The sequence below is a fragment of the Peribacillus sp. NPDC097225 genome (assembly GCF_044761955.1).
In the GTDB taxonomy this organism is placed as follows: Bacteria; Bacillota; Bacilli; order Bacillales; family DSM-1321; genus Peribacillus.
This window is the reverse complement of the sequence record NZ_JBIWDJ010000002.1, coordinates 403,701-850,293: the sequence shown is the minus strand read 5'-3', so window position 1 is coordinate 850,293 and position 446,593 is coordinate 403,701. Positions and strand designations below refer to the sequence as shown.

General features: G+C 40.1%; 435 protein-coding genes, 5 pseudogenes and 3 other annotated features (1 of these 443 running past the window's edge). Of the genes and pseudogenes, 373 read left to right on the top strand and 67 right to left on the bottom strand.

Annotated elements, in window-relative coordinates; genetic code table 11:
• Positions 1–123 precede the first annotated feature (123 nt).
• Entirely contained in the window at positions 124–357 is a 234-nt protein-coding gene (locus ACIQXH_RS09995; RefSeq protein WP_402868022.1) for a glutaredoxin family protein, read from the bottom strand.
• Between the two features lie 53 nt (positions 358–410).
• Positions 411–1,388: an MBL fold metallo-hydrolase gene (locus ACIQXH_RS09990; protein ID WP_402987720.1), complete on the bottom strand. Its 978-nt coding sequence runs from the start codon at positions 1,386–1,388 to the stop codon at positions 411–413.
• Positions 1,389–1,571: 183 nt separating this feature from the next.
• On the opposite strand from ACIQXH_RS09990, the gene ACIQXH_RS09985 reads away from it, so the two are divergent.
• The 8 genes from ACIQXH_RS09985 to ACIQXH_RS09950 all read left to right on the top strand — a co-directional run bounded on the left by ACIQXH_RS09985 (position 1,572) and on the right by ACIQXH_RS09950 (position 8,260).
• Positions 1,572–1,811 carry a YkuJ family protein gene (locus tag ACIQXH_RS09985; RefSeq protein WP_402868027.1) on the top strand — a complete coding sequence of 80 codons (240 nt, stop codon included), beginning with the start codon at positions 1,572–1,574 and terminating at the stop codon, positions 1,809–1,811.
• A gap of 131 nt (positions 1,812–1,942) precedes the next feature.
• Positions 1,943–2,089: a hypothetical protein gene (locus ACIQXH_RS09980; protein ID WP_402868029.1), complete on the top strand. Its 147-nt coding sequence runs from the start codon at positions 1,943–1,945 to the stop codon at positions 2,087–2,089.
• Between the two features lie 124 nt (positions 2,090–2,213).
• Positions 2,214–2,654, top strand: a complete 441-nt coding sequence (cbpB, locus tag ACIQXH_RS09975; protein WP_402868031.1) for a cyclic-di-AMP-binding protein CbpB — start codon at positions 2,214–2,216, stop codon at positions 2,652–2,654.
• Between the two features lie 91 nt (positions 2,655–2,745).
• Positions 2,746–4,290 (top strand): MDR family MFS transporter, encoded by a 1,545-nt coding sequence (locus ACIQXH_RS09970; RefSeq protein ID WP_402868559.1) that lies wholly within the window; start codon positions 2,746–2,748, stop codon positions 4,288–4,290.
• A gap of 314 nt (positions 4,291–4,604) precedes the next feature.
• A complete protein-coding gene (locus tag ACIQXH_RS09965; protein WP_402868033.1) occupies positions 4,605–5,489 on the top strand; it encodes a transcriptional regulator CcpC in 885 nt (294 codons plus the stop codon).
• 127 nt (positions 5,490–5,616) lie between these two features.
• Complete coding sequence (gene dapD / locus ACIQXH_RS09960; protein ID WP_402868035.1) at positions 5,617–6,327, top strand: 2,3,4,5-tetrahydropyridine-2,6-dicarboxylate N-acetyltransferase; 711 nt, start codon at positions 5,617–5,619, stop codon at positions 6,325–6,327.
• A gap of 70 nt (positions 6,328–6,397) precedes the next feature.
• Positions 6,398–7,528 (top strand): N-acetyldiaminopimelate deacetylase, encoded by a 1,131-nt coding sequence (locus ACIQXH_RS09955; RefSeq protein WP_403080064.1) that lies wholly within the window; start codon positions 6,398–6,400, stop codon positions 7,526–7,528.
• Positions 7,529–7,600: 72 nt separating this feature from the next.
• Positions 7,601–8,260 carry a potassium channel family protein gene (locus ACIQXH_RS09950; RefSeq protein WP_402868561.1) on the top strand — a complete coding sequence of 220 codons (660 nt, stop codon included), beginning with the start codon at positions 7,601–7,603 and terminating at the stop codon, positions 8,258–8,260.
• An 84-nt stretch (positions 8,261–8,344) separates the two neighbouring features.
• Here the strand turns inward: ACIQXH_RS09950 and rnjA are convergent, their stop codons facing one another.
• Positions 8,345–10,015, bottom strand: a complete 1,671-nt coding sequence (gene rnjA, locus ACIQXH_RS09945) for a ribonuclease J1 (RefSeq protein WP_402868038.1) — start codon at positions 10,013–10,015, stop codon at positions 8,345–8,347.
• Between the two features lie 3 nt (positions 10,016–10,018).
• Positions 10,019–10,231: a DNA-dependent RNA polymerase subunit epsilon gene (locus ACIQXH_RS09940; protein WP_402868040.1), complete on the bottom strand. Its 213-nt coding sequence runs from the start codon at positions 10,229–10,231 to the stop codon at positions 10,019–10,021.
• Positions 10,232–11,125: 894 nt separating this feature from the next.
• On the opposite strand from ACIQXH_RS09940, the gene ACIQXH_RS09935 reads away from it, so the two are divergent.
• A complete protein-coding gene (locus ACIQXH_RS09935; RefSeq protein WP_403123243.1) occupies positions 11,126–11,893 on the top strand; it encodes a Cof-type HAD-IIB family hydrolase in 768 nt (255 codons plus the stop codon).
• A 71-nt stretch (positions 11,894–11,964) separates the two neighbouring features.
• On the opposite strand, the gene def (ACIQXH_RS09930) is transcribed toward ACIQXH_RS09935, so the two are convergent.
• Positions 11,965–12,519, bottom strand: coding sequence for a peptide deformylase (def, locus tag ACIQXH_RS09930; RefSeq protein ID WP_402868043.1), 555 nt, complete (start codon positions 12,517–12,519; stop codon positions 11,965–11,967).
• Between the two features lie 223 nt (positions 12,520–12,742).
• Complete coding sequence (locus ACIQXH_RS09925; protein WP_402987726.1) at positions 12,743–12,910, bottom strand: YjcZ family sporulation protein; 168 nt, start codon at positions 12,908–12,910, stop codon at positions 12,743–12,745.
• 216 nt (positions 12,911–13,126) lie between these two features.
• On the opposite strand from ACIQXH_RS09925, the gene ACIQXH_RS09920 reads away from it, so the two are divergent.
• The 8 genes from ACIQXH_RS09920 (at position 13,127) to ACIQXH_RS09885 (ending at position 21,260) form a co-directional block, all read left to right on the top strand.
• Positions 13,127–13,792: a YkyA family protein gene (locus ACIQXH_RS09920; RefSeq protein WP_403080063.1), complete on the top strand. Its 666-nt coding sequence runs from the start codon at positions 13,127–13,129 to the stop codon at positions 13,790–13,792.
• A 633-nt stretch (positions 13,793–14,425) separates the two neighbouring features.
• The gene (pdhA, locus tag ACIQXH_RS09915) at positions 14,426–15,541 is read left to right on the top strand and encodes a pyruvate dehydrogenase (acetyl-transferring) E1 component subunit alpha (RefSeq protein WP_402868047.1); all 1,116 of its coding nucleotides are present in this window, start codon (positions 14,426–14,428) and stop codon (positions 15,539–15,541) included.
• 3 nt (positions 15,542–15,544) lie between these two features.
• On the top strand, positions 15,545–16,522 hold the full coding sequence (locus ACIQXH_RS09910; protein ID WP_402868049.1) for an alpha-ketoacid dehydrogenase subunit beta: 978 nt from the start codon (positions 15,545–15,547) through the stop codon (positions 16,520–16,522).
• A 121-nt stretch (positions 16,523–16,643) separates the two neighbouring features.
• Positions 16,644–18,026, top strand: coding sequence for a dihydrolipoamide acetyltransferase family protein (locus tag ACIQXH_RS09905; protein WP_403123240.1), 1,383 nt, complete (start codon positions 16,644–16,646; stop codon positions 18,024–18,026).
• A 3-nt stretch (positions 18,027–18,029) separates the two neighbouring features.
• Positions 18,030–19,442, top strand: a complete 1,413-nt coding sequence (gene lpdA / locus ACIQXH_RS09900) for a dihydrolipoyl dehydrogenase (protein ID WP_402987728.1) — start codon at positions 18,030–18,032, stop codon at positions 19,440–19,442.
• A 246-nt stretch (positions 19,443–19,688) separates the two neighbouring features.
• Positions 19,689–19,946 carry a hypothetical protein gene (locus ACIQXH_RS09895; RefSeq protein WP_402868055.1) on the top strand — a complete coding sequence of 86 codons (258 nt, stop codon included), beginning with the start codon at positions 19,689–19,691 and terminating at the stop codon, positions 19,944–19,946.
• A 43-nt stretch (positions 19,947–19,989) separates the two neighbouring features.
• Positions 19,990–20,823, top strand: coding sequence for a polysaccharide deacetylase family protein (locus ACIQXH_RS09890; protein ID WP_403080061.1), 834 nt, complete (start codon positions 19,990–19,992; stop codon positions 20,821–20,823).
• A 194-nt stretch (positions 20,824–21,017) separates the two neighbouring features.
• On the top strand, positions 21,018–21,260 hold the full coding sequence (locus ACIQXH_RS09885; RefSeq protein WP_402868059.1) for a hypothetical protein: 243 nt from the start codon (positions 21,018–21,020) through the stop codon (positions 21,258–21,260).
• A gap of 266 nt (positions 21,261–21,526) precedes the next feature.
• Here the strand turns inward: ACIQXH_RS09885 and ACIQXH_RS09880 are convergent, their stop codons facing one another.
• Positions 21,527–21,961 carry a DUF1885 family protein gene (locus tag ACIQXH_RS09880; protein ID WP_402956145.1) on the bottom strand — a complete coding sequence of 145 codons (435 nt, stop codon included), beginning with the start codon at positions 21,959–21,961 and terminating at the stop codon, positions 21,527–21,529.
• A gap of 324 nt (positions 21,962–22,285) precedes the next feature.
• On the opposite strand from ACIQXH_RS09880, the gene hutH reads away from it, so the two are divergent.
• The 5 genes from hutH to ACIQXH_RS09855 all read left to right on the top strand — a co-directional run bounded on the left by hutH (position 22,286) and on the right by ACIQXH_RS09855 (position 28,067).
• Positions 22,286–23,788, top strand: a complete 1,503-nt coding sequence (gene hutH / locus ACIQXH_RS09875) for a histidine ammonia-lyase (protein ID WP_402956147.1) — start codon at positions 22,286–22,288, stop codon at positions 23,786–23,788.
• Positions 23,789–23,804: 16 nt separating this feature from the next.
• Positions 23,805–25,472, top strand: a complete 1,668-nt coding sequence (gene hutU, locus ACIQXH_RS09870) for a urocanate hydratase (RefSeq protein WP_402868065.1) — start codon at positions 23,805–23,807, stop codon at positions 25,470–25,472.
• Complete coding sequence (gene hutI / locus ACIQXH_RS09865) at positions 25,473–26,750, top strand: imidazolonepropionase (protein ID WP_402956149.1); 1,278 nt, start codon at positions 25,473–25,475, stop codon at positions 26,748–26,750. It abuts the gene before it with no gap.
• Positions 26,743–27,738, top strand: a complete 996-nt coding sequence (locus ACIQXH_RS09860) for an agmatinase family protein (RefSeq protein WP_403123237.1) — start codon at positions 26,743–26,745, stop codon at positions 27,736–27,738. Before hutI ends, ACIQXH_RS09860 begins: the two co-directional genes overlap by 8 nt.
• Positions 27,739–27,941: 203 nt before the next feature.
• Positions 27,942–28,067: a GapA-binding peptide SR1P gene (locus ACIQXH_RS09855; protein ID WP_402868072.1), complete on the top strand. Its 126-nt coding sequence runs from the start codon at positions 27,942–27,944 to the stop codon at positions 28,065–28,067.
• 163 nt (positions 28,068–28,230) lie between these two features.
• Here the strand turns inward: ACIQXH_RS09855 and ACIQXH_RS09850 are convergent, their stop codons facing one another.
• A complete protein-coding gene (locus ACIQXH_RS09850; RefSeq protein WP_402956153.1) occupies positions 28,231–29,688 on the bottom strand; it encodes an aminotransferase class I/II-fold pyridoxal phosphate-dependent enzyme in 1,458 nt (485 codons plus the stop codon).
• Between the two features lie 338 nt (positions 29,689–30,026).
• Between ACIQXH_RS09850 and ACIQXH_RS09845 the strand changes: the two genes are divergently transcribed.
• From ACIQXH_RS09845 to trpA, 9 genes are all read left to right on the top strand, one after another.
• Entirely contained in the window at positions 30,027–30,986 is a 960-nt protein-coding gene (locus ACIQXH_RS09845) for an NAD(P)H-dependent flavin oxidoreductase (RefSeq protein WP_403080057.1), read from the top strand.
• 46 nt (positions 30,987–31,032) lie between these two features.
• Positions 31,033–31,305 (top strand): UPF0223 family protein, encoded by a 273-nt coding sequence (locus ACIQXH_RS09840; RefSeq protein WP_402868078.1) that lies wholly within the window; start codon positions 31,033–31,035, stop codon positions 31,303–31,305.
• 69 nt (positions 31,306–31,374) lie between these two features.
• Positions 31,375–31,612, top strand: a binding site (T-box leader).
• Positions 31,613–31,647: 35 nt separating this feature from the next.
• Positions 31,648–31,881: a binding site (T-box leader), on the top strand.
• Positions 31,882–32,036: 155 nt separating this feature from the next.
• Positions 32,037–33,431: an anthranilate synthase component I gene (gene trpE / locus ACIQXH_RS09835; RefSeq protein WP_403080056.1), complete on the top strand. Its 1,395-nt coding sequence runs from the start codon at positions 32,037–32,039 to the stop codon at positions 33,429–33,431.
• Positions 33,428–34,033, top strand: a complete 606-nt coding sequence (locus tag ACIQXH_RS09830; RefSeq protein WP_402868082.1) for an anthranilate synthase component II — start codon at positions 33,428–33,430, stop codon at positions 34,031–34,033. Before trpE ends, ACIQXH_RS09830 begins: the two co-directional genes overlap by 4 nt.
• Before the next feature lie 26 nt (positions 34,034–34,059).
• Complete coding sequence (gene trpD / locus ACIQXH_RS09825) at positions 34,060–35,082, top strand: anthranilate phosphoribosyltransferase (RefSeq protein ID WP_402868083.1); 1,023 nt, start codon at positions 34,060–34,062, stop codon at positions 35,080–35,082.
• On the top strand, positions 35,083–35,862 hold the full coding sequence (gene trpC / locus ACIQXH_RS09820) for an indole-3-glycerol phosphate synthase TrpC (protein ID WP_402956161.1): 780 nt from the start codon (positions 35,083–35,085) through the stop codon (positions 35,860–35,862). It begins immediately after the preceding gene.
• A 17-nt stretch (positions 35,863–35,879) separates the two neighbouring features.
• Positions 35,880–36,497: a phosphoribosylanthranilate isomerase gene (locus ACIQXH_RS09815; RefSeq protein ID WP_402868087.1), complete on the top strand. Its 618-nt coding sequence runs from the start codon at positions 35,880–35,882 to the stop codon at positions 36,495–36,497.
• Positions 36,498–37,703: a tryptophan synthase subunit beta gene (gene trpB / locus ACIQXH_RS09810; protein WP_403080055.1), complete on the top strand. Its 1,206-nt coding sequence runs from the start codon at positions 36,498–36,500 to the stop codon at positions 37,701–37,703.
• A complete protein-coding gene (gene trpA, locus ACIQXH_RS09805) occupies positions 37,696–38,475 on the top strand; it encodes a tryptophan synthase subunit alpha (protein ID WP_403080053.1) in 780 nt (259 codons plus the stop codon). Before trpB ends, trpA begins: the two co-directional genes overlap by 8 nt.
• A gap of 88 nt (positions 38,476–38,563) precedes the next feature.
• Here trpA and ACIQXH_RS09800 read toward each other — a convergent pair whose 3' ends face one another.
• Positions 38,564–39,184, bottom strand: coding sequence for a YktB family protein (locus ACIQXH_RS09800; RefSeq protein ID WP_402956495.1), 621 nt, complete (start codon positions 39,182–39,184; stop codon positions 38,564–38,566).
• Between the two features lie 202 nt (positions 39,185–39,386).
• Here ACIQXH_RS09800 and ACIQXH_RS09795 point away from each other — a divergent pair, with 202 nt between their 5' ends.
• On the top strand, positions 39,387–39,584 hold the full coding sequence (locus ACIQXH_RS09795) for a hypothetical protein (protein ID WP_402868093.1): 198 nt from the start codon (positions 39,387–39,389) through the stop codon (positions 39,582–39,584).
• A 333-nt stretch (positions 39,585–39,917) separates the two neighbouring features.
• Positions 39,918–40,721: an inositol monophosphatase family protein gene (locus tag ACIQXH_RS09790; RefSeq protein WP_402868095.1), complete on the top strand. Its 804-nt coding sequence runs from the start codon at positions 39,918–39,920 to the stop codon at positions 40,719–40,721.
• A 96-nt stretch (positions 40,722–40,817) separates the two neighbouring features.
• Here the strand turns inward: ACIQXH_RS09790 and ACIQXH_RS09785 are convergent, their stop codons facing one another.
• Positions 40,818–41,000 (bottom strand): YlaF family protein, encoded by a 183-nt coding sequence (locus ACIQXH_RS09785; protein ID WP_402868097.1) that lies wholly within the window; start codon positions 40,998–41,000, stop codon positions 40,818–40,820.
• Positions 41,001–41,125: 125 nt separating this feature from the next.
• Between ACIQXH_RS09785 and typA the strand changes: the two genes are divergently transcribed.
• Genes typA through ACIQXH_RS09770 form a run of 3 tightly spaced genes read left to right on the top strand, consistent with a single transcriptional unit; the run spans position 41,126 to position 43,596 of the window.
• Positions 41,126–42,973: a translational GTPase TypA gene (typA, locus tag ACIQXH_RS09780; RefSeq protein WP_402868099.1), complete on the top strand. Its 1,848-nt coding sequence runs from the start codon at positions 41,126–41,128 to the stop codon at positions 42,971–42,973.
• Between the two features lie 22 nt (positions 42,974–42,995).
• A complete protein-coding gene (locus ACIQXH_RS09775; RefSeq protein WP_402868100.1) occupies positions 42,996–43,304 on the top strand; it encodes a YlaH-like family protein in 309 nt (102 codons plus the stop codon).
• Between the two features lie 7 nt (positions 43,305–43,311).
• Positions 43,312–43,596, top strand: a complete 285-nt coding sequence (locus tag ACIQXH_RS09770; protein ID WP_403080051.1) for a hypothetical protein — start codon at positions 43,312–43,314, stop codon at positions 43,594–43,596.
• Positions 43,597–43,627: 31 nt separating this feature from the next.
• Here ACIQXH_RS09770 and ACIQXH_RS09765 read toward each other — a convergent pair whose 3' ends face one another.
• From ACIQXH_RS09765 to ACIQXH_RS09755, 3 genes are all read right to left on the bottom strand, one after another.
• The gene (locus tag ACIQXH_RS09765; RefSeq protein ID WP_402868103.1) at positions 43,628–44,050 is read right to left on the bottom strand and encodes a hypothetical protein; all 423 of its coding nucleotides are present in this window, start codon (positions 44,048–44,050) and stop codon (positions 43,628–43,630) included.
• The gene (locus tag ACIQXH_RS09760; RefSeq protein WP_402868104.1) at positions 44,040–44,240 is read right to left on the bottom strand and encodes a YlaI family protein; all 201 of its coding nucleotides are present in this window, start codon (positions 44,238–44,240) and stop codon (positions 44,040–44,042) included. Before ACIQXH_RS09760 ends, ACIQXH_RS09765 begins: the two co-directional genes overlap by 11 nt.
• A gap of 147 nt (positions 44,241–44,387) precedes the next feature.
• Positions 44,388–44,987, bottom strand: a complete 600-nt coding sequence (locus ACIQXH_RS09755) for a YhcN/YlaJ family sporulation lipoprotein (RefSeq protein ID WP_402868105.1) — start codon at positions 44,985–44,987, stop codon at positions 44,388–44,390.
• 211 nt (positions 44,988–45,198) lie between these two features.
• Here ACIQXH_RS09755 and ACIQXH_RS09750 point away from each other — a divergent pair, with 211 nt between their 5' ends.
• Positions 45,199–46,527: a PhoH family protein gene (locus tag ACIQXH_RS09750; protein WP_402868106.1), complete on the top strand. Its 1,329-nt coding sequence runs from the start codon at positions 45,199–45,201 to the stop codon at positions 46,525–46,527.
• 60 nt (positions 46,528–46,587) lie between these two features.
• On the opposite strand, the gene ACIQXH_RS09745 is transcribed toward ACIQXH_RS09750, so the two are convergent.
• Positions 46,588–47,091 (bottom strand): molybdopterin-binding protein, encoded by a 504-nt coding sequence (locus tag ACIQXH_RS09745; RefSeq protein WP_402868563.1) that lies wholly within the window; start codon positions 47,089–47,091, stop codon positions 46,588–46,590.
• Between the two features lie 199 nt (positions 47,092–47,290).
• On the opposite strand from ACIQXH_RS09745, the gene ACIQXH_RS09740 reads away from it, so the two are divergent.
• Both ACIQXH_RS09740 and pyc read left to right on the top strand, forming a co-directional pair.
• On the top strand, positions 47,291–47,572 hold the full coding sequence (locus ACIQXH_RS09740) for an Fpa/YlaN family protein (RefSeq protein ID WP_402868108.1): 282 nt from the start codon (positions 47,291–47,293) through the stop codon (positions 47,570–47,572).
• A 533-nt stretch (positions 47,573–48,105) separates the two neighbouring features.
• Entirely contained in the window at positions 48,106–51,543 is a 3,438-nt protein-coding gene (pyc, locus tag ACIQXH_RS09735) for a pyruvate carboxylase (protein WP_402868110.1), read from the top strand.
• A gap of 157 nt (positions 51,544–51,700) precedes the next feature.
• Here pyc and ACIQXH_RS09730 read toward each other — a convergent pair whose 3' ends face one another.
• Positions 51,701–52,684, bottom strand: coding sequence for a COX15/CtaA family protein (locus tag ACIQXH_RS09730; RefSeq protein WP_402868112.1), 984 nt, complete (start codon positions 52,682–52,684; stop codon positions 51,701–51,703).
• Positions 52,685–53,320: 636 nt separating this feature from the next.
• Here ACIQXH_RS09730 and cyoE (ACIQXH_RS09725) point away from each other — a divergent pair.
• The 7 genes from cyoE (ACIQXH_RS09725) (at position 53,321) to ACIQXH_RS09695 (ending at position 60,218) form a co-directional block, all read left to right on the top strand.
• Positions 53,321–54,259: a heme o synthase gene (gene cyoE, locus ACIQXH_RS09725; protein ID WP_403080050.1), complete on the top strand. Its 939-nt coding sequence runs from the start codon at positions 53,321–53,323 to the stop codon at positions 54,257–54,259.
• Positions 54,260–54,518: 259 nt separating this feature from the next.
• Positions 54,519–55,601 (top strand): cytochrome c oxidase subunit II, encoded by a 1,083-nt coding sequence (coxB, locus tag ACIQXH_RS09720; protein ID WP_403080048.1) that lies wholly within the window; start codon positions 54,519–54,521, stop codon positions 55,599–55,601.
• A gap of 24 nt (positions 55,602–55,625) precedes the next feature.
• Positions 55,626–57,497, top strand: a complete 1,872-nt coding sequence (gene ctaD / locus ACIQXH_RS09715; protein ID WP_402868116.1) for a cytochrome c oxidase subunit I — start codon at positions 55,626–55,628, stop codon at positions 57,495–57,497.
• Positions 57,497–58,126 carry a cytochrome (ubi)quinol oxidase subunit III gene (locus ACIQXH_RS09710; RefSeq protein WP_402868118.1) on the top strand — a complete coding sequence of 210 codons (630 nt, stop codon included), beginning with the start codon at positions 57,497–57,499 and terminating at the stop codon, positions 58,124–58,126. Before ctaD ends, ACIQXH_RS09710 begins: the two co-directional genes overlap by 1 nt.
• A gap of 3 nt (positions 58,127–58,129) precedes the next feature.
• Positions 58,130–58,465 carry a cytochrome c oxidase subunit IVB gene (gene ctaF / locus ACIQXH_RS09705; protein ID WP_402868119.1) on the top strand — a complete coding sequence of 112 codons (336 nt, stop codon included), beginning with the start codon at positions 58,130–58,132 and terminating at the stop codon, positions 58,463–58,465.
• A gap of 149 nt (positions 58,466–58,614) precedes the next feature.
• Complete coding sequence (ctaG, locus tag ACIQXH_RS09700; protein WP_402868121.1) at positions 58,615–59,517, top strand: cytochrome c oxidase assembly factor CtaG; 903 nt, start codon at positions 58,615–58,617, stop codon at positions 59,515–59,517.
• A 239-nt stretch (positions 59,518–59,756) separates the two neighbouring features.
• A complete protein-coding gene (locus ACIQXH_RS09695) occupies positions 59,757–60,218 on the top strand; it encodes a DUF420 domain-containing protein (RefSeq protein ID WP_402868122.1) in 462 nt (153 codons plus the stop codon).
• Between the two features lie 104 nt (positions 60,219–60,322).
• Here ACIQXH_RS09695 and ACIQXH_RS09690 read toward each other — a convergent pair whose 3' ends face one another.
• Positions 60,323–60,685 (bottom strand): YugN family protein, encoded by a 363-nt coding sequence (locus ACIQXH_RS09690; RefSeq protein ID WP_402868123.1) that lies wholly within the window; start codon positions 60,683–60,685, stop codon positions 60,323–60,325.
• Between the two features lie 332 nt (positions 60,686–61,017).
• On the opposite strand from ACIQXH_RS09690, the gene ACIQXH_RS09685 reads away from it, so the two are divergent.
• On the top strand, positions 61,018–62,055 hold the full coding sequence (locus ACIQXH_RS09685) for a CAP domain-containing protein (RefSeq protein ID WP_402868125.1): 1,038 nt from the start codon (positions 61,018–61,020) through the stop codon (positions 62,053–62,055).
• A 22-nt stretch (positions 62,056–62,077) separates the two neighbouring features.
• Here ACIQXH_RS09685 and ACIQXH_RS09680 read toward each other — a convergent pair whose 3' ends face one another.
• Positions 62,078–62,578 (bottom strand): PaaI family thioesterase, encoded by a 501-nt coding sequence (locus ACIQXH_RS09680; RefSeq protein ID WP_402868126.1) that lies wholly within the window; start codon positions 62,576–62,578, stop codon positions 62,078–62,080.
• 125 nt (positions 62,579–62,703) lie between these two features.
• On the opposite strand from ACIQXH_RS09680, the gene ACIQXH_RS09675 reads away from it, so the two are divergent.
• The 5 genes from ACIQXH_RS09675 to ACIQXH_RS09655 all read left to right on the top strand — a co-directional run bounded on the left by ACIQXH_RS09675 (position 62,704) and on the right by ACIQXH_RS09655 (position 64,920).
• The gene (locus ACIQXH_RS09675) at positions 62,704–63,138 is read left to right on the top strand and encodes a YlbD family protein (protein ID WP_402868128.1); all 435 of its coding nucleotides are present in this window, start codon (positions 62,704–62,706) and stop codon (positions 63,136–63,138) included.
• Between the two features lie 24 nt (positions 63,139–63,162).
• Entirely contained in the window at positions 63,163–63,405 is a 243-nt protein-coding gene (locus ACIQXH_RS09670) for a YlbE-like family protein (RefSeq protein WP_402868130.1), read from the top strand.
• 60 nt (positions 63,406–63,465) lie between these two features.
• Positions 63,466–63,885 (top strand): hypothetical protein, encoded by a 420-nt coding sequence (locus ACIQXH_RS09665; RefSeq protein ID WP_402868132.1) that lies wholly within the window; start codon positions 63,466–63,468, stop codon positions 63,883–63,885.
• Positions 63,886–63,945: 60 nt separating this feature from the next.
• Positions 63,946–64,395 carry a YlbF/YmcA family competence regulator gene (locus ACIQXH_RS09660; RefSeq protein ID WP_402868134.1) on the top strand — a complete coding sequence of 150 codons (450 nt, stop codon included), beginning with the start codon at positions 63,946–63,948 and terminating at the stop codon, positions 64,393–64,395.
• Positions 64,396–64,644: 249 nt separating this feature from the next.
• Positions 64,645–64,920 (top strand): YlbG family protein, encoded by a 276-nt coding sequence (locus ACIQXH_RS09655; RefSeq protein WP_402868136.1) that lies wholly within the window; start codon positions 64,645–64,647, stop codon positions 64,918–64,920.
• Positions 64,921–64,960: 40 nt separating this feature from the next.
• Here the strand turns inward: ACIQXH_RS09655 and ACIQXH_RS09650 are convergent, their stop codons facing one another.
• Complete coding sequence (locus ACIQXH_RS09650) at positions 64,961–65,350, bottom strand: DUF7147 family protein (protein ID WP_402868138.1); 390 nt, start codon at positions 65,348–65,350, stop codon at positions 64,961–64,963.
• Positions 65,351–65,818: 468 nt separating this feature from the next.
• On the opposite strand from ACIQXH_RS09650, the gene rsmD reads away from it, so the two are divergent.
• Both rsmD and coaD read left to right on the top strand, forming a co-directional pair.
• A complete protein-coding gene (rsmD, locus tag ACIQXH_RS09645) occupies positions 65,819–66,382 on the top strand; it encodes a 16S rRNA (guanine(966)-N(2))-methyltransferase RsmD (protein ID WP_402868565.1) in 564 nt (187 codons plus the stop codon).
• Between the two features lie 12 nt (positions 66,383–66,394).
• Entirely contained in the window at positions 66,395–66,886 is a 492-nt protein-coding gene (gene coaD, locus ACIQXH_RS09640; protein ID WP_402868140.1) for a pantetheine-phosphate adenylyltransferase, read from the top strand.
• Positions 66,887–66,925: 39 nt separating this feature from the next.
• Here the strand turns inward: coaD and ylbJ are convergent, their stop codons facing one another.
• Positions 66,926–68,155, bottom strand: coding sequence for a sporulation integral membrane protein YlbJ (gene ylbJ, locus ACIQXH_RS09635; RefSeq protein WP_402868142.1), 1,230 nt, complete (start codon positions 68,153–68,155; stop codon positions 66,926–66,928).
• Between the two features lie 243 nt (positions 68,156–68,398).
• On the opposite strand from ylbJ, the gene ACIQXH_RS09630 reads away from it, so the two are divergent.
• Together ACIQXH_RS09630 and ACIQXH_RS09625 are read left to right on the top strand one after the other, a co-directional pair.
• On the top strand, positions 68,399–69,196 hold the full coding sequence (locus ACIQXH_RS09630; protein ID WP_402868144.1) for a patatin-like phospholipase family protein: 798 nt from the start codon (positions 68,399–68,401) through the stop codon (positions 69,194–69,196).
• Positions 69,186–70,211 carry a SepM family pheromone-processing serine protease gene (locus ACIQXH_RS09625; protein WP_402868146.1) on the top strand — a complete coding sequence of 342 codons (1,026 nt, stop codon included), beginning with the start codon at positions 69,186–69,188 and terminating at the stop codon, positions 70,209–70,211. The genes ACIQXH_RS09630 and ACIQXH_RS09625 overlap by 11 nt, the downstream gene beginning before the upstream one ends.
• Before the next feature lie 63 nt (positions 70,212–70,274).
• On the opposite strand, the gene ACIQXH_RS09620 is transcribed toward ACIQXH_RS09625, so the two are convergent.
• Complete coding sequence (locus ACIQXH_RS09620; protein WP_402868148.1) at positions 70,275–71,498, bottom strand: nucleotidyltransferase; 1,224 nt, start codon at positions 71,496–71,498, stop codon at positions 70,275–70,277.
• Positions 71,499–71,715: 217 nt separating this feature from the next.
• On the opposite strand from ACIQXH_RS09620, the gene ACIQXH_RS09615 reads away from it, so the two are divergent.
• The 4 genes from ACIQXH_RS09615 (at position 71,716) to ACIQXH_RS09600 (ending at position 74,087) form a co-directional block, all read left to right on the top strand.
• Complete coding sequence (locus tag ACIQXH_RS09615; RefSeq protein ID WP_402868149.1) at positions 71,716–72,237, top strand: YceD family protein; 522 nt, start codon at positions 71,716–71,718, stop codon at positions 72,235–72,237.
• Positions 72,238–72,302: 65 nt separating this feature from the next.
• Positions 72,303–72,476, top strand: coding sequence for a 50S ribosomal protein L32 (gene rpmF / locus ACIQXH_RS09610; RefSeq protein ID WP_402868151.1), 174 nt, complete (start codon positions 72,303–72,305; stop codon positions 72,474–72,476).
• A gap of 140 nt (positions 72,477–72,616) precedes the next feature.
• Positions 72,617–73,375, top strand: a complete 759-nt coding sequence (locus ACIQXH_RS09605; protein WP_403123233.1) for an enoyl-CoA hydratase/isomerase family protein — start codon at positions 72,617–72,619, stop codon at positions 73,373–73,375.
• Positions 73,376–73,454: 79 nt separating this feature from the next.
• Positions 73,455–74,087, top strand: coding sequence for an RsfA family transcriptional regulator (locus ACIQXH_RS09600; protein WP_402868155.1), 633 nt, complete (start codon positions 73,455–73,457; stop codon positions 74,085–74,087).
• 37 nt (positions 74,088–74,124) lie between these two features.
• On the opposite strand, the gene ACIQXH_RS09595 is transcribed toward ACIQXH_RS09600, so the two are convergent.
• A complete protein-coding gene (locus tag ACIQXH_RS09595) occupies positions 74,125–74,610 on the bottom strand; it encodes an N-acetyltransferase (RefSeq protein ID WP_403123230.1) in 486 nt (161 codons plus the stop codon).
• Positions 74,611–75,054: 444 nt separating this feature from the next.
• Here ACIQXH_RS09595 and ACIQXH_RS09590 point away from each other — a divergent pair, with 444 nt between their 5' ends.
• The 40 genes from ACIQXH_RS09590 to pyrE all read left to right on the top strand — a co-directional run bounded on the left by ACIQXH_RS09590 (position 75,055) and on the right by pyrE (position 119,286).
• Complete coding sequence (locus ACIQXH_RS09590; protein WP_402868157.1) at positions 75,055–75,936, top strand: 2-dehydropantoate 2-reductase; 882 nt, start codon at positions 75,055–75,057, stop codon at positions 75,934–75,936.
• A gap of 4 nt (positions 75,937–75,940) precedes the next feature.
• Positions 75,941–76,333: a DUF3397 domain-containing protein gene (locus tag ACIQXH_RS09585; RefSeq protein ID WP_403123227.1), complete on the top strand. Its 393-nt coding sequence runs from the start codon at positions 75,941–75,943 to the stop codon at positions 76,331–76,333.
• Between the two features lie 109 nt (positions 76,334–76,442).
• Positions 76,443–78,071, top strand: coding sequence for a bacillithiol biosynthesis cysteine-adding enzyme BshC (gene bshC, locus ACIQXH_RS09580; RefSeq protein ID WP_402868161.1), 1,629 nt, complete (start codon positions 76,443–76,445; stop codon positions 78,069–78,071).
• 277 nt (positions 78,072–78,348) lie between these two features.
• Positions 78,349–78,780 (top strand): division/cell wall cluster transcriptional repressor MraZ, encoded by a 432-nt coding sequence (gene mraZ, locus ACIQXH_RS09575; RefSeq protein ID WP_402868162.1) that lies wholly within the window; start codon positions 78,349–78,351, stop codon positions 78,778–78,780.
• Between the two features lie 50 nt (positions 78,781–78,830).
• Positions 78,831–79,763, top strand: coding sequence for a 16S rRNA (cytosine(1402)-N(4))-methyltransferase RsmH (rsmH, locus tag ACIQXH_RS09570; protein ID WP_402868164.1), 933 nt, complete (start codon positions 78,831–78,833; stop codon positions 79,761–79,763).
• A gap of 32 nt (positions 79,764–79,795) precedes the next feature.
• Positions 79,796–80,152, top strand: coding sequence for a cell division protein FtsL (gene ftsL / locus ACIQXH_RS09565; RefSeq protein ID WP_402868166.1), 357 nt, complete (start codon positions 79,796–79,798; stop codon positions 80,150–80,152).
• Positions 80,152–82,311, top strand: coding sequence for a penicillin-binding protein (locus ACIQXH_RS09560; RefSeq protein WP_403080041.1), 2,160 nt, complete (start codon positions 80,152–80,154; stop codon positions 82,309–82,311). The genes ftsL and ACIQXH_RS09560 overlap by 1 nt, the downstream gene beginning before the upstream one ends.
• A gap of 120 nt (positions 82,312–82,431) precedes the next feature.
• Positions 82,432–84,354 (top strand): stage V sporulation protein D, encoded by a 1,923-nt coding sequence (locus ACIQXH_RS09555; RefSeq protein WP_402868170.1) that lies wholly within the window; start codon positions 82,432–82,434, stop codon positions 84,352–84,354.
• A gap of 153 nt (positions 84,355–84,507) precedes the next feature.
• Positions 84,508–85,980 carry a UDP-N-acetylmuramoyl-L-alanyl-D-glutamate--2,6-diaminopimelate ligase gene (locus tag ACIQXH_RS09550; protein WP_403080039.1) on the top strand — a complete coding sequence of 491 codons (1,473 nt, stop codon included), beginning with the start codon at positions 84,508–84,510 and terminating at the stop codon, positions 85,978–85,980.
• Between the two features lie 75 nt (positions 85,981–86,055).
• Positions 86,056–87,033, top strand: coding sequence for a phospho-N-acetylmuramoyl-pentapeptide-transferase (gene mraY / locus ACIQXH_RS09545; RefSeq protein ID WP_402868174.1), 978 nt, complete (start codon positions 86,056–86,058; stop codon positions 87,031–87,033).
• Position 87,034: 1 nt separating this feature from the next.
• Positions 87,035–88,387 carry a UDP-N-acetylmuramoyl-L-alanine--D-glutamate ligase gene (gene murD, locus ACIQXH_RS09540; protein WP_403080037.1) on the top strand — a complete coding sequence of 451 codons (1,353 nt, stop codon included), beginning with the start codon at positions 87,035–87,037 and terminating at the stop codon, positions 88,385–88,387.
• 168 nt (positions 88,388–88,555) lie between these two features.
• Positions 88,556–89,656: a stage V sporulation protein E gene (gene spoVE / locus ACIQXH_RS09535; RefSeq protein ID WP_403080035.1), complete on the top strand. Its 1,101-nt coding sequence runs from the start codon at positions 88,556–88,558 to the stop codon at positions 89,654–89,656.
• A gap of 362 nt (positions 89,657–90,018) precedes the next feature.
• A complete protein-coding gene (gene murB, locus ACIQXH_RS09530; RefSeq protein WP_402956204.1) occupies positions 90,019–90,930 on the top strand; it encodes a UDP-N-acetylmuramate dehydrogenase in 912 nt (303 codons plus the stop codon).
• A 113-nt stretch (positions 90,931–91,043) separates the two neighbouring features.
• A complete protein-coding gene (locus tag ACIQXH_RS09525) occupies positions 91,044–91,820 on the top strand; it encodes a cell division protein FtsQ/DivIB (RefSeq protein WP_403080034.1) in 777 nt (258 codons plus the stop codon).
• A 376-nt stretch (positions 91,821–92,196) separates the two neighbouring features.
• Positions 92,197–92,430, top strand: coding sequence for a DUF1290 domain-containing protein (locus ACIQXH_RS09520; protein WP_402868183.1), 234 nt, complete (start codon positions 92,197–92,199; stop codon positions 92,428–92,430).
• A 225-nt stretch (positions 92,431–92,655) separates the two neighbouring features.
• Positions 92,656–93,954 carry a cell division protein FtsA gene (ftsA, locus tag ACIQXH_RS09515; protein WP_402868185.1) on the top strand — a complete coding sequence of 433 codons (1,299 nt, stop codon included), beginning with the start codon at positions 92,656–92,658 and terminating at the stop codon, positions 93,952–93,954.
• Positions 93,955–93,995: 41 nt separating this feature from the next.
• Entirely contained in the window at positions 93,996–95,159 is a 1,164-nt protein-coding gene (ftsZ, locus tag ACIQXH_RS09510) for a cell division protein FtsZ (protein ID WP_402868187.1), read from the top strand.
• A 491-nt stretch (positions 95,160–95,650) separates the two neighbouring features.
• Positions 95,651–96,577 (top strand): sigma-E processing peptidase SpoIIGA, encoded by a 927-nt coding sequence (gene spoIIGA, locus ACIQXH_RS09505; RefSeq protein WP_403080033.1) that lies wholly within the window; start codon positions 95,651–95,653, stop codon positions 96,575–96,577.
• 57 nt (positions 96,578–96,634) lie between these two features.
• Positions 96,635–97,354, top strand: coding sequence for an RNA polymerase sporulation sigma factor SigE (gene sigE, locus ACIQXH_RS09500; RefSeq protein WP_230158218.1), 720 nt, complete (start codon positions 96,635–96,637; stop codon positions 97,352–97,354).
• A gap of 109 nt (positions 97,355–97,463) precedes the next feature.
• Positions 97,464–98,285, top strand: coding sequence for an RNA polymerase sporulation sigma factor SigG (gene sigG, locus ACIQXH_RS09495; protein ID WP_402868568.1), 822 nt, complete (start codon positions 97,464–97,466; stop codon positions 98,283–98,285).
• Between the two features lie 216 nt (positions 98,286–98,501).
• Positions 98,502–98,771 carry a YlmC/YmxH family sporulation protein gene (locus ACIQXH_RS09490; protein ID WP_402868193.1) on the top strand — a complete coding sequence of 90 codons (270 nt, stop codon included), beginning with the start codon at positions 98,502–98,504 and terminating at the stop codon, positions 98,769–98,771.
• A 69-nt stretch (positions 98,772–98,840) separates the two neighbouring features.
• Complete coding sequence (pgeF, locus tag ACIQXH_RS09485) at positions 98,841–99,674, top strand: peptidoglycan editing factor PgeF (RefSeq protein WP_403123224.1); 834 nt, start codon at positions 98,841–98,843, stop codon at positions 99,672–99,674.
• Positions 99,671–100,348: a YggS family pyridoxal phosphate-dependent enzyme gene (locus ACIQXH_RS09480; RefSeq protein ID WP_402868195.1), complete on the top strand. Its 678-nt coding sequence runs from the start codon at positions 99,671–99,673 to the stop codon at positions 100,346–100,348. The genes pgeF and ACIQXH_RS09480 overlap by 4 nt, the downstream gene beginning before the upstream one ends.
• A 15-nt stretch (positions 100,349–100,363) precedes the next feature.
• A complete protein-coding gene (locus ACIQXH_RS09475; RefSeq protein ID WP_402956212.1) occupies positions 100,364–100,831 on the top strand; it encodes a cell division protein SepF in 468 nt (155 codons plus the stop codon).
• Positions 100,832–100,837: 6 nt separating this feature from the next.
• Entirely contained in the window at positions 100,838–101,104 is a 267-nt protein-coding gene (locus ACIQXH_RS09470) for a YggT family protein (RefSeq protein WP_402868199.1), read from the top strand.
• Between the two features lie 152 nt (positions 101,105–101,256).
• Positions 101,257–102,030, top strand: a complete 774-nt coding sequence (locus ACIQXH_RS09465) for a YlmH family RNA-binding protein (RefSeq protein WP_402956214.1) — start codon at positions 101,257–101,259, stop codon at positions 102,028–102,030.
• An 85-nt stretch (positions 102,031–102,115) separates the two neighbouring features.
• Positions 102,116–102,631: a DivIVA domain-containing protein gene (locus ACIQXH_RS09460; protein ID WP_402868201.1), complete on the top strand. Its 516-nt coding sequence runs from the start codon at positions 102,116–102,118 to the stop codon at positions 102,629–102,631.
• A 63-nt stretch (positions 102,632–102,694) separates the two neighbouring features.
• Positions 102,695–102,942: a binding site (T-box leader), on the top strand.
• An 89-nt stretch (positions 102,943–103,031) separates the two neighbouring features.
• Positions 103,032–105,797, top strand: a complete 2,766-nt coding sequence (ileS, locus tag ACIQXH_RS09455) for an isoleucine--tRNA ligase (RefSeq protein WP_403080027.1) — start codon at positions 103,032–103,034, stop codon at positions 105,795–105,797.
• A 208-nt stretch (positions 105,798–106,005) separates the two neighbouring features.
• The gene (gene lspA, locus ACIQXH_RS09450; RefSeq protein ID WP_402868205.1) at positions 106,006–106,476 is read left to right on the top strand and encodes a signal peptidase II; all 471 of its coding nucleotides are present in this window, start codon (positions 106,006–106,008) and stop codon (positions 106,474–106,476) included.
• Complete coding sequence (locus tag ACIQXH_RS09445) at positions 106,469–107,386, top strand: RluA family pseudouridine synthase (protein WP_402868207.1); 918 nt, start codon at positions 106,469–106,471, stop codon at positions 107,384–107,386. Before lspA ends, ACIQXH_RS09445 begins: the two co-directional genes overlap by 8 nt.
• A 195-nt stretch (positions 107,387–107,581) precedes the next feature.
• Positions 107,582–108,124, top strand: a complete 543-nt coding sequence (pyrR, locus tag ACIQXH_RS09440) for a bifunctional pyr operon transcriptional regulator/uracil phosphoribosyltransferase PyrR (protein ID WP_402868570.1) — start codon at positions 107,582–107,584, stop codon at positions 108,122–108,124.
• 155 nt (positions 108,125–108,279) lie between these two features.
• Complete coding sequence (locus ACIQXH_RS09435) at positions 108,280–109,590, top strand: solute carrier family 23 protein (RefSeq protein ID WP_402868208.1); 1,311 nt, start codon at positions 108,280–108,282, stop codon at positions 109,588–109,590.
• A 192-nt stretch (positions 109,591–109,782) separates the two neighbouring features.
• The gene (locus ACIQXH_RS09430) at positions 109,783–110,718 is read left to right on the top strand and encodes an aspartate carbamoyltransferase catalytic subunit (RefSeq protein WP_402868210.1); all 936 of its coding nucleotides are present in this window, start codon (positions 109,783–109,785) and stop codon (positions 110,716–110,718) included.
• Complete coding sequence (locus ACIQXH_RS09425) at positions 110,681–111,967, top strand: dihydroorotase (RefSeq protein WP_403080026.1); 1,287 nt, start codon at positions 110,681–110,683, stop codon at positions 111,965–111,967. Before ACIQXH_RS09430 ends, ACIQXH_RS09425 begins: the two co-directional genes overlap by 38 nt.
• Complete coding sequence (locus ACIQXH_RS09420; RefSeq protein ID WP_402868214.1) at positions 111,964–113,070, top strand: carbamoyl phosphate synthase small subunit; 1,107 nt, start codon at positions 111,964–111,966, stop codon at positions 113,068–113,070. The genes ACIQXH_RS09425 and ACIQXH_RS09420 overlap by 4 nt, the downstream gene beginning before the upstream one ends.
• On the top strand, positions 113,049–116,255 hold the full coding sequence (gene carB / locus ACIQXH_RS09415) for a carbamoyl-phosphate synthase large subunit (protein ID WP_403080025.1): 3,207 nt from the start codon (positions 113,049–113,051) through the stop codon (positions 116,253–116,255). The genes ACIQXH_RS09420 and carB overlap by 22 nt, the downstream gene beginning before the upstream one ends.
• The gene (locus tag ACIQXH_RS09410) at positions 116,252–117,031 is read left to right on the top strand and encodes a dihydroorotate dehydrogenase electron transfer subunit (protein WP_402868217.1); all 780 of its coding nucleotides are present in this window, start codon (positions 116,252–116,254) and stop codon (positions 117,029–117,031) included. The genes carB and ACIQXH_RS09410 overlap by 4 nt, the downstream gene beginning before the upstream one ends.
• Positions 117,028–117,969 (top strand): dihydroorotate dehydrogenase, encoded by a 942-nt coding sequence (locus tag ACIQXH_RS09405; protein WP_402868219.1) that lies wholly within the window; start codon positions 117,028–117,030, stop codon positions 117,967–117,969. The genes ACIQXH_RS09410 and ACIQXH_RS09405 overlap by 4 nt, the downstream gene beginning before the upstream one ends.
• The gene (gene pyrF, locus ACIQXH_RS09400; RefSeq protein ID WP_402868220.1) at positions 117,941–118,657 is read left to right on the top strand and encodes an orotidine-5'-phosphate decarboxylase; all 717 of its coding nucleotides are present in this window, start codon (positions 117,941–117,943) and stop codon (positions 118,655–118,657) included. The genes ACIQXH_RS09405 and pyrF overlap by 29 nt, the downstream gene beginning before the upstream one ends.
• On the top strand, positions 118,651–119,286 hold the full coding sequence (gene pyrE, locus ACIQXH_RS09395; RefSeq protein ID WP_402868221.1) for an orotate phosphoribosyltransferase: 636 nt from the start codon (positions 118,651–118,653) through the stop codon (positions 119,284–119,286). Before pyrF ends, pyrE begins: the two co-directional genes overlap by 7 nt.
• A 283-nt stretch (positions 119,287–119,569) precedes the next feature.
• Here the strand turns inward: pyrE and ACIQXH_RS09390 are convergent, their stop codons facing one another.
• Both ACIQXH_RS09390 and ACIQXH_RS09385 read right to left on the bottom strand, forming a co-directional pair.
• Complete coding sequence (locus ACIQXH_RS09390; RefSeq protein WP_403123221.1) at positions 119,570–120,319, bottom strand: hypothetical protein; 750 nt, start codon at positions 120,317–120,319, stop codon at positions 119,570–119,572.
• A gap of 384 nt (positions 120,320–120,703) precedes the next feature.
• Positions 120,704–122,431: an Rqc2 family fibronectin-binding protein gene (locus ACIQXH_RS09385; protein ID WP_402868224.1), complete on the bottom strand. Its 1,728-nt coding sequence runs from the start codon at positions 122,429–122,431 to the stop codon at positions 120,704–120,706.
• Between the two features lie 323 nt (positions 122,432–122,754).
• Here ACIQXH_RS09385 and ACIQXH_RS09380 point away from each other — a divergent pair, with 323 nt between their 5' ends.
• The 17 genes from ACIQXH_RS09380 (at position 122,755) to spoVM (ending at position 140,747) form a co-directional block, all read left to right on the top strand.
• Positions 122,755–125,433 carry a calcium-translocating P-type ATPase, SERCA-type gene (locus tag ACIQXH_RS09380; RefSeq protein WP_402868226.1) on the top strand — a complete coding sequence of 893 codons (2,679 nt, stop codon included), beginning with the start codon at positions 122,755–122,757 and terminating at the stop codon, positions 125,431–125,433.
• 152 nt (positions 125,434–125,585) lie between these two features.
• On the top strand, positions 125,586–126,461 hold the full coding sequence (locus ACIQXH_RS09375; protein ID WP_402868228.1) for a YicC/YloC family endoribonuclease: 876 nt from the start codon (positions 125,586–125,588) through the stop codon (positions 126,459–126,461).
• 54 nt (positions 126,462–126,515) lie between these two features.
• Positions 126,516–126,779 carry an extracellular matrix/biofilm regulator RemA gene (gene remA, locus ACIQXH_RS09370; protein WP_034313813.1) on the top strand — a complete coding sequence of 88 codons (264 nt, stop codon included), beginning with the start codon at positions 126,516–126,518 and terminating at the stop codon, positions 126,777–126,779.
• Positions 126,780–126,789: 10 nt separating this feature from the next.
• Positions 126,790–127,404 carry a guanylate kinase gene (gmk, locus tag ACIQXH_RS09365; RefSeq protein ID WP_402868230.1) on the top strand — a complete coding sequence of 205 codons (615 nt, stop codon included), beginning with the start codon at positions 126,790–126,792 and terminating at the stop codon, positions 127,402–127,404.
• A 3-nt stretch (positions 127,405–127,407) separates the two neighbouring features.
• Positions 127,408–127,614, top strand: coding sequence for a DNA-directed RNA polymerase subunit omega (gene rpoZ / locus ACIQXH_RS09360; RefSeq protein ID WP_402868232.1), 207 nt, complete (start codon positions 127,408–127,410; stop codon positions 127,612–127,614).
• A 264-nt stretch (positions 127,615–127,878) separates the two neighbouring features.
• Positions 127,879–129,081, top strand: a complete 1,203-nt coding sequence (coaBC, locus tag ACIQXH_RS09355) for a bifunctional phosphopantothenoylcysteine decarboxylase/phosphopantothenate--cysteine ligase CoaBC (RefSeq protein ID WP_402868234.1) — start codon at positions 127,879–127,881, stop codon at positions 129,079–129,081.
• 6 nt (positions 129,082–129,087) lie between these two features.
• Positions 129,088–131,499, top strand: coding sequence for a primosomal protein N' (gene priA, locus ACIQXH_RS09350; RefSeq protein WP_402868236.1), 2,412 nt, complete (start codon positions 129,088–129,090; stop codon positions 131,497–131,499).
• Positions 131,500–131,582: 83 nt separating this feature from the next.
• Positions 131,583–132,068, top strand: coding sequence for a peptide deformylase (gene def, locus ACIQXH_RS09345; protein WP_402868238.1), 486 nt, complete (start codon positions 131,583–131,585; stop codon positions 132,066–132,068).
• Complete coding sequence (gene fmt / locus ACIQXH_RS09340; protein WP_403080022.1) at positions 132,065–133,024, top strand: methionyl-tRNA formyltransferase; 960 nt, start codon at positions 132,065–132,067, stop codon at positions 133,022–133,024. The genes def (ACIQXH_RS09345) and fmt overlap by 4 nt, the downstream gene beginning before the upstream one ends.
• Positions 133,011–134,363 (top strand): 16S rRNA (cytosine(967)-C(5))-methyltransferase RsmB, encoded by a 1,353-nt coding sequence (rsmB, locus tag ACIQXH_RS09335; RefSeq protein ID WP_403080020.1) that lies wholly within the window; start codon positions 133,011–133,013, stop codon positions 134,361–134,363. Before fmt ends, rsmB begins: the two co-directional genes overlap by 14 nt.
• Positions 134,363–135,457: a dual-specificity RNA methyltransferase RlmN gene (gene rlmN / locus ACIQXH_RS09330; protein WP_402868244.1), complete on the top strand. Its 1,095-nt coding sequence runs from the start codon at positions 134,363–134,365 to the stop codon at positions 135,455–135,457. Before rsmB ends, rlmN begins: the two co-directional genes overlap by 1 nt.
• A gap of 4 nt (positions 135,458–135,461) precedes the next feature.
• Complete coding sequence (locus ACIQXH_RS09325) at positions 135,462–136,211, top strand: Stp1/IreP family PP2C-type Ser/Thr phosphatase (RefSeq protein WP_402868245.1); 750 nt, start codon at positions 135,462–135,464, stop codon at positions 136,209–136,211.
• 5 nt (positions 136,212–136,216) lie between these two features.
• Positions 136,217–138,235 carry a Stk1 family PASTA domain-containing Ser/Thr kinase gene (pknB, locus tag ACIQXH_RS09320; protein WP_403123219.1) on the top strand — a complete coding sequence of 673 codons (2,019 nt, stop codon included), beginning with the start codon at positions 136,217–136,219 and terminating at the stop codon, positions 138,233–138,235.
• Between the two features lie 25 nt (positions 138,236–138,260).
• Complete coding sequence (gene rsgA, locus ACIQXH_RS09315; RefSeq protein ID WP_403123216.1) at positions 138,261–139,142, top strand: ribosome small subunit-dependent GTPase A; 882 nt, start codon at positions 138,261–138,263, stop codon at positions 139,140–139,142.
• A gap of 1 nt (position 139,143) precedes the next feature.
• The gene (gene rpe, locus ACIQXH_RS09310) at positions 139,144–139,791 is read left to right on the top strand and encodes a ribulose-phosphate 3-epimerase (RefSeq protein WP_402868248.1); all 648 of its coding nucleotides are present in this window, start codon (positions 139,144–139,146) and stop codon (positions 139,789–139,791) included.
• Between the two features lie 101 nt (positions 139,792–139,892).
• Complete coding sequence (locus ACIQXH_RS09305; protein WP_402868249.1) at positions 139,893–140,546, top strand: thiamine diphosphokinase; 654 nt, start codon at positions 139,893–139,895, stop codon at positions 140,544–140,546.
• Between the two features lie 120 nt (positions 140,547–140,666).
• Positions 140,667–140,747 (top strand): stage V sporulation protein SpoVM, encoded by an 81-nt coding sequence (gene spoVM / locus ACIQXH_RS09300; RefSeq protein ID WP_034313769.1) that lies wholly within the window; start codon positions 140,667–140,669, stop codon positions 140,745–140,747.
• Positions 140,748–140,948: 201 nt separating this feature from the next.
• Here the strand turns inward: spoVM and rpmB are convergent, their stop codons facing one another.
• Positions 140,949–141,137, bottom strand: coding sequence for a 50S ribosomal protein L28 (gene rpmB, locus ACIQXH_RS09295; RefSeq protein WP_402868250.1), 189 nt, complete (start codon positions 141,135–141,137; stop codon positions 140,949–140,951).
• Positions 141,138–141,388: 251 nt separating this feature from the next.
• On the opposite strand from rpmB, the gene ACIQXH_RS09290 reads away from it, so the two are divergent.
• The 110 genes from ACIQXH_RS09290 (at position 141,389) to ACIQXH_RS08745 (ending at position 257,917) form a co-directional block, all read left to right on the top strand.
• Entirely contained in the window at positions 141,389–141,751 is a 363-nt protein-coding gene (locus ACIQXH_RS09290) for an Asp23/Gls24 family envelope stress response protein (RefSeq protein ID WP_402868253.1), read from the top strand.
• 18 nt (positions 141,752–141,769) lie between these two features.
• Positions 141,770–143,440, top strand: coding sequence for a DAK2 domain-containing protein (locus ACIQXH_RS09285; protein ID WP_403123213.1), 1,671 nt, complete (start codon positions 141,770–141,772; stop codon positions 143,438–143,440).
• Between the two features lie 238 nt (positions 143,441–143,678).
• The gene (gene sdaAB, locus ACIQXH_RS09280) at positions 143,679–144,341 is read left to right on the top strand and encodes an L-serine ammonia-lyase, iron-sulfur-dependent subunit beta (RefSeq protein ID WP_402868255.1); all 663 of its coding nucleotides are present in this window, start codon (positions 143,679–143,681) and stop codon (positions 144,339–144,341) included.
• A 42-nt stretch (positions 144,342–144,383) separates the two neighbouring features.
• Positions 144,384–145,268, top strand: a complete 885-nt coding sequence (sdaAA, locus tag ACIQXH_RS09275) for an L-serine ammonia-lyase, iron-sulfur-dependent, subunit alpha (protein WP_402868257.1) — start codon at positions 144,384–144,386, stop codon at positions 145,266–145,268.
• Positions 145,265–147,316: an ATP-dependent DNA helicase RecG gene (recG, locus tag ACIQXH_RS09270; protein ID WP_403123210.1), complete on the top strand. Its 2,052-nt coding sequence runs from the start codon at positions 145,265–145,267 to the stop codon at positions 147,314–147,316. The genes sdaAA and recG overlap by 4 nt, the downstream gene beginning before the upstream one ends.
• Before the next feature lie 125 nt (positions 147,317–147,441).
• Positions 147,442–147,999 carry a transcription factor FapR gene (gene fapR, locus ACIQXH_RS09265; RefSeq protein WP_402868260.1) on the top strand — a complete coding sequence of 186 codons (558 nt, stop codon included), beginning with the start codon at positions 147,442–147,444 and terminating at the stop codon, positions 147,997–147,999.
• A 25-nt stretch (positions 148,000–148,024) separates the two neighbouring features.
• Positions 148,025–149,014, top strand: a complete 990-nt coding sequence (gene plsX / locus ACIQXH_RS09260) for a phosphate acyltransferase PlsX (protein WP_402956261.1) — start codon at positions 148,025–148,027, stop codon at positions 149,012–149,014.
• A 23-nt stretch (positions 149,015–149,037) separates the two neighbouring features.
• A complete protein-coding gene (gene fabD, locus ACIQXH_RS09255; protein ID WP_402868263.1) occupies positions 149,038–149,985 on the top strand; it encodes an ACP S-malonyltransferase in 948 nt (315 codons plus the stop codon).
• Positions 149,982–150,725: a 3-oxoacyl-[acyl-carrier-protein] reductase gene (fabG, locus tag ACIQXH_RS09250; RefSeq protein ID WP_403123208.1), complete on the top strand. Its 744-nt coding sequence runs from the start codon at positions 149,982–149,984 to the stop codon at positions 150,723–150,725. Before fabD ends, fabG begins: the two co-directional genes overlap by 4 nt.
• A gap of 58 nt (positions 150,726–150,783) precedes the next feature.
• Entirely contained in the window at positions 150,784–151,017 is a 234-nt protein-coding gene (locus ACIQXH_RS09245; protein ID WP_053345291.1) for an acyl carrier protein, read from the top strand.
• A gap of 251 nt (positions 151,018–151,268) precedes the next feature.
• Positions 151,269–152,012 carry a ribonuclease III gene (gene rnc, locus ACIQXH_RS09240; RefSeq protein WP_402868266.1) on the top strand — a complete coding sequence of 248 codons (744 nt, stop codon included), beginning with the start codon at positions 151,269–151,271 and terminating at the stop codon, positions 152,010–152,012.
• A gap of 20 nt (positions 152,013–152,032) precedes the next feature.
• On the top strand, positions 152,033–155,596 hold the full coding sequence (gene smc, locus ACIQXH_RS09235; protein ID WP_403123204.1) for a chromosome segregation protein SMC: 3,564 nt from the start codon (positions 152,033–152,035) through the stop codon (positions 155,594–155,596).
• A 26-nt stretch (positions 155,597–155,622) separates the two neighbouring features.
• Complete coding sequence (gene ftsY, locus ACIQXH_RS09230; RefSeq protein ID WP_403123202.1) at positions 155,623–156,675, top strand: signal recognition particle-docking protein FtsY; 1,053 nt, start codon at positions 155,623–155,625, stop codon at positions 156,673–156,675.
• A gap of 133 nt (positions 156,676–156,808) precedes the next feature.
• Entirely contained in the window at positions 156,809–159,190 is a 2,382-nt protein-coding gene (locus ACIQXH_RS09225) for a hypothetical protein (protein WP_403123200.1), read from the top strand.
• A complete protein-coding gene (locus ACIQXH_RS09220; RefSeq protein WP_402868272.1) occupies positions 159,187–160,122 on the top strand; it encodes an ABC transporter ATP-binding protein in 936 nt (311 codons plus the stop codon). Before ACIQXH_RS09225 ends, ACIQXH_RS09220 begins: the two co-directional genes overlap by 4 nt.
• Positions 160,119–160,970 (top strand): ABC transporter permease, encoded by an 852-nt coding sequence (locus tag ACIQXH_RS09215; protein WP_402868274.1) that lies wholly within the window; start codon positions 160,119–160,121, stop codon positions 160,968–160,970. The genes ACIQXH_RS09220 and ACIQXH_RS09215 overlap by 4 nt, the downstream gene beginning before the upstream one ends.
• Positions 160,967–162,529 (top strand): hypothetical protein, encoded by a 1,563-nt coding sequence (locus ACIQXH_RS09210; RefSeq protein ID WP_403123197.1) that lies wholly within the window; start codon positions 160,967–160,969, stop codon positions 162,527–162,529. Before ACIQXH_RS09215 ends, ACIQXH_RS09210 begins: the two co-directional genes overlap by 4 nt.
• Positions 162,530–162,536: 7 nt before the next feature.
• A complete protein-coding gene (locus tag ACIQXH_RS09205) occupies positions 162,537–163,541 on the top strand; it encodes an AAA family ATPase (protein ID WP_402868277.1) in 1,005 nt (334 codons plus the stop codon).
• 68 nt (positions 163,542–163,609) lie between these two features.
• Positions 163,610–164,404 carry a DUF58 domain-containing protein gene (locus ACIQXH_RS09200; protein ID WP_402868279.1) on the top strand — a complete coding sequence of 265 codons (795 nt, stop codon included), beginning with the start codon at positions 163,610–163,612 and terminating at the stop codon, positions 164,402–164,404.
• Between the two features lie 9 nt (positions 164,405–164,413).
• Entirely contained in the window at positions 164,414–166,180 is a 1,767-nt protein-coding gene (locus ACIQXH_RS09195) for a vWA domain-containing protein (RefSeq protein ID WP_403123194.1), read from the top strand.
• Positions 166,170–168,956: a VWA domain-containing protein gene (locus ACIQXH_RS09190; RefSeq protein ID WP_403123191.1), complete on the top strand. Its 2,787-nt coding sequence runs from the start codon at positions 166,170–166,172 to the stop codon at positions 168,954–168,956. The genes ACIQXH_RS09195 and ACIQXH_RS09190 overlap by 11 nt, the downstream gene beginning before the upstream one ends.
• A gap of 106 nt (positions 168,957–169,062) precedes the next feature.
• On the top strand, positions 169,063–169,395 hold the full coding sequence (locus tag ACIQXH_RS09185) for a putative DNA-binding protein (RefSeq protein ID WP_402868284.1): 333 nt from the start codon (positions 169,063–169,065) through the stop codon (positions 169,393–169,395).
• An 11-nt stretch (positions 169,396–169,406) separates the two neighbouring features.
• Complete coding sequence (gene ffh, locus ACIQXH_RS09180) at positions 169,407–170,747, top strand: signal recognition particle protein (protein ID WP_402868286.1); 1,341 nt, start codon at positions 169,407–169,409, stop codon at positions 170,745–170,747.
• A 150-nt stretch (positions 170,748–170,897) separates the two neighbouring features.
• Positions 170,898–171,170 (top strand): 30S ribosomal protein S16, encoded by a 273-nt coding sequence (gene rpsP, locus ACIQXH_RS09175; RefSeq protein ID WP_053345299.1) that lies wholly within the window; start codon positions 170,898–170,900, stop codon positions 171,168–171,170.
• Positions 171,171–171,183: 13 nt separating this feature from the next.
• Positions 171,184–171,414 carry a KH domain-containing protein gene (locus ACIQXH_RS09170; protein ID WP_402868288.1) on the top strand — a complete coding sequence of 77 codons (231 nt, stop codon included), beginning with the start codon at positions 171,184–171,186 and terminating at the stop codon, positions 171,412–171,414.
• A gap of 221 nt (positions 171,415–171,635) precedes the next feature.
• Positions 171,636–172,022, top strand: a complete 387-nt coding sequence (locus ACIQXH_RS09165) for a YlqD family protein (protein ID WP_402868290.1) — start codon at positions 171,636–171,638, stop codon at positions 172,020–172,022.
• A gap of 10 nt (positions 172,023–172,032) precedes the next feature.
• The gene (gene rimM / locus ACIQXH_RS09160) at positions 172,033–172,551 is read left to right on the top strand and encodes a ribosome maturation factor RimM (protein ID WP_402868292.1); all 519 of its coding nucleotides are present in this window, start codon (positions 172,033–172,035) and stop codon (positions 172,549–172,551) included.
• The gene (gene trmD, locus ACIQXH_RS09155) at positions 172,551–173,285 is read left to right on the top strand and encodes a tRNA (guanosine(37)-N1)-methyltransferase TrmD (RefSeq protein WP_402868294.1); all 735 of its coding nucleotides are present in this window, start codon (positions 172,551–172,553) and stop codon (positions 173,283–173,285) included. Before rimM ends, trmD begins: the two co-directional genes overlap by 1 nt.
• Positions 173,286–173,416: 131 nt before the next feature.
• On the top strand, positions 173,417–173,764 hold the full coding sequence (gene rplS, locus ACIQXH_RS09150) for a 50S ribosomal protein L19 (protein ID WP_402868296.1): 348 nt from the start codon (positions 173,417–173,419) through the stop codon (positions 173,762–173,764).
• 210 nt (positions 173,765–173,974) lie between these two features.
• A complete protein-coding gene (gene lepB / locus ACIQXH_RS09145) occupies positions 173,975–174,529 on the top strand; it encodes a signal peptidase I (RefSeq protein WP_402868298.1) in 555 nt (184 codons plus the stop codon).
• 17 nt (positions 174,530–174,546) lie between these two features.
• Positions 174,547–175,419: a ribosome biogenesis GTPase YlqF gene (gene ylqF / locus ACIQXH_RS09140; RefSeq protein ID WP_402868300.1), complete on the top strand. Its 873-nt coding sequence runs from the start codon at positions 174,547–174,549 to the stop codon at positions 175,417–175,419.
• Positions 175,420–175,593: 174 nt separating this feature from the next.
• On the top strand, positions 175,594–176,361 hold the full coding sequence (locus ACIQXH_RS09135) for a ribonuclease HII (protein ID WP_403123272.1): 768 nt from the start codon (positions 175,594–175,596) through the stop codon (positions 176,359–176,361).
• A 21-nt stretch (positions 176,362–176,382) separates the two neighbouring features.
• Positions 176,383–178,509 (top strand): hypothetical protein, encoded by a 2,127-nt coding sequence (locus ACIQXH_RS09130; protein ID WP_403123189.1) that lies wholly within the window; start codon positions 176,383–176,385, stop codon positions 178,507–178,509.
• Positions 178,506–178,778, top strand: coding sequence for an EscU/YscU/HrcU family type III secretion system export apparatus switch protein (locus tag ACIQXH_RS09125; RefSeq protein WP_403123188.1), 273 nt, complete (start codon positions 178,506–178,508; stop codon positions 178,776–178,778). The genes ACIQXH_RS09130 and ACIQXH_RS09125 overlap by 4 nt, the downstream gene beginning before the upstream one ends.
• 450 nt (positions 178,779–179,228) lie before the next feature.
• The gene (gene sucC / locus ACIQXH_RS09120) at positions 179,229–180,389 is read left to right on the top strand and encodes an ADP-forming succinate--CoA ligase subunit beta (protein WP_403123185.1); all 1,161 of its coding nucleotides are present in this window, start codon (positions 179,229–179,231) and stop codon (positions 180,387–180,389) included.
• A gap of 18 nt (positions 180,390–180,407) precedes the next feature.
• Positions 180,408–181,310 (top strand): succinate--CoA ligase subunit alpha, encoded by a 903-nt coding sequence (gene sucD / locus ACIQXH_RS09115; RefSeq protein WP_402868308.1) that lies wholly within the window; start codon positions 180,408–180,410, stop codon positions 181,308–181,310.
• A gap of 144 nt (positions 181,311–181,454) precedes the next feature.
• On the top strand, positions 181,455–182,321 hold the full coding sequence (dprA, locus tag ACIQXH_RS09110) for a DNA-processing protein DprA (RefSeq protein ID WP_402956290.1): 867 nt from the start codon (positions 181,455–181,457) through the stop codon (positions 182,319–182,321).
• A gap of 265 nt (positions 182,322–182,586) precedes the next feature.
• Positions 182,587–184,662 (top strand): type I DNA topoisomerase, encoded by a 2,076-nt coding sequence (gene topA / locus ACIQXH_RS09105; protein WP_402868312.1) that lies wholly within the window; start codon positions 182,587–182,589, stop codon positions 184,660–184,662.
• A 399-nt stretch (positions 184,663–185,061) separates the two neighbouring features.
• Entirely contained in the window at positions 185,062–186,384 is a 1,323-nt protein-coding gene (trmFO, locus tag ACIQXH_RS09100; RefSeq protein WP_402868313.1) for an FADH(2)-oxidizing methylenetetrahydrofolate--tRNA-(uracil(54)-C(5))-methyltransferase TrmFO, read from the top strand.
• 60 nt (positions 186,385–186,444) lie between these two features.
• The gene (xerC, locus tag ACIQXH_RS09095; RefSeq protein ID WP_403123181.1) at positions 186,445–187,347 is read left to right on the top strand and encodes a tyrosine recombinase XerC; all 903 of its coding nucleotides are present in this window, start codon (positions 186,445–186,447) and stop codon (positions 187,345–187,347) included.
• Positions 187,348–187,367: 20 nt separating this feature from the next.
• Positions 187,368–187,895, top strand: coding sequence for an HslVU peptidase proteolytic subunit (hslV, locus tag ACIQXH_RS09090; protein ID WP_402868317.1), 528 nt, complete (start codon positions 187,368–187,370; stop codon positions 187,893–187,895).
• Positions 187,896–187,908: 13 nt separating this feature from the next.
• The gene (gene hslU / locus ACIQXH_RS09085) at positions 187,909–189,318 is read left to right on the top strand and encodes an ATP-dependent protease ATPase subunit HslU (protein ID WP_402868319.1); all 1,410 of its coding nucleotides are present in this window, start codon (positions 187,909–187,911) and stop codon (positions 189,316–189,318) included.
• Positions 189,319–189,425: 107 nt separating this feature from the next.
• A complete protein-coding gene (codY, locus tag ACIQXH_RS09080) occupies positions 189,426–190,205 on the top strand; it encodes a GTP-sensing pleiotropic transcriptional regulator CodY (protein WP_402868321.1) in 780 nt (259 codons plus the stop codon).
• A gap of 980 nt (positions 190,206–191,185) precedes the next feature.
• Positions 191,186–191,581 carry a flagellar basal body rod protein FlgB gene (gene flgB / locus ACIQXH_RS09075; RefSeq protein WP_402868323.1) on the top strand — a complete coding sequence of 132 codons (396 nt, stop codon included), beginning with the start codon at positions 191,186–191,188 and terminating at the stop codon, positions 191,579–191,581.
• Positions 191,581–192,039, top strand: coding sequence for a flagellar basal body rod protein FlgC (flgC, locus tag ACIQXH_RS09070; protein ID WP_403123178.1), 459 nt, complete (start codon positions 191,581–191,583; stop codon positions 192,037–192,039). Before flgB ends, flgC begins: the two co-directional genes overlap by 1 nt.
• Before the next feature lie 23 nt (positions 192,040–192,062).
• Positions 192,063–192,371 (top strand): flagellar hook-basal body complex protein FliE, encoded by a 309-nt coding sequence (gene fliE / locus ACIQXH_RS09065; RefSeq protein WP_402868326.1) that lies wholly within the window; start codon positions 192,063–192,065, stop codon positions 192,369–192,371.
• Positions 192,372–192,465: 94 nt separating this feature from the next.
• Positions 192,466–194,067 carry a flagellar basal-body MS-ring/collar protein FliF gene (fliF, locus tag ACIQXH_RS09060; protein WP_403123176.1) on the top strand — a complete coding sequence of 534 codons (1,602 nt, stop codon included), beginning with the start codon at positions 192,466–192,468 and terminating at the stop codon, positions 194,065–194,067.
• A gap of 12 nt (positions 194,068–194,079) precedes the next feature.
• A complete protein-coding gene (gene fliG / locus ACIQXH_RS09055) occupies positions 194,080–195,099 on the top strand; it encodes a flagellar motor switch protein FliG (protein ID WP_402868329.1) in 1,020 nt (339 codons plus the stop codon).
• On the top strand, positions 195,092–195,853 hold the full coding sequence (gene fliH / locus ACIQXH_RS09050; protein WP_402868330.1) for a flagellar assembly protein FliH: 762 nt from the start codon (positions 195,092–195,094) through the stop codon (positions 195,851–195,853). The genes fliG and fliH overlap by 8 nt, the downstream gene beginning before the upstream one ends.
• 2 nt (positions 195,854–195,855) lie before the next feature.
• Positions 195,856–197,175 (top strand): flagellar protein export ATPase FliI, encoded by a 1,320-nt coding sequence (fliI, locus tag ACIQXH_RS09045; protein ID WP_402868332.1) that lies wholly within the window; start codon positions 195,856–195,858, stop codon positions 197,173–197,175.
• Positions 197,176–197,177: 2 nt separating this feature from the next.
• Entirely contained in the window at positions 197,178–197,621 is a 444-nt protein-coding gene (fliJ, locus tag ACIQXH_RS09040) for a flagellar export protein FliJ (RefSeq protein ID WP_403123173.1), read from the top strand.
• Between the two features lie 8 nt (positions 197,622–197,629).
• On the top strand, positions 197,630–198,247 hold the full coding sequence (locus tag ACIQXH_RS09035; RefSeq protein ID WP_403123171.1) for a MotE family protein: 618 nt from the start codon (positions 197,630–197,632) through the stop codon (positions 198,245–198,247).
• 23 nt (positions 198,248–198,270) lie between these two features.
• Positions 198,271–199,938: a flagellar hook-length control protein FliK gene (locus tag ACIQXH_RS09030; RefSeq protein WP_403123168.1), complete on the top strand. Its 1,668-nt coding sequence runs from the start codon at positions 198,271–198,273 to the stop codon at positions 199,936–199,938.
• 8 nt (positions 199,939–199,946) lie between these two features.
• The gene (gene flgD, locus ACIQXH_RS09025; protein ID WP_403123166.1) at positions 199,947–200,594 is read left to right on the top strand and encodes a flagellar hook assembly protein FlgD; all 648 of its coding nucleotides are present in this window, start codon (positions 199,947–199,949) and stop codon (positions 200,592–200,594) included.
• 11 nt (positions 200,595–200,605) lie between these two features.
• Positions 200,606–200,989: a TIGR02530 family flagellar biosynthesis protein gene (locus ACIQXH_RS09020; RefSeq protein WP_403123163.1), complete on the top strand. Its 384-nt coding sequence runs from the start codon at positions 200,606–200,608 to the stop codon at positions 200,987–200,989.
• 75 nt (positions 200,990–201,064) lie between these two features.
• The gene (flgG, locus tag ACIQXH_RS09015) at positions 201,065–201,856 is read left to right on the top strand and encodes a flagellar basal body rod protein FlgG (RefSeq protein ID WP_403123161.1); all 792 of its coding nucleotides are present in this window, start codon (positions 201,065–201,067) and stop codon (positions 201,854–201,856) included.
• A gap of 45 nt (positions 201,857–201,901) precedes the next feature.
• Positions 201,902–202,117, top strand: coding sequence for a flagellar FlbD family protein (locus ACIQXH_RS09010; protein WP_403123270.1), 216 nt, complete (start codon positions 201,902–201,904; stop codon positions 202,115–202,117).
• Complete coding sequence (gene fliL / locus ACIQXH_RS09005) at positions 202,114–202,542, top strand: flagellar basal body-associated protein FliL (RefSeq protein WP_403123159.1); 429 nt, start codon at positions 202,114–202,116, stop codon at positions 202,540–202,542. The genes ACIQXH_RS09010 and fliL overlap by 4 nt, the downstream gene beginning before the upstream one ends.
• Before the next feature lie 52 nt (positions 202,543–202,594).
• Entirely contained in the window at positions 202,595–203,593 is a 999-nt protein-coding gene (fliM, locus tag ACIQXH_RS09000) for a flagellar motor switch protein FliM (RefSeq protein ID WP_403123157.1), read from the top strand.
• Complete coding sequence (gene fliY, locus ACIQXH_RS08995) at positions 203,583–204,809, top strand: flagellar motor switch phosphatase FliY (protein ID WP_403123155.1); 1,227 nt, start codon at positions 203,583–203,585, stop codon at positions 204,807–204,809. Before fliM ends, fliY begins: the two co-directional genes overlap by 11 nt.
• 20 nt (positions 204,810–204,829) lie before the next feature.
• A complete protein-coding gene (gene cheY / locus ACIQXH_RS08990; RefSeq protein ID WP_063231856.1) occupies positions 204,830–205,192 on the top strand; it encodes a chemotaxis protein CheY in 363 nt (120 codons plus the stop codon).
• Positions 205,193–205,211: 19 nt separating this feature from the next.
• Positions 205,212–205,886, top strand: a complete 675-nt coding sequence (locus ACIQXH_RS08985) for a flagellar biosynthetic protein FliO (RefSeq protein WP_403123153.1) — start codon at positions 205,212–205,214, stop codon at positions 205,884–205,886.
• The gene (gene fliP / locus ACIQXH_RS08980; RefSeq protein WP_403123151.1) at positions 205,883–206,548 is read left to right on the top strand and encodes a flagellar type III secretion system pore protein FliP; all 666 of its coding nucleotides are present in this window, start codon (positions 205,883–205,885) and stop codon (positions 206,546–206,548) included. Before ACIQXH_RS08985 ends, fliP begins: the two co-directional genes overlap by 4 nt.
• 14 nt (positions 206,549–206,562) lie before the next feature.
• Positions 206,563–206,832 carry a flagellar biosynthesis protein FliQ gene (gene fliQ / locus ACIQXH_RS08975; protein WP_402868351.1) on the top strand — a complete coding sequence of 90 codons (270 nt, stop codon included), beginning with the start codon at positions 206,563–206,565 and terminating at the stop codon, positions 206,830–206,832.
• Positions 206,833–206,835: 3 nt separating this feature from the next.
• Positions 206,836–207,612, top strand: coding sequence for a flagellar biosynthetic protein FliR (gene fliR / locus ACIQXH_RS08970; protein ID WP_403123148.1), 777 nt, complete (start codon positions 206,836–206,838; stop codon positions 207,610–207,612).
• Positions 207,613–207,614: 2 nt separating this feature from the next.
• The gene (flhB, locus tag ACIQXH_RS08965; RefSeq protein ID WP_402868355.1) at positions 207,615–208,697 is read left to right on the top strand and encodes a flagellar biosynthesis protein FlhB; all 1,083 of its coding nucleotides are present in this window, start codon (positions 207,615–207,617) and stop codon (positions 208,695–208,697) included.
• A gap of 37 nt (positions 208,698–208,734) precedes the next feature.
• Complete coding sequence (gene flhA, locus ACIQXH_RS08960) at positions 208,735–210,771, top strand: flagellar biosynthesis protein FlhA (RefSeq protein WP_402956325.1); 2,037 nt, start codon at positions 208,735–208,737, stop codon at positions 210,769–210,771.
• Entirely contained in the window at positions 210,768–211,940 is a 1,173-nt protein-coding gene (gene flhF / locus ACIQXH_RS08955; protein WP_402956327.1) for a flagellar biosynthesis GTPase FlhF, read from the top strand. The genes flhA and flhF overlap by 4 nt, the downstream gene beginning before the upstream one ends.
• Positions 211,924–212,790, top strand: a complete 867-nt coding sequence (locus ACIQXH_RS08950; protein WP_402956329.1) for a MinD/ParA family protein — start codon at positions 211,924–211,926, stop codon at positions 212,788–212,790. Before flhF ends, ACIQXH_RS08950 begins: the two co-directional genes overlap by 17 nt.
• 10 nt (positions 212,791–212,800) lie before the next feature.
• Positions 212,801–213,898, top strand: a complete 1,098-nt coding sequence (locus ACIQXH_RS08945) for a protein-glutamate methylesterase/protein-glutamine glutaminase (protein ID WP_402956331.1) — start codon at positions 212,801–212,803, stop codon at positions 213,896–213,898.
• 20 nt (positions 213,899–213,918) lie between these two features.
• On the top strand, positions 213,919–215,964 hold the full coding sequence (locus ACIQXH_RS08940; protein WP_402956333.1) for a chemotaxis protein CheW: 2,046 nt from the start codon (positions 213,919–213,921) through the stop codon (positions 215,962–215,964).
• 124 nt (positions 215,965–216,088) lie between these two features.
• Complete coding sequence (locus ACIQXH_RS08935) at positions 216,089–216,559, top strand: chemotaxis protein CheW (RefSeq protein ID WP_402956335.1); 471 nt, start codon at positions 216,089–216,091, stop codon at positions 216,557–216,559.
• Positions 216,560–216,563: 4 nt separating this feature from the next.
• Positions 216,564–217,202: a chemotaxis protein CheC gene (locus tag ACIQXH_RS08930; protein ID WP_402868368.1), complete on the top strand. Its 639-nt coding sequence runs from the start codon at positions 216,564–216,566 to the stop codon at positions 217,200–217,202.
• The gene (locus ACIQXH_RS08925; protein WP_403123145.1) at positions 217,195–217,698 is read left to right on the top strand and encodes a chemotaxis protein CheD; all 504 of its coding nucleotides are present in this window, start codon (positions 217,195–217,197) and stop codon (positions 217,696–217,698) included. The genes ACIQXH_RS08930 and ACIQXH_RS08925 overlap by 8 nt, the downstream gene beginning before the upstream one ends.
• A 124-nt stretch (positions 217,699–217,822) precedes the next feature.
• The gene (locus ACIQXH_RS08920) at positions 217,823–218,590 is read left to right on the top strand and encodes a FliA/WhiG family RNA polymerase sigma factor (protein ID WP_402868372.1); all 768 of its coding nucleotides are present in this window, start codon (positions 217,823–217,825) and stop codon (positions 218,588–218,590) included.
• 166 nt (positions 218,591–218,756) lie between these two features.
• Positions 218,757–219,074, top strand: a complete 318-nt coding sequence (locus tag ACIQXH_RS08915) for a hypothetical protein (protein ID WP_403123142.1) — start codon at positions 218,757–218,759, stop codon at positions 219,072–219,074.
• 11 nt (positions 219,075–219,085) lie between these two features.
• Entirely contained in the window at positions 219,086–219,721 is a 636-nt protein-coding gene (locus ACIQXH_RS08910; RefSeq protein ID WP_403123140.1) for a hypothetical protein, read from the top strand.
• A gap of 151 nt (positions 219,722–219,872) precedes the next feature.
• Positions 219,873–220,586: a 30S ribosomal protein S2 gene (rpsB, locus tag ACIQXH_RS08905; protein ID WP_402868377.1), complete on the top strand. Its 714-nt coding sequence runs from the start codon at positions 219,873–219,875 to the stop codon at positions 220,584–220,586.
• Positions 220,587–220,868: 282 nt separating this feature from the next.
• Positions 220,869–221,753, top strand: a complete 885-nt coding sequence (gene tsf / locus ACIQXH_RS08900) for a translation elongation factor Ts (protein WP_402868378.1) — start codon at positions 220,869–220,871, stop codon at positions 221,751–221,753.
• 130 nt (positions 221,754–221,883) lie between these two features.
• The gene (gene pyrH / locus ACIQXH_RS08895) at positions 221,884–222,600 is read left to right on the top strand and encodes a UMP kinase (protein WP_402868380.1); all 717 of its coding nucleotides are present in this window, start codon (positions 221,884–221,886) and stop codon (positions 222,598–222,600) included.
• Positions 222,601–222,603: 3 nt separating this feature from the next.
• Positions 222,604–223,161 (top strand): ribosome recycling factor, encoded by a 558-nt coding sequence (gene frr / locus ACIQXH_RS08890; protein ID WP_402868382.1) that lies wholly within the window; start codon positions 222,604–222,606, stop codon positions 223,159–223,161.
• 369 nt (positions 223,162–223,530) lie between these two features.
• The gene (locus ACIQXH_RS08885; protein ID WP_402868383.1) at positions 223,531–224,304 is read left to right on the top strand and encodes an undecaprenyl pyrophosphate synthase; all 774 of its coding nucleotides are present in this window, start codon (positions 223,531–223,533) and stop codon (positions 224,302–224,304) included.
• 25 nt (positions 224,305–224,329) lie between these two features.
• Positions 224,330–225,127 (top strand): phosphatidate cytidylyltransferase, encoded by a 798-nt coding sequence (locus ACIQXH_RS08880; protein WP_402868385.1) that lies wholly within the window; start codon positions 224,330–224,332, stop codon positions 225,125–225,127.
• A gap of 40 nt (positions 225,128–225,167) precedes the next feature.
• Positions 225,168–226,328 carry a 1-deoxy-D-xylulose-5-phosphate reductoisomerase gene (gene dxr, locus ACIQXH_RS08875; protein WP_402956342.1) on the top strand — a complete coding sequence of 387 codons (1,161 nt, stop codon included), beginning with the start codon at positions 225,168–225,170 and terminating at the stop codon, positions 226,326–226,328.
• A gap of 7 nt (positions 226,329–226,335) precedes the next feature.
• Positions 226,336–227,604 (top strand): RIP metalloprotease RseP, encoded by a 1,269-nt coding sequence (gene rseP / locus ACIQXH_RS08870; protein ID WP_402868389.1) that lies wholly within the window; start codon positions 226,336–226,338, stop codon positions 227,602–227,604.
• Positions 227,605–227,848: 244 nt separating this feature from the next.
• On the top strand, positions 227,849–229,549 hold the full coding sequence (locus ACIQXH_RS08865) for a proline--tRNA ligase (RefSeq protein ID WP_402868390.1): 1,701 nt from the start codon (positions 227,849–227,851) through the stop codon (positions 229,547–229,549).
• Between the two features lie 168 nt (positions 229,550–229,717).
• A complete protein-coding gene (locus ACIQXH_RS08860) occupies positions 229,718–234,037 on the top strand; it encodes a PolC-type DNA polymerase III (RefSeq protein ID WP_402868392.1) in 4,320 nt (1,439 codons plus the stop codon).
• 193 nt (positions 234,038–234,230) lie between these two features.
• Entirely contained in the window at positions 234,231–234,704 is a 474-nt protein-coding gene (gene rimP, locus ACIQXH_RS08855) for a ribosome maturation factor RimP (RefSeq protein ID WP_402868394.1), read from the top strand.
• A gap of 40 nt (positions 234,705–234,744) precedes the next feature.
• Positions 234,745–235,875 carry a transcription termination factor NusA gene (nusA, locus tag ACIQXH_RS08850; protein ID WP_402868396.1) on the top strand — a complete coding sequence of 377 codons (1,131 nt, stop codon included), beginning with the start codon at positions 234,745–234,747 and terminating at the stop codon, positions 235,873–235,875.
• A 17-nt stretch (positions 235,876–235,892) separates the two neighbouring features.
• Entirely contained in the window at positions 235,893–236,168 is a 276-nt protein-coding gene (gene rnpM / locus ACIQXH_RS08845; RefSeq protein WP_402868398.1) for an RNase P modulator RnpM, read from the top strand.
• A gap of 4 nt (positions 236,169–236,172) precedes the next feature.
• Positions 236,173–236,478 carry a YlxQ family RNA-binding protein gene (locus tag ACIQXH_RS08840; RefSeq protein WP_402868399.1) on the top strand — a complete coding sequence of 102 codons (306 nt, stop codon included), beginning with the start codon at positions 236,173–236,175 and terminating at the stop codon, positions 236,476–236,478.
• A 19-nt stretch (positions 236,479–236,497) separates the two neighbouring features.
• Positions 236,498–238,657 (top strand): translation initiation factor IF-2, encoded by a 2,160-nt coding sequence (infB, locus tag ACIQXH_RS08835; RefSeq protein WP_402868401.1) that lies wholly within the window; start codon positions 236,498–236,500, stop codon positions 238,655–238,657.
• Positions 238,654–238,935, top strand: a complete 282-nt coding sequence (locus ACIQXH_RS08830; protein ID WP_402868403.1) for a DUF503 domain-containing protein — start codon at positions 238,654–238,656, stop codon at positions 238,933–238,935. The genes infB and ACIQXH_RS08830 overlap by 4 nt, the downstream gene beginning before the upstream one ends.
• Positions 238,936–238,952: 17 nt before the next feature.
• The gene (gene rbfA / locus ACIQXH_RS08825; protein WP_402868404.1) at positions 238,953–239,321 is read left to right on the top strand and encodes a 30S ribosome-binding factor RbfA; all 369 of its coding nucleotides are present in this window, start codon (positions 238,953–238,955) and stop codon (positions 239,319–239,321) included.
• A 93-nt stretch (positions 239,322–239,414) separates the two neighbouring features.
• A complete protein-coding gene (gene truB, locus ACIQXH_RS08820) occupies positions 239,415–240,335 on the top strand; it encodes a tRNA pseudouridine(55) synthase TruB (RefSeq protein ID WP_402868405.1) in 921 nt (306 codons plus the stop codon).
• 34 nt (positions 240,336–240,369) lie between these two features.
• Positions 240,370–241,320 carry a bifunctional riboflavin kinase/FAD synthetase gene (gene ribF / locus ACIQXH_RS08815; RefSeq protein WP_402868407.1) on the top strand — a complete coding sequence of 317 codons (951 nt, stop codon included), beginning with the start codon at positions 240,370–240,372 and terminating at the stop codon, positions 241,318–241,320.
• A gap of 159 nt (positions 241,321–241,479) precedes the next feature.
• A complete protein-coding gene (gene rpsO, locus ACIQXH_RS08810; protein ID WP_402868411.1) occupies positions 241,480–241,749 on the top strand; it encodes a 30S ribosomal protein S15 in 270 nt (89 codons plus the stop codon).
• A 323-nt stretch (positions 241,750–242,072) separates the two neighbouring features.
• Entirely contained in the window at positions 242,073–244,190 is a 2,118-nt protein-coding gene (gene pnp / locus ACIQXH_RS08805; RefSeq protein WP_402868413.1) for a polyribonucleotide nucleotidyltransferase, read from the top strand.
• A 158-nt stretch (positions 244,191–244,348) separates the two neighbouring features.
• Positions 244,349–245,308: a polysaccharide deacetylase family protein gene (locus tag ACIQXH_RS08800; protein ID WP_402868415.1), complete on the top strand. Its 960-nt coding sequence runs from the start codon at positions 244,349–244,351 to the stop codon at positions 245,306–245,308.
• Positions 245,309–245,354: 46 nt separating this feature from the next.
• Positions 245,355–246,581, top strand: a complete 1,227-nt coding sequence (locus ACIQXH_RS08795) for a M16 family metallopeptidase (protein WP_402868417.1) — start codon at positions 245,355–245,357, stop codon at positions 246,579–246,581.
• A gap of 140 nt (positions 246,582–246,721) precedes the next feature.
• Positions 246,722–247,000: a YlmC/YmxH family sporulation protein gene (locus ACIQXH_RS08790; RefSeq protein WP_402868419.1), complete on the top strand. Its 279-nt coding sequence runs from the start codon at positions 246,722–246,724 to the stop codon at positions 246,998–247,000.
• Positions 247,001–247,195: 195 nt separating this feature from the next.
• Complete coding sequence (gene dpaA, locus ACIQXH_RS08785) at positions 247,196–248,098, top strand: dipicolinic acid synthetase subunit A (RefSeq protein WP_402956345.1); 903 nt, start codon at positions 247,196–247,198, stop codon at positions 248,096–248,098.
• On the top strand, positions 248,095–248,697 hold the full coding sequence (locus ACIQXH_RS08780) for a dipicolinate synthase subunit B (protein ID WP_402956346.1): 603 nt from the start codon (positions 248,095–248,097) through the stop codon (positions 248,695–248,697). Before dpaA ends, ACIQXH_RS08780 begins: the two co-directional genes overlap by 4 nt.
• Positions 248,698–248,921: 224 nt before the next feature.
• Positions 248,922–249,977: an aspartate-semialdehyde dehydrogenase gene (gene asd / locus ACIQXH_RS08775; protein WP_402868424.1), complete on the top strand. Its 1,056-nt coding sequence runs from the start codon at positions 248,922–248,924 to the stop codon at positions 249,975–249,977.
• Positions 249,978–250,071: 94 nt separating this feature from the next.
• Positions 250,072–251,298 carry an aspartate kinase gene (dapG, locus tag ACIQXH_RS08770; protein WP_403123137.1) on the top strand — a complete coding sequence of 409 codons (1,227 nt, stop codon included), beginning with the start codon at positions 250,072–250,074 and terminating at the stop codon, positions 251,296–251,298.
• A gap of 43 nt (positions 251,299–251,341) precedes the next feature.
• Positions 251,342–252,211: a 4-hydroxy-tetrahydrodipicolinate synthase gene (dapA, locus tag ACIQXH_RS08765; protein WP_402956501.1), complete on the top strand. Its 870-nt coding sequence runs from the start codon at positions 251,342–251,344 to the stop codon at positions 252,209–252,211.
• A 296-nt stretch (positions 252,212–252,507) separates the two neighbouring features.
• Positions 252,508–254,178, top strand: coding sequence for a ribonuclease J (locus tag ACIQXH_RS08760; RefSeq protein ID WP_402868428.1), 1,671 nt, complete (start codon positions 252,508–252,510; stop codon positions 254,176–254,178).
• Between the two features lie 219 nt (positions 254,179–254,397).
• The gene (locus tag ACIQXH_RS08755) at positions 254,398–255,135 is read left to right on the top strand and encodes a ClpP family protease (RefSeq protein WP_402868430.1); all 738 of its coding nucleotides are present in this window, start codon (positions 254,398–254,400) and stop codon (positions 255,133–255,135) included.
• On the top strand, positions 255,132–255,359 hold the full coding sequence (locus ACIQXH_RS08750; RefSeq protein WP_402868431.1) for a YlzJ-like family protein: 228 nt from the start codon (positions 255,132–255,134) through the stop codon (positions 255,357–255,359). The genes ACIQXH_RS08755 and ACIQXH_RS08750 overlap by 4 nt, the downstream gene beginning before the upstream one ends.
• Before the next feature lie 224 nt (positions 255,360–255,583).
• Positions 255,584–257,917, top strand: a complete 2,334-nt coding sequence (locus tag ACIQXH_RS08745) for a DNA translocase FtsK (RefSeq protein ID WP_483878326.1) — start codon at positions 255,584–255,586, stop codon at positions 257,915–257,917.
• A gap of 35 nt (positions 257,918–257,952) precedes the next feature.
• Here ACIQXH_RS08745 and ACIQXH_RS08740 read toward each other — a convergent pair whose 3' ends face one another.
• A complete protein-coding gene (locus ACIQXH_RS08740) occupies positions 257,953–258,252 on the bottom strand; it encodes a DUF6509 family protein (protein WP_402868433.1) in 300 nt (99 codons plus the stop codon).
• 313 nt (positions 258,253–258,565) lie between these two features.
• On the opposite strand from ACIQXH_RS08740, the gene ACIQXH_RS08735 reads away from it, so the two are divergent.
• The 20 genes from ACIQXH_RS08735 (at position 258,566) to ACIQXH_RS08640 (ending at position 280,698) form a co-directional block, all read left to right on the top strand.
• Positions 258,566–259,291 (top strand): GntR family transcriptional regulator, encoded by a 726-nt coding sequence (locus tag ACIQXH_RS08735; RefSeq protein ID WP_402868435.1) that lies wholly within the window; start codon positions 258,566–258,568, stop codon positions 259,289–259,291.
• Positions 259,292–259,444: 153 nt separating this feature from the next.
• On the top strand, positions 259,445–260,542 hold the full coding sequence (locus ACIQXH_RS08730; protein WP_402868437.1) for a BMP family lipoprotein: 1,098 nt from the start codon (positions 259,445–259,447) through the stop codon (positions 260,540–260,542).
• 188 nt (positions 260,543–260,730) lie between these two features.
• Positions 260,731–262,266 carry an ABC transporter ATP-binding protein gene (locus ACIQXH_RS08725; protein WP_402868439.1) on the top strand — a complete coding sequence of 512 codons (1,536 nt, stop codon included), beginning with the start codon at positions 260,731–260,733 and terminating at the stop codon, positions 262,264–262,266.
• Complete coding sequence (locus ACIQXH_RS08720) at positions 262,259–263,329, top strand: ABC transporter permease (protein ID WP_402868441.1); 1,071 nt, start codon at positions 262,259–262,261, stop codon at positions 263,327–263,329. Before ACIQXH_RS08725 ends, ACIQXH_RS08720 begins: the two co-directional genes overlap by 8 nt.
• On the top strand, positions 263,330–264,289 hold the full coding sequence (locus ACIQXH_RS08715) for an ABC transporter permease (protein ID WP_402868443.1): 960 nt from the start codon (positions 263,330–263,332) through the stop codon (positions 264,287–264,289).
• A gap of 212 nt (positions 264,290–264,501) precedes the next feature.
• Positions 264,502–265,782 carry an EF-P 5-aminopentanol modification-associated protein YfmF gene (gene yfmF / locus ACIQXH_RS08710; RefSeq protein WP_402868445.1) on the top strand — a complete coding sequence of 427 codons (1,281 nt, stop codon included), beginning with the start codon at positions 264,502–264,504 and terminating at the stop codon, positions 265,780–265,782.
• Positions 265,782–267,068, top strand: coding sequence for an EF-P 5-aminopentanol modification-associated protein YfmH (yfmH, locus tag ACIQXH_RS08705; RefSeq protein WP_402956349.1), 1,287 nt, complete (start codon positions 265,782–265,784; stop codon positions 267,066–267,068). The genes yfmF and yfmH overlap by 1 nt, the downstream gene beginning before the upstream one ends.
• Positions 267,069–267,088: 20 nt before the next feature.
• Positions 267,089–267,814 carry an elongation factor P 5-aminopentanone reductase gene (gene ymfI, locus ACIQXH_RS08700; protein ID WP_403080009.1) on the top strand — a complete coding sequence of 242 codons (726 nt, stop codon included), beginning with the start codon at positions 267,089–267,091 and terminating at the stop codon, positions 267,812–267,814.
• Between the two features lie 82 nt (positions 267,815–267,896).
• Positions 267,897–268,154: a DUF3243 domain-containing protein gene (locus ACIQXH_RS08695; RefSeq protein WP_402868451.1), complete on the top strand. Its 258-nt coding sequence runs from the start codon at positions 267,897–267,899 to the stop codon at positions 268,152–268,154.
• A gap of 244 nt (positions 268,155–268,398) precedes the next feature.
• Positions 268,399–269,190 carry a DUF3388 domain-containing protein gene (locus ACIQXH_RS08690; RefSeq protein WP_402868453.1) on the top strand — a complete coding sequence of 264 codons (792 nt, stop codon included), beginning with the start codon at positions 268,399–268,401 and terminating at the stop codon, positions 269,188–269,190.
• Positions 269,191–269,198: 8 nt separating this feature from the next.
• A complete protein-coding gene (locus tag ACIQXH_RS08685; RefSeq protein ID WP_403123134.1) occupies positions 269,199–270,113 on the top strand; it encodes a helix-turn-helix domain-containing protein in 915 nt (304 codons plus the stop codon).
• 174 nt (positions 270,114–270,287) lie between these two features.
• Positions 270,288–270,872 carry a CDP-diacylglycerol--glycerol-3-phosphate 3-phosphatidyltransferase gene (pgsA, locus tag ACIQXH_RS08680; RefSeq protein ID WP_402956357.1) on the top strand — a complete coding sequence of 195 codons (585 nt, stop codon included), beginning with the start codon at positions 270,288–270,290 and terminating at the stop codon, positions 270,870–270,872.
• A 16-nt stretch (positions 270,873–270,888) separates the two neighbouring features.
• Positions 270,889–272,121, top strand: coding sequence for a competence/damage-inducible protein A (locus tag ACIQXH_RS08675; RefSeq protein WP_402956359.1), 1,233 nt, complete (start codon positions 270,889–270,891; stop codon positions 272,119–272,121).
• 349 nt (positions 272,122–272,470) lie between these two features.
• The gene (recA, locus tag ACIQXH_RS08670) at positions 272,471–273,514 is read left to right on the top strand and encodes a recombinase RecA (RefSeq protein WP_402868461.1); all 1,044 of its coding nucleotides are present in this window, start codon (positions 272,471–272,473) and stop codon (positions 273,512–273,514) included.
• 343 nt (positions 273,515–273,857) lie between these two features.
• Positions 273,858–275,417: a ribonuclease Y gene (gene rny, locus ACIQXH_RS08665; protein ID WP_402868463.1), complete on the top strand. Its 1,560-nt coding sequence runs from the start codon at positions 273,858–273,860 to the stop codon at positions 275,415–275,417.
• A gap of 127 nt (positions 275,418–275,544) precedes the next feature.
• Positions 275,545–276,342 (top strand): TIGR00282 family metallophosphoesterase, encoded by a 798-nt coding sequence (locus ACIQXH_RS08660; RefSeq protein ID WP_402956361.1) that lies wholly within the window; start codon positions 275,545–275,547, stop codon positions 276,340–276,342.
• Positions 276,343–276,587: 245 nt separating this feature from the next.
• Positions 276,588–276,848, top strand: coding sequence for a stage V sporulation protein SpoVS (spoVS, locus tag ACIQXH_RS08655; protein WP_191095538.1), 261 nt, complete (start codon positions 276,588–276,590; stop codon positions 276,846–276,848).
• Positions 276,849–276,934: 86 nt separating this feature from the next.
• Positions 276,935–277,855, top strand: a complete 921-nt coding sequence (locus ACIQXH_RS08650; protein WP_402956363.1) for a dipeptidase — start codon at positions 276,935–276,937, stop codon at positions 277,853–277,855.
• A gap of 232 nt (positions 277,856–278,087) precedes the next feature.
• Entirely contained in the window at positions 278,088–279,845 is a 1,758-nt protein-coding gene (locus ACIQXH_RS08645) for a 2-oxoacid:acceptor oxidoreductase subunit alpha (RefSeq protein ID WP_402956365.1), read from the top strand.
• Positions 279,832–280,698 (top strand): 2-oxoacid:ferredoxin oxidoreductase subunit beta, encoded by an 867-nt coding sequence (locus tag ACIQXH_RS08640; protein WP_403123133.1) that lies wholly within the window; start codon positions 279,832–279,834, stop codon positions 280,696–280,698. Before ACIQXH_RS08645 ends, ACIQXH_RS08640 begins: the two co-directional genes overlap by 14 nt.
• A gap of 80 nt (positions 280,699–280,778) precedes the next feature.
• Here the strand turns inward: ACIQXH_RS08640 and ACIQXH_RS08635 are convergent, their stop codons facing one another.
• Positions 280,779–280,985, bottom strand: coding sequence for a hypothetical protein (locus ACIQXH_RS08635; protein WP_402868472.1), 207 nt, complete (start codon positions 280,983–280,985; stop codon positions 280,779–280,781).
• Between the two features lie 500 nt (positions 280,986–281,485).
• On the opposite strand from ACIQXH_RS08635, the gene miaB reads away from it, so the two are divergent.
• The 6 genes from miaB (at position 281,486) to ACIQXH_RS08605 (ending at position 289,642) form a co-directional block, all read left to right on the top strand.
• A complete protein-coding gene (gene miaB, locus ACIQXH_RS08630; protein ID WP_402868474.1) occupies positions 281,486–283,030 on the top strand; it encodes a tRNA (N6-isopentenyl adenosine(37)-C2)-methylthiotransferase MiaB in 1,545 nt (514 codons plus the stop codon).
• A gap of 1 nt (position 283,031) precedes the next feature.
• Complete coding sequence (locus ACIQXH_RS08625; protein ID WP_402868476.1) at positions 283,032–283,460, top strand: YlbF/YmcA family competence regulator; 429 nt, start codon at positions 283,032–283,034, stop codon at positions 283,458–283,460.
• 213 nt (positions 283,461–283,673) lie between these two features.
• Entirely contained in the window at positions 283,674–284,213 is a 540-nt protein-coding gene (locus ACIQXH_RS08620; RefSeq protein WP_402868478.1) for an outer spore coat protein CotE, read from the top strand.
• A gap of 260 nt (positions 284,214–284,473) precedes the next feature.
• A complete protein-coding gene (gene mutS / locus ACIQXH_RS08615) occupies positions 284,474–287,113 on the top strand; it encodes a DNA mismatch repair protein MutS (protein WP_402956373.1) in 2,640 nt (879 codons plus the stop codon).
• A gap of 23 nt (positions 287,114–287,136) precedes the next feature.
• Positions 287,137–289,086: a DNA mismatch repair endonuclease MutL gene (gene mutL / locus ACIQXH_RS08610; protein ID WP_402956375.1), complete on the top strand. Its 1,950-nt coding sequence runs from the start codon at positions 287,137–287,139 to the stop codon at positions 289,084–289,086.
• Between the two features lie 91 nt (positions 289,087–289,177).
• Positions 289,178–289,642, top strand: a complete 465-nt coding sequence (locus tag ACIQXH_RS08605; RefSeq protein ID WP_403123131.1) for a GNAT family N-acetyltransferase — start codon at positions 289,178–289,180, stop codon at positions 289,640–289,642.
• Between the two features lie 111 nt (positions 289,643–289,753).
• Here the strand turns inward: ACIQXH_RS08605 and ACIQXH_RS08600 are convergent, their stop codons facing one another.
• From ACIQXH_RS08600 to ACIQXH_RS08590, 3 genes are all read right to left on the bottom strand, one after another.
• On the bottom strand, positions 289,754–289,972 hold the full coding sequence (locus ACIQXH_RS08600) for a DUF3006 domain-containing protein (protein WP_403123129.1): 219 nt from the start codon (positions 289,970–289,972) through the stop codon (positions 289,754–289,756).
• Positions 289,973–290,812 (bottom strand): ComEC/Rec2 family competence protein, encoded by an 840-nt coding sequence (locus ACIQXH_RS08595; protein WP_402990814.1) that lies wholly within the window; start codon positions 290,810–290,812, stop codon positions 289,973–289,975.
• Positions 290,813–291,013: 201 nt separating this feature from the next.
• Positions 291,014–291,634 (bottom strand): cupin domain-containing protein, encoded by a 621-nt coding sequence (locus tag ACIQXH_RS08590; RefSeq protein WP_402868490.1) that lies wholly within the window; start codon positions 291,632–291,634, stop codon positions 291,014–291,016.
• A 259-nt stretch (positions 291,635–291,893) separates the two neighbouring features.
• Between ACIQXH_RS08590 and ACIQXH_RS08585 the strand changes: the two genes are divergently transcribed.
• The gene (locus ACIQXH_RS08585) at positions 291,894–293,786 is read left to right on the top strand and encodes an OPT family oligopeptide transporter (protein ID WP_402868492.1); all 1,893 of its coding nucleotides are present in this window, start codon (positions 291,894–291,896) and stop codon (positions 293,784–293,786) included.
• Complete coding sequence (locus ACIQXH_RS08580; protein WP_402868494.1) at positions 293,776–294,138, top strand: PqqD family protein; 363 nt, start codon at positions 293,776–293,778, stop codon at positions 294,136–294,138. The genes ACIQXH_RS08585 and ACIQXH_RS08580 overlap by 11 nt, the downstream gene beginning before the upstream one ends.
• 474 nt (positions 294,139–294,612) lie before the next feature.
• Here the strand turns inward: ACIQXH_RS08580 and ACIQXH_RS08575 are convergent, their stop codons facing one another.
• Both ACIQXH_RS08575 and ACIQXH_RS08570 read right to left on the bottom strand, forming a co-directional pair.
• Positions 294,613–295,794, bottom strand: a complete 1,182-nt coding sequence (locus ACIQXH_RS08575) for an NAD(P)/FAD-dependent oxidoreductase (RefSeq protein ID WP_403123127.1) — start codon at positions 295,792–295,794, stop codon at positions 294,613–294,615.
• Between the two features lie 43 nt (positions 295,795–295,837).
• Positions 295,838–296,281, bottom strand: a complete 444-nt coding sequence (locus tag ACIQXH_RS08570; RefSeq protein ID WP_402875259.1) for a DUF1641 domain-containing protein — start codon at positions 296,279–296,281, stop codon at positions 295,838–295,840.
• Positions 296,282–297,427: 1,146 nt separating this feature from the next.
• On the opposite strand from ACIQXH_RS08570, the gene ACIQXH_RS08565 reads away from it, so the two are divergent.
• The 8 genes from ACIQXH_RS08565 (at position 297,428) to spoVK (ending at position 306,980) form a co-directional block, all read left to right on the top strand.
• A complete protein-coding gene (locus ACIQXH_RS08565; protein ID WP_403123125.1) occupies positions 297,428–299,044 on the top strand; it encodes a thiamine pyrophosphate-binding protein in 1,617 nt (538 codons plus the stop codon).
• Between the two features lie 270 nt (positions 299,045–299,314).
• Entirely contained in the window at positions 299,315–301,075 is a 1,761-nt protein-coding gene (locus tag ACIQXH_RS08560; RefSeq protein ID WP_403123122.1) for a SulP family inorganic anion transporter, read from the top strand.
• A 24-nt stretch (positions 301,076–301,099) separates the two neighbouring features.
• The gene (locus tag ACIQXH_RS08555; protein WP_402875268.1) at positions 301,100–301,450 is read left to right on the top strand and encodes an ArsR/SmtB family transcription factor; all 351 of its coding nucleotides are present in this window, start codon (positions 301,100–301,102) and stop codon (positions 301,448–301,450) included.
• Between the two features lie 411 nt (positions 301,451–301,861).
• The gene (locus ACIQXH_RS08550; protein ID WP_402875271.1) at positions 301,862–302,317 is read left to right on the top strand and encodes an SMI1/KNR4 family protein; all 456 of its coding nucleotides are present in this window, start codon (positions 301,862–301,864) and stop codon (positions 302,315–302,317) included.
• A 532-nt stretch (positions 302,318–302,849) separates the two neighbouring features.
• Entirely contained in the window at positions 302,850–304,160 is a 1,311-nt protein-coding gene (locus tag ACIQXH_RS08545) for a sensor histidine kinase (RefSeq protein ID WP_402875274.1), read from the top strand.
• A gap of 274 nt (positions 304,161–304,434) precedes the next feature.
• The gene (gene miaA, locus ACIQXH_RS08540) at positions 304,435–305,418 is read left to right on the top strand and encodes a tRNA (adenosine(37)-N6)-dimethylallyltransferase MiaA (RefSeq protein WP_402875277.1); all 984 of its coding nucleotides are present in this window, start codon (positions 304,435–304,437) and stop codon (positions 305,416–305,418) included.
• A gap of 3 nt (positions 305,419–305,421) precedes the next feature.
• Complete coding sequence (hfq, locus tag ACIQXH_RS08535; RefSeq protein ID WP_034313436.1) at positions 305,422–305,655, top strand: RNA chaperone Hfq; 234 nt, start codon at positions 305,422–305,424, stop codon at positions 305,653–305,655.
• A 368-nt stretch (positions 305,656–306,023) separates the two neighbouring features.
• Entirely contained in the window at positions 306,024–306,980 is a 957-nt protein-coding gene (gene spoVK / locus ACIQXH_RS08530; RefSeq protein ID WP_402875280.1) for a stage V sporulation protein K, read from the top strand.
• A 42-nt stretch (positions 306,981–307,022) separates the two neighbouring features.
• Here spoVK and ACIQXH_RS08525 read toward each other — a convergent pair whose 3' ends face one another.
• Positions 307,023–307,631, bottom strand: a complete 609-nt coding sequence (locus tag ACIQXH_RS08525) for a trimeric intracellular cation channel family protein (RefSeq protein WP_402875283.1) — start codon at positions 307,629–307,631, stop codon at positions 307,023–307,025.
• A 163-nt stretch (positions 307,632–307,794) separates the two neighbouring features.
• On the opposite strand from ACIQXH_RS08525, the gene hflX reads away from it, so the two are divergent.
• From hflX to ACIQXH_RS08495, 6 genes are all read left to right on the top strand, one after another.
• Positions 307,795–309,048: a GTPase HflX gene (hflX, locus tag ACIQXH_RS08520; RefSeq protein ID WP_403123120.1), complete on the top strand. Its 1,254-nt coding sequence runs from the start codon at positions 307,795–307,797 to the stop codon at positions 309,046–309,048.
• Positions 309,049–309,061: 13 nt separating this feature from the next.
• Positions 309,062–310,330 (top strand): methionine gamma-lyase family protein, encoded by a 1,269-nt coding sequence (locus tag ACIQXH_RS08515; RefSeq protein ID WP_402875288.1) that lies wholly within the window; start codon positions 309,062–309,064, stop codon positions 310,328–310,330.
• Between the two features lie 210 nt (positions 310,331–310,540).
• The gene (locus ACIQXH_RS08510; protein WP_402875291.1) at positions 310,541–310,945 is read left to right on the top strand and encodes a MerR family transcriptional regulator; all 405 of its coding nucleotides are present in this window, start codon (positions 310,541–310,543) and stop codon (positions 310,943–310,945) included.
• A gap of 37 nt (positions 310,946–310,982) precedes the next feature.
• Positions 310,983–312,317 carry a type I glutamate--ammonia ligase gene (gene glnA, locus ACIQXH_RS08505; protein WP_403123118.1) on the top strand — a complete coding sequence of 445 codons (1,335 nt, stop codon included), beginning with the start codon at positions 310,983–310,985 and terminating at the stop codon, positions 312,315–312,317.
• 671 nt (positions 312,318–312,988) lie between these two features.
• Complete coding sequence (locus ACIQXH_RS08500) at positions 312,989–313,477, top strand: GNAT family N-acetyltransferase (protein ID WP_403123113.1); 489 nt, start codon at positions 312,989–312,991, stop codon at positions 313,475–313,477.
• Positions 313,478–313,879: 402 nt separating this feature from the next.
• A complete protein-coding gene (locus ACIQXH_RS08495; RefSeq protein ID WP_403123111.1) occupies positions 313,880–314,326 on the top strand; it encodes a hypothetical protein in 447 nt (148 codons plus the stop codon).
• A gap of 312 nt (positions 314,327–314,638) precedes the next feature.
• On the opposite strand, the gene ACIQXH_RS08490 is transcribed toward ACIQXH_RS08495, so the two are convergent.
• Complete coding sequence (locus ACIQXH_RS08490) at positions 314,639–315,016, bottom strand: PH domain-containing protein (protein ID WP_402990991.1); 378 nt, start codon at positions 315,014–315,016, stop codon at positions 314,639–314,641.
• A gap of 370 nt (positions 315,017–315,386) precedes the next feature.
• Here ACIQXH_RS08490 and ACIQXH_RS08485 point away from each other — a divergent pair, with 370 nt between their 5' ends.
• On the top strand, positions 315,387–315,653 hold the full coding sequence (locus ACIQXH_RS08485) for a CotD family spore coat protein (RefSeq protein ID WP_402875342.1): 267 nt from the start codon (positions 315,387–315,389) through the stop codon (positions 315,651–315,653).
• Positions 315,654–315,907: 254 nt separating this feature from the next.
• A pseudogene (locus ACIQXH_RS08480) lies at positions 315,908–316,599 on the top strand (N-acetylmuramoyl-L-alanine amidase).
• Positions 316,600–316,825: 226 nt separating this feature from the next.
• On the opposite strand, the gene ACIQXH_RS08475 reads toward ACIQXH_RS08480, so the two are convergent.
• Positions 316,826–317,101 carry a YqhV family protein gene (locus ACIQXH_RS08475; protein WP_403123109.1) on the bottom strand — a complete coding sequence of 92 codons (276 nt, stop codon included), beginning with the start codon at positions 317,099–317,101 and terminating at the stop codon, positions 316,826–316,828.
• A 368-nt stretch (positions 317,102–317,469) separates the two neighbouring features.
• Here ACIQXH_RS08475 and ACIQXH_RS08470 point away from each other — a divergent pair, with 368 nt between their 5' ends.
• Positions 317,470–318,078 carry a VanZ family protein gene (locus tag ACIQXH_RS08470; protein WP_403123107.1) on the top strand — a complete coding sequence of 203 codons (609 nt, stop codon included), beginning with the start codon at positions 317,470–317,472 and terminating at the stop codon, positions 318,076–318,078.
• A gap of 92 nt (positions 318,079–318,170) precedes the next feature.
• On the opposite strand, the gene ACIQXH_RS08465 is transcribed toward ACIQXH_RS08470, so the two are convergent.
• Complete coding sequence (locus tag ACIQXH_RS08465; protein WP_403123105.1) at positions 318,171–319,667, bottom strand: peptide MFS transporter; 1,497 nt, start codon at positions 319,665–319,667, stop codon at positions 318,171–318,173.
• 759 nt (positions 319,668–320,426) lie between these two features.
• Here ACIQXH_RS08465 and ACIQXH_RS08460 point away from each other — a divergent pair.
• Positions 320,427–320,663 (top strand): GlsB/YeaQ/YmgE family stress response membrane protein, encoded by a 237-nt coding sequence (locus tag ACIQXH_RS08460; protein WP_402875429.1) that lies wholly within the window; start codon positions 320,427–320,429, stop codon positions 320,661–320,663.
• A gap of 171 nt (positions 320,664–320,834) precedes the next feature.
• Here ACIQXH_RS08460 and ACIQXH_RS08455 read toward each other — a convergent pair whose 3' ends face one another.
• On the bottom strand, positions 320,835–321,122 hold the full coding sequence (locus ACIQXH_RS08455) for a hypothetical protein (RefSeq protein ID WP_403123102.1): 288 nt from the start codon (positions 321,120–321,122) through the stop codon (positions 320,835–320,837).
• A gap of 266 nt (positions 321,123–321,388) precedes the next feature.
• The gene (lexA, locus tag ACIQXH_RS08450) at positions 321,389–322,012 is read right to left on the bottom strand and encodes a transcriptional repressor LexA (RefSeq protein WP_402875352.1); all 624 of its coding nucleotides are present in this window, start codon (positions 322,010–322,012) and stop codon (positions 321,389–321,391) included.
• Positions 322,013–322,171: 159 nt separating this feature from the next.
• On the opposite strand from lexA, the gene yneA reads away from it, so the two are divergent.
• The 6 genes from yneA to ACIQXH_RS08420 all read left to right on the top strand — a co-directional run bounded on the left by yneA (position 322,172) and on the right by ACIQXH_RS08420 (position 326,699).
• The gene (yneA, locus tag ACIQXH_RS08445; protein WP_403123099.1) at positions 322,172–322,483 is read left to right on the top strand and encodes a cell division suppressor protein YneA; all 312 of its coding nucleotides are present in this window, start codon (positions 322,172–322,174) and stop codon (positions 322,481–322,483) included.
• Between the two features lie 12 nt (positions 322,484–322,495).
• Positions 322,496–323,152, top strand: coding sequence for a YneB family resolvase-like protein (locus ACIQXH_RS08440; RefSeq protein WP_403123097.1), 657 nt, complete (start codon positions 322,496–322,498; stop codon positions 323,150–323,152).
• Between the two features lie 64 nt (positions 323,153–323,216).
• Positions 323,217–323,450: a DUF896 domain-containing protein gene (locus ACIQXH_RS08435; protein WP_402875358.1), complete on the top strand. Its 234-nt coding sequence runs from the start codon at positions 323,217–323,219 to the stop codon at positions 323,448–323,450.
• A gap of 231 nt (positions 323,451–323,681) precedes the next feature.
• Entirely contained in the window at positions 323,682–325,688 is a 2,007-nt protein-coding gene (gene tkt / locus ACIQXH_RS08430) for a transketolase (RefSeq protein ID WP_403123094.1), read from the top strand.
• 270 nt (positions 325,689–325,958) lie between these two features.
• Positions 325,959–326,399 (top strand): sporulation inhibitor of replication protein SirA, encoded by a 441-nt coding sequence (gene sirA, locus ACIQXH_RS08425; protein ID WP_402956413.1) that lies wholly within the window; start codon positions 325,959–325,961, stop codon positions 326,397–326,399.
• Between the two features lie 84 nt (positions 326,400–326,483).
• Complete coding sequence (locus tag ACIQXH_RS08420; RefSeq protein WP_402875361.1) at positions 326,484–326,699, top strand: YneF family protein; 216 nt, start codon at positions 326,484–326,486, stop codon at positions 326,697–326,699.
• A 346-nt stretch (positions 326,700–327,045) separates the two neighbouring features.
• Here ACIQXH_RS08420 and ACIQXH_RS08415 read toward each other — a convergent pair whose 3' ends face one another.
• Positions 327,046–327,780, bottom strand: coding sequence for a glucose 1-dehydrogenase (locus ACIQXH_RS08415; protein WP_403123091.1), 735 nt, complete (start codon positions 327,778–327,780; stop codon positions 327,046–327,048).
• A gap of 111 nt (positions 327,781–327,891) precedes the next feature.
• Between ACIQXH_RS08415 and ACIQXH_RS08410 the strand changes: the two genes are divergently transcribed.
• Positions 327,892–328,527 carry a TetR/AcrR family transcriptional regulator gene (locus tag ACIQXH_RS08410; protein ID WP_402956417.1) on the top strand — a complete coding sequence of 212 codons (636 nt, stop codon included), beginning with the start codon at positions 327,892–327,894 and terminating at the stop codon, positions 328,525–328,527.
• Positions 328,528–328,627: 100 nt separating this feature from the next.
• Here ACIQXH_RS08410 and ACIQXH_RS08405 read toward each other — a convergent pair whose 3' ends face one another.
• Positions 328,628–329,383, bottom strand: coding sequence for a polysaccharide deacetylase family protein (locus ACIQXH_RS08405; RefSeq protein WP_403123267.1), 756 nt, complete (start codon positions 329,381–329,383; stop codon positions 328,628–328,630).
• 158 nt (positions 329,384–329,541) lie between these two features.
• Positions 329,542–329,709 (bottom strand): Spo0E family sporulation regulatory protein-aspartic acid phosphatase, encoded by a 168-nt coding sequence (locus ACIQXH_RS08400; protein WP_402875367.1) that lies wholly within the window; start codon positions 329,707–329,709, stop codon positions 329,542–329,544.
• Between the two features lie 238 nt (positions 329,710–329,947).
• On the opposite strand from ACIQXH_RS08400, the gene ACIQXH_RS08395 reads away from it, so the two are divergent.
• The 9 genes from ACIQXH_RS08395 (at position 329,948) to ACIQXH_RS08355 (ending at position 338,641) form a co-directional block, all read left to right on the top strand.
• Positions 329,948–330,655, top strand: coding sequence for a cytochrome c biogenesis CcdA family protein (locus ACIQXH_RS08395; RefSeq protein WP_402875369.1), 708 nt, complete (start codon positions 329,948–329,950; stop codon positions 330,653–330,655).
• Between the two features lie 189 nt (positions 330,656–330,844).
• Entirely contained in the window at positions 330,845–331,204 is a 360-nt protein-coding gene (locus tag ACIQXH_RS08390) for a response regulator (RefSeq protein WP_402875372.1), read from the top strand.
• A 113-nt stretch (positions 331,205–331,317) separates the two neighbouring features.
• On the top strand, positions 331,318–331,794 hold the full coding sequence (locus ACIQXH_RS08385; protein WP_402875374.1) for a CcdC family protein: 477 nt from the start codon (positions 331,318–331,320) through the stop codon (positions 331,792–331,794).
• Between the two features lie 174 nt (positions 331,795–331,968).
• On the top strand, positions 331,969–333,021 hold the full coding sequence (locus tag ACIQXH_RS08380; RefSeq protein WP_402956419.1) for a YeeE/YedE thiosulfate transporter family protein: 1,053 nt from the start codon (positions 331,969–331,971) through the stop codon (positions 333,019–333,021).
• A 33-nt stretch (positions 333,022–333,054) separates the two neighbouring features.
• Positions 333,055–333,282, top strand: coding sequence for a sulfurtransferase TusA family protein (locus ACIQXH_RS08375; protein WP_402991956.1), 228 nt, complete (start codon positions 333,055–333,057; stop codon positions 333,280–333,282).
• A gap of 123 nt (positions 333,283–333,405) precedes the next feature.
• The gene (locus ACIQXH_RS08370) at positions 333,406–333,711 is read left to right on the top strand and encodes a DUF3219 family protein (RefSeq protein WP_403123088.1); all 306 of its coding nucleotides are present in this window, start codon (positions 333,406–333,408) and stop codon (positions 333,709–333,711) included.
• An 84-nt stretch (positions 333,712–333,795) separates the two neighbouring features.
• A complete protein-coding gene (locus tag ACIQXH_RS08365) occupies positions 333,796–334,224 on the top strand; it encodes a DUF2621 domain-containing protein (RefSeq protein WP_403123086.1) in 429 nt (142 codons plus the stop codon).
• A gap of 140 nt (positions 334,225–334,364) precedes the next feature.
• The gene (locus ACIQXH_RS08360) at positions 334,365–335,510 is read left to right on the top strand and encodes an exonuclease SbcCD subunit D (protein WP_403123083.1); all 1,146 of its coding nucleotides are present in this window, start codon (positions 334,365–334,367) and stop codon (positions 335,508–335,510) included.
• A complete protein-coding gene (locus ACIQXH_RS08355; RefSeq protein WP_403123081.1) occupies positions 335,507–338,641 on the top strand; it encodes an AAA family ATPase in 3,135 nt (1,044 codons plus the stop codon). Before ACIQXH_RS08360 ends, ACIQXH_RS08355 begins: the two co-directional genes overlap by 4 nt.
• 58 nt (positions 338,642–338,699) lie before the next feature.
• Here the strand turns inward: ACIQXH_RS08355 and ACIQXH_RS08350 are convergent, their stop codons facing one another.
• A complete protein-coding gene (locus ACIQXH_RS08350; RefSeq protein WP_402875388.1) occupies positions 338,700–339,119 on the bottom strand; it encodes an Hsp20/alpha crystallin family protein in 420 nt (139 codons plus the stop codon).
• Positions 339,120–339,476: 357 nt separating this feature from the next.
• Between ACIQXH_RS08350 and ACIQXH_RS08345 the strand changes: the two genes are divergently transcribed.
• On the top strand, positions 339,477–340,658 hold the full coding sequence (locus ACIQXH_RS08345; protein ID WP_403123079.1) for a thiolase family protein: 1,182 nt from the start codon (positions 339,477–339,479) through the stop codon (positions 340,656–340,658).
• Between the two features lie 345 nt (positions 340,659–341,003).
• Entirely contained in the window at positions 341,004–342,614 is a 1,611-nt protein-coding gene (locus tag ACIQXH_RS08340; RefSeq protein WP_403123076.1) for a long-chain-fatty-acid--CoA ligase, read from the top strand.
• A 7-nt stretch (positions 342,615–342,621) separates the two neighbouring features.
• Here ACIQXH_RS08340 and ACIQXH_RS08335 read toward each other — a convergent pair whose 3' ends face one another.
• Positions 342,622–342,804, bottom strand: a complete 183-nt coding sequence (locus ACIQXH_RS08335) for a hypothetical protein (protein WP_403123073.1) — start codon at positions 342,802–342,804, stop codon at positions 342,622–342,624.
• A gap of 60 nt (positions 342,805–342,864) precedes the next feature.
• Between ACIQXH_RS08335 and ACIQXH_RS08330 the strand changes: the two genes are divergently transcribed.
• The 15 genes from ACIQXH_RS08330 (at position 342,865) to ACIQXH_RS08260 (ending at position 355,030) form a co-directional block, all read left to right on the top strand.
• On the top strand, positions 342,865–344,142 hold the full coding sequence (locus ACIQXH_RS08330) for an MFS transporter (protein WP_403123070.1): 1,278 nt from the start codon (positions 342,865–342,867) through the stop codon (positions 344,140–344,142).
• A 57-nt stretch (positions 344,143–344,199) separates the two neighbouring features.
• Positions 344,200–345,372, top strand: coding sequence for a thiolase family protein (locus tag ACIQXH_RS08325; protein WP_403123265.1), 1,173 nt, complete (start codon positions 344,200–344,202; stop codon positions 345,370–345,372).
• A 105-nt stretch (positions 345,373–345,477) separates the two neighbouring features.
• On the top strand, positions 345,478–346,626 hold the full coding sequence (locus ACIQXH_RS08320) for an acyl-CoA dehydrogenase family protein (RefSeq protein WP_403123067.1): 1,149 nt from the start codon (positions 345,478–345,480) through the stop codon (positions 346,624–346,626).
• A 164-nt stretch (positions 346,627–346,790) separates the two neighbouring features.
• Positions 346,791–347,195: a PaaI family thioesterase gene (locus ACIQXH_RS08315; RefSeq protein ID WP_403123064.1), complete on the top strand. Its 405-nt coding sequence runs from the start codon at positions 346,791–346,793 to the stop codon at positions 347,193–347,195.
• A gap of 42 nt (positions 347,196–347,237) precedes the next feature.
• Positions 347,238–348,851: a long-chain-fatty-acid--CoA ligase gene (locus ACIQXH_RS08310; RefSeq protein WP_403123061.1), complete on the top strand. Its 1,614-nt coding sequence runs from the start codon at positions 347,238–347,240 to the stop codon at positions 348,849–348,851.
• A gap of 287 nt (positions 348,852–349,138) precedes the next feature.
• Positions 349,139–349,885 (top strand): CDP-diacylglycerol--serine O-phosphatidyltransferase, encoded by a 747-nt coding sequence (gene pssA, locus ACIQXH_RS08305; RefSeq protein WP_402991926.1) that lies wholly within the window; start codon positions 349,139–349,141, stop codon positions 349,883–349,885.
• 208 nt (positions 349,886–350,093) lie between these two features.
• Positions 350,094–350,354, top strand: a complete 261-nt coding sequence (locus tag ACIQXH_RS08300; RefSeq protein WP_402875404.1) for a metal-sensitive transcriptional regulator — start codon at positions 350,094–350,096, stop codon at positions 350,352–350,354.
• Between the two features lie 162 nt (positions 350,355–350,516).
• A complete protein-coding gene (locus ACIQXH_RS08295; RefSeq protein WP_402991923.1) occupies positions 350,517–350,996 on the top strand; it encodes a DsrE/DsrF/DrsH-like family protein in 480 nt (159 codons plus the stop codon).
• 20 nt (positions 350,997–351,016) lie between these two features.
• Positions 351,017–351,382 carry a rhodanese-like domain-containing protein gene (locus tag ACIQXH_RS08290; RefSeq protein ID WP_402875435.1) on the top strand — a complete coding sequence of 122 codons (366 nt, stop codon included), beginning with the start codon at positions 351,017–351,019 and terminating at the stop codon, positions 351,380–351,382.
• 19 nt (positions 351,383–351,401) lie between these two features.
• On the top strand, positions 351,402–351,698 hold the full coding sequence (locus ACIQXH_RS08285; protein ID WP_402875408.1) for a rhodanese-like domain-containing protein: 297 nt from the start codon (positions 351,402–351,404) through the stop codon (positions 351,696–351,698).
• Positions 351,699–351,751: 53 nt separating this feature from the next.
• A complete protein-coding gene (locus tag ACIQXH_RS08280) occupies positions 351,752–352,321 on the top strand; it encodes a sulfurtransferase TusA family protein (RefSeq protein WP_403123057.1) in 570 nt (189 codons plus the stop codon).
• A 33-nt stretch (positions 352,322–352,354) separates the two neighbouring features.
• Positions 352,355–352,750 carry a DsrE/DsrF/DrsH-like family protein gene (locus ACIQXH_RS08275; RefSeq protein WP_402991914.1) on the top strand — a complete coding sequence of 132 codons (396 nt, stop codon included), beginning with the start codon at positions 352,355–352,357 and terminating at the stop codon, positions 352,748–352,750.
• A gap of 55 nt (positions 352,751–352,805) precedes the next feature.
• The gene (locus tag ACIQXH_RS08270) at positions 352,806–353,933 is read left to right on the top strand and encodes an MBL fold metallo-hydrolase (RefSeq protein WP_403123055.1); all 1,128 of its coding nucleotides are present in this window, start codon (positions 352,806–352,808) and stop codon (positions 353,931–353,933) included.
• 39 nt (positions 353,934–353,972) lie between these two features.
• Positions 353,973–354,200, top strand: coding sequence for a sulfurtransferase TusA family protein (locus ACIQXH_RS08265; protein WP_403123263.1), 228 nt, complete (start codon positions 353,973–353,975; stop codon positions 354,198–354,200).
• Between the two features lie 50 nt (positions 354,201–354,250).
• Positions 354,251–355,030, top strand: coding sequence for a sulfite exporter TauE/SafE family protein (locus ACIQXH_RS08260; protein WP_403123052.1), 780 nt, complete (start codon positions 354,251–354,253; stop codon positions 355,028–355,030).
• Between the two features lie 141 nt (positions 355,031–355,171).
• Here the strand turns inward: ACIQXH_RS08260 and ACIQXH_RS08255 are convergent, their stop codons facing one another.
• Positions 355,172–355,930: a tyrosine-type recombinase/integrase gene (locus tag ACIQXH_RS08255; protein ID WP_403123049.1), complete on the bottom strand. Its 759-nt coding sequence runs from the start codon at positions 355,928–355,930 to the stop codon at positions 355,172–355,174.
• 301 nt (positions 355,931–356,231) lie between these two features.
• Positions 356,232–357,491: a hypothetical protein gene (locus ACIQXH_RS08250; protein WP_403123045.1), complete on the bottom strand. Its 1,260-nt coding sequence runs from the start codon at positions 357,489–357,491 to the stop codon at positions 356,232–356,234.
• 408 nt (positions 357,492–357,899) lie between these two features.
• Here ACIQXH_RS08250 and ACIQXH_RS08245 point away from each other — a divergent pair, with 408 nt between their 5' ends.
• From ACIQXH_RS08245 to ACIQXH_RS08225, 5 genes and pseudogenes are all read left to right on the top strand, one after another.
• Positions 357,900–358,133: a zinc-ribbon domain-containing protein gene (locus tag ACIQXH_RS08245; RefSeq protein WP_403123260.1), complete on the top strand. Its 234-nt coding sequence runs from the start codon at positions 357,900–357,902 to the stop codon at positions 358,131–358,133.
• A 44-nt stretch (positions 358,134–358,177) separates the two neighbouring features.
• Positions 358,178–358,456, top strand: a complete 279-nt coding sequence (locus ACIQXH_RS08240) for a DUF559 domain-containing protein (RefSeq protein WP_403123042.1) — start codon at positions 358,178–358,180, stop codon at positions 358,454–358,456.
• A 98-nt stretch (positions 358,457–358,554) separates the two neighbouring features.
• Positions 358,555–358,647 (top strand): annotated as a pseudogene (locus tag ACIQXH_RS08235) (zinc-ribbon domain-containing protein); the annotation flags it as partial.
• Positions 358,648–358,662: 15 nt separating this feature from the next.
• Positions 358,663–358,911, top strand: a complete 249-nt coding sequence (locus ACIQXH_RS08230) for a hypothetical protein (RefSeq protein WP_403123039.1) — start codon at positions 358,663–358,665, stop codon at positions 358,909–358,911.
• Positions 358,912–359,201: 290 nt separating this feature from the next.
• On the top strand, positions 359,202–360,215 hold the full coding sequence (locus ACIQXH_RS08225; RefSeq protein ID WP_403123036.1) for an HNH endonuclease: 1,014 nt from the start codon (positions 359,202–359,204) through the stop codon (positions 360,213–360,215).
• Positions 360,216–360,794: 579 nt separating this feature from the next.
• Here ACIQXH_RS08225 and ACIQXH_RS08220 read toward each other — a convergent pair.
• Together ACIQXH_RS08220 and ACIQXH_RS08215 are read right to left on the bottom strand one after the other, a co-directional pair.
• Positions 360,795–361,178: a hypothetical protein gene (locus ACIQXH_RS08220; protein ID WP_403123033.1), complete on the bottom strand. Its 384-nt coding sequence runs from the start codon at positions 361,176–361,178 to the stop codon at positions 360,795–360,797.
• Between the two features lie 48 nt (positions 361,179–361,226).
• Positions 361,227–361,601, bottom strand: coding sequence for a hypothetical protein (locus tag ACIQXH_RS08215; RefSeq protein WP_403123031.1), 375 nt, complete (start codon positions 361,599–361,601; stop codon positions 361,227–361,229).
• A gap of 112 nt (positions 361,602–361,713) precedes the next feature.
• Here ACIQXH_RS08215 and ACIQXH_RS08210 point away from each other — a divergent pair, with 112 nt between their 5' ends.
• The 3 genes from ACIQXH_RS08210 (at position 361,714) to ACIQXH_RS08200 (ending at position 363,287) form a co-directional block, all read left to right on the top strand.
• Positions 361,714–362,073, top strand: a complete 360-nt coding sequence (locus tag ACIQXH_RS08210; protein WP_403123028.1) for a hypothetical protein — start codon at positions 361,714–361,716, stop codon at positions 362,071–362,073.
• A 39-nt stretch (positions 362,074–362,112) separates the two neighbouring features.
• On the top strand, positions 362,113–362,937 hold the full coding sequence (locus ACIQXH_RS08205) for a hypothetical protein (RefSeq protein ID WP_403123025.1): 825 nt from the start codon (positions 362,113–362,115) through the stop codon (positions 362,935–362,937).
• A gap of 98 nt (positions 362,938–363,035) precedes the next feature.
• Entirely contained in the window at positions 363,036–363,287 is a 252-nt protein-coding gene (locus tag ACIQXH_RS08200) for a hypothetical protein (protein WP_403123022.1), read from the top strand.
• A gap of 499 nt (positions 363,288–363,786) precedes the next feature.
• Here the strand turns inward: ACIQXH_RS08200 and ACIQXH_RS20445 are convergent.
• Positions 363,787–364,202: pseudogene (locus ACIQXH_RS20445) on the bottom strand (tyrosine-type recombinase/integrase); the annotation flags it as partial.
• Between ACIQXH_RS20445 and ACIQXH_RS08190 the strand changes: the two are divergent.
• Complete coding sequence (locus tag ACIQXH_RS08190; RefSeq protein ID WP_403123018.1) at positions 364,107–364,373, top strand: MazG-like family protein; 267 nt, start codon at positions 364,107–364,109, stop codon at positions 364,371–364,373. The pseudogene ACIQXH_RS20445 and the gene ACIQXH_RS08190 overlap by 96 nt on opposite strands.
• A gap of 169 nt (positions 364,374–364,542) precedes the next feature.
• Here ACIQXH_RS08190 and ACIQXH_RS08185 read toward each other — a convergent pair whose 3' ends face one another.
• Complete coding sequence (locus ACIQXH_RS08185) at positions 364,543–365,409, bottom strand: AraC family transcriptional regulator (RefSeq protein WP_403123015.1); 867 nt, start codon at positions 365,407–365,409, stop codon at positions 364,543–364,545.
• Positions 365,410–365,663: 254 nt separating this feature from the next.
• Here ACIQXH_RS08185 and ACIQXH_RS08180 point away from each other — a divergent pair, with 254 nt between their 5' ends.
• The 15 genes and pseudogenes from ACIQXH_RS08180 (at position 365,664) to ACIQXH_RS08110 (ending at position 381,340) form a co-directional block, all read left to right on the top strand.
• Positions 365,664–366,674: a zinc-binding alcohol dehydrogenase family protein gene (locus tag ACIQXH_RS08180; RefSeq protein ID WP_403123013.1), complete on the top strand. Its 1,011-nt coding sequence runs from the start codon at positions 365,664–365,666 to the stop codon at positions 366,672–366,674.
• Between the two features lie 185 nt (positions 366,675–366,859).
• Positions 366,860–368,356 (top strand): UxaA family hydrolase, encoded by a 1,497-nt coding sequence (locus ACIQXH_RS08175; RefSeq protein WP_403123011.1) that lies wholly within the window; start codon positions 366,860–366,862, stop codon positions 368,354–368,356.
• A 16-nt stretch (positions 368,357–368,372) separates the two neighbouring features.
• The gene (locus ACIQXH_RS08170; RefSeq protein ID WP_403123008.1) at positions 368,373–369,920 is read left to right on the top strand and encodes a tagaturonate reductase; all 1,548 of its coding nucleotides are present in this window, start codon (positions 368,373–368,375) and stop codon (positions 369,918–369,920) included.
• A 17-nt stretch (positions 369,921–369,937) separates the two neighbouring features.
• Positions 369,938–370,891, top strand: coding sequence for a sugar kinase (locus tag ACIQXH_RS08165; protein WP_403123005.1), 954 nt, complete (start codon positions 369,938–369,940; stop codon positions 370,889–370,891).
• 43 nt (positions 370,892–370,934) lie between these two features.
• A complete protein-coding gene (locus ACIQXH_RS08160) occupies positions 370,935–371,579 on the top strand; it encodes a bifunctional 4-hydroxy-2-oxoglutarate aldolase/2-dehydro-3-deoxy-phosphogluconate aldolase (protein WP_403123001.1) in 645 nt (214 codons plus the stop codon).
• 258 nt (positions 371,580–371,837) lie between these two features.
• On the top strand, positions 371,838–372,854 hold the full coding sequence (locus ACIQXH_RS08155; RefSeq protein ID WP_403122998.1) for a LacI family DNA-binding transcriptional regulator: 1,017 nt from the start codon (positions 371,838–371,840) through the stop codon (positions 372,852–372,854).
• A gap of 303 nt (positions 372,855–373,157) precedes the next feature.
• Positions 373,158–373,988, top strand: coding sequence for an amidohydrolase family protein (locus ACIQXH_RS08150; protein ID WP_403122995.1), 831 nt, complete (start codon positions 373,158–373,160; stop codon positions 373,986–373,988).
• A gap of 16 nt (positions 373,989–374,004) precedes the next feature.
• Positions 374,005–374,940 (top strand): aldo/keto reductase, encoded by a 936-nt coding sequence (locus ACIQXH_RS08145; RefSeq protein WP_403122993.1) that lies wholly within the window; start codon positions 374,005–374,007, stop codon positions 374,938–374,940.
• Positions 374,941–375,094: 154 nt separating this feature from the next.
• The gene (locus ACIQXH_RS08140; protein WP_403122990.1) at positions 375,095–376,594 is read left to right on the top strand and encodes a sugar ABC transporter ATP-binding protein; all 1,500 of its coding nucleotides are present in this window, start codon (positions 375,095–375,097) and stop codon (positions 376,592–376,594) included.
• A gap of 13 nt (positions 376,595–376,607) precedes the next feature.
• Positions 376,608–377,603, top strand: a complete 996-nt coding sequence (locus ACIQXH_RS08135) for an ABC transporter permease (protein ID WP_403122987.1) — start codon at positions 376,608–376,610, stop codon at positions 377,601–377,603.
• Between the two features lie 23 nt (positions 377,604–377,626).
• The gene (locus tag ACIQXH_RS08130) at positions 377,627–378,619 is read left to right on the top strand and encodes an ABC transporter substrate-binding protein (protein WP_403122984.1); all 993 of its coding nucleotides are present in this window, start codon (positions 377,627–377,629) and stop codon (positions 378,617–378,619) included.
• 96 nt (positions 378,620–378,715) lie between these two features.
• Positions 378,716–378,907 (top strand): hypothetical protein, encoded by a 192-nt coding sequence (locus ACIQXH_RS08125; RefSeq protein ID WP_403122981.1) that lies wholly within the window; start codon positions 378,716–378,718, stop codon positions 378,905–378,907.
• Positions 378,908–378,912: 5 nt separating this feature from the next.
• Positions 378,913–379,299, top strand: a complete 387-nt coding sequence (rbsD, locus tag ACIQXH_RS08120) for a D-ribose pyranase (RefSeq protein ID WP_403122979.1) — start codon at positions 378,913–378,915, stop codon at positions 379,297–379,299.
• A gap of 601 nt (positions 379,300–379,900) precedes the next feature.
• Positions 379,901–381,156: pseudogene (locus ACIQXH_RS08115) on the top strand (McrC family protein).
• 25 nt (positions 381,157–381,181) lie between these two features.
• Positions 381,182–381,340, top strand: coding sequence for a hypothetical protein (locus tag ACIQXH_RS08110; protein ID WP_403122976.1), 159 nt, complete (start codon positions 381,182–381,184; stop codon positions 381,338–381,340).
• Positions 381,341–382,135: 795 nt separating this feature from the next.
• On the opposite strand, the gene ACIQXH_RS08105 is transcribed toward ACIQXH_RS08110, so the two are convergent.
• Positions 382,136–382,261: a hypothetical protein gene (locus ACIQXH_RS08105; protein WP_403122973.1), complete on the bottom strand. Its 126-nt coding sequence runs from the start codon at positions 382,259–382,261 to the stop codon at positions 382,136–382,138.
• Entirely contained in the window at positions 382,261–382,629 is a 369-nt protein-coding gene (locus tag ACIQXH_RS08100) for a tyrosine-type recombinase/integrase (protein ID WP_403122970.1), read from the bottom strand. The genes ACIQXH_RS08105 and ACIQXH_RS08100 overlap by 1 nt, the downstream gene beginning before the upstream one ends.
• Positions 382,630–382,939: 310 nt before the next feature.
• On the opposite strand from ACIQXH_RS08100, the gene ACIQXH_RS08095 reads away from it, so the two are divergent.
• The 3 genes from ACIQXH_RS08095 (at position 382,940) to ACIQXH_RS08085 (ending at position 384,460) form a co-directional block, all read left to right on the top strand.
• Positions 382,940–383,698: an SDR family oxidoreductase gene (locus ACIQXH_RS08095; RefSeq protein ID WP_403122967.1), complete on the top strand. Its 759-nt coding sequence runs from the start codon at positions 382,940–382,942 to the stop codon at positions 383,696–383,698.
• Between the two features lie 100 nt (positions 383,699–383,798).
• A complete protein-coding gene (locus ACIQXH_RS08090) occupies positions 383,799–384,002 on the top strand; it encodes a hypothetical protein (protein WP_403122964.1) in 204 nt (67 codons plus the stop codon).
• A 134-nt stretch (positions 384,003–384,136) separates the two neighbouring features.
• Positions 384,137–384,460, top strand: a complete 324-nt coding sequence (locus tag ACIQXH_RS08085; RefSeq protein WP_403122962.1) for an MDR/zinc-dependent alcohol dehydrogenase-like family protein — start codon at positions 384,137–384,139, stop codon at positions 384,458–384,460.
• Positions 384,461–384,729: 269 nt separating this feature from the next.
• On the opposite strand, the gene ACIQXH_RS08080 is transcribed toward ACIQXH_RS08085, so the two are convergent.
• The 4 genes and pseudogenes from ACIQXH_RS08080 to ACIQXH_RS08070 form a co-directional block, all read right to left on the bottom strand.
• Positions 384,730–385,698, bottom strand: a complete 969-nt coding sequence (locus tag ACIQXH_RS08080; RefSeq protein WP_403122959.1) for an NAD(P)-dependent alcohol dehydrogenase — start codon at positions 385,696–385,698, stop codon at positions 384,730–384,732.
• A gap of 217 nt (positions 385,699–385,915) precedes the next feature.
• Complete coding sequence (locus ACIQXH_RS08075) at positions 385,916–386,500, bottom strand: Crp/Fnr family transcriptional regulator (protein WP_403122956.1); 585 nt, start codon at positions 386,498–386,500, stop codon at positions 385,916–385,918.
• A gap of 596 nt (positions 386,501–387,096) precedes the next feature.
• Positions 387,097–387,220, bottom strand: a pseudogene (locus ACIQXH_RS20440) (transposase zinc-binding domain-containing protein); the annotation flags it as partial.
• Positions 387,221–387,261: 41 nt separating this feature from the next.
• Positions 387,262–388,695 carry an MFS transporter gene (locus tag ACIQXH_RS08070; RefSeq protein ID WP_403122953.1) on the bottom strand — a complete coding sequence of 478 codons (1,434 nt, stop codon included), beginning with the start codon at positions 388,693–388,695 and terminating at the stop codon, positions 387,262–387,264.
• A gap of 261 nt (positions 388,696–388,956) precedes the next feature.
• On the opposite strand from ACIQXH_RS08070, the gene ACIQXH_RS08065 reads away from it, so the two are divergent.
• From ACIQXH_RS08065 to ACIQXH_RS08055, 3 genes are read left to right on the top strand one after another with little or no spacing between them, the layout of a single operon-like run.
• Positions 388,957–389,859, top strand: a complete 903-nt coding sequence (locus ACIQXH_RS08065) for a substrate-binding domain-containing protein (protein ID WP_403122951.1) — start codon at positions 388,957–388,959, stop codon at positions 389,857–389,859.
• Positions 389,843–391,261, top strand: a complete 1,419-nt coding sequence (locus ACIQXH_RS08060; RefSeq protein ID WP_403122946.1) for a HAMP domain-containing sensor histidine kinase — start codon at positions 389,843–389,845, stop codon at positions 391,259–391,261. Before ACIQXH_RS08065 ends, ACIQXH_RS08060 begins: the two co-directional genes overlap by 17 nt.
• 48 nt (positions 391,262–391,309) lie before the next feature.
• Positions 391,310–391,936 (top strand): response regulator, encoded by a 627-nt coding sequence (locus ACIQXH_RS08055; protein ID WP_403122943.1) that lies wholly within the window; start codon positions 391,310–391,312, stop codon positions 391,934–391,936.
• Between the two features lie 254 nt (positions 391,937–392,190).
• Here the strand turns inward: ACIQXH_RS08055 and ACIQXH_RS08050 are convergent, their stop codons facing one another.
• The 3 genes from ACIQXH_RS08050 to ACIQXH_RS08040 form a co-directional block, all read right to left on the bottom strand.
• The gene (locus ACIQXH_RS08050) at positions 392,191–392,418 is read right to left on the bottom strand and encodes an IS3 family transposase (RefSeq protein ID WP_403122941.1); all 228 of its coding nucleotides are present in this window, start codon (positions 392,416–392,418) and stop codon (positions 392,191–392,193) included.
• A 363-nt stretch (positions 392,419–392,781) separates the two neighbouring features.
• Positions 392,782–393,210 carry a MarR family winged helix-turn-helix transcriptional regulator gene (locus ACIQXH_RS08045; RefSeq protein WP_402876086.1) on the bottom strand — a complete coding sequence of 143 codons (429 nt, stop codon included), beginning with the start codon at positions 393,208–393,210 and terminating at the stop codon, positions 392,782–392,784.
• A 280-nt stretch (positions 393,211–393,490) separates the two neighbouring features.
• The gene (locus ACIQXH_RS08040) at positions 393,491–394,120 is read right to left on the bottom strand and encodes a nitroreductase family protein (protein WP_403122938.1); all 630 of its coding nucleotides are present in this window, start codon (positions 394,118–394,120) and stop codon (positions 393,491–393,493) included.
• Between the two features lie 606 nt (positions 394,121–394,726).
• Here ACIQXH_RS08040 and ACIQXH_RS08035 point away from each other — a divergent pair.
• Entirely contained in the window at positions 394,727–395,644 is a 918-nt protein-coding gene (locus ACIQXH_RS08035) for a DNA/RNA non-specific endonuclease (protein WP_402876095.1), read from the top strand.
• A 172-nt stretch (positions 395,645–395,816) separates the two neighbouring features.
• On the opposite strand, the gene cyoE (ACIQXH_RS08030) is transcribed toward ACIQXH_RS08035, so the two are convergent.
• Entirely contained in the window at positions 395,817–396,713 is an 897-nt protein-coding gene (gene cyoE / locus ACIQXH_RS08030; protein ID WP_402876089.1) for a heme o synthase, read from the bottom strand.
• Between the two features lie 438 nt (positions 396,714–397,151).
• On the opposite strand from cyoE (ACIQXH_RS08030), the gene ACIQXH_RS08025 reads away from it, so the two are divergent.
• Entirely contained in the window at positions 397,152–397,895 is a 744-nt protein-coding gene (locus tag ACIQXH_RS08025) for an SDR family NAD(P)-dependent oxidoreductase (protein WP_403122936.1), read from the top strand.
• Positions 397,896–398,522: 627 nt separating this feature from the next.
• Here the strand turns inward: ACIQXH_RS08025 and ACIQXH_RS08020 are convergent.
• The 4 genes from ACIQXH_RS08020 to ACIQXH_RS08005 form a co-directional block, all read right to left on the bottom strand.
• Positions 398,523–398,801: an RNA polymerase sigma factor gene (locus ACIQXH_RS08020; protein ID WP_403122933.1), complete on the bottom strand. Its 279-nt coding sequence runs from the start codon at positions 398,799–398,801 to the stop codon at positions 398,523–398,525.
• A 560-nt stretch (positions 398,802–399,361) separates the two neighbouring features.
• Complete coding sequence (locus ACIQXH_RS08015) at positions 399,362–400,324, bottom strand: fumarylacetoacetate hydrolase family protein (protein ID WP_403122931.1); 963 nt, start codon at positions 400,322–400,324, stop codon at positions 399,362–399,364.
• A gap of 297 nt (positions 400,325–400,621) precedes the next feature.
• Positions 400,622–401,842: an MFS transporter gene (locus tag ACIQXH_RS08010; protein WP_403122928.1), complete on the bottom strand. Its 1,221-nt coding sequence runs from the start codon at positions 401,840–401,842 to the stop codon at positions 400,622–400,624.
• A 284-nt stretch (positions 401,843–402,126) separates the two neighbouring features.
• Positions 402,127–403,953, bottom strand: coding sequence for a helix-turn-helix domain-containing protein (locus ACIQXH_RS08005; RefSeq protein WP_403122925.1), 1,827 nt, complete (start codon positions 403,951–403,953; stop codon positions 402,127–402,129).
• Between the two features lie 320 nt (positions 403,954–404,273).
• On the opposite strand from ACIQXH_RS08005, the gene ACIQXH_RS08000 reads away from it, so the two are divergent.
• The 22 genes from ACIQXH_RS08000 to truA all read left to right on the top strand — a co-directional run bounded on the left by ACIQXH_RS08000 (position 404,274) and on the right by truA (position 426,869).
• Positions 404,274–405,473 carry an acyl-CoA dehydrogenase family protein gene (locus ACIQXH_RS08000; protein ID WP_402872375.1) on the top strand — a complete coding sequence of 400 codons (1,200 nt, stop codon included), beginning with the start codon at positions 404,274–404,276 and terminating at the stop codon, positions 405,471–405,473.
• Between the two features lie 88 nt (positions 405,474–405,561).
• Positions 405,562–406,512: a VOC family protein gene (locus ACIQXH_RS07995; RefSeq protein WP_402872378.1), complete on the top strand. Its 951-nt coding sequence runs from the start codon at positions 405,562–405,564 to the stop codon at positions 406,510–406,512.
• A gap of 20 nt (positions 406,513–406,532) precedes the next feature.
• Positions 406,533–407,384, top strand: a complete 852-nt coding sequence (locus ACIQXH_RS07990) for an alpha/beta fold hydrolase (protein WP_402873160.1) — start codon at positions 406,533–406,535, stop codon at positions 407,382–407,384.
• Positions 407,385–407,433: 49 nt separating this feature from the next.
• Positions 407,434–408,927: an FAD-dependent tricarballylate dehydrogenase TcuA gene (tcuA, locus tag ACIQXH_RS07985; protein WP_402872381.1), complete on the top strand. Its 1,494-nt coding sequence runs from the start codon at positions 407,434–407,436 to the stop codon at positions 408,925–408,927.
• Positions 408,928–408,938: 11 nt separating this feature from the next.
• Complete coding sequence (locus ACIQXH_RS07980) at positions 408,939–409,796, top strand: alpha/beta fold hydrolase (RefSeq protein WP_402872384.1); 858 nt, start codon at positions 408,939–408,941, stop codon at positions 409,794–409,796.
• Positions 409,797–409,818: 22 nt separating this feature from the next.
• Positions 409,819–411,027, top strand: coding sequence for an acyl-CoA dehydrogenase family protein (locus ACIQXH_RS07975; protein WP_402872387.1), 1,209 nt, complete (start codon positions 409,819–409,821; stop codon positions 411,025–411,027).
• 21 nt (positions 411,028–411,048) lie between these two features.
• On the top strand, positions 411,049–412,002 hold the full coding sequence (locus ACIQXH_RS07970) for a VOC family protein (protein WP_402872389.1): 954 nt from the start codon (positions 411,049–411,051) through the stop codon (positions 412,000–412,002).
• Positions 412,003–412,017: 15 nt separating this feature from the next.
• Positions 412,018–412,485 (top strand): flavin reductase family protein, encoded by a 468-nt coding sequence (locus ACIQXH_RS07965; RefSeq protein WP_402872394.1) that lies wholly within the window; start codon positions 412,018–412,020, stop codon positions 412,483–412,485.
• 9 nt (positions 412,486–412,494) lie between these two features.
• Positions 412,495–413,265, top strand: coding sequence for a 2-keto-4-pentenoate hydratase (locus tag ACIQXH_RS07960; protein ID WP_402872397.1), 771 nt, complete (start codon positions 412,495–412,497; stop codon positions 413,263–413,265).
• Between the two features lie 9 nt (positions 413,266–413,274).
• Complete coding sequence (locus tag ACIQXH_RS07955) at positions 413,275–414,162, top strand: acetaldehyde dehydrogenase (acetylating) (RefSeq protein WP_402872402.1); 888 nt, start codon at positions 413,275–413,277, stop codon at positions 414,160–414,162.
• Positions 414,159–415,160, top strand: coding sequence for a 4-hydroxy-2-oxovalerate aldolase (dmpG, locus tag ACIQXH_RS07950; RefSeq protein WP_402872405.1), 1,002 nt, complete (start codon positions 414,159–414,161; stop codon positions 415,158–415,160). Before ACIQXH_RS07955 ends, dmpG begins: the two co-directional genes overlap by 4 nt.
• Before the next feature lie 166 nt (positions 415,161–415,326).
• Positions 415,327–416,292, top strand: a complete 966-nt coding sequence (locus ACIQXH_RS07945; protein WP_402872408.1) for an SMP-30/gluconolactonase/LRE family protein — start codon at positions 415,327–415,329, stop codon at positions 416,290–416,292.
• A 115-nt stretch (positions 416,293–416,407) separates the two neighbouring features.
• Complete coding sequence (locus ACIQXH_RS07940; RefSeq protein ID WP_402872411.1) at positions 416,408–417,358, top strand: VOC family protein; 951 nt, start codon at positions 416,408–416,410, stop codon at positions 417,356–417,358.
• 23 nt (positions 417,359–417,381) lie between these two features.
• The gene (locus ACIQXH_RS07935) at positions 417,382–418,164 is read left to right on the top strand and encodes an FAD synthase (protein WP_402873163.1); all 783 of its coding nucleotides are present in this window, start codon (positions 417,382–417,384) and stop codon (positions 418,162–418,164) included.
• Positions 418,165–418,176: 12 nt separating this feature from the next.
• The gene (locus ACIQXH_RS07930; protein ID WP_402872414.1) at positions 418,177–419,046 is read left to right on the top strand and encodes an isocitrate lyase/PEP mutase family protein; all 870 of its coding nucleotides are present in this window, start codon (positions 418,177–418,179) and stop codon (positions 419,044–419,046) included.
• A gap of 17 nt (positions 419,047–419,063) precedes the next feature.
• Positions 419,064–420,476, top strand: coding sequence for an FAD-dependent oxidoreductase (locus ACIQXH_RS07925; protein WP_402872417.1), 1,413 nt, complete (start codon positions 419,064–419,066; stop codon positions 420,474–420,476).
• 18 nt (positions 420,477–420,494) lie between these two features.
• Complete coding sequence (locus ACIQXH_RS07920) at positions 420,495–421,229, top strand: SDR family NAD(P)-dependent oxidoreductase (protein WP_402872420.1); 735 nt, start codon at positions 420,495–420,497, stop codon at positions 421,227–421,229.
• A gap of 19 nt (positions 421,230–421,248) precedes the next feature.
• Positions 421,249–421,695 carry a GlcG/HbpS family heme-binding protein gene (locus tag ACIQXH_RS07915; protein ID WP_402872423.1) on the top strand — a complete coding sequence of 149 codons (447 nt, stop codon included), beginning with the start codon at positions 421,249–421,251 and terminating at the stop codon, positions 421,693–421,695.
• A 4-nt stretch (positions 421,696–421,699) separates the two neighbouring features.
• Positions 421,700–423,079 (top strand): FAD-dependent oxidoreductase, encoded by a 1,380-nt coding sequence (locus ACIQXH_RS07910; RefSeq protein WP_402872426.1) that lies wholly within the window; start codon positions 421,700–421,702, stop codon positions 423,077–423,079.
• Between the two features lie 140 nt (positions 423,080–423,219).
• Complete coding sequence (locus tag ACIQXH_RS07905) at positions 423,220–424,527, top strand: MFS transporter (RefSeq protein WP_403122921.1); 1,308 nt, start codon at positions 423,220–423,222, stop codon at positions 424,525–424,527.
• Positions 424,528–424,623: 96 nt separating this feature from the next.
• The gene (locus tag ACIQXH_RS07900; protein ID WP_402872432.1) at positions 424,624–425,481 is read left to right on the top strand and encodes an aspartate/glutamate racemase family protein; all 858 of its coding nucleotides are present in this window, start codon (positions 424,624–424,626) and stop codon (positions 425,479–425,481) included.
• Between the two features lie 650 nt (positions 425,482–426,131).
• Entirely contained in the window at positions 426,132–426,869 is a 738-nt protein-coding gene (truA, locus tag ACIQXH_RS07895; protein WP_402872435.1) for a tRNA pseudouridine(38-40) synthase TruA, read from the top strand.
• Positions 426,870–426,938: 69 nt separating this feature from the next.
• Here truA and ACIQXH_RS07890 read toward each other — a convergent pair whose 3' ends face one another.
• On the bottom strand, positions 426,939–427,256 hold the full coding sequence (locus tag ACIQXH_RS07890) for an iron-sulfur cluster biosynthesis family protein (RefSeq protein WP_402872438.1): 318 nt from the start codon (positions 427,254–427,256) through the stop codon (positions 426,939–426,941).
• A 441-nt stretch (positions 427,257–427,697) separates the two neighbouring features.
• Here ACIQXH_RS07890 and ACIQXH_RS07885 point away from each other — a divergent pair, with 441 nt between their 5' ends.
• The gene (locus tag ACIQXH_RS07885) at positions 427,698–427,907 is read left to right on the top strand and encodes a hypothetical protein (RefSeq protein WP_402872441.1); all 210 of its coding nucleotides are present in this window, start codon (positions 427,698–427,700) and stop codon (positions 427,905–427,907) included.
• Positions 427,908–428,201: 294 nt separating this feature from the next.
• On the top strand, positions 428,202–429,032 hold the full coding sequence (locus ACIQXH_RS07880; protein WP_403122919.1) for a DUF2935 domain-containing protein: 831 nt from the start codon (positions 428,202–428,204) through the stop codon (positions 429,030–429,032).
• Between the two features lie 516 nt (positions 429,033–429,548).
• Here the strand turns inward: ACIQXH_RS07880 and ACIQXH_RS07875 are convergent.
• Both ACIQXH_RS07875 and ACIQXH_RS07870 read right to left on the bottom strand, forming a co-directional pair.
• Entirely contained in the window at positions 429,549–430,976 is a 1,428-nt protein-coding gene (locus tag ACIQXH_RS07875) for an aldehyde dehydrogenase family protein (RefSeq protein WP_402872447.1), read from the bottom strand.
• 266 nt (positions 430,977–431,242) lie between these two features.
• Positions 431,243–431,587: a DUF6176 family protein gene (locus ACIQXH_RS07870; protein WP_402872450.1), complete on the bottom strand. Its 345-nt coding sequence runs from the start codon at positions 431,585–431,587 to the stop codon at positions 431,243–431,245.
• Between the two features lie 323 nt (positions 431,588–431,910).
• Here ACIQXH_RS07870 and ACIQXH_RS07865 point away from each other — a divergent pair, with 323 nt between their 5' ends.
• The 11 genes from ACIQXH_RS07865 (at position 431,911) to ACIQXH_RS07815 (ending at position 444,010) form a co-directional block, all read left to right on the top strand.
• On the top strand, positions 431,911–433,380 hold the full coding sequence (locus ACIQXH_RS07865) for an MFS transporter (protein WP_402872453.1): 1,470 nt from the start codon (positions 431,911–431,913) through the stop codon (positions 433,378–433,380).
• 137 nt (positions 433,381–433,517) lie between these two features.
• Positions 433,518–433,910: a large conductance mechanosensitive channel protein MscL gene (gene mscL, locus ACIQXH_RS07860; protein WP_402872456.1), complete on the top strand. Its 393-nt coding sequence runs from the start codon at positions 433,518–433,520 to the stop codon at positions 433,908–433,910.
• Positions 433,911–434,530: 620 nt separating this feature from the next.
• Positions 434,531–435,289, top strand: a complete 759-nt coding sequence (gene pxpA, locus ACIQXH_RS07855; protein WP_402873165.1) for a 5-oxoprolinase subunit PxpA — start codon at positions 434,531–434,533, stop codon at positions 435,287–435,289.
• Positions 435,290–435,403: 114 nt separating this feature from the next.
• Positions 435,404–436,543 carry an NRAMP family divalent metal transporter gene (locus ACIQXH_RS07850; RefSeq protein WP_402873167.1) on the top strand — a complete coding sequence of 380 codons (1,140 nt, stop codon included), beginning with the start codon at positions 435,404–435,406 and terminating at the stop codon, positions 436,541–436,543.
• 47 nt (positions 436,544–436,590) lie between these two features.
• Positions 436,591–437,382, top strand: a complete 792-nt coding sequence (locus ACIQXH_RS07845) for a putative hydro-lyase (RefSeq protein WP_402872459.1) — start codon at positions 436,591–436,593, stop codon at positions 437,380–437,382.
• Positions 437,383–437,404: 22 nt separating this feature from the next.
• Entirely contained in the window at positions 437,405–438,163 is a 759-nt protein-coding gene (pxpB, locus tag ACIQXH_RS07840; protein ID WP_402872462.1) for a 5-oxoprolinase subunit PxpB, read from the top strand.
• Positions 438,160–439,146: a 5-oxoprolinase subunit C family protein gene (locus ACIQXH_RS07835; RefSeq protein ID WP_402872465.1), complete on the top strand. Its 987-nt coding sequence runs from the start codon at positions 438,160–438,162 to the stop codon at positions 439,144–439,146. Before pxpB ends, ACIQXH_RS07835 begins: the two co-directional genes overlap by 4 nt.
• A 168-nt stretch (positions 439,147–439,314) precedes the next feature.
• Entirely contained in the window at positions 439,315–440,070 is a 756-nt protein-coding gene (locus ACIQXH_RS07830) for an IclR family transcriptional regulator (protein WP_402872468.1), read from the top strand.
• 38 nt (positions 440,071–440,108) lie between these two features.
• Entirely contained in the window at positions 440,109–441,017 is a 909-nt protein-coding gene (locus ACIQXH_RS07825) for a DMT family transporter (RefSeq protein ID WP_402872471.1), read from the top strand.
• Positions 441,018–441,552: 535 nt separating this feature from the next.
• Positions 441,553–443,091: a class I adenylate-forming enzyme family protein gene (locus ACIQXH_RS07820; RefSeq protein ID WP_402872473.1), complete on the top strand. Its 1,539-nt coding sequence runs from the start codon at positions 441,553–441,555 to the stop codon at positions 443,089–443,091.
• Between the two features lie 28 nt (positions 443,092–443,119).
• Positions 443,120–444,010, top strand: a complete 891-nt coding sequence (locus tag ACIQXH_RS07815) for a R2-like ligand-binding oxidase (protein ID WP_402872476.1) — start codon at positions 443,120–443,122, stop codon at positions 444,008–444,010.
• A 347-nt stretch (positions 444,011–444,357) separates the two neighbouring features.
• Here ACIQXH_RS07815 and ACIQXH_RS07810 read toward each other — a convergent pair whose 3' ends face one another.
• On the bottom strand, positions 444,358–445,278 hold the full coding sequence (locus ACIQXH_RS07810) for an HNH endonuclease (RefSeq protein WP_402872479.1): 921 nt from the start codon (positions 445,276–445,278) through the stop codon (positions 444,358–444,360).
• A 302-nt stretch (positions 445,279–445,580) separates the two neighbouring features.
• Positions 445,581–446,593, bottom strand: partial view of a C40 family peptidase gene (locus ACIQXH_RS07805; RefSeq protein ID WP_402872482.1) — the 3' portion only. Its footprint extends 172 nt past the window's final position; the window shows 1,013 of its 1,185 coding nt (coding positions 173–1,185); its start codon lies off the right edge, out of view; it ends in the stop codon at positions 445,581–445,583.

Here is a 446,593-nt window from a genome sequence, read left to right as displayed (position 1 = left end):
TGTGATGTATCTCCAATCCTATCTTTTCTTTATACAAATAAAAGTACCCTATAGAGAGACTTTTTTAAAGTGTCTACTCTATAGGGTACATTTTAAGATGATCTTCTTTAGACTTTTTTAAAATTAAAGATTCAATTCCTTTTCAATGGCATCGATATTAAAACCAATGATGGCTTTTCCATCGATGACTACTGTAGGTGTGGAATATGATCCATATTTATTAGTCAATTCTTTGCGGGCATGCCCATCTGCTTTAATATCTTTTTCCTTATATTCGATATTGTTATCATCCAGAAACAATTTCGTTATCTTGCAGGGAGGGCATTCGGGTTGTGTATATAGGGTAATGTCTTTCATGATTTCCTCCAAATAATCTTTAATTGAGTTCTTATTCATTATAAAGAATGGCATTACTTTTGGATAGGATTATATCCTGGGTTATCACGTTTGACCAAATAGTCGATTAACCCCATGGAACAGACTTCCAGGTCCATCCTAATAATTTCGAACACGGGATGGTCCCCCGTTATGCCCATTGATGCAAGGTGGGTGGTGACTTTATCGAAAATCATTTCTATAGTTGCATCTACTTGTTCCTTGAACGTCTTGTATTCGTTGAAGGCAGTTTCAGCTGTTTGAACGAAAATGGGCAACCAGTAGCGCAATTGTTTATATACTTCCGTTGGATTATCCGAAACGCCGTAATGGCCAAAATATATCCGATTCACATCCAAACTTTCATACAAATCCGCTGCGGCAAGCATCGCTATGGGATTAAATTGATTAGGTGATGTAGAAGGTAAATATAATTCGATGCCATCTGGTTCAAGTTCACGATAGTACACACCGACCGTATCACCGGAAAACATACCTTTTGAAACTGAATCGTATATGCTGAGATGGTGGTTTGCGTGGCCTGGGGTATCATAAAAGGTCAAGGTACAGTTGTCGCTCGTTTCAAGGGATTCCTTGTTTCCCTTAATAATGATTTTTTCGTGCGGAACTGGAAGGATGGGGTTGAAAAGTTTGTCGAAATCCGCACCGTAGACCTCTTTTGCCCCTGCAACCAATCGCGTTGGATCTTCAAGATGGCGCGCACCTTTTGGATGGACAACCACTTTTGCGTTCGGGCAATGCTGTAAAAAAAGGCCAACCCCCCCTGCATGGTCCAAATGAATATGGGTTAGAATGATATATGTAATGTCTTCTAAAGCTATCCCCAGCGCTTGCAACCCCTTGAGTACATGAGGGATGGAGGGGCTGGCGGATGTCTCAACTAAAGTAATGACCCTATCGGCCATTACATACGTACCAGTTCGGTTCTCCCTACCTAGATCAAAACCGTCAATGAGAGAAACACGATAACCGAGATCACTAACCTTAACCAATAAAATGCACCTCCGGAAAATTTTTTGTGTACAAAATTCATTCCTTATTTTATTCTGATAATAGTAGCATGTAAAGAATGAAGGTTTTAATTATTCTGAATTTATTTCAGCGTGGCTACTGTATAGAAAAGTATGGTATAGTGAAACCTATCGAAAAGGTTTTATTCAGAAAGGAGAGGGAGTATGTCTCAATTACAGGGCATTCTTACCAGATTGAAAAGTCTTCAAGAGCAAGCAAAGGAATCTGAATCTGCTCAGCGTTTTTTTGAAATAGATGGTGTGAAAAAATGCCAGGTTACATATTTCAGCAAAACAGAAATGTTCGAGCTTGAAGTATACAGTGATAAAGGGAAATCATCAAAATATCAATTCGATAATGTTGATATGATTACCATTGAAATCTTTGATCTTCTTCAATCTTAATTTAATTTGTAAAAGCTGCATTCCATTAGGAAAGCAGCTTTTTTATTTTGTTTATTAGTGTGATTTAGGGAGCCAGGTGGTTTGAATGAATACAATGACTTTATGACACATTATAAAGAGGAGGGATGAAGATGAAAAAACCAAAAGCGATATGCCCTGTTTGTTCCGATGAGAGGATATTAGAGGATGTTTTAACCGCCCAGTCCAATCAAAATGTTATTTATCGATGCCCTGAATGTGGTTATGAAAAAGGTGATATCAAAACAAGCAAGGGGTAATCGACCTTTTAAAAGGTCCCTTTTTTTGGAATTGAAGGGGTGTTTGATTGGGCCTTTTCTGCGTGTTTATGTTAAACTAGAATAAGGGATATATATATAAAAACATATGGTAAGGGGTTTTAACATGATCGGTACTCATGATGGGGATTTATTGGAATCCAGCGTGAAAGACTTAATGATTTCTTCTGAACGCGTGGCCCACGTGCAGGTAACCAATAATTTAGAACATGCGCTATTGGTATTAACGAAGAGCGGTTATACGGCCATTCCTGTGTTAGATCCAATGTACAAACTGCATGGCTTAATCAGCACACCAGTCATTCTCGACTCTATCTTGGGACTTGAGAGAATTGAATTTGATAATCTGGAGAATAAAAAAGTTTCCGAAATTATGAATATAGATATACCTCGTCTGAATATAGACGATCCATTGATAAAAGGGGTAGAAATGTTAATTGATCATCCATTTGTCTGTGTTGAGAATGACGAACATCTATTTGAAGGCATTCTTACGAGAAGGGCGATTTTGAAGAAAGTCTTTAAAGAACAATTGTTGCCTGAATGAGGAAATATCCATAGTAAATGAACAGTTTACCTCAGACTCGCCAAGTGGCGAGTTTTCTTATTCTACATAAATCACTAAAAATGGGTTAACCATAGATATCATATTAGTTGAGAGGATGCGTAACTTGGTACAAGCAATAAATACTTCGAACGGTCAAAACTTAAAATTAAAGCGGCCATTCATCCTTGCGGCGATCATGATGGCGATGTTCATGAATGCAATTGAAGGTACCATTGTGTCGACGGCCATGCCTGCCATTGTCAGTGACCTGGGTGGCTTTTCATTATATAGCTGGGTTTTTTCCGGCTATTTACTTATGAATGCCGTGACGGTCTTGATATATGGAAAGTTATCCGACATAGTCGGTCGAAAGCCTGTTCTTTTATTTGGCATTATCGTCTTCCTGATTGGTTCGGTTCTATGTGGCTTTGCTGACTCGATGACGGAGCTCATATTTTATCGATTTCTGCAGGGGTTTGGTGCCGGGGCGGTCGCTCCAGTAGCCTCAACCATTGTCGGGGACATTTATAAGAATGAAGAGAGGGCCCGCATCCAAGGATACCTCTCAAGCGTATGGGGTATTTCTGCTGTCATGGGACCGGCATTGGGCGGGTTGATTGTCGAGTCTCTTTCTTGGAGACTTGTATTCTGGATCAACATTCCCTTGGGTTTACTATCATTTGTTGGAATCTGGATGTTCCTTCATGAAAATATTGAAAAGAAAAAACGTGATATTGACTATATAGGGGCGGCGTTGCTGACTTTATCGATATCCACCTTGATGGTGGTCCTTGTCCAAGGTGGAGTAAAATGGTCCTGGGCTTCTACTCCAGCCATTTCACTTGTTGGAATTGCCGTCGTTTCGTTTGTTTTATTCATCGTTCAGGAAAAAAGGGCTTCCGAGCCGATGATGCCATTTGAAATATGGAAAGAGCGCTCAATTTTAATAGCAAACCTTGTTTCGCTGACAACAGGGGTGATGATGATTGGATTGTCGAGTTTCCTTCCAACGTTTGTTCAAGGGGTAATGGAACGCTCACCGACAGTTGCAGGTTTTACACTGACTGCCATGTCCATTGGTTGGCCAATTGCTTCGGTTTTTGCTGGTAGACTCTTGTTAAAAATAGGGTTTAAGGCTACATCACTCCTTGGTGGGGTTTCTTTGATTCTTGGAAGCGCGATTTTAGTTTTGATGAAGCCAGAAGCTGGTCCACTTATTGCAGCAATGGGATCTTTCTTTGTTGGGGTGGGGATGGGTTTGACATCGACATCTTTCATCGTCGTCATACAAAAGACGGTCAGTTGGGAACGCCGGGGGATTGCAACTGCCTCGAATATGTTCATGCGGAATCTTGGGAATACTGTGGGAGCCGCTTTACTCGGGGGAGTCATGAATACAAGGCTGCAAGCCTATTTGAATGAACATGCAGCAGTTGATTCAAAAGTGACGATCGACACAGCCAATAAATTATTGGATAGTGAAGAGCGTGCTATGCTGCCTAAAGATGTAGTAGAGGTATTACAGGAAGGACTTACGACGTCCCTGCACACCATTTATCTTATCGTCCTACTTTTTGCCGTTATCAGTCTAGTGACTCTGACAAGACTAAAGAAAAGGGAAAAGCGAACTGAATAGTTAGAAAGAAGAGGCAATCTACACATGGGTTGCCTCTTTTTTGGATGCTCAAATCTTGCCTACACGAGTGCCAAGATGAATCAATGAGGCGTTGGCCATGTAAAATAAATTTGAACTGTTGGGTGGGGGGGGTTCTTTCGAGAATTTAGATCATGGCACTCTAGACGCCGCAAACCCGATGATGAGCAATAAAACATCTTCATGAGTATCATTCCATTTCTTTTCTCTTGTAATATAGGTGATCTTTGTTGATAATTAAATTTATATAAAATGAATCAATGTGATAAGAATTAATTATCAAGAGGTTGGTGTGTATGTCTTTTTCAGAATATCATTTATTATCCGTTTTGGCCCAGGAGATGAATATGAGGAAAGCTGCGGAGCGTTTATTCGTTTCCCAGCCTGCGCTTTCACAACGTCTGCAAACAATAGAGAAGGATTGGGGATCAAAGTTGTTCCTGCGTTCGCAAAAAGGGCTTTCCTTGACACCTGCTGGTGAAGCGGTCATTCGATTGGCTAATGATATATTGGCCAAGGAAGAAACGGTGAGGGAAAGTATCCAGGCAATGGATCATGAAGTATATGGTACCTTGAAAATTGCTTGTGCTTCAATAGTCGGACAGAACTGGTTACCACAAGTTTTGAAAAAGTTCGTACAAAAATATCCCTATGCCAAAATTTCTTTAATCACTGGCTGGAGCAGTGAAATTTTAAAGTCCTTATATGAGGGGCAGGTACATATCGGCATCATCCGCGGGGCACCAGATTGGAAAGGCGTAAAACAGCATTTGTTTACGGATATGCTTTACCTGGTGGACACAGAGATGAAGGAACTGGACCAGGTATTCGAAACGGATCGCCCTTTTATCCAGTTTAAAAGTGATTCGAATTATTATCAGGAAATACAGGATTGGTGGCATCGTCAATTCAAGACCACCCCTAAAAATACGATAGTCGTCGATCAAATTGAAACATGTAAGCAAATGGTATTCAATGGAATTGGCTATGCGATCCTACCTGCCATCACTTTACATGATAAAGACACGAATATCTTTAAGATTCCCCTCTTGGATGGACAAAACCATTCAATCGAACGGGATACATGGCTTTGTGGATATGAATCTGCTTTTCAGCTTAAACAGGTACAAGCCTTCACGGAAGTGGTCAAAGAACATATACGTGATCAAGGCATGTTGTGAGTCTTCGAAAGATGGTGTCACGCTAGTAAAAACCATTTATAAAAAGATATTCATTCCTTGTCTTGTAAGCTGTTGTCTGTTAAATTTAAAACGAGTAACGATACATAATTAGGAGGTTTTACCGAGCATGAACAAAATGGATGCAAATGAAATTATTTCTTTTATCTCCAATAGTAAAAAGTCAACACCAGTAAAGGTATATGTCAAAGGTGAATTAGATGGCGTAGATTTTGGCCCTGCTGCTAAAACTTTCATTACAGGCAACACCGGCGTTGTATTCGGTGAGTGGTCTGAAATTGAAACGGCTATCGAAACAGCTGGATCGAAGATTGAAGATTATGTGATTGAAAATGATCGTCGCAATTCTGCTATACCACTATTAGATTTAAAAGGCATCAAGGCCCGCATCGAGCCAGGTGCAGTGATTCGTGACCAAGTTTCAATTGGTGACAATGCGGTTATCATGATGGGAGCATCAATCAATATCGGTTCTGTTATTGGTGAAGGTACAATGATCGACATGAATGCAACTCTTGGAGGACGTGCAACAGTGGGCAAAAACTGTCATGTGGGGGCTGGAGCTGTCCTTGCTGGTGTCATTGAGCCACCTTCAGCAAAACCTGTCGTGTTGGAAGATGATGTGTTAATTGGTGCTAACGCAGTCGTTCTGGAAGGCGTTACAATCGGGAAAGGTTCAGTTGTGGCGGCAGGAGCCATCGTCACGAAAGATGTCCCTCCATACTCAGTGGCTGCTGGTATACCGGCTAAAGTCATTAAACAAATAGATGAAAAAACAAAATCAAAAACTGAAATCATGCAAGAGCTTCGTCAACTTTAATTCCAACCTGAAATATGTTCAAGAGCGTGGATACCTATATCCACGCTTTCTGTATAGGGAGTGAAAAAATATGGAACAGAGCCCGTTTGTTACGATACGGCGCGATTTACATCAAATACCGGAAATAGGTTTTCAAGAATTCAAGACGCAACAATATTTGCTTACATACATAATGAACTTGGCTTCAGAACGAATGGAAGTCGAAACTTGGAAAACAGGGATCTTCGTGAAAATCAAAGGAAATAATCCCAATAAGGTAATTGGCTACCGAGCTGATATCGATGGTTTGCCAATTATAGAAGAGACAGGATTGCCATTTGCCTCTACACATGACGACTATATGCATGCGTGTGGACATGATTTCCACATGAGCATAGGCCTCGGTCTACTGACACATTTTGTTGAATATCCAATCGATGATGACTTAGTATTCATTTTTCAACCGGCTGAGGAAGGGCCTGGCGGGGCTGAACCGATGTTGAAATCCGAGACTATGAAAAAATGGAAGCCTGACATGATTCTTGCTCTCCATGTGGCACCTGAATACCCGGTTGGGACGATTGCGGTTAAAGAGGGGCTTTTATTTGCAAATACATCTGAACTATTCATCGATCTGGAAGGCAAGGGTGGACATGCAGCCTATCCGCACAATACTAATGATATGGTCATCACTGCCTGTTCACTTGTGGGACAATTGCAAACCATTGTTTCCCGTAATGTGAACCCATTGGATTCAGCGGTCATCACCATTGGAAAGATTACGGGAGGAACCGTTCAAAATATCATTGCGGAGAAGGCTCGTTTAGAAGGCACTATAAGGACCCTGGACCCTGAAACGATGGTTAAGGTTAAGTCACGAATCGAAGCCCTTGTAGGGGGCATTGAAGTGGGATATGAGTGTAAAGCGACAATAGACTATGGCTGCATGTATCATCAAGTATATAATGATGAGAAGTTGACCAGTGAATTCATGGATTTCACCGAACAATCATCAGAGGTTCAATTGCATCGCTGTACAGAAGCGATGACGGGGGAAGACTTCGGTTATATGTTGAAGGAGATTCCGGGCTTCATGTTCTGGCTTGGTGTAGCATCCGATTATGGGTTGCATCATGCCAAGTTAATGCCCGATGAGAAAGCCATTCAACTTGCCATTGATCATTTAGCAAAGTATATAACGTATAAAGGTAAAAGAGCATAACAGTAGAGGGTATGACCATGGTAAATGATGATATATCCTGTAAGACGAATGGAAGAGTTTGGAGGGCTTACTGTGAAAAAGGAATTTGCAGTGATAGGGCTTGGCCGTTTTGGCGGCAGTATTGTTAGGACCTTGGCAGAAGAGGGAATGGGTGTGCTGGCCATCGATGTGGATGAAGACCGCGTTAATGAATATGCCAGAATAGCTTCGCATGCCGTCGTTGGAGATACGACTGATGAAAACGTACTTAGAAATATCGGTATCCGGAATTTTGAACACGTCATTGTCGCTATTGGGGAAAATATTCAGGCAAGCATTTTAACGACCCTCATGCTTAAAGAACTGGGTGTCAGCAATGTTACGGTCAAGGCCCAGAATGACTATCATGAGAAGGTGCTCCGAAAGATTGGAGCGGATTTCGTGGTTCATCCAGAACGGGATATGGGAAGGCGTATTGCCCATAACATCGGTTCTAATAACATCCTGGATTATCTTGAGCTTTCCGATGAACATTCCATTGTGGAAATCGTGGCAAGCCAAAAGATGAACGGAAAATCGATATTCGATCTAGACATCCGGGCCCACTACGGGTTGAATATTGTCGGGATTAAAAGAGAAAATGAAATTAATGTTTCGCCCCAGGCCAATGATTTGATCCATAAAGGGGATATCTTGATAGTCATTGGAGCCGATTCTGACATCAATCGGTTTGAAAAGAAAATCGTCGATTAAAAAAAGGAGGACCTGCCGATTTCTGCAGGTCCTCCTTTCCTTTAAACTAAAAAAAACCCCAGCCATTCGGCTGGGGTTTCTTAATTATTGTACCTCCATGATGATCGGAAGGATCATCGGGCGGCGTTTTGTTTTTTCATATAAGAATGGTGATAGAGTATCTGTAATCTCATTTTTGATTTCAGACCATTGAGTGGTCTTGCGCTCCATCACTTTATTCAGGTGCTTGGTGATGAGGGACTGAGCATCATTGATCAGGTCTCCAGATTCTCTCATGTAAACGAAACCACGTGAAATGATATCCGGACCGGAAGCGATTTTGAATTCCTTCATATTGATGCTGACAACGACAACAACAAGTCCTTCTTCGGAAAGGATTCTACGGTCACGTAAAACGATGTTCCCGATATCGCCGATGCCGCTTCCATCGATATAAACCGATCCAGAAGGGATTTTCCCGGCGATTTGAGCCGTATTTTCACTTAATGAAAGTACCTCACCATTATCCATGATAAAGCAATTTTCCTCAGGTACACCGCAATCCATTGCATGACCTGCATGAAGTTTTTGCATACGGTATTCACCATGAATCGGCATGAAGAATTTTGGCTTGATTAAACGAAGCATTAACTTTTGTTCCTGTTGACCGCCATGACCGGAAGTATGAATATTATTCAATGGACCGGAAATGACATCTGCGCCCGCACGATATAATTGGTTAATGGTTCTTGATACGCTGATCGTGTTACCTGGAATTGGTGAAGAAGAGAAAACGACAGTATCTCCAGGTATAATTTGAATTTGACGGTGAGTTCCGTTTGCAATTCTTGAAAGAGCTGCCATTGGTTCACCTTGGCTACCTGTACAAAGGATGGTCACCTTGTTTGCAGGCATCCGGTTCAATTGCTGTACATCGATAAATGTATCTTTAGGTGCAACGATATAACCAAGTTCTTGACCGATAGCGATAGCTGAATCCATACTACGTCCAAAGACGGCAATTTTACGGCCATTTTCAACAGCTGCTTCAACGACTTGTTGAAGGCGATGGATATTGGATGCAAAGGTTGCAAAGATGATTCGACCATCTACTTTACGGAAGATATCTTGAATCGTATCGCCTACGCGGCTCTCTGACATCGTAAAGTTCTGCACTTCACTATTCGTGCTGTCGGATAGTAAGCACAATACGCCTTCTTTTCCGATTTCGGCCATTTTTGTCAAATTGGCCGGTTCTCCTACAGGTGTAAAGTCGAATTTGAAATCACCAGTATGGACAATTTGTCCAGGAGGAGTTTTAACCACGATTCCGTAAGAATCCGGGATACTGTGAGTCGTACGGAAGAAAGAGACAGAAGTCTTCCGGAATTTGATGACTTCATCTTCACTGATTTCAATCATCGTTGTCTGGCGTAATAGACCATGTTCTTCCAATTTATTGCGAAGTAGTCCAAGTGCCAGCTTGCCGCCGTATACAGGGACATTCACTTTTCTTAGTAAATATGGAATTCCGCCAATGTGATCTTCATGACCATGTGTGATGAAGACACCTTTAATTTTATCTACATTTTTTTCTAAATAGCTGTAATCTGGTATCACATAGTCTATTCCGAGGAGTTCGTCTTCCGGGAATTTAATTCCCGCATCGATGACGATGATCTCATCTTGGAATTGAACAGCATATGTGTTCTTACCGATTTCGCCTAAACCGCCCAAGGCGAATACAGCAGTTTGATCGTTTTTCACAAATTTCATAAATTATCCTAGCTCCAATACTTTAAAATCTTCACTTTGTTTTTCGTATTCCAAATATGCGCCAGCTACTGGTGCTACTAACTCTACGTTATAAGGTTTTTCCTTTAGCTTTAAACGGACGTCGCGGACGGATTCACCTTCCACATACATCGTTTGCGTATTCTCCCTGATGGGAACCTCAGATATGGTTACTTGATAGTATACCTTAAAAACCATTTTAATCTCTCCTCACTTGTTTACATTGCTTTTTTCATTATATATAAAAACAACAATTTTTACATGTTTTTCAACATCATGGAAAAACAAACCCAACTTACCTTTTGGAAGAGGGGTTTTTATTTAACTTATTATACCAATACGGAATAGTATATAAAAATAAATAGCTGAATTCGTAGTTTAACCGACCTCTATCCTTTATCCTTTCCGTTTTTACTACATGTAAAACTTAATTGGATAAAGAAATGTTCCGGAATGGGCCTCTTTAAAAGGAACATCTATGTATTTAAAAAATAATCCTTCAATCAATGCTTGGTGAAATCGGTTTCTTGCTAAAAGAAAGGGGATCACCGATGTGTGAACCTGTGCAAAGATATGGATATTATAGTATGTACATGTAATCTTTCAAAGTAGGCTTAATAAGAACTGTACAACAAGGAAGAAGCCCTCCGCAAGTTTTTGAAGGGCTGTACAAAAAAATCTCGCAAATGGATGACGGCCATTGGCAGAATGAAAATGGCATCATGCGATTGATTTTTTTCTTAGAAGATCATTCCATTGTTTTACAAGCTTTTTACGAAGCTTCTTTAACATGGCGATCACGCTCCCTTAGTTATTATTGTATAGGATTATTCAATAAAGTAAATACGTCTTTACAGGTAAAAGGCTTATTTATGAAAAAAAGGCCGTCATTTCTACCATATGCTTGGTTATCTTGGGAGAGGGCGAAGGGGGATTTAGATGTCTCATATATAATATATGCTGAACCACGAATGAAAAACCTGGATAAATGTGGTGTTTTGAAAAGGAGTTACTTGACTTATTTTAATGACAATTATTAAATGGGTACATATTAAAAAAAGGTAAACTGAATGAATTGGAAGTGAATAGTCAGTGAAAATCGTATTCTTTGATATTGATGGAACATTACTGGATCATGAAAAAAAATTACCGGCTTCAACAAAGAAAGCAGTGAAGCAACTGCAGGATAGCGGAGTCTTCGTAGCCATTGCGACGGGACGTGCACCATTCATGTTTGAAGACTTAAGAGAAGAACTTGGTATCGATACATTCGTTAGTTTTAATGGACAATATGTCGTTTTTGAAGGGGAAGTCATCTATAAGAACCCGTTGAATCTATCTGAAATCAGAAGGCTGCATAAGGCTGCGGAGGAAAATGAAGTGCCTATCGTATTCATGAATGAGGAAACGATGCAATCAAGCGTTCCGTATCATAATCGGATTGAAGAAGCCTTGAGCACTCTAAAATTCCCACATCCGGGGCATCGGGCGGATTTTTATAAAAATAATGACATTTATCAAGCCTTATTATTCTGCTCTGAGGATGAAGAATCGGAGTACGTGGGTATGTACGATAAATTTAACTTTATTAGATGGCATACCTATTCAACGGATGTTTTGCCTTTTGGGGGTTCAAAGGCTGAAGGGATAAAGACTTTGATGAAAAAGGTCGGATTTGACCTTGAGGATGTATATGCATTTGGAGATGGCTTAAATGATATAGAAATGCTTAAAGCTGTGGGGTATGGAGTGGCTATGGGCAACGCAGGACAGCTCGTCAAACAGGAAGCTGATTACGTGACAACGGACGTCGATAAGGACGGCATCCTCCATGGGCTAAAAGAACTTGAATTGATTTAATGTAAGGCAGGCAGCAAGACCCCCACTTATATAAACGGTGGGGGTCTTTGCTGCCTTTACTGGGATGAAACTCATCTTTCAATTGGAATGTAACTTTCTGGGACGTTGAAAGGATCGTCATGATTGATGTGATCATAAAACATAATGCCATTTAAATGATCGATTTCATGTTGGAAGCAGATGGAGGCCAAACCTTTTAACCGGAGCTGAACATCTTCTCCTTCTATGTTTGTACCGGATACCTTTATACGGGCATAACGAGGTACATAACCAGAAATGGGCCGATTAACGGAGAGGCAGCCTTCGCCGGCGGTAAGATAGGACCTTTCAACGGAATGGCTTACGAGTTTTGGGTTGAATAGAGCATAGCTAATTAATTCGCCTTTTTCATTTTTAAGATGTACGGCGATCATGCGTTTGGATATATTCACCTGTGGTGCGGCCAAACCAATTCCTGCCCTCAAACCATATTTCAAAGCGATTTCAGTATCCTGGCTATTTTGTACATACTCCATTAAGTCGGCCAAGACCTTTTTGTCCTCTTCAGAAGCAGGTAATGGAACTTCTTCAGCCACTTTCCTTAATATTGGATTGTCTTCTTCAACAAAATCATCCATTGTAAACAAGTTCTTTCACCCCACTAAGTTTCATAAATATATGTATGGGATTATTTTAACAAAAATATGCTCGGAAGTTAATATAAGAGACAATGATAGGGAAGAAGGACCATCCCTATCATTATAGTATTTACGGCATTATAGGCTGTTTAATTTTCATTTTCATTTATAATTTTCTTTAATAAGGGTAGTTACATGATATTTTGGGTAAAGGGAGAGGGTGATTATCTGTTTAGCATAAGCATGCGCCGACAATGATCAGTAGTATGAATAAGACTACGATTAAAGCGAAGCCGCCGCCGAAACCACAACCGCCGCCACCGCCATAACCTCCATAACCATAACTTGGTGCAGCGGATACTGGATAACAACAATCTTGGGTGTAACCTCCATAATACATAATTATACCTCCGTTTTATATTTTGGGATTCAACCATCTTGATTTGAAATGGTTTAATACAGCCTATGCGGTAGGGGTTGAATCGTGTAGGCTCTAACCCAGACTTGAAAAATATCCTGTTTTCGGTAGTGGAACGCGTGTAGTGACTGCTATTAAATTCAGATGTGGGAATTTCTTAAAAACATCCTAATAGAAGGATCAGAGGGAGTGTTAGTTTTGAAGCTTTATCGTCTATACGTCGTTTTGTTTGTTTCTGTCATAATGATGACCGGATGTATGAATAGCGGTTCACCTGAGGAAAGAGTCGTTAAAATTCTAGACAAGACAGTTGAGAAAGAAAGTAATTTTACAGAGAAACAAGAGCCTTTAAATGATTTGGAAAAAGAAGAAAAAGAAATATATGAAAAAATCATCAAACTCGGGATGAAAGAGTATGACCAAATCGTGGAACTTTCCGACGAAGCATTAAAAAATATCGAAAAACGAGAAGAGTTAATCGAAAAAGAAAAAGAGAGTATGGATGCCTCGAAAAAGCAATTCGACAAAATGGAAGGGCAAACTGATAAAATTGAAGATCAAAAGGTAAAAAAAGAAGCTGTCAAAATGGAAAAGACAATGAATGAACGATATGAAAAATATGAGGACGTATACAAAACCTATCAACAAAGCTTAGCGAACGATAAGCAACTATATGAACTATTCAAAAAAGAGGATCTAAAAATGGATGAACTCCAAAGTCAAATTGATAAAATTAATACAACATATGAAAAAGTTGTGAAAGCCAATGAGAAATTCAATGCCGTAACAACAAAATATAATCAAGAAAAAGATAGCTTTTATGAAACGGCAGGCATAAAAAAAACGGACTCTGACAAAAATTAAAGAAGAGGGATAAGGCTATGGGCATTGCTCATAGCCTTATGTGCGTTTGGGTAAGAAAATAAAATGCCCGGATTTCCGTTGAAAAGTGAAAAAACTCAACGGAAATATTTACTGACCTGTACTAAGGAAAAATAAATAAAGAAATTCTAACAGTTGAGACGATTGAAAGTATATAAAGTTTTTTTACAATACTATTCAAAAGTTGAGAATGCCTTTAGATAAAGGTCATGATTGATTCTTTAGGAATAGGAGTTGAAGCGAAATACTATCCTTTGGCACCTTACGGAAGCTAAAAGTGGCAAAGTTTATAGTACAGATATATAATGAAAACTATAACAGAGGGTCAACTAGTGGAAAATAAAACAAATAAAATTTTGAATATGGGGAAGTATAAGTGATTGACTTGATGTTAATTCATCTTGTACACTAAATTTACCAAAGTTCTTGTATCATATTTCTTGATTATTTTATTGGTACAGCTTAAGATTAAGACATAAATATGATTCCCTTGTTTGAGAGATTATGCTTAAGGGGAAAATAAAACAATAAGTACTTGAAGAAACTATAAGACAAATCATTTTGCTTTATAGAATAATAATTACTAACCTTTTTAATGAAAGGATGAGGTGCCAAATGGCTCAGAAAACTAAACAGGCTAAAATTAATGTTCAAGATCAGCTGAAAAAAGTTGAAGAACAATTTGAAATGTTTCAAATCTTAAATGAAGAGGGAGAAGTCGTGAACGAAGCGGCAATGCCTGACTTAAGTAATGAACAATTACAGGAATTGATGCGCCGTATGGTATATACACGGATACTGGATCAACGTTCTATTTCCCTTAACAGACAAGGAAGATTAGGTTTTTATGCACCTACCGCAGGGCAGGAAGCCTCTCAGATAGCTTCTCAATTTGCTTTGGAGAAAGAGGATTTCATTCTTCCAGGGTATCGTGATGTTCCACAAATCGTTTGGCATGGCCTGCCACTTTGGCAAGCTTTCTTATTCTCAAGAGGACATTTTAAAGGGAATCAAATACCGGAAGATGTGAATGTCCTTTCACCACAGATCATTATCGGCGCCCAATATATTCAAGCTGCCGGCGTAGCACTTGGTCTTAAGAAACGTGGTAAAAAAGCTGTCGCGATAACATATACGGGCGATGGAGGAACTTCACAAGGGGATTTCTATGAAGGAATCAACTTTGCCGGAGCATTTAAAGCGCCAGCTATATTCATTGTACAAAATAATAGGTTTGCAATCTCAACACCTGTCGATAAGCAGTCTGCAGCTAAAACATTGGCCCAAAAAGGGGTGGCTGCTGGTATTCCAGGCATTCAGGTAGACGGCATGGACGCATTAGCGGTTTATACTGCAGTGAAAGAAGCACGTGAGCGCGCCATAAATGGTGAAGGCCCAACACTGATTGAAACCTTGACTTACCGTTATGGACCTCACACTATGGCTGGGGATGATCCAACTCGTTACCGGACAACGGATTTAGATAATGAGTGGGAACAAAAGGATCCACTTGTTAGACTTCGTAAGTTCTTGGAAAATAAAGAGCTTTGGAATGAAGACTTAGAGAATGAAACGATAGAGAAAGCAAAAGAAGATATAAAAGAAGCAATCAAAAAGGCTGACGCAGAACCAAAACAAAAAGTGACAGACCTTATTTCAATCATGTTTGAAGAAATGCCTTACAATCTAAAAGAACAATATGAAATTTATAAAGAAAAGGAGTCGAAGTAAGCCATGGCTCAAATGACGATGATTCAAGCAATTACAGATGCATTACGTACAGAACTTAAAAATGATGAGAACGTACTCGTTTTTGGAGAAGATGTCGGCGTTAATGGAGGAGTGTTCCGGGCGACTGAAAATCTTCAAAAAGAGTTCGGTGAAGAACGTGTTTTCGATACACCCCTTGCAGAATCAGGCATCGGTGGATTGACAGTCGGTCTTTCATTACAAGGTTTCCGTCCTGTTCCTGAATTACAATTCTTTGGATTCATTTATGAAGTAATGGATTCAGTCAGTGGACAGCTTGCTCGTATGCGTTACCGTTCAGGCGGTCGCTACAATGCACCGGTTACCATTCGCTCTCCATTTGGCGGTGGTGTTCATACTCCTGAAATGCATGCGGATAGTCTAGAAGGATTAATGGCCCAGCAACCTGGATTAAAGGTAGTTATTCCTTCCACTCCATACGATGCAAAAGGTTTGTTGATTTCAGCCATTCGCGACAACGATCCTGTCATTTTCCTTGAACATATGAAATTATATCGCTCTTTCCGCCAGGAAGTTCCTGAGGAAGAATATACGATTCCATTAGGAAAAGCAGATGTAAAACGAGAAGGAACGGACTTATCCATTATTACGTATGGTGCGATGGTACAGGAATCCATCAAGGCTGCGGAAGAATTGGCTAAAGAAGGACATTCGGTAGAAGTGGTCGACCTTCGTACTGTTTCTCCATTGGATATTGATACGATTATTGCCTCTGTTGAAAAAACGGGACGGGCCATCGTCGTTCAAGAAGCACAAAAACAAGCTGGTGTAGCAGCACATGTTGTAGCAGAAATAAACGAACGTGCTATTTTAAGTCTGGATGCTCCCGTTTTACGAGTGACGGCTGCCGATACAGTTTTCCCATTTTCTCAGGCTGAAACGGTATGGCTTCCAAATTATAAAGATATTATCGAAACAGCGACAAAAGTGTTGAAATTCTAATTACTTTTAATGAGAAGAATGAAAGTAAAGGCTTTGGAGAGTCTTTCTCATTAGTAGAAATACATGACAAAGGGCTTTATTCAAAGCCCTAAGTATGATTTAATATAGGAGGTTGAATTCAGTGGCATTCCAATTTAGACTCCCTGATATCGGAGAAGGTATACACGAAGGTGAAATAGTAAAATGGTTTGTTAAACCAGGAGATACGATTCAAGAAGATGACGTACTTTGTGAAGTTCAGAACGATAAAGCTGTAGTCGAAATTCCATCACCGGTGAAAGGTACCGTTGAAGAAATTCTTGTTCAAGAAGGAACGGTGGCTGTAGTCGGAGATGTACTTGTCACTTTTGATGCTCCTGGGTATGAAGATCTTCAGTTTAAAGGGGATCATGGGGAAGAAGCGAAAGCAGAAGGTGATAAAGATACTGAAGCTCAGGTTCAAGCTACTGCTGAAGGCGGACAGAAAGTCAATAAAGAAGCTGCACCGGTTCAGGGAAATAGTGAAGAAACGGGCGCAGGAGCTCAACCAAAGGCGGGATCTCAGCCACAGGTTGAAGCAGATCCTACACGACGTATCATTGCCATGCCTTCTGTTAGAAAGTATGCACGGGAACAAGGGGTAAATATTCGCGAGATTACTGGCTCAGGAGATAATGGCCGCGTCATGAAAGAAGATATAGATGCTTTCAAAAATGGCACATCCGCTTCAAAAGAACCAGCTCGTCAAAGTGATGATGCTTCACAACAAATAGATTCGGATACGAAAGAAAATAATGCGAAAGTGGCAATTCCAGAAGGGCAATACCCTGAAACACGCGAAAAAATGAGCGGCATGAGAAAAGCGATTGCCAAGGCAATGGTTAAGTCGAAACAGACGGCTCCTCATGTTACATTAATGGATGAAATTGATGTGACGATGCTAGTTGCCCATCGTAAGAAATTCAAGGATATTGCTGCAGAAAAAGGAATCAAGCTTACATTCCTACCTTATGTTGTTAAAGCCTTAACTAGTGCATTACGTGAATTTCCTATGCTTAATACATCATTTGATGATGAAACAAGTGAGATTATCCATAAACACTATTACAATATCGGAATTGCGGCAGATACAGAAAAAGGTCTGTTAGTTCCAGTTGTAAAAGATGCAGATCGAAAATCAACTTTTGCTATTTCACAAGAAATTAATGAATTAGCTGCGAAAGCTCGTGATGGTAAGTTGGCTTCCAATGAAATGAAAGGCGCTTCTTGCTCCATCACGAATATCGGTTCCGCAGGCGGTCAATGGTTCACACCTGTAATCAATCATCCAGAAGTTGCCATTCTAGGGATTGGACGCATTGCCGAAAAAGCAATTGTTCGCGACGGGGAAATTATCGCCGCTCCAGTTCTGGCATTATCACTTAGCTTTGATCACCGTATTATTGACGGGGCCACTGCTCAGCATGCATTAAATCACATCAAAAAGTTATTGAACGACCCAGAATTATTGTTAATGGAGGCGTAAACAATGGTAGTAGGAGATTTTCCGATCGAAACAGATACATTAGTAATAGGTTCAGGACCTGGGGGGTATGTTGCCGCAATTCGCGCAGCACAGCTTGGACAAAAAGTAACAGTTGTTGAAAAAGGATCAATTGGCGGAGTTTGTTTGAACGTAGGTTGTATCCCTTCAAAAGCGATGATCTCAGCAGGTCACCGTTTCCATAATGCTCAGCATTCAGAAGATATGGGGATCTTTGCGGAAAAGGTTTCTGTTGACTTTTCTAAAGTGCAAGCATGGAAACAATCTGTTGTAAATAAATTGACAGGTGGCGTAAGTAGCCTATTAAAAGGAAATAAAGTTGAGGTCGTGTCAGGAGAAGCTTACTTCGTAGATGAAAATAGCATCCGTGTCATGAATGAAGACTCAGCTCAAACATATACATTTAAAAACGCGATTATCGCAACTGGTTCTACACCAATCGAAATCCCGTCATTTAAATATACTAAACGTGTACTTAATTCTACTGGTGCTCTTGCTTTGGAAGAATTACCAGGTTCAATCGTCGTTATCGGCGGAGGGTACATTGGTACAGAGCTTAGCGGCGCATTAGCAAGCTTTGGAACGAAAGTAACGATCCTTGAAGGTACAGAAGAAATTCTTTCTGCAGGTTTTGAAAAACAAATGGCAGCCCTAGTTAAAAAGAACCTTAAAAACAAAGGTGCTGAAATTGTTACAAAAGCTCTTGCTAAAGGCGTGGAAGAAACTGAAACTGGCGTTACGGTTACTTATGAAGTAAAAGGCGAAGAGAAAAAAGTTGAAGCGGATTATGTGTTAGTGACAGTAGGTCGCCGTCCGAATACATCTGAAATCGGTCTTGAACAAGTCGGCATCAAAATGACGGACAGAGGCTTGATTGAAATTGATAAACAATGTCGTACAAATGTGAAAAACATTTACGCGATTGGTGATATCGTTTCTGGACCTCAATTAGCACATAAAGCTTCTTATGAAGGAAAAATCGCAGCGGAAGCTATCGCTGGCGAGTCTTCTGAAATTGACTACCTAGCGATTCCGGCTGTGGCATTCACTGAACCGGAACTTGCTTCTGTAGGTTATAATGAAAAAGACGCGAAAGAAGCAGGAATCGAAGCATTAGCTTCTAAATTCCCATTCGCTGCAAATGGACGTGCTCTTTCATTGAACAGCACGGACGGTTTTGTGAAGCTTATTACCCGTAAAGAAGACGGATTGGTAATTGGAGCACAAATCGCAGGACCAAACGCTTCTGATATGATTGCAGAACTTGGTTTAGCTATCGAGGCAGGAATGACTGCTGAAGATATCGCGATGACAATTCATGCGCATCCAACTTTAGGGGAAATCACAATGGAAGCTGCTGAAGTAGCCCTTGGAACTCCTATCCATATCATCAAATAATTGTTTTCCCAAAAAGCATACTGCCCTTCCTGGGCAGTGTGCTTTTTTTTCGTTATAAGTTAATGTTACCGATCCGAAATACTTAATGAAATGTGAAGACGGGCATATATTTAAAAGAACATGATCCGTTTTAAAAGGGAAAAAGGTTTGAAATTTGTAGAATAGGATAAAAAAATAGCAGGAGCGGTGTGACTTGAGAACAAGTTTGCCGAAATAAAGCAACGGCCAATTGTTCATATAAATGGGGTGGATCACTTGAAAGATTATCTTGTCATCCTTTTTCAACTAATTGTTTGGAGTGGATATACGGTGGTTGAATGGCTGTCGGTCAATGATCGTTTTGTTTTTAAAGTATTCATGTTTTTGGTCTTTTCTTATTTAGCCATTTATATCGGAAAAATGATACTGAAATCCAATAGAAGGACGTTGCTGGTCACCGTTATCAGTTTACTCTGTTATGGTGTATTGCAAATCCTTTTAGAAACATTAGTACCTGTTTATTGAATGAGGTTTACGCCGTGATGCGACTTATACCAATGGAGGAATTATGCTTAACAGACCCTTGTGCATGTTTGCGATGATATCACTTGTATTGATGGGGTGTAATGGAATGGATGTTACCCCTGTAAAAAATCAAAAAAACGTCGAAACATCGAGCAATATCAAAAATGAACAAAAAGAAGTAGAGCTGAGTGAGAAACAGGAGAAACCAATTGAAAAAGGGAAGGCAGAAGAGGAGAAGGTTCAAGTCCAATATCGTTTGAATGAGGCAAATTGGTCATTTGAACCAATTAAAGATGCTGATCCGAAAGTTGTCCTTTTGACATTTGATGATGCACCTGATAAATATTCACTAGACATTGCAAAAACGCTCCATGAGCTTCAAGTGCCAGCTATATTTTTTGTGAATGGCCATTTTATTGAAGATGATGAAAAGAAAAAAATATTGAAGGAAATCCATGATATGGGCTTCCTAATTGGGAACCATACATATTCTCACGTTAACTTGAAGGAACAGACTGATGTGGTTCAAAAAAAAGAAATCGTTAAATTAAATGATTTGGTAGAAGAAATCGTTGGGGAGCGGCCCAAATTCATCCGGGCTCCGTTCGGGACGAATACCGAATATTCCAAAGGAATTGCGAAAAAAGAAAAAATGTTGGTTATGAACTGGACCTATGGCTATGATTGGGAAAAAGAGTATCAAAATGATAAGGCTTTAACGAATATCATGTTAAATAGTCCATATTTATCGAATGGAGCGAACTTATTGATGCATGATCGGAAATGGACGCATGACGCGATTGAAGATATCGTAAATGGTTTTCAAAAGAAAGGCTACACATTCCTTGATCCCAGATTAATAGAAACCCCTGCATAAAGTATCTATTAATCATTCGAAATCGGTCTCATTGATTATTACTTTGCGATTAAAAAGGCACTCGGGAAATATTCCGAATGCCTTTTATGATGAACAACCAGTTCACCGGACTTTGCTTTTATAGAATCTTATTCGCTTGTCTATAGCTGTCAATCATTGCACATATTATCACAATAGGGGCAAGAATGAACCCTATGGAAACGAACGCAAGTAAGCAAGACACTAAATATGCCAAAGCAAAAAATATACCTCTTTTAAATAGCTTTCTGTCTCTTGATGCCCATTCCCAACTAGGATGTAAGCTTAAGAATAGATGCCCAGCACCAGGAACCCAAAAAGATATTATGAGTGTGATTAGTTTCTTCAAACCATTTCCTCCTAATAATACAAATAATACATCCATCAACATTAAGTTAATTCACTTGATAGGTCAATAATCATGACTCATTATTATTGTAACCAAAAGAAAAAAGCATTCAAGGAGAATGCTTTTGGTTCCTTTTTCGAATAATCTACCCGTTTTGATAAGTTGAGATTCGAAATAATGCTCATAAATTATTATTTCAGAAGTATAACCATCCATTAAATAATGATTCTTTCACGTACCTTACCAAAGAAAAAATGATTGGAAATTGTGACTATTTTAGACTTATCCTTAATATAGATGTCTATATCCTTATACGAATGCCTTAAGTGGTGTTCATTACTTTCTGGGATAATAATACATGATTCGTTTATTAAAGAGGTGGAGTTGGCCTTGCAATTTTTTTGCGAGGAATTTACATAATTCATTAGCTTTGCCTTTATCCCCGAATGTAGCTGTTTCAGGAAGAGTGAATTGGATATATGATTGAATCCGTTCCATGCCGTCCTCATCTTGAATGATTTCTTGGTCGACCCCAATTAATATCATATGATAACGGTCGACATTGGACTGTAAATAAATCATGTTCCCCTTCATTTCATCCGGCTCTTTCATATCATAAGGAAAGGCTTTTTTATCATAGTCCCAATCCAGTTGCTTTCCTGTTTTTGAGGTGACCATTTGGTAATAGGTGAGTAATTCCTTCACGTCCTCAATCGTGACATTGGTTTTCACAGACTCCGGGACTAGTTTGATATAGGCATTTTCAATCATTATTCAGCCTCCTTTTCCCTGTTTTCTTTATAATAGATTAACATTAAATGGATATTTTATATACCTATCTATATGTAACTGTAATTGGGATAATTCCTTCCTCACATTCTCAAACCAGATACATGTTTATGGTAAAAAATGTAATAATAGGTTGACAAACAGCTTTTTTTATTTGTAAAATTTAAACAATTAATACTCTTCCAGGAGTGAGATGAATATGACTATACATGGTATCGATTCAATTGTAGTTGCTACAAAAAAAGGGGCTGTATCGCTTTATTTAAAGTGATGCAGCCCCTTTACTATGTTAAAGGGGTGTAGGGCATGATTCTTACTGGTGAGGATTTAACGGTAAATCTATCAAAAAAGGTCATATTTGAGAAGGAAAAGGTCACCCTCTCCCAAAATGCTCTGGAAAATGTTTTGAATAGCAGGAAAGCAGTCGAAAAAATTGTCTTGGATAAACGCATAATATACGGGATTACGACTGGGTTTGGGAAATTCAGTGATGTATTTATCGATACCGAAGATGTAAAACAACTACAATATAACCTCATCCAATCTCATGCCTGTGGAGTAGGAAGCCCATTTCCCGAAAGTGTTTCCAGAGCTATGCTACTACTTCGGGCAAATGCTCTGGCTAAAGGCTTTTCAGGCGTGAGACTTGAAGTCATCTCTACTTTATTGGCCCTTTTACATGCAGAGATACATCCGGTTATCCCACAGCAGGGATCTCTTGGTGCAAGTGGGGATTTAGCTCCACTTTCACATTTAGCGCTTGCATTAGTGGGGGAGGGAGAGGTCTTTTATAAAGGAGAGATTGTGAATGCTTCCGTGGCCATGAAACTGGAAAGCATTTCACCAATCGAGTTGGAAGCCAAAGAAGGGCTCGCACTAATCAATGGTACGCAGGCCATGACGGCGATGGGGGTGGTGGCCTTTCTGGAAGCGGAAAAAATCGGATGGTTGTCTGAAGCGATTGCCGCGATGACTGTCGAAGCATTAAATGGGATTATAGACACGTTTGATGAAAGGATTCACCTTGCAAGAGGATACCCGGAACAGATCGCTGTTGCCAAGAGAATGAGGAAGTGGCTCGAAGGAAGCAGGCTTACTTCCAGGCAAGGGGAAGTTCGGGTGCAAGATGCATACTCGCTCCGGTGCATCCCCCAGGTCCTAGGGGCCTCCTGGCAGGTATTCGGATATGTAAAAGAAAAATTGCAAATTGAAATGAATGCAGCCACCGATAATCCGCTGATTTTTGATGAAGGTGACCATGTAATATCCGGGGGGAACTTTCATGGACAGCCGATTGCCTTTGCCATGGATTTCTTAAAGTTAGGGGTTGCGGAAGTTGCAAGCATATCGGAAAGAAGGATTGAGCGGCTCGTTAATCCCCAATTGAATGATCTCCCTCCCTTTTTAAGTGCCAGACCTGGACTGGAGTCAGGTGCGATGATCATGCAATATTGTGCAGCATCACTCGTCTCTGAAAACAAGACGCTAGCTCATCCTGCGAGTGTCGATTCCATTCCCTCATCAGCTAATCAAGAGGACCATGTGAGCATGGGGACCATCGCTGCTAGACATGCTTATGCAATAATCCAGAATACATGGAGGGTCTTGGCGATTGAATGCATTACGGCGATGCAAGGCGTTGAATATAGGGGTACAGAATATATGAGTCCGAAGACTTTTCAATTTTATGAAAAGGCCAGGGAAATTGTACCGACCATTAAGTCTGACCGAATGTTTTCCACTGATATTGAAGCCTGTACCACGTGGTTGAAAACGTATGACTTTACGGAATGGATGCATGACTTTTAGATAAGGGGTGAAAAACATGGGAGCTAAGGAACAAAGGGAAATTGTGAACTACAAAGGCTCTACTCTTCATGCGAAGGGATGGATTCAAGAAGCGGCGATAAGGATGCTGATGAACAATCTTGACCCTCAAGTAGCTGAAAATCCAGAAGAACTGGTTGTATACGGAGGGATAGGCAAAGCAGCTCGAAATTGGGAAAGCTATGACAAAATCATGAAAACGCTACATGAATTGGAGACGGATGAAACCTTATTGGTTCAATCAGGGAAACCTGTGGCCGTTTTCAGAACACACCCGGATGCGCCTCGAGTTTTGTTAGCTAATTCCAACCTCGTGCCGGCCTGGGCCAATTGGGATCACTTTCATGAACTCGATAAAAAAGGATTGATGATGTATGGACAAATGACTGCTGGCAGCTGGATTTATATTGGTAGCCAAGGAATCATTCAGGGGACGTATGAAACATTCTCGGAGCTTGCCAGGCAACATTTCCAAGGGTCATTAAAACATACCATCACCTTGACTTCCGGCCTTGGTGGAATGGGAGGAGCGCAGCCGTTAGCGGTTACCATGAATCAGGGGGTCTGTCTCGCCATTGAAGTGGATGAAACCAAAATCGACCGGAGAATAAAAAATGGTTACCTCGATCGTAAAACATCCGATATGGATGAGGCGATTGCCATTGTGAAAAAAGCAAGGCAGGCGGGTGAACCTTTATCCATCGGTCTGCTTGGAAATGCAGCAGATATTTTGCCACTTCTGATTGAACGTGGATTCATCCCTGACGTATTGACGGACCAAACATCCGCCCATGACCCGTTACATGGCTATATCCCTTCAGGAATGACGGTAGCACAAGCCAGACGTTTTCGACAAGATAATCCGAAGGCATATGTTGTTGCCTCTAAACAAACGATAGCCAGCCATGTTAGATCCATGTTGAGTATGCAGGAAAAGGGGGCCATCACCTTTGATTATGGAAACAACATTCGTCAGATGGCAAAAGATGAAGGCGTGGATCAGGCATTTAGTTTTCCAGGCTTTGTTCCGGCTTATATTCGTCCGCTTTTTTGCGAAGGGAAGGGCCCATTCAGGTGGGCTGCCTTATCGGGAGATCCCGAGGATATTTATAAAATTGATGCAGTCTTGCTCGAAGAATTCAAAGAAAACCAGAATCTATGCAATTGGATAAAACTGGCGCAGGAGAAAATTCCCTTTCAAGGCCTTCCAGCCCGAATTTGTTGGCTTGGATATGGAGACAGGGCCAGGCTCGGGAAAATGATTAATGACCTGGTCAAAGCTGGGGAATTGAAAGCGCCGATTGTGATAGGAAGGGATCATTTGGATGCAGGTTCTGTTGCTTCGCCTAATCGTGAAACAGAAGCGATGATGGATGGCAGTGATGCCGTTTCCGACTGGCCAATCTTAAATGCATTAATCAATGCTGTTGGCGGGGCAAGTTGGGTCTCGGTTCATCATGGAGGCGGTGTCGGTATGGGCTATTCGATTCATGCTGGCATGGTGATAGTGGCGGACGGTACGAAGGAAGCGGAAGCAAGGCTTGAGCGGGTACTTACATCAGATCCTGGAATGGGTGTGGTGCGCCATGCTGATGCCGGTTACGAACTGGCGATTATGACAGCCAAGGAAAAGGGAATTCATATGCCGATGTTGGGAGAGAAGTAGATGAGTAGACCCATTTTCATAAAAAACGCGGCCCAATTGATCACACTCGACGGAAAGATGAAAGCCCCCAGGATTAAGGCAGAAATGTCAGACTTGCAAATCATCGAAAATGGAAGCGTCTGGCTCGAAGCCGGAATCGTTCAAGCGGTAGGCAGAACGAGTGATTTACTGGAAAAGTACACGCATCGTCTAGCTCAAGCCGAGACCCTAGATGCAACGGGCAAGTTGGTTACGCCTGGTTTGGTAGATCCACATACCCATTTAGTATTTGCCGGAAGCAGGGAAAAGGAGTTTAATCAACGCCTGGAAGGTGCCACTTACATGGATATCATGAATCATGGCGGGGGCATATATGCGACGACCGAGGCTGTGAAAAAAGCGAGTCACACCCAGTTGCTTGAAGAGAGCTTGGAACGCATGAACGGATTTCTTCTACAAGGGGTGACGACAGTCGAGGCGAAAAGTGGCTATGGCTTGGATTGGAACACGGAGAGAAAACAGCTTGAAGTGGCAAAGTTACTTCATGAACAACATCCAATTGATGTTGTTTCAACCTTTATGGGTGCCCATGCCGTCCCCCTACATTTTAAAGAAAACCCTGAAGTTTTTGTTGATTTAATCATTAATGAAATGATCCCTGCAGTTGCACAAGCTAAATTGGCGGAGTTTAACGATGTATTTTGCGAAGAAGGCGTATTCACCCCCGAACAGGCAAAGAAAATCTTGGAGGCCGGAAAGAAATTCGGACTGAAGGCTAAAATTCATGCGGATGAAATCGAGCCGTATGAAGGAGCGGAGCTTGCGGCTGAATTAGGGGCCATTTCAGCAGATCATTTGCTAGAAGCATCGATTACGGGGATGAAGAAGATGGCAAAAGCGGGGGTGGTTGGTGTTTTACTACCGGGAACAGCCTATTTCTTAATGAAAAAATTCGCCGATGCCAGAAAGATGATTGATCTGGGTGTACCGGTCGCCCTTTCCACGGATTGTAATCCGGGTTCTTCGCCGACGGTATCTCTACCTTTCATGATGAATCTTGCTTGTATGAAGATGGGGATGAGTCCTGCTGAAGCGATAACGGCCGTCACAATCAATGCAGCCCATGCCATTGATCGTGCTGAGGAAATCGGGAGCATCGAAGTCGGCAAAAAGGCGGACATCACGATTTTTGACGTAGATCACTTTGCGAAACTTCAGTATTTTTATGGAGTCAATCACACAGATACCGTCATAAAAAAAGGAAGAGTCGTTGTGAAAGGGGGAGCGCTTGTTGAGTGACGTTCATCTTCAACCGGCAACTTTTACTTGGAGGAAGGAAGCATTCCCGGCAGCCCACCCAGCAAAGGTCCACCAGTGGATTCGGACAATTGATGAGCAGAGAATGGCAGGAGATATGGATGAACCGGATTGTGTCTTTTTTGGGGCCCCACTATCCAGGTCATCCATCAGCCCATCGGGAGCATCGGAGTTCCCTGATTATTTTCGTCGTTCATGGAAAGGCTTTTCTACCTATAACATGGATTATGATGTGGATTTCTCTGGGATGCAGGTATGGGATTTAGGTGATGCACCCATGCATGGAACGGATATCAGCCTTTGTCATCAGTCGATTAGGGAGACATCCGCTGCTGTTCACGATATGTACCGGAATTCCTTGATTGGTGGAATTGGCGGTGATCATTCTACAACAGCCATGCTGGTGAAAGGAATGAAGCAAATCTATCCTGATAGTAAAATAGGTATCCTGCAATTCGATACGCATCTTGATTTGCGGGATCCTTCAGAAAACGGTCCTACTAATGGTACACCCATGCGTCAGTTGATTGAAGCGGGCATTGTCGAGGGAAAGCATATCCACAATATTGGCTTGCATGGGTTTTATAACAACAGGGATTTAATTGACTATGCAAAGAAGAAAGGAGTCAGGTATGTCCCTTTACGATTAGCCAGGAAGCAAGGTCTTGAACAGGTGATAAAAGAGGCATTAGCTCATTTAAATGATCAAGTGGATATGATTTACGTGACGATTGATATGGATGTTCTCGACATGGCGTTTGCTCCTGGTGTTCCAGCAGCGACTACTGGTGGGATGCATCCGGAGGAATTGCTGGAAGCTGTATTTCTTGCCGGAAGCCATGACAAGGTGAGGGCTTTTGATATCGTATGTTTGGACCCGCTCAGGGATACGCTGAACCAGGCAACGGTACAGATGGGTACTTCTGTTTTTCTGACGATGATATGCGGTCTACAAATCAGGGGGGAATAGCAACGCTAATCAGGACTTGTTTTCCTGAAGCCAATGAAAACAATGGGGAATTTCTAATATTGGAATTTATGAAATAACGAATTGGAAAAATCTATATATGACATACTTTATAGCTTGAAATATTAAATGTGCTATATTATAATGAAATAAAGCGGTTACATTAATCGTTTCATGCATACAATATAGAGGAAGGGGTTGTAAAAATGGGAACTATCGTTTGTCAAACTTGCAACAGCACGATTGATCATTTTGAAGATGAAAAAGTAAGTGTACTTTATACACATAATCACAACTGCCACAGCTGTGATACAGCTGCCTCTAAGGAATAGGACATACAACATTGACTGATAATAGATTTTGAGGGTGTTCCAGGAAATATAACCTGGACGCCCTTTTTCCATGAGGGAAGACCCAATTAAGGAACGATTATGATTGTAAACGACGAGTAAAAACCAGAGCGTATGTCTGATTGCTCTGGTTTTTACCGTTTCTTTAATGTTTAATGATCCGTAAGTATTTAATTTCTGGATCCTCAGGACCTTGGACGGGAAGGCCCACCTCGATATTTTTCTGGATATAGGCAATGTTGTCCTCGGTGATCAGTTCGCCCGGTATGAAAATCGGGATCCCAGGGGGATAGACCATAATAAATTCTGCACTGATCTTTCCTACGGATTCCTCGATAGGCACCACCTCGGTTTCCGCATAGAAGGCCTCTCTTGGCGATAGGGCAAGTGGCGGAGTATCGGGAAGCAGGACTTCGATTCTTCCATGATCGGCAGCCCACTCCTTAAATTCTTCCGATAAGTCTTTAAGGGCATTGATTAATATATCCACTTCCGTTATGGAATCCCCTGGGGTGATCAAACAAAGGATATTATATAAATCAGAGAGCTCCACCTCGATATTATGTTTCTCACGCAACCACTTCTCCACGTCATATCCGGTAATGTCCAATTCTTTAATAGAAATGATTAATTTTGTCGGATCATAACTAAAGGCAGCTTTACTCGCCAATATTTCTTTCCCTACACAATATAAATAAGGAATTTCATTGATTGCGTTCCTTGCATATTCAGCAAGCCTTATTGCACCATCGATCATTTCCCTTCCGTTCGTTGCTAGTTGCCTTCTGGCTGTATCAAGTGATGCAAGAAGGATATAGGATGTCGAGGTCGTTGTGAGCATGCTTAAAATTGCCTGGACCCGATTTGCGGAAACCAGTCCGTCCTTTACATTTAAAACGGAACTGCCCGTCATCGAACCTCCAAGTTTATGAACACTCGTAGCTGCCATATCGGCTCCAGCTTGCATGGCGGATAGTGGCAGTTCTTCATGAAAATGAATATGGACCCCATGTGCTTCGTCAACGAGCACCGGCATATGGTAAGTATGTGCCAACTCCACTATACTCTGCAAGTCTGCCGAAATGCCGAAGTAAGTCGGGTTGATTACCAAAAGTCCTTTGGCATCGCTGTGTTCCTTTAGTGTTTTTTCAACGGCTTCTATAGTTATTCCATGGGAGATTCCCAGGTCTTTATCGATTTCAGGATTAATGAAAATGGGAACGGCACCGGAAAATACGATGGCTGACATAACGGATTTATGTACGTTCCTCGGAACGATGATTTTATCTCCGGGTCCGCAGACCGACATGACCATCGTCATGATTGCACCGCTTGTTCCTTGTACCGAAAAGAATGTATGGTCAGCCCCGAAAGCCTCAGCTGCTAGGTCTTGAGCTTTTTTGATTATTCCTTTTGGCTGATGGAGGTCATCAAGTGGGGCAATATTGATCAAATCTATCGATAAGGCATTTTCCCCGATGAAATCACGAAAATCGGGATCCATCCCTTTCCCCTTTTTATGACCTGGAATATGGAATTGAACAGGATTCTTTTTTGAGTGCTGTAACAAAGCAGTATATAAGGGTGTTTCATTCTGTGACAAATTCTTGTAGCCCCTTTTCAATATAATATATAAAAATACTCCATTTACTGCAGTATATTATTCTGCGTGTCAGCCTCTATTAAATCGGGCTGCGAATTATGGGTAGACATAAAACAAAAGAATTATAGCATGTCTAACAATAAATGCCTAGTTATACTTTTAAACCCTAAAATAGCAAGCTAAGGCGAAAGAATCTATGAAACTAGGCAAATGAAATGTATTAGCGATTGTTGAATGAACTTCCTGATATAGGTGAGTTTATGATTTGAATAAATAAACAGTATTTGCCATAATGATTCGTGTAGAGTATTAAAGAATGGACAAGGGGGAAGATGTTCTTGAAATGGAAAACTCGCGTGACTGATTTATTGGGGATACAGTATCCAATTGTGCAAGGGGGATTGGCACACCTTGCCTATGCGGAATTGGCTGCAGCGGTTTCGAATGCTGGGGGTTTGGGACAGGTAACGGCCATGTCGTTGAATGACCCGGATCAATTGGTTCAGGAAATCCGAAAGACAAAAGCTATGACGGATAAGCCTTTTGGCGTCAATTTCGCCATTGGTCAGCATGGCAGGCCCTATGAACATATGCTTGAGGCAGCGATGAAAGAAGGAATTGCCATTGTCTCGGTAACTGGTGGCAACCCTGCTCCATTTCTAGAATTTCTTAAAGATACGCCTGTAAAGAAGCTTGTGCTAGTTGCCGCAAAGAGGCAGGCCGTTAAAGCCGAACAATTGGGTGCGGATGCTGTGATGGTGGTCGGGCAGGAAGGCGGAGGTCATTTAGGAAGGGATGATATCGGTACATCCGTATTGATACCGCAAGTGGTTGACTCCGTGCGCATTCCCGTAATCGCTTCAGGTGGATTCGGGGATGGACGTGGGTTAATGGCTGCATTGGCCCTTGGAGCCGAAGGTATCGAGATGGGTACAAGATTCATTGCTGTCGAGGAATGCGTCCATGCCCATGAATTATATAAAAATGCCTTGGTTTCCGGAACAGAAAATGATACCGTTGTCATTAAGCGTTCAATTGGTGCTCCTGCCCGCGTCATTTCTAATAGCTGGACGGATAAGATTCTTGAAATTGAAAAAGAAAACGGTGGATACGAGCAATTGAAGGATTACATAAGCGGAGAAGCAAACCAAAAGTATATTCATGATGGAATCGAGGACGAAGGCTACGCTTGGGCAGGACAGGTCATGGGGATGATCCATGATGTACCAACGACGGCCCAGCTATTCAAACGTATCATCAGTGAGGCGGAGGCCATTCGCTCAAAGTGGGCTGAGTGAGAAAGTTACCCATTCAACAGGATTTAACTAGAAGGAGTGAATAAGTATGGATTATCAATATCCTATGGATCTTGATTGGTCAACGGAAGAAATCGTCGACGTCATTAAATTTTTTGAAGCAGTAGAGAAAGCTTATGAAAGTAAAATTGAAAAAGAAGCATTCATGAATGCCTATCGCCGTTTTAAGGTGATTGTCCCCGGTAAGGCGGATGAAAAGAGGTATACGGACGAATTCGAATCGGCCAGCACGTATTCTGCCTATCATGTTATTAAGAAAGCGAAAGCTCTTGCAGATGGTGATTGGATTAAAATGAAATAAAATTTTCAATTATTAGAAAACTTTATTGACTTCCTGAAAATTATGTTTTAACATAATAAACAAGAAAAGATAAAGGCAGTGACGAAGAATAGTACCTTAATATTGTTCTGTAGAGAGCCAGTGGTTGCTGAAAACTGGTGAACAAGTTTAAGCGAATGGACTTCCGAGCCCCAAACCGAAACGGATGACGGAGTAGGCTTTGGCGATTATCTCATCGTTAATGGAGACAGGCATGTAATGTTTTTTGTGCCGTAAAGTGAGCTATTATAGCTAATTAAGGTGGTACCACGGGTTCCTCGTCCTTTGGATGAGGGGCTTTTTTGCGTTTTTTTAAAAAGGATAATTAAATCTTTGATTAAGAGTAGTAATCTTTCTTTAGCATCGTCACAGAGAGCCGGATCAGCTGAAAACCGGTACGAAGTAGGAAGATGAATGGACTTATGAGTGGTTTCTTGAAATGAAGTAGGGAAACTCGGTTGCCTCCGTTAAAGGGTGTGCAGGATTATATCCTGCTGTAAGAGGGAAAAAGAGTGATTTTTCCAACTTGAGGTGGCACCGCGGTATTCCGTCCTCTGCAAGCACAATATTTGTGTTTGTAGGGGATTTTTTTATATGTTCCATTTCTGACGATGTTATGACGAAGGATTAAAAAGATAAGCTCCACCTCCTATTCTGACGGCGGGAGAAAAAATAAACGTATAACGTAATTGACATAAAGGGAGGGATTGTTCATGAATTCTTTGAATGAGAAAAAGAAACTTCATTTTAAAATGGAAACAATAGAAGGGGATATTCACACACCAATCTCCATATTTCGCAAATTAAATGATAAGAAAAAATTCCTGCTCGAAAGCTCAAATTCACATCATGATAATGGTCGCTATTCCTATCTAGGGTCCAATCCTTATTTGGAGGTCACTTCATTAGCCAATCAAGTTCACGTCAAGGATTCTGTATCCGGGGAAGAGGAAGTGAAGGAAGCGAACATCATCGAGTTCCTGAAGGATCAACTGTTGGTTGAACTTGAGGGTATCCCGGTGAATATTCCCCCATTTAATGGGGGTGCAGTCGGGTACCTGGGGTATGATGTTATTCGTTTATTTGAAAAGATTGGTGATGTACCCCCTGATCCACTTCAGATGCCAGATGCCCATTTTCTATTCTTTAAGGAATTGTACATATTCGACCATGTCCTGCAAAAGATTCATCTTTTGACTGCCGAAGACGATGGAAAAAAAAGTTTAGCGGATATGAAGGAGAAAATCAATCAACCGAGTAAACCGTCACAAGAATTATCGTCGGAATTTTTGGAATTCGATTCGAACTTCAGTCAGGTGGAGTTCGAGAAAATGGTGCTTGAAGCGAAGGAAGCGATTGTAGCGGGTGAAGTGTTCCAAATCGTGTTATCACAAAGATTCCAGTCTGACTTTGATGGAGAGCCGTTCGATGCATATCGACGACTTCGCTTAGCCAATCCATCACCATACATGTTCTATATTGAGTTTGGAGAATACACCGTTCTGGGTTCTTCGCCGGAAAGCTTAATCAGTGTTTCAGCCGGTATGGTGCATGTGAATCCCATCGCGGGTACACGACCTAGGGGAAAAACGGTTGAGGAAGATAAGGGGTTAGAAAAAAGCTTACTGATGGACGAGAAGGAATTGGCTGAACATAGGATGCTTGTAGACTTGGGAAGAAACGATCTCGGGCGGGTTTGTGAAATTGGTTCGATTCATCTTACGGAAGAAATGGAAATTCAGAGATTTCAGCATGTGATGCATATTGCCTCCAAGATTAGCGGCAAGCTTAGGGAGGAATTTACGAGTTTAGATGCTTTAACGGTCTGTCAGCCTGCTGGGACTGTATCTGGTGCCCCAAAAATCAGGGCCATGGAATTGATCAACGGACTTGAAAACTGTAAGCGAGGCGTCTATTCAGGATCAATTGGATTTATTGGTTTCGGAGGTGACCTGGATATGGCCCTTGCCATACGGACGATGATTATCAAGGAGGGGCATGCCTACGTACAGGCCGGAGCGGGAATTGTATATGACTCGGATCCGAAAACCGAATATGAGGAAACACAGAATAAAGCTCGGGCGTTGATGGAGGTAAATAAAAAATGATTTTGTTGCTTGATAACTATGATTCATTTACTTACAACTTGTATCAATATTTAGGAGAAGTCGAGAAAGATTTGATTGTGAAAAGGAACGATGAAATCACCATTGCTGAAATTGAGGACATGAACCCAACGGCAATCATCATCTCCCCAGGTCCAGGACGACCTGAAGATGCGGGAATGAGTATGGAAATCATTCGTTCCTTTTATAAGAAGCTTCCTATCTTGGGAATCTGTCTTGGTCATCAGGCGATTGGCGCAACTTTTGGTGCGAAAGTGGTTGGAGCACAAGTAATCATGCATGGAAAGACATCGGTTATTGAGCATGATGGGACGGGGGTTTTTGTTAATCAGGAACATCAATTCCCAGTGATGCGTTACCATTCCTTGGTAGTTGAGAGGGAAAGCGTGCCTCCTGAGTTACTAGTTACGGCGAATGCGTTGGACGATGGAGAGATCATGGCATTGAAACACCGGGATTATCCGCTGTATGGTCTCCAATTTCACCCTGAATCAATTGGAACAAAGATTGGCAAAGAACTGTTACATGAATTTTATAAGATTGCGGATGCATATCAATTAGAGAAGGAACAATCCATTTTATAATTTTAAAACGAGTGGGGGAGTCAGTTGTGAAGGAGTATTTAGTGAAGTTAGCAGAGCGTCAAACATTGACGGAAGATGAGATGAGTAGAGCAGCCCAAGCGTTATTTTCTACAGATATTACAGAAAGCGAGATGGCGGCTTTTCTTATAGCATTAAAAGCAAAAGGAGAAACGGCGGGAGAAATCGCCAGTCTGGTCAGGGTCATGCGAAAAAAAGCAAGAAGTGTACATTCGACTAGTTTAAACGTGATGGATAATTGCGGGACAGGTGGAGATGGCTCACAAAGCTTCAACATCAGTACCACTTCTGCATTTGTTCTGGCCGGTGCCGGAGTAAAGGTTGCCAAACATGGAAATCGTAGCATTTCGAGTAAGACGGGAAGTGCGGATGTTTTGGAAGAGCTAGGGGTCAATTTATACCTTGAACCTGGAATGGTGAAAGAACTGCTGGAGGAAAACGGCATCACTTTCTTGTTTGCGCCGTCACTCCATCCAAACAGCGCCCGGATTATGAAAGTGAGAAAAGAATTGAAGATCCCAACTGTCTTTAATTATTTAGGTCCATTAACAAATCCAGTGCAACTCGAAACGCAACTATTGGGAATTAACCGTCGGGATATGCTTGAGCTATTTGCCGAGGTGCTCCACAAATTAGGCAGAAAACGTGCGGTTGTCATCCATGGAGCAGGTTCTATGGATGAAGCAAGTCTACAGGGAGAAAATTCTCTCGTCCTTTTGGAAGAAGGGGACATCATCCCCTTTACCCTGAATCCGGAAGAAGTGGATTTGCCCATCTACGGAAATGAGGAAATTCGTGGAGGAGACGCTAAGGAAAATGCTGATATTATGCTACGTGTCTTAAAAGGAGAGAAAGGGGCTTACCGGGATACCGTTTTGTTGAACGCAGGGCTGGGATTATTCGCCCATGGAACGGCGCCCACAATTAAAAAGGGCATTTCTCTGGCCAAAGATAGCCTAGACAGCGGTTCAGCTCTTGCGAAATTAGAAAATTTAATTGCCTATGGCAACCGTAATAAGGTGGTAATGTAAATGGAAAATATTTTAACGAAAATCATCGAAAGGAAAAAAGTGGAGGTTGCCCATTATAAAGAAGGAAGCGGCTTTCCACAGTCGGAGGCGGTCCGTTCAACAAGGCCATCGCTAGTGGAATCTTTGAAAACAGCCGCCTCCATTTCGGTTATAGCAGAAATAAAACGTGCTTCTCCGTCAAAGGGTAAGATAAACATGGATGTTGACCCCAACAATCAAGCCCTATCTTATGAAAAAGGGGGAGCTGCTGCCATATCCGTTTTGACTGACGAGTCTTTCTTTAAAGGAACGATCGATGATTTACGAAACGTGAGCCAACTTGTCAAAATCCCTAGACTCTGTAAGGACTTCATCATTGATGAAATCCAGATTGACCGGGCCTACCATGCAGGTGCGACCATTATTCTTTTAATTGTGGCAGCTCTTTCGAAAGAGCGCCTACATGAGTTGTATCAATATGCAAAAAGTAAAGGGCTCGAAGTATTAACTGAAGTCCATGATGAATCAGAGCTAAAACAGGCGGTGGACCTCGGAGCAGAATTGATTGGGATCAACAATAGAAATTTAAAAACATTCGAAGTGGACCTGGCTGTAACGGAACGGCTTGCGAAACTGCTTGATCCGAACATTCATATGATTATCAGTGAAAGTGGAATCAAAACGAAAGCAGATGTCCTGCGTGTGAAAAAAGCGGGTGCCAGGGGGATTTTAGTGGGTGAAACCTTGATGACTTCCACCAACCTTTCGGATACGATGAATGAACTTCAAGTGAACTTTTAAGAGGTAAGGAGAAAAATATGTTCGTCAAAATTTGTGGATTGAAAACATTGGAGGATGTCCAATCGGCTGTAGGGGCAGGTGCTGATTTCATCGGGTTCATTTTTGCAGAAAGCAGCCGGAAAGTCCAACCTGAGGTGGTGCGTGAAATTGGACGAAACCTTCCTGGACATGTGAAAAAAGTAGGGGTGTTTTCTAATCAGGCCGAACGGGATGTGATTAGGACGGCTGGCATCGCTGGATTGGATTATATTCAGCTGCACGGAAACGAGTCTACTAGTTTTGCCGAAAGGATGCCGCTACCTGTCATTAAGGCATTCGCCATACATTCAGAAGAGGACCTTGAAAACCTTAACGATTATCCCGCTGAGTATCTTCTGGTCGATTTGCCGAAAGGTTCCTCGGGAAAAGGAATGACATTAGATTGGGATATGCTCCAAAAAGCCAAGCTTCCACTGGACAAGGTTATTCTTGCAGGTGGCTTAAATCCGGATAATGTGGATAAAGCGATTTTGGCCGTATCCCCATTCGGGGTTGATGTCGCTAGTGGTGTGGAGATTGATGGGGTGAAGGACGCAACAAAAATAAAGGCATTTATAAGGAAGGCAAAAAATATACAGGAGAAGAGGAATGAATAGATGAGTACGTATACACAACCTGACCAAACTGGACACTTCGGGGCATATGGTGGCCGTTTTGTCCCTGAAACCTTGATGGCTGCAATCACTGAACTTGAAGAGGTCTATGAACAATCAAAAAATGATCCGGATTTCCAAAAGCAGCTATCCTATTACCTGACTCAATACGTTGGTCGGGAAACACCTCTTTATTTTGCTGAGAACCTGACGAAACTTGCAGGTGGTGCCGATATCTACCTGAAACGTGAGGATTTGAACCATACAGGTGCCCACAAAATAAATAATACGATAGGCCAGGCTTTATTGACTCAAAAAATGGGCAAGAAAAAGGTCATAGCCGAAACAGGTGCAGGACAGCATGGCGTAGCGACGGCGACAGTCTGTGCTTTATTGAAGCTCGAATGCATCATCTTCATGGGTGCAGAAGATATCAGAAGGCAGAAATTGAACGTATTCAGAATGGAATTGTTAGGGGCAAAGGTTGTTTCCGTTACACAAGGGAGCTCCACTTTGAAGGATGCAGTAAATGAAGCATTACGATACTGGGTTGCAAATGTAGAGGACACTCACTACATTATGGGTTCTGTCCTCGGTCCACATCCGTTTCCCGTCATTGTTCGCGATTATCAAAGCGTCATTGGCAATGAAACAAAGCGCCAGTATTCAGACTTGGTAAATGGGCTTCCTGATGCAGTGGTCGCTTGTATTGGGGGTGGCAGTAATGCAATGGGCATGTTTTACCCTTTCATAGAGGATGAAACGGTGAAGTTATATGGAGTGGAAGCTGCAGGTCATGGTCTCCATACACCATTACATGCTTCAAGTTTGACTAAGGGAAGGCCCGGCGTGCTTCACGGGGCATTCATGTATGTCTTGCAAAACGAAGACGGCCAAATCCAGGAGGCCCATTCGGTCTCAGCGGGGTTGGATTATCCCGGAGTAGGACCGGAACACAGTTACCTAAAGGATACGAATCGGGTCACATATACTTCCGTTACTGATCAGGAAGCCTTGGATGCCCTTGTATTGCTTTCAAGGGAAGAAGGGATTATTCCAGCTTTAGAAAGCTCTCATGCCCTTTCTTATGGGTTAAAACTGGCAAAAGAAATGGAAAAAGGGACAGGGTTGGTCATTTGCCTCTCTGGTCGTGGTGATAAGGATGTTGAACAAGTCCAATCCATTTTAGGGGGCAGCGATCATGAATAAGTTAACGAAAGTGATGCAAGATTGTGTGAACAAGGGAGAAAAGGCGTTCATCCCCTATATCATGGCAGGCGATGGAGGTTTGGATCGATTAAAAGGCCAGCTGATGTTCCTAGAAAAAAACGGGGCAACCGCTGTTGAATTGGGCATACCATTTTCTGATCCAGTTGCTGATGGGCCGGTTATTCAACAGGCCGGGATTCGTTCTTTGGAGAAGGGCACGACTTTGAAGGATATTTTGAAAAAGGTAACGGAAATCAAAAACGATGTGAATATCCCGATTATACTAATGGGGTACACCAATTCCATCATGGCATATGGTCTAAAGGAGTTTATAGAGGATTGCCTTCATGCTGGAATTGCAGGATGTATCATTCCTGATTTGCCGATTGAAGAAGAAACGGTGTTTTCATCCATCAAAACAGCGGGGATCACACTGATTCGACTTGTGACCCTCACGTCTTCAAGGGATCGAATCACGGAGATTACAGCAGGAGCTGAAGGCTTTATCTACGCAGTTACGGTAAAGGGTATCACGGGTACCCGTGATACCTTCGGGGGCGATGTCGGTGAATATCTTAAACAGGTAAAAGAACTGAGCCCTGTCCCGGTTCTTGCCGGGTTTGGCATCTCAACGCCCGAGCATGTAAGGAATGCGATTCAATCCTGTGATGGGGTCATCGTCGGAAGCAAGGTCATAGAATGCTTTGAAACGGGAAAAGAGGAGCACATCACCGAGCTCATCAGCGCAAGTAAAATATTGGTTCAAAAATAAAAGCACGGAGGTACCTATAAAGGCACCTCCGTGCTTCCATCGTTTTGTCTATATTTTGTAGATATACGTCATATTACGACATAAGCGTTTATTTTAATTGATATAGGGGTAAAAGATGTTCAAACGCATCTTGAATGATTTGGATGAATTCATCTTCTTTTAATTGAATGGCCTCTTCGCGGGGGATTTGTATTCCGCAAAGGATCTCGGCCTTCTTGACCGTTTGCAAACGGGAAAACATGGAGTGTAAATCTTCACTAGAAAGCCCTTCATGTGGAATGACTTCAGGCTTTGTGTGGTCCATTGACCAAACGTAGTCAGAAGGGATATTTTCTTTTAACCGGTTAATGTTTTTCTCAAGATGCTGTCCTATTTCTACCTTATTGGGGGCCTCATAAATGACGGCGTACCATATGAACAAATGTGTCTCCCATAAACCTATCTGAAAATGGGGCATCATTTTATAGCCCCGGCTATTTGCGGCAAAAGCAACCCATGTATCGTTAGGAGGGTTCACTTTCCGTCTGGCATGCCTTGCTACATGAGGAAACATTTCTTCACCAGTCATGATAGATAGCTGATGTGAAAAATGTTCGCCCAATGCATGAAGCTTAGGTTGTATCTTTTCTTTTAAAGCTTCCATTCGCGGTTCTAATCCATCAATTTTAAATACGTTAAAATCATCAGAAGTGAAACTTAATAATTTCATCATTTATCTCTCCTACCGTAAATATCTGCACATATTGTAGCATAAGTATAAGGTAATTTCGAAAATAGCGTTTTGTAACTTGATTTCAAATAAATTGATGGGTAAGAACACAAATTAGTTGCTATTTGTTGGTGGAAGACATATGATAAAATAAAATTAAATTCTGAAAATTAAGTTTATTGATGAAGGGAGAATGTTAATTATGAAACAAGTCATGAACCAAGCATTAAAAGCTAAAGAAGTAGAAAGACATAGAGCTGCAGTGTTAAGAATGGAAATGGACTATGAATTAGCAACCCTTTTTGAAGCGATCAGTGAAGAAAACGATCAGATGAGGTCACTATGCAAGCAAAGATTAGAGCGTATCCGTTTGGAGTTGCTAAAGCTTAAGGCTTTGTAAATGAATAGTTGTAAAGATCAATAAGGAGCATATGAATTAAATGGATAATGAAATCTATAATAGTTGAACGGACACTTATTTTTTTAGAAAATAATGTGTCCGTTTTTCATTATATACCTGAAGTGTTCCCAATAGCGGATTTGAATATTTCTATTGAGGAATAAAGGAAAGAAGTCTTGATGTGGTGGACTGTTCATTTAAGTGGATTGAATTTTAAATTTTTAAAAAGCTTAAAATATGAAGATGTTAAAAACTTGAAGTCATGGTATATTTGCATTACTCTTTAGAATATCTATTTAATGTAGTTTTGATGACAAAGGACGGGATATTATGATGGCATCGGTTAAAGAAATGGATACATATGCGAAGGTATGGATGAGGGAAGCGGGGGTCAAGCTTCGGGCGTCCTTTGAAACCAAGCTGAATATCGAGGAAAAAACGAATCCTAATGATTTGGTAACGAATATGGATAAGGCAATAGAAAAATTCTTTGTTGAACATATAAATGAAACATTTCCTGACCATCGTATTTTTGGAGAAGAGGGTATGGGGAATCAGATAAAGGATTTAAAGGGGACGGTGTGGATTATTGATCCCATCGATGGTACATTGAACTTTATCCACCAACAGCGGAATTTTGCCATTTCTCTCGGTGTATACCAGGATGGCATCGGGAAAATCGGCATGGTCTATGATGTTGTGCATGATGAATTATACCATGCTGTTAAAGGGCAGGGAGCTTTTATGAATGAACAAAGGCTTGCCCCGTTAGAGGAAGGTTCTGTCAGTACATCCATTCTATCGATGAATGCGAGTTGGGTAACGGAAAACCGCCGAATCGATCCAAACCTCCTTGCCCCGCTTGTCCGTGATGTCAGGGGAACACGATCATACGGATCAGCTGCACTGGAACTTGCTTTCGTAGCTGCTGGACGCCTGGATGCTTATATAACGATGCGCCTTATGCCATGGGACTTTGCTGGAGGGGCGTTACTTATTGAAGAGGTTGGTGGGGAAGTGACCAACATTAAAGGGGAGGAATTGAACTTCCTATCAGGAGATTCTCTTTTTGTTTCTAAACCTGGTCTACATAAGGAAGTATTCGAACGATACTTGTCGGATAATTCAAGAAAGTAGTGAACGATATGCAGGAAAAACCTTTAATGGAAAATAAATTTTCGGAGTATAAAGTTATAAATAAAAAAACTCGCTATCAGCAGCGAGTTTTTTTATTTATAACTTTCCTGCTTCACGCAGTTTTTTCTTTTGAGAGAAGCCATACCCCATTATTCCGCATAGCACAACGATTGCAGCTACTATTCCGAGTATGCTCTTTATCGCGATAAAGATGCCAATGGAGCCAATACTTGCTGTAGCCAGTATCGCTAAAATTAAGAAATTCCATTTAATATTCATTAAAATCACCCCTAATAATTCTATTGTACATAATTTCGTTATTTGTTTCTACCATGTTTGTGATATAATATGTAAGTTAATACTAGTGATACGTTAAACACCAAATTTTTTTAGGAGTGAATTTTTTGAAATTAAGAGAAAATATTCGTAATATAGCCATCATTGCCCACGTCGATCATGGTAAAACAACTTTAGTGGATCAGTTGCTTAAGCAATCTGGTACTTTCCGTGAAAACGAACACGTTGAAGAACGTGCGATGGATTCTAATGCTATTGAAAAAGAACGCGGAATTACGATTCTTGCGAAAAATACAGCAGTTCAATATCAAGACACAAGAATTAATATCTTGGATACACCTGGTCATGCTGACTTTGGTGGTGAAGTAGAACGGATCATGAAAATGGTCGATGGCGTTTTACTTGTTGTCGATGCTTATGAAGGTTGTATGCCTCAAACACGTTTCGTGTTGAAAAAAGCTTTGGAACAAAAAATCACGCCTATCGTTGTCGTGAATAAAATTGATAAAGACTCTGCTCGTCCAGATGAAGTTGTCGACGAAGTTATCGACTTGTTCATCGAACTTGGCGCTGAAGAAGAACAATTAGACTTCCCAGTAGTCTTCACTTCAGGTATTGCTGGAACAGCAAGCTTGGATTCAGATCCTACTAAACAAGAAAAAGACATGACTCCATTATTCGAAACAATTATCGAAACGATTCCTGCTCCAGTCGATAACTCAGAAGAACCACTGCAATTCCAAGTGGCTTTACTTGATTACAACGACTATGTAGGACGTATCGGTGTTGGTCGTGTATTCCGCGGAAAAATGCACGTGGGACAACAAGTTTCATTGATGAAGCTTGATGGATCAGTTAAGCAATTCCGTGTAACGAAAATCTTTGGTTATATCGGCTTGAAAAAAGTTGAAATCCAGGAAGCTGTTGCTGGTGACCTAATCGCCGTTTCCGGTATGGAAGATATCAACGTCGGTGAAACGGTTTGCCCAGTAGAGCATCCTGATGCGCTTCCAATCCTACGTATCGATGAGCCAACATTACAAATGACTTTCCTTGTAAACAACAGCCCATTCGCAGGACGTGAAGGTAAATTCGTAACGGCTCGTAAAATCGAAGAGCGTTTGAAAAGCCAATTGCAAACAGATGTAAGCTTAAGAGTAGAAAATACTGATTCTCCGGACGTATGGATTGTTTCTGGTCGTGGAGAGCTTCACCTTTCTATCCTGATTGAAAACATGAGACGTGAAGGCTATGAGCTTCAAGTTTCGAAACCGGAAGTTATCGTTCGTCTTATTGATGGCGTACGTTGCGAGCCAGTTGAACGTGTTCAAATCGATGTTCCAGAAGAGCATACTGGTGCTATCATGGAATCCATGGGTGCACGTAAAGGCGAATTGTTAGACATGGTCAATAGCGGAAGCGGTCAAGTTCGTTTACTATTCACGATTCCAGCCCGTGGACTTATCGGTTATTCTACTGAGTTCTTAACAATCACTCGTGGTTACGGTATCATGAACCATTCATTTGACAGCTACCAACCAATGGCACAAGGCCAAGTTGGCGGAAGACGTCAAGGTGTATTAGTATCTATGGAATCAGGAAAAACAACACAATACGGTACTATGCAAGTAGAAGACCGTGGTGTCATTTTTGTTGAACCAGGTACTGACATTTATGAAGGTATGATTGTCGGCGAACATAATCGTGATGCAGATTTAACAGTTAATATCGTTAAAGCAAAACAAATGACAAACATGCGTTCAGCAAATAAGGATCAAACTTCTTCAATGAAGAAACCAAGAATCATGTCTCTTGAAGAAGCACTTGAGTATTTGAACGATGATGAGTATTGTGAAGTAACTCCTGAATCAATCCGTCTTCGTAAGAAAATTCTTGATAAAAACGAACGTGAAAGAGCAGCTAAAAGAAAAAAAGTGGCTGTTGAAGAAAAATAATTAGCTAGAGGAGGAGTAAAGATTGGATATCCAAGAGCGATTATCATTTTTTGCAGCGTTGTACAGAGTGGATGAGAACCCTGAAGCGGGAATGTGGTATTTGTATTTAACAATCTTTGGATTATGCATCCTTGTCTATCAGCTAGGTTTCGCCAAAAAGCTACCTTTGCTCAAAAATGTGATTATCTATGCGGTAATGGCACTTGGATGTACCCTTCTTTCTTTCTTCGCTGTGTTTCTCCCAATGGGGGAAGCGTTAGTCATAGCATCTCTTGTCCTTGGAATTTATAAGATTCGTCTTCATAATTCGAAAAAAGAAGAACAGGCTTGAGTGAGCTATGAAATCATTACAAGATGCTTTATACAATTGGCTGACGATAAGAGTTGTTTGTGATGAAATGCCCGATGATACAGCCGCACGAGAAACAGAAATGTTTTTTATGCAGATGCTTCAGAACGACCACCAGGTGAGGATTGATTCCGTTACAAAAACAGAACCTTTTTATTTTGTTGAATATAAAGTAGGAGACGAAATGAAAAAGCAACGTTTCCCGATTGAATTAATTGATATCATGTTGGATCAGATACAACTTGAGCCAGATAAGTATAAAAATATCGAGTAATACAAAAATGACCGTGCGGTTTTCCGCACGGTCATTTTTGTATGGACAATGGAAGGAACAGAGAATAAATAAAATGTGCAAGTGCCCACAATAAGAATGTGAACAAGTCAAAAGAAGGAATAACCATGGTTTTAGAAAGGAAAGCCAATGGAAAATAAAGCAGGATGGCAGGAATGATGAATAAATTAGCAAAGGCAAATCGCTTCACAATCTTTCTTTTTTGAATAATATAGGCATAGCCATAAGTAAGGAAGATTGATATAAATAAATGAAAAGAAAATAGCCATGCTTCATTCCAAGGGATTTCCCCAAAAATAGGAATGAAATCCACGTTCAATAAAAGCTGATACACTTTTATTCCTGAGGACACTTCAATCCATTTCGTTATAAAGCCAAGTAATAATCCATTGAACAGACCAATCAGGAGTATCCGATTGAACGATTTACCATTCATCTTCTTTTTTTATCGTGCGGTAGAGATGAAAATTGCCTGTGGCAATCCGTTCATTCGTACGTTCTTCAATGCGTTGTTTACATATATCGCACATGTAGGTATGTATAGGACGGTTACGTAGCTTCTTAGCTTCTGGACTATCATCTGGTATGTCTTCGATTTGATCGCATATTACGCATTTTACCTTCATAATTATTGAACCTCACTTCGATTTCAGTATGTGTTTAAGTATACCAATAATTTCATGCCAAAACGAGGATAAAGTACAAGTCTCCCGTGTGGGATTTGCAATTGTACATAAGAAAAAACCCGAAGAAGATTCCACGGGGTGAAAAGGTTAATCTTTATGATGATTGGACTGTTCGTTTTGTTCTTTTTCTAATTGTTTTCTGTCATCTTGATTATGGGGCGAGTTCCCTTGATCATCCGTAACCTTTGCAGGGGTAGGTGTCAAGGTGTCACCAGGTACCTCAGGTATGACTCTGCTTGTGATATCTGCCAACTCATTTAATATCCCCCTTACTGGTTCGCCATTTTTAATGTCTGCTGCAACTTCTTTGATTCGTGCATTTAAATCTGGATCGGCTACGACAATCGCATAGGCACCATGAGGATCATTCTTTAATGTCTCTCCAACCGAGTATTTAACGGTTCCGACTTGTGAGCGTTCGATGTCCGCGTCGATATCAATCCCCACCAGGGCGTATTTCCCAATTACAACTGCGGTGGCATCATTCACTTCAGGTACTGATTGAGCCAGATTCGTTAGCCTTTTGGATGTTTCTTGTCCGGTCCTGCGATCGCTTTCCTGAATGGTCGAGTTATGAACTTGGGTTAAGCCGTTTTTAGCCTGGTCTTTTGAATCGTCACTTGCATGATCCGTCGAACAACCTGACATCAGTAAGAGTGCAGCCAATGAAAAAATTTGTTTGCGCAAGAGTTCCGTCTCCTTTTTACTCGTAGAATTCATTGATCATATTGTGTATTTGGCATCTTTATATCAAGGAAGATTTCTTTATAGTCTGTAATTGTTCTTCTATCTTTATACAAAGGAACATATATTTTATCAACAGTCTCGTCCGCTACATAACTGCTAAGAGCAGTCATTGTTAGGTATATCCGATAAAGAGCAGGCAGGAGGCGTCATATTGGACAAAATCTATGTTTTAGATACGAATGTCCTGTTGCAGGATCCGTATTCTATTTATTCATTCGGGGTTAATGAAATCGTCATTCCAGCAGTTGTATTAGAAGAATTGGATTCTAAGAAAAGGTATATGGATGAAATCGGAAGGAATGCAAGGCAGGTTTCGAAATTAATTGATCATTTTCGGGAAAAAGGGAAACTACACCAGAGTATCCCGCTTCATAATGGAGGAAGTTTACGAATAGAACTTAATCATCGTTCTTTTCATGAACTACAGGAAATTTTTGTCGAGAAAACAAATGATAATCGAATATTGGCGGTTGCTAAAAATTTGTCATTGGAAGAAGAGACGAAGGAAGAGGGGAAGACGGTCATCCTCGTTAGCAAAGATACACTAGTGCGTGTAAAGGCAGATGCTATCGGACTTGAGGCAGAAGACTTTTTAAATGACCGTGTCGTTGAATTGGACCATGTCTATGGTGGATATAAAGAGATATTTGTTTCAATTGACAACCTAAATAAATTTTATGAAAAAAGTTATTTAGAACTTGAAGAGTTGTCAGAAGATCAATACTATCCCAATCAATTTCTCCTCATGAAGGATACATTAGGAAGCTCAGCCTCGGCGATTGGGATCATCAATGAAAACTGTAAGACTGTTAAGAAGTTGATGTATGAAGGGGAACATATATGGGGAATTAAGCCTAGGAATGTTCAACAAACGATGGCTTTGGATTTGTTGCTTCGTTCAGATGTACAGCTTGTGACACTAATTGGTAAGGCGGGCACTGGGAAAACGTTACTTGCTTTGGCAACAGGCTTGTTGCAAACAGAGGATTTAGCCCATTATAAGAAGCTTCTTGTCGCAAGGCCAATTGTACCGGTCGGTAAAGATATTGGTTATCTGCCTGGAGAAAAGGAAGAAAAATTGAAGCCGTGGATGCAGCCTATATTCGATAATCTGCAATACTTGTTCAATACCAAGAAACCAGGAGAATTGGATGCCATTCTAGCAGGGATGAGTTCGATTGAAGTAGAAGCCCTGACGTATATCAGGGGAAGGAGCATACCGGATCAATTCATCATCATTGATGAAGCACAGAATCTGACGAAACATGAGGTAAAGACTATCTTAACAAGGGTAGGGGAACGAAGCAAAATCGTGTTGATGGGAGATCCAGAACAAATTGATCATCCATATTTAGATGAATATAATAATGGCTTGACGTATGTAGTCGAAAAATTCAAGACGGAACGGATTGCTGGGCATGTCAAGCTGATAAAAGGGGAAAGATCTACATTGGCACAGCTTGCTGCAACGCTTTTATAAATAAAAAAATGGCACGGGGAAAATCCCCTGCCATTTTCTAGAGTATTGCTATTGGCGAGCTTATTTGACTGTAAAAGACGTGACATACTTGATTGGATTATTGATATTACTTCCATCACCAAAATAAATTTCCATGGGACCACCTTCAGACACTTTAAGTGGTTGTCCATCCTTTGAAAACCCGATGAAAAATTTCATGGCATCTTCTAGCGGAAACGCCAATTCTTTGCCTTCTGAAGTAACGATAACTTCGGTTGCATCATCAGCGGGTTCGGCATTTTTTAAAAAAGGTTCAAACAGAATGCCAAAAGAACCTTCAAGCAATCGTTGTTTCTCAAATTTCCGTTCTGTTTTTATTGTAGGGGGTAGAACCGCTCCCTCTTGAATTTCTTTTTGCCAATGTCTAGAAGCTTTCTTAGTATAATCTTCTAGTTCATTGATCTGTACTCTTTCTTCACTGAAATATGTATCAATCTCAATTTTACGGTCATCGAAGATCCATACTCCAGGGTCTATTGTAAGAGGATATTTCACATTTCCGTTAATAAACACGATGGATTCCAAATATCTCATTCCTTCCTTTGCTCACATACATGTACAATTATAATCAATTACAGGAGAATTGTCACATTATCGAGCATGCATCGGCACAATTCTTCCAGGTTTCGTTATTCATTTAGTTTGTCAATATCCTTGCTTTTTAAGACAACTAAAGGTAGAATTTAAAGATAAGATTTAATCGCTCTGAGCGGGGGGATTTAACATGGCATCTGAAATGCTTGTCAATCATCGAGAAAAAGCTTTTGCTTTATTAAAGGCAGATGCTGACAAGATTCTAAAATTGATAAAAGTTCAAATGGAGAATCTCACTATGCCTCAATGTCCTTTATATGAAGAGGTACTGGATACTCAAATGTTTGGTCTATCACGGGAAATTGATTTTGCTGTACGATTAGACCTAATAGAGGAATTGGAAGGCAAATCTCTTTTAGAGACACTCGAAAGGGAATTGTCAGTATTACATGAAGCATCATTAAAAAAATAATATATAGCACATACTAACTCAAACAAATCTCGATGATTGTTTGAGTTTTTTATTTGTATACATAATCAAATGAATAGGTTATACTTATTTTAAAAGTGTTATACTAATAGGACGGAACATTCTTTGTTTAGTCCTTTTTATGTTTTTATATTAGTAATGATGTATCAAATTCATTCACAACATTTAATATTATACAAAACTTGAATACGGTTGCTGATCCAATGGCACTAAGACAAAAAGTGGATTGAAAAATACTTTTAAATATAAACGAAAGAATTTTTTATTTTTTTATTGTATTCAGTTTATTTTAGTATTATGGTTATATTAATTACTTATTAAAGTGAAAAGTACGAAAAGTTGGTATATCATAATAATAGTAATTATTTAAAAATTTTGCTTTATTCTTTTTCATTATTCACTTAATGAAATGGACGTTTAAGTTATCTCTATTAATGGAGAATGAAAAGTTGTGATATCTCTCACACTTTTTTTCTATATATTTATAAAAATACATATTGATTAGGGTGGTAGCAATGGTTAAACGTATAGAAAAGGTACTTGCGGCAAATCGCGGGGAAATTGCGATTCGAATTTTTCGGGCATGTACGGAATTAGACATTTGTACAGTTGCAATCTATTCCAAGGAAGATTACGGATCCTATCACCGCTATAAGGCTGATGAAGCATATCTGGTTGGTGAAGGTAAAAAGCCAATCGATGCATATTTGGATATTGAAGGGATTATTTCAATTGCCAAAATGAGTGGAGTTGACGCTATTCATCCTGGTTATGGCTTCCTTTCAGAAAATATAGATTTTGCTAAACGTTGCGAAGAAGAGGGAATTATCTTCATCGGACCTGAATCAAGGCATTTAGATATGTTTGGGGACAAGGTAAAAGCTAGAACACAAGCTGAACTGGCTGGTATTCCGGTCATTCCAGGCAGTGATGGACCAGTAACAAGCGTGGAAGAAGTAAAAGAATTCGGTAAGAAGTATGGCTTCCCCATTATTATAAAAGCCTCACTTGGTGGAGGCGGACGCGGCATGCGTATTGTCGAAAAACTTGAAGAAACCGAAGAAGCATACAATCGCTGTAAATCTGAAGCGAAAGCAGCCTTTGGGAATGATGAAGTATACGTAGAGAGATACATTAAAAATCCAAAGCATATCGAAGTTCAAATCTTGGCAGATTCTCATGGTAATACCGTTCATTTATATGAACGTGACTGCTCGGTGCAAAGACGTCATCAAAAAGTCGTTGAAGTTGCTCCTTCAGTTTCGCTTCCGGAGAGCCTTAGAGAAGAGATTTGCGAGGCTGCCGTCAAATTGGCCAAAAATATCGACTATGTCAATGCTGGGACAGTGGAGTTCCTTGTGGCAAATGGTGAATTTTATTTCATTGAAGTCAATCCAAGGGTTCAGGTAGAGCATACCATTACCGAAATGATTACAGGAATCGATATTGTCCAATCGCAAATCATGATTGCCGAAGGCCATGAACTACATGGTAAAAAGATCGCCATTCCAGAACAAGCGGGCATTAAAACAAATGGGTATGCAATCCAATCAAGGGTAACAACCGAAGATCCGTTGAATAATTTTATGCCTGACACTGGAAAAATGATGGTTTACCGTTCGGGTGGAGGATTTGGCGTACGTCTGGATGCAGGTAATGGATTCCAAGGTGCAGTGATTACCCCATATTATGATTCCTTGCTAGTCAAGCTTTCAACACATGCACTATCATTTGAGCAGGCTGCTTCCAAAATGGTGCGTAACCTGAAGGAATTTAGGATTCGAGGAATTAAAACAAACATCCCATTCCTTGAGAATGTTGTCAAACATAAGAATTTCATTACGGGCGAGTACGATACTTCATTTATCGATTCAACGCCTGAATTGTTTAACTTCCCAGTCAGAAAAGACCGTGGAACAAAAATGCTTTCATATATCGGCAATGTAACGGTGAATGGTTTTCCAGGTGTGGAAACGAAGAAAAAACCGGTCTTTGACCCAGCACCGATTCCGGATGTCAAGAATCTGCCGCTTACTCCAGGTACGAAGAATATTCTAGACGAACGAGGAGCAGAAGGCCTGGTTAACTGGATTAAGGAACAGAAAGAAGTATTAATTACGGATACGACTTTCCGTGATGCACATCAATCATTATTGGCTACAAGAATTAGATCAAAGGATATACTGGACATTGCAGAGCCTACAGCAAAATTACTTCCAAACCTATTTTCCATGGAAATGTGGGGCGGGGCAACGTTTGATGTAGCCTATCGCTTCTTGAAAGAAGATCCATGGGAGCGTTTGTTAAGTTTCAGGAAAAAAGCGCCTAATGTCCTGTTACAAATGCTTTTAAGAGCTTCCAATGCAGTGGGTTATAAAAACTATCCCGACAATGTCATACAGGAATTCGTTGAGAAATCAGCGGCGGCGGGTATTGATGTCTTCCGGATCTTCGACAGCTTAAACTGGGTAAAAGGGATGGAAGTGGCTATTGATGCTGTCCGCCAATCTGGTAAAATTGCCGAAGCGGCCATTTGTTACACAGGTGATTTGAATGATTCATCGCGCAGCAAATATAATATAGAATACTATAAAAACATGGCGAAGGAATTGGAGCATGCAGGTGCTCATATTCTAGCTATCAAAGATATGGCAGGTCTTTTGAAACCGGATGCGGCTTACCGTCTTGTATCGGAATTGAAGGAAACGACTTCTCTACCTATTCATTTGCATTCGCATGATACGAGCGGAAATGGTATCTTTACGTACTCAAAAGCCATTGAAGCAGGAGTGGATATTGTGGATACGGCGATTGGCTCGCTTGCAGGCTTAACTTCGCAGCCAAGTATTCAAACCCTTCATTATGCACTGGAGGGATCGGGTAGACAGCCTAAACTTGAAGTGGATTCACTTGAACGTCTAGGAGAGTATTGGGGAGAGGTACGGAAGTTCTATAAAGACTTCGAAAGTGGCATGAATGCACCCCACACGGAAGTTTATAAGCATGAAATGCCAGGTGGACAGTATAGTAATCTACAACAGCAGGCTAAAGCAGTAGGTCTTGGAGATCGTTGGCATGAAGTGAAGGAAATGTATCGACGCGTCAATGTCATGTTCGGAGATATCGTTAAAGTGACACCATCTTCAAAAGTTGTAGGCGACATGGCCTTATTCATGGTACAAAATAGCCTTTCGGAAGAGGATGTTCTTACAAAGGGTCAAGCCATTGATTTTCCTGATTCCGTTATTGAATTATTCGAGGGGTACTTGGGACAACCAACAGGAGGTTTTCCAAAGGAACTTCAGGAAGTTATCCTGAAAGGGAAAAAACCGATTACAGTTAGACCAGGTGAACTACTGGAAGCTGTAGATTTTGATGCATTAAGAGAAGAGTTGTTCCGAGAAGTGGGACGTCCTGTCACAGACTTCGATGTGCTTGCATATGCCCTATATCCTAAAGTATTCTTGGATTATAATAAAACGAAAGAGTTATTCGGCGATGTATCCAACCTAGACACAGCCACTTTCTTATATGGCATGAGATTAGGAGAAGAAATCGAAGTCGAAATAGAAAAGGGGAAAACCCTTATCGTTAAATTAGTGTCAATTGGACAGCCATTGCCTGATGGCACACGGGTTGTGTATTTTGAATTGAATGGTCAATCTCGTGAAGTCATCATCAAGGATGAGAATATTAAATCGTCCGTGCAAACCAAAATCAAGGCTGACACCAAAAATAAAGAACATATTGGGGCTACGATGCCTGGTACGGTCATCCGCGTTGTCGTCGAAAAAGGCGATCAAGTCAAGCAGGGTGATCACCTGATCATTACAGAAGCCATGAAAATGGAAACAACTGTACAAGCACCTTTCTCTGGTACAATTAAAGACATTTATGTTAAAGACGGAGAAGCCATCAGTACAGGTGATCTATTGATTGAAATAACTAAGTAACTCTAAGAGAGTCAGAGACTAGCTTTGAAAGAGGGCGCACGGATGGGATAACATCTGGAGTGCCCTCTTTCAGGCTATCCTTTTAACAGGTATACAAAAAGCCATCATTTTGAATGATGGCTTTTTGTATACCTGCTATTGTTTGAAAAGTCAGACGTCATCTGGCAGGAATGGTCGGTGATACAATTCCCTCATCTCGTTCATTAATAGAAGAAACTTGATTCTCCTTTTCAATAAGTAATGCGTTTTTCTTGCTTCTTGTAGTGAGAAGAAGCAAATAGCTCATCACCCCGAAAAAACAGGCTATAAATAAAGCATGTGCCAATGCAATATATAGATTTTGTTTAGAAAAGATAATGAAAGCTCCGGCGGTTACTTGTAAAAAGACTAAAATGAATGCTGCATTCCAACCACCATATATGACCCGTTGATGTTTATAGTGTTTATGTGCCAAAAAGGTAGCGTAGGAAACCCATAAGAAAATCATCCCTGCTATCGCCCTATGACCCATTTGTATCCATTCATAGGTGTTAGTAGGTAGGAAGGTTCCATTCCCACATAGAGGCCAATCTTTACATATAAGACTAGATTCAGTATGTCTTACGAGAGCACCGGTATATACGACCAGTAAACAAAAAATCAAAATGCCGGTAATGTGAAATCCCATTCTTTTGTCAACAATCAGTTTATCAGCCTCAAACTTCTTGTCCACTTCGAAAATCAATAGGGTTAATAAAAATACGGAAGCAAAGGATATAAGGGAAATACCAAAGTGGAGAGCCAAAACAAAATCAGATTGAGACCAAAGAACTGCAGCAGCTCCTATTAATCCTTGAAGAACTAGGAAGCCGAATGAAAGAATCGATAGAAAGCGGGCTTCGCGAATATGACCTATTTTTCGCCAAGACATAACTGATAAAAGCAGCACCATGAATCCGCCTACACCTGAGACAACCCGATGGGAGAGTTCAATAACCAATGCGAACGTAATTTTTTCGGGGATTAATTGACCATTACATAATGGCCATGATCTACCACAGCCCATGCCGGAATCGGTCTTTGTGACTAAGGCTCCCCCTATTAAGATAAAGAGCATTACAATCGTAGTTAAAACAGCAAACCATTTAAGTGACGATTTCACCAGTAGTCCCACCTTTTTCTTGGAGTCATATTAGTTAGTTTTATTAAATCCATACCATATTATCATATCATAATGTAATTGATAAATATTTGTAGAACCTCCTCGATATTACACAAAATAGTATGATTTTACAAGTTCGAAAAAAAGTGCATCCCTAAATGCTACCATCAATATGGATTGAAACTCAGAAGGGAATTTGATAAAAATTGAAGAAGTGGGGATGGTAAAAAAGAGTGAAATGGGGGAATATGTAGGATATTTCCAAAATGATCGCCACATGGCGATTTAAGTGAAATTCATGATGTTTACAGTATTTTCATCGAAAAATAACTCGACACAATTTGGTCAAAAATTATTCGAAAAAATTTCACAAAAGCTTCCAAAAATGTGTTTTAATATATTGAAGAAATGATTTTACTAATTTTTACTGTTATGGATGAACACTATATAGTATAGTTGCTTTGAATGGTTTCTTAAATTGTCAATGATATAGGCAAAAAGTAAATTATTTACTTTTTGTTTGCGCTTCCTTGGTTACAAATATAGAAAAGTATGAAATAATGATTTATAGTTATGTACTAAGTGTGCTACCTTTTACTTTTGCATGTTTTTGAGTGATTCAAAGGAGGAAAACAAATGTCAGAAACAAGGGGTATGTCAGAAGCTGTCTTGAAGGACAGTAAAGCCACCCTTCAATCGGATATACCAAAAACTACAGCCTGGAAAGACTTTCTGGCACTTATTAAAGTGGGGATTGTCAATTCAAATATAATCACGGCTTTTACTGGGGTGTGGTTAGCGATTCACTTTGCAGGACTTAGCTTTTTTAGTAATCTTGATGTGGTGTTCTATACTCTTGCAGGCTCGGCTCTTATCATGGCTGGATCTTGCAGTTTTAATAATTACTATGATCGGGATATCGATCATTTGATGGAACGAACAAAAAACCGTCCTACTGTAACTGGAAAAGCACAACCTTCCAGGGTGTTGTTCCTAAGTTTTGGCTTGATTATTACAGGACTTATTTTACTTGCCTTGACTAATATGACGACGCTATTGATTGGGGCGTTTGGCGTATTCGCCTATGTGGTTCTTTATACGATGATTTTCAAAAGAAGATTTGTTTCGAATACCATAATAGGCAGTATCTCGGGAGCGGTCCCACCCCTGATTGGATGGGCAGCGATCGATCCAAACCTTGATGCGATTGCGTGGGTTTTATTCGCTATCATGTTCCTTTGGCAGCCCCCACATTTTTACGCCCTTGCAATGAGGCGGGTTGAGGAATATCGGGCAGCTGGGGTTCCAATGCTTCCTGTTGTAAAAGGCTTTAAAAGGGCAAAAAAATCAATTATAGTATGGATCATTGCTTTAATGTTCATTCCATTCTTTTTAACTCCCTTAGGCACTCCATTAGTTGTCTTGGCCGCACTATTAAGTACCGGCTGGCTTATTTTGGGATTGAAGGGGTATAAAAAGAAAGATGATATTAAGTGGGCAACTTCCATGTTTGTATATTCGCTTAATTATATGACTATATTATTTGTAGCGATGGTTATCGTTACACTTATTTAAACTTAGTATATATCATAGGGTTGTAGCCCGTTTGTTAATGGGCTGCACCTTACTTGATAATAAATTGGACACTGACCGCTATACATATTATTCAGAAAAACATCATGAGATTCCATCCTTAGAGCGGTTTGATTCACTAGAGTAATCCTTAGTTTAGGGATTCTTTCTTTTAAAGAAATTGACATAGAGAGAATATTCGCAATAGCGCCCATTTTGAATTTTGTGAGAAAATTTTGATGAAAGAGGGGTTTCTGAAGCTATGAAAAAAAGGCTGCACAAATGGCGCCTAATTGCTTTGCTGGGTATAGTAGGACTTGTCCTTTCGGGCTGCGGTGAACCATTCCTATCCACGCTGAAGCCAGCTGGCGATGTTGCGCAAACACAGTTTGATTTACTGGTATTGAGCACATTAATCATGGTACTGGTGATTATTGTAGTAATCATTTTATTCGTTGTAGTTTTATTCCGCTTCCGCCGAAAGAAAGGCGACGAGACAATACCGAAACAAATTGAAGGAAGTCACAAACTCGAAATTATTTGGACTGTTATTCCTATCCTTCTTTTGATTGTTCTGGCTGTTCCGACTGTCGTTACCACTTTTGACTTAGCTGACACTAGTGCAATGGATAAGAAAGATAAAGATGGAAAAACGAAGGATGCTTTGGTGGTCAACGTTAGGGCAAACCTTTATTGGTGGGAATTTGAATATCCAGACCTAGGTGTAATTACCAGTCAGGATTTGGTCGTTCCGACTGATCAGAAAGTTTATTTCAATTTGACAGCTTCAGATGTTAAACATTCATTTTGGATTCCGGCTGCCGGAGGGAAAATGGATACGAACACTGATGGAGTCAATTCATTTTTCTTAGAATTCGATAGCGAAAAGGCAGAAAATTCTAACGATTTATTCTATGGGAAATGTGCTGAGCTTTGCGGGCCATCCCATGCATTGATGGATTTTAAGGTCGTTACGAAATCAAAAGCTGACTTCGAAGCTTGGACTAAAGATATGAAGACTGCAAAAGCAACTGTGGCAAAAGGGGATGTTGCTAAGCAAGGGGAAGAGGTCTTCAATAAAAGCTGTATCGGATGTCATGCGGTTACCCCAAATGACAGTAGACCTGAAGCAGCCCGTCAAGCTCCAAACCTGGCTACATTCGGCGAACGTGAACGAGTGGCGGGAGTATTGGATCACACGGAAGAAAACGTGAAAAAATGGATCAAAAATCCTGAAAAGTATAAACCGGGTAACACAATGACCGGTACTTACGGCGAGCTTTCTGATTCAGAAATTAATGCACTGACAGCTTACCTTTTAGAGCTCAAGGTGGAAGAAAAATAGAACATTGATTAAGGAGGTTAAATCGTGAGTACGCACGCTAATAAAAAAGGTTTTGGCGCTACGATTTGGGATTACCTAACAACGGTAGACCATAAGAAAATCGCCATTTTATATCTAATTGCAGGCGGATTATTCTTTGTGATCGGCGGTTTGGAAGCAATGTTCATCCGTATCCAGCTGGCAATCCCGAATAATGATTTTGTAAGTGCCGGGTTTTATAACGAAATATTGACCATGCACGGCACGACGATGATTTTCCTGGCGGCCATGCCGTTGGTATTTGCGGTAATGAATGCAGTTGTGCCGCTACAAATTGGGGCACGTGATGTTGCGTTCCCATTTTTAAACTCATTAGGTTTCTGGTTGTTTTTCTTCGGGGGTATCTTTTTAAATCTTTCATGGTTTTTAGGTGGAGCCCCTGATGCAGGCTGGACATCTTATGCATCTTTATCCCTTCACTCTGAAGGGCATGGTATTGATTTTTATGTACTGGGACTACAGATTTCCGGTTTGGGAACCTTAATTGCAGGGATTAACTTCCTTGTGACCATAATCAATATGCGTACGCCAGGAATGACCTATATGCGTATGCCACTATTTACATGGTCAACATTTGTTGTTTCTGCATTAATATTATTTGCCTTCCCACCACTTACTGTCGGGCTAGTATTAATGATGTTTGACAGGATGTTCGGAGCCAACTTCTTCGATGTCGCAGCCGGGGGTAATACGATTATTTGGGAGCATTTATTCTGGATATTCGGTCACCCGGAAGTGTATATCTTGATCTTGCCTGCTTTCGGTATATTCTCTGAAATCTTTGCAACTTTTTCGAGAAAAAGATTATTCGGTTATTCATCCATGGTGTTTGCAACCGTCTTAATTGGTTTCTTAGGTTTCATGGTATGGGCACATCATATGTTCACCACTGGTTTAGGACCTATTGCAAATGCAATCTTTGCCGTTGCCACTATGGCAATTGCGGTACCTACCGGTATTAAGATTTTCAACTGGATCTTCACGATGTGGGGCGGAAGTGTGAAATTCACGGTTCCAATGCTTTATGCCGTCGCCTTTATCCCTTCCTTCACAATGGGTGGCGTGACAGGTATCATGAATGCAGCTGCACCAGCTGATTACCAGTTTCATGATAGTTATTTCGTCGTTGCCCATTTCCACTATGTAATCGTCGGTGGGGTTGTATTGGGTTTATTGGCGGGGATTACGTTCTATTGGCCGAAAATGTTTGGAACGATGTTAAATGAAGGCTTAGGGAAAATCACTTTTTGGACTTTCTTGATTGGTTTCCATTTAACATTCTTTATTCAACATTTCCTTGGTCTAATGGGGATGCCACGTCGTGTATTCACATTCTTGGATAACCAAGGACTTAATACAGGAAATATGATTAGTACAGTAGGGGCTTTCCTAATGGCATTTGCTGTCATCGTTTTAGTCATAAATGTTATCATTACGTCTGTTAAAAACGTCAAGGTCGGCAATGATCCTTGGGGAGATGGCCGTACTCTTGAATGGGCCATCCCATCACCGCCGCCATTCTACAATTTCAAGCAACTTCCGCTTGTCCGCGGGTTAGATCCATATTGGGTCGAGAAAATGGAAGGTAAAAAGGAAATGACGCCAGCAGAGCCACTTGGTGATATTCATATGCCTAATAATTCTATCCTTCCTGTAGTAATTTCATTCGGTTTATTTGTAGCCGCATTTGGTGCTTTATATAATATGGATGATAAAAATTGGACCTTGCCTGTAATCATAATCGGGCTTTTGATTACATTTGGTTCCATGTTCATACGTTCTGTCAAAGACGACCATGGATATCATATTCATAAAGAAGACCTTATGGACGATGATGATAAGGAGGTTAAGGCATAATGCAAGCAGATGAAAAATTCACGGATGCTACTTGGCCTGCTTCTCCTGAGAAAGCGACTTTAGAAGGTAAAAATAAATATTTAGGATTCTGGTTGTTTCTTGGTGGAGAGACGGTATTATTCGCTTCACTTTTTGCTACGTATCTTGCATTAAAGGATAAAGTTCCTAATGAAAATGCAGCACTGGCAAAAGATCTATTCGAATTACCTCTTACGTTTGTTGCGACCATGCTTTTGCTGACTAGTTCATTAACAAGCGTGTACGCAATGTATCACATGAAAAATAATCATTTTAAACAAATGCAAGCTTGGATCGTTATCACTGTGGCATTAGGTTTTGGTTTCCTCGGTCTTGAGATTTATGAATTTAACCACTATGTTCATGAATTTAAGCATACTTTTACTAGTAGTGCATTCGGTTCGGCGTTCTATACGTTAGTCGGATTTCATGGAGGACACGTTGCCTTCGGTTTAATGTGGTTCATATCCCTGATGCTCCGAAATGCGAAAAGGGGATTGAATTTATATAATGCCCCTAAATTTTATGTGGCAAGTCTTTACTGGCATTTCATTGACGTTGTTTGGGTATTTATCTTTACAGTCGTATATTTAATGGGAATGGTGGGATAACTGATGGCGAATGAACAGTCAAATTCAGCAAACCCGAATGTCGATTTAAAATATCGTCGTAAGAAAAATGCTGAAGAGATGAAGCATCAAGTAATTACTTTTAGTCTTATGATTTTCTTAACTTTAGTGGCATTTGCCGCTGTAGGAATAGAAGGTTTTTCACATTGGTTCATTAAGCCAGTCATTTTATTGCTGGCAGTTATACAAGTCATTTTCCAGCTTTATTATTTTATGCATATGAAGCATAAAGGTCATGGCACTATTACATTGTTTCTCTTTTCCGGCCTTGCAGTCGGATTGATTACAGTGCTAGCTTTTATCACGATTGTCTGGATATGATAGATAGGGACCGGCTATTTTTAAAATAGCCGGTTTTCTTATAATTATCGCCCAGTAAAATCCAGGTTTATCTATATTTGTTACTGTGGTTTATTTTAGGTATAATAGAAGGATAGTAATGGAAAAAAGTTTACGAACGAGGTGATTTTATGTCTATTGATATTTTTGGCTTTCGTGCTTTATGGAGTCCATTTTACTTTGCCGCCCTCGTACTTATTACCATTGGCTATTTTTTGATGGTGACAAAGTACAGGAATAGATTTGAGGATAGTTCACCGGTTCCCTTGAAACAGGTAGTCTATTTCTTAATGGCCATGATTCTTCTTTATGTGGTCAAGGGGTCGCCTATCGATTTGCTCAGTCATATCATGTTCAGTGCACATATGTTTCAAATGGCACTGCTTTACTTGGTGATACCTCCCTTATTTATCATTGCGATACCCACATGGGTGTGGAGATCTTTAATAGATATAAGGGGAATGAAGTCGCTGTTTCGCTTCTTCACGAAGCCTCTCTTTGCACTTATGCTATTTAATGTTCTTTTTTCGCTGTATCATATCCCATTGGTATTCGATTTCATCAAAACTGGCATGTTGGTCCATGCAGGCTATACGGTGATTTTATTTGTGGCAGCTGTTTTGATGTGGTTTCCTTTGGTTAATCAGCTTCCTGAATATGAAAGCCTTTCGGGGGTTAAAAAAGTAGCATATATTTTTGGTAGTGGCATTTTAATGACCCCTGCGTGTGCATTGATCATTTTTGCCGATTATCCAATGTATGATACGTTCACTAATGCTGAATCTTGGGCTAGTGCCATGGAACTGTGCGTGCCTGCATCGGCATTGTCAGGCCTGACGCTCAGTGGTCCAGAAATGTTTAATGGGCTGCCTTTGCTTGAAGACCAACAGCTAGGTGGAGTATTGATGAAGGTCATTCAAGAAATCGTTTTAGGATATGTTCTAGGTGTCATTTTCTTTGCTTGGTTCAAGAAGGAGAATGGCGGTGAAAGCGAAATTGACCCTATTCCTACAGATTTCCAGACTGTAGAATGATCATTTCGTGAAAGACTTGTCTACTGAGTGGACAAGTCTTTCATTTGCCTTGTTAGGGGTTTCCGGTAGTCTTACTTCAAAATATAGGCTAAACATGAAACCCAAGGAAAGGCTAGTTATTTGACTTGGTTTTTTGATAAAAGTGAGCATTGTGTTAAGTTTGCTTGCTTTTATTGAATTTTATGAATACCTCTTATAGAATAATAGATGATTAATAAATATAGAGAGGACTACATCTTATGTCTTTACCGATTCTTCCAACAATTAGCACAGCTTTCATTGTATTAAGTTCAATCACGGTTGCAATAGGCTGGTACCAAATTAAACAGCGCAGAACAGAGACACATAAAAAGACCATGATAGTGGCCGCGATTTTTGCGATAATTTTCTTCACTATCTACCTTTCTCGTACGATTTTCGTTGGTAATACATCTTTCGGAGGACCGGATGATATTAAAATTTATTACACGATCTTTTTGATTTTCCATATCACACTTGCGACTACCGGGGCAGTACTTGGAATCATTATGCTGACAACAGGTTTAAAAGGTAAGTATGCGATTCATAGAAAAATCGGTCCTACGACTAGCATTATTTGGTTTTTCACTGGAATCACTGGTTTGGCCGTTTATCTTTTACTATATGTCATTTATCACGGTGGAGAGACAACATCACTGATTAAAGCGATTCTTGGATCATAAAACTAAAAAAGGCCTGATGTGTAAAAACATCAGGCCTTTTTGATACAAGAAAAGAGGGATGTTCAGAGATTCCTCTCTTCTGTTTGTTCAGTTTCCAGTCACTTTTACAGTCCATTAAATTGTGTAAGTTCCTCTTTAACCTGAGCCAGGATTTTTTCACACTGTTTCACTAATGAAGGGGGGAAGAACTCTCCTTCTCCATATTCAATGCCATGTGGATAATAGTGTTTTCCTAAAAGTGGAACCATTAGTTTCATTGTGGCCCTATGAGCCCCCACATCACCTTCGACGGCATAGCCTAGTATACGCAGATAAAAAGTGCCTTCTCTCAATTCGAATTTACGGTCATAACTTACTCTCTCATAGTCCCATTGTTCGGCACGTATTAAACCGTATTCCGGCATTAGGTCATCTAATCGGTTTAAGTCGGCTGTGATGTTCTCAATTCCAAAGCTTTCAAATTTCACGAGTAGTACCTCCTATTTTTGCATTTGGGAATTAAAATGACATACAAGGAAAATATTATGTAGTGAAAGTAACGAAAATTCCCCAAGCATATTTATAATATACCATTTTATCCTATATTTTATAATAGTATGAAATGATGGAAGTTGCAATGAACTCGACATTGTATTTTTATGATTCACAAAAGTTCCATTTTTGCAAAATTAAAAAATGATGTAATCTATCGTTAAATAGAAAATTATGATGGAACAATGTTATAATCAGGAAAGAAAGCTAGTATTAGATACATAAGCATAGAGAGAGGGTGTGTCCTCTGCGCAGGTTCGGAAAGGTGATGCTGTTAAGTATTGTTTTTTTCATAATCGGCATTTATACGAATATCGGTCTGGAGGAAAAGCTGAATCCTCTCATAGATGGAAACAAAGATGTTAATCCTAACGATACGATAAATGAAAAGAATCCGCATATGGAGAAAGATGAAGTAATGGCTAAAGAAGGATTAGCGATTACAATTGGGAAGAATATAAAAGAGGTCAAAAAGGAATTCGGTGAACCGGATCGAATTGATATGTCCGCATATGGATATGATTGGTGGATATATAATAAAGATTATAATGACTATTTTCAATTGGCCATGGAAAATGGGAAAGTCGTTTCTGCATACGGAATTGGGGACAATGTGAATATTTCCCCTTTTAAAATCGGCCAATCCATTGATGCTATCTATTCTAGCTTATATATAGAACCAACGGTTGATATAGAGGCTGGCGATAGCGTCTACCGTTTCGAATTGTCTGAAGAGGATATGAATATGAGACCATTGATAGAACTTGGGGATATTCATGTTCAGTTGTATTTAGATAAGTTTTCTGGAACCGTTTCGAGTGTCCGGTTTTTGGATGATTCCACTCTTTTAAAACAGCAGCCATATGAGCTGACCTATCATGGTTCGCTAGTGCCTGTTAAGGATCTTTCCGAAGAGGAATGGACTAATGTGAGAGTAGGGAATGAACGGCAAATATTTGATATTGCGAATATCATGCGTAGTAGGTTTGATTTGAAGCCATTAAATTGGAATGATTCAATTGCAAAGATTGCTTACCTTAATAGCCAAGAGATGAAAGGCACTCAGGAAGAAACACAAGTCTCTGAAACCAAAGGGGATTTAGCTGACCGATTAAAAGCGGGGAATATCCAGTATAGTGCGGCAGGCGAAAATATTGCAGCAAATTATGTGGATGCAGCGGCTGTTATGGAAGGCTGGCTGAATAGCGAGGGTCATCGGGAAACGATGTTGAGTGAAGAGTTTACCGATTTAGGTGTAGGGGTTTATAAAAAGTATTACACACAGAACTTTATTGCGAAGAAATAAACGGATCCTTCTGGGATCCGTTTTATTGTCCTTTCATATTCACGATGAAAAAACTACCAGTGGAAACGGCACAAAGTAATCCGTCATCTCGATAAACCTTTCCTTCAAGAATGATGGTTTTATTGCCTGTATGCATAATGTTACACGTACAAGTCAACTGTTCACCGATAGCAGGTTTTACATATCGTACCTGAATGTCCGTTGTCAAAGTAGCATAACCCTCTGGGACTGTCGAGCCGGCAAGAGTGCCCATTGCTGAGTCAATTAGTGTGGCGATGATTCCTCCGTGAGTGATGTTCAATTCATTATGGGATAAAGGGGTGATAGGCATCACCATCGAAAGAGATGTGCCGTCGTGGCTAACCTGTTTGTTAAGCTTAAGGAGATTGGAGATATAGGAGTATTTATCATTTTTTCTTTTCTCCTTCAGGCTGGAGATGATTCCTGATAATACGCGTAGATCTGCTTCATCGGCCGTGATTGCCAAGTTCTTGAAATCCTCGACAAGTGCTTCTATACTCATAAAAAACATCCTTTTTTCCAATATTATACTATATGTAGCCGGATGAATGAATAAGATCCATGCACTTTTTCATACATAGAGGCATATCGTAAAATAGGCGATGTCTTAGTGTGAGGTGAAGAGTAATGGCAAAAAAAAAACGCCCCTCCATTGATGGATTTAGGGAGTTTGTCAAGGTGCATCCATATTTAGTGAATGAAGTGAGAAATAAGCAAGCAACATGGCAGGAGCTTTTTGAAGAATGGTACCTACTCGGTGAAGATCATCCACGCTGGCAGGCTGAGGACAGTGTGCAAGCTTCTGTAGGAAAGACTGAACCGGTGGTAACCGCCACAGAAAAGGGAGAGCAGAGCTCTGAGTTACTGGGTACGGTCATGAGTGCCGTTAAAAACATGGATATCGGACAAATACAACAATATATTTCAAGTGCCAACCAAGCAATTGGAGCCATTCAAGGTGTGCTATCGGCTTTCCAGGGAAATAAATCGGGCGGGGACTCCACTCCTCCGCCAAAAGCACCTGAGCAGAGAAGTAATCCATTTTTATTTAACAAGGATTAAGTAGCGGGAGGGAGGAAGGATTCCATGCGTCAAAATGTGTATGACTTCATCCAGACTAATGAGGATATGAAAAAGTATTTAAGGATTCAGCCTGCTTGGTATAAAAGGTTAATGCGTAATCCCCATGAGTTGGATAAATTTGAAACAGAAGCAAAGTACTTTTTTGAAAAATCAATTCCCCATCGAATCTCTAAATTCTCCGATAGTGTTCAGGTTGCTTCGATGATGCTCCATATGTTCCAAGCGATGAATGTACCAAGCGAATGAAGAAAAAAAGAGTAAATTACTCCTTTTGGCAAATAATATTGACAAAAGGGGGACGATGTCATGAAGAGAATGATTATAGTTCTAACAGTGCTGATGGCAGCAACAGGTTGTGGAAAGAAAATCCCTGAACCCAAAAATGTCTCGGCTGCTAGTGTTTCTGACCTTAAGGCTGCCACCACTGTACAAAGCGCCCAAACGATGGATGAGGATTTTAAAGTGAAGACTTTTGTCAAAGGAAACTCTGTATATGTGGAATGTTACCTGAACGACTATAGTTTTTCAGGAGATACTTCAAAACAGTTGGCCACTGTTTCTGTCCTTTTAGATGATAAAAAGAGAATCAATAAGCATACGGCAGCCTTTATCCTAAAAGATATTCCACATGGCGCGCATAAGATCAGGCTGGAGATATTGAATGACTCGGGTCAAAAAACGGGTCTGAATAAAGAGATCGAAGTACATATCACGTCCACTATGTAATCATAGCAATGGCATATGAAAAGAATAAATGGTAAAATGATGGTGGAGGTGAGCTTATTTATGCTTGCTACTATGGAAATTGTTGATATTTTACAACATGCAGACGGATTAGCAGAAACGATCCTTCATTCTGATATAGGGGAAAATTATCTTCTTAGTTTATATAAATTACAAAGCGATAAAGAGGCGCAAACAAAAATCTCCAAGTTTACTTCTCTAAAGGATCTTTTTGAAGATGTACAAAGGTTCGGTAAGTATCATCCGGACTATAAGCGCATCAATATGGAGACCCGAGAGGCAAAACGGGATATGGATATGCACCCTACCATTGCTGAGTTCAAGATGGCAGAAACGGAATTGCAGAGTATCCTAGATGAAATTAGTGGCTTAATCGGCCATGCTGTTTCGGAACAAGTGAAAACACCTGCAGGAAATCCATTTTTCGTATCTTCAGGCGGCTGCTCGTCAGGAAGTTGCGGAACAGGTGGAAGCTGTGGTTGTTCTGCATAAGATGATGAAAGCCTGGACATTTCACCAGGCTTTTTTTTTCGGCAAATGTTCATTTCACTCACGAGCAAGATACAGTCTGGACAATCATTACTTCTTAGTCACTCAATGGTTTTCATCCCCTTTTACTCATGACCCCGAAATGATTCATAATAGTAAGAGAATTTTGTTTATAATCATTTTTCTTGGTTGAAAGAAAGGATTCTGCTATGCTAAAATTAGTTAAAGCCTTTATAAAAGGGAGTTATTGATATGCTTGGAGCAAGACAAGGAATTATCGTCTATTTACATACATTAAAACAAGCCAAAATGCTTAGGAAGTTTGGAAATATCCATTACGTTTCAAAGAAGCTGAAATATGTCGTCCTTTATACGAACATGGATGAAGTTGAACCATTGGTTGAAAAGCTGAATAATTACTCCTTTGTCAAAAAGGTTGATCTTTCTTATAAACCTTTCCTTAAAATGGAATTCGAAAATTCTAAACCGGATAAGGCTAAGGAATACGATTATAAAATGGGTATCTAAAAAGTGCTGACTCGAGGAGTCAGCACTTTTTTTCATCTCTTCAGCCCAATGGCGGTAGGTATCTATTCATACGCAAAATACCTATCAAGTGCTGATAGTACAATTCTATTTCGGCGAAAAGTTTTGAAGACTTCACATCTATTTCTATAATTGGTCTGTCTAGTTCTTTAGCCAGATCTTCAAATAGTTGATATCGTTTATTGGCGGTAAAATGAGGGTTTGGGATCCCCTCACGGCAAATATATAGAGGTTGGAATTTTCCCGGATCTGTTGGTTGCATGACGATAACCAATGAAGTTACCTTTTTATCATCAAGCGTAGTATGCATGGCCAGCATCCTAGCTACACGGTGTTGCTGATTGCGCCCTACCTCGATCAGTTCATATATATCTGAATAACCTTGTCCAAGTTCTATAAAACGTTGAATCAATTAAACCTCTCCTCACTAACTTATCTTTCATTACTTTATCATTTTATCCCGTAAAAGAGAAGAGCCAACTTAAAGCTGAATCGGTTCTAAAAAGCCCATGATAACGGCAGTTTCATAAAAAAAACCCTGCACTTTCATGCAGGGTCCTTCTATGTCTAATTAAGGACCAGAAGGCAAAGGGAGAGGAGAAACCGGAGGAAGACTTATGGGGAAACGTAAGCCTTCTCCGCGGTTGGCAACAACACTTAATAAGTCATGTTGTTATTTTCATTATGACCAAAATCAGCTTATCTATTCAAACTATTAGAGATTTTAATGAGGAGGATATGCCCTTTTTATTTAAAGGGGGAATGTATTTAAATTGTTCTCGCTTAAACGGGTGTATTTGGCTTTTGTTATTGGCTAGTAATTTCTAATATGTTAGGATAGGAAAGTAACAGAAATTTGTCATAAAATGTGGTGAGAATGATGAGGGTCGTTTCCGGAAGTTGCAAAGGAAGACCACTTAAGGCTGTACCGGGTACAGGAACCCGGCCGACTACGGATAAAGTCAAGGAATCCATTTTTAACATGATTGGTCCTTATTTTGAGGGCGGGATTGTTTTAGACTTGTTTGCCGGCAGTGGTGGATTGGGAATCGAGTCCTTGAGCAGGGGGATGGATCGAGCTATCTTTGTAGACCGCGATTTTAAAGCTAACCAAACTGTCAAGGCGAACTTGGAACTATGTAAATTCACGGACTGTGCTGAGGTTTATAAAAATGATTCAGAACGTGCATTAAAGGCGTTGGTGAAAAGAGAAATGATCTTTGATTTGATTTTTCTTGATCCACCTTATAAAAAGCAAAAGCTCGTGGATTTATTGGAAGAGATACATAAAAACCGCTTGCTCAGCGATATGGGGTATATTGTTTGTGAGCATGGCGATGATGTTTCGTTGCCAGAACAAATTGGCGACTTTACAATCAAGAGAAAAGAAGTATATGGGAGTATTGCGGTAACGATTTATCAGTGGGGGAACGTACACGAATAGGGGGAACGATGAATGTCGAAAATAGCGATTTGTCCGGGAAGTTTTGATCCGATTACTTTTGGCCATCTTGATATCATTCAAAGGGGAGCTAACGTATTTGATGAGGTCTATGTAGTTGTTGTGAACAATTCAGCAAAACATTCACTGTTTACTGTAGAAGAGAGATTGAAGTTAATCACTGAAGCAACGGCTCATATGCCGAATGTTAAGGTGGATTCCTACCAGGGATTGACGGTCGATTATGCTGAAAGCGTTTCCGCCAATGCAATTATCAGGGGCTTGAGGGCGACTTCAGATTTTGAATATGAGATGCAAGGAACCTCGATGAATAGATTTTTGAACAACAATATTGAGTCATTTTTCATCATGACGAAAAATCAATATTCATTCTTAAGTTCCAGTATCGTAAAAGAGGTAGCGAAATATGGTGGGGATATAACAGAATTAGTACCGCCTGTTGTTCAGAAAGCTTTGACACAAAAGTACGAAGAACAAAAAGCATAGGAAAGAGAGCATGGCCCGCTTCGTGGACTGTGCTCTTTTTTATTTATGAAAGTCGCTGATGAGACGTTTAGCGAATAAGATGATGTAAATCATGAGAAAAGCGAGTGTGAGAAGCGGACCAAAATCCAACATGTATTGGTAAAGAGAATGTGCACGTTCTCCTGTAAATCCATTGACCGGGAAATCATTAATTACATTTCCATTGTAATCAGTGCCTCTATAGAAGGGTTCCCAGAGTATAACGGTAATAATGGCGGCAAAGAAGCCATGTGCAATTCTGGCCAGGAAAAATGGCATAAAACGAATATCGGTCGTTGCGATGATACTGGCCACTTGGGCTTGAATACTAAATCCATTGAAAGCAAGGATGAAACTAGTCATGATTGTCTGTTGCAGGAGGGTCGCATTTTCTATCTTGCTGGTTAATTTAGATCCAAGTGTCATTTCAAACATGCCTGAGATGAATGGAAGGCTTAAAGAATCGGGAAATTTCATGAGATGCAATATCCCTCCGATTCCTGTCGCAAGCAGGCTGGTTATATTCATATGAAATAAAAGTCGATTGACAACAGAAAATAGGATGATGAATCCACCTATCATAAGGAGCGTTTGAATGGAGGATAGAACGGCATCACCAAGCAACGTTCCAAACGGCCGGGTTTCTTTTAAGCGTGTGCGGTGCATTTGACTAAAGGCTTGTCTGATGGAAGGCAGTTTAGCTGTGCTTTTGGGCTGGAGTTTCCCCTTTTCCTCTTTTCTCCGATAAAAGCGCATCAAAATCCCTACACACAGATTGCCTAAATAATGGGCAAGTGCCAGGATGATGCCCAAGTGGGGATTGTGGAAAAATCCTACGGCAACTGCAACGAATAGGAACAGAGGGTTGGATGAATTAGTGAAGCAAACGAGTCTTTCCGCTTCAATTTGGCTGACTTGTTTCTCTTGACGGAGCCTTACCGTGAATTTGGCTCCTGCCGGAAAACCTGATGCAAGCCCCATAGCCCATACAAACCCTCCAACACCGGGTACGCGGAATAAGGGTCGCATGAAAGGTTCGAGTATCACACCGATGAACTTGACTACGCCAAAGCTAATTAATAACTCCGAAAAAATCAAGAAAGGAAGGAGGGAGGGAAAAACAATTTTCCACCACATATTTAATCCACCTTTAGAAGCGTCAAAGGATTCCTGGGGGAAGATGACTAAGCCAACTGCCATCATGGTAACCGTGATGGCTAATACTATTGTTTTAGATTTTGATTTAAGCAAGTTCTGAGCCTCCTCCTAAAAGGGTTACGAATAGCGTAGGGTCTACTGGTAAAACATGATAAAATGTAGATAATAGATACAGTGAAAGGCTATATGCTTCGGAAAGTTATCTGAATCTTCTGTTGTTTGGCTTGTTTTACTGTCAATATAAACAATATGCTTCTATAAAACTGTTTAAGACCATAACTTTGTATGAGTACGATTTTGAAAAGAATTGAACTTTTATAGTGAGGGGAGATTTTTATGCCGCATCCAAAGATCGGGTTAGCACTCGGGTCGGGGGGAGCGAGAGGTTTTGCACATATTGGAGTAATTAAGGTGTTGCAAAAAGAAGGCATTCCAATAGATATGATCGCCGGAAGCAGTATGGGAGCGATGGTGGCTACCTTTTATGGCGCGGGTTCAGATATTGAGAGGCTTTATACACTTTCGCGAGCATTTAAACGTAAATATTACTTGGATTTTACGATACCAAAAATGGGCTTTATTTCAGGTAAACGAACGAAGGATTTAATCCGGGTTTTCACATACGGCAAGAATCTTGAAGATTTGGATATACCGGTGGCTGTTGTTGCCACGGATATCAGGACGGGGGAAAAGGTCGTATTTCGTGAAGGACCGCTAGCCCCTGCGGTAAGAGCCAGTATCTCGGTCCCGGGAATTTTCGTTCCTGAGAAAATTGGAGATCGACTCCTTGTCGATGGAGGGGTAATAGATAGGGTCCCGGTTTCGGTCGTAAAGGAAATGGGAGCGGATATTATCATTGCTGTGGATGTTGCACATGTGAAACAGGACGTAGAAATAAATTCGATATATGACGTTATCATGCAAAGTCTCGACATCTTGCAAATGGAATTGGTGGAAAGTAGAGTAGTTGCCTCGGATGTCATCATCCGACCAAGAGTGGAAAAATACAGTTCAAAGGCATTTACAAATATACAGGAAATAATTAGTATTGGAGAAGATGCTGCTAGGGATAAGGTAGATCAGATTAAGCAAAGTATCAGTGCTTGGAAGGAGTCTTATGTAGATGAATCGTAAAATGTTTGTACGCACTATCCTGGTGGCCGCTATACTCCTTATAGCCTCGGCGTTATATTCTCTCCCATATTATGTGACGAAACCAGGAATGGCTAAAGAATTGGAGCCGATTATTCAAGTATCGGGTGCGGACGAAGAGCAAGGGAGCTTCATGTTGACTACCGTAAGGATGGGGAAGGCGAATATTTACTCCTATTTATTAGCTAAGTGGAGTAAGTACCAGGAAATTTATCCGGAGACCTCGATTCGTAGTCAAGATGAAACAGACGAAGAATATAATGTCAGGCAGTTGCATTTAATGGACGGGTCTAAAAATAACGCAATTAAGATTGCTTATGATAAAGCGGGCAAAGAGGTAGATTATCAATACTTAGGTGTATATGTTCTGGATGTACTCGAAGAAATGCCGGCAGCGAAGGAATTGAAGGCGGGAGATCAGATTATACAAGTCGATCGTGTGAGATTCAAGTCAGCCCAAGAGTTCATGGACTATATCAATGGTAAGAAAGCTGGAGACGAGATTGATTTGGTGTTTAAAAGGGAAGGTGAAGAGAAAAAGGTCACGATTCCTTTAAAAACATTCAAGGATGATTCCAGTAGGGTAGGAATAGGCATCTCCCTTGATGATTATCGTAAGGTTATCACGAAGCCGACCGTTACGATCGATACGGATCAAATTGGTGGGCCCTCAGCTGGATTGATGTTCTCCCTTGAAATTTACAACCAATTAACAGAGGGGGATATTACAAAAGGCTACGATATAGCGGGGACAGGAACCATAACGGATGATGGGACAGTTGGTCCAATCGGCGGAATCCAGCAGAAGATTGTCGCAGCTGATAATTCCGGAGCCGAAATCTTTTTTGCCCCTAATGAAAATGGCGCGTCAGGGTCGAACTATGAAGAGGCGATGATAGCAGCGAAGGACATTAAAACGAAAATGAAAATCATCCCCGTGGATAGTTTTGATGACGCATTAGAGTATTTATCCAAGATCAAGGAAACGAAAAAATGAAAAAAAGCGCAAGCAGTCTAACTGTTTTGCGCTTTTTTGTGTGATAGGGAGAGGATCTGCCTTTCATGTGTCCAACGAATTGGTTTTTATGATTGGAGCTTCAAACTCCCTCTTCATTAACGCCGTTTGATAAGGTTCGCGTAGCCCCATTGCATATACCTGTGCAGCTCGCATGTCCGTATCGATATGACGATCTTGATAGGCTGAAAGCCTGGATATGAGCGGGACCGGCAACTCTTTTTTTACTTTCCGAAGGTAAGCTTGCCCCCTATGATTCATGCCAAGCAACCTGATATAAGAAGGTTCCTCGGCATGAATCATATCTTCTTTTAACGTATTGGTCAAAATATGGACACACATCCGTTGAATTCGGGTCCAGGTATAGCGTTTTGTTTTCATGGCGGTCATGAAGTCATGAAAGTTCATAGCTTCCTTTGCCATTTCCTTCATCCGATACTCGATTCCTTCCTCTATTTCATAGATGTCGGCCAACTCTGTCAGGGAGGATGCGAGAATCCGATACTTCAATAAAGGCCAATACATATTCCATTCATGTAAAGCATGATAGGTGGCTAGGTAATGTTGAAGCCCATGCAAGGTTGAAGGGGGGATATAAGTCCCCACTGCCTCTAATTCCTGTTTTTGTTCTAGTAGCGCCTTGCGGATCCCTGTTGCGCTCGCGATGGGGCTTGAAGATAGCTGGACATCATGGTAGCCAGCGGCCACCCGTTGTATCGTATAGGGTTCAATCGAGAATCCATTGGATAGGGCCGTACTAACATACTCTTTACCAAGGATATTATTTGGCTTTGTTAAATCCAACATCTCCGTGTTCTTGCTTATCGCTTGGAATGCCTTTGATGCACTTGCAGGGTAACTGTTTCCCTTTTCCATCAAAGATTTAAGAGTTTCGTTATATGTTTCGGCATTTTCAGATAGAATGCCATGGGCCTCGATGAAGGGTTCGATTCGGCCATCTTCACTGCCGAAACAGAAGGAGTCACAGCCCAAATATTCGAGAAGGGATATGGAACCTTTCGCGAATAGTTCCGCTTTTTGGACAGCAAAGGGATAGGGAAGTTCAATGACAAGGTCAATGCCACCCAGTAGGGCCATTTCCGTTCGTGACCACTTACTGACAAGCGCCGGTTCACCTCGCTGTAAAAACGGTCCGCTCATCACAGCAACCACTATATCCGACTCTGTCTTTTGTCTGCTTTCTCTGGCATGGAGTGCATGGCCATTATGAAATGGATTATATTCGACTACTAAACCGCAAGATTTCATTCAATCACCTCAGAGAAAAACTTTGTATTTTTCCAACTTAGTGCTAAAATAGTATTTCAAGTAAGAGAACTAGAATGTTTCGTCCTGATTTTTTGTTTGAAATGATTTTAAACTTGGCAAATCAGTTAGGATGACTACATTATAGTGTAAAGAAAAAATATTGACAAACTTATAATTGAAAGCTATAATTATTTTTGTTGCCTTGAGGTGATTTCATATGAAATGGACAATTAGTCAACTTCAAAAAATTCGGGACAAAAATTTGCAGTTAGATGAATTGGTGGATGTCTTAGACATTAAGGAAAGAGACAAGCAAATACGCGACGTTTCTCCAATTAGAGTAACAGGAAGAGCTGATATCAACTCGACCGAGATTACTTTTCACTTACATCTTACAGGTGAATTAACATTACCTTGTTCCCGTACACTGGTAGACGTGAAATATCCGATTGATATTGATACAAAGGAAACCTTTCTTTTAAAAGCAGATGGCGATCATTTCTACGGAGAAGACGTTACTGTGGTGGAAGGCGATGTTGTAGATCTTATACCGGTAATTAAAGAAAATTTATTGCTAGAAATTCCGATGCAGGTTTTTTGTGAGGATGTCGATCCTAATGAAGCTGCTCCTCAATCCGGGAAAGACTGGGCTGTTATTTCTGAAGAAGAAACTAAACATAAGGTTGATCCTAGATTTGCAAAGCTTGCCGACTTTTTTGACAACAATAAAGAATCTTAATTGGAACGAAAAATCGCTAATCCGATTTTTCCAGCTTTTTTATATTTTTTAAGGAGGTGGGAATAATGGCTGTACCTTTTAGAAGAACGTCGAAAACTGCAAAAAGAAAACGTCGTACGCACTTCAAGCTTCAAGTACCTGGTATGGTAGAATGCCCGAGCTGTGGTGGAATGACTCTTTCACATCACGTGTGTAAAGAATGTGGAACATATAAAGGAAAAGAAGTTGTCGCAAAATAATTTCTTGACCTACTCGAAAGCATTGCTTTCTTGATTATGCAACACGCTAATCAAAGCGCAGAGATAAATCTCTGCGCTTTTTTTACAAATTAATTTAATTGAATATTTAGAATAAATAGAGACATGGAGAAGGTGTTCACGTGTATAACACATTAATCGTTGAAAAGAATGCAAAAGGATACTTGAAGATTTCATTTAATAGACCTGAGAAAAGAAATGCGGTTAATTTTCAGTTGATGGATGAACTAGGAATAGCTTTATCACAAGCGGCTAGTGATAAGGATGTCAAAGTATTACTCTTGACGGGAGAGGGCTCCCAGGCTTTCTGCTCGGGGGGCGATTTAAGTGAATTTCAAAATCTTTATACAGAGGGAGAGGCTTTTGCCATGCTATCGAGGATGGGGAAAATCCTGTATGAACTGGCGATCTTTCCGAAACCTACAATTGCCCTACTCAACGGAAGCGCTGTCGGAGGCGGGTGTGAAATTGCCACGGCTTGTGATTTCAGATTGGCGAAAAAGGGGATAAAGTTAGGGTTTGTTCAGGGAACGCTAGGGATAACAACAGGCTGGGGGGCAGCGTCACTCTTGTTTGAAAAAATTCCGGAACAAAAAGCGATGAAGTTACTGCTTGATGCTAAAGTACATAGCTCCGAGGATGCAAAGGAATTTGGTTTCATAGACGAGATAATTGATATGGAAGACTGGGAAGGATTTCCCCAACATTTCCTACGCCATGAACCCGGGGTTTTAATGGCTTATAAAAAAATACTGGTTAAGAAATGGGAAGATGGAGGCCTGAAAGAAAGAATGGATGCGGAAATCCGTGAATGTTCCAAACTATGGGCAACGGAAGCCCATCATGACGCAGTCAGCCGTTTTTTAAATAAAAAAAAATAAATCTTTATCGCTTCTATATTCCGTCTATCTTTCCTATCAAGTGCATATCATGAAGTAAAACTTGCTTGGAGGTAGAGAGATGACGATTGCGAGACAAGATGCATGGACACAGGACGAGGATTTATTGTTGGCTGAAGTGGTGCTAAGGCATATTAGGGAAGGCAGTACGCAACTGAAGGCATTTGAAGAGGTGGGGAAACAGTTAACAAGAACGTCTGCAGCCTGCGGTTTTCGTTGGAATTCTTTTGTCAGAAAGCAATATAAGTCAGGAATTGAGTTGGCTAAAAAGCAGAGAAAAGAACAGGCCATGCGGGATAATGGTTTCGAAGGGGAAGCTGTTGAGAATGAAGAAGTCCCGAACGAACAAGAGGTAGCAGCTGAGTGGAAAAGGGAATTGCCATCATCGCCATCTACTCCTCTCCAAGACGTTATTTCATATTTAACGAAGGTGGATGAAACCTTTAAAATTGATAGGGAAGAAATGGAAAGGAATGCCCGGCATTCTTATAATCTTGAACAGGAAAATGAAAGGCTGCGGGAAGAGAATGAGTTATTACGGGATAATTTAAGAGTAGTGGAAGAAGATTATCGGGCTCTCATGCAAATTATGGAGCGGGCTAGAAAACTCAGTGTCCTAGAAGATGAAAAGTTAAATCCAAAGGTGAGTTTTCAAATGGATAAGAACGGTAACTTGGAAAGGGTAAATAAATGAAAAATGCGGGTGGAAAAAATCCGCCCGCATTTTTCATTTATTCTTGTATATCTATGATTTCATCTTGTTTTTCAATGGGGGTCCAAATCAAAGGATTTTCTCCGTAGTCACGATCCATTTCATAGGATGCGGGAGAGAAGCCCATCTTTTCCCAGAAAGCTTGGGAGTGTACCCTGGAATTCGTTTTGATTGGCATATTAAAGCTTTTGGCGAAGTCGACTAAAGCTTTGCCGTACCCTTTGTTTTGGTAGTTGGGAAGAACTTCGAGCTTCCAGAGGACAAGAAAGTCTTTTGTTTTATCAAAATATCGGTCGAATTTAGCATCTTTTTTGTATAGGCTCATTCTAGCAACCAACATGTCACCATAAAAGATGCCGTAGAAAGGCGATTGACTGTCGTTCTCAATGATATTCCCCTCTAAATCATCGAGCATGGATAATTCTTGCATCCCATATTCCTTGAACTTCTTGAACTCCTCAAGCGTCTTAAAATTCACAAGTAACCGTTCCACCTTGTATTCCATATAAAACTCCCCCTCATTTTGATAAACTACTCCCGTCATGCTTTTAAATCAACAAGTAACCCTAACTACAGTCACCATTAAAACCTTTCCTCACTAAATCGAGTCTAACAAGCCGTTTGATCATTATCCCTTTCCTTTTCTTTATATCGATCATCAAAGAATAAAGATAGGGTATCATTCGTTCATGTTTAAAAACTTTAAGGAATCCACGACTTTTCATATATAATATACCATTAATTTAGCTCGTGAAGAAGGAGTTATACCCATGGCTGGCGTATTTATACTTCTCTATGTTTTTGTGCAATTAGCTGTTGAAAGACGGAAATGTGATAACGATTTGTTTGTAGCATTTTGTTGGTCCACCTTGATATGGAAAAAGCAAGGTAGTGAAAAAAGAATATGTGTTAAAATAGTCAGTATATGAGAAAAGTTAGGAAGGGTAATATGAAAATCGGCGTAATTGGAGGCGGCTCCGTCGGATTGTTATTCGCCTCTTATTTAAGTGAGAGGCACATTGTAACGATTTATACACGTACAGAGGAACAGGCATCATGTATTAATAGTGAGGGTCTCCGTTGCATCGTGAATGGAGTGACCAGGAAAAGAAATATAACATCCAACGCAATCGAAAGTGGAATAAGGGGAGAAGAGATAATCCTAGTCGCGGTTAAACAGTATCATATACCGCAAGTCCTGCCAGTGATCGAGGGGATGGATGTACCTTTGTTGTTTTTGCAGAACGGCTATGGGCACATTTCTTATTTAAAGGAGTTGAAGTCAGCGACCGTTTGTGTTGGTGTGGTGGAACATGGGGCGTTGAAGCTCGACCCGAATACAGTGGAACATACCGGGTTTGGTATAACCAGAGTTGCGTCTTTCAGGGGGGACTTGAATGTACTTCCATTTCTGGATGCGAACAACGACTACTTTCCATTCCGTAAGTGTGAGGACTACCATGCCATGCTAATGGACAAGTTAATCGTTAACGCTGTAATCAACCCTCTGACCGCGTTATTGGAAGTGGAAAATGGGCGTTTGATCAGTAATCCGTTTTATTACCGATTATTCCAGGAACTATTTGTTGAAATATCGTCTGTACTGGAATTACCAGATGCAGAGGAATCTTTTAACCACGTAAAATCCGTGTGTTCGAAGACCTCAGAAAATAGATCTTCCATGCTGAAAGATATTGAACTTGGAAGAAAAACGGAAATCGACGCAATCTTAGGTTATATCATTTCGGAGGCAATACGAAAAGAGAAAAAGGCATGTTTAACGTCTTCTCTTTATGCAATGATCAAAGGAAAAGAGTTCCAAGGGGGATGAGGGTATGCCAAACTTTGTTTCAAGTCTTGCCGCGATTTTCATTACACTTCCATTTATAGGTTATGTCATATTTTTTATTAGTGCCAAGCAATTCACAAGGAACCATAAGCGTTCCGTTCAATTTGCCATGGATATGAGTACTTTGTTTTTTGTATTATCGGTCCATTATTTAATAGTGACAATTTGGGACATACATATTTTTTGGGTGATCATGCTCATCATGATAGCCAATGCATTCGTTGTTGTTCTTGTCCATTATCAAGTTAAAGGAGAAATCATTTTTCAAAAAGTATTGAAAGGATTTTGGAGAGTGAACTTCGCATTCTTTTTTTGCGCGTACCTTCTTTTATTTTCTATAGGATTTTTTACGAGAATTACTAGAATCTTTACTGCATAATGAATGGCAAAGCATCAATTTTCTGCTCCTGGGCAACATTTTTTGTTTTCTTAAAACAGAATGTTATACTCTAAAAAGAATTGTAGTTGCAGAGAAAGGGAGAACATACATGGAGATGAAAGATCTCGCGTTACCATCATTAAACCGTTTCGCATCGGACTATTTACAGGGCGAGCTTGAAACGGAAGATTATTTTCACTATGACTTGTCCAACCCGGACATCTATCGCAATAGATATCAAGAGCTGATGAACAGGACTTTTTCACGAGAAGCATTATCGAATTACATACAGACATATATGTCTCGTTTTTCAAGCAGTGAGGCTGTTAATAAAAACATTGAAGAATTACGACGTGATGATTCGGTCGTTGTCGTTGGAGGACAGCAGGCGGGCTTGTTGTCTGGTCCCCTTTATACGATACATAAAGTGATTTCAATCATCAAGCTTGCACTAGAACAAAGGAAGTCACTGGGAAAACCGGTCATTCCTGTGTTTTGGATAGCTGGAGAAGATCATGACCTAGCTGAGGTCAACCATGTGTATGTCATGAAAAATGGTAAACCGGATAAAAAATCTTATCCTTCATATCAGCCTTTCAAGACCATGATCACAGATATAGAAATCGATGAAAAAAAGATGGAGCAATGGTTCGAAGAAATCATTGAAACATATGGGGAAACCGCCTTTACGAATAAACTCCTTATTGATATGAAGGAAACCGTTAAGCAATCGAATACATTCGTCGACTTTTTTGCTCGTTTGATTCACGAATGGTTCCAAGAATATGGCCTCTTGCTTGTTGACGCAGGTGATCCAGCCCTTAGAAAATTAGAAACAGGCTTTTTTGAGTCGTTGATAGGAAAAAGCGAAAAGATTGCGGAAGAGGTTGGAAAGCAACAAACTTTCATGCAAGAACAAGGTTATTCCAAAATGATTGAAATGGGAGAACAGCCAGCCAATCTGTTTTATTACGATACTGCCAAAAAAGATCGCTGCTTACTTAAACGGTCGGAGGGCAGGTTCACTGCCAGAAATGGTGAGCTCTCTTTCTCGGAGCAGGAACTCTTGCAAATGGCGAAAACCCATCCAGAGCAATTAAGTAATAATGTCGTTACGCGCCCACTCATGCAGGAAATGCTCTTTCCCGTTCTAGCCTTCATTTCTGGACCGGGTGAAATTGCCTATTGGGCAGAATTGAAACGAGCATTTGAACTATTTGCTATGAAGATGCCACCCATCATCCCAAGATTGAATATAACAATCGTTGAGCGGGGTATCCAGACTGACTTAGATGAAACGGAAATAACGTTGAAGACAGTGCTGACCGAAGGGACGGCAAAAACCGTACAGCGTTATCTCGATTCTGTGAAAGATGAAACGGTCGATCACTTATTCCAGACGATGAAATCCCAACTTGAAGAGAACCATCAAAAGTTATCGATGCATGCTGTTTCATTGGATAAGGGGCTTGAACCGATTCTAAATAAAAATATAGAATTCATCCAGAAACAATTGGCATTCATGAACGGTAAGATTGGGGAACGGACAAAAGAACGTCACTCGTTCGTCTTGAAAAAATACGAACGTATCGCCAATTCATTATATCCTTTGGAATCTCCCCAAGAGAGAACCTGGAATGTTTTTTATTACTTGAATCAATATGGACCCGATTTTATAAAGGAAATCATGAAACTGGACTATCAGTTTAATAACCAGCATAAACTGATTTACTTGTAAGGTCTCCGCGGTGGAGAAAAGTGGAGGATATAAAGAAGATTAAAGACAGGTGATTCGCCTGTCTTCTTTTTGTTTTCCGAAAACTTTCGACAGGAAAAGAGGAACACTCTCTTAGTTTGTGCCCATTCGAGAAGAAGAGAGGTTTTCGATAAGAATATTGGCTAAATAAACTTCTATGTAAAAGAAGGGGATTTTTACAATAAAGGCGAAAGTAAAAACAAGTGGAGAAAGGTGGGGGAATGTGGTACATTGAGATTAGAATGTGGGGGTAGTGGGTATGTTCATGGGAGAGTACCATCATAACATCGATATAAAAGGCCGTCTGATTGTCCCGGTGAAATTCAGGGACAACCTAGGGGAACAATTTGTGCTTACCCGCGGACTCGATCAATGCCTATTTGGTTATCCTATGAATGAGTGGAAGCTATTGGAAGAGAAGCTGAAAGCCCTGCCCATAACCAAAAAAGACGCTCGTGCCTTTACCCGTTTTTTCTTTTCCGCTGCAACAGAATGCGAAATTGATAAGCAAGGGCGAATTAATATTCCCACGCCGCTTACTTCATATGGCCAATTGGAAAAAGAATGTGTAATTCTTGGTGTTACCAATCGAATTGAGATTTGGAGCAAATCCCTTTGGGAAAACTATTTTTCAGCTTCAGAGGATTCTTTCGCTGAGATAGCAGAAAATATGATTGGCTTTGAAATTTAAGGCTGCCCTCGAATAGAGTGACTCAATTACCGATTGGAAGGATGTCTAACATGTTTCAACATACAACAGTGTTATTAAAAGAGACGGTTGATGGCTTGAACATCAAACCTGATGGAATTTATGTAGATTGTACTTTAGGAGGAGCAGGTCACAGCGAATACTTGCTGTCACAGCTCTCTGACAAAGGCAGATTGTATGCTTTTGATCAGGATGAAACGGCGATTCAGAATGCTAAAGCTAAATTAGAAAGCTATGGGGACCGTGTCGTACTTGTTCCTAATAATTTTAAATATCTTCAAGAAGAGTTGAATGCTCGTGGAGTCAATAAGGTAGATGGGATCCTTTATGATTTAGGTGTGTCCTCTCCACAACTAGATACACCTGAACGTGGATTCAGCTACAATCACGATGCTCCACTGGATATGAGGATGGATCAAAGTGCGGCGACTTCAGCTTATGATGTGGTGAATTCATGGTCTTACCATGACTTGCTCAGGATTTTCTTCCAGTATGGGGAAGAGAAATTCTCCAAGCAAATTGCCCGGAAAATAGAAGCGGCCCGTGAAATAAAACCGATTGAAACGACATTTGAGTTAGTGGAATTAATTAAAGAAGGAATTCCTGCCCCGGCCCGACGTAAAGGTGGACACCCTGCAAAACGAGTATTCCAGGCAATCAGAATCGCTGTAAATGATGAATTGGGCGTATTTGAGGATTCCCTTGAACAAGCGATATCCCTGTTGAATCCCGAGGGAAGAATATCTGTCATCACTTTCCATTCATTGGAAGATCGGATATGTAAGACGGTATTTAAAAAAGCCAGCGCCCTACCAGATCTTCCGCATGGCCTACCGATCATCCCTGATGAATTCAAACCGACTCTGAAATTAATTACAAGAAAACCGATTTTACCTTCGGAAGAAGAGCTGGAAGGTAATAACCGATCACGCTCGGCGAAATTAAGGATTGCCGAAAAACAGTAAACTACAGAAAAAAACAGTAAGGGGGAGCATGAATGAGTGCCATAGCAAAAAAAATACAAGAAAAGCAATATGAAGATCAACAGCAACAATCCCAGCAAACTGTTGTCATCCGTAAAGCGAAAATATCGATTGGTGAAGTGTTATTACTATGCGCCATTGCTATCATGATTACCTTTGCGTGTGTGAAGATAGTTTCCAATCAAGCTGCCATTTATGAAACGAATAAAGAAATCCAGCAGGTTGAAGCGACCATTGAAGAACAAGGTAAATTGAATGATGATTTAATGGTGCAGGTCGACGAACTTAGTAGATATGAGCGCATTTGGGCAATCGCTGCCAAATTAGGCCTTGGATTGGATGATAATAACGTGAAGGTTGTGCAGAACTGATGCAGAAACAAAAAAATATGAAGCTTGGAGCAGCTGGATTATTCTTCGTATTCAGCCTGCTCTTCTTTGTATTAATCTGCCGCTTTTTATATATTGGTGTGACGGGTACAGCCGGGGGAGAGGTACTTGCTTCAAAAATCGATAAGAAATATGAGAAAGAGCAGGTTATTGAAGCGAAACGTGGCAGTATTCTAGATACTAAGGGAGACGTCATCGCTGTGGATACTTCCTCCTATATCTTACGTGCCATCTTGAGCGAAAAAGAAAGCGAACGGGTGAAAGACCCAGAAATGACCGCGAGTAAGCTTGCTAAATATATAGATATGGATGAACAGGCCATTTATGAACGCCTATCAAAAAAAGGGGCGTATCAAGTGGAGTTTGGGAGTGCTGGAAAAGACTTGACGCAGGACACCAAACAGAAAATCGAAAAATTAGAGTTGCCAGGAATCACGTTTGGAAGAACGAACAAACGCTTCTATCCAAATGGGGTCTTTGCTTCTCATTTGATTGGATATGTAGAAAAGGATGAAGAAACAGAAGAGATGACAGGGAAATTCGGTATCGAAAAGTACCTTAATAAAGAATTGCAGGAAACGGATGGAAAGCTGACCTATGAAAGTGACTTTTGGGGATTGATCTTGCCAGGGGCGGAGGAAAAGGTATCAGCTCCCCATAATGGGAATAATGTTTCGCTGACAATCGATAAGAAAATACAAACATTCCTGGAAGATTCCATGAATAAAGTCCAGGGGAAATATAAACCGGAACAAATCATCGCCATCGTTTCCAATCCTAAAACAGGCGAAATATTGGCGATGGGCCAAAGGCCGACATTCCATCCGACGACGAAGGAAGGGCTTACGGATACTTGGCGCAACCTGGCCATTGAAGAAACCTATGAACCCGGATCCACCTTTAAAACATTTACTCTAGCAGCGGCTGTAGAAGAAGGGGTCTTTAATCCCAATGATAGTTTTACAACAGGTAGATACAAGGCTGCAACAGGTTCCATAGGCGACCATAGCGGGATCGAGCCAGGCAAGACCATGTCCTTTCTTGAAGGGGTTCAACGGTCTTCCAATGTCGCTTTTGCAACCTTAGCCATGGATAAAATAGGTGCGGATACATTCCGCGACTATTTGACGAAGTTTGGCTTTGATAAAAAGACGGGAATAGACCTGCCGAATGAGATTACAGGCAAGATTCAATATAAGTATAAAATGGAAAAAGTCACTACCGCGTTTGGGCAAGGGACAACGGTGACACCAATCCAACAGATACAAGCGGCTTCAGCGGTAGCTAATGACGGAAAGATGATGCAACCCTATGTCATTAAAAGCATTTCCAATCAAGATACCGGAAAAGTGTTGAAAACGACCAAACCGAAAGTGGCGGGGGAACCGATTTCGGCAGAGACGGCAAAACAAGTTCGTAAATATTTAGAAACGGTCGTCTCGGCAAAAAAAGGAACGGGCAAGAAGTACGCGATCGATGGGTATGACGTAGCCGGAAAAACGGGGACTGCGCAGATTCCTGGGCCGACTGGTCGATATCTTGAAGGTAAGGACAACTATTTCTTTTCCTTCTTGGGAATGGCTCCAGCCGATGACCCGCAACTTGTCGTATATGTGGCTGTCAAACAACCGAAATTAGGTGTTTCCTATGTAGGAGCTGATCCTCTTTCTGAAATATTTAACCCGGTCATGCAAAACAGCCTCATGTATTTAAACATAAAGCCATCCGATTTGAAAAAGCAGGAAACTAACAAGATTGAAGACTATACGGATCAACCTATTAATTCGTCCGTTAAAGAACTCGAGGAGTTAGGATATGAAGTGGAAGTAATCGGAACGGGACGGAAAGTTCTCGACCAATCCCCTAAATCGGGTAGTTCCCTTCTTCAAGGGGAAAAAATTATTCTCCGTCCTGAAGGGGCAATGAAGGTTCCGGACATGGCTGGTTGGTCACTGCGTGATGTTATGAAGGTAGCTAGCATTGCCAAGCTTAATCTGAATACGTCAGGCACAGGATATGTGGGTAAACAGAGTCCTAAAGGTGGCACAAAGGTTAAAGAAGGAGACTCTTTCAAAGTCGAATTAAGGCAGCCGGAAAAGCCACCGAAGGATTCGCCAACAAAAGAGACGACTGTAGAGTAAAATAAGCATGCAAGAAAAAGAGTGGCTCATATGGGTCACTCTTTTTCTTGCATGTTTTTATTCTACCACCAAGTAGACAAGCATATATATTGAGCATGTATGAAATGGAGGTGCCTGTTTTTGCGTGTTTCAAATGTTACCGTCCGAAAACGGCTCGCAATCGCATTGGCAATAGGATTAGTCGTCTTTTTTATCATTGACATTCGCCTAGGGATCGTTCAGTTTTATCTAGGAAATGATTTGACAAGCTTAGCTAAGGATTCGTGGAGTAGGAATATCCCCTTTGAAGCCAAACGTGGTGAAATATTGGATCGAAATGGAGTCGAGTTGGCAACGAACATCTCAGCACCGACAGTATATGTCATCCCACGACAAATAGAGAATCCAAGTGAAACCTCGGAACAGCTAGCTTCCATATTGAATATCACGAAGGAGAAAGCCTTTGAATGGTTAACCAAACCGGCGATGAGCGCCAGGATTCCCGAGGGGAGGAAAATTTCTCATGAAAAGGCAAAGGAAATCAAGGCCCTCGGCATAAAAGGTATATATATCGCGGAAGACTCCAAGCGGCATTACCCATTCGGTGAGTACTTATCACATGTACTGGGGTTCACAGGCTCGGATAACCAGGGATTGATGGGAATCGAACTATCGTATGATAAGGAACTTAATGGAGAAAGAGGGTTCGTGAAATTTTATTCGGATGCAAAAGGGAAAAGACTTGAGAATATGGCGGATGATTTCAAGGCTCCAGTAGACGGAGATAATTTGAAACTGACGATTGATAGCCGAATTCAGACCATTGTGGAACGGGAACTGGATAATGCGGAGGCCACTTATGATCCAGATGGACTCATAGCCATTGCAATGGATCCGAAGACGGGCGAAATACTGGCCATGTCAAGCAGGCCCACCTTCGATCCAGCGAAATTCCAAGATGTACCTGCAGAAGTATATAACCGTAACTTGCCGGTATGGAGCATTTATGAGCCAGGTTCAACTTTTAAAATCATCACCCTTGCCGCTGCTCTAGAGGAAGGAAAGGTGAATCTACAAAACGACCATTTTTATGATCCCGGCCATGTGGAGGTTGCAGGTTCTACATTGCATTGCTGGAAAAGCGGAGGTCATGGTGACCAAACTTTTCTGGAAGTCGTAGAAAACTCATGCAACCCGGGTTTCGTTGAGCTAGGGAACCGGCTTGGTAAAGATAAATTGTTCCAATATATAAATGATTTTGGTTTCGGTCAAAAAACGGGCATTGATTTATCTGGGGAAGGTAGGGGGATCATGTTCAATATGGATCGTGTTGGTCCCGTTGAACAGGCAACCACGGCTTTTGGACAAGGTGTTGCCGTCACGCCCATCCAGCAGGTCACGGCTGTATCGGCAGCTGTGAATGGAGGGACACTATATACCCCTTATATTGCAAAAGAATTGGTCGACCCGAAAACGGGGGAAGTGGTCATGCGGAAAACCCCACAGGCGAAAAAAAAGGTGATTTCTGAAGAAACCTCGAAGAAAGTTCGGGAAGCACTTGAATCCGTTGTGGCAAAAGGAAGCGGTAAGGGAGCTTTCGTGGAATCGTATCGGGTCGGGGGGAAAACAGGAACAGCCCAAAAAGCCGAGAATGGGAGATATTTAGACAATAATTATATACTCTCATTTATTGGTGTCGCCCCAGCGGATGATCCCCAAATCGTCGTGTATATCGCTGTGGATAATCCGAAAGGGACCGTTCAATTTGGTGGTGTGGTCGCTGCCCCGATTGTTGGGAACATCATGGAGGATTCACTAAGGGCGATGGGTGTCAAACCAAGGAAAAACCAGATTGAAAAAGAAAAAGTCTGGACCGATCCGGTGATGATCGAGGTACCAAATGTTGTTGGAATGAGCAAAAAAGAGTTACAAACCCAACTTCTGGACCTTAAGATAGACATGGCCGGTAAGGGGGATAAAGTCATAAAACAAGCTCCGGATGCAGGAGTGAAATTAAAAGAAGGTTCAACAATTAGAATTTATCTTGGCGAACAAACAGAATAAGTATAAAATAAGAATAGTGAAAAGCGGCTGAAAAAAATCAGCCGCTTTGTTTACGGAGTCGATTAAACCCCGTATAATAAAAGCTGGTTTCTCGACAAGCCAAAATTAATCACATATAATTAATCCTCAAATTAAGTTGAGAGGGATGGAAAAATGAAGCTTCACGCATTACTAACTTATTTACACTCCTTGGATGCGCATGAAGGAGAAAATCCGGAGATTACCTCCATTGAAAATGATAACCGTAAAGTTAAAGACGGAAGTTTATTCGTTTGCATAAAAGGTTATACAGTGGATGGTCATGATTTTGCCCAATCAGCCGTAGAAAATGGGGCTGCAGCTGTCATTGCTGAACGACAGCTTAACTTAAATGTACCTGTGATTGTTGTCCGTGACTCAAGTAGGGCCATGGCCGTTCTCGCTGATGCATTTTACGGTCACCCAACCCAAAGGATGAACCTGATAGGAATCACCGGTACGAACGGAAAAACGACCACAAGCCATTTGCTTGAAAAGATTTACGAAGATCAAAAGAAAAAAACGGGCTTGATCGGTACGATGTATACAAAAATCGTCGATAAAGTATTTGAAACGAAGAATACGACGCCAGACAGTGTCACGCTTCAGAAGGCTTTTCATGATATGGCTGAAGCTGGTGTCTCAACGGCCATCATGGAGGTCTCTTCGCATGCTCTTGAACTTGGCCGTGTTCATGGATGTGACTATGATATAGCAGTATTCACTAACTTAACGCAAGATCATTTAGATTTCCATAAAACGATGGAGCGATATAAACATGCGAAATCATTGTTATTTTCCCAGCTGGGCAATGCGCAATTGGAAAATCGCCCTAAATATGCAGTCCTAAATGCGGATGATGAAGCAACAGCCGATTTTATTAAGGCGACTGCCGCTACAGTTGTTACATACGGAATTGATAAAGATGCTGACATTAGGGCGAGTGATATACAGATTGGCGCTCAAGGCACTACTTTCACTCTAAAAGCTGGCAAGGATACGCGTAACGTTAAGTTGCAGTTAATTGGGAAATTCAGCGTTTATAACGTCCTTGCTGCCATTGGCGCGGCTTTATGCGGGGGAATTAACCTAGATGAGACCATAGCATCAATTGAATCAATAAAGGGTGTTACCGGTCGTTTTGAGCTTATTATGGCGAATCAGGATTTCCCCGTCATAGTTGATTATGCGCATACACCAGATAGTCTTGAAAATGTCTTGAAGACCGTAGCGGAGTTTGCAAAAAGTAAAATTTTTGTGATTGTAGGTTGTGGTGGAGATCGGGATAAGACAAAACGGCCCATCATGGCAGCGATTGCCTGCAGATTGGCAACTGACCCAATTTTCACTTCCGACAATCCGCGCAGCGAGGATGCACTGCAAATCCTTCGTGATATGGAAGCGGGAGTTGAAGGAGAAGAATATACGGTGATAGTGGACCGAAGAGAAGCGATTGAGTATGCCGTTTCAAAAGCCGAAGCGGGAGACGTCATTTTAATTGCAGGAAAAGGGCATGAAACTTACCAATTGGTCGGAGATGCCATCCTTCACTTTGATGATCGTGAAGAAGCAGAAAAAGCAATTCAAACAAAATTGGGTGCAAATTAATTCACGCCCGACAAACAAAGAAATAGCAACAATGATAATGTATATTTGAATTGTGTTAGGAATGAGGGAGTAGGAATGTTGGAACAAGTAATTTTTTATACAATTTTGATGGCATTTTTAGTAACGGTTCTTCTATCACCAATCTTCATACCGTTTTTAAGAAGGCTGAAATTTGGGCAAAGTATCAGGGAGGAAGGCCCACAATCCCATCTAAAGAAGACAGGAACGCCTACTATGGGCGGTTTGGTGATTCTATTATCAGTCACCATCGCCACATTAGTTATGACATTTAAATTTTCAGAACCATCCACTGAAACGTACTTATTATTATTCGTTACCTTAGGATTTGGTTTACTAGGGTTCTTGGATGATTTTATCAAAGTCGTCATGAAACGGAACCTAGGCTTGACTTCAAAGCAAAAACTTCTAGGCCAAATCGTGATATCCGTCATTTTTTACTTCGTTTTCAAACAGACTGACGGCTTTAACCCTGAATTGACGATTCCAGGTACTGATTTTTCCATTAATTTTGGTTGGGCGTACCTAATTATCGTGATTTTCTGGTTGGTAGGTTTTTCTAATGCCGTCAATTTGACTGATGGATTGGATGGTCTCGTTTCAGGAACGTCCGCGATTGCTTTCGGTGCTTTTGCCATACTTGCTTGGAGCCAGTCACAATACGATGTGGCGATATTCTCAGTGGCAATCGTCGGCGCAGTCTTAGGCTTTCTAGTTTTTAATGCCCACCCAGCAAAGGTGTTTATGGGGGATACAGGATCGCTAGCCTTAGGGGGAGCGATTGCTACGATTGCTCTATTAACCAAACTTGAATTGCTGTTGGTCATTATTGGTGGAGTCTTCGTCATTGAAACTCTATCCGTCATTTTACAAGTAGGATCGTTTAAGCTTAGAGGTAAGCGTATATTTAAAATGAGCCCGCTTCATCATCATTATGAGCTTTCTGGCTGGTCTGAATGGCGCGTGGTCGTGACGTTTTGGACAGTTGGATTATTGTGTGCGGTACTCGGAATCTATTTAGAGGTGTGGATATAAATTGAAAGAGACAGAAAAATATTCAGAGAAAAAAGTATTGGTATTAGGTTTGGCAAAAAGCGGAGTCACGGCAGCTTCGCTTCTACATAAATTAGGTGCGTTCGTAACAGTCAATGATATGAAGCCACTATCGGAAAATCCGGAAGCACAAGGGCTTCTTGAACAAGGGATAAAAGTCATTTGTGGCAGCCACCCGATTGAGCTATTGGATGAGGGATTCGAATTCATTGTGAAGAACCCAGGCATTCCTTATAGCAACCCGCTTGTTAAGGGTGCATTGGAGAAAGGCATTCCGGTCATCACAGAGGTAGAACTCGCTTACCAAATAAGTGAAGCACCATTTTTGGGAATCACGGGTACAAATGGGAAAACGACCACTACTACGTTAATATTCGAAATGATGCAAGCTGGTAAGAAGTCACCACTTATTGCTGGAAATATTGGAACGGTAGCATCCGGTGTTGCTGAAAAGGCAACAGCTGCAGATACGATCGTCATTGAATTGTCATCCTTCCAATTGATGGGAATTGAAGAATTCCGGCCAGAAATCTCAATCGTGACGAATTTGTATGATGCCCATTTGGATTATCATAGTTCCAAACAAGAATATGCTGAGGCAAAAGCGGCGATTGCAAGAAATCAAACGGCTTCTGATTTCATGATTTTCAATGCAGATCAAGTGGATGTTAAAAACATGACCAAGAAGACGAAGGCAGAACTTGTACCATTTTCTACAGAAGTGAAGCATGAGAATGGGGCCTATGTAGAAGACGGAGCGGTGTATTTTCGCGGTGAAAAAGTGATTGCCGTTTCGGATATTGCCCTCCCGGGAAAACACAACTTGGAAAATGTGCTGGCTGCTATTTCTGCAGTGAAATTGAAAGGTGTGTCTAATGAGGCCATTCATACCGTTTTGACGACTTTCGGCGGTGTGGAGCACCGTCTGCAATATGTTGCAACGATTGAAAAACGTAAATTTTATAATGATTCCAAAGCGACGAATATCCTTGCAGCATCCAAGGCGCTTACTTCATTCACTGAACCGGTTATTTTGTTGGCTGGCGGATTGGACCGAGGTAATGAATTCGACGAGTTGAAACCGGCTATGAAACACGTCAAAGCGGTCATCACATTTGGTGAAACGGCAGAGAAAATTGAACGGATAGCTAAAGAATTAGGAATAACCCATATAAAACGTGTCGATAATGTAGTAAAGGCCGTACCTGTTGCTTTTGATTTATCGAATGAAGGCGACTGCATCCTCCTCTCTCCTGCTTGTGCAAGCTGGGATCAATATAAAACTTTTGAACAAAGAGGAGACATGTTTATGGAGGCTGTGCATAAACTTAAGTAAGAGCTTTCGCAGAAGGAAGTGAACCTGCTTCTACGTTGACACCTTGAAAAAAAAGCGATAATGAGCCGTTATCGCTTTTTTTTGACTTAAGTGCCACTAAAAAAGTGGCATATCAGGTAGTGTTTTATATTCGTACAGGCTCGAAAAACTTCCTAGAGGTGGATGTCCGTGCCATTAAAAAAATCCAATCCTGATCTTATTCTCATTATCGTCACCTTAAGCCTTTTGACAATTGGTTTAGTTATGGTTTACAGCGCCAGTGCAATTTGGGCAGACTATAAATTCGATGACTCCTTTTATTTTGCTAAAAGACAGTTGCTGTTTGCCTGTGTAGGTGTCGTAGCCATGTTTTTTATCATGAATGTCGATTACTGGACATGGCGCACTTGGGCCAAATTGCTAATTATTATCTGCTTCATCTTACTGTTGGCCGTTTTGGTACCAGGTATCGGGATGGCAAGAAACGGGTCCCGGAGTTGGATTGGCGTGGGAGCTTTCTCCGTACAGCCGTCCGAATTCATGAAGTTAGCGATGATTGCTTTTTTAGCTAAATTCTTATCGGAAAGACAAAAACTGATCACTTCCTTTAAAAAAGGGATGATGCCATCGTTGGGCATTGTATTTTTAGCATTTGGGCTTATCATGTTACAGCCTGATCTCGGTACAGGAACAGTGATGGTTGGAACATGTATCGTGATGATTTTTATTTCAGGTGCGAGAATCAGTCATTTTGTTGGCCTAGCCCTACTCGGAGTAGCTGGTTTTGTCGGCCTTATTTTATCGGCCCCATATAGGATAAAACGGATTACCTCCTTCCTCGATCCTTGGGAAGACCCGCTCGGAAGTGGATTTCAAATGATCCAATCATTTTATGCAATCGGCCCCGGTGGGTTGTTCGGCCTCGGATTAGGACAAAGTCGTCAAAAGTTTTTCTATTTACCAGAACCGCAAACCGACTTTATATTCGCGATACTATCTGAAGAATTAGGGTTCATTGGAGGTTCACTTGTGATTTTATTATTCGCTCTCATGCTATGGCGTGGAATACGGATCGCCCTTGGTGCGCCAGACTTATATGGTAGCCTGGTAGCGGTCGGGATCATTGCAATGGTAGCTATTCAAGTCATGATCAATATTGGCGTGGTCACTGGTTTAATGCCGGTTACAGGTATCACCTTGCCGCTATTAAGTTATGGTGGCTCCTCCCTGACACTCATGTTGATGGCCATTGGCGTACTGCTGAATATCAGTCGGTATTCAAGGTTTTAAAGCAAGATGATATACATTTCTTAAAGAGGAAGCCCGTCATAAAATCGGGCTTCTTTTTTGGTGGAATGGATGGATTGGAATGGTTGCCGGTGATTTGCCAGGCCCCGTATGAGAAGATTTTGAAAAAAATGAAATGGTGCTTAAATATTACCAAAGAGGAATGTGGGGATATCTACAATAAATATTGGCAATACGGCCTTGTTTAGACTATAGTATAAGAGGGTTCGACCGAAGAGGCGCTTACTCTTGCTCATTTTCAAGTTAAACAAATAGTGTTTTTGATATTGCATAATTAGAGGCCTCATTACGGTGGGGAAATGAAACTTATAATGTTAAAATCTAGGTGCACAAGGAGGTTAATCATGGATAAAGCGATACAACAATTAACCGACATGCAAATCGGCAAGATACTGGAACATGAGCCACTTGCTAATCATACGACAATGAAAATTGGTGGACCCGCGGATCTATTCATCGAGCCATCCTCCATTGAAAATATTGAAAAAGCGATGAAGGTCATCAAAGATAATAATTTGCCATGGAGAGCAATAGGAAGAGGTTCAAACCTCCTTGTCAGCGATGATGGAATCGAAGGTGTGGTACTGAAGTTAGGTAAAGGTCTGGATCATCTTGAAATCAATGGGACGGAAGTGAAGGCTGGAGCTGGTGTTTCCCTTGTAAGTTTATCAGTGAAGATTAGTAAAAAGGGATATGCCGGGCTGGAGTTTGCCAGTGGAATTCCAGGTTCCGTTGGTGGTGCTGTGTATATGAATGCAGGTGCACACGATTCGGATATGAGTGCCATCCTTAAGCAAGTGCATGTCCTATTTGAAGATGGAACCTTGGCTTGGCTTTCTAAGGAGGAAATGGAGTTTTCGTATCGAACATCTCTCCTTCAAAAGAAAAAACCTGGTATCGTGCTGGAGGCCATCTTTCAATTAGAAGAGGGTAACCGAAGTGAAATCGTCGAGAGAATGCAGAATAACAAAAACTATCGTAAAGATACCCAACCATATAACTTGCCATGTGCTGGAAGCATTTTCAGGAATCCACTGCCAAGACATGCAGGAAGGTTAGTGGAGGATGCTGGCCTTAAGGGGCATTCGATAGGCGGGGCCCAAATTTCCCCTATGCATGGAAACTTCATCGTCAACACTGGTAATGGAAGTGCGGCAGACGTGGAAGCTCTGATTCAACACGCGAAGGATACGGTATATAGCAAGTATGAAATTGAATTGGAAACAGAAGTAGAAATCATCGGGAGAAAACAATAGGATATTCATTCTTCATATCCAAATATTGTGGTATAATGTGTTACTTGAAAAATTCTATTTCTTATTTTTTGGTGAGTGTCACCAATCATCCATTTTAGGAAGAGGTGAAATAGGTGGAAAAGGGGAAAATCGTTTCCATTGAGGACCGCATTCCTAAGCTAAAGCAAATTAGAAAGAGCAAAGCAAATAGACGACTTGTTCTATTGCTTTCCCTTTTCTTCATTTTGGTTGCTTGTGTATTATATTTTTTATCCCCGCTAAGCTATGTGAAGTCCATAAAGGTAGAGGGAAACCAGTATATTACTTCCAAGCAAATTATTAAATTAAGTAACATCAAGAAAGACCGAAGCATCTGGAAAGTTGACACGGGAGAGACTGCCGCCAACATAAAAAAAAATCCGGATATAAAAAGTGCCAGTGTTGTACCTGTTTTTCCTAATTCCGTTAAAATAATGGTTTCTGAGCATACTAGAATTGCCTATTTATCCATGAATGGTAAATTCGCTCCGATATTGGAAAACGGTGACATCCTAAAAGAGTTAGAGAGTGGTGAAAATCCAGTATTTGCCCCTGTTTTAATTGGTTTCAAAGAGGGTAAAGCATTAAAGTTACTTTTGGAGGAACTGGACAAGCTTCCTGTGGCCATACAAAATGCTATTTCCGAAATTCACCATGACCCGACTAAAACGGATAAATACCATATTGTTATGTACATGAATGATGGATTTGAAGTTAGTGCGACAAGTCGTACTCTATCTGAGAAAATGATACACTATCCATCCATTATCAGCCAATTGGATCCCGAGGTAAAGGGAGTCATCGATCTAGAGGTCGGTTCCTACTTTAAAGCCTTTGATGAGTCTGAACAAAAGGAAGACGGGCCGGAGTGAATCCGTTGCTTTAACAACAATGATTGAACTAAAGTTAGCGTACATTTTCGGAAAAGAATAAGTGTTTGACCAACATAGAAAAGGCAAGTACAGGATGACCGAATGTAATCCGTTTTTAGCTAAAAATGGAAGTGAGTAATGTGGGTCTGCAGTGATTTTGCTGATAGTGCCAGTAAAAATGAGACTCCAAGAACTATACATATATGGGGCCTTCTCCGCCTTTAATGGGATAGGGGACCATGCCCCAACTGGTTGATTCTCTTGAGTGCTAAAATCCATGGATTTTAGTTGGACCTGATATTCATTTTGTAGTCTTTGTTGCATGCGGAATTTTTAATGTGGGGAGTTGCGGGGACGTTTCAAACTTTCCGTGAAGATGTGGTATTGGCCGTTGTATTCTTATTTAATAATAGTTTTATCTGCAAGTTTGACTTTTCTAGGTGTACATCTTGGTGTAGACTTGTATTTAGCTGGAATCTTTGTATTTACGTGTGAAACTTTCAAAATACGGGTGAAATTCAAAGGGCACAGTTGGATAAGAGATTTTTTTCTGAAAAAAATGGAAAAAATCTATATTATTAGAGGGAATTGCGGTATAAATGCCGAATAGATTAAGTCAGTATTAAGTTTAGGTAAGACATTTAGATACCAAGAGACGAACGATAACTATTATAAAGATTGTAAACCTACGAGTTTTCTCTTAATAATACGAGATGACACTTTATTATAATATTAGCGAGTTGTAATTAGGTCTGTTATTCTAAAATGAATAGGTCTTTTGATAGGATAATGCTATTCTACTAATATATGTATAAACTGAAGGAGGTGCCATGGAATGAACAGCAACGAAATCTACGTAAGTCTTGACATCGGTACATCCAGTGTAAAAGTAATCATTGGGGAAATGGTCAATGACACATTAAATATCATAGGCGTAGGAAATGTAAAATCAGAAGGGCTAAAGAAAGGCTCCATCGTCGATATAGATGAAACAGTCCAATCCATTCAAAAGGCCGTAGAGCAAGCTGAACGAATGATAGGAATGGAAATCAAAAAAGTGATCGTCGGTATCAGCGGGAACCACGTAACGCTTCAGCCTTGCCATGGGGTAGTAGCCGTATCTAGTGAAAATAAAGAGATTAATGAACACGATGTATTCCGTGTTAGAGAAGCCGCTGAGTTAATTACCATACCATCGGACCGGGAAATTATCGATGTGGTGCCGATTCATTATAAAGTTGATGAGTTGGATGAAATTAGCGATCCAAGGGGCATGATTGGCGTCCGTCTGGAAATGAGAGGCATATTAATAACAGGTCTGCGGACAATTTTACATAATTCCTTGCGGTGTGTGGAACGAGCAGGGTTAGAAATAACGGATATTGCCCTTCAGCCATTGGCAGCAGGTGGGCTGGTTTTATCGAAGGATGAAAAGGAACTTGGAGTAGCGCTTGTCGATATTGGGGGAGGTTCTACCACTCTAGCGATTTTCGAGCAAGGCTATCTACAATATACTTCCGTGATTCCTATAGGCGGGGAGACGCTTACAAAGGATCTCTCCATTGTACTAAGGACTACCATGGAGGAAGCTGAAAAAATTAAAATTAAGCATGGCCATGCCTTTTATGATGATGCGTCAGAAGACGAAGTATTCCAGATACCAATCATCGGCAGCGACCAGCAACAACCATGTAACCAGCTGATGCTCTCAGATATAATTGAGGCGAGGTTGACCGAAATTTTCGAGTTAATACAAGATGATTTGAGAAGACTTGGTTTTCAGGAAGTACCGGGAGGGTTCGTATTGACCGGTGGGGCCGTTAAGATGCCAGGAGTACTGGAACTTGCTCAGTATGTATTCCAAAATCGTGTCAGGACAGCCGAACCAAATTATATTGGTGTCAGAGAACCGCAATATACGACAGCTGTCGGTCTAATTAAACATGCGTGCAAGAAAGAGAGAATGCAAAAGAACACCACAAATAAAACTCCTGTACCAGCTGGTCAGGCACAAGAGAATAATGACCAGCGGAGCCAGAAGTCCTCTCAGAAACATAAAGAGAACACGGCTAAAAAACAAGGTGAAAAAGGTGAATCGAAATTCAAAAAAATCTTGGGTTACTTTTTTGAATAAAAACAAAAAATCGGGAATTTCGTCAAAATAGGAGGATTGTCATGTTGGAGTTTGATTCTAATTTAGAACAATTAGCAACGATAAAGGTTATAGGTGTTGGCGGCGGCGGTAACAATGCGGTAAACAGAATGATCGAACATGGTGTACAAGGTGTCGAATTTATTTCTGTCAATACTGATGCGCAGGCACTTAATTTATCAAAAGCAGAAGTTAAAATGCAAATCGGCGGTAAGCTTACTAGAGGATTGGGTGCTGGTGCGAATCCTGAGGTAGGTAAAAAAGCGGCGGAAGAAAGTAAAGAACAAATCGAAGAAGCGCTAAAAGGCGCTGATATGGTTTTCGTAACGGCTGGAATGGGCGGCGGAACTGGTACGGGTGCTGCCCCAGTTATCGCGGGTATCGCTAAAGATCTTGGTGCACTGACAGTTGGTGTCGTTACACGTCCTTTCACGTTTGAAGGACGCAAACGTGCAACCCAGGCGCAAGGTGGCATTGCCTCCATGAAAGAATCGGTCGATACGCTTATCGTCATTCCGAATGACCGACTTCTTGAAATTGTTGATAAAAGCACACCTATGCTTGAAGCATTCCGGGAAGCGGATAATGTCCTTCGTCAAGGGGTACAGGGGATTTCAGATTTGATCGCTGTTCCTGGTCTTATTAATTTGGATTTTGCCGATGTTAAGACCATCATGTCAAATCGTGGATCGGCCCTGATGGGTATCGGGATCTCCTCTGGAGAAAACCGCGCCGCTGAAGCAGCTAAAAAAGCGATTTCCAGTCCGTTGCTTGAAACGTCCATCGATGGGGCTCAAGGGGTTCTATTGAACATTACTGGTGGAACGAACCTAAGTTTATTCGAGGTCCAAGAGGCAGCCGATATTGTGGCCACCGCTTCTGATCAAGAGGTAAATATGATTTTCGGTTCTGTCATCAATGAAAACTTAAAGGACGAAATTGTTGTTACAGTTATTGCGACGGGCTTTACCGAAGCTGAAACGTCCATGCGAGCTCCGGGTCGTTCAACACTTGGACAGCAACAACAGCAAACGAGACCTCAAACACAAGCGCCTACACCTAGTGTAAATCGTGAAGTGAAGAGAGAAGAAGTGAACGAACAGCCTACAAGGAATAATAATCAAGGACAAGGTGAGGAAGCTTTGGATATTCCAACCTTCCTACGCAATCGTAATAGAAGGCGTTAATTTGAAAGAGAAAAGGTCGTTCCCTATGGGAGCGGCCCTTTTTTTGCTTTTTTCGGAAAGATGTTTCGATTGATTATTACTGGTTAATCGCCATATGGACTTTTAAGGCCCTAAGAGCTGCTCTCCACCTGTTTGAACAGTTGGGCTATGCCCTGATCCATAAAATTCATGAAAGGACGTAAAGGCGGCTGGAATGGATAATGGATTTCCAACTTGAATTTGGAGAAGGTCCTTTATAACAATGGAACTCTGAGAAGAGAAGCTGAAAGAAATTCTATCTTCTACAACCCATAAATCGACAGCTTTAAATGAGGGAGCGTAACTGGTATGAAGCAGTATTGAAAAAATCAATAGCTGTTTTTCTACAAAAAGGCTAAAAAAGACTGAAAAACTCTTAAGTTTCCTGTACAAAAAGTGACACACTTTCTATTATCAGGTGCGTTATACTTTTTGCTAGTGGAAGGTTAGATTCTAAAAGGAGGGGTGAGTGTTTGACCTTATATTTAGATGTGATTTGGTTATTGAATTGGTTATTTGACTGCCTCCTCTTATATTGGACTGCAATCATTCTCAAACGGCGAGTCGCCCTTTGGCGGGTTTGTGCGGGCGGGCTGATAGGTTCTCTAATCATCGTATTGGCATTTACCCCTTTTTACGCAATGGCTGACCAATTTTATATAAAAATCGCATTTTCTCTTTTTATGGTCCTGGCCACCTTTGGGTTCATCAGATTCAACCATTTCCTGAAGTCATTAGCCACTTTATACTTTGTCACGTTTTTATCAGGTGGGATCCTCCTTGGCCTTCACTATCTATTCGAATATCAAATCGTTTCCAAAAACCCTGGTCAATATGCCGGAATCAATCGTTTTGGTGACCCCGTCAGCTGGATTTTTGTGATGGTTGGCTTCCCGCTTGCCTGGCAATTTTCCAAGCGTACTCTAGAAGGAATGGAGATGACAAAACTAACGCATGAGCAACTGGTGTCAGTCACGGTGAAAGTATCAGAGTTTGAAGGGACTTTTCAGGGGCTTGTGGACAGTGGGAATCAATTATATGATCCAATAACCCGTTCGCCTGTTATGATCATTTCACTTTCTGGAGATGAAGCTGGAATCCCTTCGGATATGGTTGAATTGTTCAAGAATCCGGACATCCTGGTCCGACAGGAAGAACAGCCTGAATATACATGGACGGGCCGTATGCGCGTAATTCCATATAAAGTGGTGGGGCATGAACATCAATTGCTAACGGCCATCAAGCCGGACTTCATTAAAATATCCCAAGGGGAAAACGAGTATCAAGTCAAGCAGGGCCTTGTGTCGTTTACCTTTCAGCAACTTTCTGCGGACAATAGCTATCAATCTATCGTCCATCCAAAAATGTTAACCGGGATTCCGGTGAAAAATGCCTCATAACATTTTGCTCTTTCAATTTTGCTCCACAATTCGTCTATTTTAGAAGGGAGAATTATTTTGAAGAAATTTATTCTTCGGCTCACCTATTTTTGGTACAAACTCTTGTTCAAGCTCGGATTGAAGACGGACGAAATATTTTATATAGGAGGAAGTGAGGCGCTCCCGCCCCCACTTTCAAAAGAAGAAGAGGCAATATTGATCAATAAGTTACCAAAAGGCGATGAAGCTGCCCGCTCTATCTTAATCGAGAGGAATCTAAGGCTTGTCGTCTATATTGCAAGGAAATTTGAGAATACGGGAATCAATATCGAAGATTTAATTAGCATTGGGACCATTGGCTTGATTAAGGCAGTCAATACATTCAATCCCGAGAAAAAAATCAAACTTGCTACATATGCTTCGAGATGCATCGAGAATGAAATATTAATGTATTTAAGGAGAAATAATAAAATCCGTTCGGAAGTTTCTTTTGATGAGCCCTTGAATATCGATTGGGATGGAAATGAACTCCTGCTCTCAGATGTTCTGGGGACTGATGATGACATCATCACTAAGGATCTAGAGGCGAATGTGGATCGGAAGCTACTAACGAAAGCCCTGACGCAGCTCTCTGATCGTGAAAAACAAATAATGGAACTTCGATTTGGACTTGCTGGCGGAGAAGAAAAGACGCAAAAGGATGTTGCGGATATGCTCGGGATTTCCCAATCCTATATTTCAAGGTTGGAGAAAAGAATTATTAAACGGCTAAGAAAAGAATTTAATAAAATGGTGTAAAAAAATATTTCGAGTATAAAGCTTTTGAGACCGTACTTTCTTGTGCTTGGATGAAGAGATGTTTTGATTTTTCAAAAATACCCTATGCATATTTTTCCCTCCCGCGGAAATACTGTTTTTTGTACAGCACTCCTGTGAGGAGGGAAGAATTTTGTCTCGTAACAAGGTTGAAATCTGCGGTGTGGATACATCGAAATTACCGGTTTTGAAAAATGATGAAATGAGAAAACTCTTTAAAGAATTGCAAGGTGGCGAGCTTTCAGCAAGAGAGAAACTGGTAAACGGGAATCTTCGACTCGTTTTGAGCGTCATTCAACGCTTTAACAATCGAGGAGAATATGTAGATGATCTATTTCAGGTAGGCTGTATAGGGTTGATGAAATCGATAGATAATTTTGACTTGGGTCAGAACGTAAAGTTTTCAACGTATGCTGTACCAATGATTATTGGAGAAATCAGAAGGTATCTTCGTGATAATAATCCAATACGTGTTTCCCGGTCTTTAAGGGACATTGCTTATAAAGCATTGCAGGTTAAGGAAAAACTTATCAGCCAGACTCTACGTGAGCCCACAGCTGAAGAAATCGCCAAAGTGTTAGGATTACCGCACGAAGAAATTGTTTTCGCGTTAGATGCAATCCAAGATCCAGTATCCCTTTTCGAACCGATTTATAATGATGGCGGGGATCCGATTTATGTACTCGACCAATTAAGTGATGAAAAAAATAAGGATAGTACCTGGATTGATGAGATAGCCATAAACGAAGGGATGAGACGGTTGAATGACCGTGAAAAAATGATCCTTCGTAAACGATTTTTCCAAGGGAAGACCCAAATGGAGGTAGCCGAGGAAATCGGCATTTCACAAGCTCAAGTCTCCCGCTTGGAAAAAGCGGCAATCAAGCAAATGAATAAAAACATTCAACAGTAAAAGCTGAGCACGAGTAACAGTTGACTGAAGCGGGTAAGGGATGATTCTCATGCCCGCCAATCAGCAACCTAGCCGTAGCGGCTTTTTTTTAGTTTGCTCAAGCCACTGCATAAAGACCTTTATTTCCCGATTCCTTCATTCTTGAACAAAACCAGTCATATACATAAAAAAAGGTTTTTTATCTGGAGAAACACATTTCAGGAGGAGCTGAATGGCGTGACTAGAATTTCTGAATTTCAAATTAAGGATATCGTCAATATAGCAGATGGAAAGAAATTGGGGAATATGACAGACTTAGAAATCAATACGGGGACGGGAATGATTGAAGCAATCATTGTTTCGAATAGTACCAGGCTAATGGGCTTTTTTGGGAGGGAGCAAGATATCGTGATTCCTTGGCGAAAAATAAAAAAAATTGGGGCGGATGTCATCCTTGTCGAACATCAGACGATATTTCAAACAGAGCTGAAAGATGAACGGTTATAGGGGTACCTTTAGAGGGTATTAGAAGGATATTTATGATACACTAAACTAAAAATAAAGAGGAATGAAAGCATGAAAGAACCTTTTGTTTTAGTCGAAGATCAATATTTGCTTGTTGATAGCTGGAGACAACAAAATCTCCAGCTTGTGGCGGGCTTTACAACGAAAAACGGAGGAGTCAGTTCTGGCTGCTTTACATCATTGAATACCGGCTTTCATGTTGGGGACAAGATAGGGGATGTACAGGCAAACCGCCGATTTCTTGCTGAAAAACTATCTTTTCCGCTTAATCATTGGGTAGGGGCCGAGCAGACTCATGAAACTCATATCCAGCAAGTAACGACTCGGGATTGTGGGAAAGGCGCCACTGACTATCCTTCTGGTTTTAGGGCGACAGACGGTTTTTATACGAGAGATAAAAATGTCCTACTGACCCTTTGTTATGCGGATTGTGTGCCTTTATATTTTTATGCTCCTACACATGGAATGGTTGGGGTGGCACATGCCGGCTGGAAGGGAACCGTTAATGGCATTGCGCACAATATGGTAGAGGCGTGGATACATGAAGGTATAAAACCATCAGAAATATTTGCCGTAGTTGGGCCCTCTATTTGTTCGAAATGTTATGTTGTAGATGATAAAGTCATAGATTTAGTGCGGAATTTGCTGGAAGAAAATGACGAGAAGCCCTATAATTTAATTAGTGAAGGACAATATCAACTAGATCTTAAAGAACTGAACGCCATGATCATGGATAAATCTGGAATCCCGAGGGAGCAGATTGCTGTGACTTCATATTGTACAAGCTGTGATGAGGATTTATTTTTTTCCCATCGCCGGGATAATGGGAAAAGTGGTAGGTTGATGAGCTTTATTGGTTGGAAGGAGGATCTTGAAAAGCGATGAAAGTTGCAGAAAATCTAAAAAACATCGAAGAAAAAATAAATGAAGCGTGTAAAAATAGTGGCAGGCATCGGGAAGATGTCAAATTAATCGGGGTTACAAAATATGTTTCCATCGAGAGGGCAAAAGAGGCATTGGAAGCCGGTGTCACTGATTTAGGTGAAAATCGCGATCAAGGTTTATTGAATAAATATGAAGTGTTGAAGGATACACCGAACTGGCATTATATCGGTTCCATGCAGACACGTAAGGTTAAGAATGTCATTGATAAAGTTGCTTATATTCATTCTTTGGATCGTATATCGTTGGCAGAAGAAATACAAAAACGTTCAAAAGAGCCGATAAACTGTTTAGTGCAGGTCAATGTTTCTGGTGAAGAGTCTAAACACGGTCTGAATCCAGAGTCGACGCTTGAATTTATTAAAGAACTAGGGGCTTTTGACAAGGTGAAGGTCGTTGGGTTGATGACAATGGCACCTTTTACAGAGGACGAACAGGTACTCCGAGGTTGCTTCCGTACATTAAAAAACCTCCAACTGGAAATTCAAAAAGCGGAATTGACTCATGCTCCATGCTCGGAATTATCCATGGGGATGTCCAATGATTTTATGATTGCCATCGAGGAAGGTTCTACCATGATTCGGATTGGTACTGCACTGGTAGGCGAAGAATTATAAGGAGGTACGTAAAAGATGTCATTCGTATCAAAGTTTAAATCCTATTTCGCGCTGGATGATGAGTATGAATATAAGGACGAAGTGGTGGAGGAAGAGGAGATGGAGCGTAAAGCGGTAAAGCCTGCAAAACAGCAGACCCCACCTGCTTCTACAGGAAATAATCCAAATCAAAATATAGTAAGTTTGCAAAGCGTGCAAAAATCTTCTAAAGTAGTATTATTGGAGCCTCGTGCTTATGCAGAAGCTCAGGATGTCGCTGACCATTTGAAAAACCGTCGTGCAGTCGTTGTAAATCTTCAGCGAATCCCGCATGACCAAGGAAAGCGGATTATCGACTTTTTAAGCGGCACTGTATATGCAATCAGTGGGGATATCCAAAAAATCGGTACAGACATATTCTTGTGTACTCCGGATAACGTTGATGTTTCCGGTAATATTACCGGTTTTGAAGTGGATAAGGAGTACGAAGAAGCGAGGTGGTAATGGTTAATGGCTCTAGTGCTTCAAGGTTTATATTATTTAGTTGAAATTTATTCAATGGCATTAATTGTTTACATATTAATGTCTTGGTTCCCTAATGCCCGGGAAACATCGATTGGCCAATTCCTGGTAAAGATTTGCGAACCATATTTAGAACCGTTCAGAAAATTCATCCCACCACTCGGCATGATCGACATATCACCACTTGTAGCCTTGTTGGTTTTAAATTTTGCGAAGAATTATGGGATTTTTTATCTACAAAGCTTATTCGGATGATTTGTAGTTCATACTAAAGACGTAAAATAATAGAATGGCCAGTAACTACACAGCTAGGTGAATTCTTGGCTGTGTAGTAGTAACGAAGGTGTATGTTACGATTCATTCTTGTGTACAACCATTTATCCATATGTAAGGAGCATGCATTCTACATGAGTATATATCAACATTTCAGGCCGGAGGAAAAGGAATTTATCGACCAGGCAATGAATTGGATTGACCAGGTTAGAGATTCTTATGCTCCTAAACTTTCTGACTTTCTGGATCCGCGTCAGCAGGAAATCCTCACATCCCTATTAGGAAACAAACAGGATGTGCTACTGCAATTTCACGGCGGGAGTGATTTCGTTGAACGGAAACGTGCCCTCATTTATCCTGATTACTACTCTCCTGAATCATCTGATTTCAATATCTCCTTATATGATATCTCCTATCCAAAAAAATTTGTTACACTTGAACACAGGCAAATACTTGGAACCTTGATGTCACTGGGGGTAAAACGTGAAAAATTCGGTGATATTATAGTGACAGAGGAGCAAGTCCAATTTATTGCAACAGGGGAAATGGATTCATACCTTACGGGAAACCTGGATAAGATAGGCAATGCTTCCGTAACCATTAAAAGGATTCCGATTGAGGATATCCTTGTGGTGAAGGACAACTGGGAAGAGCAGGTCAGTACCGTTAGCTCATTAAGGCTTGATAGCGTACTTTCTGCTGTTTTGAATATTTCCCGGCAAAAAGCCCAGACGTTGATATCGTCGGGGAAAACCAAGGTTAATTTCAAGCAAACGGAGAGCGTTTCTGAAGAATGCCGTGAGGGGGATACTCTATCCATCAGGGGTTTCGGTCGATGTAAAATCACTTCAATCGATGGGAAAACGAAAAAGGATAAGTGGAGAATCTCATTAGGTAGGAAAAAATAATTTAGTTGTTAGCAGGATTCACATATTTTTTGTCGAATATAGAGTTTTAATGTAATAGAGTAGAAATTGTTCTGGAGGTGCAACAATGCCCTTAACCCCGATAGATATACATAACAAGGAATTTAGTAAAGTATTTCGAGGGTATGATGAAGATGAGGTTAACGAATTTCTAGACCAAGTCATTAAAGATTATGAATTGATTCTAAGAGAAAAGAAAGAAATGGAAGAAAAATTGAACGAGACGTTCGATCGTTTAGGTCATTTCACGACTATCGAGGGCACGCTTAATAAGTCTATCATTGTCGCGCAGGAAGCTGCAGAAGAATTAAAGCGCAATGCCCAAAAAGAAGCCAAACTGATCATCAAGGAAGCAGAAAAGAATGCTGACCGGATTGTCAATGAGTCGCTTGTGAAAGCAAGAAAAATAGCGATGGATATAGAAGACTTGAAAAAACAATCGAAGGTTTTCCGTACTCGCTTTAAAATGCTTGTCGGAGCACAGCTCGATTTGTTGGATAATGACGACTGGGATCATCTGCTTGAATACGAAGTGGATGCATCTGAAATAGAATTAAATGATGGAGTAGATGAGGAAAATTAAACGTTTCCTTGACTTCAAGCACTTTTTTCGCATATAATTTTTTAACAATACTATTCATGATGACATTAGACGATGACAGGGACAGTAAATTCCTCATAACCTTATATGTAGCGACCCGGGGACGGTGTAAGCCCGGGATAAGAGAAGGAATTGAACATCACCCTTGAGTTCTGAATTGAACCTGCTTATGCAGCAAGTAAACGATGCGTATCATTCACGTTACGAATGCTCGAGAGGAAAGGATTCAGCCGTTTTGTGAATCTTTCTAACCAGGGTGGTACCGCGGGAAGCAAAGCTTTCTCGTCCCTTTTTCAGGGATGAGAAGGCTTTTTATTTTGTCTGCGAATCGGGTCAATCAACTCAAATGAAGTTATGGATAGATGGATGGAGGAATTTTATAATGGAATATAAAGATACTTTATTAATGCCTAAAACTGAATTTCCAATGAGGGGCAACCTTCCGAAGCGCGAGCCTGAAATTCAGGAAAAGTGGAAAGAGATGGACATCTATAAAAAAGTGCAAGAGCACACTGAAGGGCGACCGTTATTCATTTTACATGATGGACCTCCATATGCAAACGGTGATATCCATATGGGTCATGCCTTGAATAAAGTTTTAAAAGATTTCATCGTCCGTTTTAAGTCCATGAGCGGTTACCATGCACCGTATGTTCCAGGCTGGGATACGCACGGTCTCCCAATTGAAACGGCTTTGACTAAAAAAGGCGTGAACCGTAAAGAAATGAGCGTCGCTGAATTCAGAAAGCTATGTGAAGAATATGCATACGTACAGATTAACAATCAACGTGAGCAATTCAAGCGGATTGGTGTTCGCGGGGATTGGGATAATCCTTATATTACGTTAAAGCCTGAATATGAAGCACAACAGATCAAGGTTTTTGGTGAAATGGCGAAAAAAGGCTATATCTATAAAGGGAAGAAACCTGTTTACTGGTCCCCTTCGAGTGAATCGGCTCTTGCTGAAGCGGAGATTGAATACCAAGATAAACGTTCGGCTTCAATCTATGTAGCATTTGAAGTGACTGATGGTAAAGGTGTCATTGATGAAGGTGTAAAAATCATCATTTGGACGACAACACCATGGACGATTCCGGCCAACCTTGGAATTTCCCTACATCCACAATTGAATTATGTGGTTGTTGCAGTGGAAAATGAAAAATACTTAGTGGCAGAAGCCTTATTGGAATCTGTTAAAGAAACGCTTGGATGGGAAAACCCAACTATCGTGAAAACGGTAAAAGGCAGTGAGTTGGATCGTGCTGTAGCGAAGCATCCTCTATATGATCGTGAATCACTAGTGATGTTAGGTGAGCATGTAACGACTGAAGCTGGAACAGGTTGTGTTCATACAGCTCCAGGACACGGGGAAGATGACTTTATCATCGGTCAGAAATATGGCTTGGATGTTCTTTGCCCAGTCGATGAAAAAGGTGTCATGACTGAAGAAGCAGGGGAGTTTGCTGGATTATTCTATGATAAAGCAAATAAAGCGATTTCCGAAAAATTAACTGAAGTGGGAGCCCTGTTGAATCTTACATTCATCACACATTCATTCCCACATGACTGGCGGACGAAGAAGCCGACGATCTTCCGTGCAACTGCACAGTGGTTCGCTTCAATCAAGGACTTCCGTGATGATTTGCTGAAGGCAGTCGAAGAAACGAAATGGGTACCGGCATGGGGTGAAACACGCCTATTCAATATGGTCCGTGACCGAGGAGATTGGTGTATCTCCCGACAACGTGCATGGGGTGTGCCAATTCCAGTATTTTACGCAGAAAATGGCGAACCAATCATCACGGACGAAACAATCAATCATATTTCAGAATTATTCCGTGAGCACGGTTCAAATATCTGGTTTGAAAAAGAAGCAAAAGATCTTCTACCACAAGGCTTTACACATGAAGGAAGTCCAAACGGTATCTTCACTAAAGAAACGGATATCATGGATGTATGGTTCGACTCCGGTTCTTCCCATCAAGCGGTTCTTGAAGAAAGAGAAGAACTTCAACGTCCGGCTGACCTTTATCTTGAAGGGTCCGATCAATATCGCGGTTGGTTCAACTCATCACTTTCAACAGGTGTTGCCGTGACAGGAAAAGCACCATATAAAGGTGTACTTAGCCATGGGTTCGCATTAGACGGCGAAGGACGTAAAATGAGTAAATCTATTGGTAACGTGGTCCTTCCATCTAAAGTTATGAACCAGCTTGGTGCTGATATTTTACGTCTTTGGGTTGCTTCTGTTGATTATCAATCTGACGTTCGGGTTTCAGATCCTATCTTAAAACAAGTTTCCGAAGTGTATCGTAAAATCCGTAATACATTCCGCTTCCTACTAGGAAATCTGGATGGCTTTAATCCGGAAACGGATAAAGTGGCGGTAGAAGATTTGCGTGAAGTGGATCAATATATGCTAGTAAGATTGAATAAGCTGATCACTCAATCAAAACAAGGCTATGAAAATTATGAATTTGCTACCATTTATAATATGGTCAACAATTTCTGTACGCAGGATTTAAGTTCGTTCTATCTTGATTATGCTAAAGACATTCTTTATTGTGAAGCGCCAAACGGGAAAGACCGTTTAGCAATCCAAACTGTCCTTTATGAGTCCTTAATCAGCTTAACGAAATTAGTGTCTCCAATCCTGTCTCATACTGCGGATGAAGTATGGACGTTCATTCCGGGTGTAACGGAAGAGAGTGTACAGTTGACATTGATGCCTGAGGAAATCTCTGTGGATAATGACGAAGCGATTGAGGAAAAATGGACGGCATTCATGCATGTTCGTGATAATGTCCTGAAAGCATTGGAAGAAGCACGTAACCAAAAAGTAATCGGGAAATCACTGAACGCAAAAGTGACCGTTTATGTAAACGAAGAGACAAGGAATCTTCTTGATAGTATCGAGGAGAGCTTTGAACAGTTATTCATCGTATCCGAATTTGATATCGCGGGCGATGTGGCCAGTGCCCCATCCGAAGCTGTCAAACTTGAGGATATGGCCATCCTGGTAACTAAAGCAGAAGGAGAAACTTGTGAACGTTGCTGGAATGTTTCTCAAGATGTAGGTCAAGTGGAAGAACATCCAACACTTTGCCCACGCTGTGCAACAGTCGTGAAAGAGCATTATACGAATTAATCATTTTAGAACGACCGGTTCCCAGTTAATATGGGAGCCGGTTTTTTATTTGAAATGAGAGCGTATTTGAATAAAGACCGGAATAAAGTTCCTTTCTATTCTAATATTCTTCACCAACTGCTAGATGTAATGCTTTTGGTATTAGTCATTATTTCTAGTTTATGCTACAATTCAAAAGTGAAGATTTGATTAGTTTGGGGGAAGAAATGTGTTTTATTACTTAATTGCCCTTTTGGTCATAGCTTTCGATCAGCTGACAAAATGGATGATTGTGAAAAAAATGGAGTACGGAGAAAGCATTGAAATTATTGAAAACCTTCTATATATTACCTCGCATCGTAACCGTGGGGCAGCATGGGGAATTCTACAAGGTCAAATGTGGTTTTTCTACATCATCACCATCGCTGTCATTATTGGAGTCGTCTATTATATTCAGAAAATGGCGAAGAACAGCCGTCTGCTTGGAGTTTCCCTAGGTCTTATGCTAGGTGGGGCAATAGGAAACTTCATTGACCGTGTTGCTCGCCAGGAAGTAGTCGACTTTGTCCATACTTATATTTTCAGCTATAGTTTCCCGGTATTTAATATTGCCGATGCCGCCCTTTCGATTGGTGTCGTGCTGCTCGTGATTCACATGTTCTTGGAAGAAAAAAACGCTAAGGAGAAAGATAATGGATAAAAAGCTATACAGCATCGACGAAACACTAAAAGGTACAAGGATTGACAAGGCTCTATCTACTTTAAATGAGGAATGGTCACGCACTCAAGTTGCACAATGGATCAAAGATGATCATGTGTTAGTGAACGGGGCTGCCATTAAGTCCAATTATAAATGTAGCATAGGTGACGAAATTGAAGTGCTGATTCCGGAACTTGTGGAATTGGATGCAGTCGCAGAAGAAATGGATTTGGATATCTATTACGAAGATGAAGACGTACTGGTTGTCAATAAACCGAGTGGTATGGTTGTCCACCCTGCACCGGGGCATGTAACAGGTACTCTTGTTAATGGGTTGATGGCCCATTGTAAGGATCTTTCTGGAATCAATGGCGTTATGCGTCCAGGTATTGTCCACCGTATTGATAAGGATACATCAGGTTTATTGATGGTTGCGAAAAATGACATGGCACACGAGAAACTTGTTCAGCAACTTGTTGATAAAACAGTAACCCGTAAGTATCAAGCTGTGGTCCATGGAGTGATTCCCCATGATTTTGGAACGGTTGATGCCCCGATAGGCCGTGATAAAAAAGACCGTCAGAGCATGACGGTTACGGATTCAAACTCTAAAAATGCGGTAACTCATTTCCGTGTGGTTGAACGTTTCACCGCGTTTACATTAGTAGAGTGTCAGCTTGAAACAGGACGGACCCATCAAATCCGTGTTCATATGAAATATATCGGATTCCCTCTTGCGGGAGATCCTAAATATGGTCCTAAAAAGACGTTGAAATTGGACGGACAAGCGTTACACGCAGGTCTTCTTGGTTTTGTTCATCCACGGACGAATGAATATATGGAGTTTGAAGCGCCAGCTCCTAAAGAATTTACGGAGCTAATCGAACAACTACGTAGAAGTAGTATTTGACAAGACCATTTTTATGAGATAGTATTATATTAACTTAATGAGAACCTTTAACACAGTCCAGAGAGACTGAGAAGGAAACGGATAGCAAAAGGGGAACATATACCCTTTTGTAGGAAAATCCTCACACCTTCTTGGTGTGAGGATTTTTTGTTGAAGGAGAGCTCTCACAGTTCAAAAGAAATTGAGGTGGTCCATTTGAATGAGAAAGCAATCGTGCTCGATGAAAAGGCCATCAGCAGAGCCTTGACGAGAATTGCACATGAGATTATTGAAAAGAATAAAGGGATTGAGGATTGTGTCTTAATCGGGATTAGGACCCGGGGGATCTTCCTTGCTGATCGACTTGCCAAGCGCATCGGTGAAATAGAAAATAAAGTAATTCAATTAGGTGAATTAGACATAACGCTTTATCGTGATGATTTATCGAAAAAGACGAACGATGGTGAACCGGTTGTAAAAGGCTCGGACATTCCGGTCCCAATAACTGATAAGAAAATCATCTTAGTGGACGATGTACTATTTACGGGAAGAACCGTAAGAGCTGCTATGGATGCTTTGGTGGATATGGGAAGACCTTCGCAAATCCAACTTGCTGTATTAGTTGATAGAGGCCATAGGGAACTTCCAATCCGTGCCGATTATGTCGGTAAAAATATTCCAACTTCACAATCCGAGAAGATTACGGTCACTTTAACGGAAGTTGACGAGCTCGATCAAGTCACCATACTAGCGAAATGATAAATTAAATATTGCCCTTTTAAAAACGGTCCAGAGAGGCCGGCAAAGGGAGTGAAATGGAAAGGGACCTTAGCCTGACAGGTATAGGGCAGGCCCATCCGTGAAACCCTCTTTGTATATGCTGCAAAGAGGTTTTTTTTTGTGGCTTAGATGCAATGTTCATAGGGGGAAAAGAAATGGAAGACGAAAGAAAAGACATCATCCTCGACGTGGAAGACGTACCAAGGTTTGGTCAATGGGTGACATTAAGCATCCAGCACTTGTTTGCGATGTTTGGTTCAACGGTGCTAGTGCCATTCCTGGTCGGTCTGAGCCCTGCAGTAGCATTGGTTTCCAGTGGGGTAGGGACATTATCATACTTATTGATTACGAGAGGCCAAATCCCTGCTTATCTTGGTTCATCATTTGCTTTCATAGCACCCATAATCGCGGCCAAGTCACTTGGTGGACCGGAAGCGGCCATGATCGGCTGTTTTGTAGCAGGACTCATATATGGAATAGTGGCGTTGGTCATTCATAAAGTCGGTTTACGCTGGTTGATGGTTCTATTGCCACCGGTGGTCGTCGGTCCCGTCATCATAGTAATCGGGCTGAGCCTCGCTGGGACAGCAGTTGACATGGCCATGTATGATCCGCAAGACAAGTACAGCGTTACTTACATCATCATAGCACTCATCACCCTGGCAGCTACGATTATCTGTAACGTGTTTTTTAAAGGCTTCCTTAACCTGATTCCAATATTGATGGGGATCATAGTCGGATATGGCTGCTCGGCAATTGCAGGCATTATCGATTATGGACCGATTGAAACGGCAAAATGGTGGGAAATGCCGGAATTCATGATTCCTGGAATAACCTATACACCCACCTTTTCATGGGAAGTCATCGCCATCATGGTCCCGGTCGCCATCGTCACCTTATCTGAACATATCGGACACCAAATGGTATTAAGTAAAGTGGTAGGTAGAAACTTTTTGGAAAAGCCGGGTTTACATCGATCCATCCTTGGTGACGGCGCAGGCATCATGATCGGTTCCATTATCGGGGGACCGCCACTTACATCGTATGGAGAAAATATCGGGGTCCTGACGATGACAAAGGCATTTAGCGTCTACATCATCGGTGGTGCGGCTTTGACTGCTATGATCTTCGGTTTCAACGGGAAGATTTCAGCGGTGATCGGATCAATACCAACGGCCGTCATGGGGGGGATTTCCATTCTTCTCTTTGGTATCATCGCTTCAAGCGGTTTAAGGATGTTGATTGATAATAAAGTGGATTTTGATAAAAAACGTAATTTGATGATTGCTTCGGTCATCTTAGTAATTGGGATTGGTGGAGCATTCGTACAATTATCCGCAAATGTTTCTTTATCCGGAATGGCGCTATCAGCAATAGTGGGGATTGTACTTAACTTGGTATTGCCGGACAGAGAAAAAGTGACCGGAAACATCTTTGAAAAATAAACATTAAATAAATCACCTTTTAAAAGAAGTCCAGAGAGACTTAGAAGGGTGTTGCAGTAAAGACGGAAGAGGAAAGGAAAGGGGGAATTTCCCGAGTACTCCAAGTCTTTATGACCTTCACCCTGTCCTTAAATGACGGGGCTTTTTTTATGCCCCGCATCACAAAAAAAGATTGTGAAAGGAGCAGGAATGATGAAAAAATTATTGACGATGAATGAGCTATCTTTAACTGAAATCGAAACGATCTTATACGAGGCAGAGGGGTTTGCCAATGGAACGAGCTGGATGCCTATGCAGCAGACGATGGTCGCCAATCTGTTCTTTGAGCCAAGCACGCGAACCAAATCAAGTTTTGAAATGGCTGAAAGGAAATTAGGACTTGAGGTCATTCCTTTTGATGCGGGGACATCATCCGTGTTAAAAGGAGAAACCTTATACGACACAGCGAAAACATTTGAATCGATTGGAGTCAAAGCTCTCATCATCCGTCATGAGCAGGACAACTATTTTGATGAGTTGAGAGGCAAATTACATATCCCCATCATCAATGCGGGTGATGGTTGCGGAAATCATCCGACACAGTCTCTGCTCGATTTATTGACGATAAAGCAAGAGTTTACTAGTTTTAAAGGTCTGAAAATTTCGATTATTGGAGATGTGAGGCATAGCCGTGTGGCTAAATCCAATGCAGACGCACTCACCCGCCTAGGTGCAGAAGTTGTATTCTCAGGTCCTCCCGAATGGTTTGACGTAAACAATGGATTGGCGAAATACGAAGATATCGATCAAGCTGTAGCGACAGCGGATGTGGTCATGTTGCTCCGAATCCAACATGAAAGGCATAGTGATAAATATGACGTGGAAAATGGGGAGTATTTGAAAAGGTTTGGCTTGAATAAGATTCGTGAAAAAACGATGAAACCATGTGCCATCATCATGCATCCAGCCCCCATTAACCGCGGAGTTGAGATTGACAGTGATTTGGTCGAATGCAGCCGCTCAAGAATCTTCAAACAAATGCAAAATGGCGTTTTTATCAGAATGGCTGTGTTAAAAAATGTGCTTGAAAAAAATAAGGGAGGAAACACTCATGAAAACTGTCATCAAAAATGGAGTATTGCTAGATAATCAAAATCAATTCAAGAAAGCAGATATAGAAATAGAGGGAAGGTTCATCACGAAAATAGGGGAGAACCTGGCTACGGAAGATAGTAAAGTAGTAGATGCTGATGGGCTGCTTGTTACAGCAGGATTCATAGATCTACATGTACATTTACGTGAGCCGGGGGGAGAACATAAAGAAACCATTGAAACGGGAACCTTGGCGGCGGCCAGAGGTGGCTTTACGACAGTAGCAGCCATGCCCAATACAAGACCTGTACCTGATACTGTGGAGCACCTTGGGGCGTTGAATAAAAAAATTGAAGAAACGGCACATGTTCGCGTGTTGCCCTATGCTTCGATCACGATTAGAGAAGCTGGCAAGGAGCTGACTGATTTTTCAGCACTGAAGAAGACAGGGGCATTCGCCTTTACGGATGATGGTGTTGGCATTCAAGAGGCAGGAATGATGCTTGAAGCGATGAAGCGGGCAGCTGCCATTGATATGGCTGTGGTCGCCCATTGTGAAGATAATAGCTTAATCAATAAAGGCTCCGTTCATGAGGGGAGATTCTCCAAAGAAAATGGAATCAATGGAATTCCTTCTGTATGCGAAGCTGTACATATTGCCCGTGACATATTGCTTGCGGAAGCGGCAGGCTGCCATTACCACGTCTGCCATATATCAACGAAAGAATCGGTAAGAACCGTAAGAGACGCTAAACGTGCCGGTATCAAAGTCACTGCGGAAGTGACCCCACATCATCTATTACTTTCAGAAGATGATATACCAGGGCTTGATACGAATTATAAAATGAACCCTCCTTTAAGGGGACGCGAAGATCGTGATGCTTTAATCGAAGGCTTGCTTGATGGAACCATCGATTTTATCGCAACAGACCATGCCCCTCATAGCGTTGAGGAAAAAGAGCAAAGCATGCAGCTTGCTCCATTCGGAATTGTAGGTCTAGAAACGGCCTTCCCGCTGCTTTATACGGAATTGGTCAAAAAAGAAATCATCACTCTGAAACAGTTGGTAGACTTCCTGACCATCAAACCAGCTGATTGCTTCTCGCTTCCATTCGGCCAGCTAAAAGAAGGGGTTGTGGCGGATATCACGTTAATCGATTTGAATGCAAAACAGGCGATCAATAAAGAAGAATTCGCTTCAAAGGGAAAAAACACACCTTTCCATGACAAGAAATGTCAGGGGTGGCCGGTCATGACGATTTCAGAAGGAAAGTTATCTTGGGAAAAAGGACGTGTTCAGGGATGAAAAGACAGCTTATTTTAGAAGATGGTACGGTTTTCATTGGCGAAGCATTCGGTGGAGACGTGGAGAAAATCGGGGAAGTCGTATTTAACACAGGGATGACAGGCTATCAAGAAATTTTATCTGATCCATCTTATTGTGGTCAAATTGTTACTTTGACATATCCGCTAATTGGGAACTATGGAATCAACCGAGACGATTTTGAATCGATCAATCCAGCCATAGCGGGATTCGTCGTGAAGGAAACTGCAGAATTTCCTTCTAACTGGCGCAACCAATTATCACTTGATGACTATTTGAAAATGAAGAATATCCCTGGAATCTCCGGGATTGACACGAGAAAGCTGACAAGGATCATCAGAAAGACAGGTGCTCTTAAAGGGGCGCTCTGTAATATGAATAAGAAGGCCGATGAGGTTATTGCCCAGCTTAAAGCAACGGTACTCCCGACCACTCAAGTGAAACAGGTATCTACTAAAACGGCCTACTCAAGTCCAGGTAGGGGACCGCGAGTGGTTCTAGTCGATTACGGAATGAAGCATGGTATTTTACGAGAGTTGACGAAACGTGGGTGTGACGTCGTGGTCGTTCCTTATAACATCACGGCACAGGAGATCATGAACTATCATCCGGATGGAGTGATGCTGTCCAATGGACCTGGAGACCCAAAAAGCGTTCGGGAAACGTTAGAAATGATTCGGACAATCCAAAAAGAAGTCCCACTATTCGGAATTTGCCTGGGCCATCAGCTGTTCGCGCTTGCAAACGGGGCAGATACAGACAAACTAAAATTCGGTCATCGCGGATCCAACCATCCAGTAAAGGATCTTCGTACGGGAAAAGTGTCCATTACTTCGCAAAATCACGGTTACACAGTCGAAACGGATTCAATCGAACATACCGACCTTACCGTTACACATACTGCCTTGAATGATGATACCATCGAAGGTTTACGCCATAAACATTACCCGGCCTTTACGGTTCAGTACCATCCGGAGGCGTCACCAGGACCGGAAGACGCCAATTATCTTTTCGATGAATTTTTACGGAACATTGAAGTTGCCACTACAAAGGGGGAAGAAACATGCCAAAACGCACAGATATAAAAAGCATCTTAGTTATTGGTTCTGGTCCAATCGTAATCGGCCAGGCCGCTGAGTTCGATTATGCAGGAACTCAAGCATGCATCGCATTAAAAGAAGAGGGCTACCGGGTAATTCTGATCAACTCAAACCCCGCGACGATCATGACCGACAGTGAAATGGCTGATGCGGTTTATATCGAACCGATCACCCTGGAATTTGTTAGTAAAATCATCCGCAAAGAGCGTCCGGATGCCTTGCTTCCGACTTTGGGCGGACAGACGGGATTGAATATGGCCGTAGAATTGGCCAATGCGGGGATATTGGAAGAATGCAACGTCCAGATTCTGGGCACGAAACTTTCTGCCATCCAACAAGCGGAAGATAGGGATTTGTTCCGCACGTTAATGAATGAACTCGATGAGCCGGTTCCGGATAGCGACATTATACATAATTTGGATGAGGCCTATGCGTTCGTGGAACGAGTCGGCTATCCAGTCATCGTTCGTCCCGCGTTCACATTGGGGGGGACAGGAGGCGGGATCTGTGAAGACGAAGAGCAATTGATTGAGATTGTTGAAGGCGGCTTGAAAAGCAGCCCTGTCCATCAATGCCTTCTTGAGAAAAGCATTGCCGGTTTTAAAGAAGTGGAATATGAAGTGATGCGAGACTCCAATGATAATGCGATAGTCGTATGTAATATGGAGAACTTCGATCCAGTCGGTGTACATACAGGTGATTCGATTGTTGCGGCACCAAGTCAAACGCTAAGTGACCGAGAGTACCAAATGCTTAGGAACACTTCATTGAAAATCATTCGTGCCTTGAAAATCGAGGGTGGTTGTAATGTTCAGCTGGCCCTTGACCCAGATAGCTACCAATACTATGTGATTGAAGTCAATCCACGGGTAAGCCGTTCATCGGCACTCGCATCGAAAGCGACAGGATACCCGATAGCCAAACTTGCGGCTAAGATTGCAGTCGGTTTGACGCTAGATGAAATGATGAACCCGGTTACGGGCAAAACGTATGCGAGCTTCGAACCGGCGCTAGATTATGTCGTCACGAAAATCCCTCGGTGGCCGTTCGATAAATTTGAAAGTGCCAACCGTAGACTCGGCACGCAAATGAAGGCAACTGGAGAAGTCATGGCGATTGGCCGAACATTCGAGGAATCGATACTTAAAGCTGTTCGTTCCCTTGAAGCCGGGGTATATCACCTCGAGTTGAGTGAGAATTTCAATGATGAATTAATTGAAAAAAGAATCCGGAAAGCGGGAGATGAACGGTTATTCTATATCGGTGAGGCATTAAGAAGAGGAAAAACGATAGAAACCATTCACGAATGGAGTCAAATCGATTTATTCTTCCTTCATAAACTGAAGAAAATCATCGACTTTGAACAAGAGTTACGTACTCATATTTATGACACGGAAGTCCTGCAGAAGGCTAAAGAGCTTGGCTTTTCCGACAAAACCATTTCGGAAATCTGGGAAGTCGCTGAAATCAATGTATATGAATATCGAAAACAGCATGGAATCATACCAGTTTATAAAATGGTTGATACGTGTGCCGCAGAATTCGAATCAGAAACGCCGTATTTTTACGGAACGTATGAAGAGGAAAACGAATCGGTGGTAACGGATAAAAAAAGCGTCATCGTACTGGGGTCTGGTCCGATCCGAATTGGTCAAGGTGTTGAATTCGACTATGCGACCGTACATTCCGTGTGGGCCATTAAGGAAGCGGGCTATGAAGCAATCATCATCAATAATAATCCTGAAACGGTATCAACAGATTTCAGTATTTCCGATAAGCTTTACTTCGAGCCGTTGACACTTGAAGATGTGATGCATGTCATCGACTTGGAGAAACCAGAAGGGGTCATCGTCCAATTTGGCGGGCAGACCGCCATCAATCTTGCAGAGGGGTTAGTTCATCGGGGTGTGAAAATACTCGGTACCTCTTTAGAAGACCTGGACCGTGCGGAAAATCGAAACAAATTCGAGACAGCTCTCCAAGAAATGGGCATTCCACAGCCTAAAGGGAAAACGGCCACGTCCGTCGAAGAAGCGATCATCATTGCTGAAGATATCGGATACCCGGTTTTAGTAAGGCCTTCCTATGTACTCGGAGGAAGGGCGATGGAAATTGTCTACAAACAAGAAGAGTTGCTTCATTACATGAAAAATGCGGTGAAAATCAATCCGGAACACCCGGTACTGATTGATCGGTATCTAACGGGTAAAGAAGTGGAGGTCGACGGCATTTCGGATGGCAAGACCGTGGTCATCCCTGGAATCATGGAACACATCGAACGGGCAGGGGTTCACTCGGGCGATTCGATTGCCGTCTATCCGCCCCAAAGCCTGACGGATAAGCAAAAAGAAGTGATCATCGATTACACCACCAGATTGGCAAAAGGATTGAAAATCATTGGTTTGCTGAACATCCAATATGTCATCAGTAATGACGAAGTGTATGTCATTGAAGTGAATCCACGTTCAAGTCGTACGGTTCCATTCTTAAGTAAAATTACAAATGTACCCATGGCGAACCTCGCAACAAAGGTGATTCTGGGACAAAGCCTTGAAAGTCATGGGTATCAGTCAGGAATGGTTCCCGAACAAACCGGGGTCTATGTAAAAGTGCCTGTCTTCTCTTTTGCTAAATTGAGAGGAGTGGACATATCACTCGGGCCTGAAATGAAATCGACTGGGGAAGTCATGGGGAAAGATAGCACACTTGAAAAGGCCCTATACAAAGGACTTGTCGCTTCCGGCTTCACCATACAAAGCCATGGAACGGTCTTGTTAACCATATCGGATAAAGATAAGCAGGAAGCACTTCAATTAGCCAGACGCTTCCATAACATCGGCTTCAAGCTAATTGCCACAAGTGGAACGGCGAATATGCTGGAAGAGTCGGGCATCCCAACTGCTGTCGTAGGAAAAATCGGAGAAGAAGGCAGGAATCTGTTGGATGTCATCCGTCATGGCGAAGCCCAGTTCGTCATCAATACATTGACAAAAGGGAAGCAACCGGAGCGGGATGGGTTCAGGATTCGACGTGAATCGGTTGAAAATGGAGTTACCTGCTTGACATCATTGGATACAGCAGAAGCCATTTTAAGAGTGATCGAATCCATGACATTCTCGACGGAAGCCATGGGAAAGACGAAAAAAAGTCGTGAGGTGAGCTATACATGATCAAGAAGGAAACAATGAAGGTGTTGACACATAAAGAGCTGGCTCCATCTATCTTTGAGCTAACCCTACAAGGTGAGTTAGTTTCTGAAATGAAGCAGCCGGGGCAATTTGTCCAAATTAAACCGACGGAAGGTACCGAGCCGCTGCTAAGACGCCCGATTTCGATTTCTTCTTACAATAAAAGCAAAAAGGAATTCACGATGATTTACCGGGCTGAAGGGAAGGGAACAACATTATTGTCCCAGCGGAAGCAGATGGAAGGGGTAGATATTCTCGGCCCACTTGGCAACGGCTTTCCGGTTGATGAAGCGAAAGCTGGGGAGATTGCATTGTTGGTCGGTGGGGGGATAGGCGTCCCTCCCCTGTTCCAGCTCTCAAAAATGCTGGTTGCCAGAGGCGTTCGGGTTATTCATGTGCTTGGTTTCCAAACGATGGCTGCCGTTTTTTATGAAGAAGAGTTTAGTGAATTAGGAGATACATATATTGCAACGGTGGATGGATCATATGGGACAAAAGGATTCGTTACGACGGTAATCGAGAAGCTGGGTGCGGAATTTGAAACGGTCTTTTCCTGCGGGCCAACGCCGATGTTGAAGGCGCTGGAAGCGGGGTATAGCGACAAGAAGCTTTATCTATCGCTAGAGGAAAGGATGGGGTGTGGCATCGGTGCTTGTTTTGCCTGCGTATGTCACACTGCAGACGATCCGGAAGGCTTTAGTTATAAGAAGGTATGCAGTGACGGACCCGTATTTCGTTCAGGAGAGGTGGTACTATGAGCAGATTATCGGTAGAACTACCCGGTTTACACTTAAAAAATCCGGTCATGCCAGCTTCGGGCTGTTTTGGATTCGGGCGTGAATACAGCCAGTTCTTTGATTTGGATATATTGGGAGCCATCATGATTAAAGCGACCACACCAGAGCCTCGTTTTGGCAATCCGACACCGCGTGTCGCCGAAACCTCCTCAGGGATGCTGAATGCAATCGGATTGCAAAACCCGGGTCTGGATAAAGTCATCAATGAAGAATTGGCGTGGCTCGATAAATATGATGTGCCGATCATCGCAAACATTGCCGGATCCCATATAGCCGATTATGTGAAAGTTGCCCGGGACATAAGCAAGGCAGAGAATGTTGTGGCACTTGAATTGAATATCTCCTGCCCGAATGTGAAAGAAGGCGGCATCGCTTTTGGGACGATTCCCGAAGTTGCAAAGGAAGTAACTAAGGCAGTAAAGGAAGTTTCCTCGGTCCCTGTTTATGTGAAGCTTTCTCCCAATGTCAGCGATATTGTAGCCATGGCCAAAGCGGTTGAAGAGGGAGGGGCCGACGGTCTGACAATGATCAATACGCTAGTCGGCATGCGGTTGGATTTAAAAACGGGTCAGCCGATCCTTTCAAACAAGACTGGTGGATTGTCTGGTCCTGCCATTAAACCAGTCGCACTTAGGATGATTTATGAAGTGAGTCAGCAAGTTTCGATTCCAATCATTGGTATGGGCGGCATCTCTTCTGCGGAGGATGTCATTGAATTTTTCTATGCAGGTGCAAGCGCAGTTGCGGTGGGAACAGCAAACTTTGTGGATCCCTTTGTGTGCCCGACGATTATTGAAGAATTGCCCAAATTATTGGATGAGTTAGGATTTGAGCATATTTCGCAATGTACCGGAAGGAGTTGGAAGCAGAATGAAGCAATCGTTAATAATCGCGCTTGATTTTCCTAGCCTGATTCAAACGAAGCAATTTTTACAACATTTTCAATCGGAGAAACTAGCAGTTAAAGTCGGGATGGAGTTGTTTTATCAGAACGGACCGGGAATCATTTCATTTGTAAAAGAACAAGGGCATGATATTTTTCTGGATTTGAAGCTTCATGATATCCCTAATACGGTCAAAATGGCAATGAGGGGGCTTGCTACATTGAATGTGGATATGGTGAATGTCCATGCGGCCGGCGGAAGCAGAATGATGGAAGCGGCACTTGAAGGCCTTGATAGTGGAACGGCTACCGGAAAAAAACGCCCATTATGCATAGGGGTGACCCAACTGACAAGTACGTCACAGGAACAAATGAATCTCGAACAAAACATCAACGGAACACTTGAAGATGCAGTACTGCACTATGCAAAGCTCTCAGGCCAGGCCGGCCTTGATGGTGTTGTCTGCTCGACGCATGAAGTTAGAAGGATCCATGAACATATCAGCGACCAATTTATGACGGTTACGCCAGGTATCCGTAATGCAGGTGGACCAACACATGATCAACACAGAATAGCAACTCCTGAGCAGGCAAGGATCATAGGGTCCGATGCAATCGTGGTAGGTAGAGCAATCACATCTGCAAAAGATCCATTACAAACATATTTAGACATGAAGGCATCTTGGGAGGGAATTCGATGTTAAACCAATTAATTGCAGAACGACTTTTAGAAATCAAAGCGGTATTCCTACAGCCAAATGAACCATTCACGTGGGCATCTGGAATCAAGTCACCCATTTATTGCGATAATCGTTTAACCCTTTCCTATCCAGCGGTTCGGAATGAAATCGCCGAGGGATTGAAAGGATTGATTGAACAGAACTTCCCGGATACTGAGCTAATCGCTGGCACCGCCACGGCTGGAATACCGCATGCCGCTTGGGTGAGTGATAAAATGGATTTGTCGATGTGTTATGTCCGCTCGAAAGCGAAGGAACACGGAAAGGGCAATCAAATTGAGGGGCGTGCTTTGTCAGGTCAAAAAGTGGTTGTCGTTGAAGATTTAATATCTACAGGCGGTAGCGTCATCACGGCAGTAGACGCTCTTAGAAAAGCAGGATGCGAGGTCCTTGGGGTCGTTTCCATCTTTACATACGAATTAGAAAAGGGAAAAGAAAAGTTTACTGCTGAAAACATTACGAACTACTCCTTAAGTGATTATTCCTCATTGATTAAAGTGGCTAATGAAAAAGGCTATATTACTGCAGGGGAACTGGAAAAGCTAAAAAAATGGCGTGAAAATCCCGAAGACTCCGCCTGGATTTCTGCATAAATAGAGCTAATGGGTTGATGTTTGATAGGTACGCTTAAACAGCACCACGTATTCTCTACTGAATATGGGGTGTTGTTTATACTTTTTTGGTACCGTACCCCCATGACACATATACTATGCCATTGCAGTTTTGGCTATGGTGGAAGTAAAAAGGAGGGTGATCAGGGTTCGTATTAACATAAAAAAGCACACCACTAATACAAGCGGTGTACCAAAGTTTGTTTCATGTGGAAACATTCTAGTTATCACTTTTTAAAAAAAATACCTTTTTTATACTATTAAATTACCACTTCCAACTGTAAGCAACAGTTTTTACTTCTTTCGCTTTTCCTTTGACGGTAGGTGGAAGTTCTGGATAGTTCAGTTCGAATGCCGTTTTTCCACCTGAATTCAACCCAATATCTAATGAACCATTCAATACGCCTACCAATTTCCCTTCTCCATCATATAAACCAGATGCCAAACGAATGTCATCCGCTTTTTCATCCCCGTCATTTATCACATTCCCTGTGACAGAATAAGGATTATCTGAAAAATCACCGCTCAAAGCGTTCAACTTAACATTTTCCGTTTTTAAATAGGCTGGTTCCTCATCTGTTGTATCGAAATCTATATTAGAATACGCTTTATTGACCAATTTAGGGTCTTTCACAGAATCTAAAATAGTGGATTCACCAATATACGCCGTTTCACCTGGCATGATGACATCAGGTGTAGCCGTTATCATACTGGCCGTACCAAGGACGCTTCCGTCTTCCCCTTCAAAATTAATTTGGATATCACTTAACGAAGCAGGGGCATTTCCGGTATTTTTCACTTCGGCAGAATAGTTCACCCAAACAGAATCAATAGAATCTTTCCAAGCACCGAATGTTTCTTGCATTATTTCTACTTTCGCTTCTTTTTTATCTTTTTGTTCAGCTTTTGTATTGGTAGAAGAACCTTTCTCAGTTGAAACAGTTTGTTCCTCACCTGAACAGGCAGTCAATAGTAAAACCACCAACAAAAGACTCATACTCCATATTTTTTTCATTGAAATAATTCCTCCCTTTTACAACAGGAACTATATTACCATAGTTTTTAAGGATTTGGTTGAAAAAATCAAACCTTCAGTGCTTTACAAATGATGGACTAGAGAAGCATAGATCTTTGAATAGGTATTTATTCTATCTTGATTTCTAAAATATGTATTTATTTTTTTGTTTTACTATTTAACAAGACTTTCGACCTGGTGACATTCAAGGCATCGTTTTTTCATGAGACAAAAGGGCCCTTCTCTTTACGATTTCTATTAGTATATTATTCACTTTTACCATCTCTAAGATGATGCTTCAACCAAAATAAAAACTGCACCCCGCTTGTTAGGTCATGTCTAACAAGCGGGGTGCAGTTCACAGGGTATTGTTTTTATTAATACTTATCCTTTTACGTGTGTCACTTCTTTTAAAGAAATGACCGTATCGGCATCAGGGGTAACATAAACGGTTTGCTGTTGTTCATAGATGACAAACCCAGGTTTCGATCCATTTGGTTTCTTCACATGGCGAACTTGGGTGAAATCGACAGGCACCGAGCTTGATTGCTTGGCTTTGCTGAAGAATGCAGCTAAAGCGGCCGCTTCCTTTATCGTATTTTCACTTGGTGATTCATTCCGAATCACGACATGTGAGCCGGGAATATCCTTCGTATGAAGCCAGATTTCATCACGACGGGCAAATTTATTCGTCAAGTAATCATTTTGCTTATTATTTTTCCCGACAAATATGAGGTCTCCATCACTACTGTAATAAGTCTCAAGCTGCGGTTTGGCATTGGCAGGTTTTTTCATGCCCTTTTTCTTTTTCTGGCGGATGTACCCTTCTTCTTGTAGTTCTTCGCGTATTTCCTCGATATCTTTTGGTGAGGCAGACTGCAATTGCTGATGCAAGGCTTCAAAGTAAGCCAATTCCAGTTGGGCTTTTTCGATTTGCTCTTGGACGACAACGACCGCATTTTTGGACTTTTGATACTTTGAAAAGTACTTCTGTGCATTATCAGATGGGTTTTTTAATGGATTAAGCGGGATAACGACAGTCTCTTGATCTTCATTGTAATAATTGATGACCTCGATTTCCTTCATGCCTTTTTTCATTTGATATAAGTTGGCTGTCAGCAATTCACCGAACAGTTGGTATTGTTCCCCGCGTTCCGTTTCCTTTAGCGTACGTTCCAATTTGCCGATTTTTTTTGAGTTTTTTTCTATTTCATTCGTAATGAAGCGTTCTATATCCTGGCCCTTTTGCTTGACGCGGTCCCGTTCGGCTTTCCCAAAGTAATAGCGGTCAAGCATCTCGCTTAAGGATGGAAATGACCTTTCTTTACCCGTCAGGTGATTCAGGGAAAGCATATAGAAAACTTCTTTACTGCCATCTTGTTTGATGGTCGGGACATACTCTCGATCTGCAATCTCTTTTATGAGGCTAGAGAAAGCAGGTGGAAGTGTCGAACTGTTCGCCAAACCAGCACGGTAAACGGCCTCTTTAGCCGCTAGGGGTGAAACTCCTGAGAAATGGGCTACTAGCTGACGGTCAAGCTTTCCAGCATTAAAGTCCAGCGATTTCCTTATATCATCGTCAGTGGAGTCAAATGGATTTTGCTTCTCCTGTTCTGGGGGGAGAATGTATTCCTGGCCAGGTAATATCGCCCGGTGGCTGTTCACAGCGTGTGATACATGTTTGATGCTGTCTAAAATCATATTCCGCTCTTTATCAACTAAGATGATATTGCTGTGACGACCCATAATTTCGATGATTAGCTGTTTCTGGGAAACATCGCCCAGTTCATTTCTACCTTTCACTTCGAGGATGATCATCCGATCTAGCTCATGTTGATAGATGTCCTCGATTGTATATCCTTCCAGATGCTTCCTGAGCAGCATGCAGAACATTGGTGCCTCTTTCGGATTTTCATAGCTTTCTTCTGTCAGCTGTACCCTTGAATAGCTCGGGTGTGCAGATAATAGTAGCTTTTGATTTTTACCTCCAGCCCGAACCACCAGTATGATTTCGTTTTTATAGGGCTGATGCACTTTATTGATGCGCCCGCCTTTTAATAAAGAAGCGATTTCTTCCGTTATCGCTTTCGTGAATAATCCATCGAATGACATTCATTTTACTTCCTTTACATAAGATTTTCTATAAGGCTCTTTCAATAGCCGTTTTAAAATGGTTGCCTATATTACTGGAATAAACATGGGAATGAGTCTATTCCTGACATTCATTAATCCATCGGTAGGTCGGATAATCCGTTTGTGCAATTTCAGATTAATTATAGCATTTTTTTGGACGAGTCTGAATAATCATGGAAGAAGAGCAGTTGTTTTATGTAGTTTAGTATGCAGGCGGATGAGGGTGAGCAACGCTAAGTGCCTGTTTTGAGCATGTATACTGGGGCCTATTTCATTCTATTCAAAGGGATGTGTGATACTCGATGGAGTTCAAGGAAATGAATAAGCAAGAAATGGAGAAGGCGCTTCAAACGGACGTGAAAGCTGGTTTGAATGAGAAAGAAGTAAAGGACAGGCTGAACAAGCAAGGATTCAATGAACTGAAAGAAGGGGAAAAGCAATCTGCCATTTTACTGTTCTTCGCTCAATTTAAAGATTTTATGGTCATTGTCTTGCTTGCGGCAACCTTGGTCTCTGGCATCTTGGGTGAATATATCGATGCGATTGCCATCATTGCCATTGTTTTTTTAAATGGGGTACTTGGGTTTTTTCAAGAACGTAAGGCTGAAAAATCATTGGATGCCTTAAAGGAAATGACAGCCCCACAGGTTCAGGCATTAAGGAACGGGCAATGGCTGAAGATCCCTTCAAGGGAAGTGGTAGTAGGGGATATCTTGAAATTTGCAAGCGGGGACCGAATAGGGGCAGATTTACGGATCGTCGACCATTCCAGCCTTGAAATTGAAGAATCAGCTCTAACTGGCGAGTCCATTCCAGCCGTGAAATGCTCCGATCCATTAATGGGCGAGGCGGAAAGCATCGGGGATCAGGAAAATATGGCGTTCATGGGAACGATGGTCACTAGAGGAAATGGTATTGGAATTGTTGTCGCGACAGGAATGAACACAGCAATGGGGAAGATAGCGGACCTTCTTCAAACAGCAGAAACCAAGGAAACGCCACTACAACGACGATTGGAACAATTGGGAAAAATCTTAATCATTACCGCGTTGATCTTAACTGGAGTCGTCGTATTAACGGGTGTCCTTCAAGGGCATGATCTTTATACCATGTTTTTAGCCGGTGTTTCCTTGGCTGTTGCGGCCATCCCGGAAGGCTTGCCTGCCATTGTGACAGTAGCCTTGTCTCTTGGCGTTCAACGGATGATTAAACAAAAGGCCATTGTTAGGAAGTTGCCTGCGGTTGAAACGCTTGGATGTGCCACAGTGATATGTTCCGACAAAACTGGAACATTGACCCAGAATAAAATGACGGTTACGAAAATTTGGAGTGGCGGGAAGACATGGGATGTAAGTGGGACAGGATATCATCCGACTGGGGAGTTTTCTTCAGGAGGAGTTTCGGTCGCTCCAAAAAATGAAAAGGCTCTCCTCCAAATGGTGACATTTGGGATTCTTTGCAACAAAGCCGAGGTAAATGAGAGAGGAAAAGGATATGTCCTTGACGGAGATCCGACAGAAGGCGCGATGGTAGTAGCGGCGATGAAGGCGGGTTTGACGAGGGAGCATTTGTCAAACCAGTTCACGATCGTGAGGGAGTTTCCATTCGATTCTGAAAGGAAGATGATGAGTGTTGTAGTCAAGGATGATAAAGAAAACCATTTTGTCGTAGTAAAAGGGGCACCAGATGTTTTGCTAGCCCAGAGTGATACGATTTTAGTGGACGGTAGAACGGACCCGCTAAATCGGGAAAACAAGGAACGGGTTCAACTGAAAATGAATGAGCTTGCATCAAGTGCACTTCGGATGATTGCAGTGGGTTACAAACCACTTTCAAAGGGAACCATTCTACTCCATGAGACAGAGGCCGAACGGAATTTGACCTTCATGGGGCTGCAGGGCATGATAGACCCACCTCGTCCTGAAGTGAAACAAGCAGTTAAGGAATGCCGGGATGCGGGAATTAAAACGGTCATGATAACGGGCGACCATGTTATAACAGCCAGGGCTATTGCTAAAGATCTTGGTATTTTAAGAGGGAAAGACCGTGTACTCGAAGGTCATCAATTATCGGCGATGGAAGTTGACGAGCTCGAAGAAATCGTTGAAGGAGTGTCTGTGTTCGCCCGTGTTTCCCCGGAACATAAGTTGAAAATCGTGAAGGCTTTACAGAATAAAGGACATGTTGTTGCGATGACGGGAGATGGCGTCAATGACGCTCCGGCAATAAAGTCGGCCGATATCGGTATATCAATGGGCATCACGGGTACAGACGTCGCAAAGGAGGCTTCTTCCTTGATTTTGGTCGATGATAATTTCGCCACGATTAAATCGGCTATTAAAGAAGGAAGGAACATCTATGAAAACATTCGGAAGTTTATCCGGTATTTGTTGGCATCGAATGTTGGTGAAATTCTTGTCATGTTTTTCGCCATGCTTTGTGCCTTGCCTTTACCATTGATTCCCATTCAAATCCTATTCGTCAACTTGGTGACGGACGGACTCCCGGCGATGGCTTTGGGTCTCGATGATCCTGAAGAAGATGTGATGAAAAGGAATCCGAGAAATGCTAATGAAGGGGTTTTTGGGAGGGGACTAGGCTGGAAAATCCTCTCACGTGGTTTTTTAATTGGGATCTCGACGTTAATTGCCTTTTATGTGGTATATCGTGCGAATCCTGATAATCTTGCATATGCACAGACCATCGCATTTGCGACCCTTGTACTTGCCCAGTTGATCCATGTTTTTGACTGTCGGAGTGAAAAGTCCATTTTCTCAAGAAATCCGTTTGGCAATCTGTATTTAGTGGGAGCAGTGCTCTCTTCCCTGTTGTTAATGCTTGCTGTCATGTATGTACAGCCGCTACAGGCAATCTTTCACACCGTTCCGATTTCGGGCAGGGATTGGCTATTAGTGGTAGGAATGTCATCAATCCCAACTTTTTTACTGGCGGGAACCTTTTTAGCAAGAAAAGCACAATAAAATATGATATAATCTTTTAGGTGATAGAGTCTTTCTCTATTACCTTTTTATTTTTAGAACCTTTTATTTATACTGATCATGACGTGAAAATGCTGATATAGATTGAATGAACATACCAAGTTACTACATTATGTTTGATTGGAAGTGGAGACATGGTTACCAGTATGACGGGCTATGGAAGAGGAGAATCACAAAACGAACAGGTCAAGGTCTTTGCAGAAATCAAGACCGTCAACCATCGTTTCTGCGAATATACGATTCGAATGCCGCGCCAGCTGTTGGTTCTGGAAGAAAAAGTGAAAAAAATGGCGAGTGAATACATAAGAAGGGGACGGGTGGAACTCTTCATAACGGTCGAAGGGAAAAGCCTGGTTTCTAAAAATGTTGATATCGATTGGAATCTTGCAGATCAATATGTAAGCCTGATGGATGCAGTGAAGGGGAAATATAACCTTGGCGGTTCCATTTCGCTTCAAGATATACTGCAACTCGAATCGATTTTCTTGATGGAAGAAGTAGCGACCGTTCCTAGTGATTTGGAAAAGTTGCTTATGGAATCAGTAAAGGGTGCCCTAGAAAACCTGAAACAAATGCGTGTTCAGGAAGGACAGGGGCTGGCCAGTGATTTGCAAAGTCAGTTAAAGAAGTTTGCTGAGATTGTAGCGGGGGTCAAAACCTATGCGCCTTCTGTTGTAAAGCAATATAAGGATCGACTGACAATAAAGCTTTCCGAGTTGACTGATGGCATGATTGAAGATAGTCGCATTGTCACAGAGGCGGCCATATTTGCGGATAAATGTGATATAAATGAAGAATTGACTAGGCTCGATAGCCATGTGCAACAGTTTTCGGATACCCTTAAGCAAGGCCAACCGATTGGGAGGAAATTGGATTTTCTCGTTCAAGAGATGAACAGGGAAGTCAATACGATCGGTTCAAAGGCAAATGACTCAGCCATTACAAAAGAAGTGGTTGAAATGAAAAGCCTGCTTGAAAAATTGAAGGAACAGGTTCAAAATATCGAATAATCGGTTTATGATAACCCTGTCAAGGCGACAATAGAATATGAATGGGGGACAAAAATGTCAATTAAGCTCATTAATATTGGTTTTGGTAATATCGTTTCCGCAAATCGGATCGTATCCATTGTAAGTCCTGAATCTGCTCCAATAAAAAGGATTATCCAGGATGCCCGTGATCGCGGATCATTAATAGATGCTACATACGGCAGAAGAACAAGGGCCGTTATTATTACAGACAGCGACCATGTCATCTTATCCGCCGTTCAACCGGAAACGGTTGCAGCAAGGCTTCAAGATCGAGATGATAGCGTAGAAGAGGGGTAACTGAAAGATTATGAGAGAAAAAGGTTTATTAATTGTTTTGTCCGGCCCATCAGGTGTGGGTAAGGGTACCGTAAGAAAGGCAATCTTTTCTCAGCCGGGTACGGCATTCGAGTATTCAATTTCGATGACGACACGACTTCCACGGCAAGGTGAGGTGGATGGGGTAGATTATTTCTTTAAAAAGCGTGAGGATTTCGAAGCGTTGATTGAAGAAGGAAAGCTCCTGGAATATGCGGAGTTCGTCGGCAATTATTATGGAACACCTGTTGATTATGTCCGAGAAACGATTGATTCCGGAAAAGATGTTTTTCTTGAAATCGAAGTACAAGGAGCTAGGCAGGTTCGGGAAAAGTTTCCTGAAGGCCTATTCATTTTCCTTGCCCCGCCAAGCTTGAGTGAACTTGAAAGTCGGATCGTAACCCGTGGTACCGAGACGGAGGAAGCGATCAAAGGGCGCATGAAGGTGGCTAAAGAGGAAATAGAGCTTATGGATCTGTATGATTACGTCGTTGAAAATGACCATGTAGATGCTGCTTGTGCTAGAATTAATGCAATTGTAATTGCCGAACATTGCCGTCGGGAAAGAGTTGCTGTTCTTTATAAAAAAATGTTGGAGGCGGAATAAACTATGTTATATCCATCTATTGATTCATTATTACTGAAAATCGATTCAAAATACTCACTTGTATCTGTGGCAGCCAAGCGTGCTAGAGAAATGCAAATTAAAGATAACTGCATGATTGCTAAACCAGTTTCTCACAAATCAGTCGGTCGTGCCCTTGAAGAAATCTATTCTGGTAAATTATCATATGATAATTCATCTGAAGTAAAATAATTGAACACTTAAGCTTGACCTATCGGGCCTGACACCCTAACAGCAAACAGGATGCGTTACTTTTGGAACTTGCTTCCTTCCTGCGGCAAAGGTGTGTCAGGCCTGTTTGTTTTGATTTTGGATAGGAGCAAACAAACAGCAATCCAAAAAGCGGTTATGGACTTTATTGACACTTACCAAGGTTCTTGCGCATATATAATGAAATTTTACCTGTAAACCTTCATAATTAGTTAATAATAGAATGTATAGTTAGGGGAAATTTGCATGCTAATCGATAAAAAGGTTCTACTTTGTGTCACTGGCGGAATTGCTGTATATAAGGCTGCAGCCCTGACCAGTAAACTGACGCAGGCAGGGGCTCACGTTAAGGTGATCATGAGTGCCTCGGCGCGCCAATTCGTGACGCCTCTTACCTTTCAGGCACTTTCAAGACATGATGTTTATACCGATACATTTGATGAAAAAGATTCCTCGGTCATTGCCCATATCGACCTTGCTGATTGGGCGGATATTGTCCTGGTGGCGCCTGCCACAGCGAATGTTATTGGCAAGATAGCCAATGGCATCGCGGATGATATGATCACGACCACGTTGCTTGCAACGGAGGCCCCTGTTTGGGTAGCTCCGGCTATGAATGTCCATATGTACGCTCATCCGGCTGTGCAGAAGAATATGGAGACGCTTCGTACGTTTGGTTATCAATTCATAGAGCCCGGTGAAGGGTATTTGGCTTGCGGCTATGTAGGAAAGGGAAGACTGGAAGAACCGGAAACGATTGTACAACATCTACAAGAATACTTTGGGGAAGTTGGCTTGAAACCACTTAAGGGTAAGAAATTCTTAATCACGGCGGGGCCTACCCGTGAAGCAATCGATCCTGTACGCTTCGTGACGAACCATTCTAGTGGCAAGATGGGCTATGCCATTGCCGAGCAGGCAGCCAATCAGGGAGCCGATGTGACCTTGGTCACCGGGCCCGTGAGTTTGGCTCCGCCTTCGAAGGTGAAGGTCATTCCCGTCGAATCAGCCGCAGATATGTATGAAGCGGTGTTTGAGCAATTTGACTCGAGTGATGTGGTAATTATGACGGCTGCGGTTGCCGACTATAAACCCAAATTCTATCATGAACAGAAAATGAAAAAACAGCCTGGTGAAAATGTGATTGAATTTGAACGGACAAAGGACATTCTTATGGAATTGGGCAAGAATAAGACTCATCAGCTCTTAGTCGGTTTTGCAGCCGAAACGAATAATGTGGAAGAGTATGCAAAAGGGAAATTGGTGAAGAAGAATGCCGATATGATCGTAGCCAATAATGTTACGGTATCGGGTGCAGGCTTCGGCACGGATACAAATATTGTTACGATCTTTAATAAGGATGGGCGTTCCATCGAACTTCCAAAAATGAGTAAAGCGGATATCGCCAAAAGTATTTTGGCAGAAGTATCCTGCATGCAAAAGGATTGATGTCTAATGGATATTGCATCCGTCATAGTGGATGTACCTGCAAAACAAACGGATAGGGAATTCGATTATCGAATTCCTAAGAAATGGATCCAGGTCATTAAACCTGGCATGCGAGTCATTGTTCCATTTGGTCCCAGAATGGTGCAGGGATTCGTAACGGGGCTAAAAGATAAAAGTGAATTTGCTAAGCTCCGCCATATTAAAGAACTGATGGATTTGGAGCCTGTTTTAAATGATGAATTGCTGCAACTTGGTGACTGGTTGACGAAAGAGGCCATGTGTTTCAAAATTTCGGCGCTGCAAGCGATGCTACCGGCAGCAATGAAAGCAAAATATGAAAAAGTCATCAATATCGTAGACGGTAAAAAGGCCCAGCTGTCCACGATGATACAAGCTCTTTTTGGCAAGCATGATTCGCTATCATGGAAAGATGCGATAGAAGGGGAACATGCTTCCCTTCTTCAAAAAGAGTTGCAAAAAGGCAATTTAGAGTTAGTGTATTTTGTGAAAAACCGTCTCAATAAAAAGACGGTACGGGTTATAAAACCGTTAGTATCTCCAATGGAATTGAAAGAAATGGGTTCGTCGCTATCCGGAAATGCAAGAAAACAGCAGGAGCTCATCCAATATTTCATTGAACACCCAGACCCGATACCGCTTAAGGAGCTTCTTGAATTGGTTAATGCTTCTAGTGGGACGGTGAAGTCCCTTGTGGCAAAAGGGGCATTGGTCGAACTGGAACAAGAAGTATACCGCGACCCTTATGAAAACCGTGTATTTAATAAATCCAATCCCTTCACATTAACAGATGAGCAGGCTGCCGCGCTTGGGCCCATTCAGGAGAAGATTAAACAGGACGAACATGACGTTTTCCTTTTATATGGTGTAACGGGAAGTGGGAAGACAGAAGTGTATTTACAGGCCATCGCTTCGGTTATGGAGAAAGGGAAGGAAGCCATCATGTTGGTTCCGGAAATTTCTTTGACTCCCCAAACGGTGAAACGGTTTAAAGAACGCTTTGGCGAGCAGGTTGCGGTCATGCATAGTGGTTTATCCGTTGGAGAAAAATATGATGAGTGGAGGAAAATTCATCGTAAAGAAGTAAAAGTAGTGGTAGGGGCACGGTCGGCCGTTTTTGCTCCATTTGAGAATCTTGGGATCGTCATCATTGATGAAGAGCATGAGGCGAGTTACAAGCAAGAAGAAAATCCGCGTTATCATGCAAGGGATGTTGCGATTGAACGAGCGAAATCCTATCAATGCCCTGTCATCCTCGGAAGTGCCACCCCTACCCTAGAATCCTTTGCCCGTGCCAAGAAAAATGTCTATCAGTTATTGACCCTCAGTCAGCGGATGAATAAACATGCTATGCCTGCAGTCGATATCGTGGATATGAGGGAAGAACTAAGATCGGGAAACCGCTCAATGTTTTCCGAACTGCTATTCACGAAGTTGCAAGATCGGCTCGAAAAGGGACAGCAGACGGTACTGATGTTAAATAAGCGTGGGCATTCCTCCTTTGTCATGTGCCGTAGTTGTGGATTGGTGATCAACTGTCCAAATTGTGATATTTCCCTCACTTACCATCGCTTTAATGATATAATGAAATGCCATTATTGCGGGTTTGAGGAAGGGATGCCTTCTGTGTGTCCCGAGTGTGAGAGTGACCATATCCGATTCTTTGGAACGGGTACACAGAAGGTGGAGGAAGAACTTGCCAAGATCCTCCCTGATGCAAGAGTAATTCGGATGGATGTCGATACGACGAGTAGGAAGGGATCACATGAGCGGCTGCTGAATGCATTCGGTGAAGGGAAAGCGGATATACTGCTTGGAACCCAAATGATTGCCAAGGGCCTTGATTTCCCGAATATTACGTTGGTTGGCGTGCTTTCAGCCGATACGATGCTGCATTTGCCTGATTTCCGTTCTTCGGAAAAGACATTCCAGCTATTGACGCAAGTCAGCGGAAGGGCAGGGCGACATACACTTCCTGGTGAAGTGGTGATCCAAACCTATACGCCTGAGCATTACAGTATAGAGCTTTCCGCTATGCAGGATTACGATGCATTTTATGAAAGGGAGATGTACATCCGGAGGCAAGCCCATTATCCTCCTTATTATTATGTAATCCTCGTAACGGTTTCTCATGAGGACTTGATGAAAACCGTGAGTGTGACGGATAAGATTACTAATTTCCTGAGTTCGCGACTGCATAAGGATTCTATCGTCCTCGGGCCGGTCGCCTCCCCAATTAGTCGAATCAACAATAGATATCGATACCAATGTCTGATAAAATACAAACGAGAGCCGGAGCTTTATCACCATTTACGAACGCTTTTGGAGCATTATCAAAAGGAAACGGCCCAAAATCACCTGCAGATTTCCATTGATTTAAATCCGCAGATTATGATGTAGTTGTTATGATATCGCGAGCTGTTCAGGCTTGCGTTTTTATATAGTAAGTTTTGTTTTTTTATATTAGGAGGGTACTTTTCGCTTTGACTATTTTACCGATTGTCATGTTTCCTGAAAAAATTTTACAACAAAAATGCGCTAAAATAACAAGTTTTGATAAAAAATTGGCAAAGCTGTTAAATAATATGTACGAAACGATGGTTGAAGCGGATGGAGTGGGTCTTGCAGCCCCACAAGTGGGCGTGAAAAAACAAGTCGCCGTCGTAGAGATAGAGGAAGGATCAGGTGTCATTGAATTGATCAATCCGGAAGTGCTGGAAGTCGAGGGAGAACAGACAGGCGTTGAAGGCTGTCTAAGTTTTCCAGACCTATATGGGGAAGTGTCCCGTCCATACCGTGTCAAAGTGCGTGCACAGGACAGGAAGGGGAATTTTTTCGAAATAGAAGCTGAAGGTTTCCTGGCTAGGGCCATCCAGCATGAAATGGATCATTTGCAAGGGGTACTATTTACAAGTAAAGTGTCCCGATATATTACAGAGGAAGAGTTAGAAAGGTTTGAAGAAAAATGACAAAAATTATTTTTATGGGGACGCCGGACTTTTCAGTACCGGTGCTTAAGCGAATCATTGACGAGGGGTATGAAGTGATTGCTGTCGTCACTCAGCCGGATCGTCCGGTTGGCAGGAAAAGAGTCTTGACTCCACCACCGGTTAAAGTTGAAGCAATCAAACAAGGGATACCCGTTTACCAGCCAGAGAAAATCCGTGAAAAAGAAGAATTGGAAAAGATCATCCGTTTAAAACCGGACTTAGTGGTGACGGCGGCTTTCGGACAAATTCTTCCTAATGAGTTATTGGAAGCTCCTAAATTTGGCTGTATTAATGTACATGCCTCATTACTACCTGAACTACGTGGCGGAGCGCCTATTCACTACTCCATCTTACAAGGTAAAGAAAAGACGGGAATCACCATCATGTATATGGCTGAGAAATTAGATGCCGGAGATATTTTAACTCAGGCAGAAGTGGTCATCGAAGAACTAGATAATGTCGGTACGATGCATGATAAGTTGAGTAAGGTCGGTGCGGATTTACTTGCCGACACATTGCCGAAGTTATTGAATGCTGAGCTATCCCCAATTAAGCAAGACGAGGAAAAGGCAACTTTTGCTCCCAACATTAAACGATCAGAGGAAAAAATCGACTGGTCGAAAACGGGAGAGGCCATCTATAATCATGTCCGCGGCTTGAATCCTTGGCCTGTTGCCTATACACTCGTAAACGGGTCTGTCCTGAAAATCTGGCAGACAAAGAAAGTTAAAGGTAACGCTCAAACAAGCCCCGGAACGATCATTGAGGTGCTTGATGAAGGAATGGTCGTGGCGACTGGAAATGAAACGGCGATTCTCATCACCGAACTACAACCATCAGGTAAGAAAAAAATGCCAGCGAAGAATTACTTGATTGGTGCGGGTTCATTCATTAAAGCAGGTATAAAGTTAGGAGAAACTAATGACACAAACTAAAAAGGGAGTACGCGATATTGCTCTCGACATCTTGGAATCTGTAGAGAAAAATCAATCTTATAGCAACCTGTTACTTAATAATTTGATTAAAAAGCATCAATTGTCTGCAGTGGATAGTGGATTGTTAACAGGAATCAGCTACGGAACGATCCAGCGGAAGATGACATTGGATTACTATCTACAGCCATATATAAAAAATCCTAAAAAAACGCAAAGCTGGGTCATTAACCTTCTTAGGCTTTCCGTATACCAAATGGTTTATTTAGATAAAGTGCCAGATCATGCGATTATTTTCGAAGCTGTCGAGATATCGAAAAAACGCGGGCATAAAGGAACGCAGTCAATGGTCAATGGGGTGCTCCGCAATATCCAAAGAAATGGTGTTGCATCATTTGATGATATCAAGGACGACCGTGAACGCCTATCAATTGAAGTGAGTCATCCATTATGGTTGATAAACCGTTGGGTTGAGCAATATGGGTATGAGAAAACAAAGGAAATGTGTGAAATTAACTTAATGGCTCCATTACAGACGGGACGAGTTAACTTGAAACAGATTTCCCGCAGTGAATTAATCAGTATTTTGACTGAAGAGGGATATGATGTGGAAGCCAGTGAATTCGTGCCGGAATCCATTATCAGTTACAAAGGGAACCTGGCACATTCCGAAAGCTATAAATTAGGTCTTCTTTCCATTCAGGACGAAAGTTCGATGCTGGTCGCCCATGCGCTTGGTGCACATGATAACGATGCAGTTTTGGACTGTTGCGCAGCGCCAGGAGGCAAGTCAATGCATATTGCCGAAGGTCTGACGACGGGACAAGTATATGCTCTTGACCTTCATGAACATAAGGTTAAGCTCATCAAGGAACAGGCAGAGCGACTAAAGTTAAGGAACAACATTAAAACGCAGGTCTTAGATAGCAGACACGTTCAGGAACACTTCAATAAAGAAGGGTTTGACAGAATCCTGATAGATGCTCCTTGCTCCGGATTAGGAGTAATGCGTCGTAAGCCTGATGTGAAGTATACAAAAACAAATAATGATATAATGAAACTTTCAAACATACAGAAACAATTATTGGAAGCAGCTGCTCCGCTCCTGAAACAAGGTGGACAGTTAGTATATAGTACATGCACAGTGGACAAAGAAGAAAATGACAGAGTAGCAGCGACGTTCTTGGAACAACATCCGGAGTTCGAAAGCGATACAACATTGTCTGAAAGAATGCCCGAAAGTGTTCAACCATTTGTTGAAGGTCATACCTTGCAAGTGTTCCCGCAATATTTTAGCAGTGACGGTTTCTTTATTGCGAGTTTTAGAAAGAAGGTGCTGTAATGGCAGAGATTACGAAATCATCAAGAGTGAGAAAAGACACAACACCAGAAAAACCATCGATTTATTCGTTGGAGCTTCATCAAATTAAAGAATGGTTGGTTGAAAACGGTGAGAAAGCTTTCCGTGCGGACCAAGTTTATGACTGGCTTTATAAAAAACGCGTTTCAAGTTTTGAGGATATGTCTAACCTATCTAAGACATTGCGAGATAAATTGGAAGATCAATTCACTTTCACGACGTTAAAGACATTGATCCAACAAACATCCAATGATGGAACGATGAAGTTCTTATTTGAATTGCATGACGGGTACTCAATTGAAACCGTATTAATGCGCCATGAATATGGGAATTCCATCTGTGTAACGACACAGGTAGGCTGTAGAATCGGTTGCACATTCTGTGCATCGACGCTTGGTGGTTTAAAACGTAATCTTGAATCAGGGGAAATCGTTGCCCAGGTCGTCAAGGTCCAACAAGCACTTGATGAAGTTGAAGAACGCGTTAGCTCGGTCGTTATCATGGGAATCGGCGAACCATTCGATAACTATGATAATATGATGTCTTTCCTTAAAAATATCAACCATGAAAAAGGGTTGAACATCGGTGCTCGCCATATCACCGTTTCGACTAGTGGGATCATTCCTAAAATCTATAAATTTGCCGAAGAAAGCATGCAAATCAATTTTGCTGTATCACTTCACGCGCCGAACACTGAGTTGAGAAGTAAATTGATGCCGATAAATAAGGCTTATAAGCTTCCTGACTTGATTGAAGCCATCAAATACTACACGGAAAAAACAGGACGCCGTGTCAGCTTTGAATATGGTCTATTCGGTGGAGAAAATGACTCAGTAGAGCACGCTGAAGAACTGGCCGATTTAATAGAAGACATCAAGTGCCATGTCAATTTAATTCCGGTTAACTATGTACCGGAACGCAACTATGTACGTACACCTCGGGATAAGATTTTTGAGTTTGAAAAAACATTGAAAAAACGTGGCATTAATGTAACAATTCGAAGAGAACAAGGCAGTGACATTGACGCAGCCTGTGGCCAGCTTCGGGCTAAGGAGCGTAAAGAAGAGACGAGGTGACCCTATGAGGGCAATATTCAAGACTGACCGTGGGAAAGTCCGCCAACATAATGAAGATAATGGGGGAGTTTTTAGTAATCCGGAAGGCGTACGCCTTGCCATCGTTGCAGATGGCATGGGCGGCCACCGTGCCGGGGATGTAGCGAGTGGGATGACGATTGACCTTTTGAAGGAAAGATGGGAAGAGTCAAGTGGTATTGAGACGGCAAATGATGCTGAAAATTGGTTGAAAACACAGATCCTCCTTGTCAATCAATTGCTTTTTGAACATGCCGAAGCGAACCTGGAATGTAAGGGCATGGGTACAACCATTGTTGCGGCAATATGCACAGATAAATTTGCAACCATCGCAAACATCGGGGACAGCCGGTGTTATTTGTATAACGAAAGCGGATTCAAGCAGGTCACGGAAGACCATTCGCTTGTTAATGAGCTGGTCCGTTCTGGTCAGATCACGAAGGAAGACGCTGAGCATCATCCAAGGAAAAATGTGTTGTTGCGTGCATTGGGTACTGAACTGCAAGTGGAAATGGACATTACGACAGTCATTTTCGAAGAGCAGGATATGCTTTTGCTTTGCTCTGATGGCTTAACGAATAAAGTAAGTGAAGTGGAACTCGAAGAAATGGTTAACAATGGACATTCACTTGAAGAAAAGGCACAGTCGTTAATAGAAATGGCCAATAACTATGGTGGAGAAGATAATATCACCCTTGTGCTTGTTCAATTTATTGATGAAAGCGAAAGCAGGTGAACTCAATGTTGATTGGTAGAAGGATCAACGGCCGTTATAAACTGATCGAGATGGTCGGTGGTGGCGGTATGGCGAATGTTTACCTTGCAAGAGATATGATTTTGGACCGTGATGTTGCCTTGAAGATCCTGAGGATGGATTTTAATAATGACGATGAATTCATTAAACGCTTTAATCGGGAAGCGCAATCAGCAACGAGTCTAGCCCATCCGAATATTGTCAGTATCTATGATGTCGGAGAAGAAAATGATATCTACTATATCGTCATGGAATATGTGGACGGGTTTACTTTAAAGCAATACATACAAAAATACTATCCAATTCCGGTTGAAAAAGCCTTAGATATCATGAAGCAAATTACGGCTGCCATCTCCCATGCCCACCATAACGGAATCATCCATAGGGACATCAAGCCTCAGAATATCCTGATTGATAAAGAAGGAACCGTTAAAATCACTGATTTTGGAATTGCCCTTGCTCTAAGTGCCACGAATATAACCCAGACAAATGCAGTTTTAGGTTCTGTTCATTACTTGTCTCCAGAACAGGCAAGAGGCGGCATGGCCAATAAGAAATCGGATATCTACTCTCTGGGTATCGTGATGTTTGAGATTTTAACTGGCAGGCTCCCTTTTTCAGGTGAATCTGCAGTTTCCATTGCGTTAAAGCATCTCCAGTCGGAAACCCCATCGCCAAAGCGTTGGAATCCTGATATACCGCAAAGTGTGGAAAATATTATTCTAAAAGCAACGGCAAAAGATTCATATTATCGTTATGAAAGCGTCGATTCAATGGAAGATGACATTCGAACTTCGCTTGATCCAGAGCGCTTAAATGAATTGCCTTTTGTCATTCCGGAAGATCATGATGCAACAAAAGCCATCCCCATCATCACGAATGACCAGCTGTCAAGCATAGATGAGACAATCATAAGAGGACCGGAAAAAAATGCGAGCGTAGTTGAACAAGATGAACAAAGTGATGAGCCAGCTACAGCGACTAAGCTTAAAAAGAAACAGAAAAAACAAAAAACGAAATCGAAGCAAAAAAGTAATCGGCGCATAAAATGGCCTGCGATTTTAGTTACCATCTTTTTGGTTTTAGCGGTGGTTGCCATTTTATCCATTACCGTTTTTCCATCCATGCTTGGCACTAAAGAAGTGACCGTCCCTGACTTAAAAGGGGAGGAGCTGGATGATGCCATTTCTACCTTGGTGGAATTAGGACTTGTCACGGGGGACACGATTGAGATTAATGATGAAGAGGTCGAAAAAGGTCTCGTCATCAAGACCAACCCTAAAGAAGGTAAGCTGGTCAAAGAAGGCGCTAAAATAGATATCTATCAAAGCATTGGTAAAGAAACGATTACATTGTCTAGCTATGAAGGAAGAAAGTATGATGATATCGAGAGTATGCTCAATAAGATGGGCTTCAAGGACGTTGCAGTGACAGAGGTATTTGATGAAAGCGAGCCGGGGACGATCATTGATCAAGATCCTTCAGGAGGCTTTGAAGTCATTGCTTCGGAAACGGAGCTAGAACTCATGGTCAGTAAGGGTGCCGATCGATTAACATTAAAGAACCTAACTGGTTTCAATGAGACGGCTTTGAATGATTACTCCAATGAAAGTGGAATAAAAATTGCCGTCGAAAAAAAGGTGTATACGGACTTAGTGGCCGAGGGACTTGTTATTTCGCAGGAACCTGCACCATCTACTAAAGTGGACAAGGGAAGTACGGTAAGCGTGGTCCTTTCAAAAGGGAAAGAAGAGATTCCACCAAAGACGGTGACAGAGGAAATCACGATCGAATATGACCCTGTAGAGCCCGGTAAACCACAGCAAGTTCAAATCTTCATTGAAGACATCAATAATAGCATGACAGAGCCCTATGATACTTTTTCGCTCTTGGAAACTGAAGAAAAAGAGATCAAATTCTTGGTGTCCAAAGATAAGAAAGCCGGATATAAAGTCATGCGTGACGGACAGGTGATTAAGGAGAAAACCATCACTTATCCGGAATGAATTTAATCAAATTAGGAGTGTGGCTATGCCCGAAGGAAAAATCATTAAAGCCTTAAGCGGCTTTTATTATGTTTTAGATGGAGAAGAAGTATACCAATGCCGGGGTCGAGGCGTTTTTCGTAAAAATAAGGTAACGCCCCTTGTTGGCGATTACGTTGTATATCAGGCAGATAATAAGACGGACGGAACGGTAACGGAGGTCAAGCCCCGAAAGAATGAATTGGTTCGTCCACCCATAGCGAATGTCGATCAGGCCATTCTTGTTTTTTCAGCAGTCGAACCCGAGTTCAGTCCAGCTCTCCTTGATCGATTCCTGGTCCTCATTGAAGATAATGAGATCGAGCCCATTATTGTCGTGACCAAAATGGACTTGGTAACGGAAGATAAAAAAGAGAAATTGTCTCAGCATATCAAGGACTATCAGAAGTTAGGTTATACAGTGCTGGAAACTTCTTCGATAACCACAGGAGGCGTCAATCGGCTGATTCCTTTAATAGAAGGGAAAACCAGTGTGTTTGCCGGTCAATCCGGAGTGGGGAAATCCTCGTTGTTGAATGCGATCAACCCGAGCTTGGCCCTAAAGACAGACGACATTTCATCTCATTTGGGACGCGGAAAGCATACCACACGTCATGTGGAACTGATTCACATGGGCACTGGCCTCGTCGCGGATACGCCTGGATTCAGTTCACTTGAATTCACGGAAATGGAAGCAGAACGTCTATCGTATTGTTTTCCTGAGATGCATAAGCTTGGTGAGGACTGCAAGTTCAGGGCCTGCCTCCATGACAAGGAACCGAAGTGTGCTGTGAAAGAAGCGGTAGAAACCGGGGTAATCCCACAATACAGGTACGAACATTATATGCAATTTTTAGAGGAAATAAGAGATAGAAAGCCGAGGTATTAGTATGGTTAAAATTGCACCATCCATATTATCAGCTGATTTCGCAAAGCTGGGAGAAGAAATCTTGGATGTAGAGAGGGGCGGAGCCGACTATATCCATATAGACGTTATGGATGGCCATTTCGTGCCTAACATCACAATTGGTTCATTGATTGTCGATGCTATCAGACCGGTGACGAAACTCCCTCTAGACGTCCATTTGATGATTGAACGTCCAGATGCCTATATCGAGGCGTTTGCCAAAGCAGGGGCCGACTATATCACTGTCCATGTAGAAGCGTGTACCCACCTACACCGCACGATTCAATTGATAAAGTCCTTTGGTGTTAAAGCGGGGGTAGTCCTCAATCCGGCCACTCCAGCATCCGTGATCCAACCGATCATCGAAGATATAGATATGGTTTTATTGATGACCGTCAATCCAGGATTTGGGGGGCAAAAGTTCATCGCTTCTGTACTGCCAAAAATTTCCGAAGTGAAGGCGATGGCTGATTTGTACAATCCCAATCTTGAAATTGAAGTAGATGGCGGGGTAAATGAAGAAACGGCCAAAGTTTGTATTGAACGGGGAGCAACGGTACTTGTCGCCGGGTCAGCCATATATAACCAGGAAGATCGCCAGGCAGCGATTCAGAGAATTCGTGGAAATTAAAAAGAGAGAAAGCCGACATTATCGTATCTATACTACGATGATGATCGGCTTTTTTAAAACAATCAGACATGTAAAGAATCTTAAGAATAGGATGGCGGAATATGAAAATAAGCATTATGGCTGGAGGCCCAAAGGATTTGTGGCCTGATTTAACGACTTATAAAGAGAGTACTGACTTGTGGGTTGGGGTCGATCGAGGTGTTTGGTCCTTACTTGAAAATGACATTGTTCCTCAGTGTGGGTTTGGCGATTTCGATTCCGTATCCGAAGAGGAATGGTCCAAGATTCAAAAAAGGATGGAGAATATTCATCTTTACCCTCCTGAGAAGGATGAAACCGATTTGGAAATTGCATTTAAATGGGCAATGGAGCAGGAGCCAAATGAAATACATATTCTAGGTGCAACTGGAGGGCGGCTGGACCATTTTCTCGGCAATATCCAATTATTGCAGAAAGATAGCATCCTGCCTTATCACAAGGATATTGATATGTATATAGTCGATTGTCAGAATAGCTTAACCGTGAAGACGCCAGGATCCTACCCCTTGACCTTGGATGAAGAGAGGAAGTATATTTCCCTGCTTCCGGTAACCGAAGAGATCACCGGCATTACACTCTTGGGGTTTAAGTATCCACTTGTTGATGCAAAGCTTGAATTGGGCTCCACACTCTGTGTCAGCAATGAACTAATTTCTGATTGTGGGAATGTTTCATTTGAGGAAGGCATATTAATGGTGATAAGAAGCAGAGATTAAAATTCATGCTTAGAGCAGATTCGGATATACTTTTCATCCTATATCCGCTTAAAAGCTTATGTTGTAATAGAAAAGTTCCACTTCATCTTAAATTTGTGGGATGTAAAGAGGAGGGGCATTATGAAATTTTATACAATTAAATTGCCAAAAGTTCTGGGCAGTTTGGTAAGGGCCATGCTCGGAGCGTTTAAAAAAGGCTAATAAAACATATTTACGTGACACCTTCTATAAAGGGGGTGTTATTTTTTGGTTTGGCTGGGGACAATAAAAAGAAACGATAGGTTGGACAGGCTTTTAATGGGTGATGATCTTTCTGAAAGAATCAGATTGTCCAATCATCACCCATTATAAAAGCGGCAGCCATTTTCAAATAAAAAGGCATCCTTAGAGGATGCCGTAACATTATACGCGTTCTACTTTGCCCGATTTAAGAGCTCTTGCAGAAACGTATACACGTTTAGGTTTACCGTCAACTAAAATACGTACTTTTTGAAGGTTAGCGCCGAATGTACGCTTGCTAGCGTTCATTGCGTGAGAGCGGCTGTTACCAGAACGGGTTTTTCTTCCAGTGATTACACATTTACGTGCCATGTCAAATTCCCTCCTAACTACAACAAGCTTAAGTTTACGAAGTTGTCTTAAGTCTTTGTGAAATACTTTAATAATTTATCACACCTACCGTGAGAATGCAATACTTCAGTTAATTACTTTCAAGAAAAAAACCTTGACATACCCCCTTTAAAATTGAATTATATTAAGTACCGTATGACATTTACTTTTAAAACAATAGACATTATAGTAAAATGTCTTTAGTTGAGTTAGTTTTGGGAGGGAAAAAGAAAATGTCTATCGAATTACAAACGAAATATGGACAAATTGATATCTCTAATGATGTAATCGCTACTGTAGCCGGTGGTGCTGCTATTGATTGCTACGGAATAATAGGAATGGCTTCCAAAAAACAATTTAAAGACGGCATTGCCGAAATACTAAGAAAAGAAAACTTTACTAAGGGTGTAATAGTCCGACAAGATGAGGAAGAAGTTCATATCGATATGTATATTATCGTTAGTTATGGAACGAAAATCTCGGAAGTTGCACATAATGTGCAATCAAAGGTAAAATACACTCTGGACAAAACTGTTGGATTAGCTGTAGATTCTGTAAACATTTTTGTACAGGGAGTTCGTGTTACGAACCCTTAAGTATAGGAGGAAAGTTTTGTGTCAATTACAAGTTTAAATGGAAAGCGCTTTGCTGAAATGATCATCCAGGGAGCTAATCATTTAGCAGCCAACGCCCAAATGGTCGATGCATTGAACGTTTTCCCGGTTCCAGATGGAGATACAGGAACAAATATGAATTTATCTATGACTTCCGGCGCTAAGGAAGTACAAAATAATGTACAAGAACATATCGGAAAAGTGGGTACTTCTCTTTCAAGAGGTCTTTTGATGGGGGCTCGAGGTAATTCTGGAGTAATCCTTTCACAGCTTTTCCGTGGTTTTGCAAAATCTATCGAAAATAAAGCGGTCATCAATAGTGAAGAATTCGCCCATGCTTTTGAGGCGGGTGTAAAAACCGCTTATAAAGCCGTTATGAAGCCTGTTGAAGGCACCATTTTAACAGTCGCGAAGGATGCAGCCAAGCAAGCGGTTTCATCTGCTGCCAAGCATCAGGACCTTATCCAGGTAATGGAGGATATTGTCACTGAGGCAAATGCATCTTTAAAAAGGACACCTGATTTACTTCCTGTATTGAAAGAAGTCGGTGTGGTCGATAGCGGTGGACAAGGGTTGGTTTTCGTTTATGAAGGATTCCTAGCAGAATTGAAGGGTGAAGCTTTACCCGTTCGTTCAGCCAATGGCCCAAGCATGGATGATATGGTGAGTGCTGAACATCACATTAACGTACAAGGACACATTAATACGGAAGATATCGTGTTTGGTTATTGTACGGAATTCATGGTCCGGTTGGAAAAGGATAAGCCAGCTGCCCAATCGTTCAATGAAGAGAAGTTCCGGAATGATTTAAGTGAATTTGGAGATTCATTATTAGTCATCTCTGATGATGAAATAGTTAAAGTACATATTCACTCTGAACAACCTGGTAATTGCCTTAATTATGGTCAGACATACGGTAGTCTTATTAAGTTGAAAGTTGATAATATGCGTGAACAGCATACAGCTATAGTCGGCGAAACTAAAACGCCACTTCAAACAAAACCGAAAGCCAAGGATAAATATGGTGTCGTTTCTGTGGCGATGGGTGCCGGTATCAGCGAGCTTTTCAAAAGCATCGGTGCAAAATCAGTCATTGAAGGCGGACAAACGATGAATCCTAGTACTGAAGACATCGTGAAAGCAGTTGAAGAAGCCCATGCAGAAAAAGTAATCATTCTGCCTAATAATAAAAATATTATTATGGCTGCCAATCAAGCTGCTGATGTCCTTGGGGATAACGTGATGGTCGTTCCTGCCAAAACTGTACCGCAGGGAATGGCAGCATTGCTTGCTTTCAACCCTTCATTGGATATTACAGAGAACCAAAAGGTGATGACCGATGCTCTTTCTCATGTTAAAACAGGTCAAATCACATATGCTGTAAGGAATACAAGCATTGATGGTCTTTCAATCGAGAAGGGCGACTTCATGGGTATTGATGAAGGCACCATCAAAGTGAAAAATAAAGACAAGGCTCAGGCTGCAAAGGATCTTTTATCCAAAATGATTGACGAAGATTCCGAGATCTTGACCATTCTTTATGGTGAAGATGCAACTTCAGAAGAAGTGGATGAGCTTGTCGCATTTTGTGAAGAAACATTTGAAGATGTTGAAGTTGAAGTCCATAACGGTAAACAACCGTTATATGCTTTCATTTTCTCAATTGAATAAACTAAACCATCTACTTGGGTAAGATCACCTGATCGTCTTTTGCCCTTTAATAGATGTGATATAGAAGTCTCGATAAAAAGTAATAAACTGCATAGGTCATTAGGCTATGCAGTTTATTTTTGCGGACTAAAGGTTATAAAACAGCATGCATGCAGGAACTGTGACCAATCAGAAGATAACCTCTAGCGTTTTTCTTTAGGTTCTTAAAGTCCAGCGCGTAATGAAGGAGGAATAGAACGTGAAATATAGGAGTGTATTTGATATTATCGGTCCCGTTATGATTGGACCTTCGAGCTCACATACAGCCGGAGCTGCGAGAATAGGCAGGGTGGCAAGGAATCTATTCAACAAAGAACCGAAATGGGCCCGTATTTCTTTTTATGGGTCTTTTGCAAAGACCCATAAAGGTCATGGGACGGATGTGGCCATTGTAGGGGGACTACTTGATTTTGATACTTTTGATGAGAGAATCAAAGAATCTCTTGATATAGCCCGTCAAAAGAACATGGACATTGCCTTCCAAGAAGAAGAGGCCGTTCCGGAACACCCGAATACTGTGAAGATAACGGTTGGTGATGATGCGGATGAACTGGAGCTCGTTGGGATATCGATTGGAGGTGGCAAAATCGAAATAATCGAATTGAATGAATTCAAATTAAGGCTTTCGGGTCACAACCCAGCCATACTTGTCGTTCATGATGACCGTTTCGGAGCTATTGCCAATGTCTCTAACGTTTTGGCCAAGCATCAAATTAATATAGGACAGATGGAAGTATCACGAAAAGAAAAGGGAAAGATGGCACTTATGACCATCGAAGTGGATGTGAATATAGAAGAGCAAGTCATCGATGAAATTTCGAAATTGCCTCATATCACCAAGGTCGCAAGGATTGTCGACTGAGTTACTTGAGGCAACCGTTTTCATTAAGGAGGGAAAGAGGACATGTTTCGAAATGTAGCAGAACTAGTAGAATTGGCAGAAGCAAAGCAAGTGAAAATTTCGACGCTCATGATCGAACAGGAAATGGAGGTGTCGGGTAAAACCCGGGACCAAATCATCCACCAGATGGGTGTAAACCTTGACGTCATGGAACAGGCCGTTGAAAAAGGGCTCCAAGGAGTCCGTTCCGTTTCGGGTTTGACAGGTGGGGACGCCGTGCTTCTTCAGAATTATATTAAAACGGGAAACTCATTATCGGGTGAACTTTTGTTGGATGCGGTCAGTAAAGCTGTGGCAACAAATGAAGTGAATGCAGCGATGGGAACGATATGTGCGACGCCAACTGCTGGATCGGCAGGCGTTGTCCCAGGAACTTTGTTCGCTTTGCAGAATAAATTAAAGCCAAATCGGGAACAAAAAATTGAATTCCTCTTCACTGCAGGGGCATTTGGTTTCGTTGTTGCTAATAATGCTTCGATTTCTGGGGCCGCAGGAGGTTGCCAGGCGGAAGTGGGTTCAGCATCAGGGATGGCCGCGGCCGCCATCGTTGAAATGGCTGGTGGAACGCCATCTCAAAGTGCCCACGCCATGGCGATTACATTAAAGAACATGCTTGGTCTGGTTTGTGATCCTGTTGCTGGGCTCGTAGAAGTGCCTTGTGTGAAGCGGAATGCGATGGGGGCAGCTAACGCCATGGTGGCAGCTGATATGGCGTTAGCAGGTATTACAAGCCGAATTCCGTGTGACGAAGTAATCGATGCCATGTACAAAATCGGACAGGCGATGCCATCGGCCTTAAGGGAAACTGCACAAGGAGGATTAGCGGCCACACCGACTGGACGGAAGTTGGAAGCGAAGATCTTTGGCTTGCCGTTAAGTAACAAGTGAGCAACAGCTTACAGGAACCAATTACGGCAGTTAAGGGCATTGGGGGAGAGACAGCTGCTGCGATGCAGGAAATGGAGATCCATACCGTCAATGATCTTCTAGAGCATCTTCCCTATCGCTATGAAGACTACCGGTTAAGGGACTTAGAAACGGTTGAACATGAGGAACGCGTCACTGTAGAAGGGAAAATTCATACAGTGCCGACCTTGGGCTATTTTGGGAAGAAGAAGTCCAGGCTAACGATTAAGTTGTTGACTGGAAGATATTTAATTACGGTTATATTTTTCAATCAGCCTTATTTGAAATCAAAACTTACAATCGGGGAAACCGTGACAGTGACAGGTAAATGGGATCGTCATCGCCAAACCATCACTGGTTCGGAATGCCATGTTGGAGATCATAGCCGGGAAAAGGAATTCGAACCCGTGTATTCCGTCAAGGGGAGCATTACGGTAAAAGGTATGCGTCGCCATATCACGAATGGTTTTTCCCAATATGGAAATATGATTGAGGAAAACCTCCCACCACAGCTGCTGACAACCTATAAGTTGATGCCACGTAAAGATGCGCTTCGCATGATGCACTTTCCTATATCGGCAGTTGATGTTAAGCAAGCCCGCCGTCGTTTTGTATATGAGGAGTTTTTGCTGTTTCAGCTGAAAATGCAGGCACTTCGTAAAATACAGCGCGAACAGTCAAGAGGGACTGGACAAGAATTTGATAGGCAGCAGGTGAAGGGATTCATTGATACCCTCCCGTTTCCATTAACGACTGCCCAGAACAGGGTTGTCGAGGAAATCCTGACTGACATGGAATCGCCTTACCGCATGAACCGGCTTTTACAAGGAGATGTAGGCTCAGGAAAAACGGTAGTGGCCGCGATTTGCCTTTATGCGACCATATCGGCCGGTTTCCAAGGAGCGCTAATGGTCCCGACTGAAATTCTGGCTGAGCAGCATACTCAATCATTGACCGCCATGTTAGAACCAGTCGGAGTAAAGGTGGCTTTATTGACCTCCTCGGTAAAAGGGAAGAAGCGTAGAGAATTATTGGAGAAACTTGAATTAGGGGAACTTGATCTTTTGATTGGAACCCACGCACTGATTCAGGACGAGGTGAACTTCAAGGACCTCGGTTTGGTTATAACGGATGAACAACATCGGTTTGGTGTGGAACAACGACGCGTCCTGCGTGAAAAGGGAGGAAATCCCGATGTCCTTTTCATGACGGCGACACCGATTCCCCGTACACTCGCCATTACAGTGTTCGGCGAGATGGACGTTTCCACAATCGACGAAATGCCGGCTGGACGGAAAGCCATCGAAACGTATTGGGCGAAACACCAAATGCTCGATAGAATCCTCTCCTTTGTAGAAAAGGAACTTCAAAAAGGCAGACAAGCATATGTCATCTGCCCATTGATCGAGGAATCGGAAAAACTGGACTCCTTGCAAAATGTTCTCGATGTCCATGCCATGCTGACGCAATACTTCGTGAATCGTTATAAGGTGGGGCTCATGCATGGGCGTTTGCCTGCGGATGAAAAAGATGAAGTGATGCAGGAATTCAGTTCCAACGAAGCGCAAATCCTTGTTTCCACCACAGTTGTCGAAGTTGGGGTGAATGTACCCAATGCCACGGTGATGGTCATTTATGATGCTGAACGATTTGGTCTTTCCCAGCTGCATCAGTTACGTGGCCGAGTGGGGAGGGGGAGCAACCAGTCTTTTTGCATCCTGCTTGCCGATCCGAAAACGGAAGTCGGCAAAGAGCGGATGAAGATCATGACAGAGACGAATGATGGATTTGTCCTTTCAGAGAAGGATTTGGAGCTTCGAGGTCCAGGGGACTTTTTCGGTAAAAAACAAAGTGGGCTTCCCGAATTCAAAGTGGCGGACATGGTCCATGATTACCGGACGCTGGAAGTTGCTAGGGAAGATTCTGCGAAATTGATAGCCTCAAATAGTTTTTGGCATGCACCAGAATACGCGTCGCTCCGGGCACATTTGGAAGGTACAGGCGTATTGACAGGAGAAAAGCTTGACTGATCGTCTTGATTGAATGAAACAGTAAAACAGATTGTGAGAATTTCCACAAAATCTTGCAATCTGTTTTTAAAATATATATACTACTATTAGTACCTAGTCATAATACTATGGATGGTGACCTTCAAATGCGAAGAAACAAGAAGGAACGCCAGCAATTATTAATCGAAACGATTAAACAGAATCCTTTTGTAACGGATGAGGAGCTGGCTGAAAAGTACTCGGTGAGCGTCCAGACAATTAGGCTCGATCGTCTTGAATTATCAATACCGGAGCTTCGTGAACGTATAAAAAACGTAGCCGAGAAGAAATTCAGTGACGAAATAAGGGCATTGCCATTGGATGAGATCATTGGGGAAGTAATAGATTTGAATTTAGATGAAAATGCAATTTCTATTTTAGATATAAAAAAAGAGCATGTTTTTAAGCGCAATGGAATCGCAAGGGGTCATCACCTTTTTGCTCAAGCTAATTCATTGGCGGTGGCGGTCATCAATGATGAACTGGCCTTAACGGCAAAAGCATCCATTCTATTTACTCGTTCCGTCAAGGAAAATGAAAGAGTGGTAGCTAAAGCGAAAGTTAAAAAGGTGGAGTATCAAGCAGATCGTTCCGTAGTGGAAGTCAGAAGCTACGTAGGAAATGAAATGGTATTCAAAGGTGAGTTCGAAATGTATCGCTCTTAACTTGCTTAGAAAAGGATGAACGTTCATGAAAATAACGCTAGATGCAATGGGTGGAGACAATGCTCCAAAGGCACAGGTATTAGGAGCCATGAAAGCAGTCGAGGCCTTTCCCGATGTGGAAATAACCTTAGTAGGGAACGAAGGCGAAATCAACCAGTTCTTAACGAAAAATGAACGGATCAAGATCATACATACGGAAGAAAAGATACTAAGTACCGATGAACCTGTTCGTGCGGTCCGTCGCAAGAAGAATGCATCGATGGTATTAGCAGCCCGCCAAGTGGCCGATGGAGAAGCGGATGCATGCATATCTTCAGGAAATACAGGTGCTTTGATGGCAGCCGGCTTGTTCGTTGTCGGGAGAATCGAAGGAATCGAACGTCCAGCATTGTCCCCAACCTTGCCGACAATAGATGGTAAAGGTTTTGTTTTTCTTGATGTGGGAGCGAATGCAGAAGCGAAACCGGAGCACCTGCTTCAATTTGCCATAATGGGTTCCGTATATGCCCAAAAGGTGCGTGGAATTGAAAAACCGCGTGTGGGCCTTTTAAATATTGGGACTGAAGAGAAAAAAGGGAACGAGCTGACGAAGCAGGCTTTCACGCTCCTTCAGCAATCATCGGACATCTCCTTTATAGGGAATGTAGAGGCCAGGGATCTTCTGAACGGTCCGGCAGATGTAGTTGTGACGGATGGCTTTACAGGAAATATGGTGCTTAAAACGCTTGAGGGAACAGCCATGAGTGTCTTTCATATGTTAAAATCCGCGTTGATGAGCAATATGAAGAGTAAGATTGCCGCAGCACTAGTGAAACCGGAACTAAAAGGCATTAAAAATCAAATGGATTACTCGGAATATGGTGGGGCTGGATTATTCGGTTTGAAGGCACCTGTCATCAAGGCACACGGTTCTTCCGACGCAAATGCGATTTATAACGCGATCCGTCAGACCCGGGATATGGTGAGTCATGATGTGATTCCGACCATTGCGAAGACGATAGAAAAAGTCCAATAAATATAGAGATAGGGGAGTTTGGGATGGGTAAGATTGCTTTTGTCTTTCCAGGACAAGGTTCACAGTCAATAGGGATGGGTTTAGACTTATTTGAGGTAAATGAGCAAGCACGGAAAATTTTTCAAACGGCGGATGAAAAACTGGATTTTGCGCTATCCGAGCTTATATTCAATGGCACTCAGCAGGAATTAACGGTAACCTATAATGCTCAACCTGCGCTATTGACTACAAGTTATGCCTTGTTCAATGCCTTGGCGGAAGCGGGCATCCAGCCTGATTACACTGCAGGACATAGTTTAGGGGAATATACGGCATTGGTAGCCTCAGGTGCAATTTCTTTTGAGGATGCTGTCTATACTGTTAGAAAACGTGGTCAATTCATGGAGGCCGCTGTTCCGAATGGCCAAGGCTCGATGGCCGCAATTCTGGGAATGGACCGTACGGCACTCGCTCTTGTAACGGCTGATATTACTGATGCAGGTGAATCCGTTCAGCTGGCTAACATTAACTGTCCGGGGCAAATCGTCATTTCCGGAACGGCAGAAGGCGTCAAGCTTGCGAGCGCAAAAGCGAAGGAAAGCGGAGCAAAACGTGCTCTCCCTCTTGATGTAAGCGGGCCGTTTCATTCTGAATTAATGAAACCTGCGGCTGAACAACTTCAAAAGGTACTTGATGAAGTGAGTTTCCGACAGGCACCCATTCCGGTGATTTCAAACGTAACGGGCGAGCCTATCACAGAACCATCAGAGATTAAAAATAAATTAATTGAACAATTGTATTCACCAGTTCTTTGGGAAGATAGTGTCAAAAAGCTGCTTGAATTAGGCGTGGACACGTTCATTGAAGTGGGACCAGGCAAGGTGCTGGGAGGATTGATTAAAAAAATCGATCGATCCGTCAATATTCACTCAGTATCGAATACAGAAACCCTACATAAAACGGTCGAAGCATTGAAAGGGGAACTAGCATGATTCTTGAAGGTAAGAAGGCACTAGTAACTGGTGCTTCCCGCGGTATCGGCAGGGAAGTGGCATTGGAACTCGCACGGCAGGGAGCGGACGTAGCTGTCAATTATGCTGGAAGCGAAACAAAAGCTAATGAAGTGGTCGATGAAATCAAGGCACTTGGGCGAAAAGCATTTGCCGTTCAATGCGATGTATCAGATAGTGAATCAGTAACAGGCATGATTAAAGAGGTCATTGAACAATTTGGCCGGGTCGACATTTTAGTCAATAATGCTGGAATTACCCGTGATAATTTATTGATGCGGATGAAGGAAGAAGAATGGGATTCGGTAATCGATACGAATTTAAAAGGTGTCTTCCTTTGCACAAAGGCAGTCACAAGACAAATGATGAAGCAACGTAGCGGCAAAATCATCAATATGGCTTCCATCGTCGGTGTGATGGGGAATGCGGGGCAGGCAAACTATGTTGCAGCCAAGGCAGGCGTGATTGGCTTGACAAAGTCCACTGCCAAGGAGCTTGCATCAAGAGGGATCACGGTCAATGCGATCGCTCCAGGTTTCATCTCCACGGATATGACTGGTGAACTGACGGAAGACGTGCAAAAAGCGATGCTGTCACAAATACCTTTAGCCCGCTTCGGTGACCCAAATGATATTGCATCAGTTGCCACGTTTCTCGCTTCAGAGGCAAGCAGCTATATGACGGGTCAAACCCTTCATATTGATGGCGGTATGGTGATGTAAGTTTAGGTTTGATTTTTTTGAAATATAATTTATAATGTCTTGAGGGGAGGTGAACATATTGGCAGATGTATTAGAAAGAGTAACGAAAATCGTTGTAGATCGCTTGAACGTTGAAGAATCAGAAGTAAAGCTTGAAGCTTCATTCAAAGAAGATCTTGGTGCCGATTCCCTAGATGTAGTCGAACTAGTCATGGAGTTTGAAGACGAATTTGATATGGAAATTTCGGACGATGACGCTGAAAAAATCGCCACAGTGGGTGATGCTGTGAATTACATAAAAAGCACTATGTAATGTTAATGTCTTTTGATTAAAAGCTCCGTTTTTTAACGGGGCTTTCTCTTGTAATGTAAGGGTCTGGAAAATACGAATACGTGCAGTTCCGATTAAGTTCCATGTGTCAAGCATCAACGCTGCTGGCTATTTTTCTTTAAGCGGATTATACTGTATGATGGTACATAGGAAAGCTTGACAGGAATTCCTGCCAGGTTTCTTTTTATATGTAGGAAAAATATGTTTTTGAACCGTAGTGGAGGGTTTTTGTGATGCGTAGGAACGTAAATAATCGTAAACCATTAAGTAAGGATAATAAATTTAAAGAGTTACAGGACAATCTGGGTTTTCATTTTGAAGATGAAAATTTGTTGAAAAAAGCTTTTACACATTCATCTTATGTGAATGAGCATCGCCGCAAGCCTTACGAAGATAATGAAAGGCTAGAATTTCTAGGAGACGCAGTACTTGAACTGACAATCTCGAAATATCTGTATCAGAAATACCCGATGATGAGTGAAGGAGAGCTTACGAAATTAAGGGCAGCCATTGTCTGTGAGCCGTCACTAGTCGACTTTGCCAACAGCCTCTCTTATGGGGAATATGTATTGCTTGGTAAAGGGGAAGAAATGACAGGCGGTAGAGAACGCCCTGCCATGCTTGCAGATGTATTTGAAGCCTATATCGGCGCTTTATATCTTGACCAAGGATTAGAGCCGGTTGTGCAGTTCTTGAAAAATGTCGTGTTTCCGAAGATAGACGAGGGTGCTTTTTCTCATGTGATGGATTATAAGAGCCAGCTCCAAGAGCTTATCCAACGGGATGCAATTGGGGTTCTGCAATACAAAATACTGCAGGAAAAAGGACCGGCCCATAATAGAGAGTTCGTTTCGACGGTTTCTTTGAATGGGGAAGATCTAGGAACTGGTGTGGGAAAATCGAAAAAAGAGGCAGAGCAACATGCCGCCGAACACGCATTGGCCGTTTTAAAGAAAAAAACTCAACAAGATAGTTGAACAGTAGAGGGGGAAAGGTCATGTTCCTCAAACGCTTGGACGTTGTAGGATTCAAATCTTTCGCAGATAAAATTTCGATTGAATTTGTACCTGGTGTCACGGCAGTGGTTGGACCGAACGGTAGTGGTAAAAGCAATGTGACTGATGCAGTCCGTTGGGTTCTTGGAGAGCAATCCGCAAAATCACTGCGTGGAGCAAAAATGGAAGATATCATCTTCTCAGGAAGTGACACAAGAAAGGCCTTGAATTTTGCAGAGGTTTCCTTGACTTTGGATAATGAGACCAACACCCTTCCAATTGACTTTCATGAAGTTAGTGTGACAAGAAGGGTATATCGATCGGGTGAAAGCGAATTCTTCATTAATAATCAAGGATGCCGCCTGAAAGATATCATTGAATTATTTATGGATTCAGGACTTGGACGCGAAGCATTTTCCATTATCAGCCAAGGGAAAGTGGAAGAAATCCTTAGCAGCAAAGCAGAAGAAAGACGAGTTATTTTTGAAGAGGCCGCTGGTGTCTTGAAGTATAAAACAAGAAAAAGAAAAGCGGAATCAAAACTGACGGAAACACAAGATAATCTCAACAGGATTCATGACATCCTTCATGAACTAGAAGGTCAAGTGGAACCCTTGAAAATTCAATCTTCCCTGGCCAAAGAATATTTGGATAAGAAAGAGGAACTTGAAAAAATCGAAGTGGCTTTGACCGTTTTTGAAATTGAAGAACTTAATGAAAAATGGGAAAGTCTTACCCAGGAACTTGGAAAACACAATGAGATGGAGCGACAATTGGCTGGAAGGCTTCATGAACGTGAAGAGCATCTTAAAGAGGTTCGAGGAAGCATTGCCGGACTCGAAACATCGATTAACGAGCTTCAAGAAGTGCTATTGAACGCCAGCGAAGAGCTTGAGAAGCTTGAGGGTCGTAAAGAAGTATTGAAAGAACGGAAAAAGAATGCGGCACAAAATAAATCACAGCTTGAAAAAGCGATTATAGAGGGCAAGGCAGCCGTTGAACGTCTTTCTTTACAAAAGGAAAGAGAAACGGAAGTTCTGCATGCATTGAGTTCTGAAGTAAAACAGCTTCAAGAGCTTTTACATGAAAAACAAAAAAGCTTAGGTCTATTCAATACCGACATTGAAGCCCTGATAGAAGTGAAGAAAAGTGACTATATCGAGTGGCTGAACAAGCAGGCTGCCGCCAAAAATGAAAAGCATTACCTTCTGCAGCAACTCACGCAGCAGGAACATAAAAATTCCAAACTGGATCACGAAAATGAAAAATTCCTTACCGAGAGAACGGAAATCACTGCTAAAAAGTCAGAATACTCCAAGCGTATGGAAAAACTGAGCAAGCAGCTTGAAGACCATGTCACTTCTTTCCGAAATCAACAGAATAAGCTACAAACGGCAAAAGATACGTATCATAAACAGGAAACGACCCTATATAAGGCCTATCAATTCCTTCAACAGGCAAAATCCCGAAAGGAACTGCTTGAAGAGATGGAAGAGGACTATGCAGGCTTCTTTCAAGGTGTTAAGGAAGTCCTAAAAGCAAAAGGTACTCTAAAAGGCATTGAAGGTGCAGTGGCGGAACTGATCAAGGTCCCAAAGGAATATGAAACCGCCATCGAAACAGCACTAGGTGGGGCGATGCAACATGTGGTTGTGGAGAGAGAAGAACATGCCCGTGAAGCCATTTCCTTCTTGAAGAAAAACAGGTTTGGACGGGCGACTTTCCTGCCCTTATCTGTCATCAAAGGAAGAGAGATTTCATCGAAGCAGCTATCGATGCTGAAGAATCACCCTGCTTTTGTCGGGACAGGTTCCTCGTTGATCCAATATGATGAAAGACATGCTTCCATCGCGGCAAACCTGCTAGGAACCGTCATTATCACAAAGGACTTAAAAGGAGCCAACGAACTGGCAAAAATGGTGCAGCACCGTTTCCGCTTTGTTACGCTTGAAGGGGATGTCGTCAACCCTGGTGGTTCGATGACGGGTGGAACGATCAAACAAAAATCGACTTCACTACTATCCCGGAAAACCGAGCTTGAAGAATTACATGAGAAGCTAGCCGGGATGGAATTAAAAACGAACCAGCTTGAAAAACAGGTAAAACAGCTGAAGGTGGATGTCGGTGTTCAAGAGCAAACGCTTGAACAAACGAGAAAAACAGGTGAAATGCTACGATTACAGGAGCAATCCCTGAAAGGTGAACTTCGTGAAGTCGAGCTACAAGAAAGAAATGTGAATGATCGCCTACACCTTTATGATTTGGATAAAAACTCCTATTTAGAAGAGCAACAGCAAAAGAAAGCAAGGCTCGAAGAATTGGAAGAACTGTTAAAATCCTGTAAAGTGGAAATCGATGGGCTTGACCGCCTTATAGCGGAAATGACAGAACAAAAACAATCACAGCAATCATCAAAGGAAAGTCTTGCCGAAGAAACGAGCGAGTTAAGGGTAACATTGGCCTCAAAACGCGGTCAGCTTCAAAATCAAAGAGAAAAAATGGAACGGCTTGATGCGGACTTGGCAAAAGAGACCAGCACCTTAACTGAAAACAAGGATGACTTGGGGCTTTTAACAAATGAAATGACGGACAGTTCGAGTGGGGAAGAAACGCTTGAAGACATGGCCCAACAAAGATTGCTTGATAAGAATGCGGCCATTGAAAATATTTCCGCCAAAAAACAGGAAAAGACCGAAATGCAAACTCATCTCGAAACCCTCGAAATAGCTTTGAAAGAGGAAAGTCGTCTCTATAAAGGTATCGTTGAAGTGGTCAAGGATGAAGAGGTCAAATTAACCCGACTTGATGTGGCGCTGGAAAACCGCCTGGATCATTTACGCGAGGAATATACATTATCCTATGAAGGGGCTAAAGAAAAGTATCCATTAATGATACCTATCGAAGAAGCTCAGAAAAAGGTAAAGCTCATTAAGCTGGCCATTGAAGAATTGGGGACGGTCAACTTAGGAGCAATAGACGAGTATGCCCGTGTAGCCGAAAGGTACGAGTTCCTTCTCGGTCAAAAAGAAGATCTGCAGCAGGCTAAGGATACCTTATTCCAGGTTATCGACGAGATGGATGAGGAAATGAAACGACGCTTTTCAGAAACATTCTATGCGATTCGTGAACAGTTCGAACAGGTATTTAAATCACTGTTCGGTGGTGGCAGGGCTGAATTAAAACTGACAGATCCCAATGATTTATTGAATACGGGAGTAGATATCATCGCACAGCCTCCGGGGAAAAAACTACAGAACTTAAGTCTCTTGTCCGGTGGAGAACGAGCATTGACTGCAATTGCTCTTTTATTCTCGATTTTAAAGGTCCGGCCCGTTCCTTTCTGTATCCTCGATGAAGTCGAGGCGGCACTTGATGAAGCGAATGTAGTTCGTTTCAGCCAATTTTTAAGGAAATTCAGTCAAGAGACTCAGTTTATAGTAATCACCCATCGCAAAGGGACGATGGAGGAAGCGGATGTCCTCTATGGCATTACGATGCAAGAGTCAGGTGTTTCCAAATTAGTTTCCGTTCGTATGGAGGAATCAGAGAACTTTGTTGAAATATAAATCCATGAATTAGAGGAAGTGGGACAATGAGTTTCTTCAAGAAGCTAAAAGAAAAATTCACGGCACAAGAAGAAAAAGAAACAGCTGTAGAAACAAAAGTAGATGTAGAAGTTGAAAAAAAAGCAACATCCGAAATATCAATCGGGGAAAAGTTTAAGCAAGGTTTAACGAAGACGAGGAATTCCTTTACCGGAAGGGTTAATGAACTCGTTGCCCGTTACCGGAAAGTGGATGAAGACTTTTTCGAAGAACTTGAGGAGATTCTCATCCAGGCTGATGTAGGCTTCGATACCGTTATGGAATTAATCGACCAATTAAAAATGGAAGTGAAACTGCGCAATATCTCTGATACGAGAGAAGTGCAATCTGTCATTTCTGAAAAACTTGTTGAAATTTACCAAGGTGATGAAGAAGGAATATCCAGCTTGAACATTCAACAAGACGGCCTGACGGTCATTCTCTTTGTCGGTGTGAACGGTGTAGGTAAAACAACGACAATCGGTAAACTTGCCCATAAGTTTAAGGAAGAAGGCAAATCGGTCGTATTGGCGGCTGGTGATACTTTCCGCGCCGGAGCGATTGAGCAACTCGAAGTGTGGGGAGAACGTGTCGGTGTCAGTGTCATTAAACAAGGAGAAGGATCTGACCCTGCTGCTGTTATGTTCGATGCCGTTCAAGCGGCTAAGGCACGCAAAGCCGATATCCTGATTTGTGATACAGCAGGCCGTCTGCAAAATAAAGTGAATTTGATGAAGGAATTGGAAAAGGTGAAGCGTGTAATTGAACGTGAAGTGCCTGGTGCACCACATGAAGTGCTCCTTGCCCTTGATGCAACGACGGGTCAAAATGCACTCATTCAAGCGAAAACGTTCAAGGAAGCGACAGATGTAACGGGTATCGTCTTAACGAAGCTTGATGGTACAGCAAAAGGCGGAATTGTCATAGCGATCCGAAATGAGCTTTCCATTCCCGTGAAATTTGTCGGACTTGGTGAAAAAATGGACGATCTTCAAGAATTCGATGCTGAAAAATATGTGTATGGGCTCTTTGCCGATATCATTGATAAAGAAGAAGTATAAAGGTGGATAGTTTTAGCCGGAAGGGATTTTCCCTTCCGGTTTTTTTGATTTTTTTTACTTTTTATATAAATACTGTATACTTTTTCGTGATCTAATCGTCTATTAGGAGTATAGAAAAAAAGGGGGAGTTCGGTTGTTCAGAAAATTAAAGGGAATCGCTGCTTGTTTATTATTTTTAGGCCTATTTTTACATTCATATACAGTTCAAGCAAAAGCAGCGGACACGGACATAAAAATCTCGATTGAAACAGGGTTTGATGGATACATAACTCGGGCCAAGGCCATGCCGATGACCGTACATATCGAAAATAAGGGGGAGGCTTTCAGCGGTACGCTGATTTTTCAATTTCAGGCCGATTACGATTTCGGAGGGTCGCAAATTCTAAAAGTGGAATTGCCAAAGGAAAGCAAGAAAACCTATTCCGTTTCACTTCCAGGGTATACCGACGAAAATTATAATTATAATGGGACCGCACTGGCGAAGTCGATTTATCTCTATGAGGGAGATTGGAAGAATGGTAAAGAAGTAGACTATTCCGGCCCGAAGGTACTGGCACCTAAGTTCTTTGATGAAAGCGAGGACCTGATTGGAGTATTAAGTGAAAATTTCGATCGTTTGACGGAATTGAGAGTCTTGCCATCCCTCCAAGCCAGGATGGTCGAGTTGGAAAAAGAAGATTTGCCTAAACAGTCAATTGGCTATGAAATGTTAGATTATTTAATCATTGATGAATTTGCAATTGCCGCTTTGGATGAGGCACAACAGAAAGCACTAAAGGGTTGGATCCGTTCTGGTGGTGTATTGATTTCCGGGTCATCACCAAGTGCCGCTCAATCATACGGGTCCCTGTATAACCTTTTACCGATGAAGATGGATAAAGGAATCAAGATGGATTCATCCTTTCTTACAGAAAAGAAAAAAGATCGACCATCCTTTGAACAATTGCCGGGCTTTACTGGTGAAGTGGAGAAAGGGACAGAAATCATTGCGAAGAGCGGGTCATCACCGGCCGTTGTCAAAAAGCAATATGGAAACGGGATGATTGTCCAGACGGCCTTTTCGTTAGGAGATGAGCCACTTGCCTCTTGGAAAGGATACGGCACGTGGTTTGAAGCGATTTTAAAGAAGGTGGAGTTGAATGCGTTTTCCACTTCAAGTGAATTCATGGACGAAGCAAGATGGGAAATGAATGACCCCAATAGTTACTTTGATGATACGAATTTATCCGTGATTCAATTGGCATTGTTGCTGTTAGTCTACGTTGTGATCATTGTACCGATTTTATTTGTCATTCTGAGGAAAATGGATAAAAGGGAGCACGCTTGGTGGATCATTCCTTTGATTGCCTGCATTACGACGATTCTAACGTTTGCCGTCGGAGCGAAAGATCGTCTTGCCAAACCTCAACTCAATCAATTGGGAATCTATCAAATTGAGGATGACCAAATCATCGGCATCCAATCGAATGTCCTCCTGTCCAATAAAGGAGGCAATTACAACCTGACTTTCCCGAAAAATGAGTTAGTTGCGATGCCAATGACTCAGGAGGGATTAGGTGGAAGCGTGAAAAGAGCACCAATGCTTGAAGAGAAAGCTACCGATATGGAATTGACCTTTCCAAACGTCGAATATTGGTCTACCAGGTCCTTTATAGGAAAGGTTTATAAAGAAAATGCAGGTCAATTGAAAAATGACTTGACCGTTGAAAACAGGACCTTGACAGGTACGATTCAAAATGAGACACCTTATGACCTTAAGGAATTAATGATCCTGACCGGCAATGAACGAATCAATCTCGGAACGTTGAAGAAGGGGGCAGAGATCAAGGTAAATGAAGCGTTAAAGAGTGATTTCTTATTTAAACCGTATGGAACGACATCGTCTTCTTGGAATAATGGAACTATGGGAAAAAAAATCGATATTGAAAAAATGCGCAGGGATCAGCTTCTTTATCTGACGGAGGCGTATTTCGGAGGGGCCTCGACAAAATCCGAACCTGTCATCGGCGGTATAACCGACGATTCAATCGTAGACGTTAGACTATCGAAAAAACCGAAAGTAAATATAGATAATCTGATTTTCCAAACATTCAGTCCGAAAACAATTTTGGCTGGGGAAGTGACATTGTCAAAAGAAATGTTCGCGGGGTCTGTGAATGCCCTCCGGGGTTCAGTTGGCGAAGAAGAAGGATATGGTACGTATTGGTTTGAAAGGGGAGAATATGAATATATCAGTTCAGTTCCAAAGATCATGAAGGACGATACATTCAAAGCGTCAGAAATGACGATTAAGTTCAGTAAACAAGATGTTAAGTATGAACTCTATAATTTTTCGACTGAAAAGTATGAATCGATACCTAAGGGAGAACGGGAAATTACTTTCAAAGGGACTAAGGATATATCATCCTATGTATCAAAACAAGGGAACATCCAGATAAAAGTCATGATAGATAATGATGATGACCCGAGTGTAAGGATGCCACAAATCACTGTGAAGGGAGTGGTGGAGAAATGATAGAAATTATACAGTTAACTAAACAATATGGCACGTTCACCGCATTGGATCATTTGGATTTGCAAATAGACAAAGGAACCGTGTTTGGTTTTGTCGGTCAAAATGGGGCAGGGAAATCCACGACTTTTTCCATTTTGGCTACCTTGCTTGCACCAACATCGGGAACGGCTTATATCAATGGCTACAATATATCGAAGGAACCTAAACAAGTCCGTAGCCAGATCGGTTATATGCCTGACTTTTTTGGTGTGTATGATCAATTGAAGGCTGAAGAGTACCTGGATTTTTACGGAGCAAGTTATGGTATACCCGTTTCGGAACGGAGTAAACTGATTCCACAACTGCTCGAGCTCGTAAATTTATCGGATAAAAAGGATTCCTATGTGGATCTTTTATCACGGGGAATGAAGCAACGGCTTTGTCTTGCAAGGAGTCTGATACACGACCCCGAAGTGCTTATTTTGGATGAACCCGCTTCCGGGCTTGACCCGAGGGCTCGTGTTGAAATGCGGGAGATTTTAAAGGAATTGAAACATATGGGTAAAACGATTTTGATATCATCGCATATTTTACCTGAACTTGCGGAAATGTGTGATGTGCTCGGCATCATCGATCAGGGTAAATTGAAAGCACAAGGGTCGGTCGCGGAAATCCAACATAAGCTGCAGGGCGAAAAGAGCCTGATTATTAAGGTTCATGAGGATATTGAGCGATCCATCGCTTTTCTAGAAGATAATCCGGATATTAGCCAGATCAATACGCATGTTGATGAAAAAACGATTCAGTTTCTATTCAAAGGAGATGCAGGGGCCCAACAACAGCTGCTGAAGTCCTGTATGTTGCAAGACTTGCCCATTGTCTCTTTTTCGGAAATAGAGACGGATCTGGAGGATGTGTTCATGGAAATCACGAAAGGGGTTGAACTGTCATGAAGAGCTGGCTGATGAATCCGGTTTTGAATAAAGAGTTTAAGCTACGCTTTCGCTCTTTTAAAAGTTTTTTAGGTGTATTATTCTATGTTCTTGCGATTGGTGCCATCGTTATCGGTATGATTTTTATTCAGTCTCTTAGTAGCATGGGCGGGCGCGTTGACCCGGATGCAAGCCGGAGTATGTTTATATTTCTATCCGTTATCCAACTGGCCTTGGTCTTGTTCATTACACCTGGACTGACGGCAGGCGTCATCTCGAGTGAGAGGGAGCGACAGACGTTAAATATTTTATTGACGACTTCCCAAAGCTCGACAGGCATCATTTTCGGGAAATTAATTTCATCCATTTCCTACTTGCTATTACTGGTTGTGGCCAGTTTACCGCTATATAGCATCGTCTTTTTATTCGGCGGAATTTCGCCGAATCAGCTTTTGATGGTGCTGGGCTTCAATGTCTTCACCGTCATCGTATATGGCAGTATCGGGGTGCTTTTTTCTACACTTGTGCGAAAAACCATTCCGGCGATGGTCACGACTTATGGAATCACATTGTTTTTAGTAGGTGGCACAGCTTTATTGACCCTACTATTCACTACCATGGCCGTGGGGAATCAGGTAAATGTCACCACACCAACGACTAACCCATTGCCTTACTTAGCGGCCATGCTAAATACCCCAATCGTATTAATCGGCTTTGTTGAACCGACTTACTCTGAGGAAATCCAGAAGTTATCGGGGATTGATTTTCCACTTTGGGCGTCTCATTTGATTTGTTACACACTTCTACTAATCGGGTCCGTTCTTCTAAGCGTTAAAAAGCTGCGCGTGGGAATGAAGACAAAACGATGAACAAGGATCTTACCCATGATGAACTCCAGTTTCTCAAGTTGATTAAACCCGTTAAGCGGCAACTTTTCATGCAGCATGTGATGAGGGAGGGGCAACTTTTACTCCTTGCCGTGTCTGCATGGACGACTTTACTATTTTTCATGGCACGTATAGTAGTCATACCCTTCGTTTTCCGTTATTTTTTCATTGGAATCATCTGTTTACTTGCTTTTTTTGTCTATAGAATCATTAAAGGAAAACCCGGTAATAAAACGGCTGCTTTGCTGTTTAACCAGTATGTTCCTGATGACCGTGTCGTGACGGGATTCGCTTTTTTAGGGGAGATTGGTGAGCTTAAGTCACTCCAGCTCAGGGATGCTATCCACCATATGAAAATCCATCAGGAGGAGGCCCTCAGAAGGAAGAAAGTATGGGTACATCCGAAATGGCTGACGCTAGCTCTTTGTTTAGCAATAGGAGGTTCCCTATTGGCAATTTTGCCAAATCAGAAAATGGATCAAGCCAGGCAGGCGGAAAAAGAAGTGAAGCTTGTCGAGGAGGTCAAAAAAGAGCTTGATGAAAAAGTGAAGGAAATAAAGGATCCTGATGTCAAAAAGACATTGAAAGATGTAAAAGAGAAAGTTGCGCTAAAGAAAGAGGCTGAGAAGGCCTTAGAGGCACTCGCCAAACAATCAAGCGAGCTGCAATTAAAAGAAAAGAAGCAAAGAGAAAAGCAAGAGTCACTGGAAACCTGGAAGGATCAGTCAAAAAAAACCGGCCTTACGGAGCTGTCCAAGGCACTTGAACAAAAGGACATTCGACTGGTCGAAAAAGAACTGAAAGAACTAAATGAAAGATGGGATGAGCTGTCCAAGGAACAGAAGCAGGCCCTAGAGAGCTACACAGAGCAGGAGCTTCCATTAACGGAAGAACAATTGGATGCACTGATGCAGCAGTTGGAGGAAGCGATGGAATCGGGAGAACTTGCCAAGCAGTTAGCATCAGCCAATCAAGCTGTTCGTCAAGCGGGATCCCAACTTCAGAATAAAATGAGTCAAGATGGTATTCCTTCTTCTCAAACAGCTTTTTCTAACAGCGATGGAACACAAGGGAACCAACCCGCCAATCAGCCCCTAGGTCAGCCCTCCTCTACGCCTAATGGACAGCCCAACGCCAATTCTGGGAATAATCCCGGAAGCCAAAAAGGACAAGGACAGGGACAAGGACAGGGACAAGGACAGGGTCAAGGACAAGGACAAGGACAAGGAGCAAGTGGAACCGGCGGAGGAAAAGGAGGCACGAAGGGGGGTGCTGGACAAGGGTCGAGGGAAATGCTGACGATTCCCGAAAAGACCGATGGAAAGCAGAATATGGAAACCGACAATGGGAAACTTGGTGAAGGGAGTGGCGAGCAGGAGGAGGCCGAGGGTCCAGTATTGAGGGGGAACTTGCGGAATTATGAGGAGGTCTATCAGCAGTATGAGGAATCTTATCGCAAAAGTACGGATCGCCTTAGGCTACCCTCTGATTTGAATGATATCGTCAAGAATTATTTTAATAATCTTGATCCGGAAAGGTAGTGGGAAAATGACGGAAAAAGAACAGCAGTTTAATGAAGCAGGGACTATGATTGAGAGAGTTAAGCAGGAAATCTCCCGTTTTATAGTTGGGCAGGAAGACGTGATCGATCAAGTTTTATGGAGCATTTTTGCAGGTGGCCACGTATTGCTTGAAGGCTTGCCGGGACTTGGGAAGACGATGCTCGTTCGGACGATTTCGGAATGCCTGGATTTAGAGTTTTCTAGAATCCAGTTTACACCAGATCTGATGCCTTCCGATATTACGGGAACCATGTTATTGCAACCTGGAGAGGACGGAAGGCAGCAGTTTACCTTCCATGAGGGGCCTCTTTTTTCTCATATCGTCTTAGCTGATGAAATCAATCGGGCGACGCCGAAGACACAGAGTTCGCTTTTAGAGGCAATGGGGGAGAGAACTGTAACAGTCATGGGGGAAACGAAACAGCTTGATCAGCCCTTCTTTGTGCTTGCAACCCAGAATCCAATCGATATGGAGGGGACGTATCCATTGCCCGAAGCCCAGATGGACCGGTTTATCTGTAAGATTCTTGTCCGTTATCCATCAAAGCAGGAATTAAAGCAGATTGCCCTTCGAACGACAGGCAGGGAAACCATTTCTATTGAAAAAGCTGCCTCCATCAAGGATGTTTTGTTACTGCAGCAACTAGTAAAGGAGGTCCTTATTTCAGAAGAGATGCTGGATTACGCGGTTTTGATTATTTCGAGTACTCATCCAAATGTGGAGGAATCGCCGGAACTTGTCCGGCAATACGTTCAATTCGGAAGCGGACCTCGTGGGTTGCAAAGTTTGATCAAAATGGCAAAGGCAAGGGCTTTATTTGCCGGGCGTTATCATGTTTCTGCCGGTGACTTGAAGCAAACGGCCTATCCTGTGCTGAGGCATCGGATTATACTCAACTTTGAAGCGGAAGCAAACGGGGTTCTCATCGATTCCATTATTTCTGAAGTCGTTGAGTCGGCGTATAAATTAGGAAAAGGAACACCGGTTTGATGGTAGCTTATGCTTTTTTAGAAAGGCTACAGAAAAAGAGATTGCTCGTGAAAACGAGGAAGCGAGGGATGCATAAAGGTTCGAGACGGTCGAGTGCGTTTGGTTCTTCGCTTGAGTTCTCCGATTTTCGGGCCTATCAACCGGGAGACGATGTCCGGCAAATCGATTGGAATGTATTTGGCCGAACCCAGAAGCATTATATAAAAAGGTTCCTCGATGAACAGGAGTTATCTGTGGCCGTTTACCTGGATATGTCTTCTTCGATGCGAGCTCTCCCGGGAAAATGGGAACAGGCGCGAAAGCTCGCCGCTTCATTGAGCTTTGTTGTCCTTGCAAGCGAAGACCGTCTGAATTTTGTTCCCGTCGGTAATCAAGGAGCCCATCCTATTCGACGTAAAGGAGCGGTTCACCGTAAAAGGGTTTTTCGAGAGATAGCTGGATTGGAAGATACGGAGAGAAGCGGGGAGTTTTATGAGCAACTTGGCAAAGTGATGGTGAGGAATCAGCAACTTGCGATTATCATCTCGGATGGTCTTGAGCCCATCGAAAAGGTGGAGGCGACTTTAAGAAAGCTACGCTCGGCAAGACAAGAAGTCTGGTTCATTCAACTGCTGGGGAAAGAGGAACTTCAACCTATGTATGATGGGGACCTGAAGTTTGTGGATAGTGAAATGGAAACAGCGGTCAATGTTAGCCTTAATCCGACCCTCATCGACAACTATCGAAGGCGTCTAGCACACCATAACGAGCAGCTTGAAGCTATCTGTGAAAGTCTTGGCAGCCGCTATATGCTCATATCTGCTGAAACGGATATACAAACGATTTTATTTCACGACTTCCCACGCCACGGGCTAATGAATTGAGGTGAAGATATGCATATTTCAAACCCACTCTTTTTTCTATTGACCATTTTTATCGGAGCCGTCATTCTGTTTTATTTTTTCCGGAAGCAATATGAGAAAACGACGATTTCGTCCAATTTATTATGGAAGCAGGTGCTGAATGAATGGCAGGCTTCTCCATGGCTTCATAAATTACAGCATAATCTCTTATTCTGGCTTCAACTTCTCGTACTTCTCCTCCTCATGTTCGCGTTGGTTCGACCCTTTTGGTTTCAAAAGGGCATTCCGGGTGACCACCTAATCCTAATTGTCGACACATCGGCTTCGATGAGTGCAAAAGAAGGGGAGCTCACCCGGTTTGAAAAAGCCAAGCAAGAAGTGGGGGAGATGCTTCAAGCGGTGGATGATCAAGAAGTGACAATCATAGATGCTGGTCAAAAGCCTGTGATACTTGCCAATCACGAAACAAACCGGGCTGAGTTAAAAAAACAAATAAAAGAAATGGAGCTAACATACAGTCATGAGCATGTTGATAAGGCATTGAAACTGGCAGACTCGCTAGCGGCTGGAAAAGAATCGGTCATTCATTTATACTCCGATGCGGTTGTGGAGGAGGACCTTAGGGGGTTATCGGAAGACATTCCCATTGGTGTACATAATTTCAGCAGCCTGACTGGCAATCTCTCCTTGCTTTCATTTGGCACGGCAAGCTCTGAAGGAGGCATTACTGGGGTGGCGGTCATTGAAAATCAAACGAAGCAGGATGAAACGGTGAAATTTCAAGTAACGAATGGAAAAGATGTTCTATTCACAAAAAGGATAATGGTGAAAGCAAGCAGCGAGAAAATAATTGATATACCGGTTCTGAAAGAAAAACCGTATTATACGGCCTCCATCATTGTGGATGATGACTATTCAGCGGACAATGAAATGACGGCCATCCAAACGGCCGTATATGAGAAAGTCTATGCAGTGGGGGATGTGAATCCATTTTTGATTAATGGGCTCGAAACGATTGGCCTTGATATCATCCAGCTTGAGGATAAAGAAAAAGTCGAAATGGATGGAATCGTGATTGCCGAAGGAGTGGACTTAGAGGAACTTGGATCGTACCCGCTTCTTTTTATCAATGCCACTGAAAAAGGAAAACAAAAACTGACAGGTCAACCAAAGGGAACGGGTGACCCACTCATGGACTACGTAAATATGGACAAAGTGTATATTAAATCGTCATCCCCTCCGATCAGCAATCAATGGCATCATGTTACTACAAGTGAGGGTATACCGCTCATTCAAAAAGGTACGCACCAAGGACAGCCGATCATTGCCCTGAACTTCTCCGTTGCGGACAGCGATTGGCCGTTACAACCTGGATTTCCTATATTTTTATATAATTCCTATCAATGGCTGACCCAACAGTCGAACTTTCTAGGTTACTATCAGCCTGGTGAAGAAAAGTGGTTGAATCTTGGAACGGAAACGGGAAAATTGGCTATATTTACAGAGTCCGGAACGAATCTCTTTACCATTGATTTGCAAAAGGAGGGCTTTCGAGCGCCAAATAAGCCCGGTATATACGAAGCAATGGCGGGAGAACAGGCATTTTACTTTTCGGTTTTATTGGACGAAAGGGAAAAAAGAGTCGATTCAGCTCCGTCGTTCAAGATGAATATGAAATCATCAGAGTTGAAAGAAGGGGGGAGCGATACAAAACAGGATATCTTATGGTACTGGCTGGCTTGTATGGCCCTTCTGCTACTAATGGCCGAATGGGAGGTATATCGACGTGGGCATTGATGTTACTTATCCCCTGGTTTTTTTATTGCTGCTTCCCTGTGCAGCGCTTATTTATATGTATGTGATAAAATCACGTAATCAAACGAAGCATGTAGAGACGGTCGTTGTGGCCATATTGCGGTCATGTATTTTTTTTCTCATTGTATTGGCACTGAGCGTTCCGCAATTGCTACAACCTATCAAGGGATCGATGGTTGTTTTTTTAGTCGATCGTTCTGCAAGTGTCAAAGACTCTGACACAAAGTCGCTTGCTTGGATTGAGAAAAGTGTTGAAACCATGGGTAGAGACGACTCCTTTGCGGTGGCAGCCTTTGGGGGCAGTGCCGTTGCTGAGCAGGCGTTGTCGACAAAACATACACCCATAAGCCAATTTAGCGGTGAAGTGGAAGAAGAGGCAAGTCAATTGGATTCAGGCATTCAATTTGCTTCCTCGCTCATTCCGAGCTATTCAAGTGGGAGAATCGTCCTTTTTTCGGATGGCAATGAAACGTCGGGAAGCAGTGTGGAGGAGGCCAAACTACTTGCAAATAAAAATATTGAGCTCGACATCGTGCCACTAATCGAATCGATTGGCGAAGATGTCGCCCTGAAGAATGTAACGATTCCCCCATCTATCTATCAAGGCGAAAAAACGGAGATTTCATTGGAGGTCTTTAGCAATACAGCGAAAAAAGCGACTGTCCGCATTTCACTGAATGATCAGGAAATCATCAAAAAGGCAGTGAGTGTAAAAGAAGGGACTAATTTATTCTCTGTTTCTCATACAGCCGAGAAAACTGGACTACAAGTATATAAGGCCGAAATCATCGCTGAAAATGATACATTTGCGGAAAATAACCAATTGCAGGCAATCACGAATGTAAAAGGCACACCCAAAGTATTGATTGTCGAAGGTGAGTCAACAGGACGGCTTGAAAATATTTTGAACGGCAGCGGGCTAATTGTCGAATCGACGATACCGGAAAAACTGCCGACCACTTTATCCGGTTTTTTACAATACCAATCGATTGTGTTTAATAATGTTCCTGCCACCTCAGTCTCGGAAATTCAAATGAAAATGATAGAGCGGTCCGTTAAGGATTTCGGTAATGGGTTCGTGATGACCGGCGGAGAAAATAGTTTCGGGCTCGGCGGGTATTTCAAGACACCCATTGAGAGATTACTTCCAGTAGATATGGACATCAAAGGAAAAAAAGAGATGCCATCTCTTGGACTGATGATTGTTCTCGACCGATCAGGCAGTATGGATGGAAACAAGCTATCATTGGCAAAGGAAGCGGCTGCCCGCTCTGTTGAACTTTTGCGTGAAAAGGATACGTTTGGATTCATTGCCTTCGATGACCGACCATGGGAAATCATCGAAGCAGCCCCACTTAAGGATAAGGAAAAAGTCGTGGAGAAGATTCGTACACTGTCTTCAGGTGGCGGTACTGAAATCTTCAGCTCGCTTGAAATGGCCTATGATAAGTTAAGGGATGAAAGGTTGCAGCGGAAGCACATTATTTTGTTGACCGATGGACAGTCAAACGCTTCAAGTAATTATGAACACTTGATTGAAGAAGGAAAGGAAGAGAACATAACCCTCTCTACCGTTTCAATTGGAAATGATGCCGATAAGAACCTACTTGAGGACTTGGCCGACTTTGGTGCGGGGCGCTATTACGATGTCACGGATGCTTCCGTTATTCCGAGCATTTTATCGAGGGAAACCGTCATGGCGAGCCGCACTTACATTGAGGATACCCCATTTTATCCATCTATCAAGGACAATCCGGAATGGAACGGATTGTTTAAGGATGGCGTACCTAAGATGAATGCCTACATCGCGACAACTGCAAAGCAGCGTGCATTACAGTCGCTGATCAGTGAAAAAGAGGATCCCGTCCTTGCCGAGTGGCAATATGGAATGGGAACGACGGCAGCTTTCACTTCGGACATTAGTGGGAAATGGTCGGGCGATTGGCCTGCTTGGGGAAAGTGGGGGACATTTCTCAATCAATTGATCACAAACACGTTGCCCAAGTTCGAAAGTGAGCCGTATATGCTCACACAGGATAATGGTGGGGAGGAAACGGTCATCAACCTTGAATCGTCCACACAAAATCACCTTCCTGTATCGGCAAATGTAGTGTCTGAAAAAGGTGAGGAAGTAGACGTCAATACGAAGCTCATCGCGCCGGGAAAATACGAAGTCATCATGCCTAAGCAATCAGGGATGTATTTTCTCAGCATAAAACAAGATACCAAGGGTGGAAGTACGAATCTATATCAAACAGGTTTCACCGTGCCCTATTCAGAGGAATACCTGCAACAAGGCCTAAACAAAGCGCTTATTAAGGAATTATTGGCTGTTTCGGGTGGTCAGGAGTTGAAGGATGAATCTGAGGCATTCCGGCCATTGCAAAATACGTCAAGGCAAGAACAAAGTATTAGTTCTTGGCTGCTTTTATCGGCATTCTTGCTGTTATTTTGCGAAATTGCGGTCCGAAGGTTTGGTTGGCACAGAGTTTCGCGTATCTTTTCGGGAAGTCGTGAAAAATCAGAAACCACTTCATCTAGGCAAAACGAAAGAGTCGCAAAACTGAAAAAGGTAAAACAAAAAGTTGGTAAGGAAGAAGCATTAAAGAAGCAGCCTGTAGAAATCGAGCAAAAAAAGGAGCAGGTAAAATCAGTGCCAGCTCGCCACCACAAGAAGGAACCTGTAAATAAACTATCGGAATCGGAACGTGAAGAGCAGATGAAGCGCCTGATTGAAGCGAGAAAACGAAAAAAATAATGATTTTTATCTTGTGGTAAGGAGTTTAGCTTGACATGAAATAATCGACACTATACAATATAAACTTGTAAAGGGTTTTCACTTAACAGCAGGGAGGCTTGCTAACATGCTTGAAAAGACAACGCGGATTAATTATTTGTATGACTTTTACCAATCGTTGTTAACGGAAAAGCAGCAGAGCTATATGGCCCTCTACTATCTGGATGATTACTCTCTTGGAGAGATTGCCAATGAATACGAAGTCAGTAGGCAGGCAGTCTATGATAATATAAAAAGAACAGAAGCAATGCTCGAAGAATATGAAGCGAAGCTATTGTTATTTCAAAAATTTCAAGAGCGTAACCAATGGATTGCGAATGTGAAGGATCTTTTAGAGAAGGAATCCTTTTCTAAAGAAAAGTTGCTTGACGCAATTACAGCGCTTGAGAAGTTAGATTAGGAGGCGGCAATATGGCATTTGAAGGATTGGCCGACCGACTGCAGAACACGATGCAAAAAATCCGTGGAAAAGGGAAGGTCAACGAAGCCGACGTTAAAGAAATGATGCGTGAAGTTCGTTTGGCCCTGCTTGAAGCGGATGTTAACTTTAAAGTCGTGAAGGAATTTGTGAAGCGTGTAAGTGAGCGTTCGGTAGGCCAGGAAGTGCTAAAAAGCTTAACCCCCGGTCAACAGGTAATTAAAGTAGTTAAGGAAGAATTGACTCAGCTGATGGGCGGCGAACAGAGTAAGATTGCCGTTGCCTCCAAACCACCGACTGTCATTATGATGGTAGGTCTTCAAGGGGCAGGTAAAACGACGACTACCGGAAAGCTGGCAAATCTTCTTAGAAAAAAATACAACCGTAAGCCATTGTTGGTTGCGGCTGATATTTACCGTCCGGCGGCGATTAAGCAGCTTGAAACACTTGGCAAACAATTAAGCATGCCTGTTTTTTCCCTAGGTGATCAGGTCAGTCCTGTAGAAATTGCGAAACAGGCGATTGAAAAGGCGAAGGAAGAACATCATGATTATGTGTTGATTGATACCGCAGGTCGCCTCCATGTTGATGAAAATCTGATGGGCGAACTGAAAGATATCAAGGAATTGACCAAACCGGATGAAATCTTCCTAGTTGTCGATGCGATGACAGGTCAGGATGCTGTCAATGTGGCTCAAAGTTTCAATGAACAGCTCGGTCTAACTGGAGTCGTATTAACGAAGCTAGATGGAGATACTCGTGGTGGTGCGGCACTTTCTATTCGTTCCGTTACGGACACGCCGATTAAATTTGTCGGTATGGGCGAAAAATTGGATGCACTTGAAGCATTCCATCCAGAAAGGATGGCTTCAAGAATCCTTGGTATGGGTGATGTATTGACCCTTATCGAAAAAGCACAAGCCAATGTTGATGAAGAAAAAGCGAAAGAATTAGAGAAAAAGATGCGTACCGCTACTTTTACCTTTGATGATTTCCTTGAACAGCTTGGTCAAGTGCGCAATATGGGACCGCTTGATGATATTTTGAAGATGATTCCTGGTGCGAATAAAATGAAAGGGATGGATAACCTTCAGATCGATGAGAAACAGATTGGTCATGTTGAGGCTATCATCCGTTCAATGACGACGCAAGAGAAAGAACATCCAGAAACCATGAATGCATCCCGCAAGAAACGGATTGCCAAAGGGAGCGGAAGATCGATCCAAGAAGTGAACCGTCTACTGAAGCAATTTGAAGAAATGAAAAAGATGATGAAACAAGTTACAAGCATGCAAAAAGGAAAGAAAAAGGGATTTAAATTCCCGTTCATGTAAGTTTTTTTCATGGGAAATGAGCATAAAAATAGGCTGAAACCGCCTATTTAAACACTTTTTTCACCTGTTAAGAAAAAAACCTTTACAAACATACAAGACATTTGATATTATACTATCTTGTGTGAAACTATTCGGAGGTGCTTATTTAAAATGGCAGTAAAAATTCGCTTAAAACGTATGGGAGCAAAAAAATCTCCTTTCTATCGTATTGTAGTTGCAGATTCTCGTTCACCACGTGACGGACGTTATATCGAAGTAGTGGGAACTTATAACCCGGTGACTCAACCAGCTAAAGTTGACATCAATGAAGAGCTTGCTCTTAAATGGTTACAAGATGGAGCTAAACCATCTGATACAGTTCGCAACTTATTCTCAACTCAAGGCATCATGGAAAAATTCCATGTTGCAAAAAACAGCAAGTAATCGACGCTAGTTGATGAAATCTTTAATTGAAACGATTGTTTCAGCACTTGTGGATCATCCGGAAGAGGTTATTGTAACTTCGAAGGAAGAAGCCGACCGGGTTGTTTATGTCCTCTCCGTTCATAAAGAAGACATGGGCAAGGTCATCGGTAAACAAGGGCGTGTTGCTAAGGCGATTCGAACTGTGGTATATGCAGCAGGATCTTCACAGCAGAAGAAAATCTATTTGGAGATTTCCGAATAAGGAGGGCTAATCCCCTCCTTTTTTTGTACTTCAAGAAAAGTTCAATCCCGGGTCTACTTGCAATTTCATGGATTCGGGGTTTAATTTTCATTCTTTTGAGACACATCTTTCACCATTTTACGTTATACTTAAGAGAATGACCCTCATTTTTTCAAAAGATTACCCTATCATACATATTTTTTGAACGAAATAAGAAATCATAGATAATAGGAGGCGCTGGAATGAAAATTCTCCAAAATGTAATCGTTAACCAAGTATTAACGGAATCCAGCAAGAATCAGCTCCTCGATAAGTACAAATCAAAACGACTACAACTTCAAAAAGAAAGTGAACAGCTTCGTTTTGAACTGAAAAAACTTGAAAAGACCCGTAACCTTCAGCCCGCCAGCCTTCGTTCTCATTTTGAAAAAGAAATTAACCAAAGGCAGGAAAAAATCAAACTGCTTGAATTTCAAATGGAACAGTTGGAAATCCTTCCTATTGGAAGCGAACTGAAGGAACGGGAAGTCCAAAGCATTATTGATGTAGAAATCGGGGAAGATTGGGACGATCTTATGACAACGAAGACAATTGTCATTAAAGATGGAATTGTCTCGGAAATTCGTTAGAGGTGAAAGAATGGAAAACTGGTTTAATGTAGGTAAAATCGTCAATACGCACGGTCTTCTAGGAGAAGTCCGTGTTATTTCATCAACAGATTTCCCGGAGAAGCGGTACAAAGTTGGCAATACGCTGTATTTGTTCAGGGAAACAGAGAAAAAACCATTGCCGCTTACAATCAGGTCACACCGGACTCATAAAAACTTTAATCTATTGACGTTTGAAAACTATTATAACGTCGGTCAGGTAGAAGCTTTCCGCAACGGGATTTTGAGAATAAAGGAATCACAGCTTGGCAAACTGGATGAAGGGGAATTTTTCTTCCACGAGATCATCGGCTGTAAGGTCTTCACGGATGAAGAAGAGGAAATAGGAGAAATCGTAGAGGTATTGACTCCAGGTGCCAATGATGTTTGGGTCATTAAAAGGACGGCAGGCAAGGATGTTCTAATACCGTATATCGATCAGATTGTAAAAGAGGTCGACATCTCGGAGAAAAAGGTTATCATCACGCCGATGGAAGGACTATTGGACTGATGAAAATCGATGTACTTTCTCTTTTTCCAGAAATGTTCGAAGGAGTGCTTGGTTCCTCTATGTTAAAAAAGGCGGCAGAAAAGCAGGCTGTCAGCTATCGAGTGACCAATTTCCGCGATTACGCAGATAATAAACATTCAACTGTTGATGATTACCCATATGGCGGTGGGGCAGGCATGGTGTTGAAGGCACAGCCCATTTTTGATGCTGTAGAAGCGATCAAAGGCCAAGGTGACCTAAAACCTAGGGTAGTACTCCTTTGCCCGCAGGGGGAGCGCTACACGCAGAAAAAAGCAGAGGAACTTGCAAAGGAAGAACATCTCATTTTCGTATGCGGCCATTATGAAGGATATGATGAGCGTATCAGGGAGCATATCGTCACAGATGAGATATCAATAGGCGACTATGTACTTACAGGTGGAGAATTGGGGGCCATGGTCATTATAGATAGTGTTGTCCGCTTGTTGCCGGGTGTTCTTGGAAATGTTGATTCCCCGATTCTTGATTCCTATTCTTCTGGTTTATTAGAGCACCCTCATTACACTAGACCTGCAGATTTCCGGGGCATGAAAGTCCCGGATCCACTCATATCCGGAAATCATAAAAAAATAGATGAGTGGCGGATGAAAGAATCATTACGGAGAACATGGCAGAGACGACCTGATTTGCTTGAAAGCTATGAACTTTCCGATCTTGAGAAAAAATTGCTGTCAGAGATTCAAAAAGAAGAATGATCGCTATTGCATCAATGCATATTGTATGGTAGGATAGACCTTGTGACTTGGGCAAAAGTCCGGTCTTATATCGATGTTCCGCTGCAAAACAATTCAGTATTTGCAAGAGCGTCCAGGAGGAGTTGGAATTCATGCAAAATCTTATTAACGAAATTACAAAAGAACAACTTCGCACAGATCTTCCATCATTCAGACCTGGTGACACAGTACGTGTACACGTTAAGGTTATTGAAGGAACTCGCGAACGTATTCAGTTGTTTGAAGGCGTTGTAATCAAACGTCGTGGCGGCGGAGTTAGTGAAACTTTCACAGTACGTAAGATTTCTTACGGCGTTGGAGTAGAACGTGCTTTCCCTGTTCACACACCAAAAATTGCGAAATTAGAAGTTATCCGTCACGGTAAAGTCCGTCGTGCGAAACTTTATTACCTACGCGAACTTCGTGGTAAAAAAGCACGTATTAAAGAAATTCGTCGTTAATTCTTCGAATCTCTCTATGCGGGTTTACCATGATCCACATAAGGTGCGAAACCAAATCGTATACAAAAAAAGGAGCCTGTTAAACAGGCTCCTTTTTTTATCGATTAAACCATCCGGAAAAGAAGTGAGAGGGTCCTAAACCTGCTCGCTATAGCGTCCGTAACATGTTAAAATGATTAGATGATATGCTTTTCTAAAAGGGTGGTAAGGATGGCGAAAAAGAAAAATGAATTGTGGGAATGGATAAAGGCAGCCCTAATTGCGGTCATTTTAGTAACGCTTATTCGTTATTTCCTTTTGGCCCCAATCTATGTGGACGGCTTTTCCATGATGCCGACTTTGAAGGATACAGACCGTATGCTCGTTAATAAATTCTCTTATTCAGTGGGTGAACCAAAAAGATTCGACATCATCGTCTTTAAAGCGCCGGAAGGCAAGGATTACGTTAAACGGGTCATCGGTCTTCCCGGTGAAAAGGTGGAATATAAAGATGATATACTTTATGTGGATGGAAAAGCATATGGCGAACCATATTTGGATGAATATAAAAAGCAATTGATTGATGGTGGACCATTGACCGAGCCTTTTACATTAAGTGATATCATTGAACAAGAAACGGTGCCTGAAGGACATTTATTTGTTTTGGGAGATAATCGTCGATTCAGCAAGGACAGCCGCCATATCGGGGTTGTTTCGTACCGGGAAGTGTTAGGCAAAACTAAATTAGTTTACTGGCCAATCAAAGACTTTCGATTGGTGGAATAGTAGAAAGGTGGATTCCATTGACAATACAGTGGTTCCCTGGCCATATGGCCAAAGCGAGACGGGAAGTAACAGAAAAATTAAAACTGGTGGACATCATATTTGAACTTGTGGATGCACGTATCCCAGCATCTTCACGGAATCCGATGATAGATGAGATCATCCAGCATAAACCAAGGCTCATCTTGTTGAATAAAGCCGATATGGCTGATCCGGTAAAAACCAATCAGTGGCTTGATTATTATAAATCACAAGGTAAAACGGCAATTGCTATTAACTCACAGGCGGGAAATGGGCTGCATCAGATTACCACGACTTCTAAAATGCTCTTGAAAGAGAAGTATGATCGGATGGAGTCAAGAGGAATCAAGCCGCGTGCGATTCGTGCGATGATTGTCGGGATTCCGAATGTCGGGAAATCGACGCTGATCAATCGGCTTGCTAGGAAGAACATTGCCAAAACGGGCAACACGCCTGGTGTGACGAAGGCCCAGCAATGGATAAAGTTCGGTAAGGAACTCGAACTTTTAGATACACCGGGGATTCTGTGGCCTAAATTCGAGGATCAGGAAGTCGGTTTAAGACTGGCCTTGACAGGAGCAATCAAGGATACGATTTTAAACTTGCACGAAGTCTCTCTCTATGGTCTTCGCTTCTTGGAAAAAGAATATCCAGATCGGTTGAAATCACGATATAATCTTGATGTCATCCCACAAGAAACGCTGGAACTTTTCGATGCAGTTGGGAAGTTCAGAGGATGTATAGCCTCTGGAGGGTATATCGATTACGATAAGACCGCAGAACTGGTCGTTCGTGAAATCCGTTCTGAAAAGATGGGCCCGCTCACATTCGAGCTACCGCCTAAAGAGGATCAAGAAAACACGCCCGACTAACCTCTGTCCGGGCCAAGCTGTACAAGAGAATAAACACGGAGCGGGACTTTAGGCATCGAAGGTTGTTTTAACCTAAATGATATCTCTTTTCCGCTCCGTATTTTTGATGGAACTATAGGAATGTAACATTTCTGCCGATACTTATAATGATGGGTGATAAAAATGAAAACAGCCATGAATATTAACGAAATTTCTTCAAGATTAAAATCCATAAGTAATCCGGAAGATCCTTTTTTGCAAGAATGCCGGGAGGATGCTCGCAAGGGAGTCGCCGATTTAATCGGCAAATGGAACAAAACCTACGAAAAAGCTCAACAAATCAGGGATACCTTCTTAAAAATGTCAGAGTTTGAGCGAGAGCTGCGCCAACAAGGGTTTTCGGTTCTTGCCGGTATAGATGAAGTAGGAAGAGGGCCCTTGGCTGGTCCGGTAGTGACAAGTGCGGTTATTTTACCAGAGACTTTCTATTTGCCTGGGCTAAATGATTCGAAAAAAATTTCCGAGTCCAAAAGGGAACAATTTTATGAGGCGATTCATAAAGAGGCTATATCAATTGGGATAGGCATTGTACATAGCGAAGAAATCGACGAAATCAATATCTATCAGGCTACGAAAAAGGCCATGATGGCAGCGGTGAACAATCTTTCGGAATTGCCGGATCATTTATTGATTGATGCAATGGAACTGGATATGCCCATTCCTCAGCTCTCGCTAATAAAAGGAGATGCTAGAAGTATTACCATATCTGCGGCTTCAATCGTCGCTAAAGTGACACGTGACAGGATGATGAAGGAATATGGGGTAAAGTACCCGGAGTATGGATTTGAAAAGCATATGGGCTATGGTACGAGCCAACACCTCGAAGCTCTCGATAAGCATGGGCTTACACCATGGCACAGAAGAAGTTTCGCACCTGTAAAGGAAATTGCGGCAAGGAAATAAGGATTAAAGGAGGATGAGGGGATGCAATCAATAACAAATGGTCAGTCTGTTTCTACACCCGTTGAGATACAAGGAAGCACGAATCTAAAGAGTGGGCAAATTCTTTTCGGAAAAGTGAATAAGATCTTTCCGAACCAAACGGCTGAAGTGCAGATTGGCCAACAAAAAATGATTGCGCACCTGGACGTCCCGCTACAGGTTGGGGAAAGATATTGGCTTCAAGTGCAGCCAAATGAGGGACAGGTGGTTTTGAAAGTTCTCGATTCCCCGAATGTGAACCTCTCGAATACAAAAGAAGCAGCGGCACAGCTACTTGTTTACCTTGGTGTTAAGTCGGAACCAGAGTCTGCAAAGCTTGCCGAGTTTTTACTGAGAAATCAATTCCCCATCACCAAAGATTTCTTCTCATCAGCATTGCAATGGGTTAAAGCGGCAAGTACAACTGAATCGGGACTTTCCGTTATTAAAACGATGGTTACGCAGCAGCTACCTTTTGTTAAGGAGGTATTTTTTGCATTGGCCGAACTAGCAAAAGGTGAACCTTTTCATAAGTTACTAAGTGGTCTGCAACAACAATTACAGGAAAGCGGATCTGACACAAAGACGCTGGTGCAGCTAAAAGCTGTATTGGAGTCCCTACATATTACTAAACAAGAACAATTACAACAAACTGGTTTGCACAGACTTATTGCAACTTGGCTTGATTCCAAGTCGACACCAGATATGAAATCAGGAGCCTTTTCCTTGCTTCAAAAGACTGGTTTCATTCCAAGTGGGATAACTGAAACGGAATTACTGAGAAGAATAGTTGCTGAATCGGTGCGGGCGCCGGAACCCATGAAGACCCCAACGGCTAATAAACTACAGCAAGGACTGCAAACACTAGCAAATGGAACGCTTGGACAAGGGAATATGGAATCTAACCTTATTAAACTATGGGGGAGTTCGGATATAGGAGCGACGGCATCTTCAGATGTAAAAGATGTAATACCGTATAAAAGCATCGCAACCGATGAAAGGTCTGGACTTAATCTAAACCTGCTTGAACGTGCTTTTGGGAAAGGCTCCTCGGCAAGGGAACCAGGGACTATCCCTATGATTCAACGGAATGGAATCCAAAGCGGAAATGAAGGGCCGGAGTTAATCTCAGAATCATTAAAGAGCTCTAAGGCTGATACCCAATGGCAGGGGATGCAACAGACGGTCCGGCAAATTCCAGTGTTTACAAAAGAAGTCCTTAATCTTACTTCACATTTACTTGAACGTGCTTTTTCCGAGGTGTCTGCCAATCGTAAAATCACCCCGGTCGATCTAGAAGTCGATGAATTATTGAGTCAAATAAATAAGGATGTAGGGCAAGTTGGTGAGTCGAAGGGGAAAGTGGGGGATCTTCTACTTCAGGCTTTTAAGCAAGTTCCAGAAACCCCCTCTGTTGCTATCAATCCCGAAAAACTAGTGCTGAGCCATTTAATAGATGAAGGTTTTCAACCAAATGATTTTACAAATGGGACAGCTGTAGCCCAACAACTGAAAGAATGGACCAAAATGCTTGGGCTTCAACTGGAGCATGTTCTTGCTAATCTATCGGGAGGCGAATCGGAAGCGCTATCAGAGGAGTTAGAAACTCTCAAGCCTTTACTCCTAAAATTGTTGAATGAGCAGCATCCACCAGCAATTAAAGACATGGCTGAACAAATAGTGAATCGGCTCACTGCTCAGCAGGTTCTTTCACAGGATAACGGACCCATGCAAAATTTATTGCTCACCCTTCCTCTCAACTTAGGTTCGTCCCAAACGGATTTAACGTTGCAATGGAGTGGAAGGAAAACAAAGGATGGAAAGATCGATCCTGATTACTGTCGTATCCTGTTTTATTTAGAGTTAGAGAACCTTAACGAAACCATCATTGACATGCAAATCCAAAACCGCGTCATCAACGTGACTATCATCAACGAGCAGAATCAAACAATTGAAACTGTGGCGAGTAATTATCTGGACGTGTTGAAGGATAATTTGCGATTGATGGATTACAAGTTATCAGGAGTTTTATTTCAGGACCCAACACGCACAAGAAATACGGGTGTGAGGCAGACTACTGTTCCTTTTTCAGAGACAGGAACTTATAGTGGGGTGGACATTCGGATATGAAACAGGAAAAACGGAAAGAAGCGATTGCCTTAAAGTATGATGCAAAGTCATCGCAGGCACCTGTCGTGTTGGCTAAGGGAAAAGGCAAGACGGCAGAGAATATCCTGGCAAAGGCAGGGGAACTGAATATTCCTGTACAGAAGGACGAAACGTTAACGGAACTTTTGGGTCAGCTTGATATTAATCAAACGATACCGGAAGAATTATATGGAGCTGTTGCCGAAGTATTCGCTTTTGTTTATAAGGTGGACCGGAATGCTAAAAGTTAAAACCCTAATTTTATTCGGCAGGTTAAAAAAATGGTCGGATTGTGAAGGAAACCATAAAAAGTACTGAAAAAAATCATTATATTAAAAACATAGTAAACTAATGATAAAAGGATGAAGCAGAAGCTTCGTGCTTTTATTTTTTTTGTCCAAAAAAATAAATCAGGGTGCAAATCTTATAAAAGTGAAGCAAATAAATTCCTAAAAATGGCTTTAAATAAGGTGTTTAATTAAAAAAGTCTGTATGTGTAAAATGATCATCCTGAAAATGAGCCTATGAATGAATAATGTATTTCCTTCCATATAATAGAAGGTTAATTAGGTATATTGTAATAATTATTTTTCATAGTCGATAAAGAAAATTATGCATGAAAGAGAATTTTGTTGTAATATGGTAGAGAAAACACGCACCAAATTTAAGTTTTGTTTTTTAGTAGATAAGGAGGATGGGAAATGAATATCCATGAGTATCAGGGGAAAGAGATTTTGAGACAATACGGGGTATCTGTTCCAAATGGCCGAGTTGCCTTTACTGTTGATGAAGCAGTTGAAGCGGCGAAGGAGTTAGGTACAGAGGTTGTTGTCGTCAAAGCTCAAATCCATGCGGGTGGCCGCGGAAAAGCCGGCGGAGTTAAGGTTGCGAAGAATCTTGATGAAGCGCGTACATATGCAGAAGAGATTCTTGGTAAAACGTTGGTGACCCATCAAACAGGGCCTGCAGGTAAAGAAGTGAAGCGTTTACTTATCGAGGAAGGCTGCGATATCACCAAGGAATATTACATTGGTCTGGTCTTGGACCGTGCAACGAACAGTGTAGTATTGATGGCCTCCGAAGAAGGCGGAACGGAAATCGAAGAAGTGGCTGAGAAAACTCCCGAGAAAATCTTCAAGGAAGTAATTGACCCTGTGGTCGGTTTAACGGGTTTCCAGGCACGTAGAATCGCTTTTAATATTAATATTCCAGCTCCATTAATAAATAAAGCATCTAAATTGATGATCAACTTATATACAGCATTCGTAGAAAAAGATTGTTCGATTGCCGAAATCAATCCGTTAGTCGTGACGGGGGATGGCAATGTAATGGCCTTGGATGCTAAATTGAATTTTGATGACAATGCAATATACCGTCAGAAAGATATTTCAGAGTACCGTGATTTGGATGAAGAAGATGCTAAAGAAATTGAAGCATCAAAACATGGTCTTAGTTACATATCGCTTGACGGAAATATTGGCTGTATGGTTAATGGCGCCGGGCTTGCAATGGCAACAATGGACATCATTAAACACTATATGGGCGACCCAGCCAATTTCCTTGACGTCGGGGGCGGCGCTACAGAGGAAAAGGTGAAAGAGGCCTTCAAGATCATCCTGTCCGATGAAAAAGTAAAGGGCATCTTTGTCAATATCTTCGGAGGAATCATGAAATGTGACATCATCGCGACAGGCGTCGTAGCTGCTGCAAAAGAGCTAGGCCTGGATGTTCCACTCGTTGTTCGCTTAGAAGGAACGAATGTTGATTTAGGGAAAAGTATTTTGAAAGATTCTGGTCTAAATATCACCGCTGCTGAATCCATGGCAGACGGAGCGCAAAAAATAGTATCACTTGTAGGATAATAGGCAGGGGGGAACATAATGAGCGTTTATATTAATAAAGATACGAAAGTGATCGTTCAGGGAATCACTGGCTCAACAGCATTATTTCATACAAAACAGATGTTAGAATACGGTACGAAAATCGTTGCAGGGGTCACTCCGGGTAAAGGTGGAACAGAAGCGGAAGGGGTACCTGTATATAATACAGTTTCCGAAGCTGTCACTGAAACAGGGGCGAATGCATCGGTTATCTATGTACCGGCTCCATTTGCAGCAGATGCAATTCTAGAAGCGGTTGACGCGGAGATTGATCTCGTCATCTGTATTACCGAGCATATTCCAGTCCTTGATATGGTTAAGGTCAAGCGGTATATGGAAGGCAAAAAAACACGCTTAATTGGACCTAACTGTCCGGGTGTGATTACCCCGGAAGAATGCAAAATCGGGATAATGCCTGGCTATATCCACAAAAAAGGCCATATTGGCGTGGTTTCTCGCTCTGGTACTCTGACTTATGAAGCCGTACATCAATTATCACAAGAAGGTATTGGGCAATCATCAGCTGTCGGCATTGGTGGGGACCCTGTTAATGGGACTGATTTCATTGATGTGCTTAAAGCGTTCAATGAAGATCCAGAAACCCATGCGGTAATCATGATAGGGGAAATCGGTGGCACAGCAGAAGAAGAAGCGGCCATTTGGGTTAAGGAAAATATGACGAAACCGGTTGTTGGATTCATTGGAGGACGTACGGCTCCAGCTGGAAAACGTATGGGACATGCTGGTGCAATTATTTCAGGAGGAAAAGGAACAGCCGATGAAAAAATCCGCGTCATGAATGAATGTGGAATTAAAGTTGCTGAAACACCATCGGTCATGGGAGAAACCTTGATATCCGTCTTAAAAGAAAAAGGCATGTACGAACCTTGTAAAACGCATTAATAAGAGATGGGCCGACCTGATATTGGTCGGCCTTTATTTCACTTCTATAGTAAGTACCCTTCGAAAGTATCCATGACATCTTCGTTTGACAAACCATACGACCATCCCCTGCTTTTGAATAATCCTCAAAGGAGTGCTTCCAAATTGAACAGAAATGAAAAGCTAATCCACCTTCATCATTGTCGTGGTGCAGGCTGGAAAACGATAAAAATGATCTTGGCTGCAGACCCATCCCTCACCACCCTCTTTACAAAAACGTATGCTGAATGGAAAGAAATTCTCACCATCCCGAACGACAAACTCCAACTCTTTCTCGCAGACTTGCATTCTTACAATACGATTGAAAAACTGAAACAATATGAAAATAATCAAATCCACTGTATGACGATTTTTGATGAAGACTATCCATATCTATTAAGACAAATTTTCGATCCCCCCTGGGTGCTTTATTTAAAAGGCAATAAACAGCTTTTAGCTAAGAAGAATACCATAGGTGTCGTTGGTACACGGAATCCAACCTCGTACGGGTTAGAGGCCTTAAAAACGATTTTAACGCCACTCGTAAAGAGAAAATTCGTGATTATTAGTGGAGTGGCAGTTGGAATTGACGCGATTGCCCATAAAATCACGTTGAACGAAGGTGGACATACGATAGGGGTTTTAGGAGGGGGATTAATGCACATTTATCCGAAAATCAATATTCCACTCGCAAGGGTGATCATCGATAAGGGATTGCTTCTTTCGGAAACCCCTCCGACTAGGAGATCGGAACCTTGGATGTTCCCTCTCCGCAATAGAATCATCAGTGGTTTATCGCAGGGGATTTTCGTGGTAGAGGCAAAGCAGAGAAGTGGTTCGCTTATCACAGCGCAGGCTGCACTTGACCAGGGAAGGGACGTATTTGCACTTCCTGGTAATATAACTAGTCTTGAATCAATGGGGACTAATCAATTAATTCAAGAGGGAGCTAAATTAGTTTTGACAGCTGAACAGATTGAGGAGGAATATTAAAACAATATAATATAGAAGATATACGGTGAAACCTCCAATTTTTGTCGAAAAAGGTGCTTTTTTAGGTGAATAGAATAAAATATTAGACAAAAAGGTTGAAAAAATTGTAAAACTGTTATAAGTTTTGCAACAGGCACCTCTTGTCAAAATATCTAAATCCTGATGAATCAGCGGGATTGGAAAAGTAAAGAGGTGTTGACAAATGATTTTTGAATGATTAATAATAGTGAAGATTTATATTACCTCTTTGAGGAGGATTTATTGGATGTCAGATTACTTAGTGATTGTGGAATCGCCCGCAAAAGCAAAGACGATAGAGCGATACTTAGGAAAGAAATATAAAGTTAAAGCTTCCATGGGTCATGTACGCGATCTACCTAAAAGTCAAACGGGTGTCGATGTTGAACATGGCTATGAACCTAAATATATAACAATCCGCGGCAAAGGCCCGGTTTTAAAAGAATTGAAAACAGCAGCAAAAAAAGCAAAAAAAATCTATCTCGCAGCTGACCCCGACAGAGAAGGTGAAGCGATTGCCTGGCATTTAGCGCATAGCCTCGACGTCGACATAAACTCGGATTGCCGTGTCGTATTCAATGAGATTACGAAAGAAGCAATCAAAGAATCATTTAAATCTCCGAGACCGATTAATATGCAATTGGTTGATGCCCAGCAGGCAAGGAGGATATTGGATCGTTTGGTCGGGTACAATATTTCCCCTCTATTGTGGAAAAAAGTGAAAAAAGGCTTGAGTGCCGGACGGGTTCAATCAGTTGCAGTCCGAATGATCATAGATCGTGAAAAAGAAATCAAAGACTTCGTTCCTGAAGAGTATTGGACAATCAAGGCCGATTTTGTAAAAGGAAAAGAACAGTTTGAGGGTTCCTTTTTCAGCCTTGCGGGAGAACGTACTGAATTGAATACGGAAGAAGACGTGAAGAAGGTTCTGGATTCTTTGAGCGGTGGGGAATTTACAATCGGTACCGTGACGAAAAAGGAAAGAAAACGTAATCCAGCTGCACCATTCACAACTTCTTCCCTACAACAGGAAGCTGCGCGTAAATTGAATTTCAGGGCCAAGAAAACGATGATGCTTGCCCAGCAGCTTTACGAAGGAATTGAGCTAGGAAAAGAAGGAACAGTCGGACTGATTACTTACATGAGAACGGATTCAACCCGGATTTCCGATGTGGCTAAGCTCGAAGCGCATAACTTCATCTCAACTAGTTATGGTGAAGAGTATGTGCAGACGGAACAGCGTAAAGAGAAAAAACAGACAAATGCCCAGGATGCCCATGAAGCAGTGAGACCGACTAGCACACTGCGGGAACCAGGTTTAGTGAAAGAATTTTTATCCAGAGACCAATTCCGTTTATATAAATTGATCTGGGAACGTTTCGTTTCAAGTCAAATGTCTTCTGCTGTTATGGATACAATGAGCATCGACTTACATAACGGAGATGTCATATTCAGAGCAAATGGATCGAAAGTTAAATTTCCTGGTTTTATGAAGGTCTATGTTGAAGGAACGGATGACTCGGTGGAGGAAAAGGAGAATACCCTTCCTGATGTGAAAAAAGGTGATCAATTCTTTTCAAAAGATGTTGAGCCTAAGCAGCATTTCACGCAACCGCCGCCCCGCTATACAGAGGCACGTCTTGTTAAAACGCTGGAAGAATTAGGCATAGGTCGGCCATCCACTTATGCCCCTACTTTGGATACGATACAAAAAAGGGGTTACGTCACGCTTGATAACAAACGATTTATCCCGACCGAACTTGGTGAAATAGTCCTTGAACTAATTCGCGAATTCTTCCCATATATCCTGGATGCTGAATTCACAGCCAAGATGGAACAGGAGTTTGATGGTGTAGAGGCTGGAAGTGTTGAATGGGTTAATGTCATTGATGACTTCTACAAGGATTTTGCTGTTGATTTGGCCAAGGCAGAAGCCGAGATGGAAAAGATTGAAATTAAAGATGAACCTGCTGGCGAGGATTGTGAAGAATGCGGTCATGGAATGGTCTTCAAAATGGGGAGATACGGAAAATTCATGGCATGCAGCAATTTTCCTGACTGCCGTAACACGAAACCAATCGTCAAGGAAATCGGTGTGAAGTGCCCAAAATGTAAAGAAGGAAACATCATAGAGCGGAAAAGTAAAAAACGCCGCCTGTTTTATGGATGCGATACGTATCCAGGGTGTGATTTCATTTCATGGGATAAGCCATTGCCGCGTAATTGTCCAAAATGTGAAGGTACCCTTGTTGAGAAAAAACTTAAAAAAGGCGTACAAGTACAATGTATGGATTGTGATTTCAAAGAGGTACCTCAAGCTTAAGGAAAGGTGGGCAATCATGCCCACCTTTTTCATGTTCACCAGAAAAGGACTGACTCGGGTAGAGCTGAGTTTCTTCATATTAGGTAAGGTATGATATCATGATAAAGAGAAGGATGTTCCTCGCAGAATATATTGGAAAGGCATGAAACTTTTTAATTTTGCTCAAGTATTGTAAAATTCAGTGGACAAGTGCCTTCATTTAAAGTTATAATTCCTCTTTGTGTCCAGTTATTGTTTCTGTAAGAACACGACTTAAGGCATTTATCCAAATAGACATACTTAAAAAGTGCATCAGCAGGAATGTGCAAGATGGGGTATACATATAAACATATCGTTAAAATGAAGATTTTGTAAAAAACATTTTTGATGATAAATCTTCCTGTTTTATCATATCTATACATGGAGGTTCGAAATATGAAAGAAGCAAAAGTAAGTGTAATTGGTGCTGGGCTTGCAGGAAGTGAAGCTGCTTGGCAATTAGCTAAAAGAGGAATAAAAGTTGATTTGTACGAAATGCGTCCGGTTAAGCAAACGCCTGCACACCATACCGATAAATTCGCTGAACTTGTTTGTTCCAATTCACTTCGGGCAAATACGTTAACAAATGCTGTAGGTGTTTTAAAAGAAGAGATGCGAACATTGGATTCCGTTATTATTTCCGCAGCAGATACTTGTGCTGTTCCTGCTGGTGGTGCATTAGCCGTCGATCGTCACGAATTTGCTGACCTTGTAACGGAGAGGGTGAAAAATCATCCAAATGTGACCGTGTTCCATGAAGAAGTGACAGAGATTCCTGAGGGTCCAACCGTCATAGCTACGGGTCCATTGACTAGCCAATCTTTATCGGATAGCTTGAAGCAAATTATGGATGAAGAATATTTATATTTCTATGATGCTGCAGCTCCAATTCTTGAAAAAGAAAGCATCAATATGGATAAAGTCTATTTAAAGTCCCGCTATGATAAAGGGGAAGCTGCTTACTTGAACTGTCCGATGACCGAAGAAGAATTCGATCGGTTTTATGAAGCGCTGATTTCTGCAGAAACTGTGCCACTTAAGGAATTTGAAAAAGAAATCTTCTTCGAAGGGTGCATGCCAATAGAAGTAATGGCATCTCGTGGGAAAAAGACGATGCTATTCGGACCGTTGAAGCCGGTTGGATTGGAAGATCCAAAAACGGGTAAACGACCATTTGCTGTCGTTCAACTTCGTCAAGATGATGCAGCTGGAACCCTTTATAACATTGTTGGTTTTCAGACACATTTAAAATGGGGACCTCAAAAAGAGGTACTTCAGCTGATTCCAGGATTAGAGAATGCTGAAATTGTCCGTTATGGAGTGATGCACCGCAATACATTCATCAACTCTCCGAATGTGTTAAAGCCGACCTATCAATTCAAAAACCGGGAAGATTTATTCTTTGCCGGCCAGATGACGGGTGTGGAAGGGTATGTGGAGTCTGCCGCATCAGGACTGGTCGCCGGAATTAATGCAGCAAGACTGGTTCAAGGGATGGAACCAATCGTTTTCCCTGCTGAAACGACGATGGGGAGCATGGCAAGGTATATTACGTCCACTAACGGGAAGAGCTTCCAGCCGATGAATGCGAATTTTGGTCTCCTCCCAGATTTAGAAATCAGAATCAAGTCGAAAAAGGAACGAAATGAGGCACATGCAAATCGCGCTTTAGACACAATTCAGAACTTTGTGAAAAGTTTGTAAAATCATTTGCCTGCTGTTTTAAAGTATGATACTATTTATAAGCCTTTGCGAGGTGTTTCTATGATCAATCAAAATAAGGCGTTATCTTCCTTCATTGAATATCTACAAATAGAAAAAAATAGTTCACACTACACGATTGAAAATTACAAGCGGGATATTCACGAATTTTTCTTATTCCTGAACGAACAACGGATTACCGATGTCGCGTCAGTCGAATATATGGATGTCCGGCTATATTTGACGAATTTATATGAGAAACAACTTTCAAAGAGGACTGTAGCAAGAAAAACATCTTGTTTGCGTAGTTTTTATAAATTTCTAATGAGGGAAGGGGAAGTCAAGGATAATCCTTTTTCCCTTGCATCTTTACCCAAAAAGGAACAGAGATTGCCTCGCTTTCTGTATGAGGAAGAAGTCAATCAGTTGTTTTCTTCTTTAAAGAAAGATACCCCAATTGAAATCAGAAACGTTGCATTACTGGAATTACTGTATGCTACTGGCATTCGCGTAAGTGAGTGCTGTGAAATCAAAGTACAGGATATCGATCTCTCGCTTGGAACCGTACTGATCCATGGAAAAGGGAAGAAAGATCGGTATGTCCCGGTTGGCAGTTATGCTCAGGAAGCGATAGATTTATACATACGTACAGCCAGGATGGAAATGACATCGTCTGACGCTAAGGCGCATGCTTATTTATTTGTTAACTTTCGCGGAGAACCCCTTACACCTAGGGGGATCCGTTATATATTAAATGAATTGATTAAAAAGTCGGCCGCTGATGGAAATCTGCATCCCCATATGTTGAGGCATTCATTTGCCACTCACCTTTTAAATAACGGAGCAGATATACGTACGGTTCAGGAACTGCTTGGACATTCAAAAATTTCATCTACGCAAGTGTATACGCATGTAACAAAGGACCAATTAAAAAAAGTCTACAATGCATCACATCCGCGGGCTTAAAAGTTGAAAGGGGACACTTTATGACAACGATATTTGCAGTGCATCATAAAGGAGAATGTGCCATGTCCGGTGATGGGCAGGTTACTTTAGGGAATTCAGTAGTGATGAAGCATACGGCAAGAAAAGTGAGGAAAATCTTTAACGGGAATGTCCTGGCAGGTTTTGCAGGTTCTGTTGCAGACGCATTCACTCTTTTCGAAATGTTTGAAGCCAAGCTTGAGGAATACAATGGGAATCTTCAACGTGCAGCCGTCGAAATGGCGAAGCAATGGCGGAGTGATAATGTGCTTAGAAAGCTGGAAGCAATGTTAATTGTCATGAATAAACAAGATTTGCTTCTCGTTTCCGGTACTGGAGAAGTAATTGAACCTGACGACGGGATTCTAGCCATAGGATCTGGTGGAAATTATGCTCTAGCTGCAGGCAGGGCTTTAAAGCGTTTTTCTAGTGAAAACCTATCGGCAAGGGAAATAGCCCAATCATCTTTACAAATTGCAGCGGAAATTTGTGTATTTACAAATACGAATATAATCGTGGAAGAGTTGTAAGGAGGAGCGCACAATGTCAAAGAAAACTAATTTAACACCGAGGCAAATCGTAGAGAAACTGGATCAATATATTGTAGGACAGAGTGAAGCAAAACGTGCAGTAGCGGTAGCATTGCGTAATCGATATCGTCGTTCTTTACTCTCAGAACAACTTCGTGATGAAGTCGTTCCGAAAAACATATTAATGATTGGACCGACTGGTGTTGGGAAAACAGAAATTGCTCGGAGAATGGCTAAATTGGTTGGTGCTCCTTTTGTGAAAGTGGAAGCAACGAAATTTACGGAAGTCGGTTATGTCGGCCGTGATGTAGAATCCATGGTGCGTGATTTAGTGGAGACTTCCGTCCGCCTCGTGAAGGAAGAAAAGATGGTTAGTGTCAGAGAACGGGCAGAGGAAAATGCCAATCGCCGTTTAATTGATTTATTAGTGCCATCTAATAAAAAACAGAGCAATTTCAAAAACCCTCTCGAAGCATTTTTCGGAGGAGGAACGAATCAAGCTGAACAGGATTCGAGTGACAACTCAGAAGATTTAAGCCTTCAGCAAAAAAGAAAGCTTGTGGCCAATCAGCTGGCTAAAGGCGAGTTAGAGAATGAAATGATTACAGTTGAGGTGGAAGAACAGGCCGCATCCATGTTTGATATGCTACAAGGTTCGGGAATGGAACAAATGGGGATGAATATGCAGGATGCCTTGGGAAGCTTGATGCCCAAGAAAAATAAAAAGCGTAAATTGAAAGTAAGCGAAGCACGAGTTGTCTTGACCAATGAGGAAGCGGCAAAATTAATCGACATGGATGAAGTAACATCGGATGCTGTATACGGTGCAGAGCAAAATGGGATAATATTCATCGATGAAATTGATAAGATCGCTAGCAAACAGTCGGGAAGTTCTTCAGCGGACGTTTCAAGAGAAGGTGTACAACGGGATATCCTTCCAATTGTTGAAGGGTCTACAGTTGTAACAAAATACGGATCCGTTAAAACCGATCATGTACTCTTCATTGCAGCAGGGGCTTTCCATACGGCTAAACCCTCGGATCTTATTCCTGAGCTGCAGGGCCGTTTTCCAATCCGTGTGGAATTAAACAAATTGACCGTCGAAGACTTTGTGAAAATTTTACACGAGCCGGATAATGCCCTGTTAAAGCAATATGTAGCTTTATTAGAAACAGAAGGTATAGAAATTGAATTTTCTGACGAAGCTGTAAGTAAGATAGCAGAAGTGGCTTTCGAGGTTAATCAAAACACAGATAATATTGGGGCAAGGCGCCTTCATACAATCCTGGAGCGTCTTCTAGAGGACTTATCTTTCGAAGCTCCTGACATTACGATGGAGAAGATTACAATCACTCCTCAATATGTCGAAGATAAGCTGGGCTCGATTGCCCGTAATAAAGACTTAAGCCAGTTTATCCTTTAGAATGAACCAGCGGCAATATTCATTGCCTAAGCAAATTACATCACATTACGGAAATACAACTTCATAGTCAATTGTGAACCATGGTATTTTTAGGAGGAACAAGTCAGATGAACTTATTAGCAAAAACAAGAAAAATTAATGCAATGCTCCAAAAAGCAGCAGGAAAAGCAGTTAATTTCAAAGAAATGGCAGAAAGTTTAAGTGAAGTAATTGAAGCGAATGTATTCGTCGTTAGCCGTCGCGGAAAATTACTTGGAATCGCAGTAAGCCAACAAATCGAAAATGAACGTATGTATAAAATGTTAGAAGATAAGCAATTCCCTGAAGTGTATACAAAGAATCTATTCAACATCCAAGAAACATCTTCTAACCTCGATATTGAAAGCGAATATACAGCTTTCCCAATTGAGAATAAAGAGTTGTTTTCAAATGGCCTAACTACCATCGTTCCTATCATGGGTGGGGGAGACCGTTTAGGAACATTGATTCTTGCTCGATTACAAGATAAGTTCCATGATGACGACTTAATCTTGGCGGAGTATGGAGCCACTGTTGTTGGAATGGAAATCCTTCGTGAGAAATCAGAAGAGATTGAAGAAGAGGCACGTAGTAAAGCAGTCGTTCAAATGGCTATATCTTCCCTTTCTTACAGTGAATTAGAAGCTATTGAACATATCTTCGAAGAACTTAAAGGGAACGAAGGATTACTTGTTGCATCAAAGATTGCAGACCGGGTTGGTATCACTCGTTCAGTAATCGTGAATGCACTTAGAAAACTTGAAAGCGCCGGCGTTATTGAGTCACGTTCATTAGGGATGAAAGGTACGTACATCAAAGTATTGAACGATAAATTCCTTAACGAGTTAGAAAAACTTAAAAATAACTAAAATTCAGCTCTAGATATAAAGCTGATAGTACCAAAGGAAAGGGTTCGGGAATTTAATTCCCGAATCCTTTTTTTATCTTTAAATGTAGATGGAGAAAATTAGCATCTCGGTTTCTAGCAACCTAATATGGCACGATCTCTTAGTGGGTGAGAGATCGTGCCTTTTTGGGGTTAGGTACGAAATATAATCGTATATATATTAAATTGCACTTATTTAATATATCCTTCATCAGGTAAAACTAAGGTAGTAGTTATAAGAACATGTAGGAGGTTCAATTTATAATGAAGTTTTCCATTATAGGGTAATTGGAATCAAATTCTAATAGGCAGTATGAGGATAAAGAATCGTTTATCCAAAATACAGTATAATTTTCCTTATAAAGGGTAATTATACTGTAATAGCTATCTGAATAGACAGTCCCCTATGGTCAATAAAAGATTGTTTTCGTTAATTTTAAGAATACTTTATATCTGAGGCATTTATTAATCGGAATTTCCGGGAAGTTTAATATGAGGAAAAAAGTCGAATGCTTTAATAGTTTTATATTCTTTCAAAAAAATTAGGAAGTCAGTATTTGTAAAAAATCTGATTTTTTACACGTTAATTCACCCTTTACTGAAGCAGTATGTAGATTACCATTAAACTATTACCAATATATACCTGATGGTTTCTATACTATTTAGTTCTAAAGTATCAGGTATATTGGTTTGTGATTCTGTATGATAAATAAGTATTTAAAGATAAAAAATGGATAAAATCATAAAATAATGTAATATGACGTCACAATTGACTAGAAATTTAAATAAAAAAGCTATAAATTTGAGCAATTTGTGACATTTTTCGACTATAATAGGTCTAAAGTCTATATATTGATTATAGACATCGTTCTTGCATTTCTTTAAAATTAAGGATATTAACATAATGGATTTATTTATCACATAAGTTATTATTTGCTTGGATAGAAAGAGGTGAGCGATAAAATGGAATTATTTTCAAATACTTTTCAATCACTGGAAAACGCTCTGAATTTTTCTAGTACGAAACAAAAGGTCATTTCGCAAAATATTGCTAATTCCGATACGCCGAATTATAAGGCGAAAGATGTTTCTAATACAAAGTCCTTTCAAACAGAACTTGATATGGCCATTCAATCATATCGTACCGATGACAGGCACTTTACCTTTAAATCAAACGGTAAAGCGACTTCTTCCATTGTTACACAGAACAATGTGAATTATAACAGTAACGGGAACAGTGTGGATGTCGATAAAGAAATGACGGACCTGGCTACAAATCAAATTTATTATAATGCTGTAACGGATAGGCTTTCAGGTAAATTTCAATCTTTGGAATCTGTGATTAGGGGTGGGAAGTAATGGGGATTTATCAGAGTATTAATACGACAGGCTCGGCCTTGACTGCCCAACGGCTTCGGATGGATGTGATTTCTGCCAATATGGCCAATGCCGATACGACTAGAGCTGAATTTGATGCGGAGACGGGACAATGGAAACCTTATTCTAGAAAATCGGTTGTTCTGCAAAATAAGGAAGCAAGTTTTGCAAGTTTTCTAGACGCAGCAGCAGGAAAAACGAACGGAACGGGTACAGGTGTAAAAGTATCAGGGATTGTAAAAGATGAAACACCATTTGAACTGGATTACAATCCAGATCATCCAGATGCAAATGAAGATGGATATGTAGAGATGCCAAACGTGGATCCACTGAGAGAAATGGTCGACTTAATGAGCGTCACTAGATCGTATGAAGCCAATGTCACTGTTTTGAACGCATCAAAGGGAATGATGATGAAGGCATTAGAAATCGGTAAATAATTTTTGATGGGAGCGTGTGCATTATGGAGGGGATTTCTCTTTCGAGCATAAGCAATGTAGATAAAGCATGGAAAAGTAAACAGACTAACACAAGTACACCATACGAAGCGCAACAAGATTTTGCGTCCGTATTAAAAGAAACTATGAATAAAGTTAACGAAGCCCAGGTATCATCGGACAGCCTTACAGCTAAGTTAGCTAACGGAGAAGACGTAGAACTCCATAATGTGATGATTGCTTCACAAAAGGCGAGCATTACGATGCAGGCTACGTTAGAAGTTCGGAATAAAGTGGTCGAAGCCTACCAGGAAATGATGAGAATGAGCATTTAACATTCATTTTAAAGACCTCATATAAAGAGAGAAAAAATGGCTTGGGGGGAAAATGCCTCCTCTCATAAATTCATAGAATGACCGGGGGATTTAAATGAATGATGCACTAGTGAACTTTAAAAATAAAATAACTGGTTACTGGAGTACAAGAAGTAGAAAACAAAAGATGATAATGATTGGTTCAACGGCATTAGTCATCATCATCATCATGGTTGCCTCATTTTTCGCAACCCGAACGACATTGGTTCCGTTATATTCCAATCTGAAACCATCCGAAACGGGAAGCATAAAAGAAAATTTAGACAGTCAAGGAATAAAAAACGAGATTGCGGATAACGGTACAACCATCAAAGTACCACAAGAAAGTGTTGATACACTCAAAGTCGAGCTTGCGGCTGAGGGTATACCGGAGTCTGGTAGCATCGATTATTCATTCTTTAGCCAGGGTGCTGGATTGGGAATGACCGAAAATGAGTTTAATGTAATTAAATTGGATACGATGCAAACAGAATTATCCAATTTAATAAAGAAAATTGATGGGGTCGAGGACGCTAGCGTCATGATTACGCTACCTGATAAAGGAGTCTTTGTCAGCGAATCCGCCGGTGAAGCTTCAGCATCGATAGTATTGAATACGAAATCGGGCTATAAATTCGAGGAGAGCCAAGTCAATTCCCTATATCATCTTGTTTCGAAAAGTGTTCCCAACCTTCCTACGGATAATATCGTCATTATGAATCAAGATTTTGAGTACTATGACCTTAAAAGTGAAAATTCGTCGTTCGGTTCTGCTTTTCAATCTCAAAATGAGATAAAAAAAGAAATAGAACGAGATATACAAAGACAAGTGCAAAATATGCTTGGAACAATAATGGGTCGGGATAAAGTGGCCGTTTCCGTTACGACCGACGTTGATTTTACTCAAGAAAATCGGGAAGAGAACCTTGTGGAGCCGGTGGATGAGGAAAATATGGCTGGTATTGAAATTTCAGCCCAAAGAATCAACGAATCCTATAGCGGGGACGCGGCTGGAAATGGGGGAATTCCCCAAAGCGAGGACTCTGCTGATTCATTGGGTTCTAGTTACGTAGAAGGTACGACAGGTTCAGGTGATTATGAAAAATCAGATGAAACAATAAATAGTGAAGTGAACCGAATCAAGAAAGAAATCGTTGAAAGTCCATATAAAGTCAAGGATTTAGGCATTCAAGTCATGGTGGAACCACCTACCGCTGATGATCCGAATTCATTATCTCAACAGAGTGTGGATGATATCACACAAATCCTAAGCACGATTATCCGAACGACGATTGATAAGAAAGCGGTAGGGGAAGAGCTGACAGATGATGAATTAAATCAGAAGATTGCCATTTCAGTACAACCGTTTAATGGAAAAATGAAGATTTCGGAAGAGGAGAATGCTTCCTCACTACCGATATGGGTTTATATTGTTGGTAGCGTCCTATTGTTAGTCATTATCATTCTATTAGTCTTATTCTTCCGTTCAAGACGTCAACGGGATATGGAAGAGGAGTACTACGAGGAAGTGAAAGAAGAAGCCCAATTCGAAGTTCCTGATTTAAATAAAGAGACCGAAACGGAGGCCTCTTTAAAAAGGAAACAGCTTGAAAAATTGGCTAAAGAAAAGCCGGATGAATTCGCAAAATTATTAAGAAGCTGGATAGCAGAAGATTAGGAGGCCATTCAAGTGACAGATCGAAAGAAAAAGGCGGGATTAACAGGAAAACAAAAAGCGGCGATCCTCCTAATTTCCTTAGGCCCGGATGTTTCTGCATCCGTATATAAGCATCTTTCAGAAGAAGAAATCGAGAGGTTGACTCTGGAAATTTCAGGAGTTAGAAGTGTGGACTCGCACGATAAGGAAGAGATTTTAGAGGAATTCCATAACATCGCTTTAGCACAGGATTATATTTCACAAGGTGGGATAGGATACGCAAAGCAGGTTTTGGAAAAGGCGTTAGGTACCGATCAAGCTGCGGCCATCATTAACCGTTTAACTTCATCCCTGCAAGTTCGGCCTTTCGACTTTGCACGTAAAGCAGATCCAGGACAAATATTGAACTTTATTCAAAATGAGCACCCTCAGACGATTGCCCTGATTTTATCTTATTTAGATCCGACACAGGCCGGACAAATTTTATCAGAATTGCCTCAAGAAGTGCAGGCAGACATTGCAAGAAGGATTGCTTTGATGGATAGCACTTCGCCAGAGATTATTAATGAAGTGGAACAGATATTAGAAAGAAAACTTTCTGCAACCGTTACCCAGGACTATACACAAACCGGCGGCGTCGAAGCTGTGGTAGATGTCTTGAATGGAGTCGATCGCTCCACGGAACGAACCATTTTGGATGCTCTTGAAATTCAAGACCCTGAACTTGCAGAAGAAATCAAGAAGCGGATGTTTGTCTTTGAAGATATCGTGACCCTTGATGGTAGAGCCATTCAACGTGTGGTTCGGGAATCGGATAATGAAGATCTTAAACTTGCACTTAAAGTGGCAAGTGAGGAAGTGAAAGACATTGTATTCCGCAATATGTCCAAACGGATGGTCGAAACCTTTGAAGAAGAAATGGAATATATGGGACCTGTTCGTTTACGTGATGTAGAAGAAGCACAATCAAGAATTGTTGCTGTCATTCGCCGCCTTGAAGAAACTGGTGAAATTGTAATCGCCCGTGGCGGAGGGGATGATATTATTGTCTAGAATTATTAAATCTCATCAGGCGAAGGAAGATGAAAGTAACAAATTCACGATTAAAATCCGGCAATTTGATGTCCAGGTAACAGAAAATGATGAGGGGCAAGTCACCAATCACTTCCCACCTAATGAATTTCTTAATCAAACCATACAAGAAGCGGATGCCATATTAATAGAAGCAAAACAGCAAGCCGAAACGATTGTCGAAGAAATTCAACAAGCAAAGGATTATTGGGAGCAAGAGGAAAAAAGAATATACATTGAACAAGCACAAAAAGAAGGATACCAACAGGGCATTGAGGATGGAATTCAAAAGGGCTATAACGAGATGGCCGGGGACATCGCTTTTGCGAAAGAAGTGGTGGAGGCATCAAAAGTTGATTATCAGCAACATCTTGAATCCTCTGAATCAGTCATTCTAGATATAGCATTGAACGTAGCCAAAAAAATCATCGGACAGCAATTGGAGGCTAAGGAAGAAACATTCTTATCCCTCGTTAAGGGAGCGATTAAAGAAGCAAGGGAATACCGGGAAGTTCAGTTGCACATTCATCCGTCCAGATACCAATCGATTCTTTCTCACAAGGATGAAATGATTGCGATTTTTCCAAAAGAAGCGGAATTATATATTTATCCTGATGATGAATTGGATGAAAGCAGCTGTATCATAGAGTCGGAGAATGGAAGAATTGATGCAAGTGTCGATAGTCAACTACTAGAAATTAAGGCAAAACTATCCGAATTGTTGGAAGGGGAGTAAAGATGAAAGCGAGAGACCTCATACCCTATATTGATGAAGTCGATACATTTAAACACTATGGCCGAGTCAAGCGTGTCGTAGGGTTGATGATTGAATCTCAAGGCCCTGAAAGCTCGGTTGGAGACGTTTGCTATATTTATACCGGTATTCAAAAAAAGAAAAAACCGATATTGGCTGAAGTCGTCGGTTTCCGCGATGAAATGGTTATTCTCATGCCATTTACAGCTGTGAGTGATATTTCACCAGGGTGCATCGTTGAAGGAAGTGGGCGCAGCCTTGAAATAAAAGTGGGAAGCGGATTGATTGGCCAGGTTGTCGATCCTCTAGGTTTTCCTATCGATCATTCCCTCCTTCCGAAGGGACTAGCTACAGTACCAGTCGATCAAGATCCTCCCAATCCTATGGAAAGACCACCGATTGATGAACCGATTGATGTTGGTGTCAGGGTGATAGATAGTCTACTAACAGTCGGAAAAGGGCAACGTGTTGGGATTTTCGCCGGGAGTGGAGTAGGGAAAAGTACATTGCTAGGCATGGTGGCCCGGAATACGACAGCTGACTTAAATGTTATTGGACTTGTTGGGGAACGTGGTCGGGAGGTTCGGGAGTTCATTGAAAAGGATCTTGGTCCAGAGGGATTGGCTCGTTCCATTGTGGTGGTGGCAACTTCCGATCAGCCAGCATTGATGCGGATTAAAGGAGCAATGACAGCAACAGCAATTGCAGAATACTTTCGGGACAAGGGCCTGAATGTAATGTTGATGATGGATTCAGTCACAAGGGTGGCGATGGCCCAAAGGGAAATCGGACTAGCTGTCGGTGAGCCACCTACGACAAAAGGGTATACACCATCGGTATTCGCCATTCTTCCAAGACTTTTAGAAAGAACGGGAACAAATCAACTGGGATCTATCACAGCCTTTTATACAGTTCTTGTTGATGGAGACGATATGAATGAACCAATTGCCGATGCAGTCAGGGGAATATTGGATGGGCATTTCATCTTAGACCGTAATTTGGCTAACAAGGGTCAGTATCCTGCGCTTAACGTTTTAAAGAGTATCAGCCGAGTCATGAATAACATCGTTGGAGAAAGACACAAAAAGTCGGCAGAAGAACTTCGTGCAAACTTATCGACTTATATGGATTCGGAAGATTTGATTAATATAGGAGCTTATAAAAGGGGATCTTCGAAGGAAATAGATAATTCCATAAAACGCTACCCGGAAATCATTTCATTTTTAAAGCAGGGCACTCATGAAAAGGCGCCTAAAGATATAAGTATAGGAAACCTTGTAGATTTGATGGAAAGAGGTGAGTAGCTATGATTTATCAATATAAGTTCGAAAAGATCCTTACCATAAAAGAAAAAGAAAAAAGAGATGCGCTTTCTAAATATAATACTGCTCTAAAAAAATTTGAAGAAGTAGCTGGTAAATTATATAAATTTTTTAAGAAAAAAGAGGACTTGGTGGCATTTCAACAGGAAAAGCTCAAAAATGGTCTGTCGATTCAAGAAATTCGCCATCACCAGTTGTTTATGGACAATCTTGAAAAGCTCATAAGCATCAGCCAGGAGGAAGTCATTGAAGCCCGCTATGAAATGAATGTCCTGCAAGATGTATTAATGGAAAGAAATATTGAAGTGAAGAAGTACGAGAAAATGAAAGAAAACGATTTTCATAAATTCTTGGATATCATCAAGGAAGATGAGAATAGACAAATGGATGAAATATCTATCCGGCAATTCTTAAGCAAAGGGCATTAGGTGATAGAATGCGTAAAAAAGGTAAACAAACTGGAATAGATGAATTAGAAGAGGATAAGATTGGTAAATTTCAATGGTTTCTTGTCATCTTTATCCCTTTGGTTTTTGCGCTAATTGTTGCGCTAATTGTTTTTACTGTCGCTGGCGTTAATGTGATGGATAAGGCTAAGGAGATGACCGCTAAAATACCCTTAACTGATTTATTACAAAAGGAAGAGGAAAAAGCAAACCCACCGCAGGAAATGGGGAAGGATTCAAAAAGATTGGCGAAACTAGAAACTGAAATTAAAGACAAGGAAGAGGAGATTGAGAAACTAGAAAGCATTATTGATACGCGTGACAAAGCTTTCCAAAAGGCAGAGGCAGAGAAACAGCAACTACAAGCTGAATTGAATCAACTAAAAGAAAGTCAAGATGGAAGTAAACAGGCATTGAAGGATATCATACGTACTTATGAAACGATGGCACCTAAAAAGTCAGCGCCAATCATTTCAGAGATGAATGATGAAGATGCCCTGAAGATTTTGGCAAGTATGAAAGCTGATACATTAGCAAAGGTATTGGAACAGATGGCAACCTCAGATGCTGCCAGATTTACGAAGAAACTGACGGATCAAAGTTCCTAAGTACATGAAGGGAGGTGATTATAATGAACATGTCCATTCATTCCATTCTGTCTTTGAAAATGCAGAATCCAACTGTCCCGTTAAGTCAAAGCAAAGAATCAAATGCTAGGTTTGGTTCTATCTTAGAAACGGCAGTAAGTGCAGGGGAAGAAATGAATCCGCCATTGGAGTCAGAGTCTATTATTCTTTCGGAAGATGCGTTGACCGCTATAAAAGATTTACTGGACTTCCTGAAAATGACCAGTTTGAGCGACCTGGACATAGAATCAGCTGTATCGGAGGGGGAGACCTTAATTAACGGTTCATCCTATTCAGACAATATACTTTTACAGGTGCTGCAAGGTCTTAGCGGCAATGATGAAAGGACTCTTGACGAATTTTTTGCGAGCATAGAAGAATTGGAGCTGGATAACGCTCAGGAAGAGACGGCACTAGATTCCCAAAGTCTTCTCGGAGCTAATGTCATGGGTCTATTGACAATTGTAAAACAGATTGCAACATCGATTGAAGAAGAGTGGCAACAGCTCCCGATAGAAGGTACGGCAAACTTGCTTAAGCTGGTGAAACTCCAAGGGCTTCTATCTGAAAATAAAGATATATCACAGGATGAAGCGGTCATACAGAAGCAAGTAAAAAATTTGCTTGAAGGCATCTACGGTAAGCTGGAAAAATGGGTTTCTAATATCGATCAGAAAACAAGCAGTGTTGCCAGCTTTTCGGCAATAGTGGATAGAGGTCAAGAAATGGTGAAGAACACATTCAACCAGTTTATAAGCCATGAAAGTGACAGTGTAAAACAGAGATTAAGCCTTCCATTACAATTAACCAGGCCAGGACATTTCACTTTGACTAATGCGAAGCTTGCAGAAGGAACCGAAAGTATCAGCAGTACCTTTCCTACCTTAGATTCGGAGTCCAGTACTACACAGGGTACGAACATTCCTGTTGAACCAAACAGAAAACAAGAGCAGACTGCTTTATTCTTTGCAAAAAATGGACAGGGAGCCAAAGGAAAGGATAATAATTTTACAGTTTTAGATACAAGCAGAAGCAGTATAAGTGAAAGTAGCCAGGAAAACCAAGTGAATGAAAAACCAGAACCGGCAAATCTATTATCTGTCAAAAATGTTAAAGCCGAAATGCAAGCAGCCATCAATGAGCTCACTTTACCCTCTACAGACAGTCCTGAACAAGGGAATAATTTTTCCAATATGATTCCTAAGGCGGAACAGTTAGTATTCACTGCAACCAAGGGAGGGCAGTCTGTCAGCCAGGAGGAGTTTATCAAGCAATTTGAAAATATTTTGAATAAAGCCAATTTCAATGCTTCAAACGGAGTCAATAAACTAATGATCAGGCTGAATCCTGAACATTTAGGGGCGCTTCGAATCGAATTGATTCAAAAAGATGGATTGTTGACTGCAAAAATATTAGCGACTACAGCACAGGCGAAAGATATGTTGGATAGCCAGCTTAATACACTGAAACAAGCCTTGGGCGGCCAGCAGATGAATATTGAAAGAATCGAGATAACGCAGGCTTTTAGTGCTTTTGATTCCGAGAAATTCAACGAAAAAGAATCTGAAGAACAAAACAGAAAGCAACAGCAAAATAAAAAGGAAAGCGGCGAGGAATCGGAAAATGAATTTTCGGGCTCACTGGCTGATGCCTTGATTAATCTAGAAGTGTAGGTGAAGAGATGACAAGTATTGATACGTCGCTATTATTATCAAACTATCAAACAGAAACAAGGAAAACAGGTGATTCACTAGGGAAAGACGATTTCCTTAAATTATTGATCACCCAGCTGCAAAATCAGGATCCATCGAGCCCAATGGATAATACGGAATTCATAGCCCAGATGGCTACTTTCTCGTCACTTGAGCAGATGGTGAATATTGGGACCAAACTTGATGAAATGATGGAAATGAATCAACAATCGAGCTTGATGAACTACAATTCTTTCATTGGCAAAGAAGTTACATGGCACAAGTTGGATGATGGTGATGAAAACAACCTTGCCATTGAAGAGGGAAGGGGTGTCGTCAATACGATACAATTCAAGGATGGCGGTGTGTATTTCATCTTGGAGGATGGAACAAAACTTGTACCCGCCAACATTTCTGAACTTAGACAACCCGGTTCTGGTTCTTCAGAATCAAGCGGCTTAGCATCAGCAAGCGAATTAATCGGCAAACAAGTCACTTGGAATGATGAAAGAAATGGAGAACAGACAGCAACGGTCACTTCTGTTTCCTTAAATAACGGAAAAATGCAATATGAAGTGAATGATGATGCTGGTACGAAACTGTCCGTGGATCAGCTGATCAAAATAGCTGGCGTTTGAGGAACGATAGGATGGAGAACTTAAGCTTTAAAGCAAATCCTGCACAGATGGTCGCTGTGACAAAGGTTCCACTCAAAGAAAAGAAAACAATTCAGCAAGGATTTCAGCAGCATTTTGAGACAGCAGTAGAATCTGACAGCAAGATCACGCTCAGTAAGCATGCCAAATGGAGGATGGATCAAAGAAAAATCGAAATAAATTCGCAAACTTGGGACCAAATAGCCGATAAAGCAAAAGAGGCCAAAAAGAAGGGTGTGACTGAATCACTGGTCATCACCAGTAATGTGGCTCTCGTCATTAGTACAAAGAATAACAGAGTAATTACGGTCATGGACAGAGAGGAAGCTTCTTCTCAAATTTTCACAAATATTAATGGAACAATTATTTTAGAATAAGGGCCGGACCTCTTAGAGGAAGCTCTCGGCTGCGGAATGACTGAAGCAGCCTAATACGAAAGGGGAACAATTAATATGCTTCGTTCAATGTATGCAGGAATAAGCGGGTTAAAGAATTCACAGACCAAACTTGACGTTATCGGTAATAATGTCGCCAATGTCAACACATACGGTTTTAAGAAAGGGCGGGTTACATTCAGTGACGCCATGAGCCAAACACTCTCGGGACCAAGTGGTCCTACAGCAAACCAAGGTGGCGTAAACGCTAAACAGATTGGTCTGGGGTCGACAATTTCCACAATTGACACGATTCACAGTCAATCCAGTATCCAAACGACTGGAAGAGACCTCGATTTAGCGATATCAGGAGATGGATATTTTGTAGTGAAAAAAGGAGAAAGAGAATATTATACACGAGCTGGGAATTTTTATTTGGATGCTGAAGGGACTCTTGTAGATTCAAGTGGTGCAAAAGTGCAAGGTAAGGACGGTGATATAAAAATTGAAAGTGAAACGTATGTAAGTTTCACTATAAGCCAATCGGGCGAAATTATAGGAGTTCCAGCAGAGGGTGCTAGTGATGTAATTGCACAGCTATCTATAGCACGATTCGCTAATACAGCCGGTTTAATTAAATCTGGGGGGAGTAACTTTGAAACGTCTGTAAACTCAGGTGAACCAGTTTATGGATATGCTGGAGAAGAGGGACGTGGGATTATTGCAACGGGAACACTGGAAATGTCCAATGTCGATTTATCCGAGGAATTCACTGAAATGATTGTAGCGCAGCGTTCTTTTCAGTCCAATTCTAAGATTATCACAACTTCCGATGAAATCCTGCAGGAATTACTAAACTTAAAACGTTAAGGGAGGGAGGAGCCAGGTGCTGATTTGCTCTGGCTCCTACATATTATTATTAAAGTGACAAGGCTGAATGGCAAAAGATTTCATATAAATGCATTGTACATAGATACGGTCGAATCCCTACCGGATACGACCATTACTTTTACAAATGGCAAGAAGATTGTCGTGCTTGAGAAAGAAGAGGAACTGATTCAGGCTATCATTCAATTTTACCGTTCCGTTAACGTTCTTGGATTTCAAAAAGATGGGGAGGAGAGAGTATGAAAAAAAAGCTATTGACGATTATATTGATTATGCTTGTTGCGATAACCCTGGTTGGCGTCATAGCAGTAGTGGTTGTTACGAAGTTATCTGACCCCACATCGGCAGAGGACAAGCCAAGTATAGATGAAATTGTTAAATCTTCTGTGGAAATTCCGGAGATTACGACGAATCTAGCGGGCAATGATTATATTAAAATATCATTTATGGTCCAGACAGATAGTAAAAAGGCTAAAGAAGAACTCGAAAAAAGGAATTTTCAAGTGAAAAATATCATTATAACCGAGCTTTCCGAAATGAAGGCAACAGAATTGACAGGTAAAAAGGGCAAGGAAAAACTTCAGAATACATTAAAGACTAAAATTAATGAATTAATGGAAGAAGGAAAAGTTGAAAAGGTTTATATAACCTCCTCGATCCTTCAATAAGAACATCCTGACTTCATTAAATAAGAAGGGGAAGTTTTGGAGGTGAATGATAATGTCCGGGGAAATATTATCGCAAAATGAAATTGATGCACTACTATCAGCGATTTCTACAGGAGAAATGGATGCAGATGATTTAAAGAAAGAAGAAATAGAAAAAAGGGTGAAAGTGTACGACTTCAAGAGAGCGCTCCGGTTCTCGAAAGACCAAATCAGGAGTTTGACACGCATCCATGACAATTTCGCAAGGTTATTGACAACCTACTTTTCAGCGCAGCTAAGAACCTATGTTCAAATTTCGGTCGCTTCCGCTGACCAAATCCCTTATGAAGAATTTATACGGTCCATCCCCAAAATGACGATTTTGAATGTATTCGAGGTCCCACCTTTGGATGGTCGCATCATACTGGAGGTCAACCCGAATATTGCGTATTCCATGATGGACCGGGTGTTGGGCGGCAGGGGCGTCAGTGCAAATAAAGTTGACAGTCTAACGGAAATCGAAACGAAAATCATGTCAAACCTCTTTGAGAAGGCTTTTGAAAATTTACAGGAAGCCTGGGAGACGATTGTCGAAATCGACCCGGTGATGACGGAATTCGAAGTGAATCCGCAGTTCTTACAGCTAGTTTCACCTAATGACACAGTAGTGGTCATTTCGTTGAATACCCAGATTGGTGAAACAAGCGGAATGATCAATATATGTATACCGCACGTCGTTTTAGAACCGATTATACCAAAGTTATCTGCTCATTACTGGATGGAAACTTCCCAAAAAGAAAGACTACCTGAGGAAATCAAGGTCTTGGAAATGCGTATCAGGAATTCAGACCTCCCAATCATTTCCGAACTTGGAACCACTGATATTACCATACAGGATTTTCTGCTTCTTGATGTAGGTGATGTTATCGATTTAAATCAGGCAATCGATCAACCTTTATTAATTAAAGTTGGAGGAATTCCAAAATATAGTGGGCAACCAGGCAAAGTAGGTAAAAAACATGCCATCCAGATTCTTGATATTTTGAAAGGGGGAGACGAAGATGGTAAGTGACGAAATGCTTTCACAAGACGAAATAGATGCCCTTTTAAAAGGTACAGACGATACAGATGAAGAGGTAAGCTCGCTTCCCATTGCTGATTATTTATCAGCAATGGAACTGGATGCACTCGGTGAAATCGGGAATATCTCTTTCGGAAGCTCAGCAACTGCATTATCTACCTTATTGAACCAAAAGGTGGATATCACGACTCCGACTGTTACCATCATTGAAAAGGGTAAGATAGCAGAGGAGTTTCCACAGCCATATGTGGCCATCCAAGTAAGGTATACGGAGGGTTTTTCCGGTATCAATATGCTTGTTATCAAGCAAAGTGATGCAGCCATCATCGCCGATTTGATGTTGGGTGGTGATGGATTAAGTCCTTCGGATATGCTAGGTGAAATCCAATTAAGCGCGGTCCAGGAAGCAATGAATCAAATGATGGGGTCCGCCGCTACGTCAATGTCGACCATTTTCAGCAAAAAGGTTGATATTTCTCCACCTAGCATAGATTTACTCAATTTTTTGAACGGCGAAGGCGAGGACGCCATCCCGAACGAAGATCTATTTGCAAAAATTTCGTTCCGGTTGCGCGTCGGTGATTTAATTGATTCCAGCATCATGCAGTTATTGCCTTTAGAGTTCGCTAAGGGATTGGTCGATGAACTATTGAATGGTACCGGAGATAGTGAACCTGCCGAAATTCCAAAGGAAATGGAACAGGTGGCCAAAAATCAGCCACAGAGCATTCCGACACAAGCGACTGTTCAATCACAGATGCCGATTACGAACCAATCAGCCCATGATCCATATGCACAAATGCCTTATCAGGCACAACAACAGACTTATCAAATGCCCAATGAACCTCAGCATTTTGGTTCACCAAGTGCATCCAATGGAAAGCCTGTAAATATCCAACCAGCTAGTTTCACAAGTTTTCAGCCTTATCAACTTCAAGAATCGGAAACGAAGAACCTAAGCATGCTGATGGACATTCCTCTTCAAGTAACGGTAGAGCTTGGCAGGACAAAGCGTTCGGTCAAGGAAATCCTGGAGTTATCATCCGGTTCTATCATTGAATTGGATAAACTGGCTGGGGAACCTGTTGATATTCTTGTAAACAGCCGGTTAATCGCAAAAGGTGAAGTTGTTGTCATTGATGAAAACTTTGGAGTTCGAGTTACTGATATTATGAGTCAGACCGACCGATTAAAAAAAATTAGATAAAATTTGGGGGAAGAAACAAAATGGCAAATAGAATATTAATTGTAGACGATGCAGCATTTATGAGAATGATGATCAAGGACATCCTTTCTAAAAATGGCTTTGAGATTGTCGGAGAAGCGGCAGATGGAGCCCAAGCAGTTGAGAAATATAAAGAAACGCACCCGGATCTTGTAACGATGGATATAACGATGCCTGAAATGGATGGAATTACCGCATTAAAGGAAATTAAAAAGGTAAATCCTCAAGCCAAGGTCATCATGTGCTCTGCAATGGGCCAACAAGCGATGGTCATTGATGCCATTCAAGCGGGAGCCAAAGATTTCATTGTAAAACCGTTCCAAGCGGATCGCGTATTGGAAGCCATAAATAAAGCACTAAGCTAACTAAGAGGGTGTCTTCATATTGTTTGCTTTAAAAAAATGGCTTCAAGTTTCATTAGCGCTAGTCATTGTGTTTTGCGGGGCCATTCAGGCCCATGCACAAGATCAGGATGACACAGTAAAGAATTTTTTTGAGCCAGAAAATTCAAAAACGGATAAAACCGATAAATCAAAAGAATCTCTTTCTACCAATTCCCAATCTACCGATGAAGCAACGAATCCTGAAAAAGTAGGAATTACTGGATGGGAGTTCCTCAGGATGATTCTTGCGACCATTTTTGTGGTCGTGCTGCTTTATATAGTTTTAAGATTTGTAGGAAAGAAAAGCAAAACGTATCAAAAAGCCAATTCGGTTGAGAATCTGGGAGGTACGAGTCTCGGGGCAAACCGCTCCGTACAGCTTGTAAAAGTCGGAGGAAGGATTCTAGTCGTAGGGGTTGGTGAAAACATCCAACTTTTAAAGGAAATAGATGATCCAAAAGAATATGAACAGCTGATAGAAGATTACAATGGGAAAATAGACCAGATGATCCAGCCAAGAGATCTTGTGGAAAAAATGAAAGGCAAATGGCTGAAAAAGGATGAAAATGAGACTAATAGTTTTTCCTCGGAGTTCAAAAATCAGCTCGAGAAAATGTCTAAAAGCAGGAAGAAGCTGTTAAAAGAACTTGATAGGAAAGGAAGAGACAAAGAATGAATGAGTTCATGGAGTTCTTTAACAACAGTGATCCCACTAGCGTCTCTACTTCCGTCAAGTTAGTTCTTTTGCTAACCGTTTTATCTCTTGCTCCGAGCATATTGATTTTAATGACGTGTTTTACGAGGATCATCATCGTACTCAGTTTTGTGAGGACTTCGCTGGCGACGCAACAGATGCCGCCGAACCAGGTACTGGTCGGCTTGGCTCTTTTCATGACTTTTTTCATCATGGCTCCCACTTTCCAGGAAGTGAATGAGAAGGCATTGACTCCTTTATTTAATGAAGAAATTGATTTGGAAGAGGCGTATGAGCAAGCAGCGATTCCTTTTAAGGAATTTATGAGCGCTCATACGAGACAGAAAGACCTGGCCTTATTTCTTGACTATGCCCAGGTAGAAAAGCCAAAAACGATACAGGATATCCCCTTGACTGCCTTTGTTCCAGCATTTGCAATCAGTGAAATTAAAACGGCCTTTCAAATAGGATTCATGATTTTCATTCCATTTTTAGTGATAGATATGGTCATTGCCAGCGTCCTGATGTCAATGGGGATGATGATGTTACCGCCGGTCATGATTTCCCTCCCATTCAAGATCCTTCTCTTCATTCTTGTTGATGGTTGGTATTTAGTAGTGAAGTCGTTATTACAGAGTTTTTAAGCAGGTGAGAAAAGATGAGTGCAGATTATGTGATTGATGTAGCAGAAAAAGGGATTTATATGGTGTTGATTATTGCGGGTCCGTTGATGTTGATAGCTCTTGTGGTCGGGTTATTAGTAAGTATCTTTCAGGCGACCACTCAGATTCAGGAGCAGACATTGGCCTTCGTTCCGAAAATTGTGGCTGTTTTATTGGCGCTTATTTTATTGGCCCCATGGATGCTCAGTCATCTATTATCATACGCCAATGATATATTCGGTAATTTGAATCGATTTGTAGGTTAGGGCATGGAGGAAATATTCCCTTACTTTCCTGCTTTTTTATTAATAGTAGTCAGGGTTACCACCTTTTTCGTGGCCATGCCGATTTTTTCGTATCGATCAATTCCGATACAGCACAGAATCGGGTTAGGGGTTTTCCTGGCTTGGATCATTTACTATACCATCGATGCCCCGGTTCTGGATTTGGATGTGACTTTTTATTTATTGATCATGAAGGAAGCACTTGTAGGACTTTTCATTGGGTTTGCTGCTTATATGATCTTGTCTGCGGTCCAAATTGCCGGTGGGTTAATCGATTTTCAACTGGGCTTTTCGATAGCAAATGTCATCGATCCACAAACAGGAGCACAAAGTCCCTTGATGGGACAATATTTATACACGATAGCCCTATTGTTTCTATTAAGCACCAATGGTCATCATTTACTACTGGATGGAATCTTTTATAGCTATCAATTTATCCCGATTGACCAATTGTTCGTCCCGTTCGGCGACCAAACAATAATTGAGTACTTGGCCAAGGCGTTTAGTAAAGCATTTATGATTGCCTTTCAAATGGCAATCCCAGTAGTGGGGAGCATATTTTTAGTGGATGTCACGCTTGGTATCCTAGCAAGGACCGTTCCTCAACTAAATGTTTTTGTTGTCGGCATCCCTGTGAAAATCATCGTGGGTTTAGCGATTGTCATCATAGTCATGGGAATGATGATGACGGTTGTGTCACAGTTATTTAACTTCATGCTCCTGACGATGCGTCAGTTAATGCAGCTGATCGGGGGCTTATGACAATGGAATGGATACAACTGGATTTACAGTTTTTCGCCGGTGAAAAAACGGAAAAGGCAACCCCAAAAAAACGTCAGGATTCAAAGAAAAAAGGGCAAGTTGCCAAAAGCCAGGATGTCAACACCTCAGTTAATTTAATAACTGTATTCTCAGTGTTGCTGTTGATGGGACCCTATATGTACAATCATTTACTCTCCCTTATGAAGAAATACCTACAGAACTTCACGATGGCTGATTTCAGTGAAGAGGGGATGCAAGTCATTTTGCTCGAAATTCTTGTAGAGATGGGACTTGTTCTGGGTCCTGTTTTTCTGGCAGCAGTGGTAGCAGGGATTTTGGCCAATGTGATGCAAATCGGTTTTATGTTTTCTACGGAATCAATTCAGTTCAAGCTCGAAAAGCTGGACCCCATTAAAGGGTTTAAACGAATTTTTTCCATGAGGGCAATTGTTGAATTATTGAAATCCATTCTTAAAATATCATTTGTTGGTTTTGTTGCTTTTTATGTACTTTGGAACCGTATGGAAGAGATCATGATTTTATCACAGATATCTGTGGCAGATGCAATGGCAACATTGGCGGATATTACGATTAAAGTAGGGTATTATGCTGCCGTGGCTTTATTGTTCATTGCACTATTGGACTATATGTATCAAAAATATGACTTTGAAAAAAACATCCGCATGTCTAAGCAAGATATTAAGGATGAATATAAAAATTCTGAAGGCGACCCGCTCATTAAATCTAAGATCAGGCAAAAGCAACGTCAGATGGCTGCCCAGAGAATGATGCAGGAAGTGCCGAATGCGGACGTTGTCATTACAAACCCCACGCATTTTGCCATTGCTCTAAAATATGATGAAAATGAAGCGGAAGCTCCCTTTGTCGTGGCGAAGGGTGTGGATTTTGTTGCTCAGAAGATTAAATATATCGCAAAAGAAAATGATGTCGTCATGGTGGAAAATCGGCCTTTGGCAAGATCGTTATATGATCAAGCCGAAGTGGGACAAGCGATACCGGAAGAGTTTTTTAAGGCAGTCGCTGAAATACTGGCCTTTGTATATAAAACGAAAGGCAAGCTTTAAAAGGTAGGTTGTTACCTGTTAGTTAGGAGAGAAAAACATGCGAGCAAGAGATTTGGTTGTTATATCGAGTGTCATCATGATTGTCGCCATGTTGGTCATACCATTACCAACTTGGTTATTAAGTATTTTACTTCTTTTAAATATATCTCTTGCGCTGTTGGTTCTATTGACTACGATGAATATGAAAGAGCCGCTTGAGTTTTCAATCTTTCCGTCGCTGCTCTTATTATTAACCCTTTTCAGACTTGGATTGAATGTGTCCACGACTCGTGCCATTTTGACGTATGGAGATGCTGGCGGTGTCGTTGAAACCTTTGGCTCCTTTGTGGTTGGAGGGAATGTGCTTGTCGGTTTAGTGGTATTTATAATCTTGGTCATCATCAATTTCATTGTCATCACGAAAGGGTCCGAAAGGGTATCTGAAGTAGCGGCAAGGTTTACGCTGGATGCGATGCCTGGGAAACAGATGGCCATTGACGCCGATTTGAACGCTGGGATGATCTCTGAAGGCGAAGCACGTACAAGGCGAGAAAAAATTAGCAACGAAGCCGATTTCTATGGATCCATGGACGGAGCGAGCAAGTTCGTAAAAGGTGATGCCATAGCAGGTATAATCATTGTCATCATCAACTTGATTTTTGGGATGATCATCGGTGTCATGCAATTGGACATGAGCTTTGGCGAATCAGCCGTCCATTTTTCGATGTTATCGGTGGGCGATGGAATCGTCAGCCAAGTGCCGGCATTACTGATTTCAACGGCTACAGGGATTGTCGTGACTCGTGCGGCTTCTAATGGCAATTTAGGCGCGGATATCGTTGAGCAGTTATTTCAATTTCCTAAAATGCTTTACTTGACTGCAGCAACAATTTTCCTCCTGGGATTATTCACCCCCATATCGGATATATTCACAATGCCGATTGCTGCTTTGTTGGTTCTGGGGGGATATGTCATTTCCAAAACACCACAACCTGATGAAAGTGAAATCCAGGAGATGGAAGAAGTATTGGAAACGGACGAGATGAAAAGTCCTGAAAGCGTCGTAAACCTTTTGAGTGTCGACCCCATAGAATTTGAGTTTGGCTATGGACTAATCCCCCTTGCCGATACGAATCAGGGAGGAGACCTTCTCGATCGGGTTGTCATGATCCGCAGACAGCTGGCAATCGAAATGGGTCTGATTATCCCAGTGGTTCGGATTCGGGATAATATCCAGTTGAATCCTAATGAGTATCGCTTGAAAATCAAGGGAAGTGAAATTGCCAACGGAGAATTACTTTTGAACCACTATTTAGCCATGAGTCCTGGCATAGAGGACGATACAATAGAAGGAATCGATACGGTTGAACCGTCATTCGGTCTGCCTGCTAAATGGATTACGGAAGACATGAAAGAGCATGCGGAAATGATGGGCTATACCGTGGTGGATCCTCCGAGTGTGGTTTCCACGCATTTAACGGAAGTTATCAAAGCTAATGCTCATGAACTTTTGGGCAGGCAGGAAACGAAACAATTAATCGATCATCTACGAGAAACATCGCCGATTCTCGTCGAGGAGGTCACCCCGAATCCATTATCGATTGGGGATGTCCAAAAGGTATTGGCAAAACTATTGAAAGAAAAAGTTTCGATAAGGAACTTACCAATCATTTTTGAAACGCTTGCTGATTATGGAAAGTTATCTACTGATACCGATTTGCTCACTGAATATGTAAGGCAGAATTTAGCGAGACAAATTACGAACTCCTTTATTTCAGGGGAAAACCGGATAAAAGTCATTACTTTATCGGGAAAAGTGGAGAAGGCGATTGCAGATGCGGTACAACAAACTGAACATGGTAACTTTTTATCGCTCGATCCTACTGTATCCCAGTCGATTCTAGAGGCGATTGCTAGTAAATTGGAGGAGCTGACTTTGATGGATCATCAACCGATTGTGCTTTGCTCCCCAGCTGTACGTATGTACGCTCGACAATTGACAGAACGTTATTTTCCCAATGTACCGATTCTTTCTTACAATGAACTCGAATCAAATGTAGAAGTACAAAGTGTAGGGGTGGTGAATATTGATTGAGGATAAAGAAATATATGGCACCTTCCATGTCTGAAGCCATGAAGCAGATACGACAAGAGTTAGGCAGTGAAGCGGTCATTTTAAGTTCGAAAGCGGTATACAAGGGTGGTTTTCTAGGGTTGTTCAAGAAAAGGAATATTGAAGTCATGGCCGCCATCGATCCCGTTTCACAGCCCTCCCAACCTGTAACTAAACAAAAAGAGAAAAAGCTGCCTGTAAAACCGGCACTTGAGAGTTCTATAGTGAAAATCAATGAACCGGCTGCACCAAAACAAAACAACCGGGGAGATGTTGAACTGTTAAAGGAAATTGAAGGGTTAAAAGGGATGATAAGAAATATACAAATCCCATCACACGCTCATTATCCGGAGAAATTACAACAGGTTTATGAGTATCTTATCGAACAGGATGTCAATACAGTTATCCGCTCACAAATCATGGACGAGCTCCTTGATAAATGGTTTGCTACTAAAGAGGATTCTACTGATGAAGAAATTAAAAACTGGCTAGAAGCATCTTTATGTAAACTAGTGGATCAGGTACCGAATGGAAGGCCCGGCCTACAGAAGAAATATATTAATATTGTAGGTCCGACAGGTGTTGGCAAGACAACAACTTTAGCCAAGGTAGCAGCAGAGACCATGCTGAAGCATGATAAGAAGGTAGCTTTCATTACAACCGACACGTATAGGATAGCTGCTATCGATCAGTTGAAGACATATGCAAAGATTCTAAACGTTCCAATCGAAGTGGCTTATAACTTGGAAGATTTCAAAAAAGCCACAGAACGCTTTTCTCATTATGATTATGTTTTTATCGATACAGCTGGAAGGAATTTTCGCAATCCGCAGTATGTTAAAGACCTAGGGGAAATCATCCACTTCACAGATGAGATGGAAACGTACTTAGTGCTTTCATTGACTTCGAAGCAAAAGGACATGGAAGATATTTATCGACAGTTCACGACGATTCCGATTAAGCAGGTCATTTTTACGAAAGCGGATGAAACGTCTACTTTTGGTTCGATCTTTAATTTTATTCACACTCATAAATTGGGGGTAGCTTATATAACAAATGGACAAAATGTGCCAGATGATATTGAAAAAGCAACTTCATCCAATTTATTGAAGATGGTTCTTGGAGCTAAAGATTATGAAAGATCAAGCTGAAAACCTAAGAAGGAGACTGGAATTGCAAAAAAACCATTCAATGGCCAAGACACTTGCCATCTTGAGTGGAAAAGGTGGAGTCGGTAAATCCAACTTTTCTTTGAACTTTGCCATTTCCTTGTCGAAACTGGGAAAAAAGGTATTGTTGTTCGATATGGATATTGGAATGGGTAATATAGATATCTTATTTGGGCAGCATTCTCCATATAGCATCGTTGATTTTTTTGAAGATGGTCTAAGCTTGAAAGAGATTATGACCACAGGACCGGAACAAATTTCCGTAATAACAGGTGGAACGGGGCTGACCCACCTTTTTACTTTAGATGAAGATAAATATGCACGTTTTACTGATGAATTTGGTTCTCTGCTAGAGAGTTATGATTATATATTGTTTGATATGGGGGCAGGTATCACACAGGATTCCGCAAAATTCCTTTTGTGTGTGGATGAGTTAATCATCATCACAACCCCAGAACCGACTTCTGTGATGGATGCTTACTCTACGATGAAATACATTCATTCAGTAAATGATGAGATTCCATTTTTTCTCGTTTGCAATAGAGTGTTCACGAAAAAGGAAGGGAAAGAAACGATGATCAGACTTCAAAATGCCCTGAGAAAATTCCTTGGAGCGGAGATGGTTTCACTTGGCTATCTCCCCGATGATAGGTCCGTTTCCAAAGCGGTTTCCAAGCAGATTCCTTTTATCCTTTCTTATCCTGATGCGGCTGTTTCCAAATCTCTAATCGAGGTTGTATCTAGATATGTAAATCATGGCTTAGGTGAAGAATCAATTATACAAAAAAGTAATTTCCTGCAAAATATGAAACGATATTTTCTTGGAAAGTAGGTTTCCTTATATGGAAAAGGTTAAAGTGTTGATAGTGGATGATTCCGCGTTTATGAGGAAGCTGATTTCTGAACTTTTAGCAGAAGATAATAGAATGGAAATCATTGGTACGGCCAGGAACGGTAAAGATGCTTTATTAAAAATAAAATCGCTGAAACCGGATGTCGTCACCTTGGATATTGAAATGCCGGTTATGGATGGATTAGAAGCGTTAAACCGGATTATGGAAGAATGTCCGACAGCAGTGGTCATGCTATCAAGCACGACGAAGGAAGGGACGGAAAGTACATGTATTGCCATGCAGAGTGGCGCCATTGACTTTATTGCTAAGCCTTCAGGGGCTATTTCACTGGATTTGCATAAAATTAAGGAAGAACTATGTGAGAAAGTTATGGCAGCCAGCCTTGCAAATGTTCACAAACTACAAAAAAGTGCGATAAATGTTGAAAGAAACCCATCATACTGGAAAAAATATAGTAAAATAGAATCAAAAGAAATTAACGATATTGATAATGATATGAAAAAATGGTTCCATGGCAATAAAAAGATTGTAGTTATTGGTACATCGACAGGAGGACCAAGGGCTTTGCAGACAGTATTGACGGGTCTCCCGGAAAATATCGATGCCCCTATTTTGATTGTCCAGCATATGCCTCCCAGCTTCACGAAATCCTTAGCCGATAGGCTCAATTCATTATCGAGGATACGGGTAAAGGAAGCGGAAGATGGGGAGTTGATTCAAAAAGGAGTAGCTTATATCGCTCCGGGGGGCTTCCATTTCAAAGTGAAAAAAGTTGGTTTGAGCCTTGCGGTAGAATTGGATCAATCCGAGCAGCGAAATGGGCACCGTCCTTCGGTGGATGTGCTTTTCGAATCAGTAAGTGAAATAGCGGAATTTGCAAAAATAGCTGTTGTCATGACTGGAATGGGTATGGATGGTTCAAGCGGACTTACCAAGTTGAAAAGAACTGGTCCCTTAAAGGCAATAGCAGAGTCACAGGAGACGTCAATTGTCTTTGGAATGCCAAAGGCGGCAATTGCTACCAATTTAATAGATAGCATAGAGGATGTAGATAAAATAGCAAAAGCCATAATTGGCTATTGCTAACATACGGGGGTGGAGATTGTATGGATATGAATCAGTATTTAGAGGTATTTATTGAAGAAAGTAAAGAACATCTTCAAACGTGTAGTGAACAGCTGTTGGTACTTGAGAAGAACCCGGAGGATCTTTCGATAGTCAATGAGATTTTTCGTTCCGCACATACTTTAAAAGGTATGTCGGCTACAATGGGCTATGAGGATTTAGCTAATTTGACCCATAAAATGGAAAATGTTCTAGACGCGATCCGGAACAGCAAAATTATCCTAACTCCTGAACTGTTCGACGTAATATTCTTGGCGGTGGATGACCTAGAAGCAATTGTCATGTCGATTGCTGAAGGCGGAGATGGCAAACGTGATGTGACGAACGTGGTGCAAAAATTGCAACAAATCGAAAAAGGTGAATCACTGGTTATCCCTACAATTAATGAAACGGCAGCAGCATCTCCCGTTCTAGAAACAATGGAACAAGCAACGATGGGCGAATATGACGAATTCGAAATGACTGTTTTGCAGCAATCCAAGGAACAAGGATTTAAAAGCTATGAAATTTCAATCAGCTTACGTGACGACTGCCTTTTAAAAGCTGCAAGAGTGTTTATGGTGTTTGAAGTTCTTGAAAAGTCAGGTGAGGTGATAAAATCGAATCCACCCGCTGAACTTTTGGAGGAAGAACAATTTGATCAGAAATTCACGGTTACATTGGTGACCAATGAATCGATTGAAGAGACCAAGAAAAAAATCATGAAGGTTTCAGAAGTGGATGTCGTCGAAATAACAGCCCTAAATCTGGAAGAACTACGTCATGCTGCAAATATTAAAGAGGAAAAAAAAGCGGCCGATAAAAAGCCTCAGGAAGGTACGGACCAGTCACCTTCAATCAATGAGGCTAAAGAAACAAAAAAAGCGGTCAAGCATGCTCCAAGCAAGACCATTCGGGTAAATATCGAGCGGCTAGATATATTAATGAACTTATTTGAAGAACTAGTTATCGATAGAGGAAGGTTAGATCAAATTTCAAGCGATTTGGATAACCAGGAACTGCACGAAACTGTGGAAAGAATGTCTCGCGTAACAAGCGATTTGCAAACGATTGTGTTGAACATGCGCATGGTTCCTGTCGAAACGGTATTCAACCGTTTTCCGAAAATGGTACGCCAATTAGCGAGGGATTTAAATAAAAAGGTAGATTTAGAGATTATCGGCGCTGAAACTGAATTGGACCGAACGGTCATTGATGAAATTGGCGACCCACTCGTTCATTTATTAAGAAACGCGATGGATCATGGAGTGGAGACACCTGAAAAGCGTCTTTCTAAGGGGAAAAATGAAGTAGGGAAGATTCTATTAAAGGCCTATCATAGCGGTAACCATGTGTTCATTGAAATTGAAGATGATGGAGCTGGTATTAATAAAGAACGGGTTTTAAGTAAAGCCCTTTCCAATGGAATACTAACGAAGGAGACCGCCGCAACACTATCGGATAAGCAAATTTATGAATTGATTTTCGCTTCAGGTTTCTCCACAGCCGATACCATTTCGGATGTATCTGGCCGTGGCGTAGGTTTGGATGTCGTGAAGAACACAATAGAATCACTGGGCGGATCGGTAACAATCGACTCTAAGGAGAATGAAGGGTCCATTTTTCTCATACAACTTCCTTTGACGTTATCTATCATTTCCGTCATGTTAGTTGAAATTCAACAGGAGAAATATGCAATCCCTCTTTCTTCTATTATAGAGACAGCCATTATAAGAAAAGAAGATATTATGAATGCCCATAATCAACAAGTGATCGACTTTAGAGGAAAAGTGCTGCCACTCCTGTTCCTAAAGGACATTTTTGAAGTGCCCGTACAAAACGAAGAAGAAGAGTTTCTTTCAATCGTTATAGTCAGGAAAGGCGAAAAAATGGCGGGACTTGTAGTGGATTCCTTTATAGGGCAACTTGAAATCGTCTTGAAGTCATTAGGTAATTATTTATCGACTGCATTTGCTATATCTGGAGCTACTATTTTAGGCGATGGTCAAGTAGCCTTGATTGTCGATTGCAATGCATTGATTCACTGACCATTTTAATATATAGATTCGCTACAATCCTTCCTACCATTTGATTACTGGAGACCCTTTGGAAACAAGGGTCAATGGATGAACAGTAGATATGGTTGAGGGGTAAAAAGAGGAGGGTAATTGAATGTCGACCACAAGTCCTGTTCAAGATATAAAAGTAATCGTGTTTCAAATCAAAGACAAAGAATATGCGATTCCGGTGGATAAAGTAAGTGGAATAGAAAAGCTTTTGCATATAACAAGGGTGCCCAAGGCCGTTCCATTTGTTAAAGGTGTGATTAATTTAAGGGGTGTGATTACCCCCATTATTGATTTAAGAGTCCGTTTCGGTTTTGAAGAGGTTGAATATAACGATTCAACGAGGATCATCATTGTTGTCCTTGATGACATCGAAGTAGGGTTGATTGTCGATTCAGCCAATGATGTGCTTGACATTCCTGTCGAGAGCATTGAGCCTCAGCCGGAAGTTGTCGGTCATTTAGCTTCTGAATATATCAGCGGTGTCGCAAAAATTGAAAAACGTTTGCTTGTATTGGTGAATTTGGAGAAGGCCTTAAGTCTCGAAGCAAATGAAATCGTGAGAAAAGAAGGATAAAGGGATGTCATTTATTGATAAAATCAACCCCATCCACCTTGATATCCTCAAAGAAATTGGGAATATTGGGGCGGGACATGCTGCTACTGCACTCTCTGCCATTCTTAATAAAAAAATAGATATGAATGTTCCTAATGTCCGGGTAGTTTCCTTTGATGAAATGATGGAATTGGCAGGGGGAGCAGAACATGTTGTGGCTAGTGTCTTTTTGCGAATTGAAGGAGATGCCACTGGAAGCATGATTTTTATCCTTTCATTACCTGTAGCTGAATATTTCATTCAACAGATGATAGGGGATGAAACCTTCTCCATTGATAAACCACAGCATTCTGAATTAGCTCTTTCTTGTCTACAGGAATTAGGGAATATCTTGTCGGGATCCTATCTTTCTTCTTTATCGGATTTTACTAAGTTGAATATATATCCATCGGTTCCTTCATTGAATATCGATATGGTGGGAGCAACTATCAGTTATGGATTACTGGAATTATCACAAGTAAGTGATTCTGCTATTGTGATAGATACCGTCCTAGCGCAGAATGAGAGGTTTGCTGAATCTATCAATGGCCATTTCTTTTTACTGCCCGATCCTGATTCCTTTGATACTATTTTTGCTGCCCTGGGAGTGACAATAAATGGTTGAATTATTGCAATTCCAAGTTGTTAAAGTGGGGATAGCGGATATGAATACTGTAAAACCTCCTTGTTCGATTCGCACTTCAGGGCTTGGTTCATGCGTAGGGGTCGTCATTTATGATGAGAAAAGAGAGATTGCCGGTTTGGCGCATGTCATGTTGCCGGATTCTTCACTTGCTAAGTCTGGTCAGATTAATCGGGCCAAGTTTGCCGATACAGCCGTAAAGGAATTGGTGAATCGTCTGGTGAAGGAAGGAGCAAGGCCTGCTTTCTTAAAAGCAAAGCTGGCTGGAGGTGCACAAATGTTTCAATTTGCCTCTGGGGGGGATTTAATGAGAATAGGACCCCGAAATGTTGAAGCTGTCCGGAAAGAATTGGCTGATTTACGAATACAGGTCGTTTCGGAGGACGTCGGCGGGAACAGTGGTAGGACGATAGAATTCAATGTGACAAAGTGCATGCTTAATATCCGGACAGTAAATAAAGGGACTAGAAATATTTAATTGGGAAGATGAAATTTGCGCAGCCGGAAAGTGACGGGAACACTGCAATCAAAATATTGTTGCACCTAGAGCCTTCGAGGACCGTTTTGATTACAAAACGTAAACAATGTTAGGAGGAAATCCCATGTCTCAACTGACTATCGAAGAAGAACAGTTATGCTGGAAAAATTGGGTCGATTGCAGGGACCCGCAAGCAGGGGACGTTTTGGTGAAGAAATATGTTCCGCTTGTATCTTACCATGTCCAACGTATTTCAGTCAGCCTTCCTAGGAATGTCAGTCGTGATGACATTAGGAGCTTAGGGATGATGGGCTTATTTGATGCCTTGGAGCGCTTTGATCCAAAGCGTGATCTGAAATTTGACACATATGCTTCATTCCGGATCCGTGGGGCCATATTGGATGGTTTAAGGAAAGAGGATTGGCTACCGCGGAGTGCGAGGGATAAAGCGAAAAAAATCGATTCAGCTATTGAAAAATTGGAACAAAAATATATGCGGAACCTTACACCAAAGGAAATTGCATTTGAATTAAATATTCCGGAAGATGAAGTATATGCTGCACTTAACGAGCATTTCTTTGCCAATGTTTTATCCATGGATGAAAATCCTCAAGAACAGGATGACAAAGAAAAAACGAATTTCCATATTAAAGATGATAAAGCAGACCTGCCTGAAGAGAATGTTCTAAGACAAGAATTGTATGCAGAGCTAGCAAAGGTCATAGAAACACTAAATGAGAAAGAACAGTTGGTATTGCAACTTTTTTATAAAGAAGAACTTACGCTGACGGAAATTGGACAAGTGATGAGTCTTTCCACATCAAGAATATCGCAAATTCACTCAAGGGCGATATTTAAACTTAGACATGCTATGCAGGATAAAAAAAGTTAACCCATATTTTTATTTAGTGTCATGCTTCGAGGCATGCTCTATGAGAAATGCATGGATTTATCATTTTGGATAGACCATTCCGAACATTTTGAATCCATGGGAAGAACATGTGTAACACAGGCAGTTATACAGAAGAATCACTATAGAAATATAGGGGTGGATGGCTGTGAGTTTAAAAGCAATCGAGATGCAAATTGCCCTTCCAAGAACCCAAGATGCCGGAAAGATCCAAGAACAACTTTTACAAAAAAATCTAATCCAACAGGATCATGCCACCCATCAAGGAAGAAAAGAAGAGGAACGAAAACAAACGACTGTAATGGGCGAGGAACAAAAGCTCCCAGCTCATTTTTATGAAAAGGAAGGCAGCGCGGATAAGGGTCCGTTTTTTAAACAGCGTAGGAAGAAAGACAATACGAGACAAACAACAGAGAATATAGATCCCCATCCCTATAAAGGAAAGAGTATCGACTATTCCGGTTAAGAGGAGGCACCATGTCAGTATTTTTTATGTTACTCCTTTTTAGTCTAAATATTTTCACGATTTTCACCGTTATTCTTTTGTATCTTAGACAAAATCGATTAAGTAAGCTAGAAAAGGAACAAAAAGCCACCATAATTGAAATGGAAGAACTACTAACAGGCTATCTAATGGAAATGAAGGAAGATAACGAAGCCTTGATAAAAGCTTTTACACAAACTGACGTCTTACCTAATGAGAAAAAGATAGAAGAGTCAGTAATAGTAAAAACAAGGCCACCTATAGAAAAGGAAGCAGAACTAGAAAAGGAATCATTCCCTGACTATAAAGAACCAAGTTTTAACGGGAAGAAATTGCAGGCTGCTAATGCTTATATGAACCAGACTGGAATAGAAGAAGAATTCAAGCCAGCCAATGAAGTGAAGGACAAGCTCGAACTTTCGGCAGAGGCCTCCATTTTAACCAAACAAGAGGCACGCGTGGAAAAAGATTTTTCAGCCATGCTACAGGATTCTTTAGAAGAATTATCATTAAATGAACAGGTAGACTATTTAGTGGAGCAAGGTCTTTCAATTGAAGATATCGCCAAAAAATTAAATAGGGGTCAAACGGAAATTGAGCTTTTATTAAAGTTCCGTATGGATAGATAAATAATGCTTGATTGTATCACCTGAGTATGATATATTATGAAATGGTGTTAATACACACGCCCGTGATTCTAGCAGATGGTGCTGTTTATACAGTTTCTGTATGAAAATGATCGGAGCGGAGGAAAAACAAAACCATTTAGGAGGAACTAAAATGTCAGTCATTTCTATGAAACAATTGCTTGAAGCTGGTGTGCATTTCGGACACCAAACACGTCGCTGGAACCCTAAGATGAAGAAATATATCTTCACTGAGCGTAACGGCATCTACATCATCGACCTTCAAAAAACAGTTAAAAAGGTTGAAGAAGCTTATAACTTCGTTAAAGAACTAGCTGCTAACGGTGGAACTGTTCTTTTCGTTGGTACTAAAAAACAAGCTCAAGAATCAGTTAAAGAAGAAGCTATCCGCTCTGGTATGTACTATGTAAACCAACGTTGGTTAGGTGGAACTTTAACAAACTTTGAAACAATCCAAAAACGTATTAATCGTCTTAAAGATATCGAAAAAATGGACGCTAACGGAACTTTCGAAGTGCTTCCTAAAAAAGAAGTAATCCAACTTAAAAAAGAATGGGATCGCTTAGAAAAATTCTTAGGCGGTATTAAAGATATGAAGACTCTTCCAGATGCGATCTTCGTTATCGACCCTCGCAAAGAGCGTATTGCTGTTGCGGAAGCACACAAATTAAACATTCCACTTGTTGGTATCGTTGATACAAACTGTGATCCGGACGAAATCGACGTAGTTATTCCTGCGAATGACGATGCAATCCGTGCTGTTAAATTATTAACAGGTAAAATGGCAGATGCTATCTTAGAAGCTAAACAAGGCGAAGAAACAGCAACTGAAACAACTACTGCTTAATAGTTGACAGAACTGCTTAACTAGTGAGAAAAAAGGTGATAAGAGGATAATGCCTTTTATCCCTTTTTTTTGCACTAAATAAGCATACATAAATCCCGTGCCTTATCACGGCTGATTTTTGAAACTGGAGAGAACCGAGCTTATTTGTCATAACGTTGACCAATAAATATTTTTTGTAAAAATTTGCTGCGATTTGTTGTATTTGTTGTTGAAAACAAGTATTATCTAGCAAAATGGGTAAAGACTGAATAAACCGCACTTAATTTGAGGAGGATTTATATTATGGCAATCACTGCACAATTAGTTAAAGAATTGCGTGAAAAAACTGGCGCTGGCATGATGGACTGCAAAAAAGCACTTGTACAAACTGAAGGAAATATGGATAAAGCGATTGACTTCCTTCGCGAAAAAGGAATTGCAAAAGCTGCCAATAAAGGCGACCGTATCGCTGCTGAAGGGTTAACTTCTATCGTAGTAGACGGAAACCAAGCAGTAATCCTTGAAGTGAACTCAGAAACTGATTTCGTTGCTAAAAACGAAGGTTTCCAAACTCTTGTTAAAGAATTGGCTTCATTCTTATTGGCTAACAAGCCTGAAACTGTAGAAGCTGCTCTTGAGCAAACAATGGAAAACGGTGTGAAAGTTGCTGATCATATCAATGCAGCAGTAGCTAAAATTGGTGAAAAATTAACTCTTCGCCGTTTCCAAGTCGTTACAAAAACAGACAGCGATGCTTTCGGCGCTTACCTACACATGGGTGGACGTATCAGCGTACTTACAGTTCTTGAAGGTACAACTGATGCTGAAGCAGCTAAAGGTGTTTCTATGCACATCGCAGCTCTTAACCCAAAATATGTTTCTCGTGACCAAGTAGACGCTACTGAGCTAGAGCACGAACGTGAAGTTCTTACTCAACAAGCCCTAAACGAAGGCAAGCCAGAAAAAATCGTTGCTAAAATGGTTGAAGGACGTATCAACAAATTCTACGAAGAAATCTGTGTAAACGAACAAGCTTTCGTTAAAAACCCAGATCAAAAAGTAGGACAATTCGTTGAAGCACTAGGCGGAAAAATCCTTTCATTCGTACGTTACGAAGTAGGGGAAGGTCTTGAAAAACGTCAAGAAAACTTTGCTGAAGAAGTAATGAACCAAGTTAAAAAGGACTAATTGATTGTAAGAAAATGGTTAAATAGGGAACACTATAGTGTTCCCTATTTTTTAAAATGTCCTGAATTTTTGATTAATGCAAGAATGAGCATGATGGACGAACAAAAAGATTACATAGTTGGAGGTTCTCATGGCTAAATATAAACGTGTCGTATTGAAACTCAGTGGTGAAGCATTGGCTGGAGACGAGGGTTTCGGAATTAATCCTGCAGTTATAAAGTCGATTGCAGAACAAGTAAAAGAAGTAGCTGAATTGGATGTAGAAGTAGCTGTGGTTGTCGGTGGCGGAAACATATGGCGCGGGAAAATCGGTAGTGAAATGGGCATGGACCGTGCAAATGCCGATTATATGGGCATGCTCGCTACAGTCATGAATTCATTGGCGTTACAAGATAGCCTCGAGCAGCTTGGGATTGAAACGCGCGTCCAAACGTCCATTGAGATGAGACAAGTGGCAGAACCATATATTAGACGACGTGCAATTAGACACCTGGAGAAAAAGAGAGTAGTCATTTTTGCAGCAGGAACAGGAAACCCATATTTCTCAACGGATACGACTGCCGCATTACGTGCAGCTGAAATTGAAGCGGATGTCATCTTGATGGCGAAGAACAATGTGGATGGCGTATACAATGCTGATCCTGTTAAAGACAAAAATGCAGTGAAGTATGATGAGCTTTCATATCTTGATGTGATAAAAGACGGATTACAAGTCATGGATTCTACTGCGTCCTCGCTATGTATGGACAATGATATTCCATTGATTGTCTTCTCTATTATGGAAAAAGGTAATATTAAGCGCGCTGTATTAGGCGAAACGCTTGGAACTATTGTAAGGGGGAAATAAAAGATGCCGAAACAAGTTATTTCGAATGCGAAAACGAAAATGGAAAAAGCCATTAGCGCTTACACACGTGAATTAGCCAGCATCCGTGCCGGAAGAGCAAATGCCTCATTGCTTGATAGAATCTCAATTGATTATTACGGATCCCAAACACCTATCAATCAAATGGCGGGCATTTCTGTACCAGAAGCAAGACTTTTAGTCATCCAGCCTTATGACAAAACGATTTTGGGCGAGATTGAAAAAGCAATTTTGAAATCGGATTTAGGATTAAATCCTTCTAATGATGGTTCTATAATCAGGATTGCCATTCCTGCGTTAACAGAAGAACGTAGGAAAGAACTTGTCAAGGTCGTTAAGAAAGAAGCCGAAGAAGCAAAAATCGCGGTTCGTAACGTTCGCCGTGATGCTAACGATGAGTTGAAAAAGCTTGAGAAAAATGGCGATATCACAGAAGATGACTTGCGCGGTTATGCAGATGACATTCAAAAGATGACGGATGGCAACATCTCAAAAATCGATGATATTACAAAAGATAAAGAAAAAGAAATTCTAGAAGTCTAATCCCTTCTAAAAGCATTGAATAAAAGGGCCGAATCCATTGTGGTCATGTCTTTGATCTAACATATAGGTGTGTTAAAAAGAGAAAACTGTTATAATAAGGTTTCTCCGATTATGATTACGCCTGAGTTAGTAAGAGCTTGAAAATGATGGAGGAGGTCCTTTTTGCCTTTTCTTCTTGAAAGGATATGCATTATTTATTTCTGGCCAACTTCTAATGAAGATAATATTTTCATAATAATAATATGAGAACAAGTTTTTTTTTGATATTATAATATAGATTCTGTTCTTATTTAGAATCCAAAAAATATACATAGTGCACGTAAATATTGCCTTTGTAGAGATAAGTACAACCTAATGGGGGACTAACATATGTATTCACTATGGAAGCGTTTCGTTAAAAAAGATGCTTCTTCCGATGTAGCAAGTAGGATCCAGCATATTAAGGAGTCTAATGTTCCTCAACATATTGCCATTATTATGGATGGAAACGGCCGATGGGCTAAAAAACGTGCGCTGCCACGTGTGGCAGGCCACCATGAAGGAATGAAAACCGTTCGAAAAATAACAAAGATTTCTAATGAGTTGGGAATAAAAACGTTGACCGTTTATGCGTTCTCCACAGAAAATTGGAAACGTCCGAAAAGTGAAGTCGATTTTTTAATGAAACTTCCACAGGAATTCCTAGGCACCTTTTTGCCAGAGCTTATAGCTGAAAATGTAAGGGTGGAGATGATGGGAGACTTATCGTTAATCCCGTCACATACTCAGAAAGCAGTTAAACAAGCGATGGAGGATACGAAAAATAATAACGGGATGATTTTGAACTTTGCCCTTAATTATGGAAGCCGTGGAGAAATAGTTGCGGCGGTCAACAGCATCATACATGATGTGAAAAATGGTATAATAAAGGAAAATGTTTCTGAGGAAATAGTATCAAGCTACTTAATGACACAACATTTGCTCGATCCGGATTTGTTGATCCGTACAAGCGGCGAAAAAAGGTTAAGCAACTTCATGCTTTGGCAGTCAGCGTATACCGAGCTATGGTTTACGGATGTGTTATGGCCGGACTTTAGTGAAGGTCATTTACTACAGGCTGTCGAGGAGTATCAAAAACGTTCACGCAGGTTCGGTGGCGTTTAATGTAGAAGGCGAGGAAATAGGAATAATGAAACAGAGAATTATTACGGCAGTCATCGCTGCCGCCATCTTCATTCCAATCGTGATGATAGGGAAGCTTCCCTTTTTATTGGTAATCTACCTTCTAGCATCTATCGGTTTGTATGAATTGATGAAAATGAAAAAGATGCGTGTATTCTCCTTTGAGGCGATTCTTTCACATGTTTTACTTTGGATATTATTACTGCCGAATGAATATAGCACGTTTTTAACTGAAAATAATTATGACAAAGTACAGATTTTCTTAATCGGCGTTTTAGTGCTATTGCTTTATACGGTCCTTTCGAAAAATATGTTCACTTTCGATGATGCAGGATTTTTGGTCATTACGATTCTTTACTTAGGCATCGGCTTTTACTATTTCTTTGAAACACGTGACAATGAATCTCTAGGTCTAGTCTATATCCTTCTTACTTTATTTACGATATGGGCAACCGATTCAGGAGCATACTTCATTGGAAAAGCAATCGGTAAGAGGAAGTTATGGCCTGAAATCAGTCCTAATAAAACAGTCGAGGGATTTTTGGGAGGCGTAGTTTCCGCGTTAGTCGTAGGTGTGCTTTTTTACGTATTTTCATCCCTTGACTATTCGATATGGCAATTGTTGTTGATATCGTTAATCATAGCAATCTTCGGCCAACTGGGAGACCTTGTTCAATCGGCTTATAAACGTCATTATGGCGTAAAGGATTCAGGAAAGATCCTACCTGGTCATGGCGGGATTTTAGACAGGCTGGATAGTTTAATATTTATTTTACCAATCTTACATTTATTGCATGTATTATAATTAAAAAGGTAAGGTTATATGAATTAGGAGATGAACGGATTTGAAGTATATCAGCCTTCTGGGTGCAACAGGTTCGATAGGCAAGCAAACGGCGGATGTGGTCAGGGCCCATCCCGATCAATTTAAGATAGTGGCACTTTCGGCCGGAAAGAATATTGCTTTGGTCAGAACCTATATAAAAGAGTTTGAACCAGAACTAGTTTCCGTACAGACAAAAGAAGATTATGAGGTTTTGAAAAGCGAGTTCTCTAACCGGAAAGATATTGAGTTCATGTATGGCGATGAGGGAATAACGGCAGTGGCTGTGTATAATCAAGCAACAGTCTTAGTGAATGCGGTCATCGGCAGCGTAGGACTTTATCCGACTTTGCAAGCGATTAAAGCCGGTAAGGATATTGCGATTGCCAATAAGGAGACTTTGGTAACAGCGGGCCATTTAGTCATTGATGAAGCGAAAAAAGCCGGGGTAAGGCTGCTTCCGGTCGATAGTGAGCATTCAGCAATTTTTCAAGCACTTCAGGGTGAACAAGAAAAAAATATCGAGCGCTTAGTCATTACTGCCTCTGGTGGAAGTTTCCGTGATCGAACCCGTGAAGAGCTAAAAGGCGTCACGGTAGAAGAGGCTTTAAACCATCCAAACTGGTCTATGGGGGCTAAAATCACCATCGATTCAGCATCCATGATGAACAAGGGATTGGAAGTAATCGAGGCACACTGGTTGTTTGATCTTCCATACGAAAAGATTGACGTGCTTCTCCATAGGGAGAGCATTATCCACTCAATGGTGGAATTTCATGATTCCAGTGTGATGGCACAGTTAGGTACACCTGATATGCGTGTACCCATCCAATTTGCCCTTACATATCCAGATCGACTGCCTCTTGTAGGACGGAAGCGTTTGAATTTGGCTGAAGCGGGAAAACTCCACTTTAGTGAAATGGACTTCACTCGATATCCTTGTTTGCAATTCGCTTACAAAGCAGGTAAAATGGGCGGCACGATGACAACGGTGTTGAATGCTGCAAATGAAGCTGCAGTAGCTGCATTTTTATCTGGAAAAGTTTCTTTCCTAGAAATTGAAACCCTGATAGAAAGAGCGCTTAACAAACATTCTGTCATAGCGAGTCCTGACTTAGAAACGATCCAGGAAGTCGATAAAATGACAAGGAAGTTTATAGAATCCTTAGTGAAAGATAGGTGACCAGAACATGCAGACTCTAGAAACGCTTATAGCGTTCATTATCATTTTTGGCGCTCTTGTTTTTTTCCATGAGCTTGGACACTTAGTATTTGCGAAGCGTGCTGGAATTCTATGCCGCGAATTTGCAATCGGATTTGGACCAAAAGTATTCACATATAAAAAGAAGGAAACGGTCTATACGATACGTCTTCTTCCTCTAGGTGGATACGTTCGAATGGCCGGAGAAGATGCGGAAAATATTGAATTGAAACCTGGTTACCGTGTGGGATTGATGTTTGATGAAGAAGAAACCGTCACGAAAATCATCTTGAACAACAAAGACAAATACCCGGATATTCGGCTTGTCGAAGTGGAAGTGATAGATTTAGATCATAAACTGATACTTACGGGATATGAAGAGGGAGAAGAAGACACGTTAAAAACGTTTTCGATCCATAAGGAAGCCGTAATCGTTGAAAATGGGGTCGAGAACCAAATTGCCCCTTATGATCGCCAGTTTGCATCTAAATCTCTTGGACACCGCTTTTTAACAATCTTAGCGGGCCCAGCAATGAACTTTGTTCTAGCTTTTGTTATTTTTACATTGATTGGTTTATTTCAAGGCGTCGTGGTGGACGAAGCCAAACTGGGTGAATTAACTAAGGACGGTGCAGCCGTTACTTCTGGACTTAAATCCGGGGATGCCATTCAATCGATTGAAGGTACGGAAGTCACAACCTGGGAAGATGTACAGGCGAGTATCCAAAAAAGTCCCGGTAAAGAAATCGAATTCGTTGTATATAGGGACGGTAAAACGTTAGAAGTTCCAGTTACTCCTCAGGAAGTCGAGAGGGAAGGTCAGAAAATTGGAATCATCGGGGTATACCCTCCCGTTGAAAAAGCTCCACTAAAAGCCATTCAATATGGTGCGACGGAGACGTATTTTTGGACGAAACAGATTTTCATCATTCTGGGTGACCTAGTAACGGGTGGCTTTACGATTGACAGTCTATCTGGTCCAGTAGGTATATATAAATCGACTGAGGAAGTCGCAAAACAGGGCTTGTTCACGTTGATGAAATGGGCTGGGTTGCTCAGCATAAATTTAGGAATCATGAATCTTTTACCGTTACCTGCTTTGGACGGCGGACGATTATTATTCTTCGTGGTTGAGTTCTTAAGAGGAAAACCAATTGATCGCCAAAAAGAAGGAATGGTGCATTTCATCGGATTTGCTTTGCTGATGTTGTTAATGATCGTCGTGACATGGAATGACATCCAGAGATTCTTCCTATAAGCTGATATGAATGAAACCAAACAAGCCAGCAGAACTATCTGTTGGCTGTTTGAATCTACTTGTAACTTTTTGAAGAGTTTGGGCAAAATAGTTTGTTTTATCGGGAATTCGTAAGTATAATCGAAAAAGAGCGAATGAAATCAACTTAATTTAAATCAATCAGACAATAATAATGTAATTTTGTATTACATGACCCGTAAATTTCCGTATGGAAGTTTAAAGGAAATATTGAAGAGGTGTAGATATGAAACAAAGTATGACGTTAATCCCTACATTGAGGGAAGTCCCTGCAGATGCAGAAATTAAAAGCCACCAGCTTTTGTTGCGAGCAGGATTCATGAGACAGAATTCAAGTGGCGTTTACAGTTTTATGCCGCTTGGTAATAAAGTGCTTCAAAAGGTTGAAGCGATTGTTCGGGAAGAAATGGACAATGCAGGTGCCGTAGAATTATTGATGCCAGCCCTTCAACAAGCGGAATTTTGGCAGGAATCCGGTCGTTGGTATACATATGGACCCGAATTAATGCGATTAAAAGACCGTAACAACCGTGAATTTGCCCTTGGAGCTACACATGAAGAGGTCGTTACAAGCTTGGTCCGTGACGAAGTGAAGTCATACAAGCGTTTGCCATTGACGGTTTATCAAATCCAAACGAAGTTCCGTGATGAAAAAAGACCTCGTTTTGGTTTATTGCGCGGACGCGAATTCATCATGAAGGATGCTTACTCATTCCATGCAAATCAAGAAAGTCTTGATGCTGTATATGAAAAACTTTATGCGGCCTATTCAAATGTATTTAGCCGTTGTGGCCTTGATTTCCGTGCAGTCATCGCCGATTCAGGAGCGATGGGTGGAAAGGATACACATGAATTCATGGTGCTTTCTGAAATTGGAGAAGACACGATTGCCTATTCAGATACATCCGATTATGCGGCGAATATTGAAATGGCGCCTGTAGCGGTAAAATATGAAAAAAATTCCGAAGAGCAGGGAACACTTGATAAAGTTCATACTCCTGGACAGAAATCAATTGATGATGTAGCTTCATTTTTAAAAACCGATGCTTCAAAATTGATCAAGTCCTTGTTATTTAAAGTGGATGAAAAATATGTACTCGTCTTGGTACGAGGAGATCATGAAGTGAATGATATCAAAGTAAAAAACTTCTACAATGCTGAAGTCGTGGAGTTAGTGGACCCTAACGAAACGAAAGAAGTCTTAGGTTGTGCGGTAGGTTCTCTTGGACCAATCAATATTGCCTCAAGCGTAGAAGTCATCGCCGATTTGGCCATTGAAGCAATGGTTAATGGAGTATGCGGCGCTAATGAGGAAGATTATCATTTTGTGAATGTAAACCCTGACCGTGATTTTAAGGTGGAAAGTTTTATCGATCTTCGTTTTATCCAAGAGGGAGATCCATCACCGGATGGCAACGGAATAATCAAGTTTGCTAAAGGAATTGAAGTCGGTCACGTATTCAAGCTTGGGACTAAATATTCCGAAGCGATGAACGCGACGTTCCTAGATGAAAACGGCCGTTCGCAACCGATGATCATGGGTTGTTACGGTATTGGTGTATCTCGTACACTTGCAGCTGTCGCTGAGCAATTCAATGATGAGAAAGGTTTAGTATGGCCGGTGAATTTGGCTCCGTTCCAGGTCCATTTGATTCCGGTTAACATGAAGGATCAATCTCAAGCTGAACTTGCAGAAAAACTATATGCTGAACTTAAAAAACAAGGCATGGATGTCTTGTTGGATGACCGTCATGAACGTGCCGGAGTGAAATTTGCCGATTCTGACTTGATTGGACTTCCTGTCCGCGTAACGGTCGGTAAAAAAGCTTCCGAAGGCATCGTGGAAGTGAAGATCCGTAAAACAGGTGAAGTGCTTGAACTGGAAACATCGGAACTTGCACAGAAGTTACATGAATTATTGGGATAAAGCAGTAAAATCATAGCTTGATTTGGCATCATTCATTTGGATGATGCCTTTCCTTTTCCCTATAATTAGATGTCCGTGAACTGCATCTAGTATGTTATAATAACCACTGTTATTAGAATGAAACTGATGAATAATATCTTTAGATAGTAGATAAAGGGGAGAGAGGAAATGGATCAAAATCCAAACAGCGGTAGAGAGAGATTTCAACTCTTGCTCCAGCAATTGGGCTTGACTGAGGATGCCTTTGTGAATTTTTTCATCGGTGCCGAAATTGATAAACTTTCCATAGAGAGAGAGTCCCAAAAATGGCATTTTGCCTTTAATATACCTGCGTTAATTCCATGCAGTGTTCATACAAGATTTTCAAATCATTTAACTAGTACTTTTGCCCATATTGCCAAGGTTACATTCACCATGAATGTTGCCAATCCGATAGTGACGGAGGAATTGGTCAAAGAATACTGGAAAAATTGCATAAGTGAACTACAAGGCATATCGCCAGCACTTTTATCACTCTTAAATGAGCAAGAACCCAAAGTGACAGGGTATAAGCTCGTGGTCAATGCACGTAATGGTGCGGAAGCTGGACAGTTAAAACAGAAATACTCCGGTCTCATTTCGAATATTTATCAAACGTATGGTTTCCCTCCATTAACTCTTGAAGCAGAAGTGAACGAAAATGTTTCGGAAACTGATTACAAGAAGTTTTTAGCAGAGAAGCAAAAGGAAGATGAGGAAAAGGGACTTGCCGCGTTACTAGAGATGCAGAAGAAAGAATCGGAAAAAGGAGACGAGGGTGTTTACGAAGGCCCGGTTAAAATCGGGTACACCATTAAAGAAGATGCCGATTTCCGTAGCATAGAGCAAATTATTGATGAAGAGCGCAGGATAGCGATTGAAGGTTTCGTGTTTGACGCGGAAGTCCGTGAGCTCCGGAGCGGACGTAGTCTATTGACGTTTAAAGTTACGGATTATACAAGCTCTATTTTAGTTAAAATGTTTTCACGTGACAAAGAGGATGCTGCCATCCTAGCCCGTGTTAAAAAAGGAATGTGGGTACGTGCCCAAGGTAGCATTCAAAATGATACGTTTGTTCGCGATCTAGTTATGATTGCAAACGATATTAATGAGATCTCTAAGCAGGGACGGCAGGATAAGGCTCCTGAGGGTGAAAAACGCGTCGAGCTTCATATGCACACACCGATGAGCCAAATGGATGCAGTGACGCCGACATCCGCCCTTGTTGCCCAAGCCGCGAAGTGGGGTCATAAGGCCGTAGCCATCACCGATCATGCAGGGGCTCAATCTTTCCCAGAGGCCTACGGCGCCGGCCAAAAACATGACATCAAGATTTTGTATGGTGTCGAAGTGAATCTCGTGAACGACGGTGTGCCAATCGCCTATAATGAAGCACATATACCGCTTTCCGATGCCACCTATATCGTTTTCGATGTCGAGACGACTGGTTTGTCTGCCGTTTATGATACGATCATTGAATTAGCAGCCGTGAAAATTCATGATGGAGACATCATTGATAAATTTGAATCATTCGCTAACCCACATCGACCGTTATCCAATACGATCATCGACTTGACTCATATCACAGATGATATGCTGGTGGATGCACCGGAAGTTTCAGACGTATTGGAAAAGTTCAAGGAATGGGCGGGAGATGCCATCCTTGTTGCGCATAATGCAAGTTTTGATATGGGCTTTTTGAACATGGGCTACAAAAATATTGGGTATCCAAAAGCAACCAATCCCGTATTGGATACGCTGGAATTAGGGAGATTTTTATATCCCGAGTTCAAAAATCACCGGTTGAACACATTGTGTAAAAAGCTCGATATTGATTTGACTCAACATCATAGGGCCATATACGATGCTGAGGCTACGGGGTACCTGATGTTGAAGATGTTGAAGGAAACGATAGCGAGAGGCATTACCCATCATGATCAATTAAATGACAATATGGGAAACGGAAATGCATATCAGCGTTCTCGACCATCTCATTGTACTTTGATTGCACAAACACAGGAAGGCTTGAAAAATCTCTTTAAATTGATTTCATTATCCCATATTAATTATTTTTACAGAGTTCCGCGGATTCCGCGTTCTCAACTAAAAAAATATCGTGAAGGAATTCTCGTTGGTTCTGGATGTGATAAAGGGGAAGTCTTCGAAGGGATGATGCAAAAGGGTTTTGAGGATGTTGTCGAAATAGCCGAGTTTTACGATTATCTTGAAATCCATCCAAAGGATGTTTATCAACATTTGATAGAGCTTGAATTTGTCCGTGATGAAAAGTCGTTAGAGACGATTATTTCAAACATTGTCAAGCTCGGAGAAAAGCTTAATAAACCTGTTGTAGCGACAGGAAATGTGCATTATTTGGACCCGAATGACAAGATATACCGTAAAATCCTTGTGAATTCACAAGGTGGGGCGAATATGCTGAATCGACATAAGCTACCAGATGTCCATTTCCGTACAACGGATGAGATGTTAAGGGATTTTTCCTTCCTTGGTGCCGAGAAGGCAAAAGAAGTCGTAGTCACAAATACGAATAAAATTGCAGATATGATAGAAAACATCAAGCCAATCAAGGACGATCTATATACACCTAAAATCGAGGGTGCAGAAGAAGAAATGCGTGCAATGAGTTATGGAATGGCTAGAAAGATATATGGAGAGAATCTACCGGAAATCGTTGAGGCCCGTCTTGAAAAGGAACTAAAAAGTATTATCGGCCATGGATTCGCCGTTATCTATTTAATTTCTCATAAACTGGTTAAAAAATCATTGAATGATGGCTATCTCGTTGGTTCCCGGGGTTCGGTCGGATCGTCATTCGTTGCGACGATGACAGAAATTACGGAAGTGAACCCGCTGCCGCCACATTATGTGTGCCCAGTATGTAAGAAATCGGAATTCTTTAATGATGGGTCAGTAGGCTCAGGGTTTGACTTGCCTGATAAAGATTGCCCGGATTGTGGCATTGCCTATACGAAAGACGGTCATGATATTCCATTTGAAACGTTCCTTGGATTTAAAGGGGATAAGGTCCCCGATATTGACTTGAACTTCTCTGGTGAATATCAGCCGAAAGCCCATGATTATACGAAGGTCCTATTTGGAGAAGATTATGTTTATCGTGCCGGTACAATCGGTACGGTGGCTGAAAAGACGGCATACGGATATGTTAAAGGCTATTCAGCCGACAATAATATCCACATGCGTGGTGCAGAAACAGATCGACTTGTCGCGGGATGTACGGGTGTTAAACGGACAACTGGACAGCATCCAGGGGGAATCATCGTTGTCCCGGATTACATGGATATCTATGATTTCTCACCAATACAGTTCCCTGCGGATGACAGAAACTCAGAGTGGAAAACGACTCACTTTGATTTCCACTCCATTCACGATAATATTTTGAAACTGGATATACTTGGTCATGATGATCCGACAGTGATCAGGATGCTTCAGGATTTAAGTGGTATTGACCCAAAAACGATTCCGACAGATGATCCAGAGGTAATGAAGATATTCAGCAGTACGGAGTCGTTAGGTGTGACTGAAGATCAAATCATGTGTAAAACCGGGACACTCGGCATACCTGAATTTGGAACGCGTTTTGTTCGACAAATGCTTGAGGACACTAAACCGACGACATTTTCCGAGCTTGTCCAGATTTCTGGTTTATCCCACGGTACTGATGTATGGCTGAGCAATGCACAAGAACTGATTCATAATAAAATCTGTACACTTAGCGAAGTAATCGGTTGCCGGGATGATATTATGGTTTATCTCATTTATCAGGGACTAGACCCTTCCCTTGCTTTTAAAATCATGGAATCCGTACGTAAAGGGAAAGGCTTGTCTGAGGAATTCGAAGAGGAAATGCGTAAGAATCAAGTGCCGGAATGGTATATAGATTCCTGTAAGAAGATTAAATATATGTTCCCGAAAGCACATGCTGCCGCATATGTGTTGATGGCGGTTCGGATTGCCTATTTCAAAGTGCATTTGCCATTATTGTATTATGCAGCATATTTCACGGTTCGTGCCGATGACTTCGAAATAGATGCCATGACACGTGGGTCACAAGCAATCAAGACCAAGATGGATGAAATAAATGTAAAAGGGTTGGATGCTTCCACGAAAGAGAAAAACACACTGACGGTACTTGAGCTAGCGTTGGAAATGTGTGAGCGTGGATACTCTTTCGCCAAGGTAGACTTGTATAAATCGAGTGCAGACCAATTCATCATTGAGGGTAACACGTTAATTCCACCTTTCAATTCGATTCCAGGTCTTGGTACGAATGCGGCGATCAATATTGTCAATGCGCGCAAAAACGGAGAGTTTCTCTCCAAGGAAGATTTGCAACAACGTGGGAAAGTATCCAAGACAATTCTTGAATACCTTGATAAACAAGGCTGTCTCGAGGCTCTTCCAGAACAAAATCAGCTTTCCTTATTTTAAGTGTGGAACTGTCTATGAAAAGGAAGAAACAGACATGATATTTGCAAAAATATCTTGATTATGGTATATTTTTATTGGAAATACTAAGAGGAACCAATGGCAAGAGTGGGGAAACCCACTCTTTCGTGTTGTATTGACCATTTAATTTTGAATCCGAAACCAAGCGCACACAACGCACGTATGGAGGAAACAAATGAGTAAAAAGGTAACGGAAGTTGTAGAAGAATTAGCTCTACCAATTCTTGAAGAATTGCAGCTTGAATTAGTTGAAGTGGAGTATGTGAAGGAAGGCAAGAACTGGTTCCTTCGAGTGTACATTGATAAAGAGACAGGCGTAGATCTTGAAGATTGCGGGAAAACGAGTGAAAAGCTCAGTGAAAAGCTTGATGAAGTCGATCCAATTCCACAAATTTATTTTCTCGAAGTTTCATCTCCCGGAGCGGAAAGGCCTCTAAAAAAAGAGAAGGATTTCCTTAATGCTATCGGTAAAAATGTTTACATAAAAACATACGAGCCCATTTTAAATGAAAAAGAATTCGAAGGAATCATGACCAATTATGATGGGAATGAAGTGACGCTTGAAATCAAAATCAAGACTAGAAAGAAAATAGTCGTCATTCCATTTGAAAAAGTGGCGAAAGCAAGACTTGCCATTACCTTCTCTTAATCAAGCAATTATTAATTAAATATCCGTAAGGGGGATCACCATGAGCAATGAGTTATTGGATGCTCTCTATATTTTAGAACATGATAAAGGAATTTCGAGAGAAGTTTTGATCGACGCGATTGAGGCTGCACTTATATCGGCATATCGCCGTAACTTTAACCAAGCACAAAATGTACGTATCGACTTGAATTTAGGCAAAGGCACCATGCGAGTATTTGCCAGAAAAGATGTAGTCGAGGAAGTATTCGATTCACGTCTGGAAATTTCCGTTGAAGAAGCAAGAGCAATAGATCCAAACTACCAGTTGGAAGATATTGTGGAAATGGAAGTTACGCCTAAGGATTTCGGCCGTATTGCTGCACAAACAGCCAAGCAGGTCGTAACACAAAGAGTGCGTGAAGCTGAACGTGGTATCATTTACGCAGAATTCATAGACCGTGAAGAGGATATCATGACAGGTATCGTGCAACGCCAGGATTCACGTTTCATCTATGTGAGTTTGGGGAAAATTGAAGCATTGCTTCCTGTCAATGAACAGATGCCAAATGAACAGTATAAACCTCACGACCGCATCAAGGTTTTCATTACAAAAGTTGAAAAGACTTCGAAAGGGCCACAAATTTTTGTATCCCGTTCTCATCCAGGTCTTTTAAAACGTTTGTTTGAGATAGAAGTGCCTGAGATTTTTGATGGAACTGTAGAAATCAAATCAGTTGCCAGAGAAGCAGGCGACCGCTCAAAAATTTCTGTACACTCAGATAATGAGGAAGTCGATCCAGTTGGTTCATGTGTTGGCCAAAAAGGACAGCGTGTCCAGGCTATCGTCAATGAATTAAAAGGTGAGAAGATCGATATCGTTAAATGGTCAGAAAATCCTGTTATCTTTGTTGCGAATGCTTTAAGTCCTTCAAAAGTGCTTGAAGTAATCGTTAAAGAAGAAGACAAAGCGACGACGGTCATTGTTCCTGACTACCAACTTTCACTAGCAATTGGTAAGCGTGGACAAAACGCACGCTTAGCAGCCAAACTGACTGGCTGGAAAATTGATATCAAGAGTGAAACGGAAGCCCGCGAAGCTGGTATTTACCCTGTTGAAGAACAGGAGTTCTTATTAAGCCGGGATAGTTATGTGAATGAAGAGGATGAAGAATTCGAAGAGGATAACGAGTAAGGTAGAGGTGAAAATAGATGAATAGCCGAAAAAAAATCCCGATGCGTAAATGTGTTGCCACTGGCGTTATGAAGCCAAAGAAAGAACTCATTCGTATCGTTCGATCTAAAGAAGGGGAAGTCAGCCTTGATCCGACCGGAAAAAAATCGGGAAGGGGAGCTTATTTGACCCTTGATCGGAATATTATCGAGCTGGCCAAAAAGAAAAATGTGCTGGCAAATCACCTTAGTACTCAAATTGATTCTTCCCTTTATGAACAATTGCTTGAATTAGTGGATAAGGAGCAAGACTAACACCATGACCCAACAACAACAATGGATGTCTCTATTAGGTTTGGCCAATCGAGCACGCAAGCTAATTTCGGGTGAAGAATTAGTGGTTAAAGAGATTAGAAGCGGTAATGCCAAAGTTGTTATTTTAGCCGCGGACGCTTCAAAAAACACTGAGAAAAAAATCTCTGATAAGTGCGCATTTTATCAGGTTCCTTTAAAAAGAGTTGAAGACAGATCTATGCTCGGCCATGCTATTGGCAAAGATGCTAGAGTTGCCGTCGCAGTTCTTGATGAAGGTTTTGCACAAAAACTCCGAATGCTGCTCGATTAAATTTACCGGGGGTGAACGTATGACAAAATTGCGTGTATATGAATATGCAAAACAGAAAAACGTTTCAAGTAAAGACGTAATAAATAAACTTAAAGAAATGAATATAGAGGTAACAAACCATATGACAGCATTAGACGATTCAACTGTAAACAAATTAAACGATTCTCTTAAACCAAAAAGCGAAGAACCAACCCAAGCAGCTGCTGAACCAAAAGCAAATGCAACGGTTGCGAAATACGAAGCTGAAGCAGATGAGAAAAGCACGATCAATAAAGAAAAGCTAAAGAAAAAGCCACCAGTTAAACCGTTGGGCACTAAAAAACCATCAGGACAGTTTAGCAGGGGAAGAAATAACCGTAATAAGAATAACAAACAAAGACAATCGGCGCCGCAGGCACCAGTTACAAAACGTAAGGAAAGAGAACTTCCAGAAAAAATTACGTTTTATGAGTCTTTGACTGTCATGGAACTTGGTAAGAAACTTCACCGTGAACCTTCTGAAATCATTAAGAAGCTTTTCATGCTTGGAGTCATGGCTACAATCAACCAAACGTTGGATAAAGATGCTATCGAATTAATCTGTACTGAGTACGGAGTATTGGCTGAAGAAGAGATTCGTGTTGACTTGACAGATCTTGAGTCATTAGTGACTGAAGATGCTTCTGAAGATTTAATCGAACGTCCAGCAGTCGTAACTATCATGGGTCACGTCGATCATGGTAAAACGACATTGCTTGATTCTATTCGCCATACGAAAGTAACAGAAGGCGAAGCGGGCGGAATCACTCAACATATCGGTGCTTACCAAGTCAAAGTCAATGACAAGAAAATCACATTCCTTGATACACCAGGACATGCTGCGTTTACAACAATGCGTGCTCGTGGAGCTTTAATCACGGATATTACGATTCTTGTTGTAGCAGCGGATGACGGTGTAATGCCGCAAACAATTGAAGCGATTAACCATGCTAAAGCAGCGGATGTTCCAATCATTGTTGCTGTTAATAAAATGGATAAAGAAGCAGCTAATCCTGACCGCGTCATGCAAGAATTAACAGAGCATGGTTTAGTTTCTGAAGCATGGGGTGGAGATACGATCTTCGTACCTATTTCTGCCAAAACGGGCGAAGGAATTGATAACTTGCTGGAAATGATTCTACTAGTTAGTGAAGTAGAAGAATATAAAGCCAATCCAACCCGTAAAGCGAACGGAACGGTTATAGAAGCACGTTTGGATAAAGGCCGTGGCTCTGTAGCGACGTTACTAGTCCAAAACGGTACTTTGAAAGTCGGAGACCCAATCGTTATCGGTAACACTTTCGGCCGTGTACGTGCCATGGTCAGTGATCTTGGACGTCGTGTTAAGGATGCAGGTCCATCAACACCGGTTGAAATCACTGGATTGAATGAAGTTCCACAAGCAGGCGACCGTTTCATCGTCTTTGAAGATGAGAAAACAGCCCGCCAAGTTGGGGAAGTACGTGCACAGAGACAACTTGCTTCACAACGTAATGAAAAATCACGTGTAACACTTGATACATTGTTTGAACAAATGAAAGAAGGGGAAATTAAGGAATTGAACATCATCTTAAAAGCGGATGTTCAAGGTTCTGCTGAAGCAGTAGCCGCTTCCCTGAATAAAATAGAAGTAGAAGGCGCTAAAGTAAAAATCATTCATATCGGCGTCGGTGCTATCACAGAGTCTGATATCATCCTTGCTACCGCTTCTAATGCAATCGTAATTGGTTTTAATGTTCGTCCAGATGCGAATGCGAAGCGTGCCGCTGAATCAGAACAAGTTGATGTTCGCCTTCACCGTATCATATACAAAGCAATTGAAGAGATTGAATCGGCTATGAAAGGGATGCTTGATCCTGAGTTCGAAGAAAAAATCATTGGTCAAGCTGAAGTTCGTACAACTTTCAAAGTATCTAAAGTTGGTACAATTGCTGGTTCATATGTTACCGAAGGAAAACTTACGCGTGACAGCGGAATTCGCTTAATTCGTGAAGGTGTTGTCATTTACGAAGGTGAAATTGACGCATTGAAACGTTTTAAAGATGACGTTAAAGAAGTGGCAACAAATTATGAATGTGGTATTACCATTAAAAATTACAATGACCTTAAAGAGGGCGATGTAATTGAGGCTTATATAATGGAAGAGATCGAGCGTAAATGATCGTTGGATCCGTCCAATGTGAGTGCATAATCTATGACACCCATTCTTTGAAAGAAAAACGAGCTGTGTTGCAACGTGTCATGACACGGCTTAAGCAGAAGCTTAATGTCTCGGTAGCGGAAACGGATTTCCAGGATCTTTGGCAGCGTACTAAGATTTCTATCGTAACCGTTTCATCCTCAAGGAAAGCTACTGAGAGGGAACTTCAAAATGCCCTTAAATTTCTAGATTCATTTCCGGAAATTGAGCGCACAATAACAGATATAGACTGGCTATAAGCTAGCGAGGTGATATTATGAGCCTTCGAGCAAATCGTGTGGGCGAACAAATGAAAAAAGAGCTGAGTGAAATCATCGGCCGCAAAATTAAAGATCCAAGAATCGGATTCGTCACAGTAACGGATGTTGAAGTGACAGGCGATTTACAACAAGCAACAGTTTATATCTCTGTCTTGGGAGACCAGGAACAACGGGAAAAAACTTTGCAGGGTCTTGAAAAGGCAAAAGGATTCATGCGTTCAGAAATTGGGCAAAGAATTCGCTTGCGTAAAACTCCGGAGTTGTTTTTTGAATTTGATGAATCCGTCGATTATGGTAACCGTATCGAATCATTAATTTCTCAAATCAAAAAAGAGGAAAAACCTTCAGTAAAAGACGAAGAATAAGCAAGCAGTAAATGGAGGCTGACTCAATAAGTGCTTTGCACTTCTTGGCTCGGCCTCTTTTTTTTGAAATGACAAGATTAATGAGGTGAAGGAATGGACGGCATACTCCCATTATGGAAACCAAAGGGAATGACATCCCATGATTGTGTTTTTAAATTAAGGAAGATTTTAAAAACGAAAAAAGTCGGACATACGGGCACTTTAGATCCTGAAGTCACCGGTGTTTTACCGATATGTATCGGCAGGGCAACGAAAATTGCCGAATACTTAACAGAAGCAGGTAAAGCGTATGAAGGGGAAGTGACGCTTGGTTTTTCAACGGCTACCGAAGATGCGACTGGAGAAAAAGTGGCGGAACAAAAGGTAACCGAAACATTTCAACGTTCACAAATCCTTGAGGTATTGAAATCCCTAACAGGAAAAATTGAACAAACTCCGCCAATGTTCTCAGCTGTCAAGGTAAATGGCAAAAAGCTATATGAATATGCTCGGGCTGGGATAGAAGTGGAACGTCCAACACGGGAAGTAACTATTCATGATATTACTTTACTGGATGATCGTTCAGAATTCAAAGGTGAAACCATTTCCTTCCGGTTTCGTGTCAAGTGTAGCAAAGGAACCTATATTCGGACATTAGCGGTGATGATGGGCGAAAGATTGGGATACCCGGCACATATGTCGGACTTGGTCCGGATTGAAGCGGCTGGCTTTACGCTTGAGGATTGTTTCACGTTCGCTGAGGTGGAAGAATTCATGGAATCAGAAAAGACAGGAGATTTTCTGTTGCCATTAGAACGTGGATTGTTACATTTGCCGAAATTCCAGATTAATGATAAAGTAGCAAAGAAAGTACTTAACGGTGCGGTATTGGAACAAACGGAGGATGTTGTTTTTGAAAAGGGGCAACCATTTGTCATGATGGATCCCACTGATAAGGCGATTGCCATTTATCAAATACATCCCACAAAAGAAGGGTTAATTAAACCTGTCAAAGTTTTCGCACAAGAATCATAGACCGTTTTTGCCGTCGGAAAGAGGAGATTGAAAGGTGAAAGTGATTGCATTAGAGCATCCTCATCAATTTAAACCGGATGACTTCCCTGAGCTTGTCATGGCACTTGGTTTTTTTGATGGCATCCATAAAGGACATCAAACTGTCATCCAAACCGCTAAGCAAAAGGCTCATGAAATGAATCTTATGTCAGCAGTCATGACATTTGATCCACATCCTTCCGCTGTATTAGGGAAGAAAGTGGGAAACATTCGTTATATTACACCACTGGAAGATAAGATAAAAATCATAGAAACGATGGAAATCGATTACCTATTTGTCGTCAACTTCAGTAAGGAATTCGCTTCGATGCTACCTGAGGAGTTTGTGGATGATTACATAGTGGGTCTGAATGTCCGTCACGTTGTAGCAGGTTTTGATTATTCTTATGGCCGCTATGGTAATGGATCGATGGATGATCTACCTGCCTATGCTAAGGGAAGATTTGGTCAAACCGTCGTTGCAAAGCAGACATTCGAGGACGGAAAGGTAAGTTCCACAAGAATCAGGGAGACGCTCAGCAATGGTGATTTTTCTGACTTCTATCATTTAGCGGGTCGTCGCTATGTAACAAAGGGACATGTAGTCCATGGAGAAAAGCGGGGGAGAAAGTTAGGATTCCCGACCGCGAATATTGAAGTGAGTGATGATTACATATTCCCCGCACCTGGCGTATATGCAGTCAGGATTAAAATAAGTGGATCCTGGTATGATGGGGTGTGCAATGTAGGGTATAAGCCGACATTCCATGAAGAAAAACCCGAATATCCTAGCGTAGAAGTTCATGCATTAGGTTTTACAGGAGATATCTATGGAGAACAGGTGTCAGTCGAGTGGCATATTAGGTTGAGAAGCGAGCGCAAATTCTCGGGACTTGAAGAGTTAGTCAACCAGATTGAAATTGACAAGCAAAATACGCAAGCATATTTTGCCGAATTGAACGGGTAACATTGTAAGAAACCAAAAGGATAGAAGACAAGGCTTGCAATTTTGACGGAAAACATGTATTCTATTGTATGTATGAAAATAACCATTGCTTGGCTAGTCGAGACTCCGACGCTGGCTCGGTAATAGGTGATTTTACAGAATTTTAGGAGGAATAATAACATGGCTATTACACAAGAACGCAAAAACGAACTTATCGCTGAGTTCAGAACTCACGATACTGACACTGGATCTCCAGAAGTTCAAATCGCAGTACTAACAGAAGAAATCAACAACTTGAACGGTCACTTACGCACACACAAAAAAGATCACCATTCTCGTCGCGGTCTTCTTAAAATGGTAGGTAAACGTCGTAATCTTTTAACTTACCTACGTAATAAAGACGTTACTCGTTACCGTACACTAATTAACACATTAGGTCTACGTAGATAATTTTTTTAAAAAAAGCGGGAAATTTCCCGCTTTTTTGATGTTATTCAAATGATTTGGACGCTATCAATTTTTAGGCTAAGCCATCGTCCTTTGGACTCGGCAGCCGCCGAGTTTTTTTCTACTCATAAATGATTAAGATATATACATAATTGAATGAATAAATATTTAGTCATATTACTGTTAACACTTGTTTTTTTCGTGCATAATAGTGATAGTTTGGTTATAACTTGAGTTCAATTACTTTCACATATAATGATTTATTTTAATAAAGGTTTAGGTAAACTAAGCCTCTAATAGCGAAGATTCAGAGAGGGGTTTAATAAATGGGACAGGGAAAACATACGTATTCATTTGACTGGGCCGGCCGTAATGTAACGGTAGAAATCGGTCAGTTGGCCAAACAAGCGAACGGAGCCGTTTTAGTCCGTTATGGCGAAACAGCTGTCTTAAGTACAGCAACTGCTTCTAAAGAACCTAGAAACGTCGACTTCTTCCCGTTGACAGTCAACTACGAAGAAAGACTGTATGCAGTCGGTAAAATTCCAGGGGGCTTCATTAAACGTGAGGGTAGACCGAGTGAAAGAGCTATTTTGGCAAGCCGTCTAATTGACCGTCCAATTCGTCCACTATTTGCGGATGGTTTCAGGAACGACGTTCAAATCATCAGCATGGTCATGAGTGTTGATCAAGATTGTTCTACAGAAATGGCAGCAATGCTAGGTTCTTCCCTTGCACTTTCAGTTTCTGACATTCCGTTTGAAGGACCAATCGCGGGCGTAGTAGTAGGAAGAATCAATAATGAATTCATCATAAACCCTACTGTTGACCAACTTGCGAAAAGTGATATCAACTTAACGGTTGCTGGAACAAAGGACGCTATCAACATGGTTGAAGCTGGAGCGAATGAAGTGCCTGAAGAAACAATGCTTGAAGCCATCATGTTTGGACATGATGAAATCAAGAAGGTCATTGCATTCCAAGAAAAAATCGTTGCTGAAATTGGCAAGGAAAAGCTACAAATCACTTTGTATAAAGTGGATGAAGAACTTGAAGCAGAAGTGAAAGGCCTATGTGAGGCGGAACTTAACAAAGCTGTACAAGTTCAGGAAAAACATGCACGTGAAGCCGCCATCAAAGAGGTTAAAGATGATGTGTTGGCTAAATACGAAGAAGAAACTGATGAAGAAAAACTAAAACAAATTAAAGAAATTTTAAATAAACTGGTTAAATCAGAAGTCCGCCGTTTAATCACGGAAGAAAAAGTACGTCCGGATGGCCGTAATCCTGATGAAATCAGACCATTGTCATCTGAAGTTACGATTTTACCACGTACCCACGGCTCTGGATTGTTCACACGCGGACAAACACAAGCACTATCCATTTGTACACTGGGAGCACTAGGAGATGTACAAATTTTGGACGGGCTTGGAACAGAAGAGTCAAAACGCTTTATGCATCATTATAACTTCCCACATTTCAGTGTTGGGGAAACAGGTCCGATCCGCGGGGCAGGACGTCGTGAAATCGGTCACGGTGCACTTGGTGAAAGAGCATTAGAACCAGTCATTCCAAATGATAAAGACTTCCCTTATACAATCAGACTTGTATCTGAAGTACTTGAATCTAATGGATCAACATCTCAAGCAAGTATCTGTGCTAGTACGCTAGCTATGATGGACGCGGGTGTTCCATTGAAAGCACCGGTTGCAGGTATCGCAATGGGTCTTGTAAAAACAGGTGAGCATTATACGATCCTGACTGATATTCAAGGCATGGAAGATCACCTTGGCGATATGGACTTTAAAGTGGCTGGAACATCTAAAGGTGTTACCGCTCTTCAAATGGATATCAAAATTGATGGTCTTTCAAGAGAAATTCTTGAAGAAGCATTGCTTCAAGCTAAAAAAGGCCGCATGCATATCTTGGAATCGATGATTGCTACAATCAATCAACCGCGTGAAAAATTGTCCAAATATGCGCCTAAAATCGTTACAATGACCATTAATCCGGACAAAATCCGCGATGTTATCGGACCTAGTGGTAAACATATCAATAAAATCATTGAAGAGACCGGCGTGAAAATCGATATCGAACAAGATGGTACGGTATTCATTTCTTCAACGGACGAACCGATGATCGAAAAAGCTAAAAAAATCATTGAAGACATCGTTCGTGAAGTCGTTGTGGGCGAACTATACTTAGGTAAAGTTAAACGCATTGAAAAATTCGGTTGCTTCGTGGAGATTTTCAATGGTAAAGATGGTTTGGTCCATATTTCGGAATTGGCTGAAGAAAGAGTCGGCAAAGTGGAAGATGTCGTTTCACTTGGCGATGAGCTATTAGTAAAGGTCACTGAGATTGACAAACAAGGTAGGGTTAACCTTTCTCGTAAAGCTGTACTTAAAGAACAAAAAGAAGCAGCTAATCCTTCTCAATCATAAGAAAAAAGAATATACGGCATGCGGTTCTCTTTATGAACCTGCATGCTTTTTTTGTTTGAAAAGGCCCCCTTATTTATAAGCATTTCAGCAATTGAAAGTTGTCATGTTCTACCTTGTCCATTTTCTTCATACATTTCTGTATGAAGGGGGCGTAAAAAATGAATAATAAATGGAAGCAGATAGTTGCGATAAGTGCCATTGCAGGTATATCATGGTTATTAGTGCAAAATCCATATACACAAGTTTATTTGACCCAGTTAACGAATCAATCAGTGGCTACCATGAAGCAGGAAGATGAACTGCTTACCGAGATAAAAGGATCAGCCCAAAAATATGAGATTGCACCCCAAGATGCACGAATAGATTCGGTTTGGAAGACCGTTCCTGGGTATAATGGCCTTACGGTCAATATCCAGGCTTCGTATAAAGCAATGAAGAAGGAGGATAAATTCGATAAGGATAAGCTTGTGTATGAACAAGTTCCCCCAAAAGTCCATTTAAAAGATCTTGAGCCTGCACCCATTTACCGGGCACATCCGGAAAAGCAGGTTGTATCATTTTTAATCAATGTGGCTTGGGGAAATGAATACCTACAAGATATGTTGGCTGTGTTGAAGAAGCATAATGTAAAGGCGACGTTTTTTCTAGAAGGGAAATGGACGAAAAATAATCCGGAATTCGCAAAAATGATTGTGGATGGTGGTCATGAAATAGGCAATCATTCATACTCGCATCCTAATATGCAAACCATTTCCTCACAGGCAACACGGGAGGAAATCACCAAGACGAATGAAGTGGTGGAAGCTGTGACGGGCGTGAAGATGAATTGGTTCGCCCCTCCAAGTGGGAGTTATCGAGACGAAACGGTCAAAATTGCGAGTTCTTTAGGAATGGGGACCGTGATGTGGAGTGTGGATACGATTGACTGGCAAAAACCCAGCCCCGAGGTCCTTCAACAAAGGGTCCTTTCTAAAGTTCACCCTGGAGCTTTTATTTTAATGCATCCGACAGAATCTACAGCCAAATCCTTGGAGACGTTAATTATTAATATAGAAAAGAAAGACCTGGAAGTTGTTAAGGTTTCGGAAGCAGTTAGTGAGGAACGTTTGAATCCGTAAGGCTTTGGTTACGATAGCAGCATAGAATGATTGGGAGGAATGTTAGTTGATTAAGAAATACACGTGTCAAAATGGAGTAAGAATAGTATTGGAAAATATTCCAACAGTGCGTTCAGCGGCAATTGGAGTTTGGATCAAGACCGGTTCGCGGAATGAAACACCGGAACTGAATGGTGTATCCCATTTTCTTGAGCATATGTTTTTCAAAGGGACGACAACGAGGAACGCGCGTGAAATCGCCGAGTCGTTTGACAGCATTGGCGGCCAAGTGAATGCATTTACTTCAAAAGAGTATACATGCTACTATGCTAAAGTAATGGATAACCATGCAAGCTATGCTCTTGAAATTCTTGCTGATATGTTCTTCAACTCTACATTTGATGAGGAAGAATTGAAAAAAGAAAAAAATGTTGTCTATGAAGAAATCAAAATGTATGAAGATACACCCGATGATATCGTCCATGACCTTTTGAGCAAGGCTGTCTATGAAAATCATCCTCTTGGCTATCCAATCCTTGGTACGGAAAGTACGTTGGAAACATTCAATAGTGAAACACTTAAGAAATATGTTCATGATATGTATACGCCTGATAAAGTCGTCATCTCGATTGCTGGAAATGTGGACGAGAAGTTGATTCAGGAAGTGGAAAGTTACTTTGGTTCCTATCAAGGTGGGGAAGAGCGTCTTGAATTGGTGAAGCCTTCATTCCATGAAAATAGAATCACTCGTAAAAAAGAGACTGAACAAGCACACCTATGCCTCGGTTTCAAAGGTTTGGAAATCGGAAATGATAAAACCTATAGTCTAGTCACATTGAATAATATCCTTGGAGGTAGCATGAGTAGCCGTCTATTCCAAGAGGTCCGTGAGCAACGTGGGCTGGCCTACTCGGTATATTCTTACCATTCAAGCTACCAGGATACGGGTTTAGTGACCATTTATGGTGGGACAGGCACAAGCCAGCTTGACAGCTTGTATGATACGATCCAGGAGACGCTTGCTACGCTGAAAAGAGACGGAATCACAGAAAAAGAATTGCGAAATAGTAAGGAACAGCTAAAAGGTAGCTTAATGCTAAGCCTTGAGAGCACAAACAGCCGAATGAGCCGTAATGGCAAAAATGAGCTAATGCTAGGTGAGCATCGTTCACTGGATGATATCATAGTCAAGATTGATGAAGTTACGGAAGATAGTGTCAATGAACTAGCAAACCGTATCTTCACAGAACACTCTTTATCGTTGGTGAGCCCTTTGGAAAATTGGGATAAATAAATATCTACGACCTGTTCTTCTGTTTAGGAGGGCAGGTTTTTTTTTGGAAGGAAGGGGACGACTATTTTAATAAATGCCTTCTAAGTTCTCTTGATTTCGGATATAGATGGAATTAAGGAGAAAAAAAGGGGGATTCGGATTTGAGGCTGAGTGAATTAAGTGGAAAAGAGATAGTCGATGTGAACAGGGCAGAACGATTAGGTGTCCTGGGACAAACGGATTTGGAATTTGACGAAACTGGACAAATTACCACTTTGGTCATTCCTTCAGTAAAATGGTTTGGGCTTTTCAGAAATGGAAGTGAGATCAGGGTACCATGGAATCACATTAAAAAAGTGGGAACGGATATGCTTATCATCGATTTTAGGGAAGAACTTGAAGCTCATTCGGTGGAAGACGGAGAACATATGGATGGATAGGAATGAAAATGAGAAAAGACTAATGAGCGCCTTAGCTGGTAATAGCTATAGGCGTTTTTACTTTTCTAATCACCGTTCTTTATTTCAGTACATAAGATGGATGGAGACTGAATGAATATCGGATAACAAAACGCCTTCAAGAGTTGATCTTGGGCGAGGAGTGGGTTGGATTTTTAAAAAGAAGGTGACGATTTAATGCTCACAGACATGCAAATCGCTGTAATCGGTGGGGATGCGCGTCAGCTTGAAGTTGTTCGTAAACTGACTGAGCTAGATGCGAAGCTGTTTTTAGTAGGGTTTGAACAGCTTGACCATGCGTTTACAGGTGCGGTTAAGGAGAAATTAGAAGATATAAATTTTACGGAACTGGATGCAGTTATCCTGCCTGTACGAGGGACTGATTCAACCGGTAAAGTGGAAACCATCTTCTCCAGTGAAGATGTTTTCTTGACCGAGTCCATGATAAATGACACGCCAAAGGATTGTGTATTTTATTCAGGAATCAGTAATGATTACCTCGATCGACTATTCAAGGAAGCGGATCGTAAACTCGTACTCTTATTTGAACGAGACGATGTAGCGATATACAATTCGATTCCCACCGTAGAGGGCGCAATCATGATGGCTATTCAACACACGGATTTTACCATCCATGGATCGGATGTTGCCGTTCTAGGCCTAGGAAGGGTTGGGATGAGTGTGGCACGATCATTTCAAGCACTTGGAGCCAAAGTGAAGGTAGGGGCGAGGAAAAGCGAAGATATTGCGAGAATTACTGAAATGGCGATAATCCCTTTTCATCTAAATGATCTTGCGTCCGAAATGAAAAATGTTGATATTTGCATTAATACCATCCCTTTTCCCATCATTACAGCAGACGTTCTTGCAAACATGCCCGTTCATACTTTGATTATTGACCTTGCTTCAAAGCCTGGGGGGACGGATTTTCGTTTTGCGGAAAAAAGGGGAATTAAAGCGTTATTGGCGCCAAGCCTACCGGGGATAGTGGCCCCGAAAACTGCCGGTCAAATTTTGGCGAATGCACTTGGGGTCTTGATCCAAGGGGAATTCTTGAAAAGAAAGGGGAAAAAATTATGAGTCTGAAAGGTAAACGGATCGGTTTTGGATTGACAGGATCGCATTGCACATACGATAGTGTGTTTCCCGAGATAGAAAAACTTATAAATGAAGGGGCAGAAGTCATTCCGATTGTGACATCCACTGTTCAAAATACGGAAACACGCTTTGGAAATGGGGAGGACTGGGTTGCACGTATAGAAAAATTGACGGGAAATGAAGCCGTTGATACAATCGTCAAAGCAGAGCCATTAGGACCTAAATTGCCGCTAGACTGCATGGTCATTGCTCCGTTGACCGGGAATTCGATGAGTAAGATGGCAAATGCCCTTACAGATTCGCCTGTACTTATGGCTGCAAAAGCGACGATGAGAAATCACCGTCCAGTTGTGGTTGCGATTTCAACCAACGATGCCCTTGGTTTGAATGGTGTAAATTTAATGAGGCTGATGGCTGCAAAGGATATCTATTTTGTTCCATACGGCCAAGATAATCCGGTAGGCAAACCGAGCTCGATGGTGGCGAGAATGAGTTTGATTCGGGATACCATCGTGGCGGCAATAGAAGGAGAACAAATACAGCCAGTGATTATTGAAAGGTTCAAAGATGATGTAATCTAATTGTCGTTCCACAATGCCTAAATCCAGGAAATGTCATTTGTTCATGCTTTGCAACCAGGTGGAATTATCGTTAAGAACCAAAAACAATCTATACTACCAGAATATTTTGTTAAAGTGCGTTCTTTCGAATGTTAATGTGTTAAAATATATGATATTCTGAGCAAGTAGAAATGAATAGACAAATTATAAACCAACTTTTAGAGATAGAAAAGGAGTATGGACAAATGACCGGGACACAGGGATTGCATATTGCAGTAGTAGGAGCGACTGGAGCAGTAGGACAACAAATGATTTCAACACTTGAACAACGGGATCTACCGATTAAGAAAATCATCTTTTTATCATCGGCTCGTTCTGCAGGGACTAAATTGTCATTTAAAGGCGAAGAAATCGAAGTTCAGGAAGCAAAACCTGAAAGCTTTGAAGGCATAGATATCGCTCTTTTCAGTGCAGGAGGAAGTGTGTCTAAGGAATTGGCTCCTGAAGCAGTAAAAAGAGGAGCGATAGTAGTAGATAATACAAGCGCGTTCCGCATGGATGAAAATGTTCCGCTTGTTGTACCGGAAGTAAATGAAGAGGACTTGAAACAGCATAACGGAATCATTGCCAACCCGAATTGCTCAACAATCCAGATGGTTGTTGCATTGGAACCAATCCGTCAAGAGTTTGGTTTATCAAAGGTAGTCGTTTCAACATACCAGGCAGTATCTGGAGCTGGAGTCGCTGCGATAAACGAACTAAAGGATCAGGCTCGTGATCTTCTGGATGAAAAAGAAATCGAACCAAAAATCTTGCCGGTAAAAGGGGATGCCAAGCATTATCAAATTGCTTTCAATGTCATTCCACAAATCGATAGGTTCCAAGATAATGGATTCACGTTTGAAGAAATGAAAATGATTAATGAAACAAAGAAAATCATGCATATGGAAGAGCTACCTGTAGCGGCAACTTGCGTAAGGCTTCCCGTTGTAACGGGGCATTCGGAATCCGTATACATCGAAGTCGAAAAAGAAGGCATTTCTGCGTCTGAGATCAAGAATTTGATGAAAACGGCACCGGGAGTCGTATTAGAAGATGAGCCAGAACAACAGGTTTATCCAACGCCTGCATCATCTGTCGGCAAGAATGACGTATTCGTTGGCCGGATCCGTAAAGATTTAGATGAAGATAAAGGCTTCCATTTATGGATAGTTTCCGATAACCTATTAAAAGGGGCAGCATGGAATTCTGTCCAAATAGCTGAAAGCCTTTTAAAATTAGGGTTAGTGACTGTTAAGTAAGGTAAAAACTCAAGCAGCTAAGCCTTGTCAACATGATAGAGAGTTAGGTCAGCTTCCTTAACGGGGGAGCTGGCTTATATTTGGGGTGAGAATAGTGAAAATAATCGTCCAGAAATTCGGTGGGACATCAGTCCGGGACGAAGAGAGCCGGGCCCATGCCAAGAATCATATCGAAAGGGCAATTAAAGAAGGCTACAAAGTGGTGGTCGTTGTTTCTGCCATGGGTAGGAAGGGCGATCCATATGCGACGGATACGTTACTTTCTTTAGTGAATGGTTCCAACGCCCGCCTCTCCAAGCGGGAACAGGATTTACTAATGTCGGTAGGGGAAACGATCTCTTCTGTCGTATTTACGAATATGTTATTGGAACATGGAATCGAGGCTACTGCATACACAGGTGCTCAAGCAGGGTTCCAGACGAATTATGAATTTTCGAGTGCGAAAATCATTGAAATGAAATGTGACCGTCTTCTGAAAGAACTTGAATTGAAGGATGTCGTCGTGGTCGCAGGCTTCCAAGGGGCCGCTAAAAATGGGGACATGACAACTATTGGACGAGGTGGAAGTGACACTTCGGCTGCTGCATTGGGAGCGGCTTTACAGGCTGACCGCATTGATATTTTCACGGATGTCGAAGGCATCATGACCGCTGATCCACGGATTGCGGAGCATGCCCGCCCATTATCGATCGTTTCTTATACTGAGGTATGCAATATGGCATATCAAGGCGCTAAAGTCATCCATCCCCGTGCGGTCGAAATTGCTATGCAGTCGAAAGTACCAATCCGGATCCGTTCGACATACAGTGAAGGGTTGGGAACCCTGGTTACCAGCGTCAATAAAGGAAGCCAAGGTAGTGATATCAGGGAAAGACTCGTTACAGGAATCGCTCATGTTTCGAAAATTACCCAAATTAAGGTGAATGCAAAAAAAGGACAATATAATTTACAGGCAGAAGTGTTTAAAGCGATGGCAAATGCATCTATTTCCGTAGACTTTATCAATATTTCTCCGCATGGTGTCGTGTATACGGTCACGGAAGAGATGACCGAACTTGCACTTTCCATTCTTACAGGAATGGGACATGAGCCTCTCGTTGAGCGGAATTGTGCGAAGGTATCAGTCGTGGGCGCAGGCATCAACGGAGTACCTGGGGTTGCATCAAAAATTGTCACAGCATTATCGGAAAATGAAATCTCGATTCTACAATCCGCGGATAGCCATACGACTATTTGGGTTCTAGTGAAGGAAGAAGATTTAATCAAGGCTGTAAATTCACTTCATGATGCATTCCATTTACATGAAATAGAAGCAGAATAATCTATAATCTATATAGAGGTTTTAAAAATTAAAGAGGTGTTAAATAATGATATTTGGTAGAGTATCAACCGCAATGGTCACCCCTTTCGATAGCAAGGGAAACGTTGATTTTCAAAAAACAACTAAATTAGTCAATTACTTATTATCGAACGGAACGGATTCGCTTGTACTTGCGGGTACAACAGGGGAATCGCCGACATTATCCTCGGAAGAGAAGATAGCCTTGCTTCGCCATGTCACCAAGGTTGTAGAAAAACGGGTGCCAATCATCATGGGAACTGGGAGCAATAACACATATGCTTCCATTGAGCTGACTAAAAAAGCAGAAAAGAATGGCGCCGACGCAATCATGTTGGTAGCTCCTTATTATAGTAAAACGAATCAAGAAGGCCTATACCAACATTTTAAAGCGATTGCCGAAAGTACGACATTGCCGGTCATGGTTTATAACATTCCGGGACGTGCTTCGGTCAATATTGAACCGGAGACCATTATTCGCCTTGCGGAAATACCGAATATCGTGGCTGTGAAAGAGGCGAGCGGCGATTTAAACGCCATGACCCAAATCATTGCCGAAACGGATGAAGATTTCGCTTTATATAGTGGCGATGATGCTTTAACCCTTCCTGTACTAGCAATCGGTGGGGTTGGGGTCGTATCGGTTGCTTCCCATGTAGCCGGGAATGAAATGCAGCAAATTGTTGAAGCTTTCGTCACTGGGAACTTAACGGAAGCGGCGAGACTTCATCAGGAGCTACTCCCGCTCATAAAAGGCTTATTTGCAGCACCAAGCCCTGCGCCTGTCAAAACGGCTCTTCAAATTCGTGGCATAGATGTAGGCTCAGTCAGGTTACCAATTGTACCATTGACTGAAAAAGAGCGCTTAACGCTCATATCCGTCTTAAATAAATAAAAATAATCACCAAACAAGCTGATCGTTTAATGATTGGCTTGTTTTTACATAGAGAATGATTAGTTTTGGGATTCCCGTATTATTTTCTTTCCAGTTATAGGATAAAGGCTTATACTTCTAATAGTCTTTTCTTTAAAAAAGACAAAAATTGAGAAGTGGGACCTATACATATACGCATGGCCAAGTAGAGGAAAAAATCTTTCTAAAAATGGTATGTGTTGTCATGTTTTTTGAACTTGAGTTATAATGAAATCATTGGAACTTATGAACGGCTATTTTTTAAGGAGGATATTCGATTGGGTAAAGATAAAAATAATGGAATTAAAGTGATTTCTCTTGGGGGACAAGGGGAACTTGGTAAAAATATGTATGTAGTTGAGGTGAACGATGACCTTTATCTTTTGGATGCAGGTTTGATGTTGCCGGAAGAAGAAATGCTTGGCATCGATGCTGTTATACCTGATATTTCTTATTTGATGGATAACAAAGAACGGATTCAGGGGATTTTTATAACGCATGGTCATGAAGATCATATGGGAGCCCTAGCTTATGTATTGAAGTATTTACCTGTTCCTGTTTATGGGACAAAGTTAACACTAGCGCTGATTAAGACTAAGTTGAAGGAAGATGGCTTTAATGGCCGGGCAATTTTTACTGAGATTGACTCTGATTCCCTTTTGAGTTTCCCAGAGGCTGCTGTTTCCTTTTTCCGTACGAACCATAGTATCCCTGATTCTGTGGGAGTGGTCATCCATACTCGTGAAGGGGCCATCGTCTACACCGGTGATTTCAAGTTTGATCAAGCTGCGACCGAACTGTATAAACCGGAAATAGGCAAAATGGCAAGCATAGGAGAAGAAGGGGTCCTATGTCTTCTATCTGATAGCACAGGAGCGGAGAAACCAGGCTATACACCATCCGAAGCGGTAGTGGCCAAGGATATTACCGAAGCTTTCCGGTCCACATCCGGAAGAATTATCGTTGCCTGCTTTGCTTCGAACGTAAATCGAATTCAGCATGTTTTCAACGCGGCTGCAGCGAATAAGAGGAAAGTGGCCGTTGTTGGAAAAAGTCTGAAGCGGGTATATGAAACAGCCTTAAATCTAGGTTACTTAAAAGTGGAAGAAGATTTAATCATTCCGGTCAGTGAAATCAGCCAATACGAAGACCGTGAAATTGTGGTGCTATCAACGGGTCATCAGGGGGAGCCGATAGCGGCACTTCAAAAAATGGCGAAGCAGACTCATAAGCAAGTTACGATTAAGAAAGGGGATACGGTCTTGATCAGTGCGTCCCCACTACAGGGTGGAGAACTCATTCTATCAAAAACCGTCGACTTACTTTACCGGGTGGGTGCGGAAGTCGTTTCTTCTAATAAATATAAGGTCCATGTTACGGGCCATGGTAGTCAGGAAGAATTGAAAATGATGATCAACCTGATGAACCCTAAGTTTTTCATACCGGTACATGGGGAATACCGTCACCTTTATTCTCACCAAAAAGTAGGTATCTCTGCCGGAATCAAGCCGGAAAACATTATGATTGCTGAAAAAGGTGACGTCATTGAAATGAATGGTGATAAGATTGCCCTTTCAGGCAAGGTAACTGCTGGAAATATTTTAATTGATGGCAGTGGTGTTGGTGATGTCGGGAATATCGTACTCCGTGATCGCCGTCTGTTATCACAAGATGGTATATTGATTGTTGTGGTCACGTTGAATCGACAAGATAAGAGCATTGCTGCAGGTCCGGAAATCATCTCCCGTGGATTCGTATATGTACGTGAATCAGAAAAAATGATGACGGAAGCAACAGCCATTGTCAATGAGATAGTGAAGAAAAACGGTTCTCGTCAGCCTTTCGATTGGTCCACGCTGAAACAGGAAATGCGTGATGCGCTAAACCAATTCTTCTATGAAAAAACAAAGCGTCGTCCGATGATATTACCCATCATCATGGAATATTAATAAAAAAGGGATTTTCATACCCCCTTTTTCAAGTAAAATAAGCGAAAATGCAAAAGGCGGCAACGTTCATACAACGTTTCTGCCTTTTTGTATTCCTTTCGATTTCGATTTTTAAAAGGGGCAAGGCTTTTTCTCATGCAGGCTATCTGACTGGAAGAATGAAGTTTAAGACTCGAGACATAATAAGGGCATAGGCTTTTGAGAAAGGGGTTGCCATAAGTGGATACACCATTACCAAATGAAAATGAAGGACGACAGGAAGGTAAAAATTCAACTTTAATTGAGAAGATTCAGCAGTTGGGAACAACAAGTGTCCCACAATTATCGAAAGACTCAAAAATCCATTGTTTGACGATCATTGGTCAAATTGAAGGTCACATGCAACTTCCTCCACAAAATAAAACGACAAAGTATGAGCATGTTATTCCTCAAATTGTTGCGATTGAACAAAATCCTAATATTGAGGGGTTACTTGTCATTTTAAATACCGTCGGAGGAGACGTGGAAGCGGGACTAGCCATTGCCGAGATGTTAGCTTCCTTGTCTAAGCCGTCCGTCTCCATCGTTTTAGGAGGCGGACATTCCATTGGGGTGCCGATTGCCGTATCTTGTGATTATTCCTTTATAGCAGAGACGGCGACCATGACGATCCATCCTATTAGGTTGACAGGTATGGTCATTGGAGTACCGCAAACATTTGAATACTTAGATAAAATGCAGGAACGGGTCATAAAGTTTGTCACACGGCATTCCAATGTTACCGAAGACAGTTTTAAAGATCTAATGTTCGCTAAAGGAAATTTAACGAGGGATATAGGCACGAATGTAATCGGGGTGGAAGCGGTCGATGTTGGAATGATTGATGGTGTCGGAGGAGTAGGGCAGGCGATGAGGAAACTGAATGAATTCATGGAGGAAAGAAGTACAAATAAAGGAGAAGAGGGGCTACTGCAATGACACTTTATACGATTGTTCCAGAAGAAATCATCTTCCCTCATCCCCATGAGAAAATTGCACAAATGATTGAAATGAAGGTGAATGGGGTTCATGTTATGGTGGAACATGAAGGAGGAAGTTCGTTTCGCATTGATCGGATCGTGAGTACGAATCCTGAGGATTACATGAAGACCAATGTACAGCCTGGTGAAGTCGTCAATGTATTCGAACCGTTGAGAAATTAGAAAAAAGGACCAACGGAGAGAAATTATGATATACTAATGAAAAAATTAGCAGCCCTTTGGCTGCTTTATTCATTGGTTTGTTTTTTCATGTTAGATAAGACACGATCAAGGGACAACATGATATTTTTTTGATATAATCGTTGAGCGAACGTTTGTTTCCGTTTCCTATTGAGTTGTACCATATGAATGTAAAGAAGTTTCAAGAAGAATCAGGTGATTTTATGGTGAAGAAGAAAAAAAGGAAAAAGAAAAGTACAGAAAAATTAAAGATTACGCTTAAATATGAATTGATTGGCCTAATCATAATAAGTCTGGCCGTCATTGCCATTGCAAAACTAGGGGCAGTGGGAAATGGTACCGTCCTTTTAGTCCGTTTCTTTATGGGAGAGTGGTATATCCTCTTTTTATTAGGGGCAATAACGGCGGGCTTTTATTTGATGATTAAAAGAGAAGTTCCATATTTGCTGAAACGGCAGTTAATTGGTTTGTATTTCATTGTTGCGAGTATGCTACTGCTTAGTCATGTCACCCTCTTTAATTTATTGGCCGAAGGTGGTCCTTTCGCAAAGCCAAGTGTCATTTCGAATACTTGGGAATTGTTCTGGATGGAAGTGACCGGAAATGCTAGCACAAAGGATCTTGGCGGTGGGATGGTTGGTGCTGTTTTATTCGCTGCTTCTTATTTCTTGTTCGATGAAGCGGGTTCAAAAATCGTATCCATCGTCCTAATAATCATTGGGATTGTATTACTGACTGGGAAAACACTAGGCGATACTCTTGGTAAATTTGCCTTCGCCCTTGGTAGCTTTGTTAAAAGGCAATGGACCGCGTTTAGTGATGATATGAAAACCTGGAATAACGATAAGAAACAGAAGAAAAAAGATCCGGTCAAAAAGAAAAAACGTGAAAAAGAACCAGTGGAAGAAGAGGTTCATGCCATACAGCAGGTAGAAGAGACACAACAAGTGGCGACAGAGCGTATTATTTCAAGCTTTGCAGATAAAGCATACGGTGATGATGAAAAGGATGAACAACCGTCTGCTGAAACGCTACCTTCGGCTGAAGTTGAAGAAGAACATGACGATCCTGTTCCCGCCATCGATTTTACGGAAGTAGAAAATAAAGAATATGCTCTACCGCCACTTTCCTTGTTATCGCAACCGAAAAAAACGGATCAAAGTGGAGAGTATCAATTAATTCATGAAAATGCGGCAAAGCTTGAACGCACTTTTCAGAGCTTTGGGGTCAAAGCAAGAGTCACTCAAGTTTATTTGGGACCGGCTGTCACTAAATATGAAGTGCACCCGGATGTAGGGGTGAAAGTCAGCAAAATAGTGAGCCTTTCCGATGACCTTGCACTGGCACTTGCAGCTAAAGATATCCGGATGGAAGCACCGATTCCAGGTAAATCGGCGATTGGGATTGAGGTACCGAATTCCGAGGTGGCAATGGTTTCCCTTAGAGAAGTATTGGATGCAAAAGAAGTGGACAAGCCGGATGCCAAGCTGCAAATTGGTCTAGGCCGAAATATTTCCGGTGAAGCGGTTAAGGCCGAACTAAATAAAATGCCCCATTTACTGGTAGCGGGGGCTACAGGAAGTGGTAAATCCGTCTGTATCAACGGCATTATCACAAGTATCTTGATGCGGGCAAAACCTCATGAAGTGAAGATGATGATGATTGATCCGAAAATGGTGGAACTCAATGTCTATAACGGGATTCCACATTTACTGGCACCAGTCGTGACTAATCCGAAAAAAGCGGCCCAAGCTTTGCAAAAAGTGGTCAGTGAAATGGAACGACGCTACGAGCTCTTTTCACATACGGGTACGCGTAATATAGAAGGCTATAACGATTACGTAAACCGTTTTAACAGTGAGGAAGATTCCAAACAACCGTTGTTACCTTATATAGTAGTGATAGTCGATGAACTGGCTGATTTGATGATGGTGGCTTCAAATGACGTGGAGGATGCTATCACACGTCTTGCACAGATGGCAAGGGCAGCGGGCATCCACTTAATCATAGCCACTCAGCGACCCTCTGTAGATGTTATTACGGGTGTCATCAAGGCCAACATCCCATCCAGGATCGCTTTTAGTGTCTCCTCCTCAACGGATTCAAGAACCATACTCGATATGGGAGGTGCGGAGAAACTGCTAGGCCGTGGAGATATGCTATTTTTACCTGTTGGATCTTCAAAACCAATTCGCGTCCAAGGGGCTTTCTTATCCGATCATGAAGTTGAAGAAGTGGTCACTTTCGTCATTTCCCAACAGAAAGCTCAGTACAACGAAGAAATGATTCCGGATGAGATACCGGAGACGTCAAGCGGTGAAGTCGAAGATAGTTTATATGGGGAAGCGGTGGCTTTAATTACCGAAATGCAGACAGCTTCTGTCTCGATGCTTCAGCGCCGTTTCAGGATTGGCTATACGCGGGCTGCAAGGTTAATCGATGAAATGGAAGCAAGGGGAATCGTCGGTCCATATGAAGGAAGTAAACCACGTAATGTGTTAATTTCCAAAGATGATCATGATGAAGCACATTTATCTTAGGTATAAAAAAATACCGGGCAGCTGCCCGGTATTTTTTAATTTACTGTCGCTTCGTCTAGATGCTCTAGGCAGAAGGCAGTAATCATGGCTACTTCTTCATCTTCTAACTCGAAATCAAACAGTTGATCGCTGCCTTTTTCTAGAATGTCATATTTAACAAGTCTGCCATTCTGTTCTTCGACAACAAATAAAACCCGGATATATAAACCGTTCTCTGAAAAGAGTTCGTCCTCTTCCGGAACTTCAATATCTAAAAAGTATTCAAAGCGGTCTCCGGATAAGATTCCGAATGGGTCGGTCAATTTTTCTACGGTATATTCTGTAATGTTTAACATAATTCGATCATCCCTTCAAAGAAGATAAGTTCTATTATACAGCAAAACGGATTCTTGGAAAGAAAGCAGTGTCATTTTCGCAATAAGAATTTTACCCATGACCAATAGTTGGATTAGGGCAAATAATCGTAAGATTTGCAACGTTTTTACTACGTGGAAGAAAATAGGGGGGTATATTCTACTAAATTCTTTTCAGTTAATTAGTAAAACTCTATTTATTTATAGTTGAAAAAATGTTATATTATTTTCGATTAGTAGGAATGATTCAACATCAGATGTCTGATGTCTTAAGAAACAAGCTGGGGGAAACTGTATGTCTATTAAATCAGATAGTCGACATTTATATTTGCAGGTCATTGATTACCTGAAGCAAGATATTGAATCAGGAGTTTACAAGGAAAATGAAAAATTCCCTTCTGAATTCGATCTTGCAAAAAAGCTAGGAGTGAGTAGAGCGACGCTTCGTGAAGCACTGCGAATTTTAGAAGAAGAAAATATCATCATTCGCCGCCATGGAGTCGGAACCTTTGTCAATCCTAAGCCACGGTTCACTTCAGGTATCGAGCAACTAAAAAGTGTCACGGATATGATTGAGGAGGCAGGGATGAAGCCGGGGACGTTTTTCTTAAGTTCGACGACTCAAGAACCAACAGAAGAGGATATCCGCAGGTTTTCATGTACACCGGATGAACGCATCGTGATTATTGAACGTGTAAGAACAGCGAATGGTGAGCCTGTCATCTACTGTATCGATAAAATTCCTGAATCTATTCTCTCGGTGAATTTCGACCGTAATGATGAGTCTCTTTTTGATATATTGGAAAGGGACGCTGATAGGAAAATCACCCATGCCGTAGCTGAAATAGAGCCTATCGGATACCATGAGAAGGTTTCTCCTATCCTTAAATGTACGCCTGAAGCTGCCTTGCTCGTTCTAAAGCAGATGCATCTGGATGACTGGGACCAGCCTATCTTGTATTCTGTTAACTACTTTAAAGCCAATATGTTCAGTTTTCATGTCCTTCGGAAACGGGTGTAGGCATAGTCCCTTACATAAGGATGAATGCAAACGTTTGTTTCCACTATGGCACACCGTTAACCGTTTAGTTTTTTTGTGGACCATTGAAAACGCAAACATGAATGACTTTTCAGAACATTCCTGCTCAAACCATCAATCTTAGGAGGAAAAAAAATGAAAAAGCGCAAATTGGGTTTAGCTCTTTCGCTTGTTCTTGCTGCTGGTACATTATTGGGGGCTTGTGGTAATTCAGAGGACGATGATAAAGAATCTTCTACTGGGAAAGACAAGAAAGATAATTTCACAGTAGCGATGGTGACCGATACGGGTGGAGTTGATGATGAGTCTTTCAACCAATCCGCTTGGGTAGGAATTCAGGACTTCGGGAAAGAAAATAACTTAAAAAAAGGTAAGGATGGATACAATTACCTGCAATCGAAATCGGATGCTGACTATGCAAAGAACTTGAATACGCTTGTCCGTGAAGATTACAGTTTGATTTATGCCATTGGTTTCTTATTAGCAGAGTCAGTTGAAGAAGTAGCTGACCAACGTCCTGATTCACATTTTGCTATCGTCGATACTGTTGTGGATAAACCGAATGTTGCAAGTATTAATTTCAAAGAACAGCAAGGTTCCTTCTTGGTTGGGGTTATAGCTGGACTTCAAACGAAAACGAACAAAGTCGGTTTTATCGGCGGAGTTGAATCCGAATTAATCAAAAAATTCGAAATCGGATTCAAAGCTGGTGTATTGGCAGTAAACCCGAAAGCAAAAGTAGAAGTCAAGTATGCCGGTGATTTCAATAAGGCTGATATCGGTAAATCTACTGCTGGGTCTATGTACTCTTCAGGAGCAGATATCATTTATCATGCTGCTGGCGGTACGGGTAAAGGTGTATTCACTGAAGCAGTGGAACAAAAACAAAAAGATCCTAAGAGAGAAATTTATGTAATTGGTGTGGATAGTGATCAAGTTAAACTGGGAGATGTTCCAGGAACAGATGAAAATGTTACATTAACATCCATGATCAAACGCGTTGATATTGCGGTTAAAGACCTTTCTACAAAAGCGAAGGATGGAAAATTCCCTGGTGGAGAAACCATTGAATATGGTATCGAAGAGAATGGTGTAGGCATTTCAGAATCGAAAGACAATGTTTCTGAAGAATCTTTAAAAGCAGTAGAAGAATGGACTGCGAAAATCAAGTCAGGTGATTTAGTGGTTCCTGGCACGGATGATGAATTCAAAAAATTCCAAGAAGAATTATAATCAGAAAGATCGAGAGGGAGTAGGGAACATTTTCCTATTCCTTCTTTTCCCCAAAAACGCTGGTGGAAAAAAATGAATGAAAGACTATGAAAGATTCATAGTTTCTCATTTGGTTTTTTCTAATAAGGTAGGGATAAGCCAATCTTCTAGTTAAGTTTCATATACACTCATTTAGGGGTTGATTATACGTGGATTATGTAATTGAGATGCTGAACATCCGAAAGGAGTTTCCTGGAATCGTCGCTAATGATAATGTAACCCTTCAAGTGAAAAAAGGGGAGATTCACGCATTATTGGGTGAAAATGGTGCCGGAAAATCGACATTGATGAATGTTCTGTTTGGACTTTACCAACCAGAACAAGGGGAAATTCGAGTGAATGGAGAGCCCCATAAAATCACAAGTCCAAATATTGCAAATGATTTAGGAATCGGGATGGTGCATCAGCATTTTATGCTTGTTGATCCTTTTACTGTCACTGAAAATATCATTTTGGGAAAAGAACCTTCAAAGGCTGGGAAAATTGATTTAAAAGAGGCGAGTGAAGAAGTTCGGAAACTATCGGAACAATACCAGCTTCGTGTTGACCCTCATGCGAAAATTGCCGACATTTCGATAGGGATGCAACAACGTGTCGAAATTTTGAAAACACTCTACCGTGGGGCAGAGATTCTCATATTCGATGAACCTACGGCCGTATTGACCCCTCAAGAGATTAAAGAGCTGATAACGATTATGAAGGCGCTCGTTAGAGAAGGGAAATCTATCATTTTGATCACCCACAAACTTAAGGAAATCATGGAAGTTTGTGATCGTGTGACAGTCATCCGTAAAGGACAAGGAATTGGGACGGTTACTGTCAGTGAAACAAACCCCAATGAACTAGCTAGTTTAATGGTTGGCCGGGAAGTCCTATTTAAAACGGAAAAAACGGAAGGTACCCCAACGGATGTCGTTTTAGATGTAAAAGGACTTGAAGTGAAGGATGCCAGGGGAGTTTCAGCCGTAAGGAACCTGGATTTAACCGTCCGTGCTGGAGAAATCGTCGGTATCGCAGGAGTGGATGGCAATGGTCAATCCGAACTCATTGAGGCTTTGGCCGGTTTAAGGAAAACGACAGCTGGTAGCATTCAATTGAATGGCAAGGAAATCCGGAATCTAAAACCACGGAAAATTACGGAATCAGGGGTAGGACATATCCCGGAAGACCGTCATAAGCATGGCTTGGTCCTCGATTATAGCATTGGGGAAAACATTGTCCTGCAAACGTATTATCAACAGCCATTTTCCAAAGGTGGAATCTTGAATTCAAGAAAAATATTCGAAAAAGCCCGTTCTTTAATTAAATCTTATGATGTTCGTACACCAAGTGAGTATACACCTGCAAGGGCTCTATCGGGAGGAAACCAGCAGAAAGCAATCATCGGCCGGGAAGTTGATAGAAACCCGGATTTATTGATTGCCGCACAGCCCACTCGAGGACTCGATGTTGGAGCGATTGAATTTATTCATAGACGTTTGATTGAACAACGTGATGCGGGCAAGGCGGTACTTCTCATCTCATTCGAACTGGATGAAATCATGAATGTGAGCGATAGAATTGCTGTTATATACGAGGGAGAAATCGTGGCCATTGTCAATCCTAAAGAAACGACAGAACAGGAACTTGGGCTTCTTATGGCTGGCAGTAAACGGACGGGAGCAGGTGAGAAACAACATGACTAAAGACAAAATCATGAAGTTTGTATCTAAATATTTATCCAAATTACTAAACCCGGTGATTGCCGTCATCCTCGGTTTAATTGTAGGGGCTATCATCATGTTGGTCAGTGGATACGATCCAATTGCAGGATATGGTTCCATGCTTGGCGGCATTGTTGGGGATTCTTATTATGTGGGAGAATCAGTCAGGACGATCATCCCTTATATCCTTACCGGTTTGGCGGTCGCTTTTGCTTTTCGTACGGGTCTATTCAATATCGGTGTTGAAGGACAATTAATCGTAGGCTGGCTGGCTGCAGTATGGGTAGGAATTGCTTTTGAACTTCCTGGGGTCATTCATTTACCTTTAGCGATTTTAGCAGGGGCCGTTGCAGGAGCTCTGTGGGCCTTTATCCCGGGGTATTTAAAAGCGAAATTTCGTGTACACGAAGTAATCGTTTCTATCATGCTAAATTATACGGCCTTATATGTAACGAACTATTTAATCCGGAACGTATTGACGGACAAGCTGGATAAAACAGAGAGAATTGCTGATTCTGCTTCTCTTCGTTCACCTTTCTTTGAAAGCATGACCGATTATTCCCGGATGCACTGGGGAATTGTCGTAGCCATCATATGTGTGATCATCATGTGGTTCATTTTAGAAAAAACCAAAACCGGTTTTGAATTGAAAGCGGTTGGATTTAATCAGCATGCATCTGAGTACGCAGGGATGAGCGTCAATAAGAACATTATCCTATCCATGGTCATTTCAGGTGCATTCGCTGGTCTTGCTGGAGCGATGGAAGGATTGGGTACATTCGGATATGCTGCCGTAAAAGGCGGATTCACAGGTATGGGATTTGATGGTATCGCAGTCGCGTTACTCGGAGCGAATACGGCCATCGGTGTTGTGTTGGCAGCCTTATTATTCGGTGGACTAAAAGCCGGGGCATTGAACATGCCACTTGAAACAGGCATACCTAGTGAAATTGTAGACATTGTCATTGCATTGATCATCTTCTTCGTAGCATCCAGTTACTTTATTCGTTGGATTGCCAATCGTTTTAAGAAAGGGGTGAAATAAGTGGACTTTTATCAAGTTTTACAAATTATTGTACCATCAATGATCGCTCTAGCTGCTCCGCTTATATTCACGGCACTCGGCGGAGTATTTTCTGAACGGGCTGGCGTCATCAATATTGGGTTAGAAGGATTAATGGTCATTGGTGCTTTCACCGGGATTGTATTTAACTTAACCTTTGCCGAAACATTTGGCGCTTGGACTCCGTGGCTGGCAGTTTTAGCCGCTATGGTTGCCGGATTGTTATTTTCGGTTCTCCATGCCGTTGCGTCGATCACATTCAGGGCGGACCAAACGGTTAGTGGGGTCGCCATCAACTTATTGGCAGTCGGGCTCACGATGTTTTTAGTCAAGCTGATTTATGATAAAGGACAAACAGATCGTATTACGGAAACATTCCCGAGGATTGATGTCCCATTACTAAGCGATATCCCATTCATCGGTCCAATCCTCTTCTCGAATGGATATTATATCGTCTATATCGCTATTTTAATTTCATTTGTCGTATGGTATATCCTTTATAAAACGCCGTTCGGCTTACGAATCCGGGCTGTAGGGGAGCACCCGATGGCCGCTGATACGATGGGTGTCAACGTTACGAAAATTCGGTATGCAGGCGTTCTTCTTTCAGGTGCTTTTGGGGGAATCGGCGGAGCAATATATGCGACCATCTTTTCTAATGAATTCAACCATGCGACCATCAATGGTCAAGGGTTCATGGCTATTGCGGCCATGATATTTGGTAAGTGGCACCCAATCGGGGCTATGGGAGCCGCCTTATTCTTTGGACTGGCTCAAAGCTTGAGTATTGTGGGATCAAGCCTACCATTCTTTAAAGACATTCCATCTGTCTATCTATTAATTGCGCCTTATGTTCTAACAATTATCGCATTAACTGGATTCATCGGTCGCGCAGATGCACCTAAGGCATCTGGTCAGCCGTATATCAAAGGAAATAGATAAAAGTTTGACGGTCAGCTATTATAATGCTGACCGTTTTTTTCATGTCAGGGACAGAGTAAAGATAGTTAAGTTGGAACTTTTACAAAAAAAGTACCTCCAACTTGCATGAATTTTCCTTTGACATGTATATTTTAAGGAGATGTTTAAAAGATTACGTATCTACAAACAATAACTTAATTAAGAATGCATTCCATATCGAGGAGGATTAATCCATGTCTATTGCATCCGACACAGTTACAGAAAAAAGCGGATATAAGCTGCATATTGTCCATACGGATAAATATAAAACAAACACGCTCGTGTTGAAAATGAAAGCTCCACTGACTAAAGATTCCGTTACATACCGTGCTTTATTGCCATATGTGCTTCAAAGCAGTACAAGTAAATTCCCAACTACGCCCGAGCTTCGGTCTTATTTGGATGATCTATATGGAGCGGGCTTTTACGTCGATGTGGCAAAAAAAGGGGAATATCAAGTCGTGAGCTTTACCATTGATATCGTCAACGAAAAGTTCTTAAGCGACCCGACCCCCCTTCTGGAAAAAGCTTTTGCGTTGCTTTCTGAAGTGATCTTTCATCCCAAAACAAATGGAGAGGCTTTTGATGCCAAGACTGTTACCAATGAAATCAGGTCATTAAGGCAACGTATTCAGTCAATCTATGATGATAAAATGAGATACTCCGCTACTCGTCTTGTCGAGGAAATGTGTAAAAATGAGCCATATGCTTTGGAGGCCAGTGGCAATTTAGAAGACCTGGAGACCATTACTCCACAATCACTTTATGCTTTTTATGAAAAAATGCTGGCTCAGGATGATATCGATCTGTATGTCATTGGTGATATTGATGAGTCAGAAGTGGAGAAGCTGGCTGACCGATATATTTCCCTTCCGGAACGGGTTCCGGCCCGACTTCAAAGAAATATAGGGGGAAAAGTTGAGAAAGAACAAGAAATCATTGAGAATGCTGATGTGAAACAAGGGAAGTTGAATATGGGGTATCGGACGCATATTTCATATGGAGATCCCGACTATTATGCCCTCCAGCTGTTTAATGGGATTTTTGGCGGTTTTTCACATTCAAAACTTTTCATCAATGTCAGGGAAAAAGCAAGCCTGGCTTATTATGCTGCCTCAAGACTTGAAAGTCATAAGGGACTTCTAATGGTGATGGCTGGCATCGAAAATGCTAACTATAAGCAGGCGATAGATATCATTCATGAACAAATGAAGGAAATGAAGCAAGGGAATTTTTCGGAAGAAGAATTGGAGCAAACGAAAGCTGTCATTAAAAATCAACTTCTAGAAACCATTGATGTATCAAGGGGATTAGTCGAAATCCTCTATCATAATGTTCTATCGGGGAAAGATATCTCACTTGATGAATGGTTTGAAAAAACGGAACAGACAACCAAGGAAGATATTATCAAAGTTGGCCAAAAGATTGAGCTAGATACAATTTACTTCCTATCTGGAACGGAGGTGCAAGAATAATGGAAAAAATTGAATTCGCCCAATTAAAAGAAGAGCTCTATCATGAAAAAATGGAGAATGGATTAGAGGTATATATTCTTCCAAAAAAAGAGTTTAACAAATCATTCGCCACGTTTACGACAAAGTACGGTTCAGTTGACAGCCATTTCAAACCATTGAACCAAGAAGGATTTACAAAAGTACCGGATGGAATTGCCCATTTCTTAGAGCATAAATTATTTGAAAAAGAAGACGGAGACGTGTTTCAACAATTCTCTAAGCAGGGTGCGTCCGCCAATGCCTTCACATCGTTTACAAGGACGGCTTATCTTTTTTCGAGCACATCGGATTTTGAAAGGAACTTAACCACATTAATAGACTTCGTCCAAGAACCTTATTTCTCCGAGAAGACCGTCGAGAAGGAAAAAGGCATTATAGGACAAGAAATTAATATGTATGATGACAACCCTGATTGGCGTTTATATTTTGGTACGATTGCGAACATGTACCATCACCATCCTGTGAAGATCGACATCGCAGGCACAGTCGAATCAATCGCAGATATTACGAAAGACATGCTTTATGATTGTTACAATACGTTCTATCATCCAAGCAACATGCTATTATTCGTTGTAGGACCAGTGGATGTGGAGAAAACGATGAAGCAGATACGGGATAATCAAAACGGTAAAGACTACCGGGAACAACCGGAAATCGAACGGAGATTCGAAAAGGAGCCCGATACAGTAGCTAAGGATAAGGATATTTTAAAAATGAATGTTCAAACACCGAAAGTGATGATTGGAATCAAGGCCACCGATGTTTTTCAAACAGGCGAACAACTTTTGAAGCGGGAACTGGCAACGAATATATACTTAGAAATGCTGTTCGGGAAAAGTTCATCCCTTCATGAAGGCCTGTATGAGGAGGGATTGATTGATCAAAGCTTCTCGTATGATTATACCCAGGAACAAGGGTTTGGTTTCGCTTTAATTGGTGGAGACACGGCCAATCCTGAAAAATTAACAAAGTCTTTGTTGGAAATCCTGGAGAATTCTAAAAAAGGTACTGGTTTAAGTGAAGAAAGTTTGCAAAGAACAATTAAGAAAAAAATTGGTTCTTTCCTTCGCTCACTGAATTCACCCGAATATATTGCCAACCAATTTACGCGGTATGCATTCAATGAGATGAAATTATTCGATGTGGTAGCAGTTTTGGAAAAACTTAAAATGGAAGACATCGAACAGATTGCCAAGGATCTAATCTCCGTTGAGCGGATGACGGTCTGTGAGGTACTTCCTAAATAACATATAGAGGGGGCATGAAAGTGGAAAAGCGTTTTGCCCTTATAACGGGAGCTAGCGGAGGAATCGGCAGGGAAATTGCTTTAAAACTTGCGGAAGAAAATTATTCACTTTATTTACATTACAATAGCAATGAGGAAGCCATTCATGATCTAATTGAACAACTTCGTCCATTTCAGGTCGAACTCATCCCGATTCAGGCAGATTTGTCTACCGGGGATGGTTACAAAAAATTGGTGGAAAATATATTTGCTCTTCATGCCATCGTCCTTAATAGCGGGAATAGTTATTATGGACTCATATCAGACATGACTGAGCAGATTGTCAATGAAATGGTTCAGCTACATGTGACCAGCCCTTTTCAATTAACCAAGGAATTGTTGCCTAAATTAATGTATCAAGAAAAGGCGACCATCGTCGCAGTTACATCCATCTGGGGTCAGACGGGTGCTTCATGTGAAGTGCTTTATTCGATGGTCAAGGGAGGGCAAAATGCCTTTATCAAGGCATTAAGCAAAGAAGTATCATTAAATGGACTTCGTGTAAACGCCGTCGCCCCTGGCGCGATTTCAACTTCCATGCTGGAATCTTTTAGTGCGGAGGATTTGGAAATCATTAAAGGCGACATCCCAATGGGCAGGATGGGGAGTGCCAAGGAAGTGGCGGAAGCCGTTTCCTATTTACTTTCAGATAAGGCTTCTTATATAACCGGGCAAATCCTTGGTGTAAATGGCGGTTGGTATACTTGAATAAAATTTTTTAAGATGCATAATTTCATCGTTTCCTTCACAAAATATACTTGTACTATTTTGAAGGAAAGGGTGACCACACATGTCTGTATTAGACAATTGGGATCAATGGAAAAATTTCTTGGGAGATCGTCTTAATGAGGGTGAACGCCAAGGGTTGAATGATGAGACAGTAAATAGCTTGGCTTTCGAAATCGGTGATTACTTAGCTAAGCAGGTTGAGCCCCAAAACGACCAAGAAAAAGTGCTAGCTGATCTTTGGTCCGTTGCGAGCGATGAGGAAAAACAAGCAATGGCAAATGTAATGGTCAAGTTAGTCGAGAACAACGGAACAAAGTAAATATGTGAAGATAAAGGCCCCGTTACCCTTGTAATGGGGCCTTTATCTTGGTTATATAAAATATTCCGCTATCCTTCAATGAAAATGGAGATTTTTTATAGGGTTTTTCCTTTTAACTTATCAAGAAATACTATATTATAGAATCTAGACAGTAATAATTTAAAAGTAAAGAAGATGAAATAGTATGACGGATAAGTAATACTCGATGGTTGGATAAAAGCTTCTAGGCTTAAGGAGTGTTATCGTGGAGAAAAAAGAATGGTATTTTGAATATGAAATTCAAGTTAACCGTCCAGGTTTATTAGGGGACATATCATCTTTGCTGGGTATGCTATCCATTAATATCATCACTATTAACGGTGTCGACCAAGGCAGGCGAGGTTTGCTTTTAAGGGCAAACGACAGCCGAAATATAGAGAGATTTGAGTCCATTCTCCATACGATGGATACGATAAAGGTCATTAAACTTAGAGAACCCAAATTACGCGATCGGCTTGCGGTCAGGCATGGCCGTTATATACAACGTGATGCCGATGAAAAAAACACATTCAGATTTGTTCGTGATGAATTGGGCTTACTGGTGGACTTTATGGCCGAACTATTCAAACAAGAAGGTCACAAGTTAATCGGTATTCGAGGAATGCCCCGAGTCGGAAAGACCGAATCGATAGTTGCATCAAGCGTTTGTGCGAATAAAAGATGGTTGTTTGTGTCATCTACCCTTCTAAAGCAGACGATTCGCAGTCAACTTATCGAGGATGAGTACAATAATGATAATTTGTTTATTCTAGACGGAATTGTATCAACCCGTCGCGCCAATGAGAGACATTGGCAGCTTATCCGTGAAATAATGAGGCTTGATGCTGTCAAAGTCATTGAACATCCAGATGTGTTTGTTCAAAATACGGAGTATACGCTCGAAGACTTTGATTATATTATTGAACTAAGAAACAATCCAGAAGAAGAAATTACATATGAAGTTGTGGACCAAAAAGATCAGTTTTCTGGTTCGGAATTTGGATCCTTTGACTTTTAAAATGGCAGGTGTTTTATTTGACTGAATTAGGTAATCGATTAAAAGAAACTAGGGAAGCCAAAGGGCTTACCCTTGATAATTTACAGGAACTGACAAAGATTCAAAAGCGGTATCTTGTAGGGATTGAAGAGGGAAATTATAGTATGATGCCTGGAAAGTTTTATGTGCGGGCATTCATCAAGCAATATTGTGAAGCTGTAGGTCTGGACCCTGATGAAATATTCGAGGAGTTCAAGAGCGACGTGCCATCTGTCTATAGCGAGGAACTGCCTGAACAGCTTTCAAGGGTTCAAACCCGTAAGACGATTCCGGCAAAAGACTCCAAATTTGTAGAGATGTTGCCTAAAATCCTAGGTGTGATCGTGGTAATTGGTGTCGCTATATTGATTTGGGTGTTGGTTTCCAATAGTATGAGTAAGTCCAATGACAATGATAAAAAGAGCGATAAACCGAATGAAGTGGTTGGATATAACGAAAGTAATGAGTTTAACGAAAAAGAAGAAAAAGTAGATAAAGACCAGAAAAAAGAAACAGATACAGCTGATAAAAAGGATAAAGACAATGCTGTAGAAGAAGAAAAAGAAGAAGAAAAGATTGAGCAGGATTTGACTGTTGTCAGTTCTAGCGGTAAAAATAGTACGTATGAGTTAAAAGGTTCGGATACTTTCAAATTGAAAGTTTCCTCTAAAGGTTCGCCATGGGTAGGTATTACAAATGGTGAAGGGAAATTACTTTTCCAAGGGACAATCAAGGAAAATGAAAGTGAGGAAATAGATTTTACTGAAGAAAAAGAAGCTGTCATTAATATTGGTAGAGCAAACGAAACGGAAATTTTTGTCAATGATGAAAAGCTTGAGTATACTATTTCACCCAATGATATGACTACGCAATTGGTTACGATACAATTTACGAAAGCGGAATAGTCATCTCTTAGATGACTATTTTTCTCTTTTCTATATGGAAAATGTCCATGTTAAACCGGCATACATCAATGATTTTGAGGTAAATTATACATAGGTAAACCTGGCCATTGGCCACATTACAATGATGGAAAGCGCATTGCCTAAAAGCAAGCGTATATTTTGGAGGTTAAAAGTTTGAATCTGCCTAATAAGATTACAGTAGCAAGAATCTGTCTAATTCCAGTTTTTTTAATCATCATGCTCGTACCTTTTTCTTGGGGAACACTTACTTGGGGAGAGTATACATTGCCGGTGGCGCATCTAGCGGGGGCTATACTTTTCATCATAGCTTCTACTACGGATTGGATTGATGGTCATTTTGCAAGAAAATATAATTTGGTTACTGATTTAGGGAAGTTTTTAGACCCGTTGGCCGATAAATTACTTGTTTCGGCAGCATTGATTGTTTTAGTTGACTTAAATTTAATGTATGGCCAGTCCTGGATTGCCATCGTCATTATCAGTCGGGAATTTGCCGTTACTGGTTTACGCCTGGTTTTAGCCGGTACGGGTGAAGTGGTCGCGGCCAACCAATTGGGTAAAATTAAAACATGGGCACAAATTGTCTCAATATCTGCTTTATTGCTTCATAACCTGCCCTTTGCTTTTATTTCGCTTCCATTTGCCAATATCGCTCTATGGATTGCGTTAATCTTTACAATATGGTCTGGGGCCGATTATTTTGTGAAAAACAAGCAAGCTTTCATTAATTCTAAGTAACGAAGGGGTCGTTGATATGGATGCAGAAATCATTGCAGTAGGCTCTGAACTTCTATTGGGGCAAATTAACAATACAAACGGAAGGTTTTTATCGCAACAGTTTGCTGAAATGGGTGTTAATGTTTTTTACCATACTGTCGTCGGAGATAATGACCGTCGTCTGCAACAAGCCATAGAGATTGCTGAGTCACGGGCTAACTTAATTGTCTTTACTGGTGGCCTTGGTCCAACGAAGGATGATTTAACGAAGGAGACAATTTCTCGCCACATTGGGAAAAAGCTCGTCTTTGATGAGGATGCACTACAATCCATAGAAGCGTACTTTCAAAAGCGCGGTCGTCCAATGACAGAAAATAATAAGAAGCAGGCTCTTGTTTTGGAAGGCTGTGATGTATTGCCAAACGACCATGGCATGGCACCCGGAATGGTCTTGGCTAAATCGGGAATCACATATATGCTGCTTCCTGGTCCACCAAGCGAAATGGAACCAATGTTCTTAAACTACGGATATGAAGCAATCATGAAAAGGCTTGAAAAGCATGAACGAATTGATTCGAAGGTTCTTCGTTTCTACGGAATAGGGGAAGCGGAGCTGGAAACGGTGATAGAAGATCTTCTCGTAGACCAAACCAATCCAACCATTGCCCCACTTGCAGCTGAAGGGGAAGTGACTTTAAGGATTACAGCAAAAGAATCGTCTAAAGAAAAGTGTGAAGAGCTTATTTTGGGAGCGGAGAAGGAAATCCTTAGTCGGGTCGGTCAATATTATTATGGAAGTGATAAAACATCGCTGATAAAAGAACTGGTTAAAGAATTAACGGTCCGTAAGCTAACGATCGCGGCGGCGGAAAGTTTGACCGGTGGAATGTTTCAAGAACAGTTAACGACCATACCAGGTGCTGGAAAAGTGTTCAAAGGCGGTATTGTCAGCTATACAAACGATGCAAAGGCGGATGTGCTAGGCGTAAGCGAAGGAACCATTTCAACTCATGGCGTCGTGAGCGGAGAGTGTGCCATGGAAATGGCCTCTAAGGTACGGGAGAAGCTTGATGCGGATGTAGGTATCAGTTTTACTGGAGTAGCAGGACCTGATGAACAAGAAGGGAAACCAGTGGGTACTGTATTCATTGGTATTTCCTTACGGGATGGAGACACCCGCTTTGAAGAGTTGAATTTATCTGGAAGCAGGGCGCAAAACCGAGTAAGAAGTGTAAAATATGGTTGCCATTATTTATTACGGGGTTTATAAGCGACATAAAAGCAGAGCTTAAAAGGCTCTGTTTTTTTATGTTTTAGAAGTTTTCGTTTTATCGAATAAGGGAAAAGAAGAAAACAGTTTATTCAATAAAAAGGCATTTTATTAGCGGATATCTAAAAGAAAAAGGTAAAATCACGTAGACAAAATACTTTTTCATGAAGATTTAACCAAAAGAAAAAAACGAATGAATGTTCGACTTTTTGCTTGGCAAAATAGCAAAAAGAGTATATAGTTAAGATAGGTTTTGAGACAAGATATTGACCTTGTCCTCAAAGAATGGCTAACGTAAGAACATCTTTAATCGGACTGCCGATTATTTGAATATAGAGGAGGAACTTAAGTGAGTAGTGATCGTCAAGCGGCTTTAGATATGGCGTTAAAACAAATTGAGAAACAATTTGGTAAAGGTTCTGTAATGAAACTTGGAGAACAGTCCGATCGAAGAATCTCAACGATTTCGAGTGGGTCTCTAGCGTTGGATGTAGCATTGGGAGTAGGTGGCTATCCGAGAGGCCGTGTCATTGAGATATACGGACCGGAGAGTTCAGGTAAAACGACTGTTGCCTTGCATGCAATAGCAGAGGTACAAAAGACTGGCGGAACAGCTGCATTTATTGATGCTGAGCATGCCTTGGATCCAGCATATTCTGAAAAACTTGGCGTGAATATTGATGAATTGTTGCTTTCACAGCCTGATACTGGTGAACAAGCCCTTGAGATTGCGGAAGCGTTAGTGAGAAGTGGTGCGGTGGATATCATTGTTATCGACTCCGTAGCAGCACTTGTTCCTAAAGCGGAAATCGAAGGAGAAATGGGAGATTCCCATATGGGTCTTCAAGCCCGTATGATGTCACAGGCCCTTAGAAAACTTTCTGGTGCTATCAATAAATCAAATACCATTGCGATTTTCATTAACCAGATTCGTGAAAAGATCGGGATTATGTTTGGGAATCCAGAAACGACTCCTGGTGGTCGTGCCTTGAAGTTCTATTCGACTGTTCGTCTTGAAGTGCGTCGTGCTGAACAATTAAAACAAGGTAATGAAATCGTTGGTAATAAAACAAAGATTAAAGTCGTTAAAAATAAAGTAGCTCCACCTTTCCGTCAAGCGGAAGTCGATATCATGTATGGTCAGGGAATCTCACAGGAAGGCGAAATCATTGATATGGGTGCAGACCTGGATATCGTCCTAAAAAGTGGTTCGTGGTATTCATACAATGATGAGCGTGTGGGACAAGGTAGGGAAAATGCGAAATTGTTCTTGAAAGAAAATCAGGACATCGCTAAGGAAATCTCACAAAAAATCAGGGACCATTATAATCTAGATGGAGAGTTTGAGCTCCCGAAAGAGGCTGAAGAGGAGCATCTTGAACTACTTGATTGATGGTAGGAAAGGACCTAAGCTAATTATGCTTAGGCCTTTTCTATATTCCTTAAGATCTTTGAAATGGAAAAATTGCAAAAATTAAAGCGGTTTTGCAGTCCTCAATTATGTTAAACTGATACATAATTGCTATGCATAGTAATAAAACGAGAATAAACCTTGATACATAAGGGACAAAGGCTTGACAATAAAAATTCTCAACTATACAATTAATATGTATATTTTACAATTTTTCAAACTAAAATTTTGAAAATTAAGAGCTGTATATTGAATTTATTGTGCAATGTACTTGCCGACAGTTCAACATTTTATGTAAAAGTTCATAGCAAGGGGAGGTGAAACGATGGAACCCATGACAATCATCTTCACTTTGCTTGGCCTAATCGTCGGTGCAGTTGTTGGTTATTTTATTCACAAATCAAAATTTGAGAGTAAAATAGCAGGGGCAAAGGGCTCTGCTGAACATATCCTTGAGGATGCAAAACGTGAAGCGGAAGCGCTTAAAAAAGAAGCCTTGTTGGAAGCAAAAGATGAAATTCACAAGGTTCGTTCTGAGTCCGATCGGGAATCCCGTGAAAGAAGGAACGAATTACAAAAACAAGAAAATCGATTATTGCAAAGAGAAGAGAATCTTGATCGGAAGGATGAAACGTTGGATAAACGTGAAAGCCTTTTAGAGAGAAAAGAGGAGTCTCTTAACCAAAGACAACAGCATATTGAAGAGATGGAAAGCAAAGTGGACGAGACGGTACGCAAGCAACAAACGGAGCTTGAACGTGTCTCAGGTTTGACTCGTGAAGAAGCTAAATCGATCATTATAGATCGAACAGAAAATGAGCTTGCTCATGATGTAGCAGTTATGATTAAAGAAAGTGATACCCGCGCCAAAGAAGAAGCTGATAAAAAGGCGAAAGAAGTCTTATCTCTAGCCATTCAGCGTTGTGCGGCTGATCATGTTGCAGAAACCACCGTTTCTGTAGTGAATCTTCCAAATGATGAGATGAAGGGACGGATAATCGGACGTGAGGGCCGAAATATCCGAACACTTGAAACGCTAACGGGTATTGATCTTATCATTGATGATACTCCTGAGGCAGTCATCCTATCTGGATTTGATCCAATTCGACGGGAAACAGCACGTTTGGCTCTTGAAAAACTAGTTCAGGACGGACGGATTCATCCGGCTCGTATTGAAGAAATGGTTGATAAGGCAAGACGTGAGGTAGATGAACATATTCGTGAAATTGGTGAACAAACAACTTTTGAAGTGGGTGTTCACGGGCTTCATCCAGATCTTATCAAGATTCTTGGTCGTTTGAAGTTCCGTACAAGCTATGGTCAAAACGTACTGAAACATTCTATTGAAGTGGCCCAACTTTCAGGATTATTGGCAGCTGAGCTTGGTGAGGACGAAGTACTTGCCCGCCGTGCCGGTTTATTACATGATATCGGGAAAGCAATTGACCACGAAGTGGAAGGTAGTCACGTTGAAATCGGCGTTGAATTAGCGACTAAGTATAAGGAACATCCAACTGTCATCAACAGCATCGCTTCACATCATGGTGACACAGAACCAACATCCATTATTTCGGTGCTTGTAGCGGCCGCTGATGCCTTATCAGCTGCAAGACCAGGTGCACGGAGTGAAACACTGGAAAATTATATTAGAAGACTTGAAAAACTTGAAGAGATATCCGAATCCTATGATGGAGTGGAAAAATCCTTCGCGATTCAAGCCGGACGTGAAGTGCGGATTCTAGTGAAACCAGAACAAATTGATGATCTTTCGGCTCATAAACTTGCTCGTGATATCCGGAAACGGATTGAAGAAGAGCTTGATTACCCAGGTCATATAAAAGTAACAGTAATCCGTGAAACAAGAGCGGTAGAATATGCCAAATGATTTGGCTTGGAAAACGAAGTGGTGAAAACCACTTCGTTTTCATTTTTTGTATGAACTTATTTGAGGATGTCTGTGCATTCAACAGTTATACCAAACAAGTGAAATGTATATAGGAAAGGGTTTTAGTATGAGATTGTTATTTATAGGAGATGTAGTGGGGGCACCGGGCCGTGGTATGGTTAAAGAATACCTCCCAAGACTTAAAGAAAAATATCAGCCGCACATCACGGTAATAAATGGTGAAAATGCTGCAGGAGGCCGAGGAATTACAGAAAAGATTTACCGCAGTTTTCTGGAGTGGGGCGCGCAGGCCGTAACAATGGGAAATCATACGTGGGATAATCGAGATATTTTTTCGTTTATTGATGAAGCGGAATATCTTGTTCGTCCAGCCAACTTTCCCATGGGTGCCCCGGGTGAGGGTCTGAAGTATATAGCGCTAGATCAACAGGAAGTCGCTATCATCAATCTACAGGCCCGGACATTCATGCCAGCATTGGATTGTCCTTTCCGAAAAGCGGAAGAGCTCGTTCTGGAAGCCCAAAAAAGGACACCTATCATTTTTGTCGACTTCCATGGTGAAGCTACAAGTGAAAAACAGGCGATGGGCTGGTACCTTGATGGGAAGGTGACTGCGGTGGTAGGCACACATACACATGTCCAAACAGCTGATAACCGGGTTTTACCACAAGGTACAGCTTATGTATCGGACGTAGGGATGACAGGGCCTTATGACGGCATTCTGGGAATGGATAGAGAGGCTGTTATCCATAAGTTCTTGACGAGCCTCCCTGTGCGATTTGAAGTACCTAAAGCTGGCCGTTCTTTATTAAGTGCTGTATTAATAGATATTGATGAAAAGTCAGGCAAGGCGGTAAACATTGAGCGAATACTGATAAACGAAGATAACCCGTTTTATAACTAACTTAAATGGACATCAGTCGTGGCTGATTGTCCATTTTTCTTTAATAGCTACGTGATTTTCACGAGAAAGATTCAATGAGGGAAAAAGTTAAGTAAGGTCTCCTAATAGGGAATCTAAAATCTGTTGTTGGACAATCCTGGTTTTCTTTGTCATACAAGTTTTACTAGCTGAATATAGTAGCAGTGGAAAGTGTTATAACTATTGAGCCAAGTTATAATCGGCAGGGAAAACAAGGAGGACTAGGAATGGAAATATTAAAGGTTTCAGCAAAATCTAATCCTAATTCTGTAGCAGGCGCACTGGCGGGGGTTCTCAGAGAAAGAGGGACCGCAGAAATTCAAGCAATTGGTGCAGGTGCGTTAAATCAAGCCGTTAAGGCAGTAGCAATCGCAAGAGGATTTGTCGCACCTAGTGGAGTCGACTTGATTTGTATTCCTGCCTTTACGGATATTCTCATTGATGGCGAAGAGCGTACGGCAATTAAGCTAATCGTTGAACCAAGATAAATTCATAAGTTTATGCCTGTTTGTCGGATGGCGAGCAGGTTATTTTTTGTATGTGACGAATAAGAAAGGTAGAGAAGGGGGATTGGATGGTGATTTTTGATGCGCATTGTGATGTTTTGATGAAATTGTTTATAGATCCGGATATTTCCTTTGTGGACAGCGATAAGTTACATATTACAAAGCGTGAACTTATGGATTCAGGTGGAAAGGTCCAATGCTTTGCGATATACATTCCTGAACAAGTCCACTCGGATATGAGATTTCAGGCTGCCTTGGCGATGGTGGAAATTTTTCACAAAAAAGTCCTGGCTGAACCTGAAATGAAATTTATAAGGTCGAAGAAAGATATCGATTCACTGGGGGAAAAAGAGATAGGAGCTTTGCTGACATTAGAAGGCTGTGATTGCATCGGGGATGATGTATTAAAGATGAAAACCCTCCTTCAGTTGGGGGTTACTTCGGTAGGATTAACATGGAATTATGCCAATCTGGTAGCCGACGGAGTTTTAGAAAAAAGAGGAGGCGGGCTAACGCGATTTGGAACGGATGTGGTGGGATTATTGAATGTGCAGTCGATATGGTGCGATCTTTCCCACCTATCGGAATCTGGGTTTTGGGACACCATAGAAATAGCAGACTTTCCGATTGCTTCCCATTCGAACGCCTATCGTTTATGCCCACATCCAAGGAATCTGAAAGACAGCCAAATAAAGGCTCTCCTAAAAAAGAATGGGACTATTGGGGTGACATTTGTTCCTCAATTTTTATCACAAGGTAAATCCGCGTCCATAAAAGACGTTATCAATCATATTGAACATATTTGTAGTTTAGGTGGAGAAAAACAAATTGGTTTTGGATCGGATTTCGATGGCATAGAAGAGATGGTCGATGACTTGGTCTCTTATAGCAATTACCAAAATTTAATTGATGAACTTGATAGGCTCTATTCCACAGAATTCGTAAAAGGCATTCTTTTTGAAAATTTCGTTCGTCATTATCCTCGATAAAAAAGGAGAGGGCGAAATGGTGTTTTTATTCTGATTTTGTAGATAGAATTGAATATTCTGAAAATATAAAAAATAAAAGCAAAAAGGTTGCAATTTATGTATTTAACCGATAGAATTGAAAGCGTTTAGTACACCTTTTCTGTCATAGAACGATTATTTACATATTGAACGTTCTGAAGAGAGGTACAGGTAAATAGCAGTTATATACGAACGTTCTAAAGGAGTGTAAGACATGATCAATCAACTTTCATGGAAAGTTGGCGGACAACAAGGTGAAGGTATTGAAAGTACAGGAGAAATATTCTGTATTGCCCTCAATCGCTTAGGTTATTACTTGTATGGCTACCGTCATTTCTCATCTCGAATAAAGGGAGGACACACGAATAATAAGATTCGTGTAAGTACTTCTGAAACTCGTGCTATCTCAGATGATTTAGACATCTTAGTTGCTTTCGATCAAGAAACAATAGACGTCAATTATAAAGAACTACACGAAGGCGGCATCATTATCGCTGATGCAAAATTTAAACCTGTCTGCCCTGAAGATACAAAGGCAGAGTTATATATAGTCCCATTTACGGAAATCGCATCTGAATTGGGTACTTCTTTAATGAAAAACATGGTGGCCATCGGAGCTACCTGTGCTGTACTTGGTATGGAAATCTCCGTGTTTAATGATGTTGTTGATGAAATCTTCGGCCGTAAAGGTGAAGAAATCGTTAAAAAGAACATGGATGCGATCACTGCTGGTTATAAGGCCATGGAAGTATTGCTTGGTGAAAAAGTGGGCGCTATGGAACTTGAAAAAGCGGATGGTCAAAAACGTTTATTCATGATTGGTAACGACGCAATCGCACTAGGTGCAGTTGCTGGTGGATGTCGATTTATGGCTGCTTATCCGATTACGCCAGCTTCAGAAATCATGGAGTATTTAATCAAGAAACTGCCTAAAGTGGGTGGTACCGTCATTCAGACGGAAGACGAAATCGCTGCAGCTACGATGGCAATCGGGGCTAACTACGGTGGTGTTCGTGCTATTACAGCTTCTGCCGGACCAGGTCTTTCATTGAAAATGGAAGCAATCGGTTTAGCGGGAATCACAGAAACTCCGATTGTTATTGTAGATACACAACGTGGCGGTCCTTCTACCGGACTTCCAACGAAACAAGAACAATCTGACTTAATGGCTATGATTTATGGGACGCACGGAGAAATACCGAAAATCGTCATGGCCCCAAGTACGGTTGAGGAAGCCTTTTATGATACGGCTGAAGCCTTCAATCTTGCTGAGGAATACCAATGTCCGGTTATCATTTTATCCGATTTACAGCTATCATTGGGTAAGCAGACTGTGCAACCGCTAGATTACAGTAAAGTGGAAATCAGACGTGGTAAACTTTTGGACACGGAAATAGAAGGCCCTCAAGAAAAAACATATTTCAAGCGCTATGAAGTAACAGAAGATGGAGTTTCTCCTCGTGTCGTTCCAGGCATGAAAAACGGAATTCACCATGTTACGGGTGTAGAGCATGATGAAACAGGGAAGCCTTCTGAATCAGCTGCAAATCGTGTAGCACAAATGGATAAGCGGATGCGTAAGCTTAGCAATTTAGCGAACACATTCAATACACCCGTTTACAAAAATGCACCACACGCAGAGGCTGACTTATTAATCCTAGGGTTTAACTCTACCCGGGGAACGATAGATGAAGCCATCGGCCGTTTGGAAACGGACGGAATAAAAGTGAATCATGCACAAGTTCGTTTGATTCATCCATTCCCTGCTGATGAAGTTCTTTCTTTAGTGCAATCAGCTAAGAAAGTAGTAGTAATTGAAAATAATGCGACTGGACAATTGGCTAATATTATCAAGATGAATGTCGGGCATGTAAATAAAATTAAAAGCATCCTAAAATATGACGGCAACCCATTCCTCCCGCATGAAATTCACACACAATGCAAGGAGATGTTCGAATATGGCAACATTTAAAGAATTTCGAAATGATGTAAAACCTAATTGGTGTCCTGGTTGTGGGGATTTCTCCGTTCAGGCTGCCATGCAGCGTGCAGCAGCCAACGTAGGCTTGGAACCGGAAAACTTAGCTGTGGTTTCTGGAATCGGCTGTTCAGGTCGGATTTCAGGCTATATCAAATCTTATGGTTTCCATGGCATTCATGGTCGTTCGCTACCGATTGCCCAAGGATTGAAAATGGCTAACCGCGAGTTGACGGTTATAGCTTCCGGTGGGGATGGCGATGGTTTTGCAATCGGGATGGGACATACCATACATGCAATACGTCGTAATATCGATATAACGTATATCGTTATGGATAACCAAATTTATGGTTTAACTAAAGGACAGACTTCCCCACGTTCAGCTGCTGGATTTAAAACGAAATCCACGCCTGAAGGATCAATTGAGCGGGCAGTCTCTCCGATGGAATTAGCTTTGTCGGCTGGAGCTACCTTTGTCGCTCAAAGTTTTTCAACGGATTTAAAAGACTTAACTGCAATCATTGAAGCTGGAATCAACCATAAAGGGTTCTCCTTTATTAATGTTTTCTCGCCATGCGTTACGTACAACAAAATCAATACGTATGATTGGTTCAAACAAAACTTAACAAAATTAAGCACGATTGAAGGATATGATTCCACAAATAAAGAACAGGCCATGCATACGTTAATGAAGCATGACAGTCTTGTGACTGGGATCATTTATCAAGATTCTTCACGTTCTTCTTATCAAGAATTAATTCCAGGTTATGCAGAAGAAGCATTGAATAAGTCTGATTTAACTCTAGATCAAGCTCATTTTGATAAACTTGTTGAAGAATTTATGTAAGCGTGAAAAGGTTCACCCCAAATTTGGGGTGAACCTTTTTTGTGGTTAATAACCAAGCGTTCTAATGAGGAGACAGCACGCTAGAAGATGGTGCTACCTAAATAGTAGGGCTTAGAAGAAACCGTTATTGCATCCGCAGCGGTTTCCTCGGTTACAGCACCCGAAAGAGAAGAAATTACAACGATTTCTTCTACAACAACAGTTGTTGTTATTGTTGTTATTGTTGTTATGATGATGGTGGTGGTGATGGTGATTGTTGTTGTCGTTGTGGCGGTCGTCGCGGTCATTGTCGCGTCTTTGACAACCCCTCACCGCACGACAGAAATCTCTTTCGATTCTGCTATTATCGTCGTTATTACGATGATGATCGTGATTATTATTGTTATTTCCAGAACATGACATATAAGTCACTCCTTAAATTGTTTTTGTTGTACGAGATATCTTATTCAAGAGCGGACAGGATGTTATAGGACTATGTCCTATATAGAGAAAATGTACGATAGCCCTAGATAACGGATTGGAGAGAAGTAAATAGAAAGTTACTGGTTGATTACCATCTCTTAATTCCCTATTTTGTGAATTTTTTCTAACAAACGCTAAAGGATTGACAGAATGATTGTTTCTTCCTGGTAAAAGCTTTATACTATGTTAATGTGGATATATCACACTTAAAAGCAAATATTTACACGTGAATGAAATAGGTAAGTGAACAAAAAACCTGGTTAGCATGCGGGTCTGGAAATAGTTAGGACGTTAAATAAACTAACTATTTTGAAAGGAGATTAACATGAACGAGAAACAAAGATTAGAATTACAACAAGTACAGAATGAAAATCCAGCGGACAAAAAATCCGAAAAGGATTACAGTAAGTACTTTCAGGCAGTTTATATACCGCCTTCCTTGAAGGATGCTAAAAAACGAGGAAAAGAAAATGTAGAATATCATGATGACTTTGCTATTCCTGAACAATTCCGAGGAATGGGAGAAGGTAAGAAATTTCTTATTCGTACATACGGTTGCCAAATGAATGAGCACGATACTGAAGTCATGGCGGGTATCTTTACGGCACTCGGATATCAACCGACCACTACAGTCGACGATGCGAATGTCATTTTACTGAACACTTGCGCAATAAGGGAAAATGCGGAGAACAAAGTATTCGGGGAACTAGGGCATTTAAAATCACTTAAATTGGAAAAACCGGATTTACTGTTGGGCGTTTGCGGCTGTATGTCCCAGGAAGAATCGGTCGTTAAAAGAATCCTTGAGAAACATCATTTTGTCGATATGATCTTTGGTACACATAATATCCACCGACTACCACAAATCCTAAATGAGGCATATCTTTCAAAAGAGATGGTCATTGAAGTTTGGTCCAAAGAAGGGGATGTGATCGAAAATCTTCCTAAAGTACGTAAAGGGAAAACAAAAGCATGGGTCAATATTATGTACGGCTGTGATAAATTCTGTACGTATTGCATCGTGCCTTTTACACGAGGAAAAGAAAGGAGTCGCCGTCCCGAAGATATCATTCAGGAGGTTCGTCATCTTGCGGCACAGGGCTACAAGGAAGTCACCCTCCTCGGTCAAAATGTGAATGCATATGGAAAAGACTTTACAGACATGGAGTATCGCCTTGGTGACTTGATGGATGAAATCCGTAAGATAGATATCCCGCGGATTCGCTTTACTACTAGTCATCCCCGGGACTTCGATGATCATTTGATTGAAGTTCTTGCTAAAGGCGGTAACTTAGTGGATCATATCCATCTTCCTGTTCAATCGGGAAGTACGGAAACGCTTAAAATCATGGCGCGTAAATACACGCGTGAACAATATTTAGAGCTTGTTAGAAAAATTAGGGAAGCAATTCCTAGTGCATCTTTAACGACGGATATTATTGTCGGTTATCCAAATGAAACGGAAGAACATTTCGAGGAAACGATGTCTTTATACCGGGAAGTTGGATTTGATGCTGCTTATACGTATATTTACTCTCCGCGAGAAGGAACGCCTGCAGCAAAAATGCAGGATAATGTCCCGATGGAAGTGAAAAAAGAGCGTCTGCAACGCTTAAATGCTCTTGTGAACGAAACATGTGCTTTGAAAATGAAAGAGTACAATGGGCAAATTGTAGAAGTTCTCGTGGAAGGTGAAAGTAAGAAAAATCCAGATGTATTAGCAGGGTATACTACGAAAAATAAGCTAGTGAACTTCAAAGGACCAAAGTCCGCGATTGGCCAAATCGTCAAGGTGAAAATCACCGACACGAAAACATGGTCATTGAATGGGGATATGGTTGAAGAAGCGACAGCAATAGAGGTGGATTAAAATGACAAAATATACAAAAGACGATATCTTAACAAAAGCGGCAGAGCTAGCTGAAATGATTGCCAGCACGGAAGAAGTGGATTTCTTTAAACGGGCTGAGGCTCATATTAATGAAAACCAAAAGATACGTGAAATGATTGCCAGTATCAAAAGCTTACAAAAACAAGCTGTGAACTTCCAACATTATGGAAAAGAAAAAGCATACGGGCAAGTTCAGGCGAAAATCGATGCCCTTGAAAAGCAGTTGGATGAGCTTCCAATCGTCCAGGAGTTCAAGCAATCCCAAGTCGATGTCAACGACCTTCTTCAAATGGTTTCTTCGCAAGTATCCAATAAGGTGACGGATTTGATAATTGAATCAACTGAAGGTGATATCCTTCGTGGTGAGACAGGATCAAAGGTGCAGGCTGGTGGCGGAGGTTGTTCATAATATTTTCGGGAAGCCCTTCTGGATGCAGAAGGGCTTTTTTATGTTTCAAAAACCCTTATACAGCGCCCATTCGTGACACATATCCCAAAACTGGTGCATAAAATAACCTAGATTTAAACATTACAGCAGTTTTCAGATATTAAAAATTCTACGCACACTAGACTTTTACCACGCATAGGATGAATGGAAACTGTATGAGGAGGGTTCGCTAGCATGTCACAATATAGAGAGATAATAACTAAAGCGGTGGTGGCCAAGGGACGTAAATTCACAAAGTCCTCACACACCATTTGCCCGGCTCATCATCCTTCTAGCATTCTAGGTTGTTGGATCATCAACCATAAATACGATGCCAAGAAAGTCGGCAAAAAGGTAGAAATTCACGGCAGCTACGAAATCAACGTTTGGTATTCATATAACCATAATTCAAAGACGGAAGTTGTCACTGAAAAAGTACAATATACCGACGTGATTTCGCTAAAATACCGTGATCCAGATTGTCATGATGACCATGAAATCGTAGCACAAGCTGTCCAACAGCCGAATTGTTTAGAAGCATCCATCTCCCCATGTGGACAAAAGATCATTGTTCATGTGGAAAGAGAATTCTTTGTGGAGGTCGTTGGCGAAACGAAAATTTGCGTCGCTGTAAGCCCAGATGGCCGCTGTGAAGATGACTGGGGCTCAGATTTTGATGATGATGAGTTCGAAGATTTAGATCCGGATTTCCTTGATGAATTCGAAGATGAGTAAAATACTTTAATATAGTCAATACCGGATGACATTCCCTTCATCCGGTCTTATTTACGTTAAAAGAAGGACAGGCCAAATTAGTGAATATTTTATTACCCGCATAAGCTCCTCGGCGTCCTAAATCCCCTTATAAAAAGGAAAAAAACAGTATATTATGCATGTTTTCTTGTAATAGCGAATACAGGAAAGGTGCTATCCCGTATGGTATAATAAATGACATATATAAATAACAGATTATAGTTTGGAAAGGTTTTGAAAGAATGGCTGGATATACACCAATGATTCAACAATATTTAAAAATCAAGGCAGAGTATCAGGATGCCTTTTTATTTTTCCGTTTAGGGGATTTTTATGAAATGTTTTTTGAGGATGCATTGAATGCCTCACAGGAACTGGAGATTACATTAACGAGCCGGGAGGGTGGCACGGAAAATCGAATTCCCATGTGTGGCATTCCCTATCACTCGGCTCCCAATTATATTGATATTTTGATAGAAAAAGGCTTTAAGGTAGCCATTTGTGAACAGACAGAGGATCCTAAACAAGCAAAAGGGGTCGTCCGCCGGGAAGTTGTCCAGCTGATTACACCGGGAACCAAAATGGATAGTAAGGGACTTCGGGAAAAAGAAAATAATTACATTGCATCCATCACGTCCTTTACAGATGGGCCATTCGGTTTTGCTTACAACGATTTGTCGACAGGTGAAAACAAGGTCACGTTGATTGAAAGTTTTGAAGAGGTATTGAATGAGTTTGCAAACCTTGGTGCCAGCGAAGTTGTCATTGCAACGGATTTTAACGATGAATGGAAAAAGCAATTGCAGGAACGGGGTGCCGCAGCACTTTCCCTTGAGGATAACTTAGAGCAAAGTGAGTCGTTCGTTTCTTTGTTTCGACTGTTGAAAGAAGATAAGCAAGCTCAAACGACTGCGCGTTTATTGAATTATTTATACCGAACCCAAAAAAGAAGCCTAGATCACCTGCAGCCAGTATTTGCATATGAAACGTCCCATTATATGAAAATCGACTATTATAGCAAGCGTAATTTGGAGTTGACGGAAACCATCCGTTCCAAAGGAAAAAAAGGGTCGTTATTATGGCTTTTGGATGAGACGAAGACAGCGATGGGAGGCAGGATGCTTAAGCAATGGATTGATCGTCCACTCATCAATCGACTGCAAATCGAACGTAGACAAAACCTTGTGGAAATATTGAAGGATCACTACTTCGAACGTCAAGATTTGCGCGAGCGCTTGAAGGAAGTATATGATTTAGAGCGTCTTGCGGGCCGGGTGGCGTTTGGAAATGTCAATGCACGTGATTTAATCCAGTTGAAACGTTCACTCCAACAAGTACCCATCATTCGTGAAATCGTCCAATCCTTGGGCTCCAATGGTGATATAACAGCTCTCGCCGAAAAGCTGGATCCCTGTGAGGAAGTGACCGATTTACTTGAAACGGCATTAGTGGAAAATCCACCGTTATCCGTTAAGGAAGGGAACATTATCCAAGATGGTTTCCACTCGGAACTGGATACATATCGAGATGCCAGCCGAAACGGAAAAACGTGGATCGCTCAGCTGGAACGGGAGGAACGGGAACGTACCGGAATACGATCATTGAAAATCGGCTATAACCGAGTATTTGGTTATTATATTGAAGTGACTCGCGCCAATTTGCATTTACTTGAAGAGGGACGGTATGAACGGAAGCAAACCTTGACCAATGCTGAAAGATATATCACACCTGAACTAAAAGAAAAGGAAGCCTTGATTTTACAAGCCGAAGAGAAAAGCATCGGTCTTGAATATGATCTGTTCCTCAGCCTCCGTGAACAGGTGAAAAGCTATATCCCACGTTTACAAGAGCTTGCGAAAGGCATCAGTGAACTTGATGTTCTCCAATGCTTTGCAACAATCAGTGAAGAGCGTCATTATGTAAAGCCGGTCTTTTCTGAAAATCGTAAAATAGCCTTACAGGAAGGACGCCATCCTGTTGTCGAAAAAGTACTGCATTCTCAAGAGTATGTTCCAAATGACTGTTTTATGGATAGCGACCGTGAGCTACTTTTGATTACAGGACCTAATATGTCGGGTAAAAGTACGTATATGCGTCAGATTGCGTTGACATCCATTTTGGCCCAAATCGGTTGTTTTGTATCGGCGACCTCAGCGGAACTGCCGATTTTCGATAAAGTGTTCACTCGAATTGGTGCAGCGGATGATCTCATTTCGGGGCAAAGTACTTTCATGGTCGAGATGCTCGAAGCAAAAAATGCCATCATGAATGCTACGGAAAACAGCTTGATTTTATTCGATGAAATCGGACGAGGAACTTCCACTTACGATGGTATGGCGTTAGCGCAGGCAATCATTGAATATATTCATGGAGAAATCGGTGCAAAGACACTCTTTTCAACACATTATCATGAATTGACCGTGCTATCAGAGGAACTTCCTAAACTGAAAAATATCCACGTAAGTGCAATCGAACAGAATGGGAATGTCGTTTTCCTTCATAAAATAAAAGAGGGACCAGCCGATAAAAGTTATGGTATTCATGTTGCCAAGCTTGCCAACCTTCCAAAACAGTTAATTGACCGGGCAGCTGCCATTTTAGCGCAACTTGAAAGTGATAATGAACAAGTGACGCAAACACCTTCAAAGTCAGCTGTTGTAGTAGATATAGATGTTCCTAAAGGATCTAAAGAAAAGGATGGTACGGTTGTAAATGAAGCGTCGCAACTTTCCTTTTTCGGAGAAGAAGTTCCAAGGGAAAAAACCAGTTCATCAGCTAAGGAAAAAAAAGTGCTTGATGATATCAAATCGCTCGATATCCTAGAAATGACACCACTGGATGCGATGAATATACTCTATAAATTGCATAAGAAATTGAAATAAATAATTGAAGCGAGGCGATAAAAGTGGGGAAAATCATACAGCTAGACGAGTCTTTATCGAATAAAATAGCAGCTGGCGAAGTGGTTGAACGTCCTGCCTCAGTCGTGAAGGAGCTAGTGGAGAACGCCATAGATGCCAACAGTACCATCATTGAAATTGAATTGGTGGAGGCCGGACTTGGGTCCATCAGGATCATAGACAATGGAGATGGAATGACGGCCGATGATGTAGAAGCGGCGTTCAAACGTCATGCCACAAGTAAAATAAAAGATGAAAATGACTTGTTTCGGATTCGGACGCTCGGGTTCCGTGGTGAAGCCATGCCAAGTATCGCATCAGTTTCCCATTTTGAAATGAAAAGCAGCACGGGAGAGGGGCCAGGAACCCGAATTCTGCTTGAAGGGGGGATCATTCGTGAATTGGAGGCTTCATCAAGCCGAAAAGGGACGGACATCACGGTCTCCGAGCTTTTCTATAATACACCGGCACGATTGAAGTATTTAAAAACGATTCATACGGAGCTAGGAAACATTACGGATGTCACGAACAGGCTGGCTTTGTCACACCCTGACGTTTCGATAAGCCTTACGCATAATGAGAAACGTATTTTGCATACGAATGGTAATGGAGATGTCCGGCAAGTACTGGCCGCAATCTACGGAATGAATATTGCCAAAAAGATGATTCCGATAGAGACGAGGTCTTTGGACTTCACTATAACCGGATATATCGTAATGCCCGAGGTCACCCGTGCCTCCAGAAACTACATTTCGACTATGATTAACGGTAGATTTATAAAAAACTATGTTCTTGTTAAGGCAATCCTGGAGGGATACCACACACTCCTTCCTATTGGACGTTTCCCAATTGCTTTGTTGAATATTGAAATGGATCCAATCTTGGTCGATGTTAATGTACATCCATCCAAATTAGAGGTGCGACTTAGTAAGGAACAGGAGTTATATGCCTTAGTATCGGAAACGATTAAATCGGCTTTCAAGAAACTTTCCTTGATTCCAAGCGGTTTCACGCCGTCACACAAGAAAGAGGAGCCTAAGAGCGAGCAGACGTCTCTCAGCTTAGACCATGTCGTGGAAAGGGGAAGGCAAGTTCTTGAAGAAGCAAAAAAAGAAGCATCCCTACTAAAGAATACCTTGATACGAGAAAAACAACAGCAAGAAATTCCAGTGGAATCTATCGATGATAACCAGGATATTGATACCATGCATGAATTAATATATAGCAGTGAAGATGGAATGCAAATGGGAGAGGCCTCTATCCCTGTCATACCTCCAGAAGAAAAAAGGTCCTTGTTCGAATCCGCTGAAGGGTATACAACATATACAGTCGAAGAGGATGAGGAAGAAATGGAGGAGGAAGATGCTTCAAGCCGCATACCTCCTATGTATCCAATTGGACAAATGCATGGCACCTATATTTTCGCCCAAAACGAAAAAGGTTTGTATATCATCGATCAGCATGCTGCACAGGAACGGATTAAATATGAATATTTCAAAGAAAAGGTTGGTCGTGTCGAAAATGAGCTACAGGATATGCTCGTTCCGATCACGTTAGAATTTTCGACCGATCAATCAATTCGAATCAATGAATACAAGGATGAGCTAGAAAAGGTCGGCGTCTTTTTAGAGGAATTCGGTTACAATTCCTTTATCGTCCGGTCCCATCCACAATGGTTCCCTAAAGGAATTGAACAGGAAATCCTTGAAGACATGATTGAACAATTATTGTCGATGAAAAAGGTGGACATAAAAAAACTGCGTGAAGCGGCGGCCATCATGATGAGCTGCAAAGCCTCCATTAAAGCCAACCGCCACCTCCGTAACGATGAAATACAAGCCCTTCTTGATGAATTAAGGCGAACAACCGATCCATTCACCTGTCCGCATGGAAGACCCATCATCATCTCCTATTCAATTTACGAAATGGAAAAGATGTTTAAAAGGGTGATGTGAAAATGAAAAGAGAACCCCTTGTTATCAAGGGGTTCTCTTTGGGATAGGTACCAACATAATACGTAATATGTATGCTAAGGGAGGAGTTTCTTTGCATTTTGAACCGATTGATGTAACGAAGCATAGAACATTCATTATTCGATTTCGTAGGGACTCTTTCGTCATAAGCTTTGGTTCTGATAAGGATCTTGGAAACGTAGAGGAATATCTGGATTGGGTAAAAATAAAATCGAACCGATATCCAGGTGGATTTGTCTTGGTTATGGAAGATGATGTGCCCATCGGTCAACTTGAACTTACAATTAAAGAATATAAGGGTAGTAAAGTAGGCTACGTAAATCTTTATTATCTCATTCCTGAAAAACGTGGAATGGGGTTAGGGAAGGAACTTCACCGATATGCTCTTCATTTCTTTAAAAAATATGGGGTAAAGGAATATCATCTACGCGTTTCTCCTACTAATAGAAACGCATTGTCTTTTTATCGTAAAAATGGAATGCAGGAAGTAGGGTTTGAATTAGAGGGAAAAGTGATAAGAATGAAAGGGAACGTGTAAGTTAAAAAATATACCTCCAGGGTAAGTTCATGTTTCTCAGCTAGTTCATTATTATTAAGGTAAAAGATGCAAAAAAATCCCCTTCTCATTTCGAGAAGGGGTTAGTCGTAGTTAATCTTCAAACAACTCATCCATCAAGTCATCAATTTCTTTTTTTAACTTTCTTGTTCCTTCTTTGGAGACAGTAATTGTATCACCATCGATAATCAGCATATCTCCGACCTTGGCCCCTTTTGGAAGGGAGCTTTTCGGAAAATCCTTCATATCGCCACCATCGATTTCCACGACAGCTATTTTACCTTCAAAGCGATCAATTATTCCTTGCTTCATTTATTTCACCGTCTTTACAGTAAGTTTCGTACCTGTAGAAGTAAAAATAATGTTTCCAGATTTGTCTGTACGATAGATTTTAGCTTTTATGGAATTCAAGCGTTTTACAACGGTAGAAGTAGGATGCCCATAGCTATTTTTTCCTACACTTATTATAGCGTATTTTGGTTTTGCTTTCTTAATAAAAGCTGAACTAGAAGATGTTTTTGCCCCGTGGTGCCCAACTTTAAGGACATCCACGCTTGGTACTACCTTTTTGGCAAGCATGTCTTTTTCGGATTTTTCTTCAGCATCGCCAGTGAACAAGAACGATTTTTTATTGTGTTTAAGTAAAAGGACGGCACTCCAGTTATTTAAGTCCGTCTTATAGTCCTTGACTGGAGCAAGGAATTTCAATGACGTATTCTTTGCCTTCGTCGTGATAACTATCCCGGTCTTGGCTTTCTTGATTTTTAGCCCTTTTTTCTTAACCGCTTTTAAAAAGTCTGTGTAAGCTTGTGTGCTATGAGCAACTTTCGGTGCGTACACAGCTTTGACTTTCAGATTATTGATTACATAGGCCAGTCCACCGATATGATCGGCATCCGGATGCGTCGAGACAACCGCATTCAACGTTTTTACCTTTTGTTTTTTCAGATAGGCAACGACATCATCGCCTTTTCCTTTTCCACCAGCATCAATTAAAATGTTTTCATTACCGGTTTGAATCAGGATGGAATCGCCTTGGCCCACATTGATAAAGTGTACCTTCACATTGGAAGCAGCAGCTTCAGTTGACTGGATTCCAGTAAATAAAGTTAAACATAGAACAGCCACTAATATTACTTTAAGTTTTTTCATCATTATATCACCCTAGCATATCTTATCATGGTTATTAAGAGAAAAGTGAGATAATAAATATTTTAAAATAGTATTTTTTCATTCGTATAGATATTTATCTGTTATTTTATGCATTAATTAATTAAAATATACCATTAATATAAATATAAGGATAATATTTTAGTTATTTATGGGATTTTATATTATTTTATTAAAATAATACTAATAATATGGTAAAGCTGATGGATTTTGATTGTAGTATGGGCTACCGTACCATTGGTTTAGATAGTGCCATGATTGATTGGAATGATTATTCCCATTTCTGTTATAGGTTACGGGTGGGCCAATGAAAGTCGAGGGCTGAACGGGTGACACCGTTTTTTTCCATTGGTTTTCATCTATGGAATAAGTGTGGGCCATGATATCCGCTGGCGTTAATTTCAAGATATCCGATCCAAGAATGACTTCAGGGATAGGTGCATTAAAAATAGCAAGTAAATGTGTTTGGTCCATGGTAGCCACTTCATAATGCCACCAGCCTTGTGGGACGTTCGCTACTTGGCCGGGAGTAATGGGGTAGTTCTGAATGAGCTTTGTATATGGATTCAGAATGGATACTGTAGCGGCCCCGGAGATGCAATAAACTAGCTCAGCTGCATTTTGATGGTAATGAGGTTCGATGATATTATTGGCACTTAAGAATATATCGAGTAAAGAAGTATTCTCCAGGGTGTTCAACTGTGAAATGCCCAATACATTTATATAGTTCAGATTATCTTTTTTTACTAAAGTACTTTTATTTACATCGAAGGTAAATAGAGTCGAAGGTGATGCATAATCCATAGGTATCCTTCCTTTACGATAGTGTTGGTTTGAGCAGGATATGTGGTTTACCATTAGAATGTGCAAATGCCCATGATAAAGATTGTAGTTAGAAACCAAAGTCTTTCAAAATAATATTCTTATAAAATATCATTTAACTGAATTTTCCCTATTGTCTTATTTAAGAATAAGCAGAATTTTCCCATTGCATGAATAGAAATTACAGTGATATAATAATTCCTGTGTTTTTAAAGTTAAAAAGATATAGGAAGTGTCTAAATTGTCTAACAATTCGAAAGAGAGCAAATTCGTCCCGTACGTTTCTGCTTCGAAATCTTTACCCGAATTAACTGTCACTGCAATTATTCTAGGTATCATTCTTGCCATCGTTTTTGGAGCAGCTAATGCATATTTAGGTCTCCTTATTGGATTGACGGTTTCCGCATCTATACCCGCGGCGGTAATTTCAATGGCAATCCTGAGAGGGATTTTTCGACGAGATTCCATCTTAGAAAACAACATTGTGCAAACGATGACAACAGCAGGTGAGGCCATTGGGGCCGGAGCCGTTTTTACTATCCCAGCATTATTTATGTGGGGGATGGATGTTAGTCAAGCGTTAATCCTATTCATTGTTTTAACTGGTGGATTCCTTGGGGTCTTCATGATGGTCCCCCTTCGTCAGCTTTTAATAGTAAGGGAGCACGAAACATTACCTTATCCTGAGGGTACGGCATGTGCCGAGGTATTGAAATCAGGAGAAAAAGGCGGTTCTAGCGCTAAATTAATCGGAGTCGGTTTAGTAATCGGTGGTGTGGTTAAAGCGCTTGGAGATGGATTCAAGCTATTTAAAACGGAAGTGGAAACAGGCATCACTGGTTTTAAAAATGCAGTAGTCGGCCTTGATGCATTTCCTTCTCTATTGGGTGTCGGGTATATCATCGGTCCACGTGTTGCGGGTCAAATGATCGGTGGGGGTCTATTGGCTTGGGTCGTCCTTATACCGGCCATTAGCTTCTTTGGTAGTGGTAGCTCTACACCTATATTCCCGTCAGAAGTTCCTATCGGTGAACTGGACGCTTGGGGAATTTGGGATAATTATATTCGGTACATCGGAGCTGGAGCAGTTGCGACTGGGGGCTTAATCACACTGATTAAGACATTGCCCACTCTATTCAGTTCTGCTTTTGCAACGCTGAGAGGCGTGCAAGCGAATAAAGGTCAGCTTAAAGCCGGGCTAATTCGTACTGAAAAAGACATTCCTGCTAAATTCGTGTGGTTAGGGATGCTTATTGTTCTTTTGATCATTGCCTTTGCACCTGTAACGGAAGTAGGTATCATAGGCGCAGTTGCAATCGGTATTTTTGGGTTCTTATTCGTGACGGTCGCTTCAAGGATTGTTGGGATTGTCGGAAGCTCTTCATCCCCTACATCTGGGATGACCATTGCGACACTACTAATTGTAGCGCTTATTTATAAGGCAACAGGCTTCACTGGCATGGATGGCATGATAGCTGTAGTAACGGTTGCTGCAATCGTTTGTACGGCACTTGCAGTGTCAGGTGACGTTTCTCAAGATTTGAAAACAGGTTATATTGTCGGTGGTACGCCATGGAAACAACAAGTTGCGATGATGATTGGTGTCGTTGCATCTGCAGCTGTCATTGGCTTTACCTTAGTGTTAATGGATAATGCTTATACAATGGGTTCTGCAGAACTTCCTGCACCTAAAGCGGCCTTGATGAAAATTCTTGCTGAAGGTGTTCTTGGAGGAGACTTACCTTGGACCCTTATCTTCATCGGAACGGCGATTGCCATTACTCTAGAGTTCTTCGGTTTGAATTCACTTAGTGTGGCAGTTGGGATTTACTTGCCAGTTCATACGAGTGCGCCAATCATGATCGGTGGATTTGTACGTTACTTCGTTGAACGTTTTTCTAAATCTAAAGAAGCACGTAAAGCAAGAGTAGATAGAGGAACATTGTTCGCGTCCGGTTTAATCGCCGGTGAATCATTGATTGGAGTGCTTATTGCAGTCTTAATTGCAGTGGGAGTAAAAGTTCCAGCCGTAGCGGTGATAGCGAGCAACCTAATACCATTCTTACTTTTCCTTGCTTTAGCTGGAGTACTTTGGTTTGTATCTAGCAAAAGGAATAAAGAAGATGTTTCGTAAAAAGCAAAAATCAAAGAGGAACCTGTTAACTATGGTTCCTCTTTTGGAAAGTCGTGTCACCCTAGAAATGGATTCTTCTTCGGACTTAGGATTTTTGATTATCCAGAGAACTAACTTCATCGAGAGACTGACGATTCGTTTCTTGAAGCAAAGGGCATTTCGTAAAATCAAGCTAGATAAGTTTGGGAGATTTGCCATTGAACAAATGGCATATCGCAAGAATGTTCAAGCGATTTCGGAAGCGATGATTGAACACTTTGGGGAAGAAGCCGAACCGGCCTTACCACGACTTGTGAAATTTTTTGAAATCCTTGAAGTTCATGAATGGATCATTTGGGAAGAAGAAAAATAAAAAACAAGCTGAAGCATGCAAATCGCGCTTCAGCTTGTTTTTTTGCTTTTTCATGAATGAGGGGTAGCGAAATCAATAGCTAAAGGTAATTCGAAAAAATTTCTTAATAACGGCAGAGAGTAGGTTGTAGGGCTGATCGTCATGTTTGGTATTTGTAAAAGGAGCATATTCTGTAAATGTTAACGTATATGATTTCATTCTTGATGGGTTTGTATGGGAAATGTAACAGGGACGCTAAAGAGGGTGACACCAGGCCTGAATTTAAGGTCCGGCAAAAATGCCCTCAGTCTATACTTATTGTATTGCCTTGCCATACTACGGGGGAGGGGACCATGTTCTATCATTTATTAATTCGTCAATAGATTCCTAATCTATCAATTGGTGGAATTGAAAAATCCAGTTTCCGTCTAAGGACAGAAACTGGATTTTTCTCAGCGTCTACTTATTTACAAATGATTAAGTTCAGTGTTGAACTTAATAAACCAAATTGTAAAGCGCTTTGATATGAGTAAGATAACGGATGTTACTAGCTTCCTTCATTAAAGTGGCAGGTAAGCCTTTAAGTTCAGTGTTGTTAGCCCCAACTGTTGCTACACCATCTTTACGACCTAAGCTGGCAAGTGTTCCAGAATTGATAGGTGCGAATTTTTCTAGTGTTTTACCTTCAAATGCTGCATATAGGTTGTAACCGACTAGTTCGCCCATTTGCCAAGCGTTTTGTGCGGTTGGTGCGTATGGACGTCCACCTTCTGGAGGGAATGCAACGGCACTATCGCCAACAACGAATACGTCATTATGAGACTTGGATTGAAGATATTCATTGACAGTTGCTTTACCACGGTCCACTTCAAGACCTGATTCCCCAACGATAGGAAGAGCAGCGACGCCACCTGTCCAAACAAGTGTATTAGCCGTGATTGTTTGTCCATCTTTCAATTCGATAACATTGCCTTTGACACCTGTTACAGGAAGGCTAGTTAAGAATTCAACCCCACGTTTTTGTAGACTTGTCATTGCGCGTTCAATTAATTGATCCGGTAACACAGGAAGGATTTTCGGACCAGCCTCGATAAGCTTGATTTTCAAGTCTTTGTAGTCTACGCCAAATTGTTTTGCAATTTTAGGGAAATGATCTACGATTTCACCGATTAGTTCAACGCCAGTTAATCCACCGCCGCCGATTACAATCGTTGCGTCCGCTTCATTTTTCGTAATGGAATATTCACGAATGCGATCTTCTATATGTTTGTAAATTTTATTTGCATCATGTACAGATTTTAATACCATGCTGTTTTCTTCAAGTCCTGGAATGCCGAAGAATCCTGTTTGGCTTCCTAAAGCAACAACTAAAGCATCATAAGTTAGAGTAGAACCATTAGCAAGTTTAACTTGTTTTTTATCCACTGAGAAAGATTCAGCTTTGGAAATGACAAGGTCGATGTCTTTTCCTTTGAAAAGTTTTTCTAACGGAATGGCAACAGCTTGTTCAGAAACTGATCCTCCTGCTAGACGATGAAGTTCTGTGATAATTTGGTGTGTTGGGTATTGGTTAACCACTGTAACTTGTGCTTCATCTTTATTTAAGTATTTTCGAACAGTTAATGCAGATAGTAATCCGCCGTATCCTGCACCTAAGATGACGATATGTTTTGACATTTGTTAATCCCCCGTCCTAACTGGTTGAATGATAATAATAGAATTAGTTTTGGTTCTTACGTTCTGCAGAGATTTCAAGGAACGCACTTGCGAAACGGAAAAGTTTTTGCGCTTGTGGATCTTTCATCATACGTAGTAAACCGAAAAGACCAATGACTTCCGTACTTTCTTCAGCCCGGTCCTTTGCTTCGATTGCATTCGCAGCAAGGCCCTTTACAGAAGATACAACTGGTGTTGCCATTTCTGAAATAGCACTGACTGTATCATTTTTCAATACTTCATCAGTTGCAACAGATTGAGCAAAATCATATGACTTTGTCAAAATATTAACCAATTCCGTTAATTTTGGTAATTGTTCTACTAAATTATTCAGTGATTGTTGAACCTCAGGGTTTAAAAGTTGATCTAGGATATCTCTTTGTTCCTGGCTTGCAGAGATATTAAGTGTTTCGTTTTCAGGTTTTGATTTTGAGACTACATCTGCCATATCTATTTCCCCTTTGCGTTGAACTTAATTTGCTAATTAGGATGCAAAGTCACATTACTATCGAAGTCAGAAACTATAACTTTGAAAATCTCTTTAAAAAGTTATCGCTACTAGAGGCCCATACTGATATGTAGTTCCTTTGATAGAACCTATTAACTTACTGAACTCACGTGTCTCTATCCTAACACTCCTAATCATACGTCTACCGACTGTTAATTTCAAATAGTTTTTTACAATATGAATATAACTTAAAGTTATTATTTATGTTCGTGTAAGCCAGGGGACATTTTTCGTGGTATCATCGGGAAACTTGAATATCTTCTATATTCTCCATTTTTATGGTTTTTTTGAGAATTCACCTTAGAAATAGGCTTCATTCCTATAATTTTCTTACTTTTTTGTATTTCTTTTAGTTTTTACGAATAAACTCTCTAAAATCAGGGTATAAGATATTACTTGTATTGGAGATGATGCCTTTGATCAAACGTCGATTATTAAAAGTTCATGGAGAAATGATTCAGATTTCCTCCAGATATTCTAAAAAGCATAACAAATGGAATTGTACGGCCAAACTTCCCAATAGTTCGCTTATCGCATATTGTCGAGATAAAAACAGGATACGTGCAGAAACTGTGTCCATGAGTAGGTTAATAATTACTTATGATGATTATAAAATCATATAATCAGGATGAACGTACTTTATAAATAGTAAAAGGGCACTCAATCATTTTTGATTGGGTGCCCTGGCCTGCCCTTTTTAATTAACGCTTTATCTTGTAATTCCTTAAATGTTCATTTCCATCATGAAATGATGTTGTTTTTCCATACATAATACAAGCGGGGATCACTGGATAAAAAATACATGGCTATCTTTCGTATATCCTCAATATTAATTATTTCATGCATTATCAGTATCCTTTTTTTAAAAAATATTTTGTATGTTGCTATAGTGATATACGTAATAGAAAGATGATGAGAAATCCATACAAGTATAAAAGCTATCTGTTAATGCTCAGATGGCTTTTTTGATAGAACTAACTATAAAAAAAATAAAATTCAATACATTTGTTTAAAAGAAAGGAGATTAGTGTAAAAAATAATAGGATAAATTAACGCAAGTAATAAAAACGAGAGGGTTGAAGGATTTTGGAACATTCTAAGAATACAGTTGCCGAGTTAATCATTCAACAATTACAACTCATGAATGTGAAAAGAATTTATGGAGTGGTGGGAGATACGATAATTGGACTGATTGATGCACTGTCGAATCAAGAAAATATTAAATTCATTGCTGTTAAGCATGAATCGGTAGCCGCTTTAATGGCTTCGGCGGAGGCCAAGTTAACAGGGGGATTGGGTGTGTGTACCGCGACCATGGGACCTGGGGTCACTAATTTGCTTAATGGACTTGGTGATGCCTATTCCGATAAAGCACCGGTGTTGGCCATAACAGGGCAGGCTCCGAGTGATAAAATAGGAACGGATTTTCAACAATATGTGAATCAACAGGAACTTGTGAAGCCGTTTGCTTCTTATAGTGTGAATTTGACCAGCCCGGATGCCATTATTGAAGTGATGCACAAAGCGGCCCAAAAATCGCTTGGCCAGAGAGGGGTTACTCACCTTTCCATACCCAAGGATTTTTTCGATAAAAAAACGGAAGTGCGACCAAGGCGTTTACCTTTACTTGTTAAAAGTACTTCCTCGCTGGAAGAAGAAAGCAAGAATCGGATTCTTGAGGTAATGAAAACAGCGAGACAACCTATGATACTGGCTGGAGCCGGTGCCCGTGGTGCTTCAGAAGCGATTGAGATGCTTGCGGATACGTGGGGTGCTGCCATTCTTACTAGCCTTGGGGGTAAGGGCGCTTTCGAGGCAAATTCTCCAAATCTTTTACAAGGCATCGGGGAAGGCGGCAATCCATATGCGAAGAGCGCCTTCCTGGAGGCTGACGTCGTATTGCTTGCCGGTGTTACTTGGTGGCCCGAAGGATATGTGCCAACCGATGCGAAGATTATACAGATAGACAGTAATTTTGACAAGATCGAAAAAAGCATACCCGTAGAAATCGGTATTAAAGGTAATACTGAAGAGGTTATTCCTCAATTGAATCTTGGATTAAAAGGGCACAACAAGAATGATGAGTGGGTCGGTCGTTGCCGGGAAGTGAAAGAATTATGGTCAGCGCAATTGGAACAGGAAGGCAATAGCGAAGGTTCTCCTATACACCCAGCAAGGATTATTCGAGCGATTGAAAGGACGATAGATCCAGATGCGATCCTGGCAATCGATACTGGGGATGTAACTGTTTGGACGAATAGAATCTTGCGCCAACAAAACCAAAGGGTTCTATTTTCAGGATATTGGAGAACGATGGGGTTTGGTCTTCCAGCTGCAATGGCTGCCAAATTAGCCGAATCGGAAAAACAAGTAGTAGCCGTTGTCGGTGACGGAGGCCTTCAGATGACACTTGCTGACTTACTGACAGCCAAACGATATGGCATTAAGATTACCATCATCGTACTCAATAATGAATCACTACAAATGGAACGGGATAAAATTAAAGCTGAGGGAGGGGATGAAGTGGGCGTGGGTCTGACAAATCCTGATTTCGTAAAGGTAGCGGAAGCCTGTGGATGGAAGGGTGTGCATGTCGAAGAGGATAACTCCTTGGAAGCATCCATCACAGAAGCTTTGCAGTCAGAGTTACCCGCTTTAGTCGATATCCGTACAGCTCAAATCTTTTTCCCTGAAACAGAATGAAAGGACAATTACGTACAGGGAAAATATATAGTGGAAGGAAGTTAGTAAAAAGAGGCATTTGACCAATGGGTTAAGTGCTTCTTTTTTGCCAAATATAATAGAAAGGACCCATCAAAAGGTACTGTATCAAAAATAAATGATTCACGCTTCCTACTGAATTACCCCCTCTCTTTAAAATGACCTTTGACAAAAAGAAGAGAAAGGGTTAAATTCTAATAATCGTATATTCAAATAATCAGATATACAAAATAAAAAAGGAAGTGCTTTTTTATGAAGCGAAATTGGTTTATTGATGGAAGATACAAAGATTATTCTTTTCAATCTTTACAAAAAGATTTTATAGCTGGACTCGTAGTCGGTGTAATTGCCATTCCATTAGGCATGGCATTTGCTATAGCTTCAGGTGTAAAACCTGAATATGGGATATACACGACAATCATTGCCGGAGTATTGATTTCCCTATTAGGGGGTTCGAAATTTCAAATAGGTGGGCCAACAGGTGCGTTTATCCCAATTTTATTTGGGATTGTAATGACATATGGGTTTGAAAACTTATTAATTGCTGGATTTTTAGCAGGAATCATCCTAACCTTAATGGGGATTTTTAAATTAGGCTCATTAATTAAGTTTATTCCCAAACCTGTAACGATTGGGTTTACCGCTGGGATTGCTGTCATCATATTTGTGGGCCAGGTTCCGAACTTTCTGGGATTGTCTGGTGTGGAGAAACACGAAGAATTCATTAATAATGTAAAGGAAATATTCATGCATATTCAAAGCATGAACATGTACAGCGTATTAACCGCAGGTATTTGTTTAATGGCTGTTTTAGGCACACCTAGGTTCTTTCCAAAGATTCCAGGGCCACTAATCGGCATTATCTGTTCGACATTGGTTGCCACTTTCTTATTTCCGGGTCAAGTAGCAACGATTGGTTCAACATATGGGGAAATTCCAAATAATTTGCCACAGTTCAAATTTCCTGAGATTACTTTAGACCGCATTCAACTTTTAATTCGACCCGCGCTTGTCATAGCCATGCTAGGAGCAATAGAATCATTATTATCAGCAGTCGTGGCAGACGGGATGTCCGGTAGTAAGCATAATAGTAATAAGGAATTGATTGGTCAAGGCGTTGCTAATATAATTACTCCTCTATTCGGTGGAATCCCAGCGACAGGTGCAATCGCAAGAACGGCTACCAATATTAAAAACGGGGCTGTTTCCCCGGTATCCGGTGTAGTTCATGGCATAGTCGTCCTCTTGGTTTTAGTGCTGTTTGCACCGTACGCCTCAAAGGTGCCGTTGGCAAGTATGGCTCCGATATTGATGGTGGTTGCTTGGAATATGAGTGAGAGGCATCTTTTCTTTAATATGGTCAAAATCAAAACGACAGATTCACTCATTCTAGTTATAACATTCTTATTGACGGTATTTGAAAATTTAACCAGCGCCGTAGAAGTGGGGCTTATTTTAGCCGTCCTTTTATTTATAAAACGAATGAGTGATACAATAGTAACTGAAAAAGTATTGCCTAATCCCAATAATAAACACCAACAGGTTGATAGCCGAGTAGTTACATCTACGCATGATTGTCCACAGATTAGTATATATAATGTGGAAGGGCCACTCTTTTTCGGTGCAGCCCAAACTTTTGAACAGTCTATTATTGGGACAACCCATTCCAAACCAAAGGTACTGCTTTTAAGAATGGGACAAGTCCCATTGTTGGATACCACTGGTGAGTCTTATCTTTCTAACATCGTTCATCATTTTTCTAAACACGGTCTCGTTTTGATTTCTGGAATCAAACCACAACCTAAAACGCTTCTGATCAAAACTGGCTTATATGAAGTAATTGGGAAAGATCATTTTTTTGATCATACAGGAGTAGCGATTGATTACGCTCTTGAACAGTTAAATAGGAATAAGTGTCTTGGCTGCAAGCACTTTGCCTTTAGAGAATGTTCGGCTTTATCAGGGGATCTCACCAAAGGTATTGAGGAAAGAAGACGGGCCTTTTCCAGTTAATTAAATTGAAGAGGAGAATTATCATTGAATCTTGAGATGCAACAATTTAAAGCGGAGTTTTTTAAGGCACTTGCACATCCCTTGAGAATAAAAATTCTCGAGTTATTGTCAGAAGGAGATAAAAACGTAAATGAAATCCAAAATCTCATTGGTAGTGAAGGATCCGCAGTTTCCCAGCAGCTAACCGTTTTACGAGCGAAAAATATTGTCGTAGGAACGAAAGATGGAAATCGCGTGGTCTATTCACTAAGAGACCCCATGATTGTGGAACTTCTTTCAATAGCACGTCAAATATTTAATAATCACTTGGTAGATACGATTTCAATGCTAGATAAAATAAGTGAAAATGAGGAAAAGAATAGAAATAAGTTGTAACTGAGGCTGGGGGATGTTGACATAGCAACGTAAAGATGAACTATGTCAACACCTTTATTTTTCCTTTTTATTTGCAGAAAATACTGAAAAAAACAAACGAAATTATGTTAATATATTTTAAGAAAGTGGTATAGGATAAATATGGGGAATAATAGTTATAGTGAAGTTTTCTTTTACAAGCAACGAGTGGGAAATTTGACGAAAACGTACTATTTCCCCAAGAATTATGAAAGTCTACATGGTATAGTACAATTATAATTAGATATTGTTATTTATTGTAAAACGAGATATTAAAGGGACTATTGAAAGACAACTGCAATCAATCCTCGGAGTTATCCCCTGATTACATTTAAGTTTAGGCATATAGGTGGCTAATGTAGTTTTTTATTAAAACGAACTGGAGTTGATAGGATGAGGAAAATCACTGGATACGGCAAAGCAACACAGGAAGCGGTCAATAACTTTGAGAGGTATGTCGGTTTCGAGATTCCGGCTGATTATAAACATTTCCTCCTTGAATATAACGGAGGGACCACTACCGTTCAAAATGGTAAGTTTTATGTAGAGGCATTGGACACACTTGTATCGTTAGACGTGTTATATGGGTTGGATATCGATAGTGAACAGCTTGATTTACAAAAGTTGCATGAAAATAATAAAGATGGTTTACATACAAATTGCATTATAATCGGCAACGATACCTGTGCAGGAAAAATCCTGTTGATAAACAATGATGAAGAACAAGGAATCTTCTTTTGGGATCAGGGGTGGTACGCAGATCCCTCCAGTCAGGATGAAAATATTTATAAAGTGGCAGAAAGTTTCAAATCCTTTATCGAGGGACTAAAAATCCCTGAGGAAATTTAATGGTGTAAAGTCACTCCTTGATTGGTTAAAAACCAGTCAAGGTTTTTTATCGTGACTGACAATTCCATTCTGCATGCTTTGAGCAATTAGAGTACTCATGGTAGAAAATCAATCTTTAGTAGAAAATCGAGCAGGTCATTTAAGTGCTTCTCGTGGACTTGCGGGGAGTGATCCTCTTGATTTTATAGTCTTGTAAATGATTTCATCTATTGAAACTTCAACAAGTTTCTACGAGGTGTTATAGTACGTAAAGGTTTGAAAAAATGAAATCAATTAATAAAGCATGATAGCCGAAAAAAGGACCCTGGACCATTAAAGATTAATGGTCCAGGGTCCTTTCACACTTGTTGAAGTCCAGAAAAAGGAATATTTAGAACGTTGTGTTATTATCTTATTTATTCATTTTGTGATTAAATATACCTATGATAATCGATATAAAATAAGTTTACTATATTTCTTTCTCTGTAATTATAGTAAAATTATAGTATAATATCCGATTTTCAACTTCAAGAGATGGGGTATATAGAATTTTATGAAAAATAAAAAGGTAAAAGCATTCATTATAATGATATTCCTATTGTTACTTGGATTTGTCCTACTTAATATGTTTACTTCTTATTTAAATATCAAAAATACTGTTCAAAGGTCTGTGGCCAATCAAAATCTCTTGGTTGCTAAGTCTGTTGCTAGTACGTTGGATATAGAAGCCTATAAACGCTTTCTTAAAAACCCAGTAAAGAGCCAAGAATATGAGGATATTAAAGCCTATTTAGAGAATGTCCGTGAAAATGTTGGCGTTGTACACATCTATACTTTAAAAGTGGAAAACCCCCAAGAGTCAAGGACCATGATTGCAGGTCTCCCAGAAAACGTTAAAAGAGAACCTGAAATTGGGGAACTATGCACGGTCCCCGAACGCCAGGTCAGACAGGCCTATAAGGGAGAAAACTTCATCACGGATATTCTGGATGACCCCATATATGGGAAGTATATGACTGTAGGAGTTCCCATAAAGGATAAGGAAGGCTCCGTAATAGGTTTTTTAGGAGTGGATGCGAGTGCTGAAGATATTCACGCAATAAGCGATGAGGTTATCAATAGCAGCATTTTTAATCTGATTTATTCGGGCGCTTTTGTCATTATCCTGGCCATTGCTTTTACAATCATGCAAAGATGGTATCGAAAAGAGTTGATACGAGAAGTAGGGGATACTGAGGATACGTACAGGGCGGAGTTTCAATCTCTTATGGCATCTGTTCGTTCCCTAAGGCATGACTTCTCCAATCACATTCAGGTCGTACACGGTCTTTTAAAACTTGGAGAAAAAGATAAAGCATTAGAATACTTAACAGGTCTCTCTAAGGAGATCCATACCATAGAATCCATGGAAATGAACGTTACACACCCTGGGTTATCGGTGCTGTTGGAAACGAAAAGGCTGTCTGCCCAAAACTATAATATTGATATAAGCCTTGATATTTCTCCAGATTCTTTCGATACGATTAAGACGATAGATTTAATTAAATTGTTATCAAATATAATAGATAATGCCATAGAAGCTACGATTGAAATACCTGAGCAAGAGCGGCGTATGAATATCATTTGTAAAAAGGATAAAGGAAAATATACATTCACCGTTACGAATTCAGGACAGATGATTAGTAGGGGGGACCTGAAAAAGATTTATATAAGTGGATTTTCCACTAAAAAGAAAGAAAAAGGAAAAGAGCGTGGTCAAGGTCTGTTTATCGTTAAGGATCTAGTAAGGAGATATAACGGTGAGATATCAGTAGATTCGAATGAAGTAGAAACGACTGTAACGGTCTTAATACCTGTGGAATGAAGTTTTTACAAATAGACCGCCCAAAAAGTGAGATGCTTTATTTTGTTAGGGATGTTTAGGGGCATGAACCCGTTTATGGGATCATGCCTTTAGTCATGTGGATTTACAGACAGTACTCCAAGCGTTGAACCAGAACCTTCGCTAACTTGTTAAGGAGATATATTCGCCGATGTGAATAAATGAGTGAGGAATGGATATAATGGTTAGATGTTTAACTGCTTTTGTGGCGTTTTGTGATAAGATAAAAAAAAATCATATAAGGCAGTGAATAAAGTTGACACAACAAAAAGGAAAACTTCTAGTCATTATTGGACCGACGGCAGTAGGCAAGACGAAACTGAGCATTGAGTTGGCCAAGCGATTTAATGGAGAAATAATCAGTGGGGATTCCATGCAGGTTTATAAGGGAATGGATATTGGAACTGCAAAGATCACAAGAGAAGAGATGGAAGGCATTCCCCATTATCTACTTGATATAAAGGGGCCGGATGAACCATTCAGTGCAGCTGAGTTTCAGAAGCGGGCAAATGCTTGCATTGAGGATATTCAGGGCAGGGGCAAACTCCCTATCATAGTAGGAGGCACGGGTTTATATATTCAATCGGTAATCTATGATTATCATTTCTCTGAAGCGCCATCCGATCCTCTATATAGGGAACAGCTCGAAAAACAAGTCAACGAAGCAGGAATCGATCCTGTTTTTGACCAATTGCGGAGTGTGGACCCAGAAAGTGCTAAAAGAATACACCCTAATAATGTAAGAAGGGTGATTCGTGCACTTGAGATTTACCACTGTACAGGAAAAACAATGAGTGAGCAGATGAATCAACAACCCACGGAAATGAAATATGATACATGCATAATAGGACTGACAATGGATCGGGACAAGTTATATGAACGTATTGACCAACGAGTTGATGGAATGGTGGAAGCCGGATTGATTGAAGAGGTACAATCTTTTTATGATCAAGGATTGAGGGATTGCCAATCGATACAGGCAATTGGTTACAAAGAGATATACGACTACTTTGAAGACCGGGCTTCGGTGGAAGAAGCGATCGATTCTTTGAAGCAAAACTCACGCCGATATGCAAAACGTCAATTGACCTGGTTCCGAAATAAAATGGATGTAATCTGGTTTAATATGACGGACATCGAAGGGTTTACAAAAAAAATAAATGAAATATCTGGATTTGTAGCAGGAAAGCTTTTCAAAGAAGGCGAATACATAAATTTAGAGAGAAAAGAGGAGGACTAAATCATGAAGCAATCCGTAAATATTCAAGACCAATTTCTTAATCAATTACGAAAAGATGGGACGTATGTGACGGTTTTCTTATTAAATGGTTTCCAAATCAGGGGCCAGGTTAAAGGGTTTGATAATTTCACTGTGTTATTCGAATCCGAAGGTAAGCAGCAATTGGTATACAAACATGCTATATCCACATTCGCTCCACAGCGTAATGTTCAAATTGATTACGAAGTGAAGGAATAACCATATACATGATAGCAAAATGACAGGCGGCCCACAGGGCGGCCTGTTTTTTTGTGCTAAGAGCTTGTATCTTTTTCAAGGATTCGATTATTTTACTTGTTCGTTTTGAATATATATATGGAAGGAAGAATCATTTCTCGGGAAAGCGCAGGAAATGACATGAATGAAAGAAATGATGAATAGGAGATAAATTGTCGAAAGCCCCTTTATAGACAAGAAAGCTAACTGAAAAACCCAATATTTACAAAAGTAAATTAGACGGAGATATTGGCGAAGGGAAAATATAAAATGACCCGAAAGGTCCATGTGTGTTTCATGTTAAATGAATAGTTTAAAAGTTTAGGGTCCAAGATGGAGAGGTGAAGACATTGGAACAACCGATCCGTATGAAAAATAACGGGCAAATCAATATCGTTTTTAATGCGGAAAATAGAAAATCACTACAGAAAGATTTGCCGGTCAAAGAAGTGTTGGTCCAAGAAATTCCCCAACAACATGTGGCTTTGAAGGAAATAGAAGACGAACTGAAGGCACTGGTTGGAATGGATGAGATGAAACGCATGATAAAGGAAATATACGCTTGGATTTACATAAACAAACAACGTGAGACCAGAGGGCTGAAGACTGGTCAGCAAGCACTTCACATGATGTTTAAAGGGAATCCAGGAACAGGTAAGACTACCGTTGCCCGATTGATTGGTAAGTTGTTTCAAAAGATGAATGTCCTTTCTAAAGGGCATTTGATTGAAGCGGAACGCGCCGATTTGGTCGGTGAATATATTGGTCATACAGCCCAAAAAACACGTGATCTGATTAAAAAGGCAATAGGTGGCATATTATTTATCGATGAGGCCTACTCTTTGGGAAGAGGTGGAGAGAAGGATTTTGGCAAAGAAGCGATAGATACGCTTGTCAAGCATATGGAAGATCGCCAACACGAATTCATCTTAATCTTAGCAGGTTATTCTCGTGAAATGGACTATTTCCTAAGTCTCAATCCAGGGCTTTATTCGAGGTTTCCACTAGTCGTCGATTTTCCGGACTATACAATCGATCAGTTAATGGAGATAGCTGGCCTCATGTTGCAAGAGCGTGAATATATTATGAGCCGGGATGCCGAAAGGAAGTTAAAGGAACATTTGATTGTATTACGTTCCGATCGTGGAGTGGTATCGTTTTCTAATGGACGTTATATTCGGAATGTACTTGAAAAATCGATAAGGGCGCAGGCCATGCGCCTATTAATAGAAGATACGTTTGAAAAGGTCGACCTGCTTACCCTGACAAGTCAAGACCTCGTTTTCGAGGATGATGAGAAGGAGTGACAACAGAAAGGCCCGCCATTAAACGTGGCTGGCCTTTCGCATTTATATTTTCGGGACCCATTTTTTATTAGGAAGGTGCCAATTATAGGTGTAAGATAGCACGCGGAATAAAGTGACAAAAATAAAGAGTGTGTATAAATGCCATGCTTGCGAGAAAAGTCCACTGCCTAGAGCCAAACCTGCGATGATTGCCCAAACGGCATAGATTTCTTTTCTAAAGACTAACGGTTTTCTCCCGGCAAGTACATCCCTGATTATTCCCCCACCACAACCGGTTAGTGCCGCGGACACGATAATGGCGCTAATTGGATGATTCAGTTCCACTGCATACATGGCACCTTGGATAGCAAACGCAGAGAGCCCAATGGCATCACTGAAGTTTCCCCATCTGTCCCAATGCCTTGATAGATTGGTAGGGAAAAGAAAAACGATGGTGATTGAGACCAGGGCGACGGTGAAATAGAGGCTTTGATCCCAAAGCGCAGATACAGGCACGCCGATTAAAAGGTTTCGAATCGCTCCGCCCCCGAACGCCGTAACAATTCCTAAAATATATACTCCTAAAATATCATACTCTTCTTCCATTGCAATGATGGTTCCACTTATGGCAAATGCAATTGTACCAATGAAGGTTAATACTTCCCACGTCATATCCTTTTCCCTCTATGTCATTTCAGATTTATGGTAAAGCCAAACTTGATTTTAGCATGTTACGGGTGATATTAATATGGTTACTGGCCTTGTTTTCAGGAAAATTTTATAAGTGACCATTTATTTGGTATGATGGATGAAAATTGTTTAGGTGGTGTATGAATTGGAACAGGCAATAAGAGAAACCGCTATATTGATTGGTTGTCAAACGACAGAGGATGAGGAACATTTCCGCTATTCACTGGAGGAGCTGGCTTCGTTAGCTAAGACAGCAAATGGCGAGGTATTGATGACCATTACACAAAAAAGAGAACGGATTCATCCGTCGACATATATAGGTAAAGGGAAAATAGAAGAACTACAAAACCTAGAAGCAGAATTGGAGCCTGATTTATTCATTTTCAATGATGAATTATCACCGAGTCAAATCCGGAACCTTTCTAAATTCCTGGAGGCTAGGGTGATTGACAGGACTCAGCTTATACTGGACATTTTTGCTCAGCGAGCCAGGTCGAGGGAAGGTAAGCTCCAGGTGGAACTTGCCCAGCTCCAATATTTAATGCCCCGTTTAGCCGGGCAGGGTACAGCCATGTCCAGATTAGGAGGCGGAATCGGTACGCGGGGACCGGGAGAGACGAAGCTCGAAAGTGACCGCCGTCACATTCGTGGGAAAATTGACGAAATCAAGCAACAACTAAGGGGAATCGTGAAGCATCGTGAGAGATATCGTGAAAGGAGAAAACGAAATAAGGCGTTTCAGGTTGCTCTTGTTGGTTACACGAACGCTGGTAAATCAACCTTGTTCAACCGTTTGACAGAAGCAGATTCCTTTGAAGAAAATCTGTTGTTCGCCACTCTCGATCCAATGACACGAAAAGCGATTCTTCCTAGCGGCTTTACTGTACTAATGACCGATACGGTCGGTTTCATTCAGGATTTGCCGACTTCCCTGATTGCAGCCTTTCGCTCGACATTAGAGGAAGTGAAGGAAGCGGACTTGTTGCTCCACGTTGTCGATTCGTCTAGCTCGGATTATTTTAATCATGAGAAAACGGTTCACAACCTATTAAATGACTTAGATGTCTCTTCCATTCCCCAGCTAACGTTGTATAATAAGAAGGATAGGGTTCACGTCGACTTTTTAAGATCTTCCAGTAATGATTCGTTATTAATCAGTGCCTATGACCAAAAAGACCTGGAAACAATCATGGAAGAAATTGAAAAGTACGTCATTGAGAAAATGATACCGTATAATGTTTTCTTACCTTCCAGTGAGGGTAAACTACTATCACAGCTAAAAAATGAAACCATTTTGCGCACTCTCTCCTTTAATGAAGAATCGGAAAGATATGAATGCAAAGGTTTTTGTCTAGCTGATCATTCAATAATTGGACAGCTAGAGAAATATTCATTATAAAAGGGGAATTTGGATGTATCAGCAGTTAAAGCATGGAGAAGTCTTAAAAACAATCGCCCAAGAAGTCGAAGCGATGATTTTTCCATTACATAAGCAAGTAGATGAAAGAATCGAGACCAATCAATTTCGCGTATTGCAAAGCTATCAGAAGCACCGTGTGAGTGATTCGCATTTTAACCCAACAACAGGATATGGATATGATGATATCGGACGTGATACGCTCGAATTAATATATGCCGATGTTTTTGGTGCGGAAGCAGGACTGGTTCGTGCTCAAATCATTTCCGGTACACACGCCATATCCACTGCCTTATTTGGGATTTTACGTCCAGGCGATGAATTGCTATACATAACTGGAAAACCATACGATACATTAGAAGAAATTGTCGGGATCAGGGGTTCTGGAATTGGGTCCTTACGCGATTTTCAAATAGGTTATGATGCGGTACCGTTAATGGAATCGGGAAGTGTGGATTTTGAAGCCGTCAGACAAGCAATCAATCCGAAAACGAAAATGATAGGCATCCAACGCTCAAAGGGCTATGCGACTCGTCCTTCCTTTACAATCGATGAAATAAAGGAAATGATTTCTTTCGTCAAGGAAATCAATCCAGAAATCGTTGTTTTCGTGGATAATTGCTACGGCGAATTTGTGGAAACGGAAGAGCCTTGTCATGTCGGGGCAGATCTTATGGCGGGTTCTCTCATTAAAAATCCAGGTGGCGGAATTGTGAAGACTGGCGGATACATTGTCGGTAAAAAAGATTTAGTTGAAGCGTGTTCCTATCGTTTGACGTCCCCAGGTATTGGAGCGGAGGCAGGGGCTTCACTATATAGCCTACAGGAAATGTACCAAGGATTCTTCCTTGCGCCACATGTCGTCGGGCAAGCGATAAAAGGTGCGATGTTCACAGCAGCCTTTTTAGAAAAAATTGGGATGAATACATACCCTCGTTGGGATGCAAAACGTACCGATTTAATTCAGTCTGTCCAATTCGATGATAAAGATAAAATGGTGGCTTTTTGCCAGGCAATTCAATATGCATCCCCAATTAATTCACATGTTACTCCATACCCTGCTTATATGCCAGGGTATGAAGATGATGTAATCATGGCTGCAGGAACATTCATCCAAGGAGCTAGCATTGAACTGACGGCAGATGGACCGACAAGGCCTCCTTATGTTGCCTATGTTCAAGGTGGCTTAACATATGCCCATGTCAAAATGGCTGTATTGACCGCGGTGAACTCGTTAATGGAGAAAGAATTGATACATTTGTAACATGAGATGGTAGCCGTTAGTTTAAGAAATACACTTCATGAGAACCCAGCATGTCTGGATTCTCATGAAGAAAAATAGTCATAATATTCAATGGGTTACAAATCATTCAATTTTTATGAATAATTTATGTCATAAAAGGTAACATCACCTTGACATATTAAATACCATATACTATGATTATATCAAGATAAACAAAGGAGGATGCAAAGAATGAGCGGCAACAACATTCGGCGTTCTATGCCTCTTTTTTCCATCGGAATTGTGATGCAGCTGACTGATTTGTCTGCACGTCAAATTCGATATTACGAAGAGCATCAATTAATTACTCCTATGAGAACAGACGGAAACCGGCGCGTTTTTTCTTTAAACGATATTGATAGACTCCTTGAGATTAAAGACTTGATCGAACAAGGCGTCAATCTCGCTGGCATTAAGAAGATATTTACTGTAAAAGAACAAAATTTACCGAAATCACAAGATCTTGAACAGGCGGAGAAAATAAGACGTGACTTAAGTGATGACGAACTGCGTAAGCTTTTACGAGCAGAGCTTCTCCAAGGCACTAGAAATCGCACATCTCTCCGACAAGGTGATATGTCGCGTTTTTTCAAATGAAATATCAATATGAACTATTATTTAGGGGGAATTGAAAATGGCAAAGTTTACACGTGAAGATATTACTCGTTTAGCAAAAGAAGAAAATGTAAAGTACATTCGTTTACAATTCACTGATATCCTAGGAACAATCAAAAATGTAGAAATTCCAGTTAGTCAATTGGAAAAAGCACTTGATAATAAAATGATGTTTGACGGATCTTCCATTGAAGGTTTCGTACGCATCGAAGAATCAGATATGTATTTGTACCCTGATTTAGATACATGGGTGGTTTTCCCTTGGACATCAGAAAAAGGTAAAGTTGCTCGTCTGATTTGCGATATCTACAATACAGATGGAACACCTTTTGATGGGGACCCTCGTGCTAACCTAAAACGAATTCTCGCTGAAGCAAGAGAAATGGGCTTCACGAACTTTAACTTAGGACCTGAACCTGAATTCTTCTTATTCAAACTAGATGCTCAAGGCGAACCAACTCTAGAATTAAATGATAAAGGTGGATACTTTGACCTTGCACCTACTGACTTAGGGGAAAACTGCCGTCGCGATATCGTTCTTGAACTGGAAGAAATGGGCTTTGAAATTGAAGCATCGCATCACGAAGTTGCCCCAGGACAACACGAAATCGATTGGAAATATGCAGACGCTGTATCAGCTTGTGATAACATCCAAACATTCAAATTGGTCGTTAAAACGATTGCCCGTAAACATGGTTTACATGCAACGTTCATGCCAAAACCATTGTTCGGTGTGAATGGTTCAGGTATGCACTGTAACGTATCTCTATTTAAGGGAAGCAAAAATGCTTTCTACGATAAAGAAGGTAAATTAGAATTAAGCAAAACAGCTGAACAATTTATCGCGGGTATCATTAAACATGCACCAAACTTTACAGCGGTAACTAATCCAACTGTTAACTCATACAAACGTTTAGTACCTGGTTATGAAGCACCTTGCTATGTTGCTTGGTCCGCTAAAAACCGTAGCCCATTAATCCGTATCCCGGCTTCACGTGGAGTAAGTACTCGTGTTGAGGTACGTAGTGTCGATCCAGCAGCAAACCCATACCTTGCACTTGCGGTCATCCTAAAAGCAGGTCTTGACGGAATCGCAAATAATCTGACTCCTCCAGCTCCAGTGGACCGTAACATCTATGTCATGAACAAAGAAGAACGTGAAGCAGAAGGCATCATCGATCTTCCATCTACTTTATACGCGGCATTAGAAACATTAAAAGCGGATAAAGTCATCAAGGATGCTCTAGGTGACCATTTACTTGAACACTTCATCGAAGCAAAAGAAATCGAGTGGGATATGTTCCGCACACAAGTTCACCCTTGGGAACGCGAACAATATATGAGCACGTATTAATTCTTTGAACCCTTGACGCTCTAAGCGTTGAGGGTTTTTATTTTGTGGGTGAATACTTTATATTTATGTTTACTTTTTAAATACACAAAACACCCACACTCACGACAAAACTTTGTTTATATATGCACCGAAATTGTTCACTTAACCTTTAGCCCTACTACATCAGTATTCACTATCAATTTTATGTCGCAGTTCAACTCTCAACTTATAAGTTGAGAGTTGAACTTTAATCTTAGTGAAAGATGTTATTCGTTTTTTCTTCGGTGATGCCGATAATAGGGGTTTATTTTAACTATATTATTTTTCCCTCTATTCAACTAACCGAGCAGGATAGGTAAATAAGAATAGGAGGAAAAAAGGATAATAAATAGAATATCAATATCAATCATATAAGCAAGAAAGGTAGATTAGGCTCAATATTTCAACTCTATTTTTAAGATCGCCCCTCATTTTTATAACATTAAAGAAAATATAAAATGTGCAATTGATGAACATGTAACCTTAACAAATGGGGATTAAGCAAATATTTACTCAAACAAACCTTGGAATTGCTTTGTTATTCTGTTAAAGGGCGCTTATCTGTAATATGATAAACACCTTTGTTGAAAAAAATGATTAAGTCCTTAACAGTAATTTTAAATAATTGGTATTAAGTTTAAGGAGGCTCTAGAGTGCTTAACTTAGAGATTAGAAGGCCAAGAACTGAGGATATAAAAGAGTTAAATCAATTTTTTAGAACAGTAATAACTGATATATTTATTAAAGAAGGTATAGGGGATAAGCTAGAGGACATAGAAAACGAAATTGAAGCTAAGAAAACCTACTTAGAAAGTGACTTGGAAAGTAATGGTGAAAAACGATTTTTTCTGATTGCTTTAGATGGAGATAAAATAATCGGTACAATTGAATACGGTGCAGCAAGCGATCTTATAAGTAAATGTACAGATAATGCTTTAAAAAATCTAAACGAGGTGGGTACAGTATTTGTGGATCCTGACTACCAAAGGAAGGGTATAGGTAATTTACTATTAAATAAAATATATTTGACACTGCATAATAAGGGTATAGAAGAATTTTGTTTAGATAGTGGATATATAAGTGCACAAAAAATCTGGAAAAAGAAATATGGAGATCCTGATTATTTCTTAGAGAATTATTGAGACGAAGGCTATCATCACATGATTTGGAGACTCATGGTCGATGATTTATTAAAATAACCTACCTCCTTTTATTGTTTTCTTTTCAGTATTTTATGGAACTTTTATTAGACTAAATAAGCTATAAGAAGCTGTTTGGTTATTCCATAAAAGGGCGCTTTAATGGCACAACTGAACTTCTACTTTATCTGACGGGCTTTATTTTATTTTATTTATATTAACTTTGATACTTTCTAAGTATGTTTCACACGACTTCTTATAAAGTAAAGTTAAAATTAAGTGTCATCGTGAATTAAAAAGGTCAAGTAAGTTTAGGAAGAAAGGGATTGTATGAATAAATCACATTTTACTTTACCTTTATTGTTATAATTACCTATATAGATAATAAAAAGGAAGTGAGCTCAAATGGATAATGCTAAGTACATAGAAGTGGTTTTTGAGAATTGTGAATCAATTGTCATTCCAACAGAGCGTGTTTTAGGTCTAACATATGCTGAACTAACACCTTTAAAGGATGATCATGCATTAGAAAATTCTTATCATAGCAGCCGTATAGATTTAGAAATTTCATATACGCACCAAACAGAACTTGAATACTCCCCAACGGATAATGATGATCTTCTTGGTGCATATATTAATAATCCTACAAGTAATAAGGTGGAAGACAGACCTAATATTCTAGGGCGATTATTTAATTACCATGACATTATGTATATCCAACTATTAGATACAGATGAAAAGCCCCTAAAAAATATTTATGTACCTTGGTACGAAGAGGATCAATATGATAATCGCTATATGAAGATACTTAAAGAAGAAGGCTCATTTACAATTGAAATTAAACCTGAATAGATATGTAAGCAATTTGTTCTAGATGCTATACAATAAGTAATGATTTACGTGCATATATTACTTATTGTATACATCATAATGAATAAATTACATATTATATCCGAAAAAACCGTTTTTTTTAACGGGAGGTGCAAAGGGTGAACAAGCATAAAGCCCGAGAGACCAGGATTGTATACAGTTCGGCAATTTTCTATTGGTTATCATCTGAAAGCTGGTGTTAATTTCACTGATATTAAATATTACTTTCTTCCATATAAGAGTCCCCAAAACAAGCCTTTGTTCTTTCAACTATGCTAATCAATATTCGTTGAATTACCCACAGACTGCAGCTAATAATTTTTGAATATCATAAATACTTTTATCTTTTTTGAATTGTTTCGATACAGCTGGTGTTTGTGCACCTGAAATCCATATTTTTAATTCTGCGTCTAAATCAAAGTGTCCAGCAGTTTCTACGCTGAAATGGGAAATGCTTTTAAAAGGTATGGAATGGTATTCTACCTTTTTTCCAGTAATTCCTTGCTTATCCACTAATATAAGGCGTTTGTCTGTAAATACAATCAAATCTCTTATTAATTTAAACGCAGCATCTACATCCTCACCATTCGCTAGAATCTGTTCTAGTTCTTTTATTGCTTCATCTTTACTTATCGTTGAAGCATTACCGATTAATCCATCTAAGAATCCCATGCTATTTCCTCCTTAAAACTTGGTTTTACTCTAAAAATCCGTGTTTAATTTTTGACTTATATTTAAAATAGGTAAAAAAACCTAAATAAATAGTAGCACTATTGAATTAGTATTGTAAGCGGGCAATTTTGGTCATTTTATCTTTAATTGGCAGTGTTGTTGAGGGGAACCGTATAACTTCCTTTATTCTTGTATTACTTTGATTATAAATACAAATGATCTATTTTTGACTAGTAATGACTTATTCAGTGGTTTCATTTATATTATCCTGACCAATATAAAAATTAGTGTATTCGTTTAGTACAAGTTACCACCTTACTTCATAAGCTACACTGTAAGTACTAAAACTAATTAAAGGTGGGATTTTATAATGAGTTGTAATTGTAGGAAGTGCCGTGAACAAAGGGAAGAAGTGATTACTAGCCCAACTGAAACGGTTGTTAATACCAGAGTGAATCGACGGGTAGTGAAGCATATACACCCTACTGAAGTTATCAATGTAAATAGAACCATTGTTAGAAATGAACATTATTATCCTGTAAGGGAACGGGAAGTATATGAAACAGTGGAAGAAAATTTAGACTGCGGAAGCAATGTTAATAACTCTAATCGTTGCAGACCGTTTTGGAATAGATAATTAACATGTAGGGCACTCATCAGACATGAGCGCCTTTTCTTTTTAAGAAGTAGTCAGTTTCAAAGAGTAGAACATACTTTTATTTAATAATCATTTGAATTTAAAAGAATATATGCTGTACTGTCATTCTAATAAGGGCCATCCCTGTATTATGCAAGTTCTTTAGTCGTGTATCACTGCTTTGAGGGTAATCAAATGACATATGTACAAGCATTTATAGGGGACATACATAGAATTAATAGGAGGTGATAATTATGGTGAAAATATATATTGATCCAGGTCATGGGGGGAAGATTCAGGCACTATAGGAAATGGATTGAAAGAAAAAGATCTTACATTAAAAATTGCTAAAAAAATCAGGGAGTTTCTTGCACGGTATAAGAATGTATCGACAAAGATGAGTCGTACAGGAGATACGTATCCGTCCTTATCGGCACGGACAAACGAAGCAAATGCTTGGGGAGCTGATTTCTTTTTGTCCGTCCATATTAATGCCGGTGGTGGACAAGGATATGAAGATTATATTTATACATCCACTAATCAGGTTACTAAAAAGTACCAGGATAATATCCACGCTGAAATTCTGAAACTTGTGGATTTGAAAGATCGTGGGCAAAGAACGGGAAATTTACATGTGCTTCGGGAATCCACTATGCCTGCTTTATTGACTGAAAATGGCTTCATCGATAATGTTTCTGATGCCTCTAAGTTGAAAAAGAGTGCTTTTATTGAAAATTTGGCTCAAGGACATATCAATGGAATCGTTAAATCATTCAATTTGAAAAGGAAAGAGGAGGTACCAAGTAACACTCACACGATTGTAAAGGGTGATACTCTTTATAGCATTGCCATAAAATATGGAACAAGTGTGTCTAAACTTTTAGCTCTGAACCCTAAGGTTAAACCCAATTACCTTGAAATCGGTCAAAAACTGCGAGTGAAATGATAGCTCTGGATGGTGAATGAAACATTATCAAGTACTTCGAGATACCACACTACACACCATATCTAATCCCTTCTCTTATTGAGATTAAAGAAGTTGATTAAGTGAATTGTAGAAATGGCTGTCATATATGTAGATAATCTGAAAATATCGTTGGTGAAATCAAAAAGGTGCCGAAATGTTTTATCATGGGCAATCCCATTTATTGAGAATGATTGTTTTATGCTTATTATTCGCTTTTTATTCCAATAAATATAATGGTCACTCCTATTAAGATGCATGAAACTTTAAAGAGGGAAAGCTTTTCGGTCATCCCGAATAAACCAACAGCTGTTGTACTAATAAGTATTATAGGTCCAACGAGTGCGAGGGAACTATTCACAACCAACGCTTTTTCGATATCATTAAGTCTTAACATGAGTATAGCTGCGAATATTTCTATACTTCCCGAAAGCAAACGAAGTAAACCCATTATAAGAACGGCTTTTTCAAAAGCTATAAACATGATTTTCCCCTCCGAACTTTTGTGCACGTTTATCTTATGAATCTATTTTAAAAAATAGGACAACTTTATCCTATCCCGGTGGTCGTTCCATTTGAAAAAACCCATCGTTATGGACTTTATGAAGGGGGTCAGGTGGAAGTCAGGTGACACGGTATCTTTCTTGGCTAAACAGTACGATAGCCGATAGATACCAATATATATATATATATAATAAAAGTCGGTCAGAAATTACGTGTTAAGGAGTATGTCAACGGAGAGAAAAAGTAGGAAATCTTATGAGTGTTGTACCAAGCGCTATATCTTTCATATTGACGGTATGTCCTCAATAGCCTAGGATGTAATGGTATTCGTTTGAAGGAGGGCCCCATATGACTTATAAAACGCTATTGCTTACGCTTCTGTTCTCACAGGGGTTATTCTTCGGTGGTCTACCTATTTTTCTTCAACTCCTATTCTATTTGAACCCTTGGGTGATCATGGTTGTATGGGTTTGTATTGTAGTCTCTGTGTTGATGATCGTCTTATTGGTCAGGGGGGAAACAATAAAACTACCCCGATTGTATTGGCAGGTAGCGATAAGTGGTTATAGTTTCTCTTTGCTAGTTTTACTTTTCTTCCGACCTGAAGGACAGGAATATTCGTATAATATTATCCCGTTATCTACAATCAGCCCTTATTTAACTGGTGATTCGAATTGGCTTGTTTCTTTTTATAATCTAAGTGCAAATGTAGGATTATTCATTCCATTTGGATTGTACCTGCTATCCAGAAAGGGAAAAAAGATGACCGGTATTCCAAGATTTCTTATTCCCTTTTTCTCAATCTCAATCATAGAAATATGCCAGTATGTTTTTCAAAGAGGAAGTTTGGATATAGACGATCTGATCTTGAACCTTATTGGGGTATATTTGGGATATTTCTTGTATCGTTGGTTCGTGAAAGTGATAGATATTATCCCCGCAAAGCGGAATGCATAATGAAAATCCGGTAGGGTCCAGTAACATACAGTTTTGACGAAAAACAAAAAAAGCCAGCTTGTCCATGATAGGAGAAGCTGGCTTTACATTTGTTAACGTAAGCCTTTCATAAAGCCTTGAATCTTTGGTGATATTGCCAATAGGATAAATCCTAAAATCAATGAAGTGATTCCGATAGCCCCGAAATAGACCATTTCTGTGTCCGCAGAGTAAAATCTTACAATTTGAGCATTTAATGCTTGTGCTGCTGCATTGGCTAAGAACCATAAACTCATCATTTGTGCTGAGAACGCAGATGGAGCAAGTTTAGTGGTAGCTGACATACCAACAGGTGACAAGCATAGCTCTCCAATTACTACAAGGAAATAACTAAGTACAAGCCATAATGGGCTAACTAATGAACCGGCTCCTCCAAAATAAGAGGGAACCAAAATTACTAGGAATGATAGACCAGCAAAGAATAGGCCAATTGAAAACTTTTGAGGTATAGTTGGCTGACGTTTCCCTAATTTAACCCATAACCATGCGAATAAAGGAGCTAAAGTAATGATGAACAATGGGTTTAAAGATTGGAACCATGCTGGTGAAATGTGAAAACCTGCAAATTCTAACTGTGTCCGTTTATCAGCATAATTTGCTAAAATAGTTGAGCCTTGTTCTTGGATGGCCCAAAACATGACAGCTGCTATAAATAAAGGGATATAGGCTAGTAAACGTGAACGCTCAACAGCTGTTGTTTTCGGACTACGGTACATGACAATAAAATACATGGTAGGAATAAGAATTCCAAGAATACCAACAAGGCCGATAAAGCTATTAAGTGTTAAGAGACCATTTGAGATAGCGATTGCACAAATGATGGCAATAATTAAAATAGCTAGCCCAATCTTGGTGTAAACAGATTTCTTTTCATTCGGAGCCAAAGGATTGACAGGGGTTATTCCTGCAAGTCCCAGATTTTTTTTCTTTGTAGCCATGAAGACGATTAATCCAATAAACATACCAACGGCTGCAATACCGAATCCAAGGTGGAAATTGTACTTCATTCCAACTGTTCCGACAATAAGCGGAGCAATGAATGCACCCGTATTTATTCCCATGTAGAATATGCTGAAACCCGAATCTCGACGGTTATCGTCTTCCGCATATAGATCTCCAACAATACTGGATACATTAGGTTTTAAAAGACCTGTACCTATAACGATTAGTATCATGGAAACGAAGAACATGGATATGCTACCTGGTATCGCAAGTGCAATATGACCAAGCATAATCAATATACCGCCATAAAAAACGGCTTTTTGTGTTCCGAAAATCCTATCGGCTAACCAGCCACCAATAATTCCGGACATATATACTAACGATCCATAGATGGATACAATGGCTAGAGATGTTTTTTCATCAAGACCTAGTCCACCTTTAGATACCTCATAATACATATAGTATACAAGAATGGCCTTCATACCATAATAGGAGAAGCGCTCCCAAAACTCCGTGAAGAAAAGTGTGAATAGCCCTTTAGGGTTTCCGAAAAAACCTTTTTGAGGAATGCTATCCAAAATTTTCTGTTTATTTATTGATGATGACATACATTCTCCTCCTTTTATTATAGTATAATAACTTTTCTTAGAGCAGTTGTAAAGAATATTTAGTGTATTTTAACAATAGTTCTTAATAAGGTGTATTTATATCCTTTTTTTGTGAAATACAGGACTATTGAAATAGCATAAATAGGTAATAAGGTATATATTAGGAGTCTAAAATTCGATTAAATCCACTTTGAAATGAAAAAGTACTATTTAGTCTGATATAAATCCAAAAAACGGTAAATTAGAATTTCGAATTGTAAGACCATTCAACTAACTATGGAAATCTGATTTTAAATGAATGTGTAGGAAAAATGATGATGAATAAGGTTGAAATTTTAAAAAATATAGTAGGAAATAGTGTGAAATATTGAAAATAGGAATATTGTCATATCGACAAAAGAAGCTAAAATACTTATTCTGGTATAGAAAGCAATTTAATTGTTTTCTTTTTTACCATGTGGTGCCGCCAGACAATTGCAGTTGTCTGGCGGTATTTATTATTATAACCAAATAATAATTTTCAATCATTCCTACCGGATGGTTTTTTTGGAGTAGGGAAAACGGAAGATTAAAACACTAAAGGCCGCCTTTTTAGGGCGGCCTTTTATAGTACCTATATAGGTAGAAGTATATAAACAGCCGATAAGTTATTGACTGAGGAGCTTAAAGTGATTTTCATTAGTCACAAGTCTGTTCTATTAATAAAAAAATTTCATAAATTTTAGAGAAAGGAGGTGGTTATTTTTGGAGCTAATTTGGATGTTAATTGTTGGTGGAATAATTGGATGGCTGGGAAGTCTGATTTTAGGAAGGGATATGCCGGGTGGAATTATTGGAAATATCATTGCTGGATTTGTTGGAGCATGGCTTGGTACTGCAATATTAGGGCCAATCGGACCTGAGACAGAAGGGTTTTACATTGTGCCTGCGTTACTGGGTGCCATAATTGTTGTGTTTATTGTATCCATTATCATGAGAAATACAAGATGGAGGTAGAAAGCAGAGGGTACAAGATTGAATGAATTTGCCAGAATCACGTGTAGATGGTTTAGAGAAAGCTGATCTATATGTGTCCATTATTGCTTGAAAATGCTGTTCAACAATACTGGACAGTTTTTTTGCGTAATAAAATAAAGGTTTTCGATCGAAGAATCCATCAGTGTTTAATCAATCCGAATGATTATCAGAGTTCCTAAAAGAAACTAAAGCTGTTTTAAGTGCGGCGTAATTACCGATACTGGCGTATCCGTAAAACCATCCCATAAAAATCCCAGTAGTCAAGTGATGCCGATGGCTTATGAATATAGAAAGGATTAAACCAAGACATAAAGCAATAGTGGGTACGTAACTTCGGGGGATAGGAAAGAGGTATTTTATGATTTGAGTCAAAATCATGATAGTTGGAATGGCAATTACAGCATCCCAAAAATTCGTATGTATCGTCGGAAAATCCATAGTAACACCACTTTCAAAAAGAAATGTCTATTGAACTAATTTCACCGGATATAAAAGAATTATACCTTGTTTATTTGACTCGGTTTATTGATCAAAGCTCTTTTGATATTACAATTATATTTAGATTCATCATAACATGTAAGTTAAGTGGCTTAATCTAATCGACTAACATCTCTATTAAAATATTATAGTATTCTTTCTGTCATATACATGGGATGAAATACATAGACTTAAAATAATAAAAAAAAAGCGCAATTTGCGCGCTTTTAATGAATTTGCCTATATAGCCCGATCACTCTTCCAAGAATGGTTACATCTCTTAGAATGATAGGTTCCATATTGGAGTTTTCTGGCTGAAGCCGTATGTAATCCGGTTCCTTAAAGAATCGTTTAACGGTGGCTTCATCATCTTCCGTCATGGCCACGACGATATCTCCGTTATTGGCATTGCTTTGTTGTTTTACAATGACATAATCTCCATCATGAATTCCTGCTTCAATCATACTTTCACCCATAATTTCAAGCATGAACACATGATCATCATGTGGAACCATACTTTCAGGAAGAGGGAAGTATTCCTCTATGTTCTCGATGGCAGTTATCGGCATACCTGCGGTTACTTTTCCGAGAAGTGGTACGTTAACTACGTTTGTTTTTGGAATGTTATTAGATTCTTCTATATTTAAAATCTCAATGGCCCTTGGTTTAGTTGGGTCGCGTCTGATTAAGCCTTTGCTTTCCAAACGAGATAAATGTCCATGTACAGTCGAACTTGATGCAAGTCCCACAGCTTCGCCAATCTCTCTAACGGAAGGTGGATAACCTTTTTGACGAACTTCATCTTTTATGAAATCAAGAATATCCTGCTGCCGTTTTGATAGTTTAGTCATATACGCACCTCTTCTCTATAATTCTTTGCTATATTATAGCATGGCTCTCCATGCTATACAAACATAAGTTCGAATTTGGTTGTTGACTGAAACAAACGTTCGTATTATAATTCAATCATCAACTAAAAACGAACGTACATTCGCTATGGAGGGATATTAATGAAGACATTTTGCAAAAATAATATTTATACGATTCTATTAGCAGGATTTGTATTTATCTTGTCTATTTTATTCTCTTTCACATTAGATAGTAATCAAAATAGGGATTTCCTTTCGATTGAAATTAACGAAGGTGATACTATATGGGAGATTTCAGAAGAATATGGTCAAACCGAATTGACAAAAAAAGAATTCATTGGTTGGATAGAAGAGTATAACGGTGTAAGGGCGGATACGATTAAGGCAGGTCAAATCATTGTCATACCAGTTGAAAGTGAAAAAGTAGTCCAAAGTTTGGCTAGTAAGCAGTAAAGGTAGGTTCATATGAAAGCAGTCATCTATTGTCGGGTAAGTACAGAAAAAGAAACGCAGGAAACCTCGCTAGCTAGGCAGGAAGAGGAATTAGTAAAGTTAGCAGAACATAATGACATGGAAGTCGTTTCAATAATAAGAGAGCAGGCAAGTGGTTACGAACTGAACCGTGACGGGATATTTGACATGCTTGATCTTTTTAAGACAAAGGAAGCGAATGTTCTCCTGATTCAAGATGAAACTAGGTTGGGAAGAGGTAATGCTAAAATTGCCTTGTTTCATGTTGTACTTAAAGAAGGAGTGAAGATCTTCACACTTTCTCATGATGGTGAATTAGAGTTATCGGACTCTGATGCCATGGTTATCCAAATTGTTGGTATTGTAGAAGAATATCAACGTAAACTACATAACCTGAAAATTAAACGTGGTATGCTTAGGGCCGTTGAAAATGGCTACCGGCCCCAGAAAAACCTGAAGAACCAAAGAAACTCCACTGGTAGGGATCGTAAAGAAGTACCCATAGAAGAAATTGTGAAACTGCGTTCGAATGGATTAACTTTTGCGGAGATTGCGGCAACACTGAGAGGCTTTGGCTATGAAGTGTCAAAAGCAACGGTACACCGCAGATTCTTGGAATACCAGCAAGGTACACCGGAGAATCAATCATAGAACTTGTAATTTCACTTTTTTTTTAATACCATGTCAATATCCGTATATATAAAGGAGAAAAATTATGCTATCAAAAGAAAAAATGGCCCGTATCAATGAACTTTCTAAAAAAGCTAAGGGAGAGGGCTTAACTGTAGAAGAGGCGAAAGAGCAAACTTCCTTACGAAGTGAGTATTTGGAGACATTTAGACGTTCAATGGCTGATACGCTAGAAAATGTTAAAGTTATCGATCCAGAAGGTAATGATGTCACGCCTCAAAAAATAAAAAACATTAAAGAAAAAAAAGGTTTACATTAACCAATAAGGACTGATGATGGCCCCATCATTAGGATTACTCATGAGGAATGTAAAGTGAAAAAAGAGAATGCATCGATGTATGTATTCTCTTTTTTGGTTTAACCTAACCTTGGTAAATCCTTAATTAGTAGAAAATTGAATTAGCTGTGCAAGAAATGGTTATTTTAGTTGTGATATTAAGTTAGTCAATATAATATAAAGAGGTACACTACAGGAAGGGATGTTTTACACATGTTAGATAAATTAGATGCACTTTCTATTAATACAATTCGTACATTATCGATCGATGCAATTGAAAAGGCTAATTCAGGTCATCCAGGCATGCCTATGGGTGCAGCTCCCATGGCATATAAGCTGTGGACTGATTATATGAATCATAACCCGAAAAATCCTGATTGGTTTAATAGAGACCGTTTTGTTTTATCGGCAGGACATGGTTCCATGCTATTATACAGTCTCCTGCATTTATCAGGTTACGGCTTGACAATGGATGACTTAAAGGGTTTCCGTCAATGGGGAAGTAAAACTCCTGGGCATCCTGAATACGGACATACTGCTGGTGTAGATGCCACTACTGGACCACTTGGCCAAGGGATTGCAATGGCTGTAGGTATGGCAATGGCAGAACGTCACTTGGCTGAAAGCTACAATCGTGATTCTTATAATGTAGTTGATCATTATACATATAGTATTTGTGGGGATGGAGACTTAATGGAAGGCGTTTCAGCTGAAGCTGCTTCTTTAGCAGGCCATCTTCAACTAGGAAGACTTGTCGTTTTATATGATTCAAACGATATTTCTCTTGATGGAGATCTTAGCCAATCATTCAGTGAAAGTGTAGCAGACCGTTTTAAATCATACGGCTGGCAGTATCTGAGAGTGGAAGACGGCAACGATTTACAACAAATCGCAAAAGCCATTGAAGAAGCAAAGACTGATGAAGCTCGTCCAACCTTAATCGAAGTGAAGACAGTAATCGGTTATGGTTCTCCTAACCGCTCTGGTAAGTCTGCCGCTCACGGTGCTCCTCTTGGTGCTGATGAAATGAAGTTGACAAAAGAAGCTTACAAATGGACATTCGAAGAAGACTTTTATGTTCCGGATGAAGTATATGCACACTTTAATGAAGCATGTGTAGAAGCTGGAAATAAAAAAGAACAAGAATGGAATGAACTTTTTAATAAATATAAAGAAGCGTACCCTGAGCTCGCAGAACAGCTGGAGCTTTCTATAAAAGGTGAACTACCTGCAGACTGGGATCAGGAAATTCCAGTTTATGAAGAAGGCAAGACATTGGCTTCGCGTGCTTCCAGTGGAGAAGTATTGAATGCATTAGCGAAAAAACTACCTAGCCTTATTGGAGGTTCAGCCGATTTAGCAGGATCAAATAATACATCCATCAAAGGTGCTACAGATCTATTGCCTGGAAATTATAGTGGACGTAATATATGGTTTGGTGTACGTGAATTCGCTATGGGAGCAGCATTGAACGGGATGACGCTACATGGTGGCATCAAGGTTTACGGTGGAACATTCTTCGTATTCTCTGATTATCTACGTCCATCCATCCGAATGGCTGCCTTAATGGGACTTCCTGTAACATATGTATTCACTCACGACAGTATCGCTGTTGGTGAAGACGGACCGACACATGAGCCTATCGAACAATTAGCCTCATTACGTGCCATGCCTAATCTTGGTGTGATTCGTCCAGCTGATGGTAATGAAGTTGCAGCAGCTTGGAAGGTCGCTATTGAGTCTAAAGATAAACCAACGGCACTTGTGTTAACAAGACAAGGGTTACCGACAATCAAAAACACATCAGAAACTGCTTATGAAGGTGTGTTAAAAGGTGCGTATGTTATATCAGACGCTAAAAAAGAAGTAGCGGATGCATTGCTACTGGCTACTGGTTCTGAAGTTCATCTAGCTGTCGAAGCACAGCAAGCATTGTCGGAGGAAGGAATTGAAGTTTCCGTTATCAGCATGCCATCGTGGGATCGTTTTGAAACTCAATCCAAGGAATACAAACAAAGTGTAATCAACCCGGCTGTCAAAAAACGTCTGGCTATCGAAATGGCTTCACCTTTTGGCTGGGACCGTTATACAGGGGATGAAGGTGAAATTTTAGCCATTAATCATTTTGGCGCTTCAGCTCCAGGCGGTAAAATTATGAAAGAATTCGGCTTTACCGTTGAAAATGTAGTAGCTCGTGTGAAAGAGATGCTTGTTAAATAATTGAGTAAGACCTGACTGACACCTATTTATGAGGTGTCAGTTTTTCTTATATCAGTAAATGAGGACTTATTTAAAAAAATCCCATTCGACAAAAAAAGATGAAAATTTCTCCAGCAAACAACATATCTTGTTGTTTTGTCAAGATATAATAAGAATAATTAATTATCGATTAAATGTGTCAAATGGGTAAAGGTTTATAAAGGTTCATGGCAAAAGCCATTACGTTTTAATATCTGTTCATAAATTGAGATCCTAGGGAGGTATAGGCTAATGAGAACCTATCAGATTTTTTTGATTGAAGATGAATTCGCCCATCATTATTATGGTAGGGAAAAGCTTTTCTTCAATTTGTTTTTGGAGTATATTCAAGCAAAGGGTGGACTAAGGAGTATTTTGCAAAAACAAATCGAATATGTCACCAAGACAGTTCCCGTAATCCAATTGCAGGCTGTTATTGAACAGCGGTTAAAGAAAAAGATGAATTTTTGGTCGCAAAACGGTAAATACTATTTAGAAAAAACAAGTGGAACAAGCAAGGCGGCCTTAACTATTGAGGGTGAATCCATAATACTTAAATCTGAGGGTGACGTTGAAGCGGAGACTGCTTTCTTTGAATGTATTCGCAAATGCGAACCAGGTTTTCTAGCCATTGATTTTGAACATGAAAAGTATGGTTGGTTAAAACCGATTAAAGAAAGAAAATTTGTCTAAATGGGGGACTTTTCGCTAGCGGGTATTGTATAATAATATTTGGTCTAGTACACTGATGTTAGACAACATGAAGGAGGAAATAGTATGTGGGTTTACATTCTAGTTGGCGTACTAGCATTGATTTTGGGAATAGTGCTAGGATTTTTCATCGCTCGTAAATACATGATGGATTACTTAAAGAAAAATCCGCCAATTAACGAACAAATGTTGAAAATGATGATGATGCAAATGGGTATGAAACCGTCCCAAAAGAAAATTAATCAAATGATGAGTGCTATGAATAAACAACAAACCAAATAAATAGCATGAAAATCGCTATGCACTAATTTTTAATCGATTGATTATGGCTATTATAGGATGAGCAAATCATAAAATGCATTACAGAGTAATCTTTCATCATAAATTTTTGTTTGCTTTATCTTTCATCACGATCCGAAACCTCTTTCTCTGACGAAATCTACCAGAGAAGGGGGTTTTTTGCGTGAAGAAGAATCAGTTATACGGGCCAGGACTGGAAAAAATTTATATTTAAGTATACAGAAAGGAAAGAGGAGATAGAAGGGATCCCATTCAAATGGCCATTAAATGAAAAATAGGTTGCCCCAAGATAAAAGGGGGCAACCTGTGTTGTATGTGTCATTTTCTATTATTGTGCAGTTAATCCGCCGTCAATTACGAATTCAGCTCCTGTAGAATAGCTTGATTCTTCGGAAGCTAGGAAAAGAACGAGATTGGAGACTTCTTCTGGCTGTGCCACGCGTTTAAGAGGAATATGTTTGGCAAATTCTTTGATGACTTCAACAGCATCGCCTTGGGTTACCATTGGTGTTTCAATCACACCTGGGTGTACTGAATTCACGCGGATTCCATAACGTGAAAAATCAATTGCGGCTGCTTTTGTCATTCCGCGAACGGCAAATTTTGTATCCGTATAACCAATTGCACCAGCCACTAGCCCGTTCATTGAAGAAATATTGACGATTGATCCGTTTTCAGTTTTCTTCATGGATGAAACAACGGTTTTCATTCCCAAAAATACAGATACTTGGTTAATTTTTACGATTTTAAGGTACTGATCCAAGGTTGTATCTTCAATGGAGTTATTAAGGCTTATTCCTGCATTGTTTACTAAAATGTTTACTGGGCCAAATGTGTTTTCAGTCTCGCTAACGACAGTCTGCCAATCGGCTTCGCTAGAAACGTCTTGTTTAATAAATATGGCGTTTTCGCCTAGTTCTTTCGCTAGGGCTGCTCCGGCTTCTTCATTTAAGTCGGTTAAAACAACTTTTGCGCCTTCTTCAACAAATTTACGCGCATGAGTCGCACCCATGCCGGCTGCTGCGCCAGTGATAATCGCTACTTTATTTAATAACCTTTCCATAAATAACACCTCATTATTATTTTTTTGATAGTTGAACTATCATTTTATGCATTTTTATTTTATACTATTTAACAGAATATATCAAGCAATAGGAGAAAGGACCGATGAATCGTGAGTTCAAATACTAGAGAAAAAAATAAAAAGCATCGGACAGAACAAATAATCCTTGCAGCGGAGGAATTATTTTCAGAAAAAGGATTATATGATGTACAGATGCAAGATGTCGCTACAAAGGCAAATGTCGGTATAGCCACCTTATTTCGTTACTTTCCTAAAAAAGAAAATTTAATCGTTGAGGTTGCTGTATTCATTTTAAGTAATTTCCAAGACGACCTAAAAAAGATTGCCGATTCAGAAAAGAACGCATACGAAAAATTTGAAGAGTTATTCGAATATTTTTTAGAGATCGCGAATGGACCAGCTAGAAAAGTCACCTTATTTCGTGAGGCTTTTGAAAGCTATTCCTCATATAAAAACGAGCCTCTAGAAAATATTGAATCCTATATCGACATACAAAAAGAGTTATCGCGTGAAATTTTCAAAATCATAAAGCAAGGGGTTGAAGATGACTCTCTCCGTTCGGATATAAATATGGAGCTAGCTCTTCAAACAATAACAAATTGTTTTAGCATATTTTCAACGAGAATCACTTTGCATGAAAAGGTAGCTATACCATCTTCGGGAATTACCCCCATTGATCAGCAACAGTTTTTAAAAGAGATGTTCCTCCACTATATAAGGGCTTAAATTGGTTGAAACATCCTAACTGATACTGGGGTGACATATCGATTTGATTAGAGTGGCCTATTACTAGTGTTGACCGAATAAATAAAACGTATTATATTTCCTATTTCAATGGGAAAACCCTGAAAAATTCAGGTAAGGTAAGGTTTGAACGATACAATAATTCGGATACGGTTACACATTCATAACCATTTTTATAAAGATAAGCTAGTGTTGTTTCTAAAGCACGAACTGTTTGGGGGCGGTCACTCCAATCATGAAGTAAAATGATATCTCCGGGTCGCAAGGATTTAATGATGTGGTTTGATATTTTATTGGCTGGAGGCCTAGCCCAGTCTTTTGGGTCCTGATGCCAAGACCAGAGTACCACTTTAAATCCTTTATTAACCGCAGTATTGATGATTGTGTCATTATGGAAACCACCTACAGGACGATAAAGAGAGGGTTTATATCGTGCAAGGTCCCATATAATCTTATCCGTATCATCTAATTCCGATGATAGTCTATGAGCAGTTATATTCCTATCATATGGATGAGTATAAGTATGGTTGGCAATTTCATGACCTTCCTTAATCTCTCTTTTTAAAACATCTGGGTAGCTCTTCACTTTATTACCCGCTACGAAAAAAGTAGCTTTTGCATTATATTTTGCTAAAAGATCCAGGATCTGAGGAGTATAGTCTGGATGGGGCCCATCATCAAATGTAATGGCAACGATTTTTTCTTGAGTATTCACTTCCCAAATAACATTTCCTGTTTTTTCGTAAACTGCTCTGCTGTCTGTTGCTGCCTGGGACTCGTTATACGAGGCAGGAAACAAAATAATGAGGGATAGGGCAATAAATAAAGTTTTCACAATAGTTTCCTCCAGGAAATACGGTTATACATGTTATTATGCGGAGTTTGTCTTTATTTATTAATGATTAGGAATGAGAAGAAGAGAGGTAAGCAATAAGTGCACGTCATTGAGGAATGAAGATGAATATACGTCATATACTGAAACCAGTATCACTTTAGTCAAGTACCCGTTTTATAATGTTTTTCATGATAGATGTTGAGTAATTGGTCAAGCTGTTGACTAAGTTCGATGGCAAGATGTGAACTTAACCCATTTCGCTCCACTATAGTAATAAGTTCACTTCGTTTTAATTCGATTTGTTCAAGACATTCATTACTTTTTAACATAGCTATTCCTTTCTAATCCGAATGCATTGGCGTTTTTTTAGATTTGTTGTAAAATATGTATGAATATAACAATTATAAAGCCTTGATGAATTGTTATCAAATAAGTTTTTCACTTATGGGTAAAGATCATTTTAATTAGCTTTTTCAGGTGTCACGAAAAATTATCAATTCCAAAAATGTATTTTTTTATCTAATTTGATACAATGTTTATAGGTTGTCTTACATAGGAGTGGAAGTCTTGGATGAAATTAATATTTTCTTAGCATTTGGAGCTGGATTTTTGAGCTTTATTTCTCCATGCTGCTTGCCGTTATATCCTGCTTTTTTATCATACATCACAGGTATGAGCGTGGGAGAAATCAAGTCGGATAATACTATGCTGCAAAAAAGAAGCATGTTGCATACGTTGTTCTTTTTGCTAGGTTTCTCGTTGGTATTTATAGCGCTAGGATTCGGTACTACATATTTAGGTTCTTTCTTTTCGGATTATAAAGAGTTAATTCGTCAAATTGGTGCCATCTTAATAGTCCTTTTTGGGTTATTCATAGTGGGAATCTTCCAACCGAAGTCCTTAATGAAGGATAGCCGGTTTGAATTTAAGAACAGGCCTGGTGGTTACTTGGGATCGATTCTTATTGGTCTTGCTTTTGCAGCTGGGTGGACGCCATGTGCGGGTCCCCTTTTAGGTACTGTCATGACGCTAGGGGTAACAAATCCTAGTGCCGCTATGAACTATATGATTGCTTATGTATTAGGATTTGCCATCCCATTCTTTGTTTTATCCTTTTTTGTAGGGAAATTAAAATGGATAAAAACCTACAGTCAGTACATTATGAAAATTGGCGGTTATTTAATGATTGTTATGGGGATTATCTTATTTTTTGATTGGATGACTAAAATCATTGCCGTTTTAACTACACTATTCGGTGGGTTTATTGGATTTTAGTACATTTTCATGTAAAAAAATATATTTTTTGAATTGTATAGGCTTTTTATTGAGTCTTTGGCCCCTTTTTTTATGCCTTTAGTTATAAAATTCGTTGATTTTAGGACTTAAGTTAGATATTCTAGGAATATATAACTTTGAATATCTTTTATTTGTTCTGCTTGTTGTTTGAAATGAGGAGGAGCGGCTATGGCCCAATTATTAGTAGTTGATGATGCTAAATTTATGAGAATGACACTTTCAAATATATTGACTAAAGCAGGCCATGAAGTGGTTGGTGAAGGTGAAAATGGAAAAGAGGCGATTGAACTATATCGAAGACTGAATCCCGATTTAGTCATAATGGATATAACAATGCCCATAATGAGCGGGCTTGATGCAGTTAAGGAAATAAAAAAGGAGTTTTCCTCTGCAATGGTTATTATGTGCTCAGCTATGGGGCAGCAAAAAATGGTTGTGGAAGCCATTGAGGCTGGAGCAAAGGACTTTATTGTAAAGCCTTTTGATGAGAATCGAGTCTTGGATGCCGTTAATAGGGTATTGGATTAAATACTCGCCTTGTTAATCTGATTTAGGTACTATATACTTTGTTTAAGGTTATAATTATTATATAGTTTTCTTAGTGTGTACCTACTTACTATTAGCTAAAAAGGATGAGTTAAATGATATATATAACAACAGGAATGGCTATTTTGATGGCTTTAGTTGTTTTTAAGTTGCGTATGAAGGAAACGGAAAGACCGGTGAATGCGAAAAAGATTATACTACCGCCTCTTTTCATGAGTACAGGAGCTTTGATGTTTCTTTTTCCGATGTTTCAAGTAACACGTTCTGAACTTTTAGAAGCTCTTATAGCTGGTATGTTATTTTCTATCTTATTAATCAAGACTTCGAAATTCGAAGTGCGTGATGAACAAATATATATCCAGCGTTCCAAAGCATTTATTTTTATTTTAATCGGTATTATGGTAATACGTTTGGTAGCTAAATTGATTTTGGGGAGCACGATTGAAATTGGAGTGCTTGGTGGGATGTTTTTCCTTCTTGCTTTCGGTATGATTGTTCCTTGGCGAGTTGTGATGCTTTACCAATATAAAAAAGTCAAAGCAGCTTCTTTTAGTGAAGGTAAGATGATTTGACTTTTACCCAGTGAAAACCGCATGTTGACACATGTGGTTTTTTTGTTTGGTAAAAACACTTAGTTGTTCTATTCAAAATTAGGTTAGAGGAGAAATTCATTAAAAATCATAGTAATTTCATGCGAATTATATTATATTAATATTATTGTTGTTTACTTAAGGGGGAAACGGTTTATGTTACAAATGATTGTGTTAGGGATTATTTGTGGTTTACTACTAGGATTTGTGCTTCAAAGAGGCCGTTTCTGTGTTGTTGGTGCATATCGTGATTTGCTTATAGCGAAAGACGGGCGAATGTTTTTAGCTACGTTCATTGTCATTGCGATACAAAGCGTTGGTGTGTATGCACTACGGGATACAGGAATCATTCAATTTGGTAATGATGGTTTTCCCTGGTTAGGAACCATCCTCGGAGGCTTTATATTCGGTATCGGGATGGTTCTTGCAGGAGGCTGTGCGACAGGAACATGGTACCGGGCAGGAGAGGGTATGATCGGTAGTTGGGTCGCACTCTTCGGTTATATGCTTGGAGCTGCAATGACGAAGTACGGCGTGTGGAAAGCTACAGGGGATCATCTGGTTTCTTATCGTACGAGTGATACGTATATTCATGAAACGTTGAATGTGTCACCTTGGTTATTGGTCATTGTTTTGATAATCATAGTTGGTATCTTGGTCATCAGGGAATTTAAAAAGCCTAAACTTCCTATGTTCAAGATGAAACCGAAAAAAACTGGATTGGCTCATATTTTATTTGAAAAACGCTGGCATCCCTTTGTCACTGCATTATTGGTAGGACTTATTGCCATCGTGGCTTGGCCTTTAAGTGCGATGACCGGGCGAATGTTCGGTTTAGGGATTACTACACCTTCTGCGAATATTTTAACGTTCCTTATCACAGGAGATGATGCGCTCATCGATTGGGGTACATTTTTAGTATTGGGCATTTTCTTGGGTGCTTTCATTGCAGCCAAAGGCAGCGGGGAATTCCGTTGGAGACTGCCTGATATGAAAACATTGCGTAATAATGCTTTTGGTGGAGTGATTATGGGATTTGGCGCGAGTATCGCAGGCGGATGTACCATAGGTAATGGACTGGTTAACTCAGCATTATTTGCGTGGCAAGGCTGGGTCGCGATTGTCTTTTTCTTATTAGGAACATGGGTAGCGGCTTATTTCACTATCATCCGTAAACAAAAGAGTTCAAGCGCATCAAAGGCTGCCTGAGTTTTATCACATTAATTAGAGGAGTGGAGTAAAATGGCAAAGGTATTAGAGACATCAGGAATGGTTTGTCCGTTTCCATTAGTAGAAGCAAAAGAAGCAATTGCAGGTATGACAAAAGGGGAAGAATTGATCATCAATTTCGATTGCACCCAAGCAACGGAAAGTATCCCTCGCTGGGCTGCAACGGAAGGTCATGAAATTACGGAATTTGAACAAGTCGATGACGCTCAATGGCGTATAATCGTTAAAAAAGGGAATTAATAGAAAAAATGTGCCAGGGATTCCCTGGCACGTTTTTTTCTATTTTGAAGCTAAATCGTTGGCGTTAAGCAGTCGGAGTGGTAACATAACTTTAATCTAATATACTAAGGAGTTGTTAATGAAATGGTTGATGAAGTTGTATTGAATGATGTTTCGCTGCAGGTCACAAATTTTCATGCCGAATCTATAAAGAACCCTGAAAGCGGAGAACTTAGAAAGGTTAGTTTTGATTTTAAAGTAACGAGCGAGGAGTATCATGATATCACAACGCTGCTCTATCAAATGGTTTTTGATTTAAAGATTCCTGAGACAAGAGAAGAATACCGGGCAGAAATCTTCAACTATTCAACATCGCTTACGAATTTATATGAAGAAAATGCTGTGGGAGACTTTTCCCTTACGTTAATTGAAGTAGATTCTCAAGATTGATTCCATTACCAGCCTTGTAAAGAAATGGGTTACTGTCTATAATAATGGTAACGATAAATTAATTTATACATACGAGGTGGTTCTTTGCTAGGAGGCTGGTTTTTATGGTTTATCCTTTTTTGGGTAGTCCTTTTAGTAACGTTAATGAGCATTGGTGGCTTTTTCATGTTTCGGAAGTTTTTAAAAAGATTCCCGAAAGAAGACGGGAAATCAGATATGGATTGGGAAGAGTATTACTTGGAACAAACGAACCACTTATGGTCACAACAGCAAAAGGATTTGCTTGAAGATTTAGTAAGCCCTGTACCGGAACTTTTTCGTGATGTGGCCCGTCATAAAATCGCTGGTAAGATCGGTGAATTGGCTTTGAAAGAAAATGCACCGGATATAACAGAAGATTTGGTGATTCGTGGGTATATCATTGCCACACCTAAACGAGATCATAAGTTTTTACAAAAAAAATTGACGGAGCGACAAGTGAATATGGATCCCTATCAGCATTTATTTAGCTGAAGGCAGGGTGGGCATACTCTTTAGAGTGTGCCTTTTTTATTATGGATTGTGGTAATAATTAGAACGTTTGTACTCTATCAAGGCTTTCTTTTTAATATTTGATATAATAGTAGTAAGAAAAACGAGGACGGAGTGAAACGATGAAATTTATCCATACGGCCGATTGGCATTTAGGGAAAATTGTTCACGGGGTCCATATGACGGATGACCAACGTCATGCCCTGCTACAATTTATTGAGATAATCGAAGAGGAAAAACCCGATGCGGTGGTCATTGCCGGTGATCTTTATGACCGTTCCGTACCACCGACTGAGGCGGTTGAGCTACTTGATGAGATTCTTTATACGATCAATGTAAAAATGAAAATCCCCATTGTGGCCATATCAGGGAACCACGATTCGGCTGAAAGGTTATCATTTGGCTCATCATGGTACCGCCATAGCCAGTTATACATTCACGGGAAACTGACAAAAACATGTGAACCAGTCCATATCAAGGGTGTTAATTTTTACTGTGTTCCTTATGCAGAACCAGGGACGGTTCGTCACGTTTTCGAGGATGAAAGCATCCATTCCCATCAAGAGGCGATGAGAAGGATAACAGGGGCTATAGAGGAAAAGCTTAATCCAAATGAGCCGAATGTTTTGGTGGGACACGCTTTTGTATTGGGTGGTAAAACGAGCGATTCAGAACGGGTTCTGTCAGTGGGTGGATCTGGTTGTGTGACAGCCGATTTATTTGATGCGTTCGATTATACGGCACTTGGGCATTTACATAGCCCGGATGCAATTCGACATCCAAAAGTTTATTACTCCGGATCACTTTTAAAGTATTCATTTTCTGAAGCTAAACAAAATAAGTCGCTATCCATCGTTGAAATGAGAGAAGATGGTAACTTTGAGATTCGCTATCGGTCCCTGACCCCTAAGTATGATATGAGGGAGATTTCAGGCACGATGGAAGAATTACTTGACGTTACTTTTTATCAAAACCAAAAAGTAGACGATTATTTTAAGATTACCTTGAATGACGAGGGATCGCTCATCGATCCCATTAACCGATTGCGTCAAGTTTACCCGAATGTGCTTCACCTGGAACGGAAATGGGATCTGACCGATTTGAGACGAAAAAAATCATATTCCTCCGTAAAAGATGAAAGGAAGTCTGAAATAGACTTGTTTGAGACGTTTTATCAGGAGATGACAGATAGAGAGTTCGATTCCCAAAAGCAGGAACTGATGGTTTCTGTCATTGAAGCTGTCAAGAAAGAGGAGGCTTTGAAATGAGACCTCATATTTTGACGATGCAAGCATTCGGTCCATATGCGGGTAAGGAAATCATTGATTTTAATACACTGGGAGAACGGACCATGTTTGTCATTTCAGGAAAGACCGGTGCCGGGAAAACGACCATTTTTGATGGGATTAGCTTTGCTATATATGGGAAAGCGAGCGGTGAAGACCGTAGTGGACAAGATTTACGAAGTCAATTTGCCGAGGATGACGTCTTGACGGAGGTTTCATTGCAATTCACTCTCCGTGGAAAAACATATTTGGTTACCCGATCTCCACAGCAGGAACGAAAGAAGAAATCAGGAGAGGGTACTACAACCGTTAGCGCGAAAGCAGAACTATATGAATTGGTACAAGGCGAGGGGAGAAAGTTACTGGGAGCCAATGTTCGCGAGGTTGAAGAGAAAATCAAAGTACTCATTGGGTTGGATGCGAACCAGTTTAGGCAAATCCTGATGATTCCGCAAAATGAATTCCGTAAACTATTAACATCTGATAGTAAAGATAAGGAACAGATTTTGCAAAAGTTATTCCATACCGAATTATATAAGAGAATAGAAGAAAGATTAAAAGAGGAAGCATCACTTCTTAAGAAACAAAGTGAAAAAAGCGCACAGCGTCGCATTGAATTAATGAAGGGCATCAAACCGGGTGATCATGCGGAGCTTCAATCTTTATTGGAAGCAGCTGAACCAAATGAACAACAAATTCTTCCTTTGCTTCATTCGGTGATATCAACGGCTACAGAAAAGCATCAACATTTAGGTGAGCTTCTAAAGGAAAAGCAGAATGCCCGTGATCAGGTCAACCAAGAGCTATCCAAAGCCGCCGATTTATTGAAAAGATTTGCTGAAAAAGACAGATTACAAAATGAAAAAGCAGACTTAGAAAACAGGCGCCCGGAAATTATGGAGTTAAAAGAACAAATGAAAATGGCTCATAAAGCGGCCTCGCTAGAAAAACAAGAGCAATATTACTTGCGAATCGGTAAACAGGTAAAAGAGGTGACGTCTGAACTTCAAAGTTTAACGAAGCAGGCCGAACTACTGTTAGAGGAGCGCCTGAAGAAACAGAAAGTTTATGAGCAAGAGCTTAAAAAGGAAGAGGATCGAGAACAGGCATTACGGAATGTACATCAGCTTGAACAGGTGAAAGAAGCCGTTTTGACTTATTCAAGTCTTAGAGAACAGGTTACTTTAGATGAAACAGAGTGGAAGAAAAGTAAGCAACTCCGTGAACATAATATTTCAGAGCTTGCTAGAATCGAAACGGACTTGGAGAAAATCAGCCTTGAAAAGGCGGAAGCCGAAAAAGTGGCCATCCTTTATGGAGAGAAAGAAAGGGAGTTTGAAAAAAACCAACAGCTTCTTTCAAAACTTAGAAAGCTACAAGCTGTTTATTCGGAATGTAAAAGCATGATGGATGTCTTGGAAAATAAAAAGTCTACATTTCAAAAGATGCTCGATCATCATCTCCAGGAAAAAGAAAAACTAGAGGTAATCAATCAAAATTGGCGTGCAGGACAGGCTGGTATGCTAGCATCCATGCTTCATGATGGTGAAAACTGTCCCGTCTGTGGTTCGATTGATCACCCTGAGCCTGCACACTTGCATGAGAATATGCCATCGGATGTAGAATTGAAACAGCAGGAAAATAGAGTGAAAATGGCCGATAAACAAAAAAGTCAGGCTGAAAGTGAATTTTACCAGGCAGAATCGAAATTCCAGGCACTCACAGACACCAAGAATGAAAGATACACAGATTTACAAAATGACGTTCCGGAGTTCGCTTTCGAGCTTATCGACGAATACTTGAAGTCGTATGAGGAAAAAGGAAGAGAGTTACAAGGGCATTTACAATCATTAATGGATAAGAAGGATGCAGGAAGCGAATTGGAGAAACGATTGATTGCCTTAAAAAAGAAGGGTACTCAATTGAAAGAGAACTTGGCATCTTTAGAGAAAATGGAAGATACTACAAAGACCAGGTATATTGAGAACTCAACAAAGCTTACAGGCCTAACGAATTCCCTTCCAGAAGGAATTCGTACTGAAGTAGAATATGCAAGGGCATTTGATGCGGCAGTCAGAAGGCAGAAGCAGTTACAAAAATCATTGGAAGAGGCACAAAAAGCCCTTCAATTGGTCAAAGAAAAAGAATCGGGCATCCATGCGAAAAAGGAATCGCTCGCAGGGAATATAGATGCATTGACGCTTGAATTAAATCAAGAGCGTGAAAAGCTGGTTGTGGAAATGTCCAACCAAGGATTTGCTACTTATAAGGAATATACAGCAGCCAAAAGGACTGAAGATGTGCTTGAATCTATGGAAAAACAAGTACAGTTATACGAACAAAATTGGCAAAGTGTCATAAGCTTGTTTCATGATCTGGAAATGAAGTTAAAAGATGTACCAAAACCGGACTTGGAGGGGTTAAGGAAAACATTTGCATTCATTGACGGTGAATTGGAAAAGTTGCGTCACACACAGAATGAACTACAGGCTGAACAAAGGAATAACCAGGAAATCGAGCAGAAATTGGCATATATTAGAGAAGAGCAGAAAAGCCTGGATGAAAAATATAGCATCGTTGGGCATCTTTCAGAGATTTCAAAAGGCCAAAATTCATTCCGAATTACGTTTGAACGGTATGTATTGGCTGCCTTTTTAGATGATATTCTTAAAGAAGCTAATCTGAGACTGTTAAAGATGACGAGCGGTCGTTATCAGCTATTGCGAAAGCTTGACCCAACTCGCAGGAATATTCAAAGTGGGTTGGAGCTGTCAGTATATGACCAATATACCGGACAGGAAAGGCATGTCAAAACGCTTTCTGGCGGAGAGAGTTTTAAAGCCTCGCTTGCCCTTGCTCTTGGGCTTGCAGATATTGTCCAGCAGAATGCAGGAGGAATTTCCCTGGAAACAATGTTCATAGATGAAGGTTTCGGTACTCTCGATCCTGAATCACTGGATCATGCCATTGAAGCATTAATGGATATCCAGAGTAGTGGACGGTTAGTCGGCATCATTTCCCATGTTCCTGAATTGAAAGAACGAATCGATGCACAGCTTCAAGTCACATCCACTCAAAATGGAAGCACCACAACATTTAATTTTGCTGGCTAATAAAAAAGAATGGCTCTGGAAGCAAGTAGCTTCTGGAGCCATTCTTTTTTATATAAAGCTATTCGATCTGAATACTATCTTGGTCTTTACCGGGGGAATACTTATGAATACGAATCACTAATGATGGGTGGGTAAACTCGGCAGTGATCCTTCGTGAACAGATGGAAAAAGGGAAAGAAATTTTTCGTTGTGTAGGTGATGTAATCGCTTTATCTTTATGAAATAGCTTTTGAAAAGGTTTGTGAGGCTTTTCAACGGTAATCAAAATTTCGTTATCTTTTAAACGCACTTTAATATCCTTTGCTTCATGGTTTTCCAATATTGCTTCCACCATATACTCGTCATCACTTTCGTAAATGTCAATTGTAAATAATTGATGGTCCAATTTACTTGTCTCCGGATTAAGAAAAAACTTTTTCACCCATTCATCAAAAACCTTTACCTCATTCATCTGTACATCATGTAGTTTATCTTGCATGTGGATACCCCCGGTTTTGCCTTTGTTTGTATTATATGTTGGAAGTATCGAAAATGGTGATAATTAGGAAAACTTTCTAACTTAACTAAAATATATGTGGATTAGATACAAATACAACGGTGATTTTCTTCCAGTGCAATGATTATTATCTTTGCGCCATACGAAGTGAAGACCGATAAAATTGGTGCTGGCAAAACCATTAATCGATACAAGCAAAATTAATGCACGAAACTAAAAAGGATTTAGACTCGTTCATGAAGAAGATAACAGTATAAACAGAAAAATCGAGGAGAGCAGATTGGCCTGCTTTCCTTTTTTTCTTAGTTAAGGCACTTTAAGAAGCTAGGAGGAACTGGAATGGAACATGAATTTGTCATTGTAAGTGCGAACCGTACGGCTATAGGTAAAATGGGAGGACAACTAAAAGATGTACAAGCGGGTCATCTAGCGGCAACGGTCATTAAGGATGCAATCGAGAGAGCAGGTCTGGCACCCGAGCAGATAAATGAAGTGATTTTTGGTGAAGTGCGCCAGTCGACCGAATCTTCAAATCTAGCACGTGTTGCCGCGTTAAGAGCGGGTATCCCTCCTGAAGCTTCGGCTTATACAGTAAACCGCCTATGTGCTTCAGGCATACAGGCAGTGATTTCCGGTGTTCAGCATCTAGCTTTTAATCCGGATGATATTGTCGTGGCTGGTGGAGCGGAAAATATGAGTAGAGCCCCCATTTACCTCAGAAATTCACGATTTGGAGAAGGAAACCCTTATCTAGTTGATTCTAATCTTGAAAATGGACAGCAGCCAACCGAAGTGTATGGAAAAGATTTGGGAATGGGGATAACAGCAGAAAACGTAGCGGAAACCTACCAAATATCCCGGGAAGACCAGGATGCTTTTGCTGTAGAAAGCCAAAGAAGGGCAAGAAAGGCGATTGAGTCTGGTTCCTTCGAATCTCAAATCGTTCCGGTTGAAATAAAGAGTAGGAAAAGCACAACAGTATTTCAAGTGGACGAGCACCCAAGAGAAACATCGGTAGAAAAACTGTCCCATTTGAAGCCCGTCTTCAAAAGTGATGGAACAGTCACGGCTGGTAATGCCTGTGGCCGTAATGATGGTGCCAGTGCTTTAGTTTTGATGACCCGCGAAAAGGCTTCTAATCTTGATATCAAACCGATTGCCAAGATTGTAAACTGGTCTACAGCTGGTGTCGATCCACGTTATATGGGAATCGGTCCCGTTCCCGCGATCGAGAACCTATTGAAAAAGACTGGACTGGCAGTTGAAGATATCGGACTGTTCGAGTTGAATGAGGCATTCGCATCACAATCATTGGCTGTTATACGGGAAGCCAAGCTAGATCCCGCTAATGTCAATGTCAACGGTGGAGCCATTGCATTAGGCCATCCACTAGGGGCAACGGGGGCGATTATCATGACCAAATTAATTCACGATATGCAACGGCGCCAAGAGAAATACGGAATGGCAACCCTATGTATTGGCGGTGGACAAGGGATGGCCATTTTATTGGAATTGGCTTAATAGGGATTTGAAAAACTCTTCACTAAGCTTAACTCATTAAAACACAAAACTTAGCCACCGATTATACCTGCATTTTCTCTTAATATGCTAGTAAACCCATCCTTATTGTAGAAGGTTGGGTTTTTTGATTTTCTGGTAAATGAGAAAAATTCAAAAATGAATTATCAGGTTATGGATGAATCCTTTAAAACAAAGGCTTTATAACGAGTAAGATTCAAAAATGAATTTAATCACTCAAAAAAATTAGCTGTTTCCCCAGTGTGTGATTTGGCATGAAACTTGCATTGTTATATGTGTAAACCATATGTAGAAGAATCGGATTTGAGAAAAATGGAGGGGTTAAAGGTGCGAAAAACAGTAAAACAACCATGGGAGCAATGGTATGCAGAAGGAATGTCGTCATTACTTCTACCGGAAATTTCCGTCTATACACTACTGGACCAATCAGCAAAGGAATTCCCTAATCATACAGCCATTATTTTTGAAGACCATCTCATGGATTATAAAAGCCTGAAATCACAAGTCGATAAACTTGCAGGTAAGTGGAAAGAAATGGGGTTCGTGAAAGGTGAAAGAATTGGCCTTATGATGGCCAACCATCCTTATTTCATCATCAGTTATTACGCTGCACAAGCACTGGGACTCATTGTTGTTCAACTGAACCCTATGTATAAGCCTAGGGAATTGCTCCAAATTTTAGTGGACTCTAATGCTCCATATATTGTGTATGACCAATTGGCCGCTACTACCATTGAAGAAACAAAAGCGATATATGATTTTTCAATCTGCATGAAGACGGACGATGACCAATTAGACGGTCTATCTCTACGTTCTTTGATAGAATCTGGCGAAGAAATCAAGGAAGTTGAAACGATAAATCCTCTTGAAGATATTGCAGTCATCCAGTATACAGGAGGGACGACGGGGAAAATGAAGGGAGCGATGCTTACCCATTACAATCTGACTTCCAATGTTATACAGAGCTCTGAAATGTATGGGGATTTGATGGTGCCCGGAAAGGAAGTCGTGCTGGCAGCGACACCGCTTTATCATGTTTACGCGATGACAAGTGCGATGAATCTCGGAATTTATATTGGAGCTGCCATTCTATTATTTCCTAAATTCGAGATTCAAAATGTACTAATGAATATTCAAAAGTACCGTCCGACTTTTTTTCCAGGCGTTCCAAAGATGTACAATGCGTTCGTCAATCATCCTGGAATCGAAAAGTATGGACTGGATTGTTTGAAAAATTGCTCTTGTGGCTCAGCACCAATGCCAGTTGAAGTCATTAATCGATTCGAGAAGCTGACAGGGGCTTCTATAGGAGAAGGTTTTGGGTTATCAGAAGCCTCTCCTTCCACACATCGTAATCCGCCCTTAGGTAAAAGGAAAATCGGGAGTGTCGGCATTCCTTTTCCTAGAACCGATTGTATGATCGTAGACGCGGACAATAATGAAGTGCCATCCAAAGGGGTGGGAGAGCTGCTTATAAAAGGCCCACAAATTATGAAGGGATATTGGAATAACGAGGTGGAAACGAGAAAAGCTCTCCAAAATGGCTGGTTGTATACAGGCGATCTTGCTTCAGTGGATGAAGAGGGGTATTTCTACATTGTCGGCAGAAAAAAAGAAATGATCATTATTAGCGGGTTTAATATATATCCGCAAGAGGTGGAAGGTGTCCTTTATCAGCACCCGGATATTCAGGAGGCGGCTGTGGTCGGGATACCGCATGAAGAATTAGGGGAAGTCATAAAGGCATTCATTGTTCCAAAGAAGAATACCGACATTGATCTGGATGAAATAGAAGGATATTGCTATACCCAGCTGACACCCTATAAGGTTCCGAAGCAATTTGAAGTAAGGGAGGAACTGCCACGAAACACCGTTGGCAAACTATTAAAAAGGTTGCTTATAAAAGAGGAACTAGAAAAGAGGACAAAGAAGGATTGAAGCGGACTCAGCTTTTTAATGAAGATACAGCATTCAGTGGAGAAAAGCGCTTATAGTGGCCACGTGCCAATAGGAGTTTTCTAGTTTCGTAATGGAATTCATCCATGAAAAGCATTAATTCGACCATACAGCTAGTTAATTCAACCATGATGACAATTAATTCGACCATCAGAAGAGATAATTCAACCACCAAGGCGACCAGACGATTTATTCAAGAAGGAAGAATACACAAAGAAACGAGGGGATTCAGATGCGTTGGTTTGTTCTTTCTCTATTATTCCTCGGAGCGGTCATTAACTTTGCCGATAAATCAATAATCGGACTTGCCGCAGTGCCAATCATGAAGGAATTCGATCTCTCATATGCCGAATGGGGACTTGTAGGAAGCAGTTATTATTGGCTCTATCCCGTAACGGGTATTTTCGGAGCAGCATGGGCCGATAAGCTTGGGGCCAAGAAAGTACTTGGGTTCATCATGCTGACATGGACTGTTTTACAATTTGGTGTTTTGGCCATTGCTGCTTTGCCACTATTAATTATTTATAGAATCTTACTTGGGGCATTCGAAGGGCCCTATAGCCCTATTGCTTATAGCCATGCGGATAAGTGGTTCCCCCCGAAACAACGGGGATTAGCCAACTCGGTTGTGGTGGGAGGGGGAACGGTTGGTGCGATGATTGTTGCACCGCTTCTTGTTTCCATGATTACCATTTTTGGATGGAAAGTGGCCTTTGCTAGTCTTGGAGTAGCAAGCCTTGTCTGGTTCTTCTTATTTCAATTTTTAACGAAGGAAAATCCCGTTGAAGTATATGAGAAGGTCCAGAAGAAAAAGAAAGAAAAGATGGAGAAATTCAAACTGAAAGACTTTCTCGTGCTTTTAGCGTCTCCAACCGCTTTATTTACGACACTCGCATATTTCTCAACGTATATTCTGGTCGTCTGGTTTTCCGTTTGGTTACCGATTTATTTAGTGGAAGTCGTAAATATGACACCCGGACAGATGGGCACGAGCATAGCAATCATTGGAGTCATTTCCGTATGTATTTATATGGGTGTTTCCATGTTATCGGATTACTTATTCAAGAAAAATCAGAATTGGCGTTCATCCAGGGTCTTGGTTGTAGCTGGAGCAATGATCATGGGTTCACTATTCCTATCTTCCATCATGGTCTTTCAAAATCCAATTTGGGTGATTTTTGCAATGTGTCTGGCTAAAGGTCTCACCTATTCCATATTACCGATTGGACCAACGATTATGATCAATGAGATGCGTGAACGCGGCGGACTAATGACAAGCATCTTAACGTCTTCAGGCAATCTTGCAGGGATTGTAGCTCCTCTACTAACGGGATATATCATTAGTTTAGCGGCGGGGAATAAAATACTAGGCTATAACTTATCCATTTTGTCCATGGCTGCCCTTGTTCTGGTATTCGGCTTATTGTTTGCCATGTTCGTTAAGCCAACTAAGTCAAAAGATGGGCAGGAAATCAGACCAACAGAAGATTATGATTTGAAATCTTCATAAGGGTTACCAGCATCCAAAAAATATAAAAAAGGAGCGGATGAGGAAATGAATATAGATGTGAATAGAGAGGCTGTCATTGTTTCAGCAGTAAGAACGGCGATTGGGAAGCAAGGGGGCGCACTAGCGACAGTACCCGCACACGTATTTGGAGCAGAAGTAATAAAAGAGGCATTGAAACGAGCGAATGTAGCTCCTGAAATGGTGGACGATGTCATCATGGGGAATGTTTTAAGCGGAGGTGGCAATATTGCTCGATTAACCGCTCTTCAAACCGGTCTTTCCATGCAATTACCGGGTTTAACGGTCGATCGCCAATGTGGGTCAGGCATCAATGCGGTCAATTTGGCTGCACAAGCCATCTGGGCGGGTGATGGAGACGTTTATATCGCAGGAGGAGTGGAAAGCATGAGCAGGGCTCCTTATCTGATGGATCGCCCGGAAAAACCATATAGCTCTTCACCACCCGATTTCAGAAAATCTCAGTTATCTCCAAAAGAGGTAGGCAATCCACCGATGGGAGTTACCGCCGAAAATTTAGTCGCAAAATATGAGATCAACCGGCAAGAACAAGATGAGTTCGCCATTGAGAGCCAGAAAAAGATGGCGAGAGCGATGGAAGAGGGACGCTTTACTGAACAAATTGTTTCAGTGTACATCCCGGTTCGAAAAGGAGAGCCAGTAGAATTCAAAGTAGATGAACATCCACGTCCGCAAGTAACCAAAGAAGCGCTAGTGAAACTCCCTCCTGCATTCCTTGAAGGTGGCTCCGTAACGGCTGGAAACAGTTCAGGTTTAAATGATGCGGCGTCTGCTCTTGTCATTATGTCTAGGGAGAAAGCAGATGAATTGGGAATTAAACCTCTAGCGGTGGTTAGAGCACACGCGGTTGCTGGTGTGGATCCCAACATCATGGGAATCGGACCGGTTCCAGCAGTAAGAAAGGTCATGGAAAAGTCAGGGCTCTCGCTAAACGATATGGATATTATTGAAATTAATGAGGCGTTTGCGTCGCAAGTAATTGCCTGTAATCGGGAACTGGAAATGGACCCAGCCAAAGTGAATGTGAATGGAGGGGCGATTTCCCACGGACATCCACTTGGTGCCACAGGTGCAATTCTGATCACGAAAGCGGCCCATGAATTGAAACGATCTGAAGGAAGATATGCTCTCATTACGGCGTGCATTGGTGGTGGGCAAGGAATTGCCACAATTATAGAACGGGAAGGTTGATTTTTCTTAAACTTGGAAGGAAATTCACTAGAATTTTTTAATAGAATTGTTCCATTTGCGAATCAGAAGAATTAAAAAAATCCACTATTAGGAGGCATATGAATTATGACCATTACTTTAACGAAAGAAATGGAACAAATGAAAGCAATGATTCGGAATTTTGTTGAAAAGGAAGTAGAGCCTCTAGCCCAACAAATTGAAGAAGAGGATCTCATCCCACAACATCTTGTTGAAATGTCTAAAGAACTTGGATTATTCGGGATTAGCATCCCGGAACAATACGGTGGAATTGGCTTGAATACAGTAGAAAAGGCGACTGTATTAGAGCAGTTAGGCAGAACGCACAATGGGTTTGTTTCGTTAATAAGTGCTCATACCGGTATTGGAAGCACGGGCCTGGTAAGGCTTGCATCTGAACAGTTGAAAAATAAATATCTGCCTGAAATGGCGGCGGGTAATAAAATAGCCGCTTTCGCTTTATCCGAACCTGGTGCAGGTTCGGATGCGACCAATTTGGCGACGACGGCAGAGAAAAAGGGCGAATATTGGGTGATGAATGGTACAAAGCATTTCATCACCAATGGACCGATTGCTGATGTTTACACAGTTTTTGCGTTAACGGATAAAGATAAGGGGGCCAAAGGCGGGATAACTGCCTTTTTGGTGGAAAGAAATTTCCCTGGGGTCACTGTCGGTAAAAAGGACAAGAAAATGGGCTTAAGAGGTTCGTATACATCTCAGGTCATTTTTGAAAATTGTATCATTCCTGAAGAAAATGTCATTGGTGAAGTGGGCATGGGGTATATATCAGCTCTTAGAATATTAGGGGAAGGCCGTGTCGGACTTGCCGCAAGGGCGGTAGGATCATGCGGCAAATTAATCGAGCTATCTACCAAATATGCAAAAGAGCGGATTCAATTCGGTAAACCAATTGCTGATAATCAAGCCATACAATGGATGCTAGCGGATATGGCAACAGAAACAGAAGCCGCAAAAGCGTTGACGATGATGGCAGCACAAAAGATTGATGAAGGGAAAAAAGTAATTAAAGAGGCTTCCATGGCCAAACTGTTCGCTTCTGACGTTTTTAATAGAGTAGCAGATAAGGCGGTTCAAATTCACGGGGGTATGGGGTATATGGCAGAATATCCAGTGGAACGCTTTTATCGCGATGCTCGCATTACAAAGATCTATGAAGGAACAAACGAAGTTCAACGGCTTATCATTGCCAGAAATATATTGGATGAGTATTGATTCGTGTTTTTTAGAATCAAATAATGTAAGAGCGCATACAATCAGGACTGCATCTCAGGAAAGCGGGCTGGACATTTGTACGGGAATCTGTCCAGTTCCAAACGTAGAAGGCAATAGGATTTTGTTTTTTGATGAAGCGGAAATCATGAGGGGGAAAGTGAAAATTGACTACTAACGTGGAGGATATTCGCAACCAATTCGAGAGCAGTCCATTCTTTGCATATATTGGATTTGAAATCATTCGATTTGAAGAAGGAAATGTCCGTCTGAAATTAAATATCGAGGAACATATGCTTAATGTAAATGGAACGCTGCACGGGGGTATTCATGCGACCATGCTTGACACCATTCTTGGGATAGTGATACGTTATCTGACTAAAGCACGTGTTGTGACGACGAGCTTAACTGTTCATTATCTCGGCAGCCTGTCAGCAGGAGAAATATTTGCGGAAGCCAAGGTTCTTCAGCAGGGATACAAAACCGCTTTTGCAGAAGGAGAAATAAAAGATTCTGCTGGAAATCTCATTGCAAAAGGTACGGGGGTATTCAAATTGATTAGAGATGAATGAAAATAGTGATTGGCGGTGGAAAAAGAAGAAGGAGTGAAGCCGATGAATAGAGTGTGGCAGAAATCTTATCCGGAAGATACCCCCTTTGAGGTAGAAATTCCTTTAATGTCTCTATACGAAATATTGGACCATTCGGCACGACAATACCCATCCACCAAAGCTGTTATTGATGGAGAAAGGGAACTTTCTTATTTGGAATTGAGGAGAAAAATTGATTGTTTTGCAGGTTCATTAAACGAGTGGGGATTTAAAAAAGAGGATAGAATCGCATTGATGTTACCCAATTGTATAGAATACATCATTGCCTATTATGCTATCCACCGTTTGGGAGGCGTGGTGGTACAAGTGAACCCGATGTATAAGGTAAATGAACTAGCCTATATATTACGGGATTCCAATGCCACATGGTTGATTGGAAATGATGAACAAAAGAAAAAGATAGTACAAACTGGTTTGGTAGATAGGCTCACGATTATTTCAGCAAATAAATTGCAGGAAGACAGCTACTATTCATGGATAGCAGAAGAGGAAAATGAACTCCCTGAGCTGGATATTAATCCAAAAGAAGATATTGCGTTACTTCAATATACAGGAGGAACCACAGGAAGAGCCAAAGGGGTCATGCTCACTCATTTCAACCTGATTGCCAATGTCATACAAGATTTTACCTATACAGCAAATGCCCTTCAACTGCAAAAAACGGGTGAGCGTATGCTTGGATTGACGCCACTGTTTCATGTATTCGGTAATGGCAGGATGAACAGTGCCGTTTATGCGGGAGCAACGTACATCACTCTAGAGAGATTTGAAATAAACAAGGTCGTCGATTTGATTAGAAAACATAGACCGACCATTTTTCCAGGCGTTCCTACCATGTATATCGCTTTACTACATCATCCGGATTTGACGGCGGAAGATCTCAGCAGTTTAAAATACTGCAGCTGTGGCTCGGCGCCCCTTCCAGTGGAAGTTATCCATCAATTTGAGCGTAAATTCGGTGTTTCAATATCAGAAGGCTTTGGCATGTCGGAAACTTCACCTACCACCCATCGAAATCCAGTAAAAGGTCAAAGAAAGATAGGAAGCATTGGTATTCCCTATCCTAACACTGATGCCAAAATCGTCGATATCGAAACGGGGAAAGCGGAGCTGCCGTACAATCAGGCAGGGGAACTAATCATTAAGGGTCCACAGGTGATGAAGGGGTATTGGGGAAATCTAGAGGAAACTTCCATGGCATTAAGGGAGGGTTGGTTATATACCGGAGACATAGCCACAATGGATGAAGAAGGGTATTTCTTTATTGTGGGCAGGAAAAAAGAGCTAATCATTGCAAGCGGCTATAATATTTATCCGATTGAAGTAGAGGAAGTCATTTATCAGCATCCCGGAGTGGAAGAAGCTTGCGTATTTGGCATTCCGGATACCTATCGCGGGGAAACCGTCAAAGCTATAATCGTGCTAAAGAAAGGGGTAATTGCAACAGAACAGGATATCATAAAGTTCTGCAATGAACGTTTGGCTAATTATAAGGTTCCACGAGTGATAGAGTTTAGGGAACTTATGCCGAAGTCAGCGGTCGGGAAAATTTTACGACGGGTTTTGGTTGAGGAAGAAGGCAAGAGGACAAATAGTTTAAGGACTTATCGTCGATAGGCCTTTACACTTTCCGCACGATTCACAATCCTGAAAAATCTTAGTCGTACTACATATTCTACATTAAGGACAAGACGATGTTCATCATTGTATGTCCTATTTTTTATTACTAAGAATATATTTAAGAATAGTGCCTGGAAACCTATAATTGGGAATAGAGGGACTTGTAAATATAATCTTAGCCATAATACTGGTATGAAGTTATAATTAGAGGAGAACAAGTTAAGCTTTTTCAAATCAATGTAAAAGCAAAGGAAAGTTTAATTTAGGAATTAAGGAAGTGTAGGATGAAAAAACATATACCTAATATGCTGACTTTGGGAAATTTATTATGTGGGTTCTTATCGATAGGATGTATTATTACTGGTGATCTTAGAAATGCGACAATATTGATCTTTATCGCGTTAATGCTGGATGCATTGGATGGCAGGGTAGCAAGGATCCTTGGGGTATCTAATGAAATGGGGAAAGAATTGGATTCACTTGCCGATATCGTATCTTTTGGAGTAGCCCCTGCCTTTTTAGCCATACATACATATTTCAACGACTTTGGACAAGTTGGGATGCTAATCGCCAGTTTGTTCCCTCTATTCGGTGCATACCGATTAGCTCGTTTCAACATTACCGACCAAGCGGAATCCGTAAAATACTTTAAAGGGGTTCCCATCACATTAGCAGGCGGAATTGTGGCTTTCTTCGTCTTGTTTTCCGGGTCCGTACCATTATGGATATTTATTATCCTATATTATGGACTGTGTATATTGATGGTAAGTACAATGAAAATCCCAAGCTTTAAAAAAGTTGGCAGACCGAAGAATAGTGTTCTTATTACCTTGTTTTTATTCTATTCATTTTATTTAGTGGCTAAATCTAAATTTGAATCTGTGCCGATATCTTTCTATATTGCTTTAGGAACCTATATATTGTTAATTGTGGTGAGATATATTAAAGAAAAAGAACCCAAGTTCCCAAACAAAAAGAAAGTTAAAAAGCAGAAAATCAAAGTGATTCGTAAGAAAAGGATGAAACAATAAAAAAGGCGCTGTCCCAAAAGGCATGGATAATGACTTCTGGGATGGCCCTTTTTTCGAAAACAAGAAACCGTCTAGTCTTTAGTTTTTGTTCGAAATAAAAGTGAAAGAACTTAGCTTGACAATATACCCCTATAGGTATATTATTGGGATATAAGTTGTTCCACAGGTTCTTTGTTTGTCTATATAGATAGGTGGGTGGGTATAAATCATGGAATACGATAAAAGCGTCATCAATCGGTTAAGACGAATTGAAGGCCAAATTAAAGGTGTGCTAGGCATGATGGAACAAGGCAAGGACTGCAGAGATATCGTCACTCAGTTATCAGCAGCTCGAAATGCCATTGATAGGACGATGGGAGTCATTGTTAGCGCAAATCTTGAACAATGTGTGAGGGAGAATGTCATGAAAGGCGAAGATACAGATAGCCTTGTCAAAGAAGCTGTTGAATTACTAATTAAAAGTAGATAATATTGTCCAATAAATAACACAATTATATAGACTGGCCAGCTCTCCAATTGGGTTGACTACTATTATTTTTTAGCTTATTATATACCCCTGGGTGTATAATGGAATAAAGGTAACTTTTAAAAAATACCCAATAGGGTAATTTAAATTCAGGGGGAAATACTAATGACAGAACAGAAAAAAACGACGATCATTTTATTTAGTGGAGACTACGATAAGGCAATGGCTGCTTACATTATTGCGAATGGAGCGGCGGCTTACGATCATGAAGTGACCATTTTCCATACATTCTGGGGGTTGAATGCATTACGAAAAGATGAGCCATTGACACTGAAAAAAGGCTTCCTTGAAAAGATGTTTGGCAAAATGATGCCGCGTGGTGCAGATAAAATGGGATTATCCAACATGAACTTTGCAGGCATGGGTCCTAAAATGATCAAGCATGTCATGAAAAAGCATAATGCCATGTCCCTCCCTAGTTTAATCGAAATGGCCCAAGAACAAGAAGTGAAACTAATCGCTTGTACAATGACCATGGATTTACTGGGCTTGCAGCAAGAGGAGTTACTAGAAGGCATTGAATATGCGGGTGTGGCTGCTTATTTAGCTGACGCAGAAGATGGTAACGTCAACTTATTTATCTAAGGTAAGGGAGGAATCAAGCTATATTGGGTACACTATTAAATATCCTCATGATTGCTGTAATTGTCTGGTTCTTGTATCAACGATTTATTCCGGCAAAAGGGATTAAACAGATTACTACGATCGAATTAAGAACACAATTGAATAATAAAAGTAAGCAATATATTGATGTCCGGACGCCTAATGAGTTTAGGGGAAACCATATCAAGGGATTTAAAAACATTCCCTTATACGAACTGCAAAATAGAGTGAAAGAACTCTCTAAAGACCAAGAAGTTTTCGTAATCTGCCAAAGTGGTATGAGAAGCAGTAAGGCAAGTAAGTTATTGAAAAAAATGGGATTCAAAGAAATCACGAATGTTAAAGGCGGAATGAGTGCTTGGCACTAATAAAAGGAGGAAGTCTGCTATGAAGGAAATTTCAACACAGGAAGTCGAAACTCTTTTAAATCAAAAGGCACCAGTGAATATTATCGATGTACGTGAAGTGGATGAAGTGAAAACGGGTAAAATCCCATCTGCCATGCATATACCTTTAGGACTAATAGAATTCAAGATGCAAGATCTGGACAAGTCAAAAGAATATATCATGGTCTGCCGCTCTGGTGGAAGAAGTTCAAAGGCCGTAAAACTACTTGAGGATCATGGGTACCAAGTAATCAATATGACAGGCGGAATGCTTGCCTGGAACGGACCAACCGCGTAATTTTTTTTGAATAGTTAAATACCCCATGCAGTATAAAATGAGGAGGAAGAAACATGATTAAAACAAATTCTGTATTAGATGCAAGAGGATTAGCATGTCCGATGCCCATTGTCAAAACCAAAAAGGCTTTAAACGCCTTGGAGTCCGGTGAAGTATTGGAAGTCCAAGCAACGGATAAAGGTTCAACGGCCGACATGAAAGCTTGGGCAGAGAGTACAGGTCATCAATATTTAGGTACAGTCGAAGAAGGAACTGTTCTAAAACATTACCTTCGTAAATCAAGCGGAGAAGAAAGTATCGAAAAGAAACACCCGAACGTTGTTTCGAATGAGGAGCTTCAACAAAAAATAGAGGCAAATCCAAATATTGTTGTGTTGGATGTAAGAGAATCGGCAGAATATGCTTTTGAACACATTCCAACGGCGAAATCCCTTCCCCTGGGTGATTTGGATGGCAGTCTAAGTGAACTGGATAAAGAATCCGAGATATACGTGATTTGCCGTACTGGGAGCAGGAGTGACCTAGCTGCACAAAAACTTACAGAATCAGGATTTAAGCAAGTAATCAATGTCATGCCTGGCATGAGCCAATGGAATGGTCCGACAGAAAAATCAGTGAATTAATAAAAAACTACTACTAATATGGAGGAATGAAGGATGACTAAAAAGGTAGCAATCATCGCTAGTAACGGTGGATTATTTGACGCATATAAAGTTTTTAATATTGCCACAGCAGCGGCAGCAACAGATCAAAAGGTTGCCATTTTCTTCACATTTGAAGGATTAAACTTAATCCACAAGGAAGGCAATAAACAACTTCCGATGCCAGAAGGCAAAGAACATTTTGCGGAAGGATTTGCAAAGGCCAATGTACCGGCCATTCCAGAATTACTTGCTATGGCCCAAGAATTAGGCGTTACATTTATCGGATGCCAAATGACAATGGATGTTATGGGACTAGTGAAAGAAGACTTCGTTGACGGAATTGAAGTCGGCGGCGCTGTAACCTTCTTGGAATTCGCTAAAGATGCGGATGTTACTTTAACATTTTAATAGCTAAAAAAAAGAAAAAAATTTGAAATGGAATATACTATAGGGGGTATATAGAATGTCATACAATGAAATGACAGCTAAAGAAGTGGCAAAGAAAGTAATCAATAAAGATGAGCTATTTATCTTTGACGTTCGTAATGAAAATGATTTTAACGATTGGAAAATTGAAGGAGCGGGTTTCGACTACTTTAATATGCCGTACTTCGAATTGCTAGATGGTGTGGAAGAAATCATGGATAAAATTCCTACCAATAAGGAAGTTCTGGTTGTATGTGCAAAAGAAGGCTCATCCGTTATGGTAGCAGAAATGCTATCTGATGCAGGGCTAACAGTTTCTTACTTAAAGGGCGGAATGAAAGCGTGGAGTGAACACTTAGAGCCATTGAAAATTGGCGATTTGAAGGATGGTGGGGAGATCTATCAATTTATCCGTCTTGGAAAAGGATGCTTGTCCTACATGGTCGTTTCCAATGGAGAAGCAGCCCTTATTGACTCCACTAGGATGATTGATACTTACCTTGATTTTGCAGAAAGCATCGGTGCAAAGATCACACAAGTATTTGATACACACTTACATGCTGACCATATTTCAGGTGGTAGACAAATCGCAAAAAGCACGAATGCAACGTATTGGTTGCCGCCAAAAGATGCAACGGAAGTGGTCTTTGAATATGAGCCTTTAGAGAATGGTAAAGTGGTCAAAATCGGTCATACAGATATTGAAATCCAAGCTTTATATTCTCCAGGACATACAATTGGTTCTACTTCATTTGTTGTCGATGAAAAATACCTTTTGACTGGGGACATACTATTCATCGATTCGATTGGTAGACCAGATCTAGCTGGATTGGCTGAAGATTGGGTTGGCGACTTGAGAGAAACCCTTTATACACGTTACAAAGAACTGTCTGACGAGTTGATTGTCCTGCCATCTCATTTCATGATCATTGAAGAATTGAACGAAGACGGCAGCGTCGCTAAGAAGTTAGGATCGTTGTTTGAAGAAAATCATGGCCTGAATATTGCAGACGAAGCAGAGTTCAGAGAGATGGTAACGGGAAACCTACCTCCACAACCGAATGCTTACCAAGAAATCCGTCAAACGAACATGGGGAAAATCACGCCTGATGAGGAAAAACAACGTGAAATGGAAATTGGACCGAATCGTTGTGCGGTACGCTAAAACATCATAAAAAACTATGAATAGAGGAGATTTATCATGATGAATTCAGAAAAAGTATTAGATGCTAAGGGCTTGGCTTGTCCAATGCCGATCGTAAGAACAAAGAAAGCGATGAATGAATTAGAATCCGGTCAAGTATTGGAAATACATGTAACAGATAAAGGCGCAAAAGCAGATTTAGCGGCTTGGTCAAAATCAGGTGGACATGAGTTAATTGAAATGACAGAAGATAATGGCGTGTTGAAATTCTGGATTAGAAAAGGCTGATAAAGATAAGGGGGCCAATTAGGTTCCCTTCTTCTAAAGGAGAGACTGACATGGACATTACTTTTATTATCACCATATTTTTAATTGGTTTCATTGGCTCCTATATTTCAGGAATGCTTGGCATAGGCGGATCGATCATCAAGTACCCGATGCTTTTATACATTCCGCCGATCTTCGGTTTAGCGGCATTCAGTGCCCACGAAGTTTCAGGGATTAGCGCCGTACAGGTATTATTTGCCTCCATCGGCGGTGTATGGGCTTACCGAAAAGGCGGATATTTAAACAAGCCACTGATTCTCTACATGGGTATCAGCGTATTAATAGGAAGTGTAATCGGAAGTTTCGGTTCGCAATCGATGTCGGAAGACGGGATCAATATCGTCTATGGCCTGCTTGCTTTAATAGCGGCGGTGATGATGTTCATACCGAAAAAAGGAATCGATGATATCCCGTTGGACCAGGTCAAATTTAATAAATGGTTAGCGGCATTACTTGCCTTAATAGTCGGTTTGGGTTCCGGGATTGTCGGGGCAGCAGGAGGCTTCTTACTTGTTCCGATTATGCTGGTTGTCTTGAAAATACCGACGAGGGTAACAATCGCCTCTTCACTAGCCATTACCTTCATTTCCTCCATTGGGGCAACGGTCGGCAAGGTCTCTACAGGCCAAGTTGACTATTACCCGGCAATTATAATGATAGTTGCAAGTATCATCGCAGCCCCACTTGGTGCAATGGCCGGGAAGAAAATGAACACAAAAATCCTTCAAGTTATATTGGCACTTTTAATACTAGCAACAGCGGTGAAAATTTGGTTGGGGATTTTGGTGTAGGGTTGAGGTCGGGGGTTCGAGCCCCTCACAGGTCATCACTTTCCAAAGGCTACAATCCTTGATATCACAAGGTTTGTAGCTTTTTTTGTTGTTGTCTCACCGGCTGAATTTTGCTCATTTTAGGGATTTGCTCACATTTTGCTAACGTGATTTTTGAATTGCATTTTGAAAAATATCTGCTAAGTCATTATCAACATTTGGCATTAGATGTGCATATGTTTCTAATGTGATTTTAGGATTAGCATGTCCTAACCGTTGGGCAACCTTCACAATATCTACACCTTCTGAAATCAAGACGGAAGCATGAGTGTGACGGATATCATGAAAACGAATTGGTGTAACATTAGAAGCAGCAATCAGTCGTTTCATTACTCGTAACACATTTCGGGGATCTTGTAATGTACCTGTTTTCAGTACAATATCTACTAGAATTAATAAAATAGCTATGTCCCTTGATCTTATTGGACTTGTTGTAGAAGCTATGCTATTTATTAGCTCCAGAATTGTTGCAGAATCAAAATAATAATTAGATTCGTTTGAAGCATGAATCATGTCTTTGGGTATTGAGTAATTTAATGAAGTTATGTTTTTAAAATCTAAATACTTACAAAGTAGTCTCACAGTTTGTAATTTTTTGTACGCAGTATGTGCAGTAATCTCATTATTTGATATGCGCATTTTTAAATAGCTTTCATATTGAATAATGCGATCATGGGTTATCAAATGTCCTTCGTTTAAAGACCAGATTTGTAATTCTTCTTCGGTTAAAAGATAATTTAAAAATTCAGCTGCACGACCCATATGAGATTCTGCACTAGCATAGTTTTGATTTGATAAATAAGTCCCGAAATCAAGAAACTCTTTATCGGTTAGAATATCTTCTGGTGATAAGGATTCCAATAAGTAGCCTCTACACCAATTTGGCATGTTAATTTCCTCGCTTTCTGTTTTTTATAGCTAATCAATATGTTACTATGGGATTTACTAAGGACTTATTCCATTTTAAAGGGGATTATTCGGTGAATACCCATTGATTCGAGATGAATTAAATATATTTTTTAAAGGGAAGATCGAGAAACTTTTTTCAAGTATTAGAAAAAACTATTTAATAATAGAGAAAGAAAATGATATCTTATAATTACATTATATGGTTAAAACTATCCCTTTCTAAGAAGGGGGTAGGTAATTCTACTCCCTTTTGTTAATTTACCTGTTTTAATCTATATACAGCGGTTATATTTTCCATTTCGCCATATTCAATTTGAAGATTGACTGGCCCTTTAATAGAGTCTTTATCACTACTTTTTAATTGGATAATATGCTGATTTACTGCCGACATGTTATTATTAATAGTTTCGTAATGATATGATAGATGCTTTTTAATTTCCTCTTTTTTATTATTAACTGTTTTACTTCTTCTAAACGTTGCATCAAGAGCAAGGTTTTTATCCTTTAAGATGTTTTCGAATTGATTGTGATACTCAGTTAATTGTTTATAATAGTTTTCAATATCTGCTAATCTGTTGATATTAACTTCCGAATTATTACCTAAATCATTCATGATTTTTAAACAGACCGACATCACTTCCAAATTACCATATCCTAATAAGATTTTTTGTTCAAACGTAGATGTAAGTTCTTTAATTTCATTAACAATTTTATCTATTCCAAACTTTGCCTTTTCTGTAATAAGAGAAGCGTTATTTATTAAAAATGGTAGTTCACGTAAAACTGACTCTATTTCGTTATAAGAAGTTAATGAAATATCTTCGATTTTTATTACGTAAATCTGTAATTTTTCATCTTGATTAATAATACTTGGCAAGATGGATTTTAGATAACGGATATTCCCTTGTATATTTCCAAATTTATCATTGTTGTATAGGCGTATTAAAGTATCAATCTTTTGATCAATAATAGTTAGTTGTTTATTTATTCTATCTAAATGCTCTTGAGCAGTAATAACAGTCATTACTCCTAAAATTGCATTCGCTAATTGAGCAGGATTCACTTTTTTTATGTCTTTAATTTCTAACCAACCATGATCTTTAATTTTATTTTTATTATCAACAGCAATTGCCCTGAACTGATCTGTAGAGCCTTTTTTCTTCATTACATTAAGTTCGCCTGATTTTACTTTTTCGAGAATCTCTTCACTAAATTTAACTATTACTTTCTTTTCACTTTTTACAATGTCTTTAGCATTTGGCGAAAATCTAATAACATCCCCAATGTGACTTTTTAAATGGTCTGTTAAAGTCAAAGATTCTGGTTGACGGTATAAAGCTAAACCTGTTGAATTAATACTTTGTACCTCCCATGTAAGTTCAATTAGAAGAGAGTTTTCATTATCAAATTGTTTGTCAATTGTTAATTCACTTTTATTAAATTTTTTGAAAATTAGAAAGGCAATAATTCCTATTGCTAAAATCATTGCAATTGTTCCGATAATATTATCCATATAATTTCCCTCCAACGATAGATTAGTATTTGTATTTAAATTGAAATTCCTAGCATTTTAACGATAATTTTTTTAAAAAATAGTCGTTTAACTAATTAAAATTTCATAGTTAGTTTTTATTTATAGTAATCTATTCATGCCGTAATATGATAATGTTTTACTATATATTGGAAGTGGTAGGGAAAATAAATACACTCCTATAAGGTGTGAGTCGTTGACTTATTCCAACAAAGTGATGTAAGGGGATTTTAACCGTTCCCTTTGGCTTATCCTTATTAAAGCAAATTACTCAAACTTTTAAGTACAAGATATTAAACGAAAACGAAAACTCAGTTATAAATAATATTAAAAGCTAAGGTAATATAATAACTTTTGGGACGTTAATATGAAAAAAATACAAGAGGTTTTATTGCAGTTGACCGCAAGGATTTAATTGAAGAGTGGCATTCAACTGATAATAAAAGTAATACACCAAACAATGTCAGAGCTGGTTCAGATAAGTATATAACATGGCGTTGTAAAGAGTGTGGTCATGTTTGGGAAACACAAGCAAAAAGTCGAGCAATTAAGCACACTGGCTGTCCTAAGTGCCATGAAGGTATAATGTCGGATTCCCAGAACTGGAAATTTATTTTTACATAAAGCAAATATTTAAGGATGCACAATTAAACACAAATATTGAGGGATTGGGTAAGTATAAGTCAGTTGATGTAATCATCCAATCTCTCAATCTAATAATTGAATATGACGGTGGACATACTCATAGAGGAAAATTGGAAATGGGTCGTGAAAAAAGTCGTTTAATAAAAGAAAATGGATATCGCTTAATAAGGGTAAGAGATAATGGATTGGCTCGACTCCAAATTGAAGGGGTTCATGAGTATTTGTATGAAAGGAAAACAAATAAAATGGTTGGGGAAATGATAAAGGAAGTATTGTTAATGATTGAAGAGAAATGTAAATAATTCGCAAAAGACAATCAGCCAGAACTCGCTAAGCACTGGCATCCTACTAAAGATGTTACAAGTCCTTATGAAGTGAGGTTTCAGCAAGAACAGAATACTGGTGGTTATGTGAGAATGGTCATGAATGGCAAGATTCTCCTAATAGTAGAAGAAGACCTAAATGCAAGTATTGTAAAAAGATAAGTGATTAATAGGGGGAAGATTAAATGGAGGAAAAGTATTCCTTAAATGTAGAAACTCTTAAATACATAATAGAGTTTGAAAAAAATGTACCGATTGGAGAAGAGTATTCAAATAAAAAACTGGTGGAACTATTTAAAAGTTCAATGTACCATAAACCTGTTTTTGACACGTACATAGAAAATGCTATTAACAAATCTATTTGGTATGCAGTTAAAAGAAGTGGAAAATGGGCATTAGTCAAAAAGGGGATATATAGTAAAATAAACGAATAGTTAAAATATAAACAATACCCTAAATTAAGATGAATATATTGTTTTGACAATGGTTTTTCCGACAAAGTGTTCCCTCTAAATCAATCGAAAGTAATAGCCAAAACCTTGTTTTCAGGATGTTCAGACGGCTTTTTATTAAGTTTTGTAGGGTTATTATGACATCTATAAGTGGTCATAATCATGGAGAATTATTCCTCATATAGTTTAGGGTTTTTGTTAGATATATCCTAATATTCCATAATCTATATCATTGTTTATTGAAGTTACTAAATATAGGAGTTGTTTTATGAATGGCTAAACATGGAGACAGTGGATTAGGATTTGAGATTATAAATGCAGTAATAACTGGCGAAATTACTGAGCCGATTACATTTGATAAAGTAAAACGTTATTGCAAAAGGAAAGGAATACAGGCAAGTGAGAACCATATGAGGGTTATTCTTTCAAATGCAACTGAAAATACTCATAGTCCAACCTATAAGAGATACTTTGAAAGAGTTGGAAGAGGAGAATATATCGTTTTACCTGAATTTAAAAACCAAGCAAGATACTTTTGGTTAAACGTGGATTCAATAGCCTATGCATGGTCATTTTCTATTATAAAAATAGGTACAAGCCAAACATATTCTAATTTTAATGTTGATGGGAAAAAACGTAAAAATCCAAGATGCTTTAATGAGATTAAAGTAGGAGATCTGGCCATTGCATATGAGACGGGCGATGTAAGAGCCATCACGGCTTTGTGTAAAGTAGTTGATAAATATGAAGAAGATAATGAAATCTTTGTGGAATTTCAAAAAATAGAAGACTATGAGAATGTTTTAAACTTAGAAACTTTAAAAAAATCTAAGGAGTTAGAAGACTGTGTAGCTGTTCATTTTCATAGAGGAACACTGTTTGAAATTGAAAAAAGACACTTTGAATTGATGGTGCAAATGCTCGAAGAGTTAAACCATACTGTAGATATTGATGAAGAGCTTTACCGAGCTGTGAATCAGGCTATCATTGATGGAGACACGGATAGGGGAGTCCGCTTAGAAAGTAGAATCTCAGTTTATCCAGACGCTTATGAAGTAAAAATAAAGGCTTTTAAGCGGAATGCAGATGTTATTGCAGAGGTTTTAATTCGAGCAAATGGAGTTTGTGAGAAATGTGAAAAAGAAGCACCATTTAAAAGAGCTTCTGATGGAACCCTTTATTTAGAAGTGCATCATATTAAGAGATTAGCAGACGGAGGGGAGGATACGGTTGAAAACGCAATTGCTGTTTGTCCAAATTGTCATCGAGAGCTACATTATGGTTGATAAATAGTTTCACTCCCTATTCCACGTGCAGGATCAGGTGATTTCTATAGTGATTTAGCAAGTTCACCTGCAGAAAGTTACTTGAATGTTATGCAAGATTTGGGGATAAAACATCATTATGAAGGTCATATAGATCCAGACATCAGAAAATCTATTTTGCAGTTGAATGGAGAGGACTTTTTGAGCAGAGTGGCCACCCATAAGGATTGTTAAATAAATTGAAGTCGGTAAAGGAAATATTTTTTATTCTTTGGTTGGTTTGAAAGAAGCTAAAAAAGTAGATGCTAAATAGAAGTATATACATAATGCTCAAAATATACATGCGTTTATGGGTACTGGGAAGTTGATGGATTATTTGATATTAAGAAAGGTGAAGTGTTGCCGTCATGGGCAAAGTACCATCAACATTATAGAAATATGGAAGAATATGAATCTAAGAGAAACGCAATTTGTATGGCGACTGAATCCTGAAGAGGAAAAGTATTGGATAACCATCTTATTAATACCTTTTCTTTTGCTTTTTCATAAAATAGGGTAATAGCAACATAAGAGATTGATAGTCTTGTGAAATTATAAATGCTATTCCCATTCCTCTAAGTATTCAGCAGTATCATAATCGTACATTAATTTTGCTTGGTTTGTTAAATACTCAACATATAGGTCAGCACTTACACCAGTCCAAAAAATTTTACCCTCTTCTTTTAAGAATGGTGAATTAATACTTGGATCTAAAACTATAAAAATTCCCTCATTTTCATCTGGGAAATAGTCTTCCCATTTTCTATAATTTGTTTTTCGTTTCCGTTTATCTTTCCCATCATTATTGCCTACGAATTTACCTTGGTAGATAAATAAGTATTCGATAAAGATAATTATATCATTTACTAATTCTTCATTTCTTAACCATTCAAGAGGAACTTCTCTTTCGATACCTAAATGACTGTACCTTACCCATATCTGCATAAAATAAATGTGTTTCATAAATTGATGGTAGACTGGGTTTAACAGCTTCTATGTTGCTCTATGACCATTAAGAAATCTGTTATGTTGGGAGTTAGTAGAGCCTACATAGAAAGTTGTTTCATTGTCTTCTTTAAGTGGTTCTCCTTTTGGTGAAATTGTAATGAAATATAAGGGATTGAATGTTTTATCACAATAATTTCTGTTTTTTAATCTAAATTCCAAATAATCATTGTGTACACTTTTATAAGATTGATTTATTTTTTTTGTGTGTAGGTTATGTAAGTCATCGTAATGTTCTTTGACTAAAAGAGTATAACTAATTATTTTGAATTCAGATTCTTCTTTTTCAATTGATATAGGGAAATCGAAATCTTCTTTAATTTTAATAGCTTTTTCTTTTGTATCCCAATGTTGATTAATCATTTCCTCCTCCTAAAGTAAATAATATTTTATTTTAGTTATATGTTACTATATATTGGTAAACTATTCCCGCCATTTTTGATAAATGAGTTCAAATATTAACAGGAGGAATAATATGAAGGAACAGATAGTGCAAATAGAAAATATGAATTTTATAATAAACAGATTTGGAAAAGACCTTTGGGTTCAAGTATATGGACATCGAAATATGAACGGTGCAGACGGGTTATTTTGGACAGGGTTAGTACCAAGTGAAAAAGTGGAAGATGCACTTAAAACAACTAATTGGGAACATCAGATAGGAAGCATGTCTCCTGGGTTTATTAAATATGGTAATGAAAGTATTGAATATGATAGAATTTCTGGCGATATGTATGAACCTCTACTTTTTTTTAGAGATTTTAGCGGAGTTAAAGACTCATATATTGAGATATCTGAAGAATTTCGTTTACTTAATAACTTATATTATGACTAAAAGGAAAATAAGCATTTCTATATTTCGGATAATGGTGAATTGGATCCTGTTATCAAACAAGAGCATGGTAATGTTTATATAAAGTTAAGTTATTTAAAACGTTTTGCGGCCGTTAAACAAATGGCAATAGCATTGTATTTTGACATTAAGTATACTTCAGCTCAAACACTTGAAGAATTAGAATTAGAACCTGTTTTCGAAGAACATTTTGGATCAGATTGTTGTTTCGATTATAATTGTAAAAATTATAAATCTACAGATATAAAATCCTACTCAATTATCCATGGTAAAAAGATATTATTTGGTGTGAATATAGAGGAGTGTGGTTACTGGCCATATGATAAGGAAAAGGAATATGAAGAATATATTATAGGTGTCGATGAAGATGGAGCGGAAATAAAATACAATTCAGATCCAGATAAATTAAGTAATTATTTTGGAGCAAATCCTGAAGCTCCTCATTATTTAACTCCCGTTTATTTTTCAAAAGATGTTTTGACTAAATATTATTCAAAACCAGAACTCTATGAGGTAAATGATGGACATATTCGGTGTCAGGGTTTATGGCTATTAAATATAGATAATTTGTCTAAAGATTACGTTTCAGTTTATCTTGGAGATTTAGGTCGTGATATTCCTAATAAAGAGCAAGTCTATTGGAAAAGTTTTAATATAGTTCCAGATGGAATATTAAGTGAAACTAAATTTAAGAGAGATTTCCTCGCTCAATTTGCTGATCCTGAGGTAGCTGATCTGAGGTTTAAACAACTTTTAATATGTTTAAAAATAAGTGGATTAAAAAATTTGATTGGGAATTATTCCTGGAACTATCAGAGAAAGATAGATATAACTTCGAGCATTTGAGAATACCAGTTTCTAAATCCCAAGTTGAATTCGACGGATTAGTTTTGTCCCTCGTAAAAACTTTAATAGATCCCTTAAATGAGAAAGCATTAAATAAAGTGATTAGTAATAAAGATGATTTGAAAGGAAGTATATCTTTAATTGAAAGATTTTTTGAAGAGCAAAAAATAAGTCAATATGAACAACATATTCAATTTTTGAGAAATTTGCAAAGTTTAAGATCTACGGGTTCAGGTCATCGAAAAGGGAAAAGTTACGAGAAAGCATCAGAAAAGTTTGGATTAGAAGATAATAATTTTATTGAAGTTTTCGAAAGAATACTTAAAGATGCCATTTCATTTATTTATTGAATTTTTAGAGGAGAATTTTTTAAAAAGTTCTCATTAAGCAATAAGGCAGTAATAAATACAAGAAATAAAAAAGAAAGAAATTAGATAAAATAGCGAATATCTTTAGTAAGCATAACAAAATATTGAAAAACTATATTAAAAAATCAGGCCAAATAAGTAGTTTATGTTACTGTTATGTTTATATTTTAAAACATAAACATAACAGTAACAGTATTTTAGATGAATGCTTAATAAAAAACTTGTCTCCGGAAGTAATTTAGTCAATCCATAGTCAAAACCATCGTCAAAATTTTTTAGATTACAATAAGAACCTTATAAACACTGATATTACAGCACTTTTTAGTTAAGGCGGGTTCGACTCCCACCGTCTCCACCATACATAACTGTTTGGTGGTTTTTTTGTTTCATTTGCTTGATAAATAAGGGTTTTGGTGTTTTTTATATTTCAAACAGTGTCAATGAATATCAATCGAACGTAGTCAAAACGTGTTCATGAAAGTTACATTTCAAGATAGCTAGCAAACTTCTGTATAGCCTCTTCTTTAGCTTTCTTCTTAACGTGTGCATAGATGTTCATTGTCGTTTGTACATCACTATGTCCTAAACGATCCTGAACTTCTTTTAAACTAGCACCGCTTCAAATAGCAATGAACAGTGGGTATGACGTAAGCCATGTGTTGTAATGGTACCGAGCTTGTATTTGTACTGTATGTGTAAGATCCATTTACGAGTCTTAGTTGGTTGTAAATACTCATTTTGCTCATTACTAAATACGAGTTGTTTAGGCTGCATTGTATTTAAGCCTAGTACTAAATAGTCTTGCTTCTGCTTTTTCTTCCAGTTCTTCATAATTGCCATCGTCTTATTATCCATTTTAATAGTACGAGCAACACCTGTTTTAGTTGTTTTTACATAAGTGAGTTACTAGAATTATTTCAGTGGAAAACGAGCGAAGAAGCGATTGAAAAGAACTTGGATAACATGAAGGACGAGCTAGCAGATGTATTAATATATGCGATTTTGTTTGCGAATGAGACGCAAATAGATATAGAAAAAGCAATTAATGAAAAAAATAAAGAAAAATAAAGAAAAGTATAATATTGCATCATTTTATGGATCGAACAAAATAATATTTAATATTTTGGAGGGCCCACCATCCTAGCCGTCCATTTTATACTTATTCCATGATGCTCAAAACCCCCAATGCCCTATGACTCTTAAAAAATCCTAGCTCTTCGCATTACATCCTATCTAGTCAATGCTTTCGATAATTAGCAGGGGTCATGCCGTAGAATTTTTTAAATGTACGGTGAAAGTGGGGCATGCTGTTGAAGCCGCTTTCCTTGGCGACGGTTTCGACTGTATCGTTCGTGTGAAGTAGCTGCTCCTTTGCGTATAAAATTTTCTTTGTTGTAATGTATTCAGATATGTTCATGCCGGTCATTTGCTTGAATACACGGCTTAAATGCTCAGGGCTGATTTGTGCGTAAGTTGATAGTGTATATAGGTCGACCGACTGTTTATTGAAGTTACCCTCGATATAATTCAACACGTGTTTTAGCCAAATTGGTAACGCGTTTTCGCCTTCATTTCCTGCAATGGTGTTTTCTAGTTTCGTACGGCTCAAGTATAGAAGCATGCTTTGTAGCTGAATGATCATCGCTTGTGCAGCGCCTAATTTATTTTCGATGCTTTCATTATGCAGCTGCTCTAAATAATTCATGACTACTTCTCTTTGCTGTGGCTCTAAACTATATTTAAAGCTTTTACTTTTCACACATTCCTCAAATATTTGTAATAACGAGAATGGTTCCCAAAAATTGCGATGACTAATTAATAATGGGTCAAAAAATATGGCGGTCGATGTAATCGGATTGTCCTTATCCGGTGTAGCGTGATGAATAATACTACCAGGCAGGATAAATAAATCACCCTCGCTCATGTATTGAATCGATTGGTCAATAAAAAACGTCCCGCTTCCTTTATAGACATACACAATTTCATACCATTCATGAAAGTGATTCGGTAATTCGTTTTGTGGATTTTTTGTATCCTTATACACGATTTCAAACGGAAACAATTTCTCCAATGAGAAAGATTTACGAATTGCTTTTTTGTTCAATGTCAGCACATCCTCATAAGCTTTTATTCTTCTAATAATATCAAAATACAGTATAAATTATCAATTATCATCAATTTTTATTCTTAAAATTGATGATATACTTTTTATGAAACCAAGCAGAGCAACTAGAAGTTAAAGTGACTGAATTTTTAATTTTCATTGTAAAAAAATGAGCTTTAGTTGTAAGCTCGACCAATTTTTCTAGAAATCAGATAAATATATTCACATCGGGAATAGGGAGAGGAACGTACATTATGAAAACGATCATTTGTCAGGAGCCAGGAAAGATCGAGATTATTGAACAAGACAATGTAAATACCGTAAATGCAGGAGAAGTGCTACTTTCTATTAAACGAATTGGTATTTGTGGTACGGATATTCATGCATATGGAGGGAATCAGCCATTTTTCCACTATCCACGTATTTTAGGGCACGAATTAGCAGCCGTCGTAGTAGAAGTTGGCGAAGGGGTTAGTACCGTTCATGCTGGAGATATTGTGACAGTCATTCCGTATATGCATTGTGGAACGTGTATTTCTTGTAAAAACGGAAAAACAAATTGTTGTACGAACATGAAAGTATTAGGAGTGCATATTGATGGGGGAATGACGGAGTTTTTCGTGCTTCCAGCGTCACATGTACTAAAAGTAAATGACCTTTCGTTAGACGAAGCTGCACTTATCGAGCCATTAAGTATTGGTGCACATGCAATTCGTAGGGCAGACGTAAAGCAAGCAGATACGGTGCTTGTCATTGGAGCAGGACCAATTGGCTTAGGGGTAGCGAAATTTGCAAAGCTAAGTGGAACGAAAACGATTGTAATGGATATTAGTGAAGAGCGCTTAAAGTTCTGTCAGGAATGGACAAACTGCGATGCCATTGTTCTATCAAGCGAGAATAACGAGGAAATTTTACGAAATCTCAATGAAGGCAATTTACCGACGATTGTGTTAGATGCGACAGGTAATGCAGCTTCTATGATGGGAGCGTTTAATTATGCTTCGCACGGTGGGAAATTAATTTATGTAGGCTTATTTAAAGGTGAAATTACCTTTAACGACCCTGATTTCCATTCGAAAGAGCTAACGCTAATGGGTAGTCGAAATGCTACATTGGAAGATTTCCAGCATGTCATTCAGTTTATGGAAAATGGAGAAATAGATGCAGAAGCATACATCTCACAAAACCTTTCATTTGAGCAAGCTGTCGAGCATTTTACAAACAAAAATTTTAATAGCAATAAGGCTGTAATTACTTTGGACTAACTTTTGAATGTATAGAAAAGTAAGACATGTTCATGAAATAATTGTCGAGCATTGCTAGAAAAGTCTTTTGAAAGAGTAGTTTCCATTAAAGCCATAGTAGTTCTATTTGCAGCTACTTTTTGTTATTCAAAAAGTAGTAATCTTAATTAACTGCTTATCATTTTGTGATAGTTGGAGGAATTATATTGACAGGACAATACTTGATTATAAATGAAAATGATAATGTATTTATCGCGTTAAAAAACTTTACTGCTGGCGAGCACGTAGAAATCAATAATCGAATGATTGAAGTTACTGAAGATGTACCGTATGGGCACAAAATTGCATTAACACCTATTCATCTTGGAGAAGATGTGAAAAAATTTGGTTTTCCGATAGGACAGGCGAAGAGCGATATTGCTGTAGGGCAATGGGTGCATACACATAATGTTGAAACAAAGCTGAAAGGTGTGCTGGAATATAAATTCACACCTGAAGTAGCGAATGTCGGAGCCAATTGTTTCGCTGAAAGAACGTTTAAAGGCTATGTAAGAGACAACGGTGAAATCGGAATTCGTAATGAGATTTGGATTATTAATACAGTTGGTTGTATCAACAAAATAGCTGAAAATCTTGCAGTAACGGCAAATAAAATCCATCAAAGTTATGTCATCGATGGTGTATATCATTATCCGCATCCATTTGGCTGCTCTCAGCTAGGCGATGATTTAGCGAATACGCAAAAAATTCTTCGGAACCTTGTAAACCATCCGAACGCTGCTGGTGTACTTGTGCTTGGACTCGGCTGTGAAAATAATAATATACAGGCATTTAAGCAAGTGCTAGGCGTATATGATGATAATCGCGTGAAATTTGTAGCGGCTCAAGGAGTTGAGGATGAGATTGAGGCAGGCTTAGAAGCAATAGAGGAGCTTGTCACGTATGCCTCTCAATTCGAGCGTGAAGATGTGCCGATTTCAAAGCTGAAAGTCGGATTGAAATGCGGTGGCTCTGACGGTTTATCAGGAATTACTGCAAATCCACTCCTTGGATCATTTTCAAATAAATTAATTGCAGCGGGTGGTACGACGGTTTTGACGGAGGTACCAGAATTTTTTGGAGCAGAGCAGCTTTTAATGGGACGCGCTGCAAATGAAAAAGTGTTTGATGAAATTGTGAATTTAGTAAACGACTTTAAACAATACTTTATTGGCTACGGTCAGGCTGTATACGAAAATCCTTCTCCAGGAAATAAAGACGGTGGCATTACTACACTAGAGGAAAAATCATTAGGAAATGTGCAAAAAAGTGGCGTTGCACAAGTAGTCGACGTATTGGAATACGGTGGGAGCTTAAAGAAAAACGGCTTAAATCTATTACAAGGACCAGGGAATGACCTAGTTAGTGTGACAAATATGGCTGCAGCGGGCGCACATGTAATTTTATTTACGACAGGAAGAGGGACGCCATTTGGAGGTCCAGTCCCTACTATAAAAATTTCAACAAATAATAGCCTGTATGAGAAAAAGAAAAACTGGATTGATTTTAATGCTGGACAATTAGTAGTAGATAAAAATATGGAAATGTTAACGGAAGAGCTTTTCGACTACATTATTAAGGTTGCTTCAGGTGAAGTGCAAGCAAAAAATGAACAATTTGGCTTTAAAGAAATCGCTATATTTAAAGATGGCGTCATGCTTTAAAAAAAGGGGCGAGACAATGAAACAGCTAAACTTGCAGTCAGTTAATATAAAATCGGAGCTTGTACAATTTCAATACCAAAGGAATTTGCCAGTTAAAATTGTACAGTTTGGTGAGGGAAACTTTTTAAGAGGCTTTGTAGATTGGATGGTCCATGAAATGAATAAGCAAGGGCTGTTTAATGGAAAGATTGTAGCCATTCAGCCAACCCCGCATGGGAAAGTTGTACCAAAACTAGATGTGCAGGATGGGCTCTATACACTTGTGCAACAAGGTATTGACGAGGGTGAAATCGTTGAACATTTTGAGGTTATTTCTTCAATAGACAAATGGGTTAATCCGTATGAAAGTTGGAATGAAGTGCTACAATACGCAGAGTCTGAGGATATTGAGTTTGTGTTCTCAAATACTACAGAAGCAGGTTTGACCTATTATTATGAACCATTTACGCCTGAACAATCTGTATTATCTTTTCCAGGGAAACTGACAGCATTTTTGTATCATCGCTTTCAAGCCTTCAATGGAGATAAAAATAAAGGTGTTACGGTAATCCCTTGTGAACTCATTGAAAATAATGGCGAGGTATTAAAGCGACTAGTGCTAAAAATATCAGATGACTGGGCGTTACCAAATGATTTTAAACAATGGATTTCGAACGATAATAATTTTTGTAACACATTAGTGGATCGTATTATTCCGGGTTACCCAAAAGATACGATAAATGCATTTCAAGAAAAAATAGGCTATAGGGATGAACTCCTTGTAGTAGGTGAGCCGTATCATTTATTTGCCATTGAGGCGACAGAGGAAATCGCAGAAAAATTGCCGTTTCACAAGGCAGGGCTAAATGTGAGGTGGGGTGATATTACGCCATATCGTAATTTAAAGGTTAACATTTTAAATGCACCTCATACAATGATGTTTTCAATTGGTTACTTGTCTGGACTAAATACTGTTTATGAGACCATGAAGGATGAGACATTATATAACTTTATCTACCAATCTATCCATCATGAAATTTTACCGACGATTGATTTTGATGAAAAGACGCTACAAAAATTTACTAGCTCGATTTTAGACCGCTTTAAAAATCCATTCGTCAAGCATTACTTAAGCGATTTAGGGTTAAATGCTGTTTCAAAATTTAAAGCACGAGTGTTACCAATTTTAATGAAATCTATAAAAGAAAATAATCGCATTCCACAAAATATTGCCTTTTCATTCGCTGCTTTAATTGTATATTATCAATCTACAAAAATAGTAGATGCGGAACATTTACTTTGCCGACGTAGTGATGGAGAGGAATACAAAGTGCGTGATTCTAAAGAGGCTATCGCTACATTTTATATGGCATGGAGCAAATATGATGGCACTTCACAAAGCATACATGAAATGATTTCATGCATTTTAGAAAATGAATTGCTATGGGATGAAAATTTAAATGATGTTGAACGATTGACAGAAACGATTGCAAATTATACAGAAAAAATTATCGCAAACGGAGTAGGTAAGGCAATGGGTGAGTTATTCAGGGGAAATAGGCACGTTAACAGCATAAATTTTTAGTAGTGAGAGGTGTAATTATGGATGTCGTAACGTTAGGGGAGACAATGGTTGTTTTTACTCCTGAGGTATCACTATCAATGAGGTATGCAGGAAGTTTTTCTAAACGATTTGGTGGAGCAGAAACGAATGTAGCGATTGGGGTAACCCGTTTAGGTCATAGGGCTGGATGGATTAGTAAAGTGGGACAGGATGACTTTGGAAAAGCAATGGTAGCCTTTGTTCGTGGAGAAGGTGTAGATGTTAGCCAAGTTCAATTTGATGATAAACATCCAACTGGTCTGTATTTCAAAGAAGTGAAAAATGGAAACAACGTCAATGTACAATACTATCGAAAAGATTCAGCAGCGAGTCAGTTGTGTCCAGATGATTTAAATGAACAGTATATAGCGAGTGCTAAGTATTTACATATTACTGGTATTACACCAGCATTAAGTGAATCTTGTAAGAATAGCGTGTTCAATGCAATCGAAATCGCTAAAAAAAATGGGGTTAAGGTGATTTTTGACCCGAATTTGCGTAGAAAGCTTTGGTCGGAGGAAGTAGCAAGAAAAGTGTTAACTGAAATTGCAGCGTTGTCAGACATAATTCTTCCAGGCGTAGACGAAGGGCGGTTTATGTTTGGAGAGGATGATCCCGAAAAGCTAGGCGAGTTATTTCTTCAATTAGGCCCTTCATTAGTAATCATTAAAGTTGGCGCAAAGGGTGCATATTATTTTACAAAAGAACAGTCAGCGTTAGTAAATGGCTTTCAAGTTAATCAAGTAATCGACCCTGTTGGAGCAGGAGATGCTTTTGCAGCTGGCGTGATTTCGGGACTTCTAAATAATTTACCAGTAGATGAAGTGGTGAAAATGGGTAATGCAGTTGGTGCTTTAGCTACAATGACGTTAGGTGATTTCGAGGGGTTACCTGAAAAAACAGAATTAGAAAATTTTATGAGTCACACATATAGTGAAGATATTCAAAGATAACCGTTTTTATTAATTTCCAATAGCTGGAATTTGGAGGCGTGCAATGAACTTATTAGAACAAATCACCGAAAATGGTGTTGTAGCAGTTATTCGTGGAGCTACAGAAAATAATATTATTCAAATTACAAAGGCATTACATGCAGGTGGAATCAAAGGAATTGAAATTACAGTTGAAACTCCAAAGGTATTATCTTTAATTGAAAAGGTAGCAGCTGAAATGGGGGATAAGGTGATTGTAGGTGCAGGAACGGTACTAGATCCAGAAACAGCAAGAGCAGCAATAATGGCAGGCTCGAAATTTATCTTTTCTCCTACAGTAAATCCTGAAACGATTAAAATGACGAAGCGATATGGTGTAATAAGTGTACCAGGTGCATTAACGCCTACTGAAATTTTAACGGGATATGAACATGGCGCGGACATTATAAAAGTTTTCCCTGCTAATATAGTCGGACCAGGGTATATAAAGGATATCCATGGACCGTTACCACATATTCCACTGATGCCAACAGGTGGAATCGACATTAATAACATCGGCTATTATATAAAAGCGGGTGCTGTTGCAGCTGGCGTAGGAAGTACATTAGTAAATACAAAAAAAGAAGTGAATGAAGAATTTTGTAGAGCTTTGACGGAAAAGTCTGAGCTTTTTGTACAAGCAGTATTAAATGCAAGGCAAATATTATAAAAAATATAACTTTAAACTAAGTAGTTAACTGGAGCGCTCAGTTAACTACTTTTATTATTTCAATCATTTGGATCTAACTTGCTGTCTATAGTAGATAAATGCAAACGCTACTTCCTAACATCTATTCAAAATATTCAGTTGCATATCAATTATAGAAAATTATATAATTCAAGTAACTAGCGATGTTACCGATAACATGGTGTATCGAAAATAAACAAACATTATTTAGATTAAGAATTAGAAAGGTTAGGTGCATATATGGTTACAATATATGACATAGCAAAAAAAGCTAATGTATCTCCTATGACCGTCTCAAGAGTAATTAATAAGTCAGCGAATATTAGTGATAAGACACGTGAAAAGGTTGAAGCAATCATCAAAGAGTTAAATTATCATCCAAATAACTCGGCCCGTACGTTAGTATCTAAAAAATCCAAAACAATTACATTAATCATAACCGATGTAACCAATCCATTTTTTACAATCGTAGCGCGTGGTGCAGAGGATAAAGCGTTACAAGCAGGTTATCAATTAATTCTTTGTAACACGGATGAAAATAATGAAAAAGAATCAAAATATATCGATATGTTAATATCAACAGGCTCTGCAGGAGCATTAATTGCACCAGCGAATGACAATTCTACAAGAAAAATAAAAAGTCTTATAAAATATGACATTCCTATAGTATTAATCGATCGAACAATTAAAAATAATACTGTATTTGACCAAGTAGTAAGTGATAATGATACAAGCTCTAGAAAACTAATCGAACATTTAATCGAAAAGGGTCATAGAAAAATAGCGATAATCAATGGTCCTTTAACTATTTCTACTGCTCGAGAAAGACAGGAAGGATATTTAAGCACATTAAAACTGCATGGCATTGAAAAACATGAAAAGTATTTGTTTGAAAGTAATTTTCAATACAATGATATTTCGAAAATTGTTTCGAAAATTTTAAAGTTCCCTATTGAAGAAAGACCTACCGCAATTTTTGCCACAAATAACTTTCTTGCACTGAGTACAATAAAAGCGCTCAAGAAAAAAAATATTAAAGTACCAGATGATATAGCGATTATTTCATATGATGATGTACCGTCATATACTGAAGATGAACCATTTTTATCAGTAGCAAGACAGCCTGCTTATAATTTTGGCTATATCGGAATGCAACTATTAATCGAACGAATTGAAGAGGTGGCACCGAAAGAACCACGTAAAATTGTTCTTCCATCCGAACTTTACTTTAACTCATCATCAGATAAAAATTTATAGTGAAATAATTTTAGGAAATCGAAAAATCTATCTCAGAGATATTATTTGAGGTAGATTTTTTTGTTTAATTTAAAAAAATCAAAATATTCAAAAAAATGTGTTGAAATGTGAATGTTGAGGTGTTATATTTTTGTTACCGATAACAAAATATAACTGTAGTTTATAATTACTTAAACTATATTTTTTCGGGAAATGTAATACTCTTACATGATTCGTATGTTTTGAGTGAATGTAATAAGAATTTTAAATTTCTTAAATGAAATCACACAATTTATAAATTCTGAGAGTTAAAGGAGGGCGCATATGAAAATAGATGCACATCAGCATTTTTGGCTTTACAACGAACAGGAATATGGGTGGATTAATGATGATATGGAAAACATCAGAAGAGATTTTACGCCAGAGCACTTACAACCAATATTAATTAATCACGGATATGACGGAACGATTATAGTGCAAGCTAGACAAACGATTGAAGAAACGAATTGGATTTTGGAACTAGCAGAAAAAAATGAATTCGTAAAAGGTATTGTAGGATGGGTAGACTTATGCGCACCTAACGTGGAGGAACAATTGGAAGATTATGCTGCAAATCCACTGTTGAAGGGTGTCCGACATGTCTTACAGGATGAAGAAGATAGCTTTATGTTATCCGAACGTTTCTTACATGGTATTAGTAGATTGGAAAAATATAATCTGACGTACGACATTTTAATCAGCTACAAGCAGTTACCGGCCGCAATCAAACTTGTTGAGAAACTTCCAAATCAAAAATTCGTTCTTGATCATATTGCAAAACCAGATATTAAAAATTCAAATTTTCACGAATGGAAAGAAAACATAGAACGCTTATCAATGAATAAAAATGTATATTGTAAGCTTTCTGGAATGGTCACAGAGGCAGATTGGCTGCATTGTGAACAAAAAGATTTTGAGCCTTTCCTAGAAATAGTAATAAATGCGTTCGGAGTAGATAGAGTGATGATTGGCTCTGACTGGCCGGTTTGTACCGTTAGTAAAAAGTATTCTGAAGTGATGAATATTGTAGAAAACTACATAGATTCCTTTAGTAAAGAGGCGCAAAAGAAAATATTAGGTGTTAATTGCATGGAATTTTATCAAATCAAAGATTAATGAAGGGGTGGATAAATTGGAATATAGGGAAATTGGCAAGACAGGATTAAAAGTATCATCCTTAAGCTTCGGAGGATCATCTCTAGGCTCTGTTTTTCGGGGTATTGATGAGCAAGAAGGCATTCGTACTGTGACTGAAGCGGTAGAAAACGGTATTAATTACATCGATGTTTCTCCTTATTATGGTATAACGAAGGCGGAAACGGTGTTAGGTAAAGCGATAAAAGATATAAATAGAGATCGTTTTTTCCTTTCCACAAAGGTAGGGCGTTATGGAGAAAATGAATTTGATTTTTCAAAAGAGAAAATTTTCAGCAGTGTAGAGGAAAGCTTGAACCGTTTACAAACGGATTATATCGATATTTTATATTTACATGATATTGAATTTGGATCGTATAACCAAATTGTTGAAGAAAGTATACCAGCGTTAAATGAGCTTAAAAAACAAGGGAAGATAAGATTTACTGGTATTAGTGGTCTGCCATTAAAGGCTTTCGAGGATGTGCTTGAAAAACAATATGTAGATGCAGTTTTATCGTACTGTCATTATTCATTAAACGATCAATCCCTTGTTGATTTTGTTCCGTATCTTGACAATAAAAATGTTGGGCTTGTTAGTGCGTCACCATTATCAATGGGATTGCTGACTGGAAGAAAAATACCGGATTGGCATCCTGCGAACGATAAAATTAAAGAAGCTTGTAAAAAGGCAGCGGATTTTTGTCAGGAGCAAGGAGAAGATTTAGCGAAATTGGCTATTCAATTTTCTGTTGAAAACGCTAAAATTCCAACTACATTAGTTAGCACAGGGAGTGTAGAAAATATAAAGAAAAATATTTCGTGGGTTGAACAGCCAATTAACCATGAATTACTAAATCAAGTGCTTCAAATTTTAGATCCTGTTATGAATTTATCGTGGTCAAGTGGAAATTATAAAGAATTAGTTAAGTGAGAAATCAATTGCGTATTATATCGCTAATGGCATCACTAACTATTTTATTGACAATTTTTTACGTTTTTAGTATATTTTATTTCAATAATGTTATCAGTAACATATTTGTAACTCTTAATTATAACAATGCTAGCGGGGATTGGGAGGGATGATTTTGGAAGATGCCACACTTTTATTAGCAAAGGGAATTGGGAAATCCTACCCAGGTGTTAAAGCACTTAATAATGTAAATCTTAACCTTAGAAAAGGTGAGGTACATGCAATATTAGGAGAAAATGGAGCAGGAAAATCAACTTTAATGAAAATTATTTCAGGGGCGATTCCTTGTGATGTAGGAGAACTACTTTATAAAGGGCAGCCATTGAAAGTTTCGCATCCAAAGCAAGCACAAGAGCTAGGAATTAGCATTGTGTATCAAGAGTTCAATTTATTACCTGAGCTTACGGTTGCTGAGAACATTTATATTAACAGAGAGCCTCGTTCGAAATTTAATAAACTTTTAATTAACGATAGTAAGCTGAATCAAGATGCACAAGAGGTTTTGGATAGATTAAACTCTCCAATTAATCCAAAAGAAAAAGTTGCAAATTTAAGCGTAGCAGAGCAACAAATGGTGGAAATCGCAAAAGCGCTATCATTTAATTGTGAGCTACTCATTATGGATGAACCAACTGCAGCGTTAACGGATTCTGAGATTGATATTTTGTTTGAAATCGTAAATAAGTTAAAGAAAGATGGCGTTGCTGTAGCGTTTATTTCACATAGGATGGAAGAACTACATTTAATTGTTGACCGCGTGACAATACTGCGAGATGGAGAGTTTGTTTCGGAATATTTATTCAAAGATAAAAGTCTTGATGAATTAATTCAAGATATGGTTGGTCGACAATTGACTTCAAAATATCCAGAAAAGCCAAATTACCAAAAGGCAGAACAAGTATTAGAAGTTAAAAACTTAAATCGTAATGGGATATTGCATAATATTAATTTCGCTGCACATAAAGGTGAAATATTAGGCATTGCAGGATTAATGGGCTCGGGAAGAACAGAGCTAGCGAGAGCAGTTTTTGGTGCAGATAAAATTGATTCAGGTGAAATATTTATAGCTGATGAAGTAGTGAAAATTAAGTCACCAGAACAAGCGATTAGATTAGGTATCGGTTATATAACTGAAGACCGTAAAAAAAATGGTCTAGCACTTTCTTTGAATATTAAAGAAAATGTAATTTTATCGAGCCATAACGATTTTAGTAATGTTTTTGGATTTATGAAACAAAGACAAGTGATAAATATTACAGATAAATATATTGATGATTTAAAAATTAAAACATTCGGATCTGAGCAGCTGACAGGAAATTTAAGTGGTGGTAACCAACAGAAGGTAGTTCTAGCAAAATGGCTATGTAAGCATACGAAGATTTTAATTTTTGATGAGCCTACTAGGGGTATTGACATCGGTGCTAAATATGAAATCTATCAATTAATGTACGAGCTTGTTGAAAACGGTATTACAATTATTATGATTTCTTCCGAGCTACCAGAAGTGTTAGGGATGAGTGATCGAATTTTAGTCATGAAAGAAGGAAGAATAGCAGGAGAGCTATTAAGAGATGAGGCAACTCAAGAAAAAATTATAAAATATGCAATAAATTAAAGGAGTGTGTACCTTGGCTATAGAGAATGTAGTGAAAGATAAAAATAGTATCGAATTATCTAGTAATAAAAAGAAGTTAGGTATTTCCACTATATTCAACAAGTTTGGAGCATTGATTGGTTTAATTTTTTTAGGTGTTTTCTTCTCAGTTGCAACGGAAAATTTCTTTTCTGTTAATAACTTTCTAACTATTGCACTTCAAACATCGATCATTGCAATAGTTGCATTTGGACAAACATTCGCAATTATTAAAGCTGGTATCGATTTATCTGTAGGCTCGATTGTTGGTCTAACAGGAGTTGTTACAGCACAATTGATGGTTGCAGGTATGCCGATCTTTTTATCGCTAATTCTAGGATTATTAATCGGTGTAATCGCTGGTTTAATAAATGGTTTTGTAATCGCTTACGGGAATTTGCCTCCGTTTATTGCGACATTAGGGATGATGGGTATTGCTCGTGGGGCTGCGTTTTTACTTTCAGAAGGTAAACCGGTTTCGGGCTTACCTAGAGAATTTGGTTTCCTTGGTAGCGGTACAATTTTAAATATTCCGGTTCCAGTAATTATTATGGTCATCGTCGCGATTATTTCTGTTTTAATTTTATCTAAAACGAGATTTGGTAGAAGAGTTTACGCAATTGGTAGTAATGAAAGCGCTGCATATTTATCTGGTATTAATGTAAAAAGAACTAAGATATTAATTTATGGATTATGTGGATTATTTGCGGGTCTTGCAGGGATTATTTTAACTTCTCGTTTAATTTCTGCGCAACCTAGTGCAGGTACTAGTTATGAATTAGATGCAATTGCTGCTGTAGTTATTGGTGGCGCAAGTACAATGGGGGGGATTGGAACAATTGGAGGAACGGTTATAGGGGCCTTAGTTATGGGCGTTTTACGAAACGGTTTAAACATAATGAATGTTTCTCCATTTTGGCAGCAAATTGCAATTGGTATGGTAATAATTGCAGCAGTTTATGTTGACAATTTACGCCGAAAAAAATCTTAATTTATTAAAAGGGGACGGTTTTGATGAAAAAGAAAAGTTTGTTAGTAGCGGTTTTAATGGCTTTCGTTTTAATGCTTACAGCTTGTAATAAGGATGATGCCTCTGGTGGTGTGAAAACAGGGGATGCTTCTGGAAAAGACCAATACAAAATTGTTGTTATTGCAAAATCAAATAACTCAGAGTTTTGGCAAACAGTAAATGCTGGTGCTGAAGAAGCTGCAAAAGAAGAAAATGTGAACGTTACTTTCCAAGCAAGACCAGATGAAACAGATATTGCTGGACAAGTAAGTATTGTTGAAGATGCAATTAACCAAGGGGTGGATGCGATTGTATTAGCACCTTCAGATGTAGACGCATTAATTGCAGTAGTAGATAAAGCAGATGCTGCTGGAATTCCAGTAATTACGATTGACTCAAAATTAAATTCTGATACACCAAAGTCACATGTAGCAACGGATAATGAAGCAGCAGCAGTATTAGCAGCAGAAAATTTAGCAAAAGCAATTGGTGAAGAAGGTAAAGTAGCGATTGTTAGTTTCGTAGCAGGTGCTTCAACTGCAGTTGCACGTGAACAAGGATTTATTAGTAAAATCAAAGAATATCCAAATATTGAGATTATTAATACTTTCTATAGTGATGCAGATCGAAATAAAGCGATGACAATCACGCAAGATATTTTAACTTCAACTCCTGATATTAAAGGTATTTTTGGAACAAATGAACCATCAGCTGTAGGTGTTTCTTTAGCGGTAGAACAAACTGGATTTCAAGATAAAGTAACAGTTGTTGGATTCGATAGCTCAGAAGATGAAATTTATGCGATTAATAACGGTTCAATGGTTGGTACTGTAGTACAAAATCCATTTAACATGGGTTACTCAGGTGTTAAACAAGCAGTGAAAGTAATTAAAGGTGAAGAAGTTGAAAAGGTTATTGATACAGGTGTAACTTACGTAAACAAAGAGAACCTTGAAAGTGAAGAAGTTCAAAAACTTTTAAATCCACTAGGTAAGTAAGCAATTAATTATAGAACGAGAGGATATAACCCTTTCGTTCTATATTTTTAAATGCTACTTTTATTCATTTAAATGTAGAAGATTTTGGAGGGACTTATGAAACGTTGGAGCCATATAAGAGTATCAACTTGGGACGAGGTTGTAGAAAAAGGTATGGACGGTTGGGAGTTAATTGGCACAATTGAGCATCAAAGTGTTGGAACATATATGCTAAAAAAACCACTACCTAGTATTAGAGAAGAAATTACTAACGCTCAAACAACAAAGGCACTTACTAAAAGGGGGTAACTTATATGTTAAAACAAGGAATTTTAAACCCAACCTTAAATCGTATTTTATCGGAAACAGGCCATACTGAACTTCTAACATTATGTGATAAAGGCTTTCCGGTTCCTACTGGTCCAGAAAGGCTAGATCTTGCTTTAGTAGACGACATCCCTAAAATGATGGATGTACTGAAAGTAGTTAGTGAACAGTTTATAATTGATCGAATCTTTATTGCAGAGGAAATGAAAAATGTTAGTCAAGAATATCATGATTTTTTAATAAAGGAATTTTCGGACTATCAATTCGAATATGTAAGTCATTTATATTTTAAAGAAATTGCGACAGAATCCCGAGCTGTAATAAGAACAGGTGAGACGATTCCGTATAGCAATATGATTATTGTATCTGGCTAATGATGTAATGAACTAATATCATATATTCTATTTAGTTTACTAATCGGAATAATATACAGAAATAAAAAAGTGTTGTTTATGGGTGAGAAAGTATTCATTCGTTATGAGACTAGTTGTTTAATAAGATGTAGAGAGACAAGAGCATTGCATTAACTAAATAAGTAGACATTCATGATTTTTTAATTATGAATGCTTTTTTTATTCATCTGTTAAGCGATAATTCAATGGAAAGATGGAGTGGCTTTTAAATTTTATTTCGAGACCAATGATTATTTAAATAGTATTGCCCATATTTTTCGTATTATTTTTAACAATGTTTAAACAATCCGTTGATTCGAGAAATAAGTTTGATGTAACTATATGGCTAGATCTTGCTTTTGCGTCAATACTTATTTTGATTACTGAGGCAAATAATGCGTTAGTATCTGGGAAGTTAAAATCGGAGTGTTGTGCTTAGTGTTTGTATATTTTTATGTCGATAATCTTTCAGTAATTTAATCAGCAAAGGTTAGTGTTTAATTGTTGTGGGTAAAGAAAGAATATTCAGACTTATGATTATACTAAGTGGGTTAGGGATATTACTTACTTATGAGGATGTATAATGAAACATCTGGTTGTAATTGAGGGGTTTGATATTATTACAATAAAAGAAGCGGGTGAAGAATGCCTAACACATCAGGAAGCAGATGAATTAGCTGAGTATGTTATATCTAAGGAACTAGATAATGATAATATTATCATTAATCGAAGTGAAGTAAGGTTTATTAATTATGTTGGCTTCATTCGACTATCTAGTTGTTCAATTGAAATCTTACCCAAAGTACATGGTAATAATTTGGAACACTCCCGTAAAGTTTTAATAAATTTGTTAAATTGTACAGGCTTCTTAAAAATTAATGAGTCAGAGATAAGTGAATTATCTCTGCTAAGAGAAAACCTTTTAGAAATTATCGGGTATCTCTTTATTAAAAGATTAAATAAGGAAGTTAAGAAGGGCTTATATCAAACTTATGTAGTAGAAAATGATCATCTCCATCGTATTAAGGGGAAGATTGATGTGAAAAAGCAAATTAGAAATAATGCTAGTAGATCAACTGCAGTTGTTTGTGAGTTTGATGAGTTTAAAACCGATAACCCTCTAAATCGAATATTTAAGTTAACTATTTTAAAGCTATTAAGGAATATTAAATCTAATGAAACTCAGCGATTGCTATTGCAGGGTATTGTTCAGTTTGATGAAGTAAGTTCTACTCTCATTACGCCTTATCAAATAAAAAATATACATTTTAATAGGAGTAACCGACGTTTCTATGACAGCTATTTATTGGCAAAATTAATTCTTTTAGAGAGTTCTAGTACATTTCAGAGTGGTCTGTCAAAGAGTTTCTCCATTTTATTTAAAATGAATGAGTTGTTTGAAGAATATACTGCGTATCTAGCAAAAAAAGTTACTTCTGACGTGACGATAAAAGACCGTAGATATCGGTTGTTGGTTAATGAAAAGACTGGTTATAAGAATTTCCAACTAGAGCCTGATTTACTAATTAACAAGAATGGCGATAAGCAGCTTATTATACAAAGTGGAAAAGATATAATCCGAAAAGCAATTCTCACGGAGTACAAAGGAACGATTTATACCAGATGTATGCTTACCTAACAAGATACGATAAGGTTCAAACTGTAGTTTTATTGTATCCATATGACTCTAGTAATAATTTCAAAAGCGGGGAATGTTTGAATTCTTGGCATCTTGATGGAAACTCAAATAAAAGGATAAAGTGCTATACCATTAATTATGAGAATGAGAAAGAAGCCTTGGAAGAAATAAAAGCGATAACAGAAGAAAATCTGATATAGGATGTTTTTAAATGGAGGTGTCATAATGAAATACAAGTTGGATGATGTTGCTACGTCTTTCGAAGATATATATGAACGCTTACCTAGGCAATTAAATGAATTAATTAATGCACCAAAGTATAAAATGAAAAACTTAACTGAAGGTACAATTAAGAAAGTTTTTGGAGAAGACAGCTTACAATAGAAGGAGTTTTCCTTATTAGTAACCATACCCACAATGATGGATTTGAGGAAACAGTTTAATGAGGATTCTTAATGTAAGTAATGAAAAAGAGTCATATTTATTTTACTAAGCGTCCGTTTTGGGTGGCAATTGGAAATGAACATTATAAACGAAGTGTGAATTGGTACACGGCATTTCCTTGTTTTATAATGTACTTACTTCTCGAGGAAACTTCTAACAACCTCTTTTTTCAAACAACTCACCTCAAGTGTATATTTGTTAGTATTATAAACGGTATAAATTTTTTCTATCCCTATCTAAATTATCTCATAAATGTTGTGTTCTTTCAGAATGTTGTTCAAATCCTTTTTCTAACTGGTCAGTGTAAGAGAATTAAACGATTAGTCATAATGATTATTGTAGCAGACCATCTGCTCACCAACTTGCTAACACATTTGCTAACATACTTATTTTTCTGAGCTGAACTTATTTAACTGATTTAATTTGACCCTTTACCAAACCTTGATAAATCAAGCTTTTTCGTACTTATTTAACGTAGTTGCACTAGGTTGATTATACTCAATAAGATTGACAGGGTAGAGGTCGCTGGTTCGAACCCAGTCGGAATCATCATTTCTAGAAGCCGCAAGTCCTTGTGTATCAAGGGTTTGCGGCTTTTTGTTTATTTTCTGACACCTTGATTTTTAGCTGTTTTTTTATGCGTTGCACAGAAATTGCACAAACACTGCACAAAACATCCATTTACATCAATCGTGTCAAGGGTTCCAGCTTGTGTCGTTTTTTCTTTTTTGTCCATTATGTCCAATCGGCCGTTTTTCGCTGCATCTCCTCATTTGTATGTGAATAAATATCGAGCGTGATACTGACTCGTGCATGCCCTAATCGCTCACATACAACCTTTGGGTTCTCACCGGAACGCATTAACATGGTTGCGTGTGTATGACGAAGATTATGAAAAGAATATATGGAACGTCTGCTTTTTCCGTTAAGCTTTTATACATCCTCAGCAAATTCCTTGATTCGATATACGTTCCTTTTTTCGAAGGAAAGACGAGATCCAAAGGATTATCGGTTTGGTGCTGTTTGTGTATGGTCAAAGCTTCTGTGAGGCTGGGAGACAGAAATATAGCTCGTTCTGAATGAGTGGTTTTCACTTCTTTCGGTTTCAGCCCATGCGCTTTTGTTCGTGCTAAAGCTTCAGCAACATGAATCACACCTTTTTCTAAATCAACGTTATTCCAGCGCAAGGCAAGGATTTCACCTCCTCTCATGCCAGTGAACAGTGCCACTAGAAAAAGAGCGAGGCAGTTTCTGCTTCACAAACCTTTAGGAATCCTTTTGCTTCATCCAATGTCCATACTTGCTTGTGTTTCTTATGAATGGATGGCGGAGTGGCATCTTTAGAATTAGACCCATTTCACCGCTTTTTGCAATGCTTTCGATAACAAGTTATGGATTTTCTTTACATAAGCATTTGATCGTCCTTCATTTAACTTTTGAGCATACAATTGGTCAATCATATAGGAGGTTAGTAGAATAAAGTAACCAACCTCTGAATATACAGTACAAAGATAATCCATCTGAATGGGAGAGTTGTACTTGAGAATACTTGTAACTGGTTCAACAGGACAATTAGGATCGGCTTTGTTAAAGCAATTAAAAGGTTTAGATTATCAAGTAAAAATAACTTCGAGAAGAAAACCAGAAGGAGTAGACTTTACATGGGTTTACAGCGATTTATTATCTGGCGAAGGTTTAGAAGAAGCGGTAAAAGATGTTGATGTAATTATTCACGCAGCAACTAGTCCGATAAAAAATTCTAAAAGCATTGAGGTTGATGGGTTTGAAAAACTTTTAAGCAAGTTGCATCACATAAAACTTTTTATTTATCCATCAATTGTAGGTATTGAGGAAATCCCCTTCAAATATTATAAACTTAAATACAAAGCAGAAGAATTATTAAAAAATAGTTCTGTACCTTATACAATTGCTCGTGCAACTCAGTTTCATAGCTTTGTTGAGAATTTATTCTTATCAAAACCTTTCTTTAAAAGATATATAGTCCCTAGAAAGATTAAATTTCAAAGCGTGGATGTCAATGAATTCGCTAGACATTTAATCGATTTAGTTAATAAAGGCCCACAAGGAAAATTAGATGATTTCTGTGGTCCAGAGATAAGGACATTAAGAGAAATGGCGGAGTTAAAAATTAAGGTTAACAATGAAACCAATGATGTTTTAGGTATTCCTTTTTCAGGAAAACTATACAATTCTTTGATTGAAGGGAAAAATACAAATCCTATGCAAAAGAAAGGGATGATTACTTATGAGGACTATCTAAGGAATAAGCTGAATTAAATTTACTGAGTGAATTTATCAATAAGGTATCAAGTAAACAGCATTTTTTGAAAGGAATTGATGATATCGAACGATTTGATAATTACAGGAGGTTAAACAGTTGAAAGCAGCAATTTATAGTTCTTATGGTTCCCCTGAAGTAATGGAGATTAGGTATGTTGAGAAACCGTTCATCAAAGATCAAGATAGGGGATTAATTAAAGTGGTCTCCGCCTCTGTAAATAAATATGACACTCTATATCGAAAAGGTTATTTGCCAACAAGAATGGAGAATGGTCTTATAAAACAAAAACGCAAATTCTAGGAATAGAAATCGCAGGTACCGTTGAAGCTGTGGAAAAAAATGTATAAAAGTTTAAAATTGGCGATCGTGTTTTTGGAAGTTGCGTCGGTTCCCATGCTGAATATGTCTGCCCAAAAGAAAATGTTCTAACATTTATGCCAAATAATGCAACGTTTGAAGAGGCAGCCGCAATACCATGCGCTGCACAGACCGCTCTACAAGCATTACGGGATGTAGGGAAGCTAAAAGCAGGCGATAAGGTTTTAATCTATGGTGCATCGGGTGGAGTGGGGCATTTTGCTGTTCAGCTTGCTGTGGATTTTGGCGCTGAAGTAACCGCAGTTTGTAGTACGTCTTATATCCAGGAAGATTTCGCTCACAACGGAAAAAATACGATGTCATTCATTACACCAACCAAAACGGCTGTCTCCGAACCATTCACCACGGCCATATACCAATCTCCTGATAGTAACGGCTGATATAATAGTACAGCAATAACTGCACTTGCGGCGGCAATAATATAAAATATACCGATAAAGAGGAATAAAAAAATATCGATTCCACTTTAATAGGAATCGGATCAATTTAATTAAACCCATCAGCACCAATGTGTTGCCACATACATTCTACACATTGTGAAGCGTTCGCTTGGTTAGAATTGGTTTAATAGTGAAATAAAATAAAAAGTAGAATGTTTAGAAGTTTTGGTATCGCATTTCTAATTTATTTATGGTGGAGCAAGCACTCATTATAAAGTAATCACCACTTTACCTTGAGCGTGACCTTCTTGAAAATATTTGTATGCTTCCGTTATTTCACTTAACTTAAATCGTTTATCAATTATTGGTTTTACTTTTCCCATTTCAAGTAACTCTTTTATATCATTTAAGTCTTTTTGATTTGCTCTTTGTAACAGGCTACTTATTTTCTTGCTTCCAGTCAATGAAATAAAAGGTCCAAGAAATAATGTTTGATAAAGTTGAGACTCCGAACCTCCTACGTGAACAAATTTCCCATTTAGTTTTAGTACACGTTTATAAGCTGCAAGGGAATTAGAACCATTCACGCCTAGAACCAAATCATAACATTCCTTATCTTGTGCGAAATACTCTTCTGTATAATCAATGATATGATCTGCTCCTAGAGAACGCAATATTTCAACGTTTCGTGTACTACATACGCCCGTTACTTCAGCACCGAATGATTTTGCAATTTGTACCGCAAAAGTACCAACGCCTCCAGATGCGCCATAGATTAATACTTTATGCCCCGATTTAATTCCACCTTTATTACGTAGTCCTTGTAAAGCAGTCACGCCTGCCATAGGAGTCGCTGCAGCTTCTTCAAAGGAGATATTGGTTGGCTTTTTGGCTAAAGCAAATTCGGGGACCGTTACATATTCAGCAAAACCACCCCAGCCACAACCAGAGAGGTCACCAAATACTTCATCACCTACTTTAAATAGTTTAACTTTTTCCCCAACAGCTTCAACTGTACCAGCTATGTCACCTCCTGGAATTGAGTATTTTGGTTTTGTTAGTCCAAAGGCAAAACGGGCTAAAAAGGGTTTACCTTTCAAAAGAACTAAGTTGCCAAAGTTTAAAGATGCTGAATGAACCTTAACTAATACTTGATTCTCGGTAGGAAAAGGTTTTTTTACCTCCTTTAATTCAAGTACATCGGGCGAACCATATTTATCACAAACTATCGCCTTCATAAAAATCCCCTCCAAATGCTAATATCTTTGATTAAATTTAATAATAACAAGGTGATAAAAACCGTTCATTAACTTAAGTTAATTTCTAGATACTTTATAAATTTTTTTAGCTGGTATCACAAAGGTTAAGTGTGATATATGGTTCAATGATATTTGGTGATTCAGTCTTCGGGCTAGTTGCTACTTTGAAGCAGGATGATTACGGATGAAATCTATTTTATAATTTTTTTTTAATTCGTTTTTTTATTCTACTTAACGACTCAGGAGTAATTCCAAGATAGCTAGCTAATTGATGTTGTGGTACACGGTCAATTAACTCGGGGCGTTTCCTTAAAACAGATTCGTATCGTTCTTCTGGAGAAGAACCAATAAATTCACCGAATTGTTCTTGTATTTCACCAATGTTTATTTCCATCATTTTGCGTATCATTATTTCAAGTTGTGGGTATTTGTTAAACATCGTATTTTCAGAATCAACATCACCAACAACTAATATGCAATCTTCAACACACACTAATGAATACTTAGATAAGTCATCTTGAGTCTTTTCGTTGATAATTGGAATAGCTTGATCTTCAGTGAAAAAATTTGATGTTACTTCTTTACCTGATTCATCTATAAAAAACTGCCTAACACACCCCATTAATACGAAATAACATTTAATGGCGGAAAGTTCTCCTTGTCTAAGAAGATATTGTCCTTTTTTATATTCATCAATTCGTAAACTTTCAGAGATTGCCCGCTGTTCATCTTCGCTGATTAAAGTAAAGTCAGACATATATTTTAAGAGTATATCAATCATATATTCTCTCCCTCTCTAATTGAAGCAATTTAAATGTATCTTAATCATTTCAACACCTTTATTAGATAGAAACAATAGAAATAGCGTCTCTTTTACTATTCAACTAAAGGGATACTTAAGTAAAGAAAGGATTTATAATAAAACATATAAAAATTAATCTAATAACATTCCAAAAGAAAAATTTAGGCATACTAAAAAGGGCCAGGTTCTACGATTGTAGGACCTAGCCAATTACTTAAATCCTCAAGCATCAATGTGTTGCCACATACAGTCGGCACATATGGTATGTGGCAACATAGTATACACATAAAATACTTTTTATGTTGTGAAAGTTTAAGGGTAAAATGATTCTGATTCTTATTTTGAATAGAATAATGTGATGTTCAACAATCGGGCGCAATTCCTAAAAAGGGGTTATGCTTTCTTCAGCTAAAGGGCCAGATTGTTGAATAACATTCTTTTGTGAAAGGTAACCAAATGACGCTATGTTAACTTAAAAGGCACTAAATGTTAGGATGATTAGATACTTTTGCAAGATATTTGCTTTGTTCACAATTTGTTGCCCTTTAGTAAACTAAAGAATATTTAGTTTTCAATACGATGTGACGATGAGGAACATCAAATAATAATTCTTGTAGTTTTTTCAGACCAATCATCTGTGTACTGCTTTCCACACTTATGAAAATAACGGCTTTTACAAGTAAAGCAACCAAATACGGTTCACTGAACAGTTATCCACAAATCGATTATTTTAAGAGTTATTAAACAACTTTTACTTTCTGTTCGGATTTTGACAACACTAGATAGCCTACCGCTGCAAATGCTGATAAGAAGGCTACAACGATATAAGACCAGAACCAACCAAATTGATCAGCTAAAATTGGCATTAACCAATTGGAACCCATGTTTCCAATTAAATACGCTGTAACACCCACAAAGCCAATTGCCGTCCCAGCTATATTCAAAGGAACAAAGTCAATTGTTAGAATGTTAACAATTAATTGTGGTCCATAAATTAAGGCTCCTAAAATCCCACAAACCACCAAGAATAATGCGTAATTTTTTACACCACCGCTAACTAAGCTCTCGTAGAAAAAGACAAACACCACCATGGCAAACAAGCCAATTGCTCCAATTTTAGCCATTTTATTTGGGTATTTAACAGCTAACCATGCAAATATAAGTGATCCCGGGATCGCAATCCATTCAAGAACTGAAACAGCCAATTGTGCTCTTGTATTCGATAAGTTCCCCACTTCGCTAAGATAAATTGGCATCCAATCTGCAATTCCAAAACGGAGAAAATATAAGGCCACGTTGACAGCAGATACTAGTAATATTAGTGGATTGGTAAAAACATATTTCCAAATTAATTGCCAATAGCTCAGTCCAACTTTTTCTTCTTCAGTTGCCACATTAGATTCCCCGGCATCCCCATACATGGTTCTTAAGGAATCGAGGCCTTCAGATTCAGGGCTATCTCCGCCATAACGCCAACATAAATATGCAAAAATCAGCACCAAAACTCCTGGAACTAAAAAAGCCATGAAAATATTTCCTGTTTCAGGAACGACTAGACCCATACTGGTTAGGGCCACAATGATCAAAGGAAGTAAAGCTGATCCCACATTTTGTGAGATATTCCAACCCGCAATGGCTGCTCCACGAGATTTATTCGAGTAATAATTAGCAAGCATCATTTGAGAGGCAGGAGCTAAAGCACCTTGTACAACTCCACTCAATATTAGGAGAATGGCTAATACTGCAATCGATGTGTTGAAAAAGCCAATGAGAATGGCGATTAAGGCACTTGCTCCCAAACAGACCGAGAAAAGTTTTCTTATACTAACACGGTCTCCTAATGCTCCCATATAAAACTTAGCTAATCCATAAGAAATCGTTAAACAAGAAAGTAACAAAGCAATATCTGTTTTATCCCATCCATTTGTAGTCATGATACTATTTGACATTAACTTAAAATTATTCCGAACAAGATAAGCACATACATACCCTAGAAATGCAATTAGAAAAATTATTTTCCGCCGATAGAGATAACGTGCAAATTTCTCGGTATTTTGCTTTTGGTTAACTAATTCCATTACTGAAACCACTCCAATACAGTATATTATAAGTTCTAAAGTCTTGATTCTATTAGCATATTTTATTAAGCTGCTTGAAATATCTTCTAATGGCATCCCTCCTGTTATAATGGAAGCGCTTAAAAAAGGTAGGTAACACAAGTGTTTTACATAATAGTATTATCTTACTTTTTAACCCTTTAAACTATCAGCAGATTTCCTATTACCTGTCAGAAAATATCCTACACTGTGCGACTAATACTATTAAAATTGTGACAATGTGAAACTATGATTGTGATATAATAGTAAATACTAATTTAGGAATAAAACTCTAATTTGCGAATTGTTGTTGAGGAATTCGACCTAGAAAGGGATACTATGGGAAAATTATTCAAGGTTATTCCGGTTTTATTAATAATCACCTTATTAATAGGTTGTGGGTCAAACCTATCAACCTATAAAATTGATTTTTCAGAATATGAAAAGCAACCTACAGATAGTAAAGAGGATAAACAAGATCCGATCCGTTTAGCCATTTCGAGTGTGCTTTCTCCAACGGATACGATTATTTACTATCGAAAAATCGCAAATTATATCGGTAAAAAACTTAACCGACCAGCCATTTTAATCCAACGCAGAAGTTATAATGAAATAAACAACCTAATGATCAATGGGGGAGCTGATATAGCCTTGCTTCCAACAGGAGCTTATATCACGTATAGAGAAAACGGAGGATTTGAAGGAATTGCAACGCAAGAAAGATTTGGGAGCCCTTATTATTATGGTTACATTGTTGCAAGTGTTGAAAGCGGTTTCTCGACAATTGATGATTTGGAAGGCAAAGATGTTGCATTTTATGATCCTTCAAGTTATTCTGGATATCTTTTTGTGGAAGAAGAGTTGGAAAATTTGGGGGAAGACATCAAAAGCTTTTTTGGGAGACATGTATACACATATAGCCATGAACGATCCCTTAGTGCCGTTTTAAATAATACCGTAGATGCTGCAGCTGTCAATTCCCTAGTTTTTGAAACGATGGAACGTGAAAACCCTAAAGAAGTCAAAACATTAAAAATTATCGGAAAATCGATGCCGTTAGGTACTGGACCTGTTGTTATCAGAAGTAATTTAGCTAAGGAAGAAAAGGAAATGATTAAAGCGAGTTTTCTTACTATGCACGAACAGGATTCTATGAAGCTAGCACTTCAAGGTTTATATATTGATCGCTTTATCCCATTCGACTCGGAATATTATGAGGTTCTTTATGAAATGGATAAATAACTTGAAAATAAACCAAAAGATACTTGGGGCTATCATGTTCTCCACACTTTTTCTAGCTAGCATTTTTGGATGGATCATATGGGATTCACTTACAAATATGATGACGGAGGATCTCTCGAAACGAGGTGCCAATATCGCAAAAAATGTTGCAGAAATAAGCTCAGACTACATTCTCTTTGACGATCAATATGCGGTGGATAATCTTATTAAAGAAACAAAAAAGGTAGATGAAGAAATTCGCTATATCTTAGTTTTTGATAGTCGTCGCACGCTTTATGCTCATACATTTCCGAATCCTGAGATTCTTCCAAAAGGAATAGTAAAGGCACATACACCAAAAGGGGTTACCCAAAAAGAGGATGCGACTTTATCCTCAGATGAAGGTAATATCCACGATGTCATTGTTCCTATCGAAGAAGGAGAAGTAGGGTATGTTCGAGTGGGGATGTCAGAGGAAAAATCGTTGGAATACATATATTCTAGAATCGTTAAATTACTTATTGTCACATTACTAATATCAATTGGTGCCATGGGAATGGCTTATTTTGCTACCCGTATGATAACTAAACCGATCAATACTTTAGTAGATGTAGCTTTAGGCATATCGGCAGGTAACTTGTCCTTAAGAGCAGAAGGAACCAATAACGATGAGATTGGAAAACTAGCACAAGCTTTTAATGAAATGACTGATCATCTTATTAATTCTAATAATGAAGTGGACTATTTACTTAAGGAACTTCAACAAAAGGATTTATTGCGTGATAAGTTGATATCGAAGTTATTATCTGTTCAAGAGGATGAGAGAAAAAGAATTTCACGTGAACTTCATGATGAGACAAGTCAAGCTCTCACCTCATTAATGTTAACCATGCGAATTATGGCTAATGAGGCGAAAGATGGTGAACAACGTGAGTTACTTTATACAAGCAGAGATATAGCTGCAGGTATTTTAAAACAGATAAGGGATCTAGCCGTCGAATTACGGCCACCGATTCTTGATAAGATGGGGCTTGTTTCAGCGATAAAAAAATATGCGAAAAATTTTGAGGGAAAATACAAAATCCAAGTTCATTTGTTTGTTCCTGATGATGACGTTACAATAGCTGAACATGTTACGTTGGCTCTATACCGAATTGTTCAAGAAAGCATGAATAATGTGGTGAAACATACCAAAGCTACTGAAATTATGATTGGCTTGGATATTAATAAACGATGGATTAATTTGACCATAAATGATAATGGTCAGGGAATTCATGAAGCAGATTTTGAAAAAGTTAAGCAACAAAATAGGATTGGTATACATGGCATGAAGGAAAGAGCAGAGTTGCAGGGTGGTACATTTTTTATCAGGACGAACAAGATGGGAGGAACAGAAATTTCCGTTTCTCTACCATTAAATTAGAAAGAAGTGGTAAAGTTGAAACAGAGTTTCAAAAGGAAAATCAGTATTATGCTAGTTGATGATCATGCCATTCTTATATCAGGGTTAAAACTTTTATTGCAAAAACGGACTTCTTATCAAGTTGTTGGAGTAGCTGATGATGGGCATAAAGCTCTTGAGCTTTATGATAAATTAGTGCCGGATATTTTAATCCTCGATATTTCTTTGCCCGGTATGGACGGACTACAGGTACTAAAAAATATAAGGGTACGATATGAATATGCAAAAGTGATTGTCTTAACAATGTACGAAGATGAGGAATATGTATCGTTAATTATGGAAGCAGGTGCATCGGGTTACGTCCCGAAAGTAGCTGTAGATGAAGAATTGTATTCTGCTATTGATACAGTTATGGATGGCTATATATACTTACGCCCAAAGGAAATGACATCAATGATAAAAAATAAGCAGAGTGAAGAAAAGATTCACAAGATGTATTCTACATTAAGCCCCCGCGAACAAGAAGTACTACAGCTGATTGTTAAGGGACATTCATTAACTGAAATTGCAGGGGAACTACTGATAAGTATAAAAACAGTAGACACACATAAAACAAGAATCTTCAATAAACTAAACATTACTAAAAAAAGTGAACTGGTTGAATTCGTTTTTAAACATAATTTGATTGATATATAGAGGCAGCTGAATGTCGGTGCCTGTTTTTCGCTACGCTAATGTTTATATATCGAGGGACAGAAACCATACCTCCAACGATTACTAGAACTTGTTTCTCTGGGTAACGCAATTTTGCTGCTAGGGCAGATGGTATCAAATCCACTATAAAAAACTACCTAACACATCACATTAATACGAAACAACATTTAATGGAAGTGGTATCTCCCTGCCTAAGAAGAGCTTTTCTTTTGTTATATTTATTAATTCGTAAACTTTCAGAGAATGCCTGCTGTGTATTTTGGACACGCAAAAGTTAAATTTATAGCTGGATTCCTAATTTGATTTTCAATCGCTTGTGGGGTTTGGTACTCTAAACTACTATGAATCCTTTTTCTGTTATACCAACCCTCAATAAATTGGAACATCGCTAATTTTGCTGTATGGAAGTCTTGATATTGTACGTGATTCACTTCTTTCTTTTTATTTGGCATAAAAAGATTCAATACAGGGGGGGCACCCTTTTTGGCGGAAGGATTGCTTAATATTGAAATGTTGAGTAAATTCACCACATTGCGAAGCTGTCGCGGTACTGGAATAGTTTAATAAGCGAAAAATAGCTGTGTCAAAATCCAGGTTTGAGTGGATTTCGGCACAGCTTTTCTTTTGTAGATATGAATTATAGTTAAACAGGATCAGTTGCGAAATATCAAGGCTATGCAGAGGGAAATGAACAACTGAGGGCTGCATTTACAGAAGAAAAAAAATCCTTACGTCTGCTTCAGATGAAAAACAAGTATTTGCAAAAGCACTGGCTGCTATTCTTAGTCTGTTTTAATACAATAGATTTTTACAATGCAGAGCAAAAATCAAAGCTTCTCAATATTGTAATTTAAGCGCGTGAGAAATTGCTTGAGTTGCTCTAATTCGCTATCTGAAAAATCATCATAGAGATCATTCATAAATTGATCTTTAAACATTGTACAGCCTTCTAATAATGCTCGTCCTTTATCTGAAATCTTTACAAGTACTTCGCGATTGTTTTTTTCATTACGTTTGCGTTCGACATATTGCTGTTCTTCAAGCAACTTTAAATGGCGCGTAATGGCCGATTGATCGATAGCTAAGGATTGTTGCAGTACCTTTTGTGTAACACTATCCTTTTTAACTAAAGAAACTAAAATTTCATATCTAGTCAAACTAACTTCTGTTCTTTTTTCAAAAATTTGAGTGACGTGACGGTCTAACCTTTTCAACATCATAATCATTTGTTTCTTATCATCCAAACAAACTTCCATACTATTCCTCCTCACATTGGTTGCTCGTCGTTTTGCGCTCACTAAAACTTGTGTTCGAATTCGGCCCTATTATAAAAGCAATTTAGGTATCTAATGATGTATGCCAAAAACTGCTCTTTGTTACATTTAGCTTTTGGACGCTTTGCGATCCCTATATGATAGCATTTCCGTTCATTTGGATAAAGTGTAACAAATTTCAAACTTACGTGAATCAAGATATGATTAATGATTTAGTGATACGAATCAATAACACGTCATGTGAATACTTCCTCTAATTCACTTAGCTTGAAAAACGAATAATTTGTTCAAACGGTAAACGTGATGAATTACGTGCTGGCATAGCAGGCTTTCCGATAGCAATTAAAATCATCGGTAACTCATTGGCAGGTAGCTCATATTTTTTAGCGAATGCTGCTTTATCAAAACCGCCCATTATTACTGTTTCATAGCCCATGTCCTTCGCTAAAAGTACTACTTGCATAGAAATTAAACCAACATCTAAATGTGCAATATTTGTTCGTTCAATTTCAGAAAAATTACTATATGCAGATTCAGAATTGGCAATCATCATATCAGCAATATCACGTGGCATATAACCTAGCTCAACATTTAAATCATTAATTTCTTTAGCGTTTTTATACATTTCATTATCGCCTAATACCGCAATAATCGCTGATGATGTTTCGATTTGTTCCTGATTAAATCCAGCAATGCGTAGTTCTTTCTTTTGCTCTTGATCATCAATAACAAGGAAGCGCCAAGGCTGTAAGTTACTTGATGATGGAGCTGATGTTGCTTGTTCTAAAATATGTTGAATTTGCTCACGAGGAATAGTAACACCAGGCTCGTATTTACGCACCGATTTACGTTCATCCATTAATTTTTCTAAAGCTGTTTTTTGTTGTATCATATTTTTCACCCTTTTTTGTTGGAATTTGATTCGGCTTTCATTATAGTTGATTAGTCAACAGTTGACAAGTCATTTATCGATTCAGGATTTTTGATAGGCAAATGATTGGACAATTGGCACGGAAGAAATTGGGGGTTCAATTCCCTTACAGGTCATCTGATGGGTAGCACGGAACCCTTGATATACCAAAAGTTTTAGTCTTTTTTTCTGTTATTAATTATTTATATGTGAAGCCAAAAAGATAGCAACGGGTTGCCTGAGTTTGGGCACTAAATAGGGATTACCACGAAAAAATAATGATGATATAAATTAAATTGCTTAGGTACTAATACATGGAAGCACCTGTCATTAGGTTCTGCTATGTATTTTTTTACATGGAAACTTATCCTAGATCACACTGACGGAAATAATTTTAGCTGAGTATGTGAATTTGTACGTGAGTTATCGTGTGAATTGTACAGAGGAAAAGAAAAATAGAATAACAATATGTGATAAGATACACTTAAATGTTTTTAAGGTTATTAAGTTAGTAAAGTTATTATACTATTATAAGGAGTCCTAAAAGTGAAAAGGATAACAAGTTATTTAGCATTACTTTTGACGATTATGTTTATGGTTGGTTGCACGAACGAAGAAAATGCAACCATTACAGAAGGAGAAACAGATTCACAAGAAGTAACCACAGTCAATACTGATGAAAATAGTATAAAGGAAGAGACTATCAATACGGATCTTGACGGATCAATAGTTGAAGAAACAACAACCGAATCAAACGATGAAAAGTTCCCAGGATACAAACGTATTGAAATTGATGGTGGTGATTTGTCTGGATATCGTGAACCCAACGTCGTTGTTGACATTGGCTATGGGGACCGTGAATATTGGGCATTTACTAATGAATACGGGCAACTAGTACGTGTCATCGCTGACGAAATCACTTTACAAGATGACCGTAACGAACCTGTAACATCGTCTGGAAGATACTATTCTGATGAGGCGAAAGTTCCAGGTGTCGAAAGTGATGTTCTAGATGAAGGACATATCATCGCTGATTCTCTCGGAGGGGTATCGAATGCATATAATATTACCCCACAAGATAGTACACTTAACCGCCACGGTGACCAAGCTTATATGGAGAATGCGATTCGTAGTGCAGGTGGAGCCACTAATTTTGAAGCGATTATTACATATCCAAATTCGAAAACGCAGATTCCTTCACATTATCAATATACCTATACGTTAAGGGGCAACAAGATTGTTGATTCATTTGACAATGGAAACCCTGATGAAGTAAATGCATCACTCGGTTTAACAGGCAGCAAACCTTCTAATTCAGATAGATCAAATCAAAATTCAACGAGTTCAAATAAAAACGGTGATATTTCTAGTGTTGATACTAACGGAAATGGACAAGTTACGATTAAAGAAGCAAAAGAAGCAGGTTTCAGTATGCCCATAACGAGGGATCATTGGTTATATCCCTATATGCGTGATAACGATAATGACGGTATGGTAGGTGAGTAAGAGCCTTTAAGGTAAAATAAAGATTATTCACTAACAGATTTTTGCATTAATTTTATAAATAAACGGGGTTGTCCTAAAAGTCATTTGCCAGACTTTTGGGACAGCCCCGTTTTTTATTTTGCCTAATTGGCTGTATTTGAGCTTATAGAAGTATGCTGGTTAAGTACGTTCATTATAATGCGTTTAAAATTAACCCGATTGAAGCGTAGATAATTACCGTAAAGTAGATGACCATCATGTGTACTAAGGAAAATACAAACATTTTATTTGCCCAAACCTTCAGTTCGTTTTTACGTTGTCCGAATAAGCTGAGCCCTAACCAAATTAGGCCTAAGATAAGTGAAATTAAGGTGAGACCTAAGCTTAGTGGTAGAAATAAAAAGCTGGATAGCACCAATAAAATCAAATAGAAGTTGGTTTGAATATATGTCCGTTTCCTACTTTTGACAACGGGAAGCATTGGAATATTCGCTGCAGCATAATCTTTTTCCTTACGGATGGCAATCGCATAAAAGTGAGGCATTTGCCAAATCACCATGATTAAAAACAATGCCCAGCAAGCGGGATGCCAAATATCTGGAGCGACTGATGCCCAACCGATTAAAGGAGGCATGGCACCAGAAATACTCCCAACTTCCGTATTCCAAATAGTATGGCGTTTAGTCCACATTGTATAAGGGACAACGTAGAAAAATACCCCTAAAAATCCAAGTAAAGATGCTAATGGAGAGGTTAAATATAATAAAACTAACCCGATCACTAGTAATAAAATGGCAGCTACTAAAACTTTTTTAATTGATATAGCACCTGTAACTGTAGGGCGAACCTTTGTACGAGCCATAATGGCATCAATATCGCGATCATAAATGTTATTGAACGCACCGGCTGCGGCTATAACGGCTGCTGTTCCTAAAAATGCAAAAACTACATTCCAAACGTTATCTACAAAACTGTATTGATACGTATATAAAGCGAGCATTAATCCTGCGATCATTGGAATAAGATTTGACTTGATAATTCCTGTTTTAACTACTTGAGCCCATAAGGTCCTCTGTGATTGCTTTTTCATTGTATTTTGTAGCTCCTCTTTTATTCACAAGAACTAATATAACCTATAAGGTTAGCTAAATTCCATCATAATATTGCTTTTCTACAATCATTTTTAATTATATCATGTCTATATCTAATGAGATAAAAATATAGATGAACTTTATCCATTTCTTTGTTTTATAGCATAGATTGGTACTAGGGTGTAGTCTTACCGAAAAGATGTTGTTTAGTCGACCAAACATAGATATTAAGAATATGCAGTTAGTGAATGCAATGGACTTCTCGAAAAAAGTAATTGTAATAAAGAAAGAGAAAATAATGTCACAGCCACATTCTTCTGCGTGGACGATGTTGAGTAGTTTTGAATATCCAGAATCGAATGGATAAATAGATTCCGTTGACAAATAATAATTGTAAGAAAGTAAATGAGAATTTTATTTAACATTGGAGGAATATCATGGGTAAATTAGATGGTAAAGTAGCTATCATTACAGGGGCAGCACAAGGTATGGGTGCTATGCATGTTCGTAAATTCGTGGAAGAAGGCGCAAAAGTAGCAATTACGGACCTAAACTTTGAAGGTGTACAAAAACTAGCCAATGAATTGGGAGAAAATACAATCGCTCTTAAATTAGATGTTGCTAGTGAAGAGAACTGGGTAGAAGTAGTAGGAAAAACAGAAGAAACATTTGGTCCAATCAATGTTTTAGTAAACAACGCAGGCATTGGTATTTTCAAAACTTTAGAAGAATTAACCGTAAAAGACTTCGAATTAACATTTAAAGTAGATGAACTGGGAGTATTCTTGGGAATGCAAAAAGTACTTCCTTCTATGAAAAAAGCTGGCGTAGGTTCAATTGTTAACATTTCATCAGTAGATGGTTTAGTAAGTGCGCCAACGGCCATTGCTTATAGTGCTTCTAAACATGCTGTCACAGGTATGACAAAAGGGGCTGCTGCAGAGCTTGGACCCTATAATATCCGTGTGAATTCCGTACATCCTGGAATCATCAAAACCCCTATGGCTGACCAACCAGATGTTGAAGAATATCTAAAGCAACTTGAACAAGATATTCCCCTAAGAAGAAGAGCAGAAGTAAATGAAGTTTCTAATTTAGTTATGTACCTTGCATCCGATGATTCTAGCTATTCGACTGGAAGTCAATTTGTAGTAGATGGCGGAATGATCTCTGACCTATAAAAAAGAGGAATGGTTATGAGGAAATTTTCAAATGAAGCCTTAGGTCTTATAGATTATTCCTATTATTAATTGAGCACAATTCTGTAGTGGAATTGTGCTTTCTTATGGTTATAGATCTAAACTGATATATGGCTTGTCCAGTTAAAGCAAAGAATATATGAAGACAGTACGATGGGGAAATGGAGCGGAGTATTTGCAATTAAACCTAGATGAAAACCATAAAACAGCTAAATTCTTACTTCTACTTTAGTAAGTTTTTTTGTCCGAAGATAGATTATCATGACACGTTCTAAAAAAAATTCAAAAGGGCTCGGAATTAAAAAACTTCCGAACCCTTTTATCTGCAAACTAAACGTCTTTTATGATGGGATTTAATTTCTATGTGAAATGTTAAATATGCAATCATGTATTCTAGATAGATGAGGAATTAATTCTTGTAGACTTCGTTATGTTGCACCTTATCAGAAATGGAAAAAGTCCTGTTGAATTTTAATAACCAAATTCCTCATGTTCTTATGACTATATAATTCAAGACTTTATTTCATAGAAATATATTCATTTCCTAGGTGGAGGAGAATGTAGTGAAGTAGAGGAGACGATTTAATAGTAGTAGTGTTTGTGCGATTATTATTCCTTTTTAAGATAACGTTTATAATATACATGATTATAAACGACCCTTTTCATGAGAAAGGTAGATATCTTCGTGTCGTTAGAGTCCTTAAAGTATTGAGGAGAGTCCCACAATTCTTTAAAAACTTCTGAAGTTAGGTTTTCTGAATAGATCTTAGATCCAGTTAATTTTAAGGCAATACTCTTTAGCATTTCTTCATGATCAGAGTATAACTTATTAAAATACTCAGTATCTTTATTTAATATATGAGTAACGATTTCATTTTTTGTATTCAATATTACACCTCATCTCTATGCTGCTATAGGTAATATGTACCCTGTTTTTACTGAAGGAAAACTTGAAATTATAAAAAGCAGAATTTTAGCAGAGCAAGGTCGTAGAATTTATAATGATTTAAAAGGATTAATTGGGGGAGTATTATTTTTTCTGGATGGATGTTACTGCTTGAATAGTTGAAATGTAGGAAAACTATAAGAACTATCGGTGATTCACGTTGCTAAATAATTTGATATAGGTCCTCAGTTTGTTTAAAAGCCTAGAAGATCTCATGAGATCTTCTAGGCTTTTTCATTAGTTATAATTTAATTTTTTCTTCTATTTTAAAGAGAATAAACTTGAAGAAATCGTAATGATAAAGAGTAAAATTACAATAATGAATACTGTATAGTAAGAACCTGTTGAATCGAAAAGTAACTGAATAATGTTGTCCCATACGCCACACCTAACGTAGAGGCTGACATGATTGTTGTATAGATCGATGCGTAATCTCGCCCGCCGAATACTTCGCGAATTACGACTGGAGGAAGTAAGATAGATCCAAAAGATTCAATACCAACTATTTTACAGGTATTGCATGTGAAATTTTATTTTCTTGCATGCCTAAGTCCATAACATTGTCTGTGCTTTTGATGGAAAGACGTAAAACATCGCCATCTTGCAAGTACCCATTGTCTTTTTGCGTATCGATAAAATAAGAGATTTTATCTTCATGAGGAATTGTATTATCAGAAATATATTGGATGATATTTGCATTTAGACGTAAGCATACGCCACCAGGCGTTCCTGTAAGCACAAGGTCTCCTGTTTTCAAATTGAAGATTTCGGACATTTCACTTAATGTTTCTGTTGGTTTGAAAAGTAATTGATCCGTTATTACATGTTGGCGCGTTTCCCCGTTTACTTCTAAGTGAAGAACAAGTTGATCTAGGTATTGAATCTCATCTTCTTCTAATAAATAAATGTAAGGCCCTACTGGACAAAAACCTCGATAGCTTTTTCCTTTGAACCATTGTTGTTCTACAATTTGCACGTCTCGTGCAGACATATCATTGGCGATAACAAGGCCAGCAATGTAGTCTTTTAGATTATCCCCTGTAATCGTGGTTTGTTCTGTGATGTCTTTATTCATGATCAGACCAAGCTCAATCTCATAGTCCAATAATTTCACATGTGCAGGACAGAGTATATCAGCCGTTGCGGATGTTAATGTGCTAGATGCTTTTGTGAACAGTAAATTGTACGGAGGCTTTTGTTTTGTAAAACCAGCTTCTTCGCGGTGTACGCTGTAGTTGGTTCCTTGACAAAAGATATTAGCATCTTCAGTGACTGGTGAAAGTAAAGTGATATCTTCATTAGTAACGATTTTTCCATTTGTTTTTGCATGTTGAATGGCTTCATACCCGTTAGTTAATAATTTGTTTAATGATTCGGCCTCATGTTCAATGATTCGAATGGCTTCTTCTAAAACACCCCAATGTACTTGAGATTCATATTCAAAACGTAATAATTTTATGCCCATATTAATATCCTCCTTAAAGTTATTACACTTATTGTAATGGTTAAGCTTTACATGGTACTAGAATAAGATTTATTGAAATCTAGAGTGAAATTAAATTTAAAAATGAAATTTGGTCTTGACACGTTTTTCAAATGCAAAGTAATATTTAACATTCACGGAAAAATCAGCTCAATCAGGTCTTCATATTTAGAGGCTTCTGTATACCAATAATTGATCAAGTATTGTCAGTGTGAAAATTTGATAAATAAATCTGCAAGAAATAACTCGGTAAATTATTAACCTACTGAATTATTTTTATTAGATGACGTCTGTTGAATTAGAAGGCTCGTATTCTGTTTTTTGGACGGATCCTTTTTTAGAGAGTGATGTTATCACCAACCAAATAATGGCTAGTGCCAATAAACCAATGGCAGCAAGAAATAGTGTAAAACGACCACCTACTTGTCCAAATGAATGTAAAGTTAGTTGATACATGAAAGGGCTAATGATAGCGCCAAGTCCTTGTGCGGCAGCTGCAAATCCAACGAAAGATATGCCCTTGGCTATATTTGAAAGATCCGAAATACGTGATAATACTCCAGGAATCACGATTCCTAAGCCCATCCCCCCAACTAAACTGGCCATGAATATGAATGTTAAGTCTTTAGCATAGAAACACCACAGGATTCCAGCTGCAGTCAATATAATGCCGAAAGGAATATTGAAGTTTGGCCAAAGTTGGCGAAGTCGTCCGAAGAAGAAGCCAACTAATAATGTACCTAGAGTGAATAATGAAATAGCTAGGCCCGCTTCTGTTGCGCTACCTAGTTTTTCGGCTTGAATAATGATCGAAATGTTCGTCACATAGCCGAATACCAAGGCTGTATAAAAAACTTGTCCTAGTGTAAAGCCATAAACGGTTTTAGAAGCTGAAAATAGAATTTCTTTAAGAGAGGCATTCTCCACTTGTAGCCTGTTTGGCTCTGGTAAATATAAGAATGTAATCGCCAAAATCCAAATAGGAAAAAGATAGACTAAGAATCCGAATTGCCAGCTGTAGGCATCAGCAAGCATACCACCAGCCACTTGAAAGAATACTGCACCAATACAAGCAACAGTTGATGTGCCGAGACCAATTAAAGTATCTCTTTCACGACCATTAAAGAAGCTTGATATGATATCAATGGATAATGGTAGTGTAATGCCGACACCAAGACCCAATATACCGCGGAATGCAATTATTATAAATAGATTATCTATGAAGAATGGCATAATCCCCCCAATAATGAACAGGAGGAGTCCGGTAAAAAGAAGGGTCCTTTTTGAAAACGCATTCGCTAATTTCCCATAGAACAAGGAAGGGAAAATCTGAAAAAAACCAGGGATTGTAGCAATGAGCATCACGACGGAAGGGGGGAATTCAGGAAAGGCCACGATAAGATCGGCCATAATGGAACCTGCTACACCTGCGGCAACATCCTGGAATGCGATTAGAACGATTAAAAACTTTAAAAAAGTAACGTTTTTTGTCTTTGCCATAAATAAAGACCCCCAAATTTATATTCAATTTTAAATAAATGCCGTGCAATGGCTTAGATACTGAGTGTGACTCCCTTCTTAATAGTTACTCAAGATGATAGCATAGAATCTCACATACAATATCGATGGTTTTTAATCAAAAGTAGAGCCATTTTACGAAAAAATCACTTATTTATTCAGAATAATCAAAAAATAAGAGAGCCTTTTTTATATAAAACTATAACTTTTAATGTCGGAAATAATTTGATTTGATGGTGAATTCAATAAAATATATTTGTTTTAGGTCAATCCATTTCAATTTTTCCTAAGATAATTAGGGATTTCAAAAGTAGCATAAGTTCAAATGAATGAGTAGAACTTCTTAAATCTTTATTGAGCATTTCTTCAATTTTTTGTATTCGATAGACCAGCCCACTCATTGATAAGTTTAAATCAAGCATGGTCTGTTGTAAGTTGCCGTTGTTGTTTAAAAATGCATAGAGCGTCTTTAAAAATTCATCCTTTTTATGTGCCTTTAATGCAAGAATGGGTGAGAGTTCTTTTTCCGCAAGTTGGATAATTGTATTCATATTGACGGGATTAATGATGGATCCCATAATACTCGTATTTTCATAGTAAATAAGGTTGGATTTCTTATCGATATTTAATGATGTCATTGCCTGTTGATTGGCTTCAGGTATATCTTCGATGGTATGAAGGGAACGACTTAAACCAACACGAAATTCATAACTTTTAAATATTCGATGTAAATGTTTTAAAATATTTGTTAGAAGTTCATGTGTCTTTTCTTTCTTTGGAAACAAAAAAGTGATTTCTTGTTGAAACTCCGTAATGAAAATTTGAACTTGGTGCATTTCCAAATAGGTTGTAAAGGATTGAATAATTTTATTCATCAAGGTGGAATCCTTAATGATGATTCCTTTTTTTATAATGCGTAAATTCCCAATATAGAAGTCTTCGTTTAAATCGATTTGCAACAAATAACTGCGAGATATCATGTTACTTTTCGATATATATTGCTTCTGTAATAGTTGCTCAAAAAAATAAGCCTTCATATTTTCTATAGCTTCTAAGCTTGATTTTTCATTTAAATAACATAAGGCTATCCCAGTAGCTGATCGTTGTAAAAAGTTCATTTCATCCTTTCGTGGTCCTTCTTCACATGAGTAAAGAAAAGAAATATAGCCAATGATTTGTTTTTGAACCGTTATTGGACTGATTAAGCGAATGTGTTCTGTGCAATCAATTTGAATTGAATGTAAAGGTTCAATGTGTTTCATTAAGATCTTCCCTGATTTAGTCTGCGGCATTTGATTAGCAAAATCAGTAGCTACAGCTTCTAATTCTGGTTCTGTCATTCCAATGGAATGAAGTGTATTAAAATTTAAATCTTGAATAATGACAGGAACGTTTAAATTTTCATGAATTGTATCTAATATTTGTTCAATTGTCATTCCCTGAGAAATGCCAATTGTTAAATCGTTATGGAAAGAAGAAACTTTTTCGGTTTGTTTTTTTTCGAGAAAAAGTTGTTCATAGGTTTGATTCAACACATCAATCATTGGTGCTTGATGTGTTTTTTGTAATTCTTCCTTCGTTTTTTCATCCCAATGTTCTATCATTCTCATTTCAAAAGCGCAGTCATCATCACCTTTAGCTCTACAAGTAATTTCAACAATATAAATTTCTCTCTTGGTTAAATAGGAAGTATAACCACTTGCATACCCTGCTAGGGTATGACAAATACACGAATCACTTTTGCCAAAATGATTCGTATGTTCATATATTTCATAAGAATTGATCCAGATTCCCTTTGCATACATATATTTAACCGTATCGTCAGGATTAAGTTCTAAAATTCTATCAGATATAACATCAGTAATCTGGCCAGAATTCAAATGATAACCAGAGGCACAATCTAATTTTTCACGTAAACTAAGTGGTCTCTGTTCGACTTCTTTTGCATGAACGACACCGATATTCCAGCCATAACGTCTTAAAAAGACTTTAGCATATTCCAAGCCGAGATATTCAATCAACTCTTTGCGTAGTAGACCAAATGTACCTGATGTTGAAAATAATTCTTTATCGACATATCCTGAATTTGCCATCATAGAATCCCCCCATAAGTTTACGGATCTACAAAAAATAAAGCGCTTACAAAAAACATTCTAACAGAAATAAATGGAAAATGTAAACTTTATAGGAATTATAACCCATGTAGTTTGAAACTGTTTTTTCGGTTTTCCAATACCGTTAATTAGGTTGATTTCCCAGATGATTGGGTTAATAACTTTCTAGGAGAAATGCAAATAAATAAAATTAAGCAGTTTTTATTAGAATTCATCATGAAAATTCAAGACATTTCACTAAAGTTTAATAGCTAGCAGTTTGATATATTAAATATTAATTAAGCAAAGGAGTTGGATATATGACAATCACCTTGAATGAAAAAGAATTAGAAACGATTCATAATGCTAAGCAAATAGCTAACGATATTCGCGATCGAGTAAAGGAAACTGAAACTCTCCGTCGCATTCCAAACTCTACAATCCAACAATTAAAAGATCATGGCATTTTCAAGATGCTGCGTCCAGCCAGGTATGGTGGGTTAGAAGTTAATATCCAAACTTATAGCCAAGTTATTTTAGAAATATCAAAAGCATGCGCTTCTTCAGGTTGGGTTGCTTCTTTATGTGCGATTCGTGAAATGATGGTTGCTGAATCCTTCAGTGAAAAAACACATCTGGAAATTTTCAGTGGGGATCCGGATGACGTGTTGTTTGCAGGAGTGTATGAGCCCCGTTCATGTACTGTTAAGAAAGTTGAAGGCGGTTACATAGTGGAAGAAGGGCATTGGATGTTCTGTTCGGGCTCACTGCATGCTACTTGGGGTTACTTCGGCATGTATTTAAAAGATGATCTCGGAAATATTCAAGAGCAACTTTTGATGACATTGCCATTTGAAGAGTTAGAAGTGGAAGATGATTGGTTCACTCTTGGATTACGTGGTACGGGCAGTAACGCGGTTCACATGAAGAATGTATTCATACCGGAACATCGGTGTACGTCTTTTGTCAATGTATTGGATGGACATTTCCAATCGGAACATCTGCGAGATAATCCACTATATAGTTCGGCATTATTCCCTTGTCTCATATTATCTTTAGCATTACCGGGATTAGGTGTGATGCAAGAAATGCTACGTTTGTTCCATCAAAGTTTACCTTATCGAACCGCGCAACATATGGGCGTCAAAATGATTAAGGATGCAGCAAGTACTCATAGCATCCTTGCCGAAGCAACATTAAAGGTAGAAACTGCCGAAATCTATTTAATGAATATAGCAAAGAGCATTGATGAATGGGCGAATAAGCTAACAATCATGCCAAAATCAGAACGTCTAAAGATACTTGCCGATATCGGTTATAGTAATCGTCTATTGAACGAAGCGATGCAAGAACTTTTATCCATCGGTGGATCAGGGTTTGTATATGATGGCAATCCGATGCAACGTTTAATTCGCGATTTCATTACTTTGCATTCACATCGTTCATTGTCGCCAGTTATCACTCTTGAGAATTTTGGTCGTCACTTATCAGGATTAGAACCAAATCAAGTCCGCTATTAAATTTATCTTTTGAAAAATAGAGGAGACGATATAGGGTAGTGAATGGTTTTCATTTTTCTAACATGAAAACCGTAAGGAGGGTTTAGGTGTGAAACCACAAATTGCAAAGTTAGGTTATGTAGCTTTAGAGTCTTCAGACATCGAAAAGTCGGTTACCTTTTTCCAAGATGTTATTGGACTAGAGTTAACAGAAAAAGTACAAGATACGTATTATTTTAGAGCTTGGGGCGATTTTCAACATCATACTCTATCTATTTCACCAGGTGAGATGGGAAAAGTGACATACATCGCTTTACGCACAAAAAGTTCAGAAGATTTGTACTTATTTAAAGAACAACTAGAAACGAAAGGTTATAGCATAGAGCATGTAGCAGCGGGAACGACACCAGGAATTGGAGATGCCTTTCAATTTGTTGCCCCATCAGGTCACAGGCTAGAGCTATATTACGATGTTGAAAAAGGAGAAGTGGACGATCATCGGCGATCTGTCTTGAAAAATCAAACATATAAGTCTTGGGCAAAGGGAGCTTCTCCTCGTCGTCTTGATCACGTGAATATCCATACATGTGCCCCAGGAAATAGCGCTTTCGATTTCTTTGTAGAAGAATTGGGCTTCCGTATCAATGAGTGCATTGAAACAGTAGAAGGCAAGCTGTTAGCTGGATGGATGAGCGTGACACCTCTAGTACATGACGTTGCACTTGTAGCACATAATTCATTGGAAACGAAAGCCCGCTTCCATCATATCTCTTATTGGTTAGATAGTTCAGGAGATTTGATGAGAGCGGCAGATATATTGAAAGAAAATGGACTTCAATTCATTGGTCCTGGAAAACACAGTGTTTCACAAGCTATTTATTTATATGTCATTGACCCTGGAAGTGGATGTCGGGTGGAGCTATTTACTGGAGGCTACCTGATCTTCGAACCAGACTGGGAAACGGTTGTTTGGCGACCTGAGGAAAGGGCATTTGGTAACACGTATTGGGGTGACAGTATTACGGGAAATGCACTTATAGTACCAACGATAGAAGCTTAAAGGAGGAATGAAGTGTGAAAATGACAAGGGAAGAGAAATTAATTACTTCGAAGCACATTAATACAGGGGAATATACGACTTGGATGAATGAAACGGGCAAAAAAAATGATGAAACGATCCTTTTTTTACACGGTTCAGGTCCAGGCGTAACATCCATTGCGAATTGGAGCTATGCTTTAGCCGATTGTGCAGATACATTCCACTGTTTGGCACCAGATTTATATGGGTTTGCCAAAAGCGACCATCCAGCAGAGCCATTGAAGAATCGTCAAGCTTGGATGGACTGCTGGATCGAACAAGTGATGGAAATTCTCGATTACTATGAATTAGAAAAAGTTCATCTAGTCGGGAATTCACTTGGTTGTTCTATTGCGCTAGAGCTATTGTTAGAATACCCTGAGCGATTTGACCGCATTGTTTTAATGGGACCCGGTGGTACACCTAATACCAAATTAAGCCTAGAATTAGCCCGTGCTAAGTCATTTTACGATAGCCCTTCCAAAAAAAGATTACAGCAAATCATGGGGTGGTTTGTATACGATAAAGAAAAGATGCAGCCAGTTATAGATGGCTTGACAGATGATCGGTTTGAAAATGCGATGCGTGAAGAGGTACGTCGTTCTAACAATTCCATTTTTTCAACGGCAGCTGTACCGATTCCAACAGTGGCGCTAGGTCGCATTAAAAATCCCATTCTTCTTGTTCATGGTAGAGATGACAAAGTGTGTTCGATTGAATCTAGCTATTATTTAATGGACTATCTTGATGATGCGCAATTACATGTTTTCAGTCAATGTGGACACTGGACGCAAATCGAAAAGAAAGAACAATTCAATCATCTAATACAAGAATTCTTTAATAGGCATTTATAACCTCTTATTAAAAGGCTTATAAAATAGGTAGATTATAGGAGTGAAAAGAATGTCGGAAATAACGGATATCGTGGTCATTGGAGCGGGAAATGCTGCATTATGTGCTGCCATTGCAGCAGCTGAAGAAGGCGTGACTGTCACGATTTTAGAAATATCATCCGCGGAAGAAAAAGGCGGTAACACAGCCTATACACATGGCTCCATTCGATTCGCCTATGAAAATGGTGAACAAGTCCGCACTCTATTACCGGACATGACGGATGAGGAGTTTAATACAATTGACTTTGGTACTTATACGAAAGAGCAATTTTTTGATGACCTTGCCGTGATGTCGAACTATCGAACGGATTATGATTTGGCTTCGATCATGACAAAAATGAGTTATGATACCGTTCGTTGGCTCACTGAACATCATGTTAACTGGATTCCAATCTACGGTCGGCAGGCTTATAAAATGGAAAATAAGTTTAATTTTTGGGGAGGAATGGTCATTGAGGCCGTTGGTGGAGGTAAAGGATTGGTCGATGCTCTCCACCGAGAAGCATTACGACTGGGTGTGAAAATTCACTATGATACAGCAGCAATCGACCTCGTAACCGCAAACCGCACAATTGAAGGAGTTATAGTGCGCAACGGTGACCAAGAACGGATAATTTCCTGTAAAGCTGTCATCTTAGCATCTGGTGGATTTCATGCCAATGTGGCGATGAGGACACAGTATTTAGGACCCGGATGGGATACGGTTCATACAAGAGGTTGTAAATATAATGTTGGTGATGGTCTACGGATGGCAATGTCACTTGGGGCGCGTACGACTGGCAATTGGTCAGGGGCACATGCAGTATGTGGAGATCGATATCTTCAAGATTATAAGGAAGGTTTTCAAAAGTTAAGTTTCCCTTTTGGCATTATGGTTAATCAACAAGGCCGGCGTTTCTTTGATGAAGGGGAAAATTTCCGTAACTATATTTATGCGAAAGTCGGTAGAGAAATTTTAAAGCAACCGGGACAAGTTGCATGGCAAATCTTTGATGCAAAGGTTAAACCTTTTATCCGAGAGGAATACAATGGTCGCCATATTACCAAAGTGACGGCCAATACATTAGAAGAATTAGCTGACAAACTGGATGGCATCAATAAAAATGGATTTTTAAAAGAAGTGGAAACTTTCAACGCTTCCGTTTCTGATGTGGCTTTCAACCCCAATGTTCTAGATGGCAAGAGTGCTGTCGGCTTGGCTGTACCAAAATCAAATTGGGCCAATACACTAGATGAAGGACCCTTTGAGGCCTATGAAGTGGCTTGCGGAATCACGTTCACCTACGGAGGGTTAAAAATCAATAAACAGGCACAAGTGATACACAATGACTTCACTGCCATTGAAGGGTTATATGCAGCCGGTGAAATCGTAGGTGGGTTGTATTATGATAACTACCCTGGTGGTGCTGGCTTGACTTCCGGTGCTGTATTTGGAAAAAGGGCTGGTGAACACGCTGGGCAATACATTCAAAAGTTAAAGAGATTGAAAATTAAAACTACTTAGGGGGTATGGATATGACAATCAAACAAAATAAAGTTAAAACAGGTGATTTTGAAACGTATTTTCATGAGGGTGGTAAGGAACATGAAGAAACGGTCATTTTCATTCATGGGTCAGGTCCAGGAGCCAATGCAAAAGCCAACTGGCAATTTGTCTTAGAAGAATATGCACAAGATTTCCATGTTATTGCACCAGACTTAATCGGATTCGGGGATACGGATCATCCGGAAGTCTATCCGGAAAATGGTGTGCAATGGATGTCGATGCGCGTTCAGCAAATTCTGGACTTGATGGATGCATTGCAAGTTAAAAAAGCCAATTTAATAGGAAATTCCCTTGGTGGCGTTGTATCCATGTACTTGAACATGCAGGCACCGGAACGCTTTGGAAAAGTCGTTCTAATGGGAGCAGGGGTCCTTTTAAAAGAGCCTACTCCAGAACTGATGAAACTTTCTAGTTTCCATCTGGACCCGACAAAAGAAAATTTAAGGAACTTATTAAGCTGGTTTGTCCATGATGTGAATCGCATGAAAGATTTTGTGGATCAGGTAGTAGATGAGCGTTTTGCAATGTTCCAGCGTCCGGAAATTCTTCGTTCATATCGAGAGAACTTCACCAAGTCTTCGTTGACAGAAATGCTTATTCCACAAACTGCACTTGAACGGATGGAGAATGAGTTTTTATTGATTCATGGTTACTACGATCGTTTCGTACCATTACAAAGTAGTCTATATGCACTTGACCATTTGCCAAATGTGGAATTGCGCGTCTTCAAAAAATGTGGACACTGGGTAATGATTGAACAACGAGAAGAATTTTTGCATGAGACGAAGCATTTCTTTACCAAAGATAAAGTTCAAGTGAAAATCTAAATGATTGAAAGGAGGAATTACGATGAGTGAAGCCATAGTGAATATAGAAAACGTCAGTGAGATGCTTATTGAAAACGCACGATCACTACGAAAGGAATTACGCGATGCTACTCTAGAAATAGATCAAACGAGTACATTATCTACGAAAATCGTTGATTCTATACGTGATAAAGGACTTTTGAAAATTCTGCGTCCGAAAATGTTCAAGGGGTATGAAACGGACATGCGCACGTACTTTGATGTTGTAACAGAAATTAGTCGTGGCAATGCTTCAGCTGGATGGTTTGTTTCGCTTAGTAATATTCGGGATTACATGATTTCGTATGCGTTTGGTCGAAAAGCACTGATGGATATTTTTGGACCTAATCAAGATAGGGATGTTGTCTTAGCTGGGAATTTCAAACCCATTCACATTGATATTGAAAAAGTAGATGGCGGCTACATGATTAAAGATGCTAAATGGCCATTTGTCTCCGGTTCACCATACGCGGATTGGTTTTACTTTGGTGCACCAATTGATGATGGCAATGGCGGCGTTGAGATGGCAATCCTGGTTATTCCAAAAGAAGATGTCACGGTTTTAGATGACTGGGACGTTGTGGGTCTTCGGGGATCTGGTAGTAACAGTGTTATTGTGAAGGATGTGTTCATTCCGGAACATCGTACGTCATTGGATCGTCTTGCGCAGCAAGGACATTATGTTATCGATGAACTTAAGGATAATCCGCTATATCGCACACCGTTTGTACCATCGTTAACGTTGTCCATCGTGGCTCCGGCTTTGGGAATCGCGCTTGGTGGCTTTGATTTGCATATGGAGCGCGTGGCAAAAGCGGGAATCGGTAATACCTTCTACAACAAAATGGATGAAGCGGCAGTGACGCATCTGCAAATTTCTGAAATTGATATGAAACTGGAATGTGCACGAATGTTACTGGAAAATGCCATTGGGAATTTAGATGGCCATTCGACAAAAGGGCAAGTTTTTACACAGAAAGAAAGTATCCGGATAAAAGCGCAGTTTGGCTATGCTAATCAATTATGTAAGGAAGCATTTGATTTGATGTTAGCTGGATCAGGATCCATATTCGCTTATAACAACAATGTATTCCAAACATTTTATCGTGATTTCATCACCATGCATTTACATGGTTTCATTACACCGTCAAGTTTATTGGAGACATATGGCCGGGTTATGTGTGATTTAGAGGCAAACACATACTTTGCATAAATTAGATAAGGGGGAAATGGTATGAGTAAAGCAGAAATTTCAAAATTGGGTCATTTTGGGTTAGTGAGTACGGATTTAGAAAAATCACTTTGGTTCTTTAAAGAAGTGGTTGGATTAGAGGAAACTGATGTAGTGAATGGCGTCCATTATCTTCGTGCATGGGGTGACTTCGAGCACCATACATTGTCGATACGTGCTGGAGAGGAAGCTTACTTAGATCACATTGCCTGGCGTACAAAGCGTCGTGAAGATGTCGATTTATTTGCTGAACAACTCGAAAATAGCGGCATAGCCATCAAATGGGTAGAAGAAGGAACCGAAAAAGGACAAGGAAAGGCATTCCGTTTCAAACTACCAAGCGGTCATACTTTTGAAATCTATTACGATATGGAAAAAACATTAGCTTCTCCAGAAACACGTTCTGTGCTAAAAAATCAAACACATAAATCTTGGAACAAAGGTGTGTCTCCGCGCAGAATTGACCATGTAAATCTATTAAGTTCATTGCCTGCGAATGAATTGGTAGACTTCATGCAAGAACACCTAGGTTTTAATCTCCGTGAATATGTAGAGGCACCAGATGGTACGTATGTAGGCGCTTGGATGAGTGTCACTCCACTGGTCCATGACATTGCCTTTAGCTTCGATCCAAACTCACCGTCAACACATGAAGTCCATCATATCGCTTACTGGTTAGATAATGCACAAGATTTATTGAGAGCGGCAGATATTTTAAAAGAAAATGGAATCTTCTTTAAAGGACCTGGAAAGCATGGTATCTCACAAGCCATGTATATATATGCGATTGATCCGGGTAGTGGTGTAAGATTGGAGATTTTTACAAACGGCTATTTAATTTTTGAACCAGACTGGGAACCAATTCGTTGGACGGTTGATGAAATGGATATCGGTTTCACATATTGGGGAGATCAAATGGATGCGAATACAGAAAATAATCCAACCATTAAAGCATAAAGGAGGGGAATCTGGATGGACGATCGTTTATTTCGAGATACAATGGGGAAATTTTCGACGGGCGTGACCGTGATCACAACAAAGCATGATGGTAAGGTGCACGGGATGACGGCAAATGCTTTCATGTCCGTATCCCTTAATCCCAAATTAGTTGTTATTTCAATTGGTGAAAATGCTCGTTGTCTTAACAAAATTCGAGAAAGTGGCCAATTTGGAGTCAATATATTAGCCGAAGATCAGCAAGAATATTCGATGATATTTGCTGGACAGAAGAAGGGTGAAATAGATATTGAATTTGATACATTGGCTGGGGTTCCGGTACTACCAGGTGCTTTAGCTCAAATTAGTTGCGAAGTAGTTTCTTCATATGTCGAAGGGGATCATACATTATTTATCGGTAAAGTGCAGGATATTCTCCTGGAAGAAAAAGAACCATTATTATTCTATTCAGGAAAATATTACTCACTGCAAACCGTCGTCTAGGGGGAAGGTATGAACATTCAATCAGCAAGCCAAGCATTACTAGATGCTGAAAAAAACAAGATACCTATTGAACCTTTTACATCCACAACTAAAATCTCGGTAGATGATGCATATCATATTCAACTGCTGCAGATCCAAAAGAAATTAGAAAATGCTAATTTAGTAGGCATGAAGATTGGTTTGACAAGTAAGGTCATGCAGGACATGTTTGGTGTTGATTCACCGGATTTTGGACATATTTTGAACAATATGGTTTTCGAGAATAATAGTGTAGTATCCGTTTCAAATTTTATCAGTCCAAAGGTAGAATTTGAAATCGCTTTCATATTAAGGGAGGATTTACAAGGCCCGAACATTACGGCGGAACATGTTTTAAAGGCAACCGAAGCGGTGGTACCGGCAATTGAAATAATCGATAGCCGAATTAGAGATTGGAAATTCCGTTTTGAGGATACGGTTGCTGATAATGGTTCATCGGCCGGTGCCATACTAGGCGATATCCATTCCCAACCAACAATGGCTGAATTAGCAAACATTAAGATTATAGCGATGAAAAATGGTTCGGTTTTTGATGAAGGAATTAGCAATGCTGTCATGGAGAACCCAGCAAAGGCCGTGGCATGGCTTGCGAACATGTTAGCAGCCTATGATATTACATTAAAAGCAGGACAATTTATTCTTTCCGGTGCAATCACTGCGGCTGTACCGTTTGAATCGGGAGATGTATTTGAAATAGATTATGGCCCATACGGCCATATGAAGGTAACTTTTTCAGACTGAGGTGACAATATGGAAAAACTAAAAGTGGGAATTATCGGTTCCGGGAATATTGGAACCGATTTAATGTATAAAATTGAACGTTGCGATGCATTAGAAATGTCGGTCATGATCGGTATCGATAAGAATTCAGAAGGCTTAAAACGAGCTAGAGATCGAGGTTATCATACGATTGAAAATGGGATAGAAGGGTTGAAAAATCAGCTGGATCTTGTTGATATCGTTTTTGACGCAACAAGCGCCTACGCACATGCGGAAAATTACGAGGTAATCAAGTCCGCGGGTAAAAAGATGATTGATTTAACACCAGCAGCAATCGGACCTTTCACAGTGCCACCCGTTAATTTAACGGAGCACTTTGATAAAGATAATGTAAACATGGTGACATGTGGTGGACAAGCTACAATTCCCATCGTACATGCTATCAATCGTGTAGTAGCTGTAGATTATGCCGAAATAGTTGCCACGGTTGCGAGCAAAAGTGCAGGCCCTGGCACACGCGCCAACATCGATGAATTTACACGTACGACTTCTCGTGCAATCGAAGTCGTAGGCGGTGCTAAAAAGGGTAAGGCCATTATCATTCTTAATCCTGCTGAGCCACCAATCATTATGCGAGATACGGTGCATGCCCTTGTTTCAGAAAAGGGAAAAGAAGAAGCAATCATTAGCTCTATTCGAGCTATGGTACAAGAAGTACAGGAATACGTGCCAGGCTATCGTTTACGTGGAGAACCTGTTTTTGAAGATCATAAGATTTCTGTATTCTTAGAGGTTGAAGGTGCAGGCGATTTCTTTCCAGCCTTCTCAGGGAATCTAGATATTATGACCGCAGCGGCCGCGCGTGTGGCTAATGAAATGGCGAAGAGTATGTTGGCTCAGGGAGGAGCGGTTTCATGAGGGATGTTCATGTGCTGGATGTATCATTACGGGATGGCAGTCATTCAATGAAACATGCTTTTACCGAGCAGCAAGTAAGAGATATTGCAAGAGGTTTGGATCAGGCAGGAGTGGAGTATTTTGAGGTAGCTCATGGAGATGGGCTTGGCGGTTCCAGTTTACAATACGGTTTTTCCTTGGTAGATGAACTGAAACTCATTGAAACGGCTGTCGATGAATGTCAGCAGGCAGAAGTAGCCGTACTTTTAATCCCAGGAATCGGTATTAAGGAAGATATAAAAGAGGCGGTTAAAGTCGGGGCAAAAATGGCCCGTATTGCAACGCATGTAACGGAAGCGAATATAGCTGCACAACATATTGCCATGAGTAAGGAATTAGGTTTAAAAACAGCAGGTTTTCTAATGATGGCGCATATGGCACAAGTCGATGTCATTGTAGAACAGGCGAAATTGTTTGAGCAATACGGTGCGGACATCATTTACGTGACCGATTCGGCAGGGCATTTGTTACCGAATCAAGTGACGGAACGCATCCAAGCCTTAAAGCAGCATGTGCACTGTGAAATTGGCTTCCATGCACATAATAACATGTCTTTAGCGATGGCGAATTCCCTAGCAGCTATTGAGGCAGGAGCTACATATATTGATGGTTCACTACGTGCGCTTGGGGCAGGTAGTGGCAATACTCAAACAGAAGCATTGATTGCTGTTTTAAATCGTCTCCATATTCAAACTGGTATTGATTTATACAAAATTATTGATACGGCAAATAATACTGTAGCGCCAATCTTGCCGAGACCACAAGAAATATCGGGTTCAAGCCTTATGATGGGCTATGCGGGAGTATATTCGAGTTTTCTACTTCACACTGAAAAAGCTGCAAGACAATTCCAGGTAGATGAACGTGATATTTTAGTAGAACTAGGAAAGCGCAAGGCAGTTGGGGGTCAGGAAGACTTGATTTATGAAGTAGCACAGCAATTGCAACACGCAAAGTAAATACCCTCTCATATCGTAAGAAAAGGAAGAGATAAATACTCTTTCTTTTTTTACAATTCACTAATGATTTTATGAACTTTATCCGTTTTCCATGCAAGTTCACCTTTGTGAAAACGAGTTAATATGTCAGAAGGGAAGACAGGGTGGAACGATATAGAAATAGTGGGTGATTAATATAAAAAAATGTGGAAACTACCGTGCGAAATTTGGAGATGGCCCGATTTGGCATGAAGGATATGGTTTAATTTGGCTGGATATTACGGCGAAGAAAATCATTACGTACAACCCGGAAACGGAACAAGAAAGTGTATATGATGCACTAGGTTGGATCAAATCTATTGTGCCATCAGCGGATGGACAGTTTATTGGCATATATAAAGATGGTTTGTATTATTTGAATTTTAAAAAAGGTAGTAAAGTCCCTTTTGTCTTACCAGATGGACTTAATGATATTCATTATTTGAATGATGGCAAGTGCGGACCGGATGGACAGATTTGGGTAGGAATGTCGGACGGTTTTTTTAAACGCTTCAAAGAATCTCCTTATACAGCATTGTCACATTACCCTTTTGAAAACTCCAAGTTATTTAGTGTTGATGCTGGTGGGAATATTTCTGTGAAACTGGAAAATATAACATTTTCGAATGGATTGGATTGGAATCGCAAGACCCATAATTTTTATCATATTGACTCTTCTAAGCATCTGATTTTCCAATATCAGCTAAAAGAAAATGGTGAAATCCAATTTGAAAAAATCATCTACTCTTTTGAAATGGATGAAGGTTTCCCTGACGGTATGGTAATCGATGCAGATGGAAACCTATGGGTAGCTTTATATAAAGGTGGTACCATAGCTGCTCGCTTAAAGACACCGACGCGAATTGTATGTATCTGTCCTAAAAAGATGGAAGTCATTCAAGAAATTGAACTGCCATTATCACACGTGACCTCTTGCACAATTGGTGGTGAAAACCTAGATACCTTGTTTGTCACGACTGCATATGAACCATTACCAGAGGACAAGGTTAAGCGGGAACCTCTTGCGGGATATTTACTGGCTATTCCGATTGAACAACGAGGAGTGGCAAACTATCAGTTTATGACCAATGAGGATAAAGCGAAAATTAGGTAGTTCTTTATGGAAAACTGATTGAATTTCAGAAAAATGATTCGTAGTTTTCAATAAAAAAAGTTTGTAAGATGGAACCAAAGCTAATCGAGTTTTCATACAGGAAGGAAGAGGAGCATTGAAACCAGAAATTGCGAAGTTAGGACATGTTGCATTAGTTACGAGCGATTTAAATAAATCACTATTCTTTTTCAAAGAAGTGATCGGCTTGGAAGAAACTGAGGAGGTAAATGGTGTTCATTATTTGCGTGCATATAGCGATTTTCAACATCACACATTAAGCCTGGAAGCTGGAGAGGAAGGCTATGTGAAACATATTGGCTGGCGTACTAAAACAGCAAATTGCGTTGAAAGCTTCAAGGGAATATTGGAAAAACACGAAGTGGCCTTTGAAGAATATCCAAAAGGGACAACGGTTGGAATAGGAGATTCAATCCGGTTTAAGATGCCGAGTGGCCATACATTTGAGCTGTATTATGATGTTGAGAAGCCGAAAGCAACAAATGGAAATGCATCGATATTAAAAAATCAGGTATATCAATCATGGCGAAAGGGTATTTCTCCTCGACGCTTCGATCATGTGAATATTCATACGTCTACAGATGTAAACGCTTCATACGAGTTTTTAATGGATGTTTTGGGCTTTAACATGCGTGAATATATGCGCGGTGATGATGGTATTTTAGCAGCTTGGTTAAGTGTAACATCCTTGGTTCATGATGTTGCTTTACTAAAGAAAGATAAATTACCAACTCCGGCTCGTTTGCATCATATTTCATATTGGTTGGATGATTCACAAGATATCTTACGAGCAGCGGATATTTTAAAAGAGAATGGACTGCAATTTATCGGACCAGGAAAGCACGGTGCAACACAAGCTATTTATCTATATGTTATAGACCCAGGAAGTGGGTGTCGTGTGGAATTGTTTTCAGGTGGTTATCAAATTTTCGAACCGGACTGGGAGCCGATTGAGTGGACATTAGAGGAACGGTCTTCCTGCAATACGTATTGGGGTGACACTGTGCAGGATAAGGAACTGAACAATCTTACTATTGAAGTTCGCTAATGTATGGAAGGTAGGCAAGAGTGATGAAAGTGATTCTTGTAAATGAACAAAATCTATCATTTTTTCAATCTAATAGTTGTTCAAGCGTAATGGCATTAGGGTTTTTTGACGGAGTTCATAAGGGGCACCAACATGTCATAACAAAGGCTAAAAAATCAGCAAAGCTAAGAGGGCTTCCTTTAGCGGTCATGAGTTTTTTTCCACATCCCAAAACCGTGTTTTCAAATCAAGAAATCGATTATTTAATGCCAATGGAGCAAAAAGTACAACAATTAAAGACACTGGGTGTAGATATTTTCTACATTGTGGAATTTACAAAGACATTTGCATCTCAAACACCGAAAACATTTGTGCAAGAATATTTAATCAACTTACAAGTGAAACACGTGGTAGCTGGTTTTGATTATACGTATGGAGCGAAGGGTGCTGGAACGATTAAAACGATTGCAGAGCACAGTGAACAACTTCTATCCGTGGATGCCGTAGAAAAGTATGAAATGTATGGTACTAAGGTAAGTTCCACTTATTTACGAGAACTTTTACGAAAAGGAAAAGTGGAAACGATGACTGCACTACTCGGAAGACCTTATCAAGTCCAGTACCATTTCCATGAGGGTTTGAAAGAGCATTATACTCTCCCTGATGAGGGTAGTTATTATGTTTCCATGTTGATTGGAAAGCGGGTTATTTCCCAAGTTGTGCATGTGTTTGATCAAAGAATACAATTCAATCAAAACTTTCATTTTGAGGAATCTACAATTATTTTTCATCAGAGTGTAGCACATGACTTACAAGTAACTAGTTAAAGGATGAAGTACATGCTTAAGACAGAAAAATTTTATCAATTATTACAGCAGCAAGAGACACTGTTATTACCAGGCGCATATGACGGTATGACAGCTCGGATATTAGAAGAAGCAGGTTTTGAAGCGATTTATGTGACAGGAGCAGGCATTGCCAATGCGCAACTTGGTTGGGCGGATGTGGGGTTAACGACGTTGACGGAAATTGCACAGGTTGTTTCTTGGATGGCCGATATCACAAAGGTCCCTTTGGTGGTAGATGCAGATACTGGATTTGGAAATTCTATTAATATGCAACGAACTATAAAAATATTAGAAAAGGCAGGGGCCGCTGCCATTCAAATTGAAGACCAGGTCATGCCAAAGAAATGTGGCCATTTTAATGGTAAAGAAGTGATTTCTCAAGAAGAAATGATAGGGAAAATACATGCAGCTCTTGATGCGCGTCAAGATGAAAAACTGGCAATCATTGCACGTACGGATGCACTGTCTGTGTTAGGTTTTGATGAAGCAATCAAACGTGCGAATGCGTACAAAGAAGCTGGTGCTCATGCCATTTTTATCGAAGCTCCACAAGAATATGAACAGATTGTAGAAATTCCAAAATTAGTAACAGGCATTCCACTTATTTTGAACTTGGTAGAAGGGGGAAAGACCCCTCTATTTTCTCAAACGGAAGTACAAGAAATGGGTTATCGCGTTATGCTTTGTGCCAATACGGTTTTACGTGGTGCCATTAAAGGAGTAAAAGATGCAGTGAACGTTTTAAAGCAAGAACAGTCACAGAAAAATATAGCACCATATATTTGCTCATGGGAGGAACGTCAAGAATTATTTAAATTACATGAGATTAATAAAATGGAAGAAAAATATTCTGAAAAGTGAGAAAGTGGTGAATGCACATGGATGAAGTAAATTATGATCTTGTTATTGTTGGTTGTGGAGCAGCTGGAACAGCAGCTGCTTTAGCCGCAGCGGAAGAGGCAAAAGCTCAAAACCAATCACTCTCTATTGCAATTTTAGAACGTGCACCGTTTGAAAAACGGGGTGGGAATACCCGTTGGACTGCTGCATATATGCGAATGGAAAACATTGATACACCGGCACCTAATTTGGTGGGCGACATGCGTGATTTTTCAGATAATTTAATTGATATTCAATATGCTGAAACATTGGAAAAAGAGGCTGGGCCAACGTTACGATGGGTTGAATCCAAGGGGGTTGAATTTGATTTCTTACCTACAATGTTTTTAACCGCTTCCCGGCCACGTTTATTACCAGTGGGGGGAGGTAAAGCGATTGTTGATACGTTAAGTTTACGCGCTCGTGCTTTAGGTGTCGAAATTATATATGAGGCTACAGCTTGGGACTTAACCCTTGATGATACAGGAGCTGTAAATGGACTACATGTACGTGTATCTGATGGCAGTAGCATCTACTTGAAAACCAATGCTGTAATTTTAGCGGCAGGTGGATTTCAAGGCAATAAAGAAATGATGGCTCAATATGTGGGGAGAGATGCACACAAAATCCCTCCGGTTTCAGAAGGTGGCTTGTTTAATAAAGGAGAAGCTATTCGAATGGCGATGCGAATTGGTGCAACAGGAAACGGTCAATTTGATTCCTTTCATGCAGAGCCGGTAGACCCTAGGAGTAAGCGTGAAGAAGCGGCTGTTATGTTATTTCCATACGCAATTTTGGTGAATCAAAATGGTGAACGCTTTACCGATGAAGGTGTATCAACAATTGATGAGCAGTACGAAGAAGTAGCACGCAAAATCTTTTATACATGCGAAAATCATGTCGCCTATATGATTACAGATCAAAAGATGTATACGATTCCTAATTACGAAGAGGCCTTACAAACTGATAGGCCACCAATTGTTGCTAGTACAATCGAAGAGTTAGCGGACAAAATCAATGTGAATCGTGAAAACCTTGTACAAACGGTAGACAATTTTAACGCTGATTGTCCAACTGGGGAATTCATTTATGACAAAGTAGATGGTTTAGCGACGACGACATTAGCTTTAAATAAATCTAATTGGTCGATTCCCATTAATGAGGGGCCTTTTATTGCGTATCCCATACATTGTTGCAATGTATTTACTAACGGTGGGCTTGCAACAGATGTCGAGGGTCGCGTGTTAACAGGTGATGCAGTGCCGATTCCTGGTTTATATGCTGTTGGTGAAACATCAGGCATATATTATGGAAAATATCCAGGCGGTACATCTGTATTGCGCTGCTTAGTATTCGGACGTCGTGCGGGTAAACATGCTGTGTCGTATATAGATAGCTATCAAACGATTTAATGAAGGAGGAGGTCTTAAATGGAACTAGAGGGAAAAGTGGCACTTATAACAGGTGCCAGTAAGGGGATTGGGAAAGAAACCGCCATTTTACTGGCTTCCTACGGAGCAAAGGTGGCCATTTGCGCCCGAGATCTGCAGGAATGTGAAAACGTGGCAGAGTTTATTCAAAACACTTATGGCACGAAAGCAATTGCCGTTTCATGCGATGTAGCGAATGAAGAGGAAGTCGAGGCGGTTGTAGAGAAGGTTAGGGAACAACTTGGGACGGTTGATATTTTAATTAATAATGCAGGAGCAATGCTTTTAAAACCTTTTACTGAAACATCTACTTATGAGTGGCAAAGGATGTTTGATGTGAATGTGCATGGTCCGTACTATTTCAGCAAACAAGTTGTAAAGGAAATGAAGCAAAAAAATGATGGAGTTATTGTGAACATTTCATCTATATGGGGTACTAAAGGTGGTCCGGATCGCAGTGCTTATATCACTTCAAAACATGCTGTAATCGGTTTTTCGAAAGCATTGGGAGAAGAATTAAAACCTTATGGCGTGCGAGTGAATGCAGTATGTCCGGGACCTGTCGACACGCAAATGACCGCAGCACTAGGCGGAAATATCAATAAGGCAGGATGGCTGCATCCCATCGATATAGCCTATGTAATCGTGGATATAGTTTTACCAAAGAGTAAGGCTATATCGGCAACTTCTGTAGAAGCATTTGGTGCTGGAATGCCAGTTGGAATTACAAAATAATGAAATGGGGGAGTTTATAATGACAGAATTGAAACAGGTTTACACACAACAAACAATTACATTGGATTTGGCTAAGGAGATACTTAAAAAGGCAGAAGAGAAAGGGAAAGAGTTAGGCATGAACTTTGCGATTTCTATCGTGGATAAAGCGGGAAATTTAAAGGCGTTTTCTGCTATGGACGGTACGCCTGTCTTGGCATTGGAAATCGCTCAAAATAAGGCATTTTCAGCAGCCGCTTATAATCGTGCGACACATGAATGGTATGATCGCTTGAAGGATGATCCACCATTAATGGCTGGATTAGTACATACAAATCGCCTTGTGGTATTTGGTGGAGGATATCCAATCCAGGTAGATGGTGAGTGCGTTGGGGGGATTGGTGTTAGCGGTGGGCATTACACGCATGATATGCAAGTGTGTGAGGCCGGGCTAAGCGTTTTGTTAGCAGCAACAAAGGAAGTATAAGGTAATGAACCAAGTAGATGTGATTATTGTCGGGGCTGGGATGGCTGGCCTATGTGCCGCACTGGAAGCTACCGAGCAAGGATTAAGCGTCGCTATCTTTGAAAAACAAGATACCATTGGGGGCAGTTCCCTTTTAAGCGGTTGTTTTATGGCCTTTGCTGGAACGGATTTTCAAAAACGTCTCGGCATCCAAGACTCAACTCCTAGTTTAATAGAAGATATGTTAACGGTTGGCCAGCATCAAAATGATGAGGCGCTAGTAAAAGCGTATGGAAAACATCAACTGGAAACATATAACTGGCTCGTAGCACATGGTATTCAGTTTCAAGATTGTCAGGCAGTGAGTGGCCATTCTAATCCAAGAGGACATACAATCATACCGGAGCAAGCAATTTACTCGCTAAGGAATAAGGCAGTGGAAAATGGAGCTATCTTGTATTTGAATAGCCCTGTAAATCGATTGATCATCAAGGAAGATTCGGTTAAAGGTGTAGTGTATGAACAGAATGGTGAGAAAAAAGAATGCTTTGCCAATTCAGGTGTGATTTTAACGACTGGTGGATTTTCTCAAAGTGAAGAGATGCTGCATTTATATGCCCCTCAATTAGATGGTACGATTCGCCTTGGAGGGACCGGGAATCAAGGAGATGGATTAAAGTTAGCAGCTTCTGTAGGTGCATGGTTAATAGATTTTCCGAATTTGAAAGGCACATATGGCTTTCATCCAAAATCGACTAATGGGGGAAAGCTCCAAGCCCATACATTCTATAAGGGTGGCATCATTGTAAATGAAGAAGGCAACCGTTTTGTGAATGAATCGATTTCTTACAAATTATTAGGCGATGCAGCATTACAACAAAAACAAAAAACCTTTCAAGTCTTTGATCAAGCAGTTATGAATGAAAGTGTAAAAAACGATGCCCTATATGATTTTGATCTTTTATATTCAGAAAATTTAATAGTGAAAGCAGATTCCTTAGAAGAGCTAGCTCTTTTACTTCAACTACCTACTGAAAGCTTAATCCAGACCGTCGCATCATATAATGAAGGGATTGCTAGAGGAAACGATGCATTTGGTAGAAAAACTTTAACTCATACATTTGGAACGCCGTTGCCAATTCAACAAGCACCATATTATGCGATGGAAACCGTTGCGGCTATGCTAGCGACATACGCAGGTGTACGGGTTAATACCAGAGCAGAAGTCATCAATCCATTTAATGAAGTGATTCCTGGTTTGTATGCGGCAGGAGAGATGGTTGGTGGATTTCATGGAGCAGGGTACATGACAGGGAGTTCTTTAGGGAAAGCAGCCATTTTTGGTAGAGTGGCAGCGAACCAAGCTATAAATAAGTTGAGGGCTGGAAAATCGTTAACAAAATAAAATGTGCGCAGTTGTTCAACATTCTTTTAAAAATATGGACGTCTGGATGAAGAGCCTCACAGGAGAATGACCGTTACTGGTTTCAGTTATATAGAGACTATTAGTCTTTTGGAAAACCCATTCAGTGGGAGGAAATAGATATGAGCCAGAATATCAATATACAGGAAATTGAAAGTAGTACATTGAAGAAAACAATGGTAAGGATTTTGCCTTTTATTTTGGTTTTGTATATTGTTGCTTTCCTTGACCGGGTTAATATGGGATATGCTGCGTTAGAAATGAATGCTGAACTGGCGTTATCGGCCGAAATGTTTGGACTTCTATCAGGATTCTTTTATATCAGTTACTGTCTATTTGAGGTACCTAGTAATATGATTTTGCAAAAGGTTGGGGCAAAGTTTTGGATCGCTCGCATCATGATTACCTGGGGAATCATAGTCATACTTACCGGTTTCGTTCAATCGGCAGTGCATCGTTATATCTTACGCTTCTTGTTAGGTGTCGCCGAGGCAGGGTTCACCCCTGGCATCATTTTGTATTTAACGTATTGGTTCCGTGCCCGGGAACGTGGAAAAGCAACTGCAGCGTTTTTTGTTGCTCTCCCATTAGCTGCATTAGTTGGTGCGCCGCTCTCAACTTGGATTATCGATAAAATAGCTTGGGGTGGGTTATCTGGCTGGAGATGGATGTTTATTCTCGAAGGCCTCCCAGCTGTAATGTTAGGCATAATTGTGCTGTTTTATTTGACAAATCGCCCTGCCCATGCAAAATGGTTAACAAATGAAGAAAAGACATGGCTGGAAGGGGAACTAGAAACGGAAAGAAAGTTAGCTGCAAAACATAATAAAACCTCGCATAGGGGTATGCTGAAAGATTCGAATGTTTGGAAACTGTCAGTATTTAATATTGCAGGATTTGTAGCTGTGAACGGTCTGAATTTCTGGATACCGACCATTATTAAAAATCTTTCTGCGTCCGGTACTTCAAACATGGAAGTCGGTTGGCTTGCAATGATACCTCCATTGGTTGCCATACCTTCGATTTTATTTGTTGGTTGGAATGCGGACAGAACCAATAAGCATAAACAACATCTGGCTGTTTGTGTATCAATTGCTATGGTTGGCTTAATCGGATGTGCCTTTGTTACAACCATACCATTAATGATTTTAATGCTTTCAATAGCTTCCGCAGGACTATATGGAATTTCGGGTTCATTTTATGCTTATTTAACCTTTTTCTTCAGTGAATCTACAGCACCTGCAGGAATCGCTCTCGTAAGTACCTTGTCATCTTTGGGTGGTTTTATTGGGCCGATGGTATTAGGTGTCTTAAATTTACAGCAAGGTATGCTAGTCATTACAGGGTTTATGCTTGTTAGTTTGCTGACGCTCATTACCTTGAATCAATATCATAGAAAATTCCCACTGAATGTTGGTAAGGAAGTGTAAACCGATAATACGCTTGGGTAAGATTTTAATGTAATTGATAAATGTAATATTCCCTTTTCGTAAATTGCACACATTTTCTAATTAAGGAGGTAACTCATGAAAATCTGGCATCAAAGTCTAACCAGTATTGAATCAGTGGTTCCATACAGGGATGCTGTTTTAAAGCACATTGATCGTGTAGCTCGCCCGGGGGTGGAGGTTGTTCTCCACGGAATGGAGAAAGAGACTTACCCATCGAATTACCCTGGACATTTTATTACTTATTCTTATCTTCAAAATTTACACCGTGAGCAGTTTGTCCGCGCAGCATTAATGGCTGAAAGTGCTGGATATGATGCCATGTTCATCGGTACAATTCCAGATGTGGGTCTGTTAGAAGCCCGTACATTGGTGGATATTCCGGTTATCGGGTATGGACAAGCCTCTTTCCATATTGCTTCCATGCTTGGTGATCGAATCGGTGTGGTGAATTTCTTGGCCCCACTAGCAGATGAGCTTCGTCAAAATGCGGAACGATATGGCTTGGGAGGGAAACTCGGTCCCATTGTACAGACGGAGATTGGTTTTGACGATGTGCTGGCCGGGTTCGAAAATCCTGAGCTAGTCATAGCTTCATTCAAAAAGGCTGCTGAAAAGGCCATTGCTGAGGGAGCAGATATAATCGTACCGGGAGAAGGACCAATGAATGTATTCCTGGCAACCCATGGCATATCAAGGATTGGGGATGTTCCGGTGATCGACTCTTTTGCTGCTGGGATTAAGATGTGTGAATCGTTAGTGGATCTTAAGAAGAATTCAGGTGTTTACATGACTCGACGAGGTTTTTACAATTCAAAACCACCTGCAGACGCAGTAGCAAGGCTTCGTGGACTTTACGGATTGGTTCCTGTTCCGGATTGCAAAAACGACCATGGACTCCCGGTAAGAGGCGGGGAAAAAGCGTCTTTAACTTAAAACTCAAATATTATTATTTGTAACTAAAATGTTTGAATCGTAAATGAAACAGGAAATTTATCACATGAAGATATCCAGTTTATTTGGATGTTCAACTGCTTTTAGCTTAAAAAAATAAAATAAAAACAGGAGGATGAAAAAGAAACGCTTTTCTCCACCTGTTTTTAATATGGGAAATCTTTGGACATAATTAGCCTTTTAACTCGCTCCATAAGTATGTAAACTTGGATGCATATCCAACACCTAAATCATTTCTATAGTGAGAGTAAGCACAGTTACTTCTTCTTTTTTATCCAGATAGGTATATTCATGTTTTTTTGTTTGAATATTTTGTTTCTTTGCACGATGTTAGCCGCTTTGGTACACTATGATGAAGTACTCAGCTTGGTTGCCAGGCTTATAATGGATAATATGATGTTTGTATATCTTTACATAGACCATGTATTAAAGATTGTAAGAGTAATTCCGAAACCGGATATGTAAATCGGAATTTCCTATTTTGTGACTTGAGGACAAACACATAATAATTACCAGTGTTACTAATAATGAAAAAATCATTCAATCCCTCATGAAGGGTCGTGAGGGCTAGGCTAGTTTGTCTGGATTTTTCTTTGGATATACTCTATTAGTAATAATAGTAGGAGGAAGTAATGAATAACTACAAATTGACCATTCAATATGATGGTGGACGCTATCAGGGTTGGCAACGACTTGGCGATAGTGAAAATACGATTCAGGGAAAAATAGAAAGTGTGTTAACGGAAATGGTAGGAGAACCCATTGAAATCATTGGGTGTAGCAGGACCGATTCGGGTGTACACGCGTTTTCACAAATAGCCAATTTTAAGATGAGTTTGAATATGACTGAAACTGAAGTCATGAATTATTTGAATAGGTATTTACCACGGGATATCAGTATTGTGGAAGTTACATTGGTTCCTGAACGTTTTCATGCCCGTTATAATGTGAAGGATAAGACCTACTTGTATAAGATCTGGAACGAACCCTATACAAATCCGTTCATGCGAAAATACAGTATGCATGTTGAGGAAAACCTCAATATTCCAAGCATGATAGAAGGAAGTCAATACTTTATAGGCAGTCACGATTTTACGGCTTATTCGAATGCAAAGTCAAAGAAGAAGTCCATGGTCCGTGAAATATATTCTATTGATATAGAAGAAGTTGCAGGCTTCATTGAAATTAGAGTGCGAGGTAATGGTTTCCTTTATAATATGGTTAGAAAGATTGTGGGAACGTTAATAGAAGTCGGATTGAATGAAATAGAAGCTAAAAATATCCCAAGTATCATTGAGTCGAAAGAAAGAATCCAAACGGGCCGTATGGCAGACCCAGCTGGGTTGTACTTGGAAACGGTCGAGTTTTAAAACAGAACCAACAATATGGTTACACTTAAAAAAACCAACTGAAATAGAAGTTGGTTTTTTTTGAGTTATTTATTCATTTACTCTCTTCAATTGGAGATTATATCTCAAAGTTTCTTCGTCTGAATATAGTTTATATCCAAGACTATCACTGTAGCTAAGAAATACTTTATTAGGTAAATGCTTTTTGGATTCACTTGATATTAATATAGGCACTCCATCGATTATGAATTTCTCATCTTCTTTTGTTTGGTTATCAATTTTCAGTTCGTGTTCCACATAAATGGAACAGCTTCCAAGATAGATGGCTTCGATTCGTATCCCTTCGTTCTTTTTATAGTCCACTTTTCTTAATTGTTCTACTGCTTCTTTTTTTAGCTCAATATGCATTTAACAACACTCCAGTTAAAAATTATTTATCATGAATATCAATACAAAGAAAATTATAAAGACTGGTTAAACATTCTATTCATTCATATACCCAATTGTTTATAAACTAATGTGTCCATTAAATGTTAAATGAAGAGATATCTTATGTAAAAGCTGCCTAGATAAAATCCCCCTAGTTACCCATTAAAAAAAGGGCTAAAGAGTAAGTGGCAAAATAGTAGAGGCTGACAATTCTACTCTTTGGAGGATGTTAGCCTTCTACCTTCAGAATGAAAGGGGTTCATATACTTTAAAATATGAAAGAGCTATGTGTTATATGATAAAAGTAATGCTATAATAGGGTACTCAAGTAGATTGGGTAGCCTTTTACCTACATTGAAAGGGAATTATCCGAAACTTCTTCCTTTTTTAATTCGGAAACACTATCGGAGGTGTGTTAATATGAATAAAAAATGGACTATTGAAAATATCCGTGACTATGTCACGAAGAATTCCGATAGTGAATTACTTTCTACTGAATATCTTGGGTACTCTCAAAAACTACAGTTTAAATGTTCATGCGGAAATATCTTTGAAAAATCTTTCACTAAATTTAAAGGGAGCAATCAGAGAAGTTGTTCAGATTGTTCAGCTCCTAAACCTTCACGTTGAATTTTAGGGAATAAATCACTAAGGAATATTCAAATCCTGCCGTAACCAAATCGGAAAAGTCGTTCAACATGCTGAGAAATCAGTAGTTGAGCGACTTTTTTTATTAATTATGACTGTTGAACATACAAGCCTCTCATTCGAAATCTTGTAGAATTCGGGCCATTATAGGGCTGCCAATTCGAGGCCTTTTGAATGTACAATCATATATTTTATCCAGGCTGGCAGTATTTTTATGAACACTTGCTAATACAATATTAAAGGTATTTTATTTATGCATGATATTGGGGGCATAGTATGAATTGGAATGAAAACTCACAAGGTTCAAATATGGGAACAGCTACAGGAATGTTTGTTGCACGGTCTTTAGATGAAATTCGCTTTTGGTCTAGAATTATGAAGGAACACTCTTTATTTCTTAGATTGGGTTTTAGATGTGACGATACACAGTTAATTGAAGAAGCAAATCAGTATTATCAATTGTTTGAAAAAGTTGAGCAACAATCACATTCTTTTACAAATCAAACCGATCCAGAACAAATTAAAAGGTTTAATTCGGAAGTTCAACAGGCTGCGACAGGTATATTTGCCTTTAAGAGGAAAGTGTTAGGACTGATACTAACCGGTCAATTACCAGGAGCAAACAATTTCCCGCTTTTAGTGGACCATACAAGTCGAGAAGCAAATTATTTTAGAAAACGGTTAATTGAATTAAATGAAGGGAAGTTGAAACCACTTCCTGATGCAATAATCAAAGAGAATGTTTTTTTCTTAAGAATTATGGCCGATCATGCCAAATTCATTGGACATCTCCTTGATCCATCGGAAAGAAAGCTTGTGGATATGGCAAGGGAGTTTAGCAATGATTTTGATCAATTGTTGTTTCAGGCTACAGACTTAGAGTCTATGAAACCACAATCAAAGACCGATCCTCTTTTAGATCAGTTTCTTGATCAGAATAGGGTATCTGTAGTTTCGCTTCGAGATTTCAAGAAAACAGCTCGGGATCTAATTGAGGAATGTAAAATTAAGAGCATTATCCATCCTTTATTAGCAGACCATGTTTTCCGTGAAGCTGAAAGATTTCTTGAAATTATTGACATGTTCGAAGCACATCTTACAAAGTAATTAACTGCGAAAAGATTGATGAAGCAAGTGCTATAGTGTTACAGGTCAATGCGCTGGATCAAACATTGATTATTAGGTATGTTAACTAACGGAACCATCTTTGAATTATCTAAATCAAAAAGCAAAAATCTTAAATCCAATTAATTTAAAATAAAATTAGTTTGACACGTAGGGCTAGGGCTTCATATTAAAAAGGGATAGTCTCTCAACTTTGAGAGACTATCCCTTTTTTGCATAATTAAGATTTTTATTGAAGTCTATTAGCTTGGTCGGGCATTCAAAAATATTACATGCCTTTTGGTCGAACTTTCAGGTATCGTTGAAAGTAGATGTAGGGAAACCAATGTATAGATTGCCATCAAAATGTAATCATTCATTGCTACTACTATAGTAAATCAGATTTATCTGGATAGATATAGGAAATAAATTGGTTGAGATGTGGGCATTTATAAGGAAGTATTATGTTTAATTCCATCATAGTTAAAGGGTGCCCGACAAGGACACCCACATAAACCCTTAAGAGGGCATACCTATAATAGCTTTCGGTTCTAGGAATTCCTCAATTCCATAATCACCCCATTCACGACCGATTCCTGACTGTTTGAAACCGCCGAATGGAGCAGAGAAGTCTGTTTTTGGATTGTTGACCGTGATTTGGCCGGCCCGAATGTTTGAAGCCACTTTGAACAATTCATCTGGATTTTGACCGAATACATACCCGGCTAAACCATATTTTGTGTCATTGGCTATTTCGATGGCTTCATCGATGGTTTCATAAGTCAGTATGGACATGACAGGTCCAAAGATTTCTTCTTGGGCAATGGTCATATCGTTTTTTACATTAGTGAAAACGGTGATTTTTGAGAAATATCCTTTATCGAGTCCATCTGGTTTTCCTGGCCCACCAGCGACAAGAGTGGCTCCTTCTTCTGTACCTTTATTTATATAAGACCGTACAGTTTCCCATTGCTCTTTAGAAACTTGTGGTCCCATGAAGGTATTTTTATCTTGTGGATCACCTACGGGAAAATCAGGAAGTGCTTCTTTGACGGCCTCAATGAATTCATCATGCATCGATTTTGGAATGATGGTCCGTGTTGCCGCTGTACAAACTTGTCCGGTATTCATCGCAACATTTAAAATGGCTGTTCGTGCCGCATCTTTAACATTTGCGTCTTTTAAAATAACTAACGGAGATTTCCCTCCTAGTTCAAGTGACACTTTCTTTATATCTTGAGCCGCATTTTCCATGATTTTCGTACCCACGGGACCCGAACCGGTGAAGGAAACGAAATCGATACCTGGATGAGAACTGATGGCGTCCCCAATGGTTGAGCCCGACCCATTTACTAAGTTGAATACCCCTTTAGGTAATCCGGCTTTATCAAAAATCTCTGCTAGGATGATTGCCGCAAATGGTGTCATGGCGGCAGGCTTTAGTACGACCGTGCTACCTGCAGCAAATGCACTTGCTAGTTTGGTAGAAGGTTGATTTGTCGGGAAATTCCAGGGGGTAATAAGACCGGCAACGCCAATTGCTTCTTTTTTGATTAAGGTGTTTCCTCTTTGTTCCGTAAACTCGAAGGATTTAAGAAGTTCCGCAGCTTTTTTAAAATGCTGTAAGCCCATCTCGTACTGAATCTGTTCACTACGAGTAATAGGAGAACCTAACTCTTCGGTTATAACTTTAACAAGATCATCTTTCCGGTTTTCATATTCTTTAGCAATATTCTCTAAAAGCTTAATTCTGTCTTCTATATCCATTCTAGAGAATGAGGGGAAGGCAGCACGTGCGGCTTCAACTGCACGATCGACATCCTCTTTAGTACCAGCACTAATTTTCCCGATGACTTTTTCTGTAGCTGGGTTAATAACTTCAATCGTTTCTGTACTTGTGGAATCCACCCATTCACCATTAATATATTGTTGTATATAGTTATGCATTATTCCAGCTCCTTTTCTTCATTTATATTAGGTTTTTTCCCTGTATAATGAAGAGTAAACGTTATAATTACTTGTAACTGGATAGGATAGTGAAAATGGGTTTAGGTACCAATTAATCTTAAATGATGTATCATATGGAAATTTAAATTTAAAATTCATAAACCTAAAATTATGTTTTCAAGCGGTGATAGGCAAGGTTTGATAGTTTTACTGCTTCCAATAAAATAGGGGGTGTGAAATACAAAAAAGACCTCAAAAAATTGAGGTCATTTCATCATTTCCCTTATATTAGTAGGGATCATCACTACTTCGGTTTTTAAATCGACCGGCCTAAATGTTTCATCGATACATTCTTTCCAATACTCTACATGTTTTTTATCTATCCAGTGATCTGAATCGTTCACTTCGAGACCATTATCACCTTGGACAGAGTACCAATATAGATATTCCTCACCATTTAGAATCTCTCTAAATATCGTTTCTACATACATCTTTTCACCTTCAAGCGTTATCAGCACATCATTCATATTTTCATTAAGAAACGTTAACCATTCATCTACTTGTTCTGATTTTCCTTCCTTCACTCTAAATCTTGTAAGTTCTACATTCATGCATATCCTCCATAAAATTTGATAACTTATCTACGTTACATATTTTATGTAGTTTTGAAATAAATAACAATGTTCAGTTCTACAGTGTATGATTATATATAAGGAACGATAGTATCTATCCATATAGTGTGATTTGAAGTATTAACCGATTCCTTTCATTTTAATAATATAATAATACGTAGTTTCGTTTTAAATGTATCTTTATAGAACCTATAAGCACTCTTATTCAAATATTAATCTAATTAAGATATGATTATAGTAAAATTACTGTATACCTGTATAAATTAAGAAAAGAAACTACTTTAATGATAAGGAGAGCTAAAATGCGTCGTTCACCTATAGATTATTTACGCATAGCAGGAATCTTGGATGGTATTTCATTACTGACGTTATTACTTATTGCTATGCCACTAAAATATTTTGCTGATTTACCGCTTGCAGTGACGATTAATGGTAGTATACACGGGGGTATTTTCCTCTTGTATATTGGAAGCATTCTATATGCAGCTATTCGCATCCAGTGGTCGATTAGTTGGTCACTTGCCGCTGTATTTGTCGCTTTTATTCCATTTGGGAATTTTATCTTTGACGTTTATTTAAAAAAAGTGAAAGATCGCTACCCTGTTAAGCCTTTCCGAATGTCATGGATTATCTATAGCATTATATTCTTTTCATTTATAGACTTATTTGCTCAGCTTCCGGTCATGAGTACATTTGCGAAGTCAGTAGGGGCGAGTGCATTTATTGCAGGCATTGTGGTCGGTTTATATTCTTTTACGAACTCATTTGGCAATATCGCATCGGGAATATTAACGGATAAAATTGGTCCACTCTCGATGATGTTATTTGGACTGGCCGCTACGAGTGCATCATTATTTTCTTATCATTTCGTTGATGACCCTCTGACTTTGCTTATCGTTCGATCTCTACACGGCTTTTTTGGTGGCCTAATTGTACCCGCTGCATTTACGCTCCTAGCGAATACAACTGCGCATGATAAACAGGGGAGTAAGAGTGCGGTAACTGGATCATTCGTGGGGATTGCTGCCATTATAGGACCAGCTTTCAGTGGAATAATGGCGAGTAAAACATCCGTTCCGAATGTCTTCACCGTAATAGGCGCACTCGGTGTCTTATTACTTGTTTGCTCTTTTTTATTACGTCAAGTACACGTCAAGAAGCAAGAGAGAGAAGCGTCGCATGTCTCATTCAAGTGGAACCGGGATGTACAAAAAGCATTTATGGGTGCGTTCTTTTTGATGTTTTCCCAAGGGGCATTGGCTTATTTGCTGCCTTTGCATGTAGAAGCACTTGGCTATAGTTCCCAGATGTCCGGTACACTAATGAGCATGTTTGGAATTGTAGCGGTTTTCCTATTTATTTTACCGACAAATCGAGTGTTTAACCGGGTAGATCCTGTGTATACAATGCTTATTGGTGTGGCTGTTTTAGCCATTAGCCAAATGCTGATTGGGCAAATGACGACGACGTTGACATTATATCTTGTAATGATTCTATACGGGATTGGATTCTCAAGTTTATTCCCGTCTATTAATACACTCTTGATACAATCCACGACGCCTGAAACACGTGGACAGGCTTATGGATATTTTTATGCATTTTTCTCTATCGGTGTGGTTGTCGGTTCATCGGTTCTTGGTTTTTTACGGATTGGTATCGCTGGAGGGTTTATGCTCACGGGTGTAGTGCTCACAGGATTTTTTATAGTTGTCCTTTTCGATATTCGAAAAAGGGTAAAGAGCAAGAAAATTTCTGATTTTAGTATGAAATGATTAATGAAAAAGGAATGCAGGATTGTTTTACGTGCTTAAGCTTATGCCTTTTTTCTATTGATGCTTCTAGACTTGTTCATTTCTTCGTGTAAATCTGATAAACTTGTAGCACTTATAGATTGAAAGGTGTAGGTATTATGATTAAGGAATTTAGGGAGTTTATTGCTAAAGGCAACGTACTTGATCTGGCTATTGCAGTAGTGATGGGGGCGGCATTTGGAAAAATCGTTTCGTCACTAGTTGAAAATATTATCATGCCGATTGTTGGGATTTTACTAGGGGGAATCAATCTTTCTTCACTGTCCATACCGGTGGGAAGTGCGGTCATTCAATATGGATCGTTTATTCAAGCCGTGATTGATTTCTTGATTATTGCGTTTGCTATTTTCATATTTATGAAGTTGGCAAATTCCATTTTTAGAAAAAAAGAGCAAGAAGAGGTAGTGGTGGAAGCACCAGCAACTGAACAATATTTAAAGGATATCCGTGACCTTTTGCAAAAAAATGTACGCGAGGATGACAGGAGATGAATCTCTTCATTTTCTGAGCACGGTAAGGTTATATAGAAAATAAATAGAATGATAAAGAACATGTCTGGAACAGTTTGGTTCCAGACATGTTCTTTTTTTATGTATATAGAAGTTTTATTAAGACCCTTTCAGTTGTTTCATATCTAGCTGGAAAGCTTGCTTCCCATTATCTGATGGCGCTCTATGTGTTGCTCTTGCCCTTGACTTCCTGTTTACTTTTTAGAGATGTTACACTGGGATTTTTTCAATAGTTTATTTTGGGTGATTTTTTAATTAGTACTATGGAATTATTCAAGGGTATAGATGGGCTTAAAGTCAGAAGGGTGAAGAAGTAACGGGCAGCTCCTACCATGAAACATTTAAGAGTACGGGGTCATTCAGGATTTAAACGTTCAGGAAAAACTACCTATTAAAATGGGTGATGTTTTCCATATCTCAACATTTCATAATGTTAGGTAATCTAACAAGTATATTGTGTAATTGAAAAACAAATGATACAATTTAGAAAATTCCGAAATGTGAAACTGACATTCCGAATTTCGGAATTGTATTAATTGGCTTACAAACTATCAATCTATGAGAAGCGTAATGGAATTATCGTTGAAATGGAGGAAATAATCATGCATACAGTTGATTTGAATTGTGATTTAGGAGAAAGCTTTGGGGCCTATCGAATGGGAAATGATGAAGAAATTTTAAATTACGTTACTTCAGTGAATGTTGCGTGCGGCTTTCACGCTGGTGACCCATCAGTTATGAGAAAAACAGTTCAGCTAGCTTTAGAAAAAGATGTGAAAATTGGTGCCCATCCTGGTTTACAAGATTTAATGGGATTTGGGCGACGGAATATTAATATTTCCCCCCAAGAAGCTTATGATATTGTGGTGTATCAAATAGGTGCATTGAATGGTTTCTTACAATCCGAAGGAGGCCGGATGCAACATGTCAAACCACACGGGGCACTCTATAATATGGCGGCTCAAAACAAAAATCTGTCACTTGCCATTGCAGAAGCCGTATATAAAATTAATCCCGAACTTATATTATTCGGTTTGTCGGGAAGTGAATTGATTCGCGCTGGTCAATCTATTGGTTTACAGACTGCTAGTGAAGTGTTTGCCGATCGTACGTATCAAGATGATGGCTCATTGACATCTCGAAGGGAAAAGAATGCATTAATTGAAAGCGACGATGAAGCTGTAGCTCAAGTGATTAAAATGGTTAAGGAAGGAAAGGTCTTGTCCCAGCAAGGAACGGAAGTAGCAATAAAGGCAGATACGATTTGTATACATGGAGATGGAACTCACGCCTTAAGTTTTGCGAGTCATGTTAAAAAATCGTTGAAGTTGTCTGAAATTACTGTTAGTTCGTTCGCTTAATAACAAACATCTAGGAGGTAGATTCTATTGGAGCCAATCAAAAATACATCGGTACATAAAATTCCAAATAAGCCAAAGACCAATAAGACTTTATTGTTGGGTGCAGCATTTCTTATGGCAACTTCAGCTATTGGACCAGGATTTTTAATGCAAACAACGGTTTATACTCAAAGTCTGGCAGCAAGTTTTGGATTCGTGATTCTTATTTCTGTTATTCTCGATATTTTTGCTCAAACTAATGTATGGCGAATTATTGCTGTATCTGAAAAAAGAGGACAAGAGATTGCTAACATGGTTCTACCTGGGCTAGGTTACGTTTTAGCGGCTCTCATCGTTCTGGGAGGTCTTGCATTTAATATAGGGAATATCGCTGGAGCTGGACTTGGTTTAAACGCGATGACAGGGATGTCTCCAACAACTGGAGCAGCCATTAGCGCAGTCATTGCTGTTTTAATTTTTGTGGTGAAAGAAGCAGGAAAAGCCATGGACCGATTTACACAGATTGCTGGCTTTGTAATGATCTGTTTGATGGTTTACGTAGCATGGACAACCTCTCCTCCAGTAGGGGAAGCGGTAGTGAAGACATTTGCTCCCGATAAGATAGATATTATTGCAATCGTTACGTTAGTTGGGGGATCTGTGGGTGGTTATATTACATTTGCAGGTGGACATCGTCTATTAGATGCGGGAGTCAAAGGTGTCGGTGCCCTTCCAGAAGTTACGAAAAGTTCCGTAGTAGGCATTTTAATTACCACCGTTATGAGAATTGCTTTATTTCTAGCTGTCTTGGGTGTTGTTTCAAAAGGTTTACAAATTGATTCTGAAAACCCCGCAGCATCCGTATTTCAACTTGCCGCTGGAAATGCTGGCTATAAAATTTTTGGTGTTGTTATGTGGGGAGCTGCCATAACATCAGTAGTAGGTGCTGCTTATACCTCTGTTTCATTTATCAGAACATTCAGCCAAAGGATAGAGAAAAAAGCGAATTGGATTATTATTGGCTTTATCCTTCTTTCCACCATTTGCTTTTTATTAATAGGTAAACCGGTTAAAGTACTCCTTGTGGTAGGGGCAATTAACGGCCTCATTTTACCGATAGCTCTTGGAACACTATTAATCGCCGCTTATAGGAAGAATATTGTAGGTGACTATAAACATCCATTGTGGCTAACGATTTCCGGTGTGTTCGTTGTAGTTGTTATGGCATTAATGGGTGGGTATACATTAATTACCCAACTACCATCACTATTTTAATAGCATTCAATAAAAGAGAAAATCCAATTAAATAGGAGATGTCTAATATGATTGATTTTTCCAAAGCGAGCCCTGCTGAGTTACGCTCCATGATCCGTAATAATGAATGGACCAAACCGACTGCTGGGATGGCAAATGGTTATGCCCAAGCAAACCTAGCTATCTTAAAAAAGGAGCATGCATTCGATTTTTTGTTATTTTGTCAACGTAACCCTAAGTCTTGTCCATTACTGGATGTAACTGAAATAGGTTCTCCTGTTCCTAAGTTCGCTGCTCAAGCAGGAGATATCCGGACAGATATCTCTAAATATCGCATTTATAAATACGGTGAATGGGTAGAAGAAGTGACGGATATTTCGGATTATTGGGAAGATGATATGGTGGGATTCCTAATCGGTTGCAGCTTCACTTTCGAACATGCTTTGTTGAACAATGATATTTCGATTCGTCATATTGAGGAAGACTGCAATGTTCCTATGTATAAAACGAACATTCCTTGTATAGAAGCAGGGATTTTCCATGGGGAAATGGTAGTAAGTATGCGTCCGATTCCTCAAAAGGATGTAGTTCGAGCTGCTCAGGTTACCTCACGTTTTCCTGCCGTACATGGTGGACCAATCCATATTGGAAACCCAGGGGCGATTGGCATCGCCTCTATTGATCAACCGGATTTTGGCGATGTGGTAACCATTCATGAAGGGGAAGTTCCGGTTTTCTGGGCATGTGGCGTGACGCCTCAATCCATCGCGATGGAAACAAAACCAGCCATTATGATTACGCATGCACCAGGACATATGTTCATAACAGATATCCGGGATGAAAAGTTGGGTGTTTTATAATAAAAGGAAAGAGATGAGTTCTATGCCGGAAAAGCTTTCAAGTAATACAAATGTTGTACTATCTCCATTAGGCGATTCCGCAATCGTGATTACATTTGGAAATGAAATGAAGGGTAACGTTCATAAAAAAATAAAAATATTCAAGGACATGCTTGAAGAAGAACCATTTATAGGTTTCATAGAATGTGTACCGGCTTTTACAAACTTGACGGTCTATTATGATGCGTTGATGATTTATAACGAACAAAAGCAAAAAAGTAAAGAGGCAAGCATTTCCCCATATGCAGTCGTTCAAACATTCATCGAAGCAAAATTAAAGCGGGTGAAGAAGGATAAAGCCCTGGACCAACGAACGATTAGTCTGCCTGTTTGTTATGGGGGGGAATTCGGACCGGATCTGGAGCATGTTGCTCGCTTCAATCATTTAACCACAGATGAAGTCATTCATATCCATTCCAGTGGAGAATACTTAGCCTATATGATTGGTTTTGCACCTGGTTTTCCATTTTTGGGTGGGCTTTCTGAAAAAATCGCAACGCCTAGAAGGCGGTCACCTAGGATGAACATACCAAAAGGTGCAGTTGGAATTGCAGGAATGCAAACGGGTGTATATCCCATCTCAACACCTGGAGGATGGCAATTAATTGGCCAATCACCATCTACATTATTTCTACCTAATGAATCACCGCCGAGCTTAATACAAGCAGGAGATAAGGTGAAATTCATTCCCATTTCTTCTGTGGAGTATAAAGAAATTGCTCGTAAGGAGGAGTTGAAATGAGTATGCGTGTCATGAAACCAGGATTGTTAACAAGCATCCAGGACCTTGGAAGAAAAGGGTTTCAGCAGCACGGAGTGATCGTAAGCGGAGCTATGGATCCTTACTCTCTTCGCATTGCCAATATGTTGGTTGGCAATGAAGAAGGAGAGGCCGCCCTGGAAATCACCTTATTGGGACCGACTCTTATAATAGAAAAAGATTGTTTAATTGCAATAACGGGTGGCAATTTATCACCGACCATTAATGGAGAAGCCGTGCCGATGTGGAGACCTATTTTTGTGAAAAAAGGAGCGGTTCTTGCATTCTCGGGATGTCGATCAGGCTGTCGCGCATATTTGTCTGTTGCGGGTGGATACTCCATTCCCTCCATCATGAATAGTAAAAGTACATATTTAAGGGCAGGAATGGGCGGATATAAGGGAAGGGCCTTACAAGTGGATGATGTGCTAGATTTTAATGAAGCTTCTCCTCATCATGCGAAGTACGGGGTAAACGTATTCTCAACAGTCAAATGGTTTGTTAACGCAAAGGATTTTATGCCCGAAAATAAGCCGGTTATCCGAGTTACAAATGGAAGCCAATACGGATTTTTTACGGAGTCCAGTAAAGTTCAATTCGAACAAGAGTCATTTAAAGTATCCAACCAGTCTGACAGGATGGGGTATCGAATTTCAGGGCCTTCGCTTGAATTAAAAGAAAAGCGGGAGCTGTTGTCAGAGGCGGTAACAAATGGTTCGATTCAAGTTCCACCGGATGGCAATCCTATCATCTTATTAGCGGATAGCCAAACAACCGGGGGATACCCTAAAATTGCTCAAGTCATTACGGCTGATATCCCATTTATCGGACAAGTCAAACCAGGGGATTCCATCCAATTTGCTAAGGTTACTTTAAGAGATGCGGAACAGTCATATCTTAAAAAGGAACAACTTCTAAAAGAATTGAAGACTTCGATTGCATTAGCCCTGAAGGGGTTTAAATGAAGCATTAAAATAGGTAGGGTTCAATTTCCATAAACGCCTTACTTAAGACATTCTTTCGGGAATGGGGCTCTACTTATTTTTTTCCATAACTTATAATGAAATATAGGAGAGGTGAACAAAGCTCTTCCAATAAATAATGGATACTTAAAATAAGAATGGGGACATTGTATGCAAGCTCATAATAAAACGGTAGTCAAATCCATGCAAATTCTTACCCTTTTCCTGAATCATCCCAAACTGTCATTTAATGAAATGATGGAGTATTCCAACCTACCGAAAACTTCATTGCATCGTATGGTTGTGTCATTAGAAGAAATGGCATTTTTAACAAAAGATGATGATGGCTATTATTCATTAGGCCTTATTTTCTTACAGCTTGGTCAACTAGTAAGTGAACGTTTAGATATTAGGAAAATCGCCTACCCCATTATGAAAGAACTTCGGGATGACGTTGAAGAGGCTGTGAATCTCATTATCAGGGATGCAGACGAAGCGATGTATATAGAAAAAGTTGATACGAAGCAGCCTGTACGCCTTTATACCTCCATTGGTAGGCGCTCACCACTTTATGCAGGGGATTCTAGAATCATCCTTGCCTATTTACCTGAAGAAGAGCGGGAAGCGTATATAGAAAAGGTAGAATTAAAGTCAATGGCGATAGGAACGATCAATGATAAAACAATCCTTCGTCAGGCTTTGGATGAAGCGAAGAAAAACGGGTATACGATCACTTCTTCTGAACTTGAAAATTATACAAAATCCGTTAGTGCACCCATACTTAATGGGGATAATCAAATTGTCGCCGGTATTAGTGTAGCGGGTATCGAAGCACGATTTAAAGAAGATCGTTTACCAGAATTAATTGAAAAAGTAACGAATGTAGCTAAACATATTTCTTGGAAATTGGGATTTAAAACTTCATAGTTTCATGTAGCCAAGACCTTCAGTAGGGGGAATAGAGAATGAAATCACTCTCTCGACCAGTAACAGCGATAAGCATCGCTTTCGTTGTAATCATATGGGGACTATGTTGGCCGGTCTATAAAGTGGCACTCGATTATTCACCACCACTGCTTTATGCAGGAATGCGTACATTATTAGGCGGACTGTTATTAGCCTTAACTCTTCTTCCCCAATGGAAGAAGATTCAGTGGAAGAAAAATTGGTACATCTATGTAATCGTTGCATTTTTCAATACAATCATATTCAATGGTGTCCAAACGATTGGCCTTCAATATTTACCTTCGGGGTTGTTTTCGGTCATCGTTTATCTTCAGCCCGTTTTAGTCGTGTTAATAGCTTGGAAATGGTTGAAAGAATCATTATCCGCTATTAAAATCATGGGGTTAATGATTGGTTTTACTGGGGTGGTGCTTGTATGTCTGGATGGAATTTCCGGTAAAATCTCTTATGTTGGTATTATACTAGCACTTATTACTGCAACTGGATGGGCATTCGGTGTGGTCTATGTAAAGAAGACCAGTACACAAGTGCATGGACTTTGGCTGGTGGCGATGCAAAGCATCATTGGTGGTTTGTTTCTGACAGGAAGTGGTTTGGCAGTAGAAAATGTATCCAATATTGAGTGGAATGTAACGTACATATCCTGTTTGATTTTCGGATCAATCTTTAGTATGGCATTAGCTACCGCAGTGTATTTCAAGTTAATGAGTTCTGGCGAAGCAAGCAAAGTCGGATCTTTTACATTTCTTGTTCCTTTAATCGCTGTAGGGATAGGAACCATATTCTTAGGTGAACCATTTACTATATCCCTCCTTGAAGGCATGGTCCTCATCCTACTTAGCATCTATTTAATTAATCGAAAAGGTGCATCGAAAGTTGCAAAAGTGAAAGGCAAAAATGTGGTTTAACAACATTTCTGCCTTTTACTTTTGCGTTAGGGGACTAGTTAATGTAGGTATAAAGGCGTTATGGTCAAACCTGCTTTATCCACCTCGTTTACCCTATTTCATCTAAAAACCAAATTATAAATGATTTTACCTATTGTAAAAATATACCTTTTATTTTATGGTTAGTTTAGATAAAAGAAAAAGATTCATAGGGAAAAATCATGAATGTTCAAATGTGGGCATGATTCGGAAACGTGCTATTCTAGTCGCAACATAATGTAAACGCTTCCTTTTTTGAAAATTTTAAGTGTGAGAAATTATGAGCGTTATCCCAACCAATTAAAGACTATGGATGATTTCTATAGTAAAAGAGATTTTACCGAATAAAGTGATATCGAGGGCATTTGTCACAAATTGCTGCCATAGCATAGGGAGAAGGTTAAATTCTTTTTTTCTGACTTCATGGTTATCTTGACTGACTGGGCTATACAGTACATCTAGAATGAAAAAGCACCGAGAATCGCTTGGTCTCAATATCATTGCAGGGGGTGCAGGTATGAAGCTTTCAGAATTACTTGATAAGAACGTTCGAGAGTTCGGTGAGTATCCTTTTATATTCTCCGGAGGCAAACAGTATACAAATGTAGAAACCATGAACTATGCTAATCAACTCGCCAATGGATTGCGAAATCATGGAGTTGATAACGGAGAACGGGTAATCGTCATTATGCCGAATTCCCCGGAAGTGTTATTTGCCTATCAGGGAATCACAAGGGCGGGAGCGGTGATTGTACCTGTCATGTATACTTTACATCCAAAGGAAATCGCCTTTATTGCCGATAATTGCGGAGCCAAGTTGATTATTACCTCTTCTTTACTTCTTGATAATATTGGACAGGCGATTGAGTTAATGGATAAGCGGCCATCGATACTTGTAGTTGATGCACCTACTACCGAACAAGCCCAGAATTTCTATGATTATCTGTCCCCATCACCTGATTATGATGCGAAGTTGATTGAAGTGATGCCTGAGGATACGGCTGTCATCCTTTACACGTCAGGGACAACCGGGAATCCAAAAGGAGTCAAGTTAACTCATAGAAATCTATGTTCCAATGCAGAAAACTCAGTAAAACACTCTAATGTAGAACGTGGAACGACACTTGGAATTCTTCCGCTTGCACATGTGTTTGGGCTTACCATTTCTCATACATGCTACATAGTGGGAAGCTCCATTGTAGTATTCCCGCGCTTCGAACCGAAAGAAGTATTGGCAGCGATTGAAGCCCATAAAGTAAGAGCGTTTTCTGTAGTCCCTGCAATGATTCATGCTTTGGTAGCTTTCCCCACAGCCGGTAACTATGACACAAGCAGTTTGGAATCAGTAAGTTCTGGATCTGCACCATTACCTATAGCATTACTGAATACATTTGAACAAAAATTTGGCGCTAAGGTATATGAAGGATACGGATTATCAGAAGCGGCTCCCATCGTAACGGCACATACTAAAGATCGCCCGATTAAACCAGGATCCGTGGGGATTCCGATACCAGGGGTAACAATAAAGATTGTGAATGAAAAGAACGAAGATGTTCCAAGAGGAGAAATCGGTGAATTACTTGTCCGTGGAGATAATGTGACACCTGGCTATTTCCGGAATGATGAAGAAACCGATCGTACTGTAAAGGAAGGCTGGTTATATACCGGAGATCTAGGACGCTTGGATGATGAAGGATATCTATACATTGTCGATAGAAAAAAAGATCTTATCATTCGGGGAGGATTTAATATTTATTCTAGAGATTTGGAAGAAATCCTTAGTAAGCATTCAGGCATTTCAGAAGTTGCGGTTGTTGGTGTACCAGACGAGAGAATGGGTGAGGAATTAGTTGCCTGTGTTGTGAAAGACCCGTCCTCGTGCGTATTGGAAGAAGAATTGATTCTTTATTGTCAGGACAACCTTGCCAAACATAAAACGCCAAAGAGAATCATATTTTTAGATAGTTTGCCACGAAATGGAGTAGGAAAGATTTTAAAGACCCATTTAAGAAAAATGGTAAATGTGACGGATTTAACAGATTCTAAAAAAGGATGATTTCCAATCTTGAGAGGGGTTTTCAATGATGAGAAAAACCATTACCGCAACTTCAAGAGGCTTAATGATAGATTCATTTCCATATCGCTTATATCAAAAAGCAAAAAAGGTGGGAACATGGAATCCCGCTACCATTGATTATACAAAGGATGCTGAGGACTGGGGGATTTTATCGATAGGACAAAAAAATAGCATCCTTCGACTACTTTCGCAATTTCAGGCCGGAGAAGAAGCCGTTACCCTCGATTTATTACCGCTCATCATGGCAATAGCAAAAGATGGACGGATTGAAGAGGAGATGTATCTGACCACTTTCCTATTTGAAGAAGCGAAGCATACAGAATTCTTCAGGACGGTTTTGGATGCTATAGGTGAAAAAGGTGAACTGAACCCTTTGTTAACTGACACGTACAAGCAAGTTTTCCATGTTATATTACCTACTGCCATGGAGCGTCTGATTACAGATCAGTCACCAGAGGCCATTGCCGATGCAGCCACTGTATATAACATGTTTGTCGAAGGGGTTCTTGCTGAAACTGGTTATTTTTCATTCTATAAGTCTTTGGAAACATCGAAATTAATGCCTGGTTTACTTGAGGGAGTCGGTAACTTGAAAAGAGACGAATCTCGCCATATAGGGTATGGAACATTTCTGTTGCAACGATTGATTTGCGAACATCCACATATATATGATGATGTCGTCATGAAACGAATGGAGGAGCTTACTCCTTTGGCATTCAAGATTATAGATGAAGGCTTTCAAGAACCTGACCTGGAAGCGTTCAATAATGAGCCCGACGAATTCGTGAATTTTGCTATGAAACAGCTAAAAGTCAGAATGGAAATTTTGTCACGAGCTAGAGGGAAGAAAATCGAAGACATTTACAAAACGACCGAAAGTGATGTTGGTGTTTATTGATAAGTAAAACAAATATTAGGGTCGATATGGATTCATAAGAAAAGCTCAACCATTTCAAGGAATGGCTGGGCTTTTTTGTGCGGCTTGGCTTGGGTGCAATCTAAATATAGGTAAGTCCCAATCTATGGTGGCAGTAGTAATAGTTAGCCTAATGTAAGTGTTTCTAAGATAGGATAGAGAAATGAAGCAGATATGAAAAAGAAGGAACAAACGGACTAAGGAGGATGAATGACTTAAACGTCTTATTGTTCCATACATCTCGGTAGAATATCATTAAAAAAAGCCCTGTAAAATAAGAGTGTCTTATTTTACAGGGCTTTTCCTATGGTTAAGTTATAATAGTTTATTCAATCAACGAATACATTTTTCTTATGCCATTTAAAGTATGGTTTATTATCAGGATGAAGGGGGATTTTTATGCCCTTTCTTAGCTGGTACGTATCATATTTTTCTTCGGGAATCTGATTAGAAATATGTAGTCTGCCTTGACCGTCAAAGGAGATAAGGCCTTTTTCATACAAGGCATCATGATTGAAGCATAATAATAATCCATTATACGGGTTAAGGCGCTCATCATCGGTACTGTCCTTCCATGGTTTAGAGTGACTACTCTTTAGTAGGGCATCCATTTCTATTCCGCATAGCGGGCATTTATGATTCCAAAGAGGCATAACCGATTTTCTGAATTTTTTTTGGCCACAGCGAATGTTCATTTTGGCTTCCGATTCTGTTTCAGCAAGAAGTGCTTGTAGCGGATTCCGCTCTTTAGCAATGACTTCATCGACAGAGAGTTCTAATTGATCTTCGTCCGAATTGAAGATGTTAAGCATACTCATATATTCTAAAAGTTTTAGTGTAAGTTCTTCATTACAAGGATATAGGTATCCTGAATTGCCGGTTGCATCCTCCTGGAATGCTGAATATTTAATAGGAAGATATGGAGCAATACCGTCAAAGTATTCACGTATATTCAGGGGGACCTCCAATTCACGATACTCGGTTTCAACTAGATAACCATTATCTGTCCATCTAGTATGATTTCGAATTTTTTGAGGTTTATTATCTTCTTGACATCCCTTCTTTACAATACTTATCGCGACAATCGATCCCTTTACGTAATGGAAAATCCGATCGCCACTTTTAACTTCTTGCATCAGTTTAGATGAGTGAGGTACTAAACCGGATTTATCGATTTGAGGGGACCAGATGATCCCTAAATGTTTTTCTTCTTGATAAGTAGTACCTTGCATGACAATAAAACTATTCAACGTCTTTCCTCCTACTTGCTACGATATGCGATTTAAATGAAAGAGCTGGTTTGCTTACTCTTTGGACATATTCTATGTAACTTATCATACCTTAATTATTTTAGAAATGTAACGATAACGTGTCAAATGACGAAGTATGTATGCGGGGTGAAAGAACTCATCCTGGGAAACCCATTCTAATGTAATGTATAGAGCGGGGATATACTAATCTGAAGTAAAAAAAGAGTAAACATCAAACAGTTACAGTGTTTGATGCTTACTCTAGTTGGTTTTCTGTAATGCGCTTAATGGCATTCAAATCATTAGTTAAGAATTCGAACGGCTTTTACGAAAAGAGGTTTCCAGTATGAACCGTTGATGTTTGCATACGATACACCTTTGGAAGTTGAAGCATTAATCATTTGATTATTCCCCGCATAAATTCCTACGTGATTAATCACTCCATCATGATTAGTATCATAAAACACCAAATCACCCTTTTTCAATGAATATGAAGAAACAGGTACTCCCATTTGAGCTTGGCCAGTTGATGTGCGAGGCAAGGAGATCCCTGCTGCTTGGAATGCTTTCATGGTAAATGATGAGCAATCAAAGGCATCAGTGCGCGATGTGCTTGCAGCATATTGATACTTGGCCCCTAAGTATTTTTTAGCGGCGTTTAAAACGCGGTCCACTTCAGAAGAGGCAGAAGACACAGTCTTTGTAGCAGCTGTAGTTGCCTTTCCAGAAAGTTTAATAGTCTGTCCAATACGTAAAGTATTAGCATTTTTGATGCTAGGATTTAATGAAAGTATAGCTTTGACGGTCGTTTTATTTTTACTTGCAATTTTGGAGAGACTGTCCCCAGACTTAACTTTATATGTACTGCCCGATTTGTTTGCTGTACTGGTTGCACTAGATGTAGTGGCTTTTCCAGAAAGTTTTATGGACTGTCCAATACGTAAAGTATTAGCATTTTTGATGCTAGGATTTAATGAAAGTATAGCTTTGACGGTCGTTTTATTTTTGCTTGCAATTTTGGAGAGACTGTCTCCTGACTTAACCTTATATGTACTGGTTGAACTGCTTTTTGCAGCAGTAGCACTAGTTGAAGTAGCTTTTCCAGAAACAATGATGGATTGTCCAATACGAATTCGGTCCGAATTGGAAATGGTAGGGTTCAACTTCAATAATGCATTTAGCGAAAGATTATATTTTTTAGCAATTCCACTTAACGTATCCCCAAGTTTAACCACATGTTTCTTTGTTGAAGTTGTACTTTTCACCGTGGATTCATTTATCTTTAACACTTGTCCAGGGAAGATAAGGTTATTAG

Excerpts from the sequence above, each read along its gene's own strand:
- ACIQXH_RS08045 (WP_402876086.1), bottom strand. The coding sequence starts at position 393,210 with ATGGAAGTTTGTTTGGATGATAAGAAACAAATGATTATGATGTTGAAA.
- ACIQXH_RS09030 (WP_403123168.1), top strand. The coding sequence starts at position 198,271 with ATGAACATGTCCATTCATTCCATTCTGTCTTTGAAAATGCAGAATCCA.
- ACIQXH_RS07920 (WP_402872420.1), top strand. The coding sequence starts at position 420,495 with ATGGAACTAGAGGGAAAAGTGGCACTTATAACAGGTGCCAGTAAGGGG.
- ACIQXH_RS08910 (WP_403123140.1), top strand. The coding sequence starts at position 219,086 with ATGTCAGTATTTTTTATGTTACTCCTTTTTAGTCTAAATATTTTCACG.
- ACIQXH_RS08060 (WP_403122946.1), top strand. The coding sequence starts at position 389,843 with ATGAAATGGATAAATAACTTGAAAATAAACCAAAAGATACTTGGGGCT.
- ACIQXH_RS08420 (WP_402875361.1), top strand. The coding sequence starts at position 326,484 with ATGTGGGTTTACATTCTAGTTGGCGTACTAGCATTGATTTTGGGAATA.
- ACIQXH_RS08625 (WP_402868476.1), top strand. The coding sequence starts at position 283,032 with ATGACAAAATATACAAAAGACGATATCTTAACAAAAGCGGCAGAGCTA.
- ACIQXH_RS08220 (WP_403123033.1), bottom strand. The coding sequence starts at position 361,178 with ATGCAGATATGGGTAAGGTACAGTCATTTAGGTATCGAAAGAGAAGTT.
- pdhA (WP_402868047.1), top strand. The coding sequence starts at position 14,426 with ATGGCTCAGAAAACTAAACAGGCTAAAATTAATGTTCAAGATCAGCTG.
- ACIQXH_RS09595 (WP_403123230.1), bottom strand. The coding sequence starts at position 74,610 with ATGGAATACAAGGTGGAACGGTTACTTGTGAATTTTAAGACGCTTGAG.
- ACIQXH_RS07970 (WP_402872389.1), top strand. The coding sequence starts at position 411,049 with ATGAGTAAAGCAGAAATTTCAAAATTGGGTCATTTTGGGTTAGTGAGT.
- dmpG (WP_402872405.1), top strand. The coding sequence starts at position 414,159 with ATGAGGGATGTTCATGTGCTGGATGTATCATTACGGGATGGCAGTCAT.
- ACIQXH_RS08570 (WP_402875259.1), bottom strand. The coding sequence starts at position 296,281 with ATGGCAGATGTAGTCTCAAAATCAAAACCTGAAAACGAAACACTTAAT.
- ACIQXH_RS09985 (WP_402868027.1), top strand. The coding sequence starts at position 1,572 with ATGTCTCAATTACAGGGCATTCTTACCAGATTGAAAAGTCTTCAAGAG.
- ACIQXH_RS08275 (WP_402991914.1), top strand. The coding sequence starts at position 352,355 with ATGACTAAAAAGGTAGCAATCATCGCTAGTAACGGTGGATTATTTGAC.
- rnc (WP_402868266.1), top strand. The coding sequence starts at position 151,269 with ATGCGTAGGAACGTAAATAATCGTAAACCATTAAGTAAGGATAATAAA.
- cbpB (WP_402868031.1), top strand. The coding sequence starts at position 2,214 with ATGATCGGTACTCATGATGGGGATTTATTGGAATCCAGCGTGAAAGAC.
- ACIQXH_RS08485 (WP_402875342.1), top strand. The coding sequence starts at position 315,387 with ATGAGTTGTAATTGTAGGAAGTGCCGTGAACAAAGGGAAGAAGTGATT.
- ACIQXH_RS09290 (WP_402868253.1), top strand. The coding sequence starts at position 141,389 with ATGTCTATCGAATTACAAACGAAATATGGACAAATTGATATCTCTAAT.
- fliF (WP_403123176.1), top strand. The coding sequence starts at position 192,466 with ATGAATGATGCACTAGTGAACTTTAAAAATAAAATAACTGGTTACTGG.
- ACIQXH_RS08475 (WP_403123109.1), bottom strand. The coding sequence starts at position 317,101 with ATGTTTATAGCTTTTGAAAAAGCCGTTCTTATAATGGGTTTACTTCGT.
- ACIQXH_RS09035 (WP_403123171.1), top strand. The coding sequence starts at position 197,630 with ATGCGTAAAAAAGGTAAACAAACTGGAATAGATGAATTAGAAGAGGAT.
- ACIQXH_RS08525 (WP_402875283.1), bottom strand. The coding sequence starts at position 307,631 with ATGACGTGGGAAGTATTAACCTTCATTGGTACAATTGCATTTGCCATA.
- priA (WP_402868236.1), top strand. The coding sequence starts at position 129,088 with ATGGATATTGCATCCGTCATAGTGGATGTACCTGCAAAACAAACGGAT.
- ACIQXH_RS08270 (WP_403123055.1), top strand. The coding sequence starts at position 352,806 with ATGTCATACAATGAAATGACAGCTAAAGAAGTGGCAAAGAAAGTAATC.
- ACIQXH_RS09550 (WP_403080039.1), top strand. The coding sequence starts at position 84,508 with ATGAAGCTTCACGCATTACTAACTTATTTACACTCCTTGGATGCGCAT.
- fabD (WP_402868263.1), top strand. The coding sequence starts at position 149,038 with ATGGGTAAGATTGCTTTTGTCTTTCCAGGACAAGGTTCACAGTCAATA.
- ACIQXH_RS08880 (WP_402868385.1), top strand. The coding sequence starts at position 224,330 with ATGAAACAGAGAATTATTACGGCAGTCATCGCTGCCGCCATCTTCATT.
- ACIQXH_RS09660 (WP_402868134.1), top strand. The coding sequence starts at position 63,946 with ATGCTTGCTACTATGGAAATTGTTGATATTTTACAACATGCAGACGGA.
- yfmH (WP_402956349.1), top strand. The coding sequence starts at position 265,782 with ATGGAAAAAATTGAATTCGCCCAATTAAAAGAAGAGCTCTATCATGAA.
- ACIQXH_RS08935 (WP_402956335.1), top strand. The coding sequence starts at position 216,089 with ATGTCGACCACAAGTCCTGTTCAAGATATAAAAGTAATCGTGTTTCAA.
- mutS (WP_402956373.1), top strand. The coding sequence starts at position 284,474 with ATGGCTGGATATACACCAATGATTCAACAATATTTAAAAATCAAGGCA.
- pyc (WP_402868110.1), top strand. The coding sequence starts at position 48,106 with ATGGTTAAACGTATAGAAAAGGTACTTGCGGCAAATCGCGGGGAAATT.
- ACIQXH_RS09910 (WP_402868049.1), top strand. The coding sequence starts at position 15,545 with ATGGCTCAAATGACGATGATTCAAGCAATTACAGATGCATTACGTACA.
- rnjA (WP_402868038.1), bottom strand. The coding sequence starts at position 10,015 with ATGAAATTTGTGAAAAACGATCAAACTGCTGTATTCGCCTTGGGCGGT.
- ACIQXH_RS09220 (WP_402868272.1), top strand. The coding sequence starts at position 159,187 with ATGATAGAAATTATACAGTTAACTAAACAATATGGCACGTTCACCGCA.
- ACIQXH_RS09170 (WP_402868288.1), top strand. The coding sequence starts at position 171,184 with ATGAAATCTTTAATTGAAACGATTGTTTCAGCACTTGTGGATCATCCG.
- ACIQXH_RS09215 (WP_402868274.1), top strand. The coding sequence starts at position 160,119 with ATGAAGAGCTGGCTGATGAATCCGGTTTTGAATAAAGAGTTTAAGCTA.
- ACIQXH_RS08025 (WP_403122936.1), top strand. The coding sequence starts at position 397,152 with ATGGGTAAATTAGATGGTAAAGTAGCTATCATTACAGGGGCAGCACAA.
- ACIQXH_RS09165 (WP_402868290.1), top strand. The coding sequence starts at position 171,636 with ATGAAAATTCTCCAAAATGTAATCGTTAACCAAGTATTAACGGAATCC.
- ACIQXH_RS09770 (WP_403080051.1), top strand. The coding sequence starts at position 43,312 with ATGAAATCATTACAAGATGCTTTATACAATTGGCTGACGATAAGAGTT.
- hfq (WP_034313436.1), top strand. The coding sequence starts at position 305,422 with ATGAAGCAATCCGTAAATATTCAAGACCAATTTCTTAATCAATTACGA.
- trpE (WP_403080056.1), top strand. The coding sequence starts at position 32,037 with ATGAATTCTTTGAATGAGAAAAAGAAACTTCATTTTAAAATGGAAACA.
- ACIQXH_RS09585 (WP_403123227.1), top strand. The coding sequence starts at position 75,941 with ATGCCAAACTTTGTTTCAAGTCTTGCCGCGATTTTCATTACACTTCCA.
- ACIQXH_RS08160 (WP_403123001.1), top strand. The coding sequence starts at position 370,935 with ATGAACTTATTAGAACAAATCACCGAAAATGGTGTTGTAGCAGTTATT.
- ACIQXH_RS09600 (WP_402868155.1), top strand. The coding sequence starts at position 73,455 with ATGACGATTGCGAGACAAGATGCATGGACACAGGACGAGGATTTATTG.
- ACIQXH_RS08130 (WP_403122984.1), top strand. The coding sequence starts at position 377,627 with ATGAAAAAGAAAAGTTTGTTAGTAGCGGTTTTAATGGCTTTCGTTTTA.
- bshC (WP_402868161.1), top strand. The coding sequence starts at position 76,443 with ATGGAGATGAAAGATCTCGCGTTACCATCATTAAACCGTTTCGCATCG.
- sucD (WP_402868308.1), top strand. The coding sequence starts at position 180,408 with ATGAGCGTTTATATTAATAAAGATACGAAAGTGATCGTTCAGGGAATC.
- rsgA (WP_403123216.1), top strand. The coding sequence starts at position 138,261 with ATGCCCGAAGGAAAAATCATTAAAGCCTTAAGCGGCTTTTATTATGTT.
- ACIQXH_RS09840 (WP_402868078.1), top strand. The coding sequence starts at position 31,033 with ATGGATTATCAATATCCTATGGATCTTGATTGGTCAACGGAAGAAATC.
- ACIQXH_RS08780 (WP_402956346.1), top strand. The coding sequence starts at position 248,095 with ATGAGTCTGAAAGGTAAACGGATCGGTTTTGGATTGACAGGATCGCAT.
- hutI (WP_402956149.1), top strand. The coding sequence starts at position 25,473 with ATGAGTAGACCCATTTTCATAAAAAACGCGGCCCAATTGATCACACTC.
- lpdA (WP_402987728.1), top strand. The coding sequence starts at position 18,030 with ATGGTAGTAGGAGATTTTCCGATCGAAACAGATACATTAGTAATAGGT.
- ACIQXH_RS07875 (WP_402872447.1), bottom strand. The coding sequence starts at position 430,976 with ATGCATAACTATATACAACAATATATTAATGGTGAATGGGTGGATTCC.
- ACIQXH_RS09800 (WP_402956495.1), bottom strand. The coding sequence starts at position 39,184 with ATGAAATTATTAAGTTTCACTTCTGATGATTTTAACGTATTTAAAATT.
- ACIQXH_RS07930 (WP_402872414.1), top strand. The coding sequence starts at position 418,177 with ATGCTTAAGACAGAAAAATTTTATCAATTATTACAGCAGCAAGAGACA.
- ACIQXH_RS07965 (WP_402872394.1), top strand. The coding sequence starts at position 412,018 with ATGGACGATCGTTTATTTCGAGATACAATGGGGAAATTTTCGACGGGC.
- sucC (WP_403123185.1), top strand. The coding sequence starts at position 179,229 with ATGAATATCCATGAGTATCAGGGGAAAGAGATTTTGAGACAATACGGG.
- ACIQXH_RS09185 (WP_402868284.1), top strand. The coding sequence starts at position 169,063 with ATGCTTGAAAAGACAACGCGGATTAATTATTTGTATGACTTTTACCAA.
- fliM (WP_403123157.1), top strand. The coding sequence starts at position 202,595 with ATGTCCGGGGAAATATTATCGCAAAATGAAATTGATGCACTACTATCA.
- rpmF (WP_402868151.1), top strand. The coding sequence starts at position 72,303 with ATGGCTGTACCTTTTAGAAGAACGTCGAAAACTGCAAAAAGAAAACGT.
- ACIQXH_RS09880 (WP_402956145.1), bottom strand. The coding sequence starts at position 21,961 with ATGATTGAAAATGCCTATATCAAACTAGTCCCGGAGTCTGTGAAAACC.
- ACIQXH_RS08110 (WP_403122976.1), top strand. The coding sequence starts at position 381,182 with ATGAAATACAAGTTGGATGATGTTGCTACGTCTTTCGAAGATATATAT.
- fabG (WP_403123208.1), top strand. The coding sequence starts at position 149,982 with ATGATTCTTGAAGGTAAGAAGGCACTAGTAACTGGTGCTTCCCGCGGT.
- hutU (WP_402868065.1), top strand. The coding sequence starts at position 23,805 with ATGGGAGCTAAGGAACAAAGGGAAATTGTGAACTACAAAGGCTCTACT.
- ACIQXH_RS09205 (WP_402868277.1), top strand. The coding sequence starts at position 162,537 with ATGACGGAAAAAGAACAGCAGTTTAATGAAGCAGGGACTATGATTGAG.
- ACIQXH_RS08415 (WP_403123091.1), bottom strand. The coding sequence starts at position 327,780 with ATGGAAAGGTTATTAAATAAAGTAGCGATTATCACTGGCGCAGCAGCC.
- ACIQXH_RS08210 (WP_403123028.1), top strand. The coding sequence starts at position 361,714 with ATGAAGGAACAGATAGTGCAAATAGAAAATATGAATTTTATAATAAAC.
- ACIQXH_RS08930 (WP_402868368.1), top strand. The coding sequence starts at position 216,564 with ATGTCATTTATTGATAAAATCAACCCCATCCACCTTGATATCCTCAAA.
- ACIQXH_RS08280 (WP_403123057.1), top strand. The coding sequence starts at position 351,752 with ATGATTAAAACAAATTCTGTATTAGATGCAAGAGGATTAGCATGTCCG.
- ACIQXH_RS09795 (WP_402868093.1), top strand. The coding sequence starts at position 39,387 with ATGAAACAAGTCATGAACCAAGCATTAAAAGCTAAAGAAGTAGAAAGA.
- ACIQXH_RS08125 (WP_403122981.1), top strand. The coding sequence starts at position 378,716 with ATGAAACGTTGGAGCCATATAAGAGTATCAACTTGGGACGAGGTTGTA.
- ACIQXH_RS08640 (WP_403123133.1), top strand. The coding sequence starts at position 279,832 with ATGGCAACATTTAAAGAATTTCGAAATGATGTAAAACCTAATTGGTGT.
- ACIQXH_RS08105 (WP_403122973.1), bottom strand. The coding sequence starts at position 382,261 with ATGCGTTCCGGTGAGAACCCAAAGGTTGTATGTGAGCGATTAGGGCAT.
- ACIQXH_RS07825 (WP_402872471.1), top strand. The coding sequence starts at position 440,109 with ATGAAATCACTCTCTCGACCAGTAACAGCGATAAGCATCGCTTTCGTT.
- ACIQXH_RS09955 (WP_403080064.1), top strand. The coding sequence starts at position 6,398 with ATGGAACAGAGCCCGTTTGTTACGATACGGCGCGATTTACATCAAATA.
- frr (WP_402868382.1), top strand. The coding sequence starts at position 222,604 with ATGCCGAAACAAGTTATTTCGAATGCGAAAACGAAAATGGAAAAAGCC.
- ACIQXH_RS08035 (WP_402876095.1), top strand. The coding sequence starts at position 394,727 with ATGTTTATGGTTGGTTGCACGAACGAAGAAAATGCAACCATTACAGAA.
- ACIQXH_RS08015 (WP_403122931.1), bottom strand. The coding sequence starts at position 400,324 with ATGGGCATAAAATTATTACGTTTTGAATATGAATCTCAAGTACATTGG.
- flgG (WP_403123161.1), top strand. The coding sequence starts at position 201,065 with ATGCTTCGTTCAATGTATGCAGGAATAAGCGGGTTAAAGAATTCACAG.
- ACIQXH_RS08085 (WP_403122962.1), top strand. The coding sequence starts at position 384,137 with ATGCCAAATAATGCAACGTTTGAAGAGGCAGCCGCAATACCATGCGCT.
- ACIQXH_RS09135 (WP_403123272.1), top strand. The coding sequence starts at position 175,594 with ATGAATATTAACGAAATTTCTTCAAGATTAAAATCCATAAGTAATCCG.
- pxpA (WP_402873165.1), top strand. The coding sequence starts at position 434,531 with ATGCATACAGTTGATTTGAATTGTGATTTAGGAGAAAGCTTTGGGGCC.
- coxB (WP_403080048.1), top strand. The coding sequence starts at position 54,519 with ATGAAAAAAAGGCTGCACAAATGGCGCCTAATTGCTTTGCTGGGTATA.
- ACIQXH_RS09460 (WP_402868201.1), top strand. The coding sequence starts at position 102,116 with ATGCCCTTAACCCCGATAGATATACATAACAAGGAATTTAGTAAAGTA.
- ACIQXH_RS08355 (WP_403123081.1), top strand. The coding sequence starts at position 335,507 with ATGAGACCTCATATTTTGACGATGCAAGCATTCGGTCCATATGCGGGT.
- ACIQXH_RS08865 (WP_402868390.1), top strand. The coding sequence starts at position 227,849 with ATGAAACAAAGTATGACGTTAATCCCTACATTGAGGGAAGTCCCTGCA.
- ACIQXH_RS08345 (WP_403123079.1), top strand. The coding sequence starts at position 339,477 with ATGGAACATGAATTTGTCATTGTAAGTGCGAACCGTACGGCTATAGGT.
- ACIQXH_RS08695 (WP_402868451.1), top strand. The coding sequence starts at position 267,897 with ATGTCTGTATTAGACAATTGGGATCAATGGAAAAATTTCTTGGGAGAT.
- ACIQXH_RS08215 (WP_403123031.1), bottom strand. The coding sequence starts at position 361,601 with ATGATTAATCAACATTGGGATACAAAAGAAAAAGCTATTAAAATTAAA.
- ACIQXH_RS08465 (WP_403123105.1), bottom strand. The coding sequence starts at position 319,667 with ATGTCATCATCAATAAATAAACAGAAAATTTTGGATAGCATTCCTCAA.
- ACIQXH_RS09470 (WP_402868199.1), top strand. The coding sequence starts at position 100,838 with ATGGCTCTAGTGCTTCAAGGTTTATATTATTTAGTTGAAATTTATTCA.
- ACIQXH_RS09980 (WP_402868029.1), top strand. The coding sequence starts at position 1,943 with ATGAAAAAACCAAAAGCGATATGCCCTGTTTGTTCCGATGAGAGGATA.
- rsmD (WP_402868565.1), top strand. The coding sequence starts at position 65,819 with ATGAGGGTCGTTTCCGGAAGTTGCAAAGGAAGACCACTTAAGGCTGTA.
- flgC (WP_403123178.1), top strand. The coding sequence starts at position 191,581 with ATGGGGATTTATCAGAGTATTAATACGACAGGCTCGGCCTTGACTGCC.
- ACIQXH_RS08840 (WP_402868399.1), top strand. The coding sequence starts at position 236,173 with ATGACCCAACAACAACAATGGATGTCTCTATTAGGTTTGGCCAATCGA.
- ACIQXH_RS08055 (WP_403122943.1), top strand. The coding sequence starts at position 391,310 with ATGCTAGTTGATGATCATGCCATTCTTATATCAGGGTTAAAACTTTTA.
- ACIQXH_RS07910 (WP_402872426.1), top strand. The coding sequence starts at position 421,700 with ATGAACCAAGTAGATGTGATTATTGTCGGGGCTGGGATGGCTGGCCTA.
- truB (WP_402868405.1), top strand. The coding sequence starts at position 239,415 with ATGGACGGCATACTCCCATTATGGAAACCAAAGGGAATGACATCCCAT.
- ACIQXH_RS08635 (WP_402868472.1), bottom strand. The coding sequence starts at position 280,985 with ATGACCGCGACGACCGCCACAACGACAACAACAATCACCATCACCACC.
- ACIQXH_RS08470 (WP_403123107.1), top strand. The coding sequence starts at position 317,470 with ATGACTTATAAAACGCTATTGCTTACGCTTCTGTTCTCACAGGGGTTA.
- ACIQXH_RS09710 (WP_402868118.1), top strand. The coding sequence starts at position 57,497 with ATGCAAGCAGATGAAAAATTCACGGATGCTACTTGGCCTGCTTCTCCT.
- ACIQXH_RS09020 (WP_403123163.1), top strand. The coding sequence starts at position 200,606 with ATGGAGAACTTAAGCTTTAAAGCAAATCCTGCACAGATGGTCGCTGTG.
- dpaA (WP_402956345.1), top strand. The coding sequence starts at position 247,196 with ATGCTCACAGACATGCAAATCGCTGTAATCGGTGGGGATGCGCGTCAG.
- ileS (WP_403080027.1), top strand. The coding sequence starts at position 103,032 with ATGGAATATAAAGATACTTTATTAATGCCTAAAACTGAATTTCCAATG.
- ACIQXH_RS07980 (WP_402872384.1), top strand. The coding sequence starts at position 408,939 with ATGACAATCAAACAAAATAAAGTTAAAACAGGTGATTTTGAAACGTAT.
- ACIQXH_RS08300 (WP_402875404.1), top strand. The coding sequence starts at position 350,094 with ATGGAATACGATAAAAGCGTCATCAATCGGTTAAGACGAATTGAAGGC.
- murB (WP_402956204.1), top strand. The coding sequence starts at position 90,019 with ATGGATAAAGCGATACAACAATTAACCGACATGCAAATCGGCAAGATA.
- lepB (WP_402868298.1), top strand. The coding sequence starts at position 173,975 with ATGGCGAAAAAGAAAAATGAATTGTGGGAATGGATAAAGGCAGCCCTA.
- fliR (WP_403123148.1), top strand. The coding sequence starts at position 206,836 with ATGGAGGAAATATTCCCTTACTTTCCTGCTTTTTTATTAATAGTAGTC.
- ACIQXH_RS08560 (WP_403123122.1), top strand. The coding sequence starts at position 299,315 with ATGAAGCGAAATTGGTTTATTGATGGAAGATACAAAGATTATTCTTTT.
- ACIQXH_RS09785 (WP_402868097.1), bottom strand. The coding sequence starts at position 41,000 with ATGAATATTAAATGGAATTTCTTAATTTTAGCGATACTGGCTACAGCA.
- rbfA (WP_402868404.1), top strand. The coding sequence starts at position 238,953 with ATGAGCCTTCGAGCAAATCGTGTGGGCGAACAAATGAAAAAAGAGCTG.
- ACIQXH_RS09560 (WP_403080041.1), top strand. The coding sequence starts at position 80,152 with ATGCAGAAACAAAAAAATATGAAGCTTGGAGCAGCTGGATTATTCTTC.
- rpsB (WP_402868377.1), top strand. The coding sequence starts at position 219,873 with ATGTCAGTCATTTCTATGAAACAATTGCTTGAAGCTGGTGTGCATTTC.
- ACIQXH_RS07990 (WP_402873160.1), top strand. The coding sequence starts at position 406,533 with ATGACAAGGGAAGAGAAATTAATTACTTCGAAGCACATTAATACAGGG.
- ftsA (WP_402868185.1), top strand. The coding sequence starts at position 92,656 with ATGAACAGCAACGAAATCTACGTAAGTCTTGACATCGGTACATCCAGT.
- ACIQXH_RS09670 (WP_402868130.1), top strand. The coding sequence starts at position 63,163 with ATGCGTCAAAATGTGTATGACTTCATCCAGACTAATGAGGATATGAAA.
- ACIQXH_RS07960 (WP_402872397.1), top strand. The coding sequence starts at position 412,495 with ATGAACATTCAATCAGCAAGCCAAGCATTACTAGATGCTGAAAAAAAC.
- ACIQXH_RS07925 (WP_402872417.1), top strand. The coding sequence starts at position 419,064 with ATGGATGAAGTAAATTATGATCTTGTTATTGTTGGTTGTGGAGCAGCT.
- rimP (WP_402868394.1), top strand. The coding sequence starts at position 234,231 with ATGAGTAAAAAGGTAACGGAAGTTGTAGAAGAATTAGCTCTACCAATT.
- rnpM (WP_402868398.1), top strand. The coding sequence starts at position 235,893 with ATGAATAGCCGAAAAAAAATCCCGATGCGTAAATGTGTTGCCACTGGC.
- ACIQXH_RS09125 (WP_403123188.1), top strand. The coding sequence starts at position 178,506 with ATGAAACAGGAAAAACGGAAAGAAGCGATTGCCTTAAAGTATGATGCA.
- ACIQXH_RS08080 (WP_403122959.1), bottom strand. The coding sequence starts at position 385,698 with ATGAAGGCGATAGTTTGTGATAAATATGGTTCGCCCGATGTACTTGAA.
- hslU (WP_402868319.1), top strand. The coding sequence starts at position 187,909 with ATGTCAAAGAAAACTAATTTAACACCGAGGCAAATCGTAGAGAAACTG.
- ACIQXH_RS09740 (WP_402868108.1), top strand. The coding sequence starts at position 47,291 with ATGGCATCTGAAATGCTTGTCAATCATCGAGAAAAAGCTTTTGCTTTA.
- sdaAA (WP_402868257.1), top strand. The coding sequence starts at position 144,384 with ATGTTTCGAAATGTAGCAGAACTAGTAGAATTGGCAGAAGCAAAGCAA.
- ACIQXH_RS08155 (WP_403122998.1), top strand. The coding sequence starts at position 371,838 with ATGGTTACAATATATGACATAGCAAAAAAAGCTAATGTATCTCCTATG.
- pyrE (WP_402868221.1), top strand. The coding sequence starts at position 118,651 with ATGTTAAACCAATTAATTGCAGAACGACTTTTAGAAATCAAAGCGGTA.
- xerC (WP_403123181.1), top strand. The coding sequence starts at position 186,445 with ATGATCAATCAAAATAAGGCGTTATCTTCCTTCATTGAATATCTACAA.
- gmk (WP_402868230.1), top strand. The coding sequence starts at position 126,790 with ATGAGAGAAAAAGGTTTATTAATTGTTTTGTCCGGCCCATCAGGTGTG.
- trpA (WP_403080053.1), top strand. The coding sequence starts at position 37,696 with ATGAATAAGTTAACGAAAGTGATGCAAGATTGTGTGAACAAGGGAGAA.
- tcuA (WP_402872381.1), top strand. The coding sequence starts at position 407,434 with ATGTCGGAAATAACGGATATCGTGGTCATTGGAGCGGGAAATGCTGCA.
- ACIQXH_RS08925 (WP_403123145.1), top strand. The coding sequence starts at position 217,195 with ATGGTTGAATTATTGCAATTCCAAGTTGTTAAAGTGGGGATAGCGGAT.
- ffh (WP_402868286.1), top strand. The coding sequence starts at position 169,407 with ATGGCATTTGAAGGATTGGCCGACCGACTGCAGAACACGATGCAAAAA.
- ACIQXH_RS08225 (WP_403123036.1), top strand. The coding sequence starts at position 359,202 with ATGGCTAAACATGGAGACAGTGGATTAGGATTTGAGATTATAAATGCA.
- ACIQXH_RS08545 (WP_402875274.1), top strand. The coding sequence starts at position 302,850 with ATGAAAAATAAAAAGGTAAAAGCATTCATTATAATGATATTCCTATTG.
- ACIQXH_RS09925 (WP_402987726.1), bottom strand. The coding sequence starts at position 12,910 with ATGTATTATGGAGGTTACACCCAAGATTGTTGTTATCCAGTATCCGCT.
- ACIQXH_RS08620 (WP_402868478.1), top strand. The coding sequence starts at position 283,674 with ATGTCACAATATAGAGAGATAATAACTAAAGCGGTGGTGGCCAAGGGA.
- ACIQXH_RS07835 (WP_402872465.1), top strand. The coding sequence starts at position 438,160 with ATGAGTATGCGTGTCATGAAACCAGGATTGTTAACAAGCATCCAGGAC.
- plsX (WP_402956261.1), top strand. The coding sequence starts at position 148,025 with ATGAAAATAACGCTAGATGCAATGGGTGGAGACAATGCTCCAAAGGCA.
- ACIQXH_RS09305 (WP_402868249.1), top strand. The coding sequence starts at position 139,893 with ATGAAAATAAGCATTATGGCTGGAGGCCCAAAGGATTTGTGGCCTGAT.
- ACIQXH_RS08400 (WP_402875367.1), bottom strand. The coding sequence starts at position 329,709 with ATGTTAAAAAGTAATGAATGTCTTGAACAAATCGAATTAAAACGAAGT.
- ACIQXH_RS08490 (WP_402990991.1), bottom strand. The coding sequence starts at position 315,016 with ATGGGATTCTTAGATGGATTAATCGGTAATGCTTCAACGATAAGTAAA.
- ACIQXH_RS08885 (WP_402868383.1), top strand. The coding sequence starts at position 223,531 with ATGTATTCACTATGGAAGCGTTTCGTTAAAAAAGATGCTTCTTCCGAT.
- rpsO (WP_402868411.1), top strand. The coding sequence starts at position 241,480 with ATGGCTATTACACAAGAACGCAAAAACGAACTTATCGCTGAGTTCAGA.
- fliP (WP_403123151.1), top strand. The coding sequence starts at position 205,883 with ATGAATGAGTTCATGGAGTTCTTTAACAACAGTGATCCCACTAGCGTC.
- pssA (WP_402991926.1), top strand. The coding sequence starts at position 349,139 with ATGAAAAAACATATACCTAATATGCTGACTTTGGGAAATTTATTATGT.
- flhA (WP_402956325.1), top strand. The coding sequence starts at position 208,735 with ATGCGAGCAAGAGATTTGGTTGTTATATCGAGTGTCATCATGATTGTC.
- ACIQXH_RS07865 (WP_402872453.1), top strand. The coding sequence starts at position 431,911 with ATGCGTCGTTCACCTATAGATTATTTACGCATAGCAGGAATCTTGGAT.
- rny (WP_402868463.1), top strand. The coding sequence starts at position 273,858 with ATGGAACCCATGACAATCATCTTCACTTTGCTTGGCCTAATCGTCGGT.
- ACIQXH_RS09655 (WP_402868136.1), top strand. The coding sequence starts at position 64,645 with ATGCTTGGAGCAAGACAAGGAATTATCGTCTATTTACATACATTAAAA.
- mscL (WP_402872456.1), top strand. The coding sequence starts at position 433,518 with ATGATTAAGGAATTTAGGGAGTTTATTGCTAAAGGCAACGTACTTGAT.
- ftsZ (WP_402868187.1), top strand. The coding sequence starts at position 93,996 with ATGTTGGAGTTTGATTCTAATTTAGAACAATTAGCAACGATAAAGGTT.
- trpB (WP_403080055.1), top strand. The coding sequence starts at position 36,498 with ATGAGTACGTATACACAACCTGACCAAACTGGACACTTCGGGGCATAT.
- ctaF (WP_402868119.1), top strand. The coding sequence starts at position 58,130 with ATGGCGAATGAACAGTCAAATTCAGCAAACCCGAATGTCGATTTAAAA.
- ACIQXH_RS08740 (WP_402868433.1), bottom strand. The coding sequence starts at position 258,252 with ATGTTAAACATTACAGAATATACCGTAGAAAAATTGACCGACCCATTC.
- fliE (WP_402868326.1), top strand. The coding sequence starts at position 192,063 with ATGGAGGGGATTTCTCTTTCGAGCATAAGCAATGTAGATAAAGCATGG.
- ACIQXH_RS07880 (WP_403122919.1), top strand. The coding sequence starts at position 428,202 with ATGAATTGGAATGAAAACTCACAAGGTTCAAATATGGGAACAGCTACA.
- ACIQXH_RS09465 (WP_402956214.1), top strand. The coding sequence starts at position 101,257 with ATGAGTATATATCAACATTTCAGGCCGGAGGAAAAGGAATTTATCGAC.
- rlmN (WP_402868244.1), top strand. The coding sequence starts at position 134,363 with ATGGCAGAGATTACGAAATCATCAAGAGTGAGAAAAGACACAACACCA.
- ACIQXH_RS08260 (WP_403123052.1), top strand. The coding sequence starts at position 354,251 with ATGGACATTACTTTTATTATCACCATATTTTTAATTGGTTTCATTGGC.
- fliY (WP_403123155.1), top strand. The coding sequence starts at position 203,583 with ATGGTAAGTGACGAAATGCTTTCACAAGACGAAATAGATGCCCTTTTA.
- ACIQXH_RS09665 (WP_402868132.1), top strand. The coding sequence starts at position 63,466 with ATGAAGAGAATGATTATAGTTCTAACAGTGCTGATGGCAGCAACAGGT.
- ACIQXH_RS09890 (WP_403080061.1), top strand. The coding sequence starts at position 19,990 with ATGCTTAACAGACCCTTGTGCATGTTTGCGATGATATCACTTGTATTG.
- ACIQXH_RS08385 (WP_402875374.1), top strand. The coding sequence starts at position 331,318 with ATGATATATATAACAACAGGAATGGCTATTTTGATGGCTTTAGTTGTT.
- ACIQXH_RS09685 (WP_402868125.1), top strand. The coding sequence starts at position 61,018 with ATGCTGTTAAGTATTGTTTTTTTCATAATCGGCATTTATACGAATATC.
- rplS (WP_402868296.1), top strand. The coding sequence starts at position 173,417 with ATGCAAAATCTTATTAACGAAATTACAAAAGAACAACTTCGCACAGAT.
- ACIQXH_RS08720 (WP_402868441.1), top strand. The coding sequence starts at position 262,259 with ATGACTAAAGACAAAATCATGAAGTTTGTATCTAAATATTTATCCAAA.
- rpsP (WP_053345299.1), top strand. The coding sequence starts at position 170,898 with ATGGCAGTAAAAATTCGCTTAAAACGTATGGGAGCAAAAAAATCTCCT.
- ACIQXH_RS09210 (WP_403123197.1), top strand. The coding sequence starts at position 160,967 with ATGAACAAGGATCTTACCCATGATGAACTCCAGTTTCTCAAGTTGATT.
- ACIQXH_RS08440 (WP_403123097.1), top strand. The coding sequence starts at position 322,496 with ATGAAAGCAGTCATCTATTGTCGGGTAAGTACAGAAAAAGAAACGCAG.
- ftsY (WP_403123202.1), top strand. The coding sequence starts at position 155,623 with ATGAGTTTCTTCAAGAAGCTAAAAGAAAAATTCACGGCACAAGAAGAA.
- ACIQXH_RS07935 (WP_402873163.1), top strand. The coding sequence starts at position 417,382 with ATGAAAGTGATTCTTGTAAATGAACAAAATCTATCATTTTTTCAATCT.
- ACIQXH_RS08750 (WP_402868431.1), top strand. The coding sequence starts at position 255,132 with ATGACACTTTATACGATTGTTCCAGAAGAAATCATCTTCCCTCATCCC.
- ACIQXH_RS09325 (WP_402868245.1), top strand. The coding sequence starts at position 135,462 with ATGAGGGCAATATTCAAGACTGACCGTGGGAAAGTCCGCCAACATAAT.
- ACIQXH_RS08070 (WP_403122953.1), bottom strand. The coding sequence starts at position 388,695 with ATGCCATTAGAAGATATTTCAAGCAGCTTAATAAAATATGCTAATAGA.
- ACIQXH_RS08230 (WP_403123039.1), top strand. The coding sequence starts at position 358,663 with ATGGAGGAAAAGTATTCCTTAAATGTAGAAACTCTTAAATACATAATA.
- ACIQXH_RS09790 (WP_402868095.1), top strand. The coding sequence starts at position 39,918 with ATGGCATCGGTTAAAGAAATGGATACATATGCGAAGGTATGGATGAGG.
- ACIQXH_RS07890 (WP_402872438.1), bottom strand. The coding sequence starts at position 427,256 with ATGCATATTGAGCTAAAAAAAGAAGCAGTAGAACAATTAAGAAAAGTG.
- yfmF (WP_402868445.1), top strand. The coding sequence starts at position 264,502 with ATGTCTATTGCATCCGACACAGTTACAGAAAAAAGCGGATATAAGCTG.
- fliL (WP_403123159.1), top strand. The coding sequence starts at position 202,114 with ATGAAAAAAAAGCTATTGACGATTATATTGATTATGCTTGTTGCGATA.
- mraY (WP_402868174.1), top strand. The coding sequence starts at position 86,056 with ATGTTGGAACAAGTAATTTTTTATACAATTTTGATGGCATTTTTAGTA.
- miaB (WP_402868474.1), top strand. The coding sequence starts at position 281,486 with ATGAACGAGAAACAAAGATTAGAATTACAACAAGTACAGAATGAAAAT.
- ACIQXH_RS08075 (WP_403122956.1), bottom strand. The coding sequence starts at position 386,500 with ATGATTGATATACTCTTAAAATATATGTCTGACTTTACTTTAATCAGC.
- ACIQXH_RS09965 (WP_402868033.1), top strand. The coding sequence starts at position 4,605 with ATGTCTTTTTCAGAATATCATTTATTATCCGTTTTGGCCCAGGAGATG.
- ACIQXH_RS07870 (WP_402872450.1), bottom strand. The coding sequence starts at position 431,587 with ATGAATGTAGAACTTACAAGATTTAGAGTGAAGGAAGGAAAATCAGAA.
- pgeF (WP_403123224.1), top strand. The coding sequence starts at position 98,841 with ATGAAAGAACCTTTTGTTTTAGTCGAAGATCAATATTTGCTTGTTGAT.
- nusA (WP_402868396.1), top strand. The coding sequence starts at position 234,745 with ATGAGCAATGAGTTATTGGATGCTCTCTATATTTTAGAACATGATAAA.
- ACIQXH_RS08380 (WP_402956419.1), top strand. The coding sequence starts at position 331,969 with ATGTTACAAATGATTGTGTTAGGGATTATTTGTGGTTTACTACTAGGA.
- ACIQXH_RS07955 (WP_402872402.1), top strand. The coding sequence starts at position 413,275 with ATGGAAAAACTAAAAGTGGGAATTATCGGTTCCGGGAATATTGGAACC.
- ACIQXH_RS07885 (WP_402872441.1), top strand. The coding sequence starts at position 427,698 with ATGAATAAAAAATGGACTATTGAAAATATCCGTGACTATGTCACGAAG.
- ACIQXH_RS08350 (WP_402875388.1), bottom strand. The coding sequence starts at position 339,119 with ATGCAAGATAAACTACATGATGTACAGATGAATGAGGTAAAGGTTTTT.
- ACIQXH_RS08310 (WP_403123061.1), top strand. The coding sequence starts at position 347,238 with ATGAATAGAGTGTGGCAGAAATCTTATCCGGAAGATACCCCCTTTGAG.
- ACIQXH_RS08165 (WP_403123005.1), top strand. The coding sequence starts at position 369,938 with ATGGATGTCGTAACGTTAGGGGAGACAATGGTTGTTTTTACTCCTGAG.
- ACIQXH_RS09380 (WP_402868226.1), top strand. The coding sequence starts at position 122,755 with ATGGAGTTCAAGGAAATGAATAAGCAAGAAATGGAGAAGGCGCTTCAA.
- flhB (WP_402868355.1), top strand. The coding sequence starts at position 207,615 with ATGGAATGGATACAACTGGATTTACAGTTTTTCGCCGGTGAAAAAACG.
- rimM (WP_402868292.1), top strand. The coding sequence starts at position 172,033 with ATGGAAAACTGGTTTAATGTAGGTAAAATCGTCAATACGCACGGTCTT.
- trmFO (WP_402868313.1), top strand. The coding sequence starts at position 185,062 with ATGGAGGTTCGAAATATGAAAGAAGCAAAAGTAAGTGTAATTGGTGCT.
- fliQ (WP_402868351.1), top strand. The coding sequence starts at position 206,563 with ATGAGTGCAGATTATGTGATTGATGTAGCAGAAAAAGGGATTTATATG.
- coaBC (WP_402868234.1), top strand. The coding sequence starts at position 127,879 with ATGCTAATCGATAAAAAGGTTCTACTTTGTGTCACTGGCGGAATTGCT.
- ACIQXH_RS09420 (WP_402868214.1), top strand. The coding sequence starts at position 111,964 with ATGAAAAGACAGCTTATTTTAGAAGATGGTACGGTTTTCATTGGCGAA.
- ACIQXH_RS09375 (WP_402868228.1), top strand. The coding sequence starts at position 125,586 with ATGGTTACCAGTATGACGGGCTATGGAAGAGGAGAATCACAAAACGAA.
- yneA (WP_403123099.1), top strand. The coding sequence starts at position 322,172 with ATGAAGACATTTTGCAAAAATAATATTTATACGATTCTATTAGCAGGA.
- ACIQXH_RS09630 (WP_402868144.1), top strand. The coding sequence starts at position 68,399 with ATGCCGCATCCAAAGATCGGGTTAGCACTCGGGTCGGGGGGAGCGAGA.
- ACIQXH_RS08600 (WP_403123129.1), bottom strand. The coding sequence starts at position 289,972 with ATGAAGCAAGGAATAATTGATCGCTTTGAAGGTAAAATAGCTGTCGTG.
- ACIQXH_RS08580 (WP_402868494.1), top strand. The coding sequence starts at position 293,776 with ATGTTTCGTAAAAAGCAAAAATCAAAGAGGAACCTGTTAACTATGGTT.
- ACIQXH_RS08735 (WP_402868435.1), top strand. The coding sequence starts at position 258,566 with ATGTCTATTAAATCAGATAGTCGACATTTATATTTGCAGGTCATTGAT.
- ACIQXH_RS08645 (WP_402956365.1), top strand. The coding sequence starts at position 278,088 with ATGATCAATCAACTTTCATGGAAAGTTGGCGGACAACAAGGTGAAGGT.
- ACIQXH_RS07820 (WP_402872473.1), top strand. The coding sequence starts at position 441,553 with ATGAAGCTTTCAGAATTACTTGATAAGAACGTTCGAGAGTTCGGTGAG.
- ACIQXH_RS09405 (WP_402868219.1), top strand. The coding sequence starts at position 117,028 with ATGAGCAGATTATCGGTAGAACTACCCGGTTTACACTTAAAAAATCCG.
- tkt (WP_403123094.1), top strand. The coding sequence starts at position 323,682 with ATGTTAGATAAATTAGATGCACTTTCTATTAATACAATTCGTACATTA.
- codY (WP_402868321.1), top strand. The coding sequence starts at position 189,426 with ATGAACTTATTAGCAAAAACAAGAAAAATTAATGCAATGCTCCAAAAA.
- ACIQXH_RS09765 (WP_402868103.1), bottom strand. The coding sequence starts at position 44,050 with ATGAATGGTAAATCGTTCAATCGGATACTCCTGATTGGTCTGTTCAAT.
- ACIQXH_RS09435 (WP_402868208.1), top strand. The coding sequence starts at position 108,280 with ATGTTCATAGGGGGAAAAGAAATGGAAGACGAAAGAAAAGACATCATC.
- hslV (WP_402868317.1), top strand. The coding sequence starts at position 187,368 with ATGACAACGATATTTGCAGTGCATCATAAAGGAGAATGTGCCATGTCC.
- ACIQXH_RS08265 (WP_403123263.1), top strand. The coding sequence starts at position 353,973 with ATGAATTCAGAAAAAGTATTAGATGCTAAGGGCTTGGCTTGTCCAATG.
- glnA (WP_403123118.1), top strand. The coding sequence starts at position 310,983 with ATGGCAAAGTTTACACGTGAAGATATTACTCGTTTAGCAAAAGAAGAA.
- fapR (WP_402868260.1), top strand. The coding sequence starts at position 147,442 with ATGCGAAGAAACAAGAAGGAACGCCAGCAATTATTAATCGAAACGATT.
- ACIQXH_RS08455 (WP_403123102.1), bottom strand. The coding sequence starts at position 321,122 with ATGGATTTTCCGACGATACATACGAATTTTTGGGATGCTGTAATTGCC.
- remA (WP_034313813.1), top strand. The coding sequence starts at position 126,516 with ATGTCAATTAAGCTCATTAATATTGGTTTTGGTAATATCGTTTCCGCA.
- ACIQXH_RS09590 (WP_402868157.1), top strand. The coding sequence starts at position 75,055 with ATGAAAATCGGCGTAATTGGAGGCGGCTCCGTCGGATTGTTATTCGCC.
- topA (WP_402868312.1), top strand. The coding sequence starts at position 182,587 with ATGTCAGATTACTTAGTGATTGTGGAATCGCCCGCAAAAGCAAAGACG.
- rpoZ (WP_402868232.1), top strand. The coding sequence starts at position 127,408 with ATGTTATATCCATCTATTGATTCATTATTACTGAAAATCGATTCAAAA.
- ACIQXH_RS09695 (WP_402868122.1), top strand. The coding sequence starts at position 59,757 with ATGTCTTTACCGATTCTTCCAACAATTAGCACAGCTTTCATTGTATTA.
- ACIQXH_RS08360 (WP_403123083.1), top strand. The coding sequence starts at position 334,365 with ATGAAATTTATCCATACGGCCGATTGGCATTTAGGGAAAATTGTTCAC.
- ACIQXH_RS08920 (WP_402868372.1), top strand. The coding sequence starts at position 217,823 with ATGTCTCAACTGACTATCGAAGAAGAACAGTTATGCTGGAAAAATTGG.
- rseP (WP_402868389.1), top strand. The coding sequence starts at position 226,336 with ATGCAGACTCTAGAAACGCTTATAGCGTTCATTATCATTTTTGGCGCT.
- trpC (WP_402956161.1), top strand. The coding sequence starts at position 35,083 with ATGGAAAATATTTTAACGAAAATCATCGAAAGGAAAAAAGTGGAGGTT.
- ACIQXH_RS08550 (WP_402875271.1), top strand. The coding sequence starts at position 301,862 with ATGAGGAAAATCACTGGATACGGCAAAGCAACACAGGAAGCGGTCAAT.
- ACIQXH_RS07850 (WP_402873167.1), top strand. The coding sequence starts at position 435,404 with ATGGCAACTTCAGCTATTGGACCAGGATTTTTAATGCAAACAACGGTT.
- ACIQXH_RS09130 (WP_403123189.1), top strand. The coding sequence starts at position 176,383 with ATGCAATCAATAACAAATGGTCAGTCTGTTTCTACACCCGTTGAGATA.
- cheY (WP_063231856.1), top strand. The coding sequence starts at position 204,830 with ATGGCAAATAGAATATTAATTGTAGACGATGCAGCATTTATGAGAATG.
- ACIQXH_RS09885 (WP_402868059.1), top strand. The coding sequence starts at position 21,018 with ATGGAAACGAACGCAAGTAAGCAAGACACTAAATATGCCAAAGCAAAA.
- ACIQXH_RS09815 (WP_402868087.1), top strand. The coding sequence starts at position 35,880 with ATGTTCGTCAAAATTTGTGGATTGAAAACATTGGAGGATGTCCAATCG.
- ACIQXH_RS08005 (WP_403122925.1), bottom strand. The coding sequence starts at position 403,953 with ATGGCAAATTCAGGATATGTCGATAAAGAATTATTTTCAACATCAGGT.
- ACIQXH_RS08495 (WP_403123111.1), top strand. The coding sequence starts at position 313,880 with ATGGATAATGCTAAGTACATAGAAGTGGTTTTTGAGAATTGTGAATCA.
- ACIQXH_RS08940 (WP_402956333.1), top strand. The coding sequence starts at position 213,919 with ATGGATATGAATCAGTATTTAGAGGTATTTATTGAAGAAAGTAAAGAA.
- truA (WP_402872435.1), top strand. The coding sequence starts at position 426,132 with ATGAATAACTACAAATTGACCATTCAATATGATGGTGGACGCTATCAG.
- pnp (WP_402868413.1), top strand. The coding sequence starts at position 242,073 with ATGGGACAGGGAAAACATACGTATTCATTTGACTGGGCCGGCCGTAAT.
- fliJ (WP_403123173.1), top strand. The coding sequence starts at position 197,178 with ATGATTTATCAATATAAGTTCGAAAAGATCCTTACCATAAAAGAAAAA.
- ACIQXH_RS07815 (WP_402872476.1), top strand. The coding sequence starts at position 443,120 with ATGAGAAAAACCATTACCGCAACTTCAAGAGGCTTAATGATAGATTCA.
- ACIQXH_RS08375 (WP_402991956.1), top strand. The coding sequence starts at position 333,055 with ATGGCAAAGGTATTAGAGACATCAGGAATGGTTTGTCCGTTTCCATTA.
- coaD (WP_402868140.1), top strand. The coding sequence starts at position 66,395 with ATGTCGAAAATAGCGATTTGTCCGGGAAGTTTTGATCCGATTACTTTT.
- rsmB (WP_403080020.1), top strand. The coding sequence starts at position 133,011 with ATGACACAAACTAAAAAGGGAGTACGCGATATTGCTCTCGACATCTTG.
- ACIQXH_RS08170 (WP_403123008.1), top strand. The coding sequence starts at position 368,373 with ATGAAACAGCTAAACTTGCAGTCAGTTAATATAAAATCGGAGCTTGTA.
- rpe (WP_402868248.1), top strand. The coding sequence starts at position 139,144 with ATGGTTAAAATTGCACCATCCATATTATCAGCTGATTTCGCAAAGCTG.
- rbsD (WP_403122979.1), top strand. The coding sequence starts at position 378,913 with ATGTTAAAACAAGGAATTTTAAACCCAACCTTAAATCGTATTTTATCG.
- ACIQXH_RS08150 (WP_403122995.1), top strand. The coding sequence starts at position 373,158 with ATGAAAATAGATGCACATCAGCATTTTTGGCTTTACAACGAACAGGAA.
- tsf (WP_402868378.1), top strand. The coding sequence starts at position 220,869 with ATGGCAATCACTGCACAATTAGTTAAAGAATTGCGTGAAAAAACTGGC.
- ACIQXH_RS09855 (WP_402868072.1), top strand. The coding sequence starts at position 27,942 with ATGGGAACTATCGTTTGTCAAACTTGCAACAGCACGATTGATCATTTT.
- ACIQXH_RS08575 (WP_403123127.1), bottom strand. The coding sequence starts at position 295,794 with ATGTCAAAACATATCGTCATCTTAGGTGCAGGATACGGCGGATTACTA.
- ACIQXH_RS08650 (WP_402956363.1), top strand. The coding sequence starts at position 276,935 with ATGGTGATTTTTGATGCGCATTGTGATGTTTTGATGAAATTGTTTATA.
- ACIQXH_RS08000 (WP_402872375.1), top strand. The coding sequence starts at position 404,274 with ATGACAATCACCTTGAATGAAAAAGAATTAGAAACGATTCATAATGCT.
- sirA (WP_402956413.1), top strand. The coding sequence starts at position 325,959 with ATGAGAACCTATCAGATTTTTTTGATTGAAGATGAATTCGCCCATCAT.
- ACIQXH_RS08065 (WP_403122951.1), top strand. The coding sequence starts at position 388,957 with ATGGGAAAATTATTCAAGGTTATTCCGGTTTTATTAATAATCACCTTA.
- ACIQXH_RS09675 (WP_402868128.1), top strand. The coding sequence starts at position 62,704 with ATGGCAAAAAAAAAACGCCCCTCCATTGATGGATTTAGGGAGTTTGTC.
- ACIQXH_RS08660 (WP_402956361.1), top strand. The coding sequence starts at position 275,545 with ATGAGATTGTTATTTATAGGAGATGTAGTGGGGGCACCGGGCCGTGGT.
- ACIQXH_RS08510 (WP_402875291.1), top strand. The coding sequence starts at position 310,541 with ATGAGCGGCAACAACATTCGGCGTTCTATGCCTCTTTTTTCCATCGGA.
- cyoE (WP_402876089.1), bottom strand. The coding sequence starts at position 396,713 with ATGAAAAAGCAATCACAGAGGACCTTATGGGCTCAAGTAGTTAAAACA.
- ACIQXH_RS09520 (WP_402868183.1), top strand. The coding sequence starts at position 92,197 with ATGTGGTATTGGCCGTTGTATTCTTATTTAATAATAGTTTTATCTGCA.
- ACIQXH_RS08435 (WP_402875358.1), top strand. The coding sequence starts at position 323,217 with ATGCTATCAAAAGAAAAAATGGCCCGTATCAATGAACTTTCTAAAAAA.
- mraZ (WP_402868162.1), top strand. The coding sequence starts at position 78,349 with ATGTTCATGGGAGAGTACCATCATAACATCGATATAAAAGGCCGTCTG.
- ACIQXH_RS08590 (WP_402868490.1), bottom strand. The coding sequence starts at position 291,634 with ATGGATTATGCATCACCTTCGACTCTATTTACCTTCGATGTAAATAAA.
- pyrF (WP_402868220.1), top strand. The coding sequence starts at position 117,941 with ATGAAGCAATCGTTAATAATCGCGCTTGATTTTCCTAGCCTGATTCAA.
- ACIQXH_RS08180 (WP_403123013.1), top strand. The coding sequence starts at position 365,664 with ATGAAAACGATCATTTGTCAGGAGCCAGGAAAGATCGAGATTATTGAA.
- flgB (WP_402868323.1), top strand. The coding sequence starts at position 191,186 with ATGGAATTATTTTCAAATACTTTTCAATCACTGGAAAACGCTCTGAAT.
- trmD (WP_402868294.1), top strand. The coding sequence starts at position 172,551 with ATGAAAATCGATGTACTTTCTCTTTTTCCAGAAATGTTCGAAGGAGTG.
- ACIQXH_RS08800 (WP_402868415.1), top strand. The coding sequence starts at position 244,349 with ATGAATAATAAATGGAAGCAGATAGTTGCGATAAGTGCCATTGCAGGT.
- ACIQXH_RS07905 (WP_403122921.1), top strand. The coding sequence starts at position 423,220 with ATGAGCCAGAATATCAATATACAGGAAATTGAAAGTAGTACATTGAAG.
- ACIQXH_RS07975 (WP_402872387.1), top strand. The coding sequence starts at position 409,819 with ATGAGTGAAGCCATAGTGAATATAGAAAACGTCAGTGAGATGCTTATT.
- ACIQXH_RS09480 (WP_402868195.1), top strand. The coding sequence starts at position 99,671 with ATGAAAGTTGCAGAAAATCTAAAAAACATCGAAGAAAAAATAAATGAA.
- ACIQXH_RS09425 (WP_403080026.1), top strand. The coding sequence starts at position 110,681 with ATGAAAACTGTCATCAAAAATGGAGTATTGCTAGATAATCAAAATCAA.
- ACIQXH_RS08040 (WP_403122938.1), bottom strand. The coding sequence starts at position 394,120 with ATGATACAACAAAAAACAGCTTTAGAAAAATTAATGGATGAACGTAAA.
- ACIQXH_RS08675 (WP_402956359.1), top strand. The coding sequence starts at position 270,889 with ATGGATGCAGAAATCATTGCAGTAGGCTCTGAACTTCTATTGGGGCAA.
- infB (WP_402868401.1), top strand. The coding sequence starts at position 236,498 with ATGACAAAATTGCGTGTATATGAATATGCAAAACAGAAAAACGTTTCA.
- ACIQXH_RS09625 (WP_402868146.1), top strand. The coding sequence starts at position 69,186 with ATGAATCGTAAAATGTTTGTACGCACTATCCTGGTGGCCGCTATACTC.
- carB (WP_403080025.1), top strand. The coding sequence starts at position 113,049 with ATGCCAAAACGCACAGATATAAAAAGCATCTTAGTTATTGGTTCTGGT.
- ACIQXH_RS08730 (WP_402868437.1), top strand. The coding sequence starts at position 259,445 with ATGAAAAAGCGCAAATTGGGTTTAGCTCTTTCGCTTGTTCTTGCTGCT.
- ACIQXH_RS08945 (WP_402956331.1), top strand. The coding sequence starts at position 212,801 with ATGGAAAAGGTTAAAGTGTTGATAGTGGATGATTCCGCGTTTATGAGG.
- ACIQXH_RS09830 (WP_402868082.1), top strand. The coding sequence starts at position 33,428 with ATGATTTTGTTGCTTGATAACTATGATTCATTTACTTACAACTTGTAT.
- ACIQXH_RS07845 (WP_402872459.1), top strand. The coding sequence starts at position 436,591 with ATGATTGATTTTTCCAAAGCGAGCCCTGCTGAGTTACGCTCCATGATC.
- ACIQXH_RS09200 (WP_402868279.1), top strand. The coding sequence starts at position 163,610 with ATGCATAAAGGTTCGAGACGGTCGAGTGCGTTTGGTTCTTCGCTTGAG.
- ACIQXH_RS08950 (WP_402956329.1), top strand. The coding sequence starts at position 211,924 with ATGAAAGATCAAGCTGAAAACCTAAGAAGGAGACTGGAATTGCAAAAA.
- rpmB (WP_402868250.1), bottom strand. The coding sequence starts at position 141,137 with ATGGCACGTAAATGTGTAATCACTGGAAGAAAAACCCGTTCTGGTAAC.
- ACIQXH_RS08830 (WP_402868403.1), top strand. The coding sequence starts at position 238,654 with ATGATCGTTGGATCCGTCCAATGTGAGTGCATAATCTATGACACCCAT.
- hutH (WP_402956147.1), top strand. The coding sequence starts at position 22,286 with ATGATTCTTACTGGTGAGGATTTAACGGTAAATCTATCAAAAAAGGTC.
- ACIQXH_RS08285 (WP_402875408.1), top strand. The coding sequence starts at position 351,402 with ATGAAGGAAATTTCAACACAGGAAGTCGAAACTCTTTTAAATCAAAAG.
- spoVM (WP_034313769.1), top strand. The coding sequence starts at position 140,667 with ATGAAATTTTATACAATTAAATTGCCAAAAGTTCTGGGCAGTTTGGTA.
- pyrH (WP_402868380.1), top strand. The coding sequence starts at position 221,884 with ATGGCTAAATATAAACGTGTCGTATTGAAACTCAGTGGTGAAGCATTG.
- lexA (WP_402875352.1), bottom strand. The coding sequence starts at position 322,012 with ATGACTAAACTATCAAAACGGCAGCAGGATATTCTTGATTTCATAAAA.
- ACIQXH_RS08515 (WP_402875288.1), top strand. The coding sequence starts at position 309,062 with ATGTATCAGCAGTTAAAGCATGGAGAAGTCTTAAAAACAATCGCCCAA.
- ACIQXH_RS09680 (WP_402868126.1), bottom strand. The coding sequence starts at position 62,578 with ATGAGTATAGAAGCACTTGTCGAGGATTTCAAGAACTTGGCAATCACG.
- fliI (WP_402868332.1), top strand. The coding sequence starts at position 195,856 with ATGAAAGCGAGAGACCTCATACCCTATATTGATGAAGTCGATACATTT.
- ftsL (WP_402868166.1), top strand. The coding sequence starts at position 79,796 with ATGAGTGCCATAGCAAAAAAAATACAAGAAAAGCAATATGAAGATCAA.
- ACIQXH_RS08250 (WP_403123045.1), bottom strand. The coding sequence starts at position 357,491 with ATGGATAATATTATCGGAACAATTGCAATGATTTTAGCAATAGGAATT.
- cyoE (WP_403080050.1), top strand. The coding sequence starts at position 53,321 with ATGTCAGAAACAAGGGGTATGTCAGAAGCTGTCTTGAAGGACAGTAAA.
- ACIQXH_RS08330 (WP_403123070.1), top strand. The coding sequence starts at position 342,865 with ATGCGTTGGTTTGTTCTTTCTCTATTATTCCTCGGAGCGGTCATTAAC.
- ACIQXH_RS09475 (WP_402956212.1), top strand. The coding sequence starts at position 100,364 with ATGTCATTCGTATCAAAGTTTAAATCCTATTTCGCGCTGGATGATGAG.
- pxpB (WP_402872462.1), top strand. The coding sequence starts at position 437,405 with ATGCCGGAAAAGCTTTCAAGTAATACAAATGTTGTACTATCTCCATTA.
- ACIQXH_RS09995 (WP_402868022.1), bottom strand. The coding sequence starts at position 357 with ATGAAAGACATTACCCTATATACACAACCCGAATGCCCTCCCTGCAAG.
- ACIQXH_RS09615 (WP_402868149.1), top strand. The coding sequence starts at position 71,716 with ATGAAATGGACAATTAGTCAACTTCAAAAAATTCGGGACAAAAATTTG.
- ACIQXH_RS09410 (WP_402868217.1), top strand. The coding sequence starts at position 116,252 with ATGATCAAGAAGGAAACAATGAAGGTGTTGACACATAAAGAGCTGGCT.
- ACIQXH_RS09760 (WP_402868104.1), bottom strand. The coding sequence starts at position 44,240 with ATGAAGGTAAAATGCGTAATATGCGATCAAATCGAAGACATACCAGAT.
- ACIQXH_RS08390 (WP_402875372.1), top strand. The coding sequence starts at position 330,845 with ATGGCCCAATTATTAGTAGTTGATGATGCTAAATTTATGAGAATGACA.
- ACIQXH_RS08370 (WP_403123088.1), top strand. The coding sequence starts at position 333,406 with ATGGTTGATGAAGTTGTATTGAATGATGTTTCGCTGCAGGTCACAAAT.
- ACIQXH_RS08010 (WP_403122928.1), bottom strand. The coding sequence starts at position 401,842 with ATGGCAAAGACAAAAAACGTTACTTTTTTAAAGTTTTTAATCGTTCTA.
- ACIQXH_RS09620 (WP_402868148.1), bottom strand. The coding sequence starts at position 71,498 with ATGAAATCTTGCGGTTTAGTAGTCGAATATAATCCATTTCATAATGGC.
- fmt (WP_403080022.1), top strand. The coding sequence starts at position 132,065 with ATGACAAAAATTATTTTTATGGGGACGCCGGACTTTTCAGTACCGGTG.
- ACIQXH_RS09385 (WP_402868224.1), bottom strand. The coding sequence starts at position 122,431 with ATGTCATTCGATGGATTATTCACGAAAGCGATAACGGAAGAAATCGCT.
- ACIQXH_RS07915 (WP_402872423.1), top strand. The coding sequence starts at position 421,249 with ATGACAGAATTGAAACAGGTTTACACACAACAAACAATTACATTGGAT.
- ACIQXH_RS09430 (WP_402868210.1), top strand. The coding sequence starts at position 109,783 with ATGAAAAAATTATTGACGATGAATGAGCTATCTTTAACTGAAATCGAA.
- smc (WP_403123204.1), top strand. The coding sequence starts at position 152,033 with ATGTTCCTCAAACGCTTGGACGTTGTAGGATTCAAATCTTTCGCAGAT.
- ACIQXH_RS09390 (WP_403123221.1), bottom strand. The coding sequence starts at position 120,319 with ATGAAAAAAATATGGAGTATGAGTCTTTTGTTGGTGGTTTTACTATTG.
- dapD (WP_402868035.1), top strand. The coding sequence starts at position 5,617 with ATGAACAAAATGGATGCAAATGAAATTATTTCTTTTATCTCCAATAGT.
- ACIQXH_RS09940 (WP_402868040.1), bottom strand. The coding sequence starts at position 10,231 with ATGGTTTTTAAGGTATACTATCAAGTAACCATATCTGAGGTTCCCATC.
- ACIQXH_RS08860 (WP_402868392.1), top strand. The coding sequence starts at position 229,718 with ATGGATCAAAATCCAAACAGCGGTAGAGAGAGATTTCAACTCTTGCTC.
- asd (WP_402868424.1), top strand. The coding sequence starts at position 248,922 with ATGACCGGGACACAGGGATTGCATATTGCAGTAGTAGGAGCGACTGGA.
- ACIQXH_RS08595 (WP_402990814.1), bottom strand. The coding sequence starts at position 290,812 with ATGAAAAAACTTAAAGTAATATTAGTGGCTGTTCTATGTTTAACTTTA.
- ACIQXH_RS08295 (WP_402991923.1), top strand. The coding sequence starts at position 350,517 with ATGACAGAACAGAAAAAAACGACGATCATTTTATTTAGTGGAGACTAC.
- spoVS (WP_191095538.1), top strand. The coding sequence starts at position 276,588 with ATGGAAATATTAAAGGTTTCAGCAAAATCTAATCCTAATTCTGTAGCA.
- flgD (WP_403123166.1), top strand. The coding sequence starts at position 199,947 with ATGACAAGTATTGATACGTCGCTATTATTATCAAACTATCAAACAGAA.
- ACIQXH_RS07900 (WP_402872432.1), top strand. The coding sequence starts at position 424,624 with ATGAAAATCTGGCATCAAAGTCTAACCAGTATTGAATCAGTGGTTCCA.
- ACIQXH_RS08320 (WP_403123067.1), top strand. The coding sequence starts at position 345,478 with ATGACCATTACTTTAACGAAAGAAATGGAACAAATGAAAGCAATGATT.
- ACIQXH_RS09195 (WP_403123194.1), top strand. The coding sequence starts at position 164,414 with ATGCATATTTCAAACCCACTCTTTTTTCTATTGACCATTTTTATCGGA.
- ACIQXH_RS08460 (WP_402875429.1), top strand. The coding sequence starts at position 320,427 with ATGTTAATTGTTGGTGGAATAATTGGATGGCTGGGAAGTCTGATTTTA.
- ACIQXH_RS09445 (WP_402868207.1), top strand. The coding sequence starts at position 106,469 with ATGGATAAAAAGCTATACAGCATCGACGAAACACTAAAAGGTACAAGG.
- ctaG (WP_402868121.1), top strand. The coding sequence starts at position 58,615 with ATGTCTATTGATATTTTTGGCTTTCGTGCTTTATGGAGTCCATTTTAC.
- pknB (WP_403123219.1), top strand. The coding sequence starts at position 136,217 with ATGTTGATTGGTAGAAGGATCAACGGCCGTTATAAACTGATCGAGATG.
- ACIQXH_RS07830 (WP_402872468.1), top strand. The coding sequence starts at position 439,315 with ATGCAAGCTCATAATAAAACGGTAGTCAAATCCATGCAAATTCTTACC.
- rsmH (WP_402868164.1), top strand. The coding sequence starts at position 78,831 with ATGTTTCAACATACAACAGTGTTATTAAAAGAGACGGTTGATGGCTTG.